Raw genomic sequence first — 461,373 nt, forward strand, 5'->3', positions numbered from 1 at the left:
GGCTATTGTGCAAATTCTTGAGTGGATTTTACCCAAAAAAGGTGCCAGTGCAGCCGATGTGGAGAAAAAACGCCAGCAGTTTGAGAAAACAATGATCCGTATCGGCGGGAATTTTGAAAGCGCCCAGCGCCCGATGATTCAATGGCAACGTTTTACCAAGAGCTGGATGCAATTGGCTCAGTTGATAAACAGTTGCGTGCAGAATGCGAGAGTACAGACTGCAAAAGAAAATTTTGAGAAATATAGTGACATTTTATGTGGCAACATGAGACGTTATCACTATGAAGCCGAAGATCGCTCTGATGAGCTTGCGCATATTCTTGACGGTGAAGTCAGTTACCTGACCATTCGGGTCGAAAAAGAAGGCGATAAAGATCAGGTGGTTAAGGATCGGCAAGAGATTACGAAACGAATTGATGAGACCACGGTAGAGAAAGGCTTCTTCTGGAACAGAACATCCTACAAACCGTGGCAAGAACAGGACTGGACACTATAAATCATGAAGATCAATAAACGACTGATTTACAGAACACTTTTTGTACTTATTTGTATCGGAGTCTTAAGCGGTGCTTATTTGATGATGCCTTCCGGCTTTCAGTCCCGGCAGGCGGAAGGACCAGAGGTATTAACTGAACTGCTGAAAATGGCGGAAGAAAGTCAGCCATTTAACCCGGATCCATATATTTCCAGCACCTATCGACCCGGAGATCCATTGTATGAGCCGGTGCTGGCAATCCAGCGTGAGCGCTGGGATATTGCACAAAAACTCCTACAACCTTTGGTAGATCAGGGCAATGCTGATGCGATGTACTGGCTGGCTCATATCTCTGGTGGCAGCATTTATGCGGGAAAAGAGATCGCAAGACTATTCCAGAAATCAGCAGAACTGGGCAACCCTTACGCTGCGTTGCGTCTGGATGTGAGCAGTGAAGACTGTAGCCTTTATCTTCGTGGCTATTGTGATCCTAAATGGGGAGAACTCGGGAGAAAAATTCTTCAACAGCGGGCTGAGCAAGGTGATGTAAAAGCTGAGTATTATTTATTGAAATACGATGAAAACAGTTCGGAAGATGTGCATAAAAAGTTAGAGAAACTAGTGACTGAAAATGCAAAAAATCATTATTATCAACCACTGATGAGAATGGTTGTTGATTATAACGATCAATCATACTTGACTTATTTTGAGAAGAGTAAAGAGTTGGACGTTGAAGAAAAAAAAATAATCTCTAAAATAGTCATGCTGATGGTAAATAATAATTATTCACCAGCCATATTGAATTTTGTTTATTTTAATCAGGATTTGTATAAAGAAAAATATCTTTCAGAAGTAGCAAGGGCTAGTATAAAAATAAATACAAATCCATTTTTTTGTTCTCATTACTATTTAGAGAAAGAATATAGTACAAGATCTAAAATAATAACTGCTGCGGCATGTTCAAATATAGTTGATCTTATGAAGGATGATGAGAATGAGGATAGTTTGGGGACCTTTAAATATTTACTCAAAAAAAATAAATTAAGTCCACTTACTGAGTCAGAAGACATTCAAGTAAAAAATATAGCAAGTAACATGCTTAGTGAAATGACACCGATGATTTATATCGATGAAATGAATCCAAGACTATAATTTTATGTTATGGGGATCTTGATTATAGATCCCCATTTTTATATTAATTACATTTCTTCTACTTCTTCTTTCCTCAGGTTTATTTCATCAAACGTAATCAAATTATTGAGAAACAGCAGGATCTCGTGTAGTTCATTCTGATCAGTGGTGGGATCGGTATTGGTCACAAGAAAATCAATCAGATAGCCGCGGGCGGTGAGGTGTAAATCTTGGTTGGGTTTTGACATTGGCATAGTAGTACCTTCTTGAGTGATTGAATGTCGTTACCACCAACAGGTTCGAATCTTTTGGTGGTGAGCTGAGAGGTTCGAACTGCCGCACTCAAGAAGACGGCCTGACCGAAGTCAGCCTCATCAGCCCACCATAATTGACATATGTGAGGCTACATATAGTAAGGCCAGCATAGGCTAGCGTCTACATGTCTTGAGTGTGAAGGCAGGGTTCGAATCCCGTCACCAAATTTTTATCGGTGCCAGCACAGAGTAAGCGGTGGCTGATTTGCTGGCGAGTGGCGGGGCAGCAAAGCACGAGTGATCTGGTGAAATCTCATACTTTTCTAATACTTGGTGAGTGATTATTTTGCGAGTAGTTTCACAGTGTTCTTGATTACCTTTCAATTCATCAAGATTCATATTTGTATTTGGTTATAATCGGATTTTCTCAAATGAGATTGTTCTTGTTATTAATTTGAGATTTTAAATCAGGGCAGTGCCGGTCAGTGGGCATATTATCCGTGTCTGGCACTGGTCAAACTGGTGGATGCGACGCTCTCTAAATGGCTGGCGGATTTAGACGACCTGCTGGGGCTCGATAACGGCGATCAGGATAAACGGATGCCGGCACCGGATATGTTCGGTGACCTGCTGTGGCTGAAAAAACTGGCGATGGCGCGGATGGAAGCGCTGAGAGTACTGGCGGAGTCGCGAGCCAAAAAAGGCAAAGATTCACTGAGAAACTTCTATCTGAGCGGCGATAAAATCCCGGTCAGCTATCTGCTGTTGTGGGAAGAGAAAGAATATAAGCCGAAAGAGAAAAAAACCGGCGTCTTCCGTAAGGATACCGGCAAGGCTGACCTTCAGGTAGTGGAATGTGTGCTGATGTCAGAAGGCACATTGGGCTGGGTACGCGGCCCGGCCTGGTATCTGCCTGCCGATAAGGAAGATGAGCAGAAAGCAAAAACACATATCAAAGATATTACCACCAAGGTTGCGCTGGTCAGCCCGGCGGCAGACAGCAAAACGCCGGAGAATATCAAATCGGTGCAGGCCAATGCTTTCCCGACGCTGGCTGAAACGATGAAAGCGATCCGGACATTAGTCAAGACAGGTTCGGCGAATGCTTTTAAAGCAAGTATGTTTAATGGTAAGTTTCTGCTCAATCCTCTGAATCTGGCAGCGGAGAAAAAATCGGAGCCACCGGCCTTCTGGTCGGACAGTTATCACTGGGAAGAAGGGTTAGGGCCGGACGGCAAATCCTCTCAGTATGTGGTGGACGCTTCGGCGCAGTTTATGCGTCTGTCGTCGAGTGCGAAGACGAATCTGAACCTGCCGTTGAGCGAATACAACGACCTGATGGTCAATACGGATACGACGCTGGGTGGTTCAATCAATCTGAGTGCGGAACTCTTCCGGGCACAACTGACGGCGAAAGCGTGGTTCCCGCTGAAAGACGTCAATGCCGACGGGAAAGACAAAAAACACTTTGAAGGGCAACCGCTGGAGATTCGTTATGTTGCGCGGATCGATGGTAAGGAGCAGGATAAGATCTATCCGGGCGGCGAGATGTTCCTGAAGGTTTCCGCGACGATTTACGGCCTTGCTGCGGCGAGTGTCAGTATTGCCGGGAATCTGTGTTTCGGCCCGGCGACGACCAAAGATGGTTCGCTTGGTGTGCGGGGCAAGGCGATTACGGTTGCTGATTATAATGCCGGAGAGGTGACTCAGGTGCGGGCTGCACCAGAGCAGAATCTGCCGCAGTCGGAGCAGTCTGCCGGGAAAAAAGTGGCCGATGCGGTGAGAAAGAATTCAGCCGCAGAAGCAGGTATAACGATGGATGCCTTTGCCGGAGTTGAAGTCGGTGGTGAGCTGAGTGGCGAAGTCTACTGGCGCCCGCCGGTGGTTGATATTTCCGGCAGCGCCACCGGGGATGAGATGATGCGGCTGGGCAGTCTCGGTGTTCAGGCTGCGGTCAGTTATGGTGTCGGTTTCTCCGCTCAGTTCCGCATTACCTTCCACCGTGGCTCGCTGTATGTGATTGCTGCGGCGAAGCTGGTCTGCGGCCCCGGCGCATCAGGCAAAGTCGCCATCGCGCTGGATGCCCTGAACGTCGACCGCTTTATTCAGTGTTTGCTGGCCGTTCTGAACGAATCGGGCTTTAAACGCATCGAAGCATTCGGTGAACTGGACAACGAAGGCCGGAACGAAGACTTTGAAGAACTCAACCGCCGCCTGACCCTCGCAGTTGCACTCGGCCTGACTCTGGGTGAAGCACTGCTCCTCCCGGCCAAAGCCCTTGAATTTATCCGCAAGGATGGGTTGCAGGAAGACTATGCACCGTTGATAGCGGATAGTATTCTGGAATCCTCGGACGATAAGAAAAAGAGAACTCAGTTGTGGGTTTCTAACCTGCCGCCGGAGACTCTGTGTAATCTGCTGGACTGCCTGAGTAACCAAAACGAAGGTGGCTGGTTCGAAAATAAAGAAGAAGAGCGGATCCGGCAGAATCAGGAAGTGAATAAAGCGCTGGCAATTGTGCAAATCCTTCAATGGATTTCTCCGAAACCGACGGCGAGTGAAGTGGATATTGAGAAAAAGCGCCAGCAGTTTGAAAAAACCCTGATCCGCATGGGCGGTAACTTTGAAAGCGCCCAGCGCCCGATGATTCAGTGGCAGCGTTTTACCAAGAGCTGGATGCAGTTGGCGGAATTTATCAATCAATTAGCCTTTGGTTATGGGAGAGATCAGGATATAACGAATCTTCAAAAACTTTTTGTTTCTTGTAGTGAGGTATTATGTGGCAACATGAAACGCTATCACTATGAAGCTGAAGATCGTGCTGATGAGTTTGCGCATATTCTTGATGGTGAAGTCAGTTACCTGACCATTCGGGTTGAAAAAGAAGGCGATAAAGATCAGGTGGTTAAGGATCGGCAAGTAATCAAAAAACAAATTGCGGAGACCACGGTAGAGAAAGGCCCCTTCTGGAACAGAAGAAGTTACGAACCGTGGCAAGAACAGGACTGGACACTATAAATCATGAAGATCAATAAACGACTGATTTACAGAACACTTTTTACATTAGTTGGCATTGTTATTTTAGGTGTTGGCGGATTTATGGCCTACCTGATGATCCCATCCGGCTTTCAATCCCGGCAGGCAGAAGGGCCAAAAGTACTGACTGAATTGCTGAAAATGGCGGAAGAAAGTCAGCCATTTAACCCGGATCCATATATTTCCAGCACCTATCGACCCGGAGATCCACTCTATGAGCCATTGCTTTATATTCAGAGACACCGTCAGGGCTTGGCAGAAGAGCTATTAAAGCCCTTGGTAGAACAAGGCAATGCTGATGCAATGTACTGGCTGGCTCAAATTACTTACCGGGACAACTATTATTCCGGAGGTCCTGCGGCTGAGTTATTCCAGAAATCTGCTGAATTGGGGAATCCTTATGCAGCACTACGGTTAGATAGCGATAATTACGAATGTCGGAGAAGAATGAGTAGTTATTGTGATCAAAAATGGGGTGAATTAGGACGAAAACTCCTACAAGAGCGTGCCGATAAAGGGGATAAAAAAGCAGAATACTATCTGCTTCAGTATGATGAAAATAGCTCTGAAGAAGTGCATAAAAAACTAGAGAAACTAGTGACTGAAAATGCAAAAAATCATTACTATCAGCCATTAATGAGGTTAGTTTATGATTATACCAGTAGATTCTATTTGCCTTTTTTAGAACAAGATGAACCTCTTTCTGCAGAGAAAAAAAATTAGTAGTTAAGTTATCTATGTTAGCTGCAAATAACAATTTTCTCCCATTGGTTAATAATACTATCTACAGTAACTTAGATTTAGTTCCTCGTCCTTATATGTCAAAATTAGTCAAACACAGTATACATACTTATAGTAATCTCTATATATGTAGAAGTTATTATTCTGATGTAGAAAATAGTGATAGAGATAATGTGATTATGGGAGCTGCATGTTCTATTGTTGATGATACACTAGAAGACGATACAAAAAACATGACGATATATGATTATTCTATACGTCATAACCATATTGACCCATTAACAAAAGATGAGTTGAAGAAAGCGCAGTCAATAGCTAAAGATATTATTGATAATATGACACCTGCCATCTACATAGATGAAATGAATCCAAGGCCATAATTTAATTCTAAGGGGATCATTTTTTGATCCCCATTTTTATATTAATTATATTTCTTCTGCTTCTTCCTTCCTCAAATTCATTTCATCAAACGTAATCAAATTATTAAGAAACAGCAGGATCTCGCGTAGCTCATTTTGATCTGTGCTGGGATCGCTGTTCATGATGAGAAGGTCGAGTAGATAGCCGCGAGCGGTGAGGTGTAAGTTGAAATTGGGTTGTGAGTTTGACATTGGTAACTCCCTGAGTAGATGAATAATACCACCACACAAAGGTTCCTAATCTTCGAGTGGTGAACTGAACGAGGTTAGGAACTACCGCACTCAAGGAAACGGCCTGACCGAAATCAGCCTTGTCCAGTCCACCATAATTCAGGTGCGACGAGACTGCATATAGTAAAGTCTGCATATGCTGACGTCTACATGTCTTGAGTTTTAGCGCAGGGTTCCTAATCCCGGCACCGGATTTTATCGGTGCGAGTGCAGAGTAAGCGGTGGCTGATTTGCTGGCGAGTGATGGAGCAATAAAGCACGAGTGATCTGGTGAAATCTCATACTTTTCTAATACTTGGTGAGTGATTATTTTGCGAGTGGTTTCACAGTGTTCTTGATTATCTTTCAATTCATCAAGATTCATATTCTGATTTGGTTATAATCGGTGTTTCTCAAATGAGTCTATTGGTATTATTGAAATGAGATGAATTTTGAACCCACAGAACTCAGGGGGAAAAATCCACGGATGGATTTTTCAGGATTTGTTGAGCAGGATGCGAATAAATCCGCCCCTGATAGCGAGCACTGAAGCCCAAACAGATGTTTTTGGTTACTTTTGACATCCATCAAAAGTAACTGATGCGCGAGCACTGAAGTAACTGAAATTAAAAGACGAATTGCGCATTAAACAGCCGCGTAGAGTCACGAGTAGACTGAGTGAGGCACACCTTGGCGATAAAGATCAGGTGGTTAAGGATCGGAAAGTAATCAAAGAACGAATTGATGAGACCACGGTAGAGAAAGGCTTTATCTGGAACAGAACAAGCTACAAACCGTGGCAAGAACAGGACTGGACACTATAAATCATGAAGATCAAGAAACGACTGATTTACAGAACACTTTTTGTACTTATTTGTATTGGAGTCTTAAGCGGTGCTTATCTGATGATGCCTTCCGGCTTTCAGTCCCGTCAGGCAGAAGGGCCAAAAGTACTGACTGAACTGCTGAAAATGGCTGAAGAAAGTCAGCCATTTAACCCGGATCCATATATTTCCAGTACTTATCGCCCCGGAGATCCACTCTATGAGCCATTGCTTTATATTCAGAGACACCGTCAGGGCTTGGCAGAAGAGCTATTAAAGCCCTTGGTAGAACAAGGCAATGCCGATGCAATGTACTGGCTGGCTCAAATTACTTACCGGGACAACTATTATTCCGGAGGTCCTGCGGCTGAGTTATTCCAGAAATCTGCTGAATTGGGGAATCCTTATGCAGCACTACGGTTAGATAGCGATAATTACGAATGTCGGAGAAGAATGAGTAGTTATTGTGATCAAAAATGGGGTGAATTAGGACGAAAACTCCTACAAGAGCGTGCCGATAAAGGGGATAAAAAAGCAAAATACTATCTACTTCAGTATGATGAAAATAGCTCTGAAGATGCTCATAAAAAGCTAGAGAAGCTTGTTACTGAAAATGCAAAAAATCATTATTATCAGCCATTGATGAGGATGGTTGTTGATTATAATGATCAATCATATTTAACTTATTTTGAGAAAGAAGATAAATACGATATAGAAGAAAGAAAAATAATTTCTAAACTAGCGTATCTAATGGCTAATAATAATTTTTCACCAGTAATCTCAAATTTTATTTATTTTAATCAAGATCTTTATAAAAAAGAATATTTGTCTAAAATGGCAAGGCAAAGTATGAAAATAAACTCAAGTCCATTTTTTTGTTCTCATTATTATCTAGATAATTCGGGTGATAGAATAGATATAATTACAGCATCTGCCTGTTCATATGTGACTGACATATACAAAGAAGATGATGATGAGAATAGTTTTAGTACCTTTAAGTTTCTATTACATAAAAACAAAATAGAAAAGTTGACTGAGGCAGAAGAATTACAAGTAAGGGATATGGCAAGTGTAATTTTTAAAAGAATGACACCGATGATCTATATCGATGAAATGAATCCAAGACCATAAATTACTTCTATGGGGATCATTTGTTGATCCCCATTTTTATATTAATTATATTTCTTCTGCTTCTTCTTTCCTCAAATTTATTTCATCAAACGTAATCAAATTATTGAGAAACAGCAGGATCTCGCGTAGCTCATTTTGGTTGGTACTGGGATCGCTGTTCATGATGAGAAGGTCGAGTAAATAGCCGCGGGCGGAGAGGTGGAGACCGAGGTGAGGTTCTTGATTTTGCATATCTGTATCCTTTGACATGGTTTACTTTAACCACTCAAAGGTTCCAATCTTTGAGTGGTGAACTGAACAAGGTTGGAACTACCGCTCAAAGGTTACGGCCAGCACAAAGCTGCCTTGCCAGCTCACCATAATATGGGTGTGTCAAGGCTACACATAAAAAAGAGCTGATACAAGATCAGTATATTACGTGCCTTTGATTACATATCGGTGTTCCAATCCCGGCACCAGATTTTCCGGTGCCAGCACAGAGTAAACGGTGTCTGATTTGCTGGCGAGTGACGGAGCAATAAAGCACGAGTGATATGGTGAAATCTCATACTTTTCTAATACTTGGTGAGTGATTATTTTGCGAGTGAGTTCACGATTGATTCTGCTTTGATTCGATTTACTTTAGCATCGAGGTATGACGCACAATCAGTTTTGTGGTTTCAGCGACATGAGTGTCATGTGCGCCAGTTCCTCTTTCAGAGATGAAAGAGGAACCAGAAAATCTTTTTTTATTTGGCTTGGTCGCTTGTGGGTCAGGATCGTCTTTTACGGGCTTCCTGCCCGGAAAAGCCTAAAATTTCTTCCCTGAAATTTTTCCTTATTGCAGCAGATCCCATTAATTTTTTTATTACACAAGAAGTCTATTGAATCCACTGAACTCAGGGGGAAAAATCAGGGATGATTTTTAAGGATTTGTTGAGCAGGAGCGAATAAATCCGCCCCTGATAGCGTGCGCTGAAGCCCAAACCAGATGTTTTTGGTTACTTTTGACATCCATCAAAAGTAACTGGTGCGCTGACGGAGATGTTGCTGAAATTAAAAAACTTTGAGCGCATCATACCAGCAGAGTAAACGCCATGATTTAAGCATGATACGATTGAAATTGAGAAATCACTCCCAAAACCTCATACTTTTTTAGAACCTCTACACCGACCAATCAATGACATAATAACCAGACTTGCCTATGGGATTCGGTGAAGTAAGGCTATGGGAGACAATCAGTCTCGAGAGCGGAGTGTAAGATGAAAATTGTGAAAGAAGGTGATAAACGGCAAGTTGTCTGCCCGGTTTGTGGCTTGTCTCTGGCAACCTATGCACTTCGGGATATCGATTTTAGTGATCAATCGGGTACGGTGAAAAATGTTCTGGCTGCGGTGTGTGATACTTGCCAAAAGGTTGTCAGTATTCCAAAGCAGTCGACGGCTAAGGTTCGTGCAGAATACAACAAGGTAAAAACTTCAGTTGATGTTCGCTTACCGGCACATTATCTGGATATTCTTACTCTCGCTGCACAAAAGATCGATCCGACGCTTACGGAGAGTTTTAACAAACCTTTAGTGCTGTATTACCTGCATGCATTGAGTCGTGGCAGATATCCGGCGTGTGATTTGAGCCAGTTACTTGAGTCTGATCTGGCGAAGGCCAGAGCTTCCAAAAGGTTTTCTTTGAAACTGAATGAGAAAAGTCTGTTTGAAGTCAAGGCACTGATGACTGCTCAGGGGCTGAAAAGTAATACCGATGTGTTTAAGTCGGTCATTTTAAAAATCAATGAAGATCTCGTTCAGGGGAAAGTGCCGGAGCATCTGCCGGAACTCCAGAATTTTGCGGCGGCTTTTGGGTGAAGATGTTTTTCGTCTGGTAGTCAATTTTACTTGGGTGACGCCTTATAAAGGCTCAATTGATCGATGAACTCAGGGGGAAAAATCCACGGATGGATTTTTCAGGATTTGTTGAGCAGGAGCGAATAAATCCGCCCCTGATAGCGTGCGTTGAAGCCCAAACAGATGTTTTTGGTTACTTTTGACATCCATCAAAAGTAACTGGTGCGCTGACGGAGATATTGCTGAAATTAAAAAACTTTGAGCGCATCATACCAGCAGAGTAAACGCCATGATTTGAGCGTGATACGAGTGAAATTGAGAAACGATGAACACCACACAATACTAACCAAATAGAACAGTGCTCTATCATTAAACCAACTGAAATAAAAAGACTAATCCCCACCAACCACCAATATCAATAACATTATGAATATTCAACAAAGACATTATCCCCAAAAATAATGTATTTTATGTATTCAAGTCTCATAAATGAGACTTATACAACTGATTGACATTGCCCTTACATAACCCCACCTGACAAACTCAGTGATTGACAAAACAGTCAATTAACCTAGGTGCATAGTGCGTGAATTCACACACTATTTATGCGCCTACTTGAATGGCAAAGTTAAAAAAGTCCTATTCGCTGGTCAAAAAAGTCCTAACCACTCCCGCAGCTTCACTCTAAAGTTTGTAGTGAACCATTACATACATAGGAGTGCGTGGTTATGAAAGCGTTAATGAGTCAATTTAAAGCTTTTTGGAAAGATGAGGAAGGCCTGACCGTCGTCGAATATGTTGTCGGTGCTGGTCTGTTGGTTGCTGCCCTGGCTGCAGTATTCAGTGGATGGGGAGACATTATTTCTGCTGAGCTGGCAACTGTATTCGGTGGAGCTTAAGGGTTAAGAGATTATCTGTGCGTATGCAGTAGTGGATTAGGTGATTACAGGCACGGTATCTGAAACGTTATTTATAAACATTAAGATCATGACACGCAGAGGTGAAAATGTTGAGACATATAATCCGTTTTATCTTCGATGAAGAAGGGCTAAGCGTCGTTGAGTATGTTATTTCAGCAGCACTATTGAGCGTGGTATTGGTCACTGTATTTTCTGCATGGGGAAATGCGCTCCTTCAGGAGTTGATGAACCTGTTTTAATTCTTTTTATCTTTTTAGTCAGGCTTTGGTGATTCCTCGGTGTTCCAGGTAATAGAAGTTACGTTGGGAGCATCGTATGTCGTTCATAATTTGGCTGATTTTATTCGTCATCGCCGTCTGCGATGCGAAAGAACACCGCATACCAAATAAGTTGGTGGTGTTACTGGTTCTGTCCGGTGCCCTGTATCAGTGGAGCTTTAGCTCTGGCTGGGCAGATTGGGGACTGGATTTATGTGCTGGTGCTCTTCTCTTTTCTATTGGACTGGGATTTTATTTTCTCCGGTTCATGTCTCCGGGAGATGTCAAGTTATTGGCTGGGGTCGGGGTTTATCTTGGTTGGGGAAATCTCCTGCATGGGGTTTTCTGGATCGGGGTAAGCAGTGTACTGATTGGGCTGATGTACCTGGCTCTGCCGCCATCCTCCGTGACATGGCATTCAGAGCAACACCATCATGCAAGCAGCGTGATGGGCGACGGCGTATTCGTGCATAGATATGGATTGCATACACATGGCAAGTCATTTATGCCGTTTGCGCCGGTCGTTGTTGTCGGTCTGGCCCTTCATCACCATTTTTATGGATAAGAAAAGGTGAGATTATGAGCAGTAACAGCCAGGTTAATCTTCATCGCTCGCCATTGAAACCGCAGGCCGCTGCGCCGAAGGTGCCGACTGCGTTTGAAGATTTGAAAATACCCAGAACGGTGCTGGAAAATCTCTTGATTAAGCTGCTTTCCGCTTATCCCAAGTCGAATCTTCTGCAACTGACTAATGCGATATCAATCAGCAGTCATATGGTTGAGATTCTGCTGGAAGACTTACGGCGCAAATCTCTGGTTGAGGTCTTTCAGGGAGAACTCGGCGGGAACTATAAAGAGTCCGGCAATGTGCGTTACGGATTGTCTGAATCCGGAAGTCAGGAAGCTGATGTTGCTTTTGCCAAAGATGCTTACTTAGGCCCGGCTCCTGTATCGTTGGATGAGTATAACCGGATTGTCAGACAGCAGGATGTCAGAGCGCATCAGGTGACCCGGATAGATGTGACGCATGCGTTGCAGGAAGTCTATGGTGCCGATCGGCTGATTCCTGTGCTTGGTCCGGCGATTAACTCCGGACGGGCATTACTGCTGTACGGGGACGCCGGGACCGGGAAGACTTTTGTCGCAACCCGGGTGCTCAATTCCCTCAATACTTCGGTTTATATTCCTTACGCTGTGTACGCGGCAGGTAACATTATCAAGGTGTTCTCACCGCAACACCATAAACCGGTCGACTCCGGAGAGAGCCAGCAAAGCTTCTCGTTTAAAGACCAGTATGACAAACGCTGGGTCTTGTGTGAAAGACCGAGTGTGCAGGTCGGTGGTGAGCTGACCATGTCGATGCTGGAAGTGAACCATACCGAACACAATCGGGTCTGGATTGCGCCGTTACAGATGATGGCGAACAACGGGATTCTGATTATTGACGACTTGGGTCGGCAGACTATGCCGGTTGCCACTTTGCTCAATCGCTGGATTATTCCGATGGAGTACTTCTTTGACAATTTGTCACTGCCCAATGGTCAGCAGATCACCATTCCTTTCATTCTGACGCTGGCCTTTTCAACCAATCTGAGCCCGGAACTTATTGCTGATCCGGCTTTTTTACGCCGGCTCGGATACAAAATTCAGTTTCACCCTCTGGCGCATGCGGATTACCAGGCGCTATGGGAAAAAATTGCAGCCCAGCGATCTTTATCACTCGATATGTCTGCTTTCGAGACGCTGCTGCGGCTTCACCGTCAACACAAAGTCGGTTTTTATCCGTGTCTGCCAAAAGATTTGGTGGGCATTAGCCGGGATATTGTTGCCTTTGAAGAAGCAGAACCCGTGATAACACCGGCTGTATTGGAGCGGGCGTGGGAGGTTTATTTCACGTCTGATGGAAATGGAGGAGGCAAACGATGAGCCGAAACCAAGTTATTTTACTCTTTCTGCTTTCGATCATCTTTGGTCTTGCTGCGGTCTTTTTCGCCAGACAATGGATGACGAGCCAGATGCAGCCTCAGGCTGAAGTCGAGGTCGTTGAGCGGGAGCCGGTTGTGGTGGCTTCAATTGAAATTCCGGCCGGAACCGTGATCGAAGAGCAGCATGTGTCACGTAAGTTACTGGAGAAGAGCTGGCGCTCGGAATCACAGTTTACCGATGAGCAGGCGCTGATTGGCAAAGTCGCTTCCAGCAATATCTATCCGGGAGAAATCGTGATAGCAGAGCACCTGACTGAGCAGGGAGAAGGGGCGACACTGGCAGTCTTGATTCCTGAAGATAAGCGGGCGGTCACGATTCGGGTCAATGATGTGATTGGGGTTGCAGGCTTTCTTCTGCCGGGAAACCGGGTCGATGTGCTCAATACGATTAAGTACGGCCAGCGTTCTGCAAATACCACCACGGTTCTTAAAGATATCAAAGTCCTGGCAGTGGATCAGACAGCCAGAACTGATGCCAATAAACCGGTGATTGTCCGGGCTGTGACTTTAGAAGTCTCTCCGAAAGAGGCTGAAAAATTACTCTCTGCCAAAAGCAAAGGGGAAATTCAGTTAGCACTGCGTAATCCGCAGGCTGTTGAGAAGCCAACCCGGACTTATGTGGCCCCGAGTGTCACGATTATCAAAGGCACCGACACTTCGCGTGTCCGGGTCCGGAAGTGAGGTGAGCTATGAAAAATCTATTGATTCTGCTGCTGTGTGTCTGTTTTAGCTCATGGGCGAGTGCTGCGATGCAGACGGGTAAGAAAGTCACGGTCGCACACCATAAATCGGCCTATGTGCAACTGGCCGGCAGTGCGACCCGCGTGTCTCTGGGTGATCCGGAAGTGCTGGATATCGTGATGCTGAAATCTGATGAGCTGTTTCTGATCGGTAAAAAGCTGGGTGAAACCAACCTGATGGTCTGGGACCGCAGGGGACGGCTGATCGAGTCGATCGATATTGCCGTCATTCATGACTTAAACAGCCTCAAAGAGAAGCTCTATGAATTTTTGCCGGATGAACATATTCAGGTCCACAGTTCCCAGAACCGTCTGATCCTCAGTGGTCAGGTCAGTTCTCAGGAAAAAATGATGCTGGCACTGCGTATTGCAGAAACTTATGCCCCCGGGGAAAGTGCAGACAAAGAAAAAACTGATGCGCGTAATAAACAAGAGCAGAAAACCGGTGTGATTAATCTGATGACGATCGGTGGAGCGCAACAGGTGATGCTGGAAGTCTCGGTGGCTGAAGTTCAGCGCAGTCTGGTTCGTCGCTTTGATTCAAATTTCCACTTCTTTGAAAACAACGGCAAGTTCTCATTCGGTGGTACTTCTGCCGGAGGCATTATCGATGATGTCAATAATGTCATTGCTCCGGTGCTGAATGCGCCGAGTATCGATGAAACCGGGCTTCTGTCGACCTTTATTGACGGTGATACGCTGTTCACACTGGCTCTGGATATCGCCAAACAGAATGGGGTTGCGAAGGTGCTGGCCGAGCCGAACCTGACTGCTCTGAGTGGTGCGAAAGCAGAGTTTCTGGCTGGTGGTGAATTCCCGATTCCGGTACCTGACAATGACGGTATTGTTATTGATTACAAGGAATATGGGGTTGGTCTGACCTTTGTTCCAACAGTGCTGAGCGATAAGAAAATCAATCTGAATATGGCGATTGATGTCAGTGAGATTGCTACCACCAGTACGCTGACCTATAGCCTCGCTGAAACCAATAGCACCTACTATATTCCGCCGATCACCCGCCGGAGTGCTTCAACCACTATCGAACTGGCCGACGGACAAACCATCGGTATTGCCGGGCTGCTGAGTGAAAACGTCCGTGATTCGATCAGTAAACTCCCCGGATTCGGCGATATTCCGATTCTCGGCATGCTGTTCCGTAGTCAGGAATATATTTCCGGAGAAACTGAGCTGGTGATTCTGGTGACACCAAGACTGGCGAAACCGATTGATCGCAGCAAAGTCACTTTACCAACCGATCGTTTTGTTGAACCGAACGACGTGGAGTACTACCTGCTGGGACATGGTGCCACTTTGTCCGACTCTAAGAAAGATAAAGCGCGCAACCGTCCTGAGAGTAAAGAGCATTCAGTGAGTACCGGTAAAGGTGGTTCTGAAGGAACGTTTGGACATGAGATGTAAGGAGCTTGCCATGAAAGGTTGGATTTATATCGCACTATTACTGGTGACGGTGGCCGGGTTATCCGGATGCGCAAACCGGGAAAGGCTGGGCAGGTCCGTTGCGGAAGTCAGAGCCGAACAGACGTATAACCCGAATGCGACCACTGAAAATATGGGGTTCATTCCGACAGGGAATGGAGAACGGATGGAAGCAGCCTACGATGCCTACACCGGCAAGGAATCGCAAGGGAAGTCCGGTTCATCAAAATCGAAAAGCGGCGTGAAAAAAGCATCGGATAGTCAGGTGCTGAGTAATGCCGGCTGGTAAGTCGAGGTGACTATGTGTAGTCATAAAATGTTGCGTCATCACAGCCATTCAATCCGTCGTCAGCAGGGACTGGTTTTAGTTCTGGTGACCGCCGCCCTGCTCGCGCTGGCCGGGATGATGGCTCTGGCGATTGATGTCAATCATGCCCTGCTGAATAAAAGCCGGTTGCAGAATGGTGTCGATTCTGCAGCGCTGGCGGCAGCTATCGTACTCGATAATGGCGGAACGGATGCGGATGCACAGGCGATGGTTACAGATACGCTGAACCAACTGGCACTTTCGGCCGGTAATGATGAAATCGATTTTTCCGGGGCGACGGTGTCCGTCACTTTCTCAAATGACCCGGAGACGTTCCCTGATCCGGGATATTCGGCTGCGGACGATAACCGTTTCGTACGGGTCGCGGTGACCAATTATTCACTGGATGATTTCTTTGCTTCTATCTTTGGGGTCACAAAATCTCTTTCAGCCAGTGCGGTTGCCGGCCCGAGTTCTGCCAATACCAATGTGTGTAATCTGGTGCCGGTTGCGGTTTGTGCCGGAGAGGACAGCGGGACCGGTGACGGCTATAACACCGGAGAAATCTATGCGCTGAAACTGGCTGATCAGACGCAGTCCAGTATGGGATCGGGGAACTATCAACTGCTGGATTTCGGCTCTGGTGCCGATACGGTCCGGGATGCGATGGCCGGTGGGTTTGAAGGATGTGTTGATACGCTCGAAACAGTCAAGACCAAACCTGGCGGAACCGTTGGTCCGGTTGGTCAGGGGCTGAATACCCGTTTTGGCGTCTATGGCGGCGGCGGGGTTAGTGCTGCTGATTATCCGCCGGATATCTATGTGAAAGAACCGGATCCACCGGCAACCATGGATGATGACGGCAATATTGTTTACACCGCAGGCTGGGGATACAGCGATTATGAAGCAGGTGCAACTGCCTGTGACGCGGACAGCTCCGGAGAGAACTGTCGGGCCGACGGTGAACATGATCGGCGTATCATTCCGGTGCCGATTGTCGATTGTTCAACCGCTTCCGGCGGGACAACTGAGTTTTCCATTGTTTCTCTGGGCTGTTTTTTCCTGTTGCAGCAGGCGCCGACATCGAATGCCGGAGATCAGGTTGTGTTTGGTGAATTTATCGAGGATTGCACGATTAAAAACGGGACTTCCGGGAATTCCAGTAGTGATGAAGGTCCTTATCGGATTGTGCTGTACAAAGATCCGCTAGGTGAGGGTTCTTAAGATGAAGATGCGATTTCTGTCAGGAAAGCTGGCCCAGTCCGGTATCGCGGCGGTTGAATTTCTGATCACCATTCCGGCGGTACTGATTATTCTCGTCGGGGTGACCGAATTCGGTACAGCTCTGATCCGTTATAACACCCTGAATCATATGGTTCAGGATGGCGTCAGATATGCGGTGACGGATATTTACGGGACGGCTTCAACCGATCAGATCGCAGATATCAGCAATATCAAGAATGTAGTGTTGTATGGCGATCCTAATGGAAGTGGTACGGCACAGCTCGATACGCTGACCGCAGATGATATTACGGTGACTCACGCCAATAAATTTGTCACGGTGAGCGCGACTTATCTCTATGTTCCGCTGTTATCTCTGGCTGTCATGAACCTTGATTTGAATTTCGAGTTAAGTGCCAGTGCTGTGATGAGGACTGCATTATGAAATCGTTAAAACATCAGGTGGGGATGAGCATTATTGAGTTTACGCTTTTGGCAACGGCAGTCATGTTGGTGATGTTCGGTGTTATTGAGGTTGGGAGGTATGTGTATTCGGTTCAGGTGATTAATGAAATGACCCGGGAAGCTGCCCGATTGGGCGTGGTATGCCATGTTTCGGATCAAAACGATATTCCGGCACTGGTGATTCATGATAATGCTCCGGTAGGATTTACCGCAGACAATATCACGATTGAGTATCTCAATCAGTCCGGCAATACCGTTACTTTAGATGCTTCGATGGATGAGGATGAATACAACAGCCTGTACGGAACGATCAAATTTGTCCGGGCCAGTGTATCTGGCTACCAGTATCAGATGATCGGGTTTATGAGTTTTCTGACTGCGGACGGCTGGATTCAGGTTCCGCTGATGGAAACCACCTTACCGGTTGAGACCTTAGGAGTTGTCAGACCGACGACTTCCCATCCGGAAGAGCGGCATACGGATTGTTGAGGGGATGCTATGAATGAAGCAATAAAAATAGTGCGTGACGATAATAACCAGATCCGGCTGAAAACAGCGCTGACCATCTGGGTATTATATGTCAGCGACGCTTTCCGACGACATATGACGCTTCAACTTAATAAATGCGGTAGTGTGAATGTTGAGTTTTTAGAGCAGAACCCCCGGATGATGGATGGTCTGAAACGGTCACTGCCGGACCTGATTTTTGTAGAAACCGGACCAAACTGGGCACAGCGGGTCATTGAACTACAGCGCGTCGAATTTGACGGACCGGAAGAGCATGATATTTCGCTGATTGTCTTTGGCGATGAAACAGACAACCATGGATTACGTCTGGCATTGCGTTTGGGGGCGACTGATTTCATTTCGGCTCAGTCTACCGTTGAAGAGTTTTTCAGTGTCTTAAAAAATGCGGCAGAAGAGAAAGTCGCTTCCCGTAAGCTGGCGGATATTCTGGTCTTTCTTAATACCAAAGGCGGTTCCGGTGCAACAACGATTGCCCTGAATACAGCGGTTGAAGTTGCAACCCATTATCCTGAGCGGGTACTGATTCTGGATCTGGACATGCATTTCGGTGTGGTGATGGATTATCTCAATCTGACTCCGGTTTACAGCATTAGTGATGTGGTTGCGAATCTCTCTGATCTGGATGAAATCTCGCTGCAAAGTCTGGTGACTAAACACGAATCTGGTGTGCATGTGCTGAGCTTTAAAGCTGAGAATCATCATGAAAATTATGAGAAGGCGCAGTTTGTCGGTCGGTTGATTCCGGTACTGCGTGAATACTATGACTATATTTTCGTTGATTTTTCCGGGGGTGTTGACCACTTTTTTTCCCCGATACTTACTCAGGCGGCCAGAATTTTTTTGGTGACTCAACAGAATCTGGTCGCAATAAAAAACACATCCAAAATTGCGAAAACGCTGGCATTTGACTACGGCATCGATCGCGCCCAAATGTCGCTGATTGTGAACCGTTATGAAAAACGCCAGCAGATCAAGCTCAAAGATATCCAGCAGACGATCTCGGGGATCGACGTCCATATGGTTCCGAATGATTTTAAGATTGCGATCGAAAGCGCCAATCTGGGGCGGCCTGTCGTTTCATCAAAAAAGAGCAGTTCGATAGCCAAATCGGTGGTCGAACTGGCACAGCTTGTTTCTCCGGATTTGAAAGAGACAAAAGGCTGGCTGAAAGGACTGTTCTCCTGAGGAGTAGGAGGTAAAGATGTTATTTAAGAGAAAAAATATCAATCCGGAGTTTCAGGAAAAAGCGATGAAAATCGATCAGGAACCCCAGCAACCGACGGATACTGATGTAGCGCCTTCTGCTCCGGTTTCAGAAGAAAGTCCGGAAAGTCGGAATGAACGTAAAATGCGGGCCAATGAAGATAAGGAAAAGGCGATTGATGAAGCCAGAAGACAGCTTGAACAGGAGCTGTCGACCAAGCACTACTATCATCAGCGTCTGCTTGAAACTTTAGATTTGGCACTGCTTTCCAGCCTGGAACATGATCAGGCGAGAAAGGAACTGCATGAAGCTATCGTTCAGTTGATGGCAGAAGATCAAACCCATACGCTCGGTGCGGAAGGCCGGAAACGGGTAATTAAGCAAATCGAAGATGAGGTGTTTGGTCTGGGGCCACTGGAACCATTACTGCATGATTCGAGTGTGTCCGATATTCTGGTCAACGGGCCGAAGAGTGTTTATGTCGAACGTTTCGGGAAACTGGAACGGACGCCTTATACATTTCTGGATGACCGGCACCTGCGCAATATCATTGACCGGATTGTCAGTCAGGTCGGACGCCGGATTGATGAAGCTTCTCCTATGGTGGATGCCCGGTTGCAGGATGGTTCACGGGTGAATGCCATCATTCCGCCGCTGGCTCTGGATGGGCCGTCGGTTTCTATCCGGCGTTTTGCCGTCGACAAACTCACCATGGATAACCTGCTGTCTTTCAATTCTTTATCCGATGCGATGGCGAAATTCATCGAAGCGTCGGTGAAAGGGGAACTGAACATCCTGATTTCAGGCGGGACCGGCTCAGGGAAAACTACCACGCTGAATATTCTCTCTGGTTTTATTCCCAGTGAGGATCGCATCATCACCATTGAAGACTCTGCCGAGTTGCAACTTCAGCAACCTCATGTGGTCCGGCTGGAAACCCGGCCGGCGAATCTGGAAGGTAAAGGTGAAATCACCCAGCGGGATTTGGTGAAAAACTCCCTGCGGATGCGTCCGGACCGGATTGTGCTTGGTGAGGTGCGGGGTAGTGAGGCGGTCGATATGCTGGCTGCAATGAATACCGGGCATGAAGGTTCGCTGGCCACCATTCACGCTAATACGCCGCGGGATGCTTTAAGCCGGGTTGAAAACATGTTTGCGATGGCCGGCTGGAATATTTCGACCAAGAACCTGAGAGCACAGATCGCCTCGGCGATTCACCTGGTGGTGCAGATGGAACGTCAGGAAGACGGTAAACGGCGGATGGTCAGTATCAGTGAAATCAATGGGATGGAAGGGGAAATCATTACCATGTCAGAGATTTTCCGATTCCACCGTACCGGTGTTGATGAAGATGGCAATGTCCTTGGTTATTACACTGCGACCGGCGTTGTTCCTCAGTGTCATGATCAACTGGCGAAAAGAGGCCTGAAGCTGTCGTTTGACCTCTTTAACGAGAGCTTGCATTAGGGAGGTCATTATGCAAATTGATATCACGCTTTTTTTGGTCCTGCTGTTTTTTGCCGTGGTGTTTATTTCTCAGGCATTGTTACTACCGGCGGCGGGCAGTAAAGCGAAGAGTAAGCAACTGGCAAACCGGCTCAAGGAAACACAGTCGAATCTGGATGAAGAGAGCCGATCACTCCTCCATGAACATTACATGCGCAGTCTGACCCCGCTTGACCGGCGTTTAGTTCAGGTGAAGGCCTTTGAGTCGATGAAAAGAACGCTTGAGTTATCAGGGCTGGACTGGACGTTGACGCAAACGCTCGGCATGACCTCCGGGATATGTCTGAGTGTCGGTTTTATCATTTTTCTGGTCAATCAGCCTTGGTATGTCGTTATTGCCGGGATGATATTTGTCTGGGTGATTTTGCATGTCATTTTACAAAAACGGATTTCGGATCGCTTGAGTAAGTTTGAAGAACAGTTGCCCGATGCGCTGGATATCGTCCGGCGGATGTTGCAGGCCGGTCAGCCGGTCACTCAGGCATTTAACGAAGTGGGCAACGAAATGCCGGCACCAATCGGTGTTGAATTCAAAAATACCTTCAACCTGCTCAATTACGGTTACGACATGCGCCTTGCTATCATCCAGATGGCTGAACGAACACCAACGGTTTCCATGCTGGCTTTTTCCAGTGCGGTTCTGCTGCAAAAAGAAACCGGGGGGAATCTGTCGGAAAATTTAGAAAAGGTTTCCAAAGTATTGCGGGCCCGATTCAAACTGGCACGTAAGATCAAGACTATTTCTGCGGAGAGTCGCCTGTCGGCATGGATTCTGGTGTTATCTCCGTTTGTACTGTTTATGGGGATGTCGGTGTTACATCCGGATTATGTCCGGCCGCTGTATGAAGATCCCCGGGGCATCAAACTGATTAGTTTTGGTATTGTCAGTCTGTTTATCGGCTCATTATGGATCCGGAAGATTATTAATTTCGAGGTGTAAGATGGATACCATCACTTATATTCTCAATTTCAGGCCTGATGAAGAATTCTTTGTTCTGGCAATTGTCTTTGTTGCCAGCACACTATTGATCATCACTGTGGCGCTGGTGGTCATGGGTTCGAAGTCCCAGGTCAAGCGGCAGCTTGAAGAGATTCGCAAAGATATGGGGAGTGGTTCGCTGAAAAAATCGAGAAAACTCGATTTGGAATATTTGGCTCCTATCGTGGCTCCGCGGAATAAACGGGATCAGGAAACTGCCCGTCATCAACTGATGCATGCCGGATTTCATGATGCAAATGCACTCACCATCTACTACGGTTTAAAAGTGTTCTCGACAATCATAGGGTTACTGATTGCCAGTTCTTTCTATCTGTTTACACCGGACATCAGCCATCTCAATCTGCTGATCATTGTTTCAGTTGCAGCTGGTATCTATATTCCGAATGTCGTACTGAACCATTTTGTGAAGAAACGGCAGAGAAAAATCCGGGCCGGTGTGCCGGATGCGCTGGACTTACTGGTGGTCTGTACGGAATCCGGACTGGGTTTCTCTTCTTCTCTGAGACGGGTTGCCGATGAACTGATGATTTCTCACCCTGATTTTGCCGATGAACTGGATACGGTGTGTGCAAAAATTAAAGCCGGGGTAGAAATGGTGGATGCTTTTGAAGATTTGGTTGAGCGGACCGGTGTTACTGAAATTTTAGGTTTGGTGCATATGTTAGCTCATGCTTCCCGGATTGGCGGAAGTCTGGCACAGACGCTACGGGAGTATACGGAAGATTACCGGGATCGGCGTAATCAGGAAGTTGAAGAGATTGCGGCAAAAATTCCGACCAAAATGATTTTTCCGCTGCTGCTATTTATTTGGCCCTGCTTTTTTATTGTCGCGATCGGCCCATCGATTCTGGCGCTGACGGCAACGTTGGGTAAATGATGAGGAATAGATAATGAAAATACGATCTTCGTTCATTGTTGTCACCCTGCTGATTGGATTGATCTCCGGGTGTGCAACAACACAGAAACAGTCTTCGGTCATGAATCAGCTGTATGATGGCCGTCCGGTGAACAGCCTGAAAGTCGCCGATGCTCCTAAAACAGAGCAGGAAGCGATTGAGCGCGGTGATGTTGCGATGCGTGCTCAGAACTATGATTTGGCGCTGTTCGAATATATTCGTTCGCTGGAATTTAAACCGGCACAATACCGGGATAAAACCTTTTATACCATCGGCCGGATTCATCAGATGCGGGAGAACTATACGCTTTCTGAAAAAGCCTACTATATGGCTTTGAAAGAAAATCCGAACAATATTGAAGTGTTGCAGCAACTGGGGACAAATTATAGTAAACAGGGTGATCTGGAACAGGGAAAAAGCTTCTTTATCCGGGCGATTAATGCAGATCAGTTACGTTTGAACAGTCGCTACACTCTGCCCCGGGAAACTAAGGATGTAGAAACTGTCAATGCGTTAAGTCTGGATGACAAGTCACCGATTTCTGCCTATATGGGACTGGGCATTATTTATGATATGAAATCCAGTCACACGGTTGCTCAGGCTTTCTATAAACGAGCGCTGAAAATTCAGCCGAAATCAAGTAAGTTACTGCTGAATATCGGTTATTCCTACTATATGAGTGGCGATTATACCGAGGCAAAACGGGCAACCCTTGCTGCTCTGGAAATTGACCCGAATAATCTCAGGGCTCAGAACAATCTGGCGCTGATCTATCTGGGGCATGGAAAAATACAGCGGGCGCTGAATGTCTTCATGCAACAGATGAAAGACTATGAAGCGTTGAATAATGTCGGATATTTCTTACTGATTGAAGGCCACCCGGATAAGGCGATCCCTTATCTGCAACAGGCCATTGATAAAAAACCATCCTACTATAAAGCGGCGAATGAAAATCTCGAAAGAGCTCTGGCGGAAGTCAAAGCACAGGCCAGTCAGTAGGAGATTGTCGCAGTAAACCTCTTCAGATACCTCCGGTTGAGGTCCTGAAAACACCAGGGTTTGGTTCTTACCGGACTCTGGTGTCCACACCGGTTCAGACTCTATATCTGGCCAGCAGTGCCACATTCAATACGCTTCAAGTCCTTTCTGAATCAGAAACTGGTAAGGCACCTGTTCGATTTGGGAAGCGAGTAACTGATGATCCATAAACCGGCAGAAGCTGGGAATATCGCGGGTTGTGGACGGGTCATCGGCAATGACGAGCAATTTCTCACCATCTTTCATTGAGCGAATGGTTTTTCTGACCATCATTACAGGTTCCGGGCACCTTAATCCTTCAGCTTCTAATGTGTAATCGGCTAATGATTTATCAATGGTCATGGCGGTATCTTTTTTAGAACGGTTGGATGTCAGATGATACTTACGGAGAAAAAATATTCAATAATCACTTGGCAAATGAAACTTTTTGTTTTAATTTAATTAACAAGTTCGTAACATTATGTCGAGGGAGCAAGGATGCTGAATAGAATCGACAGGCTGACGATCTATGCCGTGATGGGGTTCCTCTCTTTTGGTGCTTTGGTGATGAGTACATCGGAGCCGGAGCAGACTTCGCTTATGCCGGTATGGGGTGTAATTGCAGCAATGTTGGGTATCGGGCTTGAAGTTCATCACTGGGATGATGAATACGATACGCCGAACAACTGATTTCTTTCTGGGGCATTCTGTTTTGAAACCGGTCTGTTTTGAAACCGATGTCAGAGACCAGTTCTCTCAGAAGCTATTGTTTTGTAGTAACTCCTTTGTAAAACAATGCGATATTTCCGACACTATCCCATTTTTCTTGGGCTTCCCCGCAGAGATGCGGGATTTTTTTTGCCTGTAAACTTGCCTCTGTGCCCAGTGATTCTCGCTGAAACTACATTTGGGTATATCGATATATTTTCACTCCACGATGAAAGATTAGTGTATTCGGTGGACTTACATGTTGCTGAGTAAGTTCGGTATTACATACTACGGTTTGTTTGATTTTTGCTGCATAAATGAAAATAAAATGTAAATAGACATAAAGATACTTGTTGCATATCGGCAAGTGTGTCTATATTCCACTGACATTAAGCAGAAAAAACACATTGGAAGAGAATATATGAAAAAAGATGAGAGCATACAAAGCCGGCGACGGGCAATGAAATCAATTGCATCACTTGCTGCTATCACTCTGGCTCCTGCGGTCATCGGGCGAGCCAGCGCTGAGACATTCGGGCCGGGAGCCGGTCATCATCGCCCGCCAGGTCATCGTCCACCCGGTCATGGTGGTTCGGATGGTTCAGATTCAGGGGCTTGGGCATCTGGTGGAACAGCCAGTATGACGGCAGATTTTCCAGAGGACAGTATTTTTGAAACCGGACAAACTTGCAGCGTTGCTCTGACGGAAGCATTAACCATGGGGCCATGTTATTTTACCGGGAATTATCAGGAAGACATTTCCGAAGGTCAGACCGGCTTACCCATGATGTTGTGTCTGCAGTTGATTGATCAGAACTGTCAACCGTTAGCTGGTTATGAAGTAGAAGTCTGGCACTGTAATGTAGATGGGCTGTATTCCGGCGATACGACCGGTAGCAGCGATAGCAGTTCATTCTTTCGCTCTTACTGTACTGAAAATGATGAAGAAGCGCTTGCATCTAAATGGTTCCGGGGGACGCTGGTCACTGATAGTAGCGGGCGGGTTAATTTTAGGTCTTGTTTCCCCGGCTGGTATGCTAGCCGTGCGATTCATATCCATTTTAAAATTAATAAAAATAATACCAGAGAACTGGTTTCTCAATGTGGTTTTGATGATGACTTCTGCACCACAATCTGTACAACCCATGTTGACTACGTGAACCGTGGTGAGCCGGATACGCTATTCAGAAATGACTCTATATTTACAGACGGCAATACTGATCAGTTGTTTAACTATCGGCAAAATAACGATGGATCTCTGTTGGTTTACAAGCGGATTATTGTCAGTTAACTGCATTCAGAACATATGACTACTTTTGGTGAAATGACGCCCGATGGTTGAAACTAGCCATCGGGCGTTACTTTACCGGGTGTTACTTTACCAGGATAGTTAAGACAAAAAGAACCGATAGGCCGGATTGTCGGTTTCGTCTTTGTACTGATAACCCAGTTCGACCAGATGAGCCGAAAAACGGGCCAGATCGTCTTCATTCAGTTCAAATGCACACAACACCCGGCCATAGTCGGCACCATGGTTGCGGTAATTGAACAGACTGATGTTCCAGTGTGTACCCAGCGTGCTGAGGAATTTCAGTAAAGCGCCCGGATATTCCGGAAACTCAAATGAGTACACACGTTCTTTGAGTGGTTTCGAAGGCTTACCGCCGATCATATAGCGAATATGCAGTTTTGCCATTTCGTCATCCGACAGGTCAATCACCGGATAACCGGCTTTGCGCAGATCCTGAATGATGCTGCCGAGTTCTTCCTGACCGCCGGCCAGACGAATCCCGACAAAGATATTCGCCAGTGAGTCATCGTTATAACGGTAGTTAAATTCTGTGACTGCCCGTCCGCCAATGATCTGACAGAATTCGAAGAATGCACCTTTGCGCTCAGGAATGGTCACGGCTAGCAAACCTTCCCGTTTTTCACCCAGTTCACACCGCTCCGAAACATAGCGAAGTCCGTGGAAGTTGGTGTTGGCTCCGGAAAGAACCGTACCGAGCTGCTTATCTGTGAGCTGGTTCTGTTCTGCATATTTTTTCAGGCCCGCAAGTGCAAGGGCACCTGAAGGTTCGGCAATCGCCCGGGTGTCTTCAAAGATATCTTTTACCGCCGCACAGATTTCGTCACTGGAAACCGTGATATGCCCGTCCAGATACTTCTGACATAAGCGGAAAGTTTCGTCACCAATGCGTTTTACGGCAACCCCGTCGGCAAACATACTGACTTGATCAAGGACGACCGGCTCACCGGCATCCAGCGCTGCTTTCAGGCAGGCTGATTCTTCCGGCTCAACTGCAATGACTTTGATTTCCGGCATCAGTTGCTTAATCAGTACCGCAACCCCGGCAGCAAGACCGCCGCCGCCGACCGGCACGAAGATGTAATCCAGATGGCCGTTCTGTTGCAGCATTTCCATGCCGATTGTTCCCTGCCCGGCAATGACCAGCGGGTGATCGAACGGAGGAACAAAGGTATAACCATGCTTTTCGGCAAGCCGTTCGGCTTCAGCTTTCGCTTCATCGAAGTTATTGCCGAACAGCACCACCTCGCCACCAAATCCCCGTACGGCATCGACTTTGATGTCCGGTGTGGTCTGAGGCATCACAATAATTGCTTTGATGCCTAGTTTTGCGCCGGACAGTGCCAGTCCCTGAGCGTGGTTCCCTGCTGAGGCCGCAATAATTCCGGCCTGTTTCTGGGCTTCGGTCAGGTTCGATACCATGTTATAGGCACCACGGAGTTTAAACGAGTGCACCGGCTGGCGATCTTCCCGTTTAATCTGAACCCGGTTTTTCAGTCTGGCTGCGAGTCTGGGCATATCCTGCAATGGCGTAATCATCGCCACTTCGTAGATTGGTGCCCGTAATATATGGCGCAGATAATCTGCGCCAGTCTGGTTTGTGAGTGTCATCCGCTAGTCTCCCAGCTTGGATTTATCTCTCACCGCTCCTTTGTCAGCACTGGTTGCCATGCTGGCATAGGCTTTCAGCGCAAAAGAGACTTCGCGCTGGCGGTCGGCCGGTTTCCAGCCGGTTTGATCCTGCTGAGCCCGACGGCTCGCCAGTTCATCAGCTGAAACTTCCAGTTCAATCGAACGTCCCGGAATATCAATAGCAATGGTGTCGCCATCTTTGACCAGACCAATCGCACCGCCATTGGCTGCTTCTGGTGACGCATGTCCGATGGACAGACCGGATGTACCGCCGGAGAAACGACCATCGGTCAGAAGCGCACACTCTTTGCCCAGCCCCATCGATTTGAGATAAGTGGTCGGGTAGAGCATTTCCTGCATTCCCGGTCCGCCTTTCGGACCTTCATAACGGATAACTACCACGTCTCCGGCTTTAACTTTTCCGCCAAGAATGCCTTCAACGGCATCTTCCTGACTTTCGAAAACAATCGCCGGGCCACGGAATTTCAGAATACTTTCATCGACACCGGCTGTTTTGACGATACAACCATCCAGCGCAATGTTGCCTCTCAGTACGGCGAGGCCACCATCCTGACTGAATGCATGTTCTTTGGTCCGGATACAACCGTCCTGACGGTCATCATCCAGCGTTTCCCAACGGCAGTCCTGAGAGAATGCTTCGGTGGTCCGGACTCCGGCAGGGCCTGCCCGGTAGAACTCTTTCACCTCGTCAGATTCGCTCCGGATGATGTCATATTGTGCTAACTGCTCTTCCAGACTGATTCCAAGGACGGTTCTGGTGTCAGCTTTCAGCAGACCGGCCCGGTTGAGTTCACCGAGAATACCCATGACACCACCGGCCCGGTGGACATCTTCCATATGATACTTCTGGGTTGACGGAGCAACTTTACACAGATGAGGAACACGACGGGACATCCGGTCGATATCGTCCATGGTGAAATCAACTTCGCCTTCCTGTGCTGCGGCAAGCAGGTGCAGAACGGTATTGGTTGATCCGCCCATAGCAATATCCAGCGCCATAGCGTTTTCAAATGCTGCTTTGGTTGCAATGTTCCGTGGCAGGGCAGAAGCGTCATCCTGTTCGTAATAACGTTTGGTCAGTTCGACGATACGCTGACCGGCTTTCAGGAATAACTCTTTCCGGTCGGCATGAGTTGCAACCAGAGAACCGTTACCCGGCTGAGACAGACCCAGAGCTTCGGTCAGACAGTTCATGGAGTTGGCGGTAAACATACCGGAACAGGAACCACAGGTCGGGCAGGCTGAACGCTCAACCTGCTCGCTTTGTGCATCGGAGACTTTCGGGTCAGCGCCCTGAATCATTGCATCAACCAGATCCAGTTTAATCAGTTGATCTGAGAGTTTGGTTTTGCCGGCTTCCATCGGTCCGCCGGAAACGAAAATAACCGGGATATTCAGACGCAAAGACGCCATCAGCATTCCGGGAGTGATTTTGTCACAGTTTGAGATACACACCATGGCATCGGCACAGTGTGCGTTAACCATATACTCGACTGAGTCGGCAATCAGTTCACGGGAAGGCAGAGAATAGAGCATTCCGCCGTGGCCCATGGCGATACCATCATCAACGGCAATGGTATTAAATTCTTTGGCGATACCGCCTGCCGCTTCAATTTCGCGGGCGACCAGCTGGCCCAGATCTTTCAGATGAACGTGGCCGGGAACAAACTGGGTGAATGAGTTAACGACGGCAATGATCGGTTTGCCAAAATCACCTTCTTTTACGCCAGTTGCACGCCATAGGGCTCGTGCGCCTGCCATATTCCGACCATGTGTTGTTGTTGCTGAACGATACTTCGGCATTGTGTTGTCCTTCACTTACTTCTCTTGAGGTTAAGCGTTCTCTTGAGGATAGACGTAATCTAACCAGCCCCATTTATCTTCAGTTGTTCCATTGAACAGGCCGAAGAATGTGTCCTGAATCACTTTAGTGATCGGGCCGCGTTTTCCTGCGCCGACACTGATGCGATCGACACTCCGGACCGGCACAATCTCAGCCGCTGTTCCGGTCATGAAAATTTCATCGGCCAGATAGAGGGCTTCGCGGGCAATATTGGCTTCACGTACGGTATAGCCAAGATCTTTTGCCAGAATCATAATCGTGTCGCGGGTAATTCCCGGCAGGATAGAGCTGGTTGTCGGTGGTGTCAGAATTTCACCGTCTTTGACGACAAAGATGTTTTCACCGGCACCTTCGGACAGATAACCGTCGACACTCAGGGCAATTCCTTCGTCATAACCGTGGCGGCGGGCTTCGCCTCCGACCAGCAGAGAAGAAAGGTAGTTACCGCCGGCTTTTGCTCCGGTCGGAATGGTGTTTGGTGCTGCGCGGTTCCAGCTGGAAATCATGGCGTCAACACCGCTTTCCAGTGCTTCTTCACCGAGGTATGCGCCCCACGGGAAAGCCGCAATAATCAGATCCAGTTCTGTACCGTTTGGCGGGCAAACGCCCAGACCGACGTTACCGACATATGCCAGTGGGCGGATGTAAGCTGAAGTCAGTTTATTTGTGCGTAAAGTTTCCCGGGTTGCTTCCATGATTTCTTCAATGGAATACGGGATCGGGAAGCGATAGATTTTGGCTGAGTTCACCAGACGTTGTGCATGTTCTTGATGGCGGAACACGATCGGTCCTTTGGGTGTGTCATAGCAGCGGACACCTTCGAATACGGATGTCCCATAGTGCATGGCGTGAGTCAGGACGTGCACCTTTGCATCGGCCCACGGCATCATTTCCCCGTTGAACCATATAAAATCCGCAGTATTAGTAGCCATTATTGTCTTCCTTTATGCACAAATTTTCTGTTGTAAATTGTTGTTCGGTAGTTCGTCGTTGCTGATCTGAGTGACCTCAACTGTACGGACGTCCCACAATTTTTCGATTTGATTGATCAGTGTGGTGATCGGGCGGTCACTGTCAACGATAATTTCAACGCTGGCGACTTTACTTTCATGGTTCTGGGTTGCCGCGACCTGTTTGATAATGAATCCACGGTGGCGAATGACACGCAGAACACGCTCTAACAGAACCGGCTTATCATCAGCTTTGATGTCGAGTAGATATCTTTCCATTGCGGTGTCTCCTATGTGTTTTCCAGCATGTCATTGTTGGATGCACCGGGTGGAACCAGTGGCCAGACATTTTCTTCTTCATCAATGACAACATGCAGCAGGTAAGCTGTTTTACTTGCCAGCATTTCTTTTAAAGCCGGTTCGACTTCTTCTTTTTTGGTAATTGTTTTACCGGGAATATCGAAAGCCCGGGCCAGCATGACGAAATCCGGGTTATCGTCCAGAATGGTCTCACTGTGGCGGCCGTCGAAGAACAGCGATTGCCACTGGCGAACCATGCCCAGACGCTGATTATTCAGCAATACTATTTTTACCGGGATCTGGCGACGTTTTAAAGTGCCTAATTCTTGGACATTCATCATGAATGAACCATCACCGGAAATCAGGATGGATTGATCATCCGGTCGGGCAACAGCCGCTCCCATGGCTGCCGGCAGACCGAATCCCATCGTGCCGAGACCTGCCGATGAAATGAAGTTCTGTGGTGCTCTGGGCTGAATATGCTGAGCTGCCCACATCTGATGCTGACCGACATCGGTCGAGACGATTGCGCTGTCCGGCATCATGTCGGATAGCTGTTTCAGTAACAGCGGTGCGTAGATCAGTTCTCCCGGATGGTCATAACGCCATTTGAAGCCACTACGCAAACTCTCACTGTGATGCGCCCAGGAACTGATGTCATGGTTGAGTTCCAGTTGTGGCAGAATCGTATTGATGTCGCCCCGCAGCGCAGCATTGGCGCGCCGGAGTTTATTAAACTCTGCGGCATCGATATCAATATGAATCACTTTGGCGTGTGGTGCGAAGGTATCCAGTTTGCCGGTCACGCGGTCATCAAAGCGGGCACCGACTGTAATCAGCAGATCCGATTCCTGAACGACCAGGTTGGCTGCTTTGGTGCCGTGCATCCCTAACATACCCAGATAGTGCGGGTCGTGACGGTCGATAGTTCCCAGCCCTTTCAGGGTACTGACCGAAGGCATCGGGTTGAGGCGCAGAAATTCCCGGACGGTTTCTGTTGCATTAGCAAGCTGGACTCCACCACCAACATAAAGAACCGGACGCTGGCTTTCACTGAGCATTTCCTGAGCTTTGGCAAGTTCTTCCGGATTGACCTGAGGCATTGCCGGTGGCGTAAAAGGTGTCAGCGTAGTGATCGGTGACTGAGCCAGTTGAACATCTTTAGCGATGTCGACGATGACCGGGCCGGGCCGGCCTGTTTTGGCAACTTCGAAGGCTTCCGCCAGTGTTGGTGCCAGTTCGTTGATATCTGTAACCAGATAGCTGTGTTTGGTGCAGGCCAGCGACATACCGATGACATCCATCTCCTGAAATGCATCGGTTCCGATGTGGGAACTGGCAACCTGCCCGGTAATAGCGACCAGCGGGACGGAATCCAGAAAAGCATCGGCCAGACCGGTGACCAGATTGGTTGCTCCCGGTCCTGATGTTGCCATACAGACTGCAACATCCTGTGTGGCTCTCGCCATACCGATAGCTGCCATGGCTGCACCCTGCTCGTGACGACACAGGATATGTTCGACACCGCCATCATACAGTGCATCGTAGATTGGCATAATGGCACCGCCCGGATAACCAAATATAGTCTTGATGCCTTGCTGCTTCAGGGCTTCTACGACGAGTTGTGCTCCGGTCATCGTGACCCTCCCGTACATTCATTGTTCTTGTTGCTTCGTGTTGTGCTGTTGTGTGGGCACATCATGTGCGACTCCCGTTATTCCGTATTGCTGAGTGAGTTCAGAATACGTTTTCTTGTTGTACAGACTAAAAAAAACCCCCGGACTTTTCAGTGCGGGGGTTTTTTAATTCTTGCTGCTATCTTTCGTCCAGTAGCCCCCGCGCGGAATCAATAATGACCACGACTAGAATCAGGCTAATTAGAGAATGTAAACGGACGATCAGATGCTTCATGAATACGAAATCTTATATCTGGTTATTGTTACAAGATTTGTTGAAAATCTCGACATAACTAGTGTGTAACATACAACTCTGTTACATGACAAGGAAAATATCATTCTTTTTTCATATTCTTTTATTTTCCACCTGCGTTATACCTGTTCCGGTACATTCAAGTCATGACTGATTGGCGTCATGAATAGTTATAAATCAATGACAAGGGAACAGAATGGGCTTAGCAATTATTCACAGTCGGGCCAGTGTCGGGGTCGAAGCTCCGCAGGTGACGGTTGAAGTACATATCAGTAATGGAATGCCGGGTTTTACACTGGTTGGCTTACCTGAAACGACAGTTAAAGAATCCCGGGATCGGGTTCGTAGTGCCATTATTCACTCCCGGTTTGAGTTTCCGCCAAAGAGGATTACGGTCAATCTTGCTCCGGCTGATTTACCCAAAGAAGGTGGGCGGTTTGATTTGCCAATTGCTTTAGGGATTCTGGCAGCCTCGGAACAGATCATTTCTGACCATCTTGCCCGGTATGAATTTTTAGGAGAATTGGCTTTATCCGGTAAGTTAAGAGCCGTGAAAGGTGTGTTACCGGCAGCGCTGGCTGCCGGGCAGGTAAAGCGTTGTCTGGTTGTGCCGCATGAAAATGGTGACCAGGCTGCGCTGGTCGGTAAAGACCAGCATCATTCCGCCGGTAGTTTGCAGGAAGTCTGTCAGGCGCTGTGTGGCGAATTGTCACTGGGTCTGTATCAGTCAGAACCGCAGAAATGTTCGCCGGTTTCTCCCCGGGACTTACAGGATATTATTGGTCAGCAACAGGGCAAACGTGCTTTGGAGATTGCGGCCGCCGGACACCATAATCTGCTCTTTCTCGGTCCTCCGGGAACGGGAAAGACAATGCTGGCATCCCGGTTGTGCGATCTTCTGCCGGAGATGAGTGATGAAGAAGCGATGGAAACGGCTGCGGTTGCTTCTCTGACTCAGCAGGATATTCATCAGTATAACTGGAAACAGCGGCCATTCCGTGCCCCGCACCATTCCAGCTCTATGGCTGCTTTGGTCGGCGGCGGTTCGATTCCGCGTCCCTGACAATTACATCGTAAAAGTGTACTAATAACCTCAAATATCGACATTTCAACAATGTATTTGTGTTCTGAGTAACATCAATATTGTGTAATGGATTGAACTATACATCATTAGCGAGGAATGGTTTTTCTCATGTCTGTACGTCAAATTCCTAAGAATTATCGAAATGTTACAGGGATTGCCTCATCCCAAAAAACTAAGGCGGGATTTTTTGAATCTACCTTGGAAAGAGATCTATTAACTCTTTTTGAATTTGATAAGAACGTTATTTCTTTTGATGTACAGCCAGTGGCAATTCAGTGGGTTGATTCTGAGGGAAAGTATAGAACCTACACACCGGATGCCTTGGTTCACTATAGAAATGGTCTTTGCCCATTCTCGCAGAAGAACATAGTTCTTTGTGAAGTGAAATATAGGGATGATATCCGGGATAACTGGGAAGTCCTAAAACCTAAATTTCGAGCTGCTATTCAATACGCAAACAAAATGGGCTGGCGTTTTAAATTGATGACTGAAAAGGAAATCAGAACCATCTATATGGAAAATGCCCGTTTTTTATTGTCCTACCTACACCGTGAATCTGATGAGCAACATGCTGAGTTGCTTGTTAAGCATTTGAGAAGTATGTCCTTCTGTACAATTGAAGAACTGATTAAAGCGATTTTCTTTGATAAATGGTCTCAGGCCGAATTGATCCCTACGCTATGGAATATGATTGCAACAGGAGAAATACGGACAGATCTGAATATTCCGCTTACTATGTCAGCAAGTATTTGGTTAGAAGGATAAAAGATAGCTATGGGACGTCGTTCAAGCCTTAGTAATGCACCAACGCTGAGTAGAGGTAGCTCAGTTTTCTATGAGGGATTTCAATACTTCATATTACAAATAATAGACTTAAGCCATGTACTCGCAGAGAAGGAAGCGTCTGGAGAAATAAAGAAGCTTCGAATTTCTGAATTGAATTTTGAGCCTGACTCAAAAAAGGTCAAGAGTCCGGCGATTGATGCGATGCCAGATAAGGATTGGCAGATTGCCCAAAGTCGTTTGGAGATTATTCGGCCATTGGTTGGTAAATCTGATAGGACAAAAGCTGATGTTGAAAGGGTTGCAGAAAAGCATGGATTCCATATAAACACGCTGTATAAATGGCTTCGACTTTATGAAGCAGACAATCTCCTCACAAGCCTTACTCCTAATCGACGTTCAGATCGTGGGTCTACGAAATTGACCCCTGAAGTTGAAGCAATTATCTCTTCCTGCATAGAAGATGAGTATCTGACTAAACAGAAAAAATCTGTTGTTATTGTTTATACAGAGGTTGAGAGATTATGCCGAAATGCAGATTTATCAGCTCCTCATATTAATACTGTGCGTAATCGTATTGACAGTATTTCAAGAAAACTCCGGATTAGCAGACGTTTTGGTGCTCAAAAAGCTCATCGGGAACTACATATGAATGAAGGCGAGTTTCCTCATGCAGATTTTCCCTTATCGGTTGTTCAGATAGATCATACGCCACTGGATATAATTATTGTTGATGACGAGTATCGTCTTCCCCTCGACAGGCCTTGGTTAACAATGGCTATTGATATCTATAGCCGTATGGTTGTGGGGTTTTATATCTCTTTTGATGCACCATCAGAAACAAGTGTTGGTTCTTGCTTGGCTCATGCTATTTTGACTAAAGATACCTGGCTCGCTGAGCATGATATTGATGCAGAGTGGCCCTGTTGGGGTCTGCCAAGGACAGTTCATGCTGATAATGCTAAAGAGTTTCGCGGAAAGATGCTCCAAAAAGCATGTGACTTGTACAATATTAATCTGGAATGGCGTCCAGTTGCTCGACCTCATTTCGGGGGACATATAGAGCGGTTATTAGGAACATTTGCTAAAAAAATTCATGCGTTGCCGGGAACTACATTTTCAAACATTCAGGAAAGAGGTGAATACGATTCGTGTAAAGAGTCTATCTTCACTCTCAAAGAGTTTGAGCATTGGTTTGCAAATCAGATTCAAATTTATCATCACGATTTCCATTCAAGCATTGGCCGCAGCCCGATTTCAAAATATGAAGAAGGAATATTGGGTAGTAAAACAACCAAAGGTGTGGGGCTGCCGGCGAGAGTTAAAGATGAACATGCATTACGTTTGAATTTTTTGCCATATGTTGAGAGAACGATTCAGTCCTATGGCATACAAATTGACAAAATTAACTATTACCATGATGTATTACGTGTTTGGATAAACTCAACAGTTGATGGAAAAAGTAAGTTGAAACGTACTTTCATTTTCCGAAGAGATCCCCGGAATATTAGCGTTGTCTGGTTTTTTGACCCTCAGCTAGAAACATATTTTCCTATTCCATATAGAAACAACTCTTTTCCTGCCGTCAGTCTCTGGGAAGTTCGTACAGCGAAGAAAAAACTCAAAGATGATGGGATGAAAACAATTAACGAAGATGTGATCTTTGAATCGATTGAAAAGATGCGCGAAATTGAAAAATCAGCGGCTAAAAAAACGAAAAAAGCCAGAAAATCACATCAACGAAGGAAGGTTCATGAACAACGAGCTTTTATTGGTCAAATCAAGCCAAATGAGATGACACTATCAACATCTGATACAGGTTCGGATGATGAGGTGATTCTTCCTTTTGATGATATCGATGAGGTGATAGGTCATGAGTGAAACCAGCATTGATGAGTATGCTCATTTGGGAGCTGTGGCAAAAGAATATGTTCAATGCAGCATAGAACAGAGAATTGACTATATACGTTCTCCACACTGGATCGGGTATCCCAAAGCAAAGGACATCATAGCAAAATTAGATGACTTGTTGACATACCCCAAACGCCACAGGATGCCAAATCTTCTAATTATTGGAGAAAGCAACTCGGGAAAAACGATGATTGCTGAACGTTTTGTTAAGATGCATCCCGCGTACGAGAGAGAAGATAACGATGGTATTGTCATTCCTGTATTATCTATTCAGGCTCCTCCTGTTCCGAGTGAATCCAGGCTCTACAGTAATATTCTGGATAAGATGTTTGCACCGTATCGTCCTTCTGATTCAACAGAGAAGAAACAATTCCAAGTAATTCGCTTAGTTCAGGCGTGTAATGTTCAGATGTTAATCATTGATGAAATTCATTCAATTTTGGCTGGTAATCTGGAAAAGCAAAGAGTCTTTCTGAGTGTATTACGTAACTTGGGTAATGAGCTGAAGATCCCTATTGTTGGTCTGGGAATTAAAGATGCTCTCCGGGCAATGAAAACTGACCCTCAATTAGATAATCGCTTTAAACCTGTTTTGTTACCCCAGTGGGAGTATTCAACTGATTATCGACGGTTATTGGCTAGTTTTGAAAGTGTCTTACCCTTAAAGAAAGCCTCTAAGTTGTCGAAGAAGACTATTGCACTCAAATTGCTCAGTATGAGCGAAGGTCTATTGGGAGAACTGTCTGAGCTTCTTTCTGAAGCAGCCATTAAGGCAATAGAAACAGAAAAAGAATGCATTGATTTGGATATTCTGAACTCTCTTGAGTGGTTATCTCCGACTTTAAGGCGAAGTGTATAGATGAATATCTGGCCGATTCACCCAAGCCCCATGCCAGATGAAATCCTTTCCTCATGGCTGACTCGTGTTGCTATGGGGAATGGACAGAAACTATCTACAATCATTCGGTTGGTCTCAGACTTGTGTTCTATGCCATATAAATATCTGGATAGCTCTTTTCCATCAACAGAATTAAACGGGCTCAGTGAGAAGCTGAATGTTCCAGAGGATACTATCTATAGGACAACATTGGATAGTTACGCAGGTTTCCTATACGAGCGATCATCATACAGATCTCGAAGACAGAGTTGTGTTCTTAACGCCGGTGAAACTAGAAATCATTTGTACTACCAGCAATATTGTCCTCTCTGTTTAAGAAATAACATCCCATATTATCGGAAGAGCTGGCGTGTTTCGTTTGTGACGGTTTGCCCGACGCACAGTACGAAACTTCTTGATAGGTGTTGTCAGTGTGCTTCACCCATTATGGTCATTGGTAATGATATCAAGGAGAAGTACTTGCAATATAGAGGGAATTTTACAGATTGTCATGTGTGTGGATATGATTTAAGGACGTTCCCTTCTGAACCCGCGGATACCCATGTTATTCATGAAACTAATTGGTACTTATCAATTTTACAAAGTGGCTTTGTTCAATTACAAAAAGATAAAGATTTTTGGATTTATTCATTCTCATTTTTTAGTCTTTTAAGATTAATGATGAAGATGACTATTAATGAGTGGAGTAAAAAAGGAAATATCAGATGTGAGTCAGTTGATCCTGATTCCTTTCCCATAGAGGTTCGATATAGAGCGGTTCAATTTTTGGTTGGGATGTTTCAAGATTGGCCATATAGATTTGTGGAATACTGCAGGTCTTGGGGGATCCAGTATCACAAAATTAAGACTATCGAAAAAATATGTAGGAGAGTCCCCTTTTGGATTGAATCAGATGTTCAACCAAGACTATATGCTCCTAATGTGGAGCCTAGTGAAGAGAGTGTTTTGGCTGCTATAGATTTAATGAAAATTCAAAAGCGAAGAGTGAATATCTCTAGTGTGAATAAATTTATGGGATATGTCGATGCTATTACAGTGCGTAGAATTGTAAAAACAAGAGTCTATAGAGAAGACTAATTATTTCATTAAATAGGAATTTTATATGTATCCATATGAACCATACGAAGGTGATGACCAAGATGACATTGATATCACTTTTGATGATATTTTAGGTATGAGTCTGGAAGGTGTCAGTTCTCTGGAAAGAGAGGAGTTATTACTCCTTGCGCAGAAATTTGTGGCGCTTGAGATGAAAGTTGGGAATTTACCAACACAGTTAGACCATTTTGAGCGATGTGATCTGAATGATTATCTCCAGTTGGGACTGAATAACGAGACTAAATATTCCAGTTTGTTAAAGGAAATTGATTATCTATTGTATGTTACCAAAACTTTTGTTGCTTTGATAAGAACGGAAGAAAAAGCAATGAAAGCCCTTGCTCTTGATGATCCTGGTGCTTATGCAAAAATGCTATCTTATCGTAGAAAATATATAAGTCGTTATAGTTTTTTAGGCCAATATAGCAAGAATAATCTATCTACTTTCTTGACTGAAAATAAAGAAAGTGATAGAGATCATTCTCACTGGTTCCATATCTGTGAATCACAGGTACTAGAAAATAGCTATTCTAGGGTGAGTGCTCACTTGGAACGATTGCCTATTGATGAAAATATTTTTAAGTAGTCTTTACTTAATCCATTTTTGTGTTGGGAATTTAAGTACCAGTACACATTGTCTTCGGCTCTTGTTAAAGCAACATAACCTAAGCAAAGAGCTTCATTGTGCTGGGCATTATCATATGTTGTAGGCATATCTGTCCATAGATAAATAGCATTCTTTAGAGGGTTCCAGCTATCGTAATATATATCACCTAATAAGAAAATTGATTTTGACTGAAGCCCCTTGCTTACATGAATAGTCATCGGCTGGATAACTTCATTTTTTTTCAGATTATTATACAATATATCCCATTTCTGGCATCCAGTATTGTTAAGAAGTTTATGATATCTAGAAATTATATATATAGGCTTTTCTTTTGATGCGTTGATTCTATTTACTTCTTCATGAAGTTTCTCTGCAAGGTGTTCATAATTTATTTTTGTCTCATAAGTGCCAGTTTTTATTTCTTCTATGATCATGAATTTTGAATTTTTTGATTCTTCATCTTTACGCGCTGATTTGAATATTTTATCACAATTTAATTTTTTTAAATATATACGAGCTATTTCTATAATATTATTTAGGCTGCGATAGTTTATATACAGCCGGACTATGCTGAATTTTCCATATATAGGAAAATATAAATCAGGATTCATGATAAAATGACGGGCTCCTCCTCGCCATGAATATATAGATTGATTTTCGTCACCCACAAACATGATTGTGCCTTTCGCCATTTTTTTCGTATATATTTTTTTTATATTATTTATAAAGTTGATAATGTTAGGGGAAATGTCTTGGAATTCATCTATTAGTAAATGCTCTGACCATTTTAAATTTATTTCTGGATTACATTGACTTAGGTCACAATGCTTAGATGAACTGAAATTGTGAAATATTTGTTCAAAGGTAATGAGGTTTTTACTTTCTAAGTGTTCTTCTAACTTCTTATTGAAAATTATGGCTGCTTCTAAAAAAGTTATATCATTCTCTAATAACTCTGAAAAATAATTTTGTTCACATATGGTTTCTATACTATATTTTGTTATTTTTTTTCCAAGAGAGTATATAAAGCTTGATAAGCTATAGAAGTGCTCATATACAGGTTTAAAGTTCTTATCTCCAGGATTTTTATTGATGGATTCCCCAATATTTGCATATGTGAAGTATGGAGCTGAAGGGATTCCATTCATTGTATTGTTTCTATCAATTAGATCTTGAAGATCCTGTTGAGAGTGTACCCATAAATAATCTGGTCTAGCTATGGATAGAATAAAATATCTACGATAATTCATTCGGTTGTATATAGAGTATCTTTTCATTTTATCTGATTTTAAGTATTGATCTCTATAGTTATTAATATCTTTGCTTATAAATATTTTTAAATTTAGATTAGGTAGATTAATATGGTATTTTAGATTTGTTCCCCCAACTTTTATATAACCTTTTTCTTCATGGCAAATTAAATTATTCATATAAAAGTTTCTATTTTCTTCAATCCAATCATTAAATGAAGTATCAGACAGTTCATTTTCGAAGATATCATAATATTTATTGTCTGAATCTTTCTTTACTGATTTTCTCCAGAAAGAATATACATAAAGTTTATCAATTGTTTTTTTAAATTTATCATCTTCTAAATATAAATCATTATATACCTTATTCATTTCTTCAGATAATTTGGGAATAAAGTCGTCGCATTCATAAGATTGCTTTATTTCGTCCTCAGACATCATTGTAAAGTCATCAATATCTAATAATTCACCATTATCTAATTCTAACTTGGGAGTAAAGTTGCCGTGTATCAATTTTCGTCCATCTCCAAATTTTTTATGGAGCATATAGGCCAATGAATGAAATGTTTTTACAACAGAGCGGCCTACCTGTTCATCTATTGGATTATATTTTGGAGGTAATGCATTGATAATGTGGACTAATTTCTCTATAAACTCTTTTCTGGATGCTCGTGTAAATGTTGTTACTGTAATCTTATTGAGTGGTATATCGAGAGCTTTGTATAAGAAAGCTACGCGACAAGCAAGAACAGTCGATTTGCCAGATCCCGCTCCCGCTTGGACACACGTCGCTGGGTTTTCACTGAAGAGCATTTGAATTTGTTCTTCATTTGGTGTTATTCCTATTCTGTGTAATTCAGATAGGAAATTCGATTTCTGAGTTGATGAAAAATTGTATCTTTTCTTCTGAACAATAGGTTCGATGGACGGTTCTTCTTTATATGGTGAGGGAATATTGTAACTAGAGCAATGTTTTTCTATGTTTTCTCGTTCTTGGATATTGGTTTGTTTAAGGTTCTTAATATCATTACTTGCTTTTTCATGTTTAGCTAGAAGGTCGTTAAAAGCATACTTATAGGACTCAAGTTTCTTCCTATATAGAGCGTGAATGTTTGAAATTTCGCTTTGATGAGTGGACTCTTTTTGGGAGAGTTTTCTATTATTTCCCTGCTCTGCTGTATCTAACAAATCGAGACTTAGCTCTTTCAATAAGTCATAGTCTTTTTTCTTTACTCTCCCAAACCATCCTATTTTTATGCTTGGTAGTCGCTCTAATAGTTTTTTCTTATATGTTTTCTGGGATTCGTTTATGGAAGACATATCAGCTAAATTTAAATCCTATATATTTTTCAATAATGGCTATCTGTCGCTCAACATATTGCCCGTTTTCTACTGAAAGATTAGAAGAATGTTTGAGAGAATAGCTCTCCGCATACGGTTCTATCATCTCATGCTTCCAAGTTCCTCTATTCTCTGCACAGTTTTCAATGAGAGATGATAACAGAGATCTAGAAAGAGTATTAGAACCATGGCATATAGCCAAAAATAATGAAGCAGAATCTAACTCTATCCATCCTTCCTCAACTGAGGCCGTTCGACGCTCTATATCTATAAGATAAATTGTTGCGTGACTTGAAATGGTTAAATTTGCAATGATGGCCCTGCGATGTTTTTTCTGCTCAGCAAGGTTGAATCCTTTGATGTAATTAATGTACTGCCATGTGGATTTTCTTCTTGTATCAGTCCACGTGTCTGGAAAATACGAGTAGACAGAAGAGGGGGCACCCAAACCTGAAAAAACCTGAATGAACTCGGAATGAGTTATGTATGGTGAACTTTTTAGGATTGACAATAATTTTAGGAATAGTTCTAGCCGACATATCCGATTCTTAAAAATGTGTCTGTTTTCGTATTCACTTGGAGGTAAGCAAAAATCAACCGGAGGGATAGCACCATTTGATGAGCCATCACCAGTGTTTCCTGCTCCGACATCTTTTTCGTTGGGGGGGCCGGAAGCGTTATCTTTATGGTTTTTGTGTGGGTCTTGTCTCTGTTTCTCTACATTTTTTGTCACTAAGTCAGAAAATTCTGTTCCCCTGCGTTTTTCAAGTAAAAGCTCTTCCATTTTATTGGTTGGCTCTTCCTGAGGCTGTAGCTCCAATTGGTTATCTTTTTTTACACGAGGTTTTGGTTTTCCACTTTTTGATTGACCTTCCACGGGCCTGGTTCCAGGGGAATTGGGATCCTTGTCTCCAGGATTGTCCCTAAAATGCTTTAAATTTGTGAATGGGTAGGCCGCAGAACAACCAAGTATGTCATATACGATAAATGTTTTATTCTGAGCTTCTTCTTTATGGCACCATTTACCATACACATTTAGGTTGGTTGTTTGGTTCTCAAAAGGAAAACCAGCTTTAGGGCGTATAGGTTGTCCTGTGTTCTTTTGTATGGACATATTGGGACTAATGTTGCTAATGACAGTGTTTGCCTTCTTATCAAAAGCTAAACGTGCAACCTGAGACGCTGCACTATCATGTGTTTTAGCCTTCAGCATGATAAAAGCCTCACCAGAGTCATTAATATATGATTTTGCTGGGTCATAAATAGAATCGAGTTGAAGTCCAAATTTAAATATCTGTTGAAAGACATATTGAGACTCGGAAAAGTATGCCTGTAGAATGACATAGTGTGGAATTGCAATCCTGTTTCCATCCGGCAGGTTTATGATTTCGCAATATGTATGGGTCGCAGGTTTGTGATAAGGGTGATAAGCGAATGGGATTATATGGTTCCCTTTTGTATCCTTGGCTCCTGACTGGAGAGTTGCTGTAGTCTGGATATCTATGGTTGTTGATTGAAAGCACTCTCTCATTTCCATTGAATGCTTCAACTTCAGCCTTCTCCCTTTATGCCAAACATCACCTAGTCGTACGATCATAAGATAGCTAATAGGTATACATACTCTGTTTGGCTGAGAAAAATTTGTTGATGTTTTGTAATTGAGACTGGAGCTATTCGGCTTTGACTTGAAAGCTGATAGATATACATCTACAAGTGGTTCACTAAAACGTTGACCGTATTGGTTGAAGTAGTGCAAGTATCCAAACCAGTCAACCCGCCAGTAGTTATTATCATGATTAGTTAACTCATTTATATTAAAGTCAGTAGGTGTTGTCACGGTAACTCTCTTAACTACAAATAGAAAGTAGAGGCACAGCACTATACTGTGCCTGTTAGATTTAACTGTTTGGTAATGAACGCCAATGAGAGCAGACACTTTCCCACTTGCCGTATCGGAATCTGGGGTAGCTGACCACATGGACGACTTTGGGTTTGTTGGACTTATCCATACAATCCTCCTAATCAGAGATTATGGAGGGACCTCTATTGTAATCAGAGCTGACACACGCTAATATCTTTAAAAGTAATCTTGATATAGCGGTAGGCTGAGACCTCCGGTATAAACCTGAAAGTAAAAATTGTGGTGATTTTTACTTTTCAACTCTGAAATAGACTTTTGTTAGTAGCGAAAGTCTATTTTTCCTTCCTGACTCCTTTAAATGGTGTTTTGTCGGATGTTTTCACATCCATGAATCTGCCAGTGTTTGTATCTCTTTTCACCCAATGTCCACTAGGTGTCTGGGTTTGAGAGCGTTCTCTTACTGCTCCGTTTCTATGGTTATCTCCGGTTTTTCCGTTTGTTGCCATGGATCTTTCCTCTTTTGTGATGTAAGTTACTACTTAACGTATGGGTTGTGTTAACCTATACGGCATAGGTTAGATTTTTCTATACGAGCTGTCAATGTACATCTAACAAAAAATTTGCTTTATATGTGTATATTGTATATATATACAGTGATTCTGTTTGATATATACATACGATTTGGTTTGGTATAACATGCCGCCAATTTTTTTATGGAGATTTACACATGACCTTAGCTGAGAGATTGACGGAGTTACGAGTGAGTAAGAAAGCGTCTCTACAAGCTGTCGCAGACGCTGTCGGTGTATCGAAACCTCATATTTGGGAACTCGAAAAAGGTAAGACTAAGAATCCATCATTGGAATTATTGAAAAAACTTGCACTATACTATGGCATCACTCTTGATTCGTTAGTAGGACTTGATTCTGGAGAGAATACTAGTGCTCACGTTTTATTTCGAGATTTTAAGTTGGATATAGATAATTTATCGGAAGAAGATAGACAGACCATTAAAAATGCTTTAGAAATGGCAGAGGCTCTAATTAAGCAAAGAAAAAGTACATAAAACTAATGATTAATATAGATCGACTAGCATTGGCTGATTTTTTTACTCCTGAAGAACTTGTAAATGAAATATTCCGTCAGTGCCCCGATCTACGTATTCCTATTCCTGTCAAAGATATAGCTAAGGCATGTGGTATTATTGATATAGTGGAACTGGGTTTGTCAGAGAATTCTCGTCTTGAAGGGATGTTAGTATCTGATTCTGTTAAAGAATATGGTATAATTTTTCATAAGAAGCATACTGATATCAGTGGGCGAGAACGATTTTCTATAGCTCATGAACTTGGGCATCATCTTTTACAACATCATAGTCCAAATAACTATTGTATTGATAATTTTACCAGTTATTATCAGAAAGAATTTGAAGTAGAAGCTAATGCATTTTCTGAATTATTATTGATGCCAGAGTCAATAGTGTTGCCCGATTTAAATTCTAAAGATGTTTCTTTGAACCTATTTAATGAAATCTCCTCAAGATTGGATGTTAGTTTTTCTGCAATGGCTAATCGGTGCTGTAAATTACTTAGTTTACCAATGGCTATAGTCCATGCAAAGGATAATGTGTGTTCGTACTGTTGGGCTAATTGGGATGCTTTAGCTTCTTGGAAACTGAAGTATTTGAAAGAGCAGGCTCTTCCTCTGGAAAGCTTAATTGTAAATGAACGTGCACTTCAAAATGAGATCACGGATAAACAGGTCGTATCTTCAAACGCCTGGTTTGAAGAATCTGAAGGGTATTCCTTGCCAGAAAGAGTATTAGAGCAAACGTATTACCAAGACAATGGTTATAGTGTTACATTGGTTTTGGTATGCTCTTGATGTTATTTAATTAATCTTTGATATTCTTTTCTGAGTATAATCGTGGATTTAGTATGTGAGTTCCAGTCTCAGGACATAAGAAGGTTAGAGATGTTCGTCTATGAAACCTGTTTTCAACCACTCCTGGCTTATAAATGAAGCCGAAGCCTTAAAACTACAACAGGCACTATCAGCCAAAGTAATCAAGGTAGATAGATTCAATCATATTGAGCTAATTGCCGGAACTGATGTGGCCTATCAGAAGGAAAGCAACAAGTTAGTCGCAGCTGTTGTTGTTCTCGATGCGAACACTTTGGATATTGTAGAAACCGTCATCGTAGAGGATACAGAGCAGTTCCCTTATATCCCGGGACTGTTCTCTTTTCGGGAACTCCCACCACTAGTTAAAGCTTTTGCTCAGTTAAAAAATACACCTGATTTGGTTGTCTGTGATGGGCAAGGTTATGCTCATCCTCGCCGATTTGGATTAGCCTGTCATTTGGGCGTTATTTTCAATATACCAACCATTGGGTGTGGTAAGACTAGATTGCTTGGGGAACATGAGGAACCACATGAAAAAAGAGGAGCAATGGCTCCTCTGATGGATAACAATGAAATTATTGGTAATGTCTTGCGGACACAGGATGGTATCAATCCTGTTTATATCTCTGTAGGCCACCGAATCTCTTTAGAAACTGCTTGTGACTGGATTTTAAAACTTTCTCCTAAATACCGGCTGCCCGAAACAACAAGGCAGGCCGATCAATTAGTGAAAGCAAGTTTAAAAAAATAATCACCAATCTGCGTACATTTCTCGATGTCGTTTTAGAAGATTTGCCTGCACGGATTCAGGATCTAACTCTCTGGATTCAACCAAATCACCACTTTCATTCCACTCTTGGTAACCGAGCTCGATTCCAAGCTCATATTCAGCTTTGATTTTTATACAGCCATTATCAAACCAAGTTGTGCTTTCACCATGTCGAAGTCCTCTTTTGCAAGAAAACTCTTCTTTGAGCTGCCCTGAAGGATACCAACGCTTAGTTATTCCAGTAGCAAAGCCATTTTTATACTCAACTTCGCTTAAAAGCTTACCTTCAGTTCCTGGCTCATAGCTCACGCCAGTAAAGGGGTGGCCTTCATATAGACAAAGGTCGCCATCTAGATCTAGTTCATCATCATCAATTCTAATCATGGCTTCACAATACTCTTTTTGCTGTAATTCATAACTTCTGGAAAATACTGTGTTCCATTCGTTAAAAAATCACAATGTGGGCAACGGGGGACAGGAAGCCCTCTTAATGGAACTGATGCTTTTTTAGCAGAAATTGTATATATCATAAAATCATCCAGTGCTGCACCTTCTCTAGCTAGCATGGCTTTATTTAATGCATATACTTCAGCATGAGTTCCAGCTCCAAGAGTTTTCTCGTAACTATTCATAATGTCTGATGGCATGTTCTCTAAACGATTTGCCAATAGTGGGTCCAGTTTTGAAGGAAGTGATTCGTGGTTTATATCAAAAAAGTACTGTCCTGTTTTTGTATCATATACACCTGCTACAACAGGCCCCATTTCATTTTTAGACATCCCTGTTCTAAGCAGCCGATTGTATTCTTCAGTCGTTGCTCCCCGTAAGTTAATGCGTTGGTTGATTTGTTCTGCTGTCAACGTACCATATTTTGCGCGTAGCTCTTCCAGCCGCCCCTTCTGTAACACTTTCTGACCAGCACAATTACGCATCATCAACCCCAACGGATCAATCCACCCGGTCGGATTCTTCACATACTGGTAGTTGTTTAACCCGCCCGCCAGACCAATGGGGTCAACCGTAATAAAACGTCCGGTATCCGGGCTATAGTAACGGTGCCGGTTGTAATGTAAACCCGTTTCTTCATCATAATACTGCCCCTGAAAACGCAGCGGGCTGGTGATTTCGGCTTTGCGCTGGTAGGCAACATTACCGTAACTGTGATAATCCACCGACCATGCCACTTGCCCGGTTGCATCGGTGATTTCCAGCGGCGTCCCAATCTGGTCAAGGTGATAGAAGTACGGTGTCGCGTTAGCTGCACCTTCTCCGGTAATCAGTGCCAGCGGTTTAAAGCTGCCGTACTCGTACAGATAAGTCTGGTAATGACTGTCGCCTGATTCGGCCAGCAGTTTATCGCCCTGCCACAGGAATTCGGTGGTTCTCTGGTGTCCGGTTTTGTCGGTGACCGCTTTTTGAATCCGTCTGCCAAACGCATCATATTGGTATTCCGCAATAGTGCCGTCGTGCTTTTCAACCCGGGTTAACCGGTGCTGACCATCGTATTCATAGCGGGTGATAAGTGACTGATTCGTCCCTCTGGCTTCCTGAATGAGGTTACCGAACTCATCATACTGATAGTGACAGTCACCCTGAAACAGCAGCCGGTTACCTTCTACATTACTCAGTCGGTCCTGTATCAGGTTGCCTGCCGGGTCATGGGCAAACGTCTCGCTGACACTGCCACGCACCGACGTCAGACGGTCCAGCGGGTCATACTGATATTGAGTCAGGCCGCGCAGGTTATCTTCCACCTGCATCAGGTTGCCCGAACGGTTGTACTGATAACGGCGGAACAAGGTCTGTTGCTGCGCCTGACTGACCCGGTGCTCGCTCAGGCGGCCCATGTCGTCATACTGGAAGTGACTGGTCAGCGCGCCCTGTGTCCGGCTGCTTTCCAGACCACTCACCTGATACTGGTGTTGGGTCAGGCAATGTCCGTTCAGGCTGACCTGATGCAGACGACCGTGCTGAAACTCATAATCAATCTGCTGGCCGTCCGGCAACAGGTGCGCTGTCAGATGCCCCATCGCATCGTAGCGGTAACCGGCACTCGCCCAGCCCTGATGTTCAACCGTCAGCCGGCCCAGCACATCATATTCATACGCCAGCGGCCACTGGCCGTCATTAACACCGGTCAGATGGCCCAGTAAGTCATAGCTGTAACTGATAGTTGATTCATCCGGCAGGATTTTCTCTATCAGTTTGCCCTGCTCGTTATATGCATAGCGGGTAATCAGCTCAGTGCCTTCACTGCCGATTTCAGTCTTCGCAGTCAGTTGGGTATGGCTGTCATACTCATACACGAACTGACGACCATCAAACGTCACTTCCCGCTGCACATGACCGGTCGGCATGTAATCAATCTGATAGCGTTCGCCACGCTCGTTGATAATCTCGCTGACAAAATGGAACGGGTTGTCGTAGCGGTACTGAACCGTACTGCCGTCCGGGTTGGTTTTCTTCGTCACCAGATGCAGCGGGAACTCATAGTCATAGGTCGTGACTCTGCCCTGCTCATCGGTAAACTTAGTCACCTTGTTGTAAGCGTTGTATTCATAGAAACGGGTCTGCCCGCCGGGAAGCACCTGTTTGGTCAGCCGTCCGCTGCGGTCATAAGACAGTTCGGTAACTCCCTGACTGTCATGGCGCAATCGCAGTCGCCCCAGAATATCGTAGCGGTAGCGAATCACTTCACCCTGCGGTGTGGTTTCATCCACCAGATGACCGTTGCGGTTCCAGGTCAGTTTGTGCTCACCACCGTCCGGATAGATGATTTTCTCAATCAGGCCGTGGTCATTGTAGTCATAGCTTGTGGTGTGACCGAGCGGGTCGGTCTGCTCAGTAATATGGCCCAGATGGTCATGTCGGTACTGCCATATCGCTTTGTCCTGCTGCACTTTGCTCAGCAGGCCATTGCGATAAGAAAAATGGGTGGTTAAGCCATTGGGCTCGATTTTAGCAACCAGCTCCCCGGCATCGTTATACACCGATTCAGTGACATTGCCGAGCGCATCGGTTTCTTTGGTCAGGCGGCCTTTATCATCGTATTCCTTGAGGTATTCACCGCCGCTGCCGTCCACTTCTTTCACCAGCCGGGCGTTTTCATCATGCTGATACACCTGCTGCGAGCCGTCGCTGTTGGTCAGCGTCACCGTTCCGGCATCTTCATCCCATTCATAACGGGTATCCACCTGAGTCAGGTTACTGTACTGGCGGATTGCCCGAACCTGCTTGCCTTCGCCCTGCCATTCCCAGCGGAATACTGCGCCACCGGCCAGCTCACGCGACTGAATCACATGCTGTGCATCGTAGGTATACTGCTCGGTTTCACCACTGGCATTGGTTGCGCTAATCAGTTGTGACAGACCGTTATAGCCATAACTCACCTGCGTCTGAACAAACTGCCATTCATCCTGCTCGGCCAGATAAGCATACAAATCCACCCGGGCAATCAGGTCATGTTCATACACCAGTTCAAACTTCAGGTTGGTCTCGGTGGCAACCCGCACCGGACGATGCTGCCGGTCATAAGCGATACTCAGCGTATGGTCGTAAACATCCTTGATGGCGGTCAGTCTGCCGCTGTCACCGCTCATTTTAAAGGAATAAAAATGCTCCCCGGCAGCAATCACAATCTGCTCGTCACTGCCCAGAAAAGCCGCCGAGCCCGCCATCCGGTTGGTCATGGCCGGAAGCTGTTTTGTCGGTCTGGGGAAACGGGTCAGCTTGCCTTCGCCGTCCCGCCAGATGATTTCATCCCCATCCACAGTCAGTTGATGAGAAAGCGCATGCGACCAGCCGTAACCCAGCCCGACGTTGGTTTCAACAGCGCCGGTCCGATAAAGCCGTTGCCACTCAAACGGCAGCAGACCAATCAGATGGCCGTCGGTCAGCTCAAGCAGTTCTTCACCGGTTGCCATGGAAATCGGGTCATTGTCACAGACAGTTGTCTTGTTACCTTGTGTTGAAAGGCCGGATTCGTTTTTTGCCACCTTGCTGCTATCCGGCAGATCGTCCTTGTCCATGTGAAGTTTACTGGTAGGTCGGTTACTGGCTTCAAACTCAAGTTTGCCATTGCGATAGACACCTTTGCCGCCCTTGTTCATGGCGATACGCTTGAATTTCTCACAGGCCTTGTTAATCAGTTTCTTGGCAAAGGCAAAGATTTCCTCAATCACTTCCAGCAGTGGTTCGATGACCTTTTTAATCGCCACCCCGGCAGTTTTCACCGCCCGGTAAACCGCATAAGCCACCCCAGAAGCCGGTGTGGCAATAAAGGTCACAATTACGCCACCAAGCAGCCCCAGCAGCACACCAGCCAGTGCATTCCCCCCCATTTCAGCCAGCTTATTCAGCATTCCCGTCAGCGGCACCATTGAGATATAAGCCATCATCGCCCGCACAAACAGGTACAGCGCCGCTTCATCTGAGGCAAACAACAATGCCTTTTCCAGCATATCCGGGGCACTGCTGGCGGCATTTTTAATGGCATTAATAATATCCGCCGCACCGTCAACCATATCTTTCAGTGCTTTCTTCGGGTCTTTGAGCATGTCATAAATTTCGCCAATCCCGTCCCACAGCTCTTTCAGTGCCTTCCAGATACCCTCGGCAAAATGGCTAATGACCGATAAAACCGACTGGGCAGCGCTATTGGAAAAATAACTATCCCATTCCGGTTTGAATGAATTCCACTTACCGGTCAGCCAGTCAACCAAATCTCCGCTGAGCTCATCATAATGAGCAAACAGGCTATCCATCTCCGCCGGCGTCGGTTTATTGTTAATCACCACTTCATAATATTTCCCCGGCGTCAGCCCGGTGACGGTGGCTTTTCCTTGTGTATCAAGGGTAACAGTCTGGGTTTCACTCCCATCTTCGGCTTTGATAATCGCATCAATACCGCCCAGTGGGACGTTATAGATAGACTGGAACATACTCTCGATTTCCAGTTTACCGCTAAGCGGGCAGCTCACTTTAGTGGCATAGTTATCATCATCTTTGCCGACCGTCGTACTCGCGCCACTCACTTTGAGTTTTTTGTCCATCGAAAAAAGTGAAGGCAAATCCAACGCAGCACTGCCCTTATCCGCAAGCTGAAAATACCACTTCTTTGTATGTTCCCGATATTCGGTCAACAGACCGGGAAAGGCTTCCAACTGCTGATTGATATAGTGATAAAATTCCTGTTTTTCGCTCATGAAAGCATCCCCAACCGTTGTTGTTCTTGCTCTATATATTCAATGAAAGCCGCAAGATAACCGTCTTTTTCACCCTGATACCGGGCCACAAAACGCGCCGTTTTCTGCCGCAATACCGGCTCAGGATAAGCGTCATACAGTGCCTGTTGATATTCACGCAACCCCTGAAGCAGATTATTGGTCAGCACGCTCGGGTCTTCACTCAGTGCCGCCAGCACCGCCTCCGGCACGGTCCACCACGGGAAAGCGCGTTCCTGAAAATCGGCGGTTGCTGTCGGGGACGGGTTATCGACCCGCGTCAGTTCTTGCTGTGATGAAGACAGGCTCAGCCAGCACTGCGTAGGCCCCATCAGGGCAGTGCGCTCTTCCTGTTCGCAGAAGGTTGCAACATCCAGCCCGAAACGGGGGTCGTAGAAACGGAAAAACACATGTTCGCCCGAAGGCAGCCACACATGAGTCAGGCTGCGGAAATGGGCCTGAACGGTGGCAAAATCAGCCTCACTGCCGACCACAATGCCCCAGTCATCGCAAGATTCGGTTGCAATCCAGTCAAGAAACGGATGCTCCGGTGAGATCTGAGCGATATTCGGCATCACTTCGCGCCACTCGGCATACGGTGTGCCGAGCCAGATACCCTGAGTATTCTCGCCGCCGTTCATATAAAACCAGCGCTGTGGATCACCATCACTGGTTCCGTTGAGTATCACGTACCAGTTTAAATCTTGCGTGAGTTGTTTGTTTAGATAAGACATGGGGCAATTTCCTTTAACATGCTTACCCGCTTCATTTGTTGCCTTGTTTGGATACAAAGCCAACTCAGAAATATCAAACTTCGCATATAGTCATACCTATGTTGTTAGTTTTATTTTTATAATGATGGAGATTTCCCCAAATTAAGCCCTAATGCTCTTATCTCTCAGTTAAGTAAGGGAAATAAGTTCAAGATTATATGAATTTGGTTTAACCTGATTCATTAGGTTTGTGCGGTTTGCAGAGTTGAAATGTATTTTTTGGGATAGGGTTATCATTATTGGCATTATGAGAGGGTACAGAAGCTAATGCTGTATCTATCTGACTGAGCAATGCTATATGACTAAAAACCCAGCTCAATGAGTTGGCTGGTTATTTGTTTAACATATCGATTAACAAGAAAGTCTAACTGATGGTTACTTTGTGTCAGTCTTGTAAAGTCTTCCAAAAACCTGACTGGACAAACTAATGAAAGTGTTTGGTTATTTTTGAACACGAAGTCAGCCTGGGGGCTACCATCACTATCTATGAATTCAATCAGGTAAGTTGCCGGGATCTGGCGATTCAACTCCTGCTCAAGTTTCTCAGAAAGAGCACTATATAAACGTCTACATTCTTTCTTGGCTTTATGGGTTTGTTGGTAATTAAAAATGTGGTTGCTGTCAAAGGAGACCTGGATACAATTGTCATCACTCCTATCCAAGTGTACATCCATCTGAACTTGATGCGGATAACACTGTTCAATCCATGAATTCACAGCCTCTTCAATTTTGCTTAGGATATAGTGAGAGGCAGAATACAGACTCCCATAGACCATTTGTCCATTCATGAATAACCGAATCCATTCGTCGTTGAATGTACAGGAATACCCAGCAGGGATTTCACGATGAAAACAAGGGATATTCATTAAAATACGCAAGCGATTGGTTTTCTCCGGATCTGGGTTATCCCATGATTCAATACAATGCTTCTGGTATTCCCAGTAAGGGATGTCGTAGCAGAGTAAATCAGGAAAATCACAGATATCTGCTCTGCTAGCTTCAAACATGGAAAGAAAATTTTTTCCTTTCCCCCGCAGTTTCTGCAATGCCATATTGGTTTGGTAAACTGTCTGAGGCGAAGCTTCGAACCAATATTGGTCAGCTTCTTCTTCCGACAGGTGGGTGAACCCTGGCATATAATGTTCAAGGATTAATGTTTCCTGATCTCGAAAATTCATGTGGCGGACTCATATTGTCAATTAAGCTTTATTGCTGCTCCATATCATGACAGATGATGAGTAATAGGGGGGATGTGTTCTTGTGAACTCTCTCGTAAATTTTATAACGCCAGGAAGGTATTAGCAGGAGGGGAAAGAATTACTCTGATGAAGTATCAATTTCTTTAATCAACGTCAGCAATTGTTGTTTCTTCTCGTCAGATAGTTTTGCAATTTCCACAGCAAGTTCAGCAGATAGTTGATCCTCACAGAAGAAATAATTTAATGGTACGTCAAGGGCTTCAGCCATTTTTTTCAATGTGCTGATATCCGGAGTATGTCTTCCCTTTTCGTAATGATTCATCCGCCCACTGGCCGAGCTTTCGTCCATACCGATCATCACTCCAAGATTTTTTTGAGTGATACCGGCACGCTGACGCGCTTCCTTGAGCCGAATGGGAATTGGATTCTGCACTTACACATTTCTTACAAACCTGTCGATAACTTAGATTGTCTAAGTTTTACTGATTTTTGTATACTTAGCAATCCTAAGTTTTTCTATATCTATGTTTAATCATGAATCAATCTGTAAATCTCAACAAACATATGTTTAACCTGTTGATCGAAAAAAAGATAGACAACTTTTCTGTGGCCGAAGCAAGAGATAGTCTGATGTCACAGACAAATGAGTTTTCCAAAACTGAAGCCCGGAAATTTGTGTACCGCCAGTTAACCTATCTGGAAAGAAAAGGTTGGCTCAGTAGTGCTGGAAGTGGCAGAGAAAAGTGTTATACCCAGACCAAGACTTTCAAAGATATGTCCTTCAACCCCAGAGCGTTTCAGACAGGGCGGAGACCTGATAAGCTGCCAGGTACAGCCTCTTTTTCCTCCCTGACAAAGGAAAAAAATGAGTACGAAGGTGAGCTGGCGATTGTTCTGGGGGAGATCGATGAGTATCGCTCCCTACTTGAACGTTTCCCAGACAGAGAAAGCTTGTTTCATCCATTGTTTGAGGAAGCCAGAGAACGTTCTGCCCGGTTGCTTGGCCGAATTAATGCACTGTCGGCAGTACTGAAAGCGGCGGGTTCATCGGTGACACCATGCTGAGACAATGGCAGAAAATCTGTATTCGCTCAGTACTTGAGAAATACCATTCAGAGCAGAAGCACTTTCTGTGTCAGGCGACTCCAGGGGCAGGAAAAACTCTCATGGCCGCACGAGTAGCCAAATCCCTGCTCGAATCCGATGAAATTGATTTGGTGCTATGCTTTTCTCCTTCTCTGACAGTTGCTGATGGTATAAGAAATACTTTCTCATGGCAGTTGGAGTGTCCGTTTGACGGAGGCCTTGGTGCTGTGGGAGCCTCATATACCTATCAGAGCCTCAAGTTTCTTGGAGATCTTTTCTGGAAAACCATCAGTAAGTACCGGGTGCTTGCCATATTTGATGAAATTCATCATTGCTCTGGTGACGGAACTGGTCGTTCGAATGTTTGGGGAGAGCAAATTCTGGCAAGGATTCAGGGGATGGCTCGATATACTCTGGCTCTATCGGGAACGCCATGGCGTTCAGATTCAGTACCTATTGTAATGGCTGAGTATACCGATCCGGAAGGGCATATCATTTGTGACTATCAATATGGATTGAAACAAGCTATTGATGATGGTGTCTGTAGGGCTCCCAAGATTGTACTGGTAGATAACGAGCACCTGACGATTTCTGAAGGTGCTGAAACCAAGTCATTTTCGTCCATTCTTGAGCTTTTACGTCAGACAAAAACGTCCTACCAGAGTGTGCTCCACAATAACGAGGCAATGCAGTATCTCCTTGGCCTTGGTTGCGCAAAGCTGACAGAGATCAGGCAAGAGAATCCATCGGCAGGGGGACTGGTCGTAGCATCATCAGTTAAGCATGCCAGAAAAATACAGGAACTTCTGACGGAGCAGTTTCACCAGACCGCTACACTGGTAACCTACCATCACGATATGCCACTGAAGACCATTGATGAATTTAGAAACAGCGAATCTCAGTGGATTGTTAGTGTCGGGATGATTAGTGAAGGGACAGATATACCTCGGTTGCAGGTGTGTTGCCACCTGAGTTCGGTAAAAACAGAGCTGTATTTCCGCCAGGTTCTGGGACGAATTTTGAGAGTTAACAATTCCCAAAATCAACAGGCCTGGCTTTATACCTTCGCTGAGGAAAACCTGATTGGATTTGCCGAGCGGATTGAACAAGATATCCCTGACACCTGTTTATTTACCAAACAATTCGAAGGCAGTGACTTTTATGGGGGGGATGATCTCAAAAACTCATCACCTCAAAATGATACCAGTTCACTGTTTCCGGGGAGAATTGAGGATATCGCATGGAGTAATTCCCTGACCGAATCTCCGGTAGATGCAATAGGAAGCAATCCCCCAATATTCGATGAATTACGTCTGGGACGTTTTAGACAACAGGTAATTTCTGCCTTTTCCTAGTTGTTTAAACACATGGTTCATCCTAGAATGGCTTAAGAGGTGACGCTCGCGGAGTTAGGTTTTATTTAAAAGTTGGACTTTCAGATTTTGGAACCCCATCTCCCTGATTTGATTGACTAGATTATCAAGTCGCCATACTCTGAGATCTGAAGTTCTTCCATGACGCACCGCATATGCGATGCCATTTTTTTGATCAATTCCTACCAGATGGAATTTATTCGGAAATTCTTTAGATTCCTGGGCAAGCAGCTCTGTCATTGTTCGTGTTTCAACCAACCGACGAAATTCACCTTCTTTAACCTGATAAAAGATAATAGACATACATAATGGCATAAAGTATTCGACATTTTGTCATTATGTATGGATTTAGTGCAAAAATAAACCATATCTTATAACTCCCCCCTTTTGAATGATCTCATTTGAGCTTTTATTATTACTCATTTGAGAATTTTTTGATTGTTTTTGTACTCAAATGAGTTTACTTTTATACGTAACTAGTGACACATATAAAAGTGAAACAATCATAAGGCTCTATACCTGTATGATGCAGGTTAACCATATTCCTTTTCATTTTGTGGCACTTAACTAGGGGTTTTTGCCAAAGGTTATAATCATGGGAGAAATTGATAAAAAATTTGAGAAATGTGTCAGGCTGCAAAATTCGGACTCATTCCAAGTTAAACTTTATGTTGGTGACAAGAACATTGAAGGACTCAAACAGTTTGACTGTAACAATAATGTGATTAACCGCTATGTCAGGAAAAACCTGAGAAAACAAGCAACAGCGCCAGGCAATGGTGTTATGGTCATGACCGATAGTGCGGAAAATGATCGCCTGATTGGTTTCTTTACATTGTCATCCCACTCACTATGTAAAGGACTGTTATCTCCTGTCGTTTCCTCAATTGGAAATACTACGATGATCCCTGTAGTCAAACTGACGATGTTTGGTATTGATAGAAGCTACCAGAAGAAAGGGCTAGGCATAAGATTAATGAATCAGGCCCTGGCAAAAACTCTGTCTGTATCTGAGTCGGTCGGATGCGCAGGGTTATATTTAGAAGCAGCTCATGATGCTATTACCTTTTACCAAAATAGATTTAATTTTGTCCCACTGGATAAGTCGGATACAGGTAGCAAACATGTCCCTATGTTCTTACATCTCAATGTGATTACCGGAATGTTGGCATAAATGAATCGAATCTGAGCTGTGAGTAAATGAAAAAGCACACAACAAGAGACGTCTTTTGAGGGAGATAGAGCAAACAATTCTGTATATCAATGGTTGGTAAATTGCATTTCAGAGGAAAAGTTCGAATACTGAATATATGAAACTAATCTAAATCAGTCATGGATAGCAAATCATGAAATGGATAGCTCTTGCAATACTCTTTTCCCCTATTGTGGTACAGGCAGCATCATATCCAACGAGCTTTGGGAACGCAAAAGCCAAAGCGGAAAAAGAAGTTTACTTCGACCATTTAACCACTTTCTATTGCCAATGCGATTTTGTGTTCGATGATATAACTGACCTTGATGGAGATGGCAATACACATGAAACGATGATCAAACCGCAGTCATGTGGTTATCGACCAAGAAGACCTGTAACAAGTAGTGGCAAGCCAAACGAACGTACTTCAAGGATTGAGTGGGAACACATTATGCCTGCTCATGCCTTTGGGGGACAACTAGACGAGTGGGTCAATAGAAAGTCTTTCCCTGAGTGTAGAAAAAGCAATGGTAAGTTCTTGGGTGGACGGGAATGTGCCTACAAACTAAACCCAGCTTTTAAGAAAGCTCATGATGATTTAAATAATCTGGCCCCTGCTGTAGGTGAATTGAACGCTGACCGTTCTGATTATAGGTTTGCTAACCTTGTTGGAGAACCAAGGGAATATGGGCAGTGCGATTTTGAGGTCAATTTTGAGCAGGACTTGGTTGAACCGGCCGATGACATCAAAGGAGATATTGCCAGAACCTATCTATATATGGTTGAAACTCATAGCGCAGTAATCAGCAGTGATATGTTAACCATGATGCTTCACTGGAACTTACTTGATCCAGTAAGTGATTGGGAGTGCGAACGAAATCGACGAATAGAAAAAGCACAGGGTAAGGGGAATCACTATGTATCAGATCACTGTGCTGAAAACCAGTAACACCTTTTAAGCAAGTTACAGGACGCAGATTATGTATATTGCGTCATAATTGACCTAAAACCCTAAACAAAGGAGAGGAAAAGTAACGCGAAGTCACATTTTTTTAGAAAAAGCAAAATAATTTGATTTTTTTTAAAGTGGTGTATTACGCTCTAAAACACAACCTAAGCGCTTTTAGCCATTTTTAATGACTAAGACTAAATGTTGCGTTATACAACACTAGCGGTATCTCCCAAGCGCAGGAAGACTACTTTACAACGTTATTCTATTTGACAACGAGAGAAAAATGAGTAGTATGCTCGACCAAATTTGGGGTATTGACGAGATCGTCTGCCTGACTTAAAGTCATTTACAACGAAGTTTTTAAGAATGACTCTCAACGAATAGCGTTGCCAGCTTAAATAGATTACCGTCATTACAGTTAAACAAGACTGTTTAAACAGACTATCTTTAACAGTAGTGGTAATAAGAACAGGACTTATCACCCTGTTTTGAGATTATGTCACTCGGGACTTATCACCCCATTCTAGTAGTGACACTTTAAGTGTCGGTTAGTTTATCGGTTGACCGACGATAAATAAGCAAAAAACAGCCTGCCATTACCTCTTTGGCGGGCTTTTTGCGTTTGAGAGTTGACAATAAAAAACTTAACCCATATGATCCTGTATAGATATCCAATGTTTCGTGATTGTTTCATGAGGTATCATGTTCATCAGGTCTGATAATCCTAACAACAATGAACATATTAAACTGTCTGATATTTGGTGATTCTTATATTGGCATCCGATAATGTAAACTTAAGAGGTAATTCGTTATGCTTAACGAAATTACATGGGACGTAGCACCTACGCTACAAGACAACACTTCTGTAAACATGCCAAGTATTTCTAGTCTTGGTCTTCCACTAGCTCATCTTTCTGACGCTACTATCCGTGATTACTCCCTTTTTTGGCGTAAGCATCGAGGCTTACCAGCTAAGACAGCTCTTGTGCTCACAGCTATAGCTAAGAATCCTGGCATCAAAACAAATGAAATACGCTCCCTAGCTAGAGATTGCAGCAACGTACCTAGCTTAGTTGATGATATCAACAAGAAGATTATGAACAAAGGATTGATGATTATCCGTCAGGAACCTGTAGGTGTAGCTCCAAATGAGTCTTTTCACCACTGGTATCTTGTTCAAGCTCCAATTCAAGATGTTCCTGTTAGCATGTCAGTGAATGATCCAGTGATGTAGTTGCTTTAGTGTGATAAAGCACCATTTACATTTGTAGTGGTGCTTTTTTAAACCTCTCATAATGAGAGATTTCAACCATTTCATACTTAATTTGAATTGAGTGGCCTTCGGAATGAACCTTCCGTGTCCCACATAGTTTCACGTTCAACTCTATCTTTGTAACCCAAAAACCAAGTGATCCTCTATCACTTCCCATATTGAACACTGAATATGTCCCTAGGGGCAGATCTACTTACCGAAATAGTGCATAGTGAACTGACTAATCTCTACTTAGTAGTTGATGACTATTCACTTGGATGACAAGAGAATTAAACCATCGTACTGTATAATAAAAAAATAGGGTAAAAGTGCCAGAGGATATTACGTTCCAGATTGACCACAAGAGAGGCCAAACATTCTGCTCTGATCTATGTAGGGTACCATTTTGTGTTAAGAGTTGGAGACAAAATGCAACAGAGGTAATGAGGTAGATTACTGCAAGCAATAGGCATATAGCTGAATTTAATGTCGATTTTTTGTCTATAGATACAGTATTAAGACATATTTGAGTCGTGAATATTGATTTTTTATATATAGATGAAAAGCTCAGCCAGATACCAATAGATAGGATTAAGGCGGCATGCGGTAATAATCGCGCAGCAGCCTCGTAAGTGGATAAGTAATTATTATTGTATGAAAAATCATTTAAATTTTTAATTGTATGATACAAGTTCCAACAAGAAAGACATAAAATTATAATACCACATACCGCCAAAAGGGGATTCACGCTAAATGTCTTGTCTGCACCTTTCCTGAAAGCAGGTAGTTCTTTCTTTCCTCTCCAAATAATGCAGAATGCCAGAATTAACGATGTATAAAGAATGTACCTTGGAAGGAAGTTCAGGAATAAATAGAAGTCAATATCTGGGATTGATGTGAACTGGTAAAACGAGCCAATAACACCTGTGATTGTGACTAGTGCGACCAAGCCAGCTGAAGTTTTATTATCCATAAGCACCACATTTACTTAAATTAGGTAAACTCAATCCAGCGTAAAAACAACTATCTTTCCCCACTGGTATTCTCGATAGTTGAGCTCTCAGCATCACTAGTGAGAGCAATATCATTCATTAGCAATCTAAACTCATCGTTGTATATTAGGGGCGTCTGCATTTGAAATATGTCGCTTTCACTAGAAAGCTGCACAATACAACGCCCTGGCCTCAATGTTATTGGCCTCCATCCTTTTTCAGCTAGTAACTCCGCTCCATCAAACATGTTGTCGGCATAGCCTTTGTCAACAACTCTGAATAAGAAGTAATTAGCAAATTGGTCTTTTGTTCCTTTCCTCATTGATTTCTCGTCTGAGCGTTGGAGGCCCGCAATAACTCGGACTCGTGCTGAGCGTCCAATTTTTAAAATGTATTCAATTTTATCTCTTACTTTTCCTAAATCATCCGTATTAGAGATCATCGAATTTATGAGTGTATATTCTTCTATAAGTAAGAATAGAAAACCACCTTGATAAACCCCATCAGGACTATAGGTCTCGGCTGCAACTTTATTTCGTCGTTCCACTTCACTTGCCACATAGTCAATTATTTGTATAACGCTGTCAGGGTTATCAACCACAGTGAAGCCATTCAATTTAGTTAAGGGCGAGAAGGTGGCATTATTTTTTAAATCTATACAACAAAATTCATCTATTCTATTTGGAGCATTTCTTGCTAATTGATAGGTCAGGTTCATCATGAAGGTTGATTTACCTGAACCTTGCATTCCGACGATTAGTGTATTTTGAAAATCACGAAGATTAACAGTAGAACTTTTACATTCCACAGTAACACCGTAAGTGATCACCTCTTTGTCTGGCGAAATGATCTCTGATAATTTCAGTTCTGCAGGAATATAGATAGATGATTCTTTACAAGTATCATCATGGATTATGATACTGCCTTTGAATCTAGTCGCTTGGAGTTTCGGCCATCCTAAATAACTTTCTATATCCACCAAAATTTCATTTACTGATGAAAACTGGATTGATCTTTTGGATTTTGATTGCAGATGAATGAAATTTGCCGACTGGTTGTATTCCGCAATTAATTCATCTCCGGCGACATCTGTTAGAGCAAAATGATAAGGCAAAGCACTAATTCTTTCACTCAACTCTGAGCTAACTGCTAGATTTGAGAGCCTTTCATTGTTGCTGCTTTTTATGACGTCAACTGACCCCCCTTCCTGTTTCAGTTCAGCTTCATCCCATCCCATATAGACGATGATATCCTCCAGAAAAGGTGCAATCACACTCGATTTTAGGTATCCATTCGTTGAAGTAAACTTAACAACCTCTTCTGTACCTTTTTCATACCAAATCGCTAAACAGGTATCTTGCTCTTTATCCATTATGCCAAGGTTGACACATAGCCCTTTGACTTTGTGAATCGGAAAATTACTCTCTGCGTGTTTCACTGCTTCAATTTGTGTTCTATCTTCATATATGTTGATATAGTCACCCATTTGCTCGACAACTATTTTTTTTAATCCTAAATAATCGGCTATTTCTTGTGCCCTAGCTTTTACACTAGAAATACTTATCGTACTGGTTACAGATATTAGTGCTACACCCTTAGTTGGATCATTAGGATCAATGATTGAAACTTCGCATAAGTTATTGTTTACATCTTTGATAGGAACTGCCACACAAAGTGCTTCGAAACGTTCAATAAGTTTTGGGCTTTTCGTTTTTGCAATTAAAGACAGCCATTGTAGATCTTCTTGAATGATAATACGGTTTTGCTTTGAAATAACTTCTGGGTGAGTGAATCCACATATACGTGCGACTTCAGATAGAGTATCTCCTAACTTACCAACATCTATACCTCCTTTTCTGGGTTCAATAACTACCGCATGGCCATTCGAACCTCTTCTTGGATCGTGTATCAGCCTAGCAATGCAGTGTTCGCCAAGAGAACATTTGAGGTTACATACGTAAGGAAGTGCAATTATCTGATTGGATAACTTGTCACTACGCGACATCCAAAAGACACCTGTAGACACATATGCGTCATAAACTTTCTTCAGGAGTTCCTTATATTCTTTTTCAGCTTCAGTTCTGTTCCAAAAATTGGAATAAGCACGAATAGATTCAGGTGATTTAAGATCTTGATATAGGTCCGATAACATTTGCCATGCTGCTTCAGGGTTCGTTTCTGCTCGTTTTTGTGCACTATTAAACCTGATTAATGCATCGGTGTGGCATCGAAGAGAGTCAATTATACGCCCACCTTCATTCACATATATGTTTGACATAATTTTCGATCGTCCACGTGATGTAAACATGTCGGTGTATGTTATGGGCGTTTTTTTCACCATCTTCTATTTCTCTCTATTCTGTTGGTGATACAATCTGAGATTTGGTAAGTCTTGCAATTCGGTTCTCAAGTGGAGGGTGAGTTGCAAACATGCTATCTATGTTTGGTAATGAGAACATATAGACTTTTGCATCACCGTAATCTACGAGCTCTAGTTTGCTAGTCTTTATAGACTGGAGTGCAGATACAATTCCATTATCTTCATCAATGTGTACGGCAAACTGATCTGCTCGATACTCCCTTTCACGGCTCACTTTCATTAACACTAGTTGAGTTAATATGAAAATAGTGAATTTCAGGAAATTTTTAAGGGGTGTAATCATGGCAAAACTAACCAATGCATTCTGGAAACTTTTTGCAAAAGTCATTTTTTTAGAGTCATTGGAAACTAGGTGCCCGAACTCATGTAAGAAAATTCCCTTGATCTGCTCTTCAGGTAATTCTAATGAGGTCGTTGAGAAGCTCATGTAGCCATGATCTATACTACCTAGGGCCCAAGCGTTTATATCATTAGATATAAATTTTACTATCTTACTGCTATTAAAAGATGGATGACTTGATCCGGTATGTGAAGGATGGGAACTATTGGGGTCATGGAAAAAGCGTTCAAACATTTCTCTTTCTTCATCGCTCAATGGTTCCCCTTTAAGCTTAATAAATGTACTATCAGTTCCAGCATCTGAAATGCTATAGAGCCCATATATTAATGCAGCAATCGTAAATAGGGTCGCTGCACCAAAGAAATGTCGTATCGCCCAATCCATCTCTCTGGGAGATGGGATTCCGAGCCAATTAGTATGGCTTTGCACGTAAATAATGACAGCAATAAAAGCCAGAAAGTAGGTTGAGGCCAGTGTTAGCGCGAACATACTACCGACCAAAATTGGCAAAGGTATTCCTTGATCTATTCTAACTTCTACTTCTTCTGGCATACAAAATCCTTTTTGATGCTGTTTTACGCGGATCTAGTGTGAAGGAGTTAGTCAGATCGATACCACATCAACTACATAAATAAGTCACATTGTAGCCGAAGATATAGCTTTTGTAGGTTATTCATGGAGTTAAACAAATAATGAATGATATTGAACAATTTGAATATGATCTATACCTTCGCAAAGAATATGTAGACTATAATGGTCGTTGTCAATACCAGTATAACTTTGCTTTAATCCTTACCTTCATGCTTAAGTGTTTCATTTAGAAACCCTTTCATTTTTTGTTTCTGAGTTGTGTACCAATACTTAGCTCCACTTATATTTGTAATAGAAATGTGGCTAGTAGTCAAATTTGTTGCATATAAGATGGTATTTTTGTGAGTAAGTGACATGCTGTAGTTGCTCCCACTGCTCGAGGACTTTCCCTGTAAATTCTGACCCTTTGATCTGTTCGTATCGCTGCTGGATAACCGCGAAACGCGGTGATGGACTCTAGCGTGATCACGACTTCATCTCCCGAGAGCCCCGTAGCAACAGGAATATCCAGATACTCCTGTAACCCTCCCTTAAACTGCACATAGCCAGCCATTAAGGCAATATGTACAAATTACTTCTTGATAAGTTTTGATATTCTATATCCAAGAGGTGGATGGGTTGCGAATAGACTCTCAGTATCAACTTTAAGAGAGAACATATAAACATCGTAATCTTTATAGTTTACAAGTGCAGTATCACTATCTTTTATGGAGTAAAGTGCATAAATAATCCCGTCGGTGTCATCGGCCTGTAATGCAAATGAATCAGCACGATATTCTCTATCACGACTAATTTTCATAACTACTAATTGAGTCAATATGAATATAGTGTAACGGAAGATATCTTTTAAAGGAGTTATTAATACGAAAGATACGAGGGCATCTTGAAAAGCTCTTGTAAATGCCATCTTTCTAGTATCACCATAAACTAGATGGCCTAGTTCATGAAAGAATATACCTTTTATTTCGTTTTGAGGTAATTTTAGTGTGGCACTAGAAAAACTCATATAGCCCGCATCGACTGTTCCCAGAGCCCATGCATTTATATCATGTGCATCATATTTTCTTATGTTTTTTGCTGTGAGCTTTCCACACCAGTTGGAAGCTTCATTGAGAAAAGATTCAAACATTTCCTTTTCATGGTGGTCGAGCGGCTGTCCACCATTCTTCTCGAAGAACTCTTTTGTTATGCCATATGATATCATCAATAGGCTATAGAGCAGGGCGATGGTAGGAAATAAAGTTGCTAACCCAAAAAATGTCTGGATAGCCCATGTAAGTTCACGAAGATCTGGGGTTCCGAACCAACTAATATGGTCCTGCATGTAAATTATTACAGCTATATAGGCAATTGGATAAGTTATAAGTAATGTAAGTAAAAACATTCCTGAGGCTACCATCCAAAGAGGAAATCCTGGATCTATAGATGATTTTATATCCGACATAAAAATCCCTTTTATTCAGAGTTGTTTTTGAGTAGACGGTTTGCCAAAAGGGGGAAGATATTTCAGTACCTTCCCCCCCTTAGCAGAGCTTATCAAGGCTATGAAACACTTCAGTTACTTAAATAAGTTCAATAACTGAAGCGACAGCTTCTCTATCTCGTCTAGCGACTTAACCAATTTTGAGGTCAAACTAAATAACTTTAATATGATCCATACCTTTATAAGAATGATAAGAATCATTATTACGATTATCAGCATCTCCCATTTTGATGTAGTCCCTATACGATTTTCTTGGTAGTTTGAATGTTTCATTTAGAAAACTTTCAATTTTATTTCCGTGTTGCATATACCAATGCCTCACTCCATTTATAGTTCTATATGAACAATGAGTCATAGTCAACATTTTGAGTATTTCTCGTTACTTTATCTATAGAAATGATTAGATATCAGTATCAATCTGTAGCCATCCCCTAGATAGAGTCCTTACAGTTAATGGAATGTCTGGTTTTACAGGGTATCTAGCTGTTCTGGCATGTGGGTGAAGAAGAAACTTTTATTACACCAAATCAATAGTGTTACACCATACCTATGTATATTTTAATTTATTAATGTAATTCTCAGTCCCGGTGAAATTTCGCTGGCCCATAATGGATTGCTGTTTCTTGACGAAATGCCGGAGTTTGAACGCCGGGTGTTGGATTCATTACGCGAACCGCTGGAGTCCGGAGAGATTGTTATTTCACGGGCTCAGGGGAAAACCCGTTTTCCGGCCCGGTTTCAGTTGGTTGGCGCGTTGAACCCGAGTCCGACCGGTTATTATGAGGGTCAGGAGAGCCGCATCAATCCGCAACACATTCTTCGTTATCTGAGTCGGTTATCCGGTCCGTTGCTGGACCGCTTTGATCTGTCGATAGAGATTCCTGCATTGCCGAAAGGGATGCTTGCTGAAGGTGGTGCCAGAGGTGAGACGACCACAACAGTGCGCGAGCGGGTACTTCGGGCCCGTGCGTTGATGATCCGCCTGCGGGGAAAAGCCAATTCACTATTAAGCAGCCGGGAAATTGAGAAGTTCTGCCCACTGGCAAAGTCTGATGCTGAGTTTCTGGAGAATGCATTGCACAGTCTGGGGCTTTCTATCCGGGCCTATCACCGGATTATCAAAGTTGCCCGGACCATTGCCGATCTGGCGGAAGAGGAAAATATCCAGCGGGCTCATCTGGCAGAGGCATTAGGATATCGGGCGATGGATCGGTTGCTGAAGCAACTGACGACGCAAATCGTGTAAAGCTGCATGATTGAATGTCCGGTTGCAGTATTCTTTTGCCACGAAAGTCAGAAAACATCAAATTCCGGATTGGTTACAAAGAGAAACATTTTATTCAATGACTAAATTTGTATAATTACACGCTGTTTTATGCTCCCGGGGTGAAGTGACGTTTCTCTATGCTGGCTTACGTGTTATTGGTTGTGAATTCCTGCCTGGTATTGATAAATACCGTTTTTTGTTCTGTTGCAATCTGTATGGTCGCGTTGATCAAGCTGTTGTTACCGACACCATCTCTGAAACTTTATGCAACCCGGCTTGCCAACTGGTTTATGTGGCTGTGGGCGACCGGGAATGTACGGATTCTGAATTTGTCCAATCCGGTGACATGGGAGGTTCAGGGAGTCGATACATTAAAACGGCATGGCTGGTATCTCATGATTAGTAATCATATGAGCTGGACCGATATTGTTGTGTTGTGCAGTGTCTTCAAAAATCGGATTCCGATGCCGAAGTTTTTTCTGAAACAGCAACTGCTCTATGTACCGTTTATCGGGATGAGCTGCTGGGCTCTGGATATGCCGTTTATGCGTCGTTACTCCCGGGAATACCTGTTACGTCATCCGGAAAAACGGGGACAGGATCTGGCAACGACCCGGCGTTCATGCGCGAAATTTAAAAATATACCGACAACAGTCGTCAATTATGTTGAGGGCACGCGTTTTACGCCGGAGAAGCAGCGTAAAACTAAATCGGCCTATCGGCATCTGTTACAGCCGAAGTCCGGCGGTATTGCCTATACTCTGGCGGCGATGGGAGAGCAGTTCGAGAATATTATCGATGTGACTCTGGCTTATCCGGATAATCAGGATACGCCGTTCAAGGATATGCTGATGGGCAGAATGCAGCGGATTGTTGTGTGTGTCCGGGTGCTTCCGGTTGATGAACAGGTGACCGGAGACTACTTTAACGATAAACCATATAAGCGCCAGTTCCAGAAATGGCTGGGTGATGTCTGGGAACATAAAGATGCCGCATTGGATGATATCTATAAATCTGAATGAGCGATGCTCTGATACCAATCGCAGTAATTATCGGATCATCGGGGATTGATGAATAAGGGAACCAACGGCTCCCTTATTCGTTCTTCTTTGTTCAGTCTGTGCCGGCTCATGCGGCCAACATATGAATGACTTATTTTTTCAGCAGGAAGTTGACCAGTTCAAAATACTGTTCGACTGTAATGTCATTCGGTGTCTGAATCAGATATTTATTATTGACGACAACCGCAGGAACGCCTGTCAGGCCACTTTCTTCGAATGTTTTATCAAAACGGCGGACCATTGAATCTACGGCAAAGCTGTTAAAGGCATTATCAAAGGATTTTCCATCAACGCCTTCATCGGTAAAGATTTGTTTCAGAGCGGCATCGTTCTGAGGTGGGCGTCTTTTGTTATGAATGCGATCAAACATCACTGGAACAATTTTGTCTTCAACATTGAGAGAGACCATTGTCGCGTAGGCTTTACTCATTGAGTGAGCCATGTTTCCTCCCATGAACGAAACATGGACACGTTGAAATTCAGTGCCAGCAGGTAATTGGGCTGCCAGTTTTTCAACAATCGGCTCAAAGGCATTACAGTGCGGGCAGTAGAAAGAGAAGAACTCCATAACTGTCGGTCTCTCTGAATGAGGCCGATCAAGTACTTTATAGTATTCACCTTCTTTAAATTGTGCGGCGTGAATAGACAGACTGACGAGTAAAGTTGTTAATAAAGCAAAAAGCTTCTTCATGATGAACTCCATTTGATTCAATTATTGTTTTATACCCAGGCCTTAAACCGCTGCCTTGCCTTCAGAACCAGATAGTTCCCGTTAAAATTGCATCTGAAGGTCATTCGGGTACAGGGGTTACCATTGAGGCACGAAAGAGAGCGGAGCTTCTTCCAGCGCTGAAATTTGTTCTTTCAGTGCCAATACCTGGCCTTCCCAATATTTGGGGTCATTAAACCAGGGGAAAGCAACCGGAAACGCAGGATCCTGCCATCTCTTTGCCAACCATGCCATGTAATGTACCATGCGTAGACCACGCAACGGTTCAATTAGTTTCAATTCAGAAGGGTTAAAATCGCAAAATTCCTGATAACCTTCAAGGACTGTATCAAGTTGCGCCAGCCGATCGGCGCGATCTCCGTTCAAAAGCATCCACAAATCCTGAATTGCCGGTCCGTTACGGGCGTCGTCCAGATCGACAAAAATGGGGCCGTCACGCCAGAGAATATTTCCCGGATGGCAGTCACCATGCAGGCGAATTACGTGGGTTTGCTCTGACCAGTTCCGTTCTATAGAACGAATCAGTAAAGAGAGATCAGAGAAAAATGCCTGTTCAATATGTGATGGAATAAAGGCTGAATTCTCCAACAGTTTCTGAGGTTGATAGAGATATTCGTCCAGACTGATGGTCGGACGATAGGTAAAAGGTTTTCGGGCACCAATCTGATGAATCCGTCCCATAAATCTTCCGACCCACTCTAATTGCTCGAAGTTGTCAATTTCGAACTGGCGTCCGCCTTCACTGAGAAACAACGCAAATCTGTATCCCTGATAATGGTGTAGAGTTGTCCCTGCCAGAATGACCGGGGCGGAAACGGGAACTTCTGATTCAGCCAGCTCCAGCGCAAATTGGTGTTCTTCTTCTATTTGCTCTGTTGTCCATCGCTCCGGGCGATAAAACTTCACCACATAACGCTGACGGGATTCATCCGTAAATTGATAAACCCGGTTTTCATAACTGTTTAATGGCAGGAATCCGGATTCTGCGCGAATACCGACACTCTCCAGGGCATACCACATGAGATCGGGTGTCAGGGCGTCGAAGTGAAAGGTTGCTTGTGTCATGATGAAAGCTTGCTTGGTTAACCGGTCTGTTGTGTATGGCAAGAGACTAACATTGATTCGCCATATCCCCAACAGACACGTTCGATATGATGGGATGCTCCTGATGCCCCGGAGATGAGTCGTCAGCTATAAACGGAATACATTGACGGACTGAGATAAATCAGCAGCGATTCCCGTTAGTTGCCGGGTTTTTTCAGCATTATCGTTTGAGGTTCCGGATGTCGTTCTTGCCAGATCATTGATTTCGACAATACTGGTGTTGATTTCGGCAGAAACGTGAGTCTGCTGTTCTGCCGCTGTGGCTATCTGACTATTCATATCCTGAATAACGATGACGGATTCCCGAATGGTTTCCAGCGCTTTGGTTGCATGTTGTGAGCGTTCTTCTGCATTTCTGGCATCTTCTGTATTGGATGTAATCAGTTGTACCGATTTTCTGGCCTCTTCCTGCAACCGTTCGATAACAGACTGAATTTGACCGGTACTTTCCCTAGTCCGGCTGGCCAGTCCCCGGACTTCATCTGCAACGACTGCAAATCCCCGGCCACTTTCTCCGGCCCGGGCAGCCTCGATAGCGGCATTCAGTGCCAGCAGGTTGGTCTGTTCTGAAATTGTATTGATGACCTCAAGAATACTGCCGATATTAATGGTTTCTTTTTCTAACTGACTTGTGGTGGCAACGAGTTGTTCCATTCCCTGAACCAGAACGGTGATATCCTGATTCATTTCTTTGACAATCTCTAGTCCTCGCTGAGAGTTTGCCGAAGCTTCTTCGGCGGCTGAAGAAGCATTCAGTGCATTCTGAGCGACTTCGTCGACAGTTACTGTCATCTCGTTCATGGCTGTTGAAGTTTGTTCCAACTGATTCATTTGCGACTGGGAGCTCTGATTTACACTTTGTGCTGAAGAAGATAATGTTTGTGAGACCTGAGCAATATCGGCAGCAGCATCGTTAATGTTTGTCACGATGTTACGCAGGTTTGTCACCATCAACAGCACTGATTTGTAGATGCCAGTTGCATTTTCCTGAGTCGTCGGCTGACGCGACAAGTCACCATGTGCAATCTGCTCAACAATATCGGAAATATGTTGTGGTTCTCCACCAATCGGTTGGTACATTAGTTTTATGACTAACCAATAAACAACACCCAGAGACAGACACAGTAATATAATTGCTAATCCAATAGTCAGGTATAAATTATCTTCTGATGCCTGCTGAATATTATCCCAGGAATCCCATGACCAGATAATCCAGTTCAGAGAGTCGATTTTTCTTTCTTCAACATAGTATTTATGACCATTGAACTCGTAAGAATGTGAACTTTGTTTTTGATCTTTATACTGTTTGTAAGACGGTCTTATTTCAAATAGATTTTTGCCAAGGTTTTCAGGTTTTTTGGCTGAGAAAATAAATCCGTCAGTCCGGCTGACAAAAATTTGATTGTTATCGGAAAGTTTATCGACAAAGGCATTGACTGTATTTATTGAGAAGTTTGATGATATTACACCTGCAATTTTTCCATCTTTGTATATTGGGTTTGCCAGTGCAATTACTAAATTACCGGTATTACTTTGATAAGGCGTGGTAATGATGTTTTTTTCTCCGTTCATTCCCCGGACAAACCACTCACGTTGCAAAACCTTGGCATTGAAGTCTGGAATAAACCCATTGTTACTGGTTGAGAAAGTTTCTCCGGATGGGAGTGCGATATAAGCATTTAAAGTATCAATCTTGGTAAAAAGATCCTGAAGGCTGGCTAAAAGTGCTTTCTGATCGGTTATCTGCCCATTCTCAATAGGGAGTGACTCTCCAACAATGTCAAGTATATTGAAGATTCTGGTTGTTTCCAGCTCAATAACCTGTGCAATTAAAGCCGCTTGAGTCCCGAGTTTTTCAGTATAGTTTTCTGTAGATGATGAACGGAAATTATAAAAACCAACAATTGATATCATTGTTATAATAATAACAAATAATCCCCCGATATAGGATATTAATTTAGCCTTCGCACTCACAGACTTTTCCTCATTCAAGAAAATATAAGAAGATGATCAGAGTTCTGATCATATCATTGCTCTCTCATGATGCATTGAATAATTTCACTGGTTGGATATGCTATTTTTTAATGGACAATTTTATGAGAAGTATGTATTTATTGTCTGTCGTGGGGGTAATTATTTATAAGCGTGGTGGATGTGATCTCTATATCATAAATGAGAGTGATAAAATCAGAATTTTTAATTTAATAATGATTGTCAGGATATGTGTGTTCTTATTTAGAGTAAAAGCACAAATTTGTTTGTTTATATTTATGTAAACAAATTTGTGCTGATATATTCGTGATTATTTAATAATACCGCGAGCTTTTAATATGGCGGTTTTGAAATCATCTTCCTGATCTTTTTTCAGGCCGGGAATCATCTCATCTTTTTCCCGGTGACGCATTTTCAGGTGATAAATGAGAATATCATCACTCAGATTTGCTAATTCCCCCTGATAACCAGCTTCATTTGCCAGTTTGACCAGAAACTCGAGTAGGTTTAGATCAGAATCTTTTTGCCATTCTGGCTCTAGTAATTCGATCAGTTCTTCGATGCGGTGGCATTTCATCGTTTTCTCCAATTGAGCATGTGCAGGAATCATCGGATAAAGTAACAAATTGAAAGCGGGAAACCAATGTGAAAAGACAATAAAAAAGCGCAGCTCATTACTTTACTGCGCTTTTACTTGTTGACTTATGCTGCTTTAACGTCGGCTGATGTGTCTGGTGCTTCATGAGCACGTTTTTCAGCCGGAGTCATTGCAGGAGCAACTTTTTTGGTCGGTTTAGAAGCAGCGAAGCTTGCTCGACGACGTGATGCACTACCATGAGTGTGCGAAAACCTGACAGCTGTTGGGCGCATATATTTACCTAACGGTCAGACATTTCCTTTGCCATATCAATGGCCTAGAGTAGCTATTGAGTCAAGACTTCATCATCACTGCTGAAGGTGGGCTCATCTGGCGTAAGCCGTTCCGAATAGCTGTCTAGGAATTTCGTATGCATAACTTATACACACTTCGCTAAGCATAGCACCAACATATGAATTGATCGATAACCTTTTGTTCATAAAATGTCATAAAACTTAAATTATCGATTCGGGGAATTGAGTTATACCGGAATTCAGTATTACTATGGAATACTAAATTTATCTCATAATTAGATAATAAAGTTAATCGTAGAAAGCTGGAGAGGTGTGTATGTCTTTCTTGAAGAAAACCCTCGCAAGTTTCGGAATCGGTGCGGCAAAAGTTGATTCTGTTTTGCAACAGGAGGTTCTGCAGCCAGGGCAGCAGGCCAATGTGACTATTCATGTTTATGGTGGTGCTACAGAGCAGGAGATTGACAATATCTATGTACGGTTATATTGCCGTTATGTTGATGAGGAGCCTGTCGGAGACAGTCATGGACATGAATCCCAGCAGCGTACAAAACGAGTCCATCGGAACTATGTTTTAGATCAGTGGATCTTGCCATATGCATTTACGATTCATTCGGGAGAAACCCGGGATTTTCAGGTGGAATTGAATGTCCCATGGAATACTCCGATTACGATTGGTGACGCGAAGGTTTGGCTGGAAACCGGTCTGGATATCTCTCAGGCAGTCGACCCGGCAGATAAAGATGAAATTACCGTCCGCCCAGAGCCGATGCTGGATGCTGTGTTCAGTGCTTTTGAATCTCAGGGATTTCGTATTCGTCAGGTTGAGTGCGAAGCGGCTGGCGGTTTTGAGCTGCCTTTTGTCCAGGAGTTTGAGTTTGTGCCGACAACCGGACCATATCATGGCCGTTGGCGTGAAGTTGAAGTCGTAGCCTATCGGACAGAAGAAGCTTTGGAGTTATGGTTTGAAATCGATCGTCATCAGCGAGGGATTGGTGGGATGCTTTCTCATCTGTTGGGAAGCGGTGAACTGAAACGTCGCTTGAGCATTCCGGTGACGACTCCGGTTGATGAAGTGGCTTCACTTATGTTCGATTTTTTGGAACAAAGCACGTAATATTCAGCTTACATGTGTAAGCTGTTTTGTGTCATACTGGTTAGCGGATATCAACCATCAGGAGCTTAGCATGACTTCTCTCAATCAGGGATATACGCTCAAAGAAGAGATATGGAACGCTGTGACACATGGGGCGGGTCTGATTCTTGGTATTATCGGGCTGGTGATGTTATTGGTTAAAGCGACAGCGGGAGCTGATGATGCTTTGACGATTACCAGTGTTGCGATTTACGGTGGAAGCCTCATTATGCTGTTTCTGGCTTCAACACTCTATCATGCCATTCCTGTTCAGCAGGCAAAACGGTGGCTGAAGACATTTGATCATTGTGCCATCTATCTGCTGATTGCCGGGAGTTATACACCTTTTCTTCTGGTCAGTCTGAGAACACCTTTAGCCATAGGCCTGATGATTGTCATCTGGTTGATCGCGTTGGTTGGTATTGTCATGAAAGTGGCATTTATCCACCGTTTTAAACGTCTGTCACTGGTGATTTATGTTGTGATGGGGTGGCTTTCGCTGGCGGTTATATATCAGTTAGCCATTCATCTGAATCTTGGTGGACTGACGTTGCTTGCTGCCGGAGGCATTATTTATACCTTAGGGGTTATTTTCTATGTGGCAAAAAGAATCCCGTATAATCACGCGATCTGGCATGGTTTTGTATTAAGTGGCTGTACCTGCCATTTCTTCTCTATTTATTACTACGTTTTGTCAAACTGAATGGTATCGAACCGAGTCGCATTGATTTGCTGCTGAAGGATAATAGTCTGTATTCCGGGGCGCTGAGATGTTGAAGTGATATCTTAGCGTCGCCAGAATGCGGGGAAAAACAGTACCAGAATCGTCAGAATTTCCAGTCTTCCCATCAACATACCGAAACTCAGAATCCATTTGGCCATGTCAGGCAGCGGAGCAAAGTTACCCGTCGGGCCAATAATATCTCCCATTCCCGGACCAACGTTTGAGACGGCGGTAATTGCACCGGAAATACTGGTAGTCGGGTCGAGTCCCATGGCACTCAGGGCTCCGGCAATGATGATGATTGTGATAAGAAAAGTCAGTGCAAAGGCAACAACGGAGCGGATAATATCATCGTTTACCGGACGGTTATTATACCGTTGGACAAATACACCTGAAGGATGGATCAGTTTCATCATCTGCCGGTTCAACAGTGTGATTGCGATTTGGAAACGAAAGACTTTGATACCGCCCGCAGTTGAACCTGAACAGGCGCCGGCCATCATTAAAAACGCAAATAAAGTGCTGGGAAGTGCTCCCCAGGCAGTAAAGTCATCCAGCCCATATCCGGTGGTCGTGACGACTGAAACAATGTTAAACATCGCAATTCGGATTGCATCAACAGCCGGATATCCGTTATGCAGAGTAAGCCACAGAGCAACGATGCTGCTGGCGGCAATAAAAAGATAGAAGAACCCGCGTACCTGAGCATCCCGGTATAGTTCGATTGGGTTTTTCTTACGCATTGCCGAGACAAAAAGTAAGAATGGCAATCCGCCGAGAAACATAAATACAGTTGCAACCCAGTGAGCACCTTTAGAGAAGTGGTTCATTGAACCGTCGGATGTAGAGTATCCACCGGTAGACAGGGTTGTGAAAGAGTGATTGATGGCCTCAAATACAGTCATGCCGGTCATGACATAACCGATACAGCATAAAAGCGTCAGGATGAGGTAAACCACCACGATATTTTTGGCGACGGTTTTGGCCCGGGGACTGCTTTTATCTGACCAATCGGACGATTCAGTCTGGAAGAGTTTCATTCCCCCGACGTTCAGCATCGGCAGAACGGCAACCGCCATAACGATAAATCCGACTCCACCTAACCACTGAAGGATTGAGCGCCAGAGTAGAATACTCGGAGCCATATTATCCAGACCGCTCAGTACGGTTGAACCGGTTGTGGTGATACCGGACATGGTTTCAAAGTAGGCATCAGTAAAACTGATGTGGTTGATGAAAACAAAGGGAAGTGCGGCAAAAGCACTGGCAACGGTCCAGACCAGACTGGTGATCAGAAACATATCCCGGACGTTGAGTTTAAAGTTTGCCGTACGGCCGAGTGTCAGAAAGATAAATGCTGCGGCATGGGTGATAATTACGGCCTGTCCGAAGTCCAGAAAGCCGGCTGTCCCGCTGACAAAAGATACAAATGTCGGGACGTACATGAACAGTGCCAGTTTGGAAAGAACCAGTCCCAGAACAAATAGAATCGATTTCAGATTCAGCATGATAATGATCGCTACAGGAAAAATGGGCTGGGCTGGAAGAGCGCTTCCACATCGGAGACGTACTTCTTATTCACCAGGAACATGACCACATGGTCGTCCTGTTCAATAATTGTCCGGTCATGAGCGATCAATACTTCTTCACCACGGACAATTGCACCGATTGTCGTACCGGGTGGCAGTTTGATATCGCCGACGGCTTTTCCGACTACCTTTGAGGTTGTTTCATCTCCGTGTGCGATGGCTTCAATGGCTTCGGCAGCCCCACGGCGCAGGGATGATACATTGACGATGTCTGCACGTCTGACATGGGTCAGTAAGGCTGAAATCGTTGCCTGCTGTGGCGAAATTGCCACATCAATGACGCCACCCTGAACCAAATCTACATAAGCACTTCTCTGGATCAGAACCATCACTTTCTTAGCACCCAGGCGCTTCGCTAGCATGGCTGACATAATATTGGTTTCGTCTTCATTGGTCAGTGCGATAAATACATCAACCTGATCGATGTTTTCTTCTGACAGAAGTTCCTGATCGGCGGCATCACCACAAAACACGATGGTGTTTTCCAACTGTTCCGACAGATATTCAGCTCGCTGGTAGTTTCTTTCGATCAGTTTGACACTGTAGCTATGTTCCAGACGACGGGCGAGGCTGGCACCGATATTTCCGCCTCCGACAATCATGATCCTGCGATAAGGTCTTTCCAGACGTTGCAGTTCACTCATCACGGAGCGGATATGGTTGCTGGCGGCGACAAAGAAAACTTCGTCGTCGGCTTCGATAATGGTTGTTCCCTGAGGCCGAATGGGTCTGCCCTGACGGAAAATCGCCGCAACACGGGTTTCGATATGAGGCATATGTTCGCGCAGTGCCGATAATGCATTTCCCACCAGTGGGCCGCCATAGTACGCTTTCACGGCAACCAGACTGACTCGCTGGTTGGCGAAACTGACGACCTGCAATGCACCGGGATAATGGACCAGGCGTTCAATATAACTGGTTACCAGCTCTTCCGGAGCGATCAGATGATCAACCGGGACGGCACCTGAATGAAACAATGTCTCTTTTTCGGCAAGGTATTCGGGAGAACGGATACGGGCGATGCGATTGGGTGTGTTAAACAAGGTAAATGCAACCTGGCAGGCTGCCATATTCGTCTCATCGGTATTTGTGACGGCAACCAGCATGTCGGCATCCTGAGCGCCGGCCTCCTTGAGCACGTCAGGATGACTGGCGTGTCCGTTGACAACACGAAGGTCGTATTTATCCTGAAGTTCTCTCAGGCGGTCACTACTCTTATCGACAATCGTAATATCGTTGTTTTCACCAACTAGGTTTTCCGCCAGTGTTCCACCTACCTGGCCGGCTCCAAGAATGATGATTTTCATAACATAATCTCTTGTTTACCACTGCAAACTACAGCGCTATTTATATCCGTGATGACTCAGATGCGATGTTTCAATTCATACTAGGCCGTTTTCTTTAATACAGCTTTCTTTAATACAGCGTAGTAGAAGCCATCCATATCATTTTCTCCCGGCAGAATTTGTCGTCCCGGATTATTTATTTCAGAATTTATCAGTTGTGCATCTAATGTTCGAGATAAAAACGTTTTTATCTGTTGGCTATTTTCTTGAGGTAAAACCGAGCAGGTTGCATAAACCATGGTTCCACCGGGCTTTAACTGGGTCCACATCGCATCCAGAATTTCACTTTGAAGAGCAACCAGTGCTTCAATGTCATCGGGACGGCGCAGCCATTTAATGTCCGGATGTCTCCGGATGACGCCAGTCGCTGAACAGGGAGCATCGAGCAGAATACGATCAAATTGCTCTCCGTGCCACCAATCCTGAGGATGACGGGCATCACCACAGACAATCTTCGCATCCAGGTTGAGCCGGTGAAGGTTATCATGGACTCGCTGAAGCCGGGATCGATCACAGTCGACCGCAACAACCTGAGCATCGGCAGTGTGTTCCAGAATATGTGCCGTTTTACCGCCGGGAGCTGCGCAGCAGTCAAGAATCAGTTCTCCGGCTTGCGGCGCTAAATAGTGAACCGATAATTGTGCCGCGGCATCCTGAACGGAAACCCAGCCCTGTTCAAAACCTGGTAACAGACTGACATCACAGGGAGAGGCCAATTTTATGGCATCTTCTGCTTCCGGGTGTAGATGTACATCAATCTTCCGTTCTTCCAGAAGTTGCCGGTAACTCTCAGTTGTGTGATGCCGACGGTTTATCCGGAGCCACATCGGTGCTTTTTGATTATTCGATTCTACGATGGACTGCCACTGCTGAGGATAACTTTCCTGAAGAGACTTCAGTAACCAGTTGGGATGGCAGTATTTTCCGGCATCATGACGGCTGGCCTGTTGATCCATTGCTTCCCGGTTACGCTGATAATTTCTGAGAACAGCATTGATTAACCCGCGCAGGCGTGGCCCTTTCAAATCCTGAGTTGCACTAACGGTTTCACCGACAGCTGCATGGTCAGGAACCCGCATGAACTGAATCTGGTACAAGCCAACCAGAATTAAATGATGAAAAATCCGTTGTTTTCCTTTAAGCGGCTTATCCATCAGTTCGTGAACTGTTGCTTCTAAACGCGGAAGATAACGGAGCACGCCATAACAGATTTCCTGAAGCAGGGCGTGGTCTCTGGGTTTTATTTTTTGCTGAACCTCCGGTAATGCGGAGGACAGTGATGCGCCTTGATCTACAACCTGATAAATCACTGAAGCGGCAGCAGCACGAACATTCATAATGAATCTGAACCTTAAATAAAGTAGATAACCGTTCGGTTATGGATATTGTTAATTGAGCTGAGCTCCCACCTCAAACCATTCGGCGCGGGCATTGAGAATATCCTGAACGGGCAGGGCTTTTTTCCCGGGAATCTGAAGTTGCTCCAGAACCAGCACTCCATTTCCTGTAGCAACATAAATGCCGCTTTTGTCTGCCTGAATAATAGTTCCGGCTGGTTTATCGGTCAGGATGGACTCAACACGGCTTTGCCAGACTTTGATATGATGGCTGGCTTCTGCCGCCTGATCTGTAATAGCAAAGTGACTGACAGGCCAGGGATTAAAGGCCCGGATACATCGTTCAATAAAGACCGCATCCTGAGACCAGTCTATTCGGGCTTCTTCTTTACTCAGTTTTTTGGCGTAGCTGGCGAGTTGATCATCCTGACAAACCGGTGCAATTTTTCCGTCAGCAATTTCGCGGAGCGTATCAATTAAAGCCTGAGGGCCTAAACCGGCAAGCTTCTCATACATTGAAGCACTGGTATCTGTGGGTTCTACCGGTAATGAGGCAACAGATAACATATCTCCGGTATCCAGTCCTGCATCCATCTGCATGATGGTGACACCAGTTTCTTCGTCTCCAGCCCAGATCGAACGTTGAATTGGGGCCGCACCGCGCCATTTGGGTAAAATCGAACCGTGAACATTGATACAGCCAAGTTTAGGTGTATCCAGAACAGCCTGAGGGAGTAGTAGTCCATAGGCAACAACAACCATCAGATCGGCATTCAGTTCTGCCAGTGCTTGTTTACTGTCTTCCGACTTAAAATTCTCGGGTTGGTAAACCGGAATCTGATGCTCCGTCGCCAATGTTTTGACAGGGCTGGCTGTCAGTTTTTTCCCCCGCCCGGCAGGCCGGTCAGGTTGTGTGTAGACTGCAATGACTTCATGCTCTGAAGACAATAATGCCGCCAGATGACGGGCGGCAAAATCCGGTGTTCCGGCAAAGACAATACGTAGTGACTGGCTCAAGGTGACCTCACTTATGCTTCATTTTTCTTTTTTTCATTGGCGCGTTTGATTTTTTCCAGCTTGTCTTTAATCCGTTTACGCTTGAGCGGAGAAAGATAATCGACGAACAGCTTACCTTGTAAGTGATCTAACTCATGTTGAACACAGATAGCCAAAAGATCATCGGCTTCAAAGGTGAATTCTTTCCCGTCTCTGTCTAAGGCTCGCACTGTAACCTCCGCTGCGCGGGGAACCAGTGCTCTTGCTCCGGGAACTGACAGGCATCCTTCTTCGATACCGTCTTCACCCCGTTTTTCGATAATTTCAGGATTGATCAGAACCCGAGGCTGATCCCGGGTTTCTGAGACATCAATCACCACGATACGTTGATGGAAATCCACCTGTGTTGCTGCCAGACCAATACCATCTTCCTCGTACATGGTTTCAATCATGTCATCAACGAATTTTTGTATTTCAGGTGTGACTTCTTGAACGGGTTTTGCGACCGTTCTTAAACGCTCATCAGGAAAAGTTAATACTTGTAATACAGACATATACACTCAAATTGTTGAAATGTGCCGAAACAATAGAAAGTTTAATGTCCCAATTCTAGACATTTTAAGACCTAATTGACAGCATTGTGAGCGATAAATCGAAGTGATTATTAATTATCCGTCGATTATACCGCTGTCCAGTTAAACAACCCTGTATCAGGATTCCCATCGATGCGTCAACTTACCTCTCACGTCAGTGAACAAGACAGATTATTGATTTGGATAAAGCTTTCTCTGGTTCCTCGTTTGGGAATTCAGTCGATCTTAAAACTATTGGGAAAAGTTTCGATCGATTCTCTGTGTGATTATTCCGGAAAAGAATGGCTCACTCTTGGTTTTTCTCCGGAGCAGGTGACTTATTTGTCCGGCCCGGCAAAGAGGATGGCGGATGATTGCCTTCAATGGCTGGAGCGTGGCGAGCATCGCCACATTCTCCCTCATTTTTCGGCAGAATATCCGGCATTGCTCAAGGAGATTCCCTCGCCTCCTCCGATTTTGTTTGTTCAGGGGGATGTTCCGCTTCTGTCGGCACCACAGATTGCGATTGTCGGAAGCAGGTATGCCAGTGTGCAGGGATTGCAAGATGCATGGCATTTTGCGAATGAATTTGCTCAGCATCAAGTAGCAGTTACGAGTGGGCTGGCTTTAGGCATTGATGGTCAGGCTCATCAGGGCGTTTTAGATGGTGGAGGCAGAACAATTGCGGTTCTGGGAGCCGGGCTGGAACGGATTTATCCGGCTCGTCACCGGGGTTTGGCTGAACGGATTCTTGAGCATAAAAAAGGTGCTCTGGTGTCAGAATTTTGTCCCTCAACACCTCCGAAATCAATGAATTTTCCACGTCGTAACCGTATTATCAGTGGGTTATCTCTGGGGGTTCTGGTTATTGAAGCTGCAGAAAAAAGCGGCTCACTGATTACAGCAAGGTATGCAGCAGAGCAAAACCGGGATGTTTTTGTGATCCCGGGGTCAATTCATCAGGTTGGTTACCGGGGGAGTAACGCTTTAATTCGTGATGGGGCTTGCTTAGTTCAGAATATTGATCAGATACTCTCCGAAGTTGGTACGTTATCTGCTTGGGTTAAGCATGAAGAGAAAATTCAGCAAAATGAACTTTTTCCGTCACTAATTGACGACGAAGAATTGCCATTTGCTGAAGTGTTAGCTAACGTAGGGGTAAAGGCTACACCAGTTGATATTCTTGCAACGCGCACCCATATACCTGTTCATGAAGTGATGAGACAGCTCCTAGAGCTGGAATTATCCGGGCACGTGGTTGCAGTTGCTGGTGGCTATATTCGTAAGGGGAGGGGCTAGCTATGATGATGGATATTCTTATGTATCTGTTCGAAACTTACATCCATAGCGATGCTGAGTTACAGGTTGATCAGGATGAGTTAGAGGATGAGCTCCTGCGTGCAGGTTTTCATCAGAAAGAGATCTTCAAAGCCCTCAACTGGTTGGAAGAGTTGGCATCGCTACAACAAAGTGATGTGCACTCTCCGTTGTCAGTCAGTGCTGCAACAGCAATGCGAGTCTATACCGAACAGGAAACGGCCCGACTTGATGTTGAATGTCGCGGATTCCTTTTGTTCCTTGAACAAATCAAAGTATTGACGCCCGAGACCCGGGAAATGGTGGTTGACAGGGTGATGGGACTGGAAACCAATGAATTCGAACTGGATGATTTGAAATGGATTATCCTGATGGTTCTGTTCAATGTTCCCGGTAATGAGAATGCATACACTTTGATGGAAGAGTGGCTGTATACGAAAGAGCAAGGCATTCTGCACTGATAGAAATTGAATGAACCGTCATATTGATCAGCAATTATTTTCTGCGCATGAGCATGCTTTGAGTGAAGCGGAATCGTGCCCCCAATGTGGTTGTGAATTGCAGTTGCGTCACGGTAAGCATGGGCCATTTTGGGGGTGTTCAGCCTATCCTGAGTGTGACTATATTCGTCCGCTTCATCAACATGACGGTCATATTGTAAAAGCTCTGGGCGTTCCCTGTCCCGAGTGTGGTCATGAACTGGTGCTACGACAAGGCCGTTACGGCATGTTTATCGGTTGTAGTCACTTTCCTCAATGTCACCATATTGAATCTTCCGAGCCACCTAAAACCGAACAGCCGCATGAAGTAAACTGCCCTGAATGCGGGACTGGCACACTGGTGGAAAGAAAATCCCGTTTTGGTAAAGCATTCTGGGCTTGCAATCAGTATCCGAAGTGTAAGTTTGCTGTGAATTATCCGCCGGTAGCGGGGAAGTGCACTGAATGTGGTTTTCCTTTGTTACTTAAAAAAAAATTAGCTGAGAAAAAAGTAGCTGATAAAGCATCCGCATCTGGTACAGCTCTGGTTTGTGCTGCGCGCCGGTGCGGGCATGTACAGGATGTACCAGAGTCATCATGATGTTTTAAATGAAGTCTTTTCGGATGAGAATTTTGCTCTCATCCGAAAATATTTTGGCGGGCGGTATTACTTGTGCTGTCCGGCAAACTGATGAACCGCCGGGAAAGCATCCTGAGGCAGAATCTCGGCCAGTGAACAGATAATCCGTTCCAATTCGGCATAGTAATCTGCACTGACATTGATATGTCCCATTTTCCTGCCGGGACGTTTTTCTTTGCCGTACCAATGAATATGACATCCTTCTGTTGCCAGAATTTCTGATGGCAAAGTGTCTTCCCCCAGAATATTCACCATACATGTCGGACGGATGAGTCTGGTACTTCCCAGATGTAAGCCACAAACTGCGCGTAAATGGTTCTCAAACTGACATGTATCGGCTCCCTGTTGTGTCCAGTGCCCTGAGTTGTGAACCCGTGGAGCAATTTCGTTCACAAGTAGCTGTCCCTGAACATCAAAAAACTCCAGAGCCAGAACGCCGACATAATTGAGTGTGTTCGCCACCGCTTCAAACATAGCTTTAGCCTGCTGCTGTAGCGGTTGATCATCAATGGATGTGGAAAGGCTGAGAACACCATCGGTGTGAATATTTTCTGCCAGCGGATAAACAACAACCTCACCGTCTTTGCCTCTGGCTCCGACCAGAGAAACTTCCCGGTCAAAAGGAACGAATTCCTCGGCGACAATCGCCTGATTTTCTGTTGCTTCAATGCATTGTTGCATTTCCGGCCAGATTTCATCGGCATCCGTCGTTGATTTCAGGCGCCATTGACCTTTTCCGTCATATCCACCCAACGCACTCTTGAGAACCATTGGGATGCCTACATGGCGGATCGCACTGTCAAAATCTTCTCTGGTTCTGATGACGAAATATTTGGCATTTCTGACACCGGCTTTATCGAGCAGCGATTTTTCCAGACGACGATCTCCACCTGTTTTGATTGCCTGAGCTCCGGGGAGTAACTTACCACTTTGTTCACATTGATGAAGAATGTCGTGCGGAATATGTTCAAATTCTGCGGTAATCACATCTGCCTGCTGAATTGCATTCTCCAGTCCATGTCCCTGAACTTCCTGTGTCAGAGGATGAACGATCTGCCCGCTGACTACGTCGAAGGCACTGATGCGAATATTCAATGGCGCTCCGGCAAGAGACATCATCCGTGCAAGCTGACCGGCACCTAAGACAAGTACATGCATGCTGTTATTCCTCGGCTGGATCTGGGTTGGCAAGGACAGTATCAGTTTGAGACTGACGGAATGCTTCGACTTTCTGCATTACATTTTCGTCATGAACCCCAATAATCTGAGCCGCCAGAATGCCGGCATTGGCTGCCCCAGCTTCCCCTATCGCCAATGTACCGACAGCAATACCTTTAGGCATCTGTACAATTGATAGCAGAGAATCCATACCTTTTAATGCTCTGGACTGAACCGGAACTCCCAGAACAGGAAGACTAGTGAAGGCTGCCGTCATTCCCGGTAGGTGAGCAGCACCGCCAGCTCCGGCGATAATAACTTTGAGACCACGTTCTTTGGCCTGGCTCGCATAGTCGGCAAGCAGTTGAGGAGTACGATGTGCCGAAACCACTTTGGTTTCGTATTCCACACCAAATTGCTCCAGCATCTCAGCTGCAAGCTTCATGGTTGGCCAATCAGATTTGGACCCCATTATAATCCCGACTTTCATCTCAGACTCCTTCAGGTTTGTTGCAATGATCAAATATGTTCATGCCATGGATGAATGATAATTTTGCGCGCATTATACGAAGAAATTAACCGAAGGAAAACGTTTGCGTCGGGAGGATTCGCCGATAACATGTTTTCATACAAAATTGATTTAGTTTTCTGACATGATCATTTGTACACTAGCGGAAGAATAATCCGGGAATGACGAGAAGTATTGTGAATAATTTTGAGCAGGTGCTTGATGCATTGCATCGGGGAGATGTTATTGCGTATCCGACTGAGGGAGTTTTTGGCGTTGGATGCGATCCTGATTGTGCTGATGCGATTCAAAAGTTGCTGGAAATAAAACATCGTCCGGTTGAAAAGGGGTTGATTCTCATTGCATCCCGCTATGAACAATTACAGCCATATATAGACGAACGCCAGCTTTCGGCGCAACAACTGGCTCATGTTCAGGAAAGCTGGCCGGGACCTGTGACTTGGGTCATGCCTGCGAGTGAACGGGTTTCTGCCTGGTTGAGTGGTTTATTTGATACGATTGCTGTTCGGGTTACCGATCATCCTTTGGTGCAGCAACTGTGTGATGCTTATGGTAAACCCATTACATCGACCAGTGCGAATTTAAGTGGTCATCCGCCTTGCATAACAACAGAAGATGTACGACAGCAGTTAGGACATTGTCTGAATGCGATTTTAGAAGGGGAAACAGGTGGCCGGAATAAGCCGAGTGAGATTCGGGATGCACGAACGCTGAAGATATTAAGACAAGGGTAATCATCATGAGCAGTATTGATAAACAGACCGTCAAAAATTTTTTATTGCAACTGCAGGATTCAATTTGTCGACAGCTTGAAGCAGTTGATGGCCAGAGTGTATTCGAAGAAGATGCATGGCACCGCGAACCAGGAGAGCGTCTCGGTGGTGGCGGACGTAGCCGGGTGATGAAAGGTGGTCATGTGTTTGAACAGGGCGGAGTTAACTTCTCTCATGTGACAGGGAATAAAATGCCAGCTTCTGCAACGGCACACCGGCCGGAATTATCGGGCCGCAAATTTGAAGCCATGGGTGTTTCTTTAGTGATGCATCCCAATAACCCTTATGTGCCGACTTCACACATGAATGTTCGCTTCTTTATCGCAGAAAAGGATGGAGAGGAACCTATCTGGTGGTTTGGTGGCGGGTTTGATTTAACCCCGTTTTATCCGTTTGATGAAGATTGCCGTCATTGGCATGAAGTGGCGAAAGGCATCTGTCAGCCATTCGGGCCGGAAGTTTATTCGCAACATAAAGATTGGTGTGACCGATACTTTTTCTTGCCGCACCGGGAGGAAACCCGAGGTATCGGTGGACTCTTTTTTGATGACCTGAATCAGTGGGATTTTGATACTTGCTTTGCTTATATTCGAGCGGTCGGGGAAGGTTATACCCGAGCTTATCTGCCGATTGTCGAACGCCGGAAAGATTGCGAATTCGCTGAGCGTGAACGTCAGTTCCAGTTATATCGGCGTGGCAGATATGTTGAATTTAATCTGGTCTTTGACCGGGGAACACTATTTGGTTTGCAATCGGGTGGACGGACCGAGTCTATTCTCATGTCTATGCCGCCATTAGCCCGTTGGGAATACGGTTATCAGCCGGAACCAGGAAGTGCTGAAGCTCGTCTGGCTGAGTATTTGACGCCAAGAGAGTGGTGACAGCTCCAGACTGTAGTGATAGGGTCGGAAGACTCTTTTTATTTTTTATTGGTAAAGGCAGAAGTATGGCTCATTTGAACGATCGGTATGCAGTATTCGGCAATCCAATCAGTCACAGTAAATCTCCATTTATACAGACATTGTTCGCTCGTCAGACGAACCAGGAAATGACTTATACGGCTGAGCTGGCACCGGTTAATGGTTTCAAATCAACAGTTGATGCTTTCTTTTCTCAGGGAGGAAAGGGATGCAATGTGACGGTACCGTTCAAAGAAGAAGCCTATGCCTTTGCTGACCAACTTACAGAACGGGCCAAAATTGCCGGAGCGGTCAATACGCTGAAGAAACTGGATGATGGTGGAATACTCGGAGATAATACTGATGGCGCTGGTCTCGTACAGGATCTATTGCAGCATCAGGTTCCTCTGGCTGGAGCAAAAATCTTGCTGATCGGGGCTGGTGGTGCAGCAAAAGGTGTCATTCACCCTTTATTGGCTCAGTCACCTGATTCTATTGTGATTACCAATCGGACATTTGCAAAAGCGGAAGCTCTTGCTGCATTGTTTCAGGAATCTCAGGTCCAGGCTCCGGTTTCTGCTCTGCCTATGGCGGAAATTCATTCTAAGTTTGATGTGGTGATTAATTCGACTTCAGCAAGTTTATCCGGAGAGCTACCAGATATTACCGGTGATATCTTTTCGGAAAAAAGTGTGGCTTATGACATGATGTATGGCAAAGGCCTGACAGTTTTCAGTCAATGGGCTGTAGAACATGGTTGTGCGCATGCATACGATGGATTGGGAATGCTGGTTGGGCAGGCTGCGGAGAGTTTCATGCTATGGCGGGGAATTCGCCCCGGAACCCGGCAGATATTAAGTGAGTTGAGACGTAATCTGGAAGGCAGTTTATGAATCAGTCGATTCTTTTTCCGGATGATCAATCCTGGGACGAAGCAAGCCAGCAAGTACATTTTCCTGCACAATGTCAGGGGGCTTTAGTTGAATGCATTGTGGCGGTTTCTGAACTGGAACAGATTTCCGGTCAGAAGATTGCCGGCAGAGAAGATGCTTTAAGCATCTTTTCGCAATACCGCTTCGATTTTGAAGAGTTGGCCGAGCGGTTGATTGAAAATGAAGAAGACAACGCGCTCGGACAGATTGAAGTGGTGCTCTGATATACCCAGATGACCTCAAGACAAAGTTTCAGCGAGATTCACCGGACATAGAAACGGAGTTAGAGATTATTATCGGATGTCTTCTACTTCATGAAGGAAGTCATCCTTGTTCTGCACATAGTTGTCAGCCGATTTCTGTAAGAAGGCGCGCTCTTCATCCGTTAAGGGGCGAGCCTGTTTGACTGGACTGCCTACATAAAGGTAGCCACTTTGCAGTGTCTTATTGGGCGGAACCAGACTACCTGCGCCAATCACGACTTCACTTTCTACCGTTACACCATCAAGAACAATACTGCCCATTCCAACCAGAACTTTGTCCTTAATTATGCAGCCATGCAGCATTGCTTTATGGCCGACAGTTACGTCATCCCCGATAATCAGTGGATAACCGCTTGGGTTTTCTGCATTTTTGTGCGTGACGTGCAAGACCGTACCATCCTGAATATTGGTTCTTTTACCAATATGGATATGGTTAACATCACCTCGGGCTGCGACTAAGGGCCAGATGCTTGAATCGTCACCAATCCGGATATCTCCGACCAGCACGGCGCTGCTATCGACATAAACACGCTGACCAAGTTCCGGGGCTATACCTTTGTAACGCCGAATTGAACTCATCATGCTCTCCTCAACTTAATTAGTTTGGCTTTTTACCGACGTAGAATAAGGATAATGACTTTTGATGTGGAGTAAAAATAGACTTTTTGCCTAAAAAGCACTCGGTTGATTAAAAACATGAAAAAACTTGTCAAAAAGGACTTGCCAATCAAAAGGTGATGCCTATAATGCCCCTCGCTGACACGGGATAGCGGAGAGAAATCCCCGGCTGTGTGAGCCCGGTCTTCACCGAGAGATAAATCTGAAAAAAGTGTTTGACACCAGGATTTATCTCGCTAGAATGACCGCCTCTTCAAACGATGAACGTTTCGAAGAATTGCTCTTTAACAATATAGACCAATCAATCTGTGTGGGCACTCGTCGATAAACATCCAAAAGATTTTATCAATGATACGAGTGACCAACCGAACCGAGATTCTTTCGGGAATTAAAGTTCAGCACAGTCAATTCAGTCTTACATTTATGTAAGACGAACAGTATTCATTGAGCCGAAGCTTAGGCTTCAAAAAAACTTTTAATTGAAGAGTTTGATCATGGCTCAGATTGAACGCTGGCGGCAGGCCTAACACATGCAAGTCGAGCGGAAACGAGAGAAAGCTTGCTTTCTCGGCGTCGAGCGGCGGACGGGTGAGTAAAGCCTGGGAAATTGCCCTGATGTGGGGGATAACCATTGGAAACGATGGCTAATACCGCATAATGTCTACGGACCAAAGAGGGGGACCTTCGGGCCTCTCGCGTCAGGATATGCCCAGGTGGGATTAGCTAGTTGGTGAGGTAAGGGCTCACCAAGGCGACGATCCCTAGCTGGTCTGAGAGGATGATCAGCCACACTGGAACTGAGACACGGTCCAGACTCCTACGGGAGGCAGCAGTGGGGAATATTGCACAATGGGCGCAAGCCTGATGCAGCCATGCCGCGTGTATGAAGAAGGCCTTCGGGTTGTAAAGTACTTTCAGCAGTGAGGAAGGGGATAGTTTTAATAGAGCTGTTCTTTGACGTTAGCTGCAGAAGAAGCACCGGCTAACTCCGTGCCAGCAGCCGCGGTAATACGGAGGGTGCGAGCGTTAATCGGAATTACTGGGCGTAAAGCGCATGCAGGTGGTCTGTTAAGTCAGATGTGAAAGCCCGGGGCTTAACCTCGGAGTTGCATTTGAAACTGGCAGGCTAGAGTACTGTAGAGGGGGGTAGAATTTCAGGTGTAGCGGTGAAATGCGTAGAGATCTGAAGGAATACCGGTGGCGAAGGCGGCCCCCTGGACAGATACTGACACTCAGATGCGAAAGCGTGGGGAGCAAACAGGATTAGATACCCTGGTAGTCCACGCCGTAAACGATGTCTACTTGGAGGTTGTGACCCAGAGTCGTGGCTTTCGGAGCTAACGCGTTAAGTAGACCGCCTGGGGAGTACGGTCGCAAGATTAAAACTCAAATGAATTGACGGGGGCCCGCACAAGCGGTGGAGCATGTGGTTTAATTCGATGCAACGCGAAGAACCTTACCTACTCTTGACATCCAGAGAAGCCGGAAGAGATTCTGGTGTGCCTTCGGGAGCTCTGAGACAGGTGCTGCATGGCTGTCGTCAGCTCGTGTTGTGAAATGTTGGGTTAAGTCCCGCAACGAGCGCAACCCTTATCCTTGATTGCCAGCGGTTAGGCCGGGAACTTCAGGGAGACTGCCGGTGATAAACCGGAGGAAGGTGGGGACGACGTCAAGTCATCATGGCCCTTACGAGTAGGGCTACACACGTGCTACAATGGCGTATACAGAGGGCAGCTAACTCGCGAGAGCATGCGAATCCCAAAAAGTACGTCGTAGTCCGGATTGGAGTCTGCAACTCGACTCCATGAAGTCGGAATCGCTAGTAATCGTAGATCAGAATGCTACGGTGAATACGTTCCCGGGCCTTGTACACACCGCCCGTCACACCATGGGAGTGGGCTGCAAAAGAAGCAGGTAGTTTAACCTTCGGGAGGACGCTTGCCACTTTGTGGTTCATGACTGGGGTGAAGTCGTAACAAGGTAGCGCTAGGGGAACCTGGCGCTGGATCACCTCCTTACGTAAAGATGTTGTTGTATGAGTGTTCACACAGATTGATTTGGTTTATAGAAGTAGCGCAATGTCCCGTTCGTCTAGAGGCCTAGGACACCGCCCTTTCACGGCGGTAACAGGGGTTCGACTCCCCTACGGGATACCATTTCTAAGCATATTTCGGTGAAGTATTCTTAAAAATGGTTTTGCTTTGAATGAAGTAAAATCTTGCTCTTTAACAATTTGGAAAGCTGACAAAGTAATGGTTGTTTTTTTTAAAGAAACAACAAATTACTTGTAAAAGTTCTCAATACTTTCTCGAAAGAGAAAGACCAACACAATCAAGTGTTCTTGGAATACATTTAATGTATGTATTCAATTGAGTCCGGCAAAACCAGTCTCTCGCTCATGTAAATCAATGAGAGACAACTTTGGTGACTGACAGTGCAATCTGAAACTTCTTCGGGTTGTATGGTTAAGTGACTAAGCGTACACGGTGGATGCCTTGGCAGTCAGAGGCGATGAAGGACGTACTAACTTGCGATAAGCTCAGATGAGGCAGTAAGAGCCACTTGAGTCTGAGATTTCCGAATGGGGAAACCCACATGCATAAGCATGTATCATTAACTGAATTCATAGGTTAATGAGGCGAACCGGGAGAACTGAAACATCTAAGTACCCCGAGGAAAAGAAATCAACCGAGATTCCGAAAGTAGCGGCGAGCGAAATCGGACCAGCCCTTAAGCATAGGCAGCGTCAGGTGAAGTGTCTGGAAAGGCACGCGATACAGGGTGACAGCCCCGTAACCGGCAGCGCTGCTTAAGTGAAATCGAGTAAGGCGGGACACGTGATATCCTGTCTGAATATGGGGGGACCATCCTCCAAGGCTAAATACTCCTGACTGACCGATAGTGAACCAGTACCGTGAGGGAAAGGCGAAAAGAACCCCTGTGAGGGGAGTGAAATAGAACCTGAAACCGTGTACGTACAAGCAGTAGGAGCAGGCTTTGTCCTGTGACTGCGTACCTTTTGTATAATGGGTCAGCGACTTATATTCAGTGGCAAGGTTAACCGTATAGGGGAGCCGTAGCGAAAGCGAGTCTTAACTGGGCGCTTAGTCTCTGGATATAGACCCGAAACCGGGTGATCTAGCCATGGGCAGGTTGAAGGTTGAGTAACATCAACTGGAGGACCGAACCGACTAATGTTGAAAAATTAGCGGATGACTTGTGGCTAGGGGTGAAAGGCCAATCAAACCCGGAGATAGCTGGTTCTCCCCGAAAGCTATTTAGGTAGCGCCTCGGACGAATACTACTGGGGGTAGAGCACTGTTAAGGCTAGGGGGTCATCCCGACTTACCAACCCTTTGCAAACTCCGAATACCAGTAAGTACTATCCGGGAGACACACGGCGGGTGCTAACGTCCGTCGTGGAGAGGGAAACAACCCAGACCGCCAGCTAAGGTCCCAAATTACAGCTAAGTGGGAAACGATGTGGGAAGGCTCAGACAGCTAGGATGTTGGCTTAGAAGCAGCCATCATTTAAAGAAAGCGTAATAGCTCACTAGTCGAGTCGGCCTGCGCGGAAGATGTAACGGGGCTAAGCTGTAAACCGAAGCTGCGGCAATGTGATTTATCATATTGGGTAGGGGAGCGTTCTGTAAGCGGCTGAAGGTGTGCTGTAAGGCATGCTGGACGTATCAGAAGTGCGAATGCTGACATGAGTAACGACAAAGGGGGTGAAAAACCTCCTCGCCGGAAGACCAAGGGTTCCTGTCCAACGTTAATCGGGGCAGGGTGAGTCGACCCCTAAGGCGAGGCCGAAAGGCGTAGTCGATGGGAAACGGGTTAATATTCCCGTACTTGTTGTGAATGCGATGGGGGGACGGAGAAGGCTAGGTGGGCCTGGCGACGGTTGTCCAGGTTCAAGTGCGTAGGCTGTGGGATTAGGCAAATCCGGTTCCACAACAGGCTGAGACACGATGTCGAGCTGCTACGGTAGTGAAGTCATTGATGCCATGCTTCCGGGAAAAGCCTCTAAGCTTCAGTTCACAAGAAATCGTACCCCAAACCGACACAGGTGGTCGGGTAGAGAATACCAAGGCGCTTGAGAGAACTCGGGTGAAGGAACTAGGCAAAATGGTACCGTAACTTCGGGAGAAGGTACGCTCCTGATGGTGAAGTCCCTTGCGGATGGAGCTGACGGGAGTCGCAGATACCAGGTGGCTGCAACTGTTTATTAAAAACACAGCACTGTGCAAAATCGTAAGATGACGTATACGGTGTGACGCCTGCCCGGTGCCGGAAGGTTAATTGATGGGGTTAGCGTATGCGAAGCTCTTGATCGAAGCCCCGGTAAACGGCGGCCGTAACTATAACGGTCCTAAGGTAGCGAAATTCCTTGTCGGGTAAGTTCCGACCTGCACGAATGGCGTAATGATGGCCACGCTGTCTCCACCCGAGACTCAGTGAAATTGAAATCGCTGTGAAGATGCAGTGTACCCGCGGCTAGACGGAAAGACCCCGTGAACCTTTACTACAGCTTGGCACTGAACATTGAGCCTACATGTGTAGGATAGGTGGGAGGCTTTGAAGCAGTCACGCCAGTGATTGTGGAGCCGACCTTGAAATACCACCCTTGTATGTTTGATGTTCTAACTTAGGCCCGTAATCCGGGTTGAGGACAGTGCCTGGTGGGTAGTTTGACTGGGGCGGTCTCCTCCCAAAGAGTAACGGAGGAGCACGAAGGTGGGCTAATCACGGTTGGACATCGTGAGGTTAGTGTAATGGCATAAGCCCGCTTGACTGCGAGAGTGACGGCTCGAGCAGGTGCGAAAGCAGGTCATAGTGATCCGGTGGTTCTGAATGGAAGGGCCATCGCTCAACGGATAAAAGGTACTCCGGGGATAACAGGCTGATACCGCCCAAGAGTTCATATCGACGGCGGTGTTTGGCACCTCGATGTCGGCTCATCACATCCTGGGGCTGAAGTCGGTCCCAAGGGTATGGCTGTTCGCCATTTAAAGTGGTACGCGAGCTGGGTTTAGAACGTCGTGAGACAGTTCGGTCCCTATCTGCCGTGGGCGTTGGAAGATTGAAGGGGGCTGCTCCTAGTACGAGAGGACCGGAGTGGACGAACCTCTGGTGTTCGGGTTGTGATGCCAATCGCATTGCCCGGTAGCTAAGTTCGGAATCGATAACCGCTGAAAGCATCTAAGCGGGAAGCGAGCCCTGAGATGAGTCTTCCCTGGCACTTAAAGTGTCCTGAAGGGTTGTTCGAGACCAGAACGTTGATAGGCAGGGTGTGTAAGTGCTGTGAGGCATTGAGCTAACCTGTACTAATTGCCCGTGAGACTTAACCATACAACACCGAAGGGGTTTTAGGGCTCTGAAGAGACTTGATTGTGGATATGAGAATACAGCTTTCCGGATTAGAAGAATTTGCCTGGCGGCCATAGCGTTTTGGACCCACCTGATTCCATGCCGAACTCAGAAGTGAAACGAAACAGCGCCGATGGTAGTGTGGGGTCTCCCCATGTGAGAGTAGGTCATCGCCAGGCTTTAATTTGTAATTTGTCTACTGTAGCTTGATGCTTTTGATAATTGCGATGCTCATGTGCACTTGCACACTGCGCTTCTCATTTCAAAATCTTCTACGCACAGCGACAAATTCCTAAATAAAGCAGTTAAGCGTAAGACTTTATTTAAACAATTTGTGGAGAGATGGCTGAGTGGTTGAAAGCACCGGTCTTGAAAACCGGCGTACGTTAGTAGCGTACCTAGGGTTCAAATCCCTATCTCTCCGCCACTATTAAGAAAGCCGCTGTAAATACAGCGGTTTTTTTATGCCTGTAAATCAAGATACAAAAACAATTCATTATATTTTTATTACCACTGAAAGTTAGTTTGTAATTCATTGAGACTGAATTAGCGTCCATTTCACGATCCCACTCTTTATTATTTCAAAAATTACGAAATAAATATAATGCAAGCATATTATCAGCATCCCAATGCATTATTTTATTGTTAACCATTTGATTTATTTCATTTGCGACAATTTGAATAAATAAACGACGTTTTCTGGTTATTTTTCATTCCTCTTTAGTGGTAATTTAGTTACAAAAATATGTGATGAGATCATTAGACCAGTACCATGAACCTTGCAAAAACGCTGCCGCAAACTATTTTCAAATTAGGGCATTGTATTGTGCCAATGCTTAATAAGAGAGGACTCATGAAAATTAGGACGAAGCTGATTGCAACGTTTGTGGTCGCAGTAACAATACCTGTTGCTATTTTAGCGATGTTCTCGATAAGAGAAGTAACAAATGAGGCAATAGAGCAATTTCAGAAAGCAACTTCAAAGGAAATTATTCAGGTCGATCGGGCATTTAATATTTTCTTTGATAATGCGAAAAAGAATATTGATTATCTTTCATCTATTCCGGAGGTTACCGAACATTTAATTGGAGCCCCCAGTTTTGTCGACCAGCAAAAAATCGATAGCTTTAAGGGATGGTCATCGCTTGAAGGGCAGTCTAAACGGTTATTTGAAATTTTTGAGCGCTTTGGGAAGTCACAGAAAAATTTAGCTTATGTATATACCGGGCGCGAGACCGGTAGCTATGTCGAATGGCCGGGAAGTAATTTTTCTTCTCCTTTCGATCCCCGGGTTCGGCCTTGGTATAAAGCTGCGATGGCTGCTGATGGAAAACCAGTGATGACAAATGCCTATTACTGGAAAGGTGATGATGCGACATATATTGCTATCGCGAAAGTTGTGAAGAATGCGACGAACGAAGTTCTGGGTGCTGTAAGCCTGGATGTGTCAGTCAATGAACTGACTGACATCGTTAAGAACATCACTATTGGGGAGAATGGCTATATTGTTTTGCTGGAAGACAACGATAATATTTTGGTTGACCCCTATAAGCCAGAAAACAGCTTTAAATCGATTAGTGATGTCAACACGCCATTCTTTAAATTAATGAGCGAACATCCTATGGGATTGTTTGAGGTTAGCCGTGGGGGAACTGACTATCTGGGGCAGATTATCACTTCCAAACTGGGTTGGCGCTTCGTTGCACTGGTTCCTAAATCAGAAGTCTATGCGGCAGCGGTGAAACAAACCTATGTGACTTTTGCGATTGTTATCCCCTTGGTGGTTATTTTCATCTTGATTGCGTTCTATGTTTCAAAAGTTATTACATCTCAGATTAGTAGCGTGACTGGCGTACTTCAGCAGATTTCTCAGGGGCATGGCGATCTGACGATCAAGTTGGATGCTTCTGCCAAAGATGAGGTTGGAGATCTCTCCCGCGCGTTTAATGGGTTTGTTGATAAGCTGGGTAATCTGATTCGTGAAGTAGTCAGTTTAAGTTCTGAACTTAAAGATATGGCTGAAGTGGCAACAGAAAAAGCGCATAAATGGCAGACAGATTCAGGTAAGCAGTTGGAAAAAGTCACACTGGTGACGGAAGCGATTTCTGAAATGTCAAAAGCGACTGCTGAGATTGCATCCAGTTCAGAGCAGGCCGCAGGTGTAGCAGAAAGTGGTTCAACGGCGTGTAATGATGGAAAAATGGTGGTTGAAAGTACGAGAGAGTCAATTGAGACGCTTGCCGGTGAAGTTCATACAACCAATGACATCATCAGTAAGCTGAATGACAATTCTCAACAGATTACGACCATTATTACGACCATACAGGGAATTGCTGAACAAACAAACCTGCTAGCCTTGAATGCGGCAATTGAAGCTGCAAGAGCCGGAGAGCATGGGCGTGGTTTTGCTGTGGTTGCAGATGAAGTTCGTAACTTGTCACAGAAAACGACAGCTTCAACCGAAGAGATTCAGCAGATGATTCAAGAGTTGCAACAGACTACTCAGCAAGCTGCTAATGTGATGAAGAATAGTAAATCGATGACGGATAGTGCCGTTGAACAGGCAAATACAGCCAGTGAAAGTTTGGTTCAGCTCGCCCGTTCAATTGATCAGATCAAAGGTGCTTCGATTCAGATCGCTACAGCAACTGAAGAACAGTCATGTGTTTGTGATGATATTACGCTCAATACTCAGCAGATTAATGACATTGCGAATCAGTTGACAGAAGAAGCCCAAGGGCAGCTACAAAGTGCTGAAGAATTCAGAATAGTATCTGACAAGATGTTCGACTTGGTCGGTAAATTTAAAGTGTAAAGTTTACATGACTCATATTTACACCATGTAATGTAGAGCCTGTGGCATTTATGCCCAGGCTCTTTTTTCATCAGTGAAGTTTGTCATGTGGCTAAGTGACGATACTTCTTCTGGCTGTCACTACTTGCCATAGAGCTTTGACCAACGGTTGCTCCAACTGAGACTGGCGACAGCATACACCCAACTGAAATGGCTGTATGAGCTGGCTTTCAGGTAAGCGCTGAACCTTTTCTCGTGCCGGACTGTTATTGATGACAACATCTGGCGCGATACCAATTCCATAACCCAGAGCAACCATACTGACAATCGCTTCATGTCCGGCACTTTGGGCATAGATATTGGGTTTAATTCCCATTTTTTTAAACCAGTCATTGGCCCGTTCTCTGGCTGTTCCTGATTCCGGAATAATGAACGGAATAGTTGACCAATCGATTGGATCTGCACGTAGTGCCTGTTCAAAACTGCTGACACCGACCGGAGCAATCACTGAAAGAGGAATCTCACTGATAGACTCGAATACTATTCGATTGGGCAGCTGTTCCGGTAGTGCGGAGATTGCCAGATCGGCTTCATCGTTCAACACTTTATCTATCGCCTGAGCCGGATCTCCGGTCAACAGTTTAAATTCGATGAATGGATGTTGAGAGCGAAAATCAGCCAGTAACTCCGGAAGATGACTATAACTGGCGGTTACCGAACAGAATAACCGTATCTCACCTTTAAGTGTCTGGTTGTTGTCATGGAGCTCGGCCTGAAACTGTTGCCACTCATTGATAATTTTCAGGGCCACAGGCAACAGTTTGGAACCTGCTGGAGTCACTTCTACACGGCGGTTATCCCGAATAAAAAGGTTCTGCCCGATTTCTTCTTCAAACTTTTGGATCTGACGGCTGAGAGCCGACGGACTCATATGCATGGTTCCGGCAGTTTTGCTGAAGTTTTTACTTTCACACAGATGAACAAAAAGTCTTAATATTCTAATATTCATAAGATTGGATATTATGTTGCAAAATTTGCAATACTTAGTTGTGAATATATCACTTTCAGCAATAGAATGCCTGGTTTAATATGTGGAAATTCGGTGCTTGCCACTGACACGATAGATGGATAACTAAAGGAGCCCCTACATGGCTAACTATTTCAATACACTGAACTTACGTCAGCAACTGGACCAACTGGGCCGTTGCCGTTTTATGGATCGTGAAGAATTTGCAAATGAAGCAGATTACCTGAAAGGTAAGAAAGTTGTGATCGTTGGCTGTGGTGCTCAAGGTCTGAACCAGGGGCTGAACATGCGTGACTCCGGTCTTGATGTTGCTTATGCATTACGTCAGGCCGCTATCGATGAACAGCGTCAGTCATACAAAAATGCCAAAGACAATGGTTTTGAAGTCGGTAGCTATGAGCAACTGATTCCTCAGGCTGATCTGGTTGTTAACCTGACACCAGACAAGCAGCATACCAATGTTGTTGAGACTGTCATGCCTCTGATGAAAGAAGGTGCTGCGTTAGGTTACTCGCACGGTTTCAACATTGTTGAAGAAGGTATGCAAATCCGTAAAGATTTGACCGTTGTTATGGTTGCTCCTAAGTGTCCCGGAACAGAAGTTCGTGAAGAATACAAGCGTGGTTTTGGCGTACCGACACTGCTGGCTGTTCACCCGGAAAATGATCCGAATGGTGACGGACTGGAAATTGCGAAAGCGTGGGCTGCTGCAACTGGTGGTCATCGTGCCGGTTGTCTGGAATCATCTTTTGTTGCTGAAGTAAAATCTGACCTGATGGGTGAGCAGACGATCCTGTGTGGTATGTTGCAAGCTGGTTCTATCGTCTGTTACGAGAAGATGGTTGCTGAAGGTATTGATGCCGGTTATGCAGGAAAACTACTGCAATATGGCTGGGAGACTATTACTGAAGCACTGAAATTCGGTGGCATCACTCATATGATGGATCGCCTGTCCAACCCGGCTAAGATCAAAGCATTTGAGTTGTCTGAAGAGTTGAAAGACTTACTGCGTCCTCTGTACAACAAACACATGGATGACATCATTGCCGGTGAATTCTCCAGCACAATGATGGCTGACTGGGCAAATGATGATGTAAATCTGTTGAACTGGCGTAAAGAAACCGGTGAAACTGCATTTGAAAACTATCCTGAGTCAGATGCCAAAATTTCTGAACAAGAGTATTTCGACAACGGTATCCTGATGATCGCAATGGTTCGTGCTGGGGTTGAACTGGCTTTTGAAGCCATGACAGCTTCCGGTATCATTGACGAATCTGCTTACTATGAATCTCTGCATGAGCTGCCTCTGATCGCAAATACGATTGCACGTAAGCGTTTGTATGAAATGAATGTGGTTATTTCTGATACCGCAGAATACGGAAACTACCTGTTTGCCAACGTTGCAACACCACTCTTGCGTGAGAAATTCATGCCTTCAGTCGGTACTGATGTGATTGGTAAAGGCTTGGGTGAAACTTCTAATCAGGTTGATAACGCTTATCTGATCGATGTAAACAGTGTGATTCGTAACCATCCGGTTGAATATATCGGTGAAGAATTGCGTGGTTACATGAAAGACATGAAGCGCATTGCTGTTGGCGGTTAATGATTGGTTGTGGATTGCTGGTTATGTAGCAATTGATAATCATCTTTTCTGAAAACAAAAGGCCTGAATCGAACGATTCAGGCCTTTATTATTCTATATAAGCATCAAGTGGATTTGAGCCTTGCAAAGCCATTTCCGGCTTCAGTATATCTATCCGGAACAATTAGTCCTGCTTAGCGAATTTTTCTTCTAATTCCGCCACTTTCGCTTCCAATTGAGTCAGTTTCTCTCGGGTGCGAAGCAATACCTGTGTCTGAACATCAAATTCTTCACGGCTTACAACATCCAGCTTATTCAGTTGTCCCTGAATTACCTGACGAACTTTCTGTTCAACATCTGCACCCAGGTCTTTGACCGGTTGAGGCATCGCCTCATGAATCTGTTTTGCTACTTGCTCTAGTTTCTTGGGATCAAACATATGGGTAAAACTCCTCTTCTACTGCCCGCTATTCTATGTAATTCATCGGAGAAAGTCGTTACTAAAGTATACAAAAAGGCCACAACTTGTGGCCTTTGACTCATCAACGTTCAATTACTTTGATAGCGTAACTATGAAGTCGTGTTTGTAGATGACTCATCCGTTGATCCTTCAAGTGTTTCATCTTCGACAAACACAGGAAGTGGTTTGTGTTTTTCTGCCAGATAACTATAAATGACAGGAAGAACAAACAGAGTAAACAGTGTTCCGATTGCCAGACCGGCAACAATAACGATACCGATACTGAATCGCTGTTTGGCTCCGGCACCGGAGGCATACATCAATGGAATCAACCCGGCAATCATTGCTGCAGTTGTCATCAGAATTGGCCGCAGACGAATTTTAGCTGCTTCCATGACTGCTTCAATCCGATCCTTTTTCAGTTTGAGCTGTGTTTCTTTAGCAACTTCACAAATCAATATTCCGTGTTTGGTGATCAGACCGATCAGGGTAATCAATCCAACCTGAGAATAAATATTCAATGAAGTAAACCCAAAGAGTCCTCCCCATGCCAATGCTATCAGGGCACCACAAATTGCCAGCGGAACGGAAACCATAATCACAATTGGATCCCGGGCCGATTCAAACTGAATCGCCAGAACCAGGAAGATAATCGCCAGTGCTAGTCCGAATGTGGTATAGAGAGCACTTCCTTCGGTAACAAACTGGCGGGATTCACCCATATAATCCCGTGTATATCCGGTAGGCAGTGTTCGGTCTACTTCACTGTTCAGCCATTCAAGCGCACTTCCCATTGTGATGCCCGGCGTAGGTACAGCACTGATAGTCGCCGAGTTCAACTGGTTAAAGTGAGGTAGTGCCCGGGGTTCGGATACGACATCAATTTTGATCAGACTTCTCAGCGGAATTGCATCTCCGTTTGCTGCCAGCACGTAGTAATTATTCATCGATTCCGGGTTGAGGCGGTACTTTCGTTCTACCTGAGGAATAACTTCATACGAACGTCCATAGAGGTCAACCCGGTTGACATAACCGTCAGCCATCATGGTCGCTAGTGTCGTACCAATATCTTGCATTGTAACGCCATAGGCACCGGCTTTATCTTTGTCGATACTGATTTTCATCGTCGCAGAATCGAAGTTCAGATCCAGTGTTGAGTAAATAAACAGAGGACTTTGCTGAACTTTGCTCAGAATATCCGAAGCCAGTGTAAACAGGTTCTCGAAGCTGTTTGGTGTTTTCAGAACCAACTGAATCGGCAGACCTGACCCGGCGCCGGGGAGTTCTGGCATTTCAAAGGCTGAAACGGACATTCCGGGAACTTCTTGCAGCAGTTGTTGCAGCCGCTTCTGCACCTGAGCCTGACTGGCATCACGCTGACTCCAGGGCACCATTACGGAGAAACCCAGAGCCTGGTTCGATTTCGGAACACCGGTAAACTCCAGTGTTAAGTCAACTTCCGGTTGTTGAGACAGGATCTTGTTGACGCCCTCCATTGTTTTCTGCATGTAGTCGAGGTTTGAGTTCGATTGCCCGTTAGCAATAAACATCACGACCCCTTTATCTTCAGCAGGAGCCAGCTCGCTAGGAATAAATCTGAACAGAACCGGAAGACTGGCAAGGATAATCAATGCAAACGCAATGATAACCGGGCGATGTAGCATGACCGATTTCAGCATTTTCTCATACCGGTTGGTCACGCGATCCAGCGCATTATGTACCTTGGTTTCAAACCAGCTAGGCTTCTCGTGTGCGGTCAGCATTTTCGAGCACATCATCGGAGAAAGTGTCAGGGCGATAATCCCGGAAACAATCACGGAACCGGATAGTGACAGAGCAAACTCTTTAAACAATGATCCGGTGATGCCTTGTGTCAGCGCTATCGGTGCATACACTGCAGCTAGTGTTAGTGTCATTGCAATGACGGGCAATGCTATTTCCCTTGTACCGATAACCGCGGCCCGGAAAGGTGTTTCGCCGAGTTTTATATGGCGATCGACGTTTTCCAGAACGACGATTGCATCATCGACAACCAACCCGATGGCAAGCACCATCGCTAGCAGTGTCATCAGGTTCCAGGAGAACCCAAAAGCCTGCATCACCAGAGAAACACCAATCAAAGATAACGGAATGGTGATAATTGGGATAACGACTGCGCGGAAAGAACCGAGGAAGAGCGTAATAACCACCAAAACAATCAGAATTGCTTCTCCGATAGTTTTAATAACCTCACTAATCGATTCATTGATCGCAACCGTTGAGTCGTAAAGCAGGGTCATTTTGATATTACTAGGCATATTCTTCTCTATACGTGGAAGAATTACTCTGATATCCCGGGCAATATCGATTGGGTTGGCGCTCGGTGCAGCATTGACTGCGGCAACGACTGCCTCTTTCCCATTCGCGGTGGCACGATAGGTATCATGGCTTTTTTCCAGCGAAACAGTTGCAATGTCACCAAGGCGGATGATTTGACCATCATTCGATTTAATGACAAGACGTTCTAGCTCGGCTGGTGTTGAAACCTGAGTATCGGCGTCACCATTGTACAGGACAAATTCTCCCGTTGACTGTCCGGTTGCCGATTGATAGTTATTGGCACTCAGAACACTCATGACCTGCGAAGCGGAAAGTTTCAGTGCTGCCATCTTATTCGGATCCAGCCAGATGCGCAGTGCGTATTTGATCCCACCATAGAGATCAACCTTAGAAACACCAGTGACCGAAAATAGCTGTGGGTTCACGACACGTTCAAGATAGTCGTTAATCTGGCTGGCATTGAGTTCATCACTGGAAAACCCGATATACAGTACCGCAGTGGTCGAACCGGTCGACATAGTGACACTTGGATCTTCTGCTTCTCTTGGCAACTGTGAGCGCACCGAATTAGTTTTGGCCAGTACATCAGCCAGTGCCGCATTCGGATCTGTGTTCAGCTTCATTTTGACTGTAATTGTTGACCGACCCATTGAGGACTCAGAGGTCATATAGTCAATATTGTCTGCCTGAGCAATCGCCTGTTCCAATGGCTGGGTAATAAAACCCTGTATAAGATCTGAGCTGGCACCATAATAGCCAGTTGATACCGTAATCACAGTATTCGTCATCTCAGGGTATTGCCTGATCTGTAATTTGAATACGGCTTGTAATCCGAGCAACGCAATCAACAGACTCAGCGAGATGGCGAGTACCGGACGTTTGATGAAAATATCAGTAAAACGCATGAAACCTCCGGTTAAAGCATTGGAACTTCAGATGATGGTGTCAGTGCATCACTTTCCACCACATGAACCTGAGCCCCGTTACTTAAGCGGACCTGACCGGAAGTAACAAGCGTATCTCCGTCTTTCACACCACTTAAAATATGAGCAACGTCTTTCTTCCGTTCACCCACCTGGATGACATGTTGCTGAACCCGCTGTTTACCATCTTTTTCAGTCACGATATAAACGCTGTCTCCGTAGAGGGTATAGGCAATCGATACCTGAGGAATAATGATCTGATTTTTCTGTACCGGAAGTAATATGTTTGCTTTGGCGAACATGCCGCTACGTAACTTACCGTCGCTATTCGGGATATTGGCTTCCACCTGAACCAGACCACTCTGGGCATTGACAGCTGGTTCAATCGCTTTAATCGAACCTTTAAATGAGTCATCGGGATAGGCATCGACAGATATATCAACAGCCTGACCAATAGAAATTTTGGAGAGATCCGTTTGTGGTATGGTGAAATGCAGACGCATGACGGACGTATCTTCCAGACGCACAATATTGGAACCGATATTCAGGTACTCACCGACATAGATGTTCCGGATCCCGACAGAGCCGGAGAAAGGTGCGGTGATTTCGCGTCGGGCTATTGTTGCTTTCAGGCTTTCGATATCGGCAGACAGGGAGAAGTAAGCAGCTTCTGCTTCATCAAAAGATTCTTTAGATAGGGAGCCTTTCGCATAAAGACCTCTATAGCGCTCATATTTAGCCTGTGCAGCCGGTAAACGGGCCTGAGCACTTTTCAGATTTGCTTTCTCAACGGCAGAGTCAAGAGCAAGTAGCATTTGCCCTTTTTGTACCGAAGCGCCAGACTCGAATGCAATGTCTTTAATTACACCACTGGTTTCAGTTGTGAGGGTCACACCCTGTTTGGGTTCGATAAATCCAATTGCTTCAATAATCGGTGTCCAGTCTTGTGCTTTGACCTGAGAAACTGTCACGGGAAAAGAAGGTTCGGGCATGTTGGCAAAGTAGTCATTCATCCCTTTTTGCTTCAACATGTTCGCTCCGATCACGGTCCCCAGCAGTACTACAACAATAAGTAGCATCAAGAGTGTCCATAGTAATGTCCGCTTTTTCATTCTGATGTTAAACTCCACATTTAGTGATGAACCTGCCTCAACAAGTTTGTTCCCCCAGTTTCTGCAACAAGATGTTTCTGACAAAGCTGAATCAGTGATCAGAACAATTGGTTCGCTTGATTGCTAACTTTTTGTATTGAAGCGTGAATTAGGGGCCATTATAGCTTACAGAGTAGCCACATATGCAATACACTTGTGCAGTAAATTATGTAAAAAATAGCATATTTCCATTTGTGGTAATCTAATTGGCTCAGCATTATCATTAGGGCGCGTTAATGCCTCAGTAAACCAGTCATCAAGTTCAGAGCAGATGAGATAACGGATGAAGTTGAATCCAAGACAAGATGAAGCCGTCAAATATATATCCGGCCCGTGTTTAGTGCTTGCCGGAGCCGGATCAGGTAAGACCAGAGTAATTACCAATAAAATTGCTTATCTGGTTCAGCAATGTGGTTATAAAGCCCGTAATATTGCCGCAGTCACCTTTACCAATAAAGCTGCCAGAGAAATGAAAGAACGGGTAGCTCAGACTTTGGGGAAAAAAGAGTCCCGGGGTCTGATGGTTTCGACTTTTCATACATTAGGTCTGAATATTATCCGCCGGGAATATAAAGCACTTGGGCTTAAAGCCGGTTTTTCCCTGTTTGATGATCAGGACCAGCTGGCCTTACTCAAAGAACTGACAGAGAAACAGATCGATGGTGATAAAGATCTGTTGCGTCAGTTGCTCAGCACCATCTCTAACTGGAAAAACGACATGCTTTCTCCGGCACAGGCAAAGGCAAGTGCCAGAGGTGAGCAGCAACAGCTGTTCGCTTTTTGTTATGAGCAATATCAGAATCAGATGAAAGCTTACAATGCGCTGGATTTTGACGATTTGATTTTAATGCCGGTCTTCCTGCTGAAAAACAATGATGAAGTCCGCCAGCACTGGCAATCGAGAATTCGCTATCTGCTGGTCGATGAATATCAGGATACCAACACCAGTCAGTATGAGTTGGTTAAACTGCTGGTGGGAGAGCGTGGCCGGCTTACGGTGGTTGGTGATGATGACCAGTCGATTTATTCGTGGCGGGGTGCCAAACCACAGAATCTGGTATTGCTGGGAGAAGATTACCCGAATCTACGCTTGATTAAGCTGGAGCAGAATTATCGTTCGACCAACCGGATTTTGCATTCAGCCAATATCCTGATTGCCAACAATGACCACGTATACGAAAAGAAGCTCTTTTCTGAGTTGCCTGATGGCGAGAAACTGAAAGTGATCATGGCGAACAATGAGGAGCATGAAGCCGAACGTGCTACCGGTGAAATCATTGCGCATAAATTTATCAATCATACCGATTATCGTGATTACGCAATTCTGTATCGGGGGAATCATCAGTCGCGTCTGATTGAGAAGAGCCTGATGCAGAACCGGGTTCCCTATAAAATCTCCGGAGGTACTTCTTTCTTTGCCCGTTCAGAGATTAAAGACATCATGGCTTATCTGCGGGTTTTGGTGAATCCGGATGATGACAACGCCTTTCTTCGTATCGTCAATACACCCCGGCGCGAAATCGGACCAGCAACATTAGAGAAACTGGGAAGCTATGCCAACATGCGGGGTAAAAGCTTATTTGAAGCCAGTTTTGAAATCGGTCTGGAACAGCACCTGACGGGAAAAGGTCTGGAACGTCTGAGACGTTTTACCCACTGGCTGGTGAAATTATCGGATCAGGCGGAAAGAGGAGATACGGTTGAAGTGACCCGTTCTCTGGTGCGTGATATCCACTACGAAGACTGGTTGTATGAAACGTCGTCGAGTCCGAAAGCTGCCGAGATGAGAATGAAGAATGTCTCTGACCTCTATTCATGGATTGTCGCAGATCTGGAAGGAGACAATTACGATCAGGAAGCCAAGTCGCTCAAGGAAGTTGTTCAGCGTCTGACGTTACGTGACATGATGGAGCGGGGTGAAGAGAGTGATGATAGCGATGCGGTACAACTAATGACACTGCATGCGTCGAAAGGTCTGGAATTCCCTTATGTTTATCTGATTGGTGCTGAAGAAGGGATCTTACCCCATCAAACGAGCATTGATGAAGAGAACATAGAGGAAGAACGGCGGTTAATGTATGTCGGGATCACCAGAGCTCAGAGAGAAATGACATTCATTGTCTGTAAAGAACGGCGTCAGTTCGGAGAACTGATTCGTCCGACACAGAGCCGGTTTCTTGATGAATTACCTTATGATGATGTGTCTTGGGAGCAAAAGAAAAAAGAGCTTTCACCGCAGGAACGGATGGAAAAAGGGCAGGCTCACATTGCTAATTTGCGAGCCATGTTTAAAAAGGATTCTTGACGAATGAATACGGAAAAGCAACGATAGAGCGCGGAATGATGATGTGCTTTTCTGATGACATTTCAGGGCGTCTGGTAGTGGAAGCTGAGATATTTTCAACTACTACTGACGAAAAAGGCGTCAAACGGTAAAAAAAGTTGAAAAAAAGCTAGACGCCAAAGAGTGATATCCGTATCATTCCACTCCGCCGATAGGGCATGAAGCGCCCGTAGCTCAGCTGGATAGAGCGTTGGCCTCCGGAGCCAAAGGTCGAAGGTTCGAATCCTTTCGGGCGCGCCATTGCGGAGGAATTGTCGGCAACAGACGTATGGTGGCTATAGCTCAGTTGGTAGAGCCCCGGATTGTGATTCCGGTTGTCGCGAGTTCGAGTCTCGTTAGCCACCCCATCTTCTCTTGAGAATAGACTCGATTGAGGTTGTTTTTCAGAAAGATTCGCGTGCTGTGAGCCTCTGGTATTTGTCCTGTAGCAGTGGCAGTTAATAAAAGAAATATGTATCGGTGAATAGCGCAGTTTGGTAGCGCATCTGGTTTGGGACCAGAGGGTCGGGGGTTCGAATCCCTCTTCACCGACCACTTTTCAGTGGTGGCTATAGCTCAGTTGGTAGAGCCCCGGATTGTGATTCCGGTTGTCGCGAGTTCGAGTCTCGTTAGCCACCCCATTTATTCTCGGTGAATAGCGCAGTTTGGTAGCGCATCTGGTTTGGGACCAGAGGGTCGGGGGTTCGAATCCCTCTTCACCGACCACTTTCGAAGCCTCGGCAAATGCCGGGGCTTTTTTGTATCCGACATTTGTTCCGTGTCCCGCTTTCATCATGCAAAACATAAATAGCGTAGTTTGGTAGCGCATCCGTTCCCTGAAAATAAGCGGACCAGAGGATGGTTTTCGGGGGTTCGAATCCCTCTTCACCGACCACTTTCGAAGCCTCGGCAGATGCCGGGGCTTTTTTGTCTCTGCTGTTACCTACCTGCCAATTTCACATAAAAACCAAATCTATATATCTCTAATTGCTTATTTCTCATATAAGTCTTGGTAAACATGCACTGCGAATCTCTAGTGAGAGTATGATCTAAATCTGATTGAGTCGCAGTCATGAATATTTATCGATCAGTATGGATAGGTAACGATTTTGGTGCAGCATAATTGACTATATGGTCAAGATGTAAGTTGTAACAGTTTAGTTAATATGTGAGTGGAATTAATAACCAGAATAATTGGTTTTATTGGTCTAATATATTAGTTGTATGATTTTTGTTGGATGCTCTCAATTCTTATCAGAGGATTTATAGCATTTTTCTGTATGAGTGTTGAGCTTACTGGTCAAAAACTGTTTTAGATTATTATTCTTATATTTGAATTTTTATTGATACTTATATCTGATTACGATTACATTTCTATGCGGCTTTTTGCACTTTTTGTATATAAGAATAATGCACAAAAAAAGCATTTTTATTCGATTATTATCGTGACTTTTGCGGTTTTATTGAATTTTTATACTGTATTTATTGCTTTTTTTTGAAATTTTTGCAAAATGATAGACTTTGTGAGTAGTCAGCAGAATATGCTGATATGAAAGGATTCAACTCTTCAAGCCCGGTATCAGCTTCGGGCGTCAGAGGTCAAAATTTGTCATGTCTCTTTTAGAAGTTAAAAATCTTCGAATCGAATATCCGTCACGTCATGGTGTTCATGCCGCAGTGAAATCACTTTCTTTCCAGATTGAACGGGGAGAAATCGTCGGCGTCGTAGGAGAATCCGGTGCCGGTAAATCAACAGTCGGAAATGCAGTCATTGATCTGCTGAGTCCTCCGGGCGTGATTGCTGGTGGTGAGGTCTATTTAAATGGTGAAAAGATTTCAGGACTGTCTCCTGAGCAGATGAGAAGTGTGCGGGGATCGAAAATCGGTTTTATCTTCCAGGATCCAATGACATCGCTCAATCCGTTATTTACCGTTGAACAACAACTGAAAGAAACGATTCATGCCAATATGAAAGTGACCGATGAGGAAGCTTATCAACGGGCACTTTCATTGATGCAGCAGGTCGGGATTCCACAACCGGAAAATCGTTTAAAACAGTACCCGCACCAGTTTTCCGGAGGGATGCGCCAACGGGTTGTGATTGCCATTGCTTTGGCCGGAGAACCAGACCTGATTATTGCCGATGAGCCAACCACAGCATTGGATGTGTCCATTCAGGACCAGATTTTGAATCTGATTCGGGAACTGTGTGTTCAGCATCAGGTTGGTTGCATGCTGGTTACCCACGATATGGGCGTTGTTTCGAATGTCACTGATCAGGTTGCGGTGATGTATCGTGGTGATCTGGTTGAATTCGGTCCGACAGAAAAAGTGTTGGGAACACCGCAACACCCTTATACGAAAAGCCTGATTTCAGCGGTGCCGCGTTCGGATGTGAAACTTGATCGTTTTCCGCTGGTGAGCTACATCGAAGAAGCCAGTGAGATGGAACCGCTGGATGTGAAGAATCACTGGCTTGGACAGAGTCAGGATCAGCGGAGCTATACCGGTGCGTTATTGCAGGTTGAAAACGTAAACCTGCGTTTTACTACCAAAGATTCTTTGTTTGAAAGCCGGCGTGAATATGTGCAGGCTTCAAATAATGTGAGCTTTGAGGTTATGGAAGGCGAAACCTTTGGGCTGGTCGGGGAATCCGGCTCTGGGAAGTCCACTATCGCCCGGGTCATCGCCGGTTTGTACACACCGAATTCCGGAAAAATTACTTTTGAAGGGATTGATTTGACTGCACTGGCTTCAGAAAAAGCTCGTCGGCCACTTCGCCGCCAGATGCAGATGGTGTTTCAGAATCCATACACTTCAATGAATCCTCGTATGAAGGTCTTTGACATTATTGCTGAGCCGATTCGCTTTCACCACCTGACGAGAAACGAAGCTGAAACACGGCAGATTGTCAGCGATTTGCTGGATCATGTCGGTTTAGGCCGGGCGTCCGGCGTGAAATATCCGCATGAATTTTCCGGCGGCCAGCGTCAGCGGATTTCTATCGCCCGTGCTTTGGCAACCCGTCCCAGACTGTTAATTTGTGATGAGCCGACATCAGCGCTGGATGTCTCGGTTCAGGCTCAGATTCTTAATCTGCTGAAAGATTTACAGACAGAATTAAATCTGACGATGCTCTTTATCAGCCATGATTTACCGGTGATACGCCAGATGTGTGATCGGGTTGGCGTGATGAAGATGGGAACATTACTTGAAGTTGCGCCGACAGAAACACTGTTTTCTGCTCCGCAGCATGAATATAGCCGTCAGTTGATCTCTCTGATGCCTGAATTTACCGGGCTCAAAGAAGATATTGCGGCTATCAGTTGATCTCAACCATAAAACAGAAGCAAACATACTAAGGGATGCACTTCCCGCATAAGGAGTTATGCAATGAAAATGATGAAAAGCAAACTGGCAGTGGCATTGATGGCTGTTGGTCTTAGTTTTGCAGCATCAGCTGCGGATATTACGATTGCTTATGATGCCGATCCGGTATCGATGGATCCTCAGGAACAGTTGTCAGGTGCAACCCTACAACTTTCTCATATGGTTTTTGACCCGCTTGTTCGCCTCACCCAGTCTAAAGAGTTTGAACCCCGTCTGGCGAAAAGTTGGGAACGAATCAATGATACAACGATGCGTTTTCACCTGCGTCAGGGAGTGAAGTTTCATTCCGGGAACAGCTTTTCTGCTGATGATGTTATCTGGACGTTTAACCGTCTGAAATCATCGGGTGATTACAAAGGTATTTTTGACTCAGTGACCAAGGCCGTGAAGGTTGATGATTATACCGTTGATCTGGTTACCAAAGGTCCATATCCACTTATCCTGCAAAATGCGACTTATATTTTTGTCATGGACAGTAAGTTCTATTCAGGAAAAACCGCAGACGGTAAAGATAAGTCAGAAATCGTTAAACACGGCAACTCATTTGCATCGACTAATGAATCTGGCACCGGTCCATTTATGATCACCTACCGCGAACAAGGTGTGAAAGTTGAATTCGAACGGTTCAAAGATTACTGGGATAAAGCCTCAAAAGGGAATGTTGATCACCTGACCTGGGTGCCAATCAAAGAAGATGCAACCCGTGTTGCGGCATTACTTTCTGGTGATGTTGATATGATTGCACCGGTTGCGCCGAATGATCTCGGGCGGATTGATGAAGCGAAAGGGATTGATTTGGTTACCATTTCCGGTGAACGCATTATTACCTTCCAGATGAATGAGAATAGCCAGCCTGCATTTAAAGACAAGCGTGTTCGCGAAGCTGTGGTTTACGCCATCAATAACACCGGTATCGTGAAAAAAATCATGAAAGGTTTCGGGACCGCAGCCGCGCAACAGAGCCCGATTGGGTTTACTGGCTACAATCCTGATCTGAAGCCACGTTATGACCTGAAAAAAGCCAAGGCTCTGATGAAAGAAGCCGGTTATGAGAAAGGTTTCAAAATCTCGATGATTGCACCGAACAACCGTTATGTGAACGATGCAAAAATCGCTCAGACTGTAGCATCTATGTTGTCTAAGATCGGTATCAAAGTTGACCTGAAAACAATGCCAAAAGCACAGTACTGGCCTGAATTTGATAAATGTTCTGCAGATATGTTGATGATTGGCTGGGAGTCGGATACTCAGGACTCCGGAAACTTTACCGAGTATCTGATGATGACCCGGAATGCTGAAACGGGTAAAGGTCAGTATAACTGTGGTTATTACTCAAATCCTGAAGTCGATCGTTTAGTTGATGCATCAAATGTTGAAACCGATCCGGCGAAGCGTTCAGCTATGTTGAAAGAGGTTGAAACGAAACTGTATCAGGATGCTGCATTCGTACCATTACACTGGCAAAACCTTGCCTGGGGTGCAAAATCAAATGTGGATATCAAACCGATCGTCAACTCTATGAACTATCCATATCTGGGTGATCTGGTCGTCAAAGAGTAACGACATCTGCTTAACCTGCTCTCTTCGGGAGCAGGTTTGTATTTGTTTTCCTGTTTTTCAATTGTGGCGCTTATTTAGTTCAGTCGGATAAGCGTCCTTTTCAGACTGAACATTCGTTAGGGTCATTCGGCTTGTAACGTCGTCATAGATAGCCAAGGGGCAAGGTATGTTCTCTTTCCTGATCAAGCGTCTTATTCAGGCGTTTGTCGTGATGTTTGTAATTAGTGTGGTGGCTTTTGCTATCCAGGATAATTTAGGCGATCCATTGCGTGAGCTGGTGGGCCAGTCTGTGTCAGAAGCACAGCGACAAGTGCTGCGTGATGAGATGGGATTGAACGATCCGTTTCTGATTAAATATACCCGTTTTGTCAAAGCTGCGGCTCATGGTGACTTGGGCACGTCTTATTTCTTCAAGCGCCCGGCACTGGACGTAATTCTGGAAAAACTGGTCGCAACGCTGGAACTGGTTTTTGGGGCAACGGTTATCATTATCTGTCTGTCGATTCCCCTTGGTGTTTATTCGGCAATACATCCAAAAAGCTTTTTTACCAAGGTTGTCATGGCCGCGAGTAGTATTGGTATTTCGATTCCCGTCTTTCTGACAGCAATCATGCTGATGTATGTATTCTCAATTGAGCTGGGATGGCTGCCTTCTTATGGGCGGGGAGAAACCGCCAATGTGCTGGGCTGGGAATCCGGCTACTTTACGCTGGACGGGTTAGCTCATTTAATTCTGCCGTGTATCTCTCTGGCATCGATCATGTTGCCGCTGTTTATTCGTCTGGTGCGTTCGGAAATGCTGGAAGTGCTGAGTTCCGAATACATTAAATTTGCCAAGGCAAAAGGTCTGGCACTGAACAAAATTTATTACCGTCATGCGCTGAAAAATACCATGCTACCGGTCCTGACCGTTGGCGGGGTTCAGATCGGTACGATGGTGGCGTACACCATCCTGACGGAGACTGTTTTTCAGTGGCCGGGGACCGGTTTTCTGTTTCTGGAAGCAATCAACCGGGTTGATACACCTTTGATTACAGCATACGTGATTTTCGTCGGACTCATTTTTGTGGTCACCAATACGATTGTCGATCTGTTATATGGATTGATTAACCCAACTGTAAATCTCACCGGAAAAGGAGCGTGATGATGAAAACGACTGTATCCGCCCCGTCTCTCTGGGAGCGTTTTAAAAAATCGGATTTTCTGTACTATTTTCTGCATGACAAAGTGGCAATGTTCAGTTTTGCCGTCTTTGTTGTTTTTGTTGCGGTCTCTTTGCTGGCCCCGGTCATTGCACCGACTGACCCTTATGATCTGACATCACTGGATATCATGGATTCTGAAATTCCACCGATGTGGATGCCTGATGGTGAAAGCCGCTTTTTACTCGGCACTGATGATCAGGGTCGGGATATACTCTCAACCATGTTATATGGCTCAAGACTTTCTCTGACAATCGGCTTTCTGGCCGTAGGATTGCAACTGTTTCTGGGGATTATTATCGGTTTGTCATCCGGGTATTTTGGCGGACGAATCGATAACTTCCTGATGCGTTTTGCTGATGTCCAGCTGTCATTTTCAACAATGATGGTCGCCATCATTGTTTCGGCAATTTTTAAGGCAAGTTTCGGTAGTGAGTTCTATAGTGAATATGCGGTTGTGATGTTGGTTGTCATTATCGGTATTGCTGAATGGCCTCAATATGCGAGGACGATTCGTGCCTCGGTTCTGGCTGAGAAGAAGAAAGAATATGTGGAAGCTGCCCGGGTCATGGGGTTTAAGTCTCCACGGATCATGTTCCGTCACATATTGCCGAATTGCCTGTCTCCGATTCTGGTGATCTCAACGGTTCAGGTTGCCAATGCGATCATGTCTGAAGCGGCACTTTCTTTCCTCGGTCTGGGTTTGCCGGTTGAACAGCCGTCACTAGGCTCACTGATTAGTATCGGATTTAACTATATTTTCTCCGGCTCATGGTGGATTACCGCATTTCCGGGAATTGTGTTGGTGATGCTTGTTCTGGTCATTAACCTGCTTGGAGACTGGCTCAGGGATGTATTTAATCCCAAAATTTATAAAGGATGACGAAGTCGATTGATTTTTCGATGAAAATTTTCCTAAACTGAGCCGTATATGATGAGATACGGCTCTTTTTTTGCATATATTCTTTGGATCGTATCGGAGCAGTGTTGTGAACAGTTGATTATCTGACTACTTAATGTAATGAAAGGACTTTGTTGTGAATGTGATGATGACAGTCACCAAAAGTACCCTGATGAGTCTCGCCTTATTTTATTCCGCTTTCTGGGCTCACTGGGTGAATGCACAAGAAGAATTTCTTTGTGATGCAACGCAGGCATCGACACAGGAGCTCCCTGTTCTTGACCGGGCGTGTCCTGTTGGCGAAGGCTTATGGGGAAAGCGCCAGCCTCAGGGCAAGGATTCCATGTTTTGGATCCAGTGTGGTATTTTCAAACAGCCGATGCCATTAGAGGATGCGAAAGTTCTCTACCAGCAAATTTCCACAGATGTCTGGATGAAACCCGGAACCAATCAGTACCGCTGTCTGATCGGGCCGTATGATAATATTCGTCAGGCAAGACTGGAGCTGGATAAAATCCGTCAACTACCTGACTATCATGAAGCCTTTATCCGGGAAGTGAGTAAAAACCGAAAGTTATCTTCGGTATCCAGGCCGCAAAAAGTATCTCCTCCAAAGAAAGCATCTGCTCCTAAAAGCAGACCTGCTCAGCCACCAGCACCTCAAACGGTGGCTCCTCAAACACCAATGGCTCAGCCAAAAGCACCGACGCCTCATCCTGTGGCAGAACCGGCTAAGTCTCCTTCAGCAGCAATAACAATCCCGGCTGCAGGAAATATCACCATCCGCAAACAGACAGCGATTGCAGGTGTTAACTATGCGATTCCGTTTCTGGGGAGGGAAGCTTCTCAGTTTTATATGGAATATGAACTGCCCTGGAATCGGTTAAGCTATGATCAGGCATATGCGACCTGCCAAAAAATTGGCATGAATCTGGCGACAGAGCGTCAATGGCACCAACTATTGGCGTCTCAGGTTATGACCCGGGAAAAATGGCCGGTTTATCTCCCTTATTGGGGAGTGAATAAAAAAGGCATGTTCACTAGTGGAAAGGTAAGTCAGTTAAAAGGGACATCATTACTGAATGTTCTTTGTGTTCAATAGTTATCTGGGTATATATCAGAGCATGTGTTGAACTGATCCGATAAGTTTATAGAAAAATCCTTATCGGATTTATCTTATGTTAGTCCCGTCAAATTTTTTGGTATTACCAGCATAATTCATAGCGGTATTCCGGTTTTTTTGTGGTACAAGATTATTAACTTGATAAATACTACTAGAAGATATTAATAATAATCAGAAATGTTTTATTAAAACTTATTTCTGTTTGTGATTTTTAGAATAAACGTCAGCTTTTATATAATTTACTAATATTGGTTTCGACTTAGAGTTTGAAATTTTATTTCATGCTGTTTCAGTTTTTATTATTTATTTCACTCAGGCAATTAACTGATATAAACAACATTAATCTCAGTTGGTTTGTGGGTGGTGTAATTATATAGATAAGATCTACTTGTATCAGTTGTTTACCAATATTATAAAGTTTCTGAAAGAAAATATAATAATAAATTTATTGTAGTCACATGGCTATGACTATATCTCTGTGGGATTTCTACAAGAATAATAATGACATGTAAATATGTTTTAATGAACCGGAGTTTTTGAATGAGCGTTTTTTTTGATAGGTTAAGAATAAATAAACAATGGGTTCGGCTTTTGTTTCCCATACTTACATTAGTATTTTCCAGTACTGTGTCAGCTAAATTAATCGGTGTCTCCATGAGCAATGATGATAACTTCCTGAATATCATCGCGACCAATATTGAGGCAGCAATTGATGAGCGGGGAGATGATGTTTATCTGGATTATGCCTATTGGGATTTTGATACCCAACTGGCACAGATCAAAAGTTTCGTGAAGGTTGGTGTTGACGCCATTATTGTTGTCGCTGTTTCCGGAGATGAGAAATATAACCAGCAACTGATTCAGGCTGCCGGTCGTACACCGATAGTATTTGTAAACAACGAGCCTTTTGCCGATTTGTCTAAGCTGCCGGAAGATGTGGTTTATGTCGGTGCGGATGAAGCTATGTCCGGTACGATGGAGATGGAAGCATTGGCGAAGCTGGCAAACTACCAGGGCCGTGTTGCTTTATTAGTCGGGGCTGCTGATCATCCGGCCGCTAAAATGAGAACTCAAGATGTGAAGGATGTTTTAGCTAAATATCCGGGAATGGAACTGGTTGTCAGTCAGGTTGGTAACTGGCAGAGAAATCAGGGCTATAAGATTGTTACCAACTGGGTAGCACAGAAAATTGATTTCAACATTCTGGTGTCGAACAACGATGAGATGGTCATTGGTGGAATGATGGCTCTACAGGATGCAAAGCTGAATGTGAAATCATATTTTACCGGTGGTATTGATGCAACGCAGGATGCATTAAAAGAGATGGAAAAAGGTAATCTTGATGTGACGGTATTACAGGATGCCGTTGCTCAGGCGAGAGGAAGTGTTGATGTGAGTTATAAACTCATGGCCAGACAGCACGTTGAATCACCTTATTGGATCCCATTCCGCTTAATCACGCCTGAAAATTATAAGCAGCTTTTAAATAATTAATAATAAACAGTGCTTGCAGCTTATAAATATTATATAGAGGATTGCATGATGTCTTTAGTAAAAAGAATTGTCAGTGGCTTTGCTATCTTGTTGGTTGCTCTGCTTGCGATGGGAATGGTTAGTTATTATGCCATGAATCAGATTCAGAAAGATTTACACCGAATTACAGATGATACTCTGCCACTCTCTCAGAGAGCTAATGATATTAAAGTAAATATTCTACAACAAAACCAGATTGTTATGTCAATGTACAACGAAGATCATCTGGAACATATTGATGGAATTGAATCATCATTCAACGATATTGAGTCTCGCTTGACTGATATGATAAATACTATTCCTAATGATTTAATTGTTCAGAGTGAAGTTTTGTCAGAAGCATTAACTGATATTAAACAGAATCGCCGGAACTACTCAGCTAATTCGAAAGAACTGATTACACTTCATCGTCAATCGATTTCGATTAACCAGAAGATCAACAGCGAGTTAAAAATTCTGAATAATCTACAACGTCGTCTGACTTATTATTTGGCTAAATATTCATCCAGCCGCTATACCGATAAAGATTTTCAGTTAACTGTGGTTGGTTTGGACAGAGAAGTGAAACGTGTGCTGAACGCATTTAGTACTTATCTGGTCGATGGCAAGCTGGCAGGTTTCAATACAAGACTCGAAGGTGCAGATGTTGTTATTTCCGGGCTATTTAAAGTCATCAAACAGTACGACACCGATAAAGGAAAATTGTTTACTCTGATGCTTGAGCCTCTCCTGTTCGAATTGACTGACCCGAATGGTCTTTATCAGCTCTATAATGTGCAGGCTCAGAACAAAGAGCAGGTGAACGAATTACTGGCGGAGACGAATAAGAATATTGATGGCTTACTGGTGTCGGTCAACTCATTTGTCGGACAGGCGCAGGAAATGGTCCGCAATGCTCAGACGGATTCGGAGGCCAGTATCGCACTAATTGAGCGGGTAATGCTTATCGTAAGTGCTGTCGCAGTTTTAATTGCAGTCATGATGCCGCTCAGAATTGCCGGGTGGGTAAGACAGGCTCTGAAGCGATTCCGGGAAGCATTGATGGAAATGACTCAGGGTGATTTGCGGGTCCGGTTTGATCAATCTAAAAGAGATGAATTTGGTGAGTTAGGCGGATATCTGAACGATTTAGCTGACAATCTGCGTCAGACATTTTCTGAACTGATCAGTTCGGCAGATAACCTGACTCAGGTTTCTGACGGAAATGCCAGAGTCAGCGAACAGACAACTTCTGCAGTGAGTCATCAGCAACAGTTACTTGAAAGCACTGCATCAGCCATGACTGAGATGGAAAGTTCTGTCGCAGAGGTTGCACAGCGGGCGCAGGATACAATGATGGCTGCGGAGCAGGCCAGTGAGCAGGTACAGAGTGTCGGGCAAATGATTCAGCAAGCCGTCGATAATATAAAAGAGCAGGCTGAGCAGATTGAAGAAACCTCACAAACGGCACTGGAACTGAACGAGTACGGACAGAAGATTGACGGCATTATTGAGACGATTCAGGAGATTGCCGAGCAGACCAATCTTCTGGCGTTAAATGCCGCGATTGAGGCCGCCCGTGCCGGAGAACAGGGCCGTGGGTTTGCGGTGGTTGCCGATGAGGTTCGCTTACTGGCAAGCCGGACTAAGAACTCCACAGAAGAGATTCAGAAGATGATCGAAGTGATGCAGAATCTGATTCGGGCTGTTGTCGATACAATCAATATCAACGTGAGTAAAAATGAGACGAACATTGCTGCGGCTGAAGAGGCAGATTCTGGTCTGCGCCGGATGAGCGGTGCGATTACTCAGATTGTGGAAATGAACATGCAAATTGCTACGGCAACAGAAGAGCAGAGTGCGACAGCAAAAGAAATCAGTGCCAGTGTTGTTCATATCAGTGATTCAGCAGAAGAAACCGCTCAGGGAGCCAAAAATAACGCAGATTCAAGTCTGAGCCTGAAAGAGCAGTCGTATCATCAGCGGCAGTTGATTGAAAAGTATCGGGTTTAGGAAGCGTGTTACTTCTTGAAAATTTTCTGCTATTTGCTCCTGTAGTATGACGCACAATGAATTTCACCAGTTTCAGGAACATCAGTGTCATGTGCGCCAGTTCCTCTTTCGGAGATGAAAGAGGAACCAGGAAATCTTTTTTTGTTGATTTGGTAACACGTGGTCCAGAACCGGCTTTTACGGGCATCCTGCCCGGAAAAGCCTAACCATTCATCCTTGAATGGTTTTCTTCGTTCAGCGATCCGTTTAATTTGGGTAAAACATAATAGAAGCCGATTGGTCGATGAACTCAGGGGAAAAATCAGGGATGATTTTTCAGGATTTGCTGAGCAGGATGCGAATAAATCCGACCCTGATAGCGTGCGCTGAGGCTCATGTTAAAACGTTTTTGGTTCCTTTTGGCGTTGACCAAAAGGAACTGGTGCGCGGTCGTTGTGGTGACTGAAATTGAAAGAGTCATTGCGCATCAAACAGCAGTGTAAAGCTGGCTGAGGCAGAGCAAAAAATAAAAAATACGCCTAGATCAAACGGATTAGTTAACTCGGGTCCAGAAACTCATCGCCACAGATTCCTTCTCGATCAGTTCTAAATATTCTAGTGCAACCGGATGATTCAGCCATTGCTGGCAGTATTCCTCTGCCTTCGACTGTGAACTGGCAATTGCTACATCGGCATAGAGTCCGTCAGCACCGCGGACAAGGAAGTGAAGAATCAACTCTTCCTGATTGGTAAGAAACTCTGATTCTACTTTCCGGGAGAGTTCCACTAATGTTGCTTCTGTAACGCCTTCTTTGAGCTTGAATGTCGCGAATTCCATGCCGCCGAAATTTTCAATGTTGCCGTGATGAATCATATGAATACCTCTTTTGTTTATCAATAGAGGTCAACCATAAGGCATGGCTACTGACAACACTCTGTCAGTGGCTTTCGTGTTTTTCCCGGATAGTGATATAAGCCTGAAGAGAAATATTTTCCGGTAATACCGGTGTTTCACCGGAGAGATTCAGATCAACGATATGGTCTACTCTAAAGTCCCGGTAGTCACTGCGTAAATTACACCAGCAACCGACAGTCCATTTTCCTCCCCAATAGAATAGCCCTAAAGGGAACACGGTTCGGGTTGTTACATTCCCGGAGATAGACTCATAAGTCATTACCAGCCAGCTTCCGGATTTTATTGCTGAATGTACTTTTTCCCACAGATGATACCCGGATAACTTACTGTGGGTTGCGGGAACTCTGACGGTTCGATCTTTGTCTGCGGTAAACAGTAATGTGTCTGGCATCGCAGCTTCTATTTTGGACAGCAGAGAATGGGCGGAAGATGCAAAGTCTTTACCAGTTAATGATGCGATAAAATTCACTCCGGTAATCAGAGCTTCTAATTCATTCGGCGACAGTTGTAGTGGTGGTAACTCAAATCCTTCGGATAAGCGGTATCCAATGCCAGGTTCCCCATAAACAGGAATTCCGGAAACGGATAAATCATCAATATAGCGATAGATAGTTCTTTCAGAAACCATCAATTTTTCAGCCAGTTTCTTTGCCGTAATCGGCTGATGTTTACGCAAAATATTTGTCAGTTGAAAAAGTCGATCTGATTTTCTCAAACAATAATCTCCGGAGTTCTGATGTGACAGATGATGTGAATGGATTGTTTACTGATTCTTGCTTATTCAGGCAACAGTAACGCTCATTCTTGCATCACCGTACCAGAATATATATAAAAAAGCCGCTATCACTAGCGGCTTATTATTTCTGACCTGAACGGGTTAAGTCCCTGCGGCCGTTGCAGCCTTAATGGTGTTCACCACTTTATTCCGTTCCGAAATAACAATCAGTAGCCGCTGAAGTCCGATAAAGGCGAACAACAGGATGCCGATGATTATTTTGGTCCACCATGAACTCAGTGTTCCGTCGAAGGTGATATAAGTCTGAATCAGCCCTTGTATCAGCACCCCAAAAAGAGATCCGAATACTGTGCCTACGCCTCCGGAAAGCAGGGTTCCGCCGATAACGACCGCTGCGATTGCATCCAGTTCGACGCCTACTGCAGCTAGCGGATAACCGGCTGAAGTGTAGATGGCAAAGACAATACCAGCGGTTGTCGCCAGTAAGGTCGACAGCATATAAATGCCGATAGTCGTTTGTTTGACCGCAACGCCCATTAATCCGGCAGATGTCTCATTTCCTCCGATGGCATAAACGTTGTTACCAAAACGGGTTCGATGAGCCAGCAATATACCGATAACCACGACGGCCAGCATAATTACGGCCAGCAGACTGAGTCGGCCGCCTCCGGCAATTTTCCACATACTCCGGGAAAGCTCTCTGAAGAACGGATGTGTAATCGGCAGTGACTGTTCTGAAATCAGAAAGCTGGTTCCCCGTAAGAAAAACATACCAGCCAGCGTAATGATGAACGGCGGTATTTTTAATGTATGGATTATCCAGCCCATGCCAGCGCCAAATGTGCCGCCCATGACCAGGACAATCACGATAGCCAGCTGTGGAGCAACATTCCAGTCGCCTATCATCTTGGCTAGGAATACGCCGGTAAACGCAATCACGGCCCCGACGGACAAATCGATACCGCCGGAAAGAATCACAAAGGTCATCCCGACAGCAACAATCCCCAGAAAGGCGTTGTCAGTCAGAATATTACAGATCACTCGTGTGGATGCGAAAGCAGGAAATTCAACCAGACAGATCAGGTAGCCAATCACGAAGACAATAATCGTAATAACGAGAGGTAAATTACGCTTTATCATGGTTTCGTCCTCCTTTCAGCAGTTGTATAACAGCCGGAGACTGCATCACCAGAACCACTAACACAACAATGGCTTTCACGATCTGATTCCACTGTGGCTGATAGCCGGAAAGCAGAATCCCGGTGTTGACGCCCTGAATAATCAGCGCACCAATGAGTGCGATAAAGAGATTAAAACGCCCGCCCGCGAGAGAGGTTCCCCCAATGACTACCGCGAGAATCGCATCCATTTCCAGCCATAAACCGGCATTATTGGCATCGGCTCCCCGAATATCGGCAGCGACAATCATTCCCGCAATCGCTGCGGTAATTCCGCTGATCATATAAGTGGATATCACCACAGTCGGGGCATTGATCCCGGCATTTTTAGCGGCTTTGATATTAATTCCCACCGCTTCAATAAATAAGCCCAGCGCCGTTTTTTTGGTTAGCAGCCAGATTGCCAGAGCGACGACTATCGTGATGACCACCGGTGTCGGCAGGTACAGAAAAGAGCCACTGCCTATCCAGGCGAGTGTTTCATTGTTAAAGGTGACGATTTGCCCTTCGGTAATCAGTTGAGCAATGCCTCGTCCGGCAACCATCAGGATAAGAGTGGCAACAATGGGCTGTATCTTGAATACCGCCACCAGAAAGCCATTCCATAAACCACACAGGGCACCAGCCAGTAGTGACATCAGAATAATGACCGGAACTGAATAACCCTGAGTGGCAAGACTGGCAAACGTTGCGCCACTGATAGCCATGACCGCGCCGACAGATAAATCGATACCACCGGTCGCAATGACCAGCGTCATTCCTATGGTTAACAACGCTACTGGTGAGCAGCGGTTGAGGATATCAATCACACTGCCGAACAATCGGCCGTCCTGAATATTGATGGTAAAAAAGTTGTCTGCTGCGAGACTGTTGATTAATAACACGCAGATCAGTGCTGCGATCTGCGGCGTGCCTTTCGGCAACTTCTGCTTCCAGTCAGAGCTGATATGAGCACGTAAACTTGATGTATTCATAACATACCTCACATAGCAATGGCTTGCATGATGTTGGGAACCGACAGATCTTCTGCGGGAAGTTCTGCCACCTGTTTACGGTCTCTCAGTACGATGACTCTGTCTGCGTAACCGACCAGTTCTTCCAGTTCGGAAGAGATAACGAGTAGACCCAGCCCGTTCGCACACAATGATTCAATCAACCGAATGATTTCCGCATGTGCCCCGACGTCAATACCCCGGGTCGGTTCATCGAGAATGAGGAACTTAGGTTTGGTTAGCAGCCAGCGGGCCAGCAGGACTTTCTGCTGATTGCCTCCCGATAAAAATTCTATCGGTTGTTCTATGCTCGGTGTTTTGATTGAAAGTTGCCTGATAAACCGTTCTGAGGCTTCTTCCTGCTCAGTTCTGGAAAGAGGTCTGAACCAGCCGCGCTGTGCCTGTAGTGCCAGAATGATATTCTCACGAACCGATGCCGAGGCGATGATTCCGTCGGTTTTCCGGTCTTCAGGACAAAAACCGAACCCCAAAGATGAGGCTTGTCTGGCTGAACGGATTTTCACCGATTTGTCTTTGATATAACTTTCGCCACTGTCATTGGGTTCAATACCAAAAATTACCTGAGCTGTCTCGGTTCGGCCTGAGCCAAGCAGCCCGGCTAAGCCGACAATTTCTCCGGGGAAAATTTCCAGATCAAAGGGTTCAATCGTCCCTTTTTTACCAAACTGAACAAATTTAGCGATTGGGTTATCGCTTAACCGTGTTTTACCGACTCTTTCCAGTGCGTTGTCTTCCAGTTCACGGCCCAGCATCATTTTGATTAGCTCGATCCGTGGCAGCTTGGTGGTTTCTTCTGAGCCAACCAGCTCTCCGTTACGCAATACGGTAATACGATCGCTTACTTCGTAGACCTGATCTAAAAAGTGGGTAATGAAAACCAGACTGATCCCTTGGTCGCGCAAATTGCGCATAATGCCGTACAGCATTTCCACTTCGTTGCTGTCCAGACTGGCAGTCGGTTCGTCCAGTATTAAAATCTTTGCCGAGAGCGATACAGCTCTGGCGATGGCTATCACTTGTTGAATGGCGACAGAAAAATGATTGAGAGGCTGAGTCACATCTATATTCAGATTGTATTGCCCGACAATTTCTCTGGCCTTTTTCTGCATTGTTTTGCGATCAACCAGACCGAACTTTCTTGGCTCGTGACCGATAAACAGGTTATCCATAATGGACATATTCGGCAGCAGATTCACTTCCTGATAAACGGTGCCTATTCCCAGCGCCTGTGCATCAGCGGTACTTTGCGGATTTATGGATTCTCCATCTAAGGTGATTTCACCACTGTCACGCTGATAAACACCGGTCAGTGACTTTATTAATGTGGACTTTCCTGCACCGTTTTCGCCAAGTAATGCCATGATTTCACCTCTTCTCAGGGTAAAATCGACATTATTCAGAGCACGTACTCCGGGAAAATATTTGCAAATTCCTTTGGCATGTAAAACGATGTCATTATTCCTATCCAATGACATAATCACTCCAATTCTGACTGACTTTTATCCCGCCTCACATTCCGCTGTCAGGCGGGATTATTTCAGGTTAATTGATGCTTCGGTTTAATCACCGTCAGCTTAATAACCCATGTCTTTTTTCAGCTCTAACTGCGCTGGCGCATCGGCGGGTTCAAAGAATTTAGATTCGGTTTGAATATGTTTCGGAGGCATTGTACCGTCTTTCTTATAAGCGATCAGGGCATCAAATGCAGGACCGGCCATATTTGGTGTCAGTTCTACTGAAGCGTTTGATTCTCCGTTCATCATCGCTTTGAAAATATCCGGCACACCATCGATAGATACAATCAGAATATCACTGCCCGGTTTCAGACCGGCTTCTTTGATCGCCTGAATGGCACCGATGGCCATATCATCGTTATGTGCATAAACCGCACAGATATTTTTCCCGTTCGCTTCGGCTTTGATAAAGCTTTCCATGACTTCTTTACCTTTACTCCGGGTAAATTCGCCAGATTGAGTCCGAATGATGTTTACGTTCGAAGCGGTGCTGATCGCTTTCGCGAATCCTTCTTTCCGGTCTAAGGCGACACTCGCGCCAACGGTTCCCTGAAGCTCGACGACATTACATTTTTTGCCGGCCACTTTTTTGATTAACCAGTTACCCGCAACTTCGCCTTCGTGGACACTGTCAGCAGCTACGGCTGTCATATACAGCGAGTCGTCATCGACGGTAATGCCTCGGTCTAACAAGAACACCGGGATGTCGTAATCACGCGCTTCTTCCAGCACCGGTTCCCAGCCTGTCTGTACCACCGGGGCAATAAAAATCGCATCCACGCCCTGAGCAATAAAAGAACGGACTGCTTTGATCTGGTTTTCCTGTTTCTGCTGGGCGTCGGATATTTTGAGTTGAATTCCTCTTTTTTCAGCTTCCGTTTTTGACACACTGGTTTCAGCAGCTCGCCAGCCAGACTCAGAACCAATTTGTGAGAAACCAACAGTCAGCGTTTTTGCCAATAAACTTCCTGATAGCAAGATGCTACCAATCGCTGCCGCTAATGTTATTTGCTTTAACATAGTATTCCCTTTTTAGTTTCACGTTACTTTTGCTTTTGTAATCAAAATAGTTATCGGACCACTTAGGGTGCCTCAATTATATTAATGACCAATAATTGAGCGATGCGAGAGTTCAATCACAAATAGATTTTGGTAGCATAATTGTCCATGTATACAGCATGTAATGAACAATATCGACGTAAATCGATGGAAATAAATCGGGATTTTATGGTTTGATAGACCGTATTTTATTACTATTTTTGTTTCATATTTGGCCTTGATATGTGAGGTTGTGCCAATAAAATTTGGGAATGTTTTTGTGTCGATGACAAGATTTGATTGGTGAGTTTTGTGCGCAATAACTTTACTCAGGATGGCTCGATTCGCTTCTGCTCAGGCGAACCTGAAAATTCTTCCATGAATTTTCCTTTGATTTTATATTAGCGGTCTTAAGAAAGTTGTACGGTATTGTGCCGTGTTAAAAAGGGCTGTTAGGTGACCAACGAATGATCAGAATTCTACAAACTTTGTTGTTTATATTTGTACTTGTAGGATGTGAGCAAAGTGTTCCTCCACCAAGTGATCAGTCTATGATTGATCTTTTCCTATCTAAACGAGATGTTTTTGAACAGCTACAACGGAAGATATGCAACGATGGTTTTCAAACAGTAAGTATGGATCCAGAATGGTCAGAACCTGATAATATCTCTGAATTGAAAAAGAAAGAATACTACGCGTTATTTAATCAAATAGGTGTAACTCAACTTCAGTCCTACGACGGTTGCAGGGCAAAATTTTCTGTCTGGGCTATGGGGTGGGCAGGCGATGCAGATTATAAAAGCTACCAGTACCGCCCTCTCAAACCTGAAAATGTGGTTTCAAGTCTTGATAATCTGCCTTTAAATCAAACCGATATTGTTATGTTTTATCGCAAAATTGATACAAACTGGTATATCTCATATGCTCACTGGCCGTAGAACACAAACGCCTAACTTGGAAACACATCATATATCACTACAATTGACACATATTTTTCAATTGAGCTCGGTATGATGTGCTCAACAGATTGGCAGAGAGAAGGTGAAATATGTCTGTTACGAATAAAACGGATGAAGAAATTATAGCAATAGCTCAGCCTATGATTGATGTCGTTATCAACGCATCCAATCGAAAAGACTGGGTTACTTTTTGTACCTATCAAACAGAGAAAGAAGCTCAGGATCCAAATAACAAAGCTCATGTTTTAAAGCTTTGGGAGGAGAATCAGTTTTTTACTTCCTTAAACCTCGATAGAGAAATACTTGGTGTATTGCGTAACGATGACGTCGCTCAGATCGTGTGGAAGCAGACTAGCAATATCGTACATGGTGATTTTTTAGCTCGTTATTTTATTAAAGAGATTGATCAACAAATAAAAGAAGTTGGTTTCTGGATAGATTGACGTGCTTTTGTTATCAACGTACATGACAAGATATTTTAGATAAATGTGGCTCGTATGCTATTTCCCGTCAGGGCTTGTCCATTTCCCTGCAAACCAGCACATGAACCCACTCGCAAAAACATCGCCCCAGAAGTATTAGAAAAGTATGATATTTCACCATACGAAACGCATCTTATAACCCGATGACTCGCCAACAAATCAGACTCCGCTTACTCTGAACCGGCACCGACAAAATCCGGTGCCGGGATTCGAACCTCGCTTGGACCACGGACATATAAGATACTGACCTTGTTCCGGTTAGTTTTTATGTGTAGCCTTAGCTCACACAATTATGGTGAGCTGGGTTGGGCTGACTTTGTCAGACCGCGACCTGTGGTGCGGTAGTTCGAACCCTCCCAGTTCACCATTTCTGAGATTCGAACCTCTGGTGGTGAGTTTTTAAAAAACCGCAGGAGGCCACTATGCCAGACTCAAAAAATAACGCCGATTTACACCTTACCGCTCGCGGCTATCTGATTGACTTTCTTGTTACTAATACGGATCCCACGGTTGACCAGAATGAGCTGAGGGAAATCCTTTTGTTTCTGAATAATCTGATTACCTTTGATGAAATCAATCTGAGAAAAGAAGAAATGGAGAGTGTTTAGATATCAGTGATGAATGAATTATTGGTTTAAGAATAAAGCTAATTGATCACGGAATGAAGGAATCCATGGATGGATTGCTAGGTTTTCTGACTCAGGACGACTCATAAAAACCGTTCCTGACGCAGATGTATCTAACGCATAACAAAGCGGGTAAAACCACATCACGGGATCTGATTGATGAGTATTTACTTGTATGGACTTGAAGCGGCACCTTGAGGTCATTTGAGTATACATCCCCAAAATTTATTCCCGATTCTGTTGGATATTTCCTGATTTGAGTTGAGTGGCAATAATCATTTAATTGAGAATACAAATCGTTTAAGCATAGTCTAAGGAACGTTATTGTATGTTGCCAGTATCACTTCGCCAAAGCGGTATTTCTTTACGGAATCCCATACTGACCAGTCTTGTTATCGCTTTAATTACTGGCTCAGCAGAAGCGGCGTCAGAAGAAACCTATCAGGATGAAAAAGAACTCGAAACGGTGACTGTGACGGCCCGCCGAACCGAAGAGTTTGCCAAAGATATCCCTTTTAGTATCAGTGTGCTGGATGGTGATGAAATCACTGACAAAGGGATGATGGATGTTGAAGAGGTGCTCAGTTCTACGCCGGGTGTGATGGTTTACTCTGACGGTGGTTCCAATCAGTCAAACATTATCATCCGGGGCGTTGGTGCTCTGAGTCCGGTCAGTCTGGATGACAGTTCTGTGGTACTGAATGTTGATGGTGTTTCGATGTCTTCCCGGAACGTTTCACTGGCAACACTGGATATCGAGCAGATCGAAGTCTTAAAAGGGCCACAAGGCACTCTGTACGGTCGCAATAGTGCGGCAGGTGCAGTGAATATTTCGGCCAATAAACCGACCGATAGCTTAGAAAGTCGGGTGAGATTTGAAGCCGGCGAGGACGACTGGTATCTGGGCGAGATGATGGTGAGTGGGCCATTATCGGATCGTGTCAAAGCAAGATTAGCCGTCAGAGGCAATTCAGAAGACCACTGGGTTCATTTGGCAAAAACCGGCGAGCCGCTGACGGAGATGAAAGAAATTGCTGCCCGTGCCAGTGTGATATGGGATTTAAATGACACCACAGAACTCTATTTTGTCGCAGAAACGAACCAAATCAAAAATGACGTGAGCCTGTTTGTCTTGCGCCCTTATCAGAGTTCACCGGCTGTGGATGTCAATTCAGGGAGTTTTGCCGATAACAACAAACAAGTGGATCGGTACTCTGTGAAACTCTCCAGTGATTTATCCTTCAGCCGTTTTGAATCGATTTCTGCTTATACTCACACTGACGTTTCTGGCGAGAAAATTATCGGCAGGCGTATATCGCAGGCTTTAGGTCAGGGAGCCATTGAAAATGCTTTTGATGAAGATGTTCTGGACAAGGTGTTCAGTCAGGAATTACGTCTGCTCTCGTTGCCAGATTCAGACATTTTTTGGGTCACTGGCTTAAATTATTACCACTCTGATCGTTCACTGAACACTTTTTATGATCTTTATAGTACGGATCAGAAGCGAAATTACGGTTCAACAGGTTATGCCGTTTATGGTGAAGTGACTTATCCACTGACGGACAGGCTCAGTGTCACCGGAGGTCTGCGCTATTCCATTGATAATAAAGACTATGATGCCAGTTATACCGACAGTTCGGGCAATATTACGCCAGATAGCCGTGATGTTGATGATAACTATGGTACCGGAAGAGTCGCCTTTTCTTATGCTCTGACGCCATCTGCCAATGTCTATGGGATGTTGGCCCGGGGATATAAATCCGGTGGTATCAGTGATTACCCGAGTCAGGTTGCTGACAGCGAACCTTATCAGGCATCAAAAGTGAATACGATTGAAGGTGGCTTTAAGATTGCGCCGTCAAAAAGTCGCTATTCGGTTAACGGATCAATGTTCCTGAATGTCGTCAAAAATGACCGCTTGTTAGGTTTTGATAATAACACATTCGCCACGACGGTTATTAACGCGGATACCGAGACCCGAGGGTTTGAAATTGAAGCGCAATATCGTCTGGGATATGGCCTTTCGCTCAATGGCGGAATGAATTATACCGATGCGGAGATTACAACCGATGCGCTGGGGGTTGTTGGTGGTGATGTGAAGTCGGGGAATAAAGTCCCTGATGTTGCGAAGTGGAATGCCAGCATCGGCTTATCGACATTCAATCACCTGCCAGAGTTTTGGGGGCTGACTGACCCGATGTTGACCGGCACACTGAGCTGGCGGTATGTGGGTGATCGTCCCGCAGATGCCCAGAATAATTTTGACCTGGCGGCCTATCACAAGATCGATATGCGTGTCGGTGTCGAGTTTGATGATGCTGTGGTTTATTTCTGGGGAAAAAACCTGCTGGACGAACAGTATGAGCTTTATGGTTACAACGCTGGTTCAGGCGTGACATATGGTGCACCGTCGAAAAGACGCACGCTTGGCATTGGCTTCAGTTACACCTATTAATCTGGCACGATCGGCTGTGAATCAGGATGACATTAATTATGACTTCATCGAACAATCATTCCGCTTCTCGTACGGACTGGTGGCTTTTCCTGAGTCTTTATACCACTCAGACCATTGGGATTAGTTTTTTCGTGGTGACATTGGTTGCCATCCTTCGTTCAAGGGGCGTTGCTTTCGACACGCTAAGCACTATTTACATGCTGGGGATGGTTTGGCCGTTCAAATTCTTGTGGGCAAACTGGGTTGACCGTATTTCATTTGGCAGGCTCGGACACTTCCGGGGCTGGATGATCCTCATGCAAACCGGCATGTTGCTGGTGTTTTTCGCCATGATGTTTTTTGATGCGGTCGATGATTTTGGCATTGTGTATTTCCTCTGTCTGTTGATGGCCTTTTTCTCTGCGACCCAGGATATTGCCGTTGATGCGACAGCCTGTACAAAATTCAGCTGGTCACAAAGAGGCATCGGTAACGGTGTGCAGGTGTCCGGAGGATTGTTGGGAAACTTAATTGGTGCTGGCTTTGTTTTGGTTATATACAGCTGGATCGGTTGGATCGGTAGCCTGACTGTGCTCATGTGCGTTACCGCTATCGCTCTGGTTCAACTTCTGTTTTACCGGGAAAATACACAAAAAGTGATGCGTCAGCCCCGGTGGATGATGATCAATCAATTCCGCTCACTGTGGAAGAGACCCGGCGGAAAACTCTGGCTCGCAATTTTATTGATTTTTCCTATCGGAAGTAGCCTTGCTTACGCTCTGATTACTCCGATTTTAGTTGATGAAGGATGGGGACTGGACAGAATCGGCTTATTGGTCAATATGTTCGGTTCCGCATTAGGCGTGTTGTCGGCCCTGACGACGGGGTGGTTAATCACCAGAATGAGCCGGAAACGAGTTCTGGTTGTCAGTGGTTTTATCCAGCTTATCGGTATCCTGGCGATTGTTCTGCCGGTGTTCGGCTATACCGATAGTGTATCGGTTACTTTGGCAATCGGTCTTTATTTTATTTGCTATAACCCGGCGGCAACCATTCTGGCGACGTTGATGATGGATCAGATCTCCGGTCAGGCTCCTGGCTCCGAATATACCCTGCAATATAGTCTGAAAATGTTCTTCAGTATGGGAATGATCTCCGTCGGGACTGCCATGCTTGGGCCTTATGGTTATCAGGGGGTTCTTCTATTGTCTTTTGCCGTCGGTGTTTTTGCTTGTGGACTGTCCTGGTTATACCGGGAGACAGAAACAAGCGATGTGGCGTATGAAAAACTATGCGCAGAATAGTGTCGGTTGACCGTAATCAAAGAGGCACCTGATGGTGAAAAGCAACAAGCAAGACTCTGGTTCCGGGGACGCATTGAGACGTTTACGGCAACCGGTGAAAAACCAGATTTGGATCAGTCTGCTCCTTGGCGGCATCGGATCATTAACCACCTTGATGACTTTTGTCGGGTTGGCTGAGCTGGGGAAACTGTTGCTGCTATCATCCATTCCCGATGTCGGAGCTATTTTACAGTTCGGTCTGCTCGTGATAAGCGGCATATCACTGGGATGGTTCTGTACCGGCTTAGCCTTGTGGGTCAGTCATCTCGCAGATAACAAACTGCAGGCATCCCTACGCAGAGCGTTGGTCCGGCGTTTAGCTCAGGTTCCTTTAGGCTGGTATTCTGACAAAAATTCAGGGGCGGTGAGAAAAGCCGTTCAGGACGATCTGGAAGATTTACATCACCTTATCGCTCATCACTATGTGGATGTTGCCAGTGCGACCGTTCTGCCTTTGGGAGGTATCGTTTACCTGATATACCTCGACTGGCATCTGGCCCTGTTAGCTGTCGCCACACTGCCTGTCTACGTCATCACTTACGGGTGGATGCTGTATGGTTTCAAAGACAAGATGCAACAACTGGACAGAAGCTTTACTGCGGTGAGCTCTGCAATTGTTGAGTTTGTACAGGGGATCGAAGTTGTCAAAATCTTTGGTCAGCAGGGCGGTTCTCACGCACGATATCAACAAGCGGTGAACGATTTCCGTCAACGTTATATCGGTTGGGTCAGCCCATTGCTTCGTATTGAGGCAATCACTTCCATGGCGATATCGGTTCCCGTCATTGCCCTGACCAGTCTGATTGGCGGTAGCTGGATGGTCCGGCATGGCTGGGTGTCCGGGGTTGACCTGTTGGCAGAATTGTTGGTTGCAATGGTTATTCCTCAATCCCTGATGGTGTTAAATCAAAGTATAACGCTGGAGAGAAAAGCGGTCTCGGCATCAGAAAGAGTGTCAGAACTACTGAATGCCCGGGCATTGCCGCAGGCCGAAAAGCCCGAAGAACCCGGCAGTGCCGATATTCATTTTGATCAGGTGAGCTTCAGCTTCAGTGGTGATCAGCCTGTCCTCAAAAACATCAATTTGTTTTGCCCGGCAGGAACGGTTACCGCACTGGTCGGCCCTTCAGGGAGCGGAAAATCAACACTTGCCAAGCTGGTGCCCCGTTTCTATGACGTCACTGCCGGTACCCTGCGAATCGGTGGTGTTGATGTCAGAAACATTGCATCTGATTGCCTCTATCGCCATGTCGGTTTTGTGCTACAAGACGTACAACTTCTGCGTATGAGTGTCCGTGACAATTTCAGGCTGGCGAAAGCCGACGCCAGCCAGCAAGAGATTGAGCGTGTTGCTCGTTTAGCTTTGCTCCATGACCGGATTATGTCATTGCCCAGAGGTTATGATTCGGTGATTGAGGAAGATGCCCTGTTTTCCGGCGGAGAAGCTCAGCGGTTTTCTATCGCCAGAACTCTGCTGGCAGATACGCCGATTGTGATTCTCGATGAGGCGACGGCTCACGCCGATGTCGAATCCGAAGCAATGGTACAGCAAGCTCTGGCTGCCGTCACCGCAGGCCGCACCGTATTGGTGATTGCTCATCGTCTGCCTACGATTCAGGAAGTCGATCAAATTGTTGTTTTAGACCAAGGGGAAATCAAAGAGCAAGGCACTCATGCTGAATTACTTGACTGCCAGGGGATCTATTTTCGTCTGTGGCAGTCATTGTCGGTGGCGTCTGGTTCCATTTTAAAACGAGGTGCCGGCAGTGAATCTGAAGCGGTGCCTGATGTATGTGGGGATGCGGATGTCCCGATGCCGGTAAAGGAGTAATGCAATGTATCAAGCGCTGAAAAAAATCCTCGGTGATGAACATACCCGGCAACTCAATCTGTATCTGGTTTTAGTGATTGGCTTTTCGGTGATTCAGGGACAGGCTCTGATGATGTTGGTTCCGGCTTTAGATGCTTTGTTCCGTCAAGATTTTGCAGCAATGGAGACACATATTCTCTATTTTGCCGTTGCGGTTATGTTCGGTTGCTTCTTTCATTACCAGCATACGATGCAAGGTTTTAAGCTGGCGCTGGTGTTATTAAAGAATCTCCATCACCGTCTTGGGGATCATTTGATGACTTTGCCTATGGGGTGGTTTTCGATGGAAAAAATCGGACGTTTATCCCGCAGTGCAACAAACGGTAGCCTGTCGGTAACCAATATTTTTGTGCGATTACTTGCGTCTGTGGTCTCAGGTATTCTGACGCCGCTGACTATCGCATTCCTCATGTTATTTATCGACTGGAGAATGGGAGCCACACTACTGCTATGTGCACCGGTGATTTATTTCACCCACAAGTGGTGTGCAAAGTGGATCGGTGAAATGGAGAAAAGCACTGACCGGGCCGGAGTTGAGGCCAGTAACCGAGTGGTGGAGTTCGCCGGTAATCAACAGGTGCTCCGTATATTCGGATTATCACAAGAAGGCTATCAGCCACTGGAATCCGCGCTTGATTCACAAAATGCCGCTGGTGGATCGATGCTCTCTCAGACTATACCCCGTTTGCTGGTCGGTGGCGGTGTTGTGCAGTTGTCATTTATCGCGCATGTCATTGTCGGATTAACGCTGGTGCTACATCAGGAACTATCACCCGCAGAACTTATTGCTTTGTTAGCCTTATCGGCAAGGTTCACCGGGCCTTTGGCTGAGCTGGCCGGAAAAAGCGGTCTGCTCAAAATGGCAGTCAATGATTTGACCCGCTTAAATGAGGTCTTTGATGAAAAACCACTGACTGAACCGGGGAAAACCAGAGATATTACCAGACCGGGAGAAGTGAACTTCGAGCACGTTGAGTTTCAGTACACGGACACTCAACCTGTTTTTTCAGATTTCTCTCTGAACATCCCCGCTCGTTCTATGACTGCGATTGTTGGAAGTTCCGGCTCAGGAAAAACCACACTGATGCGTCTTATTATGAGGTATTTTGATGTCCAGCAAGGGCGAGTCATGGTTGGTGGTGTTGATGTTCGACAACAGACTATACAAGAACTCTTCAGTCAAATTTCTCTGGTCATGCAAAATGTCTATCTTTTTGATGACACACTGGAGGCCAATGTTCGGATAGGGCGGCCTGATGCTGCGCCTGAATGTATAGAAGAAGCGATGCAACTGGCAGGTGTCAATGAAGTCATACGACGATTACCCAATGGAAGCCATACCAAAGTCGGGGAAGGCGGAAGTTTGTTGTCAGGCGGAGAGAAGCAAAGAGTGGCAATCGCAAGAGCGATTCTGAAAAATGCGCCAGTCATCATATTTGATGAAGCAACCGCAGCACTTGACGGAGAAAACGAGAGAGTTATTCAACATGCGATGCATGTTCTCAGGCAGCGTGCGACGCTCATTGTGATTACTCATAATTTATCCACGATTACGTTAGCGGATCAAATCGTGGTACTGGAACAAGGTCACATCGTTCAGCTGGGTTGTCATACTGAGCTGGCATCCCGGCAAGGTCGTTACCGAGATTTTTGGCAGGAACGATTAAAAGTAAGAGAGTGGCGGTTGGCGACTTCCGGATGAGGAATTCAGGTTTTAAATATTACCATTGAAAATGAGAATTATTATTGATAAGTTGTTCAGTATATCAGAGGATTCCTAATACCGGGGAACAGTGATGGGACAGCAAGAGAATATTCTCGATTACTATTCTGTTGAATGTGATTCCCGAAAGCAGTTTGTAGCACAGGGAAAGTCGATCATATTAGAGCGGAGCAGCTATTCGTACCGGCTCGAACCTGAGATTGGCAATGGCTGGATGGATCTTTTTCAGATTAGTTATGGTGTGACTCTGGGGCGAGCCTGCTTCTACACCCCATTTCATTGTCAGGCCACGGATTCTCCGGGAATGATTGCTCTGTTTGTTGTGGTATCCGGCCGGCTGGATATTGAATCCTCAGACGGACATATTCTGGAAAGTTATCAGGAGGGTTCCGTCGGACTGGGTTATCGGAAGAACATTCGTGGTATCACGATCAGTTATCAGCCGGATAAGGTCAAGAAGAAGGCTGAAGTTGTATCCATTGATATTCCGGTTACTTTTTTTAGTCAGTTATTTCCTGAAGGAAGCTGTGACTTTTCTGCTCTGCGGCTGATGCCGGAGGAAAGTTGCCTGATTCGATTTGACCACATCTGCCGACACTGTGCGCTGAGTGTTGCAAACAGTCTTATGTGTCTGGACTGCCGCCAGATAAAGGACTTCATTCGCATTGAGTCATCAGTACTTAATCTGGTCAACATGCTCGCTTCTCATTTCAAACAACTGACTTCACTCCGGGGAACCCGTACCAATCAACGATATTATGAAAAGGTGCGTGATGTGATGGCTATTCTCGAAGAGCAGTTCCATCAAAAGCATACCATTGCTTCATTGGCGAGATATGTTGGTTTGAATGAGTGTTACCTCAAGGTCGCTTTTAAAGAGTTAACCGGTCAGACCATCGCTGAGTTTCAGCGAAGTATACGTCTGAATCAGGCAAAAAAACTGCTTGAAACCAAATCTTATAACGTCACTGAAATTGCTCATAATATTGGTTATAGCAACCCGGGACATTTTGCTGCGGCTTTTAAACGGGAATTTGGTATCTCTCCTTCAGGAATGAAGCTTATACCCAAGTAACCTCAAGATGAGGGATTCATAGTGTCTTCAATCGTTGGACTTCAATCATTAGGCATTTTATGTCCGGACCCTGCTGGGTGCTAAACTGCGTAATACTTGAGTTGTATATATCTGTGTCTTTACACCCACAGCCCAATAAAGAAATATTTAGTGATTCATTTATCATTATTGATTGATTTTAATGTGACATAACGCCTTGTTTTATCAATTGATCATATCCGATTTATGAATGGACGTTATTTCATTATCGTTTTATTAATATAATGGTCAGTTCTGACTCAGATGAATTAACTCTATGAAACTAAAGTCTATTTTATTTACCTGTACGCTGTTAAGTATCATTCCTTGTTTAGCGGATGAAGCCACGACCATCACTTGCGCATCAAACCCGTCCGGAACTGTCATGATTGAGGAAGACCGACTTTATGTTGTCGTGGATAACAAGTTGATCCGTGACGCTGATTACTGGCAGAACTTTCTTGATGGCAATATTCAGCTTTGTACGACCCATGTCACTGATATGAGTGACTTATTTGCTAACAACAAATTCTTTAATCAGGACATCAGTCAATGGGATACCAGTCATGTCACCAATATGGACCGGATGTTTTCTGCTGCGAGCCGTTTTAACCGGGATTTGTCCACCTGGTCGGTTGAGCACGTTAAGCACCACGCTGATTTTTCCCGAAACAGCGGCCTGTCCGGAGACTCTCTCCCTGTCTTCCCACAATAGCGTCTATTCATACTAGGAAAAAAATGAAACACATACTTACATCACTTCTATTTGGTTCGGCAGTACTTGCCAGCCACAATACTTATGCCGCAGACATTTCGGTCAAATGCCCGGATGCAGCGGTTAACTCAGTTATGATTGAAAATGGCAAGGTTTATGTTGTCGTTGATAATGCACTGATCAGAAACGAAGCGTTGCTGGATAATTTAGAGCAGGGACATATTTATTTTTGTACCACTCAGGTTACGAATATGGACAGCTTACTCAGAGCGCGTGAAACGTTTAATGCCGATATCAGTGACTGGGACACATCGAATGTGACCAGTATGTCTGCTATGTTTTCTATGGCCACAGCCTTTAATCAGAATATCGGTCAATGGAACACTTCTCAGGTGACGAATATGGCCGCCATGTTTTACCGGGCCAAAGCTTTTAACCAAGATATTGGTAACTGGGACACATCAAAAGTTACCTTGGCATTCAGCATGTTCAATGAAGCAGAGACATTTAACCAGGATATTGGCTATTGGGATATGTCGAATGTGACTTTGATAGACGCGATGTTCAAACATGCGAAAGCTTTCAATCAGGATATCGGGTACTGGGATACATCCAGCGCAACCAATATGGGTGGTATGTTCACAGGTGCAGAAGCATTTAACCAGGACATCGGTTATTGGGACACGTCCAATGTAACCAATATGGGCAATATGTTCCAGAATGCCAAAGCCTTTAACCAGGATATTGGTTATTGGGATACGTCTAAGGTGAAGTCCATGACGAGAATGTTTGCCGGTGCGCAGGCGTTTAACCAGAATATTGGTTACTGGGATACCTCGAATGTCACGAGAATGGACTATATGTTTAACAGTGCCTGGGCATTTGACCAGAATATTGGTCATTGGGATACGTCGAATGTCACCAATATGGAATGGATGTTTTCGGGAGCAAAAGTTTTTAACCAGGATATTGGCCGCTGGAATACATCGAAGGTTACGAAAATGGCGAGTATGTTTAGTGGGACAAGAGCCTTTAATCAGGATATCGGCCATTGGGATACGTCGAATGTGCAATCCATGCGTAACATGTTTAGAGTCACAAAAGCTTTCTCTCAGGATCTGACGAACTGGAACGTGAGTCATGTGACAGATCATACTGATTTTGCTCTGGACAGTGTTCTAACGGAAGCTCAATTGCCATATTTTGTTGAATAAATATCGGTTTCACTAAATGCTCAAAAACCAGTGCCTGATGAACCGGCACTGGTTTTTTTATGAAATTGGGAACTGAGATTAAATTGTTTAATTTTGTGAGATTAACCCAAATATACGCCTGTATAAATAATTCAATTATTATAAATTATTTTATTTAATAGTTTTGTTAATATTAATTAATCAGCTGGCAATATAATGATTGCAATGGGAAACAACAAAAAATATTCCTATCTATTCACTTTTTTATCAATTAATTATGGTTATCCAACAAAGTATTTTAATTAAAATTATCTATTGAATTTTTGTGATTATAAATATATTTTGTAAAAATCATTTACAAAAATCACACTCAATATGAAAGCATGGATCGCATTTTTATTGACTTTTATCTTCTCAGTCCAAGTCTATTCAGGCTCTCTTCCTCAGGATGAGAAATTACTTCAGTCACTGATTCAGCGTGGTGTTATCTGTCAGGGGTTAACCTACGATGAACAGCAAGAGGCTCTGCGTATTTATCTGAGCGAAAGGCAAAAAATTAATAAAGATAAATCATCGGAAACAGCAGCAGAGCCTGAAGAAAATTCTTCTGAGTCGTGCATTGCACCACCTAAGAAATAACATCACATACAACGAAATCTGTTTATTTTGATTTCTGTCTTTAATCAAAGACCAGAAAACGTTGGCTATTCGTAAACACAAAAAATAAAGAAGGATTATCAAATGATAAAAATAAGGAAAACATTGCTCATGACAGCAATGATGACCTGTTTTGGCATTAGCACTTATTCTCATGCAGACGCCCCGGTTGATATGGGTGTGGCCAATGAAGAAAAACTGATTGAAATGCTTGTCCGCAAGGGAATTGTTGACAGTAATGCATCTGAAGCAGAAAAACATCGTGCCCTGCAAGAATATCTTGCCAAAAAAATAAATAATGGATTTAAAGGTGATGACCAGCTCGGGAAAAAAGCACTGCTCAAAAGAGCAAAAGTGCTTAAATCAATTAAGGCTGGCAAAGGGAATCAAAAACTAAATGTCTTTGCTCTGGATGTCAGCCAGAAACGCAATGACAAAATTCTTGCCCTGCTGATTGATTTTCCCGATCTGCCATGGGATGACAACAGACTGACACCAGAATTCACTGATATGTTCTATAAAAGCTATCCCGCAGAACATTATCAGTCTTTATTATTCTCTGATAGCGGTTATGCCGGGCCGGACGGTCAGAATCTGATCTCGATGCGTCAGTATTATCATCAGGAATCAGGCGACAGCTATGGTGTTTCCGGTCAGGTGATGGGCTGGTATCACGCTTCTCATAATGCGGCTTATTATGGTGGACATTCTGCATCGGGCGGTAATGACATCAACCCTCAGCAACTCGTCCGGGAAGCGCTCGATCAACTCGCCAAAGATCCCAATATTAATCTGGCTGATTATGATATTGAAGATCGCTACGACTATGACAACGACGGGGATTACCGTGAACCCGACGGAGTGATCGACCACCTGATGGTTTTCCACTCTTCTGTCGGTGAAGAAGCTGGTGGTGGTGTTCTTGGTGATGATGCCATCTGGTCACACCGTCATAACTTAGGGCAGTTCTATGTTCTGGAAGGAACACAGAGTACGGTTCCGGGAAGATTCAACGGTCAGTATGCAGCTTATGACTACACGATACAGCCTATTGATGCTGCCGCGGGTGTCTGTTCACATGAATACGGGCATGATCTGGGCTTGCCGGATGAATATGACACGCAGTATACGGGTAAAGGCGAGCCGGTTTCCTATTGGTCAATTATGGCTTCAGGTAGCTGGGGCGGAACAGTTCCCGGAACAGAACCGACAGCATTTTCAGGCTGGTCTAAACAATTCCTGCAAAATGCGATTGGTGGCAACTGGGTTGCAAGCCAACAAATCACTCTGGATGAGCTGGATAAACGTGCCCAGGTGATCGAGCTGCACCAGACCACGGACACCGATCTGCAGAATCTGGTCAAAATTCCGCTGCCACCAAAACAAGTTGCGGATCTGGCTCCTTATGAAGGCAGTTATGATTTTTACTCAGATAAAGGGGATAGTCTGAATAACAAGATGCACCGGACTTTAACTATTCCGGAGGCATCCAAAGTTATCCTGAAGTTCAAAGCCTGGTATCAAATCGAGAAAGACTATGACTTTGCCCGGGTTACGGTCAATGGTCAGTCTGTTGCCGGCAACATCACAACCATGGAAGATCCACAGACAACCGGATTGGTTCCGGCAATCTCAGGTGAATCCGATGGCTGGATCGATGCTGAATTTGATTTATCCCAGTGGGCGGGTCAGGACATCGATTTAGGTTTTGAATATGTCACGGATGGCGGTCTGGCAATGGCTGGCTTCTATCTGGATAATCTGGAACTTGAAGCTGATGGTGTCACCACACTTATTGATGATGCAGAAGGCACTTCTACTTTCACGTTTGACGGTTTCCGTCTGAATAATGGCTATCATACTGCCGATCACTATTACCTGTTACAGTGGAGAAGCCATAATGGTGTCGATGGTGGTTTAGGTCACATCCGTCGTTTTAATAAGCTGATGTCCTTCGAACCCGGACTATTGGTCTGGTATGTGGATGAATCATTAACAGATAACTGGGTTGGTAATCATCCTGGTGAAGGCTGGCTGGGTGTGGTTGATGCTGACCAGAATGCATTGATCTGGGCCAATACCGGGGAGGCTGCACAAACCCGTTATCAGGTTCGTGATGCTGCATTCTCATTACAGGATCAGGCGCCACTACACTTAGAAAACAGTGATGGAGATATTCTGGAAGATAACAGCCTGATTGCCACATCAGGGTTTGCCGATGATCAGGACTATAGTGATCCGGACCAACCCGATGCCGGACGGCTTCTGACTGAAATGGGTTTACAAATCGACGTGCTGGAACACGGAGAAAACAATCAGTATGGTCTGATCAAGATCTCTAAAGTATCCGCCCCCAATGTTGCTCCTGAAGCTGACTTTGATTTCACCGTGGATGACCTGACGGTTTCAGCGGTCAATCTCAGTCAGGATAGCGATGGAAAAATTGTCAGCTACTTCTGGGATTTCGGTAACGGTCAGACAAGCACATCAGCTTCTCCAACCTGGACATACGAACACCAGGGAACTTATCACGTTTCACTGACGGTCACAGATGATCAGGGAGCAACCGGCACAACCGACAAAGAAGTTACCGTCGCCGCGCCAAACGAGGCTCCGATCGCTCAGGCTCTGTATGTGAACTTCGGTCGTCATGTCGCTATGTTGTCAACCAGTTGGGATCCGGAGGGACGTATTGTTGATACAAAATGGACACTCCCGGATGGTGAAGAGAAGCATGGACTGGTATTGTTACACACGTTCCCTGAACATGGACAATATGAAGTGTTATTGACCGTGACTGATGAAGACGGGAAATCAACAACCAAGCCGTTCACATTTACGCTATAAGGATAAACTGCGTATGTTTATCCGATAAAAGTGCAGCCATCCGGCTGCACTTTTATATTATGAGTAAATCAGAGCTGTTAATCTGAGTTGATGTTGTGATATGAAATCTGAATTTGATGCTGCCCGAATACTGTAAGGAGAAAAGTATTGTGATCATTAAATTAATCACCTGTCAGGTTGAAAAAGATCAGAAACAGAATTTTTCCCGGAGTCAGCAGGCTTGGGGGAAATTGAGCGATATTGACGGCTTTGCAGGACAGTTCGGAGGATGGAATAAGTCTGAGGATCAGGCAATTGTTATCGGTGTCTGGGATTCATACGCACATGTTCAGCAATTTATGGCATCTGTTCATGATGAGATATTTTTGAGCAGTGGTCAGCAGAATACATATCAGCAATGTGAAGTACACTATTTTGAAAAAGTACTCACTATCCGATCTTTAACCAATATTACAGAACCAACCAATCATGGCATATTTCGGGTTGCTTATTGTCGAGGGGTTCAGGATACCGAACGCTTCTTATGTGATCAGCGAGAGGTGTGGAACGTTTACATGGGGCGGGCAGATGGCATGCTTGGTGGTTACGTTTTAAGAAGTCTTGAGCATGATGATTATTTTGTGGTTATTTCGCATTGGGCATCAGAACAGCACCACCAAAACTATGTTCAGCATATTTTCCCTGAATTGATCAATAAAGTTGAGCCTGCGAACTATATTAAAGATCTCTCCGGGTGTTTGATTCAGGAAGAACAAGCCTGGCAAGTCGAGCCACACCAGAGTAAGTAGACGAATCAGTCAATTCATTCCTCTATAAGTCCTACGGTAGATTGAGCCGCATGATGTGGTGACTTCTATCCGATTTACTTATTTTATTTATTATTTCATAGACCTATATGTGTGACATTTCTCATAAGGTGATGGTATGTTATACCGGACTATATGAACAAAGTCATACGGCAGGATGCTGTCTAATAATTATCAGTAAAAAAAGAAGTTCAGAGGAGAATTTATGAAAAAGTCATTTTTAATCATTGCGTTGATGTTTATTTGCAACAGTGTTATGGCAGGAACGAACTCACTGGAATCGAATAAAAAGTTAGTCGTTGATTTTTATACGCAGGTTTTACTTCATGGCAGGGCTGATGTCATCGATCAATATATTGGCGATGAGTATATTCAGCATAACCCGACTGTCGCAAGTGGTAAGGAAGCTTTCCGGCAGTTAATTGAAAGCTTCCCGCCAAGAGACAAAAATGCGCCACCATCAGGTAAAATCGTGCGGGTTGTAGCAGAAGGTGATTTAGTGGTTTTACACGTGAACAACTATTATTGGCCCGGTTCTAATGGTGGTGCGATCGTTGATATCTTTCGGGTAAAAAACAACAAAATCGTTGAGCACTGGGATGTGATTCAGGCCATTCCGGATTCATCAAAGAACGACAATACAATGTTTTAGGTGAACTCCATCTAACTAAAAAAACAGCACCATCTATGCAGGATAGATGGTGCTGTTTATATTTTCAGATTTCTAAATGTGTACTTAATGCATTACTACATTAAGTCATCGTCACAAACTCTTCCGACCCAGTCGGGTGAATTGCAACTACAGCATCGAAGTCTGCTTTAGTGGCGCCCATTTTCATGGCGACGCCGAAGCCCTGAATCATTTCATCAACGGCAAAGCCGATGCCGTGTAAGCCGACGACTTTTTCATCCGGGCCGACACAGACCAGTTTCATCCGGCATGGCTGACGATGTTGGGTGACTGCGGTGTACATGGCAGTAAAACCGGACTTGTAGACTTTAACGTTTTCTGCGCCGAATTTGGCAACCGCTTCCGGTTCGGTCAGGCCGATGGTGCCGATTGGCGGGTGGCTAAAGACGACGGTCGGAACCAGTTCATAGTCCATTTTGGCATTGGGTTTGTTGTTGAACAGACGTTCAGACAACTGGCGTCCGGCTTTTACCGCAACCGGAGTCAGTTCAATACCACCTTCCATGATGTCGCCGACACAGTAAATACCCGCAACATTGGTTTGCTGGTATTCATCGACTTTGATGTAGCCCTTGTCATTGGTCGCTACGCCGGTTGCGGCCAGATTGATAGCATCGGTTGCCGGATGACGGCCAATCGCCCAGATAACCTGATCGACATTCTGATGTGCACCGTTTTCCAGATGCAGTGTCAGGCTGCCGTCCGCTTCTTTAACAATTTCTTTTGGAACGGAATGCGTATGCAGGGTCGGACCTTCCGCTGCCATCACTTCCACCAGCGTTTCAATCACCATTGGGTCAAAACTGCGTAGCGGGGATTCTTTCCGGCAGAACAGATGGGTTTCTGTGCCTAATGCATTGAGAACTCCGGCAATTTCAACAGCAATATAACCGGCACCAAGCACGGCAACCCGTTTAGGTTGTTCCTGTAGATCAAAGAATCCGTTGGAATCGATACCGTATTCGGCACCCGGAATATTCGGAATGGTCGGACGGCCGCCGACGGCAATCAGGATATGATCGGCGGTGTAATGTTCACCATTAACTTCAACAGTTTTGGCATCGACAAATTTAGCGAAGCCGCGAATCACTTCGACTTTGTTGTTGCCCAGAACACGATCATAAGATTCGTGGATCCGGCCGATATAAGCCTGACGGCTTTCAACCAGTTTTGACCAGTCGAAGCCGTTGAGCTGGGCATCGAAACCGTAGTCTTTAGCGTACAGATGAATGGCTTCAGCGATCTGAGCGCCGTGCCACATGACTTTCTTCGGCACACAGCCGACATTGACACAGGTGCCGCCTAAATCTTTGGCTTCAATCAGCGCGACTTTGGCACCATACCGTGCTGCACGGTTGGCAGAAGCGATACCACCGCTGCCACCACCAATACAGATATAATCAAAATGTGTTGCCATTACTTTCTCCGTTATTTTAAGTCTGTCATTGTATTTGGGCGCAATTATTCCAGCGATTTATTCCGGGACCGATTTATTCCGGAACAATCCAGCGTAGCGTTGTATGCCCGGTTTGGGGGGCGATAACCGATTGCAGATACGGTAAAATTTCTTGCATCTGCGTTTCCAGAGTCCAGGGAGGATTAATCACAATCATCCCGGAAGCGGTCATACCCCGTTCGTTGCTATCCGGTGTAACGCCTAACTCGACCTGTAATATTTTACGAATTCCCAATGATTCTAATCCGGTCAGCATATCATCAATATTCGCACGGTAAACCACGGGATACCAAATCGCATAGATACCGGTGGCCCAACGCTTATAGCTTGCTGCGATAGCTTTGACCACATCCTGATATTCATGAGCCAGTTCATAAGGCGGATCAATCAGCACCAGCCCGCGCCGTTCTTTCGGTGGCAGGCTAGCCTTGAGGCGGCTGAAACCGTCGTCTTTATAAATGTTCACCTGTTGATCGCGATGAAATTCCTGTTGCAGGAGTGGGTAATCGCTCGGATGAAGTTCCGTGAGCACCATCCGATCCTGAGCTCTCAAATGAGCTTTGGCGACCCGGGGAGAACCGGGATAGTAGCGCAGCTCGCCGGATGGGTTGAGTGCACGAATCGCTGCGAGATAGCTATTCAGTTCAGATGGAATCTGTTCCTGTTGCCACAATCTGGCAATCCCCTGTTTGAATTCGCCGGTTTTCTCCGACCATTCATGCGTTAAGTCGTACCGGCCCGCTCCCGAGTGGGTATCGTGGTAGACGAAGGGTTTGTCTTTCTTTTGCAGCGCAGTCAGAATCAGACTCTGTACCGTGTGTTTGAGTACATCGGCGTGATTGCCTGCATGAAAACTGTGTCGGTAACTTAACAAAGTGTGTTCTCCGGACCGGGTGTTGGTGAATACAGAATAGCTGCGATTATACGTGAATATGACATCGTTGTGATGATATGTTGCTATTGAAAATCGTAGAATCTACCTATATTTACTATTTGTATGCCCTATTGGCTTTCAGATGCTGTTTCAGCGAGAATCATCTGTATGTATGCCTGATGCTTTCAAAATAAAAGGAATCGTTTATGTCGAACCCGCTGCTTACTTTTACGGATTTGCCTCCGTTTTCTCAGATCAAACCCGAACATATCAAACCGGCTGTTGAACAGGCGATTGAAAACTGCCGGACAAAAATAACAGAAGTTCTGGAAGGCAATACGCAGCCAGGCTGGGATAACCTGATCGCTCCGATTGAGGAAGTGGATGATGTTTTAAGCCGCATCTGGTCTCCGGTCAGTCATATGAATTCTGTGGTGAACAGTGAAGCGTTGCGGGAAGCCTATGAAAGTTGTCTGCCACTGTTGTCTGAGTATGGAACCTGGGTCGGGCAGCATAAAGGCCTGTTTGACGCGTATAAAAAAATTCGTGAGAGCGAAGAATATGAAACTTTGTCCCGGGCACAACAAAAAACGATTCATGATGCATTAAGAGACTTTGAACTGTCTGGTATCGGTCTGCCGCTGGCAGAGCAGAAGCGCTATGGTGAAATCAGCAAGCGGATGTCTGAGTTAGGCTCGAAGTTCTCTAACAATGTTCTTGATGCCACGATGGGCTGGACCAAACACATCACCGATGAATCCGAATTGTCCGGTTTCCCTGAGAGTGCGCTGGCGGCGGCAAAAGCGGCGGCTGAAGCAAAAGGAAAAGAAGGCTTTCTGCTGACGCTGGAAATGCCGTCTTATCTGCCGGTGATGACTTATTGTGACAACCGGGCGCTTCGGCAGGAAATGTACGAAGCCTATGTGACTCGTGCTTCTGATCGCGGTCCGAACGCTGGGAAGTGGGACAACAGTGACATTATTGCCGAACAGCTCAAACTGCGTCACGAAATTGCCAAGATGCTGGATTTCAATTCCTTTAGTGAAAAATCACTGGCAACCAAAATGGCTGAGTCTCCGGATCAGGTGCTGACTTTTCTCAATGATCTGGCCAAACGGGCTAAGCCTCAGGGTGAGAAAGAGGTGCAGGAGCTGCGTGACTTCGCCAAAGAACACTTCGGTGTCGAGGAGCTGGAGTTGTGGGATATTGCTTACTATAGCGAAAAACAGAAACAGCACCTGTTCCAGATTTCTGACGAAGAGCTGCGTCCTTATTTCCCTGAAACTAAAGTGGTCAGTGGTTTATTTGAAGTACTCAAACGCGTGTTTGGGATGAGTGTGCAGGAACGCGAAGGCGTTGATGCCTGGCACGAGTCGGTGCGGTTTTTTGAAATTTACGATCAGAACGAGCAACTGCGCGGCAGCTTCTATCTGGACTTGTATGCCCGTGAACATAAGCGTGGCGGTGCGTGGATGGATGAGTGTCGTGGCCGGCGGATTACTTTGTCCGGTGAACTTCAGTCTCCGGTGGCTTACCTGACCTGTAACTTTAATAAACCGGTTGGCGGAAAACCGGCATTATTCACTCATGATGAAGTGGTGACGCTATTCCACGAGTTCGGTCATGGCATTCATCATATGCTGACTCAGGTCGAAGTCGGTGCGGTTTCCGGTATCAGTGGTGTGCCGTGGGATGCCGTTGAACTGCCAAGTCAGTTCCTGGAAAACTGGTGCTGGGAAGAGGAAGCACTGGCTTTCATCTCTGGTCACTATGAAACCGGCGAACCTTTACCGAAAGAGATGCTGGAGAAAATGCTGGCTGCGAAGAACTTCCAGTCTGCAATGTTTATTCTGCGTCAGTTAGAGTTCGGTCTGTTCGATTTCACCCTGCACACCGATTATGATCCGGATCTTGGCCCGCGTGTGCTGGAGACACTGGCAGATGTGAAAGCGAAAGTGGCGGTATTGCCGAGCCTGGAATGGAACCGTTTCTCGCATAGCTTCAGTCATATTTTTGCTGGCGGTTACAGTGCCGGGTATTACAGCTACCTCTGGGCTGAAGTGCTCTCTTCTGATGCGTTCTCCCGTTTCGAGGAAGAAGGGATCTTCAATCCGGAAACCGGGCAGAGCTTCCTGCACAATATTCTGGAAATGGGTGGCAGTGAAGAGCCGATGGAACTGTTCAAACGATTCCGGGGCCGTGAGCCACAGATCGACGCCTTGCTGCGTCATTCCGGGATTGCTGCTTAGTTTGCAGTTGTTTTATTTACAAGCGTTGAAACCTGCCTCCGGGCAGGTTTTTTTATTGCTGTGATTCTGATTTTTGTAGGTTGTGTGTCAACATGTCGAATGTCAGTCTGAATACGTTTGAACCATGCCGATAAATTTTTCTCTCAGGCGAGCATCTTATCGCCATTTATGGTTATAATCACAAGCTATGTATAAATAACCAGTGATGTCACCATGATGGATCCCTCTCTTTTAATCGACGGTTTAAACGACAAACAGCGGGAAGCAGTTGCAGCCCCTTTACAGAATCTGTTGGTACTGGCTGGTGCCGGGAGTGGAAAAACCCGGGTTCTGGTTCACCGGATTGCCTGGCTGATGACCGTTGAGGAAGCTTCTCCGTTTTCTATCATGTCGGTGACATTTACCAATAAAGCTGCGGCTGAAATGCGCGGGCGGATCGAAGCGCTAATGATGGGCAGTGCGTCAGGGATGTGGAACGGAACGTTTCACGGGATTTGTCACCGTATTCTGCGGGCGCATTATCTCGATGCGAAGTTGCCGGAAGATTTTCAGATTATCGATTCAGAAGATCAGATGCGGTTGATGCGACGGCTGATTAAAGCTCAGAATCTGGATGAAAAACAGTGGCCGGCGCGTCAGGTCTGCTGGTGGATTAACGGTAAGAAAGATGAGGGCATCCGGCCACAGCATATTGATACTTATCATGATCCGGTGACTACGACTTATCTCCGGTTATATCAGGCCTATCAGGAAGCCTGTGATCGGGCCGGTCTGGTGGATTTTGCCGAGATACTGCTGAGAACTCAGGAGCTGCTGCGGGAGAATCAGTTTATCCGCGAACATTATCAGGCGCGGTTTAAACATATTCTGGTCGATGAATTTCAGGATACCAACAATATTCAGTATGCCTGGCTGCGATTGATGGCCGGTCCGGACTGTCATGTGATGATTGTCGGTGATGATGACCAGTCGATTTACGGCTGGCGCGGTGCCAAAGTTGAAAATATCGAGAAATTTGCGCAGGAATTTCCCGCAGTAAATACCATCCGTCTTGAACAGAACTATCGTTCAACCCAGACCATTCTAGAGGCAGCCAATACCCTGATCGCCAATAACACCGAGCGGATGGGGAAAAACCTGTGGACAGAAGGACAGAAGGGCGAGTCGATTTCGGTTTATTCGGCCTATAACGAACTGGATGAAGCCCGTTTTGTGGTGAACAAAATTAAGGTCTGGCAGGATGAAGGTGGTGCTTTGCAGGAAACTGCTTTGCTGTACCGGAACAACGCTCAGTCGCGGGTGTTGGAAGAAGCATTGATTCAGGCCGGATTACCTTACCGGATTTATGGCGGGATGCGATTCTTCGAACGGCAGGAAATTAAAGATGCACTGTGCTATCTGCGTCTGATTTCAAACCGTAATGATGATGCGGCTTTTGAACGGGTCGTGAATACTCCGACACGCGGTCTGGGTGACAAAACGCTGGAAACGGTCCGTTTTGCTGCCCGAGAACGGGGCTGCACTATGTGGCAGGCGTGTGTCCAGTTACTGGAAGAAAAAGTGCTGGTTGGTCGTGCCGGTGGTGCGATGAGCCGCTTTGTCGAGTTAATCAATGCTCTGGAAGATGATACGTTTGAGATGCAGTTGCATCGTCAGACCGACCATGTGATTAAAGCCTCCGGTTTATATGCGATGTATGAGCAGGAAAAAGGTGAAAAATCGAAAGCCCGGTTGGAAAACTTAGAAGAGCTGGTGACTGCGACTCGTCAGTTTGAAAAGCCGGAAGAGGCGGAAGAAATGACGATGCTGACGGCATTTCTGACCCATGCTGCGCTGGAATCGGGAGAAGGGCAGGCCGATGAGTTCGATGATGCGGTGCAATTGATGACTCTGCATAGCGCCAAAGGTCTGGAGTTTCCGCTGGTGTTCATGGTCGGTGTGGAAGAAGGCATGTTCCCCAGCCTGATGTCAGCAGAAGAAGCCGGAAGACTGGAAGAAGAACGCCGTCTCTGTTACGTCGGGATGACCCGAGCGATGCAGAAGCTCTATATTACCTATGCTGAGATGCGTCGTTTGTACGGGCAGGATAAATATCATAAGCCGTCACGTTTTATTCGTGAACTGCCGGAAGGCTGTCTTGATGAAGTGCGGATGAAAGCTCAGGTCAGTCGCCCGGCCAGCAGTGGCCGTTTCAGTCAGAAAGTGGTGAAAGAGAGCTTCAATGAGACCGGCTTCAATCTGGGCAGCCGGGTCAAGCACCCGAAATTCGGTGAAGGCACCATCATTAATTTTGAAGGTGCAGGGCCGCAAAGCCGGGTTCAGGTTGCTTTTAATGGCGAAGGGATCAAATGGCTGGTAACGGCCTATGCGAAGCTGGAAGCGTTGTAGTCAGAGTTCAACATCAGAGAAGGATAACACTGATGCAAAAGCTTCGTGATCTGCAAGGGCTGGGACCCAAATCAGAACAGATGCTGACGGACGCCGGGATCGAATCCGTAGAGATGTTGCGGGAGTTGGGTGCGATTGCAGCATTTATCCGGGTTCGCCAGCAGGGGCCGGTCAAACCGAGTCTCAACCTGCTTTATGCATTAGTCGGTGCTTTGGAAGGCGAACACTGGCTGACTATTGCGAAACAGCAAAAAGCACAACTTATCATGCAACTGGAAGGCTTTGATGAGCTGGAAAAGTTATTTGCCTCAGAAGGTGAGACACTTAATTTATAAAGTGTAGTGATTCCACGATATCCGGCAGGTGACGTCTGACTTCGGAACAACAGAGGAAGATATGAATCAGCTTTTTACCTATATCTCTGCAATCAGACAGGAATCCGGTGCGCTCATTGCGGGACAACAATTATATCAGGATGTGACGGAAGAAGATGGCGTGCTGGTTGAGAATTCTGAATTAATCGTGACGTTTCATAATGGGGTTATCATGAAACAGAGTATCGAGTCTGAGCATCAGGAAGAGCCCACAGATTTAGCTTGTGCAGAATGCTGGATCAGTTATGAAATTATTTCCGAGCCGGAAGGTCTGCGCATTACCCCAAAGCGTAAGACGTTCATCAATACATGTCAGGAAGCATTCTGGTTAAAAATTAATGCAGTTCAGTCCGCGACGGACGAGCGTTGAGCTTTCGGAAGTTTCTCATGCTAACAATCCCAACCAAAATTACGTTTTTTGAGTTTCTGACTCCTTTCGTGGCTGCCGGTCTGAAAACCATTACGATCCGGGATCGGTCAGAGAGTCATTATGTGGTTGGCTCTCAGGTCGAAGTGTTTACGCTGGAGACCAATCAAAAGGTGTGTGACATTGAAATTGTTGCGGTTGAGCCGATCCGGTTTGACGAGATAAACCAATATCATGCCCGACAGGAACATCTGGAATTACCGAGACTTAAAGCGCTGATCCGGGAAGTTTACCCGGATACAGATGAGCTGTTTGTTGTGACATTTACGCTATCGTCTGTTGCTGAACCGAACCCTTCTGAATTCTCTCATCAAAGAGTCGCAGCTCTCTGACCTCGAAGATTGGTTATTTTTTATCCTTTTTATTCCTTGGAAGTTACGCGTTCTGCCCCTATTTTTAAAGTAGAAGGGTGTCGAAACTGTTTGTCACACTCGAAAAGCAGATAGCAGCGTTAAGATAAATAGCTTTGATACCGGAAAAATGATTCTGTGCTCGTTGTGAGCTCACTGTTGATGTCATCGTGAGGTGAATGCTATGAATCGTTGCTCATCAATCAAGTTTTCAATCGCTGAGTCCGGATATGACCGGGGTATGCACAACTGGCCTGCTGCAATGAGTTTTCCCCATTTTCCGGGGGGGCAGGAGTTTTCTATTGAGAATCAGTTACCCAAGCGACCACAGATCGTGGTGTTTACGATCGATCTGTCTCAGTTCTTGAATGAACGGGTTTTACACTAGCGTGTACTGGCTTTTCATGAGGGATTATTTTTTGCGGAGTAATCTCTGAGGGAGTTGCTGTTTGTTAGTATTGCTGTGGAACGATTCGGAATGTGCCAAGAAAAAACCCCGGGAGCAATGCTCACCGGGGTTCTATTCTTTGCTTGCAGCCATCCTGCTACCAATAAACGCGTCCTGCATCTAATCCCTGATCAGTCTGCTGAATCCTTCAGCCGATCCTTTCATCGCCTTCCTGGCTGTGTCCCTGACTTCCTGGTCTGTTAACGTTCCTCGTTAACGGCTTCCATCCCTGAACGGTTTCCTTTACATCATCCTGATGTGCTTCTACCCTTCCCGGGTGTGTCCATCGCCATCCCTGTTTCGTGACCATCCTGTCAACGAATCAATTCCTTTCGATGTCCCTGAATCAGCTCCCTGCTGACAAGTTCTATATTACTGTTCTGTTCCTTCCCGGCAATCTGCTGAATTCACAGAATCTTGATAGTTGGATGGTTGATAAATGTACTTTTCCTTTTTATTCAATCAATTATATTTATTGAAGCTGTAATGTCGTCAGTATGAATCTCTATTTGCTCACTCATCTGTGAGAGATATCTTACAAATGAGCGAGACAAACAGCTATGAGACTGGTTACTGATCATTCACCGATTGCAATACCTTCCCGGCGCGGATCGGCAGCTCCTTCAAGACCATCTTTGGTCAGACGGATTGCATGAAGACCAGAGTTCAGCCCCTGGATATTGACCGAGTAACCCATTTGTTCCAGTGCGGGTTTCAGTAATTCTGCCGATGTTCCCTGTTCCAGATCTATTGGGCCAAAGCGATCGACCACATGTGGCATATTTAGTGACTGCTGGATATCCTGTCCCCAGGTCAGGTGAGCGATGAGTGCCTGAGCGACATAGCCGATAATCCGGCTGCCACCTGGGGATCCGATTGCCAGATAAGGTTGTCCGTCTTTCAGCACCATGGTCGGAGCCATGGAAGAACGTGGACGTTTACCCGGTTCAACCCGGTTAGCGACCGGTGCATCACCGTCATGTGATTTGAAAGAAAAATCGGTGAGCTCGTTATTCAGCAGAAATCCCCGGACCATCAGACGGGAACCGAATCCATTTTCAACTGTTGTCGTGATAGAAACGACATTTCCTTCACGATCGACAATATTGAAATGGCTGGTACAGGGAAGTTCTATCGCCTGATCGGTGCCTAACTGCATCGCGTGCTGCCATGGAGGACTTCCGGCAGAGACATCAGTCAGTGGTTTGCCGCTCTGAATTAACTGTGCGCGTTGGGTAAGATAGTCTTTATCGACCAATCCCTGAGTCGGCATGGGAACGAAATCTTCATCGGCCATGTATTTACCCCGGTCGGCAAATGCCAGTTGAGATGCATCGGCGATGATCTGCCAGGATTTGGCACTGTCAGCTCCCCAGCCTTTGAGATCAAAGTGTTGCACCATGGAAAGGATCTGTCCGATGGTCAGCGCGCCGGAACTTGGTGGTCCCATACCGCAGACATCATAGCCCTGATAGTCTGCACACACGGGCTGACGTTCTTTGATGGTGTAGTTATTGAAGTCCGTCTGTGACAGAACTCCGGGGTTACCGGGTGCATTGCGTACGGTTGCAATAATATCTTTGGCGATGTCTCCGTGATAGAAGGCATCTGCACCACCGTCGGCAATCGCTTTCAGTGTTTGAGCATACTCTGGGTTTTTCAGCAATGTTCCCGCTGGTTTCGGGTTGCCCTGAGTGTCAAAGAAGTAATGGCGGGTTCCGGGATAGCGGCTCAGACGTTGGGTGTCATCGGAGACTTGTTTCGCCAGACGAGGGCTGATGTTGAACCCTTTTTCTGCCATTTGAATCGCTGGTTCGAAGAGTTTCTTCCAGGGCAGTTTGCCGTATTTCTGGTGGGTTTCCCATAAGAGCTTGACTGTACCGGGAGTTCCGACCGAGCGGCCACCGACCACAGCATCATAGAACTGTAGCGGTTGGCCTTTCTCATCAAGAAAGAGCTCAGGTGTTGCCTGTACCGGTGCTGTTTCTCTGGCATCAAATGTGGTCAGGTGTTGTTTTTTCTGATCCCAGTAGACCATAAAAGCACCGCCGCCGAGTCCGGATGATTGTGGCTCGACCAAACCGAGCATCAACTGAACGGCGACCATGGCATCAATGGCATTTCCGCCCTGACGGAGTATGTCGGCACCGGCTTTTGCAGCAATAGGGTTCGCCGCAGTGACCATCCATTGTTTGGCATGAGTCAGTGTTTTCACTTCACTTCCGGTGTTGATTTCCGGGGCGACGGAATCTGCAACCTGAGCAGCACTGACATGAAGGGCGGTAAGCAGCCCTGATAATATAAGTAGTTTCTTGGTTTTCACCTGTAAACCTCCGTGTTTGCTTAAGCAATAAAACAGATATGCAACGCTTAGATTGACAGCTAATCTCTTATAAATCCAGAGGTTTAAGGGTGCAGGTCAGTATCTATCATCATTGAGCAATATTACTAAATCGGGTGTTAGCAATACATTATTGCTATATACATTCAAAATAATAGAAAATTTATCCAGACATTAGCTTTTGCTTGATAGCATTAGTAGAGGTCAAATCTTCAGTCCATTTATATAGTATCAGGTATATATAGGCATATAACGTTCACAACTCAGAGTATCAATACAAAGTAATACTGTTACGCTTACAATAAATGCATTTTGTTGCATAGTTACCGTACCTATAATTACAACTGATAAAAAATCATAGATAGAATTAACGATCTATTAGAAAACTTAGTAGATAGCTTTTTCTTATCCTAGGCCTTTATATTTAAAGGCCTATATATATAATATGTTATTTATCAATAATGGTGTATGAAATATTAGACAAATATAGTTATTTTTGTCATTAACACAAATAGACTTTTCGCCTATAAAAATAAATTAATCAATAAAACCATACTTATGTGACATAGATATCACAATAAAGGCAATATTATTATTTAAATTATATATTCTTATTGTAATTGCTTTTGTGTTGTGTATTTTAATAAATTGTTAATTGAATGTTGTATTGAAAGTTATAGTTATGCGACTACATATTATTATGAGAGAGTAATAGTAAGGGAATAGCCATGGGTGTAAAGGTAATCGAACGAGTCAATATACCAACAATAAGCCATGTCAATATTAATGGTGAGTTACACTATATTGGTAATGTTCAACCATTAAATAATAATCCTGAATTTAGAGAATTTATTAATAATATTGGAAATGGTTCAGGTATTAGTTATGTTAAATTGAACCCAGGAGAGACTCATAACATTCATACACATGATGTCGAAAGTCTTTTAATTGTAACCAAAGGTAAAGCTAGGTTACTAGGAAAAAATATTATTGTCTCGGAAAACAATATTATCTGTATACCTAGAGGCACCGAGCATGGCTTCAGTTGTGATCAAAATAGTGGATTAGAAGGTATTTCAATACAATTTGAAGATGGTGCTTTGTTTGAAAACACCCCAAACATAACATTTAACGTAAAATTTGATTCAGCTAATCAACTGATTTGTTTTAATAAAAAACGATGTAAAGAAATACAAGGGTCAAGATTTTTTAAAATTTTTGATGATGGAGTTGTCAATAATAACTATAGCTTAACAGTATTTAAAATATACCTACGCCAATGGTCATCAATATTTCAGAAAATCATGTTTATGAGGCAGGCGTCTTCAATAAATAAGAAGTATGATGATATTTTTCTAGAACACTTTAAGGAAGAATTTGGTCATGATGAAATGCTACCTGAAAGTAATAATTGGGATCCAGCTATAGATGCTTATGGGAACTGGTTTGTACTGAAAATGTTGCAAATGGATAACTTGGAAAAGCTTGTTGTTGTTCATTTAGTTTTAGAAAAGTGTGCTGATGTATTTCATTCACATGCAAAAAAATATATTAAAGATACTGAAAAATATATTGAATCTCATGCAGAATTAGACCATAACCATTCTGAAATCGGTAGAGAATTATATGAAAATTTATCAGAAGAGAAATGCCTAGAATTAATCGATCTTTGTGATAAATCCTGGGCAATATTTGAAAGTCTTCTTGACCGTATTGCTGAACTTTCAATAAATAAAATTGAATCGAATAACGTGTCAGATAAAATTAGTTCTCTGAAAAATATTTCTATATAACGACAGTGATATCATTTTACTTTAATTGATAGTGAAATATATGAATTTTGAGATTATATAATCTCAAAATTCAATACAGGGAGGCACCATATATGGTGTTATTATTAAAAAATAAGGAGATTAGCATGGCTATTAAATTTACTAAAGCTAGTAATGCGACATTGTCTGCTGTGGGTTAATCAATAGTGATTGATTAAATAATCTAGTAAGGAAATAATATTTTTAATTACTAGATAATCATTTTAAATCATAAAACAAGGAGATTAGCATGGCTATTAAGTTTACTAAAGCTAGTAATGCGACATTGTCTGCTGTGGGTTAATCAATAGTAATTGATTAAATAATCTAGTAAGGGAATAACATTTTTAATTACTAGATAATCATTTAAAATCATAGAACAAGGAGATTAGCATGGCTATTAAGTTTACTAAAGCTAGTAATGCGACATTGTCTGCTGTGGGTTAATGTTGGGTTATTATTATCGATAAAATAATGGCACTATATAGTGCCTTATTAGGAAGGTATGGGTGACTTGTCACCCATTTTTATAAAATAGGTTAACTATATTATACTGGATAGTAATATGAACGGATTCCCACAATTAAAGAAAACTATATTAAAATATAGAAATAATAACTCTACCCTATTGAGAGTTAATGGTGAATTGGCAGAAATAGATGATGAAAATGGTATTATCTGGAACTTGCTAGAAAAAATGGATGGAACGAGGGAGCATGAAGATATTGTTAAACTAGTTTCAAGTGAAAGCCCGAGTGTTGATGATAAAACTATAGCTGCCTATATTGAGCAGTTTAAATCACTTGGCTTTATCGAGGATGCTTCTTTAAGTAGTGAAAATATTCTTAATGATTATGAGAAAGAAAGATGGAGTCGAAATATTGAATTTTTTGGTTCAATTTCTTCATATGGAAATAATAAATTTGAGTATCAGAAAAAAATTAGAGACTCTAAGGTTTGCTTGCTTGGATGTGGAGGGTTAGGAACCCATATACTTTTAGATCTAGCTGCTATAGGATTCAATAATATTACAATAGTTGACTTTGATAAGATCGAACTATCAAACCTCAATCGGCAAATACTATATAAAGAAGAGGATATAGCTAAAATAAAAGTTCATCAGGCAAAAAAAAGAATATGTGATTTTAATAGCTCAATAAATATAAATGCAATTGAAACAAGAATTGATTCACAAGAGAAAATAGAGTCAATTATTGATGGACATGACATAGTCATTTGTGTTGCTGATAAGCCCAGAAACTATCTTATTGATTGGCTGAATGCTGCATGTGTGAACAAAAATATACCATATATAAATGGTGGTCTTGATGTGAGAAGGGCTATATTTTACTCCGTTATTCCAAATGAAAGTGGATGTGTTGAATGTTGGAAGAAGAGTTTGGCTGAACACAACGAAGCAGCAGCATCAGTAATAGATCTAGATAAGAAATTAGATATTGATTATGATATTCCAGCCCCTGCTATGGTTACCTTAGTTGCTGTTACCGCAGGATGTATGGTTAGTGAAGCATTAAAAATTATTACCGGTATACAACCTCCTGAGCTAACAAATAAGCTAAAAGAGTTTAGGTTTGATGATATTAATATTAGTACATGTGAAAAGTGGGAACGACATCAAAACTGCCACATTTGTAAAAATAAATAGACCAGAGTGCTAGTTTTTGCTGAATATAATGCTAAGATAGTATTTTGAATCTAAATTTTGGGATTATTTATGTATCGACTGTTACTGTCATATATTAATACATCAGTATGTTCATGGAGTTTGACTTTTATTATCCCGTTAATCATACTTGATGTAACAGGTTCTGCTTTATATGTATCCTTAGCATATTCAGTATCTATACTTCCTTATATTATTATAACACCTATAGCAGGTGCTGTTGGTGATTCTAGCAATAAGAAACATGTAATACAGATTGGAGAGATATTAAGTGCCATAATAGTCCTACTAATTCCTTTAGTAGATCTAACAGTAGATAATATTTGGTATCTGCTGATGTTGTCTTTCCTTTCATCATGCACATCAGCAGTTCATCATCCAATATTTCAATCAATTATACCAAACCTCATTGAGGATGAGAAAATTCCAAAGTTTAATTCATTTGTACATATATCTGATAATATAATAAGTATCTCAATTCCAGTTGTGGTTGGTATGTTTCTTTTACTTGGAACAAAAATAGACCTAATCTATATTATATCATTCGGCTATCTACTATCATTTGTTTTAGTTTCTTCTATAAGATATACACCTGATAAAGTTATTGATAAATTTAGTATAAAATTAATTATAAATTCTACAAAAGATGGGTTTTGTTATGTCTTATCTAATAACACAATAAAGTACGCAGCCATTCTATTTTTTGGAGTGAACTTTGGGATTAGAATTTTTTATGCTAATTTTGTTTATCATCTTAGTTCAGACTATTCATTAAGTGATAGTGAAATTAGTAACTATTTTTCCATCATTGGTCTTGGTTCAATTATCGGTGCTATTTTTGCTGCAAAACTGATCGGTAGATTTGAAAATGGAGTAATAATAATTTGGTCAACAATACTGACCGCAGTTATGAGCCTATTAGTATGTTTCTCATCATCTGCAATTGAGACGATCATTCTATGGTCAATTTCATCTTTATGTCAGTCAATTATTATTGTTACTTTCTTTACTCTAAGGCAGCGAGAAGTTCCTCCTGAACTACTAGGAAGAACAGTTGCTGTAACAAGAATGATTTCATATTTAGCTATACCAATAGCTTCCATTAGTGGTGGTTGGATCATGGATAACACACAAAATTTTAATAATATTGCTCTTATTAGTGGATTAGTAATCTTTATAAGTGCTATCTTGTGTATGTCGCCATTAACCAAAAAGCAAATGAAGCGTGTGGTAGACTAGTTAATCTGTTTTGGGCAATTAGTTGATAATTAGTCTTAAGGCTGTTGATCTCTGTTGTATCAAAGGTACTTAGAATAAATTGGCAGCCGTCATTATATACAATATAAGTATAACTTATATTTGACTATTGTTACAGCAACTATCTACTATAATGGTTTTTAATTTTATAAGGTGTTTAAACAAATTTTATTTATAATATATGGTTTTGGCTTTTAAAAATAAATATCTATTAACGGTTTTATTTAGAAACTAGATAGTTGATAAAAAAATTCGGATTAGAGCATGATAACCGATCATCAGGCCAAGTAGGGTAAAGATCCCGCCGCAGAGCCCGTCGATGTATACTGCTGCTGACTGTAATCTGTTCTGTAAGCGCTGGCTGGAAAGCAGCCATGCCAGTATCGCGAACCAGAGAAAAGACAGGCTCCAGAGAATCACCAAAGCCATTAGTTTGCCTGACGCGGAAAATCCTGCGGGGATCAGGCTCGACATCAGACTGATAAAGAAGACCAGAGCTTTAGGATTGAGGATATTGGTCAGGAAACCTTTGGAAAATGCCTGTTTACGGTTTTCCAGCCACAGCGATACTGACTGCGGTTTTTGTGGCTGATGACGATTTTTCCAGCGCTGATACAGGCTTTTTATGGTCGAGAACCCCAGGTAGGCCAGATAACTCCCTCCGGCGATTTGAATCAGGGCAAACCAGACTGGATGGGTGTGTACGATCAGGCTGATGCCTGTCAGACTGAGAATTGAATGAGTCAGAATACCGAACGACAGGCCGAAGGCAATATAAATACCGGTTGTTCTGCCATAGCGGGTCGCATTTTGTACGACCAGAGCGAAATCTGGCCCTGGACTCATTAACGCAATCCAGTGAATGCCAGCCAGTGTCAGAAGAATATGGAATTCGTTTATCATGTGATCCTTGCTATTTTTCAGGCTATGAGTTGTCAGTCCTCATGATTGTGCCCGGAACGGGTGCAGAAAACTTGTAAAATAGTGACGAATACGGAAATTAATGAATGGCTGAGGGAAGAATACCGTAGGCACGTTTGAAAGCTTTGGTGAAATGAGCCTGATCGTAGAAACCAACGGATTGTGCGACGTCTGTACCTTTGTGGCCGGACTGAAGCAGTTGCATGCTTTTTTCCAGACGCAGACAAGTCAGCCAGGCGTGGGGCGTTAAACCCATCCGGGCTTTAAAGTGGCGCTGAAACTGGGTTGGACTCAGATAGCACAGGTCAGCCAGCGTTTGCAGGCGGATCGGCTGATCGATATGGCTGAGCAGGTAATCACGTAAAATCTCAATGGAATGATGACCCAGAGAAATCTCTTTGCCCGGTTTCAGACGACCATAACGTTGCAGAAATTCACGAAAACCATCATAGGGTAAACAGTCTTTTGCCAACTGGCTGAGATTTTCCTGACGCAAACGCTGATGAAGCGTCAGCAGTTGCTGAAAAATATCATGGTCTTCAATGATGAGATGACCGAAATCGAGAACCTGCCCGGATGATAAGGGCTGAAAGTAATCATCAAACCAGTCGGGATTGATGGCAAACACATTGACGCTGTATCCGGAATCAAGTTTGGCCTGACCATCGTGGATCTCGTCCGGAGGCATAATGATTGCCTGACGGCATCCTGCCTGATGCTGGTTGCCCCGGTAATAGAATTTCTGCTGTCCGCAAGTGATCAGGCCGATATGGATGTCGAGATGATAATGACGCGCAAAAGCAAATTTCTGATAGTCTGCCTCTATCAGTCGTATCTGTTCAATCGCTGTCGTATGGTATTGAATATTTTCCATGAATCCGTACCGGACAAAACCTTATTTTCAAAACTCCTGTTGCTCAGATTAGCGGCCTTCCGTTCTGCTGTCTTGTAAAAAATGATCACTTTGCCATTGCGATAGCCGGGCGTCTCCGGTGATGACGCAGGCCATCATAACTGAATACCAGCAAAGCTCCCCAGATAAACAGGAAGGTCGTGGCTTTGTCTGCGCTAAAGGGTTCTCCGTAAAAGACAACAGCCAGAATAAACATCATGCTGGGACCGATATACTGAAAAAAGCCGAGTGTTGAGAGCTTCATCCGGGTGGCTGCGCCAGCAAAACAGAGTAGAGGCAGTGTTGTTACTACACCTGCCATCGCCAGCAGAATATTCAGATGCAGAGAATTCTCAGCCAGATTGCTGGTAGCCGAGTCGGCAAATCCGAACAGATAGATCAGCGCTACCGGTACGAGTAACAAGGTTTCGATAAACAGCCCATTCTGGGCACTGACCATAACTTTCTTACGTAGTAGTCCGTAGATGCCGAACGTTCCGGCAAGAGAGATGGCAATAATCGGGACCGAACCAAACAGAATGAGCTGAATGATTACACCGACAGATGCCAGAGCAACAGCAATCCACTGAAGTTTACGCAGACGTTCGTTGAGAAATACCATTCCCAGAATTACATTGAGTAACGGATTGATGTAATACCCCAGACTGGCATCCAGCAGATGATTATTATTGATAGCCCAGATAAAAATCAGCCAGTTGCTGCCGACCAGCACTGACGTTGCAATCAGATAGTAAAGTTTGTTTCGGTCCGACAGCAGGTGACGAATTGTCGGCCACTGTTTGCCGAAATGAATCAGCCCGGCCAGTAACAGGAAAGACCAGAGAATCCGGTGGCAGATTATTTCTACCGGACTGACGGTTTGTATCATTTTAAAATAAACGGGGGCGATTCCCCACATCAGGTAAGCACCGAGCGCAAAGATAATGCCTTGTCGTGCCTGTTGTTCTTCGTCCATGGTTATCTCACTATAAATAACAGTGCGGTGATATTGTGATCGGAGATGCATTATACACCAGAGATAAACATGATATGCATGTATTTGTTCAGTTCTGTTCCGCGAGACAGTTCGTATAATTTATGGTTTTATTCCTTACCTAACCCCACTACAATAGCCCGCTGTATACGATCGTTCTTCTTCTGAACCCATCATATTGAGTATTTCATGACTGCCGCATTGATTGCCGAACAAGATGACCAATCTCCTGTCAGCCCGGAATCGGTGTTGCGTACCGTTTTTGGTTATCAAACTTTCCGGCTCGGACAAAAGGATGTGATTGACGCGGTGCTTGCCGGGCAGGACAGTCTGGTGATCATGCCAACCGGCGGTGGTAAATCGCTCTGCTATCAGATCCCGGCTATTTTGCAGAATGGGGTGACACTGGTGATTTCTCCGTTGATCTCACTGATGAAGGATCAGGTTGACCAACTGGTTGTCAACGGCGTTGCTGCTGCATGTATTAACTCGGCGATGACGAAAGAAGCGCTGAGTGATACTTACCGGCGCATGAGTGCCGGTTCCCTGAAATTGGTTTATGTCTCGCCGGAGCGGGTGTTGATGGCTGATTTTATCGAACGTCTGCACCAGATGCAGCTCTCGATGATTGCTGTTGATGAAGCCCACTGTATTTCCCAGTGGGGGCATGATTTCCGCCCTGAATATGCGGCTCTGGGGCAATTGAAGCAGGCTTTTCCGCAGGTGCCGGTGATTGCTCTGACAGCGACGGCTGATGAATCGACCCGTCAGGATATTCAGAATCGCCTGCATTTGAACTCTCCTCATATTTACCTCGGTAGTTTCGATCGCCCGAACATTCGTTATTCACTGTTGGAAAAGCATAAGCCAGTCTCTCAGGTGATCCGCTTTCTGGGAACTCAGCAGGGACAGTGCGGGATTATTTATTGCGGTAGCCGGAAGAAGGTCGAAATGTTGACCGAGAAGCTCTGTCAGAACCATTTCCGGGCTGCTGGCTACCATGCAGGAATGGATGTTGATGAACGTTCTTATGTTCAGGAAGCGTTTCAGCGGGACGATATTCAGATTGTCGTGGCGACCGTAGCATTTGGCATGGGAATCAATAAGTCGAATGTCCGTTTTGTCATGCACTTTGATATTCCGCGGAATATCGAGTCTTACTATCAGGAAACCGGACGTGCCGGACGTGATGGATTGCCGGCAGAAGCGGTTATGTTGTATGACCCGGCTGATATGGGCTGGTTGCGCCGCATTCTGGATGAAAAGGCTGACGGGCCACAAAAACAGGTTGAAAGCCATAAACTTAATGCGATGAGTGCATTTGCCGAGGCGCAGACTTGCCGCCGTCAGGTATTGCTCAATTATTTCGGTGAATACCGGGAACAGCCGTGTGGTAACTGCGATATTTGTCTTGACCCACCGAAGATGTTTAATGCTACGGAAGAAGCCCAGAAAGCACTCTCCTGCGTTTATCGGGTGAATCAGAATTTCGGCATCGGCTATGTGGTTGAAGTACTACGTGGAATGCAGAATATCCGCATCCGTGAAAACGGGCATGATCAACTGACGACTTATGGTATTGGCCGGGAACGGAGCCATGACTATTGGGTGAGTATTTTCCGGCAGCTCATCCATAAAGGGTTGTTGCAGCAGAATATTACCCGGAATTCAACATTACAGCTAACAGAAGAGGCTCGCCCGTTGCTGCGGGGCGAAGTTACTCTGGAGCTGGCTGTACCAAGGCTGGATACGGCGGTGAAGGCATCCCGGGCAGAGAAACTGACCAGCAAGCACTATGATCGGCAGTTATTTGCAAAATTACGCAAGCTGCGCAAGTCGATCGCGGATGAGGAAGAAATTCCACCTTATGTAGTATTCAGCGATGCAACATTGATCGATATGGCTGATATCCTGCCGACTTCTTATGGTGAAATGCTGGCTGTGAATGGGGTTGGTCAGCGGAAACTAGAGAAATATGCTGACCCGTTTTTGGATCTGATTCAGGAGCATCTGACTTATCATGGCTGAATTTACCCTGCGTGAGTATCTGGCTGAATCCGGAGTGATTATGCTGGATACGCCAGACTTTGATTTCGATTCTTTTCCACAATTAGGTTCCCGGCTGGTTGAGCTACTCCCGGCAACGATTGTTGAGAAGCAGTGTGATGCAGATATCCATACCTGGCTGATTGATTTTGAAGGGACGCAATTCTTTCTGAAAGCAGAACATTACGCCGGGGTTTTATGGCTGGAGGCGCTCAATCCGGGGAGTGATCAGGAGATATCCGATTTTCTCGCCCATATACTGACGAAAGGTTTGTAAGCGCAAAACAGCAAGATTTTATACAGCAGGCACCAGTCACCATCATTGAATTATTCAGTTCACACGCTTTTATCTTTTCTTGAATATCAGGGCATTGAGTCACAATGCCCTGAGTTATATTGAGGCCAGATTTTTTATAGTGCCGAATCTGTTTCGAAAAGATTATCCTGCGGATCTTTGGAAGAACCTCCGGCAACCTGAATTAAATGATCGGTGGTTGCCATCCAGCGCCGGACTTCAGCATGAGTTGATGCGGCAGAAATGCCGGGCATACTGCTGTCGGTTACTACAGGCGTTGGATAGATGATTGACCATAGATAGAGCCAGATTGCTGCGCCGTGTTTTTCAGACTGTTGTGACTGATTGAAGAACTGGGTCAACAGCTCAACGAAAGCAACGGAGTTATGCAAAGCCCGGTTTTCATCACCGACAAAAGGTGTAGAAGTGAGAGATGAAGTTCGGTAAGAGTCGATTGCAACCCCTCTGGGTTTCAGGCGGCTGACTGCTTCCCGGGCCGCTTCTCCGACCCAGCGGCCATCCAGATAATCTTTGCTGTAGTTGGAATAGAAGGCATCCAACAGAGAAACCCGTTTCGGTACAATATTTTCAGCGATCTGACCGGTATCGGCCAGAGATGCAAGTCGATCGGCAAGCCGGAGAGCGACCTGATTCCCCAGACTGTGACCGGCAAAGCGAATATCATTGCCCCGATATCCCTGCATGGCGGTCAGATACTGCTGTAGCAGCAACTCGGTGACATTCTGATTGGGGCCGTTGTGATAGTTGCCCTGACTGTCGCGCCAGCGCATTTTCCGGGGGCCATTTGCCGACCAGATTTTCGCTTCAGCATCTTTGACTTCGAACTCATCCGCGAACTGATCCCAATACAACATGGCAACATTATAGCCTTGGGACTGCCAGATGTTGGCAAAATCAATATTTGGTGCGCCGTTGTTGGTTTCCCAGTAGACGGTTCGATCCTGATTGGCGATGTGATTCGATTGCCAGCCGTGAATCAGAATCAATGTAGGTTTTGATGGATCATAGTAGGTTCCTCCATTTCGTGTGTTCGGACCGGCTTTCTGATATTGGTCACCGGCTCCGAACCAATACAGGCCGTAACTGAGTTGATCAAAGTCCTGTTTCGGGAAGACGCCGGTTTTAGCTATTGCGCTGAAAGACAGACATACGCTAGCCAGATAGATGAAGTATTTTTTTATCATAATTTATCCATTTGTTTTTTAAATGCATGTGACTAGAGCAAACGCTCAAATGGATAAAAACGTGCTTAGCTTCAGGTGTCTATAGCGTTTTGTACAAATTTTATACAGCATCACAATAATTGCTTTTGTTGCATATAGTTATGACGATAACGTCTGTCTGAAAAGATCCGATGTAGCTTTACTCAAATAGTCTATTTCTATTGAGACTGAGTCTCAGACCAGCTTCACTGTCATGTAGATTGCGCTGATGACAGTGTTAAAAGTGTGAAAGATCATTTCATCCTCCGTGTTGCTCCTCCTTAGTCTGATCTTTTGGTTTTGTAAAAATGCACATCATCAAAAAGTGATATTCGTAACAATATTGGAAACCGGTTTCCAATATTTTCTTTCGATCTAAAAAATCGTGCTGAGAGCCACAATCTATTGTTGTTTATGGATTTAGACTGTGCCGGAACATTAACTGAGTCCCCGGAAAATACGTTGATACTTTCTCAAGGCAAAGGGTGAATTGTATTTGTTTCCGTTTTTGGAAAAATTGCCAGACATACCGATTGTCGTAAGAGTAAAGCGTTACGGACCTCTGATATGAGAAGGATGTGGGTCCGGTTTCGGGGGGAATGGTCTGAAACGATAGATAAAATAAAGACGAGAAAACTATGGACAGGAAAACACAGATGGGACTGAAAATGCTCCCCGTTATGCTGGCAGCCTGCTGGTCAGTCAGTTCCGTGGCTGCCGGAGGTTCTCAGGCAGTGGATAAAGCCGCTCTTGATACACAAATCAAACAACTTGAACAATTGCATCAGCAGTATCAGAGTGAATTAGAGAAACTTCAACAAACAAGACTCGGCTACGAGCAGTCGCTGGAAGCGGCTGATGAAGAGTCGCTGTCTTCTCTGAAAGCGATGATGGAGCGGGTGAGTATCTTTGGTTTCTTCAGAGCCAAATATGATCATGATGACCAGGAGCCTGTCGGTTCCGGTGCCAATAACAAACACTTCTATATGGATTTAGAAGGGAAAATGAAAGTCTCTGAAGACTGGAATGCTAATTTTCAGATTGAGACCCGTAAAGGTTATACCGTCAGTCAGTCATGGCGTAAGGGAGATAACGGAAGTAGTGATCAGGATGGGACACTGCAGCGGATTTGGGTCGAAGGCCGTCCCGGCGGTGTTGGTGTAACGTTAGGTACGAAATGGTGGGGATACGGATTCCAGGCGGTTCCGTTTGGTCATGCTGCCGATGGGATTCAGCTCGATTACGATATCGTCCCTGAATGGAATGCTAAAGCATTCTGGTTAAGACCGAGACAGGGCGATTTGGTGACGATGCCGAATAGTTCCGATATTTCGATTGTCGGGGCAAACCTGACTGGTAGCCTGACCGATGATTTACAGACCAGTCTGACTTTCGCGACTAACGATAACTACAATGATGACCAGAAAATGGATCGGATGGGCGCATTTGAGCTGCAATATAAACTGACCGATGACATTTTGTTGCGCGGTGCATTTGCGATGACCAATGCTGACCATCATAACACCAGCCAGGAATACCGAATCGATTATAAAGATACGGATTTAGCTCAGGTGGGTTCATACGGAATTTATCTGCGATATATCGACTTCAGAAGATACGGTGATTATTCACATGATGATGAATGGGGCTCATTACCAAGTGATGCCAGAGGCGGTATTCTTGGGGTGAAATATGTTCTGTTTAAGAATGTCGTCTGGGAAACATTCTATTCAGTTCAGGAACGTGACCGCGCCGGTAGTTTTGAGCCAGGAGCTTATCGTCACTTATTCCGGACTCAGATTGATTTCCACTTTTAAAGCGAAGCCATCTCTTTGTTCTTAGAGATGGGGAAAAGCCGGCAGAGCAGGGGGAATCTGCCGGTCTTTTCTGAATGCTCAACTTCTCTGGCGTCTTCCTGATGCCATTTGCTCCTGTTGCGCCAGTACGATTTTTTCATGGGCACGGAAAAATGGCAGGTAGAGACAGTAGGAATTAAAGATAGCAAAGAGCACCATCAGGACGTTCACGATACTGCCATTTGCGGCCCAGGCAGCTCCGATCGGTGCGGGAACCGTCCAGGGAAGCATCATCACTATTCGGTCCAGAACGCCGACAGAAGTCAGATACCAGGCGATGGTGGCATTGAGGATCGGCACACAGATAAAAGGGAGGATGAAAACCGGATTCATGATAATCGGAAAGCCGAACAGGATTGGTTCGTTAATATTGAAAATTGCCGGCAGTAAGGCTACTTTTCCTACGGATTTCATATGGTTTGAACGACTTTTCAGGGCGAGATAAACCAAAGGGAGTGTGGAGCCGACGCCGCCGATTAGCAGGAAGAAATCCCAGAATGAGGCAGTATAGATATGCGGTGGGATTTGTCCGCCGGTTTCAATGGCGGTCTGATTGACCAGCAGGTTGGTCATCCAGAAAGGGTTCATGATCCCGGTAACGATGATGGAGCCGTGAATTCCCACAAACCAGAGAAGCTGGCAGACCAGGATTGAAATAATCACGGCAGCAAGGCTGTCTGATGCCAGAATCAGTGGCTTGAACAGCGTTTCAATCAACTGCGGGAAATGGACGCCGACACTATGTTTCAGAATGATATTGAATAGTGATAGCGTCAGAAAGACAACAAAGATAGGGACGATTAATTTAAAGCCCTGAGCGGTAATTAACGGAACATCCTCCGGCATATGGATATACCAGTTTTTCCGCACAAACAGATGAATAATTTCAACAGAGTAAATACCCGCGACAAGTGCTGTGAAAATGCCTCCGCCACCCAGATAGTAAAGCTCCTGAGTATTCATGGTTGAAAATCCGGAGAGCATCAGAAAAGACAGACAGCCGGTCAGCCCGGATAAACGCTCCGGTAGTCGGTATTGTTTGGCCAGACTTGCTGATACACCAAAAGAGATGATCAGAGCAACCAGACCCAGTGTGATCTGATACATAGGCAGTAGTACCGGTTGCAGGGTTCTGCTGAGTGATTCCCACCAGAGCGCAGATGATGTACCACTCATTGATGCTGCTGCTGTTAACGGAAAAATCAGGGGAACAAACACACAGCCGATAAACACAAAAGGCATCGATAACTGGAAACCGTCACGAAGTGCAATCAGGTGTGTACTTTGGCTTAGCTTTCTGGCATATGGTGAAAAATAATGATCAAGTGTGTCAGCAAATAATCTGGCAACTGAATGATTCATGGCAATCCCTGTCAATTTTGCATGGTTTGGAAACCGATAATCCAACCCTCTATTCTTTCATAAACTCTTTTTTATAAATAAAGATTGGATCACACCTTCAGGTGATGGTATCGCAACTTATCCCTGCAAAATCGGCTACTTTCTCTCCACTGCTTTCATCCTCTGTTCACCGGATTTTATCTGCAGATCATAGAATCATGATCGAATGTCGTTCTTTTGATGATCCGACTCACATTCCTGATGGACAAACATTGGAAACCGGTTTCCAATGTTTGTCCGAGGGCGCATACTCTAGGTGTCTAAACGAAGAACATTGAATCGAAGTAAGGAGTATCGGATATGAAAAAGATCATGCTGTGTTGCTCCGCTGGAATGTCAACCTCACTGCTGGTGAAAAAAATGGAAGCATCAGCAAAAGTACGTGGCATTGACGCGGATATCAAAGCGTACGGCGCCTCAGAGTTCAGCGATCAGGTGGGAAACTATCAGGTTGTTCTGCTTGGCCCTCAGGTGAAATACATGCAACCCGACCTACAAAAAGAAGCAGATAAATACGGTATCAGAGTCGAGCCGATCAATATGATGGATTATGGCATGCAAAATGGGGACAAAGTGCTTGATTTTGCTATCGAACTGATAGGCGAGTGAGTTTGAGACAAAACCAATAACAGGACATCAACATGAGTACTCTATACGACCATGTGGTCAATGCAATCGAACAAAAATTATCGCCGCTAGCAGTGAAAGTTGGCCAGCAAAAATATTTGACATCCATCCGGGACGGTTTCATTGCGGCACTGCCGTTTATGATCGTCGGATCGTTTATGCTAGTGTTTATCTTCCCTCCGTTTCCTGGGGATACGACGTGGGGTTTTGCCAAAGCATGGCTGGACTTTTCCGCTGAATACCGTGATGAGCTGATGTTACCTTTCAACCTCAGTATGGGGGTTATGACGGTGTTTATATCGGTTGGGATTGGCGCCAGTCTGGCAAAACATCACGATCTTGATCCGATGACCACCGGTCTTCTGGCATTAATGGCATTCTTTCTGGTCGCAGCACCGCTAAAAGATGGTGCGATCTCAATGCAGTATCTCTCTGGTCAGGGAATTTTTACTGCGATTCTGACTGCGATTTATGCGACAGAAGTGTATGCGTTCCTGAAACGAAATCATGTCACGATTAAACTTCCGCCGGAAGTACCAACCGGGGTTGCCCGTTCGTTTGAAATTCTTATCCCGGTCCTGGCGATTATTCTGACGCTATACCCGCTCAATTTATTTATTGAAGCACAAACAGGAATGATTCTGCCTCAGGCAATCATGACGCTACTGCAACCTTTGGTTTCTGCTTCTGACTCATTAGCGGCAGTATTACTTGCGGTATTTATCTGTCAGCTACTCTGGTTTGCCGGTATTCACGGTGCGTTAATCGTTACCGGGATCATGAACCCGTTCTGGATGACAAACCTGTCTGAAAACCAGTTAGCAATGACTTCCGGTGAAGCGTTGCCTCATATCTTCCTACAAGGTTTCTGGGATCATTACCTGTTGATCGGTGGGGTTGGTTCGACACTGCCACTGGCATTTTTGCTGCTGAGATCAAAGGCTGTTCACCTGAGAACTATTGGGAAAATGGGTATCGTCCCCGGTTTCTTCAACATTAATGAACCGATTTTGTTCGGAGCTCCGATCATCATGAATCCGGTATTTTTCCTGCCATTCGTACTGGTACCGATGATCAATGCTGTGTTGGCGTGGTTTGCCGTTGATTTTGGTCTGGTGGCAAAAGTGGTATCGCTGACACCGTGGACTACACCGGGTCCTATTGGTGCGTCATGGGCAGCCAACTGGGCAGTTAGTCCGGTGATTCTTTCTGTACTGTGTATGTGTTCTGCCGCTTTGATGTATCTGCCATTCCTGAAAGCATATGAAAAACAACTGCTGGATAAAGAAGCTGCTGAAGCTGCACAGGAAGAGAAACAACCACAAAGTGTGACGGTCTAACCGGTTCAGTATGAACAAAAAATGATGATTAAAGTGGGCAGTACGACTGCCCACTGATGGAGAACCAATATGAAGTATAAATTTCCACAGCATTTCTTCTGGGGAAGTGCCGCCTCTGCAACCCAGACTGAAGGGGCGGCTTTCTCTGGAGGAAAAGGGGAAAATATCTGGGATCACTGGTACAAATCAGAACCCAATCGCTTTCATCAGGGCGTCTCAGCAACTGAGGCGTCAACTTTTTATGAGAATTTCCGCTCAGATATCCAATTGATGAAAGACATTAATCATAACAGTTTTCGCACGTCTATCTCCTGGGCCCGTCTGATCCCTGACGGAACCGGAGATGTTAATCCAGAAGCTGTTGATTTTTATAATCAGGTAATTGATGAACTGGTTGAGCAGGAAATTGAACCGTTCATCTGTCTGTTCCATTTCGATATGCCGATGAAGATGCAGGAAATCGGCGGATTTGAGAACCGGGAAGTGTTGCAGGCATATGCAAATTATGCTGAAACATGCTTCCGTCTGTTCGGCGACCGGGTGAAACACTGGTTTACCTTTAACGAGCCGATTGTGCCGGTTGAAGGCGGTTATCTATACGATTTCCATTATCCGAATGTACTGGATTTCCGTCGGGCTGCGACTGTGGCTTATCACACGATACTGGCTCATGCGATGGCGGTCAGCAAATACCGGGCGCTTAATCAGACCGGACAGATTGGTATTGTTCTCAATTTGACTCCGTCTTACCCGCGCTCTCAGCATAAAGCGGATCTGGATGCCTCCAGGATTTGTGATCTGATGTTTAACCGGAGCTTCCTCGACCCGGCTATTCGGGGAGAGTATCCACTGGAACTGGTTGCGTTACTCAAGCAGTACGGACAACTACCAGATATTCAGAAAGGAGATTGTGAGCTGATCGCTGAAGGGAAAATCGATCTGCTGGGAATTAACTATTATCAGCCAAGACGCGTCAAAGCACGTTTGAGTGCTGTGAATCCGAATGCGCCTTTTGTACCTGAATGGTTCTTTGAACCTTATGAAATGCCCGGCAGAAAAATGAATCCTCATCGCGGCTGGGAAATTTATGAAAAAGGGATTTATGACATTCTGACTAACCTGCGTGAGCACTACGGTAATCTTCCTTGTTATATCTCGGAAAACGGGATGGGTGTTGAAGGTGAAGAGAAATTCCTGGTTGATGGGCAGATTCAGGATGACTACCGCATTGACTTCATTCGTGAGCACCTGAAATGGATACATCGGGCGATTGAAGAAGGCTCCGCCTGTCAGGGCTATCATTTATGGACATTCATCGATAACTGGTCATGGTGTAATGCCTATAAGAACCGTTACGGTTTTTACCGGCTGGATCTGGAAACACAGCAACGCAGCCTGAAAAAAAGCGGTGAATGGTTTGCTCAGGTCTCTGAAGCGAATGGTTTCGATGATTAATGTGTCTGTGCTGACAATAGGAATGGATGGGAGCCGATAATGGATCTGGAAGAACAGGTTATGGGAATTATTATTAATGCAGGGCAGTCCCGTAGCCTCTGTTATGAAGCGCTTCGAAGTGCAAAAGCCGGAGATTTTGAACAGGCTGAAACACTGCTGCAACAGGCTGGTGAATTTGCCAGCCTTGCTCACCGGGTTCAGACCCAGTTGATTGAAGCGGATGAAGGCGAAGGAAAAACACCGATGACGCTGATTATGGTTCACGCTCAGGACCATTTGATGACATCGATGCTGGCAAAGGAAATGGTCGTTGAAATGATCGATATGCACCGGCGGATTGCACAATGAATCATTGACTCTGATTCAGCCGGGAGATGCAGTCCGGTCATAGAATGACCGGATTGGCATGAACTATGCGCAATCCACTTGTTAAATGTGTCTTCAAAGGTAAAATGAAAATAGACGGGAACCGTTTTCCATTTTTGCGTTTTCCCTTTGATTGACCTTCGTGAAATAGGATTGTCATGGTTACTATCACTGATGTTTCCCGGCTGGCAAATGTCTCGAAAGCGACAGTTTCCCGCGTGATGAGCGGTAGCCGGGGAGTGAAACAAGAAAGCCGCGAAGCCGTGCTCAGAGCAGCTGAAGAACTTAACTACCGTCCCAATACGATGGCGCAGAGTCTTGCGACCCAGAAGTCAGACTATATCGGTGTGGTTCTGGCGACGACAGATGCCGGTCAGGTTTCAACTTTTCTGCCCTTGTTATGCCAGTCACTAAAACAAAGAAACAAACGCATGCTGGTCAGCTTTGCCGATACTCCGGAGGAATATACTCAGGTTGTAGAATCATGGGGACACGGTCAGTGTGATGCCATCATTACGTTTGGTGGAGATATTCCTGAATCCGCGCTCGATAAAACCATTGCCGTTGACAGCTATGTAAGCGATGAGTGCCGCTCGGTCAGCTATGACTACCGTTTTGCTTGCGAGAGTGCATGCCGTTACCTTTCCAGTCAGGGACATTCTTCGGTCGCTATTCTGCTTGATGGTCAGAACTTCGCTTCTCAACTGGTGCTTGAAGGCTACAAAACCGCGATGCAGAATATGTCGATCCCAATCAACCGGCAACTGATTGTCAGTGCAGATGACAGTGCTGAACTGGCGATGATGAATCTGCTCAACAGCTATTCATCCTTCACTTCGTTGATTGTGATGAGAGATAGCCATGCCGCAATTGCAATGAAGCTGCTTCAGGACTTCAATCTGTCGACTCCGCAGGATGTATCCATTCTGTCTCTGGAAGATTCCTCACTCGCTAAACAGTTAACCCCAGCACTGACCTGTATCAGTTATCCGTCAGAACGGCTGGTTGCAGCCCTGATGAAAGAACTTGATAATTTTCTGAACCGTCATCCGTCAGAAAACCGGGCAAGTATTCAGGGAAATCTGGTTGTCCGTGATTCGGTGGTTAACCGTAATTAACAAATTCTCCATTCATTGTCTGTACCGTTTCGGGTGAACCCCTGAAGTTGAGGGGATTCACCACCGTACTATCTCCGATTGAAACGACTCTCCTTTCCCCGCTTATTCAAAGCATTTTATTTTCAGGAGATGAAATTGTTTGATATCAATAGAATGAGTACTGATTATTATGGTCTAATTCTTAGACCAAGCTAGATGAATTATAAATATCCGATTGACTTCAAAGGAAAAATTTAATATTTGTAAAGAATATTATTCATCCTATGAGATTGATTTCATTTTTAACGATGTTCAGTACAACTCACACCTGAATTAAATTCGTTAAACCAGATGATGATTATCTGAAGCGAAACTTGAATATTTAAACCTATGAATATGACTTTGATTGAGGGTAGGGTTAAATCCTGCCAGGCTGTAACACAAAATGCTGTTCGCATAGAGCTGGAAGGTTCTCAAACAGTCATTCGTCTGACACTGTCAGAACCATGGGTTTTAGAAGATGGCGACCTTGTTGCTGTCTCTGGACTTCAGGACCCAGAAAGCGACGTTTTTTTAGGGTATGGTTATGTTAATCAGTCAAAAAACATCAAAGCATCCATGCGTAGTAATGGCATGCCATTTATTCTCTTTGGTGGTGTTCTTACCGTGATCACTCTGTGTATTCTCGCCTTTATTTTTTCTGGTGATGGCTACATACATTTGTCTGATTTTATTCTGGCTATCCCACCATTTTTAGTTCTGCTGTTTTCCACTTTTTTCATCAAAGTGGGAGTAAAGGCAAAGAGAAAAGAGAAGGCGGTGAGAAGAATGCTGAATGAAGTGCAATTGATGAAGAAATAGATACTTCCAGCCTGTGTTTGATTTATGTACAACAGGAAAAACTACCAAAGCCCAATAAGATAGCTTATGCAGTAAGATAGCTACTTTCTATGAGTGGGGATGAATGAAAGTAGCCGATAGATCAATGGTCAGAGACTGTTACTGTATCATGATAAATATCATCGGATAGATGAAAGACGTTGAATCCAATCTCTCTTTTTTGATCATACTTCATCTCATGATGGCAAGAGTGATCAAACTGAATCCATGAGGATGGGCATGATAAAAACACAGTATTTTCTCTTTCTTCTATGAAGTAGTTATGACAATGCCCATAAGAAAGATATTTTAAATTATTTATTTTCAGTAGCGATTTCATAAATAAATCACCATTATCAAGGCATATTTTTTTAAACCACTCCGCTCCAATTTTAAAAGGTGGATGATGAATAAAAACTATCTTATTCGAGTTTTCTCTAAGCTTAGACTTTATAACTTCAAAATGAGAAAGGTCTATCTTTCCTCCACCCAGATATTCTCCTTTTTCACTGGAATCCAAGAAAACTATATCATTGTTGCCTATCTCTAGAGTATCTTGAATTTTAAAGAAGTCTGCTTGTTTGGCTAACTCTCTCATTAAGGCTATATCATCATGATTACCAGGAATAACATATATTTCATTTTGAGTGAAATTTCTTATATATTTATAAAGCTCTATGTAATGTGCTTTATCTGCTTTCATTACCATATCACCAGAAAGAACCAAAATATATTCATCATATAACTTATTGATTTTGTTTAATACTAAGGATAGGTTTTTCCTTGAATCGTGACTTTTATCTCTAATGCAAAAGTGTATATCTGATATCTGAACTATTTTATCCATTTTTATTTAGGTTCCCTATGATTTTCAATTTCGTACATATTGTGCCTGAACTAGGGAAATAAAAAAGCCCTTGTATAAGGGCTTTATAAACGTTAATGGAATAACTTGGAAGTTACTCTATATTTTGGATCTGCTCCCTCATTTGCTCAATTAACACTTTAAGCTCGACGCCGGAAGCGGTGACTTCGGTGTTGATTGATTTTGAGGCCAGAGTGTTCGATTCGCGGTTGAATTCCTGCATCATAAAATCGAGGCGTCGGCCACAGGAGCCGCCTTTATTGAGGATGTTTTTGGTCTCTTTGACATGAGAATCGAGCCGATCCAGCTCTTCGGCGACATCAGATTTCTGAGCCAATAAGATGAGCTCTTGTTCTACCCGGCCAGGATCGAGTTCGATTTTAGCTTCTTCAAACTTGTTGAACAGGCGTTCCCGCTGCCATTCGATAACTTCCGGCATGTGGGCGCGTACCTTAGTGACTTCCTGAGTGATTGCATCCAGACGCTGTTCAATCAGCACTTTCATGTTTTCACCTTCACGCCCGCGGGTTTCGATGAAGTCAGTTAAAGCACCATCAAATTCTTCCAGTAGTAAAGTGTTGATCGTGTCCATATCTTGTTCAGGCGTTTCCATTACACCTGGCCATTGCATCACCTGAAATGGGTTGACCCGGCTGAGTTCTCCGGTCATATGCATGACTTGATTGGCGGCTTCGATTACCTGTTTGGCGAGATTTTCGTTAATTGTAAGCTCACCTGTTGCCGAATGCTTGGCGTCAAAGCGCAGGTTACATTCTACTTTTCCCCGGGCCAGACGCTTACGAAAGCGTTCGCGTAAAATCGGCTCTAGACCACGGAACTGCTCAGGGAGTCGAAAATAGGTTTCGAGATAGCGTTGATTGACAGAGCGGATTTCCCATATGGCGGTGCCCCAGTCAGCCTTGACCTCTTTGCGTGCGTACGCGGTCATACTATAAATCATCAAATTTTCCTTAGGTCTTGAAGATTTGGAATCTGCTATTCGCTTCATCTTAACACAAATCTGTAGTTCAAGGCGTGAGTTGATAACGAATCCGGCAGATTGATGTATTCTTCGTTATATAACCTTGGTAACGTCGAGTTCCTGATGGTGGTTTGCTGGTCTGATTTCCGCTATAATCTGCGGCCAATTTCATCACTCATCCAGATAAAAACAGGTAGCTACCTTATGCGTCCAAACGACCGTGCTGCGGATCAAGTTCGTCCGATTAAAATTACCCGCAATTATACCGCTTATGCCGAAGGCTCTGTGCTGGTTGAATTCGGAAATACTAAAGTGTTGTGTAATGCCAGTGTCGAAGAAAATGTACCACGCTGGTTGAAAGGTCAGGGGAAAGGCTGGGTGACAGCTGAATATGGTATGTTACCACGGGCAACACACTCCCGGACCCGTCGGGAAGCGACCAGTGGAAAGCAGGGTGGTCGTACGATGGAGATTCAGCGTTTGATTGCCCGTAGTTTACGTGCAGTCGTCGATCTGGCAGCGATGGGTGAAATCATGATCACTGTCGATTGTGATGTGATTCAGGCTGATGGCGGAACCCGGACTGCATCAATTACCGGTGCCAGTGTGGCGATGGCGGATGCGTTCCAACATCTGGTTAGTTCCGGAAAGCTGAAGAAAAACCCTATGAAAGGCCATGTAGCTGCGGTTTCTGTCGGCATTCTGGGTGAAGATGTCTTATGCGATTTGGAATATGTTGAAGATTCGGCTGCCGATACAGACATGAATGTCGTGATGACCGAAGAAGGTAAAATGATCGAAATTCAGGGTACTGCTGAAGGTGAACCGTTCAGTCATGAACAGTTACTGGATCTGCTGGCTGTCGCGAAAAAAGGTATTAGCGATATTGTCGCAGTGCAGAAAGCTGCATTAGAGAATTAATTGTAGAGAAATAGCTCCTGTCGGGGCTATTTTTTTATCTGCCGGTTTATTATTTACAGGGAAACTTGTTTGCAGGAATCCAGCCTGCTGGAAAATCGGTTGTGAAGAGACAAATATAAACGTAAAGAGAGAAAGTAAATGAAAGCGTACCAGCGTGAATTTATTGAATTTGCCCTTGAAAAAGAAGTTCTGAAATTTGGTGAGTTTACCTTGAAATCCGGTCGGAAGAGCCCTTATTTTTTCAACGCCGGCCTGTTTAATACCGGGCGGGATCTGGCGCGTCTGGGACGTTTTTATGCCGCAGCTTTGGTTGATTCAGGGATTGATTATGATGTGTTATTCGGCCCTGCGTATAAAGGTATTCCGATTGCGACAACAACGGCAGTTGCTTTAGCTGATCATCACAATGTTGATACGCCATACTGTTTCAACCGGAAAGAAGCCAAAGATCATGGTGAAGGCGGTCATCTGGTCGGCAGTGTGCTGGAAGGAAGAATCATGCTGGTGGATGATGTGATTACAGCCGGAACCGCAATTCGTGAGTCGATGGAAATTATCAAAGCCAATGGTGCCGAGTTGGCTGGTGTATTGGTAGCGATCGACCGTCAGGAGAAAGGCAAGGGAGAACTATCTGCAATTCAGGAAGTCGAAAGAGACTTTGGCTGTGCGGTGATTTCAATTGTGGGTCTGACGGATTTAATTACTTATCTGGAAGAGCAGGGCGATAATGCTGCGCATCTGCAGGCAGTTAAAGCCTATCGTGACCAGTATGGTGTGGCATAACTTCCCGGACTAAATGGAATACGGATGGATGTGGTTCCACATCCATCTATTTATCCCATCAGAATCAGTCATTACTGGTAGATTTTTTTACCGTCACGCTGTGTTTGCAGCAAAAACAGATTCCACATGTATTGCTCCGGATGCGGGGTAACCAGATCTTCGATAGCTTTATTCATTGCCCGGGCATCCTGCTCTTCATCTCCTGTCGGGAAATTTTCAATGGCCGGGAGGATATACACTTCGTACTTGGATGTTTTATCGTTGTAGGCCGGTAGCACCGGAATGACTTTCGCTCTGGATAGACGAGCCATCTTACCAAAGCCTTTCAGTGTGGCTTTTTCAGTGGCAAAAAATGGCACAAAAACAGAGTTCTGCGGGCCGTGATCTTCATCCGGAAGCCAGTAACCGATATAACCATCTTTAATTGAACGGACAAACGGTTTGACGCCGGCATCCCGCGCAAAAATACGCCCGCCATATTGCATCCGCTGGACATGCATCAGCCAGTCACCAATCGGATTGCGCTGTGGTTTCATGATGGTTGTGACTTTATAGCCACGGGCCGCTAGCATAACTGCTGGGTAATCGACAGCCCATGCATGCGGTGCGAGGATAATTACTTTTTCACCGGCATCCAGTAACGGCAGTAGGTTTTCTTCACCAATCAGAACGCCCCGCTGTTGGTTATGTCTGGTCGAACGGACTAAAAATTCTGAATAACCCAGCATATATTGTGCAGCTTTGACAAACGTTTCATGCAGGATTTCCTCACGCTCGGATTCGCTCTTTTCCGGGAAACAGTAGGCGAGATTGACTCTGGCCCGGCGGACGACCCGGCCGTTCTTATTTACAATCAGTTTTGACATTTTTCGCGCAAGGCCGTCACGCCATTTGGGGGGCATGAAAGCAAACAGTGCTGCGAAAAAAACACCGAGCCATGTTCCCCAGTGGCGAGGATGCAGAAAGGCCCACTGGAACGTCGGGTTGTGCAGATAGCCGTCGATGCTGTTCTTATTGTGATTTTCTGGAGCTGTGCTCATGAACGCAAAATCCTGATTCTTATTGATATCGTGAGTTATTTGTTCCGTCAGGTAACGATTTAAATCGTTTGTGTAACCACATCCACTGTTCCGGTGCACGCATAATGATCATTTCAATGTATTTATTTAAATAGGCAGCGGCGGCACTCATATCTTTTTGCGGATAGTCATCTTCGATGGAAATATCTGCCATGATTTCATATTTTCCCTGAGCCGTCCGGAATCCGGATACGGGAACAAGGGCACACTTGCTAGGATAGGCAATAAGGCTGGTACCCGTTGTGGTGCAGGCTTCTTCAACCGCAAAAAAAGGCACAAAGACCGACTTATTGTGTCCGTAGTCCTGATCCGGCAGGTAAAACAATCGCTCGCCTTTGCGTAAGACCCGAATCATCTGTTTGAGGTCACGCCGGTAAACCAGTTGGTTGCCGTTCCGGGTTCGGCCACGATACTGGATAAACTCGTAAGCCGGATTACTGTGTGGGCGATAAACGCCATAACCGGGCAGACCGAGTACGGCAAAACCGCGGGCACAGATTTCCAGATTCAGAGCGTGGACCGCACACAGAAGAACACCTTTATGATTTTCTGCGTGTTTTCTCAGGGCACTGATATCTTTTTCTATCAGAATGCGGCGAAAACGCCAGGTCGGCCAGAACCAGGTAATGCCTGATTCGATTAATGCAGCCCCGGTATTCTTAAAGTTTTCGGCTACCATTGCCTCAATATCATGTGATGACATTTCCGGGAAGGCGAGTTGCAGGTTTCGTCTGGCAATATGAACCCGTTTTTTACCAATCTTCATTCCCATTTTTCCCAGCGCTCGCCCGAGAGAGAGCGATACCGAGTAGGGAAGCAGATTGACTATTGCAGCCAGCAGGCCAAACCCAAACCAGACACCCCAATATTTGGGGTGTAGTAAAGTGATGGAAAAGGCAGGTTTGCCTATTTTGTAATCATTCATAAAACGTTATTTCAGTTGTGCACTGAGCAGTGACCAGTATTCGTCAAAGTTTGCCGTCGGCTGATATTTAAAATCTGAACGGACAAAGCGGTTCAGGCTTCCTTCAACCTGCCCTAATAGTTGGGCGGCCAGAATATTTTCTCCGACCGGGAATGATTTTCCTTCCCGGAGCTGGCGTTCCCGCAGTATTTGCCGCAAAGAGGTTTCAATCCGCTCGAAGAGCTGATTGATCCGTTCGCGCAGACGCTCATTTTCAAACATCAGGGCATGACCGGATAGTATCCGTGTCAGGCCGGGATTACGTTCGGAGAATGTCAAAATCAACTGCATGACCATGTTCAGACGGTTTAAGGTATCTTTTTCTTCATGGAGGATCATGTTGATCCGTGACATGAGTGTCTCTTCGATAAACTCGATCAACCCTTCGAACATCCGGGCTTTACTGGGAAAATGACGATAGAGCGCCGCTTCTGAAACACCGACCTGTCTGGCGAGCTTGGCGGTAGTAATGCGAGAAGCGCCATCATGAGACTCCAGCATTTCAGCCAGAGCCTGAAGAATTTCGTCACGACGATTACTTTTTTTTGTTCCGGTCATTTCCGTACCTTTTCCGTTACCACATGCTATCAATCACAGACTGAGCGAGAAAATTCAGTCAGTTATTGTTTGTATTTTATCCTATTTTTTCGCTGATGAGTGTCATCAGTTCCAGTGCAAGCTGAGACTTGGATGCCAGCGGCAGTTTTTTCTCACCCGATGGCCAGAACAGATGAAGCGCATTTTGATCACTATTGAATCCCTGCCCACTGACTGAAACATCATTGGCGCAGATCATGTCCAGATTCTTACGGGCCATTTTTGAGCGGGCATATTGCTCAACCTGTTGTGTTTCTGCGGCAAAACCGATAGTAAATGGCCGATTGCTGGTCATCGCGGCGACAGAGGCGACAATATCCGGATTTTTGACCAGTGTGATGGTCATTGTATCGGAATCATCGGTTTTCTTAATTTTCTGTTCGGCAACGTCAACCGGGCGGTAGTCGGCAACAGCAGCACAACTGATGAAAACATTGTGTGACTGGGCCTGTGTCATCACGGCTTCATACATGCTTGATGCGCTGGTGACATCGACCCGTTGTACACCTGTTGGTGTTGAGAGACTGGTTGGTCCGGCAATCAGAGTGACGTTTGCGCCAAGCTGCGCGGCTGCCTTTGCAATCTCAAATCCCATTTTGCCGGAACTGTGGTTGGTAATATATCGAACCGGGTCGATATCTTCCCGGGTCGGCCCTGCGGTAATCAGAACGGATTTTCCGGAGAGTAATTTTGGCTGGAAGAACTGTTCACATAAACCAACCAGTTGCATCGGTTCCAGCATGCGGCCAGGACCAACGTCCCCACAAGCCTGCTCACCGGCGTCCGGCCCCCAGATATGCATGCCAAATGATTCGAGGGTATGCAGATTTCTTTGGGTTGCGACATGACGGTACATTTGCTGGTTCATAGCCGGAGCAACTGCAACCGGAGCCTGAGTGGCCAGTATCAGCGTGGAAAGCAGGTCATTGCCCATTCCGGCTGCTACTCTGGCAATCAGATCAGCACTTGCCGGTGCCAGAAGGACTAAATCGGCCCATTTTGCCAGTTCTATATGTCCCATTGAGCGTTCGGCTGCCGGATCCAGTAGGCTGTCTGAAACCGGATGACCGGAAACGGCCTGCATGGTGAGCGGTGTAATGAAAGCTTTGGCCGCATTTGTCATAACAACCCTGATTTCTGCACCGTGATCGATTAGACGGCGAGTTAGTTCAGCGCACTTATATGCTGCGATGCCACCACTGATCCCCAGCAGTATTTTTTTTCCTGCCAATGTTTGCATTTTTTCATTCCTTAACAACTCTGCGCGCTATGCTAGCACAACTCCTGAGAAGATGTCAGAACTGTGTCAGAGACGGACTCATCCGCCCAGAATACCATATTTGCAGACTTGAGTATTACTCACAGATATTTGCAGAAATATATGCAATAAGGGTTATATTTATGAATTGTAAATTGAGATAAATAGGTGAGGAATCTTATGTTTAGTTCTCTTCGAAGTCGGACCAAGCTCCTCTTGCTCACTGTGATTCCCCTGATGGTGATTACTGCGGTGATTACCCTGGTTTATTACTGGAGTGGCATGAAGTCGCTGGAGCAAGAGCTCGGACAATATCGTCAGGAATTGGTAAATAGTCATAAAAATGAGTTGAAGTCTTACCTGATGATGGGAACGACGGCGATTCAGTCTCTGTATGACAGTGATCAGCATGGTGAGAATAAAGCACGGGCCAAAGAGATATTAAAGGCGATGCGTTTTGATGATGATGGTTATTTCTTTGCGTATGATTCGCAGGGAGTAAATACATTGCATGCGATTAAACCGGCATTGGAAGGGAAAAATCTGTATGACCTGAAAGACAAAAACGGAGTTCCTGTTATTGCCGGGTTGATTCAGGCGGCGAAGTCTGGTGACGGATTTCTTTATTTTTCATGGCATAAGCCTTCTCTGAATGATCAGGCACCGAAGCTGGGATATGCTGAGTACCTGCCAAAATGGGACTGGGTTTTGGGAACCGGTGTTTATATCGATGATATTGACCATCAGGTTGCTGCTTTTCAGTCCAACCGGGAAGATCAGCTATATCAACAGACGTGGTCTGCTATCGGACTGTCGGTTATCGGTCTGATATTAACGATTATCATCGTAAGCTGGCTGGTTTCCAGAGGCGTCGCTCCACTTCAGCATATACTTACATCCTTGCAGGATGTCGCCGCCGGAGGTGGTGATTTGACCGCCCGGCTGAATGTTGAAAGTCGGGACGAAGTCGGACTGGTGGCAGAGGCATTTAACTCATTTATGGACAAACTTCATCCGCTGATTTCGGATATCAGCCGGACTGAGCGGGATGTTGTTCTGGCCGTGAATGATTTGGATCAGCAGACATCTCATTCCACCCAGAAAATGAATAGCCATTGTCAGGAGACCGATAAAGTCGTTGCAGCCGTAACCGAAATGAGTGCCACGGCCCGTGAAGTGGCACTGAACACCAATGCGACAGCCCAGGCGATAGAATCTGCCAATCAACAGATTATTGAGGCACAGAATGAGGTTAACCACGCAATAGAAGGGATTGGTAATTTGGTGAAAGAAGTGCATCTGACCTCAGATGCTATTTCAGAGCTGAGTGAACAGGCTGGTGAAATAACTCAGGTGTTGGATGTAATCGGAGAAATTGCCGAACAGACTAATCTGCTGGCACTGAATGCTGCAATAGAAGCTGCCCGTGCCGGAGATCAGGGGCGGGGATTTGCTGTCGTGGCTGATGAAGTCCGTTCTCTGGCAAGCCGGACTCAGAATAGTACGCAAGAGATCGGTGAAATGTTGAATTCACTGAATCAGGGAGTCAGTAAAGCGGTTAGTCGTATGCAATCCAGCCGGGAGCGGGGAGAAAGTACTGAACAGGAATCAGTGCGTATCAGAGAAAGTCTGTCAGGTATTTCTCAGGCGATACGAACAATTCAGGATATGGGTATACAGACTGCTTCTGCGGCGGAGCAACAGAGTGTGGTTTCTGAAGAGATCAACCAGAACCTGGTGGCGATTCAGCAGATTGTGAATGAGTTGAACCATAATCTGCAACAATCGGAATCAATCAGTGACCGGCTGGCGCAGTCTGGTCGGAAAATGGGAGATTTAGTCGGACACTTTAAGATTTAACAGACATCATGATTGCAACTGGAGTTGATGCTTCTCGGAAAATGTACCACTAAAGTTGCATATGGTCTCATCTTCAGTTTTTGTATGGCAAACAGAAAGGAGCCATACGATGAGTCTTAAATCCCTTCCTAAAGAATCAATGCCACGGGAAAAGTTGCTTTCCCGTGGCCCCCTTGCACTATCTGATGCTGAGCTATTGGCTATATTCTTACGAACCGGGGTTTCGGGGATGAATGTGCTTGAACTGGCTGATTTTCTTTTGCAGGAATTTGGTTCGCTCCGGGCACTGTTTTCTGCATCAAAGGCTTCATTCTGTCGCTATAAAGGACTGGGGGAAGCTAAATTTGTTCAGATGCAGGCGGTTCTGGAAATGGCTCAGCGTTATTTTTCGGAAACTCTGCAAAGAGGGGATGCACTGACGAATCCGCAATATACCCGTTATTATTTGTCGGGAGTGCTTCGTGATCGGCGACGGGAGGCATTCTATGTATTGTTTCTGGATAACCAAAATCGGGTGATCTGCGGTGAAATTTTGTTTGAAGGGACAATCAATGCAGCAAATGTGTATCCGCGGGAGATTGTCTCCCGGGCACTTCAGCATCACGCTGCGTCGTTGATTCTGGCACACAATCATCCCTCCGGTATTGCCGAGCCCAGTCAGGCTGACCGAAGTATTACCCGGCGCATTACCGATGCATTAGCGCTGGTGGATATCCGGGTTTTGGATCATTTTGTGATTGGCGACGGTGAAATTGTCTCGTTTGCCGAACGGGGCTGGATTTAGTGTGTTCTGATAGAAACTGGCTGCACTTTATCTTTATTATCCGGTCGATTTGGAAGTAAGCGGTCGCTTTCGGCTGATTAGGGGGAATTTACGAAAGTTTTAGTTGTGAGATAAGGAGATTCTGTTATCATTCGCCCACTAAATTTTCAACCTATTATCAGCTCGGCGATGAAAAAGATCTAAGGATCTGCAAAAAAGGATCTGTTCGGGTCTTGAGCAATGCACATCAAGTTAGTATAATGCGCGACCTTTGATAGCCTTGTATGGATTTTCCATAATGGTTTTAAACCTCACCCTTCATCATGGAGAGAGGTTCGGCCACCAAGGTTGATATCGAGCTGAAACGATTTGGAGAAGACATTCATGTCCCGAGTATGCCAAGTAACTGGTAAGCGTCCTGTAACGGGGAACAACCGTTCGCACGCACGTAATGCTACTAAGCGTCGTTTTCTGCCGAACCTACAAACTCATCGTTTCTGGGTAGAGAGCGAAAAACGTTTTGTTAAACTGCGCCTGACTGCGAAAGGCATGCGTATCATCGACAAGAAAGGCATCGATGCTGTTCTTGCTGATATTCGTGCTCGCGGCGAAAACGTTTAAGAGGAATTGAACAATGGCTAAAGGCATTCGTGAGAAAATTCGTCTGGTATCTTCTGCAGGTACTGGTCATTTTTACACAACTGACAAGAACAAGCGCAACATGCCAGGTAAATTCGAGATCAAAAAATTTGATCCTGTAGTTCGCCAGCATGTTGTTTACAAAGAAGCAAAAATCAAGTAATTGAACTGCTTTTTGTAAGTTTGCATAAAACCCAGCTTTGGCTGGGTTTTTTATTGCCTTCACCTACCTTTTTTCAGAGAAAGGGCATAGGATGAACGGATAATATCTATTGAGTGCAAATATCTGTTGAGAGTACAGCGATGAAGGATCGAAAGCGACGTTGGAATAATTACCTGATTCTGGCGGTGATTTTATTTATCGTCATTTTGAATTTACCAACCATCATTAAAGATTATCTTTTGCCTCATGAAGAGAGTAACAATCCATCTCTTCTCAATCCCCAACTGACAATTACTTCGATACAAACATTGCCCTGGTCGCTGGAGCGTGAATCCAATGGTGACTGGAAATCGACAGTGTCGTTTGATATCTCTGCTCTGGAGCTGGTACAGCGTTGGCGGGGTATTGTCGGTACACTGGTAGATGATAAGACTTACCAGTCGTTGGCAGGTAAGCTGAATAATCCGAGAACGGTAGAAGTCTGGTATGAAGAACAGGAAGAACCCCAGCGGATTACTTATTATCGTTTTCCTCAATTCTGGTTGTTGAAAAACTGGCAGGAAGAGTGGATTGCGGTGACTGCGGAAGACAGTTATCTGTTTCCTCCGGTACTTTCCGAAACGCCGACGCAGGAGGAGCATTGAAATGCCGGAATTACCCGAAGTTGAGGTCAGTCGATTAGGGATCAGTCCTTATCTGGTCGGTGAGCAGGTGAAATCTGTGAGTGTTCGTACGCCGAAGCTTCGCTGGGAGATTCCTTTCGAACTTCAGCAGATCGCCGGGCAGGTGATTCGCCGGATTCAGAGAAGGGCAAAGTATTTATTGCTGGAAACCGATGTCGGAACAGCGATCGTTCATCTGGGGATGTCTGGCTCTTTGCGGATTTTAGATGCACCGCTTCCTCCCGGAAAACATGATCACGTCGATCTGTTTATGATGAATGGTAAGGTTCTGCGTTATAACGATCCCAGACGATTTGGCGCATGGCTATGGGCTGAAAACGGAGTGAAACACTCTGTGCTGAATAATCTTGGCCCCGAACCACTTTCTGATGAACTGACTGCTGACTACATGGCAACGAGAGCGAAAGGGAAGCGAGTGACCGTGAAGCAGTTTATTATGGATAATAAGGTGGTTGTCGGAGTAGGTAATATCTATGCTAATGAATCGTTGTTTACGTCCGGTATCCGACCGACACGCGAGTCCGGTTCACTGACGATGACTGAATGGGAAAGGCTGGTGGCTGAAATTAAGACCGTACTTGCTTATTCTATTGAGCAGGGCGGAACCACATTGAAAGATTTTGCTCAGGCTGACGGAAAACCCGGTTACTTTGCTCAGGAGCTGCGGGTTTATGGTAAAGCCGGAGAGCCATGCCCTGAATGTGGACAAGGCATCCTTGAACAGAAAATCGGACAACGGAACACCTTCTATTGCCCGCTTTGCCAAATATAGCTGATGTGCTTGATCTCCGGGCTGGTTTAAACGTTACGTTTTTTACGGAGTGATTCAGCAACGATTGGGGGAACAAAGGTATCGACATCTCCGCCGTGAATGGCAACTTCCCGGACAATCGTTGAAGAAAGAAAGGCGAATTCGTTTGCCGGAGTAAGGAATACACTTTCCAGCTCTGGCATAAGTCTGCGGTACATGTTGGTCAATCCGAACTCATACTCGAAATCCATGGTTGTCCGTAGACCGCGGATCAATACATTTGCACCAACTTGTTTCGCAAAATCAACTAAAAGCCCGGAGAATCCCTGAACGCTCACATTGGCTAAGTGCCCGGTGGCGTGCTCTGCGAAAAAAACTCTTTCTGCCAGAGTGAACATGGTGTTTTTACTGGGGCTGGCGGCAACGGCAATAATGACTTCATCAAACATACCGGCGGCACGATTGACAATATCAAGATGCCCGTTTGTCAGAGGATCGAATGTGCCCGGATAGATGACACGCGATAATTTTTTTTTGTTCACAGCCTGTTATCTCAAAAGTTGAACTGAGTTACTTAGGTATATAGTAACAAAAAGACTCAAAATCACCTATTGAAGTGCGTATGATAGACGGGAAGTGACTGAATAAGAGTTTGAAATGAAAAAGCTACTTGTGATTCGTAATGATAAAATCGGAGACTTCATGCTAGCGTGGCCCAGCTTCGCTATGCTCAAAGCATCAATGCCAGACTGCCATATAACGGCGTTGGTTCCCGGTTATACTATGGCACTGGCTGAACTGTGCCCATGGATTGATGAAGTCCTTGAGGATCCGACCCCAAAAGGTTCGAAAGCATCCCAGCAGGAACTTATCCGGAAAATTCGCCAGGACAGCTTTGATGCATCTATCAATTTATTCTCGACAACATACAATGCCCTGTTAGTCTGGAAAGCGAGAATTCCGTATCGTATGGCTCCGGCGACAAAATTGGCACAAGTATTTTATAATCATAGGGTTAAACAAAAACGTTCACAGTCAGCCAAACCCGAGTATGAATATAATTTGGATCTGATTCGTATTTTTTTAAAGGATCATCAGATACCGATTGTCGAACCAAGCGCTCCTTATCTCGCCTTCACACCATCAGAACTTTCGAAGCAGAAGGATAAACTGGCGGCTCAGTTGAGTATTCATCCTGATAAACCCTGGATTTTTGTTCATGCGGGTAGTGGTGGTTCGGCCAATAATCTTTCCCTCGAACAGTATAGCCAGTTGATCGATGGACTCGATGGTGATTTTGAAGTGGTGTTGACTGCGGGGCCAGGTGAAGAAGAAAAGGCTTATCAGCTTCAACTGCGTATCAATCATCAGGGTGAAAAAGCGGTTGTATACGATAAAAATGACGGCTTGGTCGATTTTGCCAAATCAATTGCCTGTGCGAGCCTTTTCATTGCCGGCTCAACGGGGCCATTACATATTGCAGCCGCGATTGATGTTCCTACCATCGGCTTTTTCCCGGCCAAACGTTCGGCAACACCATTACGGTGGAAGCCGCTGAATTCGGAAGGACGCCATCTGTCATTTTCTCCACCGGTTCAGGGAGATAAATCTCAGCAGGAAGATATGAGTCAAATCCGGATTGAGTCTGTTCTGAGTGAGCTTAATCCTTGGGTGGTGTCGTATTTGTTTTCACCCAGAGGTCGGCATATTTCACAAATGTAGAGTGTGCGGAAAGCAGAGATAACAGGAAGCCCTGCTTTCCATCTAAAAATCCGGCTTTGATAACATACATCTTCAGAAAACATCCCATTGCATGGATCATTCCCTGACTAATGCTGCTTTTTTTCCCACGTTGCTGGCGCTGTTCTGCCCAGGCTTTGGCGTATCCTGCGGATTTCACCAGATAATGATGGATATCGTCGTAAGTATAGTGGATCGCATCTCCGGAAAGTGTTTCTACAGCCATAGATGATGTCACTTCAACTTTTTCATGAACCAGTGCATCGTTGTACTGTGTCAACTGGGTAGGATATAAACGCAAGACTCTGTCAGGATACCACCCACAATGACGGATAAAACGACCGAAGACCCAGCTCAGGCGTGAAATCTGGTAGATAGTATTGGGCTTATCTGCTCTTACCGCATTCTGGATGCTGCTTCGGAGCTCTGGTGTTATCCGCTCATCTGCATCCAGCCATAAGACATAGTCTGATTCGACATATGACTGCGCCAGACGACGCTGAGGGCCAAATCCCGGCCAGTTAGTATTGGAAAAAAACTTGTCCGTGAATTGACGGGCAACTGTTTCTGTATCATCTGTGCTTCCTGAATCAAGGACAACAATCTCATCGACCCAGCCCTGAACCGTGTTCAGACAGGCTTCCAGATGCTTTGCTTCATTTTTCACAATAAGGGCAACGGCTAAGGTTGGTTGTCTCACGATGATGTTTCTCCGTTGGTAGACGATAGTAGTTGATAGACGATAGCTGTATGTTGATATTCGTATTCTGAATGACTAAATCGTATTTGAGCTCACTTTATCTGAGAGGTGAAAGTCTTTCACCGCTTTATCAAACATCTGAGTGACTTGAGCGGCCTGAATTCGATTCATTGCTGATTCATCTTTTACCCGGGAACGCCAGTTTAATTCTGATATTTCTTTGCCAGTTTCTGCTTTAATCGCATCTTCATAGGCAGAGACAACATACTCCCGATAGGAATAAGGACCGGTTCGCTGTGGATTATGATGGGCATAAAGACCGATAACCGGTGTATTCATTGCGTTTGCCATATGAGCCGGGCCGGTGTCAGGTGCAATGACCAGATCACTTTTGTCCAGCAGTGCCAGCATCTGTTTTAAAGTACTGTTGCCGACCAGATTGGTGACAGGACAATCAATCAACTTCAGTATCCGGGCAGCTAAATCGGTTTCAACCTGAGCCGGTGAGCCGGCGAGGATGATATTCCAACCTTTGTCATATACATATTGAATGACTGCGGCATAACCTTCAGCCATCCAGTTTTTATAGGCTTTGCTGGCTCCGGGAACTATCACTAGATTACGTTTGTGTACGTTTAATTTTTCTTCTGCCCATTGATTGTCACTATCAGAATAAGTAAGTGCCCACTTTGGTGTAGTGTCTTTAATACCCAGAAATTGAGCAAACGCAAGCATACCATCCAGCACATGAGGGGCATTAGGAGAAGGAACATGTTGATTGGTAAACCAGGTCTGAAAGTCCTGACTACGTGTTGCATCAAATCCTAGTTTATAGGTTGCTTTGATCCCGAGTGTTGCAATACTGGCTCTGAAAGCATATTGCATGTGCAACAGGGCATCAAACTGTTCTCCTTTGAGAGTTGTCCATAGTTGCCGGTATGCTTTCAGTCCCTGTTTCTTATCAAAAATAATGACATTAATGTTTTCAAGATCATGAATTAGCTGGGCCTCTAATTTACCGGTAATCCACGTAATTTTTGTTTGAGGCCATTGGCGTTGAATCGTCTGAACCGCAGCAATTGCATTGCAAACATCACCAATAGCAGAAAGGCGCAGAACACAGATAGATCGGGGAGCAGAGTCAAATAACGCCATAACTGTCACTAGAGGCAAATAGAATTGACAGGAATTATGCAGAGAGAGAAAGAAAATGTAAAATGCTGATTGAGTGAAGCTTTCATCATTGGGTTGGCTGTGAAAACGTTCGAGCAAGGTAAATTACGGGTTTGGTATGATGAGGTGCTGTTATCGGTATCTCCTGAACTATGCTTTGATGCCAGTTTCTGGCAACAGCAGGATAAGATTGTTGGTCAGGCATCCGGAAGAGGTACAACATGGTTTATCCAGCTTGATGGTATTCAGGGAGCATTGCGTCATTATCGGCGGGGCGGATTATTTGGCAAGTTGGTTAGAGATCACTATCTTTTTTATAATTGGGATAAGACAAGGAGCTACCAGGAATTTCAGGTTTTAGAGCATCTGAGAAAATCTGGTGTAAATGTTCCCCGTCCCGTTGCCGCCAGAGCTATTAAGAAACATGTATGTTATCAGGCAGATTTAATTACAGAAAAGATCCCTAACGCACGTGATTTGGTGACAATTCTTCAGGAAAATTCATTGAGTGATGAGGTCTATGGGAAGATTGGTCGGGAGATTCGCAAGATGCATGATGCGCAGGTGAATCATACGGATCTGAATATCCATAATATTCTGATTGATGAGCAGGAGCATGTTTGGATTATTGATTTTGATAAGTGCTATCTCGATGCCTGTCAGAATTGGAAATCAAATAATATAAAGCGCTTAATACGCTCTTTTAAAAAAGAACAAGTAAAAAGTAACATTTTTTTTAGTAACCGCTCTTGGGAGTCATTGATGGATGGTTACTTGCTGGTAGTGGATGAGTTATGAAATTATATGTGATCAACTTAGAAAGAGCCTTAGAGAGAAGAAAGAGGGTCGAGAAATGTTTATCAGAACTCAATGTCGATTTTGAGTTTTTTAATGCTGTGGATGGGTTTAAAGGTCTTCCGATTGATTTAGCCGCCAAACCTAATGATCAATATAGAATTAAGTATCGTGGAAACCCTTTGACGCCGGGAGAAAAAGGGGTGTATGCAAGTCATTTCTTATTGTGGAAAAAATGTATTGAGCTAAATGAGCCGATAGTCATTCTTGAAGATGACTTTCTTCCAACGCTTTTCTTCAATCAGGTCATTGAGAAGCTTCCATCTTTACATGAAAAATATGATTACTTACGTATAGAACCACAAGACAATCATATTGAATGTAATGTGTTTGAAAGTACTCATGATGGCTTCCAAATTGTGATGTGGAGAGATAATTTAGGGGGAGCAAGAGGTTATAGTATAACACCATCTGCTGCGGATAAATTTGTTTCTCACAGTGAAGAGTGGCTATGCGCAGTCGATAACTTTATTGGTGAATCGTATAAGCATGATGTTCCTGCAATGGGAGTTATTCCTTACGCAATATTCAATCCATCCGACATGGAAAGTCAGATACAGAATATCGTTAAGAGGATAAAGGTTAATCCTGTGAATAAAATATTCAGAGAATTGAATCGAGTATATAGAAGTCTTTTACTTTGGTTATGGAATATAAGATATTTAAATAATAGAAAATGAATTAATACAAAATTTACTAAGAAAATATTGTACAAATGGTTTTGCGAATTGCCCCTGTATTTTTTCTTATAGTTTTTTTTGCTTGAAATGACATCTTCTTCCTTTTTTCATCATCGTTGAATAGATCTATAACATACCCATGAAGTTCTTGAGCATGATTTACAACCTGAAGAGCTTCCGCATTTTTTAGTTCAGTTGTTATATCATGAAAATTATAGAAATTGGGGCCAATAAGTGTTGGAACTTCCAATGCTGCTGGTTCTAAAACATTGTGTCCACCTGTATCTCCGAGTAGGCTTCCTCCCATAAAACATACATCAGATGCACCAATAAGAATGAGCATTTCTCCCATAGTATCACCTAAATAAACCTGAGTCTGTACGTGACTCTCTGCCTCTAGTGTTCTCCTACACACTGAGAAATCGTTTTTAATACATAGCTCATATACGGTATTAAATCTTTCAGGATGCCTTGGAACAAGGATAAGTAATGCATCAGGGTAGGATTTTAATATTTTTTTATGGCTTTCAAGTATAAGCTCATCCTCGCCATTGTGGGTACTTGCGGCAATCCAGACTGGTCTTGATTTTCCTAAGTAATCACGTAGTTCTTTAGCTTTGTGCTCGATTTTTTGAGAAATGGTTATATCGTATTTCATTGAGCCAGTTACAGATAGCTGAGATTCATTCGCTCCCAGAAGTAGGAAGCGCTTCTTGTCTTCATAATATTGACAGGAAATATGGTTAATCTTAGGAAGACACATTTGAATGAATATTTTGAACTTTCGATATTTCTGATATGATTTTTCAGATAGTCTTGCATTAATAACAGATATATTCACCCCATTTTCCTGTGCAATATGTAGAAGATTGGGCCAAAGTTCTGTTTCCATAATGAGTAGATGAGAGGGATGAATTGTTTTTATGAATTTTTTTATAGCAAAAGGGAAGTCTAATGGAGCATAGCGATGTTCGACTTCAGGAATTAAATTTTGTGCTTGTTCAGCTCCTGTAGGTGTAGTTGTTGTAATAACTATCTTTTTATTTGGATATATTTGTCTTAATTGTTTGATTAAAGAGGCAACGGTGATCGTTTCTCCGACGGAAACTGCATGAATCCATATAGGACTTCCGGTCTCTGTCGTATTTCTTGTTAGTGGTGGTGTTAGGCCAAAGTGCTCTTTCCAGCGGTGACCTACAGGTGGTTTTCCTGGCCTGTTTTTATACAGTCCAACAAGAAAAACTGGTGCAACCAGAAACAATAAAAGTGTGTAAAACCAGCGAAGAATCATCATATGTATTTTTATTTTTTAATTAGGTTTTTTGGATCTTGATGTGTCCATTTGCCTTGGGGTTTATCTAAATACTGGAAATGCTCATTGGTGAAAGTTCCTTGAATACAAACATAATTCCGACCAAGGGCATGAACTTTTTTTCCCTGTAACACCGAATTTAATGCTTCTGGGCCTGTTGTGCCATATACACCTTTTTTGACATCGTAGTTCTCAATGTTATGGACAATCGTATCCATGATCAATTTATAATGAGGATTGTTTGGGACTGTCGCCAGGAAAAAATTGGTGTAATCTGTATTTCCCTTTTTGAACTTGATATATAGTGCTTCCTGCTCATTTTTTAAAAGCTTACGTAGGGGCCAGACAAGTGTAGCATCGATGTCCATATAGATGCCACCTTGTTGGTGAAGAACTGTTAGGCGCCATAAGTCAGCTTGTGCAGCACCATCTGTTAGCTGTTGATAGGCCCTGTAAACATGCTCAGGAGCATGATCTCGCATGAAAATCTCCCGGTCTTCAGTACTGACATACCGATAATCATAATCCAGAGACATCAGGCGGTTGAACAGATAGTTCAGGTAAACAGGCAATGTGCAACGATTTGAATAGTTTGTCTGCCAGATTGTTCTGGGGATCTTTCCAGTATTACTCCAACCGACTTTAGCTTTTGAATATACAGGTATTGTGAAACGAGTTCGAGGGAATAGCAGATGAAATGGATAAGATAGCATCTTGAAAAGATTCCCGATTAGTCTGATGCAGCGATTTGTAATAAATATAGCTATATTCATGAGACACTCTCGTTAATTGTTGTATTATCTGAATAGCCCTTTAGATCATTTCTAGTAAAGTTGATTAGAGTAATCAGTATAAAACCATAAAATGTACTGATTAAGTTTTGCTCTAAAGGTACTTCTGTTAAACAAAATATAGAAAATCCTAATACAAAAATAAAGCCACTAAAAGCATGTATAGATTTGTTGATATTTTTTAAAAAATAAAATAATGGAATAAATATTAATGAGATGAAAGCTAATATTCCCAAAATGCCATTGCTGGCTAACATTTCAAAGTATTGATTGTGTGCATGTGCTCGGGTGATTGTCATTGGCCAAGAACTAATTTTTCCCTCTCTATATAATTCTCGGATAGTTTCTTCCCTTTGAGCATATGTTTGACCTATTAATGGACTTTTAATAAATGATTGTGTTGCAGAATACCATAGCTGGATTCGTCCACCGGATGACTCTGATGCTGAAATGTTACCAGATATGATCTCATTGAATTCAACCACTGTAAGGTCTATTCTATCTTGGATCTTATGGGAAGAAAAATAAATAGAAAAAAAAGATATGGACATAATTATCAATACTTTAACAGTATTTTTTAATCTATTTTCTTTTGAGTGGAGTGCAATGCTAAAAAATATAAGGATAGGTATGGCAAATATAGCACCTCTTGTTACTGTAAGTAATGTTGTATAGCATAAAATAACAAAAGATAGCCATAGTAATTTTTTGATGTGACTACTACTGGATAATGTTAAAGCTAAAAAAGCTAATGAACAGGATAAATAACCAAAATTAATGCTATATAGATATCCGTCAACTCTTGTCATATCTTTTATATAAAATTGATATATTGAAATTATAAGGGTACCAATAGAACCAAAAAATACTCCCCAATCAAGATATGTTCTTGGCTCTTTATTCTCATTAATAACCTCTTTAATGAAAAAATAAATGGGTATGATCAATAAATAACGCGATGCGCCTTTAAAATATCTAGCTGTTCCCATATCATATATATATATAGGGATATTAGATATAAAATAAGCCGAGAGTATGGTTATAACCATCCAGTCCAGTTTATTTAAGGGAGAGACTTTATTCTCTCTAATCAGATACCATGTGGAGGTTAATAGTATGATTATGACAGCACCAATACTTAAATTACTTGTGCATAAAAGTAATGCTGGGACTAAAAATAAGCAATAGTTAAATATTTTTCTGTAGTATGTTTTTTCCATTTTTACTTCCATGATAAAACTTCATTTTTTATTGCCTGATATATTTTTTGCGTACTTGGTATACTTCCATCAGGAGTCATTACGATATAATGTTTTTCATAGTTTGGCGTATATCTAAAAGGAACAGTGGAATAAAAAATACCGACAGTTGGTGTATGTGTTGCTATTGCTACGTTTCTTACGCCAGTATCCGGGCTTACAAGTATAGAGGCTTTAGCTACCAGCTTGATTAGTTCTTCTAATGGGAGGCAAGCTTGAATAGAGAAATTAGAGTATTTCTTTAGCCCCTCAAGAAAATCACCTTTTTCAAAGGTATTTTTACCTTCTAAAAAAATATGTTTAATATTAGAGTGACTCTCTAAAGATAACTCAATTAATTCTTTCATTTGTTGCTGACTAAGAATTTTTGATGTTTGAGATGCACCATTAAAGAATAATATAAATGGTTCTTCTCTATCTATTTCAACTCTATTATCCGGATAATTAAAATTGAGAGGGTAAGTTGGGTTGTGTCCAAGTAGTTTTAACATGTCTAGCATGCATTCAACTTCAGGTTGGAAATCTGAACGTGGGACACAGACATTGTACAGAACTCCCCGAAGATAATACTTATAAGGAAAACCAATTTTTAGTTTGGCTTTACTGAGTGCCATCATCCAGTGTGAACGATTGGTACTGGCCAAATCAAAAATGATATCTTGCTCTCCCAGATCGATAATATTCTTGATTTTATCGAATACGGAAGTATCTTCCTTTTTGTCTTTTCCTGGCATAATATGCACACGATCTACTAAATCATCTGGCATGCCATATTGGTAGTTGGATACAGCAACAAGAGTAATTTGGGCGTTAGGAAAATACTTTCTGGCTTCGATTAAAAAGGGACGGGTGATAACCTGATCACCTAATGCTGCGTGTCTGATGACCGCTATTTTTTGTATTTTCTGTGGGGAAAAATCCTCAGCTAAATACTTTCTGGCTTTTTTTGTTGCGAAAGCTCCACGCTCAAACCATTGATATTCCATTACTATTCTTATTTTGTTTGTTGAGTTTTAAGACGATTGATGACTTTATCTGGCGTCAGTTGATTAAGACAGTTCAGGTGCCCATATGGACATTCTCTTTTAAAACATGGTCTACATTCTATATCAGTGTTCAATGTAATCACATTATCTGACAACGCCGGTGTGTATTGAGGTGAGCTGGAGCCATAAATGGCAACAATATTACAATCGACAGCAGCAGCAATGTGCATCAACCCTGAATCATTACTGACTACAGTATGGCAACAAGCTAGCAAATCGACCACCTCAATCAGGGTGGTTTTTCCTGCCAGATCAAAACAATGTGACTGATGTTCTGTTGAGAGTAAATCTCGGATGTTTTGGGTAACCTCTTGATCCTTCTGTGAGCCAAACAACCAGATTTGTTTACCACGCGTGATTAAGTCTGCTGCCAGTTCTGCATAGTAATGAGATGGCCATCTTTTAGCTGGCCCAAATTCTGCTCCGGGGCATAAACCGAAAATTTCTCGGTCAGAGATTAAAGAAAAACGTTGTCGTAAGATATCCTGCTGTTTTGGGTTAATGGTTAGCTTTGGTTTAAGACACTTTTCTAATGTAACTTCGGCCTGCATTGCACTTTTGGTACTTGCCAGTGCAACATAGCGCTCTACCATATATTGAAACACCCGCTTGTCAGGTCTCAGATCGTTCAGTAGACCATAACGCATTTCCCCTTTCCATCCGGTACGAGTAGGAATACCGGCAAATAAAGGGATCAATGCTGATTTTGCAGAATTTGGAAGAATAAAAGCATGAGTGTAGTGGTTACTGGCTAACTGACGACCGATTCTCCACCGTTTGGCTAAACTAAAATCGCCATGGCCGACGGGCATATCAATGGCGTTATCGACTTCAGGCATCCGTTCAAGAATCGGACCGCACCATGCCGGTGCTAAAACATCAATTGTAGATTTTGGGTGACGACTCTTGAGTTCACGATACAAACTCTGTGACATCACCATATCCCCTACCCATGAGGGACCGATTACCAGAATCTTCATTTGCATGATTTTACAACTACTCATCTAAATTGGGGGCATAGTACCATCTGCGTGGTGTTATAGTAAGACTCGGTCTATTGTTCCTGATAGTAATGTAGCAGATTTTGAGTATGTGTCTGTATCGAAAACTCTTTACATGCCCTCACTCTGGCTGACACTGCGTTATTTTTTGCTTCTTCATAGTGTTCATAGCTTTCCAGAATTGCATGAGCTATGGATTCATCACTTGTGGGTGAACAATACTGAGCGTAACTTTCCAGAAGTTCAGGTAATGCTCCGGTATTTGCTGCGACGATTGGGCGTTGGGCAGCCATTGTTTCTATGGCCGTTAAGCCGAATGCTTCATTAGCATAAGGCAGACAAACTATATCCATAATGGCCAGAAGCTGTTGTGTGTCCTGACGAAATCCGGTAAAGATAACTTCGCCGGTTAAATCTAAGGATTGAATGACTTGTTTTACCTGAGCCAGGTAATCTAAATCGCAACCTTGTGAGGCTTCCAGTCCACCAACAATGACCAGTTTACTATGAGGAAGGCTTTGCCGAACACGAGCGAAAGCTTTAACCAGTTCGATTTGTCCTTTCCCCGGACTAATCCGACCAATTGTACCGATAACAAAATCATTTTCCGGAAGTGAGACTGATTGTTTTATTGTCGCGAGTTCACTGGTAGACAGTTCTGTTTTTTCAGGAATATCTGTTCCTAACCATAGGCGGGCTATCTTCTCCGGTGGGACAGGAAGCGCATTGAGATTTCTCTGGTATGTTTCGTCACTGATAGATAATACCTGATCGACGTGTTGATAAACCCAGCGATGGAAGAAATCTTTTTTACTTCTTTTTACTCCCATGTGTTCGGTGAATATGACTTTTACCGGAACAAATTGTTTGATGAGTGCAGCGATCAATAGGTCGCCGGATTTATGACAATGAATGACATTGATCTGATGATGTTTCACCCACTGGATAAGAGAGAATAGTTTAGTGCCGATTAAGTGAGCTTTGCTGTTTGCTGTATACAGGGAGATGTTGTTGGTTTTCATTCCAGCTTCAACTTGTGTCCCTGCCAGACATAGACCGAATACCTGATAACCTGCAGAAAGGAACTGATGACCCATTTTGATAGGGTACATTTCTAAGCCTCCCCATCCTTTTGACAAGCATATATGTAATATTACGGGGTCTCTCACTATCCTCTCCTATTGAAAAAACTTATGTATACATTCTACAACATTGGGAGACGACTCGTTAACTTCTTGAGAAAAAATGAGTTCTGACATAGTCACCAGAACTCATCATGGTTAAGCACAATCAGTCGGAACCGAACAGATCCCGGGTGTACACTTTATCTGCAACCTCAGAGAGATCGTCAGACATGCGGTTTGAAATAATGATATCCGATATCTGTTTAAATTCATCCAAATCACGTATGACCCGTGAGTTAAAGAACTGATTCTCTTTCATCGCTGGTTCGTAAATTACAATATCAAGTCCTTTTGCTTTGAGCCGTTTCATGATCCCCTGAACAGATGACGCCCGAAAGTTATCTGAGCCGGACTTCATGATCAGACGATAGATCCCTACTGTTTGTGGATTTTTTTTCAGAATACTTTCTGCGATGAAATCTTTACGAGTACGGTTTGCATCGACAATCGCTGCAATAATATTATTGGGAACTGTATCGTAGTTTGCCAATAGTTGCTTCGTATCTTTTGGCAGACAGTAGCCGCCATAGCCGAAAGAAGGGTTGTTATAATGATTTCCGATTCGCGGATCGAGACAAACACCTTCAATAATTTGACGAGTATCCATGCCATGGGCTTCTGCGTAAGAATCCAGTTCATTAAAGTAAGCAACTCGCATGGCCAGGTAAGTATTTGAAAATAGTTTGACGGCTTCTGCTTCTGTTGCGTTGGTGAAAAGTACCTGAATATCTTCTTTCTTTGCGCCTTCCACAAGCAGGCCGGCAAAGATTTTTGCCCGGTCACTCTGTTCTCCGACAATAATCCGGGATGGATAAAGGTTGTCATAGAGTGCTTTTCCTTCACGGAGGAATTCAGGCGAGAAAATAATGTTCTGGCAATTGAACTGCTGTTTGATTCGCTCGGTGTAGCCGACCGGAATCGTTGATTTGATTATCATGGTTGCTTCAGGATTGATTGTCATGACATCCTGAATGACGGCTTCGACTGTCGCAGTATTAAAGTAGTTGGTTTGCGGGTCATAATCGGTTGGTGTAGCGATGATTACAAAAGCAGCTCCACGATATGCTTCTTCTTTATCCAGTGTTGCTTTGAAATCAAGTTCTCGTGATGATAAAAATTCTTCGATTTCTTTGTCTATGATTGGAGATTTCCGATCATTTAACAGTGCAACTTTTTCCTCAATAACATCTAATGCAACAACAGTATGATTCTGGGCAAGCAGGATCGCATTCGATAACCCCACATACCCAGTTCCTGCAACAGCAATTTTCATAACGAACTCCCAACCTAACGTATTAAAAATGAGACACTTGGTCATCATACAAGCATCTCAATGATTGGGAATAGATGAGCGTTACTGATTGATGATGTGTAAATATTCTGAGACACCCTCTGCGACAGTTTTGAACTGAATATCACATCCTGCCGCACGTAGCTTAGTGAGATCTGCCTGGGTGAACTCCTGATAAGCACCTTTAAGATGCTCCGGAAACGGAATAGTTTCGATGACGCCACAGCCATGATGCTTAATTACTGCTTTAGCAACTTCTTCAAATGACTCTGCTTTACCTGTGCCACAGTTGAAAATTCCGGAAACACCATTTTCCCAGAACCATAAGTTCACCTGACAAACATCACCGACATAAATAAAGTCACGGATAAAATGATGGCTGCCTTCGAATAGTTTGGGGTTTTCTCCCGCATTCATTTGGTTGTTCAGGTGGAAAGCGACTGATGCCATGGAACCTTTATGATTTTCCCGAGGTCCGTAAACGTTAAAGTAGCGAAACCCAGTAATCTGAGAGAGTTTCTCTCCATTTACTTCTGCATCTTCCCAAAGGCGACGAACATAATTATCAAACTGTTGTTTAGAGTAGCCATAAACATTCAGGGCACCTTCGTACTCCGGCGATTCAATGAATGTATTCGTTTCTCCGTATGTTGCAGCAGATGAAGCGTAGAGAAATGGGATTTCTCTATCCAAACAGTAATGAAGTAGCTCTTTTGAATACTCATAGTTATTGAGCATCATGTATTTGCCATCCCATTCAGTTGTCGCCGAACATGCACCTTCATGGAAGACCGCTTCAATAGGACCAAAATCATCACCAGCCATGATCTGTGCTAAAAAGTCATCACGATCCATATAGTCTGCTATGCTCAGGTCAACGAGGTTTTTAAACTTTTTGCCATTTTTGAGATGGTCAACGACAAGGATATCGTCAAATCCTTTGTCATTCAGGGCTTTTACGATGTTGCTGCCAATCATGCCAGCACCGCCAGTTACGATGATCATCTATTTGTCCCATAAATATTTTTTAATTGTAGCTATTATAACTACATTTGGGGCAGTAACCACAAAATTTGGCATAAAAGAGTGGATGTCGCATGAGCTTGTCAATTGATGTAGTATAGTCGACCTTGTCAGCAGCTATAATACCATATGTGATACACAGAGCATTTTCCTATGGGGCTTTGGTAACCTAAACTAAGGGCGGTAGCGTGGTTCCGAGTATTGTGCTGAATAGAGACTATTAACTAAGCAGTGATAACTTAAGAGAGTAGCATGAAAAAGCTTATTGTTGATCTGGATGGAACACTGACGAAGGCTGATACGCCTGATTATAGAAAGGTAAAACCTCGATTAGATGTTATTGACCAATTAAAAAAATATAAAGAACAGGGTTTTGAAATCGTTATATCTACAGCTAGAAACATGCGAACGTATGAGGGTAATATTGGGAAAATCAATATCTATACATTGCCAATCATTACTGAATGGTTATCTATGCATGATGTACCTTATGATGAAATTCTGGTTGGGAAACCTTGGTGTGGTCATGAAGGTTTTTACATAGATGATAGAGCTGTGAGGCCATCTGAATTTGTTTCAAAAACTTTTGATGAGATTAATGCTTTGTTTGAACTGGAGAAATAATGTTTCTTATTATGTCTGCCGCGTATGTAGGGCAAGAATTAGAATCGGAATTTGGGCGGTTACCACCAAGTTTCTTACCACTGGGGAACCAGCGGCTATTTAAGCACCAAATTAATAGTATCCCTGAAAACTATGAAATATATTTATCCATTCCAGAGTCATATGATGTGACAGAATGTGATATTAAGTGGTTAGATAAACATGATATTCATATAATTAAGACTCCAGACAATCTTACATTAGGTGCATCTCTAGTCGCTGCTTTAAATTTATCAGAGCAAGGTCTAGACAAAGATTTGCATATTCTCTTTGGAGATACGCTTATACCAGAATTATCGGAGTTTGTGAATTTTCATAATGATATTATTGGTGTATCAACAATAAAAGAAAACTATAATTGGACTGAACTTCAAGGTAATAAAATTCAGTGGATTGATATCAAAAATGACAAATTAACAGATAAAGTTATAGTTAATGGGTATTTTAAAATAAGTAAGCCTAGAGCATTTGTTAAGGCAATAACTAAATCACATTGGGATTTTATTGATGGGTTAAACCTCTATCAAAATGATAATAACGTAAAAGAGGTATTGGTTAATAAATGGTTGGATTTTGGTCATGTAAATACTTATTATCAATCAAAGTCTGAATTTACTACTCAAAGAGCTTTCAATGACTTGTCTATATGTCAAGATTGGATAGAAAAATCAAGTGCAAAAAATATAAAGATTAAAGCTGAAGCTAACTGGTTTAAGTCAATTCCTGATGAAATGAAAATATTTATTCCTCAATTTCTTGGTGATAATGATACTAGAGGAGAGTATTCATATAGATTAGAATATCTATACTATACTGCTTTGAATGAGTTATATGTGTTTTCATTGCTTCCTGAAATTAAGTGGGAGCAAATTATAGATAGTTGTTTGTCATTTATTAAGTTATGTAGAGATTATAATTATAATGGAGCATCTATAAACTCATTAAAAAATTTGTTTGGAGAGAAAACTCTAGAAAGAGTAAATGAATTTTGTGCAGATAAAAAAATTGATACATTTACTAAATGGAATTTTAATGGTGAGAAAATATCAATAGATGATTTGATTTATTTATCAAACAAATATCTACCCCAAGATGAAGAAATAACTTTATTACACGGTGATTTTTGTTTTTCAAATATCCTTTATGATTTTCGCTCTCAAAGAATTAAAGTAATAGATCCCCGAGGAATTACACCAAGTAATGACTTCAGTATCTACGGCGATTACCGTTATGATTTGGCAAAATTGAGTCATTCTATTATTGGATTATATGACAGAATAATTGCTGGTTACTATAGTATTGATATTAACTATAATAGTCACGATATACAATTTTCTTTAGATGGGGAAAGATACTATTTAGCAATTCAACAGATATTTGTTGATAAGATAAATAAATATTTTAACCTCAATGAAATGAATTTATTGGCAATGCAGATTCATCTATTTATTTCTATGCTCCCATTACATGCAGATGATCATTTGAGACAGGATGCATTGTTTGCTAATGCGTTTAGGTTGTACCAAAAAATGAAGGAGTTTGAAATATGATTGTAATACCGATGGCTGGACTTAGCTCAAGGTTTTTTAACGCTGGTTATGAAAAACCTAAGTATATGCTTGAAGCACATGGTAGTAGTCTTTTCGAACACTCTGTTAATAGTTTTAAGAGATACTTCGACAATGAATTTTTCCTATTCGTTGTTCATAATATGTATGAAACTAAAGAATTTGTTAATCAGAAATGTGTAAAGCTAGGTATTAAGAACTATGAAGTATATGAACTGAGGAATAAAACTAGGGGACAAGCTGAGACTGTTGCTACTGCTCTTAATGATTTAAAACTAACAGATATGGATAGTTTGGTTATTTTTAATATTGATACATTCCGTCCGAATTTTTATTTTCCTACGATAACAGATAAGTGTGACGGTTATTTGGAGGTTTTTAAAGGGGAAGGTGAACACTGGTCTTTTGCATTATGTGAACAAGACGACTCAGATCGAGTAATTAAGACTACAGAAAAGGAAAGAATTTCTGAGTGGTGTAGCACTGGACTATATTACTTTAAATCAGCCTCTATATTCTTAGATGCATATAATAGTTATATAAGACAACCCAAAGAAACTTGGGCTAAAGGGGAAATTTATATTGCGCCGCTGTATAACTTTTTAATTAAAGAAAACTATGATATAAGAATTAATCCTATCAATAGCAATGATGTTATATTTTGTGGCACACCTTCAGAGTATACTGATTATTTAGATAGAGAATTATAAATTGTCTTTAATAAAATATAGTATAGTCATACCAATATACAATACCTATAAATTTCTTGACAGGTTAATAGAATCTATTCCTAGAAGAAATGATCTGGAACTTATATTTGTCGATGACAGTGAAAACAAAAATATAAATTATATCAATGATAGAGCAGATGCAAGTGGTTTGAATTTTAAAGTTTTATATAATAATAAAAACATGGGAGTTACTTACTCTAGAAATAAGGGATATTTAAATTCAAAAGGTGATTATATAATTTTCTTAGACTCTGATGATGTCTTGTTAGATGATGCAATAGATAAGATTGACAAGCAGTTAGAAAAGGAAATATGTGATGTTTATTTATTTCGTGTCTGTGATGAAAATAATTTATTGGTAGGAAAGAGATTAACCTCTGAGATAAAATATAATAATAGTGTTGAATTCTTAAGTTCTTATGGTATTGGGGAATGTCTAGTCGTTGTTAAAAAACATAATGGTATACTTCCATTTTTGGGTATACTAAAAGGTCATGAATTATGTGGTCTGTTTATATTTTTAAGACAGTTAGATCATGGTTCTGCATTATTAAGTGGTGACATTGTTAGAATGTATTATCAGGATAATCATTATAGTTTGAGTAAAAAAAATAACTTTAAGAAAAGGTTTAGAGCAATAGCATTAGGACATTATATTATTTTTTCTCGATTAATGAAGAGTAAACATATACTTCTATCCGTTCCATGGCTTATTAAAGCTATTGTTAGATTTGTTCAAAGTAGATAGAAAATTTCATTTAAGGTTTTATTTTATATATGAGTGCTGAATATAAAAAAGTTACAGTAATTGAAGCTGGAAGGAAAAAACCTTTTCTTCGCGAGTTATACTCTTTTAGAGGACTTCTATATTTTTTATCTTTGAGAGATGTTTTAGTTAGGTATAAACAAACTGTCTTAGGTATAATGTGGGCTATTGTCAGGCCATTTTTTACGATGATCGTGTTTACTACTGTTTTTGGTAAACTTGCTCATTTCGAAGAACATTCTCAAGCTCCATATGCACTAGTTGTTTTTGCTGGGTTATTACCTTGGCAATTTTTTTCTACAGCCTTTCAACAAATTAGTGATAGCTTTATTCAAAATTCATCCTTGATATCAAAAATATATTTCCCTAGAATCATTATACCCTTGAGCTCACTGATAACATCAGTTGTTGATTTGATTATTTCTCTATTTATTTTAATGGGGTTAATGGTTTACTATAACTATATACCAGATACTAGAATATTCATGTTGCCATTTTTTATTTTGTTGGCATCATTTATCTCTATTGGGTTTGGTCTATTTATGGCCACTTTTAACGTCTATTATCGTGATTTTAGATATATAATTCCATTCTGTATTCAGTTAGGGTTATATATATCACCTGTTGGATTTTCAAGTGATGTAATCCCGGAAAAATGGCGTTTTCTATATTCCCTAAACCCTATGGTTGGTGTTATTGATGGTTTTAGATGGTGTATTTTAAAACAAGATATAAGTTTCTATTGGCCTGGATTGATTACATCTATTATCTTTATTCTTATTATTTTTATTATTGGTCTTCATGCTTTTAGAAAGATGGAGAGGACTTTTGTAGATAGAATTTAATATTATGAATATGAAAGAAAATTTAGCGATTAAAATTGAAAATGTAAGTAAAAGATATAAAATAAGAGAAGATAATACTGGACAGTATTCTACTTTAAGAGAACAAATATATAATCTATTTAAGCGAACAAATAAATCTAGAGAGAAAGATTTTTGGGCATTAAATAATATCAATTTAGATATCAATAAAGGTGACCGAGTTGCATTAATTGGGCATAATGGAGCTGGCAAGTCTACTTTACTAAAAATACTAAGTTCAATTACTGAGCCGACATCTGGTCATATTGAAATTCATGGTAGCGTCACTAGTTTATTAGAAGTAGGTACAGGATTTCATCCAGAACTGACAGGCCGAGAAAATATATTTTTAAATGGTTCTATCATGGGTATGTCTAGGAGAGATATCCAATATAAATTTAATGATATTGTTGACTTTGCTGGTATTGTTGAATTTATTGATACTCCCTTGAAACGATATTCATCTGGTATGCAAGCTCGCTTGGGGTTTGCTGTAGCGGCTCATCTGCATTCTGATATTATGATTGTCGATGAAGTGTTGGCTGTTGGAGATATTTCATTTCAACAAAAATGTATAGGAAAAATGGATGAAATATCTAAGGGTGAAGGGCGAACAATTCTCTTTGTATCTCATAACTTACATGCAGTAAAACAACTATGTAATAAAGGTGTTGTTCTTGATAAAGGTGAAATTAAATTTTCTGGGGATATTGAGGATGCGAGTAATTATTACATAAATAATAGTCTTAACAAGTCAAATTTAATATATAAATCTAATTCTGGGGATGTTGAGCTATTAAACGTTGATGCACCAGAAAAAGTAGACTCTGGAAGTGATTGGACAGTCAGGTTTAAATTTAATGCAAAGGCTAATTTAGATGGTGTTATCTTTGATTTTGGACTATATAACCGGGAGTATTCCCCAATATCGCATGTACAGGGTATGTATAATCACGAGCCATTTAATATCAAAAAAGGTGACTTTTACATAACTGCCACCTCTAAACATGTTAATTTAAATACAGGTCAATATATGATCGGTATATACCTTGTTACATTGAAAGGCAAAATCCTCCTAGATGTTTTAGATATATCAGCAGGCACTATTGTAAATGTTCCACATTATACTGGAAAAGCAGCGTTTATATCAAATGAGGCTACCATAACAATGGAGCAGTAGATGTTTAAAAAATTAATTAATAATTATGATATTATTAGTTTTGATGTTTTCGATACATTAGTTACGAGATGTTTCTTAAAACCAGATGATGTTTTTCGATATATTGAATATAGAGAAGATGCTGAGGGGTTTGTTTGTGCAAGAAAACAGGCTGAGTCTAATGCATTTAACAGAGATAATGGTTTAAAATGCTATGAAGTAACTCTAGAAGAAATATATGAACAAATACCAGGCAAGTATAAATTTTTAAAAGATATTGAGCTGGAAATTGAAAAAAAATGTATTATTGTTAATCCAGTAGGGTGCGAATTATATCTGGATGCGATTTCAAAGGGAAAACAAATAATTATTGTTTCTGATAGTTACTTACCCAAAACATTTATTGAAAATATTCTTCATGATCTTGGATACATATCGTTTAATAATTTATTCGTTTCATCTGAAGTGAATAAAACAAAAAGAAATGGTAATTTATATTCTGATGTTATTCAAAAATTTAAAAAAGAGAAAATTCTGCATATAGGAGATAATTATCATTCTGATTTCATTATTCCACAAGAAATAGGGATAAATGCTATACACTTGAATGAACGTAGTTATGATAATTGTTTTTCAAACCATAACTCCAGAGTATTTCAGTTCTTTGAATCCAATACAGATCAGTCTTTACTAGCTAAAACTTCTATTTTGGCTAAGATGGATTTACTTCGATTCAGAAATGAAGATGAAAATAATTTTTGGAACAATGTGGGTTTTTGTTATGCTGGACCGATGATTTTTTCATTTCTCAAATGGATTGAGAATAATGCTCATGAGAAAGAAATTACACACATACTATTTGTTGCTAGAGATGGATACTTTTTAAATGAATTTTTTAGTAAAATTAATTCTAATATAAGTACTACCTATCTATATCTTAATAGAGCTATTATTGATAGTTTATCTAATGATGATTGTAACAAAGAGAAATATATAAAGTATTTAAAAAGTATAGTATCTTCGAATAAGATCATGGTTGTGGATGTAGGTACTAATAATTTTTCAATGCAAAAATTTTTGATTGAACATGGAATAGATTGTGTTGGGAGCTATTGGTGTACCGGCAGAGATGTAGATGAACTCGAGTATAGTAAGTTTTTTAAAAGTACTTCAATACCTAATATAGACAGTTTTTTTGGCTCTGGATTAATTGAATTTTTTATGACATCACCAGAACCACCAATAGTTGATGTGGCAATAAATAATCATCTTCTTCCTATATATGCTTCACAAATATTACCATATGAAAAGTATAGAATTAGTGTGTTACAAGAAATGATGGTGGGAATTCAGAACTATAGTAAATATTATTTAAAATATATAAAACAACTGGATTTTTTATTTAGTAGTGATGATATTATAAATTGGAACTTATTTTGGCTTAACTATCCATCCAATGAAGAGAAAGAAGAGTTTGGGAAAATTTATCATGCCTCAGATGATGAACATGTCAAATACTCCCCTCAGTTTAACTTTACATCGAGTGTAAATAAAGTTGATGAGATTAAAACGATAAAGAGATATTTAGTTTTATTAAAGAATAGGTTGACAAGATGGATATAAAACCAGAAGACATAGATTATTCATTACATTATAAAAATTGGCATAATGATGATACTAGGGAAAATGATATATCTTATTATAGTCATTATCTGGAAAGACATAATTTATATCCAGAAAAAATGGAATCAAATATTTTAGAGATAGGATGTGGATTCGGGAATTTATTAACTTCTTTGTTAAGAAAAGGGTATGAGAAACAAATAGGAATTGATATAGACTCTAGTCAAATTGAGCATTGTAAAAAATATGGTTTGAATGTAGAGCATATATCTTCCTCTGATTTTTTTTATGAGTCTAAAGAAAGTTTTGACTCTATATTCTTATTTGATGTTTTAGAGCACATGCCTAAACCAGAGCAATTATCACTACTTAGAGATATTTTTAATGCTTTAAGTGATGATGGGATCTTCGCATTATCTGTGCCTAATGCTTTAACTCCATTGGCAAGTTATTTTGAAAATATAGACTGGACACATTATTGCTGCTTTTCTCCAGTATCATTGAGTTTTGTGCTTAAAAACTCTGGATTTAGATATATTGTTCTCCGTCCAACTCACAAAGAGAGTTCCAAGCTTAGGGAGCTGAAGAAACCATGGATTGATTTATATAAGGAAGAATTTCAGATTGATAACCCAATACTTACACCTTCAATAGTTGCTGTATGCTTTAAATCAGAAAAGGCAATGAAAAAATATTTAGAAAATGCAGAAGACTTAATGAAATTTGATTATGTAAAAAGGTCTATTTTTCATCGAGTGAAAAATAAAATTAGAGCATTAGTCAGTAAATAATATTATTTGGAGTTAATTTTTTGAAAGTTGCAATTCAACTATATGGTCATCTTAGAACGTTTGAAAAATGTGCAGTATATTTAAAAGAGCATATTTTAGATTATTATGATTGTGATGTTTTTATCCATACATGGGATACAACTGAACATGTATCGAAAAGTTGGTATGATGAATCGGTGAAGTCATCTGTCATTCCTGTTGATGAATACATCTTAAATAAAATTGATGATTTATACTCACCAAGAAAGATAAAAATCGAAACACAAAATTTATTTAATGAACCTGAAAGCTACGGAACACATGAAGAGATCCAGATAAGCTTGCAAGGTCTTAAATATATGTTATATAGTCAATATCAGGTGAATAATCTAAGATTAGAATATGAAAAAGAAAATGGAATTGTTTATGATTATGTTGTGATGATTCGTCCCGATGTAATGCCTTTTTTGAAATTAGATTTTAATTTATATCAGCCAGAATTTGAATATAATAAAAATATCTCCATACACTTCTTAATAAATTCTGAGCTATTTTTTATTTCTGATAAAGTTTTTAACTATCCTCTGGTATCTGATGTTTACTATTTTTCAACACCGGGAAATATGAATAAAATAACAAGTGTTTTTGAGCGATTTGACTATTTTTATAAAGATATAGTAAGTATTTTTCCTAAAAATGTTGAAAACCCAGAAGTGTCTTTTTTTGAATCAATTATTCAGAATGGAGTTATCCCAAGACAGTATCTTGGCTACTTTGCAATAAAGCGAAAAGATGACTTTAATGATATTAAACGTCTCCCACCAAATGAACATGTAATAAATTATAAAGAATCATATAAGAAGAGATTTGTTAAGCTTATTTTAAATCAGGTAAATAAATATATGCCTGAAATTGTAAAAAGAAAGCTAATTCGTCTTTTTTTACTTCTTGGTGCATGTGCTAACTATATTCAAGTTAATAAATGATGAGAAAGATAATGGATACTCCTAAGGTCTCGATTATTCTACCTGTATACAATGTAGAACATTGGTTAAACGAAACTGTAATATCTTTACAGAATCAAACCCTGAAAGAGTGGGAAGCCATATTTGTAATTGATGGTTCTCCTGATAATTCAGAAATTCTTCTTAAGAAATATGCAGAAAATGATAGTAGAATTATAGTTCTTACTCAAGAGAATAAAGGTCAGGGGGCTGCCCGGGATCATGGTGTTAAAAATGCAATAGGAGAATACTTATTGTTTCTTGATCCTGATGATCTATTAGCTAAGGATGCGTTAGAACGCTCTTATTCTAGGGCCATTGAAATTGATGCAGATATAGTCATTGGAGATTATGTCCAATTTAAAGATGGTGATATATGTAATCCTAAACCTTCAAAGGCCGGATATGCATTTCATGAGGATTTCTCTGGATTGGAGGATAGGATTTTTGTTCGGGATGATATTACCAATGATAATTTTTTCTATAATAGTTTATATTTTATGGTCGTTTGGATGAAATTATTTAAGAGGAAATCATGGATTGATTTTAATATCAAAGCTCCTGAAGGACTCACTATGGGTGAGGACTTTATGACTGTAAAAAAGATGATGTTTCTGAGTAAGCGAATAATAACGGTTGATGCAGTACTCGTTTATTATCGTAGAAGAGAAGGAAGTGCCACAACGTTAAGGTCTGAAAAAGCATTTGGTATATTTGACTCGTATTTTTTTACTAGAAACCTATATAAAGAACTAGGTCTATCTGATCATGAAAATACTTTAATGCATGCTGCTTACTTAGATTGGTTTTATGCACATTTACTTAAATTTACTCCATTGAACTTGAGTTTGAATTTTTTTAAAAGAATACAGGAAACTGTAAATGAATTTAATTTTAATGAATTAGATACTAATTTAATTGGTCGAAAGAGATTAATGTCAATTAAATTGTTAAATTTTCCAGAAATTATTGGGCTTCCGATTTATGTTGTGATAAATATTTTCTCCTCAAAAATACATAATAGGTTTATATTGTTGATTCTGTTGTTCGTTAAGAATCATATGCCAAAATATATATTTGATAAATTGATTTCTGGCATCAATAATATTCTTGAATCTGGCAGGTTAAAAAAAATTCACCCTATACTTAAAAAAATCATGTTTCATTTGCTGAGGAATTAATTTGTGAACGACTCTCCATTAGTAAGTATTATTATACCTGCTTATAAAGTGAGTAAGTATATTGAAAGTTGTCTGAATTCTGTTATTAATCAGAGTTTAAGTTCTTGGGAAGCTATTGTTATTGATGACCACTCTCCTGAAAACGAATATGAAATTGTAAAGAAAATCCAACAGGAAGACACAAGAATAAAGTTGATTAGGCATGACTTTAATAAAGGGTTAGGTGAATCAAGAAATACAGGCTGTAAGTATGCTAGAGGTAAGTATCTGTTTTTTCTAGATAGTGATGACTTACTACCAAAAGACATTTTATTAAATATTTGTGATTTGGCTGAATCTAAAAAGTTGGACCTTATTATTACTGACTTCTATGCATTTTATGATAATGATCCAATTGATATCAATGCTAGCTATCCGGCAAGAGCTGTTTTCAGTGAGCAGTTTAGGAAGGTCAATGAAATTATATCATGGAAGGATATGGCTAGTGACTATGACTTAATAATGCCAAGTATTTTTTCTACAACCTGTTGGGGTAAACTATTTAGAAAAGAACTTTGGGATGATTTAAATTGTCATGTCCCTTTAGGTCTAAGGATGGCTGAAGACCTTATACCAGTGAAAAAGTATTTGTTTTCAAGTCATAGAATTTTAGCATATCCAATGTGTTCTATTTTATATAGACAAAGAGAATCGAGTGCAACAAAAAAGAGAAGTATGAATGCGTATGATATTATTAAGTGCTACCCTGAGGCTAGGAAAATGTTATCGGAAGCGCTTAGTGATGATTCACTTAATGACTATATTGAACGATTCTTTGTTCAAGTCTTTCTAGAACATATGTTTACCTTTCTTCCTTATCGGGAATGGTTTAATTTTTATAAGCAGTGTGCACCCTATATTTCAGAAATGAATATTGATAAGTTACAAGATATATTTAAGAGAATATCAATAAAAGGCTGGTCAAATGGTAGTATATTTAGTTTTTGTATAATAATTTGTATGTATTTGAAGAGGAAGTTTAATAAATAGTATGTTTGTCATTCATAATCCCCACTCTTTTGATATGCTGCTTCGTCCATTATCTTATTTTTTTATAAAGAAGAAACCACACTTAAAGTACCAGCATCTGCTACAAATTCTTTTTGGAAGTGGTCCTATTTATATAGCATTAGATTATTCGGAGTCATCGTTACTTTCAAGTCGACATTTTGTTAGAATTCCTTTTTTTCTACGGTATCTTATTGTTAATATTGAACTACTGTTATGGAAGTTACTTAATAGAAAATATAAATTTATTGTTATAAAGAATAACAAATTAAAGGATAAAATATTATTCTCTTTTACTTATAAAGGTGCTACACATCCAACAAAAGAAAAGTATATGTTATTCGACAATGTAAAGGGAATTTGTTTCCATCTTTCACATTATATGATTCAGACAAAAGCTAAAAGTGACTTAATAATAAAGTATTTCGATAAATCTGTTTTGATGGCTGATGTTGATCTGAGGAATAATTGTTACTATAAAGAATTTTTCCCGAGCAATTTTCCTTTTTTTATTATTCCATTCCAAGTTTCTTCTCGATTTATTGTGAAGAAAACATTCGAAGAGAGAAAGAATAAGATATTAATATCGGGAACAGTCCATGACCTGTCATTAGAAAATCCTGCGGACTATTATCAAGATTTTATAGGCTTCTTTAATTCTATTTCTTATCATGAGATTCGCTCTAAATTTTTCAATGAGAAAAAACATAATTTAATAGACTCATGTATCAGTGCTTTTCGACAAGATGGTAATTCATTGCAAAAAGAATACTTTAAAATAGATTTGGTCGAAATGTTAAATGATTATAAGTTTGTTTGTTATGATAAGGAGTTATCTGGAGCTCCTGCTATCACGACCTTTGAAGCAATTAGCTGTGGTTGTATTCCTCTTGTTCATAAAGATAGCTTCTTAGGTCTTGAATTAGAGGATAAAGTTCGTTTTATAGAATTCGGAAATAATGTGAATGAATTTGAAAATTATATAGAAAATAAATTTTTAGACGTAAGGAAATATATTTGTAAGGGAAATGATTTTGATGTTGGTAATCATATGATTGAGATAACTAAAAAAAATATTGATAAAATTAAAATATATTTTTCTTGTAACTAAATTTATACTCTCTCAATCTTAAAAGGAATACTCATTGAAATATCTATATGTAATAAATTCTTCAGAATTTTTTTGTTCTCATTTTTTCCATGTAGCGAATTCAATTTTAGAAAAGGGGCATGAGGTTCATATTGCGTGTGGGGACAGTGTAAGAGCAGAAGATATTGAAAAAGCAGGGATGAAATTTCATTTATTAAAACTTGATAGGAAAAGTCGTAAAATCATATATGAGTTCATTAGTATTCTCAGTATAAGAAAGATTATATTATCACTGCAACCTCAAATAATTCATTTTTTCACAATAAAGCCTGTTCTTTATGGATGTTTATCATGTAGGCTTTTATACTCTACCTATTCTCCAAGGATCATTATTGCATCAGTGACAGGATTAGGATCGTTATACTTATCAAATTCATTTTTTGAAAAATTCGCTTGGTTTTTAGTGAAAATAATATACAAATTTTCTTTTAATAATCCAGATGTTAAAGTTGTTTTTGAAAATGAAAATGATTTGGATTTGTTTACAAATGAACATATTGTAAATAAAAAACAATCTAACTTAATTAATGGGGCCGGTGTTGATACTAGTCTTTTTATTCCTAGCCAAGTGAAAAATGATAAATTTACTGTAGTACTTGTTGCTCGGTTGTTGAAAGATAAAGGTATTTCTGAATATATAGAAGCAGGACGGCTATTAAAAGAGAGAGAAATTGATGTCATCTTACAACTTGTAGGTGATATTGATGAACACAATATATCTTCAATGTCCAGAGGACAAATAATAGAAGCTGATTCTCATGGTTATATTCAATACTTAGGACATAGAAATGATATATACAACATTTACAAGCAAGCCCATGTCGGATGTCTTCCTTCTTATCGGGAAGGGTTGCCTAAATCTTTAATAGAAGCGACTTCATGTGGGTTAGCAATTATCACAACGGATGTGCCTGGCTGCCGACAAATTATTCATACAGATGAGTATGGATCTAATGGTATTTTAGTTCCAGCTCAAAATGAAATTGCATTAGCTGATGCTATTGAATTCTTGTACCATAATCAATCTATAGCCAAGGATATGGGAGAAAGAAGTAGAACAATTGCATTAGAAAAGTTTGATATGTCTAAAGTTAAACAGAAATTCCATGAGCTCTATTACATTCATTAGTGTTTTTATAGGAAAGGGGAGCTTGTAATAAAATCCTTTTCAGCCCTACTAAATCGAAATCATGGCACGCAATATCTAATTCTTTTAGAATCTTGCTTGTTTCCTCCCAATTCAGGCATATCTCGTTTGCTGTCATGATTTTCTTATGACTTGTTCCTTCTACGTTATCCCCTATAAGTAATTCTTCATAAAGCTTTTCTCCTGGTCTCAAGCCTGTAAATTTTATTTCAATATCCCCTTCATCACTCTGCCCATCAAAATACTCTTTCATCCCCATCAGATGTATCATTCGTTTTGCTAGATCTAATATTTTTACTGGATCCCCCATGTCTAGTACAAAAACCTGACCATTATGACCCATAGCTCCCGCTTGAATGACAAGCTGTGCCGCTTCAGGAATCAACATGAAATAACGAATAATATCAGGATGTGTAACCGTTACAGGGCCGCCTTGACGGATTTGTTTCTTAAAAAGCGGGACAACTGAACCAGAAGAACCCAATACATTTCCAAAGCGCACCATAGTGAATGTTGTTCCTGTATCTTTCCCTGCGAGAGCCTGAAGGACAAGCTCTGCCATTCGTTTACTTGCCCCCATAATATTTGTCGGGCGAACCGCTTTATCTGTAGAAATGAGTGTGAAGTTTTTTACCCCAGCACTAATAGCGGCATTTGCGCAGGATAATGTTCCAAAAACATTGTTTCGGATCCCTTCGACAATATTGTCTTCCACTATAGGAACGTGCTTATAGGCTGCAGCATGGTAGACAGTTTCTACATGATGTGATTGTATTAGCTTTAAAACTCGATTTTCTCTCTGTACGGAACCAAGAGCTGCAACTATAGTCGTTTGTAAGTTCTTTCTTGTTTTGATTGATTGGAGTTCTTGATCAATCTGGTAGAGGTTGTATTCGTTGAGTTCGAACAACACTAATGTTGTTGGATTTTGAGCTAATATCTGGCGGCAGAGTTCTGAGCCTATTGAACCTCCTGCCCCAGTAACCATTACGCTCTTGCCAGTGATATTTTTTGATAACAAATTTGGATCAGGATCTACTGCTGCTCGACCTAGTAGATCAAAGAGATCAAGATCTCTGACATCGGTTGCCCGTGCTTTTCCTGTTGCAATATCTTCTACGCTTGGTACTGACTGAACTTCTATTGGCCAGTGAGAAAGTTTCTCAAGTAATCGAAGACGCTTTCCTTTGCTGATATTATTAATAGCTAGGAGTAGTTTTACGGGTTGGTACAGTGATTTCAATTGCTCGAAATCATTACTATGATGGACCCGGATACCAAACATAATTTGCCCTGCTTTTGTTGAATCATCATCTAAAAGCACGACAGGATGGTACTCATCCCCTTGAATGAGAGCGTAAGCCAGATCTCTTCCGGTTGCACCAGCACCGTAAATGAATACATTTGGTTTATGGCGCTTGTAGTAGTGATAATAGATTGTGCGGATCAGTATTCTCGGTCCTCCCAGTGTGAGAATAGCCAAACCTGCATAGATGAACGGAACACTTCTGGGGATAAATGCCTGAAAGAAAAAACCGCTGAGTGCCAGTGTGAGAGAAGACAAAAACACTGCCAGAAATATATGTCCGATAGCCGGGAGCATCATGTAGCGTAGTACGGCCCGATACATACCAAATCGGATAAAGGTCATTAATGTCACAACGAGTGTAGCTAAGACACACAGTCCTTCTCTGTAGCCGAGGTCGAACTGGAAACCATCAAGGCGAAGAACCATGGCGAATAATAACGATACAAGTACAGCAATAACATCATAAGAAACACTGATGAGGCGTTTATTTCGGCGTTTGGTCCGGAGAAGTATCTGAATTGGAGTAAACATTGCTTATGCCTATTTATTCCACAACATTGTGGAAGTTTCCATCTTATCGGCTATTTATTCTTGTACTTTAATGCCGACGCTAAGTTTAAGTCTTACACTTCATCCAGATCAATTGTAAACTTGAGATAATTGAATGTAATCGGCTTTATTGGGTCTTTTTTGAGCATATTAGAGTAGCGAGAAATATATTGAAGGTTTTAGTTACTGGTAGTTCTGGGTTTGTTGGTCATCGAGTGACAGAAATGAGTCAGTCTCAGGGATGGGAAGTATTGACTCATGTCAGAAAGAGAAATACAGATAACTCTGTGCAGCCATCTATTGTTTGTTCATTAGAGCCGAGTACTGATTGGCGCCCTGTTCTTCATGGTGTTGATTGTATAATCCACTGTGCTGCCAGAGTCCATCAGATGAACGAATCCCCAGAAGAGGCTCAGCATGCTTATTATGACTCTAATGTGCTTGGTACATTAAATCTGGCCCGTCAGGCTGCGGAGGACGGAGTTAAAAGGTTTGTTTTTGTAAGCTCAGTGAAGGTGAATGGTGAATGGACAACCCAAGGCCAACCTTTTTTACCTACATTAGATTCTCCTCCTGAAGATCCTTACGGAATGAGTAAATACCAGGCTGAAGTCGGATTATGGCAGTTGGCCAGAGATACTGGGATTGAAGTTGTTATCGTTCGTCCTCCATTGGTTTATGGACCGGGAGTCAAAGCAAATTTTTTATCGATGATGAACTGGGTAAGCCGAAGAATTCCATTACCACTGGGAGCAATTGCTGCAAAACGGAGTCTGGTTTATTTAGATAATCTGGTCGACCTGATTCTGACTTGTTGTACTCATCCGGCTGCAGCCGGACATACTTTTCTTGTTTCAGATGATCATGACATATCCGTTTCTCAGCTCTTACGTTTTCTGGCGGAGATCATGAATGTCCCATCCCGTCTGATTCCGGTTTCTCCCCGATTTCTATTATGGGGGCTAACATTATTAGGTAAACGAACGATTGCCCAAAGGGTATGTTATCCTTTGCAGCTTGACATTGGTGAAACAAAAAAGATATTGAATTGGATTCCGCCCGTATCTTTTGAAGATGGACTCGGGAAAACGGTCCGGGCATATCAACAGCAGAAAGATAGATAATGATTAGAATACTGGATTTTGTTTTCGCATTACTGGGACTTGTTGTGTTGTGGCCCGTAATGTTGTGTGTTTGTGTTTTAGGATATTTTGATACAAAGAGCCCGATTTTTACTCAGACCCGGGTCGGGCGGTATCAGAAGCCGTTTACTCTGATTAAGTTCAGAACCATGCCTCCGAGTACTCAGTCTGTGGCAACTCACTTGGTTGGTGCTACTTCTGTAACAAAACTGGGGGCATTTTTGCGCAAAACCAAAATTGATGAGTTACCTCAGTTAATCAATGTCCTTAAAGGGGAAATGAGTCTGGTTGGCCCAAGACCTTGCCTGTTTAATCAGGAGCAATTGATTGAAGCGAGGGGAAAACGTGGTGTATTTGATGTTCTCCCTGGTATCACTGGTTTAGCTCAGGTTAACGAGATTGATATGTCTACTCCGGAATTACTTGCTGAGTGGGATCAGAGAATGATCGAAACCATGAATATTCGGAATTATTTTTCTTACATCCTACAGACTGTTGGCGGAAAAGGTTCGGGAGACCGGGTTAAATAATCATTTAACCCGAAATACTCTTAAATTTCTATACAGCCCCACTCGGGGTAGTGTTTGCGAATATAAGCATTAAGATCTTTATCCGCCTGAGTATAAAGCCGATGTTCTTCTGTGGATTGTGTCGATGCGTTTTCGACCATACCAGCTCCGACGGTGGCATTATTGTAGCGATCGATAACAATAAATGAGCCGGTTTGAGGGAGATGTTGATATTGATCGATAGCGACATTATCGGTCAGAGCTACAGTTGCGAGTGCTATTTCATTGAGATCCAATGATTCACTGTCTTCTGCATGTTGCTCCAGTGTATTCACATCAATTTTATGCGGAACCGCAGAAACTTTTCCCGTGCAGGACTTAGTAGCAAATTTGAATATATATTCTTTATGAGTTCTCATGGGAGTTTCACTCATCCACACAATATATGCATTGAGCTGCTTTGTTACTGTCGGTTCATGGCCGGTATGAACCAGCATATCACCTCGGGAAATATCAATTTCATCTTCAAGTGTTAGCGTCAATGCTTGCCCTGGCCGTGCTGATTCCAGTTCTCCGTCATATGTGTAAATTGACTGAAGACGAGATGTTTTGCCTGATGGGAGTACGGTGATTTCATCGCCGACTTGTAATAGCCCTGAGGCAAGTGTGCCACAGAATCCCCGAAAGTTGAGATTAGGGCGATTTACATATTGTACCGGGAAGCGCATATGTTCCAAATCTTTATCCTGATCGATTTTCACGGTTTCAAGCAGCTTCATTAATGTTGCCCCGGGATACCAGTCCATATGGTGGCTGGGAGTTACGACATTATCACCGAGTAATGCTGAAATTGGTACAAAGCGGATATCGTCAATATTGAGGTGTTTAGCCATGTCCCGATAATCGGCTTTAATTTTTTTATAGACCTCTTGGCTATAGTTCATTAAGTCCATTTTATTAATGGCAACGATGACATGTTTTATTCCTAATAAACTGCATATATAGCTATGACGCCGAGTTTGTGTCTGGATGCCATGGCGTGCATCTACTATCACGATGGCAAGAGCACAGGTTGATGCACCAGTGACCATATTACGAGTGTACTGTTCGTGTCCGGGAGTATCTGCGATAATAAACTTGCGTTTATCTGTTGAAAAATAACGATAAGCAACATCGATAGTAATCCCTTGCTCTCTCTCTGACTGAAGACCATCAACCAGAAGTGCTAAGTCAAATGCCTGATCCGTGGTATTAAATTTCTGTGAGTCTTTTTCAATGGCAGCCATCTGATCTTCGTAGATGAGCTTGCTATCGTACAGTAATCTTCCAATCAGGGTTGATTTACCATCATCAACATTGCCACAGGTTAAAAAACGCAGCATGTCTTTGTTTTCATGAACTTTAAGATAAGCTTCAATATCTTTTTCAATCAAGTCTGATGAATGCGACATCGTCTTTTCCTCTTTATCAAACCATGCTTGAGAAGTTTGATTTAATTCTGTTGGTAGTACCGGGTAAGTACATCGATAAAACGAGCTTTCTCATCAAGGGGGAGAGCATTGATACCAGCCGCCGCCTTTCGTCCTCCTCCTGTGACAAACTGACAGCAGATTTCATCAGCCCCAGTACGATTATTTAGTGGTGCACGAACACTGACGGTATAATCCCGCTGATTCTCATTGAGCGTAAGTACGGCATGGGCAAGCTCTGGAGATTGATTAGCCAGCTCGTTACTGAAGACCCCACTGATACGGCGGGCCCAGGCTTCACATGGCAGTTCAAATACCCGGCAGGCAGTATTTGCTGTCAGAGGTTCTATGGCAGTGATACATGAATGGTCGTGTGCATATCCTTTTCTTAGCCGGTAATAGGGAGACTCTGGATCTTCCCGAAGCATAAACGGGGTCGGATAATTGAGTAATTGTTGGAACAGTGTGCCCGGGGGAATATGCAAATCATCAAGGGTTGCACCATAACCATTGTAGTTGATGAGTGTTCCCAGCTCGCAGAGAAAGTCGGTATCTTCCTGACTTAAACCTTCATTCTTTGCCATAGATTGTGCTCGCTGGTGGAGGTTATCTCCAAAAGCAGCAGCAATAGCCCAGGCTACAAATTTTCCTTTTAACTTTTGATTAATCAGCAGACCGGTACATATTTCAGAATCAAGGTTGATCAGTGTTTCGAGGTGTGGCGACAGAGGAATGTCTCCAGTCCGGTGATGATCACAATAAAATACACTGACTTCTTGATCCAGTAACTGCTGTAAGGGTGCAGTATTTTTCTCCATGGAGATGTCCAGTACTGTTACCGATGTTGCATCTCCAGCAGTCATAACATGATTGAGTAGCTTGATGTCTCTTTTCACACCAGTAATTAACTGGCTTTGTTTTGGATCGGCAAGGCGTAGCTGCAACAGGGCAATAATACCGTCGGCATCTCCGTTAAATACGTCATAATGCATTACTTCTCTCCTTCGAGATAACCGAGCTGGCGAAGTTTTTCTATGATTTCTTCAGCACATGCTTCAATTGAATTTTCTTCTGTTTTTATATGTATTTCTGGATGAAGTGGTGGCTGATATTCAGAATCGATACCCGTGAAATTTTTGATGGCACCAGCCCGGGCTTTCTTATACAGGCCTTTCGGATCTCTGATTTCACAGATAGCCAGTGGAGTATCAATATAAACTTCCAGAAATTGTGTTTCTGGCAGTAACTCTCTGATTTGTTGGCGATCTGTAACAAACGGAGAAATAAAAGCAGTCAGTACAATCAATCCTGAATCGGCAAATAATTTTGCCACCTCACCGATACGGCGGATATTTTCAATCCGGTCTGTATCACTGAAACTTAAATCTTTGTTCAGTCCATGGCGTATATTATCGCCATCAAGCAGATAACTATGCTTTCCCAAATTGAGTAAACGAACTTCTACTGCATTCGCAATTGTTGATTTTCCTGAACCACTTAACCCTGTAAACCATAAAACCACTGGTTTTTGACCTTTTTGTCTAATACGCTCCTGATGTGTTACTGATGAGTGATGCCATACAATATTACGACTTGTATCATGGTCTTTATATTCATCAGAAGTACTCATCAGAAATATCCCTCACGCTTTTTCTTTTCCATTGAACCTGAACTGTCGTGATCGATCGCTCGTCCCTGTCTTTCAGAGGTGGTTGTTAAGAGCATCTCCTGGATGATTTCCGGAAGAGTCGTTGCTTTGGACTCGATCGCACCTGTCAGTGGGTAACAGCCTAATGTTCTGAAACGAACCATTCTTTCTTCAACCATTTCGCCTTCTTCCAGTTTCATTCGATCATCGTCAACCATAATTAACATGCCATCCCGTTCGACAACCGGACGTTTTTGGGCGAGATAAAGACTGGGAATTTCGATATGTTCCAGATAGATATATTGCCAGATATCCAGTTCAGTCCAGTTTGATAACGGGAATACCCGAATACTTTCGCCTTTGTTTACCCGCCCATTATAGATGTTCCATAATTCCGGACGCTGGTTTTTTGGATCCCAGTGATGGTGTTTGTCTCTGAATGAATAGACACGCTCTTTAGCCCGGGATTTCTCTTCGTCACGTCTGGCTCCTCCAAACGCTGCATCAAAGTGGTATTTATCGAGCGCCTGCTTTAATCCCTGTGTTTTCATGATGTCAGTATGCTTCGAGCTACCGTGGATAAAAGGATTGATATTCATCGCTAACCCTTCAGGGTTCTGATGAACGATCAGTGTCATGCCAAGTTTCTTTGCCATATAGTCCCTGAACTGGATCATTTCCTTAAACTTCCATGTAGTATCTACATGCATCAGAGGAAAGGGTGGAACGCCCGGAGCGAAAGCCTTCTGGGCCAGATGTAGCATGACCGAAGAATCTTTACCGACAGAATACAGCATGACCGGGTTATCAAATTCAGCTGCGACTTCCCGTATGATATGTATGGATTCGGCTTCTAGCTGTTTCAGGTGGGTCATACGTTCAGGAGAAAGTATCATGTCTGTTTCCCTTGATAAAATGAATGAGTAACTACAGGTAAAAAATTGTAATACATCCAATAACAACAGCACTATACATGAGGCTGACTGGTAAGCCCATGCGGACAAAATCAGCGAGTCGGTATTGTCCGGCGCTATAGACCATGAGGTTGGTTTGATAGCTGTAAGGGCTTATGAAGCTTGCGCTTGCACCAAATGCAATTGCCAGAATATACGTTTTAGGATCCACTCCCATGTTGGTTGCAAGACCATATGCGATTGGAAAACTCAGGGCTGCGGCTGCATTATTCGTGATCAACTCTGTTAAAAGCCAGGTGATGCCGTAAATTAGCAGTAAACCGATGAAAGGAGTAAAAACGGTATGATGCCTTTGAATCCATCCTCCCAATTCATGAAAGCCATCGGATTGGCTGACTGTCTGAGAGAGGAGAATTGCCGTAGCTATAATCAGCCAGATATTTCTGGGGAATCGCTGTATGATTTCATTTGGATTCAGACATCCACATAGCAGTAACAAGCCAAGAAATATGAGCAGACTTTTGAATAACGATGCGATTCCTAATGCTGCAAGTGCGATCGCTGTAATAAATCCGATAACCGTCAATTTTTCCCGGATGCCATGTAAATATTGCTCTGTAGTTACACCACTCACCTGATAGAAATTCTTATTTATGTTCCGGCGCGATTTAAAATCGTCACCGATTGCCAGAATCAGATAATCTCCTGCAAAAAGAGTAGCATCACCTAATTTCCCTGAAATTTTTTCACCATCTCTGCGAATGCCAACGACTGCGGCATCGAATAAGGCTCTAAATCCGACTTCTTTCAGATTCTGCCCGACCAGTATACTATCCGGACGGATAATAACTTCGGTTAAGTTGTTCAGTGGTAAACCATTTCTATCTGCATAAGAGTTAAGTCCGTCAAACTGTGTCAACAGAGTGACTTTCTTAATATCGCCACTGAAAATCAATCGGTCTTCGGGTTCAATGATATCGTATGGTGTGACAGGAGAAATTAATCGTTTTCCCCGTAATATTTCTACTAAAAATAAGGACTCCAAATTGCGTAATCCATTTTTTTCAATAGATTTTCCGATAAGGCTGGATTGAGGGTGAACTGAGACATCGATGAAATAATCAGAAGCAACAGTATGGTAAGTCACTTGATCGGGGAGCCAGTGAGAACATAACAGCAGTATCAGACCGCAGGATAGAACGATTACACTACCGATCAGCGTAAAATCAAAGAATGTCAGTTCAGAAAGTCCCTGATCGATAACCATACTATTTACAATTAAGTTGGTCGACGTTCCTATCAGAGTTAACGTTCCACCTAAAATTGCTGAGTATGATAATGGAATTAATAACTTGCTTGCTGTGTGGTGAGGGTTATTACGAATTGGAGATAGCATTGTTGAAACTACAGCTGTGTTATTGAGGAAGGCTGAAGCGATAGTTGTAACAAGGTACAACCTGATCCATGTGGCATAATATCCGGGTTTAATGACATAGTTTGTGATGATTCTGAGTAGTTTGGTTTTTTCCAAAGCAAGGGAACATACCATCAGGAGTATCAGCGTTAATAGACCTGGATTAGCAAAGCTGGCGATCACCTGTTCACTGGAAACCTGATTACTTATATAGAGGAACAGAAGTAATGCTCCAAAAACACGTTCAGGATATGACTGGTAGCGGATTAAACCCAGAATGGTCAGAATAAATGCTATCAATATCACTGTTGAACCATTTAGTAACATCATTTCTGAATTTTCATCCGCTCTTGTTAGTTGCTCTCAGTATTTTGTTTGCCGGACTCGGTTTATTGAACTTATCCGGATGCAAGATTAAAATTGTTGGCTGTTATTGCGCCGTTGCTTTTGTAAACCAGGGCGAACGGGCATCCGTCATATTGTAAAGTTCGTACTGGCGGTTTAGTTTTTGCCCTCCGTCTCTCATCAACGGTAGCCAGGAAATATTAGCCCGCTGAACACTTGGCTTGACCGTCATAAGATCCAAAGGAATCGAAATGTAAAACCCTTTGGTAAAGCTTCCCTCTCCATATTCTGACGCTGACAGATTTGTTTTGGCTGCAAATACTCCGGCAATGACGCCACTTTCAAACTGTTTAGAAAAATCAACCGTCACGCCTTTATCTTCGGTGAGATATTGTCCGGCACTAATCTTTATTAGCGTATTATCGAAGAGTGACCAGAACTGTGGTTGCCAGTAGAGTGTTGCGTGACCAGTGAATGCACCTGTCTGGACCCGGTAATAGCGGGCAGTCTGGGGGTCAAAATGACGTTCCTCCTTATATAGACTCATCATCGTATCCGGATCTCGTTGTTTCACGTAGTTGCCATCAATACCAAAAGCCCAGTTCTTATTCAGAGGCCGGTAGAGGATCTCCCCGCCGACGCCGGCAAACATGGATTCCAGATAACCACCATAAGTTTGACCATAGAAACTATGGCCGTAATGGTCAAAGTATGTCAGTTGGAGGTTGTCCACACGGAACGCGTGATCATAGTACTGGCGTGTCAGGGTTCTCACTCTTTTTAGATATGTACCGTCGGGAGGAACGGTATATTTATACTTATCATAGTTATCAATAAGATTACCATATAGACCACCGGATAGCTGGAAGTGTTGCCCCAGACGATAACTGCTGGTGGCTTTCACTCCGATGGCATAGAGATAAAAATTCTCGGAGCCGCCGAAAGACTGTTGCAAAGATGGTGTCAGGCCAAACTGCCAGTTTGTATTATCACGAGCTTTAAGTTCTCCTGATGTGGAAGATGGATCTTCGGTTGTTCTGGCATCATCAAAATCGGCCTCCGGATAATTATTTTCAGCAACACGTTGAAAAGCATAAGCATTAACCTGTGTTTCAGTGAGCGGCTGACCGTTTTGTGTTTCAATGATCTTATAGGTATCAACATCTAATCCACTATTGGCAATGATCAGTGCTGCCCGTTCTTCCGCTTCTTTTCTGTTACGATACTTTTGCTGTGTTCCTTCCAGAGTCAACGTTCGGTCATCTTGATCTTGCCGAACCGAAACCTGTTGATAACCAGCGATTTTCTGTACATCGTTAACGAGTTGCTGCCATTCATCATCTGAAAGTGTGCTTTTCCTGGGGTGTGGTTGGTAGTCTGGCCGGGGTTCATCAATCCAGACGGGTTCCAGTTTTGCTAGATTAGTGTTTAACGAAATGCCTGCTGTCAGAATATTCCCCCGTTCATAGCTTAGCCTTAAACGGGCCCAGTCTGCTAACGAATAAACCAAACCAACATTCCATGGCGTGGATACGCTCATGTCTTTTTTCCCCTGAGTCACAGGGAAATCGCTTTGATAGTCATTGCCATCATATTCGAGTTTTAAAATGAGCGGCTCGAATGGGGTCTGGTATTCTATTCCGCCATATACTGAAGAACATCCAGTAAACATACTGCCAAGAGAAATGCTCCCTGCAGAAGTACTGTAGCCTGTGCTTCTGCCACAGTCTGAAGACGTATGATGATTGCCTGACAGGTTGCCTCTGTTGCCGAGATATCCCCAGCCGACTCCCAGGGTAAAGTCGAGTGGGCCAAATTGTTTATTGGCTGCGACAAATTCGCCATCAAATAGCCCGGTGCCGCCAATATCCCGGAATCCGACTGAAATCTGCGGAAGCCAGAAATTTTCTTCAATCAGCCCAAGTTTTGCATCAACTGATTTGTCAGTATATTTTGTGTCGCCACTAAAACTTGCATCGTTACTGTAGAGTAAGTCATGAATTTGGGTATAACGAACGGTGGTCTCCAGCCAAGGGAATAGTTGTAGGGAGATTGAATAATTAATATAGTCATCATTATTTGTGATGTTAAATGCAAGTGCCCCATCTGGCATCATACGTCCGCTAGGCATTTGCATCAGTCCCACGCCTCCAAAGTCAGATTGGGAGTGAGTCAGTGACGGAGTGCTGAACTCATCAGCGTAGGATGTCATTGATGCCAGGCCAAAAATAACTGAGGCAATCGTCATGGATGTATATGTAGAGCGATTCAAATAACCGGATATTTTTTTGATCATGGCAATCTGTTTCTTAGTAGCTCGACAACAAGGTCGTTAGGATTCTGAAGGTGATCATCTGGATAAATAACGGGCAATTCTTCTACGGGAAGAGGGACATAAATGATAGCTCCCGGAGCAATTTCTGAAAATGTCTGGTTCCAATATCCGACACGATGTTTTTCTACTTTTCCATCAGGCTGGATTACAAAAATTTCAGGGATAGTGATATCAACTAACCCAGCTGCCTGAGCATAACTTCTTGCATCAAGACGAGAGCGCCATGGTCGTTTTCCTGGTGTTGTAACCCCACCTAAAACCAGAACATCTTTTGGACTTTTTTTCAGAGAAATAAGCCAGTGTCCTGAAAGTTGAGGATTGAGCCGATGACTTAAACGAGTTGCATCCGGATCGATCGTTTGAAAGATCCTTTTTGCATAATGTAAAGCGTTCAGAGAATCGTTGAGCTGGGACCAGTAATACCAGGAATCATGATATCGCTGGCTGGCAATATCCTGCTGTTTTGTGACGAAAGATAAGACTTGCTGCTTTAAACTATAAGGTACATTTATATCGTATAACCCTGACATCATCCAGTCGGTCGTTTTCCAGTCGGTTCCTGTCTTATCCAGTCCTTGTAAAACAGCTTCATCAAGACGAGGAAGATAGTCAAATTCTATATGTATTTGGGAAGATGATGCGAAGTGAATTTCTACATCCACTGGAGATGATGCATATGAAGCAGGAGTAAATGTTATGCTGACAATTGTTATAAAATAAGAAATGATTTTCCATAAAGTCATTCGTTATTTTCTCCGGCATAAGGTTTACCAACGGATAGCATTATTTTTTCTGAACCTGGAAAAATATGCTGCTCACTTGCTATGACAGCTCCGGTGTGAGGGTTAATCCAGTAGTCGTTTTTATATTGTTGTTTTAATTGGGGAATCTTTACCTCTTCAGTAATATGTAATAGTGATTTTTTCCCATTTGGTAAGTCTTTACTTTCTATATTCCCTATCGTAAATGTAGATACAGCCTGATAATTGGAATGATATCCAGGCAGCCAGCTTATTTTATATTCCCAAATATGTGGCGTCGAATTTTTTTGCAATCCTAACTTGAGTGGATCCATATTTTTTGACTCAAGTTGGATTATATTTCCATCTCTGAGATTGACTGTTTTAACAATTCTACCTGACAATGTTACCAACACTTCATGATTAGCTGATAACCATTTTAAAGCAACAGATTCATTTGGTGATTGTGTTGGTTCTGCCCATGTGAGAATCATCAAAGCTTGTGGGTTGTCTCCCATTTTTACATATAAACTTGCATACGGGAGTTTATCAACTTCTCTCGGAGAAATAAGGTTATCATCTGGTCCTAAGAATGCTGACTGAATCGTATCTGATAGATCTTGTGTACTTTGAGAGCACCCTGCAAGTAAAAGCAAATTAATAATCAACAAGTAGTAATAATGAGAAATACGAGGGAAATTTGTCATATAGGTATAATTGTTAAAATAAACAACAACCGCTGAAAACGGCTGTTGTTTTTATTAAAATAACAGTAAATGACAGCTCTTATTGAGATGAACTCACTGTCGTTGAGGTGTTGTTTGAAGCACTCACGGCGATAGCTGTTGCTGCTACAATAGCTGCTGTTGCTGCTGCGACGGTTGCTGTAACGCCACCTACGGCAGCTCCGGTTGCTGCAGTAACACTACCTGCGGTTACTCCGCCAGCACCTGCTCCGGCACCAGCACCAGCAGCGCCGGCACCACCTGCACCACTTGTACCGCCTCCAGAAACTACGCCAGCTGCTGGAGCGGCAGAAGCAATACCACTGAAAGCAAACATTGCTAACAAAGTAATTGCGGTTTTCTTCATACTTTATCTCCTAGGAAATAACGTTAACATCGATGCTGCTCACAAAAAATACAAGAGCTTATTAAACATAATACACTTTTGAAGATTATGTAAACAAAGCGGATGATTTTAGAATGCGTTGAGTATTTTGTTATTAATAAATTATTTTATATTTCTTAGTGTTACCTTGTGTTGTTGGACCTATATTAAGTTATTTCTGATGAGGTTGTGATTTTAATGATTTGATAGCGAAGCTATAGTTCTATTAGCATGAGAATGCTCATATGGCACAGTAGTTTTTATCATTGTCATGTAACGAAATAATTTTAATCATAAAATTTGCTAAATTTAATTTTCTCTACTAAAACAATGAAACAAAGGTAAAAAAGTTTAAATGTCAGATGGTTCAGTATGGTTAGTCGTTATTAGTAGTTAATTGTGAGCCGCCAGTTACGGTATACACATGTCGCAATAAGTTTTTCTCATGAATACAGTAAACAGAATAATTCTGATGTATCTACATGTCAGAGTAGACTTTTTCGACATCTATTTTTGACTACTGATGATTGTCCAGGCTGATTAATCATAAGCATTATTTTTAAGATTTTTAAACACCTTTGCGGACTGATACCGATGAGCGTTTATTCTCTCTATGATTAGGTATTTGTGTCGTACTCAAGGATGAGCTTTTAATAATGCTTTCTGGGAAGCCGACCCAAGGGCGGTAGCGTGCTTATCCTAATCCTCTTCACTTCATAAGACGAATGCCACTATCGGTTTGGCGTTGGATTTCATTACTGTCAGGGACATGATTCTGCGATTTTATTCATTCTGTATAGCACTTTTGCCTCTGCTTTTTTCTCCTGAAAATGAGGCAGCACCATGGATTTCAATGGATGATCCTTATCTGAGAGCGGACTTACAGATGTTGGCTGATGCCGGTCTTATTTCTGTTCCTATTCATTCTTATCCGATGCGCTGGTCTCGTATTGAGGCTGATTTACAACTGATGAGAATGATCCAATTACCTCCATCACTAAATCAGGCATATGAACATCTCAGTTATGCTTTGGAACGAGCCATGACTGGGCATGGGAGGAGACATGTCCACCTGTCTTACGCAGACCATTACCGAAATGATGAAAGTTTTGCGGCTCCGGCGACAACACATTGGCAAATAAAGTCGAGTTATGAATTTGTTGGGAGAGAGTACGCTCTGCGTGTTGCTGCAAACTATCAGCGTTCTCCCGATGAATCAGGCAAGGAAGACTCTGATTATGGGCTGGATAGCAGTTATCTGGCTGCTAGTTGGGGAAATTTAAGTGCGACTCTGGGGAGTCTGCAACATTGGTGGGGGCCGACCTGGATTTACAATTCGGTCTGGGGGCATACTCGCAGAACAGTTCCCGGCTTTAATTTAGCATACGACGCTTATGAGTGGCCCATCTTGGGGAGCTGGCATGCTGAAACTTTCTGGGGATTCAATGAAACTCAAAACAGTAATCATAAACAGTGGGCCAATCGATTTGAGTTTAGTCCGGTAAGCCGGCTGAATATAGGTTTCGTTCATCAGAAATGGTTTGAGAAACATGACTGGGATGGATATCTGACTGGTTCAATACAACCCCAAGATGGTGAACAGGAACAATATAGTACTGATATCCGGTTGAGTTTACCTGTACTCAATGTTGGAACAGACTTGACTCAAAGTATTTATGTCCAGGGGACCAGTTTAGTCAATGAGCACTCACTCGGTTCCTTAGTGCTGGGGTGGCAGAGCCAGTTTGATCTGGGAGAGCAATCTTTGCGCTGGGTTGCTGAAGTGAAGCAACTGACTAATGAAGCAAAACAGCAGTGGCGAAATATGCTGTCTGACCGGACTCAAATGGCAGGATTGCACTATTACCAGCCGATAAATGGTACTGATATCGGGGAAGCAAAATCACTGAAGTTACTTTGGATAACGCCGAATAGCTGGGAACTGACATTACAGGGGCAAAGCTATCACTATGCTTATCAAAAAACACAAGAAAAATTTACTACCTATGTGCGTTTGCCGTTGGCAAATAGCCGTCTGACTTTTGGCTCTGATTACACACCTGATACAACAAGCAGTCAAACAGATAAATGGAACTACTGGGCTACCTGGGATTTTCGTTTCTAACTGATTCATTATTAATTGATCGGATGTTGGATGAACTTGATGAGATATCTTCTATTCAAATTAGTCACAATTTTTTTAATCTCCCTTAGTTCTGCTTCCTGGGCGGCAAACTTTACTGCATCACAGATTGATCTGTTGAAGCAATTGCCTCCGGCACAGCAAAAAGCTCTGGCTTTACAGTATGGTATCGATTTATCTACATTGCGTGGTGAGTATTCTGACACTGAGCACTCGGTACCTGTGCAAACAATACAACCGAGATCAGTAAACAAGTCCGACGATTCTCAGACTGATTTACAGCAAGAGGATAATGCTTCCCCTGATGAGTCCGGGCCGTTGTCCGACTTCGGATATGAGTTGTTCGCCGGTCAGCCTTCCAGCAATACTCCTATTGATGATTTACCTGTCCCCAACAATTATTTGATTGCTTCCGGTGATGAAATTGATGTCCAGCTATTTGGTAGTCAGAACAACAATTACAGCCTTAATGTTTCCCGGGACGGCAGCATTCAGTTTCCGGAATTAGGTCCGATTCATGTTGCCGGACAGACTTTCAGTGAGTTGAAAGCCAATCTGACTGAACGGATTAAAAAACAGATTCTGGGTGTTGATGTAGCCATTTCACTTGGCTCATTACGGACCATGCAGGTTTATGTGACGGGAGATGTTTATCGTCCGGGAGCCTATAACATTCCAAGTCTGGCAACTGTCACACAGGCATTGATTGCTGCCGGGGGATTCAATAAAAGTGGTTCATTAAGAGATATTACGGTTCTCCGGGATAATAAAGTTGTTACACGGCTGGATTTGTACCGCTTGCTATTAGAAGGAAATAAGCAAAACGATATTCGCCTGCAGTCAGGTGATACTGTATTTGTTGGTCCCAAAGGTGCTTCTGTTCGTATTCAGGGGAAAGTCCGCCGTCCCGCGATTTATGAAATTGAGTCTGGAACAACAATTGGTCAGCTAATAAAACAGGCTGGTGGCAGTAAAGCGAGTGCCTACTTACTTAAAGTGAAGATCAAACGCTACCGGGATAATGGCATACATGTCCATACGCTGGATGTGACGAAAGCAAAAGATAAGCAGTTTGTACTTCAGGATGGTGATGAAGTCACGGTTAGTCCGGTGGGTGATGTCTTAAAGAACTCGGTGATTGTCCGGGGAGCTGTAATCCGGCAGGGAGCATATGCATACCACACAGGAATGAAGATTTCTGATTTATTCGTTTCATCTGATGACCTGATGCCTAATGCTGATCTGGATTATGCACTGGTCGTGCGCGAACTAAGTCATAAACACAATGTAAAAGTTTTACAGTTTAGTATCAATAAAGCAATAAATGCTGTGGGAGCTCCGGACAATTTGGAGTTGTCATCGGGGGATCAGGTTTTGGTCTTTGCAACGGATCTGTCACTAGATAACTGGCAGGCTGAGCCGGTAAAACGTGATTTGTCATTGCCTGATAGGTCATCTACCCGTTCTTCAGCGGATAGTTTGGATAGCCCTGATGGTTCCGTAAACAAGGAAAAGAACCATAAGAAGGATACCACTCGTGATGCTTTAACCGGAGTGACCCTGGTCTCTGAAAAAGAATCGATGTTGGCTGTTAAAGATAGTGAAGTTGATAATCAGGAGCAACAACAACATGAACCGGCATCCAGAGTTCGGTTATTAGAACCTTTAATTGCCCGCTTGAAATTGCAGGCAGTCAATGGGGAAAAAGTCAAAATATATGAAATTAGTGGTGCTGTCCGTTACCCGGGAGTTTATCCGCTTGTTGAAGGCGGAAGGTTAAGAGATGCAATTGCCGCCGCGGGAGGGCTGTTGGAATCGGCAGCGAAAGATCAGGCTGAATTGTCGCGGGTCATTCTTATGCCTGGAAGTGTTTCGCTGAATCACCAGAAATTTGATTTGCTGAAATCACTGACCAACCCGGATGATAACTTTCTGCTGGAATCAAAAGACCGGATTGATATTCAACGTAAAACGAACTGGAAAACGGATAATGTTGTTGAAATTCAGGGTGAGGTAAGACACCCGGGTAATTATACCATTAATCAGGGAGAGACAATTGTTGATTTGGTGAAGCGTGCCGGAGGGCTTTCCCGGTTTGCCTACCCGCAAGGGGCAGTATTCAGCCGGGAGATTCTGCGTATTCAGGAACAACAACGGATGAAGATGGTGACGAATAATCTCCGGCAAGAGATCGCTTCGCTGACTCTTCGGCGACAAAGTAGCGCAGCAACTTATACATCATCTCCGACTGAAGCCTTAAAGGTTGTCGATGATTTATCTAACATTCCAGCCGTCGGGCGGTTAGTGATCGACTTACCTAAAATTTTAGAAGGCCGCTCCCATGTAAAAATCATGCTTGAAGGTGGCGATAAACTCTACATTCCTCCCAAACGAAATACGATTTCAGTATTAGGACAGGTGCAGATATCCAGTAATTTCACTTTTGATCCAAGTTTATCGGTAGATAAATACATCGATTTGGCCGGCGGAGAGAAAAAACAGGCAGATACAAACCGCGTTTATGTCATTCGGGCAAATGGTGCTGTTATGTTACCGAATCAGTCTCACTGGTTTGTTCGTTCGGAAAAACCGTTGGAACCGGGAGATACCATTGTTGTTCCGATTGATACTGATTATCTGGATGGTTTGAGTACATTTAGTACGGCAACACAAATGATGTATCAGATTGGCGTGGCGTGGAATGCGGTTAAATGATCGGGTGTTTTCTGGCAATCAATACTGGTTGTGAATTGACGATGACGAGACTGTTTTTGAAATCAGAAGGGCTGTGACCATTTATGACTGAATATGAAAGCCGACAAGTTACCGATATTCCGGTATTACCACAGACAAAGACGGAAGAAGAGATTGATCTCAGCGTTTTGTTTACTGTGTTGTGGCGCGCAAAATGGTTCATTATCGCCTGCACACTATTTTTTGCGATAGCTGGGGGAATTTATGCTTTTATGAAGCCAGATATCTATCGGGCGGATGTTCTTCTTACACCAACAACAACTGATTCGGGATCTCAACTGGAGTCTGTTGCCAGCAGACTGGGCGGATTAGCATCACTGGCGGGAATTGGGGTCGGTAGTGGTTCTTCAGGAGTACAGAAGGCGTTGTATGCCTTGCAGGTGCTTCAATCCCGGAAGTTTATTGGAAACTTTATTCAGAAACATGACCTGTTAGTTCCGTTAATGGCAGCCAAAGGATGGGATAAAGAGAATGGTGAATTAATTTATAACTCCGATATGTATGATGTGAAACACCATCAATGGGCAAGTAAAGAAGGAAGAGTATTCAAACCGAAATTACTTGTTGCTACCCACTATTTTAAGCGAGAAATACTGCAGATTGATATTGATACCGAGGCAAAAATGGTTACGGTCAGTATTGATTTCTATTCCCCATATATTGCCCAACAGTGGGTGAACTGGTTGGTCGAAGATTTGAATCATGAGATCCGCTTTCAGGATATGACCGATGCTCAGAACAGTATCGATTATTTAAATCAACAAGTACTTCGGACCAGTTTGGCAGATACTCGTTCAATGCTCTATCAATTGATCGAACAGCAGACGAAGAAATTAATGTTGACCAAAGTACATCAAGAATATGTCCTTAAAACGGTAGACCCGGCTGTTGTTGCTGCGGGGCCAGCAAAACCAAGACGATTACTGTACATCGCCGTTGCATGTGTATTGGGTGGATTTATTGCTGTATTGATGGTCTTTATCAGGCAGTTTATTCGAAATAATCGGAAAAATTAAAAAAATATCATCAGCATGACGTTTTGTTCGGTAATTCTCATATCAATAAATTTATTACGTCAGCAATTTAATAATTATTGGAGTAATTTATGAAAGCTGTGATTTTAGCTGGTGGGTTAGGTACTCGGCTCAGTGAAGAAACAGTAATCAAGCCAAAGCCAATGGTTGAAATCGGAGGAAAACCTATTCTTTGGCATATTATGAAAATATATTCTCACTATGGGGTGAATGAATTCATTATCTGCTGTGGTTATAAGGGATATGTGATTAAAGAATATTTCGCGAATTATTTTATGCATATGTCGGATATCACTTTCGATATGGCAAAGAATGAAATGCATGTCCACCATAAACGGGCAGAACCCTGGAAAGTTACATTAGTTGATACCGGGGAAAACTCAATGACTGGAGGTCGGCTGAGACGTGTTCGGGAATATATTCAGAATGAGCCTGAGTTTTTCTTTACTTATGGTGATGGCGTTGCAGATATAAATATAGCAAAGACATTAGATTTTCATCGTTCCCATGGAAAACTCGCTACGCTCACAGCTACCTATCCACCTGGTCGTTTCGGGGTTCTCACTATTGAACGAAATGCTGTTCGTTCTTTTCAGGAAAAACCCAAGGGAGATGGAGCGATGATCAATGGTGGATTCTTTGTCCTCTCCCCAAAAGTGATCGACCTGATTGAGAATGATCAGACGACATGGGAGCAAAGTCCACTGAATCAGTTGGCTGCTGATGGGGAACTGATGGCTTACAGTCACGACGGTTTCTGGCAACCCATGGATACCCTGCGGGATAAAGCTAAACTTGAAGAATTATGGGAGACTCACAAGGCTCCATGGAAGTTGTGGGAGTAAATCGCATGACTGATCCATCCTTCTGGCAAGGGAAGAGAGTATTCATTACAGGTCATACTGGCTTTAAAGGTAGTTGGCTGACATCGTGGCTGGTTTTAATGGAAGCGAGAGTAAAAGGGTTCTCTCTGGGAGTTCCAACCACACCAAGCCTGTTTCACATCGCAAAGCTTGATGAAGTGTGTTCAGAACATCAGATTGGTGATATCCGTAATTACCAGCAACTCTGTCAGGCTATAAAAACGTTTCGTCCTGATATTGTGATTCATATGGCGGCTCAGCCATTGGTTCGATATTCCTATGATAACCCTATTGAAACTTACCAGAGCAATGTTATGGGAACTGTTCATCTGTTGGATGCTATCCGCCAGGTTGACTCTGTCCGTGCGGTTGTATGTGTAACAAGTGATAAGTGTTATGAAAACCGTGAATGGGTTTGGGGATACCGTGAAGTTGAACCCATGGGAGGATATGACCCTTATTCGAATAGTAAAGGTTGTTCGGAGTTGGTTATCAGTGCTTATCGCAATTCTTATTTTAATCCTGATGATTATGCCAGACATGGTGTTGCGATTGCATCTGCCAGAGCCGGTAATGTTATTGGTGGTGGAGACTGGGCATCAGATCGGTTAATTCCTGATGTACTGCGGGCGTTTGAACAAAAGCGGGAAGTTGAAGTTCGTAGTCCGAACGCTATTCGTCCCTGGCAACATGTACTTGAACCTTTATCCGGATATCTGAAACTGGCCGAACAATTATATGAACACGGTGCTGATTTCAATGGTGGATGGAACTTTGGTCCGGATAGTACAGATGCCCGAACTGTCCGATATATTGTCGATAGGCTGGCGCAGTTATGGGGAGATGGTGTGTCATGGAGAATGAAGGAAGGCGTTCATCCTCATGAAGCACATTATCTGAAATTGGATTGTTCCAAAGCCACTCAGTTACTTGATTGGCATCCTTGTTGGAGCCTATCTAAAAGTCTGAAAAGAATCGTGGACTGGCATCATGCATGGCTGGCCGGTGAGAATATGCAACACTATAGTCTGAATGAAATCAGAAGTTATATCGAGAGCAGGGATGACGCATGACCGAGCAAAAACTACGAACTCAAATCGCAGACTTAGTGAGTCAATATGCTAAGCAAAAATATCAGGATAAGGCCTTTAACCCAGGTTTAGATGTCATTCCTCCTTCAGGTAAAGTTCTCGGTGAAGAAGAACTTCAGTATATGGTTGAAGCTTCTTTGGATGGCTGGTTAACGACTGGGCGGTTTAATCAGGCATTTGAGAAAAAATTAGGGGAATTCTTTGGCGGAGGTCATGTATTAACAACGACATCAGGTTCCTCTGCTAATTTATTGGCGATGACTGCACTCACATCGCCGAAACTGAAAGATCGCGCACTTAAGCCCGGTGATGAAGTGATTACTGCAGCTGCTGGATTTCCGACAACTGTGAACCCTATTATTCAGAACGGGTTAGTTCCGGTTTTTGTTGATGTTGATATACCAACTTATAATGTCGATGCCCGGTTGGTTGAAGCTGCTGTAAATGAAAAAACTAAAGCAATCATGATTGCCCACACATTGGGAAACCCTTTCAATTTAGCTGAGATTAAGATGATTGCCGATAAATATAAGCTCTGGCTTATTGAAGATTGCTGTGATGCCTTAGGAACATTGTATGATGGCAAACTCGCCGGTACTTTTGGTGATATTGCGACAGTGAGTTTTTATCCGGCTCATCATATAACAATGGGAGAAGGTGGTGCTATTTTCACTCAATCCGGTAAATTAAGACGAATTATTGAATCATTCCGAGATTGGGGACGGGACTGTTACTGTGATCCCGGATGTGATAACACCTGTGGGCAGCGCTTTTGCCAACAGCAGGGCTCTTTACCATATGGTTATGACCATAAGTATACCTATTCACATTTAGGCTATAACCTTAAAATTACCGATATGCAGGCCGCATGTGGATTGGCACAACTTGACAAACTTCCTGAATTTATTCAACAGCGTAAGAACAACTTTATCTATCTGAAAAATGGACTACAGAGTTGTACTGAGTTTATTGAATTGCCCGAAGCAACAGACAATTCAGAACCTTCTTGGTTTGGTTTCCCTATTACTTTAAAAGAAAATTATGGGGTTGGACGTGTTGAACTCATTCAATTCTTAAATGAAGCAAAGATAGGGACTCGGTTACTGTTTGCAGGAAATCTAACGCGTCAACCATATTTCTCTAATATACATCATCGAGTTGTAGGGAGTCTGACTAATACAGACAGAATTATGAATCAGACTTTCTGGATTGGTATCTACCCTGGACTAAACTCTTCTCACCTTGATTATATTATCGAAAAATTTAAAGATTTCTTCGGGTTAAACTTTTGATGGTTTGATATGAGAATTTTACTTCTGGGGGCAAATGGCTACCTTGGTCAGCATTTAAGTCAGTGTTTATCCAAGACTGAATCTGTTTTAGGTTTAGTGAGACGTTCTTTCTACAGTGATTACTGTAACATAGTGAATTTAAATAATGAAAAATGGGAAGATATAATTTTAGATTTCGAACCTGAATTAATTGTTAATACAATCACATGTTATGGGAGGTATGGAGAGTCTGCTGAGAAAATATTGGATGCAAATGTAACCTTGCCTATAAAAATAATATCTAGAATATCAGAAGAAATTAAAAATTTCACATTTATTAATTGTGGGACAAGCTTACCCAGAGAAGTGAATCTGTATGCTCTGACAAAATGTCAACTGGATGAACTTCTTATCTATTACTCGCATATGCGTGGGTTTAACTATATTAACTTGAATTTGGAAGGATTCTATGGAGTAGCATGTCAGAACTCATTCATTAATCATATTTTTAAACAATGTATACGTGGTAACGATATTAACCTAACTCTAGGTGAACAATATAGAGACTATATATATATAGAAGATCTATTATCAGCTATTACAACTATCATTCAAAATATTTCAAAAGTAAAAGTATATAAAAAAATAGATATTGGAACTGGACATCCAATACAGATAAAGGAGCTAGTAAGTAAAATATGTAAATTGACTAGCTATAACAAAGAGCCTCGATATGGTGTATTAAAGTATCGAGAAAATGAGTTGATGTATAGCTGTCCAGATATCAGTATATTATCTGGTTTAGGTTGGAAGTCATTATATGATATCGATAGTGGTTTGTCTGATTTGTATTCGAAAGAGTTTAAATGACAGATCTTAATAACAAGAATGTTATTCATTCTATATTCAATTCGGGATGGCTTATTTTTGATAAAGTCACCAGATTGATTTTAGGAATTCTTGTTAATATATATTTGGCAAGAAAAATGGGGGCAGAGTATTATGGTGAAATTAGCTATGCTATTGCCTTTGTTGCATTCTTTGATGCAATCAACCTTTTAGGGTTAAACCAGATTGTTGTCAGAGATTTAAGTCAGTCTAAAAATAATAAAAAATTCATACTAGATGTAACAATATCACTAAGACTTATTTCTGCGATATTAAGTATACTTTTAAGTGTTACGTTTGCCTTTGTTTTAGGAAAAAACATTACAGCAATTGCAATTGTATCTTGTGGTCTAATACTTTCACTAGGGAATGTGTGTGACTTATTCTTCCAAAGTGAAATTAAAAGTAAGTATACAGTTATAGCTAAAATAATAGCTTATGTTTTTTCATCTCTATTTAAAGTTGTTGTTATATGGTATGGTGGTGAAATTTCTCTTTATTTGTTCGCTATTCCATTAGAAGTTACGGTAATAAGTTTTATTTTAATCTATCTGCTCTATAGCAAGTATAAATTAAAGTTCACTATACAATTACCTCGCTTTCAATGTGATGGCTATTATATCTCAATATTAAAAGAATCCTTACCTTTAATGATTTCTAATTTGGCTGTTATAACTTTCATGCGTTCTGGGATTATGACTGTAGAGTATTTTTTAGGGAGCCGATCTGTAGGATTGTACTCTGTAGGGGCGAATCTTGCTGAAATGATATTTTTTATACCAGGAATCATAATTACAAGCTTTTCACCTATTTTGGCAAGTTTATCTAAGAATAACAAAGAAAGGTACTTTCTATTGTACCAGCGCTTAATGTTTGTTTTTTGGTGGGGAAGTCTTGCTAGTATATTGATCTATGGGAGTTTATTATACTATTTGATCCCTATCTTGTATGGTGATGATTTTATTTTAAGTAAAGATGTTTTCATTTTACACTTATTATCTTTTCTACCTGTTTGCATGGGGTGCTGCCAGACGATTTGGGTGATAAATGAGCGCAAACCCCAGATAATACTAATTCAAACTATAGTCGGTGCATTATTGTCTTTGATATTAAATGTTTACTTTGTTCAATCTATAGGAGTTATCGGTGCTCCAATTGCAATATTGATAGCTCAAGTGGTTCAATCATTTATAGTTAATTATTTTTTCTGTAAAGATTTATTTTTATTCACTTTTCGATCGCTTCTATGGAGATAATATGTTAAGTATCTGTATTCCAACTTTGAATAGGCCATATTATTTATATAAGGCTATCTATTCTATATATACTCAAAAAGAACATTCTTTATCTTTTGAGTTATGTATATCAAATAATAATTCAGATGTTGATTATAGTGAAGTGGAGAAATATATCCAGGATTTGAGTAGTAAATATGGAAATATAAATTACGTCAGTCAGGATTCTCGTCTTTCTATAGATGAGCATATGCATTATGTTATTAACATGTCTCATGGAGATTATGTCTACATGTTAGGCGATGATGACTTTTTTAAAAATGATGCTTTTATCATATTGAGCCATCTGATTAGTGATCATGTAGATTTTGCATTGGTCAATTCAAACTGGATTGATGGACAAGGCCGATTTATTTCTACAGCTCATAGAGAACCTATATATTTGGATAACATCTCTAAGTATGAGAAATATCTATATTTATATAATAAGTGTACTTATGGTGCTCTCCTAGTTAAAAAATCTCTTTTTCATGATGATGATTTTATCAGGTTATATACTACATCTCATGCTTATTGTTGTTTCTGGATTTCTCTATTAAATAATAATGAACCAAAGAAGATTGTTTTCCAGAATGGTAAGCCTGTTGTTAACTTAAGAGCTGCTGAAAAAAATTATAATCTAGTGAATGTTATTTTTAATGATGTTCATCTGCTTTTTACTAAGTTAATTGATAGTATAGAGGATGAAGAAGGGAAGTATTATATTAATGAAGCATATAAAAGATATAAAAAACGAAACTCAAGTGTACGTTTTTTATGTGGTCTACAGAAAAAGGGAGTAGTTATATCCCAGATTAACTATTCTGATGACACTAATAATTCTTTTTACTTTAAAATAAAGAAACTATTGTCATATACTATATTTAAATTACTTACTCTTTCTAAAGTTGTTAATGTTTAATTATGATGAAAATTGACTTTATTGTAGCTGGTGCAGCTAAATCTGGTACAACATCTTTGTTTCACTACTTAAACTCTCATCCAAGAATTTTTATTCCTAGTGTTAAAGAATGTAGATTTTTTTCTAAATTAGATAAGAATTTCAAAGGACTTGGTGCCGAATACTATAGTAATGAAGGTATCACTGATGATGATGACTATAGAGAATTATTTGTAGGTAATGAGGATAAGATCTGTGGTGATATATCAAATGACTATTTATATTATTCTACGAGAAGTATAGAAAATATAAAAAAATATGTAGGAACTCAAGTTAAAATCATCATCATCTTGAGAAACCCTGTTGAGCGAGCATTCTCTAGCTATATGCATCATATTCGAGAAGGGTGGGAAGTTTTATCTTTCCGTGAAGCTTTAGAGCATGAAGACCAGCGTTTTGCTGATAACTGGGGATGGACATATCATTTCAAGAGAGCTGGTTTATATAGTCAATCTGTGAAGGCTTATATTGATAATTTTAATAATATAAAGATATATACTTATGAAGATCTTAAACACTTAGATTGGTTGATGAGCGATGTTTTTTCCTTTTTAAATGTTGATCAGAATATTATTGATCTACATAGTAAAGAGAAATTTAATAAATCAGGAAGGCCAAGATTTAGATTTATTAATGATTTATCGAACGGTAGAGGAAGAGTTGCAAATGTTATTAAACCAGTAGTGAAAAAACTAATGCCGACACCGTTAATAAGTAAGATAAAAAGAAAAATTAAAAATGTAAATCTAGTTCATGAATCGATAAGTTATGAGGATAGAAATTATTTAATGGATTTTTATAAAGATGATATATGTGAGCTTGAAAAAATCATTGATAGAGATTTATCTGGCTGGTTAGAAAAATAACTTCTGGTGACTTCATGTGTAAATGTCCTATCGACTCCAATACAGTTGATTTCATTTTTCAAGAAAAAGTTTTGGGGAAATATAATGTTAATTATTATAAATGTGAGCACTGTGGTATTATAAAGACTGAGACACCTCATTGGCTTGATGAAGCATATAGTGATGCAATTGCTGGTTCAGATATCGGCTTATTGGAAAGAAATAATTATAACTCTAAAATGGTTTTGACGATATTAAGTCTTCTTAATCGTATTCATGACAGAGTTGTTGATACTGCTGGTGGGTACGGGATTTTAACACGATTATTACGTGATAGAGGTATTCATTGTTATTCTTCTGACAAATATTGTACCAATATGTTTGCGAGTGATTTTTGTGGTGATGACACTCAGGATGTTAAAGTTTTATTAGCATTTGAAGTGATGGAACATTTACCTGACCCTTTGGCTTTTTTAAATGAAACTCTATTTAAATATGATCCTGAGTTGTTGATATTTTCAACTCAAACTTTTACTGAAACTCCTCCTGAAAATTGGTGGTATTATTCATTTCATACAGGGCAGCATATCATATTTTATCAACCTAAATCACTAGCCGTGCTAGCAGATAAACTTGGTTTTAATTATTATATGATTAATGATTCGTATCATATTTTCTCTAAGAACAAAATAAGTAAATTTAAGTTTTTTCTTATAAAAAATAAAATAACCAGAATGTTTTTAAATGTTGTTTTTGAAAGAACTGCAAAACCCAGAAGCCTTTTGCAGAGTGATTATGATGAGATTATATCTAAGTAATAAATATATGGTTAGTATAAGAAGGCTTGCTATAAATTTTTACTATCTTTTGATATTTAATATTTCGCGATTATACTCGATTCTAGCAAATAATTTTAATGTGAATAATAGCCCTTCTTCTGATAATCCTGTTCTAGTTATTTTGAAACCAGATGCAATGGGAGATTATGTATTATTTAGAAATTTTATATATTGCCTTAATACATGTGGTTATAAAATAGTTTTAATTGGTAATGATTCATGGGAGGAGTTTTTACGAACTTATGACGCTATCTATATCGATACTTTTTTTCCATTGAACCGTAATAAATTTATAAAAAATTTTATATATAGGACTAAACAGCTATCTCAATTTGGAATGCTTAAGAATGTAGAAAAAGTTTTGTATCCCTGCTATAGCAGGGAGAGTTATGTTCTTGAAGATATTGTTAAAGTTATTCCTGCATCCTGTAAGATAACATGGTTTGGTGATACATCGAATCAGAGTAATAAATGTCGTGAAAATAGTAAGTCTTTATATACTGATCTATATCAGGATGATGGTGATATTATTTTTGAATTTGAAAGAAATCGTCAATTTTTCTCACGATTTATCGGTAGAGACTTATCTCATATAGAACCATCCCTCAGTATAACATCTGAGAAATCTTTATCTTTGCCTGAGCGATATGCATTTATTTTTCTTGGGGCAAGTGCTAGCTTTCGTCAGTGGCCCGTTGAAAAATATGCTGAAGTTGCAAAGCATGTTCACAATGTCTACGGGCTCAGTATTGTTTTAGGTGGACCTCCTAGCGATTTATCTATTGGGAACGAATTAGAAAATAAGCTATGTAATTTAGGCCAGTGTTTAAATTTTGTAGGAAAAACTAGCCTGATTGAATTGGTAGAATTGATTGCTCGATCAGCCCTGCTTATTTCTAATGAAACTGCTGTTCCACATATTGCGGTGTCTTTACGGCACCATAATATATTTGTCGTTTCTAATGGTAATCATTATGGGCGATTTACACCCTATCCTTATCATATATGTAACCGTTATTTCGCTATATATCCTCCCGAATTAGAGGAGATGAGTGACGAAAGTGAGCGGATTTCAGCTTTCGGGCGTGGTAGCCAACTTAATATTCGCACGATCTCACCACAACGTGTCATTCGGGAAATTACTGAACACATCGAACTATAGATTCTGTATTATGAAAAAAGCACTGATTACAGGGATTACCGGGCAAGATGGCTCTTATCTTGCAGAATTTCTTCTTAAAAAAGGATATGAAGTTCATGGTCTTAAAAGACGTACTTCATCGTTCAATACTCACAGGATTGACCATTTATATCAAGATCCACACGAATCTGATCCAAAGTTAAAGCTTCACTATGGTGATCTAACGGATAGCTTGAATTTAACTCGAATTATCGAACAAATTCACCCTGATGAAGTATATAACTTGGGAGCACAGTCCCATGTGGCTGTGTCGTTTGAATCGCCGGAATATACTGCTGATGTTGATGCGATGGGGACACTTCGCTTATTAGAGGCTATTCGTTTTCTGGGGTTGGAAAAGACGACACGTTTCTATCAGGCTTCAACCTCTGAGTTGTATGGCTTAGTTCAGGAAATACCTCAGCGGGAGACAACACGATTCTACCCACGTTCTCCTTATGCGGTGGCGAAACTTTATGCTTACTGGATTACGGTAAACTACCGGGAAAGTTACGGGATGTATGCTTGTAATGGAATTCTGTTTAATCATGAATCTCCTCGGCGTGGTGAGACATTTGTTACCCGGAAAATTACACGTGGGCTGGCAAATATTGCTCAAGGACTGGAAGCGTGTTTATACATGGGAAATATGGACGCATTACGTGATTGGGGGCATGCGAAAGATTATGTAGAGATGCAGTGGTTGATGCTGCAGCAGGAGCAGCCGGAAGATTTCGTAATCGCAACCGGAGCTCAGTATTCCGTACGACAGTTTATCTCCTGGAGTGCCGCAGAACTCGGACTTGAGCTTGAATTTAGAGGGGAAGGCATTGAGGAAGTTGGAATTGTCAGGGCAGTTCAAGGGAGTAAAGCCCCTTCAATCAAAACCGGTGATGTTATTGTTCGTGTCGATCCCCGTTATTTCCGACCAGCAGAGGTAGAAACTTTGTTGGGAGATCCTAGCTATGCCAAGCGTAAACTAGGCTGGGAGCCAACAATAACTGCACAGAGAATGTGTGCAGAGATGGTTGCTGAAGATCTAAAAGTATCTCAGCAGCACGCGTTTATGAAAGCAAATGGTTTTGACCTCCCTGTTTCTTTGGAGAATTAATATGGTGAACTTCAGGCGAGTATTTGTTGCTGGTCATAATGGGATGGTAGGAAGTGCGATTGTCCGCCAGTTACAAAATCAGGGGTATCAGGACATCATTACTCGTAGCTCTCAAGAATTAGATTTGAGAGATTCGGCAAAAGTGGCTGCTTTTTTCTCGGATCTACAGATCGACGAAGTTTATCTTGCTGCGGCGAAAGTTGGTGGTATTCAGGCGAATGAAACTTATCCTGCAGAATTTATTTACGATAATCTGATGATTGAGTCGAATGTGATTCATCAGGCTTGTATTCATGGAGTCAAAAAACTTTTATTTCTTGGATCGTCTTGTATTTACCCAAAGCTAGCCGAGCAGCCTATGCGAGAGAATGAGCTTCTAAATGGCTATCTTGAACCGACAAATGAGCCATATGCTATTGCAAAGATTGCCGGAATAAAACTATGTGAATCCTACAATCGCCAATATGGTGTTGATTTTCGCAGTGTTATGCCGACTAACCTTTATGGACCTGGAGATAACTATCATCCGGAGAACAGCCATGTAGTCCCTGCATTGATCCGTCGTATTCATGAAGCGAAACAAGCAGGGCTGGCAGAAGTCGTTATTTGGGGAACCGGCTCTGCGAAAAGAGAGTTTTTACATGTAGATGATATGGCGAAAGCTTGTATCTTTGTCATGAATCTGGATAAAGATATTTATCAGTTGAATACACAGCCGATGCTCAGTCACATTAATATCGGAACAGGCCTGGATTGTACGATTCTGGAACTTGCTGAAATTATTGCAAAAATTATTGATTTTAAAGGGAAAATAAAAGTTGATCCAACCAAGCCGGATGGTACGCCGCGCAAGTTAATGAATGTTGGGCGTCTGAGAGACTTAGGGTGGAAGGCTCAGATTGATCTTGAAAGTGGTTTGACTGATACCTATCAATGGTTTCGTGAGCATCAACAAAAATTAAGAGGTATGTAATTGGCAGATTATCGTACGGAAGGTGGGCGTGAGCTCACTTATGGAATTAAGCAAGGAACTCCTGAGCAGCCGTTGATCACTATTATCACTTCTACATTTAATGCTGCACGGGATTTACACTGGACTATTGAGTCGATTCGCTCTCAGACATACCCGAATATTCAATGGATTATTGCAGATGGTGCATCTCAGGATGATACTGTTGATATTCTTAAGGCGAATGAAGACGTGATTGACTACTGGTTTAGCGAACCGGATTCAGGGATTTACGATGCCTGGAATAAAGCAATTCCTTATATCAAAGGCGAATGGGTTCAGTTTTTGGGGGCCGGTGATGAGTTATATTGTACAACGACTTATGAAGCAGTGACTGACGTTCTGAAATTTGTTGAAATAGATACTCTCTTGATATACGGCAATACTCACCTGATCGATTCTTCGAGACATGAAATTCAAAAGATTAAAAGACCATGGACTGAAATTAAGGGGACATGGTGTGGTTTCTTGCCTACTCTTCCCATGCATCCTGAGGTGTTTCATCGTCAGATTATATTTCATTCAGAAACCTTTGATAGTCAGAATTATAAGATAGCAGCAGATGCACTATTGTTATTAAATGTGATTGAATCTTGTGAGCCAATATATTTTGATGTACCTGTAGTGAAGATGTTAGAAGGAGGTGTGTCCTCTAATATAAATACTATGATTCGTGCATTGGAAGAAACAAGGAAAATATTTGCATACAAAAAATATAAAATTCCTTTTAAACATCTATACAAAGAGAAAATCAAGTTGATATGTAAGAAAATACTTATAAATATTTTTCCTCAAATAGGTGTTTGCTTTATTTTTTCTTGTTTTCGAGCATTAAAGTATAGAAATATAAAGTGGATCTATAGGAAATGAAACTGATCATAGGATTGCTTGACTATAGTTATTTTTTAATATTCATTTTTATTATATTTTTTATATTATTGTTGGTTATTATTAAGAGAACGGTTGTTAACATATATGATCCAACTTTTTGGTTCGCTATAATTTTTATTATCCCTGGTTTATTTGGTTTTTTCGCTAGTATCTTTGTTTTTGGATGGAGTTTTTCTTTTGCAATAATTTCTATATTTATAGGCGTTTTTTTTGTAATAATTAATTTTTTTCCTATTAGAAATGTTGATTTAAGAGATCATGTCCCTAAAGATTTTCAAATTTTTCTACTTCTCTTTGGTCTTATCGTTCTGCTTCTACACATATATATTAATATGATTGTTCCTGGAAAGATTCCGATATTGATGACTAATGGTGTTGATGCCCGGTTTGAGTCAACTGAGAATAGTAGATTATTGACTTGGTTGATGTTCACTGTGAGCAGTATTCCAACTGTGATTTTCTCTATTAGTCAATATCGTAATGTTAGACGATTTGCTCTTTTTTGTTTTGTCGTTGATTTATTTGGTAAGATATTATTTGCAACGAAGGGAGTAATTCTTTCTCCTATAATATTGGAATTAACAGTATTATTTATATCTCATGCTAGAGGGGATTACTCTAGATTTAAGAAACATAAGAGGAATATATTCATAGTTATCTTTATAATGTTCTCTGTCCTTCCTATCTATTTATTGATGATAGGATTTTTCTCATTTGATAGGGGCGGGATAAATATCCTCCTTATCAAATTGGTTGTTCGATTTTTTTATGGATTCGATCAGTTAATACCAGCAGGTTACATGGACATGATTAACTATAGTGACTCTGCTCTAAGTGGCATCTTTAATAGTAATTTGATTGAATATCAATTTTTGCCTTATTTTAAGGTTATTGGATTTGAACCTAATTATTCAAGTGTTGGGCAGTTTGTAGTATATCAGGTGTATGGTGAGTTAGTTCAGCATGCATATACATTTCCAAATTCAAATCTAATTTTAGAATCATTATTTACTAGTGGCATTATATTGGGTATTCATTTCTTTGTCATTGAAATGTCTCTATTTTACTTGGTTAGAAAAATCTACTTGAATAAACCTATTACAGCTTTGAATATTCCTATTTTTTTATATGTCATCTACACTCCTTATTCTTTGTTTATGTCAGGACAAAGCTGGGCTAGTCAATGCTTGCTGTTCGTTCTAGTAAATATATTTTTATACTGTTCTTATCGGTTTCTATTAGCTGTAACTAACCCAAGAGGAAATTATGAACCCATTAGACAAGACTAATGTAGTTTTCTTGGTGAGAGATGGCTTTTTCTCTGATTTTGGTGGTGATACATTTCAAATAAAAATGTATTGTAACTCTCTAGATAAGTGTAATTCATTGTCAACTAAAATTATTGAGTATTCTGAAGTTAGAAATGGGGATATTCAATGCTTGATTAATGCTCATTTGATTTTTATTGTTAATTTAGACCGTTTTTTTGAGTTAATTGAATTTAAAAAAATCATAGATAATCTTAACTTATGTTATAAATTACATCTTATCTCTATCCATCATGAGATCAGGGCTATTGATCGATTTAATAGAAAAAGGCATTTGCCATTAAATTTTTTCTATGTAGAAAAGATGAAAAATGTTTTTCGAGGACTTCGCTCTTTATCGAATATGTTTCTATCACTTAAACATTTGTTTATGTCTTATGAGGTAGAGGTTCGCAACATTTTAAACGATGTTAATGGAATCGTTTTAATTGCATCAGGAGAGGGCGATGTAATACAGAAAGACTTTAAGTTGGATATTTATGATAAGTGTAAAGTTATTAGAAATGGCGTGCCTTCATATTATTTAAATATCCCTGTCTGTTCATGGAGTAAAAAAGAATGGGATGTCATTGTTTGTGGTAGAATAGAATGTAGAAAGAATCAATTAGCTATCGCAAAACAGCTAGCAAATACTGGTGTAAGAGTATTGTTTGTTGGTGGTTATAACAAGAGAAATATTAAGTATTATAAACAATTTTTAAAGTTAGTTAATGATAACGACAACTTGCATTATATTGGGAAAGTTGCCCCAGAGGAGCTACCTAATCTATATGCACTTTCTAAAGTAAGTTACTCTGCGAGCTGGTTTGAAGTTTCATCTTTAGTTGATTTAGAAGCTTTTGCTAGCGGATGTTTTGTTTTTTCATCAAAATATGGTCACTCAAATGAAAGTATCCCCAATGAGTATTTCTATACAGTTGAACCATCGGACATATTTAGTTCTATGCAGCCTCTATTGCAAAAAATTGATTATTTGAAAATAAATGAAGAAAGAGAGGTATCTCCTAGGGAAATCAGAACTTGGGATGATGCAGGAAGTGAACTTCTTGAATATATAAAAGCATATGTTTAATAAAATTAAAATATTTATACCAATATATAAGCCAGATAATTCCTTTATTGTTCGAATTATGAGTCTTATGGCATGTTTGCCTACTTATAAGTTTGTTATTGTTGAAACTGATGGTGATACATTAGATGGTTTAAATGTGAATAATTTAGTATATAAAAAAATACTAAGACATGAGTTTAATCATGGGGCGACGAGAAATTTAATAACTATTGATGGGGCCGATGATGATATATATATTTTTTTGACTCAAGATGCAATTGTTCGAGATTCTACTGATATTGATAATATTGTAAGATGCTTCGATAACGTTCAAATTGCAGCTATCTGTGGGCGTCAACTTCCTCATAATGATGCCAACCCTATTGCTTGTCACCTTAGACATTTTAATTATCCGACCAATAGTCGAGTAATGTCTAAAGAACATATTCGTTCTTATGGAATTAAGACCATATTTTTGTCTAACTCTTTTGCTGCATATAGAGCTGATGTTTTTAGAGAGCTTGGGGGATTTTCTAGCCATGTTATTCTGGGTGAAGATATGCATTTAGCTGCGAGGATGATATTAGCCGGATATAAAGTTGCATATACTGGCGATGCTTGTGTCAGACATTCTCACAACTACACTCCCTGGCAAGAATTGACTCGTTATTTTGATACAGGAGTATTCCATGCCAGCGAACCATGGATTCAAGAAAAATTTGGTGGCGCTGGAGGTGAAGGAAAACGTTTCATCATATCTGAGTTTAAATATTTGCTAAGCCAATCGCCGTTATGGATCCCGAGGGCTTGTGTGATGAATTTATGTAAAATTATTGGCTATAAATTAGGAAAAAACTATCGCAAGCTCCCTGAATCACTTCGATTAAAGCTAAGCATGCACAAGGCCTATTGGTTACAGTAATGATAAAACTGCTTGTTCTGCTTCAGGTTGTACTTCAAGTGGAGTCTAACTAAAAAAGTTGGCATAAAGCGTTAAAGTTCATGATTCTAAAATTATATTAGTATCATTCAATATATTTCTTCTTCCTCTATTCTGAATAGATTTTGTTTTAGAATATTTTAATAAGGTTAATTATCGATGATCCTTCCTGTCATCATGTGTGGAGGGGCCGGTAGTAGACTCTGGCCTCTTTCTCGGACAGCATATCCAAAGCAGTTTTTATCTCTTGTGACGAAGCAGACCATGATACAAGATACGGTTCACCGTTTGGATAAACTCCATAAGCTTGACCCGTTATTTATTTGTAATGAGGAACATCGCTTCATTGTTGCAGAGCAGCTCCGTCAATGTGAAATGTCACATAGTGGCATCATATTAGAACCCGCCGGGCGCAATACCGCCCCTGCTGCTACATTGGCTGCATTGCAGGCTATTCAGACTGGAGATGATCCACTACTGCTTATTTTGGCCGCAGACCATGTAATCAAGAATCGTGCTAATTTTGTCTCTGCAGTTTTGGCTGCGGAGCCGCTTGCTGAAGATGGTCGACTTGTTACTTTTGGTGTTAATCCTACAGAACCACATACAGGATATGGTTATATCTGTCTGGGTGAATCTATCAATCAACTTGGCTTTGAAGTCTCTGAGTTTGTAGAAAAACCAGATATAGCCACAGCGAAGCACTATTTAGAATGTGGTAACTACCTATGGAATAGCGGTATGTTTTTGTTTAAAGCATCCCGTTATATCGAGGAACTTCATCAATTCCGGCCAGAAATACTGAGAGCTTGTGAAGAAGCATTTGCTGAAAGCAGAACTGATATGGATTTTATCAGGATTGATGAGGAAGTTTTTAAGCCTTGTCCGGCAGAGTCTATTGATTATGCGATTATGGAAAATACGCAGAATGCGGCTGTGATTCCAATGGATGCAGGCTGGAGTGATGTCGGAAGCTGGTCTTCACTATGGGATGTTCATGCTAAGGATTGTGACGGAAACTCATTACGTGGTGATGTAATGACTGAGCAGACAGCCAACAGTTATATATACTCTCAGGATCGACTTGTTGCTGCTGTTGGTATTGAAGGGGTTATCATTGTTGAAACCAAAGATGCCGTACTTGTCGCAAGCAAAGATAAAGTTCAGCAGGTAAAACATATTGTTGAACGACTTGAAGCTACGAACCGGTGTGAACATCTGCATCACAGGGAAGTTTTCCGGCCATGGGGATCTCATGATGAAATTGCTGGAGGTGAACGTTATCTGGTGAAGAAGGTGATGGTCAAGCCAGGACAGCGCACAGCAACACAAATGCATTATCATCGGGCTGAACACTGGATCGTGGTTTCCGGGACTGCAAAAGTTTATAACGGCGAGCAGAACTACATTGTCAGTGAAAATGAATCGACTTATATCCCCATAGGTACACCTCATTCATTTGAAAACCCGGGTGTCGTGCCACTAGAAATCATCGAGGTTCGTAGTGGGTGCTATTTAGGTGAAGACGATATTGTTCGTTTGGATTCCGATGGAGTTGGATATTGATGCAGCCATTGAGTTGCTTTAAAGCATATGATGTCCGGGGCCGATTGGGGAGAGAACTGAATGAAGACATTGTCTATCGGATCGGCCGGGCTTATGCCGAACTCTTTAACCCTGAATGTATTGTGATTGGTGGCGATCCACGTTTAAGTTCTGAGTCATTTAAACATGCACTGGCAAATGGTTTGCAAGACGGTGGCGTGAATGTGATCGATCTTGGCATGACCGGAACAGAAGAAATTTATTTTGCGGCACAATCATTGCCTGTAGATGGTGGAATTGAAGTGACGGCCAGTCATAATCCTAGAGATTATAATGGGATGAAATTTGTTCGAAAAAATGCCATGCCGATTAGTGGTGATTCCGGGTTGAGAGATATTCAGCGTTTGGCTGAGCAGAATGAGTTTATACCTGTACAACACCGGGGATCTTACTCCCGGCAAGATAACTTAGCCGCTTATGTTGATCACCTGTTGACTTATGTTAAGCCTGAAAACTTTCAGCCACTCACGTTGGTCGTGAACTCAGGAAATGGTGCGGCAGGACATGTTATTGATGAGATTGAGCGCCGCTTCAACTCTTTGAATGTTCCTGTCAAATTTGTGAAAGTTCACCATCAGGCTGATGGTCATTTCCCCAATGGTATTCCCAATCCACTCCTTCCTGAATGCCGGCAAGATACTGCTCAGGCTGTGATTGACCATCAGGCTGATTTTGGTATTGCGTGGGACGGAGATTTCGACCGATGTTTTCTGTTCGATGAAACCGGGGCTTTTATTGAGGGATACTACATTGTTGGTCTGTTGGCTGAAGCTTTTCTGCAAAAGCATCCCGGTAGTAAAATTATTCATGATCCCCGTCTGTCATGGAATACAGTGGATATTGTCAAGGGTGTTGGTGGGATTCCGGTTCTGTCTAAGACCGGTCATGCATTTATCAAAGAGAGAATGCGTAGTGAAGATGCCATCTATGGTGGTGAAATGAGTGCCCATCACTATTTTAAAACATTCGGATACTGTGACAGTGGTATGATTCCATGGCTGTTAGTCGCTGAGTTACTTTGTGTCAAAGGAATCAGTCTTTCCGCAACTGTACAGGAAAGAATTCATGCTTATCCGTCTTCTGGCGAAATTAATTTGAAATTAGAAGACCCTGTAGAAGCGATTACCCGTGTCAGATCTGCTTTTGAGAAAAGTGCGTTATTCGTTGATGGGACAGATGGTATCAGCATGGAGTTTATGGACTGGCGGTTTAACTTACGTTCTTCAAATACTGAACCGGTTGTCCGTTTAAATGTTGAGTCTCGGGCGAATATTCCCTTAATGCAGGAAAAAACGTCAGAAATACTCACGTTATTAAGGGAGAAAGCAACAAAATAATTGGTAATAGATTGTTTTTGTCCCGTATGTTTGAAGAGGTTCGGAGCTAAAGCCGTTCCTCTTCACGATCTTCCTCTGTTATATAAATAAGGTGGTAATCGTCGGTTCCTAACTTATTTATCCGGTTCTAACCTATTTATATAGTTATAAATCGTATCTTTGTTCTTGGGGTATGCCTTTCACAATATGAAGTGAAACTGGGCAGGGTTTCTGTTGTTTTTAAAACAAGTTGTATCACTTTCTGCCTATTATTCTTCACCTTCAGAGAAATTATAGGCCATATCAAGAAACATGGATGTATTTTGAGTGTTCGCTAGCAGAATAAAGATAAACCAACGATGCAAACAGCAGTCGGTCAGTTTGTTGCATATCATTTTTATACGGGTCTCTCACTGGGTTAGTGTAAGTTTATGGAACAAATTACATCACCGGATAGAAGGTTACTGGCAAAGCATGCCCATTTCTCAATGAGGGTGAATAAAATCACTCTTGTTTTTTCTGATGTATTGGCATTTTTTGCTTCGACAGTGTTAGTTAATTCTCTCGAAAAAAGTGAGATTCTTCTTGTTCAGAGTCCGGAGATGTTCGGATGGCAAATCGCTACGTTTCTGTTGTTAGGATTGATGTCAATCTTTTGGTTTTGGGGGAGTAAGCGTCACTATAGTTATCGGAAGCCTTTTTGGGATGAGCTAAAAGACGTATTAGTGACATTATCTGTCATGGCGTTAGTTTCTATCTCAATTAGTGCGATTTTCAGTCGGGACTATTCGGTCAGTCTGTGGTGGGTCATATGGCTATTTGCTTTTATGTTAATTCCTCTGCTGCGGAACTTAGCAAAGATCTTACTGGACAAGGTAAATGTATGGAGAATGCCTTGTGTCATTATTGGTGATGCTGAAAATGCCAGAGATGTGTTCCAGGCTATAGAAAGTGAACCATCGACCGGATTTGAAGTTCTGGCAATTGTGGAGCCTTCCGGAGAAGCCCGGGTTGATCAGGTTTTCGGTATTTCCTATATCAGTAAAACAGAATTTCTTCACCGCTCGGATACATTTCATAAAGTATTTATTGCATTGGAGAAAGATCAAAGCGAGCTGAGAGAGTGTTGGATCAGGGAACTGTATAAACGTGGTATCCGTGATATATCCATCGTTCCGGCCCTACGGGGAATTCCGCTTTACGGAACTGATATCTCCCACTTTTTTAGTCATGAAGTGATGATGCTGCGACTAAAAAATAACTTACCCCGAAAGTCATCACGTTTCATTAAACGTACCTTTGATATTGTCGGTTCTGCCATATTACTAGTCTTATTGTCTCCATTCTTCTTATTTATCGGCTGGCGAGTTTCCCGGGATGGTGGTTCGGTTACTTATGGGCATGAGCGTATCGGTATGAACGGAAAAAAATTTAACTGTCTGAAATTCCGCTCAATGGTGATGGATTCTCAGGAAGCGTTAGATAAACTTCTGGCAACCGATCCGGATGCAAGGGAAGAATGGGAACAGGGATTCAAACTGAAACATGATCCACGAATTACCTCTGTCGGCCGTTTCTTACGCGAAACCAGTCTGGATGAATTGCCACAGTTATGGAATGTTTTAAAAGGTGAGATGAGTCTGGTTGGGCCGAGACCGGTTATTGATGAAGAGCTGCAGCGCTATGGCGATGATGTGGATTACTATCTATGTGCCAAACCCGGAATATCAGGCCTCTGGCAAGTCAGCGGACGAAGCGACACTGATTATAAAACGCGCGTCTATCTGGATAGCTGGTATGTGAAGAACTGGTCGCTCTGGAATGATATTGTCATTTTATTTAAGACGGTCAATGTCGTACTTAAACGCGATGGGGCATATTAGCCACTTGACCCGGGGGGACGCCTTTACAGGCTAACCCCGATGTTTGATATCCGTTCTTCTCTTAGCTCATCTCTGAGAGCCCTGATGAGTTCCACATCCCGTTCTTCAGTTTCTTTCAGCGCTCTGAAAATAGCCCACTGCACGTCCCATTCTGCACAGACTGCTTCATTCTGTTTCTGGTTTTCGTTGGTGATTTCCTGCTCATTCTGAGCTTCTTCCAACTGGACAACTGTATTCACTGAAATTGTACTGATTTGCTGGAGATCTTCGGCCAGCTGTTCTCTGTCCAGTAAACTATGTAAGAGGGTTGACAGTGCCTCACAGGCATCAATTGCCGGGTAAACGGCGTAAACATCGAATGACTCCTGAGATGGAATTAGCTCTTCTAGTTTTTCCAGTTGACGCTCAAAGTCTATCTTCGCATTTTTGACAGTCAGTGATTCCCATACTGTATCCATAATTTGTCGGTAGGATGTAGAGGATGCAAACTCAGTATGTTCGCAAAACATGGCGTAGTTGGGATACATACGTTCACACAGACAAGCCATAAAAGTGATTTGTTGCCAGGGTGAAAGCTTCTGAAGACGTAACTGGATCGGGTTTTGTAGCATATTCATTTGCTCCGGAGAAAGACCCCGGCAGTGTACTTGATAATGTATGTACAGGCTAGCTGAGATATAAGTTGTGACCCTGCTTCATTCATCACAATCATAAAAATATACTCATTGGAGATGGATATTTTTCTGGTCGCCGGAGGTGCGGCATTTCAGTGTGCCGGCAGGATCATGTATGATGACTTACTCTGGAACAATGACAACCGCATTGGGCGAGCGAATGGCACATCATCTTTATCTTCTTACCGGACAGAATGAAAAATACCGCACCCTGATTGAAGAGCAACAGATCCCCGGACTACAACTGACTCAGAGTAAGCAGGAAGCGACGATATTACTGGCCGACCCTCCGTTAGCAGCCCGGTCTGTCTATGAATTCCCGGCACTTCGCTGGCTTCAGTCAACCTTTGCCGGTGTCGAAGCCTTGATGCAGCCCCATCTTCGGCAAGATTACCAACTGACGAATGTGAAAGGCATCTTTGGGCCGGCGATTACGGAATATGTGCTCGGTTATATGATTGCACATTATCGGCATTTTAATCTCTACCGAGAGCAGCAACAGGAGAAATCCTGGCTGCCGCACACTTATGAGACGCTGACAGGAAAGACAGTGGTGATTCTGGGAACTGGGAATATCGCCTCGTTTCTGGCTCATTCAGCCCGGAATATGGGGCTTGTTGTGATAGGCGTGAACCGTTCTGGCCAGCAACCGGAATCGACGGCTTTCCATGAAGTATACGCGGTAGAGGATATACAGAAAGCACTAGCTATGGCTAATATCGTTGTCAGCATTCTGCCAAACACTGCATCATCTGAATCTCTCCTGAATCTTCAGACACTGAGTGCCTGCCAGCAGGTGTTGTTGTTTAATGTCGGCCGCGGACGGACACTGAAAGAGCCGGATTTAATTCCTGCGATTGAGGAAGGTGCCGTACAACATGCTTTTCTGGATGTCTTCATCACAGAGCCTTTGGCATCGTCTCATCCATTCTGGTCACATCCGCAGATTACATTAACACCCCACATTGCAGCGACCAGTTTCCCGGAGCAGGTCATCGATATTTTTGCTGAGAATCTGAAGTTGTGGATGCAGGGGCAACCATTGAAATACGTCATCGATTTTGAAAAAGGTTACTGATGTTAGACGCCTTGTTACAGCAAATCAGTCAGTGCCGGCTTTGTGAACCGGAACTTCCACTGGGAGCGAATCCTGTGATACGGGCGCACCGGGATGCCAGAATTCTGATTATCGGGCAAGCACCCGGAACCAGAGTTCACCAGACCTCGATTCCCTGGAATGATCCAAGCGGTGACCGTCTCAGAAGCTGGCTGGATATTGACCGTGAGACTTTCTACGATGCTCGGAAAATTGCGATTATGCCGATGGGGTTGTGTTATCCGGGAAAGGGGCGTTCCGGTGATTTACCACCGAGAAAAGAGTGTGCGCCACAATGGCACCAGCGAGTTCTGAATGAGTTGCCTCATATTGAGCTGACGTTATTAATTGGTCAGTATGCACAGAATTATTATTTGTCGGATAAGCCAAAAACACTGACTGAAACTGTCCAAAACTGGCGCCGATGGTTGCCGGAGTTTATACCGCTGCCACATCCCTCGCCAAGAAACACCTTGTGGCTCAAAAATCATACATGGTTTGAAAATGATGTCGTGCCTTTTATAAGAAACCGTGTTCATGAAATCTTGATGGATGAGCTACCTTTTACTGGCTCAAATGAGTGTTGAGTGGTTGTCATATCTGATTGGCAGGGTCTTTTTGTCACGCTTTCAGAGGAAAAAAGTTGGCTCCAAACGGTGAAAATTGTGAGTTGTTGCTCAGTTTATAGTTAAATTTTCATCAAACAAGCAAAAGAACAACGACAAACCTTTGCCAGACGGGGGCTTTTTGCTTTAGAGTTGATTAGGTTCGATAACATATTAGAAGGGAAACCGAATGAACAAGACCCAATTGATCGACTTTATTGCAGAAAAAGCAGATCTCTCTAAAGCGCAAGCAAAGTCCGCTCTAGAAGCGACTCTAGGTGCAGTTGAAGAGGCACTAAAATCAGGTGACCAGGTTCAACTAATTGGTTTTGGTACATTTAAAGTCAACCACCGTGCTGCCCGCACTGGTCGTAATCCAAAAACTGGTGCAGAAATCCAAATCTCTGCAGCAAATGTTCCTGCATTCGTTGCCGGAAAAGCACTGAAAGAATCAGTAAATTAATTTATACTCTACGCCAAGACAGTGATTTGTTCTTGGCGTAGTTTTTATGAAAAAGTTTTTTATTTCCTGCCTCCTTTCCGGGCTTATGCTCGGCTGTTCAGCTTCACAACAACTGACAACCACACTATTGGAAGAATATTCCGGCGGTGAACGAATGGGCGATGCGATTAGCCTGTTCTGGTATACCGAAGAATCGAATCATCCTTATTCTGCTTCCGACTATATCCAGTCTCGTTCTGATGGTTGGTATCAAACCAGCTACCGTTGGGAAAATAATGTTTTAAAAGAACTTGTTCGCGAAGGCGAGCAAATGTCTGATACCGGGGAAGAGCAAGAAATGGTTCCTTTTCGGGTTCATTTGCGTTTTGATAAGAACGGTGAGGCTGTCTATCAGCAGTACCGGGTGAATGATAAAGTATTTCCCCTATCAACGGAGACACTGAAACACTATCAGTCTCAGGCTGAGGCGATTGTCGAAACAGTGAAGAAGCAAGATAAGCAGGATCAGGAGCTGATTCAGGGCGTCTGGGACGGAGAGACTTTTGAGACCTGTTCCGGGCAGGAGTATGAAAAAGTCGAGTTTAATAAAACGCTCCCCAGTTTCGTGATTCAACGGTTGTCCAGTCTGGACAATTATATGGCTTTTCTGGGAAACATCAGAAATGACCGGATCTATATTCAGGAAATACTCATGCTTGCTGACGACGGGCATGACTGTATCTCACGACCAGAGTTGATTGAAGAACGCTGAGGGCTCGGCCATTAAATGGCAATAAAAAACCGGAGCGTGTTTCGCGTCCGGTTTTTTGTCAGTCAGCGATGTAAAGCGATTACTGTTGCTCGCGCTCAATCGCCCGGTAGCCAATATCATTGCGGAAGAAAACACCATCCCACTGAATCTGTTTCGCTAGTGCATAGGCACGTTGCTGGGCTTCTGATACCGATTGACCCAGAGCTGTTGCACAAAGGACACGTCCGCCGTTGGTGACAACATTTCCTTCTTTCTCGCTGGTGCCGGCATGGAAGACTTTTTCACCTTCCGTTTCGGTTTGTGGCAGACCCGAAATTACATCCCCTTTGTTATAACTTCCGGGATAGCCTCCGGCAGCTAACACAATCCCAATCGATGCACGCGGATCCCATTTAGATTCGGCCTGATCCAGATTACCTGCAATCGCAGTCTGACACAGTTCGACCAAATCTGACTGAAGACGCATCATGATTGGTTGAGTTTCCGGATCGCCGAAGCGGCAGTTGAACTCAATGACTTTCGGGTTACCCTGAGCGTCGATCATCAGACCGGCATACAGAAACCCAGTGTATGGATAACCTTCTTTCGCCATGCCTTCAACTGTCGGATAGATGACCTGTTCCATGATACGGTCATGAATTTCCTGGGTCACAACCGGCGCTGGAGAATAAGCACCCATTCCACCGGTATTTGGCCCGGTATCTTTATCTCCGACCCGCTTATGATCCTGACTGGTGGCCATTGGCAGAACATGCTTACCATCAACCATTACGATAAAGCTGGCTTCTTCGCCTTCAAGAAATTCTTCGATAACAACGCGGCTGCCTGCATCACCAAATGCATTACCGGCCAGCATATCTTTGATCGCGTCTTCTGCTTCTTGCAAAGTCATTGCCACAATGACACCTTTCCCCGCTGCCAGCCCATCCGCTTTGACCACGATTGGTGCACCTTTTTCCTGAACATAAGCCAGCGCTGGTTCGATTTCGGTGAAGTTGGCGTAATCGGCTGTCGGAATATTGTGACGAGCCAGAAAGTCTTTGGTAAAGGCTTTTGAGCCTTCAAGCTGGGCTGCCCCTTTGGTCGGGCCGAAAATAGGCAGGCCGGCTGCCCGGAATGCATCAACAACACCAATCACCAGTGGTGCTTCCGGTCCGACAATCGTTAATTCAATCGCGTTTTCCTGAGCGAAAGCAACCAAACCATCAATGTCTTCAACATCGATGCTGACATTTTTTACTTTTGTTTCCAGTGCAGTGCCTGCATTGCCGGGAGCAACAAAGATGGTTTCAACCTGTGGGTTTTGTGCGACTTTCCAGGAGAGTGCATGTTCACGTCCGCCGGAACCGATAACAAGTACGTTCATAAAGATGAATTCCTGTGTTCAAATGATTTGCCTTTAAGCATAGGCAAAGCGTTTAGAATAAATATCTAAATGCCCCGCAGGGCATTTATTCTATTCCGGCTTAGTGTCTGAAATGACGCATACCGGTGAAGACCATTGCCATACCGTGTTCGTCTGCGGCAGCAATGACTTCATCGTCCCGCATTGATCCGCCAGGCTGGATCACACAGGTTACTCCGGCTTCTGCTGCGGCATCGATACCGTCACGGAACGGGAAGAATGCATCGGAAGCCATCACGGTTCCTTCAACTTTCAGACCTTCGTCTGCGGCCTTAATTCCGGCAATCTTCGCGGAATAAACCCGGCTCATCTGACCGGCACCTACGCCGATGGTCATATCACCTTTCGCGTAGACAATGGCATTTGATTTCACGTATTTGGCGACTTTCCAGCAGAACAGAGCATCTTTCAGTTCTGCTTCTGAAGGTTGGCGTTTTGAAACGATTTTCAGGTCGTCACTGTTAACCATGCCCTGATCACGATCCTGAACCAGCAGACCACCGTTGACTCGCTTGAAGTCGTAACCGGTAGTTTTATCCTGCCACTGACCACAGACTAGCAAACGGACATTTTTCTTCGCAGCAACCACTGCAACTGCTTCATCGCTAACCGTTGGAGCAATAATCACTTCGACGAACTGACGCTCAACAATCGCTTGTGCGGTTTCTGCGTCCAGTTCCCGGTTAAATGCAATGATACCGCCAAATGCCGATGTCGGATCGGTCTGGTAGGCACGGTTATAGGCTTCGAGGATGTCTTTGCCCAGAGCAACACCACATGGGTTAGCGTGTTTGACGATGACACATGCAGGTTCAACAAACTCTTTCACACACTCTAGAGCTGCATCGGTATCAGCGATATTGTTGTAAGAGAGAGCTTTTCCCTGAATCTGACGGGCGGTTGCAACAGAAGCTTCTTCAGGATCACTTTCCACATAGAAAGCAGCGGACTGGTGGTTGTTTTCACCGTAACGCATATCCTGTTTCTTTTCGAACTGCATGTTGAACGTGCGAGGGAATTTGGATTCTTCATCTCCCTCTTTGTTATCGCCGTAAGAAGGAACCATTTTACCAAAGTAGTTGGCGATCATGCCGTCATAAGCTGCGGTGTGCTCAAATGCAGCAATGGCAAGATCAAAACGGGTATCCAGTGTCAGTGATCCGCTATTGGCATCCATTTCAGTGATAACCCGCTGATAGTCGCTTGCGTTGACGATGATGGACACATCTTTATGGTTTTTCGCAGCAGAACGAACCATAGTCGGGCCGCCAATATCAATATTTTCAACCGCATCTGCCAGTGAACAGTCAGCTTTGGCAACTGTTGCAGCAAATGGATACAGGTTAACAACGACCATATCGATTGGCTGGATACCGTGTTGAGCCATCACATCGTCATCTTGTCCCCGGCGTCCCAGTACACCACCGTGAACTTTCGGGTGAAGGGTTTTGACGCGACCATCCATCATTTCCGGAAATCCGGTATAGTCGGATACTTCAGTGACAGAAATGCCTTGTTCTGCCAGAAGGCGGGCGGTTCCACCAGTTGACAGAATGTCGACTCCACGGTCAGCCAGTGCTTTGGCGAATTCTACAATACCAGTTTTGTCTGATACGCTGATAAGCGCACGGCGAATAGGACGAGCGTTATTCATTGCTTCCTTCTTCCTCAAATTCACAGAGTTGATTGAACGAAATAGATGTCAAATTTTGTGGCGCACATTCTAGCGAATTAATCACCAAAAAGCTCGCGCAATCGTTTGGCATAAGCAAAATAATTCCCAATTCGTTATTTTTTATTGAGATGTTTCAGACTGTTCGTGCTCTGTTGTGGTGTGTTTTGTATGAATTCTGATGTGTATTTGTGAAATGATGATGTGGTGAACAAATGGCGTTTATCCCGGCGTTTGCGGTGATAAACGCATTTGTGTATGCCTGCTTTCTCGCCTTAATTATAGACCCGGGCAACTCTGCCGGATGAAGAAAGCGTATAGGCACAGGCCGATGCCGGAACAAAAGCCGACTGACCTTTTTGCAGGCTGAGTGTCATACCGTTTTCATGGTGCAGATGTACGACATCATCAATGGCGAAAATGATTTCGGCGCTGGTGGTTGTCAGCGTGATATCAGCAGGCATTGGATAAATGGAGAATTTAAAATCACTGACCGGAACCGGATAATGCCGAATCTCCCCTTCTTTCTTTGGGGAAACGAGCAGTGTCTCTTTGGGTTTGGGGGCAAATGATGTGCATTTTGCCAGTTCCTGAACATCGATATGTTTGGGCGTTAACCCGGCCCGGAGTACATTGTCTGAACTGGCCATCACTTCCAGCCCGGTACCTTTCAGATAAGCATGAGGTGTTCTGGCATCCAGATACATGGCTTCTCCGGGTTGCAGCACCACATAATGCAGTAATATTGCAGAGAACAATCCGATATCTTCAGGGTAGTCTTGTGCCAGTTCGAGGATCAGGCGGGCAAGCCTATTTTCTTCCTGATATTGTGCCGCGTAAGCCAGTAAGGCTTGAATTGCCAGTGATTTCTGCTCTCCCGACAGGGAAAGCAAATGGACAAAGAATGACTGAAATCCGCTTTCGCTTCTGTCTGCCCGCAGTTGATTGACCAGCGACTCAATCGGCAGGATATTCATCTCGGTCAGTGTCTGAATGATCTCTTCTAACGGACGGAAACCATTCAGCGCATGGTAAGGTGTTAATGCGTAAACCAGCTCAGGTTTATGGTTTGGATCTTTATAGTTGCGCTGCGGCGCATCGAGTGGAATTTGCTGCTGATTCTCCTGGGCAAAACCAATCTCAGCATCCTGTTTACATGGGTGAACCTGAATCGAGAGCGCCTTCTCTGCCGCCAGAACTTTAAACAGGAATGGTAATGCACCATAAGCCTGACGGATCTGTTCGGATAAACATAACGACAGATGGCTTTGAATAAACCCGGCGAGAGAGTGCTGCTGATTACCCGAGATGATCTGAGAACATCCGCCCGGATGAGCGCCCATCCAGATTTCTGCCTGAGGTTGATGTTCCGGGTTAGGGATATTAAACAGATGGTTGATTGATTGTGTACTTCCCCAGGCATAATTCTGAATAACATTCTGCATTAAATAGAAGGGAAGTATCGTTGTATCGTTCATAGTGATCCCGGGTCCGTGGCTGGTTTAGATAATCTATTGAATCACATTTATGGTATCCGACTTTGTATTTATATCAAATATATCAACATCAATGAGGACGGAATGCTCTGATATGTTGCTCAGGATATGAATGGACTAAGAGATTTAACAACTATGCTTCTGGAGAGGATTAGCCCAATTTACTATCAATAAAGATACATATACAGCCTAAAACAAATGAGATCATCAAATAGGGTATTAAATACTTTAAAGTAGTTAATATCCGTTTTAGGTGTGTGGGGAAGCATTTTAGTCTTGATTTGGTGTTAGCATAGCCATATAAAAGAAAGCCAGAGAAAGGTATAAAAAAGGTGAAAAGTCTTTTATAAGCCATTGGATCATGCTTTTTTAACATCGGCCCTAAAACGATGCCTAGAATAAAAATGAGGGTAAATGCAAGGAAACTTGTGACGACTAAAATTACTCCGATGATTGCGAGGGCTGTCATATGATTGATTCTTAAATGGGTTGGTGATTAGTCTGGATTTTATACGGAGTGACACCTTTTATCTATCGTCATTATAATTATATCTGTAGACTTTTTGATACCAAAGTATACATAGATAATATTCCTTATGTTCAATTTATTTTTTATCACCAGGTTGCCTCAACAAGTAGGGGATGTAAGTTATTTCAATTTTTGAAGTGCTCAATTTATAGCCCTAGCCAAGGTTTTAGCTGTGAGTTCTAATGTATCATCAACAATTGATTGATATCATTGTTTGATGAAAGTTTAAGTTTATACATTAATGCTTTATGATACAATACATCCTAATTATTTAACATATAAAATGATGACTGGTGTTTGAGAATTTTTATATGGCTTTGGTAAAGAGAGTACTTCTGAAACGACTTTCTATGAGTGGAAATGGGGGAATTAGTGAAGAAAAGAGTGCAAATTTTATTATTTTTCATTCCTTTTTTTGTAATCATGATGTTGAATCGTGGACAGGATGGCGTTGACAATAAAATGTTGTATGAATTTCAGCAGACACTAGACCGGAAAATTGACAGAAACTCGTCGTATCGTTTTACCTCCGGTGGCTTCAACGGGATATCGAAGTCGGGGAAGATAGGAAAATTTTATTCTTGTTTAAGGAAGTATCAACTTGTGAAACGTGTTCACAGAAATATTCCTGAGATGATGGGGTTAGATCCTGAAGATATCCATACATCATTTATTCACATATTGGTTGATGATTATTTTGAATTAAGAATGCAGCTTGCAAATTCTGTTGTGACAAATTTCTATTTCGGCCCCGAGGATAGCTCTTCACGTTTTTCTATTTATTGTGATATAGATCTCCTCAACTCGTAATGTGGAGAAAATTGGCACCCAAAGTTACAAAGGCTAATCTACCGATGTTTTTATTAGTTCAGAATATAATCTGTTCTGGTTTTTCAACATATAAAATGATAACTGGTGTTGTCCGACGATGCAGTATTATAACCTCTTTGTGGTTGATAAACTAACTATCATTTTGAACAGTAGGATTACATCGGTGTTTGAGAATTTTTATATGGCTTTGGTAAAGGAAGTACTTCTAAGATGCCTGATTATGAATGGAAATGGGGGAATTGGTGAAGCGTAAAAATATTCTGGCAATGTTTATCGTTATTCCTTTGGTAGTCTCGATTGCATTTGACTTTATGAAAGGGGATGGAGTTGACAATAAAATGTTGTATGAATTTCAGCAGACACTAGACCGGAAAATTGACAGAAACTCGTCGTATCGTTTTACCTCCGGTGGCTTCAATGGGATATCGAAGTCGGGGAAGATAGGAAAATTTTATTCTTGTTTAAGAAAGTATCAGCTTGTGAAACGTGTTAACAGAAATATTCCTGAGATGATGGGGCTCGATCCGGAAGATATTATTACTAAAAATATAATCATGTTGATTGATGGACAGATTGAGTTAGAGCTGGAACTTTCAAATGCTGTTGTTACGCGATTCATTTTTGGCATGAACGGCGATTATTCATATTTTGCAAGTTATTGTGACCTTAAGTTACTCAATATCCAATAATGATAATCCTCCTTCCCCCCAAACCTGAGTATAGGTCAACTAAATCCGGACACCCGGTTAAGCTGATTCTCGGAGATTGCCTGCGGAACTCCAGCCTCGGGGTGTATAACCATGTAGGTTATGGAAGCATAATTGGCTCTTCAGTTAATGCTGTAAAGTTTTCTGCTATACCAAAAGAATTATTTTGCATGCAATAGGCTATAAGCAATATGAAAGAACATAAGAGTTACTTAAAAATTATATTAATAGTAATAATTAGCATCATGGTAGTTGGGCGATTTTATAGACCACATGAACCTGATTATTATGATCTATTCTTGAACGATGTAAGTGCCACATCGCTGATAGAGATCGTACATGGTGATAGATTGATATTTCAGGGGAAGCTAGGTAGGGATGGTGTTACTTGCCTATCATCTTATAAAGAAAAAGGATGGATCCCCCACGCATCCAATATTATTTATAATGTAAAAATTGAAGGTAATAATCACGATCACTATATTACTTTAGATACAAATGATGGTGTAGTGCATAGCTATCAGCTTTGGTCTAAAATCTCCTCTTCAAGCTCTAGTTTTCGCAGCAAAACAGGAAGTGTTGACTTACTAACACGATGTGCAGTGACAATGAAAGGGGTAGTTGGTAATTAGCAAAAAAAGACAAAATTGCCCTATATATTTTTAATGATTAAGGATCATATTTCCTAATTTTACAACATATGAAATAATAACTGGTGTTGTACGATGATTCAGTTTTATAGCCTCTTTGAGGCCGGTAAACTGTTAGCATTGGTTAACTATCATTTTGAACAGCAGGATTACATCGGTGTTTGAGAATTCTTATATGGCTTTGGCAAATAGAGTACTTCTGAAACGATTTTCAATGAATGGAAATGGGGGAGTTAGTGAAGAAAAAAGTGCAAATTTTATTATTTGTCATTCTTTTTTCGTAATCATGATGTTGAATCGTGGACAGGATGGCGTTGACAATAAAATGTTGTATGAATTTCAGCAGACACTAGACCGGAAAATTGACAGAAATTCATCATATCAGTTTATCTCTGGTGAGTTTGCGAGGATATCAAAGTCTGGTCGATTAGGGCGTTTTTATTCCTGTTTAAGAAATTATCGGCTCAAGAAACGTGTTAGTGGGCATATTGATGTGATTAAGGAATTTGGGCCGAAAGATATTGTCATGAAAAATATCACGATGCGTATTGATGAGAAGATAGAGTTAAAACTGAAGCTCTCAAATGCTGTGGTTACAGGATTTGTTTTCGGAGTGAATGGCGATTTTTCCTATTTTGCGAGCTATTGTGAACTTAAGCTACTCAATACCCAATAATGACAATTCTCTCTTTTTTATTTTTCGGTGATCTACATTTAGGAATAGTTATTTAGGAGTAAAGATTTGCAAGAAGGTGATTATAAAGGATCTATTGATACCGTATTATTATTTGGTTTCGTTTATATCATATTTTGTGGTGCTTTGGTAAGCAGGCAGTTTGATAGACTACAAACAGAGTCTCAGCTTTTAGTGTCAGGAGTTATGTTATCCTTTGTCGTCATTGGTTTTTTGTATTTCAGGTTCGCAACCTCATCTGAAAGTCAAAAATACTTATTGTGGAGATATGTTTCATATTTACTAATGCTGAGTTCATCACTACTTTTTGTATTTCAATCAATATATGAGTCAGCAAATAATAGTCTGCTATTTTATATTGTACTTGTATTTTTAGGCGCTAGTTATTTTGTATCTTTATCATTGCGACTGATGAATGATGATTTAAACATAAATGCAGCAATTAAAGATGGCAGATTTAGTCTCAGCGGTATAATGAATTTCTCAATTGATTATCGTCCATTGAAAACATCAATACCATGGGGTGGTTCATGGAATAGGATGGCTCAAACTCCGTATGATAATAAAAAATATTCAACGTGGATTGCAATTGTTGGTATACTTTGTGTCCCTTTTATTCATACAGTAGTAGGGGCGTATCTAATTGGGTTTATTATGATATTTATGTCGTTAGTTGCAACTCGACTGTTGATTCATGCTACTTTGGATTTGTTATTTTATAATCAAATAACAAGGTTGTAATTAAGTGGTTTGTGAATTAATTTATAGCTATGCCGTCATATGGTTTTGGTGAAAAGAAAATTCTAAAACTCTTTTTATTTATGAATAGAAATAAGTGTGCCTGTGAAGCGTAAAAATATTCTGGCGATATTTATCGTTATTACTTTGGTAGTCTCGGTTGCATTTGACTTTATGAAAGAGGATGAAGTTGACAAGAAAATGCTGTATGAATTTCAGCAGACGCTGGATCGGAAAATTAGCCGAAGTTCATCATATCAGTTTACTTCTGGTGAATTTGAAGAGGTGCCGGAGTCGGGTCGACTGGGATATTTTTATTCTTGTTTAAGGGATTTTCAACTTGATAGGAATGCCCATTGGAACATCCCTGATAGAATGGGGCTCGATCCTAAAGACATTGTTTCTAAAAATGTAACCATACTGATTGATGGACAGACTAAGTTAAAATTGGAACTTTCAAATTCTGTCGTTACGCGATTTGTTTTCGGAGTGAATGGAGATTATTCGCATTTTGCGAGTTATTGTGATCTGAAATTACTTAATACCCAATAATGGGTGGATGTGATAACTGGTGTTCCCCCCAGTTCTGAAGACACTGATCTGTAAGCCGTGTTTACGTTATTCTGGAATTGTTTGAAAGAGCGATGGTTGTTTTCATACTTATCTGGAAGTCCGCCCCGAAGCGATAGCTGAACGGTTTGAAGTCAGCCTGTTGCACTGGGAATTGGGTCAGGATGAAGGCAGAACAATGCTCTGCCTGAAGGTGAGCACCATGATTATACTTTGAAAACACTGAAGCTCCGGTTCAGTGACTGGCTGTCTTTCAACAATGTCTGACTTGTTTCAGCCACATGCCGGGCACTTTCTGTGGTCTGCTGACTGTGATCGGCAAGGTCGTTCAGGTTATGACTGATATCCTGACTTGCCGAGGACTGTTGCAGACAGGCTGAGGCAATATTCTCATTGATCCCCAGAATCGTATGAATCTGGTCATTGATTTCACTGAGCATTTCCTGAGCTTTTCTGGCTTCTTCCTGTGTATCGAGAGACTGTTGCCGGGTCTGATTCATTGAGGCACTCAGTTCACTTGCCCGTTTTTGTAGTGCAGTGATGATTTCTTCAATTTCATCGGTACTCTTCTGGGTTCGGGTCGCGAGCGTCCGGACTTCATCAGCGACGACGGCAAATCCCCGTCCCTGTTCTCCGGCTCTGGCGGCTTCAATTGCAGCATTGAGTGCCAGCAGATTGGTTTGTTCTGCAACACCACGAATTACTTCTAAAACGGTTCCGACATCATCAGCATCTTTTGCCAGATGTTGGGTATTCTGCTCGGTTTCTGTCAGCAATTCAGAGAGTGAAGCCATATACCGGGATGCATTGACGAGCACCTGACTACCGTCCTGACTTTTCTGACTGGCGATTTGAGCTGACTGGGCAGCTTCGTCCGCAGCGGTGGCAACGTCCTGTGTACTTGATTGCAACTGATTCATTGCTGAGGCTACGGAATTTACGGCATGCTGCTGTTGATCTGATTTAGCAATCGCCTGATCAGCAACACTGCTCAGATTGGTTGCAGAGTGTGTCAGACTGTCAGAAATTGGGGTGATATTCTGAATCGCCTGACGAATTTTGACTGTGAATTGATTGAATGCAGCAGCGATCTGGGAAAATTCATCGTGTCCGTCAACCGGTAACTGGCGGGTTAAATCGCCTTCTCCCTGAGAAATATCATCCAGTGCTTGTCTGGTTTCATCACAGGGTTTGGTGATGCTGCGGATGATCAACGCAGATAGTATCACAAGCACCAGGACAACCACCGCTCCGGACCACAATGAACTTGTCGTTCTTTCAGCGACAAGCTGGTTCACATCGTCCACATATACTCCGGTTCCAACGACCCATCCCCAAGGCTTGAATAGTTTCACATAGGATATTTTTGCTACATCTGTCTCTGAACCAGGCTTCGGCCACATATAATGAACCACACCGCCTCCCTGAGTTTTAGCAACCTGAACCATCTCCATAAACAGCGCTTTTCCGGTCGGATCTTTGACGCCGGAAAGATTTTTGCCATCCAACTGAGGTTTAAAAGGATGCATAATCATCGTTGGGCTCAGGTCATTGATCCAGAAATAATCATTCTTCCCATAACGAAGCACCTTCACGGCCTGTTTGGCTTGCTGCTGAGCTTCATCACGTGTGAGAACTCCCTCTGTTTCCAACTGATGATAATAGGAGAAGAGACTGTGGGTACTCTCAATTAAATGCTGGATTTTAAGCTGCTTATCTTCCATTAAGTCATGTTTATATTCCATCAGTATTCTGGTAAATGGAAGCAGCAGTAACAGGATATTTACGATGAGCAGCAGGTACAGACGCGTTCTTATTTTTGTTTGGCGTAGACTGAAAGACATAGCTGACAATTCCTTTCATCAAAGAGACACTATATCTGTATAGATATAGCAGATTACTACATCGAAGTTGCAAACAACTTGTTATTTTTGTTAACCGGAAGGGTAATTATTTAACATTCTATGTTGCAGTAAATTGAGTGGCATTGCATATCTGACAGGAGGGCATCGACTGACTCTGTCACTATTTAAAATCTACTGAATGAAATAACTGAAATGCATTCATGTGAACAATAAAAACCTTCTCTGTCCATCAAGCATATATATGTGTTTCAACGACATTTTTAACTATCGTCAGAGCTCGTCTGAGTTCATCCGATTGTACAGATCCAAGTGCGATTCGGAGCGCATGCGGCATTTGGAGTGATGTTGAAAATGGTAGAGCAGTAGAAACTGAAATATGGTTGTCGAGAAGTTCCTTCGCTACTCGGTCAGCACGTGCTTCTTCCGGTAAAGGAAGCCATAAGAAATAAGAGGCCGGGTGGCTGGTATAATGTAAACCCCGAAGCACTTCGGCAGCAATGGCCTGCCGGTAAGTTGCATCCTGCCGTTTATCCGATTCCAACCGGGCGACCGTTCCGTCCTCAATCCAGCCACAGACGATTGAAGTCATCACTGCCGGAGTGTTCCAGGTTGTTGCCCGGATTGTGCGTTCAATCAAAGGGATATATTCCCGGGGAGCTGTCACAAAACCCACACGTAAACCGGTGGCAACACTTTTGGAAAATCCTGAAACATAAACTGTCCTTTCTGGTGCCAAAGCAGCTAAAGGAGGTGGTGAGTCCGCTTCAAGGAAAGCATAAGCAGCATCCTCGATGAGCATCAGTCCATGCTGTCGTGCCAGGTTTATCAACTGATATCGACGCGCTGTGTTCATTACCCAACCCAGTGGATTATGTACTGTTGGTTGTACATAAACGGCGCGGACCCGGCGTCGGAGACACAATTGCTCCAGTGCGTTCAGGTCCGGACCTGCACCATCCGCAGGGATGGCAGCCAGCTCCAGTCCAAGACTCTCAGCCAGTACTTTCATTCCCGGATATGTTAAAGAGTCTATAGCCAGAACATCTCCGGGTTTGAATAGTGCCATGGATGTTACGGTGAGCCCGTGCTGAGCTCCATCGACGATTAACAGATTTTCAGCATTAACTTCTAGTCCTATACCCGCCAGATGGGAAGCCATGATTTCCCGTTCAACAGTACGACCTCCGTGAGGCTGGTAACGTAGCAGAGAATTCAGGTCACCCGACGACGCGAGTTTGCGCAGTGCTGCTCGTAACAACTCTCCCTGTTCAGATAAGAAGGGGATGTTGAAATTTAAATCCACCATATCAGCGGTGGTCGCTTGTTGATAGACGCCTAATCCCGGAGGCAAAGATGTTTCCCGGACAAAGGTGCCACGACCGGTTTCACTACTCACTAACCCCATTGCTTCAAGCTCTGAATATACGCGCGATGCAGTTACCAGTGCCATACCATGCTGGCTGGCAAGCTGCCGGTGTGTCGGCAACCGGTGTCCTGGCCGCAGTTTGCGGGAGCGAATCTCTGTGGCCAGTATGTCGACAACTTGCTTATAACGGGCTTTAGGCATCTTTGATTGTATCCATGACAATTTTTTGATTGTACTAATTATTGTGTCTATATTGGCGACATTAATCAACTTTGAACAGAGCACGGATGCCATGCATATCGCTATTCTTACTTTTGACGGCTTCAACGAACTTGATTCTCTGATCGCGCTCGGTCTCCTTAACCGGGTCAGGAAACCTGACTGGCGGGTTTCTATCTCAAGCCCGACACCTCGTATCACATCGATGAACGGTGTTGTTATTGAGGCTCAAACATCAATCGATGATGCTGTCCGGGCAGATGTAGTTTTAGTCGGAAGTGGAATGCAAACACGGGAGATTGTTGCTGATGCTCCACTGATGGATCAGCTTAAACTGAACCCAAACCGGCAACTACTTGGAGCCCAGTGTTCCGGTGCCCTGATACTGGCTAAACTCGGATTACTTGATTCTGTTCCGGCCTGTACTGACCTGACCAGCAAGCCCTGGGTACAGGAAGCTGGTGTCGATGTACTCAATCAGCCTTTTTTCGCTCACGGTAATATTGCGACCGCCGGAGGTTGTCTGGGATCTTCATATCTCGCTTGTTGGGTGATTGCCCGGCTGGAAGGTATTCAGGCAGCCCGGGATGCAATGCACTACGTTGCTCCAGTGGGTGAAAAGGAAGAATATATAGAACGCATGCTGGGTAATATCACCCCTTATTTGGATTAGGTAAGTAAGCTGGCGATGCATATTCCATATCGAACAAGTTATTGAAGGAAAAATAATATGTCTTTAATTACAAAAACGCCTGAACCACCTTACTACGCTGTCATCTTCACTTCTGTTCGAACTGATAATGATGATGGGTATGGAGCTATGGCGGAAAAGATGGTTGCACTTGCCTCTCAACAACCCGGATTTCTGGGGGTTGAATCAGCAAGAGAAGATGTCGGTATTACCGTATCATACTGGCGTGACCTGGAGTCAATAAAGCAATGGAAGGATAACATCGAACACCGTGAAGCCCAGAAATTAGGTCATGAGAAGTGGTACGCCAGCTTTAAAACCCGAATTGCAAAAGTCGAGCGTGATTATGGGATTTAGTCACTGCTGATATGTTTAATTTTGTAAAATAGTTCAATCTTATAAATCTGCTCAATTTTGAAGGGGGGTTGACTGAATATCCCAGCCAGCATTCCTATTGAGTATTTTGAGGGGAATATCAATTTTAACGCATTATTCTTATTGGAAAAAATAGACATCAATTTCAGCAGAATTTAGGATGTATTTTATTTTTTATGGAACTAAGGGCGCATGGCTCATGTAGCATATATAACAATCAATGGTGAAAAACAAGGACTCATTTCTAGTGGATGTAACACGAAAGATTCGATGGGAAATAAATATCAGGAAGCCCACACAGATGAAGTAACTTTACTTGCATGTGATCATCGGATTAGTAAAGGATCACAACAGCATAGCAAAACACATTCACCAATTTACATTACTAAAAATATTGATAAATCTAGCCCTTTACTTGCGACAGCTTTTGCTCGTCAGGAGCATCTTGACTGCACCATTGATTTCTTTCGTACCAATGAGCAAGGGTATAACGAGAAATATTATTCTATAGAATTAGTGAAAGCTGTTATCAGTGAAATCAACTTTACTTTACCACACTGTATACAGTCTCATCATGAAGAGATGCATGAAACGATCGCATTATCTTATAAAGAAATTGTCTGGAAGCATCATATCAGCGGGACAATGGGTTATGACAACTGGGAACAAGGAGGCTGGCTTGAATAGTCGCACAGACCTCTATACAACATGGCAGGTACAGCAATCTTCTAAACGATTAGTTACACAAGCATCTCATATTACGGCGCAACATGTAAAAAGTTCTGGGTTACGTAATATGATCATTCGTGAGTATGAAAGTTTTTCTAACTCGTTGGTCCGTTTGTATGAGGATGGAAAAAAGACCGCTCAGGAAGTCATGCATGAGTTAGAAATGGAAGCTCAGGAGCTGTATGAACAGCATAGTGTCTTTATACAAAAAGGAATTGGGTTGTATGCCGGGGTAATGCAGATAGTTGGTGGTGTCAGTGTGATTGTTATCTCTGATGGCGCAATGGTACCTTACGGGGTTCCCCTGATCTTGCATGGTATTAACAATGTCTATGAAAACACTATGTACTTTCTCATGAAAAATGAGGATGCTGTAGGGCCGGTGAGAGCGTTATACCAGTATGGAGCTGAGTCCCTTGAACTGGGAGATTCGGTGGGGGATACAGCTTATTACACGGTTGACATTGGGCTTTCACTTTATGGACTCTTTGGTAAAACGGCATTAAGGCCCGGCTCATGGAAACTGTTCCGGAGAATTCCAAGTGATTATTGCCGAGGGATAGAGGTAATCTCTAAGCCTGGTCTGGCTGCAGAAGTTGCTGGGGATGCTGTTACGCTAGAATCAATTCATAATGAAATGGCAAAATAGCATGGTGCATCGATAGTCGATTTATGCAAAAAGTAATACTATGAAATATATCCTATTCTTAATCCTTTCTATCCTTGTTGTCTCTGTATTCCGGCGACTATCTAGGACAAGGTTCTCAAATAAGTTGTTATTTATCGGATACATTATCCTATATTTATTTGTTTTGACTCAGTTTTACTCGATATTTGTTTCGGGGAATCTTATTTCTGTTTTTCCCGAACTGATGCCAAGCTTTGTTGATGATTACTTGGTCAAAATGTCCTCTATTTTGTTGTTCTTTGTCTTTCTGTTTTTCTGTTTTCCTAAGTATTGGTCGGTTCGGCCGGAACCTCCGGTTTTTCATATTGGTGGAACAAATCTGAAAACGCGGGTGAAAATTTCCAATTTGCTCAGATCTGTTTTTCAGATCTCTTTATCTTCTTTCTTTATTGGTTTTTTCTTTGTGAATTTTTCACTGGTTCTGTTTTCTAAACTCTCAGGCTATGAATTTACTGCAACAACATCTCGGACAGTGGTTGCCGCAAGCATCGTTTTGGCTGTGATTTATCTTTCTGCTTCTTATTATTATCAACATAAGAATAAGCATGTCTGGGAACTAAGAGATGATTTGTTAATTCGTGGTAATCCTGTGAATACAACTATTGATTTATCGAATATTGAGCAGGTTATCATCGGTAGGCCGGAACGAACACTTATTGATTTTTGCTTTTTACGGAAAGTATTCCCAAGGACTAGTCATGTGTCATCGGTGAAAGATGGTACGCTCGTGCTTAAGATTGATGACAGTAAATATCTGCCTCTGTATCTGGAACACTTGAACAATGGGTCACAAATAGTTTCAGCTATTACAGATAAGTTAAAGCATAAAATCATCGATGATTATCAGTTTAATCAAAAAGAGAGAGCAATATTAAAACCGGGATGCCGGAATGAAGTAGTTGTATTAACTTTGTGAGTATCATACCCATGAATTCTTCATGTTGAGATCGCCGGAGCCGGGAAAATGTCGGCAGAAGTATTTTTTATGAGACAGCGGTGGACTTAATTGATGAATAGCGTATTTGACTGGTTTATCGTGATACTTGGAAGCTATTTTATTCTTTGGGGCATACCTTGCACGTATCAATCGATGAAAGTGTCTCTTGGGAATATTAAAAACATCCAGTTCATCGATGAACAGTTCTCATCAGGCAAAGCGAAGCAATACCATAGTATGACCTCGTTTGATATCGGTACCCGATTCACAAAGTATTGTATGACCTACCCATTTATATGTGGTCGTGTGAGTACTGAATCAAAGGTGTTTAGACTGATGATGTGGTTGAACTGTCTTTGGTTTTACAGCTTTATTTTTCTGTTTCTGGCTGCACTGATTAAGAAATTCAGCGTGTAGAATAAACTGATGGAAGTATATAAATTTCGATACCAAATGAATCGAAAGACCGCCTTCTGGTTTTTCGCTTTCTCTATTGTCGGCATTGGTATTTTTATCTAAAGAGCAACGGGAATGTGTCGAATCCTGAGCTGAATTCCACTGTATTTGCTGCCTGTCGCGGGTTTATAACACTCGCATGTGTCCTCATCGTGTTCTGTTATCTGATCTCATTGTATTTTATCAGGTACGTTGAGATGACAGCCAATGAAATACGAATCCCGAAATCCTATTTCACTTCGAAGGTTAGAATCTATCGGTTTCAGGATATTTTAGCGGCTCACGTTAGGGCAATCAGTTCTGTTCCTGTCGTGACGTTTTTCTTTGAAGATAAAGAGGAAAGGGTCTTCGGGAGCTTATTTCAGTCAAAGCAGGACTTTCATCAATTTGTTGATCTCTTACGCGAACGTATTAAAAGCGGACCCATCCAAGAATCGAAACTTTGAATCCATTTGACACCTTTCCCCAACAGAACTAAAGCACATCCAAATTATGGTGGAACAAACATGCAAGTGCATAGATGCGCTTGTCTAAACCAACAGGGATGTTTTGAGCGGTGTGCAGCAAAAATAAAAACACGAAGTAAATTTCTCCACTTCGTGTTTTAAATCAAATGGTTAATGAACCGTGATTAGTTCATGCCGTATTTTTTCAGTTTCTTGCGAAGTGTACCACGGTTGATGCCCATCATGGTTGCTGCGCGGGTTTGGTTGCCGCGAGTGTACTGCATGATTGTATCGAGCAGTGGCTGTTCAACTTCAGCTAGAACTAATTCGTATAATTCACTTACATCCTGGCCATTTAACTGGGAAAGATAGTTTTTAAGAGATGCTTTAACGGAGTCACGAAGAGGTTTCTGCGTGATTTGGTCTTGTGAAGTAACGGTAGTAACGGTTAAAGCTTCTGAAGTCAGATTTTGTTCGAACATATTCGGTCTAGCTCTTCTCTTAATTTTATGATGCAACGTTATCAAAATAACCTTCGAGTGCTTCCAGTTGCAGCGGCGCTGCCTCTATCGCATTGAAGGTCCGGCGAAACCCGCAGGCTTGTTCATGCTCTTTCAGGTACCAACCCACGTGTTTACGTGCGATACGAGGTCCCAGATACTCTCCATAAAATTGATGGAGGGCTTTGACATGACCAAGCAAAATGCTTTTGACTTCCTGAATCGGAAGCGCAGGCATTGCAGTGCCGGTTTCCAAAAAGTGTTGGATTTCCTGAAAAATCCACGGCCGTCCCTGTGCCGGACGACCAACCATTAATGCGTCTGCACCGGTGTATTCCAGTACATATCTGGCCTTCTCCGGACTGTCGATATCGCCATTGGCGATAACCGGAATCGAGATGGCCTTTTTGACCGCTTTAATGCTGTCATATTCTGCCATACCACGATAAAGACAGGCTCTGGTTCTCCCATGAAGAGCAAGTGCCTGAATACCGCAGTCTTCTGCCAGTTTTGCGATGTGAATACAGTTCTTATTCTCTGTATCCCAACCGGTTCGTGTTTTCAGAGTGACAGGCACACGAACAGCCTGAACTACCGTGGTGAGGATATCCTCGATTAAATCCGGGTAGCGTAACAGGGCGGAGCCTGCCAACTTCTTATTCACTTTTTTTGCCGGACAACCCATGTTGATATCGATGATTTGGGCACCGTTTTCAACACTGAACTGTGCGGCTTCTGCCATTAACTGTGGATCGGAACCGGCAATCTGGACCGAACGAATCCCTGATTCGCCCTCATGGACCATCCGCTGTTTCGACTTTGACGTTTTCCACAGTGCCGGATTGGAGGACATCATTTCACTGACGGCCATCCCGGCGCCGTAACGAAGACACAACTCTCGAAAGGGTCTGTCAGTGACTCCGGCCATCGGGGCAACGATCAGATTATTCTTGAGCTGGTGGTTTCCGATTTTTAACACGTCATTACAGTTATCTGGCAGCAAGGGCGCGCATTTTACGCATTTTTTAACGATGTGAAAAGACTAATATTTGAGCATTTACAATTTGTTTTTGTAAATGGTCTATTTTTCAGTCAATTAGTCCGTTACTTTCTCTATCGTTATTTTCTTCGGCCAGAAATCCGGCACCATTCGCTATTTTCAACGATGGGCTCAATATCAAACTGGGTGCGGTAGTAACCGGCTACCTCTTCTGCCTGAGTATCTAAAACTCCGGACATAGCGAGTTGTCCGCCGGGACGAACCAGTGACTGAATAACCGGAGAAAGCTCTTTAAGCGGACCGGCCAGAATGTTTGCGACAACCACATCGGCAATCAGATTGTCCGGCTGATTTTGTGGCAGATAGACTTCAAGCCGGTCTTCGACACCATTTCGCTGGGCATTATCGCGTGAGGCGAGCAGGGCTTGTGGATCAATATCGATACCGATGACCTGTTTGGCTCCCAGCTTGATGGCGGCGATTGCCAGAATGCCTGAGCCACAGCCGAAATCAATAACAGTTTTTCCCTGTAGATCGAGTCCTTCCAGCCATTCCAGACATAAAGCTGTAGTCGGGTGTGTCCCTGTACCGAACGCCAGACCGGGATCGAGCATCACGTTGACGGCATTCGGATCGGGGATTTCTTTCCAGCTTGGGCAAATCCACAGACGATTACCGAATTTCATCGGATGGAAGTTATCCATCCATTCCCGTTCCCAGTCCTTATCTTCAATCTGTTCGACTTTATAAGAGAAACCGGAGGGCAGGAGCTGACTGCTGTTGATTTGTTCGAGAATCGCATTAGTATCCGCTTCTGCGTCGTATAACGCGAGCACATCGGTATCTCCCCAGAGACGAGTTTCTCCCGGAAGCGGTTCAAAAACAGGTGTGTCTTTCGCATCGAGGAACGTGACGGACAAAGCACCGGTTTCGTCCATCAACATATCACCGATGGTTTCGGCATTGTCGTTGTTGGCGTTGAGTTTAATTTGAATCCAAGGCATGTGATTGCTCTTTCCATGGGTTGAATGGCGGAGAGTGTAGCAGATATTCACTTTTTGAATAGGGCTTGTGCGGCATAAAAAAACCTCCCCGAAGGGAGGTTAGGGATGTGTCTCTGTCAGAACAGATCAGCTATGAATGCCGAGTTTTTTCTCCAGATAGTGGATATTGGCACCACCATGCTGGAAGTTTTCATCATTCATGATTGATATTTGCAGAGGGATATTGGTTTTAATCCCTTCAACAATCATCTCGTTGAGTGCGTTCTTCATCCGTGCAATCGCTACATCACGGTTTTCACCATAGGCGATCAGTTTGCCGACCATTGAATCATAATGTGCCGGAACCGTGTAACCAGAGTAGATGTGAGATTCCCAACGGATTCCCATACCACCGGCTGCGTGAAAACGTTCGATCTTACCGGGAGATGGCAGGAAACGCTCAGGATCTTCGGCATTGATACGACATTCGATAGCATGACCACGCAATTTGATATCATCCTGAGTGAATGACAGTGGCTGTCCGGCTGCAACCCGAAGCTGTTCTTTGATCAGATCAACACCAGTCACCATTTCTGTCACCGGATGCTCTACCTGAATCCGGGTATTCATCTCAATGAAGTAGAATTCACCATTTTCATACAGGAATTCGAATGTACCAGCGCCACGATAACCGATTTCAACACAGGCACGGGTACAGCGTTCACCGATGTATTTCCGCATTTCTTCGGTGATGCCCGGAGCTGGTGCTTCTTCTACGACTTTCTGGTGGCGACGCTGCATTGAGCAGTCACGTTCGCCCAGATGAATCGCTCCACCCTGACCATCAGCAATGACCTGCACTTCAACGTGACGTGGATTCTCCAGGAATTTTTCCATGTAAACCATGTCGTTGTTGAACGCAGCTTTGGCTTCGGCACGGGTCATTGTGATGGACTGAATCAATTCGGCTTCACCACGGACAACCCGCATACCACGGCCACCACCACCACCGGAGGCTTTAATAATCACCGGATAACCGATTCGCTTGGCGATGGCTTTATTTTTCTCGATGTCGTCGCCGAGAGGACCGTCAGAACCGGGAACACAAGGTACACCGGCTTTTTTCATCGAGGAGATCGCAGAAACTTTATCACCCATCATCCGGATGGTTTCAGCTTTAGGACCGACAAAAATGAAGCCTGATTTTTCGACTTGCTCGGCAAAGTCTGCATTCTCAGACAAGAAACCATAGCCTGGGTGAATTGCAACTGCACCGGTGATTTCTGCCGCAGAGATAATGCGGGGAATATTCAGGTAACTATCAATACTGCGGGCAGGTCCGATACAGATCGATTCATCTGCAAGCAGTACGTGTTTGAGATCCCGGTCTGCAGTTGAATGGACAGCTACCGTTTTGATGCCCAGTTCTTTACAGGCGCGAAGAATACGAAGTGCAATTTCACCCCGGTTCGCGATGACAACTTTATCTAGCATGAATCTGCCCTCAATTATTCAATGATAACAAGAGGCTGATCGAACTCGACTGGTTGACCGTTCTCAACAAGGATTGCCGTGACGACACCTGATTTATCTGATTCGATTTGGTTCATCATTTTCATGGCTTCAACGATACACAGAGGTTCGCCGACAGAAACTTTCTGACCAACTTCGACAAATGGTTTTGATTCTGGGCTTGGAGAACGGTAGAAAGTACCGACCATCGGCGAAAGAACCTGATGTCCTGCAGGAATTGAACTTTCTGCCGGAGCACTGGCTGCTTCAGGAGCCGGTGCTGCGACTGGCGCAGGCGCTGCAATAGGAGCCGGCGCAGCAGCGTAATGAATCGGAGCCGGAGCCGGGGCGCCATGACGGCTGATGCGTACCGACTCTTCGCCTTCAGAAATTTCCAGTTCAGCAATGCCTGATTCTTCAACTAATTCGATAAGTTTTTTAATTTTACGAATATCCATTGTCTTTTCTCTTTGATCTTGTGAATAAGACAGCCCAGACAGAATAGCTGCGGGATGTCGAGTGTTTATTTTGCCTGCAGTTTTGTAATGGCTGCTGACAACGCAAATTCATAGCCCTGAGCTCCTAAACCGCAAATGACTCCCTGTGCCTTATCGGACAGATAGGAATGGTGGCGGAAGGGTTCTCGAGCATGAACGTTAGAAAGATGTATCTCGATAAAGGGAATATCGACGCCCAAAAGCGCATCCCGCAGTGCGACACTGGTGTGTGTGAAGGCTGCCGGGTTGATGATGATGAAATCAATCTTTCCGTATGCCTGATGAATTGCTTCGATCAGTTCGTATTCACGGTTAGATTGCAGATGTTCCAGTTCAACATCTGCCTGAGTCGCCTGTTGACGGAGCCGGTCGACTATCTGGGGAAGTGTCTGTGAACCGTAATGTGCCGGTTCTCGCAAACCCAGTAAGTTCAGGTTAGGACCGTTTAGAACAAGAATGCGGAATTTTGTCGTCATCGTGTCGTCATCTTACTCAATAATGAGGTCTTATTTACATATTCCCATATTTCAGGATTTTTCACACAAATTTTTTTCAAAAAAATGAAAAACTGGTGAATTGCTCCTGATTATAGCTAATTCAACACAAATGGCAGCAAATTACTGGTCTAATCACCGCTTTCATATGGTGTAACCAGACGATGAGCCCAAGTTTTACGCGCCTTGCGGGAAAATTGATGGTTAGATCTTCATCAATTTATGACTATGAAGATATGAAATGGTTTCTGGAGAATAAAAAAAGCCATCCGGAGGCGGATGGCTTCATGATAGGCGAAGTTTGGTCAGAAACTTAGTTGAGTGCGGCTTTTTCTGCGATGAGTTTATCCACGACACTTGGATCGGCCAGTGTTGAAGTATCTCCAAGATTACTGGTATCACCGGTAGCAATCTTACGTAAAATCCGGCGCATGATTTTCCCTGAACGTGTTTTGGGAAGTGCATCAGTCCAGTGCAGGACATCCGGTGTTGCTATCGGACCGATCTCTTTGCGAACCCAGTCTTTGACTTCTTTATGCAGCTCGGAAGATGGGTAAATGCCATCGTTTAAGGTGATGTAGGCGTAGATAGCCTGTCCTTTAATATCGTGCGGAATCCCTACGACAGCGGCCTCGGCTATTTTATCGAATGCAACCAGTGCTGATTCGATTTCTGCGGTCCCCATCCGGTGACCGGAAACATTGAGAACATCATCGACCCGGCCGGTAATCCAGTAATAGCCGTCTTCGTCTCTGCGGGCTCCATCTCCGGTAAAGTACATCCCTTTGAAAGTGGAGAAGTAGGTCTGTTCGAAACGGTCGTGATCGCCATATACCGTGCGCATCTGACCGGGCCAGGAATCCAGAATCACCAGATTACCTTCGGTTGCGCCTTCGACGATATTGCCAATATTGTCAACCAGTGCCGGTTGAACACCAAAGAATGGCCGGGTGGCTGAGCCGGGTTTTAATTCAGTTGCGCCGGGAAGTGGTGTGATCAGAATACCGCCGGTTTCGGTTTGCCACCAGGTATCAACGATAGGTGACTTTTCATTACCGATAGTCCGGTAATACCATTCCCATGCCTCCGGATTGATCGGCTCTCCGACAGATCCCATAATCCGCAGGCTGTCCCGCGAGGTGCCGTCAATCGCTTCATTACCTTTTGCCATCAGAGCCCGGATGGCTGTCGGGGCAGTATAAAGGATATTGACCTGATGTTTATCGACTACTTCGCTCATCCGGCTGGTGGCCGGATAATTCGGTACGCCTTCAAACAGAATCGTTTTGGCGCCGTTGGATAGCGGACCGTAAACCAGATAAGTGTGACCGGTAATCCAGCCCACGTCTGCCGTACACCAGAAGACTTCTCCGGGTTGATAGTCGAAGACGTATTTGAAAGTCATGGTGGCATAAACCAGATAACCGCCGGTCGTATGCAAAACACCTTTCGGTTTGCCGGTTGAACCTGAGGTATAAAGAATGAAGAGCGGATCTTCAGCTTTCATCGCTTCCGGCGGACAATGGTCGGCAACGGTTTCTGTGGCTTCATGCCACCAGATATCGCGGTGTTCATGCCAGTCTACCTTACCGCCGGTCCGTCTCAGGACCACGACTTTGCTGATGGTTTTTACTTCAGGGTTGGTCAGCGCTTCATCAACATTCTTTTTTAGCGGAACGGCCCGTCCGCCGCGGACACCTTCGTCAGCAGTAATCACAATTTTTGCATCGGAGTCGATAATCCGTCCGGCAAGTGCTTCCGGAGAGAATCCGCCGAAGACGACGGTATGGACTGCCCCAATCCGGGTACAGGCGAGCATCGCAACAGCGGCTTCCGGAACCATCGGCATATAAAGACAGACGACATCACCTTTACGGACACCCTGTTCTTTCAGCGCATTGGCAAAGCGACAGACTTCACTGTGGAGTTGATTAAAGGTCAGTGTTTTATCTTCCAGCGGATTGTCGCCTTCCCAGATAATTGCAACATCATCACCCCGTTCAGCCAGATGCCGGTCAATACAGTTGGCTGAAACATTGAGGGTTCCGTCTTCAAACCAGCGGATATCTACATGACCGGTATCGAATGAGGTCTGTTTTACTTTGGTGTAGGGCTTTATCCAGTCAACAATTTTTCCGTGTTCTCCCCAGAATCCTTCCGGATCGCTGACGGAGCGTTGGTACATTGATAAGTAAGTGTCATTATCCGCGTGGGTATGTTCTTTAATATTGTTCTTTACCGGATAAATATGAACATCACTCATAGCTTCTTCTCCTTTTGAATGCTGTGACCGCTCCGGCTTATCATTATTGGGCTTTCTGTAAACATACCCGGAGGATCTGAACCTGACGTTTGAGGTCAACCATAACTCTTGTTCAGATACCGTGATTTCACAATTAGACTTTAGGATAAATGAGAGCTGCGAGTAAAAATACATTGTGATTCAATGCGTCACATGTTTTTGTAATTCATCGCTTTTGATTCTGGAATGCAATTGCTCTGGAATACAACGGTTTTGGAATACAACAGCTCTGGAATATTAAGGAGTGTAGGCTGAACGGAATGATGGCCGGTCACCTTTGGTCAGGCGCACAAAAACCAGTGCAGCGGAGAAGGCATCCTGCAAGGCATCATGCTTATTTTGCAGTGGCAGGTCCAGATGATGACAAATGGCTTCCAGACTGAGGTCGAAGTAAGCATTCGGCAGCAGTTTTTCCAGTTGTTCATGGTAGAGCTGGCTGACTTCAATTAGGCGATTGGGTAGTGGAAACCCCAGATGTTTGCGACAGGCGATATCCAGAATAGTTTTATCATAACGGATATGGTAACCGACCAGCGGACGGTTACCGATAAACGCCAGTAGTTGCGCCAATGCTTCGGGCTCGGTCAGGCCGTCATTCAGATCCTGATGGCGAATCCGGTGAATCCGGACGGAACCTGCATCCAGAGATCTGGGAGCACATAACTTCACTTCAAATGACTGACTGGTCAGAATCCGGTTACCGATAATTTTGGTTGCCGCGATCGAAACCAGTTCTGCCCGCTGTGGATCCAGACTGGTGGTCTCACAGTCCAGCGACACATATTCCTGATTATCCGGTGGTAAGAATAACTCCCGGTAGGGCGAGTCTTTCAGTTTGTAATACCAGTATTTACGTCTGATACGGTTCATATTGTTATTCTCTGATCTGATGGTTACTCACGGAGCTGATAGTTACTCACGGATCTGACAGTTACTCACGGATCTGATAGTGATATGACAGCCACTGTTTGAATTTTTTGACGATATGCAGACTGTGCCGTAGTAAATCACGCTCGGTACTGTCGAGAGATTTGATGTCCAGATGATTATTAGCATCCGGCTGACGAAGCTGCTGCCTCAGACGGAGTTTAAAGAAGAGTTTCAGGGCTTCACTCAGGTTATCTGCGGTTTGCTGTTCCAGTACACGCTGTCTGACCAGAGATTCGATACGCTCAAAGGTATTCTGCACCCCAATCCGGTATTCCAGACTCAGGGCCCGGATTCCATGCACAATCGGGAAAATGCCGCCTTGTTTAATATCCAGACCGGCTTTGGATGATTTCACATTACCGAATAGTGTCAGAGGCAGGGAGAAATTTAACGCCGGACGGGTAAATTCAGACAGAATCAGTTCCTGATCGGCCATCAATTGCGACAGATGATTCTTGATGGGGAGCAGGAGTTCCCGGTTACCGGCGACAGCCTGAGCATCAGCCATAATGGCAATATTCATGATCTGTTCCGGCTTTGTCTGGCTTACCCATTGAGTGAGTGTTGTTTGCCATTCTTGCTGAGTTTTTACCCACTGCGGGTTATTGACCATCACTTTCCCGGGACAGACCGGATATCCCAGTTGCAGCAATGTATGAGTCAGTTTTTCCATCACGCTCTGACAATCCGGCCAGATGAGGTCGTTCTGCACGATGAGGGCATTGTCCTGATCGGTCTTCAGAATCTGTTCTCCCCGGCCTTCTGAACCAAGGACCAGCAGACAGCATTGTTGTTGCATCACTGGGGGAACAATCAGTTCGAAAGCTTTTTCAATAATCTGTTCGTTGACAGCGGATATCAGCTCCATAATGAAGCGGGTTCTGATCCCGTTACTGACCAGATTTTCAACCAGCCTGCGTTGCTGATTAGAGGCAATAGCGAGTTCTTCAATACTGGAAGCTCTGGCGATACTCAGTGTCAGGACATGAGAGTGGGTTGAGAAAGCACTGAGGATCTGGGTCATATCCAGCATTCCGACCGCTTCATTCCCATCGCAGACCATGATCCGTTTTACTTTATTGCGGATCATCATGACCATCGCATTGAATAAGAACTCGCCGTCATCGACATGGAAAACCGGAAAAGTGGCGATCTGGCCGACCGGTGTGTCAACCGGCAGGGAGTCAAGAGTCAGCGCATGCAACATATTCGTTCGGGTGATAATCGCATAAGGATGAGCATGTGTTGTCTGACTGAGGCGGTCATCATTCTCCGGAAGATGAACCAGAGCAGCATCGCAGTTATTGTCTTTTAACTGGCAGGTGACGTCGTTAATGGTTTGCTCCGGTGTGACGATCATCGGTGGATGGTAAATAGCCCGATCAACTTTGGTTAAGATGAATTCCGCCAGATTCTGCTGTTGTTGGGCGGTTTCGATCAGCGCCTGACGGGTTGCCAGGTTGCTATCGAAATAAGCAGCAAACTGTCCGTTCTGATGATAAAAATCCAGAAAGACTGATTTCGGTAACTGGTAAGCGAGGGTGTCTTCCAGCGCAACATATTGATGCCTGACGGTTCCGTCAAGCAGTGAACGGACGTCGAAAATATCTTCGCTGGCATAGTGGGCAAAAACTTCCTGCCCGTCTTCCGAGCGTTCTTCGACCACACCTTTGATGAGGATATGCAGGTACTGGCTGCTCTGACCGCTGCGTAACAGCGATTCCCTGGCCCGGAAATAGGCGACATCCAGCGTGGCAAGCAACTGTTGTTGTTGCTCTGGTGTCAGGCGATCAAATGGTGGTGAGTGAAGATTGAACTTATCCGGCATAGCAACCTTTCTGACCCAAATCATATCTGCTTTAATTCTTGGCCGAAATCTGGTTTGCCTCCAGACGACTTTGGTCTAATAACCGGATTTTCGTGAAATTGGGGAAACTGAGCGTTGAGTAAACTTCCCTTTTCCTTGTATGGCATTCAAAGCATAATATACCCACATAACCTCAAGATGCTGGATTTTCGTTGAACAGTACCCTGAGGTGGCTTGGGTATCGTCGCGTTTTTCTGCATCAGTAGGTTGTTCATGCTCCGTATCTCTCCGTTTCAGTGGATCTCTCAGTACTATTTTGGTTTCTTCTTTGTCTATGGGGTTTATACGCCATTCTGGGCACTGTGGCTTAAAAGTGAGGGGGTGGCGCCTGCCGATATCGGAGTGATTATGGGGCTGGCTTTCGGAACTCGTTGTCTGGCCAATCTGCTGGTTACGCCGAGAGTTCACCGGGTTGAATGGTATGTCCCGATGCTAAGAGTGCTGAGTCTGTTGTCGATTGGGCTGATTGCAGTTCACGCACTGGCGGTGGAGCATCTGATCTGGATTGCACTGGCGACGGTATTGTTCAATATCTGCTACGGACCCATTATTCCGCTTTCCGATTCTGTGGCGAATTACTACACCAACTTGAAAATGCTCGATTACGGGCGGACCCGGTTGTGGGGTTCCGTGGCATTTATTGTTGGATCTCTGGTGGTCGGCTGGGTTGTTGCTCACTGGGGAGATGACTGGATTCTGTACACAGCTGTGCTGGGAATGAGTGTGACATTTGTGATGAGTCTGCGTGCTCCGAGTCCCAGCCCTGAGAGTCAGAGCGAGAAGCGTGTTGTACGCCCCAAACTGACGGAGATGTTCAGAGACCGGCAGGTGCTTAAGTTTTTATTGCTGATTTCGCTGATTCAGGGCAGCCATGCTGCTTATTACAGTTTCAGCTCTGTTTACTGGAAGTCAGTCGGACATTCTGAAGAAATCATTGGTTATCTGTGGAGTCTGGGCGTCATTGCGGAGATCTGTATTTTTGCATTCAGCCGGCGCTTCTTTGGTTTATGGTCTATCCGGTCGATGTTTCTGCTTGCCTCCTGTGCGGTACTGGTTCGCTGGAGTCTGACCGCGCTTACGACTCAGGTTGGTGTGCTGGTGTTTATTCAGCTCCTTCATAGTCTGACATTTGCGGTTGCCCATCTGGCGACCATTCGCTATATCCAGCAATCTGTGCCGGAAAAAATGGTGGCATTGCAGTCACTGTATAACGCAATTCCGTTAGGGGCAGTGATGGCAACAATGACGGCTATCAGTGGCTGGGGATTTGAGAACTGGGGAGCAAAAATTTTCTGGGGGATGGCTTTGATGGGGGCGCTGGCGCTGTTTGTCCGGCTGGAACCATCGGTATCTGTACGCGAAACCGAGATAGCAAAAACCACATCCTGATTCACGGCAGTTCCCAAAATCGGGATAATATCAGTGACTTAACATATGAAGCCGTCTATCCTTAATCTGGCGTAAGTTATGGCTTGATTACAAGGATCGTTCTCATGCAGTCATGGGTTGTTATTCCGGTTTTATTTCTCTATTTAGGACTGCTGTTTTTTATCGCATGGTACGGTGATAAACACCTGCGCTGGCTGGCTCGATTCCGGCCATGGATTTATAGTTTATCCATCGGGGTGTATTGCACATCCTGGACCTTCTACGGCACGGTCGGTCAGGCAACGAATCATGCCTGGTCATTCTTACCGATCTATCTGGCTCCCATTCTGGTGTTTGTCTTCGGCTGGCGGATTCTGGCCCGTCTGATGCTGATTGCCAAACGAGAACATATTACATCCATCGCCGATTTTATTGCGGCCCGTTATGGTAAATCTCAGGGGCTTGCGGTTGCAGCGACACTGATTGCGGTGATTGGTATTCTGCCCTATATCGCACTGCAACTCCGTGGTGTCACTATGGGAATTCATATCGTTGCGTCTGACTTCCCCTCTCAGAATCAGTTTGCGGAAAGCCATATTTCCTGGTTTGTGGTGATGGCGCTGGCAATTTTTACCATTCTATTCGGCACCCGACATATCGATAATACCGAACATCACCGGGGAATGATGATGGCGATTGCCTTTGAGTCGCTGATTAAGCTGGTGGCTTTTCTGTGGGTTGGTTTATTCATTGTATATATCGGCTGGCATCAGACAACATTCAGTCTTGCTGATGTCGCCCGCGAATCTTTTGTTGCTCCGCACTGGCCGACACTGGCGGTTCACCTCGTACTGACGATGCTGGCAATTATCTGTCTGCCCCGCCAGTTTCATACCATGATTGTTGAAAACGAAAAACCACAGGATCTGCATGTCGCCCGGCGGGTATTTCCGGTCTATCTGATTCTGATGGGGTTGTTTGTCCTGCCGGTTTCCTGGGTCGGAAAGGGGATGCTGGATGTCAGTCTGGCAGATACATTTGTGATCAGTGTACCAAAGGCCGTCGGCTCTGATGTAATTGCGATGATTGCATTTCTGGGCGGCACTTCGGCAGCAACCGGCATGGTGATTGTGTCTACTATCGCATTGACGATTATGGTTTCGAATGACCTGGTGGTGCCGTTTCTGCTGCGGCGGATGCGCTTTTCCCATCAGGGACACCGGCATTTCTCCCGTCTTCTGCTGAGAATTCGCCGGGGACTGATTTTACTCCTGCTGGCATGTGCCTGGGGATTTTACCGGGTGCTGGATGCGATTCCGTCACTTTCAGCAATAGGCTTTCTCTCATTTGCTGCGATTGCCCAGTTTGCACCGGCGCTGATTGGCGGAATTTACTGGCGTGACGGGAATAAAAAAGGGGTCTATGTCGGTCTGGCGATTGGGTTCTCGCTCTGGCTGATCACATTGATGGTACAGACGCATTTACTAGCCGGTGATGCTCAGACCAATCCGCTGATCTGGTTGATCAGTCCTCCTGATATGATTGCCGGTTTGGGGCTGTCAATGTCTGACTGGGGAATGATCCTCAGTATTCTGCTGAATACACTCTGTTACTGGGGAATCTCTACAATTACTCATCCGAGCCTGAGTGAACGCTTACAATCCGCGACATTTGTCGGGACGCCGTTCCCGGATAATGAAAACATGAGTTTGTATCAGAGCCGGGTTACGGTGGCTGAACTGGAAATGCTGGTGGCCCGTTTTGTCGGAAGAAGCCGGATGAAAACCGCATTCCAGCAGTTCTGGACACAGCAGCAAAAAAGCTGTTTACCGAATCAGCAGGCTCCGGCAACTCTGATTCGTCATGCCGAACGGGTACTGGCGGGTGTTTTCGGTGCATCTTCCGCGAAGTTAGTCCTTGCTTCTGCATTGCAGGGTAAGAACATGCATCTGGAAGAAGTCGCAGCTATCGTTGATGAAGCTTCGGAATTATATGACTTTAGCCGGAGTCTGCTTCAGGGGGCGATCGAGCACATCGGTCAGGGACTGACAGTGATCGATAAACAACTGCGTCTGGTAGCCTGGAATCAGCGCTATCTGGAGTTATTCTCATTTCCGCCGGGGCTGATTCAGGTTGGACGCCCGATTGCCGATATCATCCGCCATAATGCACAGCAGGGATTATGTGGTCCGGGAGATATTGAAGAACATGTCCGTAAACGGGTTCACCATCTGGAAAAAGGGACACGGCATACTTCTTCCCGGGTCCGGCCGGATGGTCGGGTCGTTGAAGTTCAGGGTAATCCAATGCCCGGTGGCGGATTTGTTATGAGTTTTACCGATATTACGGTATTCCGGGAGGCTGAAGATGCCCTGAAGCAGGCGAATGAGTCACTGGAAGAGCGGGTACACCGACGGACACAGGAGCTGGAGAAACTCAATCGCCAGTTAGTGCAGGAAACACAACGGGCAGAGCGGGAATCCCGTTCGAAATCCCGGTTTCTGGCTGCGGTCAGCCATGATTTGATGCAGCCGTTGAATGCTGCCCGGTTATTTGCTTCATCACTGTCTGAGATTGCCCGGGAAGATGAAGTCAAACGACTTTCTTCTCATATTGAAAGTGCATTAGGTGCGGCTGAGGAACTGATTGGCGATCTGCTGGATATTTCCCGGCTGGAGTCAGGAAAGCTCGACATTAATATGCACAGTTTTGCGATTCATGATGTTCTGGTGAATCTGAATGCAGAATTCCATGCCATTGCCAGACAGCAGGATATCGACTTTACGATGATTCCGTCTTCTGTGATGGTTAAATCGGATCCGAAGCTGCTCAGACGTATTATCCAGAACTTTCTGACTAATGCTTTCCGGTATGCGCCTCACGGGAAGGTTGTGCTTGGTATACGTCATGTCGCAGGGCAGATCAGAATCGAAGTCTGGGATAACGGAATTGGTATTGAGCCGGATCAACAGCAGGAGATCTTTGAAGAGTTCAACCGGGGCGGACAGGTTCGCTCTGAGCAGGGACTGGGTTTAGGGCTGGCGATCTCGAAAGGGATTGCTTATGTGCTGGGGCATGAAATTTCAATGCGTTCCTGGCCCGGACATGGCAGTGTATTTTCTTTGTCACTCCAACGGGCTCAGCCTAGTGAAGTCGAACATAAAGTCATTCCGGTACCGGATGATGTGACAGACTTGTCGCAGGTGCGAGTGCTCTGTGTTGATAATGAGGTAGATATTCTGACTGGTATGTCTGATCTATTATCCCGCTGGGGATGCGATATCCGGACGTCGACTAATCTGGTCGGTAGTCTGAAGATGCTGGAAGAAGAATGGGTGCCGGACGTTATTCTGTCTGATTATCGTCTGGATCAGGGCCGCACCGGGCTGGAAGTGTTACAGCAGTGCCGGTTGCGGTTAGGTAACCAGTTTGAAGGCATTATTATTAGTGCCGACCGGACTCAGGAGATGATGGATGCGATCCAGTCAAATGGATTCGGTTTCTTACCTAAACCGGTAAAACCGCTGAAACTGAGAGCTGTATTGAACCGGGTCCGGCAGAGGAGCATACCTGAACAGGAGAGAAATGAAGATGGATCCGAAGATCTTCGGAGCATCAGATGAAATGAAGAAACCCGGCCTTCGAGCCGGGTTGTCATCAGCATTATATAATTATTCCTGTGCAACCACTTCCAGAGGCCAGCCCATATCAGTTTGTCGGTTGGCTTCGATTTCCAGTTCCGCTTTGGTGAGCGGATTACTTTCCAGCCATTGAGCATTCAGAAATAATTGTAGTGTGTCATCTGAAGACTTCAGCGTGAAGCGGGGTTCTAGGGCGGAATTTCGCCGGTGGCTGAGTAAAACGGCCAGACGCAATAATCTGAGTAAGCGCTTACCACTGTTTCCTGAGAGAGCATGTTGCTCCGGCATGGTGGCAATATTATCCCGATAGCGGCGAATCAATTCTCCCAGACAGTAGCGTTGTGCCCGGGTAAAACCGGGTAAATCTGAATTCTGGATCAGATAGGCGCTGTGTTCTCCGCCTTTTTTGTAATCAATCGCCAAACCGATTTCGTGTAACTGAGCTGCCGTTCTGAGTAACATTTCTGCCTGTGGTTCTGCTACCCAGCCGACGCCGCCACACTGATGAAATAGTTTACTGGCGAGCTCGGCAACCTGCTCTGCATACACCGTATCGATTTGATAACGGCTCTGGATACTATGGATAGTCCGTTCCCGGATATCGTCCTGACGCAATCCGTCAACCATCTCGTAAACCAGACCTTCCCTTAGTGCACCGCCGGCTAAAGTCATGGCTTCGATTTGAAGTTCCTCGAATATCGCGATCAAAATTGACAAGCCACTAGGGAACACCAGTGCTCTTTCCAGTGTCAGGCCTTCGATTTCCAGTTCTTCGAGGTGATCAGCCAGCATTGCCTGATTCTGCAAACGTTTCAGTTTGGTCAGTGTGATCACTTCATCCATTCCCTGAGCCAGCATTATTTCCTGTAATGCCTGAACCGTACCACTTGCACCGACGCAGACATCCCAGCCCAGCGAGCGGTACTGTTGCAGAATTGGAGTCAGTGTATTTTTCGCATCTTCAATCGCATGCTCAAAATTCGCTTTGGTGAGCTGGCGATCCCGGAAGTGTTTTTCCAGCCAGGTGACGCATCCCATTTTCAGGCTGGTCAGCGCTTTTGCTTCAAAGCCTTCACCAATGATCAGCTCAGTACTTGCACCACCAATATCGACAACAAAGCGGCGTCCGCTTCCACCGGAAGTATGAGCCACACCTTTATAAATCGTTGCGGCTTCTTCGTCACCGGAAATCGTTTCGATCTTGTGGCCCAGTATCTGATTTGCCTTATGCAGAAATGTTCCGACATTGGTGGCTGTCCGCAGTGTTGCTGTACCGACCACCCGGATATTTTCTTGCGGAATATCCTGCAAACGCTCAGCAAACAGGCTCAGACAATCCCACCCGCGCTGCATCGCTTCCTGACTCAGTGAATTTTCTTCATCCAGTCCGGCAGCCAGCCTGACCTTGCGTTTAATTTTGGCCATCGTCTGAATGCTACCGTCAACATGACGGACAATCAGCATATGGAAGCTGTTTGAACCGAGGTCAATCGCAGCATAAAGTGGTGAAGATACGGCTTGGCTCATAGATTAACTCAGCTATCCTTACTCTGATGGGTTGGCTTACGTGGACGTTTTCTGGATGAGTTATTATTACGTCCATTCTGACGTCCGGAGCGCGAACCACCGGTATTGGTTCTTCTCGCCGGTTTTGACGAAGCGAGCTTAAATGGTTTAGGTAAGTCCGTCAGCAGTGCACTGGCATCATAATCTGAAACCGGAATCGAATGTTCAATGTATGATTCGATCCCCGGCAGATTAATAGCATATTCTTCACAGGCGAAACTGATTGAGTGACCACTGGCTCCGGCCCGGCCTGTCCGGCCAATACGGTGGACATAATCTTCACTGTCGTCAGGTAAATCATAGTTGAAAACATGTGTGACCTGAGGAATGTGCAAACCACGGGCTGCAACATCGGTCGCAACCAGAATATCCAACTGACCCTGAGTGAACTGTTCCAGAATGCGTTCGCGTTTCTTTTGCGGAACATCACCGGTTAACAGACCGACTCTGTGGCCGTCAGCAGCCAGATGTCCCCAGACTCGTTCACACTTGTGTTTCGTGTTGGCAAAAATAATTGCTCTGTCCGGCCACTCTTCTTCAATTAATGTCTGTAACAGAGCCATTTTGTGCTCGTTGGATGGATAGAACAGTTCTTCCTTAATCCGGTGACCGGTTTTCTGTTCCGGTTCAACGACGACGTGTTCCGGACTGTTCATATGCTCAAATGCCAGCTCCTGAACCCGATAAGAAAGGGTTGCAGAGAATAACATGTTCAGACGACTCTTTGGTGCAGGCATCCGGCGGAACAGGAAACGGATATCTTTGATAAAACCAAGATCAAACATCCGGTCGGCTTCATCAAGAACGACAACCTGAATATGATTCAGATTAAATACCTTCTGTTTGTAGAAATCGATAATACGACCGGTGGTTCCGACCAGAACATCGACACCTTGCTGTAGCTTCGATTGCTGTTTGTCATAGCTTTCACCGCCATAAGCCAGCGCAACTTTTAAACCGGTACTCTGCACGAGTGGTTCTGCATCGTTAAAAATTTGTATCGCTAACTCACGAGTTGGTGCCATAATAATTGCTCGTGGCTGAGTTGGCTCCCGCTCTTCACTGGCAGGGGTTGTTAGCAGATGATTGAAGGTTGCAGTAAGAAACGCAAGCGTTTTACCAGTCCCAGTCTGGGCTTGGCCTGCAATGTCACGGCCGGAGAGCACTACCGGCAGCGCCAAGGCTTGGATTGGTGTGCAATATGCAAACCCTTTTTGTTCCAAACCTGCTGTAACCTGAGGGTCTAATCCCAGGTCGGCGAATTTTTGCTCTGTGATATGCGTCTTTTTCATCACTATAGAATATCAGCTTAAGCTTGCAATACGGAAGTAAATACATTCCAATAGAGCATCAAATTACTGGTTATTATGCAACCGGTCCAAGAAAATACATTGGAGTTGAAGATGAGTGATAAGATTTTGCAGCTGACCGATGAATCATTTGATAATGATGTAATTAAAGCTGCAGTTCCTGTTCTGGTCGATTTTTGGGCAGAATGGTGTGGTCCATGTAAAATGATTGCGCCGATTCTGGATGAAATCGCAGAAGAGTACGAAGGTAAGCTCACTATCGGTAAACTGAATATCGATCAAAATGCTGGTATACCACCTAAGTTTGGTATTCGTGGCATTCCGACACTGCTTCTTTTTAAAGATGGTAATGTCGCTGCAACGAAAGTTGGGGCATTGTCGAAGACTCAGTTAAAAGAGTTTTTGGACGCCAATTTATAGTGGCTGGAAACCGTGCATAGAAATATGTACGGTTTTGCACATGGAAATGAAACAAAATCTAGACTAGTCTGAGAAATAGTGCTAGGTTAACGCACATTAATGAAACATATGTTCACTTCTTGGTCAATCCTGAGGCCAAATTCCATCTTAACACTAGTAAACAGATCCTAATTTTGACTAAACAAGTATCCACCACAATGAATCTAACAGAATTAAAGAACAAACCTGTGTCAGAGCTCGTGCAACTGGGTGAGAGTCTGGGACTCGAAAATCTCGCACGTCTAAGAAAACAAGACATCATCTTCTCTATTTTAAAGGCACACGCGAAAAGTGGTGAAGATATCTTCGGTGATGGCGTATTAGAAATTCTCCAGGACGGCTTCGGGTTTTTGCGTAGTGCAGATAGCTCTTATCTGGCCGGTCCGGACGATATCTATGTGTCACCCAGTCAAATTCGTCGTTTCAACTTACGGACTGGTGACTCGATTGCCGGGAAGATTCGTCCGCCAAAAGAAGGCGAACGTTATTTTGCATTGTTGAAAGTGAATACGGTCAACGATGATAAACCGGATAATGCCCGTAACAAGATTCTGTTTGAAAACCTGACGCCGCTGCATGCCAACGAGCGGATGGTAATGGAGCGTGGTAATGGCTCAACGGAAGATATCACTGCCCGGGTACTTGATTTGGCATCGCCTATCGGTAAAGGTCAGCGTGGCTTGATCGTTGCACCGCCAAAAGCCGGTAAAACCATGCTGTTGCAGAATATCGCGCAGAGCATCGCTTATAACCACCCTGAGTGTATCCTGATGGTACTTCTGATTGACGAACGTCCGGAAGAGGTAACGGAGATGCAACGTCTGGTGAAAGGTGAAGTTGTTGCTTCTACTTTCGACGAGCCGGCATCCCGACATGTTCAGGTAGCGGAAATGGTGATTGAGAAGGCAAAACGTCTGGTTGAACATAAGAAAGACGTAGTTATTCTGCTGGATTCTATTACCCGTTTAGCCCGGGCTTATAATACGGTTGTTCCTTCTTCTGGTAAGGTACTGACTGGTGGTGTGGATGCGAATGCTCTGCATCGTCCGAAGCGTTTCTTTGGTGCGGCACGTAATGTTGAGGAAGGTGGTAGCCTGACGATTATTGCGACAGCACTGGTTGATACCGGTTCTAAAATGGATGAAGTCATTTACGAAGAATTTAAAGGGACAGGTAACATGGAATTACACCTGAACCGTAAAATTGCCGAGAAACGTGTTTTCCCGGCAATTGACTTCAATCGTTCAGGAACGCGTCGTGAAGAATTGCTGACTAAAGCCGATGAGTTACAGAAGATGTGGATTCTACGTAAGATCGTTCACCCGATGGGTGAGACTGATGCGATGGAATTCCTCATTGATAAGCTGGCAATGACCAAGACCAATGATGAGTTCTTTGATGCAATGAGACGTCAGTAAAAGAACGACTCTGCTCTGATTTGAAAAACACCACCGGAAACGGTGGTGTTTTTTCTTGCATTCAGAAAAATATGCATCAAAAATGAGAGTAGATGTTACACGGAGGTTAATACATGCCACAGGGAACGTGGGTATCACGACTCCTTCTGCTATTTTTCTGTTTCAGTTGCTTTCCGGTATTCGCAAAATCACTGGATGTGATGAGTCGCGATCAGCTTTTACAGGCACCTTCGATTCAGTCAAAAGTTGCAGAACTCAAACAGTTCATTACTGATGATAAAATTGATTCTTTAAAATTTGCCTTACAGCGTTTGGCGCTACCTCAACAGGAAGCCGTCCGTTTTCTACTGCTGAGAACGCTTGAACAGGAAAAAACGATATTTTCTGCGCCGGTAGAACATTTTATCGAACAGCAGCGCTTGCTCCCTCCGGTCTATTATGTGACAGAAAAAGGGGATGGATACGAGCTTTCCACTCCCGCTTTTAATTACCCTGCAGTTGCCAGCCGGTTAGTCAAATCCTGGAAACAGGAAAAAAGTATTCTCGATTTCGTATTACAGGTTGAGCATCACCATTTACGTTTACGCCAATGGTTATCCGGAGACAAGCACCAGCATGATGCCAGAGAGTCTTTGCTGATTAAGGAACTTGGCAGTTTGTCAGAGTCCGGACTGCGTTATCTGACAGAACAGATTGTGAAAGAGAGTATCAGCAGTTGGTTACCTTCGACACGAGTGATGGCGGCATTGGCTAAAGAAAGCAGGAGTGAAGATATTTACCGTTTACTGTGGTTAATGAAATCTGACTATTATTCTGAAGCTGAACTGACCCGGCTGTCTGCTCTGAAAGATGACTTTTCTTTGCAGCAGGTTATGGCCGCCAGTCATAATCCCAGTCTGAGAGATCAGGCAATTAACACGCTGGTTCAGACACGGCCTATGTCTGAAAAGGTGAAAACTTATCTGGTGCAGCAGCTCAGTCAGGAAGAAGCGCCATATGTTGCCCAGACATTAGTGGAAGCTGGTTATAGAAGCTGGCTGGAAGAGCTGTTAAAGACTGATCGGCAGGTGAAGCATGGAGCACTGGTACAGGCTTTAGGTCGCTAGTTACGTTCAGGGCTCTGTCTGTTGGCACTCAGCGAAAATGTATTTTGAGAGTATTAATAAATATGTTCGGAATGATCGTTTCTCAATGAGAGCGACCCGACAGCAGAGAGAAAAAGAAAAGTCAGAGTTGTTGGGTTTTTGTTATACTGCCTCTTATATTACCTTCAGGCAGAAGTCTTATGATTTTTAAGGATTTACGCGATTTTATCGACCATTTGGAAAAACATGGTCAACTGAAGCGCATTCAACACCCGATTGACCCTCAATATGAAATGACCGAGATTTGTGACCGGACACTGAGAGCTGGTGGTCCGGCACTTTTATTTGAGAATCCCGTAGGTTATGAAATACCGGTTCTGGCCAATCTGTTTGGTACGCCGGAACGGGTTGCGATGGGGATGGGCCGTACCGATGTCAGTGAGTTGCGCGAAGTAGGGCAATTACTTGCGTATCTCAAAGAGCCTGAGCCACCGAGAGGCTTTAAAGATGCTCTGGATAAACTACCGGTTTTTAAGCAAGTGTTGAATATGCCGGCTAAGCGTCTGAAAAAGGCACCCTGTCAGGAAGTAATTTGGCAGGGTGATGATGTCGATCTGGATAAAATCCCGGTGATGAGTTGCTGGCCAGGTGATGTGGCACCATTACTGACCTGGGGTTTGACGATTACGAAAGGCCCGGCGAAAACACGGCAGAATCTGGGAATCTACCGGCAGCAGAAAATCAGTAAAAATAAAGTGATCATGCGTTGGTTTCAGCACCGTGGCGGTGCTCTGGATTTTCGAGACTGGCAGGAAACATATCCCGGAAAGCCATTTCCGGTCTCTGTTGCTTTCGGTGCTGATCCGGCAACAATTCTGGGGGCGGTTACACCGGTTCCTGATACATTGTCTGAATACGCATTTGCCGGACTACTGAGGGGCAGTAAAACTGAGGTTGTACAGTCGGTGAGTAATGATTTGGAAGTTCCGGCCAGTGCAGAAATTGTCCTCGAAGGATATATTGACCCGAATGAATATGCTGATGAAGGGCCTTATGGTGATCATACCGGCTATTTTAATGAGGTTGAGCGCCATCATGTCTTTACTGTGACTCATGTGACAATGAGGAAGCAGCCAATCTACCATAGTACATATACAGGCAGACCGCCGGATGAGCCTGCGGTTCTCGGGGAAGCATTAAACGAAGTCTTTGTTCCTATATTGCAAAAGCAGTTTCCGGAGATTGTCGATTTTTATCTTCCTCCGGAAGGTTGTTCCTATCGCATGGCTGTCGTGACAATGAAGAAGCAGTATCCGGGTCATGCCAAACGTATCATGATGGGTGTCTGGTCTTTTTTACGTCAGTTTATGTATACCAAATTTGTCATTGTATGCGATGACGATATTAATGCCAGGGACTGGAAAGATGTTATCTGGGCGATCACCACCCGGATGGATCCTGCCCGGGATACAGTTATGGTTGAAAATACCCCGATTGATTCTCTGGATTTTGCATCTCCTGTCTCAGGACTTGGTTCTAAAATGGGGCTGGATGCAACGAATAAATGGGATGGCGAAACTTCGAGGGAATGGGGAAAAGAGATCCGCAAAGATCCTGAAATTGTCGGTAAGATCGATGCGATCTGGGATGAGCTAGGAATTCTATGACCTTTACGGTACGCTTACTTCCCGAAGAGTTAGAATTTATCGTTGAACCCGGACAAACCGTATTAGATGCGGCAATCCGTCAGCAAATCCCTTTCCCGCACCGTTGCAGAGTCGGTGCTTGTGGCATGTGCTTGTGTAAGAAGGTTTCCGGGGAAGTCTCTTACCGACTGGAACCAATGCTGACGGAAGAAGAACAGTCTCAGGGATGGATATTTTCCTGTCAGGCTTATGCTCAAACTCATTTAGTACTTACTCTGGATGAGTGAGTAAGAGGAATTATAATGATCATAAAATGTAAAGTTAACGCAGTTCAGCCTTTAGCCAGTAATACCTACCGTATTCTTCTCCAGCCGGAGAGCAAAATCGACTTTTATGCCGGTCAATATCTGATGGTTGTCATGGGAGAAGGGGATAAACGCCCGTTTTCAATTGCCAGTAGTCCATGCCGGGAAGGTGGTGAACTGGAGTTGCATATTGGAGCTGCAGAACACAACGCTTATGCGATCGAAGTTGTCGATGCAATGAATACGGCATTAGAGCAGGGATTGGACATCACGATAGATGCACCACATGGTGATGCCTGGTTAAAAGAAGAAACAGAACGTCCTTTACTATTGATTGCCGGTGGAACCGGTTTTAGCTATGTACGTTCAATTCTGGATCACTGTCTGAGTCAGAATATTCAGCGTGATATTTATTTGTACTGGGGAGCAAAAGATGTTCACCAGTTATATGCATTGGATGAATTGCGTGATATCGCAACTCGTAATACCCGGCTGACCTTTATACCAGTTGTTGAGGCACTGGCAGATGAGCCGGACTGGGATGGAAAAGTCGGGAATGTGTTACAGGCAGTCAGTGCTGACTTTGAATCTCTGGAAGCTGTTGATATTTATATTGCCGGTCGGTTTGAAATGGCTGGTGCCGCCCGGGAGCAGTTTACTCAGAAGAAACACGCAAGAAGTGATCGTATCTATGGGGATGCATTTGCATTTATCTGAATTTTCTTCACGAAGGATTTGCGTCTCACGAGATATTGATAAAAAGCCTCTGAATTCCGGAGGCTTTTTTGATGGAAGAAAATTAAAGAATCTGTTTCAGAATTCGATCGGCTTTTACCCGCCGGATCCGTTTCAGTAAACGTTGAACTTCGGGTGGGTAATTTTCCAGCTCGTCCAATTGTTTGTAAGTACAGACTAACTGTGTATGGCGGAGAATGTTTTCAAACTCGTGTTCAAATTGTTCCTGAAGATGGGCATGATGATCCTGAATCAAAATACCGTTTTCCAGATCCAGTTTCCAGGCTCTGGGGTTCAGATTACTGCCGGTGACAAGCATATAACGTTTATCTACCCACACCCCTTTCAGATGGAAACTATTATCGTCGTGTTTCCAGAGGTGAATTGATAGTTGTCGGCTGGCAATTCTGGCCTCATTGGCTTTGGCAAAACGACGTAGATTCAATTCATATAAATAAGGTAAGCCGCCAATAGTTTTAAATGTCTCTTCTGGTGGGATATAGAAATCATTCGCGGTTTTATCTCCCACAATAATATGGATTTTTACCCCTCGCTTGAGTGCTTTTTTTACCTGATTGGCAATATTATTCGGGAAATTAAAATAAGGAGTGCAGATAAAGATTTCTTCATTAGCCTGAGCGATCAGGTGGCTGATATATTGATTCAGCCGGTTTCTTCTTTTACCTAGACCAACCAGTGGAGTCAGGCCGATTTGTCCATCTGATAAAGGCTGATGAGGTACCTGATAGGTTGCCTGAGCCAATTGGTTTCTGAACTGACGAATAATCGCTTTGAGATCTTTGGTCGCAGGGCGGGATGGATCAGTCAGGTCATTCACTGCCGGGTGTGACAGTAAGTGATCCCGGATAAATGACACCATTGAATCGGCGAGTTGCCGATTTTGAAAGGAATGATAGCGATCGAAGCGATAGCGATTCTGATAATGCAGATAGATATTGTTCAGACTTGCGCCACTATAGATGACTTCATCATCGACTATAAAACCTTTCAGGTGCAGGACGCCGAAAACTTCGCGTCCTCTGACCGGAATGCCATAAACCGGAATCGGATGTTCACTATCCTGAGCAAATGACTCATACATCACAGCATTTCCCTGTGACTGCTTGGCACCAATTAAACCGCGCTGAGCCCGGTGCCAGTCAACACAGACAACAATATCCAGATCCGGTTTTTTCTGTTTTGCTGCATATAGTTCTGAAAGAATTTCCTGGCCGGCATCATCGGCTTCAAGATACAGTGCAACAATATAAATTCTATGATTGGCTTGTCGGATCGCCTGAATTAAGTGATGCCGAAATTGCTCTGCGGAATACAGAACTTGAAAATCTTTCGGTTCTAGCGCAATAGTGGGTAGCTGTTCGAATAGATTTCTACGAGCAATCATCGTGGAGCGTTACCTTCAAGTGGATGCGATATAGCAAAGCCCCGATACTATCAAATTCGATGAATGAATGGCTATACCTAAGTCACTTCATACCGATCATTTCCCCTGTCAGGACTAAATTAACAGGAAATTATTGTGCTTCAATCCTGAAATAGAGGGAAATATCGCATAGGAAGAATTTCCCTGCCCTGGTGGCTGTAGCGCAGGTAGAGCTGCTTTATTTCTGCCGGCAATTCGTGAACGGATTGTGTTACAAAATGATGTTGATGATAGAAAGATTCTAAATGGCGGTATGCAAAACAGAAAACCTGCTGATCCAGTACGTTTTCTTCACAGTAAGAGAGTAACTGATGGCCGATTCCCTGTTCCCTGAGTTCTCTGGAGACAGCCATGCCGGTTAAAAGCCGGTAAGTACTGCCGATATGGCGAAAGCGGACAACTGCACAGAGTTGATTGGTCAGTTTCGCGATACATATCTGCTCATCCCGTTTGGCTTTTGCAATTGGATAATGCTGTTTATAAAAGCGTTGAACTAAAGGAAGTTTGAGTGGATCTAAGATTTCGCAAGATAAATGATTCATAAGATGTCTGAATCGTCATCATCTGATATAGAATAGCCGTAGTTTATGTGATTTAAAGAAAACCATGCAAATATATCTCAACGAAAATCTTAGTGCTTATCATACCTTTGGTATTGAACAGCATTGCCAGGTGCTGGTCATTGTCAATACCGTTGCAGAATTGATCGATGTTTACCGTAGACCGGAATGGGAATCGCTCCCTAAGCTGATGCTGGGGAAGGGCAGTAATGTCCTGTTTACCGAGTTTTATGAAGGGGTTGTTATCGTAAACCGGCTTCAGGGAATTGATGTCCGGGAAGATAGTGATCACTATTTTCTGCATGTTCAGGGTGGAGAAGACTGGCCTGAGCTGGTGAAATGGAGTATCTCACAACAGATGCCCGGTTTAGAGAATCTGGCGATGATTCCGGGATGTGCCGGTAGTGCACCTATCCAGAATATCGGAGCCTATGGTGTTGAGTTTCAGGATGTCTGCGAGTATGTCGATTACCTCTGTCTGAATACTTTTCAGGTTATACGCCTGAATCGTGCAGAATGTTTGTTTGGTTACCGGGATTCTATCTTTAAACACCAGCTTTATCAGCAAGCTGTTGTGGTTGGTATTGGTCTTAAACTTGCCAGAGAGTGGCAGCCGCATCGGGAATACGGGCCATTACAGCAACTGGCAAGTGACTGTTCACCAACAGAAATTTTTGAATGCATTTGCGACGTTCGTACCCGCAAACTTCCTAACCCTGAGCTGACAGGGAATGCCGGTAGTTTTTTTAAAAATCCGGTTCTTTCGGGGGAACAGTTTCAGAGTCTGAAAGCACATTACCCGGATGTTGTCAGTTACCCGACGCCACAGGGTGTAAAGGTCGCTGCCGGTTGGCTGATTGATCAGTGCGGATTGAAAGGTTTTCAAATTGGTGGTGCAGCGATTCATGCTCAGCAGGCTTTAGTTCTTATAAATAAAGAGGATGCGACTGCATCGGATGTGATTCAGCTTGCTGAGCATGTATACCGTTGTGTTTATGAAAAGTATGGAGTTGCTCTGGAGCATGAAGTGCGGTTCATCGGGCGTCATCGTGAAGTGTATCTGAGTATGTTGATCAAGGAACAACAATCATGAAAGAACATCATGCCAAGCTGACTATCCTGTCGACACTCGCTGATGGTGATTTTTACTCCGGAGAGACTTTAGGGGCTGCTTTAGGAATGTCCAGAGCTGCGATCAGTAAACATATTCAGGGAATTCAGGACTGGGGTGTAGATATATTCCGGGTTCAGGGGAAGGGATATCAACTGGCACAGCCTATTCAACTGCTGGATGAAAATTATATCCGGCAACGGGTTTCCACCCCGGTTCACTTGCATCCAATTATTGATTCAACAAACCAGTATCTACTGGATAGGGTAGGTTCTCTGACCTCCGGAACGGTCTGTTTGGCAGAATATCAGGAGAAAGGCAGAGGTCGTAGAGGAAGGCAATGGATCTCTCCGTTTGGAACGAATCTTTATTTTTCCATGTACTGGCGGCTTGATGCCGGAATGGCGGCAGCGATGGGCTTGAGCCTGGTTGTTGGCGTTGCCGTAGTCGATGCTCTCAAGAGTCTGGGTGTTGATGGCATCAAACTGAAATGGCCAAATGATTTGTACTATCAGGATAAAAAGCTGGCAGGTATTCTGGTTGAAGTATCAGGACAAGCCGGGGAAGCTGCCCATTTGGTCATTGGAATGGGAATGAATCTCTCGATGGCTCAGGAAGAACAGCAGATTGATCAGCCTTGGACCAGTCTGGCTCAGGTGATCGGAAAATCTCAGATTGATCGAAATGCGTTGGCCGTTGCTTTGATTCAGTCTTGGGTTAGAACGCTGGAGACTTATGAAAATGAAGGTATGACAAACTTTGTCGCAAGATGGAATGCTGTCGATAACTTTATTGATCGTCCGGTCAAGCTCTTAATGGGAGAGCGTGTAATTGCCGGTATTGAGCGGGGCATTGATGCCCATGGTGCCGTGCTACTGGAAACGGAACAGGGTATTGAAAGTTATGTCGGAGGGGAGATTTCACTTCGGAGTAATGAGTAGTGAAACGCTGAGTTACCCTAAACAGGCAGAACTCTGTGTATTCAGGCTGCCTGTCTAATCATGAAAGAGTGTAGTCTGGGATAGAGATAATCTATGTGAAAAGGGTGCCTTGTATAAAATTACTGGCGCAGCAGGATTTCTTCTACAGTATGGTTTCTCCCCTTGCGTAGAATAAGCTGTGCTCTTTCACGGGTCGGTAGAATGTTTTCCTGCAGATTTTTTCCGTTGATGGCTTGCCAGATATTTTTGGCGATAGAGATTGCCTCAGATTCACAAACTCGGGTGTAGTGGCTGAAGTAGGAGCCCGGTCTTTTAAATGCACCATCCCGAAACTTCATAAAACGTTCAATGTACCATTTTTCAATCATTGATGAGTCTGCATCAACATAGATAGAAAAATCCAGGAAATCTGAAATAAAGACCCGATGAGGTGCGTGAGGATAATCCATCCCGCTTTGAAGAACGTTGAGGCCTTCAATAATTAGAATGTCCGGTTTATTAACCGCTTTAATTTCATCGGTGATGTTATAGGTCAGATGAGAATAAATCGGTGCGGCGACATTCGCTTTTCCTGCTTTTACATCAGAGACAAACTGCACCAGACGTTTGATATCATACGACTCCGGAAATCCTTTTTTCTGCATGATGCCTTTTTCAAGCAAAACTTCATTGGGGTAAAGAAATCCGTCAGTGGTAATCAATTCTACTTTGGGATGATTTTCCCAGCGGGATAGCAGTGCTTTCAGTAGCCTTGCCGTGGTACTTTTTCCCACCGCAACGCTTCCGGCAATACCAATAATAAATGGTGGTGCAATATTTGTGTGTCCCAGAAACTGGTTCAATACGGTGTTGCGGCTTTGTCTGGCGGCGACATACAGGTTCAGTAAACGGGCCAAAGGTAAGTAGATTTCAACCGCTTCTTCCATACTCAGCAATTCGTTTATACCTTGAAGCTCAAGCAGATCATCCTCTGACAAAGTCATGGGAACTGCATTACGAAGATGCGACCACTGCTGTCTGTCAAATGAGAGGTAAGGATCCATAATCTTTCCAAGGGTTGAAGCCGAATAAAAGAGCAACATACCGCAAGAAGGAGATAAAGCAATAAAGAATGGCGATATATTTCGCGAATCATGGGTAAAACTGTTTGAAAAAACAGCGATTAGATAAAAACGAGATAAAATTGTATTTTTTTTTATTTAAATACTTGCAAGCGAAGAAATCATTCTCTAGAATTCGCCCCACTTGTGCGCCGACTTAGCTCAGTAGGTAGAGCAACTGACTTGTAATCAGTAGGTCGCCAGTTCGATTCCGGCAGTCGGCACCATCTTCTCTTGATTAGAGAAGACGTAAAATTTGGAGGGGTTCCCGAGTGGCCAAAGGGAGCAGACTGTAAATCTGCCGGCTCCGCCTTCGATGGTTCGAATCCGTCCCCCTCCACCATATTCTTAAGGAAATAGCTCTTAGGGTAAAATACGTGTGCGGGCATCGTATAATGGCTATTACCTCAGCCTTCCAAGCTGATGATGCGGGTTCGATTCCCGCTGCCCGCTCCAACCTTTCCGAGTGCTGATATAGCTCAGTCGGTAGAGCGCACCCTTGGTAAGGGTGAGGTCCCCAGTTCAAATCTGGGTATCAGCACCACTCTAAGCAAAAATTTCCTTTTGTTATATACTTTACTACCAGTAAATTTTGGTTGCGTGGTCATGAAAGCCACCTTAATCCGTACCTAGAGGGACAACTAATGTCTAAAGAAAAATTTGAACGTACGAAACCGCACGTAAACGTTGGTACTATCGGCCACGTTGACCACGGTAAAACAACATTAACAGCAGCAATCTGTACAGTACTTTCTAAAGTATACGGCGGTACAGCACGTGACTTCGCGTCAATCGATAACGCACCAGAAGAGCGTGAACGTGGTATCACAATCGCGACTTCACACGTAGAGTATGACACCCCATCACGTCACTACGCACACGTAGACTGCCCTGGACACGCTGACTATGTTAAAAACATGATCACAGGTGCTGCGCAGATGGACGGTGGTATCCTAGTTGTAGCTGCGACAGATGGTCCAATGCCACAGACTCGTGAGCACATCCTGCTAGGCCGTCAGGTAGGTATTCCTTACATCATCGTATTCATGAACAAATGTGACATGGTAGATGATGAAGAGCTGCTTGAGCTGGTAGAAATGGAAGTCCGTGAACTTCTGTCTGAGTACGATTTCCCAGGAGATGACCTGCCGGTTATCCAGGGTTCAGCGCTGGGTGCACTGAATGGTGAGAAACAGTGGGAAGACAAGATTGTTGAGCTTGCAGAAGCTTTAGATTCATATATTCCAGAGCCAGAGCGTGCAATCGACCAGGCATTTTTGCTGCCAATCGAAGACGTATTCTCAATTCAGGGCCGTGGAACAGTAGTAACAGGTCGTGTAGAGCAAGGTATCATCCGCGTAGGTGACGAAGTTGAAATCGTAGGTGTAAAAGAGACTACGAAGACAACTTGTACAGGTGTAGAGATGTTCCGTAAGCTTCTTGACGAAGGTCGTGCTGGTGAGAACGTAGGTGTTCTTCTGCGTGGAACTAAGCGTGATGAAGTAGAACGTGGTCAGGTACTGGCGAAACCAGGTTCAATCACACCACACACTAAGTTCGAATCAGAAGTATACGTGTTGTCTAAAGATGAAGGTGGTCGTCACACACCATTCTTCAAAGGTTACCGTCCACAGTTTTACTTCCGTACAACAGACGTAACAGGCAGCATTGAGCTTCCAGAAGGCGTAGAGATGGTAATGCCAGGTGATAACGTGCAAATGGTAGTTGAACTGATTGCACCAATCGCGATGGATGAAGGTCTGCGTTTTGCGATCCGTGAAGGCGGTCGTACAGTAGGCGCTGGTGTTGTAGCAAAAATCCTTGCATAATGATTTGACTAAGCACTAGTAAAAAGGGCATCATTTGATGCCCTTTTTCTGCGGTAAAGTTTTATTTTGACGATTTGTTAGTCAAAAGTAAAAATTGTGAGACAGAAGAAGTTGTCTTTTGTTTTTGAAAATAAGCTCCGAACGCTTATTTTTGTTAGTTCGCCCTACAACAGTGGGGTTTATTGTCGTCTATATTTAGATTTGTGACAGGTTGGGTTATGAAAGCAAATCATGCTGAAACTCCTGAGAGCTCAAGTGCAGTAGATAAAGTGAAATGGTTGATTGCCATTGTTCTGTTAGCTGCCGCTGTTGTGGGTAACTCCTTTTATGGTGAAACGGTTTCTGTCGTTATTCGTTCTGCTGGTGTTATTGTTTTAATTGCTGCTGCATTAGGTATCGCAGCGATTACCGTGAAGGGCAAAGAAGCTGTGAGCTTTGCACGAGAAGCTCGTATGGAAGTTCGTAAAGTTATATGGCCTACACGTCAGGAAACGGTACAAACCACGTTAATTGTCCTGGCTGTCTGTGTTGTAATGGCACTGGCATTATGGGGTATCGACGGTATTATGGTTCGCCTTGTTGCATTTGCGACTGGAGTATAGAGGGTTTAATTCATGAGTGAAGCTCCCAAAAAACGCTGGTATGTTGTTCAGGCCTTCTCTGGATTTGAAGGACGGGTGGCTCAGTCACTTCGTGAACATATCAAAATGCATGGTATGGAAGAGTTGTTTGGCGAAGTATTAGTTCCGACAGAAGAAGTTGTCGAGATGCGTGCTGGTCAACGTCGTAAGAGTGAAAGAAAGTTTTTCCCAGGCTATGTGCTTGTTCAGATGATCATGAATGATGAATCCTGGCACTTGGTGCGTAGTGTTCCCCGTGTTATGGGATTCATCGGTGGGACCTCTGATCGTCCGGCACCGATTACCGACAAAGAAGCTGATGCGATACTGAATCGTCTGGAGAAAGCCAGTGAAGCGCCGCGGCCGAAAACTATGTTTGAAGCTGGCGAAGTCGTTCGTGTTAACGATGGTCCTTTTGCTGACTTCAACGGTACAGTTGAAGAAGTCGATTATGAGAAGAGCCGCTTGAAAGTCTCCGTCTCTATCTTTGGCCGGGCAACTCCTGTTGAACTCGAATTTGGTCAGGTTGAAAAACTTGATTAAAAAAGCATCTTTTTAGGCTTGTTTAAGGCGCGAAATTTGACTATAATTTCGCGCCTTTTTACAGGTCTTCACTAGAAACAAACGGGGAGCTGATCGGTCGATTAGCGTTACTACCCATTATGTAGGAAATATCATGGCTAAGAAAGTTGAAGCTTATATCAAGCTGCAAGTTGCAGCGGGTATGGCAAACCCAAGTCCACCAGTTGGTCCAGCTCTGGGTCAGCGTGGTGTGAACATCATGGAATTCTGTAAAGCATTTAACGCGAAAACAGAATCTGTCGAGAAAGGTCTTCCTATTCCGGTTGTTATCACTGTATATAGTGACCGCTCTTTCACTTTTGAAACTAAGACTCCACCAGCAGCTGTTCTTCTGAAGAAAGCAGCAGGTATCAAGTCTGGTTCTGGTCGTCCAAATACGGACAAAGTGGGCACAGTAACTGATGCACAAGTTCAGGAAATCGCAGAAACTAAAGCTGCAGATATGACTGGCGCGGATATCGAAGCAATGAAGCGTTCTATCGCGGGTACTGCTCGTTCAATGGGTCTAGTGGTAGAGGGTTAATATCATGGCAAAACTAACTAAGCGTATGCGTACTATCCGCGAAAAAGTGGATGTTACTAAAGAGTATGATATCAACGAAGCCGTTGCACTGCTGAAAGAGCTGGCGACTGCAAAATTTGTTGAATCTGTTGACGTTGCTGTGAACCTGGGTATCGACGCACGTAAATCTGATCAGAACGTTCGTGGTGCAACTGTATTGCCTCACGGTACTGGTCGTGAAGTTCGTGTTGCTGTTTTCACACAGGGTGCAAATGCTGAAGCTGCAAAAGAAGCTGGTGCTGATCTTGTTGGTATGGAAGATCTTGCTGAGCAAGTGAAAAAAGGCGAGCTGAACTTTGACGTTGTTGTTGCATCTCCTGATGCAATGCGTGTCGTTGGTCAACTGGGTACTATCCTTGGTCCTCGTGGCCTGATGCCAAACCCTAAAGTTGGTACTGTAACTCCAAACGTTGCTGAAGCAGTTAAAAACGCAAAAGCAGGTCAGGTTCGTTACCGTAATGACAAGAATGGTATCATCCATACAACAATTGGTAAGGTGTCTTTTGACGCAGAACAATTGAAAGAAAACCTGGAAGCACTGATTGTTGCACTGAAAAAAGCAAAACCATCTACATCAAAAGGCTCTTATGTGAAGAAAGTAAGTCTTTCTACAACAATGGGCGCTGGTGTTGCTATTGATCAGGCAACTTTAAGCACTCAGGCTTAATTTGTTTGCTTAGGCGTAAAATTTATGTATAATTTTGCGCCTAATATTTGTGGTTGGGGCTGAACCTTGGTTCTTAGAACTATAATCCAGTCTCCGTCCAAGACCGTAGGCGTCGTCTCAGACGGCTTAATCAAACCTACGTAGATGGTGCCCGAACTGACGAAAGCTCTATTTTTAATACCTTTCTTCTGGGACTGCACCTAAAAAGCTCTCACTGTTGATGAAAATAGTGAGTGGTGTAACGACAACCAGGAGTAAATCCAAGATGGCTTTAAATCTTCAAGACAAAAAAGCAATTGTTGCTGAAGTCAACGAAGCAGCCAGTGGTGCACTTTCTGCAGTTGTTGCTGATTCTCGTGGCGTTGAAGTAAGCGCGATGACTTCTCTGCGTAAACAGGCTCGTGAAGCCGGTGTTTACGTGAAAGTTGTTCGTAACACACTAGCACGCCGCGCAGTTGAAGGCACAGACTACGAATGCCTGAAAGATGTATTCGTAGGTCCTACTTTGATCGGTTTCTCTAACGAGCACCCTGGTGCTGCTGCGCGTCTTTTTAAAGATTTCGCAAAAGAGAATAAAGATTTTGAGATCAAAGCAGCTGCATTCGAAGGTTCTATCGCTGACGTCGAAGTACTAGCAACTCTACCAACTTACGACGAAGCTATTGCACGTCTGATGATGTGCATGAAAGAAGCTTCTGCTGGCAAGTTGGCACGTACTATCGCTGCTATCCGCGACCAAAAACAAGAAGCTGCATAAGGCTTGCTTTTTACTGGTTGCTTATTAAACTAATTGTTGACTTAGAAGAGAATTGTTATGTCTATTACTAACGAGCAAATCCTAGACGCTATTGCAGAAATGTCTGTAATGCAAGTTGTTGAACTGATCGAAGCAATGGAAGAGAAATTTGGTGTTTCTGCTGCTGCTGCTGTTGTTGCTGGCGGAGCTGCTGGCGGCGCTGAAGCTGCTGCTGAGCAATCTGAATTTGACGTTATCCTGGCTTCTGCTGGCGGTAACAAAGTTGCTGTAATCAAAGCTGTTCGCGGCGCAACTGGTCTGGGTCTGAAAGAAGCGAAAGCTCTTGTTGACGGCGCTCCAGCACCGATCAAAGAAGGTGTTGAGAAAGAAGAAGCTGAAGCTCTTAAAGCACAACTTGAAGAAGCTGGTGCAACTGTTGAGCTTAAGTAATTCTTACTTAATTGCTTAGCCGAAAGGCTAATGGCTGGTGGTTTATTGACCACCGGCCTTTTTGCGCTGTAGGGTGTCGATGAATTTTCCTACTGTTTAGTCATTCGATATCCATGCAAAAAACGTTTATCTCAACGTGGTTAAACGTCACTACAGTAAACAGTTAGTTAGTCACTGCCGCTTCCCTTTAATGAACTAAAGGCGGGCAGTTTGGGTCACTTATCAGCGAGCTGAGGAACCCCATGGTTTACTCCTATACCGAGAAAAAGCGCATCCGCAAGGACTTTGGTACTCGTCCACAAGTGTTGGACATTCCATACCTGCTATCGATCCAGCTCGATTCGTTCGACAAATTTATCGAACAGGATCCTGAAGGACAATATGGTCTAGAGGCTGCTTTCCGTTCTGTATTTCCTATTCAGAGCTATAACGGCAACTCTGAGCTGCAATACGTTAGCTACCGTCTTGGTGAGCCAGTTTTTGATGTTAAAGAATGTCAAATCCGTGGTGTAACTTATTCAAAACCCCTACGTGTAAAACTACGTTTGGTGATTTTTGATAAAGACGCGCCGGCGGGTACTGTCAAAGATATTAAAGAACAAGAAGTCTACATGGGTGAGATTCCACTCATGACAGATAATGGTACTTTTGTAATTAATGGTACTGAGAGGGTTATCGTATCCCAGCTGCACCGAAGCCCCGGCGTGTTCTTCGACAGCGATAAGGGTAAGACCCACTCATCAGGAAAAGTCCTATATAACGCACGTATCATTCCTTACCGTGGTTCGTGGCTTGATTTCGAATTCGATCCGAAAGACAACTTGTATGTTCGTATCGACCGTCGTCGCAAATTACCGGCTTCTATTATCCTGCGTGCTCTAGGAAAAACGACTGAAGAGATTTTGGATATTTTCTTCGAAAAAATAAATTTCGAAGTGAAAGAACAAGCATTGATGATGGCCTTGGTTCCAGAACGTCTGCGTGGCGAAACTGCCAGCTTTGACGTTGAAGCGAACGGAAAGGTTTACATCGAAAAAGGACGTCGTGTTACTGCACGTCATATCCGCCAGTTGGAAAAAGACGCAGTCGAGTTTATCGAAGTTCCTGTCGAATACATTGTCGGTAAAGTATCTGCAAAAGATTACGTGAATGAAGCAACCGGTGAGCTGATTGTTACTGCGAACCAGGAGCTGAGCCTTGAAGTGTTGGCTAACCTCTCTCAGGCTGGCTATAAGAAGATTGAGGTATTGTATACAAATGACCTTGATCACGGCTCATTCATGTCTGATACATTGCGTATTGACAGCACGACTGATCGCATTTCAGCTCTTGTTGAAATCTATCGGATGATGCGCCCTGGTGAGCCACCAACAAAAGAAGCGGCTGAAGCGTTGTTTGAAAGTCTGTTCTTCTCTGAAGAACGTTATGATCTTTCAACTGTTGGGCGGATGAAATTCAACAGCTCTATCGCTCGTGATGATGCTGAAGATCTGGGTACGCTTGACGAGTCCGATATCATCGAAGTGATGAAGAAACTGATCGCGATCCGTAATGGTATCGGAGAGGTTGATGATATTGACCACTTGGGTAACCGTCGTATCCGTAGCGTTGGTGAAATGGCTGAAAACCAGTTCCGTGTTGGTCTTGTACGTGTTGAACGTGCTGTAAAAGAGCGTTTGAGTCTGGGTGATCTGGACAACGTAATGCCACAGGATTTGATCAATGCGAAGCCAATTTCTGCTGCGGTAAAAGAATTCTTTGGTTCTTCTCAGTTGTCTCAGTTTATGGACCAGAACAACCCGCTTTCAGAAGTAACGCACAAACGTCGTATTTCTGCATTGGGTCCTGGTGGTCTGACACGTGAGCGTGCTGGTTTTGAAGTTCGTGACGTACACGTAACTCACTATGGTCGTCTGTGTCCGATTGAAACTCCTGAAGGTCCAAACATCGGTCTGATTAACTCGCTCTCTGCATTTGCGCGTTGTAATGAGTATGGTTTCCTCGAAACGCCATATCGTCGTGTTGTCGATGGTATTGTGACTGACGAAGTTGAATATTTGTCAGCGATCGAAGAAGGCCAGTTTGTTATTGCACAGGCTAACGCGAAACTTACCGATGAAAGCACTTTTGCAGATGAACTGATTACTGCTCGCCAAAAAGGTGAGTCAGGTCTTCATCCTCGCGAACATGTAAACTACATGGACGTTGCAACAAACCAGGTTGTATCTATTGCAGCTTCGTTAATCCCATTCCTTGAGCACGATGACGCAAACCGTGCATTGATGGGTGCGAACATGCAACGTCAGGCTGTACCGACACTTCGCGCTGATAAGCCACTGGTGGGTACAGGTATTGAACGTAATGTAGCTGTGGATTCCGGTGTAACTGCCGTTGCCAAACGTGGCGGTCATGTTCAGTCTGTAGATGCTTCTCGTATTGTTATCAAAGTTAACGAAGATGAATTGATCCCGGGCGAAGCTGGTATTGATATCTATAATCTGACTAAATATACACGTTCGAACCAGAACACTTGTATCAACCAGCGTCCTTGTGTGATGCCGGGTGAACCTGTGGCTCGTGGTGATGTTCTGGCTGATGGTCCTTCAACGGATCTGGGTGAGCTGGCCCTTGGTCAGAACATGCGTATCGCATTCATGCCTTGGAATGGTTATAACTTTGAGGACTCGATCCTTGTTTCTGAGCGTGTTGTTCAGGAAGACCGTTTCACAACGATTCATATCCAGGAGCTTTCCTGTGTTGCTCGTGATACCAAGTTGGGCGCAGAAGAGATTACTGCGGATATTCCAAACGTTGGTGAAGCAGCGCTGTCGAAACTGGATGAATCCGGTATCGTGTATATCGGTGCAGAAGTCAAAGGTGGCGATATTCTGGTTGGTAAAGTGACACCAAAAGGTGAAACACAACTGACTCCGGAAGAAAAACTGCTTCGTGCGATTTTCGGTGAAAAAGCTTCAGATGTTAAAGATACATCTCTGCGTGTACCAAACTCAGTTTCAGGTACGGTTATCGATGTTCAGGTCTTCACTCGTGATGGCGTAGAAAAAGATAAGCGTGCACTTGAAATCGAACAGATGCAGCTGAAAGAAGCGAAGAAAGACCTGACAGAAGAATTCCAGATTCTTGAGGGCGGTTTGCTTGCCCGTGTAAGAGCTGTATTACTCTCTGGTGGTTACTCTGAAGCGAAGCTGGATTCAATCGAGCGTAAGAAATGGCTGGAACAAACACTGGAAGATGGTGAGCTTCAGTCTCAGCTTGAGCAGCTTGCTGAACAGTGGGATGAGCTGAAAGCTGATTTCGATAAGAAGTTCGAAGCCAAGCGCCGTAAGATCACTCAAGGTGATGATCTCGCCCCTGGTGTTCTGAAAATCGTAAAAGTTTATTTAGCTGTAAAACGTCGTATCCAGCCTGGTGATAAAATGGCCGGCCGTCACGGTAACAAGGGTGTTATCTCTAAGATTAACCCTGTAGAAGACATGCCTTATGACGAAAACGGTCGTCCGGTTGACATCGTACTGAACCCTCTGGGTGTACCGTCACGGATGAACATCGGTCAGATTCTTGAAGTTCACTTGGGTTCTGCTGCGAAAGGCATCGGCGACAAGATCAACCAGATGATTAAAGAGCAGCAGGAAATTGCGAAACTACGTGAATTCTTGCAGGAAGTTTATGCTCTGGGTAACGATATTCGTCAGAAAGTGGACATCTCTGCTCTTTCAGATGAAGACATTCGTACACTGGCGAATAACCTACGTAACGGTCTACCGGTAGCAACACCAGTCTTCGACGGTGCAACTGAGCCTGAAATCAAGCAACTGCTGAAATTGGCAGATCTGCCTGAATCCGGTCAGTTGACATTGTTTGATGGCCGTACCGGTGACGCATTTGAGCGTCCGGTAACAGTGGGTTACATGTACATGCTGAAATTGAACCACTTGGTTGACGATAAGATGCATGCACGTTCGACTGGTTCTTATAGCCTGGTAACTCAGCAACCACTTGGTGGTAAAGCTCAGTTCGGTGGTCAACGGTTCGGTGAGATGGAAGTATGGGCACTTGAAGCTTATGGTGCTGCTTATACGCTTCAGGAAATGCTGACGGTGAAATCGGATGACGTGAATGGTCGTACGAAGATGTATAAAAACATCGTCGACGGCAACCACAGTATGGAACCTGGCATGCCAGAATCGTTCAACGTATTGTTGAAAGAGATTCGCTCACTGGGTATCAACATTGAGCTAGAAGACGAAGAGTAATTCTGTTCTTTCGTAAGAAGAATGGGATTATCTGGTAGAAAGGCGCTACCTGGCGCCTTTTAACTCCTTACAGGAGCTGATTGTGAAAGACTTATTAAACTTTCTGAAAGCACAGCATAAGACCGAAGAATTTGACGCGATCAAAATCGGTCTTTCTTCGCCTGATATGATCCGTTCGTGGTCATTCGGTGAAGTGAAAAAACCTGAAACCATCAACTACCGTACGTTCAAACCGGAGCGTGATGGTCTGTTTTGTGCGCGTATTTTTGGTCCGGTAAAAGACTATGAGTGTCTTTGTGGAAAGTACAAGCGCTTGAAGCACCGTGGTGTAATTTGTGAAAAATGTGGCGTAGAAGTCACTCAGACTAAAGTTCGTCGTGACCGTATGGGACACATTGAACTGGCGTCTCCAGTTGCTCACATCTGGTTCCTGAAATCGCTTCCGTCTCGTATCGGTCTATTGATGGATATGCCGCTGCGTGATATTGAGCGTGTGCTTTATTTTGAAATGTATGTCGTTACTGAACCTGGAATGACAGATCTGGAAAAAGGTCAGCTACTGACCGAAGAAGAATATCTGGATCGTCTGGAAGAGTGGGGTGACGAATTCACAGCGAAAATGGGCGCAGAAGCCATTAAGGACCTGTTGGGTTCAATGGATATGCACCATGAAGCTGAAGTAATGCGTGAAGAGTTAAATTCAACAAACTCTGAAACAAAACGTAAGAAAGTGACCAAGCGCCTGAAGCTGGTTGAAGCGTTTATTGCTTCCGGAAACAATCCTGAGTGGATGATTCTGACTGTATTGCCTGTTTTGCCGCCTGATCTGCGTCCTTTGGTTCCTCTGGATGGTGGTCGTTTTGCAACTTCTGATCTGAATGATCTGTATCGTCGGGTGATTAACCGTAACAACCGTTTGAAGCGCCTGCTTGAGCTGGCTGCTCCGGATATTATTGTCCGTAACGAAAAACGGATGTTGCAGGAATCAGTTGATGCGTTGCTGGATAATGGACGTCGTGGACGTGCGATTACCGGTTCAAACAAACGCCCACTGAAATCTCTTGCGGATATGATCAAAGGTAAACAAGGTCGTTTCCGTCAGAACTTGCTGGGTAAACGTGTTGACTATTCAGGCCGTTCTGTAATCACTGTAGGTCCATATCTGCGTTTGCATCAGTGTGGTCTGCCGAAGAAGATGGCTTTGGAGCTGTTTAAACCATTTATCTACAGTAAGCTGGAGACTCGTGGTCTGGCGACAACGATCAAAGCTGCGAAGAAAATGGTTGAACGTGAAGAGCCGGTAGTATGGGATATTCTGGATGAAGTTATCCGTGAACACCCAGTATTACTGAACCGTGCTCCAACACTTCACCGTTTGGGGATTCAGGCATTTGAACCTGTTCTGATCGAAGGGAAAGCAATTCAGCTACATCCACTTGTGTGTGCGGCGTATAACGCGGACTTCGATGGCGACCAAATGGCGGTTCACGTTCCACTGACACTGGAAGCTCAGCTTGAAGCCCGTACACTGATGATGTCGACAAACAACATTCTGTCGCCAGCATCGGGTGATCCTATCATCGTACCTTCACAGGACGTTGTATTGGGTCTGTACTATATGACTCGTGAAAAGATCAATGCACCGGGCGAGGGAATGTACCTTGCTGGTCCTGCGGAAGCAGAAAAAGCATATCGCACGAAGTCTGCTGCTCTTCACGCCCGGGTGAAAGTCCGTATCACCGAAACGGTTCGTGATGAAGACGGTAACGAAACGACTGAAACCAAAATGGTTGATACGACGATTGGCCGTGCGATGTTGTGGCAAATCGTACCGAGAGGTCTTCCTTTTAGCCTGGTTAACCAAAAACTGGGTAAGAAGCAGATTTCGAATCTGTTAAACGAGGCTTATCGTAAACTGGGTCTGAAAGACACCGTTATCTTCGCTGACCAGATCATGTATACAGGTTTTGCTTATGCAGCACTGTCTGGTGTTTCCGTTGGTATCGACGATATGGTCGTACCACCAGCGAAATACTCAGAGATCTCTGAAGCTGAAGAAGAAGTTCGTGAAATTCAGGAACAATTCCAGTCAGGTCTTGTAACTGCCGGTGAACGTTATAACAAGGTTATCGATATCTGGGCTTCAACCAACGATCGCGTTGCCAAAGCCATGATGGAAAACCTTTCTTCGGAAACTGTTATCAACCGTGATGGTGAAGAAGAGAAGCAAGAGTCATTTAACAGCATTTATATGATGGCTGACTCCGGAGCCCGGGGTTCTGCAGCTCAGATTCGTCAGTTGGCCGGTATGCGTGGTCTGATGGCTCGTCCTGATGGTTCGATTATCGAGACTCCGATTACAGCGAACTTTAAAGAAGGTCTGAACGTTCTTCAGTACTTTATCTCAACGCACGGTGCTCGTAAGGGTCTTGCGGATACGGCACTGAAAACTGCGAACTCAGGTTATCTGACTCGTCGTCTTGTTGACGTTGCACAAGATGTTGTTGTTACTGAACATGACTGTGGTACGCACGAAGGTGTTGAAATGATGCCACACATCGAAGGTGGGGATGTCAAAGTTGCTTTGACAGAACTTGCCTTAGGACGTGTTGTTGCTGAGGATGTTCTTAAGCCTGGTACAGAAGAGATTCTGATTCCTCGTAACACGCTGATCGATGAAAAACGGTGTCAGATTCTTGATGAAAACTCAGTTGACCAACTGAAAGTACGTTCTGTTGTAACCTGTGACTCTGACTTCGGTTGTTGTGCACAATGTTATGGTCGTGATCTGGCTCGTGGTCATCTGGTAAACCAAGGTGAATCCGTTGGTGTTATTGCGGCACAGTCTATCGGTGAACCGGGTACTCAGTTGACAATGCGTACGTTCCACATCGGTGGTGCGGCATCAACAGCTGCGGCAGAAAACAGTATTCAGACGAAGAACAAAGGTTCTGTGAAACTGAATAATGCGAAATTTGTAACCAACAAAGACGGTAAGCTTGTAATTACTTCACGTGCGACTGAACTGACTATTATCGATGAGTTCGGACGGACAAAAGAGAAACACAAACTTCCTTACGGTTCTTTATTGAGTAAAGCTGACGGTGATGCAGTTGATACGGGTGAAACCGTAGCAAACTGGGAAGCGCATACCATGTCAATCATCACTGAAGTATCTGGTCGTGTTCAATATGTTGACATGATTGATGGTGTGACCGTCTCTCGCCAAATGGATGATCTGACTGGTCTGTCTTCAAGTGAAGTAACAGAAGCCGCAGCTCGTCCGTCTGCTGGTAAAGATATGCGTCCAGCCATCAAACTGGTTGATGAGCAGGGTCGTGATGTCATGATTCCGGGAACGGATATGCCTGCTCAGTACTTCCTGCCGGGTAAAGCGATTGTGAACCTGGAAGATGGTGCTGAAGTTGGTGTGGGTGACACACTGGCTCGTATTCCGCAGAAATCTGGCGGTAACCGGGATATTACCGGTGGTCTGCCTCGGGTTGCTGACCTGTTTGAAGCACGTAAACCAAAAGAGCCTGCAATTCTTGCTGAGCACACAGGTACTGTGTCATTCGGTAAAGAAACTAAAGGTAAACGCCGTTTGATCATCACACGTGATGGTGGCGATACTTATGAGGAAATGGTTCCTAAGCATCGTCAGTTGAACGTGTTTGAAGGTGAGAAGGTAGAACGGGGTGACGTGATTGCTGATGGTCCGGAATCTCCACATGATATTCTGCGTCTGCGTGGTATTCATGCGGTGACTCAGTACATTGCTAACGAAGTTCAGGAAGTTTATCGCTTACAGGGCGTTAAAATTAACGACAAGCACATTGAAACGATTGTTCGTCAGATGTTGCGTAAGTGTACCATTACTTTTGCTGGTGATTCTGAGTTCCTTGCTGGTGAACAGGTTGAGTACTCTCAGGTGAAAATTGCTAACCGTCAATTGGTTGCGGAAGGCAAAGAACCTGCACGTTATGAACGTGAATTGTTGGGTATCACAAAAGCCTCTCTGGCAACAGAGTCGTTCATTTCAGCGGCATCGTTCCAGGAAACGACCCGAGTGCTGACCGAAGCTGCGGTTTCCGGTAAGCGTGACGATCTACGTGGCTTGAAAGAGAACGTTATCGTTGGTCGATTAATTCCGGCCGGTACTGGTTTTGCTTACCATCAGGAACGCCATGCAAGACGTGATGCACAAAAAGAAGGTCCATCTGCAGAGCAGGCAACGGACAATCTGGCAGCATTACTGAATGCCGGTTTCTCATCTGATGAGTAATCATTAAAGTTAGATAAAAGGCGCCGGAAGGCGCCTTTTTTGTCTCTGCCACACATCCAGAAAAGAGTGTTCCGGACTCGATTTTATTCTTTATGCTCCCGGTGGGACGGACAGGCTATCGGCAATTAACTGTATCAACTGATCTTCTACTTCGAAGCGAACTTCTAATGTTTCTCCCAGATGAGATAAATCCCGGTCAAAATTCTCCAGATGTTCATCATCTTTGATATCCAGATATTTATCTGCAAAATTGAGTAATGGATCGGTGGTTTCAATGATTGAAAAGTAGGTCTGATTAATCTCATCAGTGGCTGTGAATCCGGTCGACTCCCACTTGGCCTTTACCGTATCATAGATTTTGAAGTGTCCGGTTGAAATGTAGTCCACAAGCTTTTGGCAAAAGTCATGAATTTCGGCGGTTGAAGGGAGTTCACTAAGTGCGGATTTGGAAGCGCAAGGTTGTAATGCAGCGAGTTTACAGTATTTGACGAGCAAAGTTTGTCGGGAGTCTAACCAGTGGTCAATAACATCACTGGAACCTCCCCACTGCTCTTGTATTCTTTTGAATTTTTTAAGCATGGCCATGCCCTCATGATCTGATCCCCGTAGGGAGATCCTGCTTTGGCAGTTGTGTCTGTAGACACAATATCTTATTCATACGAGAGGGTTATAACATGGTACACTTCCCACTCTGGTATGAAACTAGATTGCCAGCAAAATAGCCGGACTGCAAGGATATAGGAGTGATCATGTTGAAAAATAGTGATGTCAGAAACGCTTATTGGTGCGTTGTTTCAGGAACAGATCTCTGGACTGTGGACAACATGTTACCCTTTGGCTCTGCACACCAGTTATCCCTTCCCGAAGATAAAGCAATTAAACTTACCGACTATGATGGTCACCCGGTATTCTGGTTGAATGAAGCGGATCTGGAGCAGCGTTTACCGATGTCATCTCTAAGAACCTTACTGCATATTAAAGAACCATTGTTTCTTGCTGCAAGCAAGGCCGTCCAGTATGGTCACATGACACAGACGCAACGTTTTTGCGCCCAGTGTGGCGGCAGAAATCATTTTCATCACCGGGAGTTGGCGATGCAGTGTCATGAATGCAGAACAATCCACTATCCTCGGATTTTTCCGTGTATTATTGTTGCTGTTCGTCGGGAAAGTGAGATTCTTCTGGCACAGCATGCCCGGCATCAGGGAGGAATGTATACCGTTATTGCCGGGTTTGTCGAAGCCGGGGAAACTTTAGAGCATACTGTTGCGCGTGAAGTCTATGAGGAAACTGGGATTCAGGTGAAAAATATCCGATATTTTGGTAGCCAGCCCTGGGCTTTCCCATCAAGTATGATGGTTGCTTTCCTGGCTGATTATGCATCGGGAGATATTCGGATTGATGAGAACGAAATCAGCCATGCAAACTGGTTTTCTCCGGATAACATGCCGGAGGTTGCACCGCAAGGAACGATCGCCAGAGCATTGATTGAGCAGACACTGGAGGATATTCACTCTACGTGTGCTTAATCCGTATAATAAAAAAAACCCTCCGAAACGGAGGGGGTAAGTAAGATGTCGTTATGAGATGTTGAGTATCAAGTACTCATGTTAATTATTAGTAGTTTTCGCTAGCGAACAAATTTTTAACATTTATGCCTCATTATTGCAAATAATCTGGTTTTATTTTCGCCAGGAACATGATCTTGCTTGCAAAGAAATAACATTTATTTGGTATATAAGTGATAAAGATATCATTTTTCTGAAAGATAAAAGCCCTGATTTGGAAGACTTAAAATGACTAAATTAAAGAATGACCGTTATCTGCGTGCTCTGTTGAGACAGCCGGTTGATCGTACACCTGTATGGATGATGCGCCAGGCAGGACGTTATTTACCTGAGTACCGGGAAGTCAGAGCTCAGGCAGGAGATTTCATGACTTTATGTAAAAATCCTGAACTGGCTTCTGAAGTCACACTGCAACCACTTCGGCGTTTTCCTCTTGATGCTGCAATTCTGTTTTCCGATATTCTAACGATCCCCGATGCAATGGGACTCGGGCTTTATTTTGAAGCTGGTGAGGGACCTAAATTTACCCACCCGATACAAAGCCGGGCTGATGTTGATAAAATAGGAATTCCGGATCCTGAAGGTGAACTGCAATATGTAATGAATGCCGTACGTCAGATTCGTCATGATCTACAGGGGGAAGTTCCACTTATCGGATTCTCCGGTAGCCCGTGGACACTGGCAACTTACATGGTGGAAGGTGGCAGCTCGAAAGCATTTACGAAAATTAAGAAGATGATGTATGCCGAGCCCAAAACGTTACATGCTCTGCTGGATAAACTGGCAGAAAGTGTCATTTTGTATCTGAATGCACAAATCAAGGCCGGAGCTCAGTCAATCATGGTTTTTGATACATGGGGTGGTGTGCTGACACCTCGTGATTATCGGGATTTTTCCCTTCACTATATGCACAAAATCGTTGATGGTCTGATCAAAGAACACGAAGGATATAAAGTCCCTGTGACACTCTTTACCAAAAATGGAGGAATGTGGCTGGAACATATTGCAGCAACAGGCTGTGATGCTATCGGGCTCGACTGGACTATCAATATTGAAGATGCAAAAGCACGTGTTGGTGAACGGGTTGCTCTTCAGGGAAATATGGATCCTTCCATTTTATACGCTCCGGCACCACGTATTCAGGATGAAGTGGCACAAATCCTTGCCGGATTCGGTGAAGGTAGTGGTCATGTATTTAATCTGGGACATGGTATTCACTTGGATGTGCCACCTGAAAATGTAGATATTTTTGTGAATGCTGTTCATGAACTTTCTGTGCCTTATCACAAATAACATAAAAGCTGTTGTGGTTACATTTATCTCAGTGTAATGACATAAAGTATGTGGAACTTGATTGAATTATGTCGGGTATGAAAACGAAAGATAGAATTATTTTTGCAGCATTGGAGCTTTTTAATGAGCAGGGTGAGCGCACCGTAACAACCAATCATATTGCTGCCCATATCCAAATTAGTCCGGGAAATCTGTATTACCATTTCCGGAATAAGCAAGAAATAGTCAGAGCAATATTTGAGCTTTATTCTAGTGAATTGCTTGAACGTTTTGCTCCACCACATGGGCAAAAAGAGAGTTTGTCACTGTTGAAGCACTATTTAGATTCTATTTTCACGCTGATGTGGAAATACCGCTTTTTCTATGCCAATTTGCCGGATATTCTGCAAAGAGACGAAGTGTTACATGGATCTTATATACGTGTACAGGAGAAGCTGAGACGTAACTTAGTGAGTATTATCAGTAGTTTTATCGAGATGGAGCTGCTTGAGGTTCCTGAATCTGAGATGCAGTCTTTCGTGACGACCCTTCATATGATTACTGCGAGCTGGCTGAATTACCGTTCAACGATGTCTTTAAAAGCACAAGTGACAGAAGAAGTCATTCATCAGGGAATGCTGCATGTGATTGCGGCAGTCAAGCCCAGAGCAACACCTGCCGGGGCAGAGCAATTACAACTTCTGGAAGATGGTGTCAGAGCAATGCACGCATAATGCAATCCATTATGAGTCAGCCTCACAATTCACTTTGTCGTTTATTGCAACCAGCGAAGTGGATTTGAGGCTTTGCTATTTCTGCGAACTTCAAAATAGAGAGAAGGTACTGGCTGACCGCCGGTGTCTCCGGCAAGAGCGATCGTTTCTCCAGCGGTGACTTTGTCACCTTCTTTTTTGAGGAGTGTCTGGTTAAATCCATACAAAGTCATATCACCCTGACCGTGATCAAGTAGCACAACTAATCCATATCCTCGCAGGTAGTCAGAAAATACGACACTTCCGGGATAAACGGCTTTCACCGCTTGCCCGTATGTTGCGTTGATCACGATGCCTTTCCAGTTAATCTGACCACTCTGATGGGTGCCGAAACGGTGCAGTAATTTTCCTTGTAATGGCCAGGGAAGCTTGCCTCTTTGTTGCGAGAATCCATTCATCGGAATCTGATTACGTTTAGCTGCTTTGGCTATTTCTGCTTTGAGTCTGGACTCATTGCGTTGTAACTCAGCTAAGTAGTTTTTGTCACTGGATATACTCGAGCGAATTTTACTGACCGTTTGCTTACGCTTTTGCTGAGCCTGTTTGAGCTGGCGGTGTTTCTGAGTCTGTTGAGTGAGCAGCGACTGAATTTGCTTCTGCTCCCGTGTCAATTGTGACTCATGTTGGTCTAGCTGCTGTTTCGTCTGTTCTAATTCCTGAATAGCCTGCGAACGTGCCTGTGCCAGATGCTGATAGTACTGGCTGATTCTATCTTCGTCTGCATCATCTTTAAGCAGATCCGAGACATTATTCTCCCGCCGGGTGATGTAGTATGTATGGAGTAGTTGTTTTAGCCGGTCTGACTGTGTTTGCCGTTGCTGTTCCAGACTTTTAATGCGATTTTCCAACTGAGCCAGATTGTTATTCGAACGCTTAAGATTACTTTGGGTTTGAGAAATCTGTTTCTCTAGCGAGACAATATCCAGTTCCTGAGTTTTCAATGTATTTTGTAGGTTATCCAGTTGTTTCGATTGAGAATCAAGAGATTGCTGTTGCCGGGATATTTCATTTTTGACTCCTTGCAATTCTTGTTTAGATGCGGCGTAGCCGGAGATATGGACCAATAGTGTCATGAATAACACGGCAATATGACGCAGCTTTAAATAGCGCGAAAGAGTGATAAATCGAATCGTGAAAACCTGCACCATGTTTTTGTGTGATAATTAATTTAAGAAGATGTCTTCCAGTATACAGAAACAGTAGGATGCCACGACATTCAAATGCAAAAAATTTTCTCTGGCTCTAAAAATAACAGCCCTGCATATCAAAGCTATGCAGGGCTGTTCCTTTGTTCCAGACTTGACTGAAATTTATTGCAATTCAGTTCAGGCTCTTAAAACAATACTTTTCCGGACATTTCTTCAGGGATAGCTGTCTCAGTCAATGCCAGCATTGTTGGCGCAAGATCAGAAAGTTTGCCGTCGGCTTTTAACTGGATATCCTGATTACCCACATAAATCAGTGGTACCGGCAGATTGGTATGTGCAGTATGAGTGCCACCGGTTTCCGGGTTCACCATCATTTCGGCATTCCCGTGGTCTGCAGTAATAAGCAGTTGCCCGTCAACTTCTTTGATAGCCTCGACAATACGGCCAATGCATTTATCGACAGCTTCACAGGCTTGGACAGCTGCATCGTATACGCCAGTATGACCCACCATGTCACCATTCGGATAGTTACAAATGATTGCATCATATTTACCCGAGCGGATAGCAGCAACCAGCTTGTCAGTCAGCTCTTCAGAACTCATCTCTGGCTGTAGATCATAAGTTGCTACTTTGGGGGAAGCGACCAACTGACGCTCTTCACCTTCAAATTCAGTCTCTACGCCGCCGTTGAAGAAGAAAGTAACGTGTGCGTATTTCTCTGTTTCTGAAATACGTAGTTGAGTTTTTCCAGACTTAGACAGCCACTCACCATAGGTGTTTGTCAGCATTTCTGGTGGGTAGGCGCTGTTGAGCGGGATATCTGCTGCATATTGAGTCAGCATCACAAATTCAACAGCCGGGAATTTTTCACGCTCAAAACCAGCGAAGTCCGCAACAAAAGTCCGAGTAATTTCACGGGCACGGTCAGCACGATAATTCATAAACAGAATGGTATCGCCATCTTCGATTGCCGCTGATGCTTCTCCGGCAGCCTGAATCACAGTTGCCTGAACAAACTCGTCGTTTTCTTCCCGGGCATAAGCAGCTTCCAGAGCAGTTACTGCATTATCATAAGTGAATTCGCTTTTTGCCTGAGTCAGCAGGTCATAGGCTTTTTGTACCCGATCCCAGTTGTTGTCACGGTCCATTGCATAATAACGACCAACTAAGGAAGCAATACGACCTTTACCCAGTTTAGCGAATAGCTCATCAAATCGTTTTAGTGAGTCTTCAGCGCTGCGTGGTGGTGTATCACGACCATCAAGGAAACAGTGCAGATAGATTTTTTCTGCGCCGCGAGCAGCTGCCAGTTCAACCGCAGCATAAATATGATCTTCATGAGAATGCACACCACCCGGAGACATCAATCCCATCAGGTGAACAGCTTTCCCTGCGGCAACAGCTTTGTCGATAGCTGTGACCAGTGTTTCATTGGTCTGGAAATCACCATCGGCAATTGCTTTGGTAATCCGGGTGAGATCCTGATAAACGATCCGGCCTGCACCGATATTGGTATGGCCAACTTCAGAATTACCCATTTGACCATCCGGCAAACCGACATCCAATCCAGAGGCAGAAATGAGTGTATGAGGATGATTTTCTACCAGACTATCCAGAACCGGTGTATTTGCATTGTTAATCGCGTTGCTTGCGTTGTCTTCACGGTAACCCCAACCGTCAAGAATGACCAGAGCCATTGGCTTCTTTGATGACATAGTGATGACCTCGTCAAATTCAAATATAAATTAAAAAACTAACGTAATTTTACTACATTTTATGGCACGTGATTAGGGTTAAGATCAATGATTCTCCCTATCAATTCAATCCATACTACCTTACAGAGGGTAACTCACACTATTTTTATTTTGTTGTTTTTTGTACAGCTGTCAGTACACCAGCATCCCTGTCCCGAGGACTGCAATAATAGCTCCGGCCCAGGCGAACCGGCTTGGGCGTTGTTTCGTATAAAACCATAAAACCGGTAGCAACATAATCGGTGTTGTTGAAGAGAGTAAGGCAACCATACCGACATTACCATCTCTGAGTGCGTACAGGATCAGTGTCATTCCCAGGGCCATTGCAAGAAAAGCGTTGAGCAATGTTGCCGAAAATATCTTACGATTCATCGCTTGGATTGGTTTTGCGATCCGAGCCCCAGAGATAAAGAAAATGCTGTGGGCCATAAAGGCAGAAATCATGCGTAGTGCTGAAGCTGCAATTGGGTCAACAGATGTTTGCATCACTGGTTTAGCTAAAATTCCTCCCAGAGCCTGACATAAAGCAGCAAGTAGTCCGAGAAATACCCCAATCCACAGATTGCCATGAACAGTTTCGAGTGTTCCCGGCTGGGATTTTCTGAAGAATATTGCAATAACCACTCCGCTGAAAACGAGAGCCGAACCAAGCAGTTCCCAGGTGGTCATGGTTTCATGAAACAGAAAATAGCCAAGTATGGCTGAGAAAACGGCATGACAGGAGAACAATAATCCTGCTTGTCTGGGCCCCATACGATTAAAGCAGGCAAATAGTGCAGTATCACCAATGAAAATACCGATAAAACCGGAGAGCATCATCGGGAGAATATGTTCGGATTCGACCGTAGACCATCCTGACGTCAGGATAGCAAGCGAACCCAGCATGACCGAAGTACAGCCCATTCGCCAACGGCTATAGGAGAATGTTCCCAGATGCCTGGCCGGTGTGACAGAAAGTATACTGGCAATTGCCCATAAAAAAGCAGCAGCTAGTGCTAACCACTCGTAACCCATATGTATGACTCTGCATTGAACGCGGTAAAATAGCGCATCAATATGCCTGAAGCTGATATGAAAACAAAGTGGTTTATGATGCTTATATCAAAGAGTCTTGCACTTGCTGACGGGAAGACATGTTACCCTGAACATAAGGGCAACATGTCAGTGAGACAAAGGGAGAAAAGTATCCAATTCTGTGTCATTCACTACCGTCAGGTCAGAATCCATGATGCCGTATAGACAATGCTCAGTCCAATGATACCAATGAGAACACCGGTTTTTGCCATATCTTTGCTTTCAATTAAACCGGTCGAATAAGCCAATGAATTTGGTGGTGTCGATACCGGTAATATCATGCCAAGAGAGGCTGAAAATGCCACCACAACCAGAAGTCCCTGCAATCCTCCGATTTCCAGTAGACTGGTCATAGAGCTGCCGATGGCCGCAGCAATAGGCATCAGTAGGTTTGCTGTCGCGGTGTTGGACATAAAGTTTGCCATCACCCAGCACACCAGAGACAAAGAAATAACAACCGCCATCGGAGATAAGTTCTGATAATCGATTGAATGAGCTAATGCTTTAGCCAGCCCGGTTTTTTCCAGACCGATTCCAATGGCGATCCCTCCGGCCACCAGCCAGAGTACATCCCAGTTGATCTGCTTGAGCTCATTTTTACCCATAATTCCGGTGAGAGTGAACACTGCCAACGGTATGATAGCTACAACATAGGTATTCATACCGTGTAAAGACGTCGTCATCCACAACAGAATCGTGACTGCAAAAGTAATATAGACGGTCATGGCCCGCCATGTGGTTTTGAAACGGCCTTCGAGATTCAGCGTGAGATGACTTTGGGCTGACGGGAAAAATTTTTGCAGCAGAAACCATGCGATAGTCATCTGTACCAGAACAAAAGGTAGCCCCATCATCATCCAGGAGAAGAAGCTGATACTGTTATCTCCGGTCAGATATTGTAGTGCAATCGCATTTGGCGGTGTCCCGATAGGAGTGGCAATCCCACCTGTGTTGGCAGCAATCGGGATACAGAGTACCAGCGCTTTGACTCCTTTATCCCCCGGCTGAGCTGACGCAACAATTGGCCCTAACAGAGCCAGCATCATGACGGTTGTAGCTGTATTGGACATAAACATTGAGAAACAGGCTGTGATGAGCATTAAACCCAGCATAATGAATTTCGGTTGCGTACCGAACGGCTTCAGAAGTACTCGTGCCAGATTGTTGTCCAGCTCGTATTTAGATGCTGCGATTGCCAGAGCAAATCCTCCCATGAACAAGATGATGATTGGAGAAGAAAAAGCGCTGAAAATATCTGTATAGGGAATGAGTTTTCCGAAAGTATGGCCTTCCGGAGGATTTCTGAACCAGTGTAACCCCTTATTTGAAATCATGATCAGTTCAAGTGTAATGATTAGTATTGAGGTTGCGAAAACAGGGACTGGTTCCAGAATCCACAATAGAGCAGCCAGCAGAAAAATAGCAAGGAGCCGGTGCTGGATCAGAGTCATCTCCGGGATCGGTATCGCATCAATCGGTACCCATAGCAGAATGAGAGGCGGAAGGAAACAGAAGAGTAATTTAGTCAGCTTCTTGATATCGATTGTTTTCATAAACGACACCCATAATTGGAATCTATATATTAGGATAATTTATAGACGGGGCTCGGTCTTGGAGAGAGTTAATATTTTTGAGATTCAGTCTTTAAGGATGTGACCTGAGGTTCAAAATCATAGGAAATATATTTTGTAACAACAAATGGCAGGGGCTTGTGGGGCAAATATCGAAAGCAATATACCCGGCTAACAGGATAAACCGGGTATATGTTTCAGATCGAACTTACTTTCTGTGTGCGTATGCTCCACCCATTAAGGTTGGAAGTGTTACATCCATCGCATCATCAAAACGGATCTGATCTTTTGCAAATAAATTGATGACTGTCGAGCCGAGTTTAAAGCGTCCCATCTCCTGACCTTTTTTCAGCGTGATAGCCTTGTCTCCTTCTGATGGATAATCCCAGCGGTAAATGCTATTGCCACGCGGTGGCGTGACACAGCCTGCCCAGACACATTCAATACTGCCGACAATTGTTGCACCGACCAGAATTTGAGCCAAAGGTCCGAATGGTGTATCGAAAATACATACGACTCTTTCATTTCTGGCAAACAGGTTAGGGACGTTTTCGGCAGTAAGAGGATTGACCGAAAACAGATCTCCCGGGATATAAATCATTTGCCGCAGAATACCATCACAGGGCATATGAACCCGGTGATAATCACGCGGAGATAAATATAGTGTTGCAAATCCACCATCCGTAAACTGTTCCGCCAGTTCAGGATCGCCACCCAGCAGTTCCAATGCGGAATATGTATGTCCTTTTGCCTGAATCAGTTGGCCGTCCATGATTGGACCAAATTGACTGATACATGCGTCCGCAGGGAAGACTAAGACATCTTCTCCATCTACGATCGGTCTGGCTTCTGGTTTGAGCTCTCGGACGAAAAAGTCATTGAAAGTCTTAAAATAAGACGGATCCGTGTGAAAGGCTTCATGCATGTTGACCTGATAGTGTCTGATAAACCAGCGGATAACTGAAGTTGTCAGAACCCCGGCTTTTGCTGAAGCTAGTTTTCCCATCAGCCGTGTGAGCGCGTGCTGAGGTAACCAGTATTGTAATCCAATTTTAAATTTATCCATGATCTTATCCAGTCTCAGAGACTTCATATCAATTAAACCGCGGGATGTTACTGAATATCCATAAGGATGTCAGCAATAACGATCTCACAAGTCTGCTTTTTTATTGCGTGAATACTGCCGGTTTGCCTTATGTTCGGTCATGCTTTCAAGAATACGATGATAGTTTTCATATCGGATTTCGCTGATATCTCCGCTGTTTACCGCTTCACGAATAATACATCCGGGGTCATCATCATGTTTGCAATCCCGGAATTTACATCCACCTAAATAGGGACGAAATTCGACATAAGCCTGAGTAATTTCTTCCGCTGTCAGATGCCATAGACCAAATTCTCTGACTCCGGGAGAATCAATCAGATCTCCACCTGTCGGAATATGATAAAGCCGTGCTGCAGTGGTTGTGTGCTGCCCAAGTCCTGAATTTTCAGAAACCTCACCCTCTTCGATGACTTCAGTCAGATCCGGCAAGATGGCATTGACCAGGCTGGATTTTCCGACTCCGGACTGACCGACAAATACATTGATCTTATCTTGCAGAAAGGATTCGAGTTGCTCGATACCTTCACCCGTTTTCCGGCTGACAAAAAGAGACGGATAGCCAAGATCTTTATAAATGTCCAGCCAGTTCCCGAATTCCTCTCTCTGTTCTGAGGACAACAGATCGATCTTGTTCAGGACCAGAAGTGGTTTGATCTTAAGTGTTTCTGCTACGATCAGGTACCGATCGATAATGTTTAATGACAATTCCGGCAGTACAGATGACACAATAATGATTTGATCAATATTGGCTGCAACAGGTTTGAGCCCATCATAATAGTCTGGCCGGGTCAGGATCGAATGTCTTGGTTCGACTGCTTCAACAACGCCGGATATTCCCGCCATTGTCTCCAGTCCGCTGCGCCAGATCACCCGATCACCAGAGACAAGGGTCTCAATCCCCCGGCGCAGGTTGCACCGATGGATTTCCTGCGTATCCTGGTCTTCAATGTCAGCGTGTTGACCAAACCGGCTAATAACGAGTCCCTGCTTGGCTGAACCTAGCATGGATTCATCCCATTCCGGCGCTATATCTTGTTTTAAGCGCTTGGTTTGGTTATGGCGAACACGGCGGACCTGGCCTTTGGTTAACTTTTTCCTTTTTCCCACAATTGTTACTTTCACTGTGTTAAAGCGAAGATGTATGAACCTCTGATATGACTGACAGAGTCCGTTGGTTCAAACTATCTCACCGGGTATAATTTGGGTATAGTACCTTTTTTATTATCAAACCTATACAGGTAAGTGTAATGGCTTTAAATGATCAAAATCTGATTTGGATTGATTTAGAGATGACAGGTCTCGATCCGGAAGTGCACAAGATTATTGAAATCGCCACAATTGTGACAGATAGTGAACTGAATATTTTGGCTGAAGGCCCGGTGCTTGCTGTCCATCAACCAGAAAATGAGTTGGCAAAAATGGACGAATGGTGTGTGACAACGCATACCAAAAGTGGCTTGGTTGAACGGGTTCGGCAAAGTCAGGTTACCGAAGAGGATGCGGTCCGGCTGACCATACAGTTTTTAGAACAGTGGGTGCCGAAGGGGGAATCCCCGATATGTGGAAATAGTATCGGTCAGGATCGCCGTTTTCTGGTGAAGTATATGCCTGAACTGGAAGATTATTTCCATTATCGTTACCTGGATGTCAGTACCCTGAAAGAACTGACAAAACGCTGGAAGCCTGAAATCTTAGATGGATTCCAAAAACAGGGAAGCCATCAGGCTCTGGATGATATCCGGGAATCGATTGCTGAACTTCAATACTACCGAAAGACAATATTGACGATTTGAATGCTTTTAAAGCGGGTATGATTCAGGATTGGTTGCTTTTTCCGCAATCTGAAAAAAAACTCAATTTTTTTAGATGAAAAGCTTGCATCAGAAAAAAATGCTCTTATAATTCGCAGCCCTAAACGACGTAAAGCGTTGTTTTACGCGACACTAGCTCAGTTGGTAGAGCGCAACCTTGCCAAGGTTGAGGTCACGGGTTCGAACCCCGTGTGTCGCTCCAAAATTTATCATTATTGAATAATGATAGTATGGACGCGGGATGGAGCAGCTTGGTAGCTCGTCGGGCTCATAACCCGAAGGTCGTCGGTTCAAATCCGGCTCCCGCAACCAATTCACTTAGTCAGTGATATGCGACACTAGCTCAGTTGGTAGAGCGCAACCTTGCCAAGGTTGAGGTCACGGGTTCGAACCCCGTGTGTCGCTCCAGAGTTTATATTATCACACAAGTGGTAATATCACGGACGCGGGGTGGAGCAGCTTGGTAGCTCGTCGGGCTCATAACCCGAAGGTCGTCGGTTCAAATCCGGCCCCCGCAACCAATAATTTAGTAAGTCGTGCGACACTAGCTCAGTTGGTAGAGCGCAACCTTGCCAAGGTTGAGGTCACGGGTTCGAACCCCGTGTGTCGCTCCAGTTCTGTTGACACTTGACTGCTGTCACTGCTCTTTCTTCATGCTGTGAAGCATAATCTCCTTACAATGATGTCCAGCCAAACAGGTATTTCAGATACTGCTGTTTTATCTATTCTGTGCACTGAAAACCCCTGATGAAATCAGTGTTGCACATATGATCTCTGATTTTCGTTAACAGACTTATCCACAATTTATATGCTGTGGATAATTCGGTGGGTAATCTGTTTCTGGTTATACAGAAAAGTGTATTAGCAAAAGATCTTGTAAAATAACAGAGTTGCAGCGTGATATGCTTTGTTTATCTAACTGTATGTTTTGTATTGTTTTTCTTTGTTTTTAAGGAAAGTTGTTGACATTTTGGATTGATCTTTCCTTCTTAATGCATTGATCCTTGTCATATCTTTGTAATGTGGTTAACTTTTCCGGTTGCAAACAAAAAATGTAAGTGTGAAAGTTTTTTCCACATTAAAATATTTGGGGTTAATGTCAAAATAAGCCATAGTTTTATGAGCTTGCATGCTTAAGAATCTCTGGGAAGTCCCTTCTGAATAATACGAATCAGTCGGTCGTGTTTTCTGTCTTTTTCAGCCGGGGAGTTCCGCTGCTGTTCCAGTGCCCATCGAATATGTACATCAAGTAATTCTGTCTCTCCCAAGCGCTTTTCTAAGGCTAGCACAATATTTTTAGAGTAGGGGGCATTTCCCATGGCAATCGCAATATTTCTTAGCCATTGCTGGTGGCCGATACGTCGAATTGCAGAACCTTCCGTATTTTGTAAGAAAGTTTCTTCCTTCCATGAAAATAGTTCGATCAGATCCGGGTGAGAAAAAACATTTCTACGATGAAAATCCGGCTGGTTAGTCAGAGAAGAAAATCGGTTCCAGGGACAAACCAACTGGCAATCATCGCATCCATATATACGGTTCCCCATTGCTTTACGGAACTCTTCGGGGATCACTCCGGAATATTCAATGGTGAGGTAGGAGATGCACCGTCTGGCATCGACAACACCGTCAGCAATAATAGCTCCGGTGGGACAGGAAGTGATACATGCACTGCAACTCCCACACTGGTTCTGGCTGGGTTGATCGACTGGTAGAGGAATATCGATCAGTAACTCGCCTAAAAAAAACCATGAACCGGCTTCTTTATCCAGAATCAACGAATGCTTACCTGTCCAGCCTAGCCCGGATTTTTGAGCAAGAGGGCGTTCCAGAATTGGAGCTGAGTCAACAAAAGGACGGTCATTAAGCTCCCCGGTTTCTTGTCTGATTTTGTCTCCCAGCTTTTTCAACTGCTTTCTGAGCAGTTTGTGATAATCGCGTCCTAACGCGTATCGACTGATATAAGCATGTGTGGGTGTATTCAGATTTCCGGCAAAAAGGGCCAGTGGTGGTAGGTAATTCATCCGGACACTAATAACTCGAACTGTTCCCGGATGAAGTTCATGAGGTCTGGCTCTTAACATGCCGTGACGAGCCATCCAGTCCATGTCGCCATGGTACCCTGCATTTAACCAACGCTGGAGTTCAGCCTCATGCTCAGTGAGATCAACATCACAGATACCGACTTTTTCAAATCCGAGCTCTTGAGCCCAGATCTTTATTTTGTCTGCCAATGCCTGATAGTCCATGGTGCTTACTCGGTAAAATGGGGCCGGGATCTTAACGGATCCATATGATCAGATCCAGTGAGTGATGTTTGATATAATTATCAATGATCCGGAGATATTTTTTCGAATCCCTTACAGAAGAACACTTGTCTCTTGATTCAAACCCAGTTTACTATCTGAATCCCTTTCATTGAATTTATTGGTTATTAGAGACAGGATAGATGAAGACGAAAACACTTTTATTAAAAGATGAGACTGAAACCGTGAAACTGGGAGGTCTTCTTGCTTCTATGTGTTCTCGTCAGACAACTTTCTATTTACACGGTGATTTAGGGGCAGGGAAAACAACCTTGAGTCGTGGATTCATTCAGGCTTTAGGCCACCAGGGCAATGTGAAAAGTCCGACTTACACTTTGGTTGAACCCTATCAGCTGGAACAATGGCAAGTTTATCACTTTGATCTCTATCGGTTGGCGGATCCTGAAGAACTGGAATTTATGGGGATCCGGGATTATTTTTCTCCGGATGCGATATGTCTGGTTGAATGGCCGGAAAAAGGAGCTGGTTTGCTACCTCCGGCTGATATAGAGATAGATATTCGCTATGATGGAGATAGAAGAGTTGTGGTGCTGTCTGCAAGCAGTGAATATGGACGAACGTTACTGAGTCAGTTGGAGTTATGAGAAACGTTAAGTACCTTTATTCCTTTATTTGTTATTTTTTTCTGTGTTTCACTGTCTTTTCGGTAAGTCAGTTTGCTCAGGCTAATTCACTCAAGGGTATTCGAGTCTGGCCTTCTCCGGATGAAACCCGTGTTGTTATCGATCTGGGAGAAGAAGCGCACTACAGCTATTTTACATTGAGCCACCCGAGTCGGCTGGTTGTTGACCTGTTGGATACCCGGATGCAAACCAAGCTTCCATTCTCTGTCAGTGATAGTGTCGTATTGAAAAAAATCAGAAAAAGTTCACCTCCCAAACAGGGAACCTTTCGCCTGGTATTCGAACTGAAGAAGAAAGTCTCTCCCCAGATCTTCAAACTGGCCCCAACCCCAAAACAGGAATATGGGCACCGCCTTGTCATTGATTTACCTCATGAGGAAAACTCCTCAGATTCGGCCTCTTCATCTCAGTCGACTCAGGTTGCTAAAGATGCTTCCCAATACCGGGGAAACGCCGATATCGTGGTAGCGATTGATGCCGGTCATGGTGGTGAGGATCCGGGCTCTATCGGGCCGAAGGGGAAATATGAGAAAAATACCACACTAAGTGTTGCGAAAAAGCTGGCAGCTCAGCTTAATGCTGTTCCGGGCATCAAAGCGGTACTGACCCGGAAAGGTGATTATTTTGTCAACCTGAACCGTCGTTCAGAAATTGCCAGAAAGAATAAAGCTCATCTGTTGATTTCGATTCACGCTGACGCATTTACCTCTCCGCAGCCCAGAGGGGCTTCTGTCTTCGTTCTGAATACTCGCCGGGCAAATACTGAAATAGCAAAATGGGTGGAAGATCATGAACGGCAGTCTGAATTGCTTGGTGGCGCCGGGCAGGTTTTGGCGAAGAGAAGTAATGATAAGAATATCAGTCAAACCTTGCTGGATTTACAGTTCAGCCATTCTCAGAAAGAAGGTTATAAGGTTGCCAAAGATATTCTGGAAGAACTGGGTAAAGTTGCCCGGTTACATAAAAGAGCTCCGGTCAATGCAAGCCTGGCGGTTCTGAAATCTCCGGATATTCCATCGGTTCTTATCGAAACCGGGTTTATATCGAACCCGACGGAAGAACGCTTACTGTTTCAGAGCAGCCATCAGAACAAGCTTTCATCTGCGATAGCGAAAGCCGTGGTGAACTACTTTGAGGATACACCTCCGGAAGGAACGCTGTTTGCCAGCCGTAAAAAAGCGAAAAAACACGTTGTCCAGTCCGGTGAATCTCTGTCTGTAATTGCTCAGAGATACGGCGTGAGCGTGAGTACATTACGGAGTGAAAATCATCTGAAGTCGTCGGCATTAGCTGTCGGGCAGGTATTAGTGATACCAAGCAGTCACACAAGTCCGATTTCAGTACCGGAAATTAAGAACCCGGTCGAGACTGAAGTGATTACCCACACAGTAAAATCCGGTGAGTATCTCGGGCTGATTGCAGACAAATATAAAGTGAGTGTGGATGCAATACTTAAGGAGAACAGGCTCAGATCTTCCGTATTGAGTGTTGGACAGAAACTGAAAATTACAGTGAGCCTGAAAGATAAACCCCTGCGGAAACATCAGGTCAGGCGTGGTGAATACCTGAGTAAGATTGCGAGTGATTATGGTGTCAGCATTGAGAGCATTCGCCGGGTGAATCGACTGCGTTCTGATCAGTTAGCGATCAAACAGATACTCATTATTCCAAACAGATAACCCTATGACGATTGAGATTCTACCTGCCCGGCTGGCAAACCAGATTGCAGCCGGTGAAGTTGTTGAGAGACCGGCCTCTGTGGTGAAGGAGCTGGTTGAAAACAGTCTGGATTCCGGCGCAACCCGTATTGATATCGATATTGAGAAAGGTGGTGCAAAACTAATCCGTGTCAGAGATAACGGGCATGGGATTGAAAAGGATGAACTTACTCTGGCACTCAGCCGTCATGCAACGTCTAAAATCCATTCGCTGGATGATCTGGAAGCTATTATGAGTCTGGGGTTTCGTGGTGAGGCTCTGGCCAGTATCAGCTCGGTATCCCGTCTTTCACTAACGTCACGTCCGGCAACACAGGATGAAGCATGGCTGGCATATAGTGAAGGCCGGGATATGGAAGTCAGATTACAACCGGTCGCCCATCCGGTCGGCACCACCGTAGAAGTTCTGGACCTGTTTTTTAACACTCCGGCCAGAAGGAAGTTTTTACGGACGGAGAAAACAGAATTTACTCATATAGAGGAAGTTCTCAAACGCATTGCACTAAGTCGTTTTGATGTCACGATTTTCCTCAAACATAACGGCAAAATGGTACGTCAGTATCGGGCGGCACAGACTGATATTCAGCAAGAAAAGCGTATAGCAGCCGTTTGTGGTCAGCCATTTGTCCGGCATATGCTGAAAGTTGAGCTTGAACATCAGGGATTGGTTCTGCATGGATGGATCTCGACACCGGAAGGAGCCAGACAGCAGAGTGATCTGCAATATTGTTATGTGAATGGCCGGATGATGAAAGATAAACTGATCAATCATGCAATCCGTCAAAGCTATGAACGAAGTCTGAGCCCGGAACAGTATGCAGCTTACGTTATATATATAGAACTGGATCCGAGGCAGGTTGATGTCAATGTTCATCCTGCCAAACATGAAGTGCGTTTTCATCAGGCTCGTCTGGTCCATGACTTTATCTATCAGGCAATCAGTAGTGCCCTTGCCGAAGGGCTGCATATTAATGAGCCTGCTGTCAGTCAGTCTGCTTTTCATCACCAGTCTGAAGGGGCTGACGCAGAACACGAAACTCTTTCATCACAGCTGCTGGATGCGATTGATAAAACACCATCTTATCCGGGCCGGGCAATACCTGAAGGTTTCAATAATGGTGTTGTGCGGGAGAGTGCGTCATCTCGTCCCTGGCAGCAACCGAATTCAGCTCCGACGGTATCTTCATCTAGTTCCGGAAACTCAGCAAACCGGGAACGCGGAAAAGGGATATCCCGTAAAGAAGCTGAAATCTACCAGCAACTGATGAAAGTCGATCATGAGGTATCAGTTGATCAGGATGATATTCCGGACAAAGGCAATGATAGTCATGGCGAAACAGACTCAGGCTACCGCGTGACTGATAAGGTTACTGAATTGGGCAAGGCTGTCGCGGTGATTCAGGGGAAGTATCTGTTAATGAGTTCAGGTTCATCATGTTGTCTGGTTGCTTTGGGCCGTGCCAATCGGCTGAAAATTGAGAAGCAACTCGATGCAACCTCAGAGCCGCGACGGGGGCAGCCTCTTTTGGTGCCACTGTCTCTCAAGTTATCTGCTGAGCTTCTATCCTGCGTTACATCCTATCAGAATGTATTTTTACGGCTTGGAATTGAGCTAAAAAAACGATCGGTGGATACTTTGATGGTTATGAGTGTTCCCCAGCCACTGCGACGGCAGAATTTACAGAAATTAATTCCAGATCTGGTATCTTACGCCTCTAATTTAAATCAGAACGATCCCTCCGGAGCATTAATCAGTATGACTGGCTGGCTGGCAGATTATGCGAATACCGAACAAAGTGACTACACTTTGTCTCAGGCTATTCAGCTCATCGCTGAAGTTGAACAGCTTTGTCAGGGGCAACTACCTTTAGACGATTGTGCTTTTGTTCGGGCAGTGGATTTTTCGGCAACTATTGCAGCATTTTACTCATGAGCCAACAACGACCTCTTGCCTTGTTCTTAATGGGGCCAACAGCTTCAGGAAAGACAGACTTAGCAATTCGGTTATGTCAGAATTTTCCGGTTGAAATTATCAGCGTTGACTCGGCGTTGATTTACCGGGGAATGGATATTGGGACTGCCAAGCCGACAGCGGAAGAACTGGCTCAGGCTCCTCATCGTTTGATTGATATCCTGGAGCCAGAAGCGTCCTATTCAGCTGCAGATTTTCGCCGGGATGCACTTCAGCATATGCATGAAATTGTTCAGGCAGGTAAGATTCCGCTCCTGGTGGGAGGGACGATGCTGTATTTTAAAGCATTACTGGAGGGATTATCTCCATTGCCGGCGGCAGATCCTGAGATCCGGCAGCAGATTGAACAGGAAGCGTTACACCACGGGTGGAAGTCTTTACACGATCAATTGGCGAAGATCGATCCGGATTCTGCTTTGCGGATCCACCCCAATGATCCTCAAAGATTATCCAGAGCACTGGAAGTTTACCGGATTTCTGGAAAAACTTTGACAGAGTTGACCCGAACTAAGGGAGAAGTGCTACCATTTGATGTGGTGCAGTTCGCGATTGCGCCTCAGGAACGGGCAGAACTTCATCGGAGAATTGAAATTCGCTTTCAGAAGATGATTGCAGCCGGATTTGAAGATGAGGTCAAAGCGTTATATGCTCGTCAGGAGCTTCATGCCGATTTACCTGCCATTCGTTGCGTCGGTTATCGGCAGATGTGGGAGTATTTGGACGGGAATTGTTCGTTTGATGAAGCGATTTATCGTGGTATTTGTGCCACTCGTCAACTAGCCAAACGTCAGATCACATGGCTTCGAAGTTGGAATGATCTGACTTGGCTGGATAGCGAGAATATTGAACAAGCGTATGAAATTATATCGAATTCGATAGCTTCTTATAGAGTACGCTGTGTATAATATGATCGTTTTTGTGTCGTACATCCTTTATGGACATGTCACTTGAAATTTTGGCCCAGAAGCACCATAACTTCAGTGTCTCAGGATGTTACTTTATTCGTTTAGCTCGGATGCAAAGGCTGCACAAAGCTTGGTGTACCACTAGCTAAATAATTAATACAAATAGAAAATAAGGAAAATAAAATGGCTAAGGGGCAATCTTTACAAGACCCATTCTTAAATGCATTACGTCGCGAGCGTATTCCTGTATCCATTTATTTGGTTAATGGTATTAAATTGCAGGGGCAGATCGAATCGTTTGATCAGTTTGTGATTCTGTTGAAAAACACAGTGAACCAAATGGTGTACAAACACGCAATTTCGACTGTGGTACCTGCTCGTGCGGTAAGTCATCATGGTGATCGTCCTGCTAACGAGCGTTCGTCAGATAAATCAGACGATTAATTATTACCAAAAGTCTTATAAGGAGTTGATAGCTTGTTTGACCGTTATGAAGCCGGTGAGCGAGCCGTACTTGTTCATATCAACTTCACGCAAGAAGGGGAGTGGGAGGATCTCAGCGAATGCGAAATGCTGGTGAGTTCCGCAGGAGTCACGACATTACAAGTGATCACGGGTAGTCGTCAGGCTCCGCACCCCAAATACTACGTCGGTGAGGGCAAAGCTGAGGAAATTGCACAGGCTGTGGTGCAAACCGAAGCGGATGTTGTAATTTTCAACCATGCCCTTTCTCCTGCCCAGGAACGCAATCTTGAGAGGTTGTGTCAATGTCGGGTGATTGATCGTACCGGATTGATCCTCGATATCTTTGCTCAACGAGCGCGAACCCATGAAGGGAAGTTACAGGTTGAATTGGCTCAGCTGCGTCATTTATCGACCCGTTTAGTTCGTGGCTGGACACACCTTGAACGCCAGAAAGGCGGGATTGGTCTCCGGGGGCCGGGGGAAACCCAGTTAGAAACAGACAGACGTTTATTGCGTGAAAGGATTAAAGCGATACTGCGCCGCTTAGAAAAAGTTGCCAAACAGAGGGAACAAGGGCGTAGAGCCAGAAATCGGGCTGAAGTGCCGACAATATCACTTGTCGGTTATACCAATGCCGGTAAATCTACACTGTTTAACCGGATCACCGAAGCTGGTGTATATGCCGCTGATCAGTTATTTGCAACATTAGATCCGACATTGCGGAGAATTCAGCTAGATGATGTAGGAACGGCAATTCTGGCTGATACTGTCGGATTTATTCGTCATTTACCCCATGATCTGGTGGCTGCCTTTAAAGCAACATTGCAGGAAACTCAGGAAGCTGACATTTTGTTACATGTTGTAGATGCAAGTGATGAGCGTTTTCGTGACAATATACGTGCTGTCGATGATGTTCTAATCGAAATTGAAGCCAATGAAGTACCGGTTTTAGTGGTGATGAACAAGATCGACAATATGGATGGTCAGCAGCCCAGAATTGAACGAGATGATGAAGGCATCCCTCGGACCGTTTGGGTTTCTGCAATGGAAGGTCTTGGTATTGATTTGCTGTTTCAGGCGCTTACGGAGCGGCTGGCCGGTCAGATCGTACAATATCAGCTGTGTATTCCTCCCGAATATCAGGGGCGTATGCGCAGTTTGTTCTTCCAAAGCCGATCAATTTTGCAGGAATCATATGATCAGAAAGGAAATTTATTAGTTTCGATTCGTATGCAACAGGCAGATTGGTCTAGACTAGAAAAAAGAGAACATGTAGTTTTACGTGACTTTATAGTTACTTAAAGGACTGCTACAGTATAACGTCATATCAAATGATGGAGATTACTAATGGCGTGGAATGAGCCTGGTAATAACAACGGTAATAATGACCGTGACAAAGATCCGTGGGGAAATAAAGACCATGGTGACCGTGGAGGCCGCGATCAGGGGCCGCCGGATCTGGATGAAGTCTTCAATAAACTGAGTCAGAAGATTAGCGGTAAATTTGGTAAGAAAGGGGGTGGCAGAGGCTCCTCCTTCCCCGGAGGCGGTTCCATCGGGTTTGGGATCATTGCCGTCATTGCTGTTGCGATTTGGTTTTTCTCCGGATTTTATACTATCGGTGAAGCTGAGCGTGGTGTGCTACTAAGACTGGGTAAATTTGATCATATCGTGAATCCGGGTTTGAACTGGCGTGCTCGTTTTATTGACGAAGTAGAGCCGGTCAATGTACAGGCGATTCGCTCATTACGAGCGACTGGACTGATGTTGACGAAAGATGAGAATGTGGTCACGGTAGCAATGGACATTCAGTATCGTGTTGCTGATCCGTACAAATATCTCTATCAGGTTACCAGTGCTGATGACAGCTTGCGTCAGGCGACTGATTCTGCATTACGTGCAGTAATTGGCGATTCTTTAATGGATAGTATTCTGACCAGTGGACGTCAGCAAATTCGGGAAACAACCCAGAATACCCTGAATGATATTATTAAAAATTATGATATGGGGTTAACCATCGTGGATGTTAACTTCCAGTCAGCTCGTCCACCGGAGCAGGTAAAAGATGCATTCGATGATGCAATTGCAGCTCGTGAAGATGAAGAACGTTTTATTCGTGAAGCTGAAGCTTATAAGAATGAAGTGATTCCTAAGGCAACGGGTCGTGCTGAACGTCTGAAGAAAGAAGCTCAGGGGTATAGCGAGCGTGTGCTGAATGAAGCCTCAGGTCAGATCGCTCAGTTTGAAAAACTGCTTCCTGAATATCAGGCAGCTCCGGAAGTAACGAGAAACCGTTTGTACTTAGATACCATGCAATCCGTTTACTCTCATTCATCGAAAGTTCTGATTGATTCAAAATCCAGTGGCAACCTGCTTTATCTGCCAATTGATAAGTTATCCGGACAGGGGACGACTCAGACAAAGAGAGATTTGAAATCATCTCCTCTTTATGATCATATCGAGCTTGAGTCCCAGAAAAACACCAGTCAGGATGATACTCAGTCACGAACCGGTTCACGGCAAGGGAGATACTAAGAATGCGTAAGTTAATAATCCCGGTATTGGTTCTTGTCCTGATTGTCTTTCTTATGTCTGTATTTGTTATCCATGAAGGAGAACGAGGTATTGTTGTCCGCTTTGGACGAGTGTTGAAAGACGGTGAAATTGCCCGTATCTATGAGCCGGGACTTCATTTCAAAATGCCTCTGTTTGATCGTGTGAAAGTCCTTGAAGCGCGAATTCAGACGATGGATGGCCGGGCTGACCGATTCGTTACGGCTGAAAAGAAAGATGTCATCATCGATTCTTATGTGAAATGGCGTATTCAGAATTTTGGTACTTACTATCTGGCGACTGGTGGTGGTAGCACTTTAACTGCTCAGGCACTGCTTGAACGGAAAGTTACTGATGTGCTGCGTTCTGAAATTGGTTCCAGAGAGATCAAGCAGATCGTTTCTGGTCCGTTGAATGGCGATGTTTTACCGGATACTGATACAGATGTTGTTGCGTCGGAAGCTGCGAAAGAAGCACTGAAAATCGATGGTCAGCGTGATCAGATCATGGAAGATGTATTGCTCAGTACCCGTGAAAGTGCGATGAAAGACTTAGGGGTTTATGTGGTTGATTTCCGGATGAAGAAAATCAACCTGCCGGATGAAATCAGTGAATCCATCTATAAGAGGATGAGAGCTGAACGGGAATCCGTAGCACGTAAGCACCGTTCTCAAGGCCGTGAAAAAGCTGAGGTAATCAAAGCTCAGGCGGAACTTGAAGTTGCAACAATTTTAGCTGAAGCAGATAAAACAGCGCGTGTAACACGTGGTGAAGCCGATGCTAAGGCTGCTAAGATTTATTCGGATACATACAGCAAAGATCCAGAATTCTTTACATTCCTGCGTTCTTTAAAAGCTTATGAAGAATCCTTTAATCAGAAAAGTGATATTTTAGTGCTCGACCCGGAAAGTGAGTTTTTCCGTTATATGAAGAACTCTAAAGGCAAGAGTGTAAAATAGATTCAAAGCATAGTATAAAGGCTCCATACGGAGCCTTTAGTTTTTTGTGGAATCAAATATTATGACTCATTCAATATGGTTGGCAATCGGTTTACTGCTGATTGCTGAAGGACTTGGTCCATTGCTTGCGCCAGAAGGGTGGCGTCGCATGATTTCTCAGTTGAGTCAACAGCCGAACCATCTGTTGCGGCGTATCGGTGGATGCTTAGTTGTTGCCGGTATCGTGATTGCTTACTTCTATTTATCTTAAGTCGCAAGAATATCTATTATCACCACTATTTTTATTATGATTAACTATTTTTATATGATTAATAGTGAGGCGGTGGTGTTTCTTGCGATTGATCGGCGATGTGTGATTCATTGAATGTTTTTAGTCTACCGGCGATGAACTTCATCTGTTCCTGCATCCGGGAAATGGCTTGCTGCTGCTGAGTAAGTGCATTGTTGAGTGCTTCAATGGTATCTTCCTGAAATGCCAACTGACATTCCAGATCATTAATTCGGTTTTCTAGTCGTTCTACTTCTTTGCTATCCATCTTACTTACTCATCCAGTTCCCAGGCCTCTGCAACACCTGCAGAGTTTGCCGATATGACATGGTGTTGTTGATCAAAGGCAACATCATACACGACTGAGCGTGGGGGCGGAGATACTTTTGGAGGCTCGGTTGAAAATTCAGCTATTTTTTTGCCACTCTGAGTATTCCAGACCGCAACATAACCAGAAGGTGTACCGGTGATGAGCTGTGCACCATCATCAAAGAACCGGGCAGTAGAAAAAATGAGCTGTCTGGCGAAACTTCGAAGATGGGAGATTTCCTGCCCTGTATGTAGATCCCAGATTCTAGCCTGATTGCCGCCGTCAGAAGTAAAGGCGTAATTTCCGTCTCTCTGTAATGCAACGCGAACGACACGCTGTTCATGTTCAAATTTTCGCAGGATCTGCCCTGATTTTGTGTCCCACAGGTAAGCCTGATAGTCATTTCCTCCGGTTAAAGCAAAACGTCCATTGGGTGATAATGCAACTGAGTTCACTTTCTCTCTATGAGCAAGGAACTCCATGCGTCTTCCGTTGACTAAGTCCACGTAGATTGCTTTACCGTTTGATAGACCCATAAGAATTTGTTCTCCATCCTTCGAGAGATCAATATCTCTTATAAGTCCGTCAGATATGGACCACAGTCCTTTGGATTGTGCCCAGGCCAGATCCCAGACGGCAAAATTATTTTGTCCGGCGGTGACGGCATAGCGATCATTGTCTGAAACCCTGATTTGGGTTACGGAACTCTCTTGTTGATCGAGCGGGCCGAGGCGGGCGAGGCGTTTATTTTCGGAAAGATCCCATAACTGAAGTTGATTTTTTTGTGAATAAGTCAAAGCAAATCTTCCGTCCCGGCTCAGGCCGAAAGCGGTTGCACCTTCTGGAGTAATATCCCATTTCTGGATGGGGGATGCGGAGAAAAAGCACCCATTTAACGTCACACTGACAATTAACAGGAATATAAGAAGGGAAAATGATCGCATCGGCCTGAATTTCCGTTGAGAGTTAAAGACATTCGAATCACATCAAGTTATATTTGTATAACAATGTGTTGCTCATTTACGGAAGTCAAGGAATTATGAGCAATTACAAAAGGTTTGCCCACGTATTTGGAGAATTGAATGAAATCATTGTTAAAAGTGTCGTTTCTTGCTGCTGCCGTTATGCTTGCAGCTGGCTGTCAGGATGAAGCAAAGCAAGAAACTACAACTGCCGCTCAGGAAGCTGCTAAGCCAGCAGCAGTTCAGTTTAAGTCCGATGATGAGAAAGCAGCTTATGCAATCGGCGTCTCTTTTGCTAATTATCTGAACACTAGCCTTGAGAAACCAAAAGAGTATGGTATTACTCTGGACAAAGATATTGTGTTGCAAGGGATTCAGCATGCATTTGCCAACAAATCATCGATGACTGATGAAGATGCCCGTAAAGCACTGGAAGACTTTGACAAACGGCTGAATACACTGGCAACAGAAAAGTCAAAAGAAAAAGCAGCAGCGACCAAAAAAGCTGGTGACGATTTCCGGGCTGAATTTGAGAAGCAGGATGGAGTGAAGAAAACTAAGTCAGGTCTGCTATATCAGGTGATGACTGAAGGTAAAGGCGAATCGCCAAAAGCAACTGATACAGTTCAGGTTCACTATAAAGGAACCCTGATCGACGGAACCAAGTTTGATAGCTCTTATGATCGTGGAGAGCCTGCGACTTTCCCTCTTGATCGTGTGATTTCCGGTTGGACTGAAGGTGTTCAACTGATGAAAGTTGGAGCGAAATACAAGTTTGTGATTCCGCCCGAACTGGCTTACGGTGACCGAGATACACCTTCGATTCCTGCTGATTCAACTTTAGTGTTTGAGGTTGAGTTGCTGAAGGTTGAAAAAGCCGCGGCAAAGAAAGCGTCTAAATAAGAAACGGCAATTGTGAAATAGCTGTTTACATGCATAAAGAGAAGGCCTGATTTATCAGGCCTTTTTACATTCTGTGAGATAAATTTGTTTTAAATCAGATGTTGATACGATAGCTTAGCGATAGTTTAAAATTTTCTGATAAACTTACATTAATTTGTTGATATTTTCGAAGGCTGGATCAAAGTGACAACAACAGAGACACTCAATGCTGACATGTTGCTGGAAATGGATTCCGTGCATGTAAAGCCGTTTACAGAGCATGATAAAATCATTCTCCGTTCTTATGAGGCAATTGTGGATGGTCTGGCGAGCCTGATTGGCCCTTTTTGTGAAATCGTATTGCATTCGCTTGAAGATCTGAATACTTCTGCGATTAAAATTGCCAATGGAGAAAATACCGGACGTCAGGTGGGTTCTCCGATCACGGATCTAGCATTGAAAATGCTGAAGGATATAGAAGGATCTGAGCGTAATTTCTCACGTTCTTATTTCACCCGGGCGAAAGGTGGAGTATTGATGAAGTCCATCACCATCGCGATTCGCAATGGAGAAAACCGCGTGATTGGCCTGCTTTGTATCAATGTCAATCTTGATGCACCATTTTCTCAGATTCTGCAGTCATTTATGCCGAATCAGGATGCACAGGATGCTGCGTCTTCGGTCAATTTTGCCAGTGATGTCGAAGAGCTGGTGGATCAAACTGTTGAACGGACGATTGAAGAAATTAATGCGGACAAATCTGTGTCGAATAATACCAAAAACCGCCAGATCGTTATGGAATTATACGATAAAGGGATTTTTGATATTAAAGATGCAATAAACCGTGTCGCCGAACGTTTGAATATTTCGAAGCATACTGTGTACCTCTATATTCGTCAGCGTAAAACTGAGGACGAGGAAAAGTGACTCCTCTGACTTATACACTAGTTGTTAATGGACCACTCTATGGAAGTCAGTCTGCCCGCAGTGCATATCAGTTCGCCCGGGCTCTGATCCAGAAAGGACATACACTTGTCAGTGTATTCTTTTATCAGGATGGTGTTACAAATGGGACCGCGTTATCTGTTCCTGCCAATGATGAATTCGATCTTGCGAAAGCATGGCAGAGTCTGGCTGTTGAGCATCATGTCCGGCTGGAAACCTGTGTAGCAGCCGCTTTGAGACGAGGAATCCTGAGTGAAGAAGAAGCAAGTCAGCACAATGTTTTTAAAGATAATCTTGCCGGTGAATTTGTTCAGGCTGGTCTGGGTAGTCTGGCTGAAGCGATGTTGACACAAGATAGGGTGATACAGTTTTGAGTCGTTTGATTTATGTTTTTCATCACGCGCCTCATGGTCGAACATCCGGAAGAGAAGGGATGGATGCATTGTTGGCGGCATCAGCTTATTGTGAAGATATTGCTGTACTTTTCGTCGGGGACGGGGTTCTGCAATTACTTCAGGGTCAGGAAACCGATAATATTCTCTGCAAAAATTATGCACCCATGCTTAAGTTACTTGATCTCTATGATATCGATCAGGTCTTTGCTTCTCAGGATGCACTGGCAGAAAGAGGATTGGCTCAGGCTGATCTGGTGATTCCGGTAACGTTAGTCCAGAATAAAGCGATTACGGAAATCCTTCATCAGGCAGATAAAATTTTGAGTTTTTGAGAGACATCATGTTACATGTGATTAAAACCGTATCTGCATTGAAAGAGGCATATTTGTTTCGTTCGGCTCAAGATGTCATCTTACTACTCGAAGATGCGGTTTATGCAGCGAACCCTTTGCATCATGCATTCGGACTTCTGAAAGAGAGCAATGTCTTTGCTCTGGAAGCCGACACCAAAGCCCGGGGTATTTATCATCGCATTAGTCCTTCCGTTTCCGTTATCGACTATTTAGGGTTTGTTGAATTGACGGAACAGCATCCGACTTCAGTGACCTGGGAATAAATTTCCCTTTCTCCTTAAAAAAAAGCTGTATATTTCTTGACACATCAGGCCGCGATGCATAGAATTTTGCGTCCCTATTTGTATAGGGATAGATTTTTCACAAAGCTTACTTTAAGTAAATCAGGAGCTAGTTAATGGCAACTATTAACCAGTTGGTTCGCAAACCTCGTGTGAAGCAAGTTGCAAAAAGCAACGTGCCAGCACTGGAAGCGTGCCCACAAAAACGTGGTGTATGTACTCGTGTTTACACTACTACACCAAAAAAACCTAACTCAGCACTTCGTAAAGTATGTCGTGTACGTTTAACTAACGGTTTTGAAGTTACTTCATATATCGGTGGTGAAGGTCACAACCTACAAGAACACAGTGTTGTTCTAATCCGTGGTGGTCGTGTTAAAGACCTTCCGGGTGTTCGCTACCACACTGTTCGTGGTGCACTTGACTGTGCAGGCGTTAACGACCGTAAACAAGGTCGTTCTAAGTACGGTGTGAAGCGTCCTAAGTCTTAATGTTTCTCTGTTGAAATAAGCGTTAAGTAAGGCCAAACACTAATTTAAATATTTAATTTTGAAGAAACTGAAAAGTTTTGGATAACCTGAAGAAGACAACGGAGAATATCCATGCCACGTCGTCGCGTAATTGGTCAGCGTAAGATCCTTCCAGATCCTAAGTTCAAATCAGAACTGCTGGCAAAATTCGTCAACATCCTTATGGTTGACGGAAAGAAATCAGTTGCAGAAAAAATTGTTTATACTGCACTAGATACTATGGCTGAGAAATCTGGTAAAGATCACTTGGCTGTTTTTGAAGAAGCTCTTGAAAATGTTCGCCCTGCGGTTGAGGTTAAATCTCGTCGTGTGGGTGGTTCAACTTACCAGGTGCCTGTAGAAGTTCGTCCGGTTCGCCGTAACGCACTTGCTATGCGTTGGTTGGTTGAAGCTGCGCGTAAGCGTGGTGAGAAATCTATGGCTGCTCGTCTGGCTGCTGAAATGCTGGATGCTGCTGAAAACAAAGGCTCTGCGGTTAAGAAACGTGAAGACGTTCACCGTATGGCTGAAGCAAACAAAGCGTTTGCTCATTACCGTTGGTAATACCTCCTGTACTGCGGGGAAACCCGCAGTACTTTTCTATTTTCTAAGGTGGACCTTAGTTAAGAGGATACAACCGTGGCTCGTAAAACTCCTATCGAGCGCTACCGTAACATCGGTATCTGTGCTCACGTAGACGCAGGAAAGACAACCACTACTGAGCGTATTCTGTTCTACACCGGCCTGTCTCATAAAATCGGCGAAGTTCACGATGGTGCAGCAACCATGGACTGGATGGAGCAAGAGCAGGAACGCGGTATCACCATTACTTCTGCAGCAACGACTACATTCTGGCGTGGTATGCAGGCGCAATTCCCCGATCATCGTATCAATATTATCGATACTCCCGGACACGTTGACTTCACAATTGAAGTAGAGCGTTCTCTTCGTGTACTTGATGGTGCAGTGGTCGTCTTTTGTGGTGCCTCTGGTGTTGAGCCTCAGTCTGAGACTGTATGGCGTCAGGCGGATAAATATCATGTTCCGAGAATGGTATTCGTGAACAAGATGGACCGTGCTGGTGCTGACTTCTTGCGTGTTGTGAATCAAATTAAAGATCGACTGGGTGCGAACCCTGTACCGATTCAGTTGAATATCGGTGCAGAAGATGAATTCAAAGGTGTAATCGATCTGTTCAAGATGAAAGCAATTAACTGGAATGATGAAGACCAGGGAATGACTTTCACATACGAGGATATCCCGGCTGATATGCTCGAGCAGGCTGAAGAATGGCGTAGCCATATGGTAGAATCTGCCGCTGAAGCCAATGAAGAGCTGATGGATAAGTACCTTGAAGAGGGCGAATTGAGTGAGGAAGAGATAAAACTCGGCTTACGGATTCGTACTCTGAATAATGAAATTGTACTGGCTACTTGTGGTAGTGCATTTAAAAACAAAGGGGTTCAGGCGGTTCTGGACGCTGTGGTTGAGTTTCTTCCTTCTCCGGTTGATGTTCCATCTATCAAGGGACATGACGATCATGAGAATGAAGTTGAACGCCATGCAGACGATAGCGAACCGTTTTCAGCGCTTGCATTTAAAATTGCGACTGACCCATTTGTTGGCTCTTTAACCTTCGTTCGGGTTTATTCCGGAGTACTAAATTCCGGAGATGCTGTTTATAACTCTGTAAAAGAGAAACGCGAACGGGTTGGACGTATTGTTCAGATGCATTCGAACAAACGTGAAGAAGTCAAAGAAGTTCGTGCCGGTGATATTGCCGCAGCGATTGGCCTGAAAGATGTGACGACCGGGGATACACTTTGTGATCAGAACCATAAGGTTATTCTGGAACGAATGGAGTTTCCGGAGCCTGTGATTCAGATTGCAGTTGAGCCTCGTTCAAAAGCTGATCAGGAAAAGATGTCGATCGCGCTTGGCAAACTGGCAGCAGAAGATCCATCATTCCGCGTCGAAACGGATGATGAAACAGGTCAGACATTGATTTCCGGTATGGGTGAACTTCATCTGGATATCATTGTTGACCGGATGAAACGCGAATTCAGCGTTGATTGCAATGTGGGTAAACCTCAGGTTGCGTATCGTGAAACTATTCGTGGTTCCACGGAAGTTGAAGGCAAGTTTATCCGTCAGTCTGGTGGTCGTGGTCAATACGGTCATGTCTGGCTGAAAATTGAACCTGCCGAAGTCGGACAAGGCTTTGTCTTTGTTGATGAAATTGTGGGTGGTGCTGTACCGAGAGAGTACATCAGTTCGGTAGCGAAAGGTATCGAAGAACAGATGAACAACGGGGTGTTGGCTGGTTATCCTGTATTGGATGTGAAGGCAACACTTTTTGATGGTTCATACCATGATGTTGACTCGAGTGAGATGGCGTTTAAAATCGCTGGCTCAATGGCATTCAAGAAAGGGGCGCTTAACGCGCAACCTGTTATTCTTGAGCCACTCATGAAGGTTGAAGTAACTACACCGGAAGATTGGATGGGTGATGTGGTTGGCGACCTGAACCGTCGTCGTGGCCTTATCGAAGGGATGGATGAAGGACCTGCGGGTCTGAAAATTGTCCATTCAAAAGTCCCACTGTCTGAAATGTTTGGTTACGCAACTGATTTACGTTCCGCGACACAAGGGCGTGCTTCTTACTCTATGGAGTTCTCTGAGTATGCTGAAGTGCCCAAAAATATTGCAGAAGCAATTATCGCAGAACGTGGTTAAGTTGTTATTTGATTAATAACGAATCTATTGCGCTGACGAATGTTGGCGCATAAAATAGCAATTTCTGGCGCGCCTTAAGTGTACGTTACTTGAGGTGAATCATAACTAGGAAGGAACACGATCGTGTCTAAAGAAAAATTTGAACGTACGAAACCGCACGTAAACGTTGGTACTATCGGCCACGTTGACCACGGTAAAACAACATTAACAGCAGCAATCTGTACAGTACTTTCTAAAGTATACGGCGGTACAGCACGTGACTTCGCGTCAATCGATAACGCACCAGAAGAGCGTGAACGTGGTATCACAATCGCGACTTCACACGTAGAGTATGACACCCCATCACGTCACTACGCACACGTAGACTGCCCTGGACACGCTGACTATGTTAAAAACATGATCACAGGTGCTGCGCAGATGGACGGTGGTATCCTAGTTGTAGCTGCGACAGATGGTCCAATGCCACAGACTCGTGAGCACATCCTGCTAGGCCGTCAGGTAGGTATTCCTTACATCATCGTATTCATGAACAAATGTGACATGGTAGATGATGAAGAGCTGCTTGAGCTGGTAGAAATGGAAGTCCGTGAACTTCTGTCTGAGTACGATTTCCCAGGAGATGACCTGCCGGTTATCCAGGGTTCAGCGCTGGGTGCACTGAATGGTGAGAAACAGTGGGAAGACAAGATTGTTGAGCTTGCAGAAGCTTTAGATTCATATATTCCAGAGCCAGAGCGTGCAATCGACCAGGCATTTTTGCTGCCAATCGAAGACGTATTCTCAATTCAGGGCCGTGGAACAGTAGTAACAGGTCGTGTAGAGCAAGGTATCATCCGCGTAGGTGACGAAGTTGAAATCGTAGGTGTAAAAGAGACTACGAAGACAACTTGTACAGGTGTAGAGATGTTCCGTAAGCTTCTTGACGAAGGTCGTGCTGGTGAGAACGTAGGTGTTCTTCTGCGTGGAACTAAGCGTGATGAAGTAGAACGTGGTCAGGTACTGGCGAAACCAGGTTCAATCACACCACACACTAAGTTCGAATCAGAAGTATACGTGTTGTCTAAAGATGAAGGTGGTCGTCACACACCATTCTTCAAAGGTTACCGTCCACAGTTCTACTTCCGTACAACAGACGTAACAGGCAGCATTGAGCTTCCAGAAGGCGTAGAGATGGTAATGCCAGGTGATAACGTGCAAATGGTAGTTGAACTGATTGCACCAATCGCGATGGATGAAGGTCTGCGTTTTGCGATCCGTGAAGGCGGTCGAACAGTAGGCGCTGGTGTTGTAGCAAAAATCCTTGCATAATGATTTGAGCAACATCACTAGAAAAGGGAAGCTTCGGCTTCCCTTTTGCGTTTCTGACAAGTGTATCAGAAGTATATTTTTAATTAATAGTAGAAATAATAATAATTATCGTTTATATTGATGTTGTGTAATTCAATACTGTGTCTCGTAATTATGTTTGTTTGCTTATGTCATTCAGTTTCAGATAAAAAGCTGCGTCGGTTGATCCTTGAAGATGGTATCAGTGATATGAGAGAAATTCGGCGTTGTACGGCGCTGGGGAGTCAGTGTGGTAAATGTGTCCGTCAGGCAAAAGAAATTCTGAACGATACGGTAGCTGCACAGTATAAGCAAGCGAGTTAGACGACTGCAATCATCTGTTTTTGCAGCCTGAAATTTGACACTTCTCTTCAGGGTTCTAAAGTTAATAGAGCCAAAGAGGAGGTTTTGTCATGAAAGGCGATCCAATAATTATTCAACACCTTAACAAGATTCTTGCCAATGAACTGATTGCGATCAATCAGTATTTCTTACATGCCCGGATGTATAAAGACTGGGGACTAAAGCATCTCGCAGATAAAGAGTATCATGAATCGATTGATGAGATGAAACATGCTGATCATTTGATTGAACGAATATTGTTCTTAGAAGGGCTTCCCAATCTGCAGGACTTGGGGAAACTTCTGATTGGTGAAGATACCAAAGAAATGCTCGAATGTGATCTGAAACTCGAGATGACAGCTATTCCGGATCTTAAAGATGCAATTGCTTATGCAGAAGATATTCGTGATTATGTTTCCAGAGATTTGTTTCAGGACATCCTGGAAGATGAAGAAGAGCACGTCGACTGGCTGGAAACGCAGCTTGGTCTGATTGAAATGACCGGTATAGAAAACTATCTCCAGGCTCAGTTTGTTGATGAAGATTGAGTTATTATCTATACAGAGGGCGATAGAGAAGTACGTCCTTTGATTTGTTATTTGCACGTCTATATTTCCCTTGCTAAAACTGCTTCCTTTCTGTACTATTCGTCGTCTTAAATTCCTGGTCACTTACTTTATCGTTCCTTGCTTCCTCTGGATGACCGGGCCAAACGTGGAAGCTGAATAATCCGTAAGGAGCAAACATGCGTCATTACGAAATCGTATTCATGGTGCACCCAGATCAAAGCGAGCAAGTTGCTGGCATGATCGAGCGTTACACTGGTTCTATCACTGAAGCTGGCGGTACTATCCACCGTCTGGAAGATTGGGGACGTCGTCAACTTGCATACCCAATCAACAAGCTGCACAAAGCTCACTATGTTCTGATGAACGTTGAAGCAGAGCAGCCAGTGATTGATGAGCTGGAAACTGCTTTCCGTTTTAACGATGCAGTTCTGCGTAACATGATTATGCGTACTAAGTCTGCTGTGACTGAACCATCAATCATGCTGAAAGCTCGTGAAGAGCGTTCTAAGCGTGAAGAAGTGAGATCAGAAGAAAACAGTGCAGACGTTGATGCTGAGTAATTGAATTAATGACCAATCGAATGGAGTTAAGCGGTACGATAGTAAAGCCTCCCATTCGAAGCCAGAGTCCGTCAGGTATCGAACATTGTCGCTTTTGGTTAGAACATCGTTCGGTTGCTGTTGAAGCGGATTTACCCAGACAGGTTTATTGTCGTATGCCCGTCGTGGTTAGTGGTCATCGGTCACAATCTTTCACTCACAACTTAGTACAGGGCAGCAGCATCAAGGTAAGTGGTTTTGTTACTTATCAGACCGACCGGAATGGTGTCGGAAAATTGGTGCTACATGCTCAAGAGATTACTCAAATTTAGATCAGGAGATAGCCCATGGCTCGTTTCTTCCGTCGTCGTAAATTCTGCCGTTTTACTGCAGAAGGCGTTCAAGAGATTGATTACAAAGATGTAGCAACTCTTAAAAACTATATTACTGAAGCTGGTAAAATCGTACCAAGCCGTATCACTGGTACAAGCGCTAAATATCAGCGTCAGCTAGCTCGTGCAATTAAACGTGCTCGCTACCTAGCTCTACTGCCATACACTGACAAACATCAGTAATCGGCACCGTTTATTAAGAAAGAGGATTAAACAATGCAAGTTATTCTACTTGATAAAATCGGTAACCTAGGTGGTCTTGGTGATACAGTCAACGTGAAGTCTGGTTATGCTCGTAACTTTCTTATCCCTCAGGGTAAAGCAGTTATGGCAACAAAAGCAAACGTTGAAATGTTTGAGCACCGTCGTGCCGAATTAGAAGCTCAGGTTGCTGAGCAACTGGCAGCTGCACAATCTCGTGCTGACAAAGTGAATGCTCTGGAAGCTGTTGTGATTGCATCAAAAGCAGGTGAAGAAGGTAAACTGTTCGGTTCTATCGGTACTCGCGATATCGCTGATGCAGTAACTGCTGCTGGTGTTCAAGTGAGCAAAAGTGAAGTTCGTCTTCCTGAAGGTGCTCTACGCAACGTTGGTGAGTATGACATCAGCATTCAGCTTCACTCTGAAGTGTTTGCAGAAGTTAAGCTACAGGTTATTGCTGAATAATTTTACAGCCAATCTGTATTGAGAAAACACCGGCATTATGCTGGTGTTTTTTTCATCGGAAGAAATTGAATTTCAGCTTAGAAGTGATACACGACATTGATCGATGTTGCGCTGTCTGTTTTACTCAGACTGTCCGGAACTCGTGAGTGATATGAGCGGGTATAGTCCAGTTTTAGAGCAAGGTTCTGAGTAATGTCATTGGTCAGGCTGACGTTGGTTGTCGTCATTGTGTTGCTTTCCCCTGAAACAATGGTGAAGTCGCTCTCCAAAGTAACTGTTTTGGTCAGACTCCAGGCAATTCTGGCGTTTCCTCGGGCAATCGGCTCTTTGACTGTCTCAGGAAAAATCAGGTCATCATCGTCAATTTCATCCAGATTGGGTTCCTGATATCGGTAACCCGGACCCATTTCCAGCTCTACAGTTATTTGATCGGTATTAAGTAACTGATAACCGTAACCTGCCGAGAATGTATAGTCCTTAAAGTAAGCGCTATATCTGGAATCGATCCCATTGAAGCTACCATAGAGATAACCTTTTGGACTGATTTTGTAATCGGTCTGTAGTGTGTAGGTTGATTTCCTTCTGTATTCACCGCCATATTTATCAAGTCGGTAAAATTCCCATTTACCGGTTGTCCGGTGTCTTCCCTCAGTATACTCGGCGGATATATTGACATTAATCGACTCTGTATCTGTATTCCCGGCATGTTTCTGATAGCCAAGTTCTACCTGCCCCTGTAAGGGAGAAGGTGTTTCCTGCTTTGTTGGTTCTTCTTCGGCATGAACAGTACTGATAATGCAAAGACTGAAAGACATCAGCCAACACCTAAACACACGATACCTCTAAAAACTGACTATAAGCTGAAGGCATATTAGAGTGAATTGCCTGATGAATGGTCAGTTCTGGGTTAATTCTGCATGAGATAATTACAAACGGGATATTCTCGTTATAATGGGCACACTTTGTTGTGTTATTGAGAAAAGTCATGGTTGATTCCAAGTTTGAAAACAGAAACCGTAAACAAACTGACTCACAAGTTGAAGGGATTAAGACACCTCCTCACTCTCTGGAGGCCGAGCAATCGGTTTTGGGTGGATTATTGCTGGATAATGAGCGGTGGGATACTGTCGCAGAACGGGTAGTTACCAGTGATTTTTACAGTCGTCCGCATCGGTTGATTTTTGATGGAATCAAATCAACCCTGGAAGGCGGGAAACCGCTTGATCTGATTACACTCTCGGAGTACCTGGAACAGCGAGAGCAACTGGATGATGTCGGTGGTTTTGCTTATCTGACTGACCTTGCTAAGAACACGCCAAGTGCTGCCAATATCAATGCATATGCAGATATTGTTGCCGAACGTGCATTGGTCCGGAATTTAATTGGTGTTGCCAATGAAATCGCAGATGCCGGTTATGATCCGCAGGGGCGTAGTTCCGAAGATCTGCTGGACTTTGCAGAAAGCAAAGTATTTGCAATTGCAGAATCCCGGACGAATGAGAACGAAGGTCCGCAAAATGTAGATTCGATTCTGGAAAAGACTCTGGAAAGGATCGAAATCCTGTACAAAAGCCCTCAGGATGGTGTTACCGGCGTGAACACCGGCTTTACCGACTTAAATAAGAAAACAGCCGGATTGCAACCATCAGATCTGATTATTGTGGCAGCCCGTCCGTCGATGGGGAAAACAACCTTTGCGATGAACTTGTGTGAAAATGCAGCGATGGAGCAGGATAAACCCGTTCTGATCTTTTCTCTGGAGATGCCTTCTGAACAGATCATGATGAGGATGCTGGCATCTTTGTCGCGGGTCGATCAAACGAAAATCCGTACCGGTAATCTGGATGATGAGGACTGGGCCAGAATTTCCTCAACGATGGGGATTCTGATGGAAAAGAAAAATATGTTCATTGATGACAGCTCCGGTCTGACGCCAACAGAACTCCGTTCCCGGGCTCGCCGGGTTGCCAGAGAACATGGCGGGTTATCATTGATCATGGTCGACTACCTGCAATTGATGAGAGTTCCTGCAATGTCGGATAACCGGACGCTGGAAATTGCAGAAATCTCGCGATCACTCAAAGCATTGGCGAAGGAATTAAACGTTCCGGTCGTGGCCCTTTCCCAGTTAAACCGTTCTCTGGAGCAACGGGCGGATAAACGGCCGGTTAACTCGGATCTGCGGGAATCCGGCTCTATCGAGCAGGATGCGGATTTGATTATGTTTATCTATCGAGATGAGGTTTATCACCCGGATAGTGCGATGAAAGGAACGGCTGAAATCATTCTAGGTAAGCAACGGAATGGTCCGATAGGCTCGGTTCGCCTGACGTTCCAGGGACAGTATTCTCGCTTCGATAATTATGCCGGACCAGCATTTGATTTTGATGATGAGTGAGTGACTCTCACTCATCAAGTTAATTTTTACCATGAAAAAACCAAGGTTATTCTCCAGCGATTGTCGCAACAATTTTACGTTGTCCTCCGTGATTTCGGTGTTCTCCCAGATAGATTCCCTGCCAGATACCCATTGCCAGCTTACCTTGTGTGACCGGGATACTCAGGCTGGCACCAAGTACTGATGATTTGATATGCGCTGGCATATCGTCATCGCCTTCATAGGTATGCCTGTAGTAGGGTGCTCTTTCCGGGACACTTTGATTGAAGTGTGCTTCCATGTCATAGCGAACCGTCGGATCGGCATTCTCGTTAATGCTCAGACTGGCGGATGTATGTTGAATAAACAGATGAAGGAGACCGACAGAAACCGATTGAATTTGCGGGAGTTGCTCCAGAATCTCATCTGTAATCAGGTGAAACCCACGTTTTCTTTCCTGAAGGTAGATTACTGTTTGTGACCACATTGCGAGAGCCTATCAGAATGATTGTTAATTTCACTGGTGTCTGTATAGTGAGATGTTTCGAGTTACCGTACAATGTTTTTTTGTGCTGATAGAAAGAAAAATTGATTCGTCTGATTTGAGCTAAAACATAATTTCGCTCTAAAAATTAAGTATAATCGGCGAATCGGCTACAAATCGAAGTGTTCCTGTCATCTGCATCTGGGGACACTGAGTATAAGCTACAATTGATTTGTTCTTTTTGTCTCTGGAATTCTGTAACGACCGCTGATGCTGTTCGGCAGAATAAGACCACTTTAATTCGGGATAGATACCATGCTAAAAAATATCAACCCAACAGAAACACAAGCCTGGAAAGCGCTGTCTGCTCATTTTGAATCGATGAAAGATGTTAATCTCAAAACACTTTTCAGTCAGGACAGCAAGCGTTTTGAGACGTTTTCCCAACGTTTTGGCGACGATATTCTGGTCGATTTTTCTAAAAACCTAATCAATGAAGAAACACTGAAGCTTCTGTTGGCTCTGGCCGAAGAAACAGATCTGAAAAGTGCCATTGAAGCCATGTTCAGTGGTGAGAAAATTAACCGGACAGAAGATCGGTCAGTGTTGCATGTTGCGCTCCGGAATCGTTCAAATACACCGATTTATTCTGACGGTGAAGACGTGATGCCGGCTGTGAATGCTGTGCTGGAAAAAATGAAGAATTTTTCTGAACGTGTAATTTCTGGTGAGTGGAAAGGTTATACCGGTAAAGCGATTACCGATGTCGTAAACATCGGTATTGGTGGTTCTGATCTGGGACCATATATGGTGACTGAAGCCCTGAAGCCTTACAAAAATCATTTGAACATGCACTTTGTGTCGAATGTTGATGGAACACATATTGCGGAAGTGTTGAAACAGGTTGATCCGGAGACGACTTTATTCCTTGTGGCATCAAAAACATTTACCACACAGGAAACCATGACAAATGCACACACGGCACGGGACTGGTTCCTTGCCGCGGCAAAAGATGAATCTCAGGTAGCTAAACATTTCGCTGCGCTTTCGACCAATGGTGAAGCTGTCTCTGCCTTTGGTATTGACACTGAAAATATGTTCGAATTCTGGAACTGGGTTGGTGGACGTTATTCTTTATGGTCTGCAATCGGTTTGTCGATCATTCTGGGTATTGGTTTCGATAACTTTGTTGAGTTGCTCTCTGGAGCTCATGAAGTTGATCAGGCATTTGTTGCTACACCGTTTGAAAAGAATATCCCGGTGCTATTGGCTCTGATCGGTATCTGGTATAACAATTTTTATGGTGCGGAGTCTGAAGCAATTCTTCCTTACGACCAATATATGCATCGTTTTGCTGCTTATTTCCAGCAAGGTAATATGGAGTCAAATGGTAAATATGTCGATCGTAACGGTCATCCGGTTGATTATCAGACCGGGCCGATTATCTGGGGTGAACCGGGAACAAACGGTCAACATGCGTTCTATCAGTTGATCCATCAGGGAACCAAAATGATTCCTTGTGACTTTATTGCTCCGGCTATTTCTCATAACCCGACGTCGGATCATCATCCGAAACTATTGTCGAACTTCTTTGCTCAGACCGAAGCTTTAGCTTTTGGTAAGACAAAAGAGCAAGTCGAAGCTGAGTTCATTGCTGCTGGTAAAACTGCAGAAGAAGTTGCAGAACTGGTACCGTTCAAAGTCTTTGAAGGCAACCGGCCAACAAACTCGATTCTGGTTAAACAGATCACTCCTCGTTCGCTTGGGCAGCTCATTGCTATTTATGAGCATAAAATCTTCACACAGGGTGCAATCTGGAACATCTTCACTTTTGACCAGTGGGGTGTTGAATTGGGTAAACAGTTAGCAAATGCGATCCTGCCTGAGCTGAAAGGTGATGAGGAAGTGACTTCTCACGACAGTTCAACTAATGGATTGATCAATGCGTATAAAGCATTGCGTTAATGCAACGAGTGTTATGTAGCGTAGAAACAACAAGGGTTGGCAGTGCCAACCCTTGTTTTTACAGGTACTTTAAATCGAGTTTCTATTCGAAACAAATCTCTATGAAAGCATTACCCCAGGTCGAAGTGAAAGGCATAATAATAATTGCTCCCTCACATTTATGACGGATTGTATGTCCCCGGCCGGAAACCACGACTGGTGTAGCCATGTTGAAATCAAATCCGTTTTCCGCAAGTATTCTTTTTGCTCCGCCTGTGACCATATTGGTAATTTCACCAACCATATCTGTCACTTCTTCATTCAAACCATTCGGGCGTTCGCCCAGCATATTTTGCATGATTTCCAGAGCGAGGCTTTCATCAAAAGTAATCGACATCGATCCTCGGGTTTGATCCCCGACCATCCCGATCAGTCCCGAGATGTCTCCCCGGGCAATTTCATCTTTTTTAACTCTGGGCTTCTGAGGCTTTAACTCAAGTGAAGCCATTGTTTTTAATACGTTCATCAGAGACGCTAAAAACGGATTTACAAACTCAGCGCGCATAATCTTTTACTGTTTCTCTCTTTGTTCCGGAGGAGCACGTTTGGCAAATGCCATGAGATTCAATGACATGGTTTGTAATCTTAAACCCGTGCTTCTCTGCATTACGTTCCAGTGACGAGACTAGCGCCTCATCCTGAAGTTCAGTCACATCACTACATTGATCACAGATCAAAAGATGTGAGAAGTGTTTATGAGCATTGCAAGAACAGCATGAAATATAGCTGTTAGTTGACTCTACACGATGGATAAAGCCCTGTCCCATAAGAAAGTCAAGTGCCCGATAAACCGTCGGCGGTTTTGCCTGCGGTTCACTTTGCTGGAGCGCTTCAAGCAGCTCATAAGCACTGGATGCTTTCTTACTGGAACAGATAAGCTCAAAGACCCGTTTGCGTTGAGAGGTCAGCCTGACGCCCCTTGCTGCACATATCTCTTCTATCTGTTTCGTTAAATTGTGGTCCAAATTCATCACCATAACCACTCGAGTCTTTTAATAATATACTATTTCGACTGTAATATCGTTCAACTTTTCTAATAATTTCTTAGTGTAACAGCAATCATACTGTCAGTAGCTTACCATTTCTTCGACAGCGTTTGTGGTGCCATCCTGTTACCGAAAAAAAAGATCAACAATCTAAGTTAGTTATACCGTATCTCACCCCGAATATTTTTGTCAGATGACAAGTTAAGCTTTAAAAATCTGTTGCTTCTCGGAGATACTCAGGAAGCATGAGAGTGTATCCATTTTTGTGATTTATGTCTCATGATATTTTGGCCTATTGTTATTGAGAAACAATCTCTTCTGAATTGTTCTGTACGGTATTGGTTATTTGATTGTGTCTATGAATGCTTTGACGCTATTTTCAGTGAAATCTGATGATTTATTGCTGAAGTTCTGATGAATATGGCATTGCCAAAAATAGAGATTTGAACAGCAATATTTGTACTGTAGGTATTGTGAAGATGCTATATCGAATTCAAAGGAAAAGCGGAAGATTTTTTATCCATACACAATCGGTGTTTATATATGGTAATTTCTTTCTGAATATGGGTGATTAATTTTTATGTATTGAACCGAGTGGAGATGCATCAGTATCGTGGTTATTTTTTATCACTAGTTAGTGAGTTATATCTGCTTTTATTTATTTTATAAGCAAGCATTGCTTTGTGTGAAAGTAAATTTCTTTCCATTGTATCAGTGTGCTAGTTTATTGTTGCTGCTCTTGTTTGATTTTATTTGGCTGGCTCATATTACTCTCAGATAAAGTGCCTGTATTTATGCTGTGTAGTGCTGTCATTACTGGAGAGGTAAGGTTTCGATAGATTTGACAATATGTAGAGATCGTCTACCTTTCATTTTGTTTTTATTGATTTAATTGTTGGTAATGAATCATTGATTATCAAGCTTATATAGATAGATAGCTAAAATAATGGCGCACAATTCATTTTATTTGTGAATCAATCGCGATAATTTATTTGTTTTGTGTATGTAATTCTTGTAACTGTTAGGCGTATTTTTGATGTTTGTCATAATATAAACAAATAGTCTGTACAGTTATTGAGAATTAAAAAAATGAGGATGGTTTGTAAAGTGATTACTAAGTTTTATTGTGTTGATTTTTTGTTTTAATTTAGAATTATATTCTGGTTTTATTGTAATAATTGGTTGTAAAATCTAGCTTGTTGCCGAATTATTGCAAATAAATGAAGTATAATTCTTTTGCTGAGTAAAATGATTTTTCATCGTGGCATCTTATTTATCCATTTGTTTTATAAGGATTATCCTTGTTTCTGACTTGTCATATTTGTCAATGGATATGATTCGTGACCAGTTGAATTTTTTTTGCATTTTATTATATGCATTTGTCATTATTTTTTATGCCTATTTGACTACTTACCTTTACTATTTAAACAATATCCTATTATTTTTGACTGTTATGTCATCTTATCACGATGATTTTAAGATATTTTATTAGTTATTAATTTGTCATTTTCTCTTCTGATTTTTTAATGTAATCGTTTTTATTGCTCCGGCTTTCTTAATGATAAATATGACTTGATTGTAAGAGAACGAATGATGTAATTTGATTTGTAAATATTAACCAGAAGGTCAGAAATACTAATAATTATTAAATTGTTCTGGTTAAAATTATAAAAAATAATTTATTTATTGTTACTTGATTGTCATTTTATTGTCACTTTATGACTTGTATATATATAGGGTTTGGCGCTTGGTGCTATTGAGCTCAAGTGTGCGTTACCCCTATGCCTTAAATATTAATAATAAAAAATAACAAATGAAGGTTGGTGCTACATGAATACGAATGTTCACGGGAACAATAAGCAAAGTTGTATCTTCCACACTCAAGATAATACATCTCCTCCCTTGCCATTATCTACACCACAGAAAGGCATCTGGTTTGCCCAACATATTGTTCCGGATGTCGGAGGGCGGGTTTTCAGAGTTGCCGGTTATCTTGACCTACCCGGTGAAATTATTCCTGAAATGATGGAGTTTGCTGTCAGGCAAGGTGTTGGTGAGGCCGAAACATTTCATATTACGACCAGTTATCATGAAGATAAATTGCTGCAAACCGTACATCTTTTCTCTGATTGGGAACTGCCTTTTATTGACTTGTCCCAGAAAGATAACGCTAGTGCTTCTGCGATGACATGGATGGAAGAACGTCTGGATTATCCGGTAGCGAAAGGAGAGAAAGATCCCTTATTTGAGTTTGCGTTGTTAAAGGTTCATTCCGGACAATACTATCTCTACTGTAGCGCTCACCATATTACGACAGATGGGTATGGTTTTATGATGTTGGTGATGCGGTTTGCTGAAATCTATTCCGCATTGTATTCGGGCCATGAAATACCAGCTTGTCAGTTATTGGGAATTAAAGCCTTGCTGGAAGCTGAAGATTCTTATCGGGGATCAACTGGTTTCGAACGTGACCGGTCATATTGGCTGGATTATATGGATCAGATTCAGAATTATCAGCCGATCAGTTTAGCCGGGCAAAGCTCCGTTTGTTCTCAGGTATTAAGCGAACGATATATTCTTCCCCTTGATATTTATGAACACTTACAACAGTTAGTTGAACACTATAAAACAAACCTTGCGACACTGATTACTGCTTTAACTTCGGTTTATCTGCATCTGATGACCGGAGAGTCATCAATGATGCTTGGTTTTACCCATCGTGGACGAATGGGAAGAACTTTACGGCAGACGACAGGAATGGCAGTTAATATTTTACCACTGGGGCTTCATCTGACACCTGAGATGACATTCCCTGAACTGCTGGAGCAAGTCTCTCTTCATGTTGGTAAAACATCACGACATTCACGTTATTACAGTGAGGATCTCCGACAGGAATGGAAGCAGTCGGCTGATAAAGAATGTTGGTTTAATACCGTATTGAACTTTGTTCCTTCTCAATACGAACTGTACTTTGGTGATGTCTCTGCAACGGTTGTGAATACAGCGATTGGCCCGGTAGATGATCTGTCATTTACTTTCTATGACCGGGGAGAAGGACAGGGATTAACCTTGTACCTTAATGCCAACGCAGATTTATATGACAGACATGATATCCAGTGCCATCTGCAACGGCTCGAATCCTTCCTGAGCTTCTGTGCCTCATCCGATATTACATATCCTGCGCGGTTGAGTGTTTTGTCTCCGGAAGAACAACATCTGGTTCTTGAACTCTTTAACCAGACTCTGATGCCTTTCTCCGAATCTGGTTGTCTTCATCACCTGTTCGAATCTCAGGTAGTCCGGACTCCGGATGCCATTGCTGTTGTTTCCGGAGAAGAAGCATTCAGCTATCGTCAGTTGAATGACCGGGCCAATCAACTGGCTCATCGTCTGACAGAGCAGGGAGTCAAACCGGGCAGCAAGGTCGCAGTAATGGTCGAACGCAGCTGTACCATGGTGACAGCTCTGCTGGCAACACTAAAAGCTGGTGGCGCTTATGTGCCTCTGGATCCACTTTTCCCGCCGGAGCGGCTGCAATATATGGTTTCAGACAGTCAGCCGGTGGTGTTGATCACCGATGGCTCTGCTGAGATAACTCAGACATTCGGTGAGCAGAATGCAAGTTTCAGCCTGCTTGATCTGAGCCGTGAAACACTGAACGACTATCCGACAGACAATCTGGTCATTACGGAGCTGGAAAACAACCAACTGGCTTATGTTATCTACACCTCCGGTTCAACCGGGCAGCCCAAAGGTGTGATGGTGCCACACCGTTCAGTCGTGAACTTCCTCACCAGTCAGCAACAGCAGCATAACGTTAGCGGTGATGACCGTTTACTGGCGATTACCACGATTTCATTTGATATTCACGTGCTGGAGATTTACCTGCCGCTCATCAGCGGTGCAGCGTTACATCTTGCTGACAAGATGCTGGCTCGTGACGGCGAAGCGCTGGGACATTATCTGAATGAACAGAACATTACCCTGTTTCAGGCTACGCCGGCGACCTGGAAACTACTGCTGGCCGCAGACTGGCAAGGCTCTGCAAATCTGAGAGGTTTAATTGGCGGGGAATCATTCTCCAAAGTGCTGGCCGATGAAGTGCTGAGCCGGGTCGGCAGTCTGTGGAATATGTATGGTCCGACGGAAACAACTGTCTGGTCCGCCACGCATCAACTGAGTGTCTCGGATAGTGCTGTGCTGATAGGACGTCCGGTTGGTAATACCCGGATTTATATTCTGAATGAAGCCGGTCAACCGGTTCCGGTCGGAGCAACCGGTGAGATTTATATCGGTGGTGAAGGTGTGACTGCCGGTTATCTCAATCAGAGTGAACTGACACAGGAGCGATTCGTTGCTGACCCATATTCTTCAGCGGCCGGAGCCCGGATGTACCGGACGGGCGATTTGGGGCGCTGGGATGCGGAAGGCCGTATTGAATGCCTGGGTCGCAGTGATTTTCAGGTGAAGATCCGCGGATTCCGGATTGAGTTGGGTGAAATAGAATCTCTGATGCAGGGATTCGATGGGATTGCGGATGCAGTGGTTGCAGCGCCGGTGATGGCGGACGGAGAGCCACGGCTGGTGGGTTACTACGTGGCAGATGAAGCCGGTGATGCAGTTTCAGAAGAGGTACTGAAGACTTATCTGCGTAGCCGTCTGCCGGATTATATGGTGCCGGGCATTTATGTTGTGCTGGAAGATTTCCCGTTGACGCCGAATGGCAAAGTCGACCGGAAAGCATTGCCGGAAGTGGATGGTGCATCGTTGTCACAACGGATTTATGAAGCGCCACAGGGAGAAACGGAAGCGAAGCTGGCAGAAATCTGGGCAGAGATGTTCGGGATTGCTCAGGTCAGCCGTCATGATGACTTCTTTGAGCTGGGCGGACATTCTCTGATGGCGATGCAACTGATATCCAGAGTTCGTCAGCAATTTCAGGTTGATCTGGCTTTGGCTACGGTTTTTGCTCAACCGGTCTTATATGTGTTGTCTGCAGCTATTGAAAATTCACTACAAATTGAAGTGGAATCGGTTGTTGAAAGATTAGATGACGGTATCCAGCCTCCATTATCGCTGACTCAGCGACGTTTGTGGCTTCTGTCTCAGATCGACGACGTTGCAACACAGGCCTATATTATGGTCGGACGCATGACATTGCAGGGCAAGTTAGATGTGGTTGCATTACAGCGAGCGCTCGATCAAATGCTCTCTCGTCATCATATCCTGCGCACTTGCATTGAAATCGAAAACGGCGAGCCGGTCCAGAAAGTCTTTCCGGAAGGGCTGAGCATGTCACTTCCCGTGGTCAATGCCGATGATGAGCAAGCTATAGCAACCTTTGGTTCCGCAATGGATCTGTCAACCGGCCCTTTACTTCAGGGCCAGCTTATTTCCGTTGATGAACAGACTCATATTTTACGTCTGGCAATGCACCATATGATTACGGATGGATGGTCTATCGGTATTTTCATGCGAGAAGTCAGTCAGCTTTATGCAGCCTTCGTCCGGAACGAACCGAATCCGTTCCCTCCGCTTGAGATTCAGTATGGTGATTTTGCCGCCTGGCAGCAGAAATACATACAGGATGAGTTACTTCAGCAACAACGATTGTACTGGGTTGAGCAGTTACGGGGAATCCCTGATTGTCTGACTTTACCCACCGACAGAGCCCGGCCACACAAGCAGGAATTTGCCGGAGCAGAAATCACACACGTATTGGATGAATCCCTGACGGCAGAATTACACAAGTTAAGCCGTCAACATGATTGCACGCTCTACATGACCTTGCTAGCGTCCTGGTCTGCATTGATGGGACGTCTAGCTCATCAGGATGATGTAGTGATCGGAACACCTGTCGCCGGGCGTACCCGAGCTGAGTTTGAGCCGTTGATCGGGATGTTTGTCAATACGCAGGCAATGCGGGTTGATCTGTCAGCAAATCCGGATACCGCTGAGCTACTGGCTCAGGTCAAAGCGACGGCACTGTTAGCACAGGCTCATCAGGAAATTCCGTTTGAACAGGTTGTCGAATCTGTTTCTCCGGTGCGACGTTTATCTCATACTCCCGTGTTTCAGGTGATGTTTGCTTTGCAGAATGTTCCTGATGGCAACTTTGAACTGCCGGGACTGTCGATTTCACCGCTTGAGGCTGAGGTCACGACGGCACAGTTTGATTTAAGTCTGTTTGTTTATGAATTGGATCACCAGCTTGAGATTAAACTGAATTACGCAACAGCTTTGTTTGACGAAACGACGGTTCGTCGCTATCTGGCATACTGGCAGGCTCTGCTGCAACAGATGGTTTCTACTCCGGAACAAACCGTTAGTTCGTTTGATATCCTGTCGAAAGATGAGCGTGAACTGGTCATTGAAACATTCAATGCGACTGAAACAGTCTTCCCACAAGATGAATGTCTTCATCACCTGTTCGAATCTCAGGTAGTCCGGACTCCGGATGCCATTGCTGTTGTTTCCGGAGAAGAAGCATTCAGCTATCGTCAGTTGAATGACCGGGCCAATCAACTGGCTCATCGTCTGACAGAGCAGGGAGTCAAACCGGGCAGCAAGGTCGCAGTAATGGTCGAGCGCAGCTGTACCCTGGTGACAGCTCTGCTGGCAACCCTGAAAGCCGGTGGCGCTTATGTGCCGCTGGACCCGCTTTTCCCGCCGGAGCGACTGCAATATATGGTTTCAGACAGTCAGCCGGTGGTGTTGATCACCGATGGCTCTGCTGAGATAACCCAGACATTCGGTGAGCAGGCCGCAGGTTTCAGCCTGCTTGACCTGAGCCGTGAAACACTGAGTGACTATCCGACAGACAATCCGGTCATTACGGAGCTGGAAAACCATCAACTGGCCTATGTTATCTATACTTCCGGCTCGACCGGTCAGCCCAAAGGCGTGATGGTGCCACACCGTTCAGTCGTGAACTTCCTCACCAGCCAACAGCAACAGCATAACGTTAGCGGTGATGACCGTTTACTGGCGATTACCACGATTTCATTTGATATTCACGTGCTGGAGATTTACCTGCCGCTCATCAGCGGTGCATCACTGCATCTTGCTGACAAGATGCTGGCCCGTGACGGCGAAGCGTTGGGACATTATCTGAATGAACAGAACATTACCCTGTTTCAGGCTACGCCGGCGACCTGGAAACTGCTGCTGGCCGCAGACTGGCAAGGCTCTGCGGACCTGAGAGGTTTAATTGGCGGGGAATCATTCTCCAAAGTGCTGGCCGATGAAGTGCTGAGCCGGGTCGGCAGTCTGTGGAATATGTATGGTCCGACGGAAACGACCGTCTGGTCCGCCACGCATCAACTGAGCGTTTCGGATAGTGCTGTGCTGATAGGACGTCCGGTCGGCAATACCCGGATTTATATTCTGAACGATGCTGGTCGACCGGTTCCGGTCGGAGCAACCGGTGAGATTTATATCGGTGGTGAAGGTGTGACTGCCGGTTATCTCAATCAGAGTGAACTGACACAGGAGCGATTCGTTGCTGACCCATATTCTTCAGCGGCCGGAGCCCGGATGTACCGGACGGGTGATTTGGGGCGCTGGGATGCGGAAGGCCGGATTGAATGTCTGGGTCGCAGTGATTTTCAGGTGAAGATCCGCGGATTCCGGATTGAGTTGGGTGAAATAGAATCTCTGATGCAGGGATTCGATGGGATTGCGGATGCAGTGGTTGCTGCGCCGGTGATGGCGGACGGAGAGCCACGGCTGGTGGGTTATTACGTGGCAGATGAAGCCGGTGATGCACTTTCAGAAGAGATGCTGAAGACTTATCTGCGTAGCCGTCTGCCGGATTATATGGTTCCGGGCATTTATGTTGTGCTGGAAGATTTCCCGTTGACGCCGAATGGCAAAGTCGACCGGAAAGCATTGCCGGAAGTGGATGGTGCATCGTTGTCACAACGGGTATATGAAGCGCCACAGGGAGAGACAGAAACGAAGCTGTCAGAAATCTGGGCAGAGATGTTCGGGATTGCTCAGGTCAGCCGTCATGATGACTTCTTTGAGCTGGGCGGACATTCGCTGATGGCTGTTCAGTTGGTTTCCCGGATCAGAGCACTTCTGGGACTTGAAATGTCTCTGGCAAGTCTGTTTGAACATCCGGTGCTGGCTGAGCTTGCAGCAATACTGCAGGAGGATGCTCTTCAGAGCAAAGATAACCAGTTACCGGCAATTGTGCCACACACAACAGGCGGAGCTGTGCCGCTATCGCTGGCACAGCAACGTTTATGGTTCCTGTCTCAGATGAATCCGGCAGCATCCTCTGCCTATGTGATCTCCGGTGGAGCAGTCCTGCGGGGACGACTGGATGTTGAAGCACTTCAGGCGGCACTGGATCAGATTGTTGCCAGACACGAGGCACTGCGTACTCATTTTGAAGAGTGTGATGGTGTTGCCACCCAGGTGATTGAACCGTCAGATATCGGCTTCCCACTGACACTTGAAACACAATCCCATATTGCTTTTGTCCCGGAATTCAGACTGGATTCCGGAAGGTTGATTCAGGGGCAGCTTATTCGTGTCTCTGATGAGGAGCACAGGCTGAGCATTGCGATGCATCACATCATTTCCGATGGTTGGTCTGTGAGTGTACTAATCAGTGAGTTGGCAGCATTGTATGACGCCTTTATTCAGGGACTCGCCGACCCTTTACCAGCTTTGGACATACAATATGGTGACTTCGCTGTATGGCAGCAACAGTACTTACAAGGCGATATTCTGCAACGGCAACAGACTTACTGGGTTGAACAGTTACAGGGCATTCCTGACTGCCTGACCCTGCCGACGGACAGACCAAGGCCACAGCACCAATCTTACGAGGGTGCCGTAATTCCAGTGAATATTGACCGGGAGCTCAGTGACGGACTGCGAAATTTGAGTCAACGCCACGGATGCACACTGTATATGACTTTGTTGGCTGGCTGGTCGGCACTGATGGGACGTTTATCCAGTCAGGATGATGTTGTGATTGGTTCTCCGGTTGCCGGACGTACCCGAGCCGAGGTTGAGCCGTTGATCGGGATGTTTGTCAATACACAAGCCATGCGGGTTGATCTGTCTGCAAACCCGAGTACTACGGATCTGCTGACTCAGGTGAAAGCGACAGCGCTGGCAGCGCAAGCTCATCAGGATCTTCCGTTTGAGCAGGTGGTTGAGTCTGTCGCTCCTCAGAGAAGTCTGTCTCATCCTCCGATTTTTCAGGTGATGCTGAGTCTGCAAAACACCCCTCAGATTGAGAAAGAGTTGTCCGGTGTGAGTCTGTCACTATCAGACACTAAGCGAGAGACTGCTCAGTTTGATCTGAGTTTGGAGATTATGGAAGTTGACGGTCAGTTATCCGGGTATCTGAATTATGTCACGGCCTTGTTTGATGAAGCCACAGTACAACGTTATCTGGAATACTGGAAAAGACTTTTGCAGCAAATGGTGTGTACTCCCCAACTGGCGGTCAATAGACTGGATATCTGGGGTGACGATGAATATCAGCAGGTAGTTCATCGATTCAACCAGACCGAAATTCCATTCCCTGAGCGCGAATGTATTCATGCCCTGATTGAAGGTCAGGTGGCAAGAAACCCCGATGCAACGGCGGTGGTCTTTGAAGACCAGTCGCTGAGTTATGCCGAGCTGAACCGTCAGGCCAACCGTCTGGCGCACTGGCTGATGAGTCAGGGTGTGCGTCCGGACAGCCGGGTGGCGGTGTGTCTGGAGCGCAGCTGTGAACTGGTGGTGTCACTGCTGGCGATTCTCAAAGCCGGAGGTGCCTATGTACCGTTAGACCCCGGTTACCCGACCGAACGGCTGGAATATATGCTGTCCGACAGTGAGCCGGTGGTGCTGATTACCACCGGAACACTGCTGGAAAGTCTGGGTCAGACACCGGCAGCAACGCGTCTGGTGGATTTATCTTCGCTGGTTCAGCCCTGGACTGATTGTCCGGATACCAACCCGAATATTCCTGAACTAACCAATCGTCATCTGGCTTACATCATCTATACCTCAGGTTCAACCGGACTGCCGAAGGGAGTAATGAACGAACACCGGGGCGTGGTGAACCGGCTGTACTGGATGAAAGAAGATTATGGTTTCGGGCCGGGCGATGTGGTGTTGCAGAAAACCCCGTTCAGCTTTGATGTCTCGGTATGGGAGTTCTTCTGTCCGTTATGGTCCGGTGCAACGCTGCTGATGGCCAAACCGGAAGGACATAAAGACCCGGATTATCTGAAAGATTTAATCACGTCTCAGGGTGTAACTATCCTGCACTTTGTCCCACCGATGTTACAGAGCTTCCTTGAAGTGGTTCATGCGGGAGACTGCAACAGTCTGCGGCTGGTGTTCTGTAGTGGTGAGGCACTGCCGGCAGAAGCGATTCGTAAGAGCTATGCCCGACTGCCACATATTGAGCTGCATAACCTGTATGGTCCGACGGAAGCGGCGGTGGATGTCACCGCATGGCACTGTCCACGCACACTGGCAGGCGACCGGGTTTCGATTGGCCGTCCGGTGGCGAATACCCGGATGTATGTACTGGACGGAGAAGGCCGTCCGGTGGCAGTGGGTGTTGAAGGTGAGCTTTATATTGGTGGTGTTCAGGTTGCGCGGGGTTATCTGAACCGGGATGAGCTGACGGCAGAGCGATTTGTGGCGGACCCTTATTCACAAGAAACAGATGCAGTGATGTACCGGACGGGTGATGTGGGTTGCTGGCTGTCGGACGGAACGATTGAATACCGCGGCCGGAATGATGACCAGGTGAAAATCCGGGGTTTCCGGATAGAGCTGGGAGAAATCAGTTCGGCGTTGCAGGGTTGTGTTGGTGTGAAAGATGGCGTGGTGGTTGCACGTGCATTTGGTAGCGGCTCGGATAAACAGTTAGTGGGTTACTACACCGCAGAAGACCAAGCCGTAAGCCCGGATGTGGAATCCATCAAGGCAGAGCTGACCGAGCGGTTGCCGGCTCATATGGTGCCGGTGGCTTATGTATTACTGGATGAGATGCCGCTGACACCGAACGGGAAGGTAAACCGTAAGGCTCTGCCGGAGCCGGATGAGCGTTCGGTGGTCCGGCGTGAATATGAAGCGCCGGTGGGTGATGCAGAGACACAACTGGCCAATATCTGGTCCTCATTGCTGGGTGTTGAACGGGTCGGTCGTTATGACAACTTCTTTGAGCTGGGTGGTCATTCCCTGCTGGCGGTACGGATGATTTCCCGGGTTCGTGAACTGCTGGGTTGTGAGCTGACACTGGCGACACTGTTCTCACATCCGGCTTTATATGAAGTTGCCGGGACGTTGAGTGAGTCTGAGCATCCGGTCTTGCCTGCGATTACTCCGCTGGCTGCGGGTGAGACAGCTCCGTTATCACTGGCACAGAAACGGCTGTGGTTCCTGGCGCAGATGGATCCCGATTCGGTTTCAGCCTATGTGATTACCGGTGGATTACGACTGGAAGGTAAGCTGGATGTTGATGCGCTGCAACGGGCACTGAATCAGATTGTTACCCGGCATGCGCCATTACGGACTCACTTTGCCGATGTTGATGGTGTTCCGGTCCAGATTGTCGATGAGATTCATCATGAGTTTCCGATGCACTGGCTGGATGGTGAAACATTGATGGATGAGCTATCTCCATTCAGACCTGAGTTTGATTTATCCCATGGACCACTGGTTCAGGGACAACTGATTCATATTCATGACAATGAGCATTGGTTGCGAATCGCGATGCACCATATGGTGGCAGATGGTTGGTCTATTGGTGTATTCACCCGCGAACTTTCGGTTCTGTATCGTGAATTCAGTCAGGGACGGAATGATCCGTTGCCGCCGTTGAGTATTCAGTATGGGGATTATGCCGCGTGGCAGCAGATGCATTTGCAGGGAGAAGTATTACAGCAACAACAGCAGTACTGGACTGAGCAACTGCGTGATATCCCAGATTGCCTGACATTACCAACCGATCGGCCACGCCCTGCCCATCAGGATTATAGCGGCGCGGCCGTAACTGTCCGACTGGACAAATCGTTAACCTCTGCGTTACGGGAATTCAGTCAGAGTCATCACAGCACACTATACATGACACTGCTTACCGGATGGTCAGCACTAATGGGACGCCTCGCGAATCAGGAAGAAGTCGTGATCGGTTCACCGGTTGCCGGCCGGACTCTGACCGAACTGGAAGGATTGATCGGGATGTTCGTCAATACGCAGGCGGTGCGGGTCAGTCTGAGTGAACAGCCGGATACGGTGACGCTGCTGAATCAGGTGAAAAACACATCGTTACAGGCTCAGGCCTATCAGGACATCCCGTTTGAACAGGTTGTAGAAGCCGTTGCTCCGACCCGGAATCTGTCTTACAGCCCGATTTTTCAGGTGATGTTTGCATTGCAGAATTTACCTGAAGGAAATATCGGACTGGATGGAATGCATTTGTCATTATTGCCGGAGGAGTCCACGACGGCTCAGTTTGATCTCAGTCTGATTGTTCATGAGTCAGAAGGCCGGATCGAAGGGGTGTTGAACTATGCCACATCGCTGTTTGATGAAGAAACTGTCCAGCGTTATCTCAGTTACTGGATCAATCTGCTCGAAGGCATGGTCAGTCAGCCTGAACTACCGATTGCTGCTCTGCCAATTCTTGGGGAAACTGAGCAACAAAAACTGCTCGGGGAGCTGAACCAGACTCACTTTGGCTATCCGGCAGACTGTGGCATTCATACCTTGTTTGCCCGTCAGGTTGCCCGCTCACCAGAGCAGGTTGCAGTCGTGACTGATGATGGTGAGTGGGATTACACCAGTCTGGATGTACGGGCCAATGCGCTGGCTCACCGGCTTCGGGAACAGGGTGTCGCTCCGGGAGATCGGGTTGCGGTCCGGCTGCCACGTTCGGCAGCGCTGGTCGTGACCGAACTGGCAATTCTCAAATGTGGCGGTGTGTATGTGCCTCTTGATCCGAATGCACCGGCAGAGCGCCAGCAATATGTTGTGGATGACTGTGGTGCAACGGTACTGATCGCCGAAACCGGTACGGCAACGGAATATCCGTCACTGACTGTACTGGAAATGAGTGAATCTCTGCTCAGAGAAACCAGTGATGAAGAAGTCTCTGTACCGGTTCGGGGAACTGCACCGGCGTATGTGATGTACACCTCAGGCTCGACCGGTCAGCCAAAAGGGGTAGTCGTGCCGCATCGGGCAATCGCCCGGCTGGTGCTGAACAATGGTTATATGGAAGTACAACCATCCGATCGCGTTGCTCTGGCGGCCAACCCGGCCTTTGATGCCACCACGCTGGAAGTGTGGGCACCACTACTCAATGGTGCTGCCGTGGTGGTGATTGAACAGGACACCCTGCTCAATGTGCAGTCGTTTGCCCAAGCATTGGAAAACCGTCAGGTCAGCATTCTGTGGCTGACGGTCGGTCTGTTCAATCAGTATGCCGAAGGACTGAAAGCTGTCTTACCCGGCCTGCGTTATCTGCTGGTCGGGGGCGATGCGCTGGATCCGGCGGTGATCCGCCGGGTGCTGGCTGAAAGTGCGCCGGCGCATCTGCTTAACGGTTATGGTCCGACTGAGACCACGACGTTTGCCCTGACTTATGAAATTACGGCGGTCAGTGAGGATGCTGCGAGTATTCCGCTGGGGCGTCCGATCGGCAACACGCAGGTGTATCTGCTGAATCCTCAGGGACAACCTGTTCCACAAGGTGTGGTCGGTGAGCTGTATATCGGTGGTGATGGTGTGGCGCTGGGTTATCTGAATCAGGATGAACTGACGGCAGAGCGTTTTGTTGCCGACCCTTATTCGGCGGCCGCGGATGCCCGGATGTACCGGACCGGTGACCTTGGGTATTTACGTTCGGATGGCACGATCGAGTTTGTCGGGCGCAATGATTTTCAGGTGAAGGTGCGGGGCTTCCGGATTGAACTGGGAGAAATTGAGTCGGCACTGGTGTCGTGTGGTGTTGAATCGGCGGTGGTGATTGCGCAGGGCGATTCGGCTTCGAAACGACTGGTGGCTTACTTTACCGGTGGTGCAGGGATGAGCGCGGGAGAGCTGAAGTCACGCTTATCGGAACATCTGCCGGATTACATGGTGCCGGTGGCTTATGTGGCGTTGGCAGAAATACCGCTGACGGCGAACGGTAAGGTTGACCGCAGAGCACTGCCGGAACCAAATGATACAGCGCTGGCCCGACAGGAATATGAAGCTCCTCAGGGAGATCTGGAAGAAATGGTTGCTGAGATCTGGGAGGAGCTCCTTCAGGTTGATGCCGTCGGACGTCAGGACAGCTTTTTTGGGTTGGGAGGCCACTCGCTGCTGGCTGCCCAGCTTATTTCAAGGATTCGCAACGAACTGGATTTGGAAGTGCCATTGGTTGAGCTTTTCTCTCATCCCACATTAGCCGCATTCAGTAAACGTGTGGCTTATATCGGCCTTGCTGAGTTTGATGTCAGCGATTTGATGGATTTAGCAGAATAATGGGAGACATACATCATGAGTACGAATGATGATTTGCGTGTATCAATGGATAATTTATCTGATGATGAAGTTGTGAAGCTGTTCGAGCTGGCAAAAGCAAGAGGACTGAAGCGGAAAAAGAAAGAAAAAGCGCCGGAAATTCAGCCGGTCACGCGCTCGCCGGAAGGGGAGCCTTTAGCGCTGGCACAACGGCGTATCTGGTTTTTGTCCGAGATGGAACAGAGCGCCTCTGATGCTTATATCATTAACGGCTCTTTCCGGCTGAAAGGTCAGTTAGATATCGCTATATTACGGGAAACGCTGGATCAGATGGTTTCTCGTCATGAATCTCTCCGGACTTACTTTTCCCGCCGGGACGGGCAGCCATTACAACAGATTGTGCCGGCGGATTGTGGTTTTTTACTGGATGAAGTGACTGAAGCTGATCTGTCTGAACCTTATCTTCCTCATTTTGATTTATCAACGGGACCACTAGCCCGGGCCGAACTGGTTCACGTTCGGGAAAATGAATTTGTTCTGCGTGTAGCATTGCATCACACCATTGCCGATGGCTGGTCGATGAGTGTATTAATTCAGGAAGTGGGTACGCTGTATGCAGCACTGAGTCAGGGAAAAAACAATCCACTATCACCATTACCGATTCAGTTTGCTGATTATGCACACTGGCAGCAGTCTTTTTCAGAATCTGTCATTCCACGCCAACGGGATTACTGGGTTGAACAGCTTCGGGATGCACCTGAGTTTCTGGAACTCAGAACCGACTTTCCCCGTCCTTCGGTACAGGATCATGCTGGTGCCGGTCTGAGTTTTACACTGGATCCTTCTCTGACTGCATCGCTGAAAGCTTTGTGCCAGAGATGCGATACGACTTTGTTCATGACACTGTTTGCCAGTTGGGCGACTTTAATGAGCCGGCTTGCCTGTCAGGATGATGTAGTGATTGGTGCGCCGGTTGCAGGACGGAATCGCGCTGAACTGGAAGGTCTTATCGGGATGTTTGTCAATACTCAGGCATTGCGGGTGGACCTGAGTGAACAGCCCGATACTCTGGCGTTGCTGGCGCAGGTGAAAGACACAGCACTGGCCGCACAGTCGAATCAGGATATTCCGTTTGAGCAGGTGGTTGAAGCAGTTGTTACAGGCAGAAATCCAGCCTACACACCATTATTTCAGGTGATATTCGCACTTCAGAATCTGCCGGATTCAACATTGAGTCTGCCCGGCATCAGTTTATCTCCGGAAGAAGAGCCGTTTAAGACAGCGAAGTTTGATTTGAGTCTGCTACTCAGCGAATCCGGTGACACGCTTTCCGGTTATCTGAACTACGCAACGGCACTGTTTGAGGAAGCGACAGTTGAACGCTATCTCGGTTACTGGATACGGCTACTGGAAGGCATGACGACTCAACCGGAGCTGCCGGTGACGGCTCTGCCTATCCTTGGGGAAGATGAATATCAGGCTGTGATTCATGAATATAACCACACCCTTTACGATTATCCTTCTGAATGTGGTATTCACACGCTTTTCTCTCAACAGGCGGCCGAATCGCCCAATGCAACTGCGGTGATTACAGATGATGGAACATGGGATTATGCAGCGCTGGAAACTCACGCCAATGCGCTGGCTAACCGACTTCAGACACTCGGTATTCAACCGGGGCAGCGCATTGCTATTCGCCTTCCCCGTTCTGCGGCGTTGATTCAGGCCGAACTGGCAATTCTTAAGGTCGGTGGTGTTTATGTACCGCTTGACCCGGCAGCCCCACCGGAGCGGCAGGATTATGTATTACGGGATAGTGGAGCAACGATTTTAATCGGCGAACCTGGTGCTGCCAGTACATATCCGTCACTGAATGTTCTGGAGATGAGTGATGCTCTGGTGAACGAGTTTTGTGATGAGCAGATTTCGGTTCCGGTCAGTGGAGAATCGCCTGCCTATGTCATGTATACCTCCGGTTCAACCGGAAACCCGAAAGGGGTTGTTATTCCCCATCGGGCAATCGCCCGGCTGGTGCTCAATAATGGCTATATGGAAGTGATGCCGTCTGACCGGGTTGTTCTTGCTGCCAACCCGGCTTTTGACGCAACCACGATGGAGGTATGGGCGCCCTTACTCAACGGTGCCAGTGTGGTAGTCATTCCACAGGATACATTGCTGGATGTTCATGCGTTCGGCCATTCCCTGATGATGCATCAGGTGAATATTATGTTTTTGACCGTGGGCCTGTTTAACCAGTATGCCGATGATCTGAAGGACGTTCTGTCTGGATTGAAGTACCTGCTGGTTGGCGGAGATGCATTGGATCCGATGGTGATGCGGCGGGTTCTGAATAACTCTCGTCCCGAACATTTACTGAATGTTTACGGGCCGACGGAAACGACGACTTATGCACTGTCATTCCCTATTCATGACATCCCGGCCGAGGCAAGCGGTATTCCGCTGGGACGCCCGATTGGTAATACTCAGATTTATCTTTTAAATCCTCAGGGACAGCCGGTGCCACAAGGTGTGGTCGGCGAAATCTATATTGGTGGCGATGGTGTTGCCGAGGGATATCTGGGACAGCCGGAGCTGACGGCAGAACGTTTTCTTCCTGATCCCTATGCGTTAGCTTCCGGTGCCCGGATGTATAAGACCGGTGATTTGGGATACTGGCGGAAAGATGGAAACATTGAGTTTGTTGGCCGGAATGATTTTCAGGTGAAAATCCGGGGTTTCCGGATTGAGCTGGGTGAAATCGAACTGGCATTACTGTCATGTGGTGTGGATTCTGCAATTGTTCTTGCCCGTGACGATGGCTCTGCATCGAAACGTTTAGTGGCATATTTTACCCGTCAGGAGCGTTCGGTTACGGCTGCGGAACTGAAGTCCCGTCTGGCAGAGCGTTTACCGGATTACATGGTGCCGGTAGCTTATGTCGAGTTGGATAAAATGCCACTGACAGCCAATGGTAAAGTTGATCGGAAAGCCTTGCCTGAACCGGATGAAAGTGCTTTTGTCCGTCAGGCTTTTGCGGCTCCGGAAGGTGAAGTTGAATCCGTTCTGGCCCATATCTGGGGAACGCTGCTTGGCATTGAGCAGGTTGGACGGCATGACAACTTCTTTGAACTGGGTGGGCAGTCGCTGCTGGCGGTACAGATGATCGAACGGCTGCGCCAGCAGGGTTACCAGATGGTCATCCGCGATCTGTTTGCCCGGCCAACACTGGCGGCACTGGCTGAAACATTGAATCATCAGCCACAGGGAGAACAATCAGACATCCCACCAAACCTCATTCCCTCTGGTTGTCAGTATATCACACCGGAGATGCTGCCGCTGGTCACGCTGAGTCAGCAGGAGATCAACGTTATCAGTCAGACCGTTGATGGTGGTGTTGCCAATATTCAGGATATCTATCCGCTGGCACCGCTTCAGGAAGGGATTCTGTTCCATCACCTGTTAGAAGAGCAGGGCGATCCTTATATCACCCGTTTTATTCAGGGTTTCAAACATGAGTCGGATATCGATACCTTTATGGAGGCGCTTCAGTATGTGATGCAGCGCCATGATATTCTGCGCACCGCCGTCGTCTGGGAAGGTCTGGATACGCCGGTACAGGTGGTCTGGCGGGAAGCGCCGGTGATACTGAAAACTCTGGAATTTGAACAAGACATAACTGTTGCCGATGCATTGTGTCAGCAATTTGATCCGGCCCATACCCGAATGGATATCCAGCGGGCACCGATGATTGAAGCTTACAAAGTTGCCGATCCGGCTGAAGACCGCTGGCTGCTGTGTTTCCTGTTCCACCATTTATGTAATGATCATACGACGCTGGAATTACTGGTTGAAGAGGTTCAGGAATATATTGCGGGCCGTCAGGCTGATCTGCCTAATCCACTGCCGTTCCGTAATTTTGTGGCTCAGACGACGTTGAAAGCCGACCGGGAATCTCATCTGACCTACTTCCGGGATTTGTTAGGCGATCTGGATGAGCCCTGTAGTCCGTTTGGATTACAGGAACAGCAGGAAAGTGAGCTGGCGGAAGGTGTGCATGTGGCTGTGGATTCACATCTGGCAGAGCAGTTGAGAAGTTTGGCCCGTCAGCGTGGTCTGAGTCCGGCAGCCTTGTTCCATCTGGCCTGGGGACTGGTAGTCCGCAGTGCCACCGGTCAGGAAGACGTAGTCTTCGGGACGGTGCTGTTCGGCCGGATGGCCGGCGGCGAAGGCGCTGACCGGGTGCTGGGCATGTTCCTCAATACACTGCCGCTACGATTGTCACTGGCCGGTGTTTCGGTCGAGTCTGCTCTGACACAGACTCAGACACGTCTGGCTGAACTACTGGAGCATGAGCATACCTCGCTGGCTCTGGCACAGCAGTGCAGTGGTCTGAGTAATCAGACCTCGCTGTTCAGTTCGCTGCTGAACTACCGTTATCAGGGCAGCAGCACTCAGGACGCAGAAGCATCAGAAGCACTGGGCTCAGTGGTCTTTGCTGCCGAGAATACCAACTATCCACTGACCGTGGCGGTTAACGATATTGTCTCAGGCGGCTTCTCTCTGGACATTCATGTCAGCCGGAGTATTGGCGGTGAGCGGGTCGGTGCGATGCTGCTGGCAGCCCTGAACGGTCTGGTCAGTACGCTGACACAACAGCCGTCTGAGCCGGTCAGTCAGATGAACATCCTGCCGGACAGTGAACGTGAAAGAGTGCTGGAAACCTTTAACCAGACTGAAATTCCATTCCCTGAGTATGAATGTATCCACGCATTGATTGAAGGACAGGTGGTAAGAAATCCGGCTGCAACGGCGGTGGTCTTTGAAGACCAGTCGCTAAGTTATGCCGAGCTGAACCGTCAGGCCAACCGTCTGGCGCACTGGCTGATGAGTCAGGGTGTCCGTCCGGACAGCCGGGTGGCGGTGTGTCTGGAGCGGAGCTGTGAGCTGGTGGTGTCGCTGCTGGCGATTCTCAAAGCTGGTGGTGCCTATGTGCCGTTAGACCCCGGTTACCCGACCGAACGGCTGGAATATATGCTGTCCGACAGTGTTCCGGTGGTACTGATTACCACAGATGAACTGGCGTCACGGCTGGGACAGTTACCGGAGGCGACTCAGTTCGCCGATATGTCGGCAGCCCAGCAGCCGTGGGCGGGTTATCCGGACAGTAATCCGAATATTCCTGAACTAACCAATCGTCATCTGGCTTACATCATCTATACCTCGGGTTCAACCGGTCTGCCGAAAGGGGTAATGAACGAACACCGGGGCGTGGTGAACCGGCTGTACTGGATGAAAGAAGATTATGGTTTCGGGCCGGGCGATGTGGTGTTGCAGAAAACCCCGTTCAGCTTTGATGTCTCGGTATGGGAGTTCTTCTGTCCGTTATGGTCCGGTGCAACGCTGCTGATGGCCAAACCGGAAGGACATAAAGACCCGGATTATCTGAAAGATTTAATCACGTCTCAGGGTGTAACTATCCTGCACTTTGTCCCACCGATGTTACAGAGCTTCCTTGAAGTGGTTCATGCGGGAGACTGCAACAGTCTGCGGCTGGTGTTCTGTAGTGGTGAGGCACTGCCGGCAGAAGCGATTCGTAAGAGCTATGCCCGACTGCCACATATTGAGCTGCATAACCTGTATGGTCCGACGGAAGCGGCGGTGGATGTCACCGCATGGCACTGTCCACGCACACTGGCAGGCGACCGGGTTTCGATTGGCCGTCCGGTGGCGAATACCCGGATGTATGTACTGGACGGAGAAGGCCGTCCGGTGGCAGTGGGTGTTGAAGGTGAGCTTTATATTGGTGGTGTTCAGGTTGCGCGGGGTTATCTGAACCGGGATGAGCTGACGGCAGAGCGGTTTGTGGCGGACCCTTATTCACAAGAAACAGATGCAGTGATGTACCGGACGGGTGATGTGGGTTGCTGGCTGGCAGACGGAACGATTGAATACCGCGGCCGGAATGACGACCAGGTTAAAATCCGGGGTTTCCGGATAGAGCTGGGAGAAATCAGTTCGGCGTTGCAGGGTTGCTCTAGCGTGAAAGACGGCGTGGTGGTTGCGCGTGCATTGGGCAGCGGTCCGGACAAACAGTTAGTGGGTTACTACACAGTTGAGGATGGAGAAAACTGCCCGGATGTTGAATCTATTAAGGCTGAGCTGAGTGAGCGTCTGCCGGTGCACATGGTGCCGGTGGCTTATGTGTTGCTGGATGAAATGCCGCTGACGCCGAACGGGAAAGTGAACCGTAAGGCTCTGCCGGAGCCGGATGAGCGTTCGGTGGTCCGGCGTGAATATGAAGCGCCGGTGGGTGATGCAGAGACACAGCTGGCCGATATCTGGTCTTCGTTACTGGGTGTTGAGCGGGTCGGTCGTTATGACAACTTCTTTGAGCTGGGTGGTCATTCCCTGCTGGCGGTTCAGATGGCAGAGCGTCTGCGTCAGCGAGGCTATCAGTTAGTCATTCGTCATCTGTTCTCACGGGTGACACTGGCAGAACTGGCTGCAACTCTGGTTGTACAGGATGCAACAGCACAACTGGACATTCCACCTAATCTGATTCCGAGCGGTTGTCAGCATATCACGCCAGAGATGCTGCCGCTGGTCACGCTGAGTCAGCAGGAGATCAACATTATCAGTCAGACCGTTGATGGTGGTGTTGCCAATATTCAGGATATCTATCCGCTGGCGCCGCTTCAGGAAGGGATCCTGTTCCATCACCTGTTAGAAGAGCAGGGCGATCCTTATATCACACGTTTTGTTCAGAGCTTCAGGCATGAAGCAGATATCGATACTTTCATGGAAGCGCTTCAGCATGTGATGCAACGGCATGATATTCTGCGCACCGCTGTGGTCTGGGAAGGTCTGGATACACCGGTACAGGTGGTCTGGCGGGACGCGCCGGTGACACTGAAAACGCTTCATTTTGAATCGGGCAGTCACGTAGCCGAGACGCTACGCCAGCACTTTGATCCGGCACATACCCGGATGGATATTCAGCGGGCGCCGATGATTGAAGCTTACAAAGTTGCCGATCCGGCTGAAGACCGCTGGTTATTGTGCTTTTTACTTCACCATTTATGTAATGACCATACCACACTGGAATTGCTGGAAGATGAAATCCGTCTGTATCTGACAGGTCGCGAGGCGGAACTGCCTAATCCTCTGCCTTTCCGTAATTTTGTGGCTCAGACAACGTTGAAAGACGACCGGGAATCTCATCTGGCCTATTTCCGGGAGTTACTGGGTGATCTGGATGAACCGTGTGCGCCTTTCGGGTTTCAGGAGTTTTCCGGAGATGCTCATCATATCGAAGCAACCCATCTGGATATCGAGGAGCGAGTCTCCGGAGAGATCCGGGATCAGGCCCGTCGCTTGGGGTTAAGTCCGGCAGTCTTATTCCATCTGGCCTGGGGACTGGTAGTCCGCAGTGCTACCGGTCAGGAGGATGTGGTCTTCGGGACGGTGCTATTTGGCCGGATGGCTGGTGGCGAAGGCGCCGACCGGGTGCTGGGTATGTTCCTCAATACCCTGCCACTGCGTCTGTCACTGGCAGGTACTTCGGTCGAGTCTGCTCTGACGCAGACTCAGACACGTCTGGCTGAATTACTGGAGCATGAGCATACCTCGCTGGCTCTGGCACAGCAGTGCAGTGGTCTGAGTAATCAGACTCCGTTGTTCAGTTCGCTGCTGAACTACCGTTATCAGGGCAGCAGCACTCAGGACGCAGAAGCATCAGAAGCACTGGGCTCAGTGGTCTTTGCTGCCGAGAATACCAACTATCCACTGACCGTGGCGGTTAACGATATTGTCTCAGGCGGCTTCTCTCTGGACATTCATGTCAGCCGGAGTATTGGCGGTGAACGGGTCGGTGCGATGCTGCTGGCAGCCCTGAACGGTCTGGTCAGTACGCTGACACAACAGCCGTCTGAGCCGGTCAGTCAGATGAACATCCTGCCGGACAGTGAACGTGAAAGAGTGCTGGAAACCTTTAACCAGACTGAAATTCCATTCCCTGAGTATGAATGTATCCACGCATTGATTGAAGGACAGGTGGTAAGAAATCCGGCTGCAACGGCGGTGGTCTTTGAAGACCAGTCGCTAAGTTATGCCGAGCTGAACCGTCAGGCCAACCGTCTGGCGCACTGGCTGATGAGTCAGGGTGTCCGTCCGGACAGCCGGGTGGCGGTGTGTCTGGAGCGGAGCTGTGAGCTGGTGGTGTCGCTGCTGGCGATTCTCAAAGCTGGTGGTGCCTATGTGCCGTTAGACCCCGGTTACCCGACCGAACGGCTGGAATATATGCTGTCCGACAGTGTTCCGGTGGTACTGATTACCACAGATGAACTGGCGTCACGGCTGGGACAGTTACCGGAGGCGACTCAGTTCGCCGATATGTCGGCAGCCCAGCAGCCGTGGGCGGGTTATCCGGACAGTAATCCGAATATTCCTGAACTAACCAATCGTCATCTGGCTTACATCATCTATACCTCGGGTTCAACCGGTCTGCCGAAAGGGGTAATGAACGAACACCGGGGCGTGGTGAACCGGCTGTACTGGATGAAAGAAGATTATGGTTTCGGGCCGGGCGATGTGGTGTTGCAGAAAACCCCGTTCAGCTTTGATGTCTCGGTATGGGAGTTCTTCTGTCCGTTATGGTCCGGTGCAACGCTGCTGATGGCCAAACCGGAAGGACATAAAGACCCGGATTATCTGAAAGATTTAATCACGTCTCAGGGTGTAACTATCCTGCACTTTGTCCCACCGATGTTACAGAGCTTCCTTGAAGTGGTTCATGCGGGAGACTGCAACAGTCTGCGGCTGGTGTTCTGTAGTGGTGAGGCACTGCCGGCAGAAGCGATTCGTAAGAGCTATGCCCGACTGCCACATATTGAGCTGCATAACCTGTATGGTCCGACGGAAGCGGCGGTGGATGTCACCGCATGGCACTGTCCACGCACACTGGCAGGCGACCGGGTTTCGATTGGCCGTCCGGTGGCGAATACCCGGATGTATGTACTGGACGGAGAAGGCCGTCCGGTGGCAGTGGGTGTTGAAGGTGAGCTTTATATTGGTGGTGTTCAGGTTGCGCGGGGTTATCTGAACCGGGATGAGCTGACGGCAGAGCGGTTTGTGGCGGACCCTTATTCACAAGAAACAGATGCAGTGATGTACCGGACGGGTGATGTGGGTTGCTGGCTGGCAGACGGAACGATTGAATACCGCGGCCGGAATGACGACCAGGTTAAAATCCGGGGTTTCCGGATAGAGCTGGGAGAAATCAGTTCGGCGTTGCAGGGTTGCTCTAGCGTGAAAGACGGCGTGGTGGTTGCGCGTGCATTGGGCAGCGGTCCGGACAAACAGTTAGTGGGTTACTACACAGTTGAGGATGGAGAAAACTGCCCGGATGTTGAATCTATTAAGGCTGAGCTGAGTGAGCGTCTGCCGGTGCACATGGTGCCGGTGGCTTATGTGTTGCTGGATGAAATGCCGCTGACGCCGAACGGGAAAGTGAACCGTAAGGCTCTGCCGGAGCCGGATGAGCGTTCGGTGGTCCGGCGTGAATATGAAGCGCCGGTGGGTGATGCAGAGACACAGCTGGCCGATATCTGGTCTTCGTTACTGGGTGTTGAGCGGGTCGGTCGTTATGACAACTTCTTTGAGCTGGGTGGTCATTCCCTGCTGGCGGTTCAGATGGCAGAGCGTCTGCGTCAGCGAGGCTATCAGTTAGTCATTCGTCATCTGTTCTCACGGGTGACACTGGCAGAACTGGCTGCAACTCTGGTTGTACAGGATGCAACAGCACAACTGGACATTCCACCTAATCTGATTCCGAGCGGTTGTCAGCATATCACGCCAGAGATGCTGCCGCTGGTCACGCTGAGTCAGCAGGAGATCAACATTATCAGTCAGACCGTTGATGGTGGTGTTGCCAATATTCAGGATATCTATCCGCTGGCGCCGCTTCAGGAAGGGATCCTGTTCCATCACCTGTTAGAAGAGCAGGGCGATCCTTATATCACACGTTTTGTTCAGAGCTTCAGGCATGAAGCAGATATCGATACTTTCATGGAAGCGCTTCAGCATGTGATGCAACGGCATGATATTCTGCGCACCGCTGTGGTCTGGGAAGGTCTGGATACACCGGTACAGGTGGTCTGGCGGGACGCGCCGGTGACACTGAAAACGCTTCATTTTGAATCGGGCAGTCACGTAGCCGAGACGCTACGCCAGCACTTTGATCCGGCACATACCCGGATGGATATTCAGCGGGCGCCGATGATTGAAGCTTACAAAGTTGCCGATCCGGCTGAAGACCGCTGGTTATTGTGCTTTTTACTTCACCATTTATGTAATGACCATACCACACTGGAATTGCTGGAAGATGAAATCCGTCTGTATCTGACAGGTCGCGAGGCGGAACTGCCTAATCCTCTGCCTTTCCGTAATTTTGTGGCTCAGACAACGTTGAAAGACGACCGGGAATCTCATCTGGCCTATTTCCGGGAGTTACTGGGTGATCTGGATGAACCGTGTGCGCCTTTCGGGTTTCAGGAGTTTTCCGGAGATGCTCATCATATCGAAGCAACCCATCTGGATATCGAGGAGCGAGTCTCCGGAGAGATCCGGGATCAGGCCCGTCGCTTGGGGTTAAGTCCGGCAGTCTTATTCCATCTGGCCTGGGGACTGGTAGTCCGCAGTGCTACCGGTCAGGAGGATGTGGTCTTCGGGACGGTGCTATTTGGCCGGATGGCTGGTGGCGAAGGCGCCGACCGGGTGCTGGGTATGTTCCTCAATACCCTGCCACTGCGTCTGTCACTGGCAGGTACTTCGGTCGAGTCTGCTCTGACGCAGACTCAGACACGTCTGGCTGAATTACTGGAGCATGAGCATACCTCGCTGGCTCTGGCACAGCAGTGCAGTGGTCTGAGTAATCAGACTCCGTTGTTCAGTTCGCTGCTGAACTACCGTTATCAGGGCAGCAGCACTCAGGACGCAGAAGCATCAGAAGCACTGGGCTCAGTGGTCTTTGCTGCCGAGAATACCAACTATCCACTGACCGTGGCGGTTAACGATATTGTCTCAGGCGGCTTCTCTCTGGACATTCATGTCAGCCGGAGTATTGGCGGTGAACGGGTCGGTGCGATGCTGCTGGCAGCCCTGAACGGTCTGGTCAGTACGCTGACACAACAGCCGTCTGAGCCGGTCAGTCAGATGAACATCCTGCCGGACAGTGAACGTGAAAGAGTGCTGGAAACCTTTAACCAGACTGAAATTCCATTCCCTGAGTATGAATGTATCCACGCATTGATTGAAGGACAGGTGGTAAGAAATCCGGCTGCAACGGCGGTGGTCTTTGAAGACCAGTCGCTAAGTTATGCCGAGCTGAACCGTCAGGCCAACCGTCTGGCGCACTGGCTGATGAGTCAGGGTGTCCGTCCGGACAGCCGGGTGGCGGTGTGTCTGGAGCGGAGCTGTGAGCTGGTGGTGTCGCTGCTGGCGATTCTCAAAGCTGGTGGTGCCTATGTGCCGTTAGACCCCGGTTACCCGACCGAACGGCTGGAATATATGCTGTCCGACAGTGTTCCGGTGGTACTGATTACCACAGATGAACTGGCGTCACGGCTGGGACAGTTACCGGAGGCGACTCAGTTCGCCGATATGTCGGCAGCCCAGCAGCCGTGGGCGGGTTATCCGGACAGTAATCCGAATATTCCTGAACTAACCAATCGTCATCTGGCTTACATCATCTATACCTCGGGTTCAACCGGTCTGCCGAAAGGGGTAATGAACGAACACCGGGGCGTGGTGAACCGGCTGTACTGGATGAAAGAAGATTATGGTTTCGGGCCGGGCGATGTGGTGTTGCAGAAAACCCCGTTCAGCTTTGATGTCTCGGTATGGGAGTTCTTCTGTCCGTTATGGTCCGGTGCAACGCTGCTGATGGCCAAACCGGAAGGACATAAAGACCCGGATTATCTGAAAGATTTAATCACGTCTCAGGGTGTAACTATCCTGCACTTTGTCCCACCGATGTTACAGAGCTTCCTTGAAGTGGTTCATGCGGGAGACTGCAACAGTCTGCGGCTGGTGTTCTGTAGTGGTGAGGCACTGCCGGCAGAAGCGATTCGTAAGAGCTATGCCCGACTGCCACATATTGAGCTGCATAACCTGTATGGTCCGACGGAAGCGGCGGTGGATGTCACCGCATGGCACTGTCCACGCACACTGGCAGGCGACCGGGTTTCGATTGGCCGTCCGGTGGCGAATACCCGGATGTATGTACTGGACGGAGAAGGCCGTCCGGTGGCAGTGGGTGTTGAAGGTGAGCTTTATATTGGTGGTGTTCAGGTTGCGCGGGGTTATCTGAACCGGGATGAGCTGACGGCAGAGCGGTTTGTGGCGGACCCTTATTCACAAGAAACAGATGCAGTGATGTACCGGACGGGTGATGTGGGTTGCTGGCTGGCAGACGGAACGATTGAATACCGCGGCCGGAATGACGACCAGGTTAAAATCCGGGGTTTCCGGATAGAGCTGGGAGAAATCAGTTCGGCGTTGCAGGGTTGCTCTAGCGTGAAAGACGGCGTGGTGGTTGCGCGTGCATTGGGCAGCGGTCCGGACAAACAGTTAGTGGGTTACTACACAGTTGAGGATGGAGAAAACTGCCCGGATGTTGAATCTATTAAGGCTGAGCTGAGTGAGCGTCTGCCGGTGCACATGGTGCCGGTGGCTTATGTATTACTGGATGAGATGCCGCTGACGCCGAACGGGAAGGTAAACCGTAAGGCTCTGCCGGAGCCGGATGAGCATTCGGTTGTGCGGCGTGAATATGAAGCGCCGGTGGGTGATGCAGAGACACAGCTAGCCAATATCTGGTCCTCATTGCTGGGTGTTGAGCGGGTCGGTCGTTATGACAACTTCTTTGAGCTGGGCGGACATTCCCTGCTGGCGGTGCGGATGATTTCCCGGGTTCGTGAGCTGCTGGGTTGTGAGCTGACACTGGCGACACTGTTCTCACATCCGGCTTTATATGAAGTTGCCGGGACGTTGAGTGAGTCTGAGCATCCGGTCTTGCCTGCGATTACTCCGCTGGCTGCGGGTGAGGCAGCACCGTTGTCACTGGCACAGAAACGGTTATGGTTCCTGGCACAGATGGATGCTCAGGCAACCTCGGCTTACACCGTGCCAAGAAGTGTTCGTCTGCAAGGAAAACTGGATGTCGATGCGCTGCAACGGGCACTGAATCAGATCGTTGTCCGTCATGCCACATTGCGGACTCACATTGAAGTTGTTCAGGGTGAACCGGTTCAAGTCGTTGGTGCATCAGGTTCCGGATTCCCGCTGACTTATCTTGATGGTGAAGGCATCATGGATGAACTGGCGCCATTCAGTCCGGAGTTTGACCTGTCACAAGGGCCGTTGGTTCAGGGGCAGTTGATTCGGGTTTCGGCAAATGAGCATTGGTTACGGATTGTAATGCACCATATTATTACCGACGGCTGGTCGATGGGGATCTTCACCGATGAACTGGCTGCATTATATGAAGCCAATTGTCAGGGTCTGGATGATCCGCTGCCAGCGCTAAGTATCCAGTATGGTGATTATGCCGCGTGGCAGCAGATGCATTTGCAGGGAGAAGTGTTGCAGCAGCAACAGCAGTACTGGAGTGAGCAATTGCGTGATATCCCGGATTGCCTGACATTACCAACCGATCGGCCACGTCCTGCGCATCAGGATTATCATGGAGCAAGTCTGCCGGTTTCTTTGAGTTGTGAGCTGACAGAGCAGCTTCGTCAGTTAAGTCAGCACAACGGATGTACTTTATATATGACGCTGCTTGCCGGTTGGTCTGCGGTCATGAGCCGCCTTTCGCATCAGGATGATGTTGTGATTGGTTCTCCCGTCGCCGGACGTACCCGGACTGAAGTTGAAGGTCTGATCGGGATGTTCGTCAATAGTATGGCGATGCGTGTTCAATTGTCCGATGACGTTGATACGCAAACTTTGCTGGCTCAGGTGAAAGACACGGCTCTGGCTGCTCAGGCTCATCAGGATATTCCGTTCGAACAGGTTGTTGAAGCGGTTGCTCCGGTCCGGAGTCTGTCCCATGCACCGATATTCCAGGTGGTGTTTGCTTTACAGAATACGCCTGAACATCAGGTACAGCTGCCAGATTTAACGCTGGAAGCACTGGTAAGTGACATTTCTACTGCGCAGTTTGATCTCAGCCTCGAAGTTCATGAAGGTGAAAACGGACTTGCCGGTTATCTGACCTATGCCACCGCTCTGTTTGATGAAGAAACTGTCCAGCGTTACCTCAGTTACTGGATCAATCTGCTCGAAGGCATGGTCAGTCAGCCGGAGCTACCGATTGCTGCTCTGCCAATTCTTGGCGAAACCGAGCAGCAGCAAGTGATTCGTGAGCTGAATCAGACTAATTTTGATTATCCGGCCGATTGTGGCATTCATACCTTGTTTGCCCGTCAGGTTGCCCGCTCACCAGAGCAGGTTGCAGTCGTGACTGACGATGGTGAATGGGATTACACCAGTCTCGATGTGCGGGCCAATGCATTAGCCTTCCGACTTCAGTCTCTTGGCGTCGAACCGGGACAACGGGTTGCGGTCCGGCTGCCCCGCTCGGCTGCATTGATTGTCGCTGAACTGGCGATCCTCAAATGTGGCGGTGTGTATGTGCCTCTTGATCCGAATGCACCAGCAGAGCGCCAGCAATATGTTGTGGATGACTGTGGTGCAACGGTACTGATCGCTGAAGCTGGTGTCCGACAGGATAATACAGCGATCAGATTACTGGAAATGACACCATCTCTGCTTGAAGAAGAAAGGCGTGAACCGGTATCGGTTGTCGTTGGCGGTGATGCACCGGCGTATGTGATGTACACCTCAGGCTCGACCGGTCAGCCAAAAGGGGTAGTCGTGCCGCATCGGGCAATCGCCCGGCTGGTGCTGAACAATGGTTATATGGAAGTACAACCATCCGATCGCGTTGCTCTGGCGGCCAACCCGGCCTTTGATGCCACCACGCTGGAAGTGTGGGCACCACTACTCAATGGTGCTGCCGTGGTGGTGATTGAACAGGACACCCTGCTCAATGTGCAGTCGTTTGCCCAAGCATTGGAAAACCGTCAGGTCAGCATTCTGTGGCTGACGGTCGGTCTGTTCAATCAGTATGCCGAAGGACTGAAAGCTGTCTTACCCGGCCTGCGTTATCTGCTGGTCGGGGGCGATGCGCTGGATCCGGCGGTGATCCGCCGGGTGCTGGCTGAAAGTGCGCCGGCGCATCTGCTTAACGGTTATGGTCCGACTGAGACCACGACGTTTGCCCTGACTTATGAAATTACGGCGGTCAGTGAGGATGCTGCGAGTATTCCGCTGGGGCGTCCGATCGGCAACACGCAGGTGTATCTGCTGAATCCTCAGGGACAACCTGTTCCACAAGGTGTGGTCGGTGAGCTGTATATCGGTGGTGATGGTGTGGCGCTGGGTTATCTGAATCAGGATGAACTGACGGCAGAGCGTTTTGTTGCCGACCCTTATTCGGCGGCCGCGGATGCCCGGATGTACCGGACCGGTGACCTTGGGTATTTACGTTCGGATGGCACGATCGAGTTTGTCGGGCGCAATGATTTTCAGGTGAAGGTGCGGGGCTTCCGGATTGAACTGGGAGAAATTGAGTCGGCACTGGTGTCGTGTGGTGTTGAATCGGCGGTGGTGATTGCGCAGGGCGATTCGGCGTCGAAACGTCTGGTGGCTTACTTTACCGGTGGTGCAGGGATGAGTGCAGGAGAGCTGAAGTCACGCTTATCGGAACACTTACCGGATTACATGGTGCCGGTGGCTTATGTGACGCTGGCAGAAATACCGCTGACGGCGAACGGTAAGGTTGACCGCAGAGCACTGCCGGAGCCGGATGAGGCCGCTTTTGTTACCCGTGAGTATGAAGCACCGAAAAATACAATGGAGACGACGCTTGCTGAGATCTGGAGCAGTTTACTCGGTGTTGAACGCGTAGGACGTCAGGATGATTTCTTCGAACTGGGCGGACACTCACTACTGGCTGTCCGGCTGATTTCTGAAATCCAGCATCGCCTCAGTATTGAAGTGACGATCACCGAGCTCTTTGAACATTCAGTGCTATCAGCGCTAGCGATGAAACTGGCTTACATCAAACTCTCTGCTTTTGCATCACAGGATATTGAGCATGTGGCGCAACGTTTATCAAAAGGGAAGAAATAATAATGACAGATACACGCTTTTCTATTGATGAGTTGTCACCGGAAGAAATGATGGCAATTCTTGAGCAACTGGAACAGGATGGGGCGTTACAGCCCCAGATTCCCGGACAGGAGATGATCGTTGCTGCTGATGAGAGCCGACGGGAATTTCCCCTTTCTCTGGCACAACAACGGTTGTGGGTTCTGTCCCAAATGGATGCTGCAACTACAGCTGCATATATTATTGCCGCAGGTCTACGGATTCAGGGGCCGCTGAATATGTCGGCTTTAACTCAGGCTCTGGATCATCTGGTTGTTCGTCATTCGGCTTTGCGAACCCACATCGAAATTCGCTCCGGGAAACCGATGCAGATCATCAGTCCGCCGGATTGTGGTTTTCCGCTGGAAATCAATGACTCTGTGTCAGATGAAGCCGATATCGCTTATGAGGAACCCCGGTTTGATTTGACCAGAGGACGACTGGTGCAAGGGCGTTTAATCCGCCAGACGGAAACGGATCATACTTTGTATATTGCGATGCATCATATCATCGCCGACGGCTGGTCAATGGGAATCCTGACGGAAGAGCTGAGCACGTTATACCGTGCTTTTGCTCAGGGGATGAAGGATCCACTGCCGCTTCCCGCCATTCAGTTCGGCGACTATGCATTGTGGCAGCAGGAACATGTGCAGGGAGACATGCTGGAACGACAGCAGCAGTACTGGATCTCTCATCTGCAGGGTGCTCCGGAATTTCTGGCGTTGCCAACAGATCGTCCCCGTCCCGAGCTGCGGGATTATATCGGCAGCAATGTCATGGTGACACTGGATGCAGACTTGACTGCGGGCCTGAGAGCTTTAAGTCAGCGGCACGGATGTACGCTGTATATGACGTTGCTAGCTAGTTGGGCTACCCTGATGAGCCGTCTGGCCGGTCAGGAAGAAGTGGTGATTGGTACACCGGTTGCCGGACGGACCCGGAAAGAAGTTGGTCATCTGATCGGCATGTTCGTCAATACTCAGGCGCTGCGTATCGATTTCTCTCAGCCTTTAAATACGGAAGCTCTGCTGGCTCAGGTCAAAGCCACATCTCTGGCGGCACAGTCAAATCAGGATATTCCTTTTGAACAGGTTGTTGAGGCCGTTGCACCACAACGGAGCCTGTCTTATTCACCCGTATTTCAGGTGTTATTTACGCTGCAGAATCAACCGAAGGTCGAAGCTGAGCTGGCTGATATGCGCCTGTCTCATGTTGAGGTTCCGGACACATCCGCCAAGGTTGATCTGGCCTTGATCATGACTGAATGTGATGACCATTTATCCGGAACGCTGAACTATGCGACTGCTCTGTTTGAACCGGCAACGATCGAGCGCTATTTCAGTTACTGGAAATGTCTGCTGGAAGGTATGGTGGCAGAAAACCATCCGTGTGTGCAGACGCTGCCGATTCTGCCTGAAGCCGAACGAACTTATCTGATACAGGAGCTGAACCGGACAGCAATGGATTTTGCTGAAGATGTCTGTATTCATCAACTGTTCGAAGAATTTGTCTGGGAAACCCCGGATGCAACAGCGCTGGTGACCGATTGTGAATCTCTGACTTATGGCGAGTTAAATACGCGGGCCAACCAGCTGGCTCACTGGCTGGTTGAGCAGGGCGTTCGGCCTGACAGCCGGGTTGCGGTGTCTCTGCCTCGTAGTGCAGATTTACTCATTGCTATGTTAGCAGCGATGAAAGCCGGTGGGGTTTATGTACCGATGGACCCGAATTATCCGGATGGACGTCTGATCCATATGCTGACGGATAGCGCACCGCAAGTTCTGATTACCCATGCTGACGTACGGCCGCGCTTGGGAGACATTCCACAGGGTTGTACTGAAGTTGATATCAATACGCAACGCCACTTATGGGCAGGGTATGCTACGACAAACCTAGATGCTCAGGCACTCAATCTGACTTCCCGGCATCTGGCATACATTATCTATACCTCGGGTTCAACCGGAAAGCCGAAAGGCGTCATGATCGAACATCATGGTCTGTGCAACGTATCATTTGCCCAGCGAAAGATGCTTGGTGTCGGCAAAGACAGCCGGGTATTACAGTTCGGCTCAATCAGTTTTGATGCGAGTCTGTTTGAGATGGTGCTGGGAATCTGCTCGGGTGCCGAGCTGCACTTTGCCGGCCCCGGTCAACCGCTGGGAGAAGAATTGCTGACAATTCTCAAATCACGTCGCATTACCCATGCACCTTTACCTCCTGCGGCGCTGGCAAGTATGCGGACTGATGTTCTGTTACCCGATTTGAAAATGCTCCTCACTGCCGGGGAAGCGGTGACCCGCACGGTAATTGAACCTTGGCTGACCGAAGGGCGGATGGTCTATAACGGATATGGTCCGACGGAGACCACCATTTGGGGAACGACATGTGCATTGCATCAGGGCTTTGAAGGGCAGCCGCCGATCGGATTGCCCAGACCGAACGGGAAGATTTATATCCTTGATTCTGCCGGTGAACCGGTTCCTGTAGGCGTGACCGGCGAAATTTACATTGGTGGTGTCGGGATTGCCCGGGGATATCTGAACCGTCCCGAACTGACCGGAGAGCGCTTTGTTCCGGACCCGTTTTCAGCACAACCTGATGCCCGTATGTATCGCACCGGTGATCTGGGTTGCTGGAAACAGGATGGGCTGATTCACTATCAGGGACGTTGCGATAATCAGGTAAAAATCCGCGGATACCGTATCGAACTGGGCGAGATTGAAACAGCGCTTCGCCGTTGCGTGGGGATTCAGGATGCGGTCGTTACAGCCCAGAAAGACAAGCGGGGCAATCAGCGTTTAGTGGGATATTATACCCAAACGGCAGCAACAACAGTTTCTCTGGCCGATCTGAAATCCCGTCTGAATGAGACGCTACCTGATTATATGATTCCGTCCGCTTACATGTTACTGACGCAATTGCCCCTGACACCGAACGGGAAGGTAGATCATAAAGCGTTGCCACCTGCCGATGAAACGGCATTTGCCCACCGGGAATATGAAGCACCACAAAGTGATATCGAGCAATTACTGGCAACGATCTGGAGTGACTTACTGGGCATCAGCCAGGTCGGGCGTCAGGATCACTTCTTTGAACTGGGTGGTCATTCATTGCTTTCGGTTCAGCTCATCGAACAACTTCGTCAGCGTGGATATCACCTTAGTGTGAAATCTTTATTCAACCATCCGACACTGGCATCTCTGGCACTGGCTTTGTCTGAAGATAGATCAGTTGTAGAAACAGCAGTGCCGCAGAATCTGATTCCTGAACAGTGCACTGAGATTCTTCCTGAGATGTTACCGTTAACCGATCTGACTTCAGCAGAAATTGATGTGATTGCTGCCAGTGTTACCGGTGGTACTGCCAATATTCAGGACATTTATCCGCTGGCACCGTTACAGGAAGGAATTCTGTATCATCATATTCTTCAGAAAGACAGTGATCCGTATATTACGCCGGTCATTCTGACCTTTGAGCAGAAATCCCGGATGACTCATTTTCTGACGGCCTTGCAGGCAGTTATTCAGCGCCACGATATTCTGCGTACAGGGATTGTCTGGGACGGACTGCGGGAAGCACAACAGGTAGTCTGGCGGGATGCGCCATTGTCTGTTCATGAGTTACAGATTCATGAACTGTCACAGGATGAATTGGCTCCGGCGACGGGAGGCCCTGAACAAGATATTGTCCGGATATTGCAGGAACATTTTGCTCCTTCCAGGGTGCCGATGGATGTGTCTCAGGCTCCGATGCTGGCTGTTCATTTTATGGAAGACCCTGCCAATGATCGCTGGGTAATGTGTCTGCTTCAGCATCACTTATGTATGGATCACACCACACTGGAACTCGTGATTGAGGAAGTTCAGGCGCATCTGTTGGGACAGGAGCAATCCCTGCCGCATCCGATACCGTTCCGTAATTTTGTCGCTCAGGCCCGGGCTGAACTGGACAAACAAACCTATGTTGATTATTTCCGCGAACAGTTAGCGGATATAGAGACGACTTCGGCACCATTTGATCTGCTGGAAACGCAGAGTCGCGGACATCAGATTGAGTCGTTGCGTCACCCTGTGGATGATGGACTGGCACAGCAGATACGCACACAGGCCCGGTTATACGGGGTCAGCGCAGCAAGTCTGTTCCATCTGGCCTGGGGCATGGTTATTCGTGCGACGACCGGCCGGGATGATGTAGTCTTCGGAACCGTTCTGTTTGGCCGGATGGCTGGCGGAGATGGTGCTGACCGGGCTCTGGGCATGTTCCTTAATACACTGCCGTTGCGTTTATCTCTCGGGGATATCGCAACCGGCGAGGCGGTCCGGACAACGCATCGCTTACTGGCTGAGTTGCTGAATTATGAACATGCACCGCTGTCGCAGGTGCAGAAATGTAGTGGCGTTAGTGCTCCGGCACCTTTATTTACCTCACTGCTAAATTACCGTTATCAGGGAGGAAGTTCACAAACGAAAGTTGATGCCGAGCAGTCAGAGTTCGCCTGGCAAGGTATTGATATGCTGATGAACGAAGAACGGACCAACTATCCGGTCGGTTTATCGGTCGATGATCTGGAAGGTGTGGGATTCAGTCTGGATTTGAAAGTCGATCACCGTATCGGCGCAGAGCTAATCGCTGTGATGGTCGAAAATGCACTGACTGCGCTGATGACAGCTCTGGAAGCCGATTCAGACCGCCCGGTTCATCAACTGAATATTCTGCCGGACAGTGAACGCGAAAGAGTGCTGGAAACCTTTAACCAGACCAAAGTTCCATTCCCGGAAGATGACTGTATTCACTCACTGATTGAAGGACAGGTAGCGAGAAATCCCGATGCAACGGCGGTGATATTTGAAGAGCAATTACTGAGTTACGCTGAGCTGAACCGTCAGGCCAACCAACTGGCCCGCTGGCTGGTGGAACTGGGCGTGCGTCCGGACAGCCGGGTCGCGGTGTGTCTGGAACGCAGCTGTGAGCTGGTGGTGTCACTGCTGGCAATTCTTAAAGCCGGAGGTGCCTATGTACCGTTAGACCCCGGTTACCCGACCGAACGGCTGGAATATATGCTGTCCGACAGTGAGCCGGTGGTGCTGATTACCACCGGAACACTGCTGGAAAGTCTGGGTCAGACACCGGCAGCAACGCGTCTGGTGGATTTATCTTCGCTGGTTCAGCCCTGGACTGATTGTCCGGATACCAACCCGAATATTCCTGAACTAACCAACCGTCATCTGGCTTACATCATCTATACCTCAGGTTCAACCGGACTGCCGAAGGGTGTGATGAACGAACACCGGGGTGTGGTCAACCGTCTGTACTGGATGAAAGAAGATTATGGTTTCGGACCGGGCGATGTGGTGTTGCAGAAAACCCCGTTCAGCTTTGATGTCTCGGTATGGGAATTCTTCTGCCCGTTATGGTCCGGTGCCACTTTGCTGATGGCCAAACCGGAAGGACACAAAGACCCGGATTATCTGAAAGATTTAATCACGTCTCAGGGTGTAACTATCCTGCACTTTGTCCCGCCGATGTTACAGAGCTTCCTTGAAGTGGTTCATGCGGGAGACTGTCGCAGTCTGCGGCTGGTGTTCTGTAGTGGTGAGGCACTGCCGGCAGAAGCGATTCGTAAGAGCTATGCCCGACTGCCGCATATCGAGCTGCATAACCTGTACGGCCCAACAGAAGCTGCGGTGGATGTCACTGCGTGGCACTGTCTACGCACACTGGCAGGCGACCGGGTTTCGATTGGTCGTCCGGTAGCCAATACCCGGATGTATGTACTGGATGGTGAAGGCCGTCCGGTGGCAGTGGGTGTTGAAGGTGAACTTTATATTGGTGGTGTTCAGGTTGCGCGGGGTTATCTGCACCGGGATGAGCTGACGGCAGAGCGGTTTGTGGCGGACCCTTATTCACAAGAAACAGATGCAGTGATGTACCGGACGGGTGATGTGGGTTGCTGGCTGTCGGACGGAACGATTGAATACCGCGGCCGGAATGATGACCAGGTGAAAATCCGGGGTTTCCGGATAGAGCTGGGAGAAATCAGTTCGGCGTTGCAGGGTTGTGTTGGTGTGAAAGACGGCGTGGTGGTTGCGCGTGCATTGGGCAGCGGTCCGGACAAACAGTTAGTGGGTTACTACACCGCAGAAGACCAAGCGGCATGCTCGGATGTTGAATCTATTAAGGCTGAGCTGAGTGGGCGTCTGCCGGTGCACATGGTGCCGGTGGCTTATGTATTACTGGATGAGATGCCGCTGACGCCGAACGGGAAGGTGAACCGTAAGGCTCTGCCGGAGCCGGATGAGCATTCGGTTGTGCGGCGTGAATATGAAGCGCCGGTGGGTGATGCTGAGATGCAACTGGCCGATATCTGGTCTTCATTGCTGGGTGTTGAACGGGTGGGTCGTTATGACAACTTCTTTGAGTTGGGCGGACATTCCCTGCTGGCGGTGCGGATGGTCAGTGAAGCACAGAAACAGGGTGTTTCCTTAGATCTGGCAACACTGATGTCGACTCCGGTACTGCATGAACTGGCTGTAGTTGCTGTTCAATCTAAAAATACCATTGATCAGGTGATTCCATTCCGGAATACTGGTCAGCAGTTACCGTTGTTTATTGTGCCGGAATTCAGTGGTGAACTGTTATACGGTCCGGCTCTGACGGCTGCAATTGATCCGGATGTGCCGGTGTACGGGCTCTCTGCGCCTAACCGGATGCAACCATCCCTGAAAACTTATCAGAGAATGGCTGAACGATATGTAAACATGATTCGTCAGACTCAGCCTGAAGGACCTTACCGGCTGTTTGGCTGGTCTTCCGGTGGAGTTCTTGCCTATGAAATTGCTGCTCAGTTGCTCGGTCAGGATCAGAATGTTGAGTTTCTCGGCATGCTGGATAGCTGGGTGCCGGGTGTAGTTGAACAGCCGGAACAGTCTGATGATGAGATGATAAATACCCTGAGTCATAACATGGTTGCCTATCTGGCAGAGCAGATGTCCGGACAGAGTGTGGATCTTCCGGAACAAGGCCATTGGCGGGATTACTATCAGGCAGCATGTACTTTTGGCTGTTTACCCCAGAGCTGGACGGAAAACTATTTCCATCAGATGCTGATCCATCAGAAAGACTTTCTCCGGGCGGAGTACCATCCTCTGCCTCTGCCGGTACATATCGATATTATTGCGGCAGAGAAATCTCCGCAAATCACGCCTCTGCTTGGATGGGATCGCGTGTTGCCGGAAGAGAATATCCATTGTGTGACGGTTCCCGGAACGCATTACGAGCTGGTGAGTGCACCTTATGTAGAGAAAGTAGGCGATTCGATTTCACAGGCTATTGTCCGGCGTCGCGAGTTTCTCCGGCAGAATCCACCGCTTCAGTCTCACAATGAGACGCCCGTGATGAAATTGCAGAATGGGGAAGCAGGTCAGCCTGTTGTCCTGTGCATTCCGGGTGCCGGAGATAATGTCTTCTCATTTGTCGATTTTGTGCATGCGATGCCTTCTGACTGGACCGTCCTTGCGATCCAGCCTCGGGGACTGTGGGGCGGCGGTATCCCTCATTCCAGTGTTGAAGCTGCCGCGGCCTTCTATCTTCGGGCTCTGGAAGATGTTCTGGATACTCGTGATATTCATGTCGTCGGTCATTCGTTTGGTGGATGGGTTGCCGTGTCACTGGTCACTCAAATGGAAGCTCAGGGAATCTCGGTGAAATCGCTGACGATAGCTGATTCTCGTGTCCCGATGCTGGCACATCATCAGGAATATAGTGATGTTCAGGCGTTGATACGGTTGATCGAGTTATTTGAAATGCGTGGCTGTTCACTTGGTATGACTGAAAAAGAGCTTACTCCGCTTTCGTATGATGAACGTCTTGCGCTGACGTTAAGTCGTTTGATCGAAAACGGACTGCTGCCGAAAAATACCCGTATTAGTGATTTTGCCGGTATTTTCCGGGTATTTGCGACCAATATTCGTATTTGGTTTACCCCGGATGTTTTACCTGAAACGCCGATGACTCTGGTAATGGCTCAGGGTTCTTCTCCCGAACGCTTTGTCGGCTGGAAGACACTGATGCCTGAAATGAAGGTCTTACAGAGTCTGGGCAATCATATGACGTTGCTGAAGCTACCTAATGTTCAGCTACTAGCTGATACCGTACAGGGTAAATCTGCTATTTAACTGAAGATGTTGTGACTGCATTCATTGATTGAAAGTGGACACATTCAAACAGATGAGGAATTGAGATGTTTAAATCCATTTTAAGTCGTTTTAAATGGCAGATTTTAGCTGCAACGTTTCTGAGTGTTGTTGGCGCATTGGCCGGAATTATGATGCTGAGAATCATCACCGCTCAGGTGAGTCTGATTGGTGCCGGGAAATCTCCCGGCCCTCATGCTTTTCTGATTTTCGTCGGCGCAGTGGCGACAGTCTTGGTGTTCAGTCTGGCTTCACGTTATCTGCTGGCCAAACTGAGCGCCCGGGTGGTTTACGAATTCCGTGATTCACTGGCGAAACGCCTGTTGTCGACTTCGTATGCGATGCTGGAAAAAATTGGCGGTCACCGGGTGATGGCAGCGATGAAAACCGATGCGGCGAAGCTATCCGACGGACTGCTGTTGCTCCCCGGTTTCATCTACAGTTTAGTGACGGTTCTGCTCTGTCTGGGATACATGGTGTATACCTCATGGGAGTTGTTCTCTGTGGTCTTTGTGTTGATTGCAGTGATCGTGGTGATTGCAAGGTTTTTCCTCAAACGGGGTTTTCATCACTACATGCTGCTTCGTGAGTATGAGGATGATATGTTCGGCGGTCTGAAAACGCTGGTGGACGGGATTAAAGAATTAAGTATCAATGCTAACCGCCGGCGCTTTACCTATAACCAGATTCTTGAACCGAACTTTAAAGCGATTCGTCAACGGAGTGTGAAGGTTTCGGTGATCTTTACCATGATGGGAAGCATGGCCTCAACACTGGTCTTCTTTGTGATTGGTATTATTGTTTTCGGCAGCCGGACCTATTTCCCCAATGTACCGCTTGAAGTGATTGTGACCTTTGTTTTAACCATTCTGTATATGGTGAACCCATTACAGGGCGTCATTGATTCAATGAGCCGTTTCAGTGATTGCTCGACGTCCTATCGTAACATTGAGAGTCTGGAACTGGCGGAGCTGGATGATTTCCATCGCACAACCGAAGGGGAAAAGAAACCTGTTGCTGAGAATGAATCCTGGCAAACGCTGTCTGTCCGGGATCTGATGTTTCAGTATCAGTCAGAGGAAGATGAATATTCTTTCCATGTTGGTCCGGTTGATGCGCAGTTCCGGCGGGGTGAAGCAATTTTTCTGACAGGTGGTAACGGCAGTGGTAAATCAACGTTTGCGAAACTGTTGGTCGGGTTATACCGGCCGGATCAGGGCACCATTCAACTGGATGATAAGGTTGTCTCCAAAACAATTGATACGCATGACTATCAGCAGATGTTTTCGACTATCTTTTCTGACTTTCACTTATTTGAGCACGTTCTGAATGGTGATGGCGAACCGGAAAGTGACGAAGTGATCGAGAAATATCTGGCGGATCTGGAACTGACCACCAAAGTCACATCCAAAGACGGGAAACTCTCTTCGGTTGCGATGTCTCAGGGACAGAAGAAACGCCTGGCATTACTGATGTCTTATATTGAGGACACACCAATTTGTCTTTACGACGAATGGGCTGCTGATCAGGATCCACGCTTCCGGGAAATTTTCTACACCCGGATCATTCCTGAACTGAAACGTCAGAACAAACTGGTGTTAGTGATTAGCCACGATGACCGCTATTTCCATCTCGCTGATCAGTTAATCAAATTTGAAAACGGTGCTATTGTGGAAAATCTCATTCCGAATAAACACAAGGGTGCAGTAACCGAAGCCGTTGAGGAAGAAGAACTGATGACCATGTCTGTTTAAGTGGATGGTGGCTTTCACGTATCAGAGCAACAAATAACACCTGTTGCTCTGATACAGTTTAATAGGATGATTGATATATACCATATCCAAATGAGCAGTGTTATATGATGACGTTGGCTATCCCTCTTCTCTGCTTTTCCATGAGTATCTTCCAGCGCTTTTTTTGAAGGTCTTACTTTCTCGGTGTATCATGCGCCATTCTTTTTGATTGCACGTTTTTTTGATTGTGTGATGTGCTGTTGTTGTTTGTTCTGAGCTCGATTCAGGGTTATGTGCTAAAGTGATTAAAATTAAGGAGTTGCAGTAATGAGTAGTAAGTTTAAGGCCAACAGATTTTCTGTAGCTCCGATGCTCGATTGGACTGACCGTCATTGCCGGTACTTTCACCGGTTACTGACTTCGCAGGCGCTGTTGTATACCGAGATGGTGACAACTGGTGCGATTATTCATGGGAAAGGGGACTTTCTGGCTTATCACGAAGCTGAACATCCTGTTGCTTTGCAGTTGGGTGGTTCTAATCCTCAGGATTTAGCGCATTGTGCGAAGCTCGCTCAGGAGCGGGGCTATGATGAAGTCAATCTCAATGTCGGATGTCCTTCGGATCGGGTTCAGAATGGCCGTTTTGGTGCCTGCCTGATGGCTGAGCCTCAATTGGTTGCCGAATGTGTGGCGGCCATGAAAGCGGAAGTTGATATTCCGGTGACAGTCAAAACAAGAATCGGGATTGATGATCTGGATTCTTACGAGTTTCTGACTGATTTCATCACCATTGTTTCCGAACAAGGGGGCTGTGAACAGTTTACCATTCATGCCCGAAAAGCGTGGCTCAGTGGTTTGAGCCCGAAGGAAAACCGGGAAATCCCGCCTTTAGATTATCCCAGAGCCAATCAGATCAAACGCGATTTCCCACATCTGGTGATTGCGGTGAATGGTGGGATCAAAAGCCTCGAAGAGAGTAAAGTGCATCTGGAACACCTTGACGGGGTGATGATTGGGCGTGAAGCTTATCAAAACCCATATCTTTTAGCTGAAGTGGACCAACAAATTTTTGGTTTAGATACTCCGGTGAAGAAGCGTACGCAGGTTGTGGAAGAAATGTATCCGTATATTGAATCTCAGCTATCGAAAGGGGCTTATCTCGGACATATTTCCCGTCATATGATTGGGCTGTTTCAGAATATGCCCGGAGCTCGTCAGTGGCGTCGCTATATCAGTGAAAATGCACATAAGAAAGGTGCTGGTATTGAGGTTATTCAGGCAGCATTGCTGAAAATTCCTTCATCTTTAGATGTGTGAATTTGACCGTAGATTCGTCAGATTGACCAATAACAGGAAAGAAATTCAGAGTAAGGTTCAGTTAACTGTGGTGAAACAGTCAGTTAAGGCCAATCGAACTTGGCCTGATTTCTGCTTATCTCTGAATAGATAGAGGAGAAGAATGATGATGGAAGTGCTGTTTCTGCTGATCTTTGTTGGCGTACTGTTTTTTACCGGGCTGACTGTGCTCGGCGTTGTTTTGTCAATCGGGCTATCGTTTCTGTTTGTTCTGGCTTTTGGCATGCTGGCTGTATTCTTGAAGATGTTGCCCTGGTTACTGATTATCATGATCGGGATTTGGCTGTTTAAGAAAAATACTTAGTTACTATAGTTATCAATAGTTCGATTTATATTTTATTTTTTTATAATAATAGAGAAAAGCTTAACTTTTCGACAATCCTCTTCCATGATGAAGTTAGCGTGTTGAAACTCAGCATGGAGAGACAAGATGACGCTTGAAGAACTGAGAACCCTGTATCGGGAAAACCTTCTGGTGGAAGCAATTGTTGAACCATTCTCTGACGATGGGATGTGGATTGTCGAGTTCAGACACGCGCACGGACGCTTTATTCTGTTAACCGATGAGCATGGAGAAGAGTGTCATTACAATAACTTAGATATGGCTTCTAAGTCCGCAATGGATGTCGGTTTCAAACAGGTCAGAATTGAATCTTTAGATCTCTAGCCCTTCTTACTTCCAAAAAGTTATAAAACATTCTCATCTATTCTTTCTTGTTATTAGTGAGCTTGGTTAATCTATCGTCATGCAATGAATAGGGAAGTCGTGACGATGTCTTCAGCCAATAACAATATTTCTAATCGTGGTGGATTATTTTCCACACCACTCAATGACACGCAACTGGGTCAGTTGCAACAAACTGTTTCACAATTATCTTCACAACAGCTGGCTTGGGTCAGTGGTTATTTTTGGGGATTAAGTCAGTCTCAGACCGATGGGAGTGCTAATGTTGCACCATCTCCGGTTGTAGCGGCGCAACCTGCTGGCAAGCTGACTATTATCTATGCTTCCCAAACCGGAAACGCTAAAAGTGTTGCTGAAGCTTTAGAACATGAAGCTCAGGCTCAGGGACTTCCTGTGCAGATTTTTGATGCCAGCGATTATAAAGGTAAAGATCTGGCGAAAGAAACACATGTCGTGATCGTTGCTTCAACGAATGGGGAAGGTGAAGCGCCGGATAATGCCCTTGAACTCCACGAGTTTTTACAGTCCAAGAAAGCGCCTAAATTGCCGAATCTGCAATATGGTGTGATTGGTCTGGGTGATTCAAGCTATGAATTCTTCTGTCAGACCGGTAAAGATTTTGATGCCTTCTTGTCTAAACTGGGAGCAAAACCATTTCTGGAACGTGTTGACTGTGATGTTGACTATGATGTTCCGGCAGCAGACTGGCGTCAGAAGGCGTTGGATATTCTGAAAGAGTCTCTGTCGGCAGGTCAGGGAGAAGTGGTGCAGTTACCTGTCGCTCAGGCAGGCGGATCTTCTGTTGAATATACTAAGCAGAAACCATACACCGCAGCGCTGTTAACCAGCCAGAAAATCACCGGTCGTGATTCAGGTAAAGATGTACGTCATGTTGAAATTGATCTGGAAGGTTCCGGTATCACTTATCAGCCCGGAGATGCATTAGGTGTTTGGTACGAAAACGATCCTGAGTTAGCCAGCCAGATTCTCAGCAGTGTCGGTCTGTCTGGGGTGGAAAGTGTTGATGTTGATGGCGAAAGCATCTCCATTCATAGTGCCCTGATTCATCAGTTTGAAATTACTTCGTCTAACCCGCAGTTTGTTTCCCGTGTGGCAGAGCTGTCTGACTCTGATGTTCTGAAAGGACTGACTGAAGACAAAAATAAACTGCGTGAGTATTCATCCAATACTCAGATTATTGATGTATTGAAGGATGCGACAGTCAAATTGTCAGCGGATGAGCTGGTGGGATTATTGCGTCGCCTGACTCCTCGTCTTTACTCGATCGCATCCAGCCAAAGCGAAGTTGATGAAGAAGTTCATCTGACGGTTGGTCTGGTTGAATATGATCAGGATGGAGAAGTACGTCAGGGTGGTGCGTCCGGATTTTTGACCCGTCGTCTTGAAGAAGGCGAAAGCGTAAAAGTTTTCATTGAACACAATAATAACTTCAAGCTGCCTCAGGATGATGCAACGCCAATTATCATGGTTGGTCCGGGAACCGGGATTGCACCATTTCGAAGTTTTATCCAGGAAAGAGATAACCGTGGCGCATCAGGCGAGAACTGGTTGTTCTTCGGTGACAGAACATTCACACAAGATTTTCTCTATCAGGTTGAATGGCAGAAGTATCTGAAATCTGGCGTTCTGACGCATATGGATGTTGCCTTTAGCCGTGATCAGGCAGAAAAAGTTTATGTTCAGCATCGGATTCTGGAAAAAGCAGAGCAAGTCTGGCAGTGGCTTCAAAATGGTGCCTATGTTTATGTTTGCGGTGATGCGACCCATATGGCAAAAGATGTTCATGAAGCATTGATTACTATTGCTGAGCAGCAAGGTGGTCTTGGTCGTGAACAGGCAGAAGAATATATCAATGAACTCCGTAAAGCGAAGCGTTATCAAAGGGATGTCTACTAATGAGTGCTAATCAAGAAACCAAGAATCAAGAAGTATTGGGACAAGTGCTGGGGCCATTGTCTGATAACGAACGCCTGAAAAGAGAAAGTAATTTTTTACGCGGTACGATCGAGCAGGATCTTCAGGATCTGTTAACCGGCGGGTTTACCGCAGATAACTTTCAGCTGATCCGTTTCCACGGGATGTATCAGCAAGACGATCGTGACATTCGTGCCGAACGGGCCAAGCAAAAGCTCGAGCCGCTACATAATGTGATGTTACGTGCGCGGATGCCTGGTGGCATCATTCAGCCACAACAATGGCTGGCGATTGATAAGTTTGCGACAGAACATACACTGTATGGCAGTATTCGTCTGACAACCCGGCAAACTTTCCAGTTCCACGGTGTGCTGAAACCGAAAATCAAACTGATGCACCAGACACTGAATCAGATCGGTATCGATTCTATTGCGACTGCTGGTGATGTGAACCGTAATGTGCTGTGTACGTCGAATCCGGTTGAATCTGAGCTTCATCAGGAAGCTTATGAATGGGCCAAGAAAATCAGCGAACACTTGCTGCCGAAGACGCGTGCTTATGCTGAGATCTGGCTGGATGGTGAGAAACTGGAAACGACCGATGAAGAACCGATTCTGGGCAGTAACTATCTGCCGCGGAAGTTTAAAACCACGGTTGTTATTCCACCACATAACGATATTGATGTTCATGCCAACGATCTGAATTTTGTGGCGATTGCCGAGGAAGGAAAGCTGGTTGGCTTTAATGTGCTGGTGGGTGGTGGTCTTGCCATGACTCACGGCGATACTTCGACATACCCCCGTCGTGCTGACGATTTTGGTTTTATTCCACTGGAAAAAACTCTTGAAGTTGCCGCGGCAGTTGTGACAACTCAGAGAGACTGGGGCAACCGTTCTAACCGTAAGAATGCCAAAACCAAATACACGCTAGATCGCGTTGGTATCGATGTATTTAAAGCAGAGGTCGAAAAACGAGCTGATGTGAAGTTTGCTGATAGTCGGCCATATGAGTTTACAAGTCGTGGTGATCGTATCGGATGGGTTGAAGGAATTGATGGTAAGTTCCACCTGGCTCTCTTTATTGAAAATGGCCGATTACTGGATTATCCGAATAAGCCGCTAAAAACAGGTGTGGCTGAAATCGCGAAAATTCACCAGGGCGATTTTCGGATGACTGCCAATCAGAACCTGATCGTTGCCGGTGTGCCTGCTGAGCAGAAGGATCAGATTGAAGCGATAGCAAGAGCGCACGGTTTGATGGATGACAGCGTCAGTGAGCAACGTAAAAACTCAATGGCCTGTGTGGCATTCCCAACTTGTCCGCTGGCGATGGCCGAAGCTGAACGTTTCTTACCGGAGTTTGTCACAGAAGTTGAAGGTATTCTGGAAAAACATAATCTGGAAAAAGATGAAAACATCATTTTACGGGTGACAGGATGCCCGAATGGTTGTGGTCGTGCCATGCTGGCAGAAATTGGTTTAGTCGGAAAAGCTCCGGGGCGTTATAACTTACACCTTGGCGGTAACCGCGCCGGGACGCGTGTTCCGAAAATGTATAAAGAAAATATTACTGAAAAACAAATATTAGAAGAGATCGACCAACTGATTGGACGTTGGGCGAAAGAACGTCACGAAGGCGAATATTTCGGTGATTTCACGATTCGAAGCGGAATCATTGAAGAAGTCGTCGTATCAAAGAGGGATTTCCATGCCTGATAGTGTGCTATACAAGCCGCAACTTTCAGAGCTACTCACAATGACAAAAGTGGAGCAGTCGCTTCATCTGGCGGAGTTGAACGGGTATCTGGAAAGTTTGTCGGCACAGGAAAGGATCGTCTGGGCATTTGAGAATTTACAGGGAACATTTGCAGTCTCCTCTAGCTTTGGTATTCAAGCTGCATTGATGTTGCACCTGGTTTCTCAAGTCAAAAAAGATGTTCCTATTATATTGACTGATACGGGGTATATGTTTCCTGAAACATACCAGTTCATTGACCAGTTGACGGAAAGATTGGATCTGAACCTGAAAATATATCGTGCGGAAATCACGCCAGCCTGGCAGGAGGCTCGTTACGGTAAATTATGGGAGCAGGGTGTTCAGGGAATTGAGCAGTACAACCGCCTGAATAAAGTTGAGCCTATGAGAAGGGCACTTCGGGAACTGGAAGTAGGAACATGGTTTTCCGGATTACGCCGGGAGCAGTCTCAGTCTCGTGCGAATCTGCCGGTTCTTGCAATTCAGAATGGTGTATTTAAGTTCTTACCAGTGATTGACTGGACGAATAAAGATGTTCATTACTATCTGAAAGAGTACGATTTGCCTTATCACCCATTATGGGATGAAGGTTACCTTTCTGTCGGTGATGTTCATACAACCCGAAAATGGGAACCGGGAATGGCAGAAGAAGAAACTCGCTTCTTCGGCTTAAAACGAGAGTGCGGTCTTCATGAGGATAGTGGGGAAGCCGACGGTTCGGGAATTTAATTTTCGTCCTGATTATAAAAAGCTGCAATGGCAGCTTTTTTTATGTCTTACTCACCTAAAAAGAATAATTCTGTGGATAACTTGTGACTTAACTTTGAGTAAAGTGGGATAAATAAGCCATTGGAGGATTATTCATCGGTTAGACGTTATTTTTGTATTTTTTGTCAGAAAACACTTGCGAATGTGATTCGGATCTCTATAATGCGCACTCGTTGACAGGGCAAGGTTCTTAAGGAATATGAGTCAGGTCAGCAGGGTCAGAAAGATGGCTGAGAAAATTTAAAAAAGTGTTTGACACTAGAATTTATCTCGCTAGAATGGCCGCCTCTTCAAACGATGAACGTTTCGAAGAATTGCTCTTTAACAATATAGACCAATCAATCTGTGTGGGCACTCGTCGATAAACATCCAAAAGATTTTATCAATGATACGAGTGACCAACCGAACCGAGATTCTTTCGGGAATTGAAGTTCAGCACAGTCAATTCAGTCTTACATTTATGTAAGACGAACAGTATTCATTGAGCCGAAGCTTCAGCTTCAAAAAAACTTTTAATTGAAGAGTTTGATCATGGCTCAGATTGAACGCTGGCGGCAGGCCTAACACATGCAAGTCGAGCGGAAACGAGAGAAAGCTTGCTTTCTCGGCGTCGAGCGGCGGACGGGTGAGTAAAGCCTGGGAAATTGCCCTGATGTGGGGGATAACCATTGGAAACGATGGCTAATACCGCATAATGTCTACGGACCAAAGAGGGGGACCTTCGGGCCTCTCGCGTCAGGATATGCCCAGGTGGGATTAGCTAGTTGGTGAGGTAAGGGCTCACCAAGGCGACGATCCCTAGCTGGTCTGAGAGGATGATCAGCCACACTGGAACTGAGACACGGTCCAGACTCCTACGGGAGGCAGCAGTGGGGAATATTGCACAATGGGCGCAAGCCTGATGCAGCCATGCCGCGTGTATGAAGAAGGCCTTCGGGTTGTAAAGTACTTTCAGCAGTGAGGAAGGGGATAGTTTTAATAGAGCTGTTCTTTGACGTTAGCTGCAGAAGAAGCACCGGCTAACTCCGTGCCAGCAGCCGCGGTAATACGGAGGGTGCGAGCGTTAATCGGAATTACTGGGCGTAAAGCGCATGCAGGTGGTCTGTTAAGTCAGATGTGAAAGCCCGGGGCTTAACCTCGGAGTTGCATTTGAAACTGGCAGGCTAGAGTACTGTAGAGGGGGGTAGAATTTCAGGTGTAGCGGTGAAATGCGTAGAGATCTGAAGGAATACCGGTGGCGAAGGCGGCCCCCTGGACAGATACTGACACTCAGATGCGAAAGCGTGGGGAGCAAACAGGATTAGATACCCTGGTAGTCCACGCCGTAAACGATGTCTACTTGGAGGTTGTGACCCAGAGTCGTGGCTTTCGGAGCTAACGCGTTAAGTAGACCGCCTGGGGAGTACGGTCGCAAGATTAAAACTCAAATGAATTGACGGGGGCCCGCACAAGCGGTGGAGCATGTGGTTTAATTCGATGCAACGCGAAGAACCTTACCTACTCTTGACATCCAGAGAAGCCGGAAGAGATTCTGGTGTGCCTTCGGGAGCTCTGAGACAGGTGCTGCATGGCTGTCGTCAGCTCGTGTTGTGAAATGTTGGGTTAAGTCCCGCAACGAGCGCAACCCTTATCCTTGATTGCCAGCGGTTAGGCCGGGAACTTCAGGGAGACTGCCGGTGATAAACCGGAGGAAGGTGGGGACGACGTCAAGTCATCATGGCCCTTACGAGTAGGGCTACACACGTGCTACAATGGCGTATACAGAGGGCAGCTAACTCGCGAGAGCATGCGAATCCCAAAAAGTACGTCGTAGTCCGGATTGGAGTCTGCAACTCGACTCCATGAAGTCGGAATCGCTAGTAATCGTAGATCAGAATGCTACGGTGAATACGTTCCCGGGCCTTGTACACACCGCCCGTCACACCATGGGAGTGGGCTGCAAAAGAAGCAGGTAGTTTAACCTTCGGGAGGACGCTTGCCACTTTGTGGTTCATGACTGGGGTGAAGTCGTAACAAGGTAGCGCTAGGGGAACCTGGCGCTGGATCACCTCCTTACGTAAAGATGTTGTTGTATGAGTGTTCACACAGATTGATTTGGTTTATAGAGAAGAGATTTTGGGTCTGTAGCTCAGGTGGTTAGAGCGTTCGCCTGATAAGCGAGAGGTCGGTGGTTCAAGTCCACTCAGACCCACCAAATTTCCTTCTGCTGTGTTAAGTTATTCGTCGCATATTATTGATATGCTTCCTCATAACTTGCCTTGCATAAGAAAATTTGCAATATGCCGCGATGGGGCTATAGCTCAGCTGGGAGAGCGCCTGCCTTGCACGCAGGAGGTCTGCGGTTCGATCCCGCATAGCTCCACCATCTTTAAGTGTTCTTTTTTAGAGTGTTAAGAAAGAGAATATTTAGAAATGGTTTTGCTTTGAATGAAGTAAAATCTTGCTCTTTAACAATTTGGAAAGCTGACAAAGTAATGGTTGTTTTTAAAGAAACAACAGATTACTTGTAAAAGTTCTCAATACTTTCTCGAAAGAGAAAGACCAACACAATCAAGTGTTCTTGGAATACATTTAATGTATGTATTCAATTGAGTCCGGCAAAACCAGTCTCTCGCTCATGTAAATCAATGAGAGACAACTTTGGTTGCTGACAGTGCAATCTGAAACTTCTTCGGGTTGTATGGTTAAGTGACTAAGCGTACACGGTGGATGCCTTGGCAGTCAGAGGCGATGAAGGACGTACTAACTTGCGATAAGCTCAGATGAGGCAGTAAGAGCCACTTGAGTCTGAGATTTCCGAATGGGGAAACCCACATGCATAAGCATGTATCATTAACTGAATCCATAGGTTAATGAGGCGAACCGGGAGAACTGAAACATCTAAGTACCCCGAGGAAAAGAAATCAACCGAGATTCCGAAAGTAGCGGCGAGCGAAATCGGACCAGCCCTTAAGCATAGGCAGCGTCAGGTGAAGTGTCTGGAAAGGCACGCGATACAGGGTGACAGCCCCGTAACCGGCAGCGCTGCTTAAGTGAAATCGAGTAAGGCGGGACACGTGATATCCTGTCTGAATATGGGGGGACCATCCTCCAAGGCTAAATACTCCTGACTGACCGATAGTGAACCAGTACCGTGAGGGAAAGGCGAAAAGAACCCCTGTGAGGGGAGTGAAATAGAACCTGAAACCGTGTACGTACAAGCAGTAGGAGCAGGCTTTGTCCTGTGACTGCGTACCTTTTGTATAATGGGTCAGCGACTTATATTCAGTGGCAAGGTTAACCGTATAGGGGAGCCGTAGCGAAAGCGAGTCTTAACTGGGCGCTTAGTCTCTGGATATAGACCCGAAACCGGGTGATCTAGCCATGGGCAGGTTGAAGGTTGAGTAACATCAACTGGAGGACCGAACCGACTAATGTTGAAAAATTAGCGGATGACTTGTGGCTAGGGGTGAAAGGCCAATCAAACCCGGAGATAGCTGGTTCTCCCCGAAAGCTATTTAGGTAGCGCCTCGGACGAATACTACTGGGGGTAGAGCACTGTTAAGGCTAGGGGGTCATCCCGACTTACCAACCCTTTGCAAACTCCGAATACCAGTAAGTACTATCCGGGAGACACACGGCGGGTGCTAACGTCCGTCGTGGAGAGGGAAACAACCCAGACCGCCAGCTAAGGTCCCAAATTACAGCTAAGTGGGAAACGATGTGGGAAGGCTCAGACAGCTAGGATGTTGGCTTAGAAGCAGCCATCATTTAAAGAAAGCGTAATAGCTCACTAGTCGAGTCGGCCTGCGCGGAAGATGTAACGGGGCTAAGCTGTAAACCGAAGCTGCGGCAATGTGATTTATCATATTGGGTAGGGGAGCGTTCTGTAAGCGGCTGAAGGTGTGCTGTAAGGCATGCTGGACGTATCAGAAGTGCGAATGCTGACATGAGTAACGACAAAGGGGGTGAAAAACCTCCTCGCCGGAAGACCAAGGGTTCCTGTCCAACGTTAATCGGGGCAGGGTGAGTCGACCCCTAAGGCGAGGCCGAAAGGCGTAGTCGATGGGAAACGGGTTAATATTCCCGTACTTGTTGTGAATGCGATGGGGGGACGGAGAAGGCTAGGTGGGCCTGGCGACGGTTGTCCAGGTTCAAGTGCGTAGGCTGTGGGATTAGGCAAATCCGGTTCCACAACAGGCTGAGACACGATGTCGAGCTGCTACGGTAGTGAAGTCATTGATGCCATGCTTCCGGGAAAAGCCTCTAAGCTTCAGTTCACAAGAAATCGTACCCCAAACCGACACAGGTGGTCGGGTAGAGAATACCAAGGCGCTTGAGAGAACTCGGGTGAAGGAACTAGGCAAAATGGTACCGTAACTTCGGGAGAAGGTACGCTCCTGATGGTGAAGTCCCTTGCGGATGGAGCTGACGGGAGTCGCAGATACCAGGTGGCTGCAACTGTTTATTAAAAACACAGCACTGTGCAAAATCGTAAGATGACGTATACGGTGTGACGCCTGCCCGGTGCCGGAAGGTTAATTGATGGGGTTAGCGTATGCGAAGCTCTTGATCGAAGCCCCGGTAAACGGCGGCCGTAACTATAACGGTCCTAAGGTAGCGAAATTCCTTGTCGGGTAAGTTCCGACCTGCACGAATGGCGTAATGATGGCCACGCTGTCTCCACCCGAGACTCAGTGAAATTGAAATCGCTGTGAAGATGCAGTGTACCCGCGGCTAGACGGAAAGACCCCGTGAACCTTTACTACAGCTTGGCACTGAACATTGAGCCTACATGTGTAGGATAGGTGGGAGGCTTTGAAGCAGTCACGCCAGTGATTGTGGAGCCGACCTTGAAATACCACCCTTGTATGTTTGATGTTCTAACTTAGGCCCGTAATCCGGGTTGAGGACAGTGCCTGGTGGGTAGTTTGACTGGGGCGGTCTCCTCCCAAAGAGTAACGGAGGAGCACGAAGGTGGGCTAATCACGGTTGGACATCGTGAGGTTAGTGTAATGGCATAAGCCCGCTTGACTGCGAGAGTGACGGCTCGAGCAGGTGCGAAAGCAGGTCATAGTGATCCGGTGGTTCTGAATGGAAGGGCCATCGCTCAACGGATAAAAGGTACTCCGGGGATAACAGGCTGATACCGCCCAAGAGTTCATATCGACGGCGGTGTTTGGCACCTCGATGTCGGCTCATCACATCCTGGGGCTGAAGTCGGTCCCAAGGGTATGGCTGTTCGCCATTTAAAGTGGTACGCGAGCTGGGTTTAGAACGTCGTGAGACAGTTCGGTCCCTATCTGCCGTGGGCGTTGGAAGATTGAAGGGGGCTGCTCCTAGTACGAGAGGACCGGAGTGGACGAACCTCTGGTGTTCGGGTTGTGATGCCAATCGCATTGCCCGGTAGCTAAGTTCGGAATCGATAACCGCTGAAAGCATCTAAGCGGGAAGCGAGCCCTGAGATGAGTCTTCCCTGGCACTTAAAGTGTCCTGAAGGGTTGTTCGAGACCAGAACGTTGATAGGCAGGGTGTGTAAGTGCTGTGAGGCATTGAGCTAACCTGTACTAATTGCCCGTGAGACTTAACCATACAACACCGAAGGGGTTTTAGGGCTCTGAAGAGACTTGATTGTGGATATGAGAATACAGCTTTCCGGATTAGAAGAATTTGCCTGGCGGCCATAGCGTTTTGGACCCACCTGATTCCATGCCGAACTCAGAAGTGAAACGAAACAGCGCCGATGGTAGTGTGGGGTCTCCCCATGTGAGAGTAGGTCATCGCCAGGCTTTAATTATCGTTTTCAGGTTGAGATAAACCCGGAAACATGCTTGCTTCTTCAGGAAGCAGGTCACCATAAAGCTTTTCAGAAAGATGAAAGTTTTATGTTGACTTTCGAAGTAGGTAGCGTATTATACGCCTCCTGCCAAGGTGCTAAGGCACTGAAAGCAAAGCTCTTTAACAATATAGACCAATCAATCTGTGTGGGCACTCGTCGATAAACATCCAAAAGATTTTATCAATGATACGAGTGACCAACCGAACCGAGATTCTTTCGGGAATTGAAGTTCAGCACAGTCAATTCAGTCTTACATTTATGTAAGACGAACAGTATTCATTGAGCCGAAGCTTCAGCTTCAAAAAAACTTTTAATTGAAGAGTTTGATCATGGCTCAGATTGAACGCTGGCGGCAGGCCTAACACATGCAAGTCGAGCGGAAACGAGAGAAAGCTTGCTTTCTCGGCGTCGAGCGGCGGACGGGTGAGTAAAGCCTGGGAAATTGCCCTGATGTGGGGGATAACCATTGGAAACGATGGCTAATACCGCATAATGTCTACGGACCAAAGAGGGGGACCTTCGGGCCTCTCGCGTCAGGATATGCCCAGGTGGGATTAGCTAGTTGGTGAGGTAAGGGCTCACCAAGGCGACGATCCCTAGCTGGTCTGAGAGGATGATCAGCCACACTGGAACTGAGACACGGTCCAGACTCCTACGGGAGGCAGCAGTGGGGAATATTGCACAATGGGCGCAAGCCTGATGCAGCCATGCCGCGTGTATGAAGAAGGCCTTCGGGTTGTAAAGTACTTTCAGCAGTGAGGAAGGGGATAGTTTTAATAGAGCTGTTCTTTGACGTTAGCTGCAGAAGAAGCACCGGCTAACTCCGTGCCAGCAGCCGCGGTAATACGGAGGGTGCGAGCGTTAATCGGAATTACTGGGCGTAAAGCGCATGCAGGTGGTCTGTTAAGTCAGATGTGAAAGCCCGGGGCTTAACCTCGGAGTTGCATTTGAAACTGGCAGGCTAGAGTACTGTAGAGGGGGGTAGAATTTCAGGTGTAGCGGTGAAATGCGTAGAGATCTGAAGGAATACCGGTGGCGAAGGCGGCCCCCTGGACAGATACTGACACTCAGATGCGAAAGCGTGGGGAGCAAACAGGATTAGATACCCTGGTAGTCCACGCCGTAAACGATGTCTACTTGGAGGTTGTGACCCAGAGTCGTGGCTTTCGGAGCTAACGCGTTAAGTAGACCGCCTGGGGAGTACGGTCGCAAGATTAAAACTCAAATGAATTGACGGGGGCCCGCACAAGCGGTGGAGCATGTGGTTTAATTCGATGCAACGCGAAGAACCTTACCTACTCTTGACATCCAGAGAAGCCGGAAGAGATTCTGGTGTGCCTTCGGGAGCTCTGAGACAGGTGCTGCATGGCTGTCGTCAGCTCGTGTTGTGAAATGTTGGGTTAAGTCCCGCAACGAGCGCAACCCTTATCCTTGATTGCCAGCGGTTAGGCCGGGAACTTCAGGGAGACTGCCGGTGATAAACCGGAGGAAGGTGGGGACGACGTCAAGTCATCATGGCCCTTACGAGTAGGGCTACACACGTGCTACAATGGCGTATACAGAGGGCAGCTAACTCGCGAGAGCATGCGAATCCCAAAAAGTACGTCGTAGTCCGGATTGGAGTCTGCAACTCGACTCCATGAAGTCGGAATCGCTAGTAATCGTAGATCAGAATGCTACGGTGAATACGTTCCCGGGCCTTGTACACACCGCCCGTCACACCATGGGAGTGGGCTGCAAAAGAAGCAGGTAGTTTAACCTTCGGGAGGACGCTTGCCACTTTGTGGTTCATGACTGGGGTGAAGTCGTAACAAGGTAGCGCTAGGGGAACCTGGCGCTGGATCACCTCCTTACGTAAAGATGTTGTTGTATGAGTGTTCACACAGATTGATTTGGTTTATAGAAGTAGCGCAATGTCCCGTTCGTCTAGAGGCCTAGGACACCGCCCTTTCACGGCGGTAACAGGGGTTCGACTCCCCTACGGGATACCACTTTCCTGAAGTGAAAAGGGGTCGTTAGCTCAGCTGGTAGAGCAGTTGGCTTTTAACCAATTGGTCACAGGTTCGAATCCTGTACGACCCACCATTTTCTTAGGAAGTTAGCTTTATTTAAGCACTCAAGATGGGGCTATAGCTCAGCTGGGAGAGCGCCTGCCTTGCACGCAGGAGGTCTGCGGTTCGATCCCGCATAGCTCCACCATCTTGAACAAAGTGGGCGATTAGCTCAGTTGGGAGAGCACCTGCCTTACAAGCAGGGGGTCACTGGTTCGAACCCGGTATCGCCCACCACTTTCTAAATATTTTTGGTCCGAATGTCCAAACCACCTGCTGATGTTGTTGTGGTTCGGTTTTTTGGCGCCGAAAGTCATTAGAAAGTGTTGCCTGACTCTCAGGAATAACACATTGCTCTTTAACAATTTGGAAAGCTGACAAAGTAATGGTTGTTTTTTTAAGAAACAACAGATTACTTGTAAAAGTTCTCAATACTTTCTCGAAAGAGAAAGACCAACACAATCAAGTGTTCTTGGAATACATTTAATGTATGTATTCAATTGAGTCCGGCAAAACCAGTCTCTCGCTCATGTAAATCAATGAGAGACAACTTTGGTTGCTGACAGTGCAATCTGAAACTTCTTCGGGTTGTATGGTTAAGTGACTAAGCGTACACGGTGGATGCCTTGGCAGTCAGAGGCGATGAAGGACGTACTAACTTGCGATAAGCTCAGATGAGGCAGTAAGAGCCACTTGAGTCTGAGATTTCCGAATGGGGAAACCCACATGCATAAGCATGTATCATTAACTGAATCCATAGGTTAATGAGGCGAACCGGGAGAACTGAAACATCTAAGTACCCCGAGGAAAAGAAATCAACCGAGATTCCGAAAGTAGCGGCGAGCGAAATCGGACCAGCCCTTAAGCATAGGCAGCGTCAGGTGAAGTGTCTGGAAAGGCACGCGATACAGGGTGACAGCCCCGTAACCGGCAGCGCTGCTTAAGTGAAATCGAGTAAGGCGGGACACGTGATATCCTGTCTGAATATGGGGGGACCATCCTCCAAGGCTAAATACTCCTGACTGACCGATAGTGAACCAGTACCGTGAGGGAAAGGCGAAAAGAACCCCTGTGAGGGGAGTGAAATAGAACCTGAAACCGTGTACGTACAAGCAGTAGGAGCAGGCTTTGTCCTGTGACTGCGTACCTTTTGTATAATGGGTCAGCGACTTATATTCAGTGGCAAGGTTAACCGTATAGGGGAGCCGTAGCGAAAGCGAGTCTTAACTGGGCGCTTAGTCTCTGGATATAGACCCGAAACCGGGTGATCTAGCCATGGGCAGGTTGAAGGTTGAGTAACATCAACTGGAGGACCGAACCGACTAATGTTGAAAAATTAGCGGATGACTTGTGGCTAGGGGTGAAAGGCCAATCAAACCCGGAGATAGCTGGTTCTCCCCGAAAGCTATTTAGGTAGCGCCTCGGACGAATACTACTGGGGGTAGAGCACTGTTAAGGCTAGGGGGTCATCCCGACTTACCAACCCTTTGCAAACTCCGAATACCAGTAAGTACTATCCGGGAGACACACGGCGGGTGCTAACGTCCGTCGTGGAGAGGGAAACAACCCAGACCGCCAGCTAAGGTCCCAAATTACAGCTAAGTGGGAAACGATGTGGGAAGGCTCAGACAGCTAGGATGTTGGCTTAGAAGCAGCCATCATTTAAAGAAAGCGTAATAGCTCACTAGTCGAGTCGGCCTGCGCGGAAGATGTAACGGGGCTAAGCTGTAAACCGAAGCTGCGGCAATGTGATTTATCATATTGGGTAGGGGAGCGTTCTGTAAGCGGCTGAAGGTGTGCTGTAAGGCATGCTGGACGTATCAGAAGTGCGAATGCTGACATGAGTAACGACAAAGGGGGTGAAAAACCTCCTCGCCGGAAGACCAAGGGTTCCTGTCCAACGTTAATCGGGGCAGGGTGAGTCGACCCCTAAGGCGAGGCCGAAAGGCGTAGTCGATGGGAAACGGGTTAATATTCCCGTACTTGTTGTGAATGCGATGGGGGGACGGAGAAGGCTAGGTGGGCCTGGCGACGGTTGTCCAGGTTCAAGTGCGTAGGCTGTGGGATTAGGCAAATCCGGTTCCACAACAGGCTGAGACACGATGTCGAGCTGCTACGGTAGTGAAGTCATTGATGCCATGCTTCCGGGAAAAGCCTCTAAGCTTCAGTTCACAAGAAATCGTACCCCAAACCGACACAGGTGGTCGGGTAGAGAATACCAAGGCGCTTGAGAGAACTCGGGTGAAGGAACTAGGCAAAATGGTACCGTAACTTCGGGAGAAGGTACGCTCCTGATGGTGAAGTCCCTTGCGGATGGAGCTGACGGGAGTCGCAGATACCAGGTGGCTGCAACTGTTTATTAAAAACACAGCACTGTGCAAAATCGTAAGATGACGTATACGGTGTGACGCCTGCCCGGTGCCGGAAGGTTAATTGATGGGGTTAGCGTATGCGAAGCTCTTGATCGAAGCCCCGGTAAACGGCGGCCGTAACTATAACGGTCCTAAGGTAGCGAAATTCCTTGTCGGGTAAGTTCCGACCTGCACGAATGGCGTAATGATGGCCACGCTGTCTCCACCCGAGACTCAGTGAAATTGAAATCGCTGTGAAGATGCAGTGTACCCGCGGCTAGACGGAAAGACCCCGTGAACCTTTACTACAGCTTGGCACTGAACATTGAGCCTACATGTGTAGGATAGGTGGGAGGCTTTGAAGCAGTCACGCCAGTGATTGTGGAGCCGACCTTGAAATACCACCCTTGTATGTTTGATGTTCTAACTTAGGCCCGTAATCCGGGTTGAGGACAGTGCCTGGTGGGTAGTTTGACTGGGGCGGTCTCCTCCCAAAGAGTAACGGAGGAGCACGAAGGTGGGCTAATCACGGTTGGACATCGTGAGGTTAGTGTAATGGCATAAGCCCGCTTGACTGCGAGAGTGACGGCTCGAGCAGGTGCGAAAGCAGGTCATAGTGATCCGGTGGTTCTGAATGGAAGGGCCATCGCTCAACGGATAAAAGGTACTCCGGGGATAACAGGCTGATACCGCCCAAGAGTTCATATCGACGGCGGTGTTTGGCACCTCGATGTCGGCTCATCACATCCTGGGGCTGAAGTCGGTCCCAAGGGTATGGCTGTTCGCCATTTAAAGTGGTACGCGAGCTGGGTTTAGAACGTCGTGAGACAGTTCGGTCCCTATCTGCCGTGGGCGTTGGAAGATTGAAGGGGGCTGCTCCTAGTACGAGAGGACCGGAGTGGACGAACCTCTGGTGTTCGGGTTGTGATGCCAATCGCATTGCCCGGTAGCTAAGTTCGGAATCGATAACCGCTGAAAGCATCTAAGCGGGAAGCGAGCCCTGAGATGAGTCTTCCCTGGCACTTAAAGTGTCCTGAAGGGTTGTTCGAGACCAGAACGTTGATAGGCAGGGTGTGTAAGTGCTGTGAGGCATTGAGCTAACCTGTACTAATTGCCCGTGAGACTTAACCATACAACACCAAAGGGGTTTTAGGGCTCTGAAGAGACTTGATTGTGAATATGAGAATACAGCTTTCCGGATTAGAAGAATTTGCTTGGCGGCCATAGCGTTTTGGACCCACCTGATTCCATGCCGAACTCAGAAGTGAAACGAAACAGCGCCGATGGTAGTGTGGGGTCTCCCCATGTGAGAGTAGGTCATCGCCAGGCTTACATTATGTTTTTGTCTTTGAGAAGATGAGAACGAGGCTAAATGAAGCAGCAGTTGCATCAGACTTGATTTAGCAGACAGATTGAAAAGTGGAGCGGTAGTTCAGTTGGTTAGAATACCGGCCTGTCACGCCGGGGGTCGCGGGTTCGAGTCCCGTCCGCTCCGCCACTTATTTGAAGCCTCAGTTGCAAGACTGGGGCTTTTTTACGTTCTGGCGGCGGGTTCAGTGGGTTCACCTTTTATAGAAAGACCGCGGCCTGTTACACCGGGGGGCGCGCTGTCCTTTAAATGGAAAGGGAGTCCCGTCCGCTCCGCCACTTATTGAAGCCTCAGTTGTAAGACTGGGGCTTTTTTACATTCTGGCGACTGGTTTCTGTTGTTTTGCCCCAAAGGTTTCAGCCTGCTTACACCGGTTTCCACGCTGACCAACCTATCCATTCTGAATCTATTCCGGCCTCCTAAGCCCGAATGATGTATAGATATATAAATATATAAATATATAAATATATAAATATATAAATATATCGAGGATGCATATTTGTATGAAAAGAGAATATAGCAATAATGAGGAAGGATATAGATTAGAAGTAGTGAAGGTAATTTACTTGCCCTAACTTACCAGAAAACATAATTTCCCATCAACGCAACATATCCTCAAGATCAAATAGCGATCCAATTCGGAGATCACAGAATAGCCTGTGATCTACATTTCTATTTTGAATTATCGAATGGCTTTGTGCTTCATGAGATTGTTGAAAAATCTTAATAGGAAGATCTGGATTATTAGATGGGGGATTTCCATGGAGTGAGGTTATAGCCATTGAGACGGGAATAACGACTCACCGCCTCAATACGCTTTCTACAATATAGCCAAATGAATAGAACTACTCAGTACCGGCCTCAATTTTTTTGGCTTTTTCTATCATCGGTGTAATCGTTGAGCCCTGAACCAGAATTGAGAAAACCACTACAGCATAGGTCATTACCAGAATAATTTCTTTCACATCAATGAGTTTTTCCGGGATAACCAAGAAGCCTGACGGTATAGAGAGTGCCATAGCTAGGGCTAAACCGCCTCTAAGTCCTCCCCAAGTCAATATTCTCACTGACCATCTGTTGTATTGGCGATAACGTTTGAATCCGATATATGACACGTAGACACTGAGATATCGTCCTGCCAATACCAGCGGTACTGCAATTGCCATCATGATCCAGTCTTCTTCATGGAATTCGAAGAGTAGCATTGACATCCCGATCAACAGGAAAAGGACACCGTTGAGAAACTCATCAACCAGTTCCCAGAAATGGTCCAGATGCTCTTCACTTTCTTTGGAAAACCCAATAAAGCGGGTCCAGTTGCCAATCATGATTCCTGATACGACCATAGCCAATGGACCTGACACATGAATAATTTCGGCGAATGCATAACCTGCGGTAGGAACACCAATGGTAAGTAATAACTCCATTGAGTGGTCATCGGTTGAGCTAATGAGATAATGAAATACGATCCCCAGAGCTAGTCCGTAGACTATCCCGCCAATAGCTTCCTGAATAAACAGCAGAGATACACTTCCGACTGTCGGTGGCTCAGAACCAAAAGCGATTGTAAATATTGTTACGAAGATAACTAGGCCAAAACCGTCGTTAAACAGTGACTCCCCCTCGATCTGAGTCGATATTCTTTTAGGTGCATCCAGTTTTTTCACAATGGCAAGAACGGCGATCGGGTCGGTAGGAGAGATCAGTGCGCCGAACAGCAGACAGTATACCAGATCGAAGTTAATACCGATTAGCTGGCAGATGCCATATAAGGAGAAGCCGATAAAGAAAGTGGAGAATAGTGTTGCACCAAGAGCAAGTACCGCAATTTCCCATTTTTGATCTTTCAGGTTCGGGAGTTTGATCCCAAGTCCGCCTGCAAAGAGAAGAAACCCTAAAATTCCCTTTAGAAGGAAGTTTTCAAAGTTGATGCTACTCATCGTAGTTGTCGCAATTTGGGTCAAGTGAAACCAGTCGTTTTGACCTGCAATTAAGATAAGCAAAGAAAGCATCATTGAACCTGCAGTAATTGCGATAGTTGTCTGCATTCTGCTTATCTTACTGTTTAGAAAAGCAATAATCATCGCTGCGGCAGCAAGAAAACATAGCGTATGGTAGACCGACATTCTTCTCTCTTCACATCTGAAAAACTAGGTTTGAAATTTTCCTTTGATGCCGGGTAAATAGCAATCATTTTTTCTTATAGTGAGAAGATTCATTTTCGTGCTAAATTGTTCTATATAGATCCGTATGGACGTCTAGATTTCTAATGGTTGTATGGTAGGATGGAGCAAAAATAAAGGGATGGGTCGTTAAAGTGAGTAGTGTTAGACATCAGATAGAAGAGCAGCTTCGGAAACGTATTCTGTTGATTGATGGTGGTATGGGTACCATGATTCAGGGGTACAAATTACAGGAAGAGGACTATCGCGGAGAACGTTTTGCTGACTGGCATAGTGATTTGAAGGGTAATAACGATCTACTTGTATTGACTCAACCAGATTTAATCAAAGAAATTCATTCGGCTTATCTCGAAGCCGGTGCTGATATTCTTGAGACCAACACATTTAATGCAACCTCCATCGCGATGGCCGATTATGATATGCAGTCTCTAAGCAATGAGATTAACTTTGCTGCTGCTAAATTAGCCAGAGAAGTTGCGGATCAGTGGTCAGTTAAAACACCGGATCGACCTCGTTATGTCGCTGGGGTTCTTGGTCCGACAAACCGAACATGCTCTATTTCTCCGGATGTAAATGATCCGGGATTCCGTAATGTCACTTTCGATACTTTGGTTGCTGCCTATTCTGACTCGACCCGGGCATTGATCAAAGGTGGTGTCGATCTGATCATGCTTGAAACAATCTTTGATACGCTTAATGCGAAAGCCTGTGCTTTTGCTGTTGAGAGTGTGTTTGAAGAATTAAATATTACATTACCTGTTATGATCTCAGGGACAATTACTGATGCCTCCGGACGAACACTTTCTGGCCAAACGACAGAAGCATTTTATAACTCATTACGGCATGTTCAACCTTTATCATTTGGTTTGAATTGTGCCCTTGGCCCGGATGAACTGCGCCCTTATGTCGAAGAGCTGTCCCGAATATCTGAATCTTTTGTCTCTGCTCACCCCAATGCCGGTCTTCCTAATGCTTTTGGTGAATATGATCTATCCCCGGAAGAGATGGCTGAGCATATTAGCGAATGGGCAAGAGCTGGCTTTTTGAATCTGGTTGGAGGATGTTGTGGAACCACTCCGGAACATATCCGCCATATATCTTTGGCTGTGGAGGGTGTAAAGCCGCGTACTTTACCTGAGATTCCAGTAGCGTGCCGATTGTCAGGTCTGGAGCCATTACAGATTGAGAAAGATACACTGTTTGTCAATGTTGGTGAACGGACAAACGTTACCGGTTCTGCCAGATTTAAGCGTTTAATTAAAGAAGAGCTTTACGATGAAGCTTTAGATGTAGCCAGACAACAGGTTGAAAATGGTGCTCAGATCATCGATATCAACATGGATGAAGGGATGTTGGATGCTGAAGCTTGTATGGTGCGCTTCTTAAATTTATGTGCTTCTGAACCAGAGATTTCAAAAGTCCCGGTGATGGTCGATTCTTCCAAATGGGAGGTTATTGAAGCTGGCTTAAAATGTATTCAGGGCAAAGGGATTGTTAATTCAATCTCGATGAAAGAAGGAAAAGAAAAGTTTGTTCATCAGGCTAAGCTGATTCGTCGTTATGGTGCTGCTGTTGTTGTGATGGCATTTGATGAAGTCGGTCAGGCTGATACCCGTGAACGGAAAATTGAAATTTGTACCAATGCTTATCGTATCTTGGTTGATGAAGTCGGTTTCCCTCCGGAAGATATTATTTTCGACCCGAATATTTTTGCTGTCGCAACAGGGATCGATGAGCATAATAACTATGCGCTTGATTTTATCAATGCTGTCGGTGACATCAAAAGGGATCTGCCTTATGCCATGGTATCTGGCGGTGTCTCGAACGTTTCTTTCTCTTTCCGGGGAAACAATTATGTCCGGGAAGCCATTCACGCAGTATTCCTCTATCACTGTTTTAAAAATGGTATGGATATGGGGATCGTAAATGCCGGACAGCTCGAGATTTACGACAATGTACCTGAAAAGCTTAGAGATGCGGTTGAAGATGTTGTTCTGAACCGGCGAGATGATAGCACAGAGCGTCTGCTGGAGATCGCAGAAGAGTATCGTGAAAATGCTGTCGGTAAAGCGGACGATGCATCAGCACTGGAATGGCGAACCTGGCCGGTATCTAAACGCCTGGAACATGCACTTGTGAAAGGGATTACGGAATTTATTACCGAAGATACTGAAGAAGCCAGACAGCAAGCCTCAAAACCTCTGGCGGTGATCGAAGGTCCGCTCATGGATGGTATGAATGTGGTCGGTGATCTGTTCGGTGAGGGAAAAATGTTTCTTCCGCAGGTGGTGAAGTCTGCCCGGGTAATGAAGCAGGCGGTTGCCTACCTCGAGCCATATATAAATGCAGAGAAGCAAGCTGGCACTTCCAATGGAAAAATCCTGTTGGCGACAGTGAAAGGCGATGTGCACGATATCGGTAAGAACATTGTCGGGGTAGTTCTTCAGTGTAATAACTACGAGATCATTGATCTTGGTGTCATGGTTCCCTGTGAACAGATACTGAAGGTTGCGAAAGAAGAGCAGGTCGATATTGTCGGTTTATCCGGACTGATTACACCGTCATTGGATGAAATGGTTCATGTTGCCAAAGAGATGGAACGGCAGGGATTTGAACTGCCCTTATTGATCGGTGGTGCAACCACATCTAAGGCTCATACCGCAGTAAAGATTGAACAGAATTATCATCAGCCGGTGGTTTATGTGAATAATGCCTCCCGGGCTGTGGGAGTCTGTACTTCTCTGCTATCTGATGAATTACGTCCCGGATTTGTTGAGAAGCTGAATCTTGACTATGAACGGACCCGGGATCAACATGCCCGTAAAACCCCGAGAACCCGGCCGATAACTCTCGAAGAAGCGAGGGCAAATCGTGTTGCGATTGACTGGAACAGCTATACACCACCTACTCCGCTAAAAAGTGGTATTCAGGTATTTGATGATTTTGACGTTGCAACGCTTCGCCGATACATTGACTGGACACCATTTTTCATGACGTGGTCTTTGATGGGTAAGTATCCGGCGATTCTGGATCATGAGGAAGTCGGAGAAGAAGCTCGTCGCCTGTTTAACGATGCGAATGCATTTCTGGATCGGGTTGAAAGCGAAGGTCTGATGAAAGCCCGGGGGATTTGCGCATTATTCCCGGCAGCCAGTGTCGGAGATGATATTGAAGTTTATACCGATGAATCTCGCACGGAAGTTGCCCACAGGCTATACCATTTGCGCCAGCAAACTCAAAAGCCGAAAGGTTATAACTACTGTCTTTCCGATTATATTGCGCCGCGTTCCAGTGGGAAAAAAGACTGGATTGGTGCGTTTGCAGTGACTGGCGGAATTGGTGAAAGAGAGTTGGCCGATGCATATAAAGCAAAAGGTGATGATTATAATGCCATTATGATTCAGGCTGTTGCAGATCGACTAGCTGAAGCTTTTGCCGAATACTTGCATGAGAAGGTGCGTAAAGAGATATGGGGTTATTCTGCAGATGAGAATCTGTCGAATGATGATCTGGTTAGGGAAAAGTATCAGGGTATCAGACCCGCTCCCGGTTATCCTGCCTGTCCGGAACATACGGAAAAAGCAGCTATATGGGAAATGCTTCAGGTGGAAGAGAATATCGGGATGTCTTTGACAAGCAGCTACGCTATGTGGCCGGGGGCATCCGTTTCAGGCTGGTATTTCTCTCATCCTGATTCCCGTTATTTTGCAGTTGCCGGTATTCAGGAAGATCAGGTACAGAGTTATGCAGAGAGAAAAGGCTGGAGCAGAGAAGAAGCTGAAAAGTGGCTTGCCCCGAATATGGAATAATGCCCTTTAATTTCGCTGTTTCCAGAACGGAATGTAGAAAAGAGGTTGGCATTGCCAACCTCTTTAATCAATATGGCCCTCGGCTCTTATGCTTTGTCTTGTTGTTCGAAGAGATCCTGATGTAGTTTCTGAATGACACTCTTCGCGTCATCAGCATCAACGAGAAAACACAGATTATGGTCACTGGCACCATAACAGATCATGCGCATGTTGTAGTCTCCCAGTGTGCTGAATACTTCTTTTGCATAACCTTTCGTTTCCATATGATTACCAATCAGAGCAACCAGACTCAGGTTCCGTTCAACTTCAATATGAGCCAGCTCTTCCAATTCTGCCCGGGCTGCTGCGGGAAGCTCCGGAGCACCACCTGAAGTATCTGTTTTATCCAGAGTAATCGAGACACTAATTTCAGAAGTTGTAATCAAATCGACAGAGATTTTATGCTTGGCCAAAATTTCAAAAACCTTCGCCAGAAATCCATAGGCATGGAACATTTTTGCGCTACGAATGGTCACCATAGTCTGGTTGGCTCTTAATGCCAACGCCCGGAAATAGGGTGAATTCTCCACTCGTCTCCGAATCCAGGTTCCACCTTTTTCCGGTTCTTTCGATGAACCGACGAATACGGGGATGCCGTGACGAAGTGCAGGAAGTAGTGTTGAGGGATGAAGAATCTTAGCCCCAAAATTCGCCATCTCAGAAGCTTCGCTGAAGCTGATCTCAGGTATCGGTGCAGCTTTGGGGGCGATACGCGGGTCGGTTGTGTATATTCCGGGTACATCGGTCCAGATTTCCAGACCGGATGCCTGAACGGCTTCGGCAATCAGGGCGGCAGAATAATCACTACCACCCCGACCAAGGGTTGTGGTGTTACCCTGCTCGTCTGAGCCAATGAATCCCTGAGTGACGACAAGGTGGCTATGACATAGAGGAGCCAGTTTTTCTTTAGCCAGTGTTGCAGTGATTTCAATCTGTGGTTCTGCCCGGCCATAGTGATCATCAGTACGCAGTACTTCACGGATGTCAAACCTGACAGCATCCATTCCCCGGTCTTTCAGAACCTGAGTCAGAATATGGGTAGAGATTAACTCTCCACAGGCAACCAAGTGATCGGTTAGCTTATTACTTGATTGAAAAGATGCTGCATCTGCAAGACTGCCGATTGTGTCAAGAATCATTTGTACAGCTTCTTTGACTGAGTCCTGCTCTTTCAGATGCTCAATGATTGAAAAGTGAATATCAGCCAGTTGCTCTAATATTGATGTGCGTCTTTCTGCATCCTGAACCCCATTAGCCAGTTCTACCAGCAGATTGGTGACACCAGAGCAGGCACTGCTGACAACAAGCTTTGTGTCCGGATTACTTTCGATGACTGCAGCACAACGACTCATAGCTTCGAAGTTGGCTACACTGGTTCCGCCAAACTTGGCGACATTGAATGCACTCACGGCATTTCTCCCACGACTTCCTAAAATAAAAAATGTTGTTGGTTTACCAACGTCCAATGTTTGAAGAGCGTATTTCTAGAGCAAAGATAGAGGTGATTCATGAAAGGAGACCTCAGAAGCTCTCCACCAGTTTAGCACTGATGACAGTTGAAGGGATTCAGCCCATTCACCCGACAGTCCAAATCCACAACTATAGACTGTCTCGGCACTACTCCCCCTGAGTATTTTGTTTTGGAGTTGAGGCTCCACAAAATACCTGCCTGGGCAGTGCTCCTCTTCTGCTTGATAGCTTAGGTATTGAACGTTTTTGCCTTGTGAATGTCAATGGCAAATTAGATGAAGTTGATGAATTTTATCTATAGGCTCAGATTCCGGAAACATATTCGACTAGACTTGTGTCGGATAGCTTTCTTATTGGAGAAGCGTTAGCCTGATATATAATTTCCGGCGAATGTGAATGAAAGGAGTCAGTTCATGAATATACAAAGTTTTTTCCCACCCCGAAGAACATTAATGGGCCCGGGTCCGTCTGATATTCATCCTCGGGTGTTACAGGCTTTAAGTCGGCCGACAATTGGCCATCTTGATCCGTTATTTATCCAGATGATGGATGAGTTGAAGTCACTCTTACAATATGCATTTCAAACCAATAATGAATTTACAATCGCAGTTTCTGCACCGGGAAGTGCCGGAATGGAGGCCTGTTTTGTGAATTTACTGGAGCCGGGAGATACGGTTATCGTTTGTCGTAACGGTGTTTTTGGTGAACGCATGCGGGAGAATGTCGTGCGCTGTGGCGCAAATGCAGTTCTGGTTGATAATGAATGGGGACAGAGCGTTTCTGTTGATAAAGTTGAGCAGGCTATTCGGGAACATCCAGAAGCAAAAATTCTGGCATTCGTGCATGCTGAAACATCGACCGGGGCATTAAGTGATGCTGAAGCTCTGGGACGTTTAGCTAAACAGCATGGCCTGTTAACCATTGTTGATACAGTGACGTCATTAGGCGGTGTACCGCTCTATGTAGATGAATGGCAGCTTGATGCTGTTTATTCTGGCAGCCAGAAATGTCTTTCCTGTGTTCCCGGACTTTCTCCGCTGACGTTTTCTCCGGCAGCGATTGAAAAAATCAAGAGCCGGAAGACCCCCGTTCAGAGCTGGTTCCTTGATCAGACGTTGGTCATGGGATACTGGAGCGGGCAACAGAAACGGAGTTACCATCATACTGCACCGGTAAATACCTTGTATGCTTTGCATGAAGCTTTATTGCTATTGCAAGAAGAGTCGCTGGAGTCTTCGTGGCGCAGACATCAGCAGATGCATCAACAGCTCAGAAGTGGTCTGGAACAACTGGGGCTGACATTTGTTGTAGAAGAATCAGAACGGTTACCGCAGCTGAATACGGTCCGAATTCCGGAAGGAATTGAGGATGAGTGGGTCAGAACCTATTTACTTCACCACTATAATCTGGAAATTGGTGCCGGGTTAGGACAGTTTGCCGGGAATGCATGGAGAATCGGTTTAATGGGATATAGTGCCCGAACCGAGAATATTGCTCTTTGTCTGAAAGCACTGGAAGATGCGTTGGCTCAGTGTCAGGCAAGTGTACCCATGAGATAAAACAGCTTATGGCATTTCCTGCGGAAGTTCATCATTTCCTGAGATGGTAAAAGAATACTGAGGGAATAGATACTCAGCTTCGATTCGGGATTGTTCCGCACGATTCATATCCCCTGTGTGCCGGTATAAGGTAATGAGCAACTGATAATATACCGGCCTGGGCTGCCTCTGGATTAACCCGAGTAACCAGGGAATATAAGTACTCAACTGTTGCCGGTGCTTTTCCGTATCTTTTTGCTTCAACTGGTGGATAAGTTGCTCCTGCATCAGACGATCCTTCCATAATAAAGGGAAATGAATGTTCTTCAGTAGTGTAATATCTTGTTCTTGCTTATATAGACTAAAAATAACCTGTGTTTTGAGTATTGCTCCAAAGTAAAGCAGTGTTGAAACAGGTAATACAATCATTGTTCCCTGCAAAATACGGGTTGCCAGTGTATGTAGTGATACGCTTTTGTATTTTGCAACGCGTTGATCGACCCAAAACAGCAGGATGATGAAGGTTATCCAGTGAATGGCGGACAGACAAAATACATCATCGATTTGACACTCTAATGCGATTGGGAAAAGCAGGGAGAGTGTCGCCAGACGGGTTTTAGGTTTTGCATAATATATACGCCCCAGAACGAATAGAACGGCCAGAGTAATCGCAAATATAGGCAGGAGACCGCCTTCAATTCCCCAGTAAAGCACCTCATTATGCGGATGTGACAGTCCTGCCAATGGGGATGGATAATCCGGGTTTAGTTGATGTTGGCGTGAACTGTATAGCACATATTCTTCTTCAAAATGTCCGTAGCCATAGCCGGTAAAGGGCTTTTCTATCAACATATCTACTGTTTGAGTCAGGCTGCCTGATAAAGGTGACAGGCGTTTTAAGTACTGAGAGCTAAATGGCGTTGAGTAAAGTGCCTGAATCAGGATGAAGCCAAGTAGCGTTCCTGCCCCGATAGAAATACTCCATCCCCAGAGCCTTTTTCTGCTGGCAAAGCGATAGAGATAAGGAAATATTGCCAGAATCCCAATGAGCGTCACTCCCCATCCGGTTACAGAGCGGAGTAATACTAAAAGAGGGATTGAAAGTAATGGTGTGATGTACAGCAGGCCAGCAATACTTATTTGAGTCTGGTATTTCTTCAAATGCCTGGAAAGCAAATACCCTGATGCAAGAATACCGGTTGCTATATAAGTCGCGAATGTATTTGCTGTCGGAAATACGCCGAGAGGAACAACGGACGGATTTTTCAGTAGCTGATAGTAAGCCAGACATCCTTCAATCAATGTTGAGAGCACAATTAACCAGATAAGCCTGTGCTTATGCTTATTGCTAAAACGAAATTGTTGGATGACAGAAAAAAGAAAAAGCCCTCCCCATAATGCAATTACCCGGGAAGCGGTAAGCTTGATTGATGCGTTGTGGTAGAACAACGGAATGGATAGCAACAGACAACATAAAAAGAGACCAATGGTCAGTTTTGAATATCTGACTTTCCGGGTCCGGACTATCTGCAGCAGTCCTACGGAAATCGCAATACTAACCAAAAACCAGGTTGCGATGTTAAACGGAAGTATGACTTCATTTCCTGCATCAGAGTAAAAGGGAAGATGCAGTGCAAAAAGATACAGGACCCCGATAACAAACAGGAAAGGTCGATTTAAAGGAATTTTTACCGGAGGAGTTTCAAGTTGAGTTCCCCGGACGATTAGTATCGCCATAGTCTCATTTAAATTGCGGGGAGAGGCATGTTCTTAATTTGTATTCCTCTCCCCATAGGAAGCATAGGGGTTATTCTAACATAGGTTTCAGAAAACGTGCTGTATGAGAACCAGCTACATCAGCGACATCTTCTGGTGTTCCCTGAGCAATGATTTCGCCACCACCCTGTCCACCTTCCGGGCCCAGATCAACAATCCAGTCGGCGGTTTTGATGACATCCAGGTTGTGTTCAATAACTACAACGGTGTTTCCATGATCACGGAGCCGATGAAGTACGGAGAGTAGTTGTTGAATGTCGTGGAAGTGTAGCCCTGTTGTTGGTTCATCGAGAATATATAAAGTTTTTCCAGTATCCCGTTTAGAAAGTTCTCGGGCCAGTTTTACCCGTTGAGCTTCACCACCTGAAAGAGTAGTCGCCGCCTGACCTAAGCGAATATAAGAGAGTCCGACATCCATTAGGGTTTGCAGTTTTCTGGCGATGACAGGGACAGGATCGAAGAAAGCTCTGGCATCTTCGACCGTCATTTCAAGCACTTCGTCAATTGTTTTTCCTTTGTACCGAACTTCCAGCGTTTCCCGGTTATAACGTTTGCCTTTACAGATATCACAAGGGACATAAACATCAGGCAGGAAGTGCATTTCTACTTTTATTACCCCGTCACCCTGACAGGCTTCACATCTACCGCCACGAACATTAAAACTAAATCGTCCCGGTTTATAACCGCGTGAACGTGACTCTTGAGTACCGGCAAACAACTCACGAATCGGCGTAAAAATTCCGGTATAAGTGGCCGGATTTGAGCGTGGTGTCCGACCGATAGGACTCTGGTCAATATCAATCACTTTGTCGAGTTGATTGAGTCCTTGAATTTTTTTGTAAGGGGCGGGTTCTTCAACGCTGGCTCCATTCAGTTCGATATGAGCTATTTTATAAAATGTATCATTGATAAGTGTCGATTTCCCTGAACCTGAAACACCGGTTACACAGGTGAATAATCCAATTGGGATTGTCAGGGAAACTTCTTTCAGATTGTTTCCGCTGGCTCCAAGCAGCTCGACGACTTTCTTTGGATCATATGGTGTTCTTTGGGATGGAATCGTTATTGACTTCTCCCCACTCAGGTATTGGCCGGTCAGGGAATCTGGTGTTGCAATGATTTCTTCTACATGCCCTTGTGCGACAATATGCCCGCCATGAACTCCGGCTCCCGGACCGATATCGACGATATAATCAGCCATCCGGATTGCATCTTCATCATGTTCAACGACGATCACTGTGTTTCCTAAATCACGAAGGTGTGTCAAGGTCTGGAGGAGCCTTTCATTATCCCGCTGATGTAAACCGATTGAGGGTTCATCCAGAACATACATTACTCCAACCAATCCGGCTCCGATTTGACTGGCAAGTCGGATTCTCTGTGCTTCACCACCGGAAAGGGTTTCAGCACTGCGTGAAAGGTTGAGATAATTCAGGCCGACATTGACCAGAAACTGGAGTCGATCATTGATCTCTTTCATGACTTTCTCAGCAATCTGGGCCTTTTGACCAGTTAACTGTAATGACTGGAAGAACGTTAGCGCTTCAGAAATACTCAGTTCAACAATCTCAGGAAGAGAAGTCTCATTGACGAAAACATGTCGGGCTTCTTCACGGAGTCTGGCTCCCTGGCAACTGGCACATGGCTTGGTGGAGATAAACTTAATCAGCTCTTCCCGAACCGAATTCGATTCAGTCTCTTTATATCTTCTCTCCAGATTACTCAGAATACCTTCGAAAGGATGATTCTTGACCCGGATATCTCCACGATCATTGACATATTTAAACTCGACTGACTGCATTCCTGAGCCTTGCAGGATAACATCTTGGATTTTCTTTGGTAATTTTTCAAAAGGTGTCGTTAATTCAAAATCATAATGCTCAGCGAGTGAAGTAAGCATCTGAAAATAGTAGAAGTTCTTTTTGTCCCATCCACGAATCGCTCCATCGGCCAGACTTAAACTTTTGTTCTGAACGACTCTGGAAGGATCAAAATATTGCTGAACACCTAAACCATCACAAGTATGGCATGCACCTGCCGGGTTATTGAATGAGAACAGTCTTGGTTCTAGTTCTTGCATACTATAGCCACAATGGGGGCAGGCAAAATTAGATGAAAAGACGATTTCATCTCCTGACTCTTCCATGGGTGCGGCGATGACAATACCACCAGAAAGTTCCAGAGCGGTTTCAAAAGATTCAGCTAAACGTTGTTGTAAATCTGACCGAACTTTAAAGCGATCGACAATAACCTCAATGGTGTGTTTCTTATGGAGCTCCAGAGGTGGAGGATCGGATAAATCACAAGTTTCACCGTCAATTCTGGCACGAATAAATCCTTGTGCTGCAAGGTTTGCCAGAGTTTTTACATGTTCTCCCTTCCGTTCTTTGATAATAGGAGAGAGCAGCATCATTCTTGTTCCTTCAGGAAGTTCAAGAACTTTATCGACCATTTGGCTTACTGTTTGTGCCGCCAACGGCGTATGATGTTCCGGACAGCGGGGTTCTCCGACCCGGGCATAAAGCAACCGTAAATAATCGTAGATTTCAGTAATGGTTCCGACAGTTGAACGTGGATTATGTGATGTCGATTTCTGTTCGATAGATATTGCCGGAGACAGCCCTTCGATATGATCAACATCTGGTTTTTCCATTAAAGAAAGAAACTGTCTTGCATAGGCAGATAAAGACTCAACATAGCGTCTTTGACCTTCTGCATACAGAGTATCGAAGGCGAGGGATGATTTCCCTGACCCAGATAAGCCGGTGACAACAATGAGTTTGTCACGTGGAAGGGTCAGACTGATATTTTTTAAATTGTGGGTACGGGCACCCCGAACTTCAATACTATCCATCTTCTATGCTCTTATGCTTTAGTAACATGTTGCAGTTTCTTAGTATTACATAGAGTCAGAAATGAGCAAAGCGTTACTGTATAAAAAAACAGTAATCATGTTTAAATAATATCAAAATGCATTTTTAGTGAGCTCACAGGTTTACAGACAAAACAGAGATTTGAATCCTTCTTTGTACGGTGCAAACTGGCGCCCTATCGGGGAAGTTGGATATAAAACAATGAGCGACATATGCCGCTCATATAACTTTTAGCATAAAATTATGCGGAAAGAGCTTGTTCGCCTTTCTTGGTTGAATGTTTATTGAGTTCGACTTTTTCTGGATTCTTTTTGTAAAGGTGCTCGAAACAATAATTAATTGCTTCAATATATCCTTCTACACTTCCACAATCGAAACGATGTCCTTTGAATTTATAGGCGAGAACACAACCTGCTTTTGCCTGCTTCAGTAACGCATCCGTGATTTGGATTTCTCCACCTTTACCGGGTTCTGTCTGCTCAATTAAATCAAAAATATCGGGCGTCAAAATATAGCGACCAATAATAGCAAGGTTACTTGGAGCAGATCCCGGTTCCGGTTTTTCTACCATGTCATCTACCCGGAAAAGATCATCTTTGATCATTTCCCCGGCAATAACACCATACTTGTGGGTTTCATCTGCAGGGACTTCCTGAACGGCGACAATTGAGCAGCGGAACTGTTTGAACAGAGCAACCATCTGAGCAAGCACACCTTCGCCTTCGCTGACACAAAGATCATCAGCGAGGACAACTGCGAATGGTTCGTCACCTACAAGTTCACGACCTGTAAGTATTGCATGGCCCAGGCCTTTCATTTCACGCTGGCGGATATAGGTAAAATTTGTGGTTTCGATAATTTTACGGATATCTACAAGTAACTCTTCTTTGTTTGTTCCCTTAATTTGGTGCTCCAGCTCATAGTTCATATCGAAATGATCCATGATTGAATGCTTTCCTCGCCCGGTAACAATACACATACCGTTCATCCCTGCCTGAATTGCTTCATCAACACCATATTCGATTAATGGTTTGTTGACGACAGGCATCATTTCTTTCGGCATCGATTTGGTTGCGGGCAAAAATCTGGTTCCATAGCCAGCTGCTGGGAAGAGACACTTTTTAATCATCTTGTCATCGCCTTTTTTGTATTCAGGTTTTCCATAAGTTTCATTCACTGTATCACGCCTTACTCTATGACATTGACCCTGGATTGAAAGGATACGGTCAAATCATACAGCTGACTCATTTATGAGACTAGGTTTTGTTTCGCCCATGTTGTGGCTTGTGTTCGATTTTTTACGGATATTTTTTTAAAGATCTGATACAAATGCGATTTTACGGTAAATTCACTGATAAACAGACTATCAGCGATTTGTGTATTTGTCGCACCTGTCTTTAAACAACGCAGAATTTCCAATTCTCTGGAAGTTAGGGATATGGTTGCACTGATATTCTGATTCTTAAATAAATATCGATAGTAGTGTAGGAGTTGACCGCAGATGTGTCGAGGTAAATAGATTTGCCCGTCGCGGATCTCTCGTAGTGCTGTGATAATTAAGTCAATAGGATCGCTACGATAGAATAGCCCTTTTAAGTTTCCTAACTGAAGTAATTCCTCTGTTCTGGGACGTTTCTCGACATTAATAGCAACGGTTTCAATACGATAATCCAGTACATTATATGTATTCAGGTGCGATAGTAGCGTTTCTTTGTGTTGATAATCAAACAGGAGGATTTTATGTCTGTCAGTATGGTGGGAAAGCATAAACTGTCGGGGCTGAATCTTTGGTAGTATCTGCCCTAGTTGTATTTCTATCTCGTTATAAATCGCTGAAGGTTCCTGATTATCGGGATAAAGAATGTAAAGAGTTCTGTTGTAGTTTGATCTGTTCATATTTTTATTGGTGTGGCAAGGGAGTATTGAAAACATGCCAGAACTAGAAAAGTTCTTCTAATTCAATGAATTGTTTGTCGTGTGAGTTCGTGTGTGATTGAAAGTGTGAAGTCTGTTAGTTTTAAAAATTCCGAGTGGAATCTAAAAAGTGGTGTGATTTCCGGGACTTTTTGGTGAATTGCAATCAGAATTCAGTAAGGTAGTTGAGACCTTTATCAGGCGTGGTATCCTATAGCGCTTAACAGATACATCATGAGATGACGGAGCAAAGCATGGCAAGCCGTGGAGTAAACAAAGTTATATTAGTTGGGAACCTTGGAAGTGATCCTGAAGTTCGTTATATGCCAAGTGGTGGTGCTGTTGCGAACATCACGATTGCGACGTCAGAAACATGGCGTGATAAAACCACGGGTGAGCAGAGAGAGAAAACCGAGTGGCATCGTGTTGCGTTGTTCGGCAAATTAGCAGAAGTTGCCGGAGAATATTTACGGAAAGGTTCTCAGGTTTATATTGAGGGACAACTACAGACCCGTAAATGGCAGGATCAAAGTGGCCAGGAGCGTTATACGACAGAAGTCGTTGTTCAGGGGTATAATGGTGTCATGCAGATGTTGGGTGGACGTCAGGGACCTGGAGGCCAGCCTCAACCAGGGATGCAATCTCAACAGCAGGGTGGATGGGGACAGCCTCAGCAGCCGATGCAATCTCAACCAGTTCAGCAACCTCAACATCAGCCTCAACAGTCCGCACCTCAGCCTCAGTATAATGAGCCGCCAATGGATTTTGATGATGATATTCCATTCTGAGGAATGTCAGACAGTAAAGTAATCCACTTATATATTGTTGGAATAATCAAGAGCCCTCTTTCACTTTGTGAAGAGGGTTTTTTACTCATTAAATTTTATATTAGAGGTGTTTTTTCAAAGTCTGAAGAATATCTTTCTTTGGTACTGTTGAGTCTTGATCCAGAGCTCGTCATTAATGTCGACATCGTGTGTCGAAACTAATTTTTTTGAGCCCCATTATTCTCTTCTATATTTATACATCGTACAGTTCTCCATTCAACTGATTGATTTTATTTGATTAAAATTAATTTCATATACATGGCATGGTTATTGCCCTAAATGGCTTATTTAGCTGTCAGGGGATGCTATGAAAAATTTTGTAATTGCAGATCCTAAGAAGTGTATCGGGTGTCGGACATGCATGGCTGCTTGTTCAGATGTTCACCAGAAAGTCGGTCTGCAAAGTTATCCGCGTCTGACTGTTGTGAAAAATGAAGATACAACAGTCCCGGTTATGTGTCGCCATTGTGAAGATGCTCCGTGTGCAACGGTTTGTCCGGTTCAGGCGATCACTAAAGAAGCGGATCGGATACTCCTTAATGAATCTATCTGCGTTGGTTGTACGTTATGTGCGGTTGCTTGCCCGTTTGGAGCGATTGCGTTTGATGGGAGTCGACCTATTTCGTTAGCGAATAGCTACGATACATATATTCCTTCTACACCACGTACCAGTAATCCATCTACATCTGTTCCCGGAACCTTTGGGCATGATCTTCTGGCTTGGGAGCCAGGAGTAAAGAGTATCGCTGTGAAATGCGATTTGTGTGAATTCAGGGAGAACGGTCCGGCTTGCGTTGAGGTCTGCCCGACTGATGCGATTGTTTTGGTCAGTGAAGAATCGACGGAGAATGCTCGTAATCTCAAGAGAGAATTGACTGCCAACGGATTACTGACTGTGAATATGGAGAAATAATTTTATGAGTCCTTTATCACTGTTGGCTTTATCAATGGGGTGTTACCTGATTGCCTGTATTGTGGCTTTGTTTGGTAGTTCTCAGCGGGAGTCTTTCTTTGTTTCTCTCTCCAGCCTTTGCTCTACAATTGGGGGAATAAGTGGTGTCATAAGTGCAGGATATGTGCTTACCAGCCACCATGTATGGCAGGTACAGTTATTCAGCCCCTTCCCTTTTGCCCAATTACTGATTCGCTTTGATGGACTAGCGGCATTCATGGTGATGGTTATTTCTTTAATTGTCATCGCTGCTTCTGTATATGCTCTGCATTACATGCAAGAGTATCAGGGAAAAGGAGGATGGGGGATAAGCCTGTTCCTGAATCTGTTTGTCGCCTCTATGGTTGCGTTAGTTGTGGCAGATAATGCATTTTATTTTCTTGTTTTCTTTGAAATGATGTCGCTGGCTTCCTACTTCCTGGTCTTAGTTGAGCAAAGTGAGAAAAGTATCAGAGCCGGACTACAGTATTTTTTGATCGCACATGCCGGTTCGGTGCTCATTATGATCGCCTTTTTTATGCTGTACCGGGAAGCGGGAACGCTTAATTTTGCTGATTTTTCCCATCTGTCATTACCTGCATGGGAATCGTCGGTTATTTTCTTACTGGCATTTTTCGGTTTTGGTGCCAAAGCCGGCATGATCACATTACATAGCTGGTTACCTCAGGCTCACCCGGCTGCGCCATCTCATGCCTCAGCACTGATGTCAGGCGTGATGGTAAAGATTGGTGTTTTTGGCATCATCAAAGTCGGTCTTGTTTTTCTGGGCGGAACCGAGATCTGGTGGGGTTACTTAGTTCTGGCTTTCGGCGCATTTTCCTCCGTTTTGGGTGTGATGTATGCGTTGGCTGAACATGACATTAAACGTCTCTTGGCTTATCACACAGTAGAAAATGTCGGCATCATTCTGATGGGGGTTGGTGTTGCAATGATTGGTACGGCGTCCGGACAACCTGTTCTGGCTGCTTTAGGATTGCTGGGTGGATTATATCACCTGCTGAATCATGCTGTATTTAAAGGGTTACTCTTCCTCGGTGCCGGTTCAGTTATCTCTCAGGTTCATACCAAAGATATGGAACATATGGGGGGATTAGGAAAATTGATGCCTTATACCGCGATTACGTTCCTAATCGGTACGATGGCTATTTCGGCTTTGCCTCCTTTAAATGGTTTTGTAAGTGAGTGGTTCATTTACCAGTCTTTGTTCCAGATGAGTCAGCAAAGCCATGTTTTGATGGTCATTGCCGGTTTAGGTGCGGTTGTTATGTTAGCAATCACCGGGGCTTTGGCATGTATGTGCTTTGTCAAAGTTTATGGGATATGTTTCACCGGTGCTCCACGGACAGAAACCGGTCGCAATGCCCGGGAGGTCGGATGGGCAATGATTACAGGTACTGGATTTCTGGCACTACTATGTATCGTTTTAGGTGTCGGTTCTCCGTGGATCTCTCCTTATATTTCTGAAGTTGCAACCAGTACATTATCGGCGGTACCGATTACAGTGCAGCAAGGAATGGCGTTACACCCGGTTTCGACAACTCAGGCAATTCTTTCAACCCCGGTTATCACCATCAGCCTGATCGTTCTGTTGATTGTTCCGTTTGCCGTACTGTCCATGTTTAAAAAACACCGTCTCAATCGTCGTCATCAGGGGAATCCCTGGGCATGTGGATATGCTTATGAGCAGCAAATGACAGTCTCCGCGAGTGGATTCACTCAACCGCTGCGTTATATGTTTTCTCCGGTATATCGTATGAGAGTCTCTTTGGATCCTTCGGGTTGGATGAAGCGAACTTTGAATTCATTGACTGCTTCAGCTGCGGTTGTTGAGCCTGTTTTTGATCGTTTTCTGGTTCAGCCTTGCTGTCATGCCGCGCTGAAGCTCGGTGACTGGGGAAGAAAACTACAGGGAGGCGATTTCCGGGTTTACTGCCTTTACATTGTTATCGCACTGGTTGTGTTACTTGTTTTTCCGTTTGAATCAGGAGTGAAATGATGCCTGAATTACATATGCCCGATACGAGCTGGATGATGCTTGCGATTATTCAGGCTTTATTCATGCTGTTTCTAACACCGTTAGCAACCGGATTCTCTCGTGTACTCAGGGCTAGAATCCACTCTCGGCGAGGGCCGGGAGTTTTACAGGACTATCGGGATATCGCCAAGCTGCTCCGCCGCCAGTCAGTTGCCCCGGCGAATGCCGGAGGAATCTTCTGGTCGATGCCATGGATTCTGATTGTCACGATGCTTTTGATCGCGATGGCTTTGCCTACGTTGACTCAGGTTTCTCCATTCCCTATTTCCGGAGATGTGATTACCGATATCTATCTGTTAGCAGTTTTTCGTTTTTTCTTCTCTTTGGCCGGAATTGACTCAAACAGTATGTTTGGTGGTATTGGCAGTAGCAGGGAACTGACTTTAGGGGTTTTAGTTGAACCGGTTTTAATGTTAGCCATCTTCCTGATGGCTCTTATCGTTGGTTCTACGGACTTGGGATATATCAGTCAGGGGATGTTAGCGGGGAGTGTTAACCAGCCAATTCCTGTGATTTTAGCCGGTGTTGCCTGCGCTTTTGCTGTTTTTATTGAAATGGGGAAACTGCCATTTGATGCTGCTGAAGCGGAACAGGAACTTCAGGAAGGTCCTGTATCTGAGTACTCCGGTTCTGGGTTGGCAATGGTGAAATTGGGACTTGGTCTGAAACAACTGGTTGTTGCCCAGCTATTCCTCGCTATTTTCTTTCCCTGGGGAAAAGCCGCAGAACTGACTTTTACTGCATTGGTTCTGGCTGGCGTTGTTCTGTTTATCAAACTGGTTGTCGTTTTCTTTCTCGCTGCGTTGGTTGAAAACAGTATGGCTCGGGTTCGGTTCCTGAACTCACACCGGCTGACCTGGTCAGCGTTTGCCTGTGCTGTCTTAGCACTGGCGTTTTACATTATTCGATTGTGAGGTATTGAAACGATGGAAATCATTGGATTACTCACTATTGGACTTCCCTTTCTGGGCGCAATTCTAATGCTGTTGGTCTCAAGGCAATCTGCGAAGTGGATCTGTCAGTTTTTTGCAGTGTTGGCGACGCTGGGAACCTTGTGGTTATCATATTTATTTTTCTCTGCTGGTGGAGAGACTATTTCTCTTCCACTGTTACAAATTGGTCAATTACTGATTTTCGGTTTGGTTTTCGATAAAGTCAGTACATTGATTGCTGTGGCTGTCGTTGGGCTGGGGCTTATCGTCGCTTTTTATTCTCTGGGATATATGAGTGCAGGTAATAAGGAGCATCCTCAGCATAGCTCGAAACGCTATTATGCGTTTCTGCTGATTTTTATTGGCGCAATGGCTGGTCTGGTTTTCTCCTCAACTATTTTAGGGCAGTTACTGTTCTTTGAAATTACCGGAGCCTGTTCCTGGTCTCTTATCGGGTATTACCAGACGCCACTATCATTCCGCTCTGCGCTGAAAGCTCTGATTGTGACTCATATTGCCTCACTAGGACTCTTTATCGCTGCTGCGACTCTGTTTGTACAAAAGGGAACATTTGAACTGACTGCCATCGCGGCATTGGATCCCATTGCTAAAATGGTTGTGCTGTTTGGCATTATGTTTGCTGCATGGGGAAAATCAGCTCAGCTCCCAATGCATATGTGGTTGCCAGACGCAATGAATGCGCCGACGCCTATTAGTGCTTACTTACATGCAGCGTCGATGGTGAAAGTTGGCGTTTATATTTTTGCCCGAAGCATCCTGTCCGCAGGAACAATCCCTGAAGTGGTTGGTATTGTCGGTATCATTGGGGCAATGATTACAATGATATATGGTTTCTTGATGTATCTTCCTCAGAAGGATATGAAACGCTTACTCGCCTATTCAACCATCACTCAGTTGGCGTATATTTTTCTGGCATTGTCTATGGCTGCTATGGGGTCATCTTTGGCGTTGGAAAGTGGGGTTGCTTATATCTTCAACCATGCCTTTGCCAAATGTCTGTTCTTCTTTGTCGCTGGTTCATTCAGTTATGCCTGTGGGACCAGAATGTTACCGCAATTGAAAGGCGTTATCCGCAAATCTCCTTTGTTAGGGGTTGGATTCTGCATTGCTGCAATGGCTATTGCCGGCGTACCTCCGTTGAATGGTTTCTTTAGTAAGTTTCCTTTGTTTGAAGCCGGATTTCAGTTATCGGCTATGCATTCCTGGTTGATGCCACTGCTGATTCTGGCTTTGATTGAATCCGTCGCAACATTTGGCTGGTTACTGTATTGGTTTGGCCGAACAATTATTGGTGAACCCTCTGAAGCTGTTGAACAGATGTCTCCCTTACCCGGTTCAATGAAAATAACTTTAGTCGTGCTGATGGTTATGTCGGTGATATCGAGTGTCATCGCTTCCGCATGGCTTCAATAGGAGATGCTCAATGGATGATTTAATGATGAATAATCTTGCCGGACTGTTGGTCATCACTTCCTATTTTGTGGTGATTTCCCGTCAGGCTAGGACCGCATCTTGGTTATATGCCTGCCAGTCTGTCGTACTGGTTCTGCTTTTTGTCGTGATCGCTGATCGTTACGATGCCAGTGATTTATACGGTTGGTCAGTGACTGCTTTTATTTCAAAAGTCGTTTTGTTACCCACGATTTTATATATCCAGTTAGGGAAAATGCGGGATGCGGAAGCGGAGAAGCCAATGTTTCACCCGGCGTTAATTGCTGTGCTGGTTGCTGCCATTAGTTTGGTTTGTCTCTATGTGATTCAGCCGGTAGCTCTGCCGATGGTTGAGACTTTGAAGCCCATTCTGGCTGTATCACTTGCACACTTCTTTATCGGATTACTTTGTATCGTTACCCAGAGAAATATCCTCAAGCAGCTATTTGGTTATTGTCTGATGGAAAATGGCTCATCACTAATGTTGGCTCTTGTTGCTCATCGGGCGCCTCATTTATTGGAAATTGGAATCACAATTGATGCTATTTTTGCGGTAATTGTGATGGTTATTCTGGCCCGGTTAATTTTCCGCAGGCTGAATACTCTGGATGTGAAACAACTGACCGTACTGAAAGGATAATTATATGATGTCATTGAATAATCTATTTCCGTATTTGTTTGGCATCCCTTTGATTGCCGCAGCCATTTCTTTTGCCTGTGTTGCACTCCGGGAGGAGTTTCGACGTCTGTCGGTCTTTGTTCACCTTGTCAGTGTGGTTGCAACCTGGGGAATAAGCTGGGGACTTGCTGCTGAAGTTTTTAATAACGGTACGATTCTTTCTTCCGGACAGTGGCTGATACTCGATGGTTTATCGGCTCTGTTTCTTGCTGTTCTGGGACTGGTTGCGTTGTGTACCGGCATTCATTCTATTGGTTATATCGGGCATGAACACCGGCACGGAGAATTGACAGGGAAGCAAGTCTCCCTGTTCTACGGACTATTTAACCTGTTTCTGGCAACAATGCTAATTGCTTTAACAGCCAACAACATCATCATGATGTGGGTTGCTATTGAAGCAACAACAGTGAGTTCTGTTTTTCTGGTTGGTCTGTATTATCAGCGTTCTTCACTGGAAGCAGCCTGGAAATACATCATGCTATGTAGTGTTGGTGTGGCTTTTGGGCTATTTGGCACCATCATGACCTACGCCAATGCTGTTGCAGTATTTGATCACCCTGAACAAGCCCTGTTGTGGACGACATTACGGGAACATGCTCAGCTTCTTGATCCCCGACTGATGCAGATTGCTTTTATCTTCATTGTGATTGGTTTTGGAACTAAAACCGGGCTATTCCCAATGCATACCTGGTTACCTGATGCTCACTCTGAAGCGCCGAGTCCAGTTTCAGGACTGCTCTCCGCCGGATTATTGAACTGCGCACTGATGATTATCATGCGTCACTTCGCTATCAGTACAGTTGTGCTAGGAGGTGATTTTGCCCGTTTTTTGATGCTGGGATTCGGTATTCTATCGGTTGGCATTGCAGCACTGTTTATTCTGGTTCAAAAAGATATGAAGCGTTTGCTGGCTTATTCCAGTGTTGAGAATATGGGGTTGATTGCGTTTGCTGTTGGTCTTGGTCCTTTGGGGATCTTTGCTGCATTGCTGCACATGATGAACCATAGTCTGGGTAAGACGCTGATGTTCTGTGGGGCCGGTAATATTATGCTGAAGTATGGTACCCGGGATATGAACATCATCAAAGGCGTTGTCCGGGTTGCCCCCTGGACAGGCATTTTGTTCGGTGCCGGAGCATTAGCTCTTGGTGGGGTTCCGCCATTCAATCTGTTTGTCAGTGAGTTTCTGATTGTCTGTTCTGGTCTATATGCACAACATCCGATACTTATCATTGTTTTGCTTCTTTTGCTGACGCTTGTGTTAGCCGGGCTCGCAAGGATGGTTGCCGGATGCATTATGGGGCCTGCTCCTGAGCATGTTGAAAAAGGGGAAGTCAGTTATCTGACCGTTTGTCCGCTGGTTCTTCTGATTGTGCTAATGGCCGTTATGGGAACACATATTCCGGACACCATTCTTCGAGGGGTTGAGCAGGCAACACAGGTTGTTGTGAACCGACCGAATGAATCATTACTTGAAGCATTAAATCTCCCCTGGCAAAGCGGGGTTGATATCTCTTCCTCAGACAGTGGTATGTCTGCTGTTTCTCTGACTGAATCTGTAAACTAGAGGGCTTATTGCATGGATCAATTGAACAGAAATACACAACATCAGATCGGTAAGCTCTATGTCGATGGGGTTCGCCATCTGTTTCCTTCCGCAATACTGGAAGAATCCTGGCAGGCAGACAATCAGGTGACACTCACTGTGAAAATGACTTCTCTGGTTGAAGTCATGAAATGGCTTTACTACGAGCAGGGCGGTTGGCTGACGGTTTCTTTTGGTAATGATGAACGTTCTCTGAATGGGTGTTTTGGGGTGTATCACGCTCTATCGATGGAAGGAGATGTGAAGAGCTGGGTGATTGTGAAGGTGCTGGTGGATGCACAAGAGCAGGAGTTTATTTCGATTACACCTGAAATACCTGCGGCTGTCTGGGGAGAACGGGAAATCCGGGATATGTTTGGTCTGCGCCCTGTAGGCTTGCCCGATGAACGTCGGTTGGTTCTTCCCGATGACTGGCCGGAAGATTTACACCCGCTACGTAAAGATGCAATGGATTATCGTCAGCGTCCACAGCCAACAACTGAGACTGAAAATTATCCTTTTCTGAATGAATTGGGTAGTGATTCCGATCGGATCGTTCCTGTCGGACCTTTACATATTACCAGTGATGAACCCGGCCATTTTCGTTTGTTTGTTGATGGTGAAGATATCATCGATGCTGATTACCGTATGTTTTATGTTCACCGGGGAATGGAAAAGCTGGCAGAAACCCGAATGGGTTACCATGAAGTCGGTTTCCTTGCGGATCGGGTTTGTGGGATTTGTGGGTTTACCCATAGTGTCGGTTACAGCAATTCAGTTGAGACTGCGTTAAAAATTGAAGTGCCGGCCCGGGCAAAAATGATTCGGACTGTCTTACTGGAAGTTGAACGCTTACACAGCCATTTACTCAATATTGGGCTGTCCAGCCATTTTGTCGGATTTGACTCTGGTTTCATGCAATTTTTCCGGGTTCGGGAGAAAACGATGGAACTCGCAGAGTTGCTGACCGGAGCAAGAAAAACCTATGGCATGAATCTGATTGGTGGTGTTCGTCGTGACTTTCTCAAGGAACAGCGGACTAAAGGGATCGCGATGATTCGTGAAGTCCGCCAGTCGTTTACCGAACTGGTTGATATGCTGCTTGCTACGCCGAATATTGACAGCCGGATTTCTGGTGTTGGGGTTCTTGCTAAGGATATTGCCCGGGACTTCAGCCCGGTTGGCCCATTGGTTCGTGGTAGTGGTTTTGCCAGAGATGTTCGGGTTGTTCATGGTAAGTCTCTGGAATCTTACGGAATTGTGCCTATAGAGCTACAACATCTTGATAGTGGTGATGTTCAGGCTCGGGTTTTGATCCGAATCCGGGAAGTGTTTGACTCTCTGAACATTGCTGAATTTGGGTTGGACCACCTGCCTGAAGGTCCAATCTTGACGGAAGACTTTCAGTACGTACCTCACCAGTTTGCACTGGGATTTACTGAAGCACCACGGGGCGAAAATATCCACTGGAGTATGACCGGGGATAACCAGAAGCTTTACCGTTGGCGCTGCCGGGCGGCGACCTATGCAAACTGGCCGACTCTGCGTTATATGTTACGGGGAAATACGGTTGCGGATGCTCCGTTAATTATTGGTAGTCTTGACCCTTGTTATTCCTGTACTGACCGGGTCACGATCGTCGATACCAAGAAAAAACGTTCTCAGACAGTGCCCTATAAAACGATTGAGCAATACAGTATCAATCGGAAAAACTCACCCCTGAAATCGATGTGAGGTTGTGATGTTAAAGTTATTCAAAACTGTTTTAAAAACGGGAGATGCAACGGCCAAATATCCTTTTGCGCCTTATGAGGTCTCTACGGATTTCAGGGGAAAACCTGAACTTGATCCGGCTCAGTGTATCGCCTGTGGTGCTTGTATGAGAGCTTGTCCAGCCAACGCATTAGTGATGGAAACCGATGAAAAGAATGGCTCCCGTCGGTGGGAGCTATCACTGGCACGTTGTATTTACTGCGGACGATGTGAAGAAGTATGTCCGACGCATGCGTTGGTATTGTCACAGCAGTTTGAACTGGCAGTAACAAAGAAAGAGGACTTGTATGAACAGGCTGAATTTGAACTGGCAAATTGTCGGCAGTGTGATCGTCCTTTTATCGCCAAGAAATTACTGAGCTACGTAATCGATACACTTCAGCATTCCGGGTTAAGTGGTGAATCGCTGGAAATGCGGCGGCACCAACTGGAAAGTTGTCCGGAATGTCGGCGTCAGGCCAATATGCTTGATGGTGAGAATCTGGCATGTAATCGCTACGTTACGTCAGATCAACAGAATATAGCAGTGACAAATATTGAGGAGGCGCTGTGAAGGGAATTAAGCAGTTATCAGGCGTTCATCACACACAGGCTCAGCCTGTAGAGGTCGCTCCTGAACACGAAGCCTTGAAACAGACTCTGTTGAAACAGATCAAACGCTCTGCCTATGTGTATCGGGTTGACTGCGGTGGTTGCAATGCTTGTGAGATAGAAATTTTTGCTGCAACAACACCGGTTTATGATACGGAACGTTTTGGCATAAAAGTTGTTGCCAGCCCACGTCATGCTGACATTCTTCTGTTTACCGGAGCTGTCACACGGGCAATGCGGGCTCCGGCTCTTCGGGCATATGAGGCGGCTCCTGATCCTAAAATTGTTGTTTCTTACGGTGCCTGTGGCTGCGATGGTGGAATATTTCATGATCTATACTGTGTCTGGGGCGGTACGGACAAGATTGTTCCTGTCGATGTTTATATTCCCGGATGTCCACCAACACCAGCTGCGACTCTTTATGGTTTTGCTGTTGCCTTAGGGCTGCTCGAGCAGAAGATGCATGCGAAAACCCATGATGCTGATAGTACCTCCGCAAGTTTACGCCATACCGGGATTCCACAGGAGATTCGGGTCATGATCGAACGGGAAGCTCGCTTGTTGGCAGGCTATCGTCAGGGAGGCCGGATTGCAGATGAGCTGATGTCGGTTCTGGAAGACTGTGATGCTGAAAATGTCGATGCACGGATTCAGGCCTATCTGCGGGAGCATGATGATCCTCGTTTAACCGAGATTGTTGAAACGCTGATGCGTTCAGTGATGAGACAGCTGACAGGAGAGAAAACAGGAGGATGCAATGGATGTGGTTGATATTCAATCTGAAAAAACTTCAAAGCATTTAAATGATCAGGTTCGGTTTTATCGTTTAACCCGTAAGTTTGTCGATGAGCAGGATATGCCACAGGAAGCCCGACAGATCATGTACTACAGTTTGGCTATCGGGCATCACCTTGGCATTGTTGACTGTCTTCAGTCAGATATGGACTGTAATGGTGAGGAATATCTGGCCTGGATACAGGGGTTACCCAAAGAAAGTGAAGCTTACCGGAAGATGAAAGGTTTTTTGACATTCGGAGAGATCACTATTTTTCCGGAGCATATTCATATGCTGGCATCGGCCTTTAAGCAAATTGATATAGAGACACAATCTGAAAAATCGAGTCGTTTGACTGAGGGACTTATCGATATTCTGGGTGCAATTCACCGGGAACCGAATATGTATTTGATGATCCGGGGGACAGTGCAATGAGCAGACAAGTTCTTTTGACTGTCGGGAACTCGATGATGGGTGATGATGGTGCCGGTCCCTTGTTAGCGAAGCGCTGCCGGGAGGTGCCGTTGGAACAATGGGATGTGTTGGAAGGTGGAACAATGCCGGAAGATACATTGCACCGGATCCGCAAAATTAAGCCGGATCGGGTTTTAGTCGTGGATGCTGCTGATTTTGGTGAGAAGGCTGGAGAAATTCGTATTATCGATCCTGACACGATTGCGGAGATGTTTATGGTTTCTACACATAGTTTACCGCTGAATTTCTTGATAGATGAGCTGAAAACCTTTGTTCCTCAGGTGACTTTCATCGGTATCCAGCCTGCAATTGTTGCATTTGCCGCACCGATGACAGAGATGGTACAGAATGCCGTTGATACGATTTACCAAAGTTTGCCTGACTGGAATGGTGAAGGGAATTTCATCCATTGTTAAATCGTTTCGGCAAAAGTGTCGGCATTCGTCGTTTTTGTCGACATTTAATAAAAAAAACACAGAGTCAGTTCTTCCTTATTTTAATTGATTTCATAAATATCAATTAATTATCTTTACTAATCATGATCTTAAGTGGTTTTTAGTTATGGTTCATGGATTGGCACGTCTTGTGCCTATAGTGATTAACCACCCCCAGAGTCTGAAGATACTCTGTTGTATTGACACAAAAAGGATACAGCATGAATAGATTTGTTTTTGCTGACGCCAATAAGTGTATTGGTTGTCGAACCTGTGAGATTGCATGTGCAATTGCTCATCAGGATGAGTCATTGGGTACTCTGAATGAGACCGAGGATTTTGTTCCACGTTTACAACTGGTTAAAAATGCAGAAGTCTCAGTCCCGGTGATGTGTCGTCAATGTGATGATGCGCCGTGTGCACAAGTTTGCCCTAACAACGCAATTGTTCATGAAGATGGATACGTGAAGGTTATTCAGTCCCGTTGCATTGGCTGCAAGACCTGTGTCATTGCCTGTCCTTATGGCGCAATGAGTGTCATGACAAGAATGAAAGATGCGGTGACCGAACACGCTGCTCTCTTCCAGAAAAAAGTTCCTCAATCCCAGGCACTGAAATGTGATTTGTGCTCACACCGAGAAGAGGGACCGGCTTGTGTTCAGGTATGTCCTACAGAAGCCATTCGTCTTATAGCACCTGAATCACTGCAGCAAACCAGTCAACAGAAGCGTGAAGCCGCAGCAAGCCAGGCATCAGTAATATCGGTTTGAAGCAGAATGAGAATGAAAAACCGGGGATAGTGAGAAAATTATGATGGAAAAAAAATTAGTCGTGTGTCCCTACTGCGGTACGGGATGTAAGTTGAACCTATTGGTTGAAAACAACAAAGTTGTTGGCGCAGAACCCGCTAATGGCAGAACCAATGAGGGACAGCTGTGTCTGAAGGGCTATTATGGCTGGGACTTTCTGAATGACACTCAATTACTGACACCACGTTTGAAACAGCCGATGATTCGTCGGACAAGAAACGATAAGTTAGAAGCCGTATCCTGGGATGAAGCATTAGATTTTGCCGTTGAGAAACTGTCGGCTATCAAGCAGAAATATGGTCCGGATGCGATTATGACAACTGGATCTGCACGGGGACCAGGGAATGAGTCCAACTATGTGATGCAGAAGTTTGCCCGGGCGGTGATCGGGACCAATAACGTAGATCATTGCGCACGAGTTTGCCATGCGCCATCGGTTGCCGGTCTGGAGTCTGTTGTTGGTAATGGTGCGATGAGTAATGCCATTCCTGAAATCGAAGAAGCGAAGTGTTTGCTGATTTTTGGTTACAATGTTGCTGACTCCCACCCTGTTATTGCCAAACGTATTTTCAAAGCACGTGAAAATGGTGCGAAGATCATTGTGTGTGATCCACGTAAGATTGAATCCGTTCGTGTTGCCGATCAGTGGCTACCGCTGAAAAACGGTGCCAATATGGCCGTTGTTAACGCGCTGGCTTATACCCTGATTGATGAAGATCTCTACGATAAATCCTATGTGCAGAACTATACCGAAGGGTTTGAAGAATTCCGTAAAATCGTCATGGATTATGCACCGGAAAATGTTGAGCATCTGACGGGGCTGAAAGCTGCTGATGTACGTCAGGCTGCCCGTACTTATGCCAATGCATCCGGCTCCATGATTCTATGGGGAATGGGTGTCACACAGTTTGGTCAGGCCGTTGATGTTGTTCGTGGCTTGGCTGGTCTTGCATTAATGACCGGGAACTTTGGCCGTCGTGGGGTCGGATGTGGCCCGGTTCGGGGACAGAATAATGTTCAGGGAACATGTGACTTGGGAATGCTGCCTCATCAGTTCCCTGGTTATCAGCCTGTCACCGACGATAAGATACGGGAAAAATTTGAGCAGGCCTGGGGTGTCAAACTACCGGCAAAACCTGGGTATCGTATGACTGAAGTTGGTCATAAGGTTGCTGACGGTTCCTGTAAGGCGTTTTATATCTTTGGGGAAGATCCTGCCCAGACTGAAGCCGATCTGAATGCGATGCGTGAAACAATGCGGCAACTGGAGTTGGTGATTGTTCAGGATATCTTCATGACGAAAACTGCAGAGATGGCTGACATCATCTTCCCGTCGACCAGTTGGGGTGAGCATGAAGGTGTTTATACCAGTGCTGACCGGGGATTCCAGCGTTTTTACAAAGCAGTGACTCCGCCGGAAGGGGTAAAACCCGACTGGGAAATTTTCAGTCTGCTGGCAACCCGAATGGGTTATCCGATGCACTATGAAAATACTCAGGAAATCTGGGATGAAATGCGTGCACTGGCGCCACTGTTTGCTGGTGTAACCTATGAAAAAATGGAAGGTCTGAAGTCCGTTATGTGGCCTTGTCCAACCGAAGACCACCCCGGTACATCATTCTTGTTTGAAGGTAATAAGTTTGCGACACCATCAGGGAAGGGTAAGTTCATCGGAGCACCTTGGCGTCCGCCTCTTGAACAGACTGATGCAGAGTTCCCATTGGTATTGTCCACCGTGCGTGAAGTTGGTCATTACTCATGTCGTTCGATGACCGGTAACTGTAAGGCTCTTTCTACACTGGCAGATGAACCTGGATACGTTCAGATGAATCCACTTGATGCGAAGAAACTGGGAGTTACTGATCAGCAGTTAGTTTGGGTTTCTTCCCGTCGGGGTAAAGTAATTACTCGTGCTAACCTTTCTGAGCGGATTAATGTCGGCGCAGTTTATATGACTTATCAGTGGTGGGTCGGTGCATGTAATGAGTTAACGATTGAGCATGTGGATCCAATATCCAGCACACCTGAGTTCAAATATTGTGCAGTTAAGGTTGAAGCGATTGAAGATCAGGCTTGGGCTGAAAATCATGTTCAGTCCGAATATAGTCAGATGAAAGCTCGTCTTAAATCACATGTTGCATATGCGTGATTAGATCAATGTAGGCTCTTTCCCAATGTGTACAATGTTCGGTATGTACTAACCGGCGTAAAGAGCCTTTGATTATTCGTGACCGCTTATGAACAGAATTGCTCAAGAATTGATGATCTTTTCAAAAGCCATGCTATCGATTCACGATATGTCTGACTTATTGAAATTTCTAAATAATGATGAATGCTCATTTCTGCAGGTAGAGCGAATTAACATTACCCTTCACCGGGAAGCATCTGATGAACTGATTCTTTACTATGTTGATGACCATCAACAGGTTCAGCATGAGACATTTCATCATCAGGGAATTGATTTGTATCATCAGTCTTATGATGATGGATTATATGAAATCGATGGTGAAGGTTTTTATTTTTACTACCCTCATTTTGCCGGACACCCGGCGTACAGAGATATTCATCATTACTGCAAAATTCCATTGAATACGGTCAGTCAGCAATTGGGGGTGATTGAGTTTATTAATCCCAAGCTGAGTGACATGGAGGATGGAGAAAAGCAGTTCAGACTGGTCAACAGTATTCTGGTGTCTTTTATCGCTCATGTTGTCGAGCATGAGTTAGCATCAAATATGGCGCAGCAATTAAGTCATGAACGGGATAATTATCACATATTGGTCGACGTGACGAATGCAGTGATTAGCCAAAACAGTAAAGAAACATTACTCAATTCTTTGCTGCGTTGTCTGAATCAGCACTTCTCTATGCATCACTTGGCTCTTATTGAACCTTATCAGGGCCATTATATACAGTACACCAGTGATTTGGAGCTGGGAGACATTTGCCATCATTGCCACTTTTTCAGTGATGACAGTGCATTTCAGAAAGCCGGAGATGCTTATACTCCTGTGGTTATTCAGGGAGATGATTTACGACCATTGTTTTTTCAGAAAAATGCGATCGAATTTGCCGAGGATATTGAAGAACTAATCGTTATTCCGATGGTGTTTCGTACAAATAAAGTAGGATATATTGCCTACATGCTGCATGAAAATCATCAGGGTGCGGCACTGGATATCGATTTACTTCAACAGATTGCTGCCCGGGTTGCGATGGCTATGCATAGTTTAAGTGTGCATGAAACCCATACCAAAGTGATCCCCAAAAGCGAATATATTTCGATTGAAACGAAGGATGAGAAACAACGTATTTTTGATGACATCATTAGTCAGAGTGAGGCCATGAACCGTGTGCTGGATCAGGTTGCCATGGTTGCCGACTGTGATAGTACGGTGTTGATTCTGGGAGAAACCGGTACAGGGAAAGAGCTGGTTGCCCGGGCGATTCATAAAATGAGCCGCCGTAGTCAGAAACGGATGGTCAAAATGAATTGTGCCGCAGTTCCTGAAGGCTTGTTTGAAAGTGAGCTTTTCGGGCATGAACGCGGAGCATTTACCGGAGCCGTACATCAACGGGTGGGACGCTTTGAACAGGCTCATCAGGGAACACTTTTTTTAGATGAAATTGGTGACATGCCGCTGGAATTACAGCCGAAGTTATTGCGGGTTCTACAGGAAAATGAAATTGAGCGGGTTGGGAAGAATCAGTTGATTCAGGTGGATGTACGAATCGTTGTGGCAACCAATGCTGACCTGCTTTCTATGGTTCAGGAAAAAACATTTCGTAACGATCTTTATTATCGACTGAATATTTTTCCGATAGAGATTCCGCCATTGCGGCAACGCCCGGAAGATATTCCTTTGTTGGTGAAGCATTTCACCAGAGTCATTGCCAAGCAGATGGGAAAAAATATCACTGCGATCACTAATGAAACGATGAGAGCTTTAACGGCTTTCTCCTGGCCGGGAAATGTCAGACAACTGCGTAATTTTATTGAGCGCTCCGTTATTTTAACCCGGGGAGATGTATTGAACGCACCGTTGGATGAATTAGTGAAATTGGGGTTACAGATTCCGAAAACTGATTATTCACAGCAGGAAGAGGCTGACGCGGATACGGAGAAAAAAGACACGATTGAAATTAGTCGTGATACTGTTATTCAGGCTTTAAAAGAAAGTAATGGTATTGTGGCCGGGGTTCGTGGGGCTGCTGCGAAACTTGGCTTAAAAAGGACGACATTATTGTCACGGATGCAACGGATGGGAATTAGCAGTAAGGATTATTTGCCGGAGACTGAATATTCCTCGTCATGAATCAGGATCGCCCTATGTATGACTCTTTCACCGTACAGAGTATTGACTCTGTCAGTCATAAAAAAATTGTACGTTATCGGCAGGATACCCATTGTCGTCTGGTCGATGATGTGATTATTCAGGAAGTACCGGTTGCTCTGGAATATAACGGGATTGCTTATACAGTCATGATGTGTACCCCCAGAGATCTGGAGATGTTTGCTGTCGGGTTTTCCCTGACGGAAGGTATCATCGACAATGATCGGGATATCCATGACATCGGTATTCATATGAGTGCTGATGGTATCACTATATCAATAGACATTGCTAACCGTTGTCTCAATCGTCTGCAAGAAAAGCGCCGTACTATGGCTGGAATGACCGGGTGTGGGCTTTGTGGTACTGATCAGTTAACCCATGTTTGTCGGGTCCAGACACCTTTGGAAAGTCATACGACATTTCATCTGCATAAGCTGGATGGTGCTTTGCATCAACTGAATCAGAATCAGCAGCTCAATAAACTGACCGGTTCCTGCCACGCTGCGGCTTATTTGAATCCTCATGGAGAGCTTGAAGCTGTATTTGAAGATGTCGGGCGGCATATAGCATTGGACAAACTCATCGGTTGGACAATCAGAAACCACAAACAAAAAGGGGCTGTACTCGTCACCAGCAGAGCCAGCTTTGAAATGGTACAGAAAGTTGCTGCCGGGAGAATCGAGATGCTATTTGCAGTTTCTGCAGCGACGGATATGGCTATCGATTTAGCTGAACGTCTCAATGTTACGTTGTGTGGCTATTGTCGTCCCGGTCAGGCCAATATTTATACTCATGCGGAAAGAATTCTCGGTTTGAACGAATAACCGGGAGTTGGTTTGTCTTGATAAAAATAAAGAGATCAAAATGAAAATAAAGAATTTACTTCCCGGCTTACTTATCTTGTTTTCTCCATTTGCATTCGCCCATCCGGGACACTGGGGAAATCATGGTTTTGAAAGTGGCATCTTGCATCCGTTGACCGGAGTTGATCATCTTAGTGTCATGATCAGTGTTGGCGTTCTGGCGGCTTTATTTGGGGGAAGGAGTCGCTGGCAGATGCCACTTTCTTTCATCGCTTTGATGATTGTCGGAGGTATTCTGGGAGTTTCTGGATTGATTGTTCCCGGAGTAGAACTGTGTATTGCTTTCAGCGTAGTTGCGATGGGAGTTTTACTGTGGCGTAGTGTTCAAATATCACATCAATGGGTGGTCGCTCTGGTGATGATTTTTGCTGTGTTCCATGGTATGGCCCACGGTGAAGAAATGCCGTTAAACACTCAGGCATTGGAATACTTCAGTGGCTTTGTGATTTCCACCTCTCTGCTACATATGACCGGAATGGCTATCGGTGTCACCGTGTTACGCCTTTCGGTCAGCGGACGTCTGGTTAAACTGCTTGGAGCAGTTGTAGCACTGCTTGGTGGATCTTTCCTCTTATCTTAAGTTCTCGGGCGGTATTGCCATGAATGAACGTTATTTGATCCGTGTATCAGGGATTGTTCAAGGGGTCGGTTTCCGGCCTTTTGTCTATCAGTTGGCTATGCGTCACCATTTATCCGGATGGGTGATAAATAGTTCTGATGGTGTGAAGATTGACGTTCAGGGAAAGGCAGATGCGCTCAATTTATTCATCCGGACCTTAAAAGAACGTCCACCGATTCTCGCCCGGGTTGATGAAGTCCAGTGTTTGCAACTGAATCCGGGAATATCTCAGGGGTTTGAAATTCATCCGAGTCAGAGCGAATCTGATGTAGCTGTCAGTATTGCCCCGGATCAGTCTGTCTGCCCGGAATGTCTCGCTGAAATGAACGATGAACGTTCTCGTTATTATCATTATCCGTTTATCAACTGTACTCATTGTGGACCAAGATATTCGATCCTTGAACAGCTTCCTTATGATCGTGTCCACACCACCATGAAAGTTTTCGATCTGTGTCCGTCATGTTCGCAGGACTATCATGACCCGATGAACCGGCGTTATCATGCTCAGCCGACGAGTTGTCGCCATTGTGGGCCGAAAATATATCTGCGTAGTGCTGGTGGTGAACTGATGGCTCAAGACGATGATGCACTTTCACAGGTGGCCGGGGTTCTGCACAATGGGGGCATTATTGCGGTCAAAGGATTAGGTGGTTTTCATCTGGTTTGTGATGCAAGTCAGTCGCAGAGTGTCAGAAAATTACGGGCGATGAAACACCGTAACAGAAAGCCATTTGCGGTGATGGTTGATAGCATTGAGACTGCAAAACGATATGTGTTTGGAGAGTCGGTTGAATGGCAGGCGCTGTCATCCCGTCCGGCACCGATTGTTCTTATGCACAGAAAACTTCACAATGGCATAGCATCAGAAGTTGCATTCGATAGTCCTTATCTGGGAGTGATGTTTCCTTATACACCATTGCATCACCTGTTATTTGAACAATATCGTTATCTTGGCTGCGAGCCGATTCTGGTGATGACTAGCGGGAATGTTTCCGGGATGCCATTAGCAACCGATAGCGCTGACATTGTCAGTCAGTTTGGTGACATGTTAGATGGCGTATTGGACCATAATCGCCCGATTGCAAATGCGTGTGATGATAGTGTTGTTCATCTGGCCGGAGATTCCATCCGGGTGCTCCGTTTAGCCCGGGGATATGCACCATTAAGCTATAAAAGCAACTATAACGGGACTCCGGTTCTAGCCTTGGGGGCGCAGCAAAAAGCAACAGTTGCAATGGCATTACCAGGGCAATTGATGCTTTCTCCCTATATTGGTGATCTGGATGATTTAGATACACAGTCCCGCTATGAACAGATGAGCTCATTATTTCAGAACTTATATCGTTGTGAACCTCAACGCTGGGTTTGTGATGGTCATCCGGGATATTTTACCACTCAGCTTACTGAACATTTACCGGGGCATGTTCTGAATGTTCAACATCATCATGCTCACATTCTTGCTGTCATGGCGGAGTATCGATTGACCGGACCGGTCTTAGGCTTTGCCTTTGATGGAACCGGAATGGGTGATGATGGCTCTGTCTGGGGAGGAGAGGTGTTGCTGGCTGATGTGCAACATTATCAGCGTTGCGGGCACTTGAAACCTTTCCGGTTGATTGGCGGAGAGCAGGCGATTCGTGAGCCGGCCAGAATACTTCTGGCAATGCTACTTGAATGTTATTCACTCCAAGAGATCTGCTTACTGAAACATCCGGCTTTTGATGCGTGGACTGAAGATGACTTTGCCAATCTCTATCAACTCTGGCTTTCCGGAAAACATTCGCCTTTTTGTTCCTCCGCCGGGAGACTATTTGATGCCTGGGCCTGTTTATGCGGGTTACTGGAACGACCTGATTTTGACGGAGAAAGCGGATTGCTGATTGAAGCTGCCGCGATGAGGTCAGTGCCGGATATGGATACTCCTTTGAGCATGAACTGGGGAACGGAGCAGATTCCGCAACTTGATTGGGTACCGATATTGAAGATGAGTATTGAGTCGGGAGTCTGGCAACATCAGAAAGATGTTGCTGATGCGTGCAGGGGATTGATTCACTCTCTGGCTCATGCGATCTATCAGATGGCAAACCGATATTCATCATCCCCGGTGATTGTCAGTGGTGGAGTTTTTCAGAATCGCTTATTGATGAATGAGTTGTGGCAGTACCGGAGAAATACCACACAGCAGTTTTACAGCGGCACGATGATCCCTGTCAATGACAGTGGTATTGCTATCGGGCAGCTCTGGTACGGGATGCACCAGAACTGAGTAGAACCATCCGGAAGTAATGTTCCCATCGGACGGACAGCTTCCGGACAACGAAGAGTAATGATTCATGTGTTTGTGTATACCAGCGAGTGTTGTCAGCGTTAATGAAGAACAGATGACTGCTGTTGTAGATACTTTGGGTGTGACGCGGGAAGTCAGTACTCATTTAATCTCTGAGCCTGTTCAGGTGGGCGAACATCTATTGATCCATGTGGGATTTGCTATCAGTAAAATTGATCAGCAGGAAGCAAGAGAAAGTCTGGATACATATCGTGAACTGATGGAACAGGTGCATTCTGATGAGATGTGGATAGGGTGACATCATGCGTGACAATATTGGTGTAACGGATTCTGTCCGGGATTTATATCAGGGCTTTCGGGAACCCGCGGTAATTCGGGGACTGGCAGCGCAGATTCGGCACAAAGCAAGTCAGTTGCCCGAGCCTTTGTATATTATGGAAGTCTGCGGTGGACATACTCACACGATCATGAAGTATGGCATACAACAGTTGTTGCCAGATAACCTGCATTTTGTTCACGGACCGGGATGCCCGGTTTGTATTATGCCGAAAGAACGGATCGATCATGCCATTATACTGGCTCAGACCGAAGATGTGATTCTGGTAACATTGGGAGATATGATTCGGGTTCCGGGTTCCCGAATGTCTCTGGCAGAGTGCCGGGCGAATGGTGGTTCTGTTATGCCAGTCTATGATCCGATGGATGTGATTGAGATTGCTAAACAAAATCCACACCAAAAGGTGGTCTACTTTGCGATCGGTTTTGAAACGACAACACCGATGACGGCTGTATTAGTTCAGCAAGCCCGGCGTTTGCAGCTCACGAATCTCTGTTTTCATATTAATCATGTGTTGGTTCCTCCGGCAATGGAAGCCGTTATGGCAGATTCTATGACACGGGTGAATGCATTTATCGGCCCTTCTCATGTCAGTGTGATTACCGGTGCAAAAATTTACCAGCCGATTGTGCAGCATTATCAGATCCCTGTGGTGGTCGCCGGGTTTGAACCTGTGGATGTTCTGGAATCGGTCAATATGCTGGTCGATCTGGTTCTTGGAGGAAAACCGGCTCTGCAGACGCAATATACCCGTGCAGTTTCTTTTCAGGGGAATGAAGTCGCCCAGGCTTGTATCCATGAGATTTTTGAAGTCAGGGAAACGTTTAACTGGCGTGGATTGGGCAATATTCCTCGTTCTGCCTTACAACTTCGTCCGCAATACGCAGATATGGATGCAGAAATTTTATTTCAGCAGCAGTTACCGAGCGCTTGTGTCCCAGATCATAAAGCTTGTCGTTGTGGTGATATTTTGCGGGGCCTTGCCAGTCCGCCGGATTGCAAAGTATTTGGTAAGGCCTGCCAGCCGAGCCGCCCGATGGGAAGTTGTATGGTGAGTTCGGAAGGAGCTTGTAATGCCTATTACCGTTATGCCGGTTTTCATATTGAGCCTCAGGAGCACTAACACAAATGAAGAAGCACAATACAGTCCAACTAAGTCATGGCGGCGGCGGTGTGGAAATGAATCACCTTATTCGTCATCTTTTCTGGGAAAGGTTCGGTAACGATATCCTGAATCAGGCTGAAGACGCTGCGACTTTGACGTTGCCTTCACCTTTGGCAATGACGACAGACAGCTTTACAGTCTCCCCTCATTTTTTTGCCGGAGGGAATATCGGGACTCTGGCGATTGCCGGAACCTGCAATGATTTGGCGATGGTTGCGGCTAAACCTTCTTATCTGAGTTGCAGTTTCATCATCGAAGAAGGAACACCGGTTCAGGAACTAGAGATAATTGTTGATGCAATGGCTGCTGAGCTCTCCGTTTGTGGTACACAGATCGTTTGTGGGGACACGAAAGTTGTTCCCAGAGGTGCGGCTGATAAAGTGTTTATCAATACAACGGGCATTGGTCAGATTCTGAAAACCGGTGTTTCGGCTCACCGGATTCAGGCGGGGGATGTCATTTTAGTTTCCCGGGATATTGGTTGCCACGGAGCCTGCATTCTTGCAGCAAGAGAATCTTTACGTCTTGCTCATCCGATAACCAGTGATTGTGCTGTATTGTGGCCGGTTGTTGAATCATTGCTGGAACAATCAATTGATGTTCATGCGATGCGCGACGCAACCCGTGGCGGGTTATCTGCGGTATTGAATGAATGGTGTCAGAGTAGTGGGTTGCAACTGGCGATCCAGGAAGCACAGATCCCTGTTGATGATGCGGTTCGGGGACTATGCGAACTGTGTGGATTTGAACCTTACGATCTGGCGAATGAAGGTACATTTGTTATTGCTGTTCCGCCAACACAAGTACAGCACACACTTGATGTTTTACATCAGTTTAACGCCCGGGCTGCGGTCATTGGTGAAGCTGTATCTTTATCACCGGCCAAGCCGATTCTGCATACAGCCTGGGGAAGTCGTCGCTATCTGGATTTTCCGGCAGGTGAGTTGTTACCGAGAATCTGTTAGGAGTAATGAATGCACGAATTATCTCTGAGTCTGAAAACAATCGACCTAGTCGTAGAGCATGCCCGGCGGCAGGAGTGCAGCCGTGTTACTGCGGTAACGCTGGGAATTGGCAGACTTTCATGCATTGAACCTGAGGCTTTACTGACCGGATTACAGTTTGCCAGCCGGGATACGTTGGCGGAAGGCGCTCAGTTCAAGGTTGATATGATTCCGGCCATAGCCTGGTGTGAGCACTGTCATCAACAGGTTGAAATCGATTCACATTATACCGGATGTCCGGTATGTCATCAGTATCAGTTGGTTGTAGAAACTGGAGAAGAATTAAAAATTAAATCTATAGAGGTAGAATCTTATGTGTAGTGTTTGCGGTTGTGGCGATAGCCACGTTGAAGATCACAGCCATCATCATCACGAGGCTGAACATCATGACCATTCTCATCACCATCCACATTCCGGAGAGTCGGAAATTCAGTCAATGGTTGTGCACCATCATTACAGCCATCAGGGCGATGTTCATCACCATATTCATTATCATGTGCATTCCGGGGATGCGGCCGCAGAGTCTCTTCTGGCACATCAAACCGAACATGATCATCATGAAAAACACCATCACCACCATGACGAACATCATCAGCCAGAAGTCACGTCTCAGGGAGACCTGCATTATGGTAAGGGGAAAGCTAAAACTCATGTAACAGGTGTTTCTCAACGCAGTTTGATTAATCTGGAACAGGATATTCTGAGCCAGAACAACCTGGTTGCAGGAGATAACCGGGAACATTTCCGGGAACATCATCAACTGGCATTAAATCTGATGTCCAGCCCCGGCTCAGGCAAAACAACATTGTTAGTGGAAACGCTGAAATTGTTGCAATCAACTTATACGTGTGCAGTGATTGAAGGCGATCAGCAGACAAGTCAGGATGCGAACCGTATCCGGGAAACCTCAACTGCCGCTATTCAGGTAAATACCGGAAAAGGCTGCCATTTAGATGCTCAAATGATCCATCGTGCGTATCATCAGCTTGATATGCAGGAGCCAGGGATCCTGTTTATTGAAAATGTAGGTAATCTGGTCTGCCCGGCTAGTTTTGATCTGGGTGAACAGCATAAGGTCACGATACTGTCGGTGACTGAGGGCGATGATAAACCATTGAAATACCCGAATATGTTTGCAGCTTCTCAATTGATGCTGATTAATAAAATTGATCTGTTGGATTATGTAAACTTTGATATCGAAGCCTGTATTGCCAATGCTCGTAAGATCAATCCTGAGATTCAGGTGATCAAACTTTCTGCGACCAGCGGAGAAGGAATGTCCGCCTGGATTGACTGGTTGACTCAACAGCAGAAACTATTGGCAGACTAAGACAGCAGGCTGGCTTAACTGAACTGTTTTATTGGAGGAAGATCCCAATTCTGCTCTGAGAAACAGTACAAAGTCCGGGTGTTAGAAAAGCGGCTATTACGAATGATATATTGGAGAAATCAGCGAATTTATCCGAGAAAAGGAAGGAATAGGTAAAATTGAATGTAGTTTGAGCGTATAAAGTGAATAATGTCTGCTTTTGGATATTTCAGTTCAGGTATATATTGTCCGTCATAGAGTGATAGATATTTTCTGTTATTTTTGATTGTGTTATACGATTTTCCGTCATATGACACTATTTCGTAGTATCCTGAAAGAGACAATTCAGTTTTTCAATGAATATAAAAAGGATTTGATATTCATGAGGTATACGCCAACGCTCAAACTCAGCACCCGTCTGGTTGCGGTTGTCACAATGATTGTGACTGGAGCGATTTTTATCCTGTTTATTGGCGGAACGCTTTCTTTTCAAAGGCTTGGACATGAATATCTGAATCACTATCTGAATGGTGTGGTTGAAGTTATTGACAAAGAACTGGATGAATCTGACGCGGCTTACTCAATGCAACTTTGGGTTCCAAAGCTGCTTCATGCCAGTAATATTGTTGAGATGACCTTAACTTCAAAAGCTGGAGTGGTGTACCGGTTTAAAGACACGGCATCTTCAGTTGAAGAAGGTCGGTTATATAAAATGGATTTCTCCCTGAAAAGAAATCAGGATTATACGTTACACTTTAAAGCTGTTCCTCCATATATAGGTTTTACCTACTCTTTCAGTGCCATGTGGTCCACAACTTTTGCTGTGATATTGATTGTCGTCTGTTTATTACGGGGAGTACGATGGCTACAGGCTCAGTTACTCGGTTCTGAACTACTTGAAGAACGGGGAAGAATGATCCTTGCAGGGCAGGTTGAGCGCTATGCCAAAGGAGATGAGAGAGAATGGCCTTACACTGCAAGTGAGGCTTTGGATCGACTGATCGAAGAATTGCAGGATGCACGTCAGGAAAGAAGCCGGTTTGATACCTTTATCCGTTCACAGACCTTTCTGGATCAACTAACCGGAGCAGCTAACCGGGTTTTGTTCGACAGTAAACTGGAAGCAGCATTACTGGAGAATGATGCTCGTGGCGGTGTTTTGATGTTACAGATCGAAGAACCAGATGGTGTTGATAAAGCCGAACTGGATAACTTGATCGTTCAGGTTGGTGAATGTATTTCGAATGTAACCCAGCGCTATCCGGATGTCATATTGTCCCGTTACTATGATTCAGTGTTTACCGCACTGATTCCACATCAGAATTCACGGGAAGTGGCTCAGGTCGCTGTTCAGTGTCTGAAAGGAATCGAACGTTTGACTCCATCTCAGCCACTGGATAAGAGTAATTGGTGCCATATTGGTGTCACGATGTATACGGAAGGGGAACGGTGGGGGAAAATTATCGATGAGGCGGAAACGGCACTGAAAAGCGCGCAACTGGAAGGGTTTAATAGCTGGAGCCGTTTTCAGAAGACTAAGTCGGTTGATGATGAAAGAGGCAATGTTCGCTGGCGGAGCCTGTTTGAGCATAATCTGACAGAAGATAAAATATGTTTGTTCAAACAGGATTGTTATGTGGTGTCTCGTCAGGGACAACTGACTGCTGTACATAAAGAGCTGTTTGTCAGAATCCCCGAGCAGGGACAGGGTTTTATCAAAACGTCCCGTTTTATCTCTGCGATTGTTGCTGTCGGATATGAGGCTGTGTTGGATCGGGTAACCTGCCACCGGGTGATTCGTTTTCTCCGGGAAGAAAGCTCAGATGCAGATATTTACTCCATCAATTTATATGTAACATCATTTGCTCAACGAGCTCATTTTATCTGGTTCAGGAATTTGTTGATGCAACTGCCCCGGGAGTACCGTCGGCGGCTTTGTTTTGAGTTTACGGAAAGTCATTTAGTCAAACATCTTGATTATATGCGCCCGGTACTGAAAATGATTGCTGCCTTTAATTGCCAGATTGTTGTCGGGCAAGTTGGACGAACAATTGTAAGTACTCACTATATAAAAGAGTTCAGAATTGACTATCTGAAGCTGCACCGTAGTCTGATCAAAGGGATTGAACAACGCCAGGAGAATCAGTTGTTTGTCCGGAGTCTGATCGGTGTTTGCCGTGGAGCTGTGACTCAGGTTGTTGCTGTCGGTGTTGAATCTGATGCCGAATGGAAAGTACTCCAGTCTCTGGGAGTTCGTGGTGTTCAGGGACGATTATTCGATATGGAATCTCAGTGGATTCCTAAACCCCGCATGACAAATGTCAAACCGGGGAAACGTAAACGATGGAAAACGAAATATACAAATCGCTGATAGATGATTGTTCAACTTAGCGCACAATTTAGTGCCGAATATTTGTTCTGAGTAAGAAATCTGTTAGAAATTGCGTGTTTCTGTCCATGTTTCGGTGTCAATATCTTGCTGTGACTGCAAGGCATTGGTACATTTAACGGAATTTTAATCTTCAATTTTCTTGCAGGATGAACGAAGAATATGTTTAAGAAACTTCGTGGCATGTTTTCAAACGACTTATCGATTGATTTAGGGACTGCCAACACGCTTATTTACGTGAAAGGGCAAGGTATTGTTCTTGACGAGCCTTCAGTTGTAGCAATTCGCCAGGATAAAGGGCGTGGTGGTCGTAGTGTCGCCGCTGTCGGACACGCGGCGAAACAGATGCTGGGACGTACACCGGGGAATATTTCAGCAATCCGGCCAATGAAAGATGGTGTGATCGCGGATTTTTATGTTACCGAAAAGATGTTGCAGACCTTTATTAAACAAGTCCATGACAATAGCTTTCTTAAACCGAGTCCCCGGGTTCTGATCTGTGTGCCTTGTGGTTCGACTCAGGTTGAACGACGCGCTATCAAAGAGTCTGCAGAAGGCGCCGGAGCGCGTGAGGTCTATCTGATCGATGAACCGATGGCTGCTGCGATTGGTGCAGGGCTTCGGGTTTCAGAACCAACAGGTTCAATGGTTGTTGATATCGGTGGCGGCACAACTGAAGTTGCAGTCATTTCCCTCAATGGTGTGGTGTACTCGTCCTCTGTACGTATTGGTGGTGACCGGTTTGATGAAGCCATTATCAACTATGTACGCAGAAACTATGGAAGTTTGATTGGTGAAGCGACTGCTGAAAAGATCAAACATGAAATTGGGACTGCCTATCCGGGAGACGATGTGCGGGAAATCGAAGTTCGTGGGCGTAATCTTGCTGAAGGTGTTCCTCGCAGTTTCACCCTGAACTCCAATGAAATTCTGGAAGCACTTCAGGAACCTTTAACCGGTATCGTTTCAGCAGTAATGATTGCTCTGGAGCAATGTCCTCCGGAACTGGCATCAGATATATCTGAAAATGGTATGGTTCTGACTGGTGGTGGTGCGCTGCTGAAAGATCTAGATCGTCTGCTGACCGAAGAAACCGGTATACCTGTGGTTGTTGCTGATGATCCACTGACATGTGTGGCTCGTGGTGGCGGTAAAGCGCTGGAAATGATCGACATGCATGGTGGTGATTTATTTAGTGAAGAGTAGTGCCGTCTTTGTGTCATTGTTTGAGATGAAGAGATGGTTCAAAACGGGATTGTCATCATGAAGCCAATTTTTGGGCGAGGTCCATCTCTTTCGCTACGTCTTTTTTTTGCCGTTGTATTATCAGCCAGCCTTATGCTGGCTGATAGTCGTTTAAACGCTTTTTCTCAAGTACGTTATTTACTCAACAGTCTGGTTGCTCCTATCCAGTATGCTGCTGATCTTCCTCGAATCCTGTTTGACGGCTTGTATGAACGCATGCAAAGCCACCAGACACTTCTGGAATCGAATCAACGACTGAAACAAGAAGTACTGGATCTGAAAAGTGATTTGATTTTATTGAATCAATATAAAGAGGAAAATCAGAGGTTAAGAAAACTTCTGGGATCTTCTTTTGTCAGAGATGAGCGGAAAATGGTCACCGAAGTGATGGCCGTAGACACTTCACCTTATACACATCAGGTTGTCATTGATAAAGGGCGGACTGATGGTGTCTATGAAGGGCAACCTGTTATCAACGAAAAAGGTATTGTCGGACAGGTCACTTTCGTTGCTTCACATAATAGCCGGGTATTACTCCTGATTGATGCCAATAGTGCCATTCCTGTTCAGGATTTGCGTAATGATATTCGGGTAATTGCTTCCGGAAATGGTCAGTCGGAGTATATTCAGCTGGAACATATTCCCAGCAGTACCGATATTGAGGTCGGAGATTTACTGGCATCTTCGGGGCTGGGGGGAATTTATCCTGAAGGTTATCCTGTTGCCAGAGTATCCAGAGTGGATAAAGATACCCGTCGTGAGTTCGCTGTGATCGAAGCTGTTCCTGTGGTTGATTTTGACCGGCTACGTTATCTGTTACTGGTCTGGCCGAATGAAGATCGGCAGCAAAAAGCTCGTCAATCCGTATCCGGAGCGTTAGGTAAGGAGGCTCAGAATGGCCAATAGAGTCCTGAGAGGGCATTTGGTTATCTGGATGTCTTTTTTATGTGCGCTGATTTTACAGACTATTCCATGGCCCGGCTCGCTTGAACTATTACGCCCGTCGTGGGTTTTATTGATTGCATGTTATTGGGTGTTAGCGCTTCCTCACCGAGTTAATGTCGGTACGGCATTGGTTTTAGGGCTGCTCTGGGATTTGATTCTCGGATCGACACTAGGTATCCGTGGCATGATGATGTCCATTGTTGTGTATATCGTGGCAATGAACTTTTTAATTCTGCGGAATATGGCGCTATGGCAGCAGGCTATGGTTATTGGACTGCTGACAGTTCTTCTGGACTTGCTGATTTTAGCGGGCGAGTTTTTAGTCAGGTCTGTTGAATTTAATCCTCTATCCTTATGGGGTGGTGTGATTAGTTGTGTTCTGTGGCCGTGGCTTTTCCTGCTGCTTAGACGTGTCAGACGTTATTGGAACATCCGATGAATGCCCGCAGGCTTTATCTTGCATCGGCTTCCCCAAGGCGAAAAGAGCTGCTGACACAGTTGGGATATTCGTTTGATATCGTTTTATCTGATGTGGTGGAAGAGCATCAGAGCCATGAGTCAGCACAAGCATATGTATCAAGGTTATCCCGAGAGAAGGCAGTTGCAGGCTTTCATGCATTGCAATGTGATAAGGCTGTAGTTCTGGGTGCTGATACCATAGTTGTCGTTGATCAGCATATTCTTGAAAAACCTGAAAGTTTTGCCCATGCGAGACAGATGCTTTGGCAGCTTTCCGGGCGTGGGCATCAGGTGATGACCGCTGTAACTGTAACTGATGCCCGACAGATAGACACAATTGTTGTAACAACCGATGTATGGTTTAAACCATTGTCAGAAAATGAGATCGAACAATATTGGCAATCGGGTGAACCGTGCGATAAAGCTGGCAGTTATGGTATTCAGGGACTTGGTGGGAAATTTGTGACCCGGATTGAAGGTAGTTATTTTGCCGTTGTCGGACTACCGTTATTTGAAACTGACCAGCTCTTGCATAAGTTTTTATGAAATCAAATTGAGGTGCGCTCATGAGTGCAGAGTTGTTGTTAAATGTAACTCCGAGTGAGAGTCGCGTTGCGATGATAGAAGGCGGAGTCCTTCAGGAAATACATATTGAACGGGACGCGAAACGCGGGATCGTCGGCAATATATATAAAGGGAAAGTCAGTCGGGTTTTACCAGGAATGCAGGCTGCCTTTGTTGATATTGGTCTGGATAAGGCCGCATTTCTTCATGCCTCAGATATTGTTCCCCATACAGAATGCGTGGCCGAGAATGAAAAACAACAGTTTCAGGTCCGGGATATTTCTGAACTTGTCCGTCAGGGGCAAGATATCGTTGTTCAGGTTGTCAAAGATCCATTGGGAACAAAAGGAGCACGTTTGACGACCGATATTACCCTGCCTTCCCGTTATCTTGTTTTTATGCCGGGAGCCAGTCATGTCGGTGTTTCTCAGCGCATAGAAAGTGAAACCGAAAGAGAGCGCCTCAAGAATATTGTTGCTGATTATTGCGATGAACTGGGTGGCTTTATTATTCGTACGGCAGCCGAAGGTGCTGATGATAAAGAACTTTCTCAGGATGCGGCGTTTCTCAAACGTTTGTGGAGTAAAATCATCGAGC

At 44.7% G+C, this 461,373-nt stretch carries 357 protein-coding genes, 23 tRNA genes, 9 rRNA genes, 5 pseudogenes and 1 riboswitch (2 of these 395 running past the window's edge); of the genes and pseudogenes, 276 read left to right on the forward strand and 118 right to left on the reverse strand.

Annotation, left to right across the window (positions count from 1 at the left end):
• Both OCU74_RS00250 and OCU74_RS00255 read left to right on the forward strand, forming a co-directional pair.
• On the forward strand, positions 1-496 hold the final stretch of the coding sequence (locus tag OCU74_RS00250) for a LysM peptidoglycan-binding domain-containing protein (protein ID WP_087482740.1). It extends 3,539 nt beyond the left edge of the window; only the last 496 of its 4,035 coding nucleotides appear in the window; its start codon lies beyond the left edge, outside the window; its stop codon occupies positions 494-496.
• Positions 497-499: 3 nt separating this feature from the next.
• Positions 500-1,627, forward strand: a complete 1,128-nt coding sequence (locus OCU74_RS00255) for an SEL1-like repeat protein (protein WP_087482741.1) — start codon at positions 500-502, stop codon at positions 1,625-1,627.
• Between the two features lie 47 nt (positions 1,628-1,674).
• On the opposite strand, the gene OCU74_RS00260 is transcribed toward OCU74_RS00255, so the two are convergent.
• Positions 1,675-1,860: a hypothetical protein gene (locus OCU74_RS00260; protein ID WP_087482742.1), complete on the reverse strand. Its 186-nt coding sequence runs from the start codon at positions 1,858-1,860 to the stop codon at positions 1,675-1,677.
• 522 nt (positions 1,861-2,382) lie between these two features.
• On the opposite strand from OCU74_RS00260, the gene OCU74_RS00265 reads away from it, so the two are divergent.
• Genes OCU74_RS00265 through OCU74_RS00275 form a run of 3 tightly spaced genes read left to right on the forward strand, consistent with a single transcriptional unit; the run spans position 2,383 to position 6,017 of the window.
• Positions 2,383-4,878: a hypothetical protein gene (locus OCU74_RS00265; protein ID WP_143693299.1), complete on the forward strand. Its 2,496-nt coding sequence runs from the start codon at positions 2,383-2,385 to the stop codon at positions 4,876-4,878.
• Positions 4,879-4,881: 3 nt separating this feature from the next.
• Positions 4,882-5,619, forward strand: a complete 738-nt coding sequence (locus tag OCU74_RS00270) for an SEL1-like repeat protein (protein ID WP_087482744.1) — start codon at positions 4,882-4,884, stop codon at positions 5,617-5,619.
• A gap of 14 nt (positions 5,620-5,633) precedes the next feature.
• Entirely contained in the window at positions 5,634-6,017 is a 384-nt protein-coding gene (locus OCU74_RS00275) for a hypothetical protein (protein WP_143693300.1), read from the forward strand.
• A 45-nt stretch (positions 6,018-6,062) separates the two neighbouring features.
• Here the strand turns inward: OCU74_RS00275 and OCU74_RS00280 are convergent, their stop codons facing one another.
• Positions 6,063-6,248 carry a hypothetical protein gene (locus OCU74_RS00280; protein ID WP_087482746.1) on the reverse strand — a complete coding sequence of 62 codons (186 nt, stop codon included), beginning with the start codon at positions 6,246-6,248 and terminating at the stop codon, positions 6,063-6,065.
• Positions 6,249-7,093: 845 nt separating this feature from the next.
• On the opposite strand from OCU74_RS00280, the gene OCU74_RS00285 reads away from it, so the two are divergent.
• Positions 7,094-8,221 carry an SEL1-like repeat protein gene (locus tag OCU74_RS00285; protein ID WP_087482747.1) on the forward strand — a complete coding sequence of 376 codons (1,128 nt, stop codon included), beginning with the start codon at positions 7,094-7,096 and terminating at the stop codon, positions 8,219-8,221.
• Positions 8,222-8,266: 45 nt separating this feature from the next.
• Here the strand turns inward: OCU74_RS00285 and OCU74_RS00290 are convergent, their stop codons facing one another.
• Positions 8,267-8,452, reverse strand: coding sequence for a hypothetical protein (locus OCU74_RS00290; protein ID WP_087482748.1), 186 nt, complete (start codon positions 8,450-8,452; stop codon positions 8,267-8,269).
• A 1,010-nt stretch (positions 8,453-9,462) separates the two neighbouring features.
• On the opposite strand from OCU74_RS00290, the gene OCU74_RS00295 reads away from it, so the two are divergent.
• The 16 genes from OCU74_RS00295 (at position 9,463) to OCU74_RS00370 (ending at position 23,506) form a co-directional block, all read left to right on the forward strand.
• A complete protein-coding gene (locus OCU74_RS00295; RefSeq protein ID WP_087482749.1) occupies positions 9,463-10,062 on the forward strand; it encodes a hypothetical protein in 600 nt (199 codons plus the stop codon).
• A 707-nt stretch (positions 10,063-10,769) separates the two neighbouring features.
• A complete protein-coding gene (locus OCU74_RS00300) occupies positions 10,770-10,940 on the forward strand; it encodes a fimbrial protein (protein ID WP_087482750.1) in 171 nt (56 codons plus the stop codon).
• A gap of 107 nt (positions 10,941-11,047) precedes the next feature.
• Positions 11,048-11,200: a Flp family type IVb pilin gene (locus tag OCU74_RS00305; protein ID WP_143693302.1), complete on the forward strand. Its 153-nt coding sequence runs from the start codon at positions 11,048-11,050 to the stop codon at positions 11,198-11,200.
• A gap of 76 nt (positions 11,201-11,276) precedes the next feature.
• Positions 11,277-11,783 (forward strand): A24 family peptidase, encoded by a 507-nt coding sequence (locus tag OCU74_RS00310; protein ID WP_087482751.1) that lies wholly within the window; start codon positions 11,277-11,279, stop codon positions 11,781-11,783.
• A gap of 14 nt (positions 11,784-11,797) precedes the next feature.
• Complete coding sequence (locus OCU74_RS00315; RefSeq protein WP_087482752.1) at positions 11,798-13,144, forward strand: AAA family ATPase; 1,347 nt, start codon at positions 11,798-11,800, stop codon at positions 13,142-13,144.
• Positions 13,141-13,884: a Flp pilus assembly protein CpaB gene (gene cpaB / locus OCU74_RS00320; RefSeq protein WP_087482753.1), complete on the forward strand. Its 744-nt coding sequence runs from the start codon at positions 13,141-13,143 to the stop codon at positions 13,882-13,884. Before OCU74_RS00315 ends, cpaB begins: the two co-directional genes overlap by 4 nt.
• 8 nt (positions 13,885-13,892) lie before the next feature.
• Entirely contained in the window at positions 13,893-15,362 is a 1,470-nt protein-coding gene (locus OCU74_RS00325; protein WP_087482754.1) for a type II and III secretion system protein family protein, read from the forward strand.
• A gap of 10 nt (positions 15,363-15,372) precedes the next feature.
• The gene (locus OCU74_RS00330; protein WP_234993638.1) at positions 15,373-15,669 is read left to right on the forward strand and encodes a hypothetical protein; all 297 of its coding nucleotides are present in this window, start codon (positions 15,373-15,375) and stop codon (positions 15,667-15,669) included.
• A 12-nt stretch (positions 15,670-15,681) separates the two neighbouring features.
• Entirely contained in the window at positions 15,682-16,911 is a 1,230-nt protein-coding gene (locus tag OCU74_RS00335; RefSeq protein WP_234993639.1) for a pilus assembly protein TadG-related protein, read from the forward strand.
• Position 16,912: 1 nt separating this feature from the next.
• Complete coding sequence (locus tag OCU74_RS00340) at positions 16,913-17,353, forward strand: TadE/TadG family type IV pilus assembly protein (RefSeq protein WP_200807789.1); 441 nt, start codon at positions 16,913-16,915, stop codon at positions 17,351-17,353.
• Positions 17,350-17,862, forward strand: coding sequence for a TadE/TadG family type IV pilus assembly protein (locus tag OCU74_RS00345; RefSeq protein WP_087482756.1), 513 nt, complete (start codon positions 17,350-17,352; stop codon positions 17,860-17,862). Before OCU74_RS00340 ends, OCU74_RS00345 begins: the two co-directional genes overlap by 4 nt.
• 9 nt (positions 17,863-17,871) lie before the next feature.
• Positions 17,872-19,086, forward strand: coding sequence for an AAA family ATPase (locus tag OCU74_RS00350; protein ID WP_087482757.1), 1,215 nt, complete (start codon positions 17,872-17,874; stop codon positions 19,084-19,086).
• 16 nt (positions 19,087-19,102) lie between these two features.
• Positions 19,103-20,572, forward strand: a complete 1,470-nt coding sequence (locus OCU74_RS00355) for a CpaF family protein (protein WP_087482758.1) — start codon at positions 19,103-19,105, stop codon at positions 20,570-20,572.
• 10 nt (positions 20,573-20,582) lie between these two features.
• Positions 20,583-21,551: a type II secretion system F family protein gene (locus OCU74_RS00360; protein ID WP_087482759.1), complete on the forward strand. Its 969-nt coding sequence runs from the start codon at positions 20,583-20,585 to the stop codon at positions 21,549-21,551.
• Position 21,552: 1 nt separating this feature from the next.
• Positions 21,553-22,488, forward strand: coding sequence for a type II secretion system F family protein (locus OCU74_RS00365; RefSeq protein WP_087482760.1), 936 nt, complete (start codon positions 21,553-21,555; stop codon positions 22,486-22,488).
• 13 nt (positions 22,489-22,501) lie between these two features.
• A complete protein-coding gene (locus tag OCU74_RS00370; RefSeq protein ID WP_087482761.1) occupies positions 22,502-23,506 on the forward strand; it encodes a tetratricopeptide repeat protein in 1,005 nt (334 codons plus the stop codon).
• A 126-nt stretch (positions 23,507-23,632) separates the two neighbouring features.
• Here the strand turns inward: OCU74_RS00370 and tusA are convergent, their stop codons facing one another.
• Positions 23,633-23,887: a sulfurtransferase TusA gene (gene tusA / locus OCU74_RS00375; protein ID WP_087482762.1), complete on the reverse strand. Its 255-nt coding sequence runs from the start codon at positions 23,885-23,887 to the stop codon at positions 23,633-23,635.
• A 135-nt stretch (positions 23,888-24,022) separates the two neighbouring features.
• Between tusA and OCU74_RS00380 the strand changes: the two genes are divergently transcribed.
• Positions 24,023-24,214 carry a hypothetical protein gene (locus tag OCU74_RS00380; protein ID WP_087482763.1) on the forward strand — a complete coding sequence of 64 codons (192 nt, stop codon included), beginning with the start codon at positions 24,023-24,025 and terminating at the stop codon, positions 24,212-24,214.
• Positions 24,215-24,653: 439 nt separating this feature from the next.
• Positions 24,654-25,523 carry a dioxygenase family protein gene (locus OCU74_RS00385; RefSeq protein WP_087482764.1) on the forward strand — a complete coding sequence of 290 codons (870 nt, stop codon included), beginning with the start codon at positions 24,654-24,656 and terminating at the stop codon, positions 25,521-25,523.
• A 99-nt stretch (positions 25,524-25,622) separates the two neighbouring features.
• On the opposite strand, the gene ilvA is transcribed toward OCU74_RS00385, so the two are convergent.
• Genes ilvA through ilvG form a run of 5 tightly spaced genes read right to left on the reverse strand, consistent with a single transcriptional unit; the run spans position 25,623 to position 31,924 of the window.
• A complete protein-coding gene (gene ilvA, locus OCU74_RS00390; RefSeq protein ID WP_087482765.1) occupies positions 25,623-27,152 on the reverse strand; it encodes a threonine ammonia-lyase, biosynthetic in 1,530 nt (509 codons plus the stop codon).
• A gap of 3 nt (positions 27,153-27,155) precedes the next feature.
• The gene (gene ilvD / locus OCU74_RS00395) at positions 27,156-28,997 is read right to left on the reverse strand and encodes a dihydroxy-acid dehydratase (protein ID WP_087482766.1); all 1,842 of its coding nucleotides are present in this window, start codon (positions 28,995-28,997) and stop codon (positions 27,156-27,158) included.
• Between the two features lie 30 nt (positions 28,998-29,027).
• A complete protein-coding gene (locus OCU74_RS00400) occupies positions 29,028-29,969 on the reverse strand; it encodes a branched-chain amino acid transaminase (RefSeq protein WP_087482767.1) in 942 nt (313 codons plus the stop codon).
• Positions 29,970-29,981: 12 nt separating this feature from the next.
• On the reverse strand, positions 29,982-30,266 hold the full coding sequence (ilvM, locus tag OCU74_RS00405; protein ID WP_087482768.1) for an acetolactate synthase 2 small subunit: 285 nt from the start codon (positions 30,264-30,266) through the stop codon (positions 29,982-29,984).
• Between the two features lie 11 nt (positions 30,267-30,277).
• Positions 30,278-31,924: an acetolactate synthase 2 catalytic subunit gene (ilvG, locus tag OCU74_RS00410; protein WP_087482769.1), complete on the reverse strand. Its 1,647-nt coding sequence runs from the start codon at positions 31,922-31,924 to the stop codon at positions 30,278-30,280.
• Between the two features lie 488 nt (positions 31,925-32,412).
• Here ilvG and OCU74_RS00415 point away from each other — a divergent pair.
• The 7 genes and pseudogenes from OCU74_RS00415 to OCU74_RS00440 all read left to right on the forward strand — a co-directional run.
• Positions 32,413-33,276, forward strand: a pseudogene (locus OCU74_RS00415) (YifB family Mg chelatase-like AAA ATPase); the annotation flags it as partial.
• 132 nt (positions 33,277-33,408) lie between these two features.
• On the forward strand, positions 33,409-34,065 hold the full coding sequence (locus tag OCU74_RS00420; RefSeq protein ID WP_087482771.1) for a TnsA endonuclease N-terminal domain-containing protein: 657 nt from the start codon (positions 33,409-33,411) through the stop codon (positions 34,063-34,065).
• Between the two features lie 9 nt (positions 34,066-34,074).
• On the forward strand, positions 34,075-35,964 hold the full coding sequence (locus tag OCU74_RS00425; RefSeq protein WP_087482772.1) for a Mu transposase C-terminal domain-containing protein: 1,890 nt from the start codon (positions 34,075-34,077) through the stop codon (positions 35,962-35,964).
• On the forward strand, positions 35,957-36,853 hold the full coding sequence (locus tag OCU74_RS00430; protein WP_087482773.1) for a TniB family NTP-binding protein: 897 nt from the start codon (positions 35,957-35,959) through the stop codon (positions 36,851-36,853). The genes OCU74_RS00425 and OCU74_RS00430 overlap by 8 nt, the downstream gene beginning before the upstream one ends.
• A pseudogene (locus tag OCU74_RS22075) lies at positions 36,854-37,273 on the forward strand (TniQ family protein); the annotation flags it as partial.
• A 78-nt stretch (positions 37,274-37,351) separates the two neighbouring features.
• Positions 37,352-37,969, forward strand: coding sequence for a hypothetical protein (locus OCU74_RS00435; protein WP_234993640.1), 618 nt, complete (start codon positions 37,352-37,354; stop codon positions 37,967-37,969).
• Between the two features lie 25 nt (positions 37,970-37,994).
• Positions 37,995-38,576 (forward strand): hypothetical protein, encoded by a 582-nt coding sequence (locus tag OCU74_RS00440; protein WP_087482775.1) that lies wholly within the window; start codon positions 37,995-37,997, stop codon positions 38,574-38,576.
• Here OCU74_RS00440 and OCU74_RS00445 read toward each other — a convergent pair.
• The gene (locus OCU74_RS00445; RefSeq protein WP_087482776.1) at positions 38,534-41,167 is read right to left on the reverse strand and encodes a UvrD-helicase domain-containing protein; all 2,634 of its coding nucleotides are present in this window, start codon (positions 41,165-41,167) and stop codon (positions 38,534-38,536) included. The genes OCU74_RS00440 and OCU74_RS00445 overlap by 43 nt on opposite strands.
• Before the next feature lies 1 nt (position 41,168).
• Positions 41,169-43,025 carry a hypothetical protein gene (locus OCU74_RS00450; protein WP_143693304.1) on the reverse strand — a complete coding sequence of 619 codons (1,857 nt, stop codon included), beginning with the start codon at positions 43,023-43,025 and terminating at the stop codon, positions 41,169-41,171.
• 751 nt (positions 43,026-43,776) lie between these two features.
• Here OCU74_RS00450 and OCU74_RS00455 point away from each other — a divergent pair.
• The 3 genes from OCU74_RS00455 to nfi all read left to right on the forward strand — a co-directional run bounded on the left by OCU74_RS00455 (position 43,777) and on the right by nfi (position 45,705).
• Positions 43,777-44,115, forward strand: a complete 339-nt coding sequence (locus tag OCU74_RS00455; protein ID WP_087482778.1) for a helix-turn-helix domain-containing protein — start codon at positions 43,777-43,779, stop codon at positions 44,113-44,115.
• 5 nt (positions 44,116-44,120) lie between these two features.
• Positions 44,121-44,933: an ImmA/IrrE family metallo-endopeptidase gene (locus OCU74_RS00460; RefSeq protein WP_087482779.1), complete on the forward strand. Its 813-nt coding sequence runs from the start codon at positions 44,121-44,123 to the stop codon at positions 44,931-44,933.
• 100 nt (positions 44,934-45,033) lie between these two features.
• Positions 45,034-45,705: a deoxyribonuclease V gene (gene nfi, locus OCU74_RS00465; RefSeq protein ID WP_087482780.1), complete on the forward strand. Its 672-nt coding sequence runs from the start codon at positions 45,034-45,036 to the stop codon at positions 45,703-45,705.
• Here nfi and OCU74_RS00470 read toward each other — a convergent pair whose 3' ends face one another.
• From OCU74_RS00470 to OCU74_RS00490, 5 genes are all read right to left on the reverse strand, one after another.
• A complete protein-coding gene (locus OCU74_RS00470; RefSeq protein ID WP_087482781.1) occupies positions 45,706-46,107 on the reverse strand; it encodes a toxin-antitoxin system YwqK family antitoxin in 402 nt (133 codons plus the stop codon).
• Positions 46,104-50,927: an RHS repeat-associated core domain-containing protein gene (locus OCU74_RS00475; protein ID WP_261856150.1), complete on the reverse strand. Its 4,824-nt coding sequence runs from the start codon at positions 50,925-50,927 to the stop codon at positions 46,104-46,106. Before OCU74_RS00475 ends, OCU74_RS00470 begins: the two co-directional genes overlap by 4 nt.
• Positions 50,924-51,679 (reverse strand): DUF4123 domain-containing protein, encoded by a 756-nt coding sequence (locus OCU74_RS00480; RefSeq protein ID WP_087483031.1) that lies wholly within the window; start codon positions 51,677-51,679, stop codon positions 50,924-50,926. The genes OCU74_RS00475 and OCU74_RS00480 overlap by 4 nt, the downstream gene beginning before the upstream one ends.
• A gap of 341 nt (positions 51,680-52,020) precedes the next feature.
• Positions 52,021-52,896 carry a hypothetical protein gene (locus tag OCU74_RS00485; RefSeq protein ID WP_087483030.1) on the reverse strand — a complete coding sequence of 292 codons (876 nt, stop codon included), beginning with the start codon at positions 52,894-52,896 and terminating at the stop codon, positions 52,021-52,023.
• 139 nt (positions 52,897-53,035) lie between these two features.
• On the reverse strand, positions 53,036-53,350 hold the full coding sequence (locus OCU74_RS00490; protein ID WP_087483029.1) for a helix-turn-helix transcriptional regulator: 315 nt from the start codon (positions 53,348-53,350) through the stop codon (positions 53,036-53,038).
• Between the two features lie 197 nt (positions 53,351-53,547).
• Here OCU74_RS00490 and OCU74_RS00495 point away from each other — a divergent pair, with 197 nt between their 5' ends.
• Both OCU74_RS00495 and OCU74_RS00500 read left to right on the forward strand, forming a co-directional pair.
• Positions 53,548-53,982 carry a hypothetical protein gene (locus OCU74_RS00495; protein ID WP_390623634.1) on the forward strand — a complete coding sequence of 145 codons (435 nt, stop codon included), beginning with the start codon at positions 53,548-53,550 and terminating at the stop codon, positions 53,980-53,982.
• Positions 53,976-55,358 carry a DEAD/DEAH box helicase gene (locus tag OCU74_RS00500; protein ID WP_087483027.1) on the forward strand — a complete coding sequence of 461 codons (1,383 nt, stop codon included), beginning with the start codon at positions 53,976-53,978 and terminating at the stop codon, positions 55,356-55,358. The genes OCU74_RS00495 and OCU74_RS00500 overlap by 7 nt, the downstream gene beginning before the upstream one ends.
• A gap of 54 nt (positions 55,359-55,412) precedes the next feature.
• Here OCU74_RS00500 and OCU74_RS00505 read toward each other — a convergent pair whose 3' ends face one another.
• Positions 55,413-55,679 (reverse strand): hypothetical protein, encoded by a 267-nt coding sequence (locus OCU74_RS00505; RefSeq protein WP_087483026.1) that lies wholly within the window; start codon positions 55,677-55,679, stop codon positions 55,413-55,415.
• A gap of 292 nt (positions 55,680-55,971) precedes the next feature.
• Between OCU74_RS00505 and OCU74_RS00510 the strand changes: the two genes are divergently transcribed.
• From OCU74_RS00510 to OCU74_RS00520, 3 genes are all read left to right on the forward strand, one after another.
• Complete coding sequence (locus tag OCU74_RS00510; protein ID WP_087483025.1) at positions 55,972-56,550, forward strand: GNAT family N-acetyltransferase; 579 nt, start codon at positions 55,972-55,974, stop codon at positions 56,548-56,550.
• A 172-nt stretch (positions 56,551-56,722) separates the two neighbouring features.
• Positions 56,723-57,517, forward strand: coding sequence for an endonuclease (locus tag OCU74_RS00515; RefSeq protein WP_087483024.1), 795 nt, complete (start codon positions 56,723-56,725; stop codon positions 57,515-57,517).
• Positions 57,518-58,331: 814 nt separating this feature from the next.
• Positions 58,332-58,754, forward strand: a complete 423-nt coding sequence (locus OCU74_RS00520) for a hypothetical protein (RefSeq protein ID WP_087483023.1) — start codon at positions 58,332-58,334, stop codon at positions 58,752-58,754.
• A 1,041-nt stretch (positions 58,755-59,795) separates the two neighbouring features.
• Here OCU74_RS00520 and OCU74_RS00525 read toward each other — a convergent pair.
• The 3 genes from OCU74_RS00525 to OCU74_RS00535 form a co-directional block, all read right to left on the reverse strand.
• Positions 59,796-62,105, reverse strand: coding sequence for an FtsK/SpoIIIE domain-containing protein (locus OCU74_RS00525; protein WP_087483021.1), 2,310 nt, complete (start codon positions 62,103-62,105; stop codon positions 59,796-59,798).
• 13 nt (positions 62,106-62,118) lie between these two features.
• Positions 62,119-63,036 (reverse strand): M48 family metalloprotease, encoded by a 918-nt coding sequence (locus OCU74_RS00530; RefSeq protein WP_087483020.1) that lies wholly within the window; start codon positions 63,034-63,036, stop codon positions 62,119-62,121.
• A 610-nt stretch (positions 63,037-63,646) separates the two neighbouring features.
• A complete protein-coding gene (locus OCU74_RS00535) occupies positions 63,647-64,519 on the reverse strand; it encodes a M48 family metalloprotease (protein WP_087483018.1) in 873 nt (290 codons plus the stop codon).
• A gap of 622 nt (positions 64,520-65,141) precedes the next feature.
• Between OCU74_RS00535 and OCU74_RS00540 the strand changes: the two are divergent.
• Together OCU74_RS00540 and OCU74_RS00545 are read left to right on the forward strand one after the other, a co-directional pair.
• Positions 65,142-65,804 (forward strand): annotated as a pseudogene (locus OCU74_RS00540) (ATP-binding protein); the annotation flags it as partial.
• A gap of 158 nt (positions 65,805-65,962) precedes the next feature.
• Complete coding sequence (locus OCU74_RS00545) at positions 65,963-66,847, forward strand: acyltransferase (RefSeq protein WP_087483017.1); 885 nt, start codon at positions 65,963-65,965, stop codon at positions 66,845-66,847.
• 130 nt (positions 66,848-66,977) lie between these two features.
• Here the strand turns inward: OCU74_RS00545 and OCU74_RS00550 are convergent, their stop codons facing one another.
• The 5 genes from OCU74_RS00550 to OCU74_RS00570 form a co-directional block, all read right to left on the reverse strand.
• A complete protein-coding gene (locus OCU74_RS00550; protein WP_087483016.1) occupies positions 66,978-67,577 on the reverse strand; it encodes a thiol:disulfide interchange protein DsbA/DsbL in 600 nt (199 codons plus the stop codon).
• 117 nt (positions 67,578-67,694) lie between these two features.
• On the reverse strand, positions 67,695-68,681 hold the full coding sequence (locus tag OCU74_RS00555; RefSeq protein ID WP_087483015.1) for a serine/threonine protein kinase: 987 nt from the start codon (positions 68,679-68,681) through the stop codon (positions 67,695-67,697).
• A gap of 126 nt (positions 68,682-68,807) precedes the next feature.
• Positions 68,808-70,694, reverse strand: coding sequence for a methyl-accepting chemotaxis protein (locus OCU74_RS00560; RefSeq protein ID WP_087483014.1), 1,887 nt, complete (start codon positions 70,692-70,694; stop codon positions 68,808-68,810).
• Between the two features lie 328 nt (positions 70,695-71,022).
• The gene (locus OCU74_RS00565) at positions 71,023-71,289 is read right to left on the reverse strand and encodes a YihD family protein (protein ID WP_087483012.1); all 267 of its coding nucleotides are present in this window, start codon (positions 71,287-71,289) and stop codon (positions 71,023-71,025) included.
• A 125-nt stretch (positions 71,290-71,414) separates the two neighbouring features.
• The gene (locus OCU74_RS00570) at positions 71,415-71,582 is read right to left on the reverse strand and encodes a hypothetical protein (protein ID WP_087483011.1); all 168 of its coding nucleotides are present in this window, start codon (positions 71,580-71,582) and stop codon (positions 71,415-71,417) included.
• Positions 71,583-71,919: 337 nt separating this feature from the next.
• Here OCU74_RS00570 and OCU74_RS00575 point away from each other — a divergent pair, with 337 nt between their 5' ends.
• Both OCU74_RS00575 and trhA read left to right on the forward strand, forming a co-directional pair.
• Positions 71,920-72,717 carry a sporulation protein gene (locus tag OCU74_RS00575; RefSeq protein WP_087483010.1) on the forward strand — a complete coding sequence of 266 codons (798 nt, stop codon included), beginning with the start codon at positions 71,920-71,922 and terminating at the stop codon, positions 72,715-72,717.
• Between the two features lie 70 nt (positions 72,718-72,787).
• The gene (gene trhA, locus OCU74_RS00580; RefSeq protein ID WP_087483009.1) at positions 72,788-73,438 is read left to right on the forward strand and encodes a PAQR family membrane homeostasis protein TrhA; all 651 of its coding nucleotides are present in this window, start codon (positions 72,788-72,790) and stop codon (positions 73,436-73,438) included.
• Positions 73,439-73,521: 83 nt separating this feature from the next.
• On the opposite strand, the gene OCU74_RS00585 is transcribed toward trhA, so the two are convergent.
• The 5 genes from OCU74_RS00585 to def all read right to left on the reverse strand — a co-directional run bounded on the left by OCU74_RS00585 (position 73,522) and on the right by def (position 79,281).
• Complete coding sequence (locus OCU74_RS00585; protein ID WP_087483008.1) at positions 73,522-74,967, reverse strand: TrkH family potassium uptake protein; 1,446 nt, start codon at positions 74,965-74,967, stop codon at positions 73,522-73,524.
• 11 nt (positions 74,968-74,978) lie between these two features.
• Positions 74,979-76,355, reverse strand: coding sequence for a Trk system potassium transporter TrkA (trkA, locus tag OCU74_RS00590; RefSeq protein WP_087483007.1), 1,377 nt, complete (start codon positions 76,353-76,355; stop codon positions 74,979-74,981).
• A gap of 80 nt (positions 76,356-76,435) precedes the next feature.
• Entirely contained in the window at positions 76,436-77,731 is a 1,296-nt protein-coding gene (gene rsmB / locus OCU74_RS00595) for a 16S rRNA (cytosine(967)-C(5))-methyltransferase RsmB (RefSeq protein ID WP_087483006.1), read from the reverse strand.
• 51 nt (positions 77,732-77,782) lie between these two features.
• The gene (fmt, locus tag OCU74_RS00600) at positions 77,783-78,748 is read right to left on the reverse strand and encodes a methionyl-tRNA formyltransferase (RefSeq protein ID WP_087483005.1); all 966 of its coding nucleotides are present in this window, start codon (positions 78,746-78,748) and stop codon (positions 77,783-77,785) included.
• An 11-nt stretch (positions 78,749-78,759) separates the two neighbouring features.
• A complete protein-coding gene (def, locus tag OCU74_RS00605; RefSeq protein WP_087483004.1) occupies positions 78,760-79,281 on the reverse strand; it encodes a peptide deformylase in 522 nt (173 codons plus the stop codon).
• 171 nt (positions 79,282-79,452) lie between these two features.
• Here def and dprA point away from each other — a divergent pair, with 171 nt between their 5' ends.
• Genes dprA through OCU74_RS00620 form a run of 3 tightly spaced genes read left to right on the forward strand, consistent with a single transcriptional unit; the run spans position 79,453 to position 81,696 of the window.
• Positions 79,453-80,598 (forward strand): DNA-processing protein DprA, encoded by a 1,146-nt coding sequence (dprA, locus tag OCU74_RS00610; RefSeq protein WP_087483003.1) that lies wholly within the window; start codon positions 79,453-79,455, stop codon positions 80,596-80,598.
• Between the two features lie 5 nt (positions 80,599-80,603).
• A complete protein-coding gene (locus OCU74_RS00615; protein ID WP_200807801.1) occupies positions 80,604-81,077 on the forward strand; it encodes a DUF494 family protein in 474 nt (157 codons plus the stop codon).
• Between the two features lie 10 nt (positions 81,078-81,087).
• Entirely contained in the window at positions 81,088-81,696 is a 609-nt protein-coding gene (locus OCU74_RS00620) for a DNA topoisomerase family protein (protein ID WP_087483001.1), read from the forward strand.
• Positions 81,697-81,762: 66 nt separating this feature from the next.
• Here OCU74_RS00620 and OCU74_RS00625 read toward each other — a convergent pair whose 3' ends face one another.
• Together OCU74_RS00625 and purE are read right to left on the reverse strand one after the other, a co-directional pair.
• Positions 81,763-82,893, reverse strand: a complete 1,131-nt coding sequence (locus tag OCU74_RS00625; RefSeq protein ID WP_087483000.1) for a 5-(carboxyamino)imidazole ribonucleotide synthase — start codon at positions 82,891-82,893, stop codon at positions 81,763-81,765.
• Between the two features lie 4 nt (positions 82,894-82,897).
• Entirely contained in the window at positions 82,898-83,383 is a 486-nt protein-coding gene (gene purE / locus OCU74_RS00630; RefSeq protein ID WP_087482999.1) for a 5-(carboxyamino)imidazole ribonucleotide mutase, read from the reverse strand.
• A 215-nt stretch (positions 83,384-83,598) separates the two neighbouring features.
• Here purE and OCU74_RS00635 point away from each other — a divergent pair, with 215 nt between their 5' ends.
• The 4 genes from OCU74_RS00635 to OCU74_RS00650 all read left to right on the forward strand — a co-directional run bounded on the left by OCU74_RS00635 (position 83,599) and on the right by OCU74_RS00650 (position 86,250).
• Positions 83,599-84,156 carry an L-threonylcarbamoyladenylate synthase gene (locus OCU74_RS00635; protein ID WP_087483033.1) on the forward strand — a complete coding sequence of 186 codons (558 nt, stop codon included), beginning with the start codon at positions 83,599-83,601 and terminating at the stop codon, positions 84,154-84,156.
• A 5-nt stretch (positions 84,157-84,161) separates the two neighbouring features.
• Positions 84,162-85,076: an oxygen-dependent coproporphyrinogen oxidase gene (hemF, locus tag OCU74_RS00640; protein ID WP_087482998.1), complete on the forward strand. Its 915-nt coding sequence runs from the start codon at positions 84,162-84,164 to the stop codon at positions 85,074-85,076.
• A 65-nt stretch (positions 85,077-85,141) separates the two neighbouring features.
• Positions 85,142-85,987 (forward strand): shikimate dehydrogenase, encoded by an 846-nt coding sequence (gene aroE, locus OCU74_RS00645; RefSeq protein ID WP_087483032.1) that lies wholly within the window; start codon positions 85,142-85,144, stop codon positions 85,985-85,987.
• The gene (locus tag OCU74_RS00650) at positions 85,984-86,250 is read left to right on the forward strand and encodes a DUF1488 family protein (protein WP_087482997.1); all 267 of its coding nucleotides are present in this window, start codon (positions 85,984-85,986) and stop codon (positions 86,248-86,250) included. The genes aroE and OCU74_RS00650 overlap by 4 nt, the downstream gene beginning before the upstream one ends.
• A gap of 69 nt (positions 86,251-86,319) precedes the next feature.
• On the opposite strand, the gene OCU74_RS00655 is transcribed toward OCU74_RS00650, so the two are convergent.
• A complete protein-coding gene (locus OCU74_RS00655) occupies positions 86,320-86,868 on the reverse strand; it encodes a gamma carbonic anhydrase family protein (RefSeq protein WP_087482996.1) in 549 nt (182 codons plus the stop codon).
• 515 nt (positions 86,869-87,383) lie between these two features.
• Here OCU74_RS00655 and OCU74_RS00660 point away from each other — a divergent pair.
• The 6 genes from OCU74_RS00660 to OCU74_RS00685 all read left to right on the forward strand — a co-directional run bounded on the left by OCU74_RS00660 (position 87,384) and on the right by OCU74_RS00685 (position 95,092).
• Positions 87,384-88,925 (forward strand): 16S ribosomal RNA (locus tag OCU74_RS00660).
• 62 nt (positions 88,926-88,987) lie between these two features.
• Positions 88,988-89,063, forward strand: a tRNA-Glu gene (locus OCU74_RS00665).
• Between the two features lie 307 nt (positions 89,064-89,370).
• A 23S ribosomal RNA gene (locus tag OCU74_RS00670) occupies positions 89,371-92,259 on the forward strand.
• Positions 92,260-92,340: 81 nt separating this feature from the next.
• Positions 92,341-92,456 (forward strand): 5S ribosomal RNA (gene rrf, locus OCU74_RS00675).
• The 16S, 23S and 5S rRNA genes sit together here with 2 tRNA genes alongside, the layout of an rRNA operon.
• A 157-nt stretch (positions 92,457-92,613) precedes the next feature.
• Positions 92,614-92,704 (forward strand) — tRNA-Ser (locus tag OCU74_RS00680).
• Between the two features lie 426 nt (positions 92,705-93,130).
• Entirely contained in the window at positions 93,131-95,092 is a 1,962-nt protein-coding gene (locus tag OCU74_RS00685; protein ID WP_159457441.1) for a methyl-accepting chemotaxis protein, read from the forward strand.
• A gap of 91 nt (positions 95,093-95,183) precedes the next feature.
• Here the strand turns inward: OCU74_RS00685 and ilvY are convergent, their stop codons facing one another.
• Positions 95,184-96,080 carry an HTH-type transcriptional activator IlvY gene (gene ilvY, locus OCU74_RS00690; RefSeq protein WP_087481656.1) on the reverse strand — a complete coding sequence of 299 codons (897 nt, stop codon included), beginning with the start codon at positions 96,078-96,080 and terminating at the stop codon, positions 95,184-95,186.
• A 139-nt stretch (positions 96,081-96,219) separates the two neighbouring features.
• Between ilvY and ilvC the strand changes: the two genes are divergently transcribed.
• Positions 96,220-97,704, forward strand: coding sequence for a ketol-acid reductoisomerase (gene ilvC, locus OCU74_RS00695; protein ID WP_087481655.1), 1,485 nt, complete (start codon positions 96,220-96,222; stop codon positions 97,702-97,704).
• Between the two features lie 163 nt (positions 97,705-97,867).
• On the opposite strand, the gene ubiK is transcribed toward ilvC, so the two are convergent.
• From ubiK to OCU74_RS00710, 3 genes are all read right to left on the reverse strand, one after another.
• Positions 97,868-98,122, reverse strand: coding sequence for a ubiquinone biosynthesis accessory factor UbiK (ubiK, locus tag OCU74_RS00700; protein ID WP_087481654.1), 255 nt, complete (start codon positions 98,120-98,122; stop codon positions 97,868-97,870).
• Positions 98,123-98,253: 131 nt separating this feature from the next.
• Positions 98,254-101,367 carry a multidrug efflux RND transporter permease subunit gene (locus OCU74_RS00705; protein WP_087481653.1) on the reverse strand — a complete coding sequence of 1,038 codons (3,114 nt, stop codon included), beginning with the start codon at positions 101,365-101,367 and terminating at the stop codon, positions 98,254-98,256.
• Positions 101,368-101,378: 11 nt separating this feature from the next.
• Entirely contained in the window at positions 101,379-102,497 is a 1,119-nt protein-coding gene (locus tag OCU74_RS00710) for an efflux RND transporter periplasmic adaptor subunit (RefSeq protein ID WP_087481652.1), read from the reverse strand.
• 322 nt (positions 102,498-102,819) lie between these two features.
• Here OCU74_RS00710 and rep point away from each other — a divergent pair, with 322 nt between their 5' ends.
• The 13 genes from rep to OCU74_RS00775 all read left to right on the forward strand — a co-directional run bounded on the left by rep (position 102,820) and on the right by OCU74_RS00775 (position 116,560).
• Positions 102,820-104,841 carry a DNA helicase Rep gene (gene rep, locus OCU74_RS00715; protein WP_087481651.1) on the forward strand — a complete coding sequence of 674 codons (2,022 nt, stop codon included), beginning with the start codon at positions 102,820-102,822 and terminating at the stop codon, positions 104,839-104,841.
• A gap of 202 nt (positions 104,842-105,043) precedes the next feature.
• A tRNA-Arg gene (locus OCU74_RS00720) sits at positions 105,044-105,120 on the forward strand.
• A 31-nt stretch (positions 105,121-105,151) separates the two neighbouring features.
• Positions 105,152-105,227 (forward strand) — tRNA-His (locus tag OCU74_RS00725).
• A gap of 110 nt (positions 105,228-105,337) precedes the next feature.
• Positions 105,338-105,414: transfer RNA gene (locus tag OCU74_RS00730), tRNA-Pro, on the forward strand.
• 10 nt (positions 105,415-105,424) lie between these two features.
• A tRNA-His gene (locus tag OCU74_RS00735) sits at positions 105,425-105,500 on the forward strand.
• A gap of 8 nt (positions 105,501-105,508) precedes the next feature.
• Positions 105,509-105,585: transfer RNA gene (locus OCU74_RS00740), tRNA-Pro, on the forward strand.
• Positions 105,586-106,470: 885 nt separating this feature from the next.
• Positions 106,471-108,189, forward strand: coding sequence for an ABC transporter ATP-binding protein (locus tag OCU74_RS00745; RefSeq protein ID WP_087481650.1), 1,719 nt, complete (start codon positions 106,471-106,473; stop codon positions 108,187-108,189).
• A gap of 63 nt (positions 108,190-108,252) precedes the next feature.
• The gene (locus OCU74_RS00750) at positions 108,253-109,809 is read left to right on the forward strand and encodes an ABC transporter substrate-binding protein (protein WP_087481649.1); all 1,557 of its coding nucleotides are present in this window, start codon (positions 108,253-108,255) and stop codon (positions 109,807-109,809) included.
• A gap of 166 nt (positions 109,810-109,975) precedes the next feature.
• Positions 109,976-110,953 carry an ABC transporter permease gene (locus OCU74_RS00755; RefSeq protein WP_087481648.1) on the forward strand — a complete coding sequence of 326 codons (978 nt, stop codon included), beginning with the start codon at positions 109,976-109,978 and terminating at the stop codon, positions 110,951-110,953.
• Positions 110,954-110,955: 2 nt separating this feature from the next.
• Positions 110,956-111,894, forward strand: a complete 939-nt coding sequence (locus tag OCU74_RS00760) for an ABC transporter permease (RefSeq protein WP_087481647.1) — start codon at positions 110,956-110,958, stop codon at positions 111,892-111,894.
• A gap of 163 nt (positions 111,895-112,057) precedes the next feature.
• On the forward strand, positions 112,058-113,014 hold the full coding sequence (locus OCU74_RS00765; protein ID WP_087481646.1) for an SPOR domain-containing protein: 957 nt from the start codon (positions 112,058-112,060) through the stop codon (positions 113,012-113,014).
• 675 nt (positions 113,015-113,689) lie between these two features.
• Complete coding sequence (locus OCU74_RS00770) at positions 113,690-114,529, forward strand: sugar ABC transporter substrate-binding protein (RefSeq protein WP_159457440.1); 840 nt, start codon at positions 113,690-113,692, stop codon at positions 114,527-114,529.
• A gap of 45 nt (positions 114,530-114,574) precedes the next feature.
• Complete coding sequence (locus OCU74_RS00775) at positions 114,575-116,560, forward strand: HAMP domain-containing methyl-accepting chemotaxis protein (RefSeq protein ID WP_087481644.1); 1,986 nt, start codon at positions 114,575-114,577, stop codon at positions 116,558-116,560.
• 532 nt (positions 116,561-117,092) lie between these two features.
• On the opposite strand, the gene OCU74_RS00780 is transcribed toward OCU74_RS00775, so the two are convergent.
• The 6 genes from OCU74_RS00780 to ytfQ form a co-directional block, all read right to left on the reverse strand.
• Positions 117,093-117,413: a hypothetical protein gene (locus OCU74_RS00780; protein WP_087481643.1), complete on the reverse strand. Its 321-nt coding sequence runs from the start codon at positions 117,411-117,413 to the stop codon at positions 117,093-117,095.
• A gap of 64 nt (positions 117,414-117,477) precedes the next feature.
• Positions 117,478-118,170 carry a helix-turn-helix transcriptional regulator gene (locus tag OCU74_RS00785; protein WP_087481642.1) on the reverse strand — a complete coding sequence of 231 codons (693 nt, stop codon included), beginning with the start codon at positions 118,168-118,170 and terminating at the stop codon, positions 117,478-117,480.
• Between the two features lie 162 nt (positions 118,171-118,332).
• Positions 118,333-119,331 carry a galactofuranose ABC transporter, permease protein YjfF gene (gene yjfF / locus OCU74_RS00790; RefSeq protein ID WP_087481641.1) on the reverse strand — a complete coding sequence of 333 codons (999 nt, stop codon included), beginning with the start codon at positions 119,329-119,331 and terminating at the stop codon, positions 118,333-118,335.
• Entirely contained in the window at positions 119,318-120,343 is a 1,026-nt protein-coding gene (gene ytfT, locus OCU74_RS00795; protein ID WP_087481640.1) for a galactofuranose ABC transporter, ATP-binding protein YtfT, read from the reverse strand. The genes yjfF and ytfT overlap by 14 nt, the downstream gene beginning before the upstream one ends.
• Positions 120,344-120,351: 8 nt before the next feature.
• Positions 120,352-121,857: a galactofuranose ABC transporter, ATP-binding protein YtfR gene (ytfR, locus tag OCU74_RS00800; protein ID WP_087481639.1), complete on the reverse strand. Its 1,506-nt coding sequence runs from the start codon at positions 121,855-121,857 to the stop codon at positions 120,352-120,354.
• A gap of 99 nt (positions 121,858-121,956) precedes the next feature.
• Positions 121,957-122,916, reverse strand: coding sequence for a galactofuranose ABC transporter, galactofuranose-binding protein YtfQ (gene ytfQ / locus OCU74_RS00805; RefSeq protein ID WP_087481638.1), 960 nt, complete (start codon positions 122,914-122,916; stop codon positions 121,957-121,959).
• Positions 122,917-123,401: 485 nt separating this feature from the next.
• Here ytfQ and OCU74_RS00810 point away from each other — a divergent pair, with 485 nt between their 5' ends.
• The 14 genes from OCU74_RS00810 to OCU74_RS00875 all read left to right on the forward strand — a co-directional run bounded on the left by OCU74_RS00810 (position 123,402) and on the right by OCU74_RS00875 (position 140,334).
• The gene (locus OCU74_RS00810; protein ID WP_143693235.1) at positions 123,402-123,872 is read left to right on the forward strand and encodes an SH3 domain-containing protein; all 471 of its coding nucleotides are present in this window, start codon (positions 123,402-123,404) and stop codon (positions 123,870-123,872) included.
• 110 nt (positions 123,873-123,982) lie between these two features.
• Entirely contained in the window at positions 123,983-124,336 is a 354-nt protein-coding gene (locus tag OCU74_RS00815; RefSeq protein WP_087481636.1) for a hypothetical protein, read from the forward strand.
• A gap of 461 nt (positions 124,337-124,797) precedes the next feature.
• Complete coding sequence (locus OCU74_RS00820; protein ID WP_087481635.1) at positions 124,798-124,983, forward strand: hypothetical protein; 186 nt, start codon at positions 124,798-124,800, stop codon at positions 124,981-124,983.
• Between the two features lie 346 nt (positions 124,984-125,329).
• The gene (locus OCU74_RS00825) at positions 125,330-127,456 is read left to right on the forward strand and encodes a TonB-dependent receptor (RefSeq protein WP_087481634.1); all 2,127 of its coding nucleotides are present in this window, start codon (positions 125,330-125,332) and stop codon (positions 127,454-127,456) included.
• 38 nt (positions 127,457-127,494) lie between these two features.
• Positions 127,495-128,739 carry an MFS transporter gene (locus OCU74_RS00830; protein WP_159457439.1) on the forward strand — a complete coding sequence of 415 codons (1,245 nt, stop codon included), beginning with the start codon at positions 127,495-127,497 and terminating at the stop codon, positions 128,737-128,739.
• Positions 128,740-128,770: 31 nt separating this feature from the next.
• A complete protein-coding gene (locus OCU74_RS00835) occupies positions 128,771-130,609 on the forward strand; it encodes an ABC transporter ATP-binding protein (protein WP_087481632.1) in 1,839 nt (612 codons plus the stop codon).
• Between the two features lie 4 nt (positions 130,610-130,613).
• On the forward strand, positions 130,614-132,350 hold the full coding sequence (locus OCU74_RS00840) for an ABC transporter ATP-binding protein (protein WP_087481631.1): 1,737 nt from the start codon (positions 130,614-130,616) through the stop codon (positions 132,348-132,350).
• A 94-nt stretch (positions 132,351-132,444) separates the two neighbouring features.
• Positions 132,445-133,446 (forward strand): AraC family transcriptional regulator, encoded by a 1,002-nt coding sequence (locus OCU74_RS00845; protein ID WP_087481630.1) that lies wholly within the window; start codon positions 132,445-132,447, stop codon positions 133,444-133,446.
• Positions 133,447-133,741: 295 nt separating this feature from the next.
• Positions 133,742-134,179, forward strand: a complete 438-nt coding sequence (locus OCU74_RS00850; protein WP_087481629.1) for a BspA family leucine-rich repeat surface protein — start codon at positions 133,742-133,744, stop codon at positions 134,177-134,179.
• 23 nt (positions 134,180-134,202) lie between these two features.
• Positions 134,203-135,393: a BspA family leucine-rich repeat surface protein gene (locus OCU74_RS00855; RefSeq protein WP_087481628.1), complete on the forward strand. Its 1,191-nt coding sequence runs from the start codon at positions 134,203-134,205 to the stop codon at positions 135,391-135,393.
• Positions 135,394-135,747: 354 nt separating this feature from the next.
• Complete coding sequence (locus OCU74_RS00860; protein ID WP_087481627.1) at positions 135,748-136,011, forward strand: hypothetical protein; 264 nt, start codon at positions 135,748-135,750, stop codon at positions 136,009-136,011.
• A gap of 102 nt (positions 136,012-136,113) precedes the next feature.
• Positions 136,114-138,876 carry an immune inhibitor A domain-containing protein gene (locus tag OCU74_RS00865; RefSeq protein WP_087481626.1) on the forward strand — a complete coding sequence of 921 codons (2,763 nt, stop codon included), beginning with the start codon at positions 136,114-136,116 and terminating at the stop codon, positions 138,874-138,876.
• Between the two features lie 149 nt (positions 138,877-139,025).
• Positions 139,026-139,664, forward strand: coding sequence for a DUF4937 domain-containing protein (locus tag OCU74_RS00870; RefSeq protein ID WP_159457438.1), 639 nt, complete (start codon positions 139,026-139,028; stop codon positions 139,662-139,664).
• A gap of 223 nt (positions 139,665-139,887) precedes the next feature.
• A complete protein-coding gene (locus OCU74_RS00875; protein ID WP_087481624.1) occupies positions 139,888-140,334 on the forward strand; it encodes a nuclear transport factor 2 family protein in 447 nt (148 codons plus the stop codon).
• Between the two features lie 100 nt (positions 140,335-140,434).
• Here OCU74_RS00875 and gorA read toward each other — a convergent pair whose 3' ends face one another.
• The gene (gorA, locus tag OCU74_RS00880) at positions 140,435-141,790 is read right to left on the reverse strand and encodes a glutathione-disulfide reductase (RefSeq protein ID WP_087481623.1); all 1,356 of its coding nucleotides are present in this window, start codon (positions 141,788-141,790) and stop codon (positions 140,435-140,437) included.
• A gap of 73 nt (positions 141,791-141,863) precedes the next feature.
• Positions 141,864-142,703 carry a 23S rRNA (adenine(2030)-N(6))-methyltransferase RlmJ gene (locus tag OCU74_RS00885; RefSeq protein WP_087481622.1) on the reverse strand — a complete coding sequence of 280 codons (840 nt, stop codon included), beginning with the start codon at positions 142,701-142,703 and terminating at the stop codon, positions 141,864-141,866.
• Between the two features lie 206 nt (positions 142,704-142,909).
• Here OCU74_RS00885 and prlC point away from each other — a divergent pair, with 206 nt between their 5' ends.
• The 6 genes from prlC to OCU74_RS00915 all read left to right on the forward strand — a co-directional run bounded on the left by prlC (position 142,910) and on the right by OCU74_RS00915 (position 148,879).
• Positions 142,910-144,952, forward strand: coding sequence for an oligopeptidase A (gene prlC / locus OCU74_RS00890; RefSeq protein WP_087481621.1), 2,043 nt, complete (start codon positions 142,910-142,912; stop codon positions 144,950-144,952).
• Positions 144,953-145,165: 213 nt separating this feature from the next.
• Positions 145,166-147,340, forward strand: coding sequence for a DNA helicase II (uvrD, locus tag OCU74_RS00895; RefSeq protein WP_087481620.1), 2,175 nt, complete (start codon positions 145,166-145,168; stop codon positions 147,338-147,340).
• 32 nt (positions 147,341-147,372) lie between these two features.
• On the forward strand, positions 147,373-147,675 hold the full coding sequence (locus tag OCU74_RS00900) for a TfoX/Sxy family protein (RefSeq protein WP_087481619.1): 303 nt from the start codon (positions 147,373-147,375) through the stop codon (positions 147,673-147,675).
• A gap of 61 nt (positions 147,676-147,736) precedes the next feature.
• Positions 147,737-148,084 (forward strand): hypothetical protein, encoded by a 348-nt coding sequence (locus OCU74_RS00905; protein ID WP_087481618.1) that lies wholly within the window; start codon positions 147,737-147,739, stop codon positions 148,082-148,084.
• A 17-nt stretch (positions 148,085-148,101) separates the two neighbouring features.
• Entirely contained in the window at positions 148,102-148,473 is a 372-nt protein-coding gene (gene yqfB, locus OCU74_RS00910) for a N(4)-acetylcytidine aminohydrolase (RefSeq protein ID WP_087481617.1), read from the forward strand.
• A 202-nt stretch (positions 148,474-148,675) separates the two neighbouring features.
• Positions 148,676-148,879, forward strand: coding sequence for a hypothetical protein (locus OCU74_RS00915; RefSeq protein ID WP_087481616.1), 204 nt, complete (start codon positions 148,676-148,678; stop codon positions 148,877-148,879).
• A 637-nt stretch (positions 148,880-149,516) separates the two neighbouring features.
• Here the strand turns inward: OCU74_RS00915 and ggt are convergent.
• Positions 149,517-151,262, reverse strand: a complete 1,746-nt coding sequence (gene ggt / locus OCU74_RS00920) for a gamma-glutamyltransferase (RefSeq protein ID WP_390623635.1) — start codon at positions 151,260-151,262, stop codon at positions 149,517-149,519.
• A 746-nt stretch (positions 151,263-152,008) separates the two neighbouring features.
• On the opposite strand from ggt, the gene OCU74_RS00925 reads away from it, so the two are divergent.
• The 3 genes from OCU74_RS00925 (at position 152,009) to OCU74_RS00935 (ending at position 156,014) form a co-directional block, all read left to right on the forward strand.
• Complete coding sequence (locus OCU74_RS00925; RefSeq protein WP_087481615.1) at positions 152,009-153,073, forward strand: cupin domain-containing protein; 1,065 nt, start codon at positions 152,009-152,011, stop codon at positions 153,071-153,073.
• A 583-nt stretch (positions 153,074-153,656) separates the two neighbouring features.
• Positions 153,657-154,757: a HesA/MoeB/ThiF family protein gene (locus OCU74_RS00930; RefSeq protein WP_087481614.1), complete on the forward strand. Its 1,101-nt coding sequence runs from the start codon at positions 153,657-153,659 to the stop codon at positions 154,755-154,757.
• A gap of 69 nt (positions 154,758-154,826) precedes the next feature.
• Positions 154,827-156,014 carry an MFS transporter gene (locus OCU74_RS00935; RefSeq protein WP_087481613.1) on the forward strand — a complete coding sequence of 396 codons (1,188 nt, stop codon included), beginning with the start codon at positions 154,827-154,829 and terminating at the stop codon, positions 156,012-156,014.
• Between the two features lie 249 nt (positions 156,015-156,263).
• On the opposite strand, the gene OCU74_RS00940 is transcribed toward OCU74_RS00935, so the two are convergent.
• The 3 genes from OCU74_RS00940 to rarD form a co-directional block, all read right to left on the reverse strand.
• Entirely contained in the window at positions 156,264-156,932 is a 669-nt protein-coding gene (locus OCU74_RS00940; protein WP_087481673.1) for a LysE family translocator, read from the reverse strand.
• 100 nt (positions 156,933-157,032) lie between these two features.
• A complete protein-coding gene (locus OCU74_RS00945) occupies positions 157,033-157,827 on the reverse strand; it encodes an AraC family transcriptional regulator (protein ID WP_087481612.1) in 795 nt (264 codons plus the stop codon).
• An 85-nt stretch (positions 157,828-157,912) separates the two neighbouring features.
• Entirely contained in the window at positions 157,913-158,827 is a 915-nt protein-coding gene (rarD, locus tag OCU74_RS00950; RefSeq protein ID WP_087481672.1) for an EamA family transporter RarD, read from the reverse strand.
• 201 nt (positions 158,828-159,028) lie between these two features.
• Here rarD and recQ point away from each other — a divergent pair, with 201 nt between their 5' ends.
• Together recQ and OCU74_RS00960 are read left to right on the forward strand one after the other, a co-directional pair.
• On the forward strand, positions 159,029-160,867 hold the full coding sequence (recQ, locus tag OCU74_RS00955; protein ID WP_087481611.1) for an ATP-dependent DNA helicase RecQ: 1,839 nt from the start codon (positions 159,029-159,031) through the stop codon (positions 160,865-160,867).
• Complete coding sequence (locus tag OCU74_RS00960) at positions 160,860-161,162, forward strand: DUF3630 family protein (protein WP_087481610.1); 303 nt, start codon at positions 160,860-160,862, stop codon at positions 161,160-161,162. Before recQ ends, OCU74_RS00960 begins: the two co-directional genes overlap by 8 nt.
• 134 nt (positions 161,163-161,296) lie before the next feature.
• Here the strand turns inward: OCU74_RS00960 and OCU74_RS00965 are convergent, their stop codons facing one another.
• The gene (locus OCU74_RS00965) at positions 161,297-162,385 is read right to left on the reverse strand and encodes an alpha/beta hydrolase family protein (protein ID WP_087481609.1); all 1,089 of its coding nucleotides are present in this window, start codon (positions 162,383-162,385) and stop codon (positions 161,297-161,299) included.
• A gap of 674 nt (positions 162,386-163,059) precedes the next feature.
• On the opposite strand from OCU74_RS00965, the gene OCU74_RS00970 reads away from it, so the two are divergent.
• Positions 163,060-164,220 carry a hypothetical protein gene (locus OCU74_RS00970; RefSeq protein ID WP_087481608.1) on the forward strand — a complete coding sequence of 387 codons (1,161 nt, stop codon included), beginning with the start codon at positions 163,060-163,062 and terminating at the stop codon, positions 164,218-164,220.
• 78 nt (positions 164,221-164,298) lie between these two features.
• On the opposite strand, the gene OCU74_RS00975 is transcribed toward OCU74_RS00970, so the two are convergent.
• Entirely contained in the window at positions 164,299-165,621 is a 1,323-nt protein-coding gene (locus tag OCU74_RS00975) for a PTS sugar transporter subunit IIC (protein WP_087481671.1), read from the reverse strand.
• A 339-nt stretch (positions 165,622-165,960) separates the two neighbouring features.
• Here OCU74_RS00975 and OCU74_RS00980 point away from each other — a divergent pair, with 339 nt between their 5' ends.
• The 6 genes from OCU74_RS00980 to OCU74_RS01005 all read left to right on the forward strand — a co-directional run bounded on the left by OCU74_RS00980 (position 165,961) and on the right by OCU74_RS01005 (position 171,406).
• Positions 165,961-166,269, forward strand: a complete 309-nt coding sequence (locus tag OCU74_RS00980; protein ID WP_087481607.1) for a PTS sugar transporter subunit IIB — start codon at positions 165,961-165,963, stop codon at positions 166,267-166,269.
• Between the two features lie 32 nt (positions 166,270-166,301).
• Positions 166,302-167,627 (forward strand): PTS sugar transporter subunit IIC, encoded by a 1,326-nt coding sequence (locus tag OCU74_RS00985; RefSeq protein WP_087481606.1) that lies wholly within the window; start codon positions 166,302-166,304, stop codon positions 167,625-167,627.
• A 69-nt stretch (positions 167,628-167,696) separates the two neighbouring features.
• A complete protein-coding gene (locus OCU74_RS00990) occupies positions 167,697-169,082 on the forward strand; it encodes a glycoside hydrolase family 1 protein (RefSeq protein ID WP_087481605.1) in 1,386 nt (461 codons plus the stop codon).
• Positions 169,083-169,121: 39 nt separating this feature from the next.
• Complete coding sequence (locus OCU74_RS00995; RefSeq protein WP_087481604.1) at positions 169,122-169,430, forward strand: PTS lactose/cellobiose transporter subunit IIA; 309 nt, start codon at positions 169,122-169,124, stop codon at positions 169,428-169,430.
• A 176-nt stretch (positions 169,431-169,606) separates the two neighbouring features.
• Positions 169,607-170,566: a LacI family DNA-binding transcriptional regulator gene (locus OCU74_RS01000; RefSeq protein WP_087481603.1), complete on the forward strand. Its 960-nt coding sequence runs from the start codon at positions 169,607-169,609 to the stop codon at positions 170,564-170,566.
• A 369-nt stretch (positions 170,567-170,935) separates the two neighbouring features.
• A complete protein-coding gene (locus tag OCU74_RS01005; protein ID WP_087481602.1) occupies positions 170,936-171,406 on the forward strand; it encodes a hypothetical protein in 471 nt (156 codons plus the stop codon).
• A gap of 121 nt (positions 171,407-171,527) precedes the next feature.
• On the opposite strand, the gene OCU74_RS01010 is transcribed toward OCU74_RS01005, so the two are convergent.
• Both OCU74_RS01010 and OCU74_RS01015 read right to left on the reverse strand, forming a co-directional pair.
• Positions 171,528-172,271 carry a metallophosphoesterase gene (locus tag OCU74_RS01010; protein ID WP_087481601.1) on the reverse strand — a complete coding sequence of 248 codons (744 nt, stop codon included), beginning with the start codon at positions 172,269-172,271 and terminating at the stop codon, positions 171,528-171,530.
• A gap of 112 nt (positions 172,272-172,383) precedes the next feature.
• A complete protein-coding gene (locus OCU74_RS01015) occupies positions 172,384-173,250 on the reverse strand; it encodes a YicC/YloC family endoribonuclease (protein ID WP_087481600.1) in 867 nt (288 codons plus the stop codon).
• A gap of 225 nt (positions 173,251-173,475) precedes the next feature.
• Between OCU74_RS01015 and rph the strand changes: the two genes are divergently transcribed.
• The gene (rph, locus tag OCU74_RS01020) at positions 173,476-174,192 is read left to right on the forward strand and encodes a ribonuclease PH (RefSeq protein ID WP_087481599.1); all 717 of its coding nucleotides are present in this window, start codon (positions 173,476-173,478) and stop codon (positions 174,190-174,192) included.
• Between the two features lie 138 nt (positions 174,193-174,330).
• Entirely contained in the window at positions 174,331-174,975 is a 645-nt protein-coding gene (pyrE, locus tag OCU74_RS01025; protein ID WP_087481598.1) for an orotate phosphoribosyltransferase, read from the forward strand.
• A 71-nt stretch (positions 174,976-175,046) separates the two neighbouring features.
• On the opposite strand, the gene lpxM is transcribed toward pyrE, so the two are convergent.
• The 4 genes from lpxM to coaBC all read right to left on the reverse strand — a co-directional run bounded on the left by lpxM (position 175,047) and on the right by coaBC (position 178,855).
• Positions 175,047-176,015, reverse strand: coding sequence for a lauroyl-Kdo(2)-lipid IV(A) myristoyltransferase (gene lpxM, locus OCU74_RS01030; RefSeq protein WP_087481597.1), 969 nt, complete (start codon positions 176,013-176,015; stop codon positions 175,047-175,049).
• 19 nt (positions 176,016-176,034) lie between these two features.
• A complete protein-coding gene (lpxL, locus tag OCU74_RS01035; RefSeq protein WP_087481596.1) occupies positions 176,035-176,979 on the reverse strand; it encodes an LpxL/LpxP family Kdo(2)-lipid IV(A) lauroyl/palmitoleoyl acyltransferase in 945 nt (314 codons plus the stop codon).
• 6 nt (positions 176,980-176,985) lie between these two features.
• The gene (gene slmA / locus OCU74_RS01040; RefSeq protein WP_087481595.1) at positions 176,986-177,576 is read right to left on the reverse strand and encodes a nucleoid occlusion factor SlmA; all 591 of its coding nucleotides are present in this window, start codon (positions 177,574-177,576) and stop codon (positions 176,986-176,988) included.
• Positions 177,577-177,652: 76 nt separating this feature from the next.
• A complete protein-coding gene (gene coaBC, locus OCU74_RS01045; RefSeq protein WP_087481594.1) occupies positions 177,653-178,855 on the reverse strand; it encodes a bifunctional phosphopantothenoylcysteine decarboxylase/phosphopantothenate--cysteine ligase CoaBC in 1,203 nt (400 codons plus the stop codon).
• Positions 178,856-179,053: 198 nt separating this feature from the next.
• On the opposite strand from coaBC, the gene OCU74_RS01050 reads away from it, so the two are divergent.
• From OCU74_RS01050 to mutM, 6 genes are all read left to right on the forward strand, one after another.
• Positions 179,054-180,733: a methyl-accepting chemotaxis protein gene (locus tag OCU74_RS01050; RefSeq protein WP_087481593.1), complete on the forward strand. Its 1,680-nt coding sequence runs from the start codon at positions 179,054-179,056 to the stop codon at positions 180,731-180,733.
• A 109-nt stretch (positions 180,734-180,842) separates the two neighbouring features.
• On the forward strand, positions 180,843-181,517 hold the full coding sequence (gene radC / locus OCU74_RS01055; protein ID WP_087481592.1) for a RadC family protein: 675 nt from the start codon (positions 180,843-180,845) through the stop codon (positions 181,515-181,517).
• A 363-nt stretch (positions 181,518-181,880) separates the two neighbouring features.
• Complete coding sequence (gene rpmB, locus OCU74_RS01060) at positions 181,881-182,117, forward strand: 50S ribosomal protein L28 (protein ID WP_021704597.1); 237 nt, start codon at positions 181,881-181,883, stop codon at positions 182,115-182,117.
• Between the two features lie 13 nt (positions 182,118-182,130).
• Complete coding sequence (gene rpmG / locus OCU74_RS01065) at positions 182,131-182,298, forward strand: 50S ribosomal protein L33 (RefSeq protein ID WP_004728408.1); 168 nt, start codon at positions 182,131-182,133, stop codon at positions 182,296-182,298.
• A 140-nt stretch (positions 182,299-182,438) separates the two neighbouring features.
• Positions 182,439-182,942 (forward strand): hypothetical protein, encoded by a 504-nt coding sequence (locus tag OCU74_RS01070; RefSeq protein ID WP_087481591.1) that lies wholly within the window; start codon positions 182,439-182,441, stop codon positions 182,940-182,942.
• A 1-nt stretch (position 182,943) separates the two neighbouring features.
• The gene (gene mutM, locus OCU74_RS01075) at positions 182,944-183,753 is read left to right on the forward strand and encodes a bifunctional DNA-formamidopyrimidine glycosylase/DNA-(apurinic or apyrimidinic site) lyase (protein ID WP_087481590.1); all 810 of its coding nucleotides are present in this window, start codon (positions 182,944-182,946) and stop codon (positions 183,751-183,753) included.
• A 26-nt stretch (positions 183,754-183,779) separates the two neighbouring features.
• Here mutM and coaD read toward each other — a convergent pair whose 3' ends face one another.
• Positions 183,780-184,274 carry a pantetheine-phosphate adenylyltransferase gene (gene coaD, locus OCU74_RS01080; RefSeq protein ID WP_087481589.1) on the reverse strand — a complete coding sequence of 165 codons (495 nt, stop codon included), beginning with the start codon at positions 184,272-184,274 and terminating at the stop codon, positions 183,780-183,782.
• A gap of 115 nt (positions 184,275-184,389) precedes the next feature.
• Between coaD and OCU74_RS01085 the strand changes: the two genes are divergently transcribed.
• Positions 184,390-185,454 carry a glycosyltransferase family 9 protein gene (locus tag OCU74_RS01085; RefSeq protein ID WP_087481588.1) on the forward strand — a complete coding sequence of 355 codons (1,065 nt, stop codon included), beginning with the start codon at positions 184,390-184,392 and terminating at the stop codon, positions 185,452-185,454.
• On the opposite strand, the gene OCU74_RS01090 is transcribed toward OCU74_RS01085, so the two are convergent.
• The gene (locus OCU74_RS01090) at positions 185,393-186,178 is read right to left on the reverse strand and encodes a glycosyltransferase family 2 protein (protein ID WP_087481587.1); all 786 of its coding nucleotides are present in this window, start codon (positions 186,176-186,178) and stop codon (positions 185,393-185,395) included. The two genes, OCU74_RS01085 and OCU74_RS01090, sit on opposite strands and share 62 nt — an antisense overlap.
• Positions 186,179-186,247: 69 nt before the next feature.
• On the reverse strand, positions 186,248-187,327 hold the full coding sequence (locus tag OCU74_RS01095) for a glycosyltransferase family 9 protein (protein ID WP_087481586.1): 1,080 nt from the start codon (positions 187,325-187,327) through the stop codon (positions 186,248-186,250).
• A gap of 99 nt (positions 187,328-187,426) precedes the next feature.
• Between OCU74_RS01095 and OCU74_RS01100 the strand changes: the two genes are divergently transcribed.
• On the forward strand, positions 187,427-188,143 hold the full coding sequence (locus tag OCU74_RS01100) for a 3-deoxy-D-manno-octulosonic acid kinase (RefSeq protein WP_087481670.1): 717 nt from the start codon (positions 187,427-187,429) through the stop codon (positions 188,141-188,143).
• On the forward strand, positions 188,140-188,880 hold the full coding sequence (locus tag OCU74_RS01105) for a glycosyltransferase family 25 protein (protein ID WP_087481585.1): 741 nt from the start codon (positions 188,140-188,142) through the stop codon (positions 188,878-188,880). Before OCU74_RS01100 ends, OCU74_RS01105 begins: the two co-directional genes overlap by 4 nt.
• A gap of 16 nt (positions 188,881-188,896) precedes the next feature.
• Here the strand turns inward: OCU74_RS01105 and waaA are convergent, their stop codons facing one another.
• From waaA to rfaD, 8 genes are all read right to left on the reverse strand, one after another.
• The gene (gene waaA, locus OCU74_RS01110; RefSeq protein ID WP_087481669.1) at positions 188,897-190,171 is read right to left on the reverse strand and encodes a lipid IV(A) 3-deoxy-D-manno-octulosonic acid transferase; all 1,275 of its coding nucleotides are present in this window, start codon (positions 190,169-190,171) and stop codon (positions 188,897-188,899) included.
• Positions 190,172-190,182: 11 nt separating this feature from the next.
• Positions 190,183-190,965: a glycosyltransferase family 32 protein gene (locus OCU74_RS01115; protein WP_087481584.1), complete on the reverse strand. Its 783-nt coding sequence runs from the start codon at positions 190,963-190,965 to the stop codon at positions 190,183-190,185.
• Positions 190,962-192,215, reverse strand: coding sequence for an O-antigen ligase family protein (locus OCU74_RS01120; protein ID WP_087481583.1), 1,254 nt, complete (start codon positions 192,213-192,215; stop codon positions 190,962-190,964). The genes OCU74_RS01115 and OCU74_RS01120 overlap by 4 nt, the downstream gene beginning before the upstream one ends.
• Positions 192,206-193,228: a glycosyltransferase family 9 protein gene (locus OCU74_RS01125; protein WP_087481582.1), complete on the reverse strand. Its 1,023-nt coding sequence runs from the start codon at positions 193,226-193,228 to the stop codon at positions 192,206-192,208. The genes OCU74_RS01120 and OCU74_RS01125 overlap by 10 nt, the downstream gene beginning before the upstream one ends.
• Positions 193,229-193,236: 8 nt before the next feature.
• On the reverse strand, positions 193,237-194,268 hold the full coding sequence (gene waaF, locus OCU74_RS01130) for a lipopolysaccharide heptosyltransferase II (protein ID WP_087481668.1): 1,032 nt from the start codon (positions 194,266-194,268) through the stop codon (positions 193,237-193,239).
• A gap of 74 nt (positions 194,269-194,342) precedes the next feature.
• The gene (locus OCU74_RS01135; RefSeq protein ID WP_261856152.1) at positions 194,343-195,458 is read right to left on the reverse strand and encodes a glycosyltransferase family 4 protein; all 1,116 of its coding nucleotides are present in this window, start codon (positions 195,456-195,458) and stop codon (positions 194,343-194,345) included.
• Between the two features lie 121 nt (positions 195,459-195,579).
• The gene (locus OCU74_RS01140) at positions 195,580-196,746 is read right to left on the reverse strand and encodes a nucleotide sugar dehydrogenase (RefSeq protein ID WP_087481580.1); all 1,167 of its coding nucleotides are present in this window, start codon (positions 196,744-196,746) and stop codon (positions 195,580-195,582) included.
• 81 nt (positions 196,747-196,827) lie between these two features.
• Complete coding sequence (gene rfaD / locus OCU74_RS01145; protein ID WP_087481579.1) at positions 196,828-197,769, reverse strand: ADP-glyceromanno-heptose 6-epimerase; 942 nt, start codon at positions 197,767-197,769, stop codon at positions 196,828-196,830.
• Between the two features lie 270 nt (positions 197,770-198,039).
• Between rfaD and OCU74_RS01150 the strand changes: the two genes are divergently transcribed.
• The 13 genes from OCU74_RS01150 to OCU74_RS01210 are packed head-to-tail and all read left to right on the forward strand — an operon-like array spanning position 198,040 to position 211,441.
• A complete protein-coding gene (locus tag OCU74_RS01150; protein ID WP_087481578.1) occupies positions 198,040-198,411 on the forward strand; it encodes an HAD hydrolase family protein in 372 nt (123 codons plus the stop codon).
• Positions 198,411-200,000 carry an aminoglycoside phosphotransferase family protein gene (locus OCU74_RS01155; RefSeq protein ID WP_087481577.1) on the forward strand — a complete coding sequence of 530 codons (1,590 nt, stop codon included), beginning with the start codon at positions 198,411-198,413 and terminating at the stop codon, positions 199,998-200,000. Before OCU74_RS01150 ends, OCU74_RS01155 begins: the two co-directional genes overlap by 1 nt.
• A complete protein-coding gene (locus OCU74_RS01160; protein WP_087481576.1) occupies positions 199,997-200,728 on the forward strand; it encodes a glycosyltransferase family 2 protein in 732 nt (243 codons plus the stop codon). The genes OCU74_RS01155 and OCU74_RS01160 overlap by 4 nt, the downstream gene beginning before the upstream one ends.
• A 1-nt stretch (position 200,729) precedes the next feature.
• Entirely contained in the window at positions 200,730-201,497 is a 768-nt protein-coding gene (locus tag OCU74_RS01165; protein ID WP_159457437.1) for a glycosyltransferase, read from the forward strand.
• Positions 201,498-201,526: 29 nt separating this feature from the next.
• Positions 201,527-202,360: an ABC transporter permease gene (locus OCU74_RS01170; RefSeq protein ID WP_087481574.1), complete on the forward strand. Its 834-nt coding sequence runs from the start codon at positions 201,527-201,529 to the stop codon at positions 202,358-202,360.
• 4 nt (positions 202,361-202,364) lie between these two features.
• Complete coding sequence (locus tag OCU74_RS01175; RefSeq protein WP_087481573.1) at positions 202,365-203,558, forward strand: ABC transporter ATP-binding protein; 1,194 nt, start codon at positions 202,365-202,367, stop codon at positions 203,556-203,558.
• Entirely contained in the window at positions 203,559-205,160 is a 1,602-nt protein-coding gene (locus tag OCU74_RS01180) for an HAD-IA family hydrolase (protein ID WP_087481572.1), read from the forward strand.
• Positions 205,151-205,951, forward strand: a complete 801-nt coding sequence (locus OCU74_RS01185) for a class I SAM-dependent methyltransferase (RefSeq protein ID WP_087481571.1) — start codon at positions 205,151-205,153, stop codon at positions 205,949-205,951. Before OCU74_RS01180 ends, OCU74_RS01185 begins: the two co-directional genes overlap by 10 nt.
• A gap of 20 nt (positions 205,952-205,971) precedes the next feature.
• Positions 205,972-206,916: a hypothetical protein gene (locus OCU74_RS01190; RefSeq protein ID WP_087481570.1), complete on the forward strand. Its 945-nt coding sequence runs from the start codon at positions 205,972-205,974 to the stop codon at positions 206,914-206,916.
• An 11-nt stretch (positions 206,917-206,927) separates the two neighbouring features.
• Positions 206,928-208,115, forward strand: coding sequence for a glycosyltransferase family 2 protein (locus OCU74_RS01195; protein ID WP_159457436.1), 1,188 nt, complete (start codon positions 206,928-206,930; stop codon positions 208,113-208,115).
• Between the two features lie 3 nt (positions 208,116-208,118).
• Positions 208,119-209,144 (forward strand): glycosyltransferase family 2 protein, encoded by a 1,026-nt coding sequence (locus OCU74_RS01200; protein ID WP_087481568.1) that lies wholly within the window; start codon positions 208,119-208,121, stop codon positions 209,142-209,144.
• A 1-nt stretch (position 209,145) separates the two neighbouring features.
• A complete protein-coding gene (locus OCU74_RS01205) occupies positions 209,146-210,273 on the forward strand; it encodes a hypothetical protein (RefSeq protein ID WP_087481567.1) in 1,128 nt (375 codons plus the stop codon).
• 34 nt (positions 210,274-210,307) lie between these two features.
• Complete coding sequence (locus OCU74_RS01210) at positions 210,308-211,441, forward strand: glycosyltransferase family 4 protein (RefSeq protein WP_087481566.1); 1,134 nt, start codon at positions 210,308-210,310, stop codon at positions 211,439-211,441.
• Here OCU74_RS01210 and OCU74_RS01215 read toward each other — a convergent pair.
• Positions 211,404-213,299 (reverse strand): polysaccharide biosynthesis protein, encoded by a 1,896-nt coding sequence (locus OCU74_RS01215; RefSeq protein ID WP_087481565.1) that lies wholly within the window; start codon positions 213,297-213,299, stop codon positions 211,404-211,406. The genes OCU74_RS01210 and OCU74_RS01215 overlap by 38 nt on opposite strands.
• A gap of 188 nt (positions 213,300-213,487) precedes the next feature.
• On the opposite strand from OCU74_RS01215, the gene OCU74_RS01220 reads away from it, so the two are divergent.
• Positions 213,488-214,441, forward strand: coding sequence for a UDP-glucose 4-epimerase family protein (locus OCU74_RS01220; protein ID WP_087481564.1), 954 nt, complete (start codon positions 213,488-213,490; stop codon positions 214,439-214,441).
• Positions 214,438-214,989, forward strand: a complete 552-nt coding sequence (locus OCU74_RS01225) for a sugar transferase (protein ID WP_087481563.1) — start codon at positions 214,438-214,440, stop codon at positions 214,987-214,989. Before OCU74_RS01220 ends, OCU74_RS01225 begins: the two co-directional genes overlap by 4 nt.
• 20 nt (positions 214,990-215,009) lie before the next feature.
• Here the strand turns inward: OCU74_RS01225 and cysN are convergent, their stop codons facing one another.
• The 9 genes from cysN to OCU74_RS01270 form a co-directional block, all read right to left on the reverse strand.
• Positions 215,010-216,419 carry a sulfate adenylyltransferase subunit CysN gene (cysN, locus tag OCU74_RS01230; protein ID WP_087481562.1) on the reverse strand — a complete coding sequence of 470 codons (1,410 nt, stop codon included), beginning with the start codon at positions 216,417-216,419 and terminating at the stop codon, positions 215,010-215,012.
• Between the two features lie 41 nt (positions 216,420-216,460).
• Positions 216,461-217,429 (reverse strand): acetyltransferase, encoded by a 969-nt coding sequence (locus tag OCU74_RS01235; protein WP_087481561.1) that lies wholly within the window; start codon positions 217,427-217,429, stop codon positions 216,461-216,463.
• Positions 217,429-218,067 (reverse strand): adenylyl-sulfate kinase, encoded by a 639-nt coding sequence (gene cysC / locus OCU74_RS01240; protein ID WP_087481560.1) that lies wholly within the window; start codon positions 218,065-218,067, stop codon positions 217,429-217,431. Before cysC ends, OCU74_RS01235 begins: the two co-directional genes overlap by 1 nt.
• A complete protein-coding gene (gene cysD, locus OCU74_RS01245; RefSeq protein ID WP_087481559.1) occupies positions 218,067-218,981 on the reverse strand; it encodes a sulfate adenylyltransferase subunit CysD in 915 nt (304 codons plus the stop codon). The genes cysC and cysD overlap by 1 nt, the downstream gene beginning before the upstream one ends.
• Positions 218,982-219,012: 31 nt before the next feature.
• Positions 219,013-220,743, reverse strand: a complete 1,731-nt coding sequence (locus tag OCU74_RS01250) for an SLC13 family permease (protein WP_390623636.1) — start codon at positions 220,741-220,743, stop codon at positions 219,013-219,015.
• A 100-nt stretch (positions 220,744-220,843) separates the two neighbouring features.
• Positions 220,844-223,006 (reverse strand): YjbH domain-containing protein, encoded by a 2,163-nt coding sequence (locus tag OCU74_RS01255; RefSeq protein ID WP_234993602.1) that lies wholly within the window; start codon positions 223,004-223,006, stop codon positions 220,844-220,846.
• 44 nt (positions 223,007-223,050) lie between these two features.
• Positions 223,051-223,836 (reverse strand): capsule biosynthesis GfcC family protein, encoded by a 786-nt coding sequence (locus OCU74_RS01260; RefSeq protein WP_087481557.1) that lies wholly within the window; start codon positions 223,834-223,836, stop codon positions 223,051-223,053.
• On the reverse strand, positions 223,833-224,540 hold the full coding sequence (locus tag OCU74_RS01265) for a YjbF family lipoprotein (protein ID WP_087481556.1): 708 nt from the start codon (positions 224,538-224,540) through the stop codon (positions 223,833-223,835). The genes OCU74_RS01260 and OCU74_RS01265 overlap by 4 nt, the downstream gene beginning before the upstream one ends.
• Positions 224,541-224,619: 79 nt before the next feature.
• Entirely contained in the window at positions 224,620-224,925 is a 306-nt protein-coding gene (locus tag OCU74_RS01270; RefSeq protein WP_159457435.1) for a hypothetical protein, read from the reverse strand.
• Between the two features lie 871 nt (positions 224,926-225,796).
• Between OCU74_RS01270 and OCU74_RS01275 the strand changes: the two genes are divergently transcribed.
• From OCU74_RS01275 to wbaP, 21 genes are all read left to right on the forward strand, one after another.
• Entirely contained in the window at positions 225,797-227,068 is a 1,272-nt protein-coding gene (locus tag OCU74_RS01275; protein ID WP_159457434.1) for a capsule assembly Wzi family protein, read from the forward strand.
• Positions 227,069-227,107: 39 nt separating this feature from the next.
• Positions 227,108-229,801, forward strand: a complete 2,694-nt coding sequence (locus OCU74_RS01280; protein WP_159457433.1) for an SLBB domain-containing protein — start codon at positions 227,108-227,110, stop codon at positions 229,799-229,801.
• 83 nt (positions 229,802-229,884) lie between these two features.
• Positions 229,885-230,856 carry a Wzz/FepE/Etk N-terminal domain-containing protein gene (locus tag OCU74_RS01285; RefSeq protein ID WP_087481553.1) on the forward strand — a complete coding sequence of 324 codons (972 nt, stop codon included), beginning with the start codon at positions 229,885-229,887 and terminating at the stop codon, positions 230,854-230,856.
• Positions 230,857-230,945: 89 nt separating this feature from the next.
• Positions 230,946-231,719: a glucose-1-phosphate cytidylyltransferase gene (gene rfbF / locus OCU74_RS01290; protein ID WP_087481552.1), complete on the forward strand. Its 774-nt coding sequence runs from the start codon at positions 230,946-230,948 to the stop codon at positions 231,717-231,719.
• 5 nt (positions 231,720-231,724) lie between these two features.
• Complete coding sequence (rfbG, locus tag OCU74_RS01295) at positions 231,725-232,810, forward strand: CDP-glucose 4,6-dehydratase (protein ID WP_087481551.1); 1,086 nt, start codon at positions 231,725-231,727, stop codon at positions 232,808-232,810.
• Positions 232,807-234,120 (forward strand): lipopolysaccharide biosynthesis protein RfbH, encoded by a 1,314-nt coding sequence (gene rfbH / locus OCU74_RS01300; RefSeq protein ID WP_087481550.1) that lies wholly within the window; start codon positions 232,807-232,809, stop codon positions 234,118-234,120. The genes rfbG and rfbH overlap by 4 nt, the downstream gene beginning before the upstream one ends.
• A gap of 9 nt (positions 234,121-234,129) precedes the next feature.
• A complete protein-coding gene (locus tag OCU74_RS01305) occupies positions 234,130-234,969 on the forward strand; it encodes an NAD-dependent epimerase/dehydratase family protein (protein ID WP_087481549.1) in 840 nt (279 codons plus the stop codon).
• Entirely contained in the window at positions 234,966-236,243 is a 1,278-nt protein-coding gene (locus OCU74_RS01310; protein WP_087481548.1) for a flippase, read from the forward strand. The genes OCU74_RS01305 and OCU74_RS01310 overlap by 4 nt, the downstream gene beginning before the upstream one ends.
• A gap of 1 nt (position 236,244) precedes the next feature.
• On the forward strand, positions 236,245-237,183 hold the full coding sequence (locus OCU74_RS01315) for a glycosyltransferase family 2 protein (protein ID WP_087481547.1): 939 nt from the start codon (positions 236,245-236,247) through the stop codon (positions 237,181-237,183).
• A 2-nt stretch (positions 237,184-237,185) separates the two neighbouring features.
• Positions 237,186-238,088, forward strand: coding sequence for a sulfotransferase (locus OCU74_RS01320; protein ID WP_087481546.1), 903 nt, complete (start codon positions 237,186-237,188; stop codon positions 238,086-238,088).
• Positions 238,089-238,102: 14 nt separating this feature from the next.
• On the forward strand, positions 238,103-238,885 hold the full coding sequence (locus OCU74_RS01325) for a class I SAM-dependent methyltransferase (RefSeq protein WP_087481545.1): 783 nt from the start codon (positions 238,103-238,105) through the stop codon (positions 238,883-238,885).
• The gene (locus OCU74_RS01330) at positions 238,863-240,068 is read left to right on the forward strand and encodes a glycosyltransferase family 9 protein (RefSeq protein ID WP_159457432.1); all 1,206 of its coding nucleotides are present in this window, start codon (positions 238,863-238,865) and stop codon (positions 240,066-240,068) included. The genes OCU74_RS01325 and OCU74_RS01330 overlap by 23 nt, the downstream gene beginning before the upstream one ends.
• Positions 240,069-240,078: 10 nt before the next feature.
• Entirely contained in the window at positions 240,079-241,197 is a 1,119-nt protein-coding gene (gene gmd / locus OCU74_RS01335; protein ID WP_200807748.1) for a GDP-mannose 4,6-dehydratase, read from the forward strand.
• 1 nt (position 241,198) lies between these two features.
• The gene (fcl, locus tag OCU74_RS01340) at positions 241,199-242,170 is read left to right on the forward strand and encodes a GDP-L-fucose synthase (protein WP_087481543.1); all 972 of its coding nucleotides are present in this window, start codon (positions 241,199-241,201) and stop codon (positions 242,168-242,170) included.
• Positions 242,171-243,076 carry a glycosyltransferase family 2 protein gene (locus OCU74_RS01345; RefSeq protein WP_087481542.1) on the forward strand — a complete coding sequence of 302 codons (906 nt, stop codon included), beginning with the start codon at positions 242,171-242,173 and terminating at the stop codon, positions 243,074-243,076. It begins immediately after the preceding gene.
• On the forward strand, positions 243,073-244,386 hold the full coding sequence (locus tag OCU74_RS01350) for a hypothetical protein (RefSeq protein WP_087481541.1): 1,314 nt from the start codon (positions 243,073-243,075) through the stop codon (positions 244,384-244,386). The genes OCU74_RS01345 and OCU74_RS01350 overlap by 4 nt, the downstream gene beginning before the upstream one ends.
• Positions 244,364-245,497, forward strand: coding sequence for a glycosyltransferase (locus OCU74_RS01355; RefSeq protein ID WP_087481540.1), 1,134 nt, complete (start codon positions 244,364-244,366; stop codon positions 245,495-245,497). The genes OCU74_RS01350 and OCU74_RS01355 overlap by 23 nt, the downstream gene beginning before the upstream one ends.
• The gene (locus tag OCU74_RS01360) at positions 245,490-246,398 is read left to right on the forward strand and encodes a glycosyltransferase family 2 protein (protein ID WP_087481539.1); all 909 of its coding nucleotides are present in this window, start codon (positions 245,490-245,492) and stop codon (positions 246,396-246,398) included. The genes OCU74_RS01355 and OCU74_RS01360 overlap by 8 nt, the downstream gene beginning before the upstream one ends.
• A 177-nt stretch (positions 246,399-246,575) precedes the next feature.
• Entirely contained in the window at positions 246,576-247,982 is a 1,407-nt protein-coding gene (locus OCU74_RS01365; RefSeq protein ID WP_087481538.1) for a mannose-1-phosphate guanylyltransferase/mannose-6-phosphate isomerase, read from the forward strand.
• Positions 247,982-249,358: a phosphohexomutase domain-containing protein gene (locus OCU74_RS01370; protein WP_087481537.1), complete on the forward strand. Its 1,377-nt coding sequence runs from the start codon at positions 247,982-247,984 to the stop codon at positions 249,356-249,358. The genes OCU74_RS01365 and OCU74_RS01370 overlap by 1 nt, the downstream gene beginning before the upstream one ends.
• Positions 249,359-249,768: 410 nt before the next feature.
• The gene (wbaP, locus tag OCU74_RS01375) at positions 249,769-251,220 is read left to right on the forward strand and encodes an undecaprenyl-phosphate galactose phosphotransferase WbaP (RefSeq protein WP_200807747.1); all 1,452 of its coding nucleotides are present in this window, start codon (positions 249,769-249,771) and stop codon (positions 251,218-251,220) included.
• A gap of 23 nt (positions 251,221-251,243) precedes the next feature.
• On the opposite strand, the gene OCU74_RS01380 is transcribed toward wbaP, so the two are convergent.
• Positions 251,244-251,831 carry a YjaG family protein gene (locus tag OCU74_RS01380; RefSeq protein ID WP_087481535.1) on the reverse strand — a complete coding sequence of 196 codons (588 nt, stop codon included), beginning with the start codon at positions 251,829-251,831 and terminating at the stop codon, positions 251,244-251,246.
• Between the two features lie 181 nt (positions 251,832-252,012).
• On the opposite strand from OCU74_RS01380, the gene OCU74_RS01385 reads away from it, so the two are divergent.
• The 4 genes from OCU74_RS01385 (at position 252,013) to OCU74_RS01400 (ending at position 254,809) form a co-directional block, all read left to right on the forward strand.
• Positions 252,013-252,972: a D-2-hydroxyacid dehydrogenase gene (locus tag OCU74_RS01385; protein WP_390623645.1), complete on the forward strand. Its 960-nt coding sequence runs from the start codon at positions 252,013-252,015 to the stop codon at positions 252,970-252,972.
• On the forward strand, positions 252,972-253,577 hold the full coding sequence (locus OCU74_RS01390) for a uracil-DNA glycosylase family protein (protein WP_087481534.1): 606 nt from the start codon (positions 252,972-252,974) through the stop codon (positions 253,575-253,577). Before OCU74_RS01385 ends, OCU74_RS01390 begins: the two co-directional genes overlap by 1 nt.
• 208 nt (positions 253,578-253,785) lie before the next feature.
• Entirely contained in the window at positions 253,786-254,058 is a 273-nt protein-coding gene (locus tag OCU74_RS01395) for an HU family DNA-binding protein (RefSeq protein ID WP_087481533.1), read from the forward strand.
• Positions 254,059-254,104: 46 nt separating this feature from the next.
• A complete protein-coding gene (locus OCU74_RS01400) occupies positions 254,105-254,809 on the forward strand; it encodes a DUF1481 domain-containing protein (RefSeq protein WP_087481532.1) in 705 nt (234 codons plus the stop codon).
• Between the two features lie 79 nt (positions 254,810-254,888).
• Here OCU74_RS01400 and purD read toward each other — a convergent pair whose 3' ends face one another.
• From purD to manA, 3 genes are all read right to left on the reverse strand, one after another.
• A complete protein-coding gene (gene purD, locus OCU74_RS01405; protein WP_087481531.1) occupies positions 254,889-256,175 on the reverse strand; it encodes a phosphoribosylamine--glycine ligase in 1,287 nt (428 codons plus the stop codon).
• Positions 256,176-256,275: 100 nt separating this feature from the next.
• Positions 256,276-257,868 carry a bifunctional phosphoribosylaminoimidazolecarboxamide formyltransferase/IMP cyclohydrolase gene (gene purH, locus OCU74_RS01410; RefSeq protein ID WP_087481530.1) on the reverse strand — a complete coding sequence of 531 codons (1,593 nt, stop codon included), beginning with the start codon at positions 257,866-257,868 and terminating at the stop codon, positions 256,276-256,278.
• Between the two features lie 293 nt (positions 257,869-258,161).
• Positions 258,162-259,364: a mannose-6-phosphate isomerase, class I gene (gene manA / locus OCU74_RS01415; protein WP_200807746.1), complete on the reverse strand. Its 1,203-nt coding sequence runs from the start codon at positions 259,362-259,364 to the stop codon at positions 258,162-258,164.
• A gap of 907 nt (positions 259,365-260,271) precedes the next feature.
• On the opposite strand from manA, the gene OCU74_RS01420 reads away from it, so the two are divergent.
• From OCU74_RS01420 to OCU74_RS01445, 6 genes are all read left to right on the forward strand, one after another.
• Positions 260,272-260,721, forward strand: a complete 450-nt coding sequence (locus OCU74_RS01420; RefSeq protein ID WP_087481527.1) for a hypothetical protein — start codon at positions 260,272-260,274, stop codon at positions 260,719-260,721.
• A 245-nt stretch (positions 260,722-260,966) separates the two neighbouring features.
• Positions 260,967-261,431, forward strand: a complete 465-nt coding sequence (locus OCU74_RS01425) for a hypothetical protein (RefSeq protein WP_087481526.1) — start codon at positions 260,967-260,969, stop codon at positions 261,429-261,431.
• Positions 261,432-261,640: 209 nt separating this feature from the next.
• Entirely contained in the window at positions 261,641-262,081 is a 441-nt protein-coding gene (locus OCU74_RS01430; protein ID WP_087481525.1) for a hypothetical protein, read from the forward strand.
• Positions 262,082-262,256: 175 nt separating this feature from the next.
• Positions 262,257-262,775, forward strand: coding sequence for a hypothetical protein (locus OCU74_RS01435; protein WP_087481524.1), 519 nt, complete (start codon positions 262,257-262,259; stop codon positions 262,773-262,775).
• 66 nt (positions 262,776-262,841) lie between these two features.
• Positions 262,842-263,534, forward strand: coding sequence for a hypothetical protein (locus OCU74_RS01440; RefSeq protein ID WP_087481523.1), 693 nt, complete (start codon positions 262,842-262,844; stop codon positions 263,532-263,534).
• 102 nt (positions 263,535-263,636) lie between these two features.
• A complete protein-coding gene (locus OCU74_RS01445; RefSeq protein WP_143693228.1) occupies positions 263,637-264,083 on the forward strand; it encodes a hypothetical protein in 447 nt (148 codons plus the stop codon).
• A gap of 224 nt (positions 264,084-264,307) precedes the next feature.
• Here the strand turns inward: OCU74_RS01445 and OCU74_RS01450 are convergent, their stop codons facing one another.
• Complete coding sequence (locus tag OCU74_RS01450; protein ID WP_087481521.1) at positions 264,308-265,945, reverse strand: methyl-accepting chemotaxis protein; 1,638 nt, start codon at positions 265,943-265,945, stop codon at positions 264,308-264,310.
• A gap of 250 nt (positions 265,946-266,195) precedes the next feature.
• Positions 266,196-267,533, reverse strand: a complete 1,338-nt coding sequence (locus tag OCU74_RS01455) for an aminotransferase-like domain-containing protein (protein WP_087481520.1) — start codon at positions 267,531-267,533, stop codon at positions 266,196-266,198.
• Between the two features lie 91 nt (positions 267,534-267,624).
• Between OCU74_RS01455 and OCU74_RS01460 the strand changes: the two genes are divergently transcribed.
• The 5 genes from OCU74_RS01460 to OCU74_RS01480 all read left to right on the forward strand — a co-directional run bounded on the left by OCU74_RS01460 (position 267,625) and on the right by OCU74_RS01480 (position 270,950).
• Positions 267,625-268,224 carry a DJ-1/PfpI family protein gene (locus tag OCU74_RS01460; protein WP_087481519.1) on the forward strand — a complete coding sequence of 200 codons (600 nt, stop codon included), beginning with the start codon at positions 267,625-267,627 and terminating at the stop codon, positions 268,222-268,224.
• A 57-nt stretch (positions 268,225-268,281) separates the two neighbouring features.
• The gene (locus tag OCU74_RS01465) at positions 268,282-268,599 is read left to right on the forward strand and encodes an antibiotic biosynthesis monooxygenase family protein (protein ID WP_087481518.1); all 318 of its coding nucleotides are present in this window, start codon (positions 268,282-268,284) and stop codon (positions 268,597-268,599) included.
• A 210-nt stretch (positions 268,600-268,809) separates the two neighbouring features.
• Positions 268,810-269,304 (forward strand): Hcp family type VI secretion system effector, encoded by a 495-nt coding sequence (locus OCU74_RS01470; RefSeq protein WP_087481517.1) that lies wholly within the window; start codon positions 268,810-268,812, stop codon positions 269,302-269,304.
• Positions 269,297-269,995 carry a DUF4225 domain-containing protein gene (locus OCU74_RS01475; RefSeq protein WP_159457431.1) on the forward strand — a complete coding sequence of 233 codons (699 nt, stop codon included), beginning with the start codon at positions 269,297-269,299 and terminating at the stop codon, positions 269,993-269,995. Before OCU74_RS01470 ends, OCU74_RS01475 begins: the two co-directional genes overlap by 8 nt.
• A 124-nt stretch (positions 269,996-270,119) precedes the next feature.
• On the forward strand, positions 270,120-270,950 hold the full coding sequence (locus OCU74_RS01480) for a hypothetical protein (RefSeq protein ID WP_087481515.1): 831 nt from the start codon (positions 270,120-270,122) through the stop codon (positions 270,948-270,950).
• A 1,108-nt stretch (positions 270,951-272,058) separates the two neighbouring features.
• Here OCU74_RS01480 and fis read toward each other — a convergent pair.
• The 9 genes from fis to OCU74_RS01525 form a co-directional block, all read right to left on the reverse strand.
• On the reverse strand, positions 272,059-272,355 hold the full coding sequence (fis, locus tag OCU74_RS01485) for a DNA-binding transcriptional regulator Fis (RefSeq protein ID WP_087481512.1): 297 nt from the start codon (positions 272,353-272,355) through the stop codon (positions 272,059-272,061).
• Between the two features lie 25 nt (positions 272,356-272,380).
• Entirely contained in the window at positions 272,381-273,352 is a 972-nt protein-coding gene (gene dusB, locus OCU74_RS01490; protein WP_261856153.1) for a tRNA dihydrouridine synthase DusB, read from the reverse strand.
• 140 nt (positions 273,353-273,492) lie between these two features.
• A complete protein-coding gene (gene prmA / locus OCU74_RS01495; protein ID WP_087481510.1) occupies positions 273,493-274,377 on the reverse strand; it encodes a 50S ribosomal protein L11 methyltransferase in 885 nt (294 codons plus the stop codon).
• A 126-nt stretch (positions 274,378-274,503) separates the two neighbouring features.
• Positions 274,504-275,850, reverse strand: coding sequence for an acetyl-CoA carboxylase biotin carboxylase subunit (gene accC, locus OCU74_RS01500; RefSeq protein ID WP_087481509.1), 1,347 nt, complete (start codon positions 275,848-275,850; stop codon positions 274,504-274,506).
• A 14-nt stretch (positions 275,851-275,864) separates the two neighbouring features.
• Entirely contained in the window at positions 275,865-276,326 is a 462-nt protein-coding gene (gene accB / locus OCU74_RS01505) for an acetyl-CoA carboxylase biotin carboxyl carrier protein (protein ID WP_087481508.1), read from the reverse strand.
• A gap of 65 nt (positions 276,327-276,391) precedes the next feature.
• Positions 276,392-276,841: a type II 3-dehydroquinate dehydratase gene (aroQ, locus tag OCU74_RS01510; RefSeq protein ID WP_087481507.1), complete on the reverse strand. Its 450-nt coding sequence runs from the start codon at positions 276,839-276,841 to the stop codon at positions 276,392-276,394.
• Positions 276,842-277,172: 331 nt separating this feature from the next.
• Positions 277,173-279,122: an acetate--CoA ligase gene (acs, locus tag OCU74_RS01515; RefSeq protein WP_087481506.1), complete on the reverse strand. Its 1,950-nt coding sequence runs from the start codon at positions 279,120-279,122 to the stop codon at positions 277,173-277,175.
• Between the two features lie 276 nt (positions 279,123-279,398).
• Positions 279,399-280,031, reverse strand: a complete 633-nt coding sequence (locus OCU74_RS01520) for a 3'-5' exonuclease (protein WP_087481505.1) — start codon at positions 280,029-280,031, stop codon at positions 279,399-279,401.
• 61 nt (positions 280,032-280,092) lie between these two features.
• Positions 280,093-281,919 carry a DUF294 nucleotidyltransferase-like domain-containing protein gene (locus tag OCU74_RS01525; protein WP_087481664.1) on the reverse strand — a complete coding sequence of 609 codons (1,827 nt, stop codon included), beginning with the start codon at positions 281,917-281,919 and terminating at the stop codon, positions 280,093-280,095.
• Between the two features lie 252 nt (positions 281,920-282,171).
• On the opposite strand from OCU74_RS01525, the gene OCU74_RS01530 reads away from it, so the two are divergent.
• Positions 282,172-283,347, forward strand: a complete 1,176-nt coding sequence (locus tag OCU74_RS01530; protein WP_087481504.1) for a 3-phenylpropionate MFS transporter — start codon at positions 282,172-282,174, stop codon at positions 283,345-283,347.
• Positions 283,348-283,451: 104 nt separating this feature from the next.
• Positions 283,452-286,880, forward strand: a pseudogene (locus OCU74_RS01535) (PAS-domain containing protein); the annotation flags it as partial.
• Between the two features lie 117 nt (positions 286,881-286,997).
• Here the strand turns inward: OCU74_RS01535 and gppA are convergent.
• Complete coding sequence (gene gppA, locus OCU74_RS01540; protein ID WP_087481502.1) at positions 286,998-288,494, reverse strand: guanosine-5'-triphosphate,3'-diphosphate diphosphatase; 1,497 nt, start codon at positions 288,492-288,494, stop codon at positions 286,998-287,000.
• Between the two features lie 8 nt (positions 288,495-288,502).
• On the reverse strand, positions 288,503-289,825 hold the full coding sequence (rhlB, locus tag OCU74_RS01545; RefSeq protein WP_087481501.1) for an ATP-dependent RNA helicase RhlB: 1,323 nt from the start codon (positions 289,823-289,825) through the stop codon (positions 288,503-288,505).
• A 111-nt stretch (positions 289,826-289,936) separates the two neighbouring features.
• Here rhlB and trxA point away from each other — a divergent pair, with 111 nt between their 5' ends.
• The 6 genes and pseudogenes from trxA to fre all read left to right on the forward strand — a co-directional run bounded on the left by trxA (position 289,937) and on the right by fre (position 295,473).
• Positions 289,937-290,263: a thioredoxin TrxA gene (gene trxA, locus OCU74_RS01550; RefSeq protein ID WP_087481663.1), complete on the forward strand. Its 327-nt coding sequence runs from the start codon at positions 289,937-289,939 to the stop codon at positions 290,261-290,263.
• Positions 290,264-290,460: 197 nt separating this feature from the next.
• The gene (gene rho, locus OCU74_RS01555; RefSeq protein WP_087481500.1) at positions 290,461-291,720 is read left to right on the forward strand and encodes a transcription termination factor Rho; all 1,260 of its coding nucleotides are present in this window, start codon (positions 290,461-290,463) and stop codon (positions 291,718-291,720) included.
• 113 nt (positions 291,721-291,833) lie between these two features.
• The gene (locus OCU74_RS01560; protein ID WP_234993599.1) at positions 291,834-292,826 is read left to right on the forward strand and encodes a hypothetical protein; all 993 of its coding nucleotides are present in this window, start codon (positions 291,834-291,836) and stop codon (positions 292,824-292,826) included.
• Positions 292,827-293,005: 179 nt separating this feature from the next.
• A pseudogene (gene ubiD, locus OCU74_RS01565) lies at positions 293,006-294,445 on the forward strand (4-hydroxy-3-polyprenylbenzoate decarboxylase); the annotation flags it as partial.
• Positions 294,446-294,468: 23 nt separating this feature from the next.
• A complete protein-coding gene (locus tag OCU74_RS01570) occupies positions 294,469-294,738 on the forward strand; it encodes a 2Fe-2S iron-sulfur cluster-binding protein (protein ID WP_087481498.1) in 270 nt (89 codons plus the stop codon).
• A 15-nt stretch (positions 294,739-294,753) separates the two neighbouring features.
• Positions 294,754-295,473 carry an NAD(P)H-flavin reductase gene (gene fre / locus OCU74_RS01575; RefSeq protein ID WP_087481497.1) on the forward strand — a complete coding sequence of 240 codons (720 nt, stop codon included), beginning with the start codon at positions 294,754-294,756 and terminating at the stop codon, positions 295,471-295,473.
• A gap of 82 nt (positions 295,474-295,555) precedes the next feature.
• Here the strand turns inward: fre and pssA are convergent, their stop codons facing one another.
• Positions 295,556-296,896: a CDP-diacylglycerol--serine O-phosphatidyltransferase gene (gene pssA / locus OCU74_RS01580; RefSeq protein WP_087481496.1), complete on the reverse strand. Its 1,341-nt coding sequence runs from the start codon at positions 296,894-296,896 to the stop codon at positions 295,556-295,558.
• Positions 296,897-297,036: 140 nt separating this feature from the next.
• Positions 297,037-297,477: a GNAT family N-acetyltransferase gene (locus OCU74_RS01585; protein ID WP_087481495.1), complete on the reverse strand. Its 441-nt coding sequence runs from the start codon at positions 297,475-297,477 to the stop codon at positions 297,037-297,039.
• A gap of 64 nt (positions 297,478-297,541) precedes the next feature.
• Between OCU74_RS01585 and murB the strand changes: the two genes are divergently transcribed.
• Positions 297,542-298,588 carry a UDP-N-acetylmuramate dehydrogenase gene (murB, locus tag OCU74_RS01590; RefSeq protein ID WP_087481494.1) on the forward strand — a complete coding sequence of 349 codons (1,047 nt, stop codon included), beginning with the start codon at positions 297,542-297,544 and terminating at the stop codon, positions 298,586-298,588.
• Positions 298,585-299,547, forward strand: coding sequence for a bifunctional biotin--[acetyl-CoA-carboxylase] ligase/biotin operon repressor BirA (birA, locus tag OCU74_RS01595; RefSeq protein ID WP_087481493.1), 963 nt, complete (start codon positions 298,585-298,587; stop codon positions 299,545-299,547). Before murB ends, birA begins: the two co-directional genes overlap by 4 nt.
• A gap of 119 nt (positions 299,548-299,666) precedes the next feature.
• Here birA and coaA read toward each other — a convergent pair whose 3' ends face one another.
• Positions 299,667-300,590 carry a type I pantothenate kinase gene (gene coaA / locus OCU74_RS01600; protein WP_087481492.1) on the reverse strand — a complete coding sequence of 308 codons (924 nt, stop codon included), beginning with the start codon at positions 300,588-300,590 and terminating at the stop codon, positions 299,667-299,669.
• Positions 300,591-300,798: 208 nt separating this feature from the next.
• On the opposite strand from coaA, the gene OCU74_RS01605 reads away from it, so the two are divergent.
• The 13 genes from OCU74_RS01605 to rpoC all read left to right on the forward strand — a co-directional run bounded on the left by OCU74_RS01605 (position 300,799) and on the right by rpoC (position 314,652).
• A tRNA-Thr gene (locus tag OCU74_RS01605) sits at positions 300,799-300,874 on the forward strand.
• A gap of 31 nt (positions 300,875-300,905) precedes the next feature.
• Positions 300,906-300,990, forward strand: a tRNA-Tyr gene (locus tag OCU74_RS01610).
• A gap of 38 nt (positions 300,991-301,028) precedes the next feature.
• Positions 301,029-301,103 (forward strand) — tRNA-Gly (locus OCU74_RS01615).
• Positions 301,104-301,115: 12 nt separating this feature from the next.
• Positions 301,116-301,191 (forward strand) — tRNA-Thr (locus OCU74_RS01620).
• Between the two features lie 100 nt (positions 301,192-301,291).
• A complete protein-coding gene (gene tuf, locus OCU74_RS01625) occupies positions 301,292-302,476 on the forward strand; it encodes an elongation factor Tu (protein ID WP_087481459.1) in 1,185 nt (394 codons plus the stop codon).
• A 218-nt stretch (positions 302,477-302,694) separates the two neighbouring features.
• Entirely contained in the window at positions 302,695-303,078 is a 384-nt protein-coding gene (gene secE / locus OCU74_RS01630) for a preprotein translocase subunit SecE (RefSeq protein WP_087481491.1), read from the forward strand.
• Positions 303,079-303,090: 12 nt separating this feature from the next.
• Positions 303,091-303,639, forward strand: coding sequence for a transcription termination/antitermination protein NusG (nusG, locus tag OCU74_RS01635; RefSeq protein WP_001287510.1), 549 nt, complete (start codon positions 303,091-303,093; stop codon positions 303,637-303,639).
• Positions 303,640-303,772: 133 nt separating this feature from the next.
• The gene (rplK, locus tag OCU74_RS01640) at positions 303,773-304,201 is read left to right on the forward strand and encodes a 50S ribosomal protein L11 (RefSeq protein WP_087481490.1); all 429 of its coding nucleotides are present in this window, start codon (positions 303,773-303,775) and stop codon (positions 304,199-304,201) included.
• A 4-nt stretch (positions 304,202-304,205) separates the two neighbouring features.
• Positions 304,206-304,907 carry a 50S ribosomal protein L1 gene (gene rplA, locus OCU74_RS01645; protein WP_087481489.1) on the forward strand — a complete coding sequence of 234 codons (702 nt, stop codon included), beginning with the start codon at positions 304,206-304,208 and terminating at the stop codon, positions 304,905-304,907.
• Positions 304,908-305,172: 265 nt separating this feature from the next.
• The gene (gene rplJ, locus OCU74_RS01650; protein ID WP_087481487.1) at positions 305,173-305,664 is read left to right on the forward strand and encodes a 50S ribosomal protein L10; all 492 of its coding nucleotides are present in this window, start codon (positions 305,173-305,175) and stop codon (positions 305,662-305,664) included.
• 57 nt (positions 305,665-305,721) lie between these two features.
• Complete coding sequence (gene rplL / locus OCU74_RS01655) at positions 305,722-306,093, forward strand: 50S ribosomal protein L7/L12 (RefSeq protein WP_087481486.1); 372 nt, start codon at positions 305,722-305,724, stop codon at positions 306,091-306,093.
• 242 nt (positions 306,094-306,335) lie between these two features.
• Positions 306,336-310,367 carry a DNA-directed RNA polymerase subunit beta gene (rpoB, locus tag OCU74_RS01660; protein ID WP_087481485.1) on the forward strand — a complete coding sequence of 1,344 codons (4,032 nt, stop codon included), beginning with the start codon at positions 306,336-306,338 and terminating at the stop codon, positions 310,365-310,367.
• 82 nt (positions 310,368-310,449) lie between these two features.
• Complete coding sequence (gene rpoC / locus OCU74_RS01665; RefSeq protein WP_087481484.1) at positions 310,450-314,652, forward strand: DNA-directed RNA polymerase subunit beta'; 4,203 nt, start codon at positions 310,450-310,452, stop codon at positions 314,650-314,652.
• A gap of 90 nt (positions 314,653-314,742) precedes the next feature.
• On the opposite strand, the gene rsd is transcribed toward rpoC, so the two are convergent.
• Positions 314,743-315,231 carry a sigma D regulator gene (rsd, locus tag OCU74_RS01670; protein WP_200807745.1) on the reverse strand — a complete coding sequence of 163 codons (489 nt, stop codon included), beginning with the start codon at positions 315,229-315,231 and terminating at the stop codon, positions 314,743-314,745.
• 170 nt (positions 315,232-315,401) lie between these two features.
• Between rsd and nudC the strand changes: the two genes are divergently transcribed.
• The 3 genes from nudC (at position 315,402) to OCU74_RS01685 (ending at position 318,226) form a co-directional block, all read left to right on the forward strand.
• Positions 315,402-316,181, forward strand: a complete 780-nt coding sequence (gene nudC, locus OCU74_RS01675; protein WP_200807744.1) for an NAD(+) diphosphatase — start codon at positions 315,402-315,404, stop codon at positions 316,179-316,181.
• Between the two features lie 267 nt (positions 316,182-316,448).
• The gene (hemE, locus tag OCU74_RS01680) at positions 316,449-317,513 is read left to right on the forward strand and encodes a uroporphyrinogen decarboxylase (RefSeq protein ID WP_087481482.1); all 1,065 of its coding nucleotides are present in this window, start codon (positions 316,449-316,451) and stop codon (positions 317,511-317,513) included.
• A 77-nt stretch (positions 317,514-317,590) separates the two neighbouring features.
• Positions 317,591-318,226, forward strand: coding sequence for a TetR/AcrR family transcriptional regulator (locus OCU74_RS01685; protein ID WP_087481660.1), 636 nt, complete (start codon positions 317,591-317,593; stop codon positions 318,224-318,226).
• Positions 318,227-318,267: 41 nt separating this feature from the next.
• Here OCU74_RS01685 and OCU74_RS01690 read toward each other — a convergent pair whose 3' ends face one another.
• From OCU74_RS01690 to rsgA, 6 genes are all read right to left on the reverse strand, one after another.
• Positions 318,268-319,338: a murein hydrolase activator EnvC family protein gene (locus tag OCU74_RS01690; RefSeq protein WP_234993598.1), complete on the reverse strand. Its 1,071-nt coding sequence runs from the start codon at positions 319,336-319,338 to the stop codon at positions 318,268-318,270.
• A gap of 260 nt (positions 319,339-319,598) precedes the next feature.
• Positions 319,599-321,128 (reverse strand): 2,3-bisphosphoglycerate-independent phosphoglycerate mutase, encoded by a 1,530-nt coding sequence (gene gpmM, locus OCU74_RS01695; RefSeq protein WP_087481480.1) that lies wholly within the window; start codon positions 321,126-321,128, stop codon positions 319,599-319,601.
• Positions 321,129-321,299: 171 nt separating this feature from the next.
• On the reverse strand, positions 321,300-322,181 hold the full coding sequence (locus OCU74_RS01700) for a DMT family transporter (protein ID WP_087481479.1): 882 nt from the start codon (positions 322,179-322,181) through the stop codon (positions 321,300-321,302).
• Positions 322,182-322,378: 197 nt separating this feature from the next.
• Positions 322,379-323,794, reverse strand: coding sequence for an SLC13 family permease (locus tag OCU74_RS01705; RefSeq protein ID WP_087481478.1), 1,416 nt, complete (start codon positions 323,792-323,794; stop codon positions 322,379-322,381).
• A 226-nt stretch (positions 323,795-324,020) separates the two neighbouring features.
• Positions 324,021-324,878 (reverse strand): archaetidylserine decarboxylase, encoded by an 858-nt coding sequence (gene asd / locus OCU74_RS01710; RefSeq protein ID WP_087481659.1) that lies wholly within the window; start codon positions 324,876-324,878, stop codon positions 324,021-324,023.
• Between the two features lie 84 nt (positions 324,879-324,962).
• Positions 324,963-326,024, reverse strand: a complete 1,062-nt coding sequence (gene rsgA, locus OCU74_RS01715) for a small ribosomal subunit biogenesis GTPase RsgA (RefSeq protein WP_087481477.1) — start codon at positions 326,022-326,024, stop codon at positions 324,963-324,965.
• A 140-nt stretch (positions 326,025-326,164) separates the two neighbouring features.
• On the opposite strand from rsgA, the gene orn reads away from it, so the two are divergent.
• The 6 genes from orn (at position 326,165) to OCU74_RS01745 (ending at position 327,342) form a co-directional block, all read left to right on the forward strand.
• Entirely contained in the window at positions 326,165-326,710 is a 546-nt protein-coding gene (gene orn / locus OCU74_RS01720; RefSeq protein ID WP_087481476.1) for an oligoribonuclease, read from the forward strand.
• 144 nt (positions 326,711-326,854) lie between these two features.
• Positions 326,855-326,930, forward strand: a tRNA-Gly gene (locus OCU74_RS01725).
• Positions 326,931-326,963: 33 nt separating this feature from the next.
• Positions 326,964-327,040, forward strand: a tRNA-Met gene (locus OCU74_RS01730).
• 20 nt (positions 327,041-327,060) lie between these two features.
• Positions 327,061-327,136 (forward strand) — tRNA-Gly (locus tag OCU74_RS01735).
• A 36-nt stretch (positions 327,137-327,172) separates the two neighbouring features.
• Positions 327,173-327,249 (forward strand) — tRNA-Met (locus tag OCU74_RS01740).
• Positions 327,250-327,266: 17 nt separating this feature from the next.
• Positions 327,267-327,342: transfer RNA gene (locus tag OCU74_RS01745), tRNA-Gly, on the forward strand.
• A 519-nt stretch (positions 327,343-327,861) separates the two neighbouring features.
• Here OCU74_RS01745 and queG read toward each other — a convergent pair.
• Complete coding sequence (gene queG / locus OCU74_RS01750) at positions 327,862-328,974, reverse strand: tRNA epoxyqueuosine(34) reductase QueG (protein WP_087481475.1); 1,113 nt, start codon at positions 328,972-328,974, stop codon at positions 327,862-327,864.
• Between the two features lie 200 nt (positions 328,975-329,174).
• Here queG and tsaE point away from each other — a divergent pair, with 200 nt between their 5' ends.
• The 9 genes from tsaE to OCU74_RS01795 all read left to right on the forward strand — a co-directional run bounded on the left by tsaE (position 329,175) and on the right by OCU74_RS01795 (position 338,497).
• Complete coding sequence (tsaE, locus tag OCU74_RS01755) at positions 329,175-329,636, forward strand: tRNA (adenosine(37)-N6)-threonylcarbamoyltransferase complex ATPase subunit type 1 TsaE (RefSeq protein WP_087481474.1); 462 nt, start codon at positions 329,175-329,177, stop codon at positions 329,634-329,636.
• The gene (locus tag OCU74_RS01760) at positions 329,633-331,354 is read left to right on the forward strand and encodes an N-acetylmuramoyl-L-alanine amidase (protein ID WP_087481473.1); all 1,722 of its coding nucleotides are present in this window, start codon (positions 329,633-329,635) and stop codon (positions 331,352-331,354) included. Before tsaE ends, OCU74_RS01760 begins: the two co-directional genes overlap by 4 nt.
• Before the next feature lie 4 nt (positions 331,355-331,358).
• The gene (gene mutL, locus OCU74_RS01765; protein ID WP_087481472.1) at positions 331,359-333,326 is read left to right on the forward strand and encodes a DNA mismatch repair endonuclease MutL; all 1,968 of its coding nucleotides are present in this window, start codon (positions 331,359-331,361) and stop codon (positions 333,324-333,326) included.
• Entirely contained in the window at positions 333,323-334,270 is a 948-nt protein-coding gene (miaA, locus tag OCU74_RS01770; RefSeq protein ID WP_087481471.1) for a tRNA (adenosine(37)-N6)-dimethylallyltransferase MiaA, read from the forward strand. Before mutL ends, miaA begins: the two co-directional genes overlap by 4 nt.
• Positions 334,271-334,453: 183 nt before the next feature.
• The gene (gene hfq, locus OCU74_RS01775; RefSeq protein ID WP_021021730.1) at positions 334,454-334,714 is read left to right on the forward strand and encodes an RNA chaperone Hfq; all 261 of its coding nucleotides are present in this window, start codon (positions 334,454-334,456) and stop codon (positions 334,712-334,714) included.
• 33 nt (positions 334,715-334,747) lie between these two features.
• Entirely contained in the window at positions 334,748-336,037 is a 1,290-nt protein-coding gene (gene hflX, locus OCU74_RS01780; RefSeq protein ID WP_087481470.1) for a ribosome rescue GTPase HflX, read from the forward strand.
• Positions 336,038-336,082: 45 nt separating this feature from the next.
• Positions 336,083-337,270, forward strand: coding sequence for an FtsH protease activity modulator HflK (hflK, locus tag OCU74_RS01785; protein WP_087481469.1), 1,188 nt, complete (start codon positions 336,083-336,085; stop codon positions 337,268-337,270).
• A gap of 2 nt (positions 337,271-337,272) precedes the next feature.
• Positions 337,273-338,247 carry a protease modulator HflC gene (gene hflC / locus OCU74_RS01790; protein WP_087481468.1) on the forward strand — a complete coding sequence of 325 codons (975 nt, stop codon included), beginning with the start codon at positions 337,273-337,275 and terminating at the stop codon, positions 338,245-338,247.
• Positions 338,248-338,308: 61 nt separating this feature from the next.
• On the forward strand, positions 338,309-338,497 hold the full coding sequence (locus OCU74_RS01795) for a DUF2065 domain-containing protein (RefSeq protein ID WP_087481658.1): 189 nt from the start codon (positions 338,309-338,311) through the stop codon (positions 338,495-338,497).
• A 58-nt stretch (positions 338,498-338,555) separates the two neighbouring features.
• Here the strand turns inward: OCU74_RS01795 and OCU74_RS01800 are convergent, their stop codons facing one another.
• Positions 338,556-338,783 carry a SlyX family protein gene (locus OCU74_RS01800; protein ID WP_087481467.1) on the reverse strand — a complete coding sequence of 76 codons (228 nt, stop codon included), beginning with the start codon at positions 338,781-338,783 and terminating at the stop codon, positions 338,556-338,558.
• Positions 338,784-338,788: 5 nt separating this feature from the next.
• The gene (locus OCU74_RS01805; protein WP_087481466.1) at positions 338,789-339,769 is read right to left on the reverse strand and encodes a WD40 repeat domain-containing protein; all 981 of its coding nucleotides are present in this window, start codon (positions 339,767-339,769) and stop codon (positions 338,789-338,791) included.
• Positions 339,770-339,907: 138 nt separating this feature from the next.
• On the opposite strand from OCU74_RS01805, the gene fkpA reads away from it, so the two are divergent.
• The 15 genes from fkpA (at position 339,908) to rplI (ending at position 349,722) form a co-directional block, all read left to right on the forward strand.
• Positions 339,908-340,690, forward strand: a complete 783-nt coding sequence (gene fkpA / locus OCU74_RS01810; RefSeq protein ID WP_087481465.1) for an FKBP-type peptidyl-prolyl cis-trans isomerase — start codon at positions 339,908-339,910, stop codon at positions 340,688-340,690.
• Between the two features lie 183 nt (positions 340,691-340,873).
• Positions 340,874-341,596 carry a helix-turn-helix transcriptional regulator gene (locus OCU74_RS01815; protein ID WP_087481464.1) on the forward strand — a complete coding sequence of 241 codons (723 nt, stop codon included), beginning with the start codon at positions 340,874-340,876 and terminating at the stop codon, positions 341,594-341,596.
• Complete coding sequence (tusD, locus tag OCU74_RS01820; protein ID WP_087481463.1) at positions 341,593-341,988, forward strand: sulfurtransferase complex subunit TusD; 396 nt, start codon at positions 341,593-341,595, stop codon at positions 341,986-341,988. The genes OCU74_RS01815 and tusD overlap by 4 nt, the downstream gene beginning before the upstream one ends.
• Complete coding sequence (tusC, locus tag OCU74_RS01825) at positions 341,985-342,341, forward strand: sulfurtransferase complex subunit TusC (protein ID WP_087481462.1); 357 nt, start codon at positions 341,985-341,987, stop codon at positions 342,339-342,341. The genes tusD and tusC overlap by 4 nt, the downstream gene beginning before the upstream one ends.
• An 8-nt stretch (positions 342,342-342,349) precedes the next feature.
• Positions 342,350-342,625 carry a sulfurtransferase complex subunit TusB gene (gene tusB / locus OCU74_RS01830; protein WP_087481461.1) on the forward strand — a complete coding sequence of 92 codons (276 nt, stop codon included), beginning with the start codon at positions 342,350-342,352 and terminating at the stop codon, positions 342,623-342,625.
• 134 nt (positions 342,626-342,759) lie between these two features.
• A complete protein-coding gene (rpsL, locus tag OCU74_RS01835) occupies positions 342,760-343,134 on the forward strand; it encodes a 30S ribosomal protein S12 (protein WP_038181303.1) in 375 nt (124 codons plus the stop codon).
• A gap of 111 nt (positions 343,135-343,245) precedes the next feature.
• On the forward strand, positions 343,246-343,716 hold the full coding sequence (gene rpsG / locus OCU74_RS01840) for a 30S ribosomal protein S7 (RefSeq protein WP_038181306.1): 471 nt from the start codon (positions 343,246-343,248) through the stop codon (positions 343,714-343,716).
• 75 nt (positions 343,717-343,791) lie between these two features.
• Positions 343,792-345,888 (forward strand): elongation factor G, encoded by a 2,097-nt coding sequence (gene fusA, locus OCU74_RS01845; RefSeq protein WP_087481460.1) that lies wholly within the window; start codon positions 343,792-343,794, stop codon positions 345,886-345,888.
• 123 nt (positions 345,889-346,011) lie between these two features.
• On the forward strand, positions 346,012-347,196 hold the full coding sequence (gene tuf / locus OCU74_RS01850; RefSeq protein ID WP_087481459.1) for an elongation factor Tu: 1,185 nt from the start codon (positions 346,012-346,014) through the stop codon (positions 347,194-347,196).
• Between the two features lie 153 nt (positions 347,197-347,349).
• Positions 347,350-347,538 carry a (2Fe-2S)-binding protein gene (locus OCU74_RS01855; RefSeq protein WP_087481458.1) on the forward strand — a complete coding sequence of 63 codons (189 nt, stop codon included), beginning with the start codon at positions 347,350-347,352 and terminating at the stop codon, positions 347,536-347,538.
• Positions 347,539-347,627: 89 nt separating this feature from the next.
• A complete protein-coding gene (bfr, locus tag OCU74_RS01860) occupies positions 347,628-348,104 on the forward strand; it encodes a bacterioferritin (protein ID WP_087481457.1) in 477 nt (158 codons plus the stop codon).
• A 197-nt stretch (positions 348,105-348,301) separates the two neighbouring features.
• Positions 348,302-348,685 carry a 30S ribosomal protein S6 gene (gene rpsF, locus OCU74_RS01865; RefSeq protein ID WP_087481456.1) on the forward strand — a complete coding sequence of 128 codons (384 nt, stop codon included), beginning with the start codon at positions 348,302-348,304 and terminating at the stop codon, positions 348,683-348,685.
• Between the two features lie 8 nt (positions 348,686-348,693).
• The gene (gene priB / locus OCU74_RS01870) at positions 348,694-348,996 is read left to right on the forward strand and encodes a primosomal replication protein N (RefSeq protein WP_087481455.1); all 303 of its coding nucleotides are present in this window, start codon (positions 348,694-348,696) and stop codon (positions 348,994-348,996) included.
• 15 nt (positions 348,997-349,011) lie between these two features.
• A complete protein-coding gene (gene rpsR / locus OCU74_RS01875) occupies positions 349,012-349,239 on the forward strand; it encodes a 30S ribosomal protein S18 (RefSeq protein WP_000090471.1) in 228 nt (75 codons plus the stop codon).
• A 33-nt stretch (positions 349,240-349,272) separates the two neighbouring features.
• Positions 349,273-349,722 carry a 50S ribosomal protein L9 gene (gene rplI / locus OCU74_RS01880; protein ID WP_087481454.1) on the forward strand — a complete coding sequence of 150 codons (450 nt, stop codon included), beginning with the start codon at positions 349,273-349,275 and terminating at the stop codon, positions 349,720-349,722.
• 77 nt (positions 349,723-349,799) lie between these two features.
• On the opposite strand, the gene OCU74_RS01885 is transcribed toward rplI, so the two are convergent.
• Entirely contained in the window at positions 349,800-350,555 is a 756-nt protein-coding gene (locus OCU74_RS01885; RefSeq protein WP_234993597.1) for a DUF481 domain-containing protein, read from the reverse strand.
• A gap of 152 nt (positions 350,556-350,707) precedes the next feature.
• Between OCU74_RS01885 and OCU74_RS01890 the strand changes: the two genes are divergently transcribed.
• Positions 350,708-352,120, forward strand: coding sequence for a replicative DNA helicase (locus OCU74_RS01890; RefSeq protein WP_087481452.1), 1,413 nt, complete (start codon positions 350,708-350,710; stop codon positions 352,118-352,120).
• Positions 352,121-352,166: 46 nt separating this feature from the next.
• On the opposite strand, the gene OCU74_RS01895 is transcribed toward OCU74_RS01890, so the two are convergent.
• A complete protein-coding gene (locus OCU74_RS01895; RefSeq protein ID WP_087481451.1) occupies positions 352,167-352,586 on the reverse strand; it encodes a secondary thiamine-phosphate synthase enzyme YjbQ in 420 nt (139 codons plus the stop codon).
• A gap of 312 nt (positions 352,587-352,898) precedes the next feature.
• On the opposite strand from OCU74_RS01895, the gene pgi reads away from it, so the two are divergent.
• Positions 352,899-354,548, forward strand: a complete 1,650-nt coding sequence (gene pgi / locus OCU74_RS01900; protein WP_087481450.1) for a glucose-6-phosphate isomerase — start codon at positions 352,899-352,901, stop codon at positions 354,546-354,548.
• Between the two features lie 82 nt (positions 354,549-354,630).
• On the opposite strand, the gene OCU74_RS01905 is transcribed toward pgi, so the two are convergent.
• Both OCU74_RS01905 and zur read right to left on the reverse strand, forming a co-directional pair.
• Positions 354,631-355,092 (reverse strand): chemotaxis protein CheX, encoded by a 462-nt coding sequence (locus tag OCU74_RS01905; RefSeq protein WP_087481449.1) that lies wholly within the window; start codon positions 355,090-355,092, stop codon positions 354,631-354,633.
• Positions 355,082-355,564, reverse strand: a complete 483-nt coding sequence (zur, locus tag OCU74_RS01910) for a zinc uptake transcriptional repressor Zur (RefSeq protein ID WP_087481448.1) — start codon at positions 355,562-355,564, stop codon at positions 355,082-355,084. The genes OCU74_RS01905 and zur overlap by 11 nt, the downstream gene beginning before the upstream one ends.
• 1,839 nt (positions 355,565-357,403) lie before the next feature.
• Here zur and OCU74_RS01915 point away from each other — a divergent pair.
• From OCU74_RS01915 to OCU74_RS02025, 23 genes are all read left to right on the forward strand, one after another.
• Positions 357,404-370,072, forward strand: coding sequence for a non-ribosomal peptide synthetase (locus OCU74_RS01915; RefSeq protein WP_261856154.1), 12,669 nt, complete (start codon positions 357,404-357,406; stop codon positions 370,070-370,072).
• A 15-nt stretch (positions 370,073-370,087) separates the two neighbouring features.
• Positions 370,088-386,305 (forward strand): non-ribosomal peptide synthetase, encoded by a 16,218-nt coding sequence (locus OCU74_RS01920; protein ID WP_261856155.1) that lies wholly within the window; start codon positions 370,088-370,090, stop codon positions 386,303-386,305.
• Between the two features lie 2 nt (positions 386,306-386,307).
• Positions 386,308-394,497, forward strand: a complete 8,190-nt coding sequence (locus OCU74_RS01925; RefSeq protein ID WP_087483054.1) for a non-ribosomal peptide synthetase — start codon at positions 386,308-386,310, stop codon at positions 394,495-394,497.
• 65 nt (positions 394,498-394,562) lie between these two features.
• A complete protein-coding gene (locus tag OCU74_RS01930; RefSeq protein ID WP_087483055.1) occupies positions 394,563-396,269 on the forward strand; it encodes a cyclic peptide export ABC transporter in 1,707 nt (568 codons plus the stop codon).
• Positions 396,270-396,575: 306 nt separating this feature from the next.
• The gene (gene dusA, locus OCU74_RS01935; RefSeq protein WP_087483056.1) at positions 396,576-397,565 is read left to right on the forward strand and encodes a tRNA dihydrouridine(20/20a) synthase DusA; all 990 of its coding nucleotides are present in this window, start codon (positions 396,576-396,578) and stop codon (positions 397,563-397,565) included.
• Positions 397,566-397,707: 142 nt separating this feature from the next.
• Entirely contained in the window at positions 397,708-397,908 is a 201-nt protein-coding gene (locus tag OCU74_RS01940; RefSeq protein ID WP_143693333.1) for an envelope stress response protein PspG, read from the forward strand.
• Between the two features lie 126 nt (positions 397,909-398,034).
• Positions 398,035-398,271 (forward strand): hypothetical protein, encoded by a 237-nt coding sequence (locus tag OCU74_RS01945; RefSeq protein ID WP_087483058.1) that lies wholly within the window; start codon positions 398,035-398,037, stop codon positions 398,269-398,271.
• 105 nt (positions 398,272-398,376) lie between these two features.
• Positions 398,377-400,206, forward strand: coding sequence for an assimilatory sulfite reductase (NADPH) flavoprotein subunit (locus OCU74_RS01950; protein WP_234993653.1), 1,830 nt, complete (start codon positions 398,377-398,379; stop codon positions 400,204-400,206).
• Positions 400,206-401,939 (forward strand): assimilatory sulfite reductase (NADPH) hemoprotein subunit, encoded by a 1,734-nt coding sequence (gene cysI / locus OCU74_RS01955; protein WP_087483060.1) that lies wholly within the window; start codon positions 400,206-400,208, stop codon positions 401,937-401,939. The genes OCU74_RS01950 and cysI overlap by 1 nt, the downstream gene beginning before the upstream one ends.
• Positions 401,932-402,708 (forward strand): phosphoadenylyl-sulfate reductase, encoded by a 777-nt coding sequence (locus OCU74_RS01960; RefSeq protein WP_087483061.1) that lies wholly within the window; start codon positions 401,932-401,934, stop codon positions 402,706-402,708. The genes cysI and OCU74_RS01960 overlap by 8 nt, the downstream gene beginning before the upstream one ends.
• A gap of 552 nt (positions 402,709-403,260) precedes the next feature.
• Positions 403,261-404,802 (forward strand): 16S ribosomal RNA (locus OCU74_RS01965).
• Positions 404,803-404,864: 62 nt separating this feature from the next.
• Positions 404,865-404,941, forward strand: a tRNA-Ile gene (locus OCU74_RS01970).
• A gap of 95 nt (positions 404,942-405,036) precedes the next feature.
• Positions 405,037-405,112: transfer RNA gene (locus OCU74_RS01975), tRNA-Ala, on the forward strand.
• A gap of 317 nt (positions 405,113-405,429) precedes the next feature.
• Positions 405,430-408,318: ribosomal RNA gene (locus tag OCU74_RS01980) — 23S ribosomal RNA — on the forward strand.
• Positions 408,319-408,399: 81 nt separating this feature from the next.
• A 5S ribosomal RNA gene (gene rrf / locus OCU74_RS01985) occupies positions 408,400-408,515 on the forward strand.
• A gap of 361 nt (positions 408,516-408,876) precedes the next feature.
• Positions 408,877-410,418 (forward strand): 16S ribosomal RNA (locus OCU74_RS01990).
• A gap of 62 nt (positions 410,419-410,480) precedes the next feature.
• A tRNA-Glu gene (locus OCU74_RS01995) sits at positions 410,481-410,556 on the forward strand.
• A gap of 18 nt (positions 410,557-410,574) precedes the next feature.
• Positions 410,575-410,650 (forward strand) — tRNA-Lys (locus OCU74_RS02000).
• A 38-nt stretch (positions 410,651-410,688) separates the two neighbouring features.
• A tRNA-Ala gene (locus tag OCU74_RS02005) sits at positions 410,689-410,764 on the forward strand.
• A gap of 13 nt (positions 410,765-410,777) precedes the next feature.
• Positions 410,778-410,853 (forward strand) — tRNA-Val (locus OCU74_RS02010).
• A 357-nt stretch (positions 410,854-411,210) separates the two neighbouring features.
• Positions 411,211-414,099: ribosomal RNA gene (locus tag OCU74_RS02015) — 23S ribosomal RNA — on the forward strand.
• A gap of 81 nt (positions 414,100-414,180) precedes the next feature.
• Positions 414,181-414,296 (forward strand): 5S ribosomal RNA (gene rrf / locus OCU74_RS02020).
• Between the two features lie 92 nt (positions 414,297-414,388).
• A tRNA-Asp gene (locus OCU74_RS02025) sits at positions 414,389-414,465 on the forward strand.
• A 716-nt stretch (positions 414,466-415,181) separates the two neighbouring features.
• On the opposite strand, the gene OCU74_RS02030 is transcribed toward OCU74_RS02025, so the two are convergent.
• Complete coding sequence (locus OCU74_RS02030) at positions 415,182-416,462, reverse strand: cation:proton antiporter (protein ID WP_087482423.1); 1,281 nt, start codon at positions 416,460-416,462, stop codon at positions 415,182-415,184.
• 191 nt (positions 416,463-416,653) lie between these two features.
• Here OCU74_RS02030 and metH point away from each other — a divergent pair, with 191 nt between their 5' ends.
• Positions 416,654-420,328 (forward strand): methionine synthase, encoded by a 3,675-nt coding sequence (gene metH, locus OCU74_RS02035; protein WP_087482424.1) that lies wholly within the window; start codon positions 416,654-416,656, stop codon positions 420,326-420,328.
• Between the two features lie 86 nt (positions 420,329-420,414).
• On the opposite strand, the gene lysC is transcribed toward metH, so the two are convergent.
• The gene (gene lysC, locus OCU74_RS02040; RefSeq protein ID WP_087482425.1) at positions 420,415-421,776 is read right to left on the reverse strand and encodes a lysine-sensitive aspartokinase 3; all 1,362 of its coding nucleotides are present in this window, start codon (positions 421,774-421,776) and stop codon (positions 420,415-420,417) included.
• A gap of 108 nt (positions 421,777-421,884) precedes the next feature.
• A riboswitch (Lysine riboswitch) is annotated at positions 421,885-422,062 on the reverse strand.
• 188 nt (positions 422,063-422,250) lie between these two features.
• On the opposite strand from lysC, the gene OCU74_RS02045 reads away from it, so the two are divergent.
• A complete protein-coding gene (locus OCU74_RS02045; RefSeq protein WP_087482426.1) occupies positions 422,251-423,396 on the forward strand; it encodes a pyridoxal-phosphate-dependent aminotransferase family protein in 1,146 nt (381 codons plus the stop codon).
• A gap of 6 nt (positions 423,397-423,402) precedes the next feature.
• On the opposite strand, the gene OCU74_RS02050 is transcribed toward OCU74_RS02045, so the two are convergent.
• From OCU74_RS02050 to OCU74_RS02065, 4 genes are all read right to left on the reverse strand, one after another.
• Positions 423,403-425,112, reverse strand: a complete 1,710-nt coding sequence (locus OCU74_RS02050; protein WP_087482427.1) for a PglL family O-oligosaccharyltransferase — start codon at positions 425,110-425,112, stop codon at positions 423,403-423,405.
• Between the two features lie 70 nt (positions 425,113-425,182).
• Positions 425,183-428,005: an excinuclease ABC subunit UvrA gene (gene uvrA / locus OCU74_RS02055; RefSeq protein ID WP_087482428.1), complete on the reverse strand. Its 2,823-nt coding sequence runs from the start codon at positions 428,003-428,005 to the stop codon at positions 425,183-425,185.
• A gap of 260 nt (positions 428,006-428,265) precedes the next feature.
• Positions 428,266-429,153, reverse strand: coding sequence for a UTP--glucose-1-phosphate uridylyltransferase GalU (galU, locus tag OCU74_RS02060; RefSeq protein WP_087482540.1), 888 nt, complete (start codon positions 429,151-429,153; stop codon positions 428,266-428,268).
• Positions 429,154-429,272: 119 nt separating this feature from the next.
• A complete protein-coding gene (locus tag OCU74_RS02065; RefSeq protein WP_087482541.1) occupies positions 429,273-429,920 on the reverse strand; it encodes a response regulator transcription factor in 648 nt (215 codons plus the stop codon).
• Between the two features lie 272 nt (positions 429,921-430,192).
• Between OCU74_RS02065 and OCU74_RS02070 the strand changes: the two genes are divergently transcribed.
• From OCU74_RS02070 to rng, 29 genes are all read left to right on the forward strand, one after another.
• Positions 430,193-430,726 (forward strand): single-stranded DNA-binding protein, encoded by a 534-nt coding sequence (locus OCU74_RS02070; protein WP_087482429.1) that lies wholly within the window; start codon positions 430,193-430,195, stop codon positions 430,724-430,726.
• Positions 430,727-431,072: 346 nt separating this feature from the next.
• Entirely contained in the window at positions 431,073-431,678 is a 606-nt protein-coding gene (locus OCU74_RS02075; RefSeq protein ID WP_087482430.1) for a 4Fe-4S dicluster domain-containing protein, read from the forward strand.
• A 4-nt stretch (positions 431,679-431,682) separates the two neighbouring features.
• Positions 431,683-433,713 (forward strand): hydrogenase 4 subunit B, encoded by a 2,031-nt coding sequence (gene hyfB, locus OCU74_RS02080; protein WP_087482431.1) that lies wholly within the window; start codon positions 431,683-431,685, stop codon positions 433,711-433,713.
• Positions 433,710-434,666 carry a respiratory chain complex I subunit 1 family protein gene (locus OCU74_RS02085; RefSeq protein WP_390623637.1) on the forward strand — a complete coding sequence of 319 codons (957 nt, stop codon included), beginning with the start codon at positions 433,710-433,712 and terminating at the stop codon, positions 434,664-434,666. Before hyfB ends, OCU74_RS02085 begins: the two co-directional genes overlap by 4 nt.
• Positions 434,667-434,678: 12 nt before the next feature.
• A complete protein-coding gene (locus OCU74_RS02090; RefSeq protein ID WP_087482433.1) occupies positions 434,679-436,118 on the forward strand; it encodes a hydrogenase 4 subunit D in 1,440 nt (479 codons plus the stop codon).
• A 10-nt stretch (positions 436,119-436,128) separates the two neighbouring features.
• Positions 436,129-436,776 (forward strand): hydrogenase 4 membrane subunit, encoded by a 648-nt coding sequence (gene hyfE, locus OCU74_RS02095; protein ID WP_087482434.1) that lies wholly within the window; start codon positions 436,129-436,131, stop codon positions 436,774-436,776.
• A gap of 4 nt (positions 436,777-436,780) precedes the next feature.
• Positions 436,781-438,382 (forward strand): hydrogenase 4 subunit F, encoded by a 1,602-nt coding sequence (locus OCU74_RS02100; protein WP_200807779.1) that lies wholly within the window; start codon positions 436,781-436,783, stop codon positions 438,380-438,382.
• Positions 438,383-438,394: 12 nt separating this feature from the next.
• On the forward strand, positions 438,395-440,134 hold the full coding sequence (locus OCU74_RS02105) for a hydrogenase large subunit (protein ID WP_087482435.1): 1,740 nt from the start codon (positions 438,395-438,397) through the stop codon (positions 440,132-440,134).
• A 7-nt stretch (positions 440,135-440,141) separates the two neighbouring features.
• Positions 440,142-440,726: a formate hydrogenlyase complex iron-sulfur subunit gene (locus tag OCU74_RS02110; RefSeq protein ID WP_087482436.1), complete on the forward strand. Its 585-nt coding sequence runs from the start codon at positions 440,142-440,144 to the stop codon at positions 440,724-440,726.
• Positions 440,723-441,535 carry an NADH-quinone oxidoreductase subunit B family protein gene (locus tag OCU74_RS02115; RefSeq protein WP_087482437.1) on the forward strand — a complete coding sequence of 271 codons (813 nt, stop codon included), beginning with the start codon at positions 440,723-440,725 and terminating at the stop codon, positions 441,533-441,535. Before OCU74_RS02110 ends, OCU74_RS02115 begins: the two co-directional genes overlap by 4 nt.
• On the forward strand, positions 441,522-441,974 hold the full coding sequence (locus OCU74_RS02120) for a formate hydrogenlyase maturation HycH family protein (protein ID WP_087482438.1): 453 nt from the start codon (positions 441,522-441,524) through the stop codon (positions 441,972-441,974). The genes OCU74_RS02115 and OCU74_RS02120 overlap by 14 nt, the downstream gene beginning before the upstream one ends.
• On the forward strand, positions 441,971-442,429 hold the full coding sequence (gene hycI / locus OCU74_RS02125) for a hydrogenase maturation peptidase HycI (protein WP_087482439.1): 459 nt from the start codon (positions 441,971-441,973) through the stop codon (positions 442,427-442,429). The genes OCU74_RS02120 and hycI overlap by 4 nt, the downstream gene beginning before the upstream one ends.
• Before the next feature lie 239 nt (positions 442,430-442,668).
• On the forward strand, positions 442,669-443,217 hold the full coding sequence (locus tag OCU74_RS02130) for a 4Fe-4S dicluster domain-containing protein (protein WP_087482440.1): 549 nt from the start codon (positions 442,669-442,671) through the stop codon (positions 443,215-443,217).
• Between the two features lie 43 nt (positions 443,218-443,260).
• Entirely contained in the window at positions 443,261-445,405 is a 2,145-nt protein-coding gene (gene fdhF / locus OCU74_RS02135; protein ID WP_087482543.1) for a formate dehydrogenase subunit alpha, read from the forward strand.
• A gap of 88 nt (positions 445,406-445,493) precedes the next feature.
• Positions 445,494-447,572 carry a sigma 54-interacting transcriptional regulator gene (locus tag OCU74_RS02140; RefSeq protein ID WP_087482441.1) on the forward strand — a complete coding sequence of 693 codons (2,079 nt, stop codon included), beginning with the start codon at positions 445,494-445,496 and terminating at the stop codon, positions 447,570-447,572.
• A 14-nt stretch (positions 447,573-447,586) separates the two neighbouring features.
• Positions 447,587-448,414, forward strand: a complete 828-nt coding sequence (gene fdhD / locus OCU74_RS02145) for a formate dehydrogenase accessory sulfurtransferase FdhD (RefSeq protein WP_087482544.1) — start codon at positions 447,587-447,589, stop codon at positions 448,412-448,414.
• Positions 448,415-448,454: 40 nt separating this feature from the next.
• Positions 448,455-449,033 carry a HupE/UreJ family protein gene (locus OCU74_RS02150; protein ID WP_087482442.1) on the forward strand — a complete coding sequence of 193 codons (579 nt, stop codon included), beginning with the start codon at positions 448,455-448,457 and terminating at the stop codon, positions 449,031-449,033.
• A gap of 19 nt (positions 449,034-449,052) precedes the next feature.
• A complete protein-coding gene (hypF, locus tag OCU74_RS02155) occupies positions 449,053-451,338 on the forward strand; it encodes a carbamoyltransferase HypF (RefSeq protein WP_087482545.1) in 2,286 nt (761 codons plus the stop codon).
• A gap of 67 nt (positions 451,339-451,405) precedes the next feature.
• Positions 451,406-451,657 carry a HypC/HybG/HupF family hydrogenase formation chaperone gene (locus OCU74_RS02160; RefSeq protein ID WP_087482443.1) on the forward strand — a complete coding sequence of 84 codons (252 nt, stop codon included), beginning with the start codon at positions 451,406-451,408 and terminating at the stop codon, positions 451,655-451,657.
• 4 nt (positions 451,658-451,661) lie between these two features.
• The gene (gene hypD / locus OCU74_RS02165; RefSeq protein ID WP_087482444.1) at positions 451,662-452,819 is read left to right on the forward strand and encodes a hydrogenase formation protein HypD; all 1,158 of its coding nucleotides are present in this window, start codon (positions 451,662-451,664) and stop codon (positions 452,817-452,819) included.
• 5 nt (positions 452,820-452,824) lie between these two features.
• On the forward strand, positions 452,825-453,826 hold the full coding sequence (hypE, locus tag OCU74_RS02170; protein ID WP_087482445.1) for a hydrogenase expression/formation protein HypE: 1,002 nt from the start codon (positions 452,825-452,827) through the stop codon (positions 453,824-453,826).
• Between the two features lie 9 nt (positions 453,827-453,835).
• Positions 453,836-454,186 (forward strand): hydrogenase maturation nickel metallochaperone HypA, encoded by a 351-nt coding sequence (hypA, locus tag OCU74_RS02175; protein ID WP_087482446.1) that lies wholly within the window; start codon positions 453,836-453,838, stop codon positions 454,184-454,186.
• Complete coding sequence (gene hypB, locus OCU74_RS02180; protein WP_087482447.1) at positions 454,179-455,195, forward strand: hydrogenase nickel incorporation protein HypB; 1,017 nt, start codon at positions 454,179-454,181, stop codon at positions 455,193-455,195. Before hypA ends, hypB begins: the two co-directional genes overlap by 8 nt.
• Before the next feature lie 361 nt (positions 455,196-455,556).
• Positions 455,557-457,545 (forward strand): RNase E specificity factor CsrD, encoded by a 1,989-nt coding sequence (gene csrD, locus OCU74_RS02185; RefSeq protein WP_087482448.1) that lies wholly within the window; start codon positions 455,557-455,559, stop codon positions 457,543-457,545.
• Between the two features lie 180 nt (positions 457,546-457,725).
• Positions 457,726-458,769 (forward strand): rod shape-determining protein, encoded by a 1,044-nt coding sequence (locus OCU74_RS02190; RefSeq protein WP_038185732.1) that lies wholly within the window; start codon positions 457,726-457,728, stop codon positions 458,767-458,769.
• 57 nt (positions 458,770-458,826) lie between these two features.
• Positions 458,827-459,714, forward strand: coding sequence for a rod shape-determining protein MreC (mreC, locus tag OCU74_RS02195; RefSeq protein ID WP_087482546.1), 888 nt, complete (start codon positions 458,827-458,829; stop codon positions 459,712-459,714).
• Positions 459,704-460,192 (forward strand): rod shape-determining protein MreD, encoded by a 489-nt coding sequence (mreD, locus tag OCU74_RS02200; protein WP_087482449.1) that lies wholly within the window; start codon positions 459,704-459,706, stop codon positions 460,190-460,192. Before mreC ends, mreD begins: the two co-directional genes overlap by 11 nt.
• Positions 460,189-460,758, forward strand: a complete 570-nt coding sequence (locus OCU74_RS02205; RefSeq protein ID WP_087482450.1) for a Maf family protein — start codon at positions 460,189-460,191, stop codon at positions 460,756-460,758. Before mreD ends, OCU74_RS02205 begins: the two co-directional genes overlap by 4 nt.
• Positions 460,759-460,778: 20 nt before the next feature.
• Positions 460,779-461,373 carry the 5' end (the start) of a ribonuclease G gene (gene rng / locus OCU74_RS02210; RefSeq protein WP_087482451.1) on the forward strand. It continues 875 nt past the right edge of the window, so 595 of the gene's 1,470 nt are visible here — the first part of the coding sequence; the start codon lies at positions 460,779-460,781; its stop codon lies off the right edge, out of view.

It is taken from the genome of Vibrio mangrovi, assembly GCF_024346955.1.
GTDB lineage: Bacteria > Pseudomonadota > Gammaproteobacteria > Enterobacterales > Vibrionaceae > Vibrio > Vibrio mangrovi.

Coding starts and splice junctions, on each gene's coding strand:
- OCU74_RS00900 (WP_087481619.1), top strand. CDS start 147,373: ATGCAAAAGCTTCGTGATCTGCAAGGGCTGGGACCCAAATCAGAACAG.
- rpmB (WP_021704597.1), top strand. CDS start 181,881: ATGTCCCGAGTATGCCAAGTAACTGGTAAGCGTCCTGTAACGGGGAAC.
- tsaE (WP_087481474.1), top strand. CDS start 329,175: ATGAAGACGAAAACACTTTTATTAAAAGATGAGACTGAAACCGTGAAA.
- OCU74_RS00300 (WP_087482750.1), top strand. CDS start 10,770: ATGAAAGCGTTAATGAGTCAATTTAAAGCTTTTTGGAAAGATGAGGAA.
- OCU74_RS00770 (WP_159457440.1), top strand. CDS start 113,690: ATGAGCAATGATGATAACTTCCTGAATATCATCGCGACCAATATTGAG.
- priB (WP_087481455.1), top strand. CDS start 348,694: ATGACCAATCGAATGGAGTTAAGCGGTACGATAGTAAAGCCTCCCATT.
- OCU74_RS02030 (WP_087482423.1), bottom strand. CDS start 416,462: ATGTCGGTCTACCATACGCTATGTTTTCTTGCTGCCGCAGCGATGATT.
- OCU74_RS01390 (WP_087481534.1), top strand. CDS start 252,972: ATGTTAGACGCCTTGTTACAGCAAATCAGTCAGTGCCGGCTTTGTGAA.
- rpsL (WP_038181303.1), top strand. CDS start 342,760: ATGGCAACTATTAACCAGTTGGTTCGCAAACCTCGTGTGAAGCAAGTT.
- OCU74_RS00550 (WP_087483016.1), bottom strand. CDS start 67,577: ATGAAGAAGCTTTTTGCTTTATTAACAACTTTACTCGTCAGTCTGTCT.
- rsd (WP_200807745.1), bottom strand. CDS start 315,231: ATGCTTAAAAAATTCAAAAGAATACAAGAGCAGTGGGGAGGTTCCAGT.
- OCU74_RS01195 (WP_159457436.1), top strand. CDS start 206,928: ATGGATACTCCTAAGGTCTCGATTATTCTACCTGTATACAATGTAGAA.
- fkpA (WP_087481465.1), top strand. CDS start 339,908: ATGAAATCATTGTTAAAAGTGTCGTTTCTTGCTGCTGCCGTTATGCTT.
- galU (WP_087482540.1), bottom strand. CDS start 429,153: ATGATTAAAAAGTGTCTCTTCCCAGCAGCTGGCTATGGAACCAGATTT.
- OCU74_RS00310 (WP_087482751.1), top strand. CDS start 11,277: ATGTCGTTCATAATTTGGCTGATTTTATTCGTCATCGCCGTCTGCGAT.
- ytfR (WP_087481639.1), bottom strand. CDS start 121,857: ATGTCATTGGATAGGAATAATGACATCGTTTTACATGCCAAAGGAATT.
- hyfE (WP_087482434.1), top strand. CDS start 436,129: ATGGATGATTTAATGATGAATAATCTTGCCGGACTGTTGGTCATCACT.
- asd (WP_087481659.1), bottom strand. CDS start 324,878: ATGGATAAATTTAAAATTGGATTACAATACTGGTTACCTCAGCACGCG.
- aroQ (WP_087481507.1), bottom strand. CDS start 276,841: ATGACGACAAAATTCCGCATTCTTGTTCTAAACGGTCCTAACCTGAAC.
- OCU74_RS00380 (WP_087482763.1), top strand. CDS start 24,023: ATGCTGAATAGAATCGACAGGCTGACGATCTATGCCGTGATGGGGTTC.
- OCU74_RS01315 (WP_087481547.1), top strand. CDS start 236,245: ATGTTAAGTATCTGTATTCCAACTTTGAATAGGCCATATTATTTATAT.
- OCU74_RS00335 (WP_234993639.1), top strand. CDS start 15,682: ATGTGTAGTCATAAAATGTTGCGTCATCACAGCCATTCAATCCGTCGT.
- tusA (WP_087482762.1), bottom strand. CDS start 23,887: ATGACCATTGATAAATCATTAGCCGATTACACATTAGAAGCTGAAGGA.
- OCU74_RS00365 (WP_087482760.1), top strand. CDS start 21,553: ATGGATACCATCACTTATATTCTCAATTTCAGGCCTGATGAAGAATTC.
- OCU74_RS01530 (WP_087481504.1), top strand. CDS start 282,172: ATGCTCCGTATCTCTCCGTTTCAGTGGATCTCTCAGTACTATTTTGGT.
- OCU74_RS00270 (WP_087482744.1), top strand. CDS start 4,882: ATGAAGATCAATAAACGACTGATTTACAGAACACTTTTTACATTAGTT.
- OCU74_RS00455 (WP_087482778.1), top strand. CDS start 43,777: ATGACCTTAGCTGAGAGATTGACGGAGTTACGAGTGAGTAAGAAAGCG.
- OCU74_RS00575 (WP_087483010.1), top strand. CDS start 71,920: ATGTCTTTCTTGAAGAAAACCCTCGCAAGTTTCGGAATCGGTGCGGCA.
- hypF (WP_087482545.1), top strand. CDS start 449,053: ATGAATGAACGTTATTTGATCCGTGTATCAGGGATTGTTCAAGGGGTC.
- OCU74_RS01380 (WP_087481535.1), bottom strand. CDS start 251,831: ATGCTACAAAACCCGATCCAGTTACGTCTTCAGAAGCTTTCACCCTGG.
- cysI (WP_087483060.1), top strand. CDS start 400,206: ATGAGTGCTAATCAAGAAACCAAGAATCAAGAAGTATTGGGACAAGTG.
- OCU74_RS02075 (WP_087482430.1), top strand. CDS start 431,073: ATGAAAAATTTTGTAATTGCAGATCCTAAGAAGTGTATCGGGTGTCGG.
- OCU74_RS00545 (WP_087483017.1), top strand. CDS start 65,963: ATGCTGGCTTACGTGTTATTGGTTGTGAATTCCTGCCTGGTATTGATA.
- OCU74_RS00585 (WP_087483008.1), bottom strand. CDS start 74,967: ATGCTGAATCTGAAATCGATTCTATTTGTTCTGGGACTGGTTCTTTCC.
- OCU74_RS01320 (WP_087481546.1), top strand. CDS start 237,186: ATGATGAAAATTGACTTTATTGTAGCTGGTGCAGCTAAATCTGGTACA.
- OCU74_RS00285 (WP_087482747.1), top strand. CDS start 7,094: ATGAAGATCAAGAAACGACTGATTTACAGAACACTTTTTGTACTTATT.
- rpoB (WP_087481485.1), top strand. CDS start 306,336: ATGGTTTACTCCTATACCGAGAAAAAGCGCATCCGCAAGGACTTTGGT.
- OCU74_RS01085 (WP_087481588.1), top strand. CDS start 184,390: ATGAAAAAGCTACTTGTGATTCGTAATGATAAAATCGGAGACTTCATG.
- OCU74_RS01385 (WP_390623645.1), top strand. CDS start 252,013: ATGACTTACTCTGGAACAATGACAACCGCATTGGGCGAGCGAATGGCA.
- OCU74_RS01945 (WP_087483058.1), top strand. CDS start 398,035: ATGACGCTTGAAGAACTGAGAACCCTGTATCGGGAAAACCTTCTGGTG.
- zur (WP_087481448.1), bottom strand. CDS start 355,564: ATGGTGATGAATTTGGACCACAATTTAACGAAACAGATAGAAGAGATA.
- OCU74_RS00555 (WP_087483015.1), bottom strand. CDS start 68,681: ATGACACAAGCAACCTTTCACTTCGACGCCCTGACACCCGATCTCATG.
- dusA (WP_087483056.1), top strand. CDS start 396,576: ATGAGTAGTAAGTTTAAGGCCAACAGATTTTCTGTAGCTCCGATGCTC.
- OCU74_RS01010 (WP_087481601.1), bottom strand. CDS start 172,271: ATGGATAAAATAGTTCAGATATCAGATATACACTTTTGCATTAGAGAT.
- nusG (WP_001287510.1), top strand. CDS start 303,091: ATGAGTGAAGCTCCCAAAAAACGCTGGTATGTTGTTCAGGCCTTCTCT.
- rsmB (WP_087483006.1), bottom strand. CDS start 77,731: ATGAATGTTCGTGCTGCTGCCGCTTCAGTGATTTATCAGGTTGTAGAT.
- hfq (WP_021021730.1), top strand. CDS start 334,454: ATGGCTAAGGGGCAATCTTTACAAGACCCATTCTTAAATGCATTACGT.
- OCU74_RS01280 (WP_159457433.1), top strand. CDS start 227,108: ATGAGATATCTTCTATTCAAATTAGTCACAATTTTTTTAATCTCCCTT.
- coaA (WP_087481492.1), bottom strand. CDS start 300,590: ATGGATCCTTACCTCTCATTTGACAGACAGCAGTGGTCGCATCTTCGT.
- waaA (WP_087481669.1), bottom strand. CDS start 190,171: ATGATTCTTCGCTGGTTTTACACACTTTTATTGTTTCTGGTTGCACCA.
- OCU74_RS00760 (WP_087481647.1), top strand. CDS start 110,956: ATGAAAACGACTGTATCCGCCCCGTCTCTCTGGGAGCGTTTTAAAAAA.
- pssA (WP_087481496.1), bottom strand. CDS start 296,896: ATGATTGCTCGTAGAAATCTATTCGAACAGCTACCCACTATTGCGCTA.
- hflK (WP_087481469.1), top strand. CDS start 336,083: ATGGCGTGGAATGAGCCTGGTAATAACAACGGTAATAATGACCGTGAC.
- OCU74_RS02130 (WP_087482440.1), top strand. CDS start 442,669: ATGAATAGATTTGTTTTTGCTGACGCCAATAAGTGTATTGGTTGTCGA.
- hflC (WP_087481468.1), top strand. CDS start 337,273: ATGCGTAAGTTAATAATCCCGGTATTGGTTCTTGTCCTGATTGTCTTT.
- OCU74_RS01180 (WP_087481572.1), top strand. CDS start 203,559: ATGTTTAAAAAATTAATTAATAATTATGATATTATTAGTTTTGATGTT.
- OCU74_RS02045 (WP_087482426.1), top strand. CDS start 422,251: ATGAATATACAAAGTTTTTTCCCACCCCGAAGAACATTAATGGGCCCG.
- OCU74_RS00315 (WP_087482752.1), top strand. CDS start 11,798: ATGAGCAGTAACAGCCAGGTTAATCTTCATCGCTCGCCATTGAAACCG.
- OCU74_RS01920 (WP_261856155.1), top strand. CDS start 370,088: ATGAGTACGAATGATGATTTGCGTGTATCAATGGATAATTTATCTGAT.
- hemF (WP_087482998.1), top strand. CDS start 84,162: ATGAGCAGTATTGATAAACAGACCGTCAAAAATTTTTTATTGCAACTG.
- coaBC (WP_087481594.1), bottom strand. CDS start 178,855: ATGCAAACATTGGCAGGAAAAAAAATACTGCTGGGGATCAGTGGTGGC.
- ilvG (WP_087482769.1), bottom strand. CDS start 31,924: ATGACCGGAGCACAACTCGTCGTAGAAGCCCTGAAGCAGCAAGGCATC.
- OCU74_RS01800 (WP_087481467.1), bottom strand. CDS start 338,783: ATGGATAGCAAAGAAGTAGAACGACTAGAAAACCGAATTAATGATCTG.
- OCU74_RS01120 (WP_087481583.1), bottom strand. CDS start 192,215: ATGGAAGTAAAAATGGAAAAAACATACTACAGAAAAATATTTAACTAT.
- OCU74_RS01930 (WP_087483055.1), top strand. CDS start 394,563: ATGTTTAAATCCATTTTAAGTCGTTTTAAATGGCAGATTTTAGCTGCA.
- OCU74_RS02190 (WP_038185732.1), top strand. CDS start 457,726: ATGTTTAAGAAACTTCGTGGCATGTTTTCAAACGACTTATCGATTGAT.
- OCU74_RS00860 (WP_087481627.1), top strand. CDS start 135,748: ATGAAAGCATGGATCGCATTTTTATTGACTTTTATCTTCTCAGTCCAA.
- rpsR (WP_000090471.1), top strand. CDS start 349,012: ATGGCTCGTTTCTTCCGTCGTCGTAAATTCTGCCGTTTTACTGCAGAA.
- OCU74_RS02205 (WP_087482450.1), top strand. CDS start 460,189: ATGAATGCCCGCAGGCTTTATCTTGCATCGGCTTCCCCAAGGCGAAAA.
- OCU74_RS01270 (WP_159457435.1), bottom strand. CDS start 224,925: ATGAAGAAAACCGCAATTACTTTGTTAGCAATGTTTGCTTTCAGTGGT.
- OCU74_RS01235 (WP_087481561.1), bottom strand. CDS start 217,429: ATGCATTATGACGTATTTAACGGAGATGCCGACGGTATTATTGCCCTG.
- OCU74_RS01305 (WP_087481549.1), top strand. CDS start 234,130: ATGAGAATTTTACTTCTGGGGGCAAATGGCTACCTTGGTCAGCATTTA.
- OCU74_RS01455 (WP_087481520.1), bottom strand. CDS start 267,533: ATGCCTAAAGCCCGTTATAAGCAAGTTGTCGACATACTGGCCACAGAG.
- OCU74_RS00355 (WP_087482758.1), top strand. CDS start 19,103: ATGTTATTTAAGAGAAAAAATATCAATCCGGAGTTTCAGGAAAAAGCG.
- OCU74_RS01170 (WP_087481574.1), top strand. CDS start 201,527: ATGAGTGCTGAATATAAAAAAGTTACAGTAATTGAAGCTGGAAGGAAA.
- OCU74_RS01150 (WP_087481578.1), top strand. CDS start 198,040: ATGAAAAAGCTTATTGTTGATCTGGATGGAACACTGACGAAGGCTGAT.
- OCU74_RS00400 (WP_087482767.1), bottom strand. CDS start 29,969: ATGGCTACTAATACTGCGGATTTTATATGGTTCAACGGGGAAATGATG.
- tuf (WP_087481459.1), top strand. CDS start 301,292: ATGTCTAAAGAAAAATTTGAACGTACGAAACCGCACGTAAACGTTGGT.
- OCU74_RS00275 (WP_143693300.1), top strand. CDS start 5,634: ATGTTAGCTGCAAATAACAATTTTCTCCCATTGGTTAATAATACTATC.
- rhlB (WP_087481501.1), bottom strand. CDS start 289,825: ATGAAAAAGACGCATATCACAGAGCAAAAATTCGCCGACCTGGGATTA.
- OCU74_RS00685 (WP_159457441.1), top strand. CDS start 93,131: ATGAAAATTAGGACGAAGCTGATTGCAACGTTTGTGGTCGCAGTAACA.
- OCU74_RS01795 (WP_087481658.1), top strand. CDS start 338,309: ATGACTCATTCAATATGGTTGGCAATCGGTTTACTGCTGATTGCTGAA.
- OCU74_RS01760 (WP_087481473.1), top strand. CDS start 329,633: ATGAGAAACGTTAAGTACCTTTATTCCTTTATTTGTTATTTTTTTCTG.
- bfr (WP_087481457.1), top strand. CDS start 347,628: ATGAAAGGCGATCCAATAATTATTCAACACCTTAACAAGATTCTTGCC.
- yjfF (WP_087481641.1), bottom strand. CDS start 119,331: ATGATAAAGCGTAATTTACCTCTCGTTATTACGATTATTGTCTTCGTG.
- OCU74_RS00815 (WP_087481636.1), top strand. CDS start 123,983: ATGTCTGTTACGAATAAAACGGATGAAGAAATTATAGCAATAGCTCAG.
- OCU74_RS02100 (WP_200807779.1), top strand. CDS start 436,781: ATGATGTCATTGAATAATCTATTTCCGTATTTGTTTGGCATCCCTTTG.
- OCU74_RS02050 (WP_087482427.1), bottom strand. CDS start 425,112: ATGGCGATACTAATCGTCCGGGGAACTCAACTTGAAACTCCTCCGGTA.
- OCU74_RS01915 (WP_261856154.1), top strand. CDS start 357,404: ATGAATACGAATGTTCACGGGAACAATAAGCAAAGTTGTATCTTCCAC.
- OCU74_RS00345 (WP_087482756.1), top strand. CDS start 17,350: ATGAAATCGTTAAAACATCAGGTGGGGATGAGCATTATTGAGTTTACG.
- OCU74_RS00260 (WP_087482742.1), bottom strand. CDS start 1,860: ATGCCAATGTCAAAACCCAACCAAGATTTACACCTCACCGCCCGCGGC.
- nfi (WP_087482780.1), top strand. CDS start 45,034: ATGAAACCTGTTTTCAACCACTCCTGGCTTATAAATGAAGCCGAAGCC.
- OCU74_RS00835 (WP_087481632.1), top strand. CDS start 128,771: ATGGTGAAAAGCAACAAGCAAGACTCTGGTTCCGGGGACGCATTGAGA.
- OCU74_RS01690 (WP_234993598.1), bottom strand. CDS start 319,338: ATGACACTATTGGTCCATATCTCCGGCTACGCCGCATCTAAACAAGAA.
- OCU74_RS00905 (WP_087481618.1), top strand. CDS start 147,737: ATGAATCAGCTTTTTACCTATATCTCTGCAATCAGACAGGAATCCGGT.
- uvrA (WP_087482428.1), bottom strand. CDS start 428,005: ATGGATAGTATTGAAGTTCGGGGTGCCCGTACCCACAATTTAAAAAAT.
- waaF (WP_087481668.1), bottom strand. CDS start 194,268: ATGAAGATTCTGGTAATCGGTCCCTCATGGGTAGGGGATATGGTGATG.
- OCU74_RS01940 (WP_143693333.1), top strand. CDS start 397,708: ATGATGATGGAAGTGCTGTTTCTGCTGATCTTTGTTGGCGTACTGTTT.
- rplA (WP_087481489.1), top strand. CDS start 304,206: ATGGCAAAACTAACTAAGCGTATGCGTACTATCCGCGAAAAAGTGGAT.
- OCU74_RS00775 (WP_087481644.1), top strand. CDS start 114,575: ATGATGTCTTTAGTAAAAAGAATTGTCAGTGGCTTTGCTATCTTGTTG.
- OCU74_RS00485 (WP_087483030.1), bottom strand. CDS start 52,896: ATGAATTTTCGAGATCAGGAAACATTAATCCTTGAACATTATATGCCA.
- cysC (WP_087481560.1), bottom strand. CDS start 218,067: ATGAGTACTTCTGATGAATATAAAGACCATGATACAAGTCGTAATATT.
- OCU74_RS01355 (WP_087481540.1), top strand. CDS start 244,364: ATGAACCCATTAGACAAGACTAATGTAGTTTTCTTGGTGAGAGATGGC.
- ubiK (WP_087481654.1), bottom strand. CDS start 98,122: ATGTTTGATCCCAAGAAACTAGAGCAAGTAGCAAAACAGATTCATGAG.
- OCU74_RS02065 (WP_087482541.1), bottom strand. CDS start 429,920: ATGAACAGATCAAACTACAACAGAACTCTTTACATTCTTTATCCCGAT.
- OCU74_RS01950 (WP_234993653.1), top strand. CDS start 398,377: ATGTCTTCAGCCAATAACAATATTTCTAATCGTGGTGGATTATTTTCC.
- OCU74_RS01520 (WP_087481505.1), bottom strand. CDS start 280,031: ATGAACCGTATCAGACGTAAATACTGGTATTACAAACTGAAAGACTCG.
- rfbF (WP_087481552.1), top strand. CDS start 230,946: ATGAAAGCTGTGATTTTAGCTGGTGGGTTAGGTACTCGGCTCAGTGAA.
- OCU74_RS01460 (WP_087481519.1), top strand. CDS start 267,625: ATGCATATCGCTATTCTTACTTTTGACGGCTTCAACGAACTTGATTCT.
- OCU74_RS01250 (WP_390623636.1), bottom strand. CDS start 220,743: ATGATGTTACTAAATGGTTCAACAGTGATATTGATAGCATTTATTCTG.
- OCU74_RS00840 (WP_087481631.1), top strand. CDS start 130,614: ATGTATCAAGCGCTGAAAAAAATCCTCGGTGATGAACATACCCGGCAA.
- OCU74_RS00745 (WP_087481650.1), top strand. CDS start 106,471: ATGTCTCTTTTAGAAGTTAAAAATCTTCGAATCGAATATCCGTCACGT.
- fcl (WP_087481543.1), top strand. CDS start 241,199: ATGGTGAACTTCAGGCGAGTATTTGTTGCTGGTCATAATGGGATGGTA.
- rfbG (WP_087481551.1), top strand. CDS start 231,725: ATGACTGATCCATCCTTCTGGCAAGGGAAGAGAGTATTCATTACAGGT.
- gppA (WP_087481502.1), bottom strand. CDS start 288,494: ATGAGCCAAGCCGTATCTTCACCACTTTATGCTGCGATTGACCTCGGT.
- OCU74_RS00855 (WP_087481628.1), top strand. CDS start 134,203: ATGAAACACATACTTACATCACTTCTATTTGGTTCGGCAGTACTTGCC.
- rpmG (WP_004728408.1), top strand. CDS start 182,131: ATGGCTAAAGGCATTCGTGAGAAAATTCGTCTGGTATCTTCTGCAGGT.
- OCU74_RS02090 (WP_087482433.1), top strand. CDS start 434,679: ATGGAAATCATTGGATTACTCACTATTGGACTTCCCTTTCTGGGCGCA.
- OCU74_RS00570 (WP_087483011.1), bottom strand. CDS start 71,582: ATGCGCCCAACAGCTGTCAGGTTTTCGCACACTCATGGTAGTGCATCA.
- OCU74_RS01105 (WP_087481585.1), top strand. CDS start 188,140: ATGAAATTATATGTGATCAACTTAGAAAGAGCCTTAGAGAGAAGAAAG.
- OCU74_RS01560 (WP_234993599.1), top strand. CDS start 291,834: ATGCCACAGGGAACGTGGGTATCACGACTCCTTCTGCTATTTTTCTGT.
- OCU74_RS00290 (WP_087482748.1), bottom strand. CDS start 8,452: ATGCAAAATCAAGAACCTCACCTCGGTCTCCACCTCTCCGCCCGCGGC.
- rpsF (WP_087481456.1), top strand. CDS start 348,302: ATGCGTCATTACGAAATCGTATTCATGGTGCACCCAGATCAAAGCGAG.
- OCU74_RS00530 (WP_087483020.1), bottom strand. CDS start 63,036: ATGCCAGAAGAAGTAGAAGTTAGAATAGATCAAGGAATACCTTTGCCA.
- miaA (WP_087481471.1), top strand. CDS start 333,323: ATGAGCCAACAACGACCTCTTGCCTTGTTCTTAATGGGGCCAACAGCT.
- OCU74_RS01255 (WP_234993602.1), bottom strand. CDS start 223,006: ATGACGATTGCCTCAGTTATTTTTGGCCTGGCATCAATGACATCCTAC.
- purH (WP_087481530.1), bottom strand. CDS start 257,868: ATGAATAACGCTCGTCCTATTCGCCGTGCGCTTATCAGCGTATCAGAC.
- OCU74_RS00620 (WP_087483001.1), top strand. CDS start 81,088: ATGAACCGTCATATTGATCAGCAATTATTTTCTGCGCATGAGCATGCT.
- OCU74_RS00980 (WP_087481607.1), top strand. CDS start 165,961: ATGAAAAAGATCATGCTGTGTTGCTCCGCTGGAATGTCAACCTCACTG.
- OCU74_RS00960 (WP_087481610.1), top strand. CDS start 160,860: ATGGCTGAATTTACCCTGCGTGAGTATCTGGCTGAATCCGGAGTGATT.
- manA (WP_200807746.1), bottom strand. CDS start 259,364: ATGAACGATACAACGATACTTCCCTTCTATTTAATGCAGAATGTTATT.
- ilvY (WP_087481656.1), bottom strand. CDS start 96,080: ATGAATATTAGAATATTAAGACTTTTTGTTCATCTGTGTGAAAGTAAA.
- OCU74_RS01430 (WP_087481525.1), top strand. CDS start 261,641: ATGAAAGAACATAAGAGTTACTTAAAAATTATATTAATAGTAATAATT.
- rplK (WP_087481490.1), top strand. CDS start 303,773: ATGGCTAAGAAAGTTGAAGCTTATATCAAGCTGCAAGTTGCAGCGGGT.
- yqfB (WP_087481617.1), top strand. CDS start 148,102: ATGCTAACAATCCCAACCAAAATTACGTTTTTTGAGTTTCTGACTCCT.
- OCU74_RS02160 (WP_087482443.1), top strand. CDS start 451,406: ATGTGTTTGTGTATACCAGCGAGTGTTGTCAGCGTTAATGAAGAACAG.
- OCU74_RS01895 (WP_087481451.1), bottom strand. CDS start 352,586: ATGTGGTCACAAACAGTAATCTACCTTCAGGAAAGAAAACGTGGGTTT.
- OCU74_RS00475 (WP_261856150.1), bottom strand. CDS start 50,927: ATGAGCGAAAAACAGGAATTTTATCACTATATCAATCAGCAGTTGGAA.
- OCU74_RS00385 (WP_087482764.1), top strand. CDS start 24,654: ATGAAAAAAGATGAGAGCATACAAAGCCGGCGACGGGCAATGAAATCA.
- OCU74_RS00565 (WP_087483012.1), bottom strand. CDS start 71,289: ATGAAATGCCACCGCATCGAAGAACTGATCGAATTACTAGAGCCAGAA.
- rep (WP_087481651.1), top strand. CDS start 102,820: ATGAAGTTGAATCCAAGACAAGATGAAGCCGTCAAATATATATCCGGC.
- pyrE (WP_087481598.1), top strand. CDS start 174,331: ATGAAAGCGTACCAGCGTGAATTTATTGAATTTGCCCTTGAAAAAGAA.
- rph (WP_087481599.1), top strand. CDS start 173,476: ATGCGTCCAAACGACCGTGCTGCGGATCAAGTTCGTCCGATTAAAATT.
- OCU74_RS01685 (WP_087481660.1), top strand. CDS start 317,591: ATGAAAACGAAAGATAGAATTATTTTTGCAGCATTGGAGCTTTTTAAT.
- OCU74_RS00330 (WP_234993638.1), top strand. CDS start 15,373: ATGAAAGGTTGGATTTATATCGCACTATTACTGGTGACGGTGGCCGGG.
- rpsG (WP_038181306.1), top strand. CDS start 343,246: ATGCCACGTCGTCGCGTAATTGGTCAGCGTAAGATCCTTCCAGATCCT.
- OCU74_RS01185 (WP_087481571.1), top strand. CDS start 205,151: ATGGATATAAAACCAGAAGACATAGATTATTCATTACATTATAAAAAT.
- radC (WP_087481592.1), top strand. CDS start 180,843: ATGAGTCTTAAATCCCTTCCTAAAGAATCAATGCCACGGGAAAAGTTG.
- OCU74_RS01360 (WP_087481539.1), top strand. CDS start 245,490: ATGTTTAATAAAATTAAAATATTTATACCAATATATAAGCCAGATAAT.
- trhA (WP_087483009.1), top strand. CDS start 72,788: ATGACTTCTCTCAATCAGGGATATACGCTCAAAGAAGAGATATGGAAC.
- hypB (WP_087482447.1), top strand. CDS start 454,179: ATGTGTAGTGTTTGCGGTTGTGGCGATAGCCACGTTGAAGATCACAGC.
- OCU74_RS00915 (WP_087481616.1), top strand. CDS start 148,676: ATGAATCGTTGCTCATCAATCAAGTTTTCAATCGCTGAGTCCGGATAT.
- OCU74_RS01350 (WP_087481541.1), top strand. CDS start 243,073: ATGAAACTGATCATAGGATTGCTTGACTATAGTTATTTTTTAATATTC.
- def (WP_087483004.1), bottom strand. CDS start 79,281: ATGTCTGTATTACAAGTATTAACTTTTCCTGATGAGCGTTTAAGAACG.
- OCU74_RS01050 (WP_087481593.1), top strand. CDS start 179,054: ATGTTTAGTTCTCTTCGAAGTCGGACCAAGCTCCTCTTGCTCACTGTG.
- queG (WP_087481475.1), bottom strand. CDS start 328,974: ATGGACTATCAGGCATTGGCAGACAAAATAAAGATCTGGGCTCAAGAG.
- OCU74_RS02070 (WP_087482429.1), top strand. CDS start 430,193: ATGGCAAGCCGTGGAGTAAACAAAGTTATATTAGTTGGGAACCTTGGA.
- OCU74_RS00655 (WP_087482996.1), bottom strand. CDS start 86,868: ATGAGTTCAATTCGGCGTTACAAAGGTATAGCCCCGGAACTTGGTCAG.
- mutL (WP_087481472.1), top strand. CDS start 331,359: ATGACGATTGAGATTCTACCTGCCCGGCTGGCAAACCAGATTGCAGCC.
- gmd (WP_200807748.1), top strand. CDS start 240,079: ATGAAAAAAGCACTGATTACAGGGATTACCGGGCAAGATGGCTCTTAT.
- OCU74_RS00845 (WP_087481630.1), top strand. CDS start 132,445: ATGGGACAGCAAGAGAATATTCTCGATTACTATTCTGTTGAATGTGAT.
- OCU74_RS00350 (WP_087482757.1), top strand. CDS start 17,872: ATGAATGAAGCAATAAAAATAGTGCGTGACGATAATAACCAGATCCGG.
- OCU74_RS00765 (WP_087481646.1), top strand. CDS start 112,058: ATGATGACAGTCACCAAAAGTACCCTGATGAGTCTCGCCTTATTTTAT.
- OCU74_RS01275 (WP_159457434.1), top strand. CDS start 225,797: ATGGATGATCCTTATCTGAGAGCGGACTTACAGATGTTGGCTGATGCC.
- OCU74_RS01285 (WP_087481553.1), top strand. CDS start 229,885: ATGACTGAATATGAAAGCCGACAAGTTACCGATATTCCGGTATTACCA.
- OCU74_RS01115 (WP_087481584.1), bottom strand. CDS start 190,965: ATGAATATAGCTATATTTATTACAAATCGCTGCATCAGACTAATCGGG.
- cysD (WP_087481559.1), bottom strand. CDS start 218,981: ATGATACTTTCTCCTGAACGTATGACCCACCTGAAACAGCTAGAAGCC.
- OCU74_RS00525 (WP_087483021.1), bottom strand. CDS start 62,105: ATGGTGAAAAAAACGCCCATAACATACACCGACATGTTTACATCACGT.
- gpmM (WP_087481480.1), bottom strand. CDS start 321,128: ATGTCATCAAAGAAGCCAATGGCTCTGGTCATTCTTGACGGTTGGGGT.
- lpxL (WP_087481596.1), bottom strand. CDS start 176,979: ATGAATGATTACAAAATAGGCAAACCTGCCTTTTCCATCACTTTACTA.
- OCU74_RS01000 (WP_087481603.1), top strand. CDS start 169,607: ATGGTTACTATCACTGATGTTTCCCGGCTGGCAAATGTCTCGAAAGCG.
- nudC (WP_200807744.1), top strand. CDS start 315,402: ATGTTGAAAAATAGTGATGTCAGAAACGCTTATTGGTGCGTTGTTTCA.
- OCU74_RS00710 (WP_087481652.1), bottom strand. CDS start 102,497: ATGAAAAAGCGGACATTACTATGGACACTCTTGATGCTACTTATTGTT.
- prmA (WP_087481510.1), bottom strand. CDS start 274,377: ATGCCTTGGATTCAAATTAAACTCAACGCCAACAACGACAATGCCGAA.
- OCU74_RS00430 (WP_087482773.1), top strand. CDS start 35,957: ATGAGTGAAACCAGCATTGATGAGTATGCTCATTTGGGAGCTGTGGCA.
- OCU74_RS00970 (WP_087481608.1), top strand. CDS start 163,060: ATGGGACTGAAAATGCTCCCCGTTATGCTGGCAGCCTGCTGGTCAGTC.
- OCU74_RS01325 (WP_087481545.1), top strand. CDS start 238,103: ATGTGTAAATGTCCTATCGACTCCAATACAGTTGATTTCATTTTTCAA.
- OCU74_RS01260 (WP_087481557.1), bottom strand. CDS start 223,836: ATGACTTTATGGAAAATCATTTCTTATTTTATAACAATTGTCAGCATA.
- OCU74_RS01450 (WP_087481521.1), bottom strand. CDS start 265,945: ATGTCTTTCAGTCTACGCCAAACAAAAATAAGAACGCGTCTGTACCTG.
- hycI (WP_087482439.1), top strand. CDS start 441,971: ATGAGCAGACAAGTTCTTTTGACTGTCGGGAACTCGATGATGGGTGAT.
- OCU74_RS00985 (WP_087481606.1), top strand. CDS start 166,302: ATGAGTACTCTATACGACCATGTGGTCAATGCAATCGAACAAAAATTA.
- OCU74_RS01265 (WP_087481556.1), bottom strand. CDS start 224,540: ATGACAAATTTCCCTCGTATTTCTCATTATTACTACTTGTTGATTATT.
- OCU74_RS00625 (WP_087483000.1), bottom strand. CDS start 82,893: ATGCATGTACTTGTCTTAGGTGCCGGTCAGCTTGCACGGATGATGTCT.
- OCU74_RS01160 (WP_087481576.1), top strand. CDS start 199,997: ATGATTGTAATACCGATGGCTGGACTTAGCTCAAGGTTTTTTAACGCT.
- fdhF (WP_087482543.1), top strand. CDS start 443,261: ATGGAAAAAAAATTAGTCGTGTGTCCCTACTGCGGTACGGGATGTAAG.
- OCU74_RS01925 (WP_087483054.1), top strand. CDS start 386,308: ATGACAGATACACGCTTTTCTATTGATGAGTTGTCACCGGAAGAAATG.
- rfbH (WP_087481550.1), top strand. CDS start 232,807: ATGACCGAGCAAAAACTACGAACTCAAATCGCAGACTTAGTGAGTCAA.
- OCU74_RS00995 (WP_087481604.1), top strand. CDS start 169,122: ATGGATCTGGAAGAACAGGTTATGGGAATTATTATTAATGCAGGGCAG.
- OCU74_RS00255 (WP_087482741.1), top strand. CDS start 500: ATGAAGATCAATAAACGACTGATTTACAGAACACTTTTTGTACTTATT.
- rplJ (WP_087481487.1), top strand. CDS start 305,173: ATGGCTTTAAATCTTCAAGACAAAAAAGCAATTGTTGCTGAAGTCAAC.
- OCU74_RS02120 (WP_087482438.1), top strand. CDS start 441,522: ATGGATGTGGTTGATATTCAATCTGAAAAAACTTCAAAGCATTTAAAT.
- OCU74_RS01905 (WP_087481449.1), bottom strand. CDS start 355,092: ATGCGCGCTGAGTTTGTAAATCCGTTTTTAGCGTCTCTGATGAACGTA.
- fis (WP_087481512.1), bottom strand. CDS start 272,355: ATGTTCGAACAAAATCTGACTTCAGAAGCTTTAACCGTTACTACCGTT.
- hypA (WP_087482446.1), top strand. CDS start 453,836: ATGCACGAATTATCTCTGAGTCTGAAAACAATCGACCTAGTCGTAGAG.
- trkA (WP_087483007.1), bottom strand. CDS start 76,355: ATGAAAATCATCATTCTTGGAGCCGGCCAGGTAGGTGGAACACTGGCG.
- OCU74_RS01855 (WP_087481458.1), top strand. CDS start 347,350: ATGTTTGTTTGCTTATGTCATTCAGTTTCAGATAAAAAGCTGCGTCGG.
- OCU74_RS01215 (WP_087481565.1), bottom strand. CDS start 213,299: ATGTTTACTCCAATTCAGATACTTCTCCGGACCAAACGCCGAAATAAA.
- mutM (WP_087481590.1), top strand. CDS start 182,944: ATGCCGGAATTACCCGAAGTTGAGGTCAGTCGATTAGGGATCAGTCCT.
- secE (WP_087481491.1), top strand. CDS start 302,695: ATGAAAGCAAATCATGCTGAAACTCCTGAGAGCTCAAGTGCAGTAGAT.
- OCU74_RS01400 (WP_087481532.1), top strand. CDS start 254,105: ATGAAAAAGTTTTTTATTTCCTGCCTCCTTTCCGGGCTTATGCTCGGC.
- pgi (WP_087481450.1), top strand. CDS start 352,899: ATGCTAAAAAATATCAACCCAACAGAAACACAAGCCTGGAAAGCGCTG.
- rfaD (WP_087481579.1), bottom strand. CDS start 197,769: ATGATCATCGTAACTGGCGGTGCTGGCATGATTGGCAGCAACATCGTA.
- OCU74_RS01420 (WP_087481527.1), top strand. CDS start 260,272: ATGGGGGAATTAGTGAAGAAAAGAGTGCAAATTTTATTATTTTTCATT.
- OCU74_RS00295 (WP_087482749.1), top strand. CDS start 9,463: ATGAAAATTGTGAAAGAAGGTGATAAACGGCAAGTTGTCTGCCCGGTT.
- dprA (WP_087483003.1), top strand. CDS start 79,453: ATGCGTCAACTTACCTCTCACGTCAGTGAACAAGACAGATTATTGATT.
- OCU74_RS01470 (WP_087481517.1), top strand. CDS start 268,810: ATGGCTCATGTAGCATATATAACAATCAATGGTGAAAAACAAGGACTC.
- OCU74_RS00850 (WP_087481629.1), top strand. CDS start 133,742: ATGAAACTAAAGTCTATTTTATTTACCTGTACGCTGTTAAGTATCATT.
- OCU74_RS02110 (WP_087482436.1), top strand. CDS start 440,142: ATGTTAAAGTTATTCAAAACTGTTTTAAAAACGGGAGATGCAACGGCC.
- OCU74_RS02140 (WP_087482441.1), top strand. CDS start 445,494: ATGAACAGAATTGCTCAAGAATTGATGATCTTTTCAAAAGCCATGCTA.
- trxA (WP_087481663.1), top strand. CDS start 289,937: ATGAGTGATAAGATTTTGCAGCTGACCGATGAATCATTTGATAATGAT.
- fre (WP_087481497.1), top strand. CDS start 294,754: ATGATCATAAAATGTAAAGTTAACGCAGTTCAGCCTTTAGCCAGTAAT.
- hyfB (WP_087482431.1), top strand. CDS start 431,683: ATGAGTCCTTTATCACTGTTGGCTTTATCAATGGGGTGTTACCTGATT.
- OCU74_RS00505 (WP_087483026.1), bottom strand. CDS start 55,679: ATGTCTATTATCTTTTATCAGGTTAAAGAAGGTGAATTTCGTCGGTTG.
- OCU74_RS00780 (WP_087481643.1), bottom strand. CDS start 117,413: ATGATTCATCACGGCAACATTGAAAATTTCGGCGGCATGGAATTCGCG.
- ytfT (WP_087481640.1), bottom strand. CDS start 120,343: ATGAATACATCAAGTTTACGTGCTCATATCAGCTCTGACTGGAAGCAG.
- rplI (WP_087481454.1), top strand. CDS start 349,273: ATGCAAGTTATTCTACTTGATAAAATCGGTAACCTAGGTGGTCTTGGT.
- gorA (WP_087481623.1), bottom strand. CDS start 141,790: ATGGCAACACATTTTGATTATATCTGTATTGGTGGTGGCAGCGGTGGT.
- slmA (WP_087481595.1), bottom strand. CDS start 177,576: ATGACCGGAACAAAAAAAAGTAATCGTCGTGACGAAATTCTTCAGGCT.
- OCU74_RS01175 (WP_087481573.1), top strand. CDS start 202,365: ATGAATATGAAAGAAAATTTAGCGATTAAAATTGAAAATGTAAGTAAA.
- OCU74_RS02085 (WP_390623637.1), top strand. CDS start 433,710: ATGATGCCTGAATTACATATGCCCGATACGAGCTGGATGATGCTTGCG.
- OCU74_RS00830 (WP_159457439.1), top strand. CDS start 127,495: ATGACTTCATCGAACAATCATTCCGCTTCTCGTACGGACTGGTGGCTT.
- OCU74_RS02150 (WP_087482442.1), top strand. CDS start 448,455: ATGAAAATAAAGAATTTACTTCCCGGCTTACTTATCTTGTTTTCTCCA.
- OCU74_RS00535 (WP_087483018.1), bottom strand. CDS start 64,519: ATGTCGGATATAAAATCATCTATAGATCCAGGATTTCCTCTTTGGATG.
- ilvC (WP_087481655.1), top strand. CDS start 96,220: ATGGCTAACTATTTCAATACACTGAACTTACGTCAGCAACTGGACCAA.
- uvrD (WP_087481620.1), top strand. CDS start 145,166: ATGATGGATCCCTCTCTTTTAATCGACGGTTTAAACGACAAACAGCGG.
- OCU74_RS01585 (WP_087481495.1), bottom strand. CDS start 297,477: ATGAATCATTTATCTTGCGAAATCTTAGATCCACTCAAACTTCCTTTA.
- OCU74_RS00280 (WP_087482746.1), bottom strand. CDS start 6,248: ATGTCAAACTCACAACCCAATTTCAACTTACACCTCACCGCTCGCGGC.
- OCU74_RS00705 (WP_087481653.1), bottom strand. CDS start 101,367: ATGCGTTTTACTGATATTTTCATCAAACGTCCGGTACTCGCCATCTCG.
- fdhD (WP_087482544.1), top strand. CDS start 447,587: ATGTATGACTCTTTCACCGTACAGAGTATTGACTCTGTCAGTCATAAA.
- OCU74_RS00515 (WP_087483024.1), top strand. CDS start 56,723: ATGAAATGGATAGCTCTTGCAATACTCTTTTCCCCTATTGTGGTACAG.
- OCU74_RS01370 (WP_087481537.1), top strand. CDS start 247,982: ATGCAGCCATTGAGTTGCTTTAAAGCATATGATGTCCGGGGCCGATTG.
- cpaB (WP_087482753.1), top strand. CDS start 13,141: ATGAGCCGAAACCAAGTTATTTTACTCTTTCTGCTTTCGATCATCTTT.
- hemE (WP_087481482.1), top strand. CDS start 316,449: ATGACTAAATTAAAGAATGACCGTTATCTGCGTGCTCTGTTGAGACAG.
- OCU74_RS00650 (WP_087482997.1), top strand. CDS start 85,984: ATGAATCAGTCGATTCTTTTTCCGGATGATCAATCCTGGGACGAAGCA.
- OCU74_RS00935 (WP_087481613.1), top strand. CDS start 154,827: ATGTATCGACTGTTACTGTCATATATTAATACATCAGTATGTTCATGG.
- OCU74_RS00305 (WP_143693302.1), top strand. CDS start 11,048: ATGTTGAGACATATAATCCGTTTTATCTTCGATGAAGAAGGGCTAAGC.
- OCU74_RS01155 (WP_087481577.1), top strand. CDS start 198,411: ATGTTTCTTATTATGTCTGCCGCGTATGTAGGGCAAGAATTAGAATCG.
- OCU74_RS01700 (WP_087481479.1), bottom strand. CDS start 322,181: ATGGGTTACGAGTGGTTAGCACTAGCTGCTGCTTTTTTATGGGCAATT.
- ilvD (WP_087482766.1), bottom strand. CDS start 28,997: ATGCCGAAGTATCGTTCAGCAACAACAACACATGGTCGGAATATGGCA.
- OCU74_RS00930 (WP_087481614.1), top strand. CDS start 153,657: ATGAACGGATTCCCACAATTAAAGAAAACTATATTAAAATATAGAAAT.
- purD (WP_087481531.1), bottom strand. CDS start 256,175: ATGAACGTACTTGTTATCGGTTCCGGCGGACGTGAACATGCACTCTCC.
- OCU74_RS00750 (WP_087481649.1), top strand. CDS start 108,253: ATGAAAATGATGAAAAGCAAACTGGCAGTGGCATTGATGGCTGTTGGT.
- OCU74_RS00865 (WP_087481626.1), top strand. CDS start 136,114: ATGATAAAAATAAGGAAAACATTGCTCATGACAGCAATGATGACCTGT.
- OCU74_RS01205 (WP_087481567.1), top strand. CDS start 209,146: ATGTTTGTCATTCATAATCCCCACTCTTTTGATATGCTGCTTCGTCCA.
- OCU74_RS00420 (WP_087482771.1), top strand. CDS start 33,409: ATGTCTGTACGTCAAATTCCTAAGAATTATCGAAATGTTACAGGGATT.
- OCU74_RS01705 (WP_087481478.1), bottom strand. CDS start 323,794: ATGAAAACAATCGATATCAAGAAGCTGACTAAATTACTCTTCTGTTTC.
- OCU74_RS00470 (WP_087482781.1), bottom strand. CDS start 46,107: ATGATTAGAATTGATGATGATGAACTAGATCTAGATGGCGACCTTTGT.
- OCU74_RS02105 (WP_087482435.1), top strand. CDS start 438,395: ATGGATCAATTGAACAGAAATACACAACATCAGATCGGTAAGCTCTAT.
- OCU74_RS01805 (WP_087481466.1), bottom strand. CDS start 339,769: ATGCGATCATTTTCCCTTCTTATATTCCTGTTAATTGTCAGTGTGACG.
- OCU74_RS01015 (WP_087481600.1), bottom strand. CDS start 173,250: ATGATTTATAGTATGACCGCGTACGCACGCAAAGAGGTCAAGGCTGAC.
- OCU74_RS00810 (WP_143693235.1), top strand. CDS start 123,402: ATGATCAGAATTCTACAAACTTTGTTGTTTATATTTGTACTTGTAGGA.
- OCU74_RS00825 (WP_087481634.1), top strand. CDS start 125,330: ATGTTGCCAGTATCACTTCGCCAAAGCGGTATTTCTTTACGGAATCCC.
- csrD (WP_087482448.1), top strand. CDS start 455,557: ATGAGGTATACGCCAACGCTCAAACTCAGCACCCGTCTGGTTGCGGTT.
- accC (WP_087481509.1), bottom strand. CDS start 275,850: ATGCTAGATAAAGTTGTCATCGCGAACCGGGGTGAAATTGCACTTCGT.
- OCU74_RS01395 (WP_087481533.1), top strand. CDS start 253,786: ATGAACAAGACCCAATTGATCGACTTTATTGCAGAAAAAGCAGATCTC.
- purE (WP_087482999.1), bottom strand. CDS start 83,383: ATGAAAGTCGGGATTATAATGGGGTCCAAATCTGATTGGCCAACCATG.
- OCU74_RS00500 (WP_087483027.1), top strand. CDS start 53,976: ATGCTGAGACAATGGCAGAAAATCTGTATTCGCTCAGTACTTGAGAAA.
- OCU74_RS00990 (WP_087481605.1), top strand. CDS start 167,697: ATGAAGTATAAATTTCCACAGCATTTCTTCTGGGGAAGTGCCGCCTCT.
- OCU74_RS01330 (WP_159457432.1), top strand. CDS start 238,863: ATGATGAGATTATATCTAAGTAATAAATATATGGTTAGTATAAGAAGG.
- cysN (WP_087481562.1), bottom strand. CDS start 216,419: ATGTCGCATTCATCAGACTTGATTGAAAAAGATATTGAAGCTTATCTT.
- OCU74_RS00495 (WP_390623634.1), top strand. CDS start 53,548: ATGTCACAGACAAATGAGTTTTCCAAAACTGAAGCCCGGAAATTTGTG.
- OCU74_RS01005 (WP_087481602.1), top strand. CDS start 170,936: ATGAATATGACTTTGATTGAGGGTAGGGTTAAATCCTGCCAGGCTGTA.
- wbaP (WP_200807747.1), top strand. CDS start 249,769: ATGGAACAAATTACATCACCGGATAGAAGGTTACTGGCAAAGCATGCC.
- OCU74_RS00425 (WP_087482772.1), top strand. CDS start 34,075: ATGGGACGTCGTTCAAGCCTTAGTAATGCACCAACGCTGAGTAGAGGT.
- hypE (WP_087482445.1), top strand. CDS start 452,825: ATGAAGAAGCACAATACAGTCCAACTAAGTCATGGCGGCGGCGGTGTG.
- OCU74_RS00460 (WP_087482779.1), top strand. CDS start 44,121: ATGATTAATATAGATCGACTAGCATTGGCTGATTTTTTTACTCCTGAA.
- OCU74_RS01095 (WP_087481586.1), bottom strand. CDS start 187,327: ATGGCGTTATTTGACTCTGCTCCCCGATCTATCTGTGTTCTGCGCCTT.
- OCU74_RS01525 (WP_087481664.1), bottom strand. CDS start 281,919: ATGCCGGATAAGTTCAATCTTCACTCACCACCATTTGATCGCCTGACA.
- accB (WP_087481508.1), bottom strand. CDS start 276,326: ATGGATATTCGTAAAATTAAAAAACTTATCGAATTAGTTGAAGAATCA.
- OCU74_RS00510 (WP_087483025.1), top strand. CDS start 55,972: ATGGGAGAAATTGATAAAAAATTTGAGAAATGTGTCAGGCTGCAAAAT.
- birA (WP_087481493.1), top strand. CDS start 298,585: ATGAAAGAACATCATGCCAAGCTGACTATCCTGTCGACACTCGCTGAT.
- OCU74_RS01890 (WP_087481452.1), top strand. CDS start 350,708: ATGGTTGATTCCAAGTTTGAAAACAGAAACCGTAAACAAACTGACTCA.
- OCU74_RS01140 (WP_087481580.1), bottom strand. CDS start 196,746: ATGAAAATTGCTGTTGCAGGAACTGGGTATGTGGGGTTATCGAATGCG.
- OCU74_RS01310 (WP_087481548.1), top strand. CDS start 234,966: ATGACAGATCTTAATAACAAGAATGTTATTCATTCTATATTCAATTCG.
- OCU74_RS01465 (WP_087481518.1), top strand. CDS start 268,282: ATGTCTTTAATTACAAAAACGCCTGAACCACCTTACTACGCTGTCATC.
- acs (WP_087481506.1), bottom strand. CDS start 279,122: ATGAGTGATGTTCATATTTATCCGGTAAAGAACAATATTAAAGAACAT.
- OCU74_RS00925 (WP_087481615.1), top strand. CDS start 152,009: ATGGGTGTAAAGGTAATCGAACGAGTCAATATACCAACAATAAGCCAT.
- prlC (WP_087481621.1), top strand. CDS start 142,910: ATGTCGAACCCGCTGCTTACTTTTACGGATTTGCCTCCGTTTTCTCAG.
- ilvA (WP_087482765.1), bottom strand. CDS start 27,152: ATGACACTCACAAACCAGACTGGCGCAGATTATCTGCGCCATATATTA.
- OCU74_RS01425 (WP_087481526.1), top strand. CDS start 260,967: ATGGAAATGGGGGAATTGGTGAAGCGTAAAAATATTCTGGCAATGTTT.
- OCU74_RS01125 (WP_087481582.1), bottom strand. CDS start 193,228: ATGGAATATCAATGGTTTGAGCGTGGAGCTTTCGCAACAAAAAAAGCC.
- OCU74_RS00820 (WP_087481635.1), top strand. CDS start 124,798: ATGCCAGACTCAAAAAATAACGCCGATTTACACCTTACCGCTCGCGGC.
- OCU74_RS00520 (WP_087483023.1), top strand. CDS start 58,332: ATGCTTAACGAAATTACATGGGACGTAGCACCTACGCTACAAGACAAC.
- OCU74_RS00945 (WP_087481612.1), bottom strand. CDS start 157,827: ATGGAAAATATTCAATACCATACGACAGCGATTGAACAGATACGACTG.
- OCU74_RS00360 (WP_087482759.1), top strand. CDS start 20,583: ATGCAAATTGATATCACGCTTTTTTTGGTCCTGCTGTTTTTTGCCGTG.
- OCU74_RS00755 (WP_087481648.1), top strand. CDS start 109,976: ATGTTCTCTTTCCTGATCAAGCGTCTTATTCAGGCGTTTGTCGTGATG.
- ytfQ (WP_087481638.1), bottom strand. CDS start 122,916: ATGTTAAAGCAAATAACATTAGCGGCAGCGATTGGTAGCATCTTGCTA.
- OCU74_RS00875 (WP_087481624.1), top strand. CDS start 139,888: ATGAAAAAGTCATTTTTAATCATTGCGTTGATGTTTATTTGCAACAGT.
- rho (WP_087481500.1), top strand. CDS start 290,461: ATGAATCTAACAGAATTAAAGAACAAACCTGTGTCAGAGCTCGTGCAA.
- hypD (WP_087482444.1), top strand. CDS start 451,662: ATGCGTGACAATATTGGTGTAACGGATTCTGTCCGGGATTTATATCAG.
- OCU74_RS00370 (WP_087482761.1), top strand. CDS start 22,502: ATGAAAATACGATCTTCGTTCATTGTTGTCACCCTGCTGATTGGATTG.
- OCU74_RS00965 (WP_087481609.1), bottom strand. CDS start 162,385: ATGATAAAAAAATACTTCATCTATCTGGCTAGCGTATGTCTGTCTTTC.
- OCU74_RS01960 (WP_087483061.1), top strand. CDS start 401,932: ATGCCTGATAGTGTGCTATACAAGCCGCAACTTTCAGAGCTACTCACA.
- ilvM (WP_087482768.1), bottom strand. CDS start 30,266: ATGGAAAGATATCTACTCGACATCAAAGCTGATGATAAGCCGGTTCTG.
- mreC (WP_087482546.1), top strand. CDS start 458,827: ATGAAGCCAATTTTTGGGCGAGGTCCATCTCTTTCGCTACGTCTTTTT.
- aroE (WP_087483032.1), top strand. CDS start 85,142: ATGGCTCATTTGAACGATCGGTATGCAGTATTCGGCAATCCAATCAGT.
- lpxM (WP_087481597.1), bottom strand. CDS start 176,015: ATGAGCACAGCTCCAGAAAATCACAATAAGAACAGCATCGACGGCTAT.
- OCU74_RS00480 (WP_087483031.1), bottom strand. CDS start 51,679: ATGTCTTATCTAAACAAACAACTCACGCAAGATTTAAACTGGTACGTG.
- recQ (WP_087481611.1), top strand. CDS start 159,029: ATGACTGCCGCATTGATTGCCGAACAAGATGACCAATCTCCTGTCAGC.
- rplL (WP_087481486.1), top strand. CDS start 305,722: ATGTCTATTACTAACGAGCAAATCCTAGACGCTATTGCAGAAATGTCT.
- tusB (WP_087481461.1), top strand. CDS start 342,350: ATGTTACATGTGATTAAAACCGTATCTGCATTGAAAGAGGCATATTTG.
- OCU74_RS00340 (WP_200807789.1), top strand. CDS start 16,913: ATGAAGATGCGATTTCTGTCAGGAAAGCTGGCCCAGTCCGGTATCGCG.
- OCU74_RS01365 (WP_087481538.1), top strand. CDS start 246,576: ATGATCCTTCCTGTCATCATGTGTGGAGGGGCCGGTAGTAGACTCTGG.
- mreD (WP_087482449.1), top strand. CDS start 459,704: ATGGCCAATAGAGTCCTGAGAGGGCATTTGGTTATCTGGATGTCTTTT.
- OCU74_RS00440 (WP_087482775.1), top strand. CDS start 37,995: ATGTATCCATATGAACCATACGAAGGTGATGACCAAGATGACATTGAT.
- OCU74_RS01070 (WP_087481591.1), top strand. CDS start 182,439: ATGAAGGATCGAAAGCGACGTTGGAATAATTACCTGATTCTGGCGGTG.
- OCU74_RS00975 (WP_087481671.1), bottom strand. CDS start 165,621: ATGAATCATTCAGTTGCCAGATTATTTGCTGACACACTTGATCATTAT.
- OCU74_RS00615 (WP_200807801.1), top strand. CDS start 80,604: ATGATGGATATTCTTATGTATCTGTTCGAAACTTACATCCATAGCGAT.
- OCU74_RS01570 (WP_087481498.1), top strand. CDS start 294,469: ATGACCTTTACGGTACGCTTACTTCCCGAAGAGTTAGAATTTATCGTT.
- orn (WP_087481476.1), top strand. CDS start 326,165: ATGGCTTTAAATGATCAAAATCTGATTTGGATTGATTTAGAGATGACA.
- murB (WP_087481494.1), top strand. CDS start 297,542: ATGCAAATATATCTCAACGAAAATCTTAGTGCTTATCATACCTTTGGT.
- OCU74_RS00325 (WP_087482754.1), top strand. CDS start 13,893: ATGAAAAATCTATTGATTCTGCTGCTGTGTGTCTGTTTTAGCTCATGG.
- OCU74_RS00445 (WP_087482776.1), bottom strand. CDS start 41,167: ATGTCTTCCATAAACGAATCCCAGAAAACATATAAGAAAAAACTATTA.